The following is a 359,011-nucleotide window of genomic DNA, read 5'->3' as shown; positions in this document are numbered from 1 at the left end:
TAAGGAACTCAAGCTTCCAGTGCGCCAAAGATATAACGCGGGGTGGAGCAGCCCGGTAGCTCGTCAGGCTCATAACCTGAAGGTCGCAGGTTCAAATCCTGCCCCCGCAACCAAATATAAAACCCGCTAACTCAATGAGTTGGCGGGTATTTTGTTGCAAAAAAGAGGAAGAGTGCAGGGGAAGTATAAAGCTTTAGACCTATGCAAGGCAGTGCTCTTCAAGCTTTTTATCCCTCCTTTGTAGGTACAACGCCAGTGGATCTAATTTTATCAGTCTGAGCTCAAGGCGTTTTAGATAATCACAAAGCTTGAGAAAACGGCGGGTCTCCCGCTCGTATTCCATCGCTTAAAATTCCAGATGTATGGATGGCGTGGTTCAAGTCATAGCGTTGCCGATTGGTTGAAACACAACGTTCAATTTCTTTGTTTTTCTACGTGAAAAATCGAAAAAGGAAGCGTAGGCTCAAAACCTGACTTGCCGATTTCAGTAGGTCCGGTGCGATCCATTAATTGTCATGCGCAGGCCTAGCCCGCCTTGGACGTTTTCTTATCGCCCGATCACCTTTCTTAAACACACCTGCCCTTGAGGTCCAACCATGAACCAGCTGCCGAACTCCATTGAAGCGCGTGATATTGCTTTTCAGCTTCATTCTTATACCGATGCCCGCAAACATGAAGACAATGGGCCTTTGGTGATAGAAAAGGGGGACGGCATCTACGTCGAGGACAACAACGGCAAACGATATATTGAGGGCATGGCTGGTCTTTGGAGCGTCGCCGTTGGCTTTGGGGAGAAACGCCTTGTTGAAGCTGCGACCCGCCAGATGGAGAAGCTTCCCTACTATCACACGTTCTCGCACAGGACCCATGGCCCGTCTGTTGAGCTGGCTGAAAAACTCATCTCCATGGCGCCTGTGCCGATGTCAAAAGCTTATTTTACCAATTCCGGGTCTGAAGCAAATGACACGGCAATCAAGCTGATCTGGTATCGGTCCAACGCATTGGGGCAGCCTGAGCGTAAAAAGATTATTTCGCGGGTGCGCGGATATCACGGTGTGACGATTGCGTCTGCCAGCCTCACGGGCCTGCCGAACAATCACAGATCGTTTGATCTGCCCATCGCCAATATTCTGCACACATCCAGTCCGCATTATCATTCAATGAAAAAAGATGGCGAGATCGAAACAGATTTCGCCAAGCGCTGTGCTCAGGATCTTGAAGATATGATCCGTGCGGAAGGCCCAGAAACGATTGCCGCCTTCTTCGCTGAGCCAGTGATGGGCGCCGGCGGCGTTGTCATCCCGCCACAAGGGTATTGGGAAGCGGTCCAGCCGATCCTGAAGAAATACGACATCTTGTTTGTGGCGGATGAGGTCATCTGTGGCTTTGGTCGCACCGGTAATATGTTTGGCACCCAGACTTACAATCTGGAGCCGGACATGATGACCCTTTCCAAGGGCATATCATCATCTTACCTGCCGATGTCAGCGCTTCTGGTCAATGAAAAGGTCTACGGCCCAATGGCCGATGAAAGCCACAAGATTGGTGTCTGGGGCCATGGCTATACGGCCAGTGGCCATCCTGTCGCCGCCGCCGTCGCGTTGGAGAACCTCAAGATCATAGAAGAGCGCGATCTGGTTGGTCACGTCAGGGACATTAGCCCGGCCTTCCTGAGGCGTCTGCATAGCTTGGGTGGCCATCCACTCGCACGCGAAAGCCGCGGCGTTGGCTTGATCGGGGCTGTCGAATTTGCTCATGAAGCGCTGTCTGCAACACCGGGCGCTCTTGGTGGGAAAATCAACATGGCATTTCAGGAGCAGGGCTTGATATCCCGCAACATGGGGGATGCCATGGCTTTCTGTCCTCCCTTGATCATCACGGAAAAGCAGGTCAACGAGATGTTCGACATTGCGGAATCCGGCATTGAAACCATCGCGAAGGCACTCTGAACATGACATCCATTGTCGGCACCATGAGCGGAACATCTGCAGATGGCATCGACATGGCCGAACTTGAAACGGACGGCATTCATGTCGCCCGTTTCGGTGCTGCTGATACGACACCCTATAGCGCCAAGACACGCAGATCTGTGCTGGATGCGATTGCTGCAGGGGCATTGGACAGATTTGCCTGGCCCGAAATCGCAAAGGCTGTCACCCAGGACCACGCCACTGCACTTGAAGGCTTTATTGTGAAACATGGCCTTGCACCTGACTTGGTGGTTTTTCACGGCCAGACTGTCTGGCATGACCCGGACAAAGGTGAGACCGTTCAGTTGGGCAATCCGCAAGTCTTGGCCAATCGGCTCAAACTGCCGGTTGTAGGGGATGTTCGTCTGGCCGATATGAAGGCTGGCGGTCAGGGGGCGCCACTGGTCCCCGTGTTTCACAGAGCCTTGGCAAATGATCTTCCGCAGCCGGTATGTTTTCTCAACATTGGCGGTGTATCCAATCTCACCTATCTGAATGGAGAGGGCATTCTTGCGTTCGATATCGGCCCCGGAAATGCTCTTCTGGATGACTGGATCAGGCTCAATGGGGCAGGCGACATTGATCTGGATGGAGCTATCTCTTCAAAAGGAATGCCAAACGCAGATCGGGTTTCGGCGGCTTTGAACCATCCGTTCTTTGCTTTGCCTGGACCAAAGTCGCTCGACAGAAATGCCTTTTCGATGTCTGTTGCGCAGGGTCTTTCGCTCGAGGATGGAGCCGCGACCCTTGTTGCCTTCACTGCTGAAGCGATTGCCCGCGCTGCGCGTCTTTGCCCTCAGGAGCCAAAGCTCTGGATCATCTGTGGCGGCGGGCGGCTGAACCCAACGCTGATGAAGGCCCTGTCTGTCAGGCTTGCTGGCGACGTGAAGGCCAGCGAGGCGTTTGACATTGACGGCAGTGCGCTGGAGGCTCAGGCGATGGCTTTTCTGGGTGCGAGACTGCAGGCCGGTTTGCCGACGAGTTATCCGCAAACAACCGGGGCTAAAACGCCTGTTGTCGGGGGGCAGTTGTACCTGCCGGTTTCAGGGTGAAGGAACAAGCTGTTTCAAAATCGAAAATGGGCTATGACGTTTTCTTATGAATGGTTCAGAAATCTATCAACGGCTTATTAGCCTTATTGAAGAGCGTGTCCTCACGCCAGGGGATCGCTTGCGTGAGGCGGAGCTCGCTGAGGAATTCGGCGTGTCCCGTACGCCCATTCGTGAAGGCTTGAAACGCCTTGAAGCGCAGGGTCTTGCTGTCCACGAACCCAATCGGGGCATGGTTATCCCGACCCTGGATCATGGTCAGATCAATGAAGTTTACTTCATGCGGGAAGTGCTGGAAGGCACGGCGGCCGGGCTGGCGGCCAAACATGCATCTGGGCCAGAAGTTGAAATCCTGCAGGATCTGGTTATTGCAGATCGCAAACGTGTTGCAGATGAGGACAGCCTGGTTCGATCGAACCGTGAATTTCACCGCCGTTTGTGTCTGGCCTCGCATAATCGTTATCTGGTCGATCAGATTGAGCACTTGCGCCTGTCGTTGATCCTGATGGCTGGTACGACACTTGATACGCCGGAGCGGCGTGAGACTGCAGTGGAAGAACATTCTGAGATTGTCGATGCAATTTCGGCAGGTGACAGCAAGGCCGCTGATGAGGCTGCACGGCGACATATTTCCCATGCGCACAAAACCCGGCTGCAGCAAATCTGATCCGTGGGCTTCCACCTGACTGCATTCACTTGAACAATTGTGTTCTAGGGAAGCTCACCTTTCATTATCCGATCTTCGAACTGCTTCCGGTCGCCTCGGACCTTGTCGACGGCGTCCGACATCGCGTGCTTGGATGTATTGTATTTCCCGCTCCATAGCACCATCTCGGCGATCAGCGGTGCCAGATCCCTGCCTTTCGGGGTCAGCTCATAAACAAAGCTGCGCCAGTTGTCCGGGTCACGTTCCTTGGTGAGCAGCCCGCATTCTTCAAGGTGCTTGAGGCGCTGCGCCAAAATGTTCGTTGAGATACCCTCCCAGCCAGTCAGCAAGTCGCTGTATGTCCGAACACCCTTGATCGCCATGTCGCGGATGATCAGGAGTGACCATTGATCGCCGAAGATCGATAGTCCGTATGCGATCGGGCAGCCCGAGTCGTAGCTCTGTTTTTTTCTAGTCATATCGCAGCATACCATTTTCAACTTGCAAAAAGCAATTTGATGGCGCACAAAGTATGAACTTGCAAAAAGCAAGTTGATTAGGCGGGCACAATGACAGACCAGAACATTCCCAAAATCATGACCACAGTAGCAGCGCTCGTTGCACCGTCTTCCCCCAAAGCCCAGGAGAATTCCAGCATGACCCCGAAAGCATTTGTCTACACTGAAGTTGCCATCTCGGTTCCGTTTGATCAGGCGCCTTGGTTGAAAATAAATGAAGTGATCAAAACACAGCCCGGGTTTTTGAATAAGACTTGGTTACAGGGGCATTCAACTCAGACCATCGGAGGATTCTACGCCTTTGATAGCCTTGAGAATGCGAGAAGATTTGTCACCGAGTATTTCCCGTCCGAGCCAAGGGCTTTTGGTGTGGCACACAACACGCGTGTTTTTGATGCACAGGCGGTGAAAGAGGCCAGCGATGACATGGGGTCGGTTCACTTTGGCGGATCAAGGGCGCAAAAGCCCGGTGCATTCGTTTACACCGAATTGCAGTTCTCTATGCCTTTTGATGAATTCTCTTGGCAGCCGAGGAACCAGGCGTTGAAGCAGCAAACGGGATTGCAGAACAAAGTCTGGCTGAGCGGGGTTTCCACCAATACGATAGGCGGCTTCGATGCTTTTGATACGCTGGATCATGCGCTCGACTTTGCAATAAATGCTTTTCCGGAAACCGCAGCGAAACTGGGAAGCGCGTTTTACACGCGGGTGTTTGACGCGACCATAACCGAAGAGGCGAGTCGGCAGATGTTCTCTCCCTACTATGGCTAGCTGATTTGCGCAGGGGAGGCGTTTTCCTTTGGGAATAGGCCTCCCCAGTCAGGGGGAGTGTGAAATTCAGCCGGCAAAATCCCACATATGCATGGACCAGAAAATGTTCAGCAGGCCACCAGCAATCAACGTTGCGAAGGTGAGAAGCATGCCGATTGTGCGTAAGGTCAGGGACTCTGGTTCCTGGCCGACCCCATAGGCGTGACAGCAGCGGCCAAAAATCAACATCAGGCCAAGGCCGTGGATCGTCCAGTTTGGCGCCAGTATCAATTCGGCGCAAATCATCAGAACGAGGCAGAGCGGCACATATTCTGCAAAGTTGCCATGCACCCGTTGACGCCTCAGCAGGTGCTCACTGCCCTTGTCACCAATGCTGATCCAGAGCTTACGGCGCAGCGCAATCACCCAGATCGAAAGGCCGACATAAATCAGGGCGAGCAATCCGGCATAGATTGGAGTGATGATGATCGGCATGCGCCAGGTGGTTCCTTATGAGGTTCCCAAGTTAGCACGCCACAATATTGACGGCGAGACCTCCGGTGGAGGTCTCTTTATATCGATCGCTCATGTCGAGACCGGTTTGGCGCATGGTTTCAATACAGCCATCCAAAGGCACAAAGTGGCTGCCGTCACCGCGCAGCGCCAGTGACGCCGCCGTCACAGCCTTGACCGCTCCAACCGCATTTCGCTCAATGCAGGGAACCTGAACAAGGCCGGCAATCGGATCACAGGTCATGCCAAGGTGATGCTCCAGCGCGATCTCTGCGGCATTTTCAGCTTGTTCATTTGTGCCGCCAAGCGCCGCGCATAGACCCGCCGCCGCCATAGCAGCAGCCGAGCCCACTTCGCCCTGACAGCCAACTTCTGCGCCAGAGATTGACGCGTTTGCCTTTATGATCCCGCCGACGGCAGCCGCGGTCAAAAGGAAGGTCCGAATGCCTTCTGCGTTCGCGCTCGGGCAGTGGTCCAGATAATAGCGGGTCACGGCGGGAATGACCCCGGCAGCGCCATTGGTGGGAGCGGTCACAACCCGGCCACCGCCAGCATTTTCCTCATTGACGGCCATCGCGTAGACACCGAGCCAGTCCATGACGGTATGTTCAAAGGGTGGATTGCTGCGCCCCTCGTGAATGAGTTTCTGGTAGATATCGCTGGCACGCCGTTTGACTTTCAGCCCGCCGGGCAGAATGCCATCGACACTGATGCCGCGATTGATGCAGGCATCCATGGCCGACCAGATCTGGTCAATCCTGCCCTCCACTTCGGTGAGGGGAGCTTCACAGCACTCATTTTCCAGTTTCATTTCCGCAATGCTGCGGCCTGACGCCTTGCCCATTTCCAGCATCTGAGTGGCAGATGCAAAAGGGTAGGGGACGTTTTGTTCCTTGAGCTCCTCGCGGGCGTTGCGGGTGTTGCTAAGCTCATCTTCGGTCACAACGAAGCCGCCGCCGACAGAATAATAGATGAAGTTATCAATTGGCCTGCCATGCCCATCCAGCAGTTTGAATGTCATGGCGTTGGTATGCAGGGGCAGGGGAGGACCGTAGTCAAAGATAACGCCAGTTGCGGGATCAAAAGCCATTTCTGGCAGGCCGTCAGGTTTGATTGTCTTGCTGTCGGTCAGCCCGTCAATCATCGATGCAACATCATCAGGGTCAAGGGCGTCAGGCTTGGCTCCCAGAAGGCCGAGGCAGACCGCTTGGTCCGTCGCATGGCCCTTGCCTGTGAAGGCCAATGAGCCATGAAGCGTTACGGAGACACTCAGATCATCCCGGTCAGACAGTCCGGGTAGTCCGCGCAAGCGGTCGAGATATCGGCCGACGGCCACCATGGGGCCAACTGTGTGCGAGCTGGAGGGGCCGATGCCAATCTTGAATATGTCGAAAACACTGATGAACATGTGAACCGTCTGATCGATTGAAACTCAAGGGAGCGCGCGATGCGCTTCGCCTGCCATGATCATGACGCGGAAATGCGGCGGCGTCATCTGTTCTGCACGTGCAATTTGGAAAATGTCGCTTTTGCGGTCTAAATAGCCGGAAAGACACATGGCAGCCGCAGGCGATTTTTCCGGCGATGGGTCATCTCGGCCCCAGTCCTTCGTAGACAGCCATCGAAAACCCGATGTGGTCTTGAAGAAGGTCTCGGGCCAGGGGCAGGTCGCGGTCAATCGTTGCTTCCATCAAAGCGGTATGATGGGACAATCCGAGGGACCGGTCGAACGTTGCCCGAAGGGCTTTTCCGGACGGGCCATTCAATTTTTCTTCCACATCAGGTCCATACAGCATGAAGCGGTGATGGCGATGCAACTGATCTGCGGTTTGCAAGGACAGATGCTCCAGCCATGGAGCGTCGGCTGCAGACAGCAGTGCTGTGTGGAATGCGCGGTGGCGTCCTTCCCAGATGAGGCTTTCGGGAACAATCAGCCCCGCTGGCGGCGCAGGAGATTGCGCAAGCAGGTGGTGCGCCGCAACGATGCCGGCCTCCCAATCGTCCGCCCCTCGCTCAATGGACCGCTCCAGCAATGTTGTCTCAAGAGCTGCGCGTGCAGTCTGCAAATCTTTGAGGCCTGCGAGTGAGACCGGTGCCACACGGTAGCCTTTGTTCGCTTCAAACCGGACCAGTTGCTCTGTCTCAAGGCGCGGCAAAGCCTCGCGCAAAGGGGTCCAGCCAAAGCCAAAGCGTGCCTTCAAGCTGGAGACCACAAGGGGGCTTCCTGGCTCAAACTCACAGTCGAGAATGGCACGGCGCAGAAGGGTATAGACAGTGCTGGCTTGGGACATGTTGCGACCAATAAAATCAAATCAACTGTATTATATATAATCACTTGAGATTCGTCATTTGCTTTGTTAGCGTTTCCCCGAATTCGTGCCAGATCCGGAGAGCTTCCGGATGTCTCACTGCCAAGAAAGTAAATGCCGATGCATACGACCCATCCGCTAGACGCAAACGATCCGCTTGCTGCGAAGCGAGCCGCCTTTTCCTTGCCGGATGATGTCATCTATCTGGATGGCAATTCTCTTGGCGTGCTTCCGGCTCATGTGCCAGCGCGGATGCAGGAAGTTGTTGCAAACGAATGGGGCCAGAGCCTTATCCGGGGCTGGAATGAACACAACTGGATCGATCTGCCTCAGCGGGTGGGCAACCGTATAGCGCGTCTGGTTGGGGCCGCGCCCGGAACTGTCGTTGCTTGTGACAGCACCACGATCAATGTGTTCAAGGTTGTGTCTGCAGCCTTGAATCTGCGCCCGGATCGTAAGGTTATCCTGTCCGACAGCGGCAATTTCCCGACAGATCTGTATGTGGCAGGCGGCTTGGCCGAGCTTTTGGATCAGGGCCACGAGCTTCGGGTGGTTGCTCCCGAAGACGTAGAGGCCGCTGTCACCGATGAACTGGCGGTCCTGATGCTGACCCAGGTCGATTATAAGACCGGACGTCGCCATGACATGAAAGCGCTGACTGAAAAAGCCCATGCAGCTGGCGCGCTCGTCATGTGGGATCTCGCCCATTCTGCCGGTGCGTTCCCGGTCGACCTTGCCGGTGCGAACGCTGATTTTGCAGTTGGCTGCGGCTATAAATATCTCAACGGTGGCCCGGGTGCCCCGGCATTCCTTTATGTTGCTCCCGAGCATAAGAACCATGTGCGACCTCCCATGACCGGATGGATGGGACATGAAGCGCCCTTCGCTTTTGATCTGGACTACAAGCCAGCCTCAGGCGTTGACAGAATGCGGGTCGGAACGCCGCCGGTTCTGTCGTTGTCTGCGCTCGATGCGGCGCTTGATGTCTTCGATGACGTTGATATGGGAGACATTCGAAAGAAATCTGTGTCCCTGTGCGAGTTGTTCATCAAGGAAGTTGAAGCGCGATGCCCGGATCTGAAACTGGTGAGCCCGCGTAATGAAGCTGTGCGCGGCAGTCAGGTTTCCTTCCGTTTCAAGGAAGGCTATGCGCTGATGCAGGCGCTGATTGCCAATGGTGTGATTGGTGACTTCCGGGCTCCTGACACGGTCCGCTTCGGCTTCACTCCGCTGTATATTTCTCACGCGGATGTCATGGGGGCTGTTGAAAAGCTGGAGACTATTCTGGCGGATCGTTTGTGGGATCGTGATGAGTTCAAAAAACGCCAGAAGGTGACCTGAGATGGCCGATCCACAATGCCCCTTTAATCCGGAGCAAGACGGCGCGCAGATGTCGTTCGATGGTCGAATGTCCTATGGCGATTATCTGGGGCTGAACAAGGTACTTGATGCGCAGGCACCGCTGTCCACGGCTCATGACGAGCTGTTGTTTATCATTCAGCACCAAACGTCCGAGCTCTGGATGAAGCTTGCGCTGCATGAGATGGCAGCCGCCAAAATGGCAATCACCACGGGTGATTTGCCACAGGCGTTCAAGATGCTGGCGCGCACATCGCGTATCTTTGAACAGCTCAATTCCGCATGGGATGTGCTGCGGACCATGACCCCAAGCGATTATACGACGTTCCGAGAGGCGCTGGGCCAGTCGTCTGGGTTCCAGTCCTATCAGTACCGGGCTATCGAGTTTTTGGCGGGTAATAAAAATGCCGCGATGCTGCGCCCTCACGCTCATGTGCCCAAGGTCCATGACTGGCTGGTCAAATTGCAAATAGAAACGAGCCTTTATGATGAGGCTATTTTGCTGCTGTCGCGATCAGGATTTGAGCTGGATGAGACCGCTTTGAACCGCGATTTTGCAGAGCCTTATCAAGCCAATGACAGCGTTCGTTCAGCCTGGATCAAGGTCTACAAGGACCCTTCACAACATTGGCCGCTTTATGAGCTGGCGGAAAAGCTGGTCGATTTTGAGGATTATTTCCGCCGCTGGCGCTTCAATCACGTTACCACGGTGGAACGGGTGATTGGTTTCAGGCGCGGCACCGGCGGCACAAGCGGCGTGACCTACTTGCGCCGGATGCTGGATGTGGTGCTGTTTCCGGAGCTTTGGGATTTGAGGGCTGACCTTTGACCAAACTGATCGACATCACGCCGCCTGTCCGGGCGGGCATGGCCGTCTTTCCGGGGGATGTGCCCTGCAAGGTTTCACAAACATTTGCCATAGGGCCAGAGTGCCCGGTCAATGTGACCGAGGTGTCCTTCTCCACCCATTGCGGGGCTCATGCAGACGCGCCGCTGCATTATGACGCTGCTGGCAAGTCTATCGACGAATTGGATCTTGAAGATTTCATCGGGCCAGCCAGAGTGATCGACGCACGCGGCGAGGGGCCTTTGTGCCAGCCGGAAGAGATCGAGGCTCAGTTGAAGGATGCCCCGCCGCGTGTGCTTTTGCGCCTGGTCGAGCAACTTGATCCGATGGTGTGGCCTGATGGTTTTAGAACTCTGGCGCCAGAGACTATGCTTCTTTTGGCTAAGTCCGGCGTTAAGTTGGTGGGTGTCGATGTGCCTTCTGTCGATCCTGAAACCTCAAAAGACTTGCAATCTCATATGGTTGCGCGCCAGTATGACTTGCGAATTCTTGAGAATCTCGTTCTTTGTAATGTTGTTGCTGGTGATTATGAGTTGATTGCGCTGCCAATGAAGCTAGAACGGCTCGATGCAGCGCCAGTTCGCGCGGTGCTGCGGTCGCTTTAGAAATTCGGTGGGAGCCGAAAAACAAAAATCAAAATAATTCAGCAACAGCTGAACTTGGGGCAAAACAAAAGATCGTCGGTCCGAAGCCGGACACAAATGACGACGGGGGGCCTATATGCTGGAATTGGACCAGCTCGTGATGGACTTCAGCGGCTTCAAGGCCGTGAATGGATGTTCTTTCAAGGTTGAGGCAGGCAGTATCACTGCTCTGATCGGACCTAATGGCGCGGGCAAGACAACGCTTTTCAATTTGATCGCAGGGGCTTTGGCGCCGACCAGCGGCACGATCCAGTTCCTGGGTGAGGACGTGACTGGCCTGTCGAGCGACGCCCTGTTCCACAAAGGCCTGGTGCGCACCTTCCAGATCCCGCATGAGTTTGATCGTCTGACCGCGCTGGAAAACCTGATGATGGTGCCGCCCGGTCAGGCCGGTGAGAGATTGTTTGCCAATTGGCTGTCGTGGGGAAAGGTCAAGCTCAATGAGGCAGAGGTCGAGAAAAAGGCCTACGACACTTTGGAATTCCTGGAATTGAGCCATGTGGCGCATCAGCGCGCAGGCAATCTGTCTGGTGGCCAGAAGAAACTCCTGGAACTTGGCCGTACAATGATGACGGACGCAAAGCTCGTGCTGCTTGATGAGCCGGCAGCTGGCGTCAACCGAACGCTTCTCAGAAAGCTTGAGGAAAAGATCCTGATCCTCAACAAGGAGCGCGGCTACACATTCATTTTGATCGAACACGACATGGAAATGATCGAGAAGCTGTGTGATCCCGTGATCTGCATGGCCGAAGGCGCGGTGTTGATTCAGGGTGAATTCCAGACCGTGCGCTCTGATGCGCGTGTACTGGAAGCCTATCTTGGTGAAACCACGGGAGATGCTGCATGACTGCGCTTTTGTCCATGAGTGCTGTGACCGGTGGATACGGTGATACGGACATTCTGGAAAATGTCTCCATGCACGTGGATCATAACGAGATCGTTGTGATCGTCGGCCCGAATGGGGCTGGAAAATCCACCGCGATGAAAGCCGTCTTCGGCCTGCTGAATGTCCGCGGAGGCTCCATTGTCTTTGATGGCGACGACATAACCAAATGGGTACCGAACCGTATTGTTCAACGCGGCATTTGTTATGTGCCTCAGGTCGATAATATCTTTCGGGAAATGTCGATCCACGAGAACCTCGAAATGGGGGCTTTCCTGAAGACTGGAGATCTCTCGGCTTCATATGACCGGGTTTATGAGCTGTTCCCGGATCTGAAAGAACGGCGCAAGACGCTGGCGGGCAGTCTGTCCGGCGGTCAGCGCCAGATGGTCGCCATGGGCCGTGCCCTGATGCTGGACCCCAAGCTTTTGCTTTTGGATGAGCCGACCGCTGGTCTGTCTCCAAGGTATATGGAGCAGATCTTTCAGATTTGCCGTGACGTTCGCGATACGGGTGTTGCAATCCTGTTGGTAGAACAACACGCCAAACAGGCGTTGGCCTTTGCGGATCGTGGTTATGTCCTGGCATCCGGCCAGAACCGCCACGAGGGCTCGGGCGCAGATCTCCTTGCCGACCGTGAGGTCGCCGAAATGTTCCTTGGCGGATAAGGTCTGGGTGAAGGTTGGACATGGGTACTCTTGAACTTCTGAATTATTATGTGATCCCGGGCATAGTTCTTGGGTCCATTTATGCGCTGGGCGCAGTCGGCATTACGCTGGTCTTCGCCATCTTGCGCTATGCGCATCTGGCGCATGGGGATCTGGCAACCCTCGGAGCGTTTCTGGGGTTGGCTGTCGTGACGGCGTTTGGCCTGCCGCCTCTGGTCGCACTGCCCGTTGCCATGATTGGAACCGCAGCGGTTGCCGTTGGCATCGACAAGGTGTTTTACGAACATCTGAGGGAGAGGCCGAAGATCGTCACGGTGATGGCATCTCTGGGCATCGCGCTGATGGTGCGCTCGGTGGTTCAGGTCATCTGGGGCGTGGACAGTGAAAGTTATGTTCGCGGTATCGTGCGGCCTGAGGATTATTTCGGTCTGCGGATCAAGGACCGTGAGATTTACACGGTCCTCTTCATGATCGTTCTTGTCGGGGTCCTTCAGCTATTCCTGAGCAAATCCAAATGGGGCAAGGCGATGCGGGCCATGTCCGACAATCCGAACCTTGCCCTGTTGTCCGGCATCGATAACAGGAAAGTGGTCATGCTCACCTGGATTATTGCAGGAGCGCTCTGTGCGGCAGCCGGTGTGTTCCTTGGCATCAATACAGAACTGAAATCGATGATGGGCTGGCACATGCTGTTGCCGATGTTCGCTGCGGCCATTCTCGGCGGGGTTGGGCGTGTTGAAGGGGCTGTGCTGGGCGGTCTGATCGTCGGCATTGCAGAGGAGATGTCGGTGCTGGTGCTGCCCAGCGAGTACAAGGCTGGAATGGCCTTCGCCATTTTGCTGATCATGCTGCTGGTGCGCCCGACGGGCCTGCTGCGCGGCAAAGTGCTTTAGGGAGAGGACAGAGACATGGAACTCATCGGTCTGGTCAATTACGCCCTCTTCATGTGCATCTTTATCGGCATCTATGCACTGCTGGCGCTGGGGCTCAACATCCAATGGGGTTTTGCGGGCCTGTTCAATGCAGGCATTGCGGGCTTTTTCGCTGTGGGCGCTTATGCATCCGCGATCCTGACAACCCCTGCGGTAGAGGGCCGGCTTGGCGGGTTTGATCAGCCGTTCTTTGTTGGCTGGTTCGGCGCGATGGTGGCTGCAGCCCTGATCGCCTGGCCGATCGGGAAAATCTGCCTGCGCTTCCGGTCCGACTATCTTGCGATTGCGACCATCGGGGTCGCTGAGATCATTCGCCTGGTGATCAAGTCTGAACCGGCTCTGACCAACGGCGCACGCGGCATAACGAACATTCCGCGTCCGTTTGGTGATCTGCCTTACGTTCAATCCCAGTTGGCTTATTTGGTAATTGTGCTGGTCGTTCTGGCCGTTGCGTATCTCTTGGTTCAACGTCAGTTCAATGCGCCTTGGGGGCGTATGATGCGGGCGATTCGGGACAATGAACTGGCTGCCCGGGCCATGGGCAAGAACATCGAATATCGCCGTTTGGAAGCGTTTATTTTCGGTGCGGCCTTGATGGGCTTGGGCGGCGCTTTGTTCGCGCATTTCAACCGGTCGATCACGCCTGAAGCGATTGATCCGATGGTCGCGACGTTTCTGGTCTGGATCATGTTGATCCTGGGAGGCTCGGGAAACAGCAAGGGCGCGATTTTAGGTGCTGCGGTCGTGTGGATCATTTGGTCTGTATCAGAGATTGCAACTGATCAGCTTCCGCATGAATATGCAATCAAGGCGAAATACATCCGTCTGTTCCTGATTGGTTTAATGCTGCAGATTGTTCTGAGGTTTCGGCCAGAGGGGATCTTGCCTGAACCACTGCGCGGTGACACGCGCACGGATGACAGTGCTCTGAAATAAAAGAGAATCTGCCGGGCAAAAAGAGCCGGCAAAAACTGGAGGTAAATACCGATGAAATCCAAGTTCTTTGCAATCGCAGGTGGCCTGCTGGCCGCAACCGCTCTCGCGGGTGCTCCAGCGCACGCTGATGTCAAGATTGGCCTTTTGGGCGGTGTGTCTGGCCCAATTGCTGCTATGGCTCCGGCGATGATTGACGGCGCACAATTGGCCTTTCAGCAGGTCAACGAACAGGGCGGTATTCTGGACGGCGAAAAGCTGATCGGCGTCGTCGGCGACAGTGCCTGTAATCCACAGGGCGGTACCGATGCTGCTACCAAAGCTGTGAACATAGACGGCGTTTCCGCAATTGTTGGACCGCATTGTTCCGGTGCTGTGCTGGCAGCTGCTGGCACGGTGACAATCCCGGCTGGCATCACAGTTGTAACGCCATCTGGAACATCTCCTGAAATCACAGGCCTTGATGACAATGACACTGTGTTCCGGACTGTGCCATCAGATGATTTTCAGGGTCGGGCATTAGCACGTACCTTGAAAGAAAAGGGCTATGACAAGGTCGCTGTTGCCTACATCAACAACGACTATGGGACCGGTCTTGCGAATGCCTTCAAGGCGGAGTTTGAAGCTCAGAACGGTGAAATCGCAGGCTTTGCAGCCCATGAAGACGGCAAGGCATCTTACCGTTCGAACCTTGCTGAGCTGGCATCCGGTGGCGCTGACACTCTGGTCATCTTTGACTATGGCGATGGCACTGGCCTGACGATTCTGCGTCAGGCGCTGGAAAACGGCTTCTTTGAAAAATTCGTTGGGGGCGATGGCATGAAGTCGGATGCGCCTATCAACGAATTGGGTGCTGAAAATCTGGCAAACTTTGTTGCCTCTTCGCCCGTCGGTGAAAAATCCAACGCTCTGGATCTCTTCAACGAAGCTTTCAAGGCGATTGGCGGCGACCCTGATGCGATTTTCGCAAACACATCCTATGACGCTGCGTTTTTGCTGGCACTGGCTGTGGAAAAAGCTGGTGGTGACAAGGCCACTGTGAACAAGGCTTTGCGCGAAGTCTCAAACGGTGAAGGTGAAGTCATTCTGCCGGGTGAATGGGCCAAGGCCAAGAAGCTCATCGCAGAAGGCACAGCCATTGATTACAAGGGCGCGTCTGGCGATCAGGATTTCGATGCAGCTGGCGACGTTCCAGGTACTTACGCCTTGTTTGAAGTGGGCACTGACGGCTTCGAGGTCGTGACTGAAATGAAATAAGACATTCCACCCAGAATGACTTTTAGACGGCGATCCAGAAATGGGTCGCCGTTTTCATTGGCGGCAGGCGGTTCTAATCAGGCACAGGCAATTCTGTGCTCAAAAATTTGCGGCCGCTATTGCGAAGCCGCTGGCCAGGGTCCGGGCAATGGCCGTCAGAGAGCCTCGGATGCGGTTCCTGGTGTGAGTAAGGCGGGTCGGCAGATTTGGGTGAGGTAACGGCATCGGACAGCCTCCTGGTATGGTTTATTTCGTTAAAATCAGTTTGCCCAGTTTGGTGATCGTCAGCCGGTAAGTCTCCGAGTTGTGCTGAATTTTCAATTCCCGGGTGCCTTTGAAGAGATTCTTTGTGTCGAGGGTTTGGTCCCGGACGGTGTCTCTGGGAGCAAAGGGCTTGCGAGAAGTTGCGATTGTGAGCTTGTCGCGGCGGATCTTTGAAGTGTGCATGGATTGGGTCCGTGGCTTCGACAGTTTCGAGGTTTTGAAACATGAGCATCATACTCAAGAAAATTACTTGACACAAATACTCAAGTTTTAGTACCAAGGCAATGCCTGATCTGCAGCGGTTCGGAAATCGCGTCCTTCGGATCTCTGCCCAGGCTAGCTGAAGAGCTAGAACGTCCGGCCAGCCAACTGCGCTCTCCTCTCCCTCAGCGGTGAGCCAGCCAGACTTTCCAGTTCTTTAGGGGTCGGTGAAGATCGATCCCGCACTGAGGCCCTAGGGAAGATGGGGACTCTAGAACATTTCCCGTTTAGTTTGGGCCACCTTGTGGTCGAAACTAAACGGGTAAAATGCCTTATCTCGATGAAATCATGGAAAAATATATGGTGTGTTGACGTTGATGGTTCAACGCTGTCAACAGTGCTGTAGACACAAAAAAACCGCCTGAGAGGGCGGTTTTTTGTTTGGGTTTTCTGTGGACTTGTGTCCAGCGCAATGAGGCCGACCCGCCTGACTGGGCCTGCCTTAGATTTGAACTACAAGGACAGGAGACAGCCTCAGCTGGCCGCCGCAGCCTTTACCTTTGGCACATCCATCTTCAGGAGATGACGCAGATTCGGACGATCTTCGGACAGATCCGCGATTGTCTTTGTGTCCAGCACATCCATGAAGGCTTCCAGTGCTTCATGCAAAATGCCATTGAAGCCACAGCTGGTGATCAGCGGGCAATCCTTACGACCGGAGTCGAAGCATTCTGCCAGCAGGAAACTTTCCTCGGCTGCGCGAACAACTTCGCCAACCGTCATGGTTTCCGGAGCACGTGCCAGCATGACGCCGCCATTTCGTCCGCGGATCGTGCGGATCAAATTGGCATCCACGAGGACCTTCATGATCTTGAACAGATGAGTTTCGGACATGTCAAAGCTGGATGCGATATCAGCAACCTTGCTTGGACGCTCTGGGTTCGCAGCGCAGTACATCAGCGCGCGAACCGCGTAATTTGTTTGTTGTGTCAGGCGCATGTTATTAGATATGAGGTCTGACGCGCCCATCGTCAACGATAATAATTGAGTTTTTGCGTCGAGATTTCTCGAAGAAACTTATGTTTAGAGTATGTTGCGCTGCAACCTCGGCCTCAAGGCGTTTGAGAATAAGAGAAAAAATCGAAGTCCGCCGGATGCCCATTGCCTGAAATATCCATGGCATGAATACCAATGAATGCTCCGGTAAAGTTTCCGTGTTCTCCCCTGCCGGCCTCATCAGACAGGATACTGGCGTCAAAGACAGGGCCGATTCGGCACCATTCCTGTTCTTGTTGTGCATAGAAGAACCGCAGCGAGAGGCCGTTCACTTCGATTTTCATGCGTACCGGGGCATCGTCATCAAGCCCATGCAAGGCTCCGAGCGGAAGCTGAAGAGTACCGGACGGATAATCGCCCGGACATGTCAGCAGTGTCAGGCATCGTCCGAGTACCTCATCTTGTGTGATCGCCAAAAGAAAGAACTGGTAACGGCCATAATAGGCAATCAGTCCTGCGGTTTGCTGCGCGGTGTCCGGGTTAAAGTCGACAGAAGTCTCGGCCACGAAATTATTCGATGTCTGTCGCCGGGCAATTAGGGCCTGCTCAAAATAGCTGCCAATGGATTCCCGCCCGAAAAGACGCAAATGTCCGGGCCTGTCAGTGAGCGAAAACAAGCGCTCCGGATGTGGTGTGCGAAGCCACTGAAAAGCCGATGGCAGGACCGGTTCGTCAAAATCATGCCGGGTGGGCTCTTCCGGGAATGGATGCGGAGGCAGGGCTGGGGCTGGAACCTCTGACTGCGGACACAGAGGTTCGCCTTCCAGCCTGAGCCAGCCATCGTCTCCCCAGACGCACTTTTGTATAGAAGTCTCACGGCCCATCTGGCAGCGGTTAAGGCCCGCAACGGGTCGGCCCATCAGGTGCACCAGATAGGTTTCCCCGGTCTGGTTCTCGACAATATCTCCGTGACCTGCGCGCTGGATCGGATTGTCCGGAAAGGTCAGCGACGAGACAACATGTTTGTCCGGGTGGAGTTCATAAGGCCCGGTGATGCGTTTTGATCGGGCAAGCGTCACTGCATGGCGATACCCAGTCCCGCCTTCTGCTGTGAGGAGATAATAATAGTCATTGCGCTTGTAGAGGTGAGGCCCCTCCACAAGGCCGCGCTCTGTGCCTTTGAAAATGTTCTTGACCGGCCCGACGAGTTTGCTTGATTTTGGGTCGAATTCCTGCAGTACGATACCGGCAAAGGCGGTTGGATTCCTGCGGTGATCCCAAAACATGTTGGAGAACCATTTGCGGCCGTCACTGTCATGGAAAAGGGACGGATCGAAGCCTGATGAATTGACGTAGATCGGGTCTGACCACGGACCTTCGATGTTTTCCGCAGTGACGATGTAATTATGCGCATCCTTGAAGTTGCCCTCATTGCGTTTGACGTCCGTATAGACGAGCCAGAACCGGCCGTCCGCATGGGTCAGGCACGGGGCCCAAATGCCGCCGCTGTCCGGATTGCCGCGCATGTCGAGTTGGCTTTTGCGGTTCAGGGGGCGTGTGATCAACCTCCAGTGAACCAGATCTTTGGAATGGTGGATCTGCACGCCTGGGAACCATTCGAAGGTCGAGGTGGCGATATAGTAATCGTCGCCGACCCTGCAGATCGATGGGTCCGGGTTGAAGCCGGGAAGAATCGGGTTTTGAATTACCTGAGGCGCGTCACTCATTGATCTTTTCTCCTCCCGGCGCGGGCAGCCCTCCCAGACTGTATTGCCTCGCCTCAATGTTTATCATGTTTGAAATGTCAGCCGGATGTATCCGAGGATCAATCCGGTAGATTGTCCTTCAAGAAAATATCTATGCCGATGCGTTCCTGGCCTTCCACGATCGGCCCCCCGTCGCACAGGGCTTTGAGGACCCGTATCGCGCTCCGGACTTCATGGCCTGGGTCTTGCGCAATCAGGGCATCCATGGTGCCCGAAATCAGCGCCTCGCGTGTGTAGGGTGTCAGTTCGTGGCCGATGAACGTAATGTCGCTGCCGCCCTTCAGATCGTCCAAGGCAGCTATGACGCCACGGTTGCCAGCGCCAATGTTGTAGAGCCCTGCCAAGTCTGGATGTTCGGCCAGGAGTTTCAAGATAATGTTTCTGTTCTTGGCGTTGTCGTCCCGGCCCTCGTGCACTTTCAGGAGCTGTAGATGGGGATACTCCGCCTCAAGAACTTCAATGCAGCCTGCATAACGATCTGCATGGTCCCGTAACCCGAGTGAGCCAACTATGAACGCGATCTTGGCGGGGGCTGTCGGCAGAAAACGGCCGAGCAAACGACCGGCAACCCGGCCAGCTGCCACATTGTCGATCCCGATGAAATGCTGCCGATTGGAAACCGGATGGTCTGACACCAGGGTCACCACGTGAACGCCACGGTCTTGCAAACGGTCAATCGCAGCACGGACTTCGGGAAAGGCGGGCGCAACGACGGCAACACCATCGCAGACGGATTTGTCTAGTATTGCAAGTGTTCCGGTGACCCGGTGCCCGTCGAAGGCATCTATGGGCTCGATATGGATATTGACCCGTTCTCGCTGGAGCGCTTCAGCGTGGCCAATAGCCTCGCGAGTCAAGTCTTCCATGAAGGCATTGGGCCCGTTCGGTATCAGGAATTGCAAGCGATAACTGCGTTTTTTTGCAAGATTTGCCGCAAATACATCTGGCGTATAGTTCAACGCGCTGACGGCTTCATGGACTTTTTCGATGGTCGATTTGCGAACGCCGGGCCTTTTGTTCAAAACCCTGTCGACGGTGGCCAGGCTGACACCGGCCTTCTCCGCCACATCGTGAATTGTTACCCGGCCCATGCAAACTCCCTTGATCAGGCCGATTATAACAGGAAATGAGGAGCGTACATCAAGTTATACTTGTGTCCGTAACCTAAACAGCTTGCCCGGCGGCGTGACCAGAGGCCCATGCCCACTGGAAATTGAAGCCTCCCAGATGACCCGTGACATCAACAACTTCACCAATGAAATAGAGTCCGGGAACTTTGTTGGCTTCCAGAGTTTTGGAAGACAGCTCTTTCGTGTCGATGCCTCCGATTGTCACTTCTGCGGTTCGGTTGCCTTCAGTCCCGACCGGGGTCAGTTGCCAACTGTTGATGGCATCACCGGCTTTTTTAAGTATCTTATCTGACAAATCTGCAAGTCGTCCGACCAATTTATATTCTTTTGACAATTCATCTGCCAGACGATTTGGAAGCAATTGTCCGAGGGCGGTCTTGAGGTCCTGTTTTGGTGTGGCAATCCGTGCTGCCTTGAAGGCTTGAAACGCGTCCTGAGAGGGGGACAGGTTGACCGTAATCGGTTTGCCTTCTTGCCAGTAAGACGAAATTTGCAAGATCGAAGGGCCGGATAAACCTCGGTGGGTGAACAGCAAACCTTCCTGAAAAGACGTCTTGCCGAAACTCACAATGGCATCAACGGAAACGCCAGCCAGACGTTTGCACAGATCCTTGTTGGCATCGGAAAAGGTCAGAGGCACCAAGGCCGCACGTGTTGGAATGACCCCAATGCCGAAGCGGTTGGCGATTTCATATCCAAACCCTGTCGCACCCATCTTTGGAATGGACGGGCCGCCGGTCGCAATCACAAGAGAGTGCGTCTGAATGTCTTCGTGGTTTGTCACGACCTTGAACTGATCATCCGGCTTATCAATTGAAATTACTGAGGTTTCAAGCTGAATTTTGCCGCCAGCATCTGACAATTCGGTCAGCAGCATGTCGATGATGTTCTGGGCGCTGTCGTTGCAAAACAGCTGTCCGAGTGTTTTTTCGTGCCACGGAATCCGGTGTTTTTCCACCAGGGTCAGAAAGTCCTGCTGCGTGTAGCGTTTCAATGCAGAAATGTGGAACCGGGGATTTTGAGACAGAAAATTGGCCGGCGAGCAATGCAGGTTTGTAAAGTTACATCTGCCTCCTCCGGATATCCTGATTTTCTCGGCGGGTTTTCGCGCATGGTCGATGACCAGAACGCGTCGCCCGCGCTTTGCAGCTTCAATCGCACACATCAGTCCGGCGGCCCCGGCACCTATAATCAGAACATCGAGTTTTCTCATAGGATCCTTATAGGCGGGAATGCACCATTCTGCGAGGCTGCACATATTGCTTAGGTTATCTTAGCTCAACTACTTGACATTCGAGGTCTGAAAATTGACAATTTAGACCCGGCCGATCGCCTCCTCGCATGCCTTATGGCCCATCATGTCAGACAACACTTATAAGATTATTGGTGCTGCCTATAGTGCAGCTCGACAACATATGACTGAAAGCGGTTTCGATTGGAATGAAATCGCAGATCACATTGGCTTTGATCCTGATATAACCAATGATCAGGAGAAACTGCAGCCGTTCGACAAGGTCTTGGAACTCTATGAGTATTTCGCCGAATTAACTGGATCGGATTCAATTGGGTTGTGCACTGGCGTCAATCCAGTGATTGGTTCGGGTTTCGTAGCAGATTATCTCGGGCTAATCGCTCCCTCTGTTGGAGAGGCGATGGAAAATTGGCAACGCTATCAGAACCTTATCAGCAATTCATTTTCTTGCACTTTGGAGTATGAGGGAAGCTGCAGGTACATTTGCTGGGAGTTCCCGAAACATCTGGGTAGCCAAGTTCAGTATGCCGGGCGTCTCATGGGGTTCGTTGTCGCTCGGCTGCGGTACATGCTAGACAACACAAAAGTGGTGTTGAGTGTTGAGCTTGCGCACGAGGAGCCCAAGGATATTGATACATATCAAGCTGTTCTGGGGCCGAACCTCAAGTTTAATGCCGCTCGGCATCGGGTCGGCGTGCCGGTCTGTTATCTTAATACGGTGCCGCCGAAAAGTGATGGCAACCTCTATAAATTGATGAAGGCCATCGCGGAAGCTCGCATTGAACAACAGAAAGCCGATCTTGGTCCAATGGCCCGGATTTACGATACCGTTTCTGCATCGTTAAAGGATGGTCGGCCCGATCTGCAATCGATTTCTGACACACTTGGGATGTCCACTCGAAGCCTGCAGCGCACCCTTGAAGCGGAGGGACTAACCTTTCGTGAGCTTCTGGATCAGGTGCGCAAAGCCCTGGCCGTCCGGTATCTGGCGGATAAAAGCAAGAAGATAAATGAAGTGGCTTACTTGCTGGGCTACTCTGACTTGAGTGCCTTCTCGCGCGCTGCCAAAGGTTGGTTCGGAGTCTCTCCCAGGGAATATCGGCGTCAGAAATAGCCCGGCTCCAATCGGTTTCTGATTGAAGCCGGGGTTGAGACGTGGCTTAAAATGCGCTTTCGACGCCGTCCATTTCGACGTAAATGCTCTTGACTTGACTGTAATATTCGATGCCTGCATGGCCATTCTCGCGGCCAATACCTGATTTCTTATAGCCACCAAATGGCATTTCGACGGGCGTCAGATTGTAGGTGTTAATCCAGCAGGTACCAGCTTGCAGTTGATCTGTGACCCGGTAAGCGCGCTGGATATCCTTGGTGAAGACACCAGCGGCAAGGCCAAAGCTGGTCGCGTTTGCCCGTGAAACCACGTCGGCTTCATCGTCAAAATCAAGAACACACATGACCGGGCCGAAGATCTCTTCGCATGCAATGCGCATGGTGTCTTCCACATCAGCAAAGACCGTTGGCTGGACGAAAAGCCCATCCGGGAAATTCGGAACACTTGCCGCGCCGCCGCCGCATACAAGCCTTGCGCCTTCTTCCTGCCCGAGGCTCATGTAGCTGAGGACCTTGTCCAATTGCGGTTTTGAGACAAGAGGGCCGACACTGGTGGTCTCGTTCATTGGATCGCCGAGGACGGCATTGCCGGTACGCTCGGACAACCTTGCAAGAAACGCATCCTTGATGGCTGTGTGAACGAAAACCCGCGTTCCGTTTGAGCAAATCTGGCCGGTCGAATAGAAGTTGGCATTGATGGCAGCCGAAACGGCGTTCTCAATGTCGGCATCTTCGAAGATGATCAACGGAGATTTGCCGCCCAACTCCAGCGTTGTCTTTTTGAGGTGCTCGCCGGCAAGGGCTGCTACCTTGGCGCCGGTCGGCACAGAGCCAGTCAGCGAGACTTTGGCCACATCAGGGTGCGAGACAAGCTGCGCGCCGACATCGCCAAAGCCCTGAACCACATTGAAGACGCCAGCTGGCAGGCCAGCCTCAATCAGGACCTCAGCCAGCTTCAGCGCGTTGAGCGGAGTGACTTCCGACGGCTTGAAGACCATGGCATTGCCGCAAACGAGGGCTGGTGCTGCTTTCCAGCAAGCAATCTGGATTGGGTAATTCCATGCGCCGATGCCGACACAAACACCAAGTGGCTCGCGTTTGGTCAAGGCAAATGAGCCGCCCAGATCGATATGCTCGCCCGTTAGGGTCGCCGCCAGGCCGCCGTAATATTCAAGGCACTCAGCGCCAGAGGCCGCATCTGCAACAAGGGTTTCCTGCAAGGGTTTGCCTGTGTCGAGTGTTTCGATTTCGGAGAGTTCGCGGTTGCGTTCCCGCAAGAGGTCCGCTGCCTTGCGCAACACACGGCCGCGCTCAACGGGCGATGTCGCTGCCCAGATTTTCTGGCCTGCAACAGCGCTCTCAACAGCAGCGTTGATGGTTTCCTCGTCAGCGCTGTTCAGGGTTGCGATTGTCTCGCCTGTTGCTGGATAGATGGACTTAAAACTCTGACCAGCTTTGCTCTCGACATAGCGGCCGTCGATAAAATGGGAGGCTTTGGGTTGCGCGCGCATGTCTGTCTCTCGTTCTATGATCATCTTTGAATTCGGGCTTAGCTTAACGCTGGCTGGTTTGCCAGTCAGGATGGATCCATGGCTCTTGATTGGACGAGGGCAGGGGCTCCTTGCCCAGAATATGATCTGCTGCTTTTTCGCCGACCATGATGGATGGCCCGTTCAGATTGCCATTGGTGATTTGAGGGAAAATGGAACTGTCCGCCACCCGCAGGCCATCAATGCCGATGACGCGGCACTTGGGGTCAACCACGGCCATGGGATCATCTTCCGCGCCCATACGGCATGTGCCGCAAGGATGGTATGCGCTTTCCGCGTGCTCGCGAATAAAACCATCAAGCTCATCATCGCTTTGAACGTCACTGCCAGGCTGGATTTCCTTGCCCCGGTAAGGCGCAAAGGCTTCCTGGCCGAAGATCTCGCGAGTGAGCCTGACAGCCTTGCGGAACTCGCTCCAGTCGTCTTCGTGGGACATGTAATTGAATAGGATCGATGGTTTTGCCTTCGGGTCGACGGAAGTCAGTGACACGCGGCCACGGGATTTGGACCGCATGGGGCCGACGTGCGCCTGAAAGCCATGCCCCTCGGCAGCGGCTGTGCCGTCATAGCGCACAGCGAACGGCAGGAAATGATACTGAATGTCAGGGTATTTGATTCCGGCCCTGGACCGGATAAAGGCGCTGGCTTCAAAATGGTTCGATGCGCCCAGCCCCTTGCCCTGCAGCAGCCACTGCAAGCCGATCAGGCCTTTGGAGACAAGGTTCCAATGTTTGTAAAGCGTGATCGGCTGCGTGCAGGCCTGCTGGATGTAGAGTTCCAGATGGTCCTGCAGATTTGCGCCAACACCGGGACGGTCGGCAATGACATCAATGCCGTGTTCGGTCAGATGACCGGCTGGTCCGATGCCTGATTGCATCAGGATTTTCGGAGAGTTGATCGAAGACGCGGCCAGAACCACTTCCCTGCGGGCTTTGGTGATCATGAGTTCACCGCCGATTTCATACTCGACACTAACAGCGCGGTTGTTCTCAACGATGATCCTGCGAACCAATGCGCCCTTGATCAAATCGACATTGCTGCGTTTCATGGCTGGTTTCAGATAAGCATTTGCAGCAGACCAGCGACGGCCTTTGTGGACGGTCATTTCCATATCGGAAAAGCCTTCCTGCCGCTCGCCATTGTAGTCTGCGGTGACGCCATAACCAGCCTCTTCTCCTGCAGCCTTGAAGACATCGAACAGCGGGTTCCATTTGGTGCCACGGGTGACATGCAAAGGCCCTGACGTGCCGCGCCAGCCGGTCTGGCCACCGTGGCTGTGCTCCATCCGTTGGTAGTATGGCAGCACGTCGCGGTATCCCCAGCCGCTCGCGCCCATGTCTTCCCAGGTGTCAAAGTCACACGCATGACCGCGCACATAAACCATGCCATTGATTGAGGAAGATCCGCCGACCACTTTGCCGCGCGGGGTTGCCAGTCGGCGTCCCCCAAGATGCGGTTCCGGGTCGCTTTCATAGCCCCAGTCGTAGCGGGACATGCTCATGGGGTAGGACAGGGCCGCAGGCATCTGGATGAAGGGCCCTGCATCTGTGCCGCCGAATTCCAGAACAAGAACCTTGTTTGCCGGGTCTTCCGACAATCGGCTTGCCAGAGCACAACCTGCCGAACCTGCTCCGATGATGATGAAGTCGAATGCTGGGGTCATTGCAATATGATCTTGTTCTTGGCGCCTCTGCGCGTGGTATTTTCCGTGTGGTACCTGATTTGGATTTCAACGTAGGTTTCGACCATCTCGATGGCGCGGGACGGCGCGCTTGGGCCGTCTTTGAGGGCTTGCCTCAACCACACGCCGTCAATCATCGCAGCTGTGCCTTCCGCAACCAGCCGCGCATCATCACGGGGCATGAACCGGCGCAGATTGTACGTCAGGTTGGAGGCCAGCCGGGCAGAGTAGATCTGCAGCAGGCGGCGGTTGGTCTGGGTGGTGCGGGACTGCACGTAGAAGGCCAGCCATGCAGCGATGACTGCATCGCGAAACTGATCTGGCGCGAAATTCCCTTCGATGATGGCGGAAATTCGTTGGCGCGGGCCATGGGCTTTCGACAGCCGCTCCCGGATGCGATCACCAAGATCCTTCAGCAGGTGTCGCATGGTTGCAGCCAGAAGCTGATCCTTGGAGCCGAAGTAATGCAGGGCAAGCCCGCTTGATACACCGGCGCGCTTGGCGATTTGCGCAACGGTCACGTCTGAGTATCCACGCTCGTGGATGGCATCCACAGTTGCAGCTATCAGGCTCCGGCGTCTTTCGGCTTCCATTCCAATCTTGGGCATTCGGATCTCCAGTTGATCGATCTTGTATTTTTAATTGAACGTTCAATCAATGAAAACTTGCAAAATGGATCCTCAGGTGTTTCCTTTAGCAGCATAGGGATTTTTTCGGAGGCGCTTTGGGTGGCATTTGGCTCAACGGCTGTTGTGTCACGCGGAACGCCTGCTAAGCATGTGTGAACCTGTAAATCGGAGGACGTTTTTATGAACCTTGTTGCCAAGCTTGCCGGTGGTGTTGCTTTGACTGTCGTGTTGACCGGAACTGCTTTTGCTGCTGACTCTGAAAGCTGCAAGACCGTGCGCTTCTCGGATGTTGGCTGGACCGACATCACAGCAACCACAGCCGCCACATCAACTGTCCTGCAGGCGCTGGGCTACGACACTGATACCAAGATCCTGTCCGTTCCAGTGACCTATGCGTCGTTGAAGAACAAGGACATTGACGTGTTTCTCGGCAATTGGATGCCGACCATGGAAGGCGACATCAAGGCCTACCGTGAAGACGGATCGGTCGAGACTGTTCGGGCCAATCTGGAAGGCGCGAAATACACGCTTGCCGTGACGAAAGCGACTTACGACAAGGGCCTGAAGAGCTTTGCTGACATTGCCAAGTTCAAGGACGATCTTGATGGCAAGATCTACGGCATTGAAGCGGGCAACGATGGCAACCGTCTGATCATCGACATGATTGATTCAGATGCTTTCGGTCTTAAGGGCTTTGAAGTTGTTGAATCCTCCGAGCAGGGCATGCTGGCCCAGGTCGCCCGTTCTGAAAAGCGCGACCAGGATATTGTGTTCCTCGGCTGGGAACCGCATCCGATGAACGCCAATTTCGATATGGCGTATCTTGAAGGTGGCGATGATTTCTTTGGCCCGAACTACGGTGGGGCGACAGTCTACACCAACGTCCGCGCTGGCTATGTTGCCGAGTGTCCCAATGTTGGCAAGCTGCTTGAGAATCTGGAATTCTCGCTGGCCATGGAAAACGAGATCATGGGCGCTATCCTGAACGATGGCACCGAGCCTATGGATGCTGCCAAGGCCTGGCTGAAAACCCACCCGGCAACCTTCGAGGGTTGGCTTGCAGGTGTGACCACCTTTGATGGTGGCGAGGCCTTCCCGGCGGTCAAGGGCGCTCTTGGCCTTTAAAGAATGAACCTTTTGCGCCGGGGCTCGTCTCCGGCGCAATTGTATTTGATTGCATGAAAAATGGGAGCGGCACTTGGATTGGCTGACTGAGTACAAGATTCCGATTGGGCATTGGGCAAAACTTTTCGTCGATTGGCTGACAGACAATGCCTATTGGTTTTTTGATGCCATATCTTTGGGCCTCGAAACGATGATCGACGGAATTCTCTGGCTCCTGCAGGCTCCCCATCCACTTGCGATCGTTGCCATCGCAGGTGGCCTTGCCTACCTCGTCCGGCGCAATGTTTCCTTTCCGATCTTTGTCATCGCCAGCCTGCTGCTGATCATCAATCAGGGTTACTGGGAAGAAACCACCGAGACACTGGCGCTGGTCGTGGCCGCCTCCGTCGTCTGTATGGTGATTGGCGTTCCGATCGGCGTGGCTGCCGCACATAGACCGAAGTTGTTCGCGGTTCTGCGCCCGATCCTCGATCTGATGCAAACGATCCCGACCTTCGTCTATCTGATCCCTGCGCTGATCCTGTTCGGTCTTGGCATGGTGCCCGGGTTGATCGCGACCGTTATTTTCGCGATTCCCTCTCCGATCCGTTTGACCCAGCTCGGCGTGTCGTCAACGCCCACCCATCTGCTTGAGGCGGGACAGGCCTTTGGCGCCACCAAGTCTCAGCTGCTGTGGAAGATCGAACTTCCCTACGCTCTGCCGCAGATCATGGCGGGCCTGACCCAGACCATCATGCTGTCGCTCTCCATGGTCGTGATTGCAGCCCTGGTCGGAGCCGACGGTCTCGGCGTTCCAACCCTGCGCGCGCTGAACACCGTGAACATCGCCAAGGGCTTTGAAGTCGGTGTGGCAATCGTTCTGATCGCCATCGTGCTCGACCGGTTTTTCCGCACTGAAAAGTCAGGAGGAGCCAAGTGATGGCAAAGCCGATTGTAACGTTTAAAGACGTCGATATCGTCTTCGGCAACAAGCCGACAAGCGCTCTGCCGCTGATCGATCAAGGCAAGACCCGCGAAGAAATTCAAAGTGAAACCGGACAGATACTCGGTGTCGCCGGGGCCCGCTTTGACATCATCGAGGGCGAGGTGATCGTTCTCATGGGCCTCTCGGGCTCGGGGAAATCAACCCTGCTCAGAGCGGTGAATGGACTGAACCCGGTGATCCGGGGAACCGTCGAAGTGCGTGATGGCGACAGTCTGGTCAATCCGGCCACCTGCTCGCCACAGGAACTGAGACATTTGCGCCGCAAGCGCATCGCCATGGTGTTCCAGCAATTCGCCTTGCTGCCGTGGCGCACGGTTGCCCATAACGTTGGCTTCGGCCTTGAGCTGGCCGGAGTGTCCGGCAAGGAGCTGAAAGACCGGGTCAATGATCAGCTGAAGCTGGTCGGTCTGGATGGCTGGGGCGGCAAGTATGTCCATGAGCTTTCCGGCGGCATGCAGCAGCGTGTCGGCCTGGCCCGTGCCTTCGCAACAGATGCGCCGATCCTGTTGATGGATGAACCCTTTTCCGCGCTTGATCCGCTCATTCGGGATCGCCTGCAGGATGAACTCCTGGATCTTCAGAAGACCCTCAACCGCACCATCATTTTTGTCAGTCATGATCTGGATGAAGCCGCCAAGATCGGCTCGCGCATTGCGATCATGGAAGGGGGGCGGGTGATCCAGCTCGGCACGCCGCAGGAAATCGTAAGCAAGCCGGCGACGCCCTATGTCGCTGATTTCGTCGGCCACATGAACCCGCTGAACGTTCTGCGCGCTCGGGACATCATGGTTGAGGTCAATGGCGCGGATCTGTCCGACGCGGCCACATGCAGCCCCGGAACCCCGCTGCGTGAGGTCATCCGCATGAAACAGGGCGTTTCGGGCAGCATTCTGGTCGCTGACGGCGGCACACCGCTAGGCCTGATCACGGAAGCAGAATTGCTGGGCTGTCTGGTTTAGGGCGCATGTCCCACCCCCGGCGGTCATCCCCGACTAGATCGGGGGGCCAATCCACTGTGCGGCATAGGCCAGAAGGGTGGATGTGACCGAAAGCAGATCCACACCAGTGAAATCCGCTCTCCATTCTGCCTGGAGGGGTATTGGACCCCGGATCAAGTCCGGGGTGACCGCCCGTGAGAACCGCTCCCGGGTCATTTTGAACCAGTGAAGCAGAGCCGAGTGCCGATCTGAAAGTGGCGTGGAGCTTCAGGCTCCAGATGCGCTCCCTGAACTCAGCTCCCTGTCCCTTGCCCCACCCCCGGCGGTCATCCCCGACTTGATCGGAGATCCAATCCATGTGTGGTTGCGGCCAGAGGGTTGGAAATGGTCGCCTCCCGTTCGTTGCGGTTTGAAAGAATGGCCGCAATATGCAACTCTAAATTACAGTTGTGCTGCATGATCGGTTGAGGAATTCTCGAATTCCAAGCTTTGGTATCTGATCGGGACGTATAGGAACCCAGGCAATGAAAATAGAACGCTTTGGCTGTGCTTGCTGTGACGGAACGTTTGGGCGTCTCTTTTATCGCAGCAAACCAATACAGGACATCAAGGCTGAAGCGGCCAATGAAAAAGGCTGGTCGTGCAATTGGGGCATAGATTGGGCGGGTGTCGGCAGGCGTGATTTCCTCAAAGGAGGTTTGGCAACAGCAGGGTTTGTCGCAACCATGCCAAACGCAGCTTTGGCTCAAGCCGGGGCAACAATTGTGTTCAAAGGCGGAACGATCCTGACGGTGGACGCCGATTTTAGTGTAGCGCAAGCCCTTGCCATTCGGGGCAATAAAATATTGGCAGTTGGTTCCGAAGACACCGTACTGGAAACTGCCGGTGCCGGTGCGAAGGTAATTGATCTGGAAGGCAGGACGATTTTACCTGGCTTCATTGATGCGCATACTCATGTCGTTTCCGGCTCCGTGGTCGATGCAATCATGGATTATGTCGGGATGGCCCGCTTTTCGACCGCGGCACAGGTCCTTGAGTATATTGCGTCTCGTGTTGCTGAAACGCCGTCTGGTGAGTGGCTTGTCTTCCGCAACTTCGATCCGGCCGTGCAGGACGGCCCCGATGCCTTAACATTCAAGGAGCTGGATGCAGCGTCCACAGAACACCCGATTTTTGTCCTGAATGCGTCCGGACATCTTGCCTACGCCAACTCAAAAGCGTTCGAAGTGGCAGGGATCGACGCGGAAATTGAAAATCCGGAGGGCGGGGAATTCGTCCGGGATGAAAACGGTAACCTGACCGGAACGATGAAAAACAATGTCGCGTTCCTCCAGGTGGTGAGCAGTTACCCGGCCATGACGTCAGTCGATCCGTTAGAAGACTTGATCCGCTTGCTGGACAATTGGAGTGCGAAAGGACTAACGACAGTCTCGGAACTCAGTCTGGGGGCTTTGGCTCAGTCCCCGGCGGATGCGCAAGTGATGGCGGCCGCAGCGCAATCGGGACGGATGTCTGCACGTATACGGGCCTATCCGTTTTATACACTTGGCGCGGACGTATGGGACGCGGCGGGGATCGCGCAAAATGATGGGACCGCCCTAGCGCGCATAGCCGGATACAAACTGGTAGCTGATGGATCCAACCAAGGCTTCACGGGCCTGCAAAGAGAACCGTATCTCAACAGCGATGATCGCGGTCTTGCCTACATGCAGCCTGATGAGTTGACGGCGGTTGCACTGGAGCGCGCGGCAAAGGGCTGGCATCTCGCCATTCACGGCAATGGAGATGCTGCGATCGACACTATACTCGACACCTGTGAGGCTCTGCGCGATGCCGGGATTGATTTGTCGAAAGTGCGCCCCCGGATCGAGCACTGCTCCATCCTGCATGACGATCAGATTACGCGGATGAAAGACCTCGGCGTATCCGCCAGCTTCCTTATCGGTCACGTCCATTTCTGGGGTGTCACCATGCGCGACAACGTGTTCGGCGAGGAAAAGGCACAGTTGCTGGACCGCTGTCATGCGGTCCAGCAAGCCGGTGTGGGCTTCACGCTTCACTCCGACTTCATGGTCACCGATCCGGACCCGCTCCACATGATTGAAATGGCGGTCACACGCAAGACTTGGAAGGAACCGGATTACGTGCTCGCTCCTCAAGAAAGGATCTCGGTAGAATCTGCGATCCGTGCCGTTACGTCCGAAGCGGCTTGGCAGCTCTTTTCAGACCATGAAGTCGGCAGCCTCGAAGTTGGGAAATTTGCTGATCTGGTGATCCTGGCCAAAGACCCACGTGCTGTTGATCCGGATCAGATCAAAGACATCCAGATCCTTGAAACTTGGATGGATGGAATGCAAACCTATAAAGCCTGACTTTTAATAAGGACGATGGGTATGTTCGCTTTGGGGCTGAAGTGCCAACGTTCCGAAACCAACCGGATTTCAGTTCCGGAAATTCGATGCTCGAAACTTGCCTGTCCGCTATAGGCCTCCACACATTGTCATTCGCAATTGGCGCTGCGAACAACCCGTCCCACCGCTTCCCCACAATCCCCCTAATCAAAACCCTAGCCTTTTCAGTCCCCTACCCATTTCCAAAAAAACCTTATCCTCCTCCTTATAACCTGCCCTACTCTAGGTCTGTTCCCATCACGCGGGGCCGTTGTCGGCCAATCCATGGAAAAGGGCCGGACGCGGTGGCGGGGACCGGATTTTGAGGATTGGGCCTGGTGTAACGGACCGGGTTCATATCCGGTGACAGGCACCTTGAGGCTTGCAGCGGGGATTGACGCTGCAGGCTTTGGGGACGGGTCTCGTATCTGGCAAACCGGCGGACGATCTACTTCCGGGGCGCAGAAAAGAGAAAGGCGCAAGCCTGTCATTTGGGACACAAAATCCGGGCAGGCGCAAAACGCCTTGTCACTTCCTACCTCCCACACTCCCAGCGCGCGCGGCAAGGCCGCAGAGCGCCTGCCACCCCGTTCTTTCAGGAGCGGCCGAAGGACAGATGGAGTTGTAATGCAGCGCAACGCCGAAGGGAAACCTTACGGCGGGTTTTGTCCTGGCGGGATCTTGCAGGCAGGCTTACGCGGTGCCGGACCCCTCCACCCCATAGACCTCAATCGCTGCCGCCTTACCCTTGACCCGGATCGGCTCCAGTGGGGCAAAGGTGAAGCCGTCGAGCGTTTTCGTCTCCGCATAGACTGCATCGGAAATCATGGTTTCCTGTGGAGCTGCAGCGGAGCACAGCCGAGCGGCAAGATTTACATGATCACCAAGCACCGTGTAATCCATCCGCTCCGGGCTGCCCATGGCTCCGACCACCACATCTCCCACATCGACGCCAATGCCGATATCCAATTGCCAGTCCGGGTGTTCTTTGGCCGAGCGTTCCATGATGTCCTGGATTTCAGCGGCGCACCGCAAGGCATCGGACGACATGTCCGGTCCCTGGAAAATCGCCATCAACTGATCGCCGACGAACTTGTCGATGTCGCCGTTGTTGCGGGAGACCGCCTCGCCTTGATTGGCGAAGTAATAGTTCAAAACCTCGACAACGACTTCCGGTTCGCGGGTTTCGGAGAACGCTGTATAGCCGCGAATATCCGCAAAAAGGATGGCAACTCTCTTGCGCGATCCGCCAAGTTTGACATCGCCGGAGTCCGATTTCTGAATTGCGTCAATAGTGCCGTGAGAAACAAATTTGGCCAGCTGGAAGCGCTCATTGACCTGGCCGATCATCTCGTTGATGCGGCCTGCCAGTTCGCCGATTTCATCCTGGCTCTTGACCCCGACGACCCTCGCCTGAAAGTTGCCCTTGCCGACTTCAATGGCGGCCTGACCAATTTTCAGGATCGGCCGGGAAATGCCGAGGGAAAACAGGACAGCCCCGATCCCGGCCACGACAAGCCCGGCACCAACCCAGATCAAGAGGTTGCGCACCATCACATCGATGGTGAAATAGGCTGCTGCCTCGCTTTTTTCCACGATCACGGCCCAATCGAACGGGTGCGGAAAGGAGAAAGCACCCAGCATGACTTCCCCGTCCGGGCGGGCATAAGGCTTCACGGATATCAAGCCGGTCTGCAGGGAAATCAGGCTGCTGGCTTCCTCGACAATTGCATGATCGGCAATGTTGATATCGTTGCGGCTGAGCATCTGCTGACCATTGGCATCAACAATTGTGATGGAGCCGGTTCGGGTAAAAGAGTGCGTGCGCACGTATTCGCTCAGCCGTGTTAGATCGATGCGGGCGGACAAGGTCGCAGGGAGGCCATTCAAGGGCTTCTTGAGTGGTAATGCGAGTGTAGCAAGCCATATATCAGAGTCCACCGGATGGGCGGTGCTTCGGCCAAGTGTGTGGTCGCCCTCAAGAAATTCAGCAATCATCTCAGGCGGAACGCGCAGGATCTCAAGTGGATCCAGACCTGCCTTTTCAAGAGATTGGCTGTAGCCCTCCCGTGTCACAAGAAGCGGCTTCTGGCTGCCTTCAACTGTGATTTGCAGCGCAACGATATCCGGCAGATCTGCGATCCCGAGGGTCAGAAGTGCAATTTTGGCATCAATATTGAGGGTGTCGTCGTCGATCGCATTGGCGATCAGGGACAAAGGGGCCAGCCAGGCATCCCGATAGGAGCTGTCAATCATGTCGCTGATTTGGCGGGCGGTGGCCGTCAGCTGATCGTTGGCGGAGCTCTTCAGCTCATCCCGCGCAATGCGGATCAAGGTTTCCCCGGCGATCAGCAGCGGTAAAACTGCAATCACAACGGAGAACAGCAGCAGCTTTTTGCGCAGTGTAAGTCTCATGGAGTGCCCCCGCCTGAAGGGGAGCTACATTCTAGGTGATGCCCTAATAGGCTTCCCGCTCCCGAACCTTCACTGTCACATTATCAGATGCTGTGCCACATGAAAGACCACTGCCGTCTGACACGGTGAGCTTGACCTCATAGTCTCCAGGGGCGCTGAAGCTTTGGGACACCCGTTCGCCGCGCTGCTTCCCATCGGGGCCAAAGTCCCACACGTGATCCAGATCCGTACCGTCCGGATCATAAGATCGCCAGGCGCTGAACTGCTCCGCATCATTTGCACCGCCAACGAAAATCTCCCGGTCTGGACCGGCGTCGGCCGCAGGCGGCGCATTGACGGTGACAGTGAGAGTGTCCTCCTGAACGCTGCAGGATGCGCCGGATGTGTCTGTGACTTTGAGTGTGATGTTGTAGGTGCCAGGTCGGTCGAAGCTGTGCTCCGGTGTGACTCCGGCCCCAATCATTCCGTCGCCGAAGTCCCATTCATAGCGGCCAATTGCTCCGTCAGCATCGCTGGAAGCAGATGCATCGAACCGCACGGGCGCGCCTGGGCAAGCCAGTCTGTTTGGTCCAGCGACCGCGATGGGGGGCTGATTGACCAGAATGATTTTTGACGCTTCCCGCTGGCTTGAGGTCCGGCCCATTCCGTCATCGACAAGAACGGAGACATTATAGCGACCCGGGGAAACGAACCGCTTGGTCACCGTCTCCGCATTGGCTTTGGTGCCATCACCAAAGGACCAGTCGAAGCCAATGATTGGTGCTTCCTGGCTCGTGGAGCGGGCTGCGGACAATGTCACCTCTTCGCCCACACACACGGCATCCGGAGCTTCCAGAACGGCAGCAACGCCATCATGAACAACCACTGTGAGCGTGTCAGTTGCAGAAGAATTGGCGAGGCCAGCCGTATCGGTCACTGTGAGGCTGATTTCATAGCGGCCTGGGGCGGCAAAGCGATGACGCACGGCGACGCCTTCGAATGTGCTTCCATCACCGAGAACCCAGGTATGGCTTGCCAGGGCTCCGTCGGGATCGCTGGAAGCCGAGCCGTCCAGCACAAACTCTTCGTTGACACCAACAACGATGTCTTCGCCAGCGTCTGCAATTGGCGCTGCATTGACAGTGACCTCGTGATATCCGGTGATGGCAGCGCAGTCGCTTGAGGCCGCATCGCTATCGACTTTCAATGCAATACGATAGACGCCAGGTTCCTTGAAGACGTGGGTTTGCAAAGCGCCTTCTGCGCTTGTTCCATCGCCAAAGTCCCAGCTCCAGCCTGTGATCAGTCCGCCATCAAGATAAGAGGTTGAGCCATCAAGTGTCATCGGTGCGCCGACAGGAACTGACGTGACAGCTTCAATCCTTGGCACCGGAGCGGCAATGACCTCAACCTTGATTTCATCGGTCGCTCTTGTGTCGCACTGTCCTACCTGATCACCTTCGATGGTGAGGCGAACACGGTATGTGCCAGGCTTTCTGAAAGAATGTCCGGGCTTGTCGCCGCCGGAAGATCTGCCGTCACCAAAGTCCCAGAGATACCTGTTCACGACGCCGTCCGCATCCCAGGACTTCGACCCGTCAAAGAAGACTTCCGTATTGGCGCAGATCTTCATGTCTGCCCCGGCATCGGCTACGGGGGCCTGATTGACAGTCACCGCAATCCGGTCTTTGGCTTGGTTGTTGCTGAGGCCAGAGTTGTCCGTCACGGTCAGGGTGACAGGATAGGAGCCGCCACGTCGATACTTCTTGGTCGGGTTGACGATATCCGAGCTGTCACCGTCGCCGAAGTCCCAAGCGTATTTCAGGACGCCGCCATCGGGATCGCGCGACTTGCTGCCATCCAGCACAAGAATGTCGCCTGTGCAGATTTCAGCATTCTCGCCTGCTTCAGCCACAGGCGCATGATTGATGGTGACCGTCATCGCATCCCGGTCCGTGCCATTCGACAAGCCCGTGCCATCGCTTACTGTCAGAACAACCGGATAGGTTCCACCAGCGGCAAAGGTGTGGGCGACTTGCGCGCCCTCGGCTGTTTGACCGTCTGCAAAATCCCAAGTGTAGGTTAGGCCATCGCCATCTGCATCGAGGGACTTGCCAGCGTCAAACAGAACCAGACTGTCGCCGGTAAAGACGTCGTCGCCTGCATCTGCAAATGGCGCGTGGTTCACCCGGATGGTGACTTTATCTTCGGAAAGGCTGTTCTCCACACCGCTGTCGTCTGAGACGGTCAGCAAGGCTGTATAGCTTCCCGGCTCGGTCAGCGAGAGGTCCACCGTCTCGGTATAAAATGGCTCATCGATTCCCGTGATATCCCAGCGGAAGTCGGTGACTGAGCCGTCACTGTCAGAAGACCGTCCGGCATCCAGCGTGAATATCTGACCGGGTGCCACGCGGATGTCATCGCCTGCATTGGCAACAGGTGGGGCGTTGATGAACACTTCGGTTTCATCGTAGTCGATGGCTTTGGCGTGGCCTGTGTTATCCGTCACCTTCAGTTGGACGAAATAGCGGCCAGGTTTCGCAAAGCTATGTGCCGTAATTTCACCGGTCGCTTGAGTGCCGTCCTTGAAGTCCCATTCATAGGCGGCGATGTCTCCGTCCGGATCAATTGAGCGTGAGGCCTGGAAGATAAGCTCTTCACCAGGTGCCCCGATCAGATTAGGCCCAGCGTCAGCGATAGGCGGGCTGTTGATTGTGATGAGGACAAGGTCGCTGTCACTGTTGCGCACAGTCCCTGAAGCATCAGTGACTGTGAGCCTGACAGGATAGGTTCCGGGCCGTGCGTAGACGTGGTTCGGCGCTGCACCTCTCCCGGTGCTGCCGTCGCCGAAATCCCACTCGAAACGCTCGATCTGATCATCTGTATCTGAGGATGCACTGCCATCAAACTGGACGGCGCTGGCTGTGACGACTTGATCGGGGCCAGCATTTGCGACTGGCGGGGCATTGACCCGAATGCTTGCCATATCGAAAGCCGTCTGACTTCTTGTGCCTGAATCATCTGTGATCGTCAGACGCACCTCAAAGGTGCCGGGGGCAGCATAAGCATAAGTGGTTGTTTCACCGGTGGCTGTTGTCCCGTCTCCGAAATCCCACAGATAGGAAATGATCTTGCCATCAGGGTCATTGGACGCTGATCCGTCGAACTCTACTACTTCGGCAAGAGCAACGGCTTGGTCTGGTCCGGCGTCTGCGACTGGGGGGGCGTTGACAAACACCTGAACCGTATCGACAGAAGAATTATTGGATACGCTCGTATCGTCAGTGACCTTGAGCGACACAGCATAGTTTCCGGGCTCGGAAAACGCATGTTGGACGATCTCTCCGTCGATCGCGGTCCCATCTCCCATGTCCCAAAGATGAGACGTGAGTTGGCCATCGGTATCGTAGCTGTCTGACCCGTCGAATATCAGCTCTGTGCCTATTTCGGTACGCTGGTTGGTTCCGGCGACGGCCACTGGTGCTGCATTGGCGAGAATAGAGGTGGTGAGTTCCGCCGTATCACAAGGATGGCCAGAGTTGTCCTGGATGCTCAGCGTTGTTTGATACACGCCGGGAGCGGAAAAACTTCGCGTGATCCGTGGGCCGATTGCTTCAGTGCCATCGTTGAAAGTCCAGTCGTAGTGCTGGATTTTGACACCATCTGAAGTCGAACCGGATCCGTCCAGCGTTATAGTTTCGCCGGTCGCCACAATTCCGGGAACTGAAATGCGTGGCACCGGTGCACGGCGAATGAGGACGTCCAGCTCTTGAGCGCTGCCATGGGCGATTTGCCCGGACGAATCCGTGACTTCCAGTCGTTCGGAGAAATGTCCAGTCGCTTCATAGGGTTTGACAACTGAAGGGCCGGTCATAGTGGTGCCGTCGGAAAAACGCCAAAGGTAGGACAGGCGGTCACCATCGGCATCGCGTGTTCCGCTGGCGTCAAAGGCGACGGATGTGCAACCGCCGAGCATGGTGGCCGTTGCCTGGATGTCTGGACGGTTGTTCGGAACCCAGTTGAAAGGCGGCAGGTCCAGCGGCAGCAATTTGTCTGTCCGCACCGTAATGAAGAACGTGGCATCATTCGGGATTTCATGCCCGCCGGACAGGGTTATTGCCGCAGGCTTGCCGAGTTCGTCGATGGCCAGTTCTATCTGATCCGAGCGCCATTCATCCTGCCCTGAAGGCGTCAGGGGGACGGACCGGAAAGCTGTGGTCAGGGCAACTTTACCGTGGGCTGCATCGAAATTGTCGATGGCCAGACGGGTGGCTGTTTCTGGTGCGGTAAAACGGAGTTCAGTCAAGGTGTCTGTATCGGGCACCCGTATGGTTGGCGCATAGGAAAACAGCTTGGCGTCTTTGACGTCGACCTGACGCTTGTCTTTCAGGCTGACCGCAACGCCATAGAGATTGCCGTCATTTCCTTCAGCGCCGTCAACAACCAGCCGGAAAATACGCTTGGCTCCAAGTTCTTCGCCCTGATCAGGCGATACGAATGCAAAATTGGTCCACTGATTGTCGAAACGGGTGCTGTCGCCGTAGGTCTTTTCGGTCAGCAGTGAGCCACTGGTCAGTTCGGCGTCAGACACGTCCCGTCCCGATGAAGGGTTCTCTGGAAAGGCACCTTCTCCGCCGAACAGGATAAAGCGTGTCTGCGTGTTTGCCGGACCATAGAGCAGGTCATGATCGCCGCCCGTGTCGGGATCGAAAAGGCGAATATAGATACGCTGTTTGAGGGTCTTTGGAACTTCGATATAGATGATCTGCCGGTGGGTCGGGTCGCCCTCACGTGTCGGGGCTTCTGCGCCATAGGTCACCAGCAGCGGCACATCAATCGGTTTTGAGCTTTGAGCGTAGGCCGGTGAATTGGCAAGAAGAGTGGCACAGGCAATGCCAACAGCAATCACGCGAACATGATTGAATGCCCGCTTCATTTTCTCAAGATGCGCTTTGATCAAATACATTCCAGCGACCATCTTCCTCATCTCAGCCGGATCCTTGCCTGGTTACCTGCATCATCCTGAAGTTCGATATTTTCCAGACGTATGTCTGTCTCCAGTGCCGATGCCACGTTCACCACACCCTTGTAGGTTCTGCTGAGTTTGTTGTAGCGTAAGAAACCGTTAACTTCTTCGCCGTTTGTGAACAGGGTAAACGGCGCTGTCTTGGCCAAACCGTTGTCGTCGGCAGCTTGGACCTCGATATTGATGCGCCCACCCGACGCTGGTTTCACCGTATGACTGACATAGGCCGGTGGAGTCTGATCCAGTGTAACTTTCCAGCTTTTGACCATCAGATTGCCGGCGAGGTCGCTGGCAGACATTTCCAGCGTATTGGGTCCATCTGTCAGGGTGATGACTTCATCGAAGGCGTCCCCGGCTAGCGGAATCCGGCGTCCGTTGAAGGTCACACTGTCGGCACCGGTAATCGTTCCGCGGATTGCGAGCCACTCTACTGAAGTCATGCGAGGCAGAGGGGCTTCCAGCTTGATCTCGGGCGGCACAAGGTCTTGGGTAACCTCAAAGGTGTCCAGACTTTCAAAGCCGGATGCACTGGTGATGCTGAGCGTGAACATTTCGGTCGGCTGGGACAGCGGAAACGTCACTGCAAATTGGCCGGAAGCGCTGCTGGTGGTTTCTGCAAGGACGCTTTGATCAGCACTCAGAATTCTTAGCCGGGCGTCAGCTTCCGTTTTGCCGTGGAGGGAAATGTCGTCGCTGGCGCTCAGAAAATGACGAGCCGATATACGGGGAATATCTTCGCTGTAGGACACTTTGGCATTTGTGTCTGGTGTGTAGACGATCTCTCGGGACAGTGTCGTCTCATTGTCGGCACTGTCCAGTGCGGTCACGGTCAGCAAGTTGGGGCCAGGCTGTAAAGACAAGGGCAAACGAAAGTGTCCGTCCTTGAGAACCAAGGCAGACTCTCCGTTGATGGTCACGCGAGCTCCGGGTTCGGTTTCCCCGGCAACTTCAGCTTGAGAGGTCCGGTAAACTTTGTCAGACAGCGGCGCTTCCAACCTGAGAAATGGAGGTGCGGTATCTATGCGCATGTGGAACCGACGTGATCGGCTCCGGCTCCCTGGCAAACCGAACTGGTCGAGAGCAGCAATGCGCCAGTAGTAAGTGCCAATGTCGAGGCCTTTAAGCGTAAAACTTGTGTCGGTGAGCCCGGAAGCAGAATCGACCATCTGATTGAAATTCGGGTCATGGGCAACTTCCAGCCAGTAACCGGCAGCATTGTCGACAGCCTGCCAGGAAACGTCTGTGACCGAGTTAAACACAAGCCCGTCGTCGGCTGGATCCAGCAGAGCTGGTTCCGTAAGTAATTTGGTCTTGGATCGAGGCTTTCCACCTGCACGGATCACGACACCTTCGTTGCGACCGAGGGAAACGCGTTCACCACGCGCGACAATTTCGACGCGTTCATCGTCGTAATTGGTGAACTTTGCCCCGCTTACATCTTGGCGGACCCAGAAGTCCCCGGAATCGATCTGGGCATTTACATCCGGAACGTCGACTTCGAGGCTCTTGCGATCAGAGCTGCCACCCAAGAGGGCATAGAAGTCGCCTTCGACGAGACTGACTTTGGCATCTTCTCGTTTTTTCAACGGATCAACCCGTATCCGCTGAATAACAGCGTGGGAGTTTGCGTTCAGGCGCAAGCGGCCGGAGTCACGGAATGTAATCTGCGCGGTGGAGCGGGACAGGGTTCTGAGTTTCTCCTCCTCCACCAGGATTGCATTCAGCTCTCGTCCATCCCAGCCAAGGTCTTCAGGTCTTTGCCCTTCCACCCAGCCCTGGCGGTCGCTGAGTCTGGCTTCTGCTGCCTTGTTTCTTGTGACCTCTGACAGGTCGTAGGCTTGACCTGCTGTTGTGTCTGCATCTACCGCCAGGGCTATTGTTTTAAGCCACAGGCGGGCTTTCTCTGCGTCCAGCGCAGCGTCATGCAAAGAGATGGCCTTGCTGATTTGCTCATAGGCAAACACCTGTGCACCGATGGCATTGGCTTGTTGAATACGTGCGAGAGAATTTGCCAGCGCAGAGTGAGCCGCCGAGACTTCGTCCGTGGGAACGGTGAGAACTTGTCCCTCGCCGAGCTCGGCCAAATCGTCTAACCCACTTGCCTTCAGGATTGCGGGCCATAGATCAGCATCACCAAGGTATAGTTTTGCAACGCGGCGCAGGTCTGTGCCACCATCAAACGGAACGATGACATCTGAATAGGCTGCATTCGGGATTTGTGACAGGAGCAGCAGAGTGGCAGCACACCACCGCCTTGCGACTTGAGCTAAGCAGCGCAGGTGGCTTGTATGTCCTTTTCCACGATCAGTTGCCATGAAGTCCAGATTGTTAAGGATTTTTACCAGTGAATGATAGCAGATTGATTGCCGAGGCGGCACTGCTTGTGTCAATAAATTAAGGTTAGGTTAATCGCGATTGCATTGAAATTTGGGTGCAGGTGATGAGCGTTAGCTGATCAAATTTGGGAATTGAAGTAATATGCCGGATCACTCGGACCCATTCAGGCACCATCCAAGGCTTCGGGACAAGATCATCAAGCCGGAACTCTCTCGTTTCAGAACATTGGACTTCTCTGTAATAGATGCCGAGATGAAGGCCAGAGGATTGCCGGACACTTGGCGTCGGAGTGACGAGGAGCGTGAAACCTCACGACTGGACACACTCAAGGACCGATGGGGATCAGACATTTGGGTCTTTGCCTATGGCTCTTTGATGTGGGACCCGGCGTTTCACTTCTCCGAAGTTCGTCGGGCAAGTCTGACTGGCTATCACAGACGCTTCTGCCTTCAATCGGAAGTGGGCCGTGGAACAGCCGAGCGACCAGGTCTGATGGCCGGGCTTGATACCGGCGGTCAGTGCAATGGGCTCGTGTTCCGTATCGAGGCGGAGCGTTTGGAAGAAGAAAGCCATTTTGTCTGGCGGCGAGAAATGCTGATGCATTCCTACACACCAGAATTCCTGGAGATGGAAACTGAATTAGGCTCTGTTGAGGCCATGGCTTTCGTCGTCAATCGTGACAATCCACTGCTTCTACCGCCTATGAGCCTTGAAGAAACTGCTCGGCGTATTGCTGGGGCTGAGGGCTTCCTTGGGCCGAACATCGACTATGTCGAGAACCTGGCAGCATCGTTCGAATTGATGAACCTTGAAGATGACGAATTGTTCCAGCTCAGGGATCTGGCTAGGGTCTACCGAGCTGGCGGCGAGTCGGTTTAGGAGAACATCAGCTGGGCGAGAGGTTCTTCTGCGACAGGCCAGAGAGAAAGTTGATCATGTCACGACTGTTCTTCCCGCTGGCTTTCGCGATATCGGCGAGTGTTTGTTCAGGGGAGGTGACCGTATAGCCAGCGGTCACAAGTTCCCCCGCGAGCACATCAGGTGCCAGGCCGTAGAGATCTGCCACAGTCGGAACAGAACCGTTCTGAACGCTCATGGCCACGGCAACCAGCGGGTTTCCACCGCTATTGCTCTTGGACGGGAACATGAAAGGGAGGGATGCGACGATGGAAATGATCAGGGCCAGAGCCATGGGAAGACGCTTGAAATAGGCGACGAATGGCCGCCAGTTCTTCCAGATGTGCAAAATAAATGGAAGGATGAGGACCATGCTGAGCCATTCATGCACGCCGTGGAACATGCCTGTGCCCCAATGGAAAAACAGGGCAATTCCCGATACAAGTGAGACAAGGAAAAGGCCGGTTATAAAGGGCGTGGAATATCGGGATAAGGTGGATGGCATTTGGCTCTCCATGTTTGAAATTTATTGAACACCTAAGATCATCTAGTTGGCTGCTGTCTAGGAATTATGCCGGAATAGGGATCTGATACAGATCGATACAATTTCATTTCAAGATGCAAATGTTGTTGCATACTTAAAACAGAAACAGCCGCCTCTCGATTGGAAAGGCGGCTGGTAATTTTTTTGTATATGAGATGTCAGGCTTCGCCAGAAAGAGCCTTGTCGAAGATCTCCAGCGCACCCTCCTTGGTCAATTTGACCGGGTTTCCGCCAGCTGTCGGATCAACCACAGCCATCTCGGCAATCAGCTCACGTTTTTTGCCGTCAACGTTAAGCCCAGCCAATGTGTGAGGAACGCCGAGGTCTTCGCGCAGTTTCAGGACCAGATCGAGAATGCCCTGATACCCGCCTTCGATGCCGAGGAAGCCAGCCAAACGGGTGAATTTCTCTTCGATGGCTGCTTTGTTGAACTGCAGCACATAGGGCATGAAGACGGCGTTGGTCATGCCGTGGTGGGTGTCATACAGCGCCCCCACGGGATGTGACAGGGAGTGGATGGCACCAAGGCCTTTCTGGAAGGCGACCGCGCCCATGGCCGCAGCACTCATGAGGTGACCGCGTGCTTCAAGGTCTGAACCGTCCGCTGCAACCTTGGGAAGGTTTTCCAGAACCAGTCGAATGCCTTCAATCGCGATGCCCTCGGACATTGGATGATAGAACGGCGAGGAATACGCCTCCAGGCAATGGGCAAGAGCGTCCATTCCTGTGCCGATGGTGATCATCCGCGGCATGCCAGCCGTTAGCTCGGGATCACAAATGACGGTCTCAGGCAGCATCTTCGGGTGGAAGATGACCTTCTTGGTGTGTGTTTCCGAGTTGGTGACAACACCAGCACGCCCGACTTCGGAGCCTGTACCAGCGGTGGTCGGGACCGCGATGATTGGCGCGATGCCTGAGGCATCAGCGCGTGTCCACCAGTCGCCAATATCTTCAAAGTCCCAGATCGGCCGGGTCTGACCGGACATAAAGGCGATCAGCTTGCCTGCATCCAGGCCGGAGCCACCACCGAAGGCAATGACGCCGTCGTGGTTGCCGGCCTTATAGGCTTGGACGCCTGCGGTGATGTTGCCATCGACGGGGTTTGGCTTGACCTCGGAGAAAACCGCAGCATTCAAGCCAGCGGCTTTCAGGCTGGCGATGGCGTCAGAAACCATAGGCAGACCAGCAAGGCCGGGGTCGGTGACCAGCAGCGGGTTGGACATCCCGGCGGCCTTGACCGCTTCGGGAAGTTCCTTGATCCGGCCAACGCCGAAACGTATCGCGGTTGGATAGGACCAGTTGACGGAAGGAAGAGTGCTCATGAGCGTCATCAGTCTATGAGAGGTTGCACATAAAGGTTTCGAGCTAGTGCTCGAGCTTGAAATGATAGGCTTTGGGCCGTGTCAGATTATGGAAGCCGATCTCGGACATGGCTGCGCCCTTGCCTGTGTCTTTGACACCTGTCCAGACGAGACCCGGATCGACGTAATCGCAGCGGTTCATGAAGACCATGCCAGTCTCGATCTGATCTGCAATTTCCTCGGCAGTTTTCACATCTTCTGTCCAAAGTGATGCGGTCAGACCATAGGGACTGTCGTTCATCAACTGCAGCGCTTCTGCATCGTCCTTGACCTTCATGATGCCGACGACCGGGCCGAAGCTTTCCTCGCGCATCACGGACATCTGGTGATCCACATTGGTCAGAACCTGGGGTGCGAGATAAGGCGTGCCGTCTTTGTCAGCATCAAATTTGGAGGTGTCGATGTTAGCTTTTGCACCCTTGCGGATGGCCTCCTGGGTCTGTTCGCGCACCCAGCTGGCAAATCGTGTCTGCGCCATGGGGCCAAGCGTGGTGGCCTCATCCAGCGGGTTGCCGAGTTTGTACTGGTTGGTGATGTCAACGAAGCCATCGACGAACCGGTCATACTGGCTTTCGTGAACATAAATACGTTCGATGCCGCAGCAGCACTGGCCTGAGTTGAAGAAGGCGCCGTCAACCAGATTGCCGATTGTGTAGTCGAGGTCTGCGTCGGCCCGCACATAAGCAGGGTCTTTACCGCCAAGTTCCAGCCCGAGCGTCGCGAATGTGCCAGCCAGTGCCTTTTCGATGGCTTTGCCGCCGTTGACCGAACCAGTGAAATTCACATGGTCGATCAGGCCGGAGCCGAGCAGTTTTTCCGTTCCTGAATGGGTCAGGACAATGTTCTGGAAGACATCCTTGGGCAATCCGGCCATCTCGAAGGCCTTGGCGAGGCGTTCGCCGACCAAGAGCGTCTGCGCTGCGTGCTTGAGGATCACCATGTTGCCAGCCATCAAGGCAGGCATGATTGTGTTGATGGCCGTCATGAACGGATAGTTCCAAGGGGCAATCACCATCACGATGCCAAGCGGCACGTGTTTCAGATAACGTTTGAAGCCGGGCTTGTCAGTCCGCTCGATGGTGGCGAGTGCATCCGCTGCAATGCCAGTCATATGCCGGGTGCGTTCATCCACGCCGCCGTATTCGCCGCCAAACCGGATCGGGCGACCCATCTGCCAGGCAATCTCCGGAACAATTTCATCGTTCATGGATTTCAGAGCGTCGAGCGCCTTCATGCAATAGGCGACACGTTCGTCGAGCGGGACATTTGCCCAGCTAGCCTGAGCCGTGCGCGCAGCCGAGACGGCCTTGTCCACCGCGGCTTCATTCAACGCCGGGCGTTCCATATAGATCGAACCGTCGACAGGAGAGACGAGCTTGATCGTATCAGACATTATGCACCTCTAAGGGCCGCGTGGTTATATGTGCGGCATTGGTCAGTTCGTTGATGTTTGGCCGTCAATCAGGCCGGTCTTTTCGCCGCAAGGCAGAGCTGTTGATCAAGCGCGCTCAAACCCTCGGGCAATTTCGTAGTCGGTCACGACCTTGTCGAATTCCTCGATTTCCCAGTCCGCAGCATGAACATAGTGATCGACGACAGCATCCGAGAAAGCATCGCGCAGGAAGGTTGAGCCGTTCAGGGTGTGTCGTGCTTCGCGCAGGCTGTACGGAATTTCACCGGCGTCTTTGTCTTCATACACATCGCCGGTCGAGGCAGGGGCAAGCTCAAGCTTTTCGTCCATGCCCTTGATCCCGGCAGCGATTTGAACAGCCAGCGCCAGATATGGGTTCAGGTCCGATCCGCCGATGCGGCATTCGACCCTGAGCGCTTTGCTACCCTCACCACAAAGACGGAACCCGGCTGTGCGGTTGTCGACTGACCAGACGGTCTTGGTCGGCGCAAATGTGCCCTTCTGGAAGCGCTTGTAGCTGTTGATGTAGGGGGCCAGAAAATAGGTGTATTCCGGCGCATACTTGATCAGGCCAGCCATGTAATGCCGCATGGTGTCCGACATGCCGTGTTCGCCGTTGTCGTCGCAGAAGATGTTCTGGCCATCTTCGTTCCAGAGCGACTGGTGAACATGAGACGAGCTGCCGACCCGATCCTTGTGCCACTTGGCCAGGAAGCTTACGGAACGGCCTTTCGACCAGGCGATTTCCTTCACCGCGTGCTTTGAGATCGTATGGTAGTCGGCGCAATCCAGAGCGGTAGCGTATTTGATGTTCAGCTCTTCCTGGCCCGCTTCCGCTTCACCCTTGGTGTTCTCGACAGGAATACCAGCATTGAAGAGATGGTTGCGCACCGGGCGCATCACGTCCTCTTCCTTGGTGGTCTGCAGGATATGGTAATCTTCGTTGTAGCCGGAGATTGGCTCCAGATCCCGGTAACCCGATTTGCGCATCTCGTCGAAGCTCTTCTCGAACAGGAAGAACTCAAGCTCTGTTGCCATCATCGGCGTCAGGCCCATTTCCGCCAGTCGGGCAATCTGTTTTTTCAGCATGGCGCGGGGGGAATGCGGCACATCTTCATGCGTATTGTGGTCAAGCACATCGCATAAAACCATGGCGGTCCCTTCCAGCCACGGCACATAGCGCAGTGTCGAGAGGTCCGGTTTCATGACGTAATCGCCATAGCCGCTTTGCCAGCTTGTCGAGGCATATCCCTCGACGGTGTACATTTCCAGGTCCGTCGCAAGCAGATAGTTACAGCAATGGGTCTCTTCCCAGGCGCTGTTGAGGAAATGCTGAGCGTGAAACCGTTTTCCCATCAGGCGGCCCTGCATGTCGACAAGACAGGTCAGGACGGTGTCGATTTCTCCGCCGGAGACTGCTGCTTTCAAAGCGTCGATAGTCAAGTTGCCAGCCATGGGGTCAGGTCCGTTCAAGTGTGTTTCGTGTCTGGAAAGACCAGTCCGGAGCCGAGGCCCCGGACTGGAAATTATGAGAAAGGCTTAGCCGTAGCGATACGGGCGGCCAGCTTTCTGCATGTTTGCATTGTACTTCTTGAAGATCTCGATGACCTTTGCCTTGGTCTCGGACTCTGCAGCAATTTCGTCCCAGAACGTCAGAGCAGCAGCTTCAACAGTGGCCCATTCTTCATCCGGAATGGTGGTCAGTTCCATCTTTGTGCCTTCAACGCGAAGGGAGGCTTCACCGCCCCAGTACCACCACTGACGATGGTAATGCGAAGAATCCATGGCCAGCTGGACAAGGGTCTTCAGGTGATCGGGAAGTTCGTTCCAGCGCTCCATGTTGGCGAAGAACGACCCAGCCCAAGCACCTGAGATATTGTTGGTCAGGAAGTAGTTGGTCACGTCTGCCCAACCAACGGTGTAATCCTCGGTGATGCCCGACCATGCGATGCCGTCGAGTTCGCCGGTCTGAACGGCAACTTCGATGTCTTCCCAAGGCAGGGTGACAGGAACAACGCCAAACTGGGACATGAAGCGACCAGCTGTCGGGAAGGTAAAGACGCGCTTGCCTTTCAGATCAGCCAGGGACCGGATTGGGTCCTTGGTTGCAAAGTGGCATGGATCCCATGAACCAGCGGAGATGTGCTTGACACCAACCTTGGAGTATTCGGCGTCCCAGATTTCGTTCAGGCCGTACTGGTTGAACAGCACTGGCACGTCGAGCGAATAGCGCGAGGCGAATGGGAAGTAGCCGCCGAAAACGGTGACTTCAGTCGGGGAGGCCATGGAGTCATCATCGGACTGCACTGCGTCGATTGTACCGTTCTGCATGGCGCGGAACAGTTCCCCGGTCGGAACCAGCTGATCGGCTGTGTACAGCTCGATCACCATTTCGCCGTTGGCTGCCTTGTTGAAGGCGTCAATGGCTGGCTTGACAACATGTTCGGCAAGAGCCGGACCTGCATAGGTCTGCATGCGCCATTTGATTGGAGCCTGAGCATGAACTGCAGGAGCGGCGAGAGTCGCAGCCCCAGCAGCGGCAACACTGCCAACACCGGCCTTCTTGAGAAAATCACGTCTATTGGTCATATGGTAGTACTCCCCTTCTGAAGGTATGGACATTGTGGTTCCCCGGCCTTTTGGCGTTTGTTTTGAGGGAACCGAATTACAACACGTCTGTCTCCCAGATTGTTGTCTTTGTGTTATCTAAATCGGCTTGGCTACCGGCCGTAAACATAGTTTGGCAGCCACAGGGCGATGTCCGGAAACGCCATGACGATGATCAAAGACAGGATCATGACCAGCACAAAAGGCGTTATGGAGGCGTAGATATCGCGCATGGAGATTTCCGGAGGTGCCATAGCGCGCATCAAGAACAGATTGTAGCCAAACGGCGGCGTCATATATGCGATCTGGGTCGTGATCGTATAAAGCACGCCGTACCAGATCAGGTCGAATCCAAGAGCCTGAACCAGCGGAACATAAAGCGGTGCCACAATCACCAGCATGGCCGTGTCATCCAGGAATGTTCCCATCAACAAGAATGACAGCTGCATGAGGATCAGGATCATCCATGGATCCAGACCCAACTGATTGGTGAAGACGTCTTCAATCGCCTTGACCGCACCAATCCCGTCGAACACAGCCCCGAATCCGAGTGCTGCCAGGATGATCCACATGAACATGCAGGAAATCCCGAGGGTTTTCTTCAGGCAGGCGATCAGAATTGGCAGGGTCAAACGGCGCTTGACGATGGACGCGACCAGGGCCGTCAGAGCGCCAATTGCAGAGCTTTCAACAAGGCTGGTCTTGCCCATCAGGAACGGGACCATCATCGCGGCGAAAATCACGACAGGCAGAATACCGGAGAGCAACAGGCGATATTTCTCGGCCTTGCTGACATTGCGTTCTTCCGCAGGCAAAGGCGGCCCAAGGTGGGGCTGAAACTTGCAGCGGATCGCTATGTAGAGGATGAAAAGGCCTGCCATCATCAGGCCAGGAAACACACCAGCGAGCCAGAGTTGTCCGACCGGGGCACGCGCGATCATGGCGTAGAGCACAAGAACGACAGACGGAGGAACCAGGATCCCAAGCGATGAGCCGGCCTGGATCACCCCTGTCACCATACGTTTGTCATAGCCCCGCTTGAGGAGTTCGGGCAGGGCAATCGTCGCGCCAATGGCCATTCCGGCAACGGATAAGCCATTCATGGCTGAGACGAGCACCATCAGGAAGATTGTTCCGATGGCCAGGCCTCCGCTGATTGGACCCATCCAGACGTGGAACATCTTGTAGAGGTCGTCGGCAATCTTAGTTTCCGACAGGATGTAGCCCATGAAAATGAACATGGGCAGCGTGAGCAGTGGATACCATTTCATCAGCTTCATCGAGGCTGAGAAAGGTATGTCGCCGCCGCCTGTACCCCAAAGGGTGATGGCCGCGATGGCGGCAATTCCGCCAATTGCGCCAAATACCCTCTGCCCGGTCAAAAGCATCAGCATCATCGACGAGAACATCAGGATGGCGATCATCTCATAGGACATTAGACATCCTCCCCCTGTATGCGGGCAATATCCTTGAGCAGCTCAGAGACAGACTGCAGGAGCATGAGGAAGAATCCGGTCAGCATGACGAGTTTGACCGGCCACAGGTATGGCCGCCAGGCGGTCGGACTGCGTTCGATATAGCCCGTGACTTCGGAGGCCGCATCGGGACCACCGGTCACGAAGGCAAAGATCAGATCAACAAAGAACATCAACGGCTGTTTGCCGAAGTAGCCCAGCGAATAGGCCAGGGAGCCGAGCGCGCCGTGTATCAGGACACCAAGATAAAACAGCAGCAAGAACACTGTGAAAGCGTCGAACCATGCTTTCTTCTTGAGCGACCATTCCGCATAAAAAAGATCCATTCGGACGTTCGAACCCATTTGGATCGAGTAAGGCCCACCCAGAACATAGTAGCCGACCATGGCGAACTGGGCGACTTCCAACGTCCAAAGTGACGGGTTGAAAAAGGTCTTGGAGATGGAGGACCACAGCAGGATTCCTGCCATGACAAAGACGCCCCACATGATGACTTTGCCGAGACCACGGTTGAAGCTGTCAACGGTTTTCACATAGAGGCAAGCTGCCTTACGCATTGTCACCTCCGGACAGTTCAAGCGCTTCTGTCAGGATCGGGGCAAGCCGTTTTGCCCAGGCTGACTCAGAGGCTGTATCGGCGATCTCGTCATTGCGGATTTCGATCATCAGTGATTTCAGCCCTCGCGCTTCGCCATGTCTGTGCAAAGTGTAGTAGACGCCATCTGACGGCGAATAGGGCTCATTGTCACCAACGTTGTAAGGCGTGGCGTTCAACGCCTTGAGTGCAGGCTTTGCCAGCGAGGCGTCCTGGCCATAAATCAGACCTATTTCCCAAGGGCGCGAAAAGCCTTTGTAGATAGGTGTGTAACTGTGGAGTGAAACGATGGCTGTCTCCTTGCCCATGGCAAGGCGGTCCTCAATGATCGCCTCGACAGCGGCATGGAACGGCGCATGAGACAGCGCAATCCGGCGGGAGCGTTCTTCTGAATCAATGCCCATGTTCTTTGGAATGTTGGTCAATTCGCTGCATGATGGCACAAGGTCATGTGCATCCTCTGCGCGATTGCAGTCAATGATCAACCGGGAGACATTGGAGTGTACCAGGGGGGCATCAAGAAGCTTCGACAATTCGGTTGAGACACCCAAAGCACCTGGGTCCCAGGCAATGTGAGCTTCGAGATCTGAAGCCTTGAGGCCCAGGTCGCCGTAAGCAGCAGGCCGGAAATTGCTTGCATGTTCGCAGACCAACACGAAGGGGCTGGTTCCGTCCTTGTTCAAGATCGTAACCGGATCAAACGGATCGTTCCCCGGTATTCCGATTGTCATCAGCTGGCCCCTAACCAGTTTGCGCATTGTTTTTTGATCTGCATTAACGATTGTACTTTTTATTACAGAATTGCATCGGCGATCAAATTTTGTATGATTTGATACATTCTTGACCGTCAAGTCAAACATAAATCGTGATGCCCGATGACGAAAATCTGAGCTGATACTGCAAAAGGGAAGGGCAGATGATGGAACGGCCGCTGCTTGAGGAAATCCACGACCGGTTGGAAGAGTTTACGGCGACCGAGCGTAAAGCTGCACATGCTTTTCTGGCTAATTACCCTATGCAGGGTCTTGGAACCGTCGCTCAATTTGCGGCTGCTGCAGGCGTCAGCTCACCGACGATTTTAAGGTTCGTTGCAAGGCTTGGCCTTCCAGGGTTTGCCGAGTTTCAGAACCAACTGCGCCGCGAGTTGGAAAATCAGCTCAACACGCCTTTGGCGCGAAGCTCTGCCATGGATTCAGGGGCTGTCGCCAGCGCAGATCCGATGGTTGAAAAGCTTGTCGAGAATGTCCGCGAGACGCTCGCACATCTGCCAAAGAGTGAACTCGCGGGAATGATCCGGTTGCTTGCCGACGAAAAGAAGACGCTTCATTTGATCGGTGGTCGTTTTACAGATGCGCTGGCGCGATATATGGCGGCTCATCTCAGGATCGTGCGTTCCAATGTGCTGCATGTTGCTGGTCAGCAGGGGAATTGGCTCGATCAGTTGATCGGGATCGGTCCCAAAGACGTTATCGTGGTGTTTGATATACGCCGGTATCAGACCGAGATCATTCAGTTTGCCGAAGCTGCTGCCAAGCAGGGAGCGACGGTGACCCTCATTACGGACAGCTGGATGTCGCCGATTGGACGGATCGCCAGTTATGTTTTACCTGCTCGCGTGGCCGTTCCCTCACCATGGGATTCCAGTGCGGCGCTGATGGCCATCGCGGAAGTGCTGATTGCTGGTGTGACCCGGGAGAATGCCGAATACAGCCAGAGGCGCATGCAGGCGCTGGAAGACCTGCGCAATGCTTATGACCTTGAGAGTGATGACTGACGCTGGTTGGTTTCGTGACAGTATGAGTACAAAAAACGCCGACGAAATCGTCGGCGTTTCTATTCGTTTTGCAATTGGCCTCAGCGAATAGCCTGTTAGGCCATTTCGAGCTGTGCAGCCTGCTTGCCGCGACCGCGACGGTCATCTTCAGCAACGAACGTTACCTTTGCGCCTTCTTCAGGAGCGGGAATGCCAGCCTGTTCAAAAGCGGTCACATGAACAAATACGTCCTTGCCACCATCTTCCGGGGTGATAAAGCCAAAGCCACGGTCGTAGTTGAAAAATTTGATTGTGCCGTTCTCACGCATCTGAGAAACCTTTCCGTTAGTTGTGCGCATCCTTGGGACGTTGCTCAAAGGCTGCGCGGAAACGAGCAGTCAGTTAGAAACGGAAAAGCTTCGAAAATCAGAGCACATGGCTCGCACCATGTACCGAAACCAAATTCTTCACCAAGTCTATTTCGTGTCCCGTTCGGTAAAACGCTTACCGAATTTAGAAATTTAGGGTCTCATTCTATGGAATACAAGGGATAGTTTTACCGATAATTTGATCGAAACGTGCTCTGCAAAAGGGCGAATATTTCAGATTTTTTTTAAATTATTAAAATATAACAATAAGCTAGTTACTGTGCTCGATCAGAGGCTAGAAAAGCTATGGTTTGCTCAAGAGCAACGTTGCTTAACAAATTCCTAGCAGGAAGGGAGTGCGTCTCTAGGTTGTTGTGGTGTTTTTGATCGCCTTGCCTGCTGCTAAAAAACTGATCAGCTTCCTGACTGGAGTTTTGCCGTTCTCATCAAGTTTTCCAGCTGATTGAGAAAGCGTGACCTGTCCGCCTTTGTAAAGCCCGGACTAGACTCCTTGATTGCGCCCGCTTCGCGCAGGTGAGTGTTGAGATTACGCATGGCTAGGCGCATTCCCATGGCATCTTCGCGAAACGGCTTGCCATTGGGTGCGATCACAAGAGCGCCGGTGTTGACGCAGCGCGCCGCCAGAGGAACATCGGTTGTCACAACGATGTCACCGGCGACCGCGCGTTCGGCGATCCAGTCGTCAGCTTCGTCCGGACCATCCGGTACAATCACACGTTCGACCAAGTCGCTTTCAGGCAGGCGCATCCAGCTGTTGGAGACGATCTTGATGACAACGCCGTGGCGTTCCCCAACGCGAACAGCCTCTTCCTTGACCGGGCATGCATCGGCATCAACATAAAGGATGGTCACTTGGTTGATCCTTGTGTGTCCTGTGTTGGCTGCAAATAAGCTTCGATGCCTTTTGCTGCAGCAATTCCGGTAGCGAAACAAGCGTGGAGCAAATAGCCGCCGGTTGGAGCTTCCCAATCCAGCATTTCACCTGCAACAAAGACGCCCGATAACTTCTTCAGCATCATGTCTTCGCTCACCTCATCCAAGGTAATTCCACCTGCAGATGAAATGGCGCGATCGATATCATATGGTGACCTGGTGCTGATCTTCAGTGACTTGATACGGGCTGTCAGCTCATCTGCAGCCAATGGCAGCGGACCCGCTTCCCTCAGCAGCGCAATCTGAGCCGGGGTAAGTCCGACAGCTTTGCGCAGAAAGGTCGATGTTGACTGTTTGCGGCGCGGCTCCGCCAAACGCTCAGTCAGCTTTTCTGCGGGGATATCAGGCTTCAAATCAAGGGTGAGTTCAGCTTGCCCCGCTGCATCCAGTTGGTCCCGGATATCTGCGGAAAGGGCATAGACTGCGCCGCCCTCTATGCCTTTTTCTGACAAAATGGCTTCTCCCACCGCTGTGTGGTCGCCAAGGGAAAGACTGAGCCTCTTCAGTGGCGCGCCAGCATGCTTGTCCGTCAGATGCTGGCTCCAGTTTACAAGAAAGCCGCAGTTGGAGGGGCGAAGCGGAGACACCTGGATGTCATGCGCGGAGAGGAAATCAGTCCAATGACCGTCTGAGCCAAGTCGAGGCCAACTGGCGCCACCGAGCGCGAGCATCACTGTCTTGGCCGTAAGCTCTTGAACGTCGCCGTCAGCGTTCTCGAACATCATATGCCGGTTTTCGTCGATACCGCGCAGGGTAAGTCCGGAGTGCAAGACAACACCCCGTTCAGCCAGTCGTGCCAGTAGGGCACGTAGCATTGGGGAGGATTTCATGGCCTTTGGGAACACGCGCCCACTGGTGCCGATAAAGGTCTCTTGCCCGAGATCATCGCACCAGGCACGCAAGTCCTGTGGGCTGAACATTTTGACATGGGGTGTGAGAAACTCTTCTGCTTCGCGGTATCGGCTTACAAAGCGCTCGGTGTCCTCACTGTGTGTCAGGTTCAAGCCGCCGCGCCCTGCCAAAAGGAATTTGCGTGCGGGGGATCGCATGCGATCAACTATCGTTACGGAAAGGCCGCGCGAAGAAAGGTGGTCGGCAGCCATCAAACCTGTCGGGCCGCCTCCAACAATAAGAACATCTATCATGAGGGTCTTATAATCCAATTTATTGGAATGGAAAGAAGCGCATCTGAATGCCGCGTCTAATGTCAATATTACCGATATCCAGTAAAGTGCGTATTTTATCGTGATGATTTATTAGGAGTTTTCTGATTATTTTAGAATAATAAGGTTGTTCCATGGGTTCGATAAGCATTCGGCCTTAGAGGTAGTTCGTCTGAACGATGATCGATTGACAAACTTGGAGGTGAGATATGGCGACGACTATGAGCCAAATTCTTGTGGTTGATGGCGATGCTAAGGTGTTGTCTGCCTTCGAACGCCTTTTTGTTGGGAAATACAACGTTGTTACCTTCCCGGAATCGGAGGAGGCGCTCAAGTGGCTGAAAGAAAACCAAGGCGTTGCAGTGATCGTTTCATGTGCAAATTTGCCTGGGCGGGGTGGTGCTCAGTTTTTGAAGGCATCTGAAGCGATCGTTCCGCTTGCCACACGCATCATGTTGACGGCCCAAAGTTCAGTTGATGTATTCAAGAAAGCCGTTAATGAGGCCGGCGTGTTCATGTTCTTGACCAAGCCTTGCACACCGCAGGAGCTGACATCTGCGGTTGAAGCTGCCTTGGCCAATAATGCGCGCATTGCAGCTGAGCGAGTCTTACTGGAGAAAACCCTGACAGGGTCGGTCAAGCTGATGATTGACATGCTGTCTCTTTTTCATCCCGAAGCGTTTAGCCGAACAGCCGTTATGAGACGCCAAGCCTTGTTGATCGCCAAAAGACTTGGCATGAAAAAGACTTGGGAACTGGAAATGTCGGTCATGTTCTCACCTCTCGGTGAGGCGTTGCTGCCTAAGGAAATCTTGACCCGTTACCGGGCTGCCCGGGCCTTGTCTGAGCCGCAACGAGAGGTCTTGGCAAGAGCGCCAGTCCAGACACGGGATCTGTTGAAAAACATTCCGCAATTGGAGAAAGTTGCACAAGCCCTGTATCTCTCCGGGCGTGGATATGATGGCTCCGGTTTTCCGGAAGATGGTCCAATCGGTAAGGATATTCCGCTTCATTCACGTGTACTGAAGCTGCTGACTGACTTGTGGTATGCCAGTCCGGAAGACGGTCTGGATGCAGCCTCATTTGAGGCTTTGAACATTAACCGCAAACAATATGACCCTGATCTCCTCGAAGTGGCCAGAGCATGTCTTCTTGGTGAGGCCGGGCCTGATCAGGATCATGTCTTGGTGCTGTGTCACATTAGAGAGCTGAAGCCTGGCGATGTTTTGGTCGATGATGTTCTCACCGAAGGCAATCATGAGCTTGTGTTGTCGAGAGGACACCAGCTTTCGGTAACGACAATTCGGCGTCTGGACCAATACAACCATGTGTCGGGAGTGCGACAGCCCCTTAGAATATTCAGGAGCGCTCCGGTTGCCGAGAAAAAACTGGAACCGGCCTCAGCGTGAATACTTAAAGCCTTGTTGAAGCCATATGTTTCAACAAGGCTGGATCTTAGGAATTGCCACTTTGGTCCATGAGTTCGGCTTCTATGGCCTTTGCGACACGCAGGAACCGGGCGTGTGCGTAGTTTACTGACAGGATCAAGCCCCACCATCCATATCGGCAGTAGCGCCGCAAGAAGTAGGCCTTCAAAAAAGCGGCCGGAAATTCTGTCAGCAGTCGCCGTTTTGGCAGTCGCCTGCCCCGTTCACGCAAGTCCGCAACCTGCATGTTGGAATACCGATTGTACTTGCCGACCTGGAAATCGAGCGAGCGGATTGATCTATGGGCGATGATTTGTTGCACAGACTTGATGCTTGCGCCGGGCTCAGGCCGCACAGTGTCATGGACGGTTGACCTGGAAAAACGGCCCTTGCGTCGATCATAGAGGCGGATCTGGTGATAGCCGTACGCCCAGCTTGCCGGAGCCGCTTCATGGGCGAACATGTCCCTTATCATGATCCGCCAGCAATCGGCTTGTTTGTATTGCTCATCCTTGAACATGCCCTGAAGCTCCTCACGTAGAGCTGGGGTCACCTCTTCGTCGGCATCCAGGTTGAGCAGCCAGGTGTTGCGGCACAGGTCTTCGGCAAACCGTTTCTGGGGGCCGTAGCCCTGCCAGTCGTTGTGCATGACCTTTGCGCCGTGCTTTTCAGCCACGGCGACAGTGCCATCTGTTGATCCGCTGTCGACAACGATCACCTCGTCAACCCAATCCGAAACGCTCAGAATTGTTTGGCCAATGCGGTCAGCTTCATCCTTGGCGATGATGAAAACGGACACGGGGAGAGGTGATGTCATGAAGTTCTTTCCGCAGAAATTCCAAGTCTTTGATGAGACCTTTTAGCAGGTTTGGATTTCAATTTTTAGAGGTGACTGAATGCAGGGGCTGGCGCAATTGTTTTTTGCATTTCACGCTGTTGATCGTGCATAGGCACTTATCTGATTTGAGGATCTGAAGTCCGTTTGGCAGATGAGTGCTTATTTCTATAAAGCTCCAATTGTGCAGTGCCAAAACCGATTTTGTTGACTTCCGAAACCGATTTTGTAAACTAATGCCTTCGAACTACAAAATAGTCACGTGGGCGAACGTGCTGCAGGAAGGCTTGAAAAAAGGCTTTGCGCAGCTTCCAGAAATCAGGTTTGGGCTAATTGTCCGGATCTCATTGATCGGGTTTGCAAACATGTGAATACTTGGGAGGAAATATGGCTGGTTCACGCGGTTCCGTGACCATTGAAGACGTTGCGCGTCATGTCGGTGTCGCCAAGGGCACGGTTTCGCGCGTCTTGAACAATTACACGGATATCTCTGCTGGGACCCGCGAACGTATTTTGGCCGCAGTGAAAGAGCTCGGCTATTATCCTTCTTCTACAGCGCGGAGCCTCAAACGCGGACGGCAGGACACTTTGGGTATCGTTGTGCCTGTTGGTGGCGGTCGTGGCGCGGATCCTTTTCTGTCCGAGTTTATCGACGGAATTGCGCGCGCGCTGGACGAGCTGGACCGTGATCTTCTGGTGACCACGGCGAATTCGGCTCAGCATGTGCTTGAAACCCATGAAAGACTGATCGCCCGGCGCAAGGTCGATGGCTTCATTTTAACGCGAACGGAAGTCAATGATCCCAGGATCGATTTCCTCCAGCTGCGTCGGTTCCCATTTGTTGCGCACGGCAGAACCTCGGACCCTCGCAGCTTTGCCTGGCTCGATGTCGATAACGAAGCGACCTTCATCAATGGCGTTGAGCATCTGGTTGGTCTTGGGCATCAACGGATCGGCTTCATTGGTGGCCCAGGCGACCTGAATTTTGCCTGCCAGCGCCGTGATGGTTACCGCAATGGTCTGCAAAACGCTGGCATCATTCTTGAACCTTCGTTGGAGGTTGAACAAGCGCTGACTGAGGAAGGGGGCGTCGAGGGCGCCAGGCAGCTGCTCGCACTGGAAACTCCGCCAACTGCGCTGCTGTGCGTCACAGATGCATTGGCCATCGGAGCGATGCGCCTTTGCCGGGATCGCGGGCTTCGTGTTGGTGAGGATGTGACGATCATCGGATACGACGGGCTGCCTGTCGGCGCCTATGTCGAGCCACCTCTCACGACTTTTTCCCAGTCAGCGCAATCGGCAGGCGGCAAGATTGCCCGCATGCTGATTGACGTGATCGAGGGAACGGACCCTGCCACACGGCAGGAACTGGCACAGGCAGACTTGGTCCGGCGTTCGTCGGATGGTCCGCCTGCGAAAACGCCGCAAGAGCTTGCAAAAGCCCTGCGGAAAACTGTGTGACTTGGACAACAATCAGTACTGAGGAGAGTGTGATGTTTGGGAGGAAAATCCTGTTAGCCACAACCCTGGCCGGCGTGTTCGCGGCTGGGTTGGCGAGTGCCAACGCCGAAGGCCTGCGCTTCTGGACTATTGAAGAGCAGCCTGAGCGTCTGGCAAAACAGGAAGAAATGGCTGCAGCCTTCAAAGAGAAGACAGGCATCGAAGTCGATGTGATTCCAGTGACCGAAAAAGATCTCGGCACGCGCACAACTGCAGCTTTCGCGGCAGGCGATTTGCCGGACGTTATCTATCATCCGTTGCAATATGCGTTGCCATGGGCCGAGGCTGGTATCCTGGATACCGAAACGGCAACGGAAGTGATCGAAGCGCTGGATGCAGAAACCTTTGCGCCGGGTGCTTTGGGAATGGCGGCTTTTGAAGGTGGCTACGCTTCTGTTCCTGTTGATGGCTGGACGCAGATGGTTGTCTATCGGAAGGATCTGTTCGAGGCGAATGGCCTTGAAGCGCCTAATTCCTATGAAGCGATCCTGAAGGCGGTTGAAAAGCTGCACAATCCGCCTGAAATGTTCGGCTTTGTGGCAGCGACAAAGATCGACGAGAATTTCATGAGCCAGGTTCTGGAACATGTTCTGCTCGCCAATGGCGTTTCGCCGGTCGACTCCAACGGCTTCAAGCCTTTGGACGAGAAGAAGGCCATCGAAGCTCTCGAGTTCTACAAGGCCATCGCAAAGGCATCTCCTCCAGGAGACCTGTTCTGGAAGCAGTCCCGCGAACTTTATTTCGCAGGCAAGGCAGCCATGATCATCTGGTCACCGTTTATTCTTGATGAACTGGCCGGTTTGCGCGACAGCGCTCCACCCACAATCAATGATGATCCGACGTCCAAGGCTTTGGCTTCCATGACGGGTGTTGTTACGACCCTTTCCGGTCCATCCAATCCTGAGGGTGCTGCCTGGGGTGATGTGCGTTACTTCGGCATCACCAATGATGCGGATACGGATGCGGCAATGGAGTTCGTCAAATTCTCAATGGACGAAGGCTACCTGTCGACCCTGTCGATTGCGCCTGAAGGCAAGTTTCCGATCCGTCGCGGGGATGCAACGGACCCTGAAAAGTTCACCAAGGGTTGGGCAGAGCTTCCAGTCGGTGTTGATCGCAAGGCTCCGCTTTCCGAACTCTACGATGCAGCCACCATTGAACGCATCGTTGGCGGGCTGGATACCGCAAGTCGCTGGGGCGTCAAGGAAGGACAGCAGTCGCTGGCTTCCAAGATGATCAACAGTCAGATTATCAACCGTTATGTCCGCGAGTATATCGACGGTGAGCGTGACGCTGCAGCATCTGTGGCCAAGATCAACGAAGAACTGTCCAAGGTTCAGTAACTTCGAAGCACAAAGAGGCCTCGTGGCCTGAAATAACCGAAAGGCGGCAGTGCTGCCTTTCGGTTCCTTGAAGACTTAACATCCTGGTGCCGGAAATGTCTGTCGTACAAAGTGAGGCCATAGGCCGTACTGCTGTCCCGCCCAAAGGCGTGGGGCCGATGCAGCGGCGCGAGGTGAGGCTTGCCTTCTTGATGCTTGCCCCGACCTTTCTCATCATCCTCGTGATTGTCCTGGGGCCGCTACTGGCCAACTTCTGGATCAGTGTGAAGCCGGTTGGTCTTGCCGATCTGCGTCCACCAGCCGTGCTTGTCAATGAACGGGTTCGCGGCAAGCCTAAAGTTGCCGGTGACGTCGTGACGCTGGAATATCGCCTGCGAAATTCGTCGCAGGATAAGGAAATTCGGCATGTCGTTCTCAACGATACGCTGCCGATTGGGTTCGTTCCGGGAAAACTGCCGGATGCCTGCAGATTGAACGACAGAGCGCTGATCTGCGACATCGGCACTGTTCCTGGAAAGTGGCGCGACAGGCTTCAACTTGAAGGCACAGCCGAGCAGGCATTCCTGGAACTGAAACGGCCAGGCCGCGAAAGTGAACCAGTCATTTCGGGTGACGCTGACAACATCCTGACCAGCTTTGAGTTTACCCTCGACAACTTCCGGAAGGTGTTCGACAGCGACGAATTCTGGAGTGTTCTGCGGGTCACTCTATATTACACGATTTTCGGCACCGGCGGTGCTGTGGTGCTGGGACTGTTTGCAGCTCAGCTGTTGAACACACCCTTCAAGGGGCGCGGGATCATGCGGGGCTTGTTCCTGTTCCCCTATGTCTCTCCTGTGATTGCGGTGGCCTTCACCTGGGTGGTGCTGTTCGATCCATTCTCTGGAACCTTGAATGCATTGCTGACCAAAATGGGGGTGGTTGACGGGCCTATCAATTTCTTTGGCCAAAGGGCGATTGAGTACCAGATCTTTGGATTGCAGCTCGAGTTTCCCCTAGCGCTGACCACCGTGATTGTTTTTGAGGCCTGGCGCTATTTCCCCTTGTCGTTCCTGTTCATTCTGGCGCGGATGCAATCGGTCAACACTGACATGTATGAGGCGGCTGAAATGGACGGCGCGACGCCGATGCAGCAGTTCTGGTACATTTCTCTGCCGCAGCTTATGGGCATTCTTTCTGTTCTCTTCTTGCTGCGCTTTATCTGGACCTTCAACAAGTTCGACGACATCTTCCTGCTAACGGGAGGCAATGCCGGCACGCGGACCCTGACCGTCGATGTCTATGAGCAAGGCTTCGCACTGTCGAACCTTGGGGCGGGGGCTGCCGTCGCCGTCGTTGTCTTTGTTGTCCTCGTCGCGTTTGCGACACTGTTTCTCCACTTCTCACCGAAAGAGGAGGGGATCTGATGGCTTACTCCGGAACCCTGATTTCACTTATTTGTGGTGCCATCTGGGGCGCAATCTCAATGCTGGTCACCGGCGTGACCCTGACGCTGGTGACCGGTGAAGTTGCCGTGCCACAGGTTGGCGCCGCGGCTCTAGCCGGTGCGCTTCATGCCCTCGTCATGGTCTGGCGGGGGAGTTCGCGCGGCAGTCTTTCAGATCACCCTGTGCCTCTCTTGGTCGCTTTTGTTGTGCTGCTCGCAGCTACTTTTGCCGCGCCGTTCACACTGTCTTTTGAGGTCGTTCCGGTCTTTCAAGCCGCGGCGCTGCTTGTGTTCCTGTTGGCGCTGGGCTTTGCAAATGCTCTTTGCCTGAAAGGTGTGCCGCTGACCTCCATGTCGAGGTATGACCGTGAGATTGTCTACATTCGCGTGCTCAAGGGGCTTGGGTTTGTGATGTTCACGATCCTTGTGGCGTTGCCGTTCTATGTGATGGTCATGACATCGCTGAAAAGCCAGCAGCAGTTGCTGGCCAACCCGCTCGATCTGTCTATTGATGTCTCTCAAGGCTTGGTCTCGCTGTTCCGCTCCTATGTTGAGCTCTTCACCAAATACAATTTCGGGACCTATCTGTTGGTCTCCGGGTTTGTGTCGGTGGCGACTGTGTTGCTGACCCTGATTTTCTCGGTGCCGGGTGCCTATGCCGTGTCGCGTCTTCGGTTTCCGGGCAGGGCGTTTCTGTCCAGATCGGTTCTGTTGATCTACATGGTGCCTGCCATTGTGCTGGTGATCCCGCTCTATGCGGTCTTCTCGCAACTTGGCTTGCGCAACAGCCTGACTGGCTTGCTGATTGTCTATCCGGCGACCACGATCCCTGTCGCGCTCTATATGCTGCAGGGGTATTTTCGGGGGCTGCCGGCTGAACTGGAAGAAGCCGGTTTGATGGACGGTTTGAGCCGTATCGGTGTGATCATGAAGATCACATTGCCGCTGTCCTTGCCCGCGCTTGCTTCGGTTTCGCTATACGTCTTCATGATCGCCTGGAATGAATTCCTCTTTGCCTTCATGTTCCTCGACAATCCTGACATTTTCACCCTGTCGCGTGGCGTCGTTGCGCTGAATTCTTCTGAAGTTCCCCGCCAACATCTGATGGCCGGGGCCGTGATCGCAACAGTGCCTGTGCTTTTCATCTTCCTCTGGTTCGAGCGTTTTCTCGTTCAGGGGCTGACGGCTGGCAGCGTCAAGGGCTGACAAAAACAACAAAATCCGGGAGTAAACCTCATGGGCGCAGATCTTGACGCGCTGGCACATTCTATCCTGAGGGACAACGATCAGGGCGGATACACCATTCCGACCAAAGGGCTCTATCCCTATCAGTGGAACTGGGATTCCGTTTTCGTTGCCATGGGCTTTGCCACTTTCGATCTCGATCGGGCATGGCAGGAGATCGAAAACCTGTTCCAGGGCCAGTGGGATGACGGCATGGTGCCGCACATCCTGTTCCGAAAAAATGACCCGAGTTACTTCCCGGGGCCTGATATCTGGGGCACCAAATCAGAGCCGTTTCCAACGTCTGGCCATTCACAGCCGCCAGTCGCGGCAACGGCTATGCGGGATCTGTTTGAACAGTCACGAGCACCGGAAAATGCCGAGCGGGCAAAGGCCTTGTTTCCGAAGGTCATGGCCTGGCATCGTTGGTGGGCAACATACCGCGACCCGAAGGGGCATGGCAGCGTTGCCATCGTCCATCCTTGGGAATCCGGTCGGGACAATTTGCCGGACTGGGATGAGCCTCTGTCCAATGTCGATACAACCAATGTGCCTGATTACGTGCGCAAGGATACATCTCATGTCGCTCCGGAAATGCGCCCGCTGAAGCAGGATTATGATCGTTACATGGCGATCCTGACAGTCGGCAAGGCCTGTGGCTGGGACCCGAAGGAGACGGTAGAAAAGACGCCGTTCCTGGTGGCAGATCCGGCTATCACGATGATCCTTCTCCGGGCGAACCGGGATCTGCTGGTTCTCGCGGAGAAACTTGGATACTTGGACGCAATGCCCGAAATCCAGGGATGGATTGAAAGACTTGAAAAAGGTCTTGAGAGCCTCTGGAATCCCAAGATTCAGGCCTATGTGACCCGAAACTTGAGAACGGATGTTCTGGGAACCGGCGTCTCTTCCGCATCATTTTTGGCGTCATATGCCGGGATCACGGACCCGAAGGTGATTGAGCCGTTGAAGGCCCACTTTGACCGGATCGCTGGCAAGGTCAATTATATGCTGCCTTCCTATGACCCGGACCATCCTGGTTTTGAGCACATGCGGTACTGGCGTGGACCCGTCTGGGCCGTTGTCAATTATATGGCATCGCGCGGCATGCGCGAAGCGGGGGATCACCTGCGTTCTGAAAAGATCCGCAAGGATACAGTTCGGCTGATCCAGCAAAGCGGCTTTGCGGAATACTTCAGCCCGGTTGATGGGGCGGGCGCGGGCGGAAATTCCTTTTCTTGGACAGCAGCGGTCTGGCTTGCCTGGGCAACGCCCAGCTTGGCTGCAAAAGCTGCTTGAGCGAGCGGCAAAGAATGATCAGGGGACAGTAAAATGGGTGCAATACGGCTCGCCAACGTTGAAAAATGGTTTGGAGATCTGCAGGTCATCAAGGGCATAGACCTAGAGGTTGAAGACGGTGAATTTGTCATCTTCGTCGGGCCCTCTGGCTGCGGAAAATCAACTTTGCTTCGTTTGATTGCCGGGCTTGAGGAAATCAGTCGCGGTGGCATCGAAATTGACGGCAAGGACGTGACCGCCGAGCCACCGTCTGGTCGTGGCTTGTCGATGGTGTTCCAGTCCTATGCGCTCTATCCGCATATGACCGTTCGGGAAAATGTAGGTTTCGGTCTCAAAACGGCTGGCATGCCAAAGGCTGAAATTGATCAGAAGGTCAATGCAGCTGCCGACGTTCTGAAACTTGATGACTATATGGAACGCCGCCCGAAAGCCTTGTCCGGCGGACAGCGCCAGCGCGTCGCCATTGGCCGTGCGATTGTGCGTGAACCTTCTGCATTTCTGTTCGATGAGCCCTTGTCCAATCTGGATGCGGCGCTTCGGGTTGAAATGCGCTTTGAGATCGCGCGCCTGCACAAGGTGCTCGGCACGACGATGATCTATGTGACCCATGATCAGGTTGAAGCGATGACGCTGGCCGATAAGATCGTGGTGTTGCAGGGCGGAGTGATCGAGCAAGTCGGCTCGCCACGTGACCTCTATGAGCGGCCGGACAACTTGTTCGTTGCCCAGTTCATCGGCTCGCCGAAGATGAATATTCTGCCCTGTGCCGTCACTGCGGATCGGTTCGAGCTTGAGGGCAATGGCAGCGGGCTTTACCCCTATGCAGGGGCTGCCGCATTACCAGTTAAACTGGGAATTCGTCCGGAACACATCCAGGTTGTTGAGTCTGGCGAAGGCCACGCTCAAGGTACGGTTGTCGTTGCCGAGTATCTGGGCGCTGACACATATCTTTACGTTGCGATCGACGGACTTGAGACAATTCTCGTGCGTACGGATGGGGCCGAGGAGATTGCCGAAGGCAGGCGCATCGGGCTTGTATTCGATGAAACGCGCCTGCATTTCTTTGATGCAGATGGCAACAGCATCCGGAGCTGATCATATCTTAGATAAGCCGTGCAAATAATGCGTTGAGGCCGGGGAGGGAGATCTTCCCGGCTTCTTCTGTGCCAACAAAACCTGAGCCAGATAGAACCTCAAGCGGGCTGTTATTCCAAACGATGTCAGCTTGTTCGCTCGACAGGTTGAAGGCACACAGGATGGTCTCGTTCTCATGTGCCCGCGTGAACAGCAGCGTTTCACCGTCACTGTCTTGAAACCGAATGGTGCCTTTTTGAAGGGCCGATTGGGTTTTCCGCCAATTTAAGAATGTGCTGACCAGTGAAAGGACGGAATGTCTGTTTCCCTGCTGAACGGCAACCGCCCTTTCCTGATGGTCTCTCGGCACAGGCAGCCAGGGTTCTGCGTTTGAAAATCCTCCATGCGGCTTGGTGTTCGACCAAGGCATCGGCGTCCGGCAGCCGTCCCGGCCCTTGAATTGAGGCCAGAACCGAATGCCATAGGGGTCCTGCAATTTCTCAAAGGGAACATCGGCCTCAGTCAGGCCAAGTTCTTCCCCTTGGTAAATGCAAGGGGTTCCACGCAGCGATGTCACCAGAGCAACTGCCAAGGGCGAAAACCGATCAAGTTCAGAGCCTTCGCCCCACCGTGTCGCAACCCGGATCACGTCATGGTTGGAGAGGGCCCAACTTGGCCAACCCGACCCGATCCCGCTGTCCATATTCTCAACTGTTTCGCGAATGTAGGCGGCTGAGCGCTTCGCGGTCAGAAGGTCGAAGCTGTAGGCCATGTGAATACGTTTGTCAGCTTCGGTGTAGGCCGCTGTTGTGCCGATCACATCTCTGTCGGCCCCGATCTCGCCAACGGAGGTGGAGCCAGGAAACGCATTCAAGAGGTCTCGCAACCGCTCCAGAAATGCGAGGTTTTCCGGTTGGGTTTTATCGTGAATATGATGCTGGAAGGCATAAGGGTTGGACGGTTCGACACCGGTTAGCAGAGCACCTGCAGGCAAAGGCGGATTGTCTCGTAATTCCTTGTCGTGGAAATAGAAATTCACCGTATCGAGACGGAAACCATCAACACCGCGTGTCAGCCAGAACTTTGCCGCAGACAAAACAGCGTCTTGTACTTCTCTGTTGTGAAAGTTCAAATCCGGTTGGCTGGCAAGGAAGTTATGCAGATAATACTGGCAACGACCGCTGTCCCATTGCCAGGCGGAGCCTCCGAAAATCGACAGCCAGTTGTTGGGCGGGGAGCCCTCAGGTTTCGCTTCTGCCCAGACGTACCAGTCTGCCCGTTTGTTCTCGCGGGAGACACGGCTTTCCTTGAACCACGCGTGCTGGTCGGAGGTGTGTGAGATCACCATATCGATCATGACTTTCAGCCCGAGGGCATGGGCCTTTGCCGTCATCTCGTCGAAGTCTGCAAGGGTGCCGAACATAGGATCGACATCCTCGTAGTTTGACACGTCATAGCCGAAATCAGCCATGGGAGAGGTGAAGAAAGGCGATAGCCAGATCGCATCCACGCCGAGTGAAGCAATGTAGTCCAGCCGCTGGGTAATTCCGGCAAGATCGCCAATGCCGTCGCCGTTGCTGTCCTGGAATGAGCGAGGATAGATTTGATAGATAACGGCCCCGCGCCACCAGTCTTGTGATGTCGCGTGATCTGCTGGCGATGACTTCGAATTGTTCGCGGTCATGATTTTTATCCTAACGTCACCTATCAGGCTTTATGAGTTCGGACCTTAGCCAAGCCCTGTGCCAAAATGTACTGAGCCAAAAAGATAGAGTTTTCTCTTATGAAACAACATCTCAAAGCGCTTTGAAGAATTAGCGGTTTCGGGTTCTTCGGTCAAACGCTTTCGGTCGTCGGCCTGTGGAATGAAAAAGGCCAGCTTCCCGAAGAAAGCTGGCCTGAAATCTGAAATAGATCGAAGTAAAGTCTTCTTCGCAACAATGGCTTTATGGAGGTATTGGGTGACAGTTATGTGAAGCTTCTGTGTAGATCTCTATTTTGACGCTAGTGCATCTGAGATATCGGTTGTGTATTTCGTTATTTGGTGATGTTGAAAAAAATTGTTATTATTAAAATATTGAATAATATAGTTAAAATTAATCTGAGTGACGTATCCGTCAATTAAAGCTTGTTTTTGATCCGACAAGCTGAAAATCTCTGGCCAGATTTGGTGCGCAGCACCGCGGACGCCCTGTGCCTATCTCGGTTCGAGAACGGCTGAATGATTGAATTAAGGGAGGTTGTTAAAATGACTGCAGCAATGGTTGGATGGGCGCATTTGCCGTTCGGAAAGCATGCGGACGAAACCGTTGAAAGCCTGATCGTCAAGGCGGCAACTCAAGCTATTCATGACGCAGGCATTGGGCCTGAAGACGTTGATGAAATCCTGCTGGGGCATTTCAATGCAGGTTTCTCCGCTCAGGATTTTACCGCGTCGCTTGTGCTTCAGGCAGATCCTGCTCTCCGCTTTACACCTGCCACACGAGTTGAAAATGCTTGTGCGACGGGCTCGGCTGCGGTTCAGCAAGGTGTTCGGGCGGTTGCCTCGGGATCAGCGCGTTTCGTGTTGGTTGTCGGCGTTGAACAAATGACAACAACACCGGGACGTGAAATCGGGCAGAACCTCCTGCGTGCTTCCTATCTGAAAGAAGAAGGTGACATTCCGGGTGGGTTCGCTGGCGTTTTCGGCAAGATCGCAGAGGAATATTTCCAAAAATACGGCGATCAATCTGACGCATTGGCCCGGATCGCAGCAAAGGGTCACAAGAACGGTGTGAACAACCCTTATGCACAGATGCGTAAGGATCTGGGTTATGAGTTTTGTCGGACCGAAGGAGAAAAGAACCCCTTCGTGGCAGGGCCTTTGAAGCGGACGGATTGCTCGCTGGTGTCTGATGGTGCCGCTGCCCTGGTTCTGACGGATCCTGCTACGGCGCTTGGAATGAAGAAGGCTGTGGCTTTCCGCTCAATGGCTCATGTGCAGGATTTCCTGCCGATGTCACGCCGCGACATCCTGAAGTTTGATGGCTGTTCACGCGCCTGGGGCCAAGCGCTCGGAGACGCCGGAATGGCTCTGGACGATCTGTCGTTCGTCGAAACCCACGATTGCTTCACCATCGCCGAACTCATCGAATATGAAGCGATGGGCCTGACCAAAGAAGGCGAAGGCGCAAAGGCGATCCTGGAAGGTTGGACCGAAATGGACGGCAAACTGCCGATCAATCCGTCTGGCGGGCTGAAAGCAAAAGGCCACCCTATCGGTGCGACGGGTGTATCCATGCATGTTCTGACGGCCATGCAGCTCACCGGAACTGCGGGGGGCATTCAAGTCAAGGACGCAGAGATTGGCGGCATCTTCAATATGGGCGGCGCAGCTGTCGCCAACTACGTGTCGATCTTGCAAGCCATGAAATAAAACGGGTTGCCCCTCCTCAAAGAACTGAGGAGGGGCAACGCTTCATCGGGAATTACTGCAGCAGACCACTGCTGTTTGCAGCTGCTTTCGGCACAGCGCTTGAGCCGGAACGGTTCAGCGGCAAAAATCTGAGATTGCGGCCGCGATTGGGAACTTCATAGAACAGAAAAGGAGACCGCTTTTCGGCATCGACGGGCCGCAGGATCGAGACTTCAGTGCTGAAGGCGACTTCGCCATTTTCGTTCTGAGGGGCCTTTCCGATGTCTACGATGGCATCACTTTGCGGCGCTGATGGGTTCACCGCGAAAGTCGCGATTGCGTTTATCCTTTCATAGGCGCCTGTGGTTCCGAATGTCTCATTATCGAAGATTGGTTCGGATGATTGAACCTTAAATTCGATTACCCGAGCGGCGGCTGTTTGGGATAGCAGCCCGATTGCCAGAAAACTTGCAAAAACGGTTTTACCTCTAATCATTTTATTTCCTCCTTGCGCTCACCTCCCGTGAGCACGGAGCACCTTATACTAAAGTCGCACTCATGATAATTTTTTTGTATACAAGTTTATTATTTCTGCATGCGTATTGTATTATTATGCATTCAAATGCCAATTTATTGGCTGCGGTTTCTTGTGCATTTGACGAAGGCGTGTGAGCTGAACGGACACAGAAATGCTCTGGCTCCCCCGGATTCTCGGGCTTTCGAGAGATTTTGCGCCCACCAACGACTGTACTCTTGAGGCTCTATTCTGTTTTCGGTGTCGATGGCGCTAAATGAATCTAGCTGATCTCGATTCCAGCGAAGCCGGTGCCCGATTTGCGTGCGGGCGCGAAAGCGAAATTCTTTTCTCTCTTTTCCGGTCTCTTTGAAACGTGGTGCCCGTAGTTCTCGGCGCTGAGTGACTAGATTTGTGGTCATGGATGCGATGATCCGGGAGAACTGCCCATGCGAGGGCCCGCAAAAGAGAAGTCCAAACGACGCCTTGATGTGTTCCCGACCTTTTTCAAGGTTGCGGGCAAGCGCGTCTGCGTCGTGGGACATGGTGATGAGGCGGCGGCAAAGGTTCGGCTATTGGGTGAAACCAATGCTGTGATCGAAGTCATCTCTGCTGAAATCGAGCCGGGTCTTGCCGAGGTCATTCGTGAAGTCGGCGCTCGACATGTGGCTGAAGCCTTTCGTCCAGCGTTACTGACAAATGCCGCACTTGTCTTCAGTGCAAGAGAAGATGAGGCTCTGGATCGGGCTGTGGTTCAGGCCGCCGGCATTATGGGCGTTCCAGCCAATGCCGTTGATCGGCCTGCCCTCTGCGATTTTTATACAGGGGCCTTGGTCAACCGGGCGCCGATTGCGGTTGCGATCACATCGACAGGCGTTGGCCCTGTGCTTGCCCGTCACATTCGGGCGCGCATCGAGACCATGTTGCCTCGTTCGACGGGCGACCTGGCGCGCCTTGCCGAGAGCTTCCGCGACGCTGCGGTGAAAATGATCCCCGATGGCGCAGCACGGCGCAGGTTCTGGGCACGGTTCTTCTCTGGCAGCGTGGCGACCAGCATGAATTCCGGCAGAGCTGATCTGGCGCGTTCCGAAGCGCAACGCTTGCTCAATGGGACCGACGACGATGCTGGCCATGTGTGGCTGGTTGGCGCCGGGCCGGGTGCAGAAGATCTACTGACGCTTCGGGCACAGCGTCTTCTGCAAGAGGCTGATGTGATTGTTCATGACGCTTTGGTGCCTGCCGGGGTGGTGTCCATGGGACGGCGCGATGCGCAGCGAATTTCTGTCGGCAAACGTAAGGGTGCGCACTCTGTGCCGCAAAACGAAATCAACAAGCTGCTGGTCGAGCTTGGTCTGCAGGGTCTGAAAGTCGTTCGCTTGAAAGCAGGCGATCCGATGATCTTTGGCCGGGCTGCTGAGGAAATGCACACCCTGCGCAAAGCAGGCATTGCGTTTGATGTGGTTCCCGGCGTGACAGCTGCTTTTGCAGCGGCAGCGTCCATGCAATTGCCGCTGACGTTGCGCGGCGTTGCATCGACACTGGTGTTCGCCACCGGGCACAACGCCAAATCTGAAACACTGCCGGACTGGGCGGATCTGGCCCTCAGCGGGGCGACAGTCGCTGTGTATATGGGGCGCACTGTTGCCGCCGCTGTGGCCGATAAACTTATTGCAGCTGGTATGTCGTCTACGACGCCTGTTGCCATCATCGAAAACGCGGCTCATCCGGATGAGCGTCAGTTTTCGGGCACGCTGAATGACCTTTGTGTCTTGAGTGATCGCCCTGACATCGCCGGTCCCGTGCTCATTGTCATCGGCGATGCCGTTGGTCATGCGGCGTTGGAAAAAGCCGATCCAATTGCGGCGCTGCCGCTTCAACAAGAATGTGCTGCCTGAGGAGAGAAGCGATGAAAGTCGTAACCGCAAATCGTTTGCTCGACGGAGAAGTTGTTTGGCAAGGCCCTAATGGCTCCTGGGTGGAGCTTTTGTCTTTGGCCAATGTACTGGAAGATAAGGAAGACGTCGCTGGTGCGCTTGAGCTGGCGGCAAAATCCATTGCTGATCGCGAGGTCGTTGAGGCCTACGCCATGGACGTGACACAGGACGAAGGCCGGATTGTTCCCGTGCGCTTGCGGGAGATCATCCGTGCCGCAGGACCCACCACCCATCCGCAATTTGGCAAGCAGGCGCGGGCTGTCGCCGTCTGACCACTTGAAAGAATGAGGGGGCAGCGCCTGCAACATTGGCAGCGCCCTGATGGAGAGAGACATGTATCGCTACGATGAATTTGATCAGGGCTTTGTGACCCAGCGCACGGAGCAATTCAAGGATCAGGTCCGCCGCCGCCTTTTGGGCGAGCTGACCGAAGAAGAGTTCAAGCCGCTGCGTCTGATGAATGGTCTGTATCTGCAGCTGCACGCCTATATGCTGCGGGTCGCCATTCCCTATGGCACGTTGAATGGTCGGCAGATGCGCAAGCTTGCGCATATCGCCCGGACCTATGATCACGGCTATGCTCATTTCACCACACGACAGAACATTCAGTACAACTGGCCGAAACTGGAAGACACGCCTGCCATTCTGGAAGAGCTGGCCGAAGTTGAAATGCATGCCATCCAAACGTCTGGCAACTGCATTCGCAATGTTACCGCCGATCATTTCGCCGGGGCTGCGGCTGATGAGATTGCAGATCCGCGCCCTTATGCGGAGATCCTGCGCCAATGGTCGTCGCTGCACCCTGAGTTTTCGTTTTTGCCGCGCAAGTTCAAGATCGCGATCACCGGCGCTCCCCATGACCGCGCGGCCGTTCAGGTGCATGACATCGGCTTGCAGCTGACCCGTAATGAGGCCGGAGACATCGGCTTTGTGGTGTTCGTGGGCGGCGGTCTGGGCCGGACGCCGATGATCGGCCGCAAGGTGCGCGACTATCTGCCGGAGGAAGATCTGCTGGCTTATTCGGAAGCCATCCTGCGGGTTTACAACCGCTTTGGCCGCCGGGATAACAAGTACAAGGCCCGGATCAAGATCCTGGTGCATGAGACCGGTTTGGAAGAGCTGAAGGCTGATATCGAGGCGGAATTCGAGAAGATCCGCTATGGCGTGTTGCGTCTTCCCGATGAAGAGGTGCGTCGCATCGAGGCCTATTTCGCACCGCCTCCGCTTGAGGTTCTAACGGCTTTGGATACTTCCGTTGAAGCTCGCAAGGCATCAGACCCTGCGTTTGCGCAATTCATAGCGCACAATCTGAATGAACATCGTGTTCCAGGTCACACCAGCGTGACGATTTCCATGAAGCCCATTGGCGGCATTCCGGGCGATGCCTCGGATGCACAGATGGATGTGATTGCAGATCTGGCAGAGCGCTTCGGTCATGATGAAATTCGCATCAGCCACGAACAGAATGTCATTCTGCCGCACGTGAAGATCGCCGACCTTCCAGCTCTGTTCGATGCCTTGGTCGCAAGCGAGATGGCAGAAGGCAATGCCGGTCTGATCACCGATATTATTGCTTGCCCGGGCATGGACTATTGCGCCTTGGCGACAGCGCGCTCAATTCCAGTCGCTCAGCGTATTTCCGAGCGGTTTGGTGGGGCGGAACGTCAGGCTGAAATTGGCGAGCTGAAGATCAAGATTTCCGGCTGTATCAATGCCTGTGGTCATCATCATGTCGGCCATATCGGCATCCTCGGCCTGGAGAAAAAGGGCGAGGAATTCTATCAGATCACGCTCGGTGGATCGGCCAACGAAAATTCTTCAATCGGCAAGATCGCCGGTCGTGGTTTCTCATCCGAAACAGTCGTTGATGCCATCGAAACCCTTGTTGATACCTATCTCGGCCTGCGGACCAGTAAGGAAGAAACCTTCCTTGATGCCTACCGCCGGATCGGGGAGGAGCCTTTCAAGGAAGCCCTTTATGGCGTTGCATGAGACATTCAGCCTTGGCGTTGATCCGGAGTTGGGACTTCAGGCGGAAGTGGCTGCCCTGAACGAGCAGTTTGAAGGGGCTACTGCGCAGGAAATCCTGCAGGAATCCATCCGGCATCAATTTTCTGGAGACATCGCAATGGTCTCCAGCTTTGGTGCTGATTCGGCGGTTCTTTTGCATATGGTTTCTGAGATTGATCCATCGATACCGGTTGTCATGGTCGATACGGGCAAGTTGTTCCCGGACACGCTGCGTTATCGGGATCAACTGACGGAGCGTTTGGGATTGACAAATGTCCTGTCCAGGAAGCCTGAGAAAGCGGACCTTGGTGCCGATGATCCAGCTGGAATGCTCTGGATGAGCGACACCAACGCCTGCTGCAATATACGCAAGGTCTTGCCGCTGGAACTGGCGTTGAAGGATTTCGGGGCGTGGATTTCCGGCCGCAAGCGGTTTCAGAGTTCCACACGTGCTCGGCTTCCGGCGTTCGAGGTGGAAGCAGGACGGGTTAAGGTCAATCCACTGGCTGATTGGGGTCCGGCTGACATCCTTGGATATGCAAAGGCCCAAGAACTCCCTCCGCATCCGTTGGTTGCCAAGGGCTATCCGTCGATTGGCTGTATGCCGTGTACGGATAAGGTCAAACCTGGAGAAGATCCACGGGCTGGCCGTTGGCGTGGGCAGGCCAAGACTGAATGCGGTATTCATTTGCCAACCCATGGCAAGGAACTGGATGGCAGTGGCATCTAGATGTTTGCCTGATGAGGCAAGTTTGATGCCGTGAGACTTGACGCGAACGTCTGAGCAGATGTGCTCCGGCATTGAAGGACGCGAAACGAAAATGACGAAGATCTTTTCAAATGGAACCATGTCTGATGAGAACTGGGTTCTTATCGAGGCTGATGCCGAAGTGCCGATAGAAGGTGATCTTCTGGTGGATCTAAGCCAGTATAGCGCTTCACCAGAGTCTTACATTGCTGAAGGGCGAAAGATAGCCGTTCTGGTGGCAGCTGGCGATGATGTGGAAAAGCTGCAAGGGCATTTGGATCATTTGGCACATGTTGCCGTAGAGTTCCCGAAATTCACCGATGGTCGCGGGTTTTCTGCGGCCCGGGTCCTGCGCGAGCAGATGGAATACAAAGGCGATATTCGCGCTGTTGGTGACTACATCCTCGATCAGGTGCCTTTGATGCGGCGCTGTGGTGTCTCAAGTTTCGCTCTGACCAAGCCAGAAGTTCTGAAGGCACTGGCAGATGGCGAGTGGCCGGAGGTCACCAAATATCTTCAGCCGGTTGGAACGGTTGAGGAAATGCCGGCCGGTACACGGCCGTGGGCACGCCAATCCGTGCGTGAAGTTGCTCAAGCAGCTGAATAAGCTCAACTTTCAAGAGCTTCATCTGGAACGAAAAACGGGACCCAATGGCCCCGCTTGATTGTTCGAATGAAGTGTTTGAGCAGCGCTTAGAGCTTACCATCTTTTTTCAGCTCGGCGTAGGTGTCATCCAGGGTCTTGCTGGCAATGGCGATCAACTGATCGGCTTCGTCATGTGACAAGACCAGGGGCGGCGAGATTATCATGCTGTCGCCAACGGCGCGCATGACCATGCCGTTTTGGAAGGAAAGGTCGCGGCACAGCGTTCCTGCCGATCCTCCATCAGCGAATTTTGTTTTCCGCTCGCCTTTCTTTGGCACCAGTTCCAGCGCACCCATCAGGCCTTCCATGCGGGCTTCCCCGACAAGCGGATGATCGCCAAGCGCACGCCAGCGGTTCTGTAAATAAGGTCCGATATCATCCGCGACGCGCTCGACGAGCTTTTCACGCTGCATGATTTCCAGGTTGGCAAGCGCTGCCGCCGCGCATACCGGGTGGCCTGAATAGGTGTAACCGTGATTGAAGTCGCCGCCCTTGTCGATCAGGCCTTCACAGACACGATCTGACACGAGGACGCCGCCCATCGGCAGATAGCCCGACGTTAGGCCTTTGGCGATTGGCATCAAGTCGGGCTCAAGGCCGTAAAACTCTGAGCCAAACCATTTTCCAAGGCGTCCAAAGCCGCAGATGACCTCATCCGCTACAAACAGAATGTCGCGCTCATCCAGGATGCGCTTCATTTCTGGCCAGTATGTTTCTGGTGGAATGATCACGCCGCCAGCACCCTGAATTGGTTCGGCGATGAATGCTGCGACCTTGTCCTCGCCGATCTGATCAATCGCTTCTTCGAGTTTGCGTGCGACATGAACGCCGAATTCCTCCGGGCTCATGTCTTCGCCTTCGCCGTACCAGTAAGGCTGGTCGATGTGGCGAACACCAGGCACCGGCAAATCACCTTGTTCGTGCATGCCTTTCATGCCGCCGAGGCTGGTCCCGGCAACAGTTGAGCCATGGTAGCCGTTCCAGCGGCCAATTATGACCTTCTTGTCCGGCTTGCCCATTTGGTCCCAATAATGGCGGACCATGCGAAATACGGTGTCGTTGGCTTCCGAGCCAGAGGAGCAATAAAACACCCGGTTCATGTGAGAGGGAGCGAGCTCTGCCAGCTTTTCTGAAAGAGCGATTGCGGGCGGATGCGAGGTCTTGAAGAATGTGTTGTAGTAGCTGAGTTCGCTCATCTGCTTGTTCACAGCCTCAGCGATTTCCTCACGGCCATGGCCAACCTGGACGCACCACAAACCAGCCATTCCATCGAGAATACGGTTGCCGTTTGAATCTGTCAGCCAGATGCCATCCGCATGGGTGATGATCCGTGAGCCTTCTTCATTCAGAGCTTTCGTATCCGAGAAGGGGTGAATGTGATGGGCAGCATCTAGTGCTTGAAGGGCGGCGGTTGGATATATGTTCGATACGGCCGACATATGGGCTTACTCCGGGTAGCGACAGACAGAGGGGCAGCTGAAGCTGTCCTCAAACGTTGAGCAGCAGGTATTCCCGTTCCCACGGGCTGATCACGGACATGAATGTCTCGAATTCTTCCTGCTTGATGGCACGATAGGTCGCGACGAATGTCTCCCCGAATATTTCGAGGATCTCGTCGCTCTTTTCAAAAAGGGAAACAGCTTCCGTCAGGCCGCGCGGAAGCGACTTGAGATGGTCGCTGCAGTCAATCGTCTGCGGGGCATCTGGCGTCAACCCCTTGATCATGCCGAGATAGCCGCAAGCAAGTGAGGCCGCGATGGCAAGATAAGGGTTGGCATCAGAACCCGGAACGCGGTTCTCCAGACGTCGCGCTTGCGGGGCTGAATAAGGCACGCGCAGACCGACTGTGCGGTTGTCATAACCCCAGTAAACATTGACTGGAGAGGTCGAGTTGCGGGCAAAACGCCGGTACGAATTGACAAAGGGTGCCATGATGCAGGTGACGTAGGGCAGATAGGCCTGATGACCGGCAATAAACGACAGGAATTCTGGTGTTTCCTCGTCGTTGTCTCCGGAAAATATGTTCTTGCCTGTTTCGATGTCCACCACGGACTGGTGGATGTGCATGGCCGAACCAGGCTGGTTCGACATGGGCTTGGACATGAAGGTTGCATACATGTCGTGGCGCAAGGCGGCTTCGCGAATTGTTCTTTTGAACAGGAAGACCTGGTCCGCCAATTCGAGGGGACGGCCATGGCGCAGGTTGATTTCCATCTGCGCTGCGCCCTCCTCGTGAATGAGGGTGTCGATTTCCAGACCCTGCTTCTCTGACAGATCGTAGATGTCATCGATCAGGTCATCGAATTCGTTCAGCGCTGTTATGGAATACGACTGGCGTCCGACTTCCGGGCGTCCGGACCGGCCGGTCGGTGGCTCTAGCGGATAATCCGGATCAGTGTTGGGCTTCACGAGATAGAACTCGATTTCCGGGGCAACAATCGGTTCCCAGCCTTTGTTTTCATAAAGCTTGAGAATGCGCTTCAGTACATTGCGCGGCGCGGTTTCCACCGGCGCTCCATCACGTGTTTGAGCATCATGAATCAGCTGCGCTGTCGGGTCAGTTTCCCATGGAACGGAGGTCAGAGTGCTATAGTCAGCCTTGAAGTAGAGGTCACCGTCCGTCGGGTTGTGCTGAAACCGTTCATCGTCTTCCGGATAGCTTCCTGAAATTGTCTGGGCGAAAATTGACGCCGGCATGGTCATCACGGGGCCAGAGAAGAATTTTTCCGTTGGCATCATCTTGCCGCGGGCAACCCCGGCCAAATCCGGCACAATGCATTCGATGTCTTGAATGTTGCGTTTGCTTAGCCAGTCGCGTGCCGCTTCCATGTCACAGACGCCGCGAAGGCTGTCAGTGTCGTCAGTCTCAGCATTGGATGGATCTTTGCTCACGTTCTGCTCCAGTTTCTGTACGTCTGATCAGGACCAATCTGTTGAAGTCAAAGACTACACGAGGGAGCCCGACATCGTTTCGCCAAGTAGACCAGAATTGCGGTGATCATGACCGAAAACGAGGTTCTCTGTTTTTTATTTTGTGATCACAAAATTTGCAAGTCAATCTGATCGTGACCCAGCAAATCAAACTTTCTCTACGACTTGCAGTTTTGAGGGGTGTTCTCAGGTGGTTGGAAGGCTTTCCTTGCCGAGTATTCCCATGCCGTCGCCGATGTCAGAAGAAATGGCCGTTTTGATCGAAACTGGATCGCTATCCCGAATGGCGCGAATGGCTTCCTTGTGCCAGTCTACCAGATGTGCGGTCCCGACCCGGCCATAAACGGTGCGCATGAACGGGGCAAATTGTAGCCAAAGGCTCTCTACCAAGGGCATCAATATGAGGGAATTGGATGCAGAGTAAATCTTGAAATGGAAGGCGTGATTGAGCTGCATGTATGCCTCTGCGTTACCAGATATCAGGCTCGCATCAATCTCCAAATCGATTTTTTCCAGCACATTTGCATCATTTTTATTGAGGTGTGGCAGCGCCATTTCCGCCAGTTCTGGCTCTAGCAATAGCCGCGCCTTGAGGATTTCATCGAACCGTGAATGCGACATTTCGGGGACTTGAATGCGCCCGTTTGGGCGTATGTCCAGAGCATTTTCTGCCGCCAGCCGCTGGATGACTTCACGTACAGGCATTGGACTGACACCAAGGTCTTGAGCCAGCCCCCGTAAAGTGACCGCCTTGCCTGGAATAAAGCGTCCTGTGAGGAGCGCTGAACGGATGGCTTTGTCGACTTGCTGGCGTGCAAGTCCGCGACCCGTTTTCAGGTTTTTTTGTGCGGCCGTGCCGACAGAATTCTCCAGGTTTGTTTTCAGGTTGTTTGTCACTCCTGAAAATGTCCTTCCGCAAAACGTCCGTTGATGGCCCTATAAGAGAGTTGCCTGTTTCTCAGTCTTGACACCCCTTGCTGAACGTGATCACATTTTGACAGTATGTGCAATGCATCTGGACCATTCATCAAATACAATGTGCATTGGTGAGTGAAGTTCAGGAAAATTCAGAAGGACCAGAGTGCCTATATGGTGGACTTGCCGCATCAGACATTAGAGCATCCGGCTGAGCCCGGTTGGAAGAAGAATGTCGAGGCATTCCTGGCTGAGCATCCTGATTTGGATACTGTTGAAGTCGTGCTTCCGGATACGAATGGTGTGCTTCGAGGCAAGTGGCTTCCGGGCGATGCTGTCGAAAAGGTTTTTGAAGGCGGAGTGGCTTTGCCGTTTTCCTTGTTCGGGCTTGATGTGTGGGGGCGTGAGGTGGAAAGCACCGGCATGCACATCGAGACAGGCGACAAGGACGGTGTCTGTTGGCCGATACCTGAAACGCTCAAGTTGGTGCCCTGGGCCGAAAGAAAGACAGCCCAGGTGCTGTTGTCTATGTATGACCGGGATGGTGTGCCGTTTCTGTCAGACCCACGCCATGTTCTTAAACGGATGGTCGACAAGCTTGCGGAATTCGGTGTGACGGCAAGCTGCGCCTTTGAACTTGAGTTCTATCTGCTCGAAAAAAGCGATGGTGATTGGACGGATCAACCCAAGCCGTTGTTTTCCACGCAGCGCGGCCCTGCGCGCCAGAACATGTACGCCCTTTCCGATCTGGAAGCTCTGCTGCCGCTCGTTGATGATCTTCGCCGTGCGGCAGAGCTGCAGGGCATCCCTGCCGATGCCGCAGTCTCGGAAGCGGCCCCCGGACAGTTCGAGCTTAACTTGCATTACCGTCGCGATCCATTGCTGGCAGCTGATGATGCAGTCTTGTTGCGTCGCCTGGTTCAGGGCGTTGCACGCAAGCACAATCTCAAGGCATCTTTCATGTCCAAGCCATTCGTCGAATGGCCGGGCAATGGCATGCATGTTCATGTGTCGATGGAAGACGAAAACGGCAACCTCTTTGCGTGTCCTGAAAATGGAGCAGAGCGCCTTGGGCATGCGGTCAGTGGCTTGCTTGAAACCATGCCAGAGGCGTTGTTGTTGTTCTCATCGACCTTCAACGGTTTCCGCCGTATGCAGCCAGGGTCCTATGCGCCAACGTCGATTTGCTGGGGCTATGACAATCGATCAGTTGCTTTGAGAATTCCAGCCAGCACACCGGAAGCCGCCCGGATCGAGCATCGCATCGCCGGTGCTGATGCCAATCCGTATTTCGTGCTTGTGGGTGTTTTGGCAGGTATGCTGGAGGGGCTACAGAGCAAAAAGAACCCGCCAGCGCCTGTTGTGGGCAATGCATATGAGAAGAACCACAAACGTCTGACGCCATGGATGGATGAGGCAATTGACGCTTTTGAAGCCTCGGAGCGGATGAAAGAGGCTGTCGGGCCTGAGATGCACAAGGTCCTGACCGAGATTAAAAAAGAAGAGATGAACGAGTTTGGCCGCGAGATCTCGAGTTTGGAACGCCAGACATATTTGTAGGCGTTTGCCTGCAAAGGCTTTAAGGAAAATGGATGTATCTGCGGGTGGGAAAGCGTAGATATATCTGATAGTTGAACTTAAATAGTGGCATTCGTGCTAGTGGATGAACATGATAAAAAGCCCATGGAATGGCTAATCTGTTCGACCTTTCAAAGTGGAGTATGAAATGATGATCAAGGGTATTCTGACTGGGGTAGCAGCTCTCGGCCTGATGGCGGGATCTGCACTTGCCCAAGACCGTGTTGTGAATGTCTACAACTGGTCTGACTATATCGACGAGTCGATCCTGGAAGACTTCACCAAAGAAACCGGCATCAAGATCGTCTACGACGTTTTTGACAGCAACGAGATTCTTGAAACCAAGCTTCTGGCTGGTGGCACGGGCTACGACGTTGTGGTTCCGACCGGCACATTCTTGGGCCGTCAGATTCAGGCTGGCGTTTTCCAGAAACTCGACAAATCAAAGCTGCCGAACCTGAAGCATATGTGGAAGGACATCGAAGATCGCCTTCTGAAATATGACCCGGGCAACGAGCATGCGATCAACTATATGTGGGGCACCACCGGGATCGGGTATTCCGTCGAGAAAATCAAGGAAATCATGCCTGATGCGCCTCTTGGCAGCTGGGACATGATCTTCAAGCAGGACGTTGTGTCAAAGTTCGCAGATTGCGGCATCTTTATGCTGGACACGCCTGAAGAAATGGTTCCTGCAGCGCTGAACTATCTTGGCCTTGATCCGGATTCCAACAGTTCTGATGACATCCAGAAAGCCGGCGACCTGTTGATGTCGATCCGGCCTTATATCCGTAAGTTCCATTCCTCAGAATATATCAATGCCCTCGCAAATGGCGACATCTGTCTCGCAGTTGGATGGTCTGGCGATATTCTTCAGGCGCGTGATCGTGCAGCTGAAGCTGGCAACGGTGTGACTGTAGAATATGTCATTCCTCAAGAGGGGGCTATGATGTGGTTCGACAACATGGCGATCCCAGCTGATGCGCCACATGTTGAAGAAGCTCATGAGTTCCTCAATTACATCATGCGTCCAGAAGTGATTGCCAAGGCTTCAGATTATATCTTCTACGCCAACGGCAACAAGGACAGCCAGGAGCTGATCGACAAGGCCGTGCTTGACGACCCTGCGATTTATCCGGATGAGGCGACGGTCAAGAAGCTCTATACGACCACAACGAAACCGGCCAAGGTTTCTCGTGTTCAGAACCGGGTCTGGACCAAGGTCAAGAGCGGAAGCTGATCTGACAAGGGCAGGCTCCTATTAGAGCCTGCCTTTTTTCTCATGGGGATGTGTTGGGGACAGGATTTTGGCCAAGAAACCAATTGGGCCGGTGCGGCGCGCGTTTGCACCGTGGGATGACCCGGCTGCCAAGCCGTTTATCGAGTTTCAGAATGTCACCAAACGCTTTGGCGACTTTACCGCCGTCGACAACCTGAGCCTCAAGATCTATGAACGTGAGTTTTTTGCGCTTCTGGGCGGGTCAGGCTGTGGCAAGACAACCATGATGCGCATGCTTGCAGGGTTCGAAACGCCGACCGAAGGGCGTATTTTACTCGATGGACAAGATATGGCGGGCGTGCCGCCTTACCGGCGTCCTGCCAACATGATGTTCCAATCCTATGCCTTGTTCCCCCACATGAGCGTTGAGGCGAACATCGCTTTCGGGCTGAAGCAGGACAAGATGTCCAAGTCGGCAATAGCAGAACGCGTTGTCGAGATGCTGCAATTGACCAAGCTTGAGCAATTCGCCAAGCGGAAGCCACATCAGCTGTCGGGTGGCCAACGTCAGCGTGTGGCCCTGGCGCGTGCGCTGGCCAAAAAGCCGAAGGTACTTCTTCTGGACGAGCCTCTGGGCGCCCTGGATCGCAAGCTGCGCGAAGAAACCCAGTTCGAGTTGATGGCTATTCAGGAAGACTTGAAAACGACCTTCCTGATTGTCACCCATGATCAGGAAGAAGCCATGACCGTGGCGGATAGAATTGCCGTCATGGATGTCGGGAAAATCGTTCAGGTGGCATCGCCATCAGAGATTTATGAAACTCCGAGCTCCAAGTTTGTCGCCGATTTCATTGGCGATGTGAATCTGATTGAGGCCAAGGTTCTGGAAACGTCCGAAGGGGGCAGTCTTCTGCAGGCCGTGGGTTATGACTTCAAGATCGACACGGTGGAACAAACGGATGCGGCAAAAGGCGATATCGTCTGGTATGCGATCCGTCCGGAAAAAATCCGTATTGCGCACGGTGAAAGCAGCAAGTCTGAAGCCAGTGAGGGCGGAGCCAGCGCTATCGGTACAAATGGGACCAGCGGAGAGGTCTGGGATATTGCCTATCTGGGTGACGTTTCGATTTTCCATTCCCGAATTGGTGGTGAAACAACACTGAGATCAACGGTCGCGAATGTGACGCGCTTGGTGGAACGTCCGATTACCTGGGAAGATCAGGTCGCCCTGAGTTGGGACCGGGACGCAGGCGTAATCCTGACAGCGTGAGATTGAGAGGGCCGAGCGGATGAAGACCGACACTCAAGATAAGCCGCGCAAGACGCCTGGAGGCTGGCTGCTGATTGCCGTGCCGTATCTCTGGCTTTTGATTTTCTTTTTGGCACCGTTTTTCATCGTCTTTAAGATTTCGCTCTCTGAGATTGCGGTTGCAATCCCACCTTATCTGCCGACATTCGATTTTGCGGATGGCATGGACGGTTTACGTAAGGGGATATCAAGCTTCTCGTTTGATAATTATCTTTGGCTGACCGAGGATGACCTCTACTGGAAATCTTACCTCTCCAGCTTGAAAATTGCGCTGATCTCAACACTGGTGACGCTAATCGTTGGCTATCCACTTGCCTACGGCATGGCGAGGGGCCCAAAGGCATGGCGGCCCACGCTGTTGATGCTTGTTATTCTGCCGTTTTGGACGTCTTTTCTGATCCGTGTGTACGCTTGGATTGGTATTTTGAAGAACGAAGGACTGCTGAACCAGCTGCTGCTGAGCCTCGGGGTGATCAATGAGCCCCTGGTGATCATGAACACAACGACAGCCGTCTATATTGGCATCGTTTATTCGTATCTCCCGTTCTTGGTATTGCCGCTTTATGCCAGCCTGGAAAAACTGGATATCAGCCTTTTGGAAGCCGCTGAAGATCTTGGTTGCCCGCCTTGGAAGGCGTTTTGGAAGATCACCTTGCCCCTCTCGATTCCTGGCGTGATTGCGGGCTGTTTTCTGGTGTTTATTCCAGCAGTCGGCGAGTTTGTGATCCCGGATCTTCTTGGGGGATCTAACACGCTGATGATCGGCAAGACTCTTTGGGTTGAGTTCTTCGCCAACAGGGATTGGCCGGTGTCCTCTGCAGTCGCGGTGCTGTTGCTTCTTCTTTTGGTGGTTCCGATTGTTCTGTTTCAGAACCATCAGCAAAAATTGGCGGAGATGCAAAAATGAGATCCGGCCCGTCCTGGTTCAATGTTACGTCTATTGCGCTCGGCTTTTCGTTTTTGTATTTGCCGATCATTATCTTGGTCGTTTTCTCGTTCAACGAATCCCGTCTCGTCACTGTATGGGGTGGTTTTTCGACCAAGTGGTATGTTGAGCTCTTTAAGAACAAACAGCTTCTCGATGCGGGGCTTGTGACACTCAAGGTCGCCTTCATGTCAGCGTCCATCGCAACTGTTTTCGGCACTATAGCTGCGCTTGTTCTGGTGCGCTCTGGCCGCTTTGTCGGGCGCTCGCTGTTTTCCGGGATGATCTTCGCGCCGTTGGTGATGCCGGAAGTGATCCTCGGCTTGTCCTTGCTTCTGCTTTTTGTTGCCGTTGATCAGTCACGCGGGTTCTGGACAGTGATGGTGGCCCATACGACATTTGCCATGTGTTATGTCGCAGTGGTTGTTCAGTCGCGCCTTGTCGGCTTTGACAAGAGCATTGAAGAGGCTGCAGAGGATCTTGGTTGCCCTCCGTTCAAAACCTTCTTCTTGATTACTTTGCCAATTATTTTGCCCGGTGTCATCGCTGGCTGGATGTTGGCATTCACCCTTTCCCTTGATGACCTGGTTATCGCCAGCTTCACCACAGGACCGGGCGCGACGACCTTGCCGATGAAAATCTATTCTCAGGTTCGCTTGGGTGTGACGCCGGAGATCAATGCGGTCAGTACAATTCTGGTCGTGGTGGTGACATTGGGCGTTATCGGAGCCTCCCTTGTGACCAAACGGCAGGAAACCAGACGCGAGCAAGATGAACGTGCCGCCATAGCCCAGCGGTAAGGAGAAATTCCAAGAGCAGTTGATCCTATATACTGCTACTATTAATCCAATTTTATCTCCCTGAGCCTATTAGGAATTGCCGGGTTGATCCGTAAGAATCCGGTTTGCATTTGATGGGTGCTTACATGGCCAGCGCTCTGCTTGGGGGACGAACTTGTCTGCAAGATTGGAAAATTGGCGAGAGCTCGGTACATCGTCTGATTTCGGATATGTCTGCCTGCGGCACGATGCGCCGGGGGGCGATGAGGTAAGGGAACTTTTCCGCCGGCTACCTGGCGGGGCCGTCTCTACGCCGTTCCAGACGCCTGATTTCTTGCGCGCGTTTCAAGCCAACATGCTTGAAGGAGTTGGTGGAAGTTTCAGCTTATATGAGTTCAGGCGAGCCGGTACGTCGACGCCCTTGATGCTTCTGCCAATTTTGACGCGAAAACGAGGTCCAATTCGCATTGCATCGATGCCGGACCTGACCTTGGCAGATCAAAATGCACCTGTTCTCGCGAAAGCATATGATGTCCCGCCAAGTCATATGCCGACACTTTGGGCTACGTTTCTGCAAAACTTGACGGGTGCGGATGTCCTTGATTTTCACAATATGACGCCGATGGTCGAGCAGCAGATAAATCCGCTTTATGGCCTGGGCGATGCCGCTGCCACTGAGCATTTGCTGATGCTGGATCTGCAAAATGATGCAGCTGTCGCTGAATGGCGCCGCAAGTCTGTTTTCAAGGAGCTGCGCTCCAAGTTTCGTAAACTTGAGGCGGAAGGTGTTCGGTTTTTTATGGCGGAAACACCGGATGAGAGACTGGCTGTTTGCAAAACGATCTTAAGGCAAAAGCAGACACGCTTTGAAACTTTGGGACGTGATAATCTCTTGTCGAGCAAGTCGATTGCCAACCTCTACCTTGATCTTGCCAAGGTGCCGCATGTATATAGCCCTGCTCGGCTGTTTGGCTTGAGAACAGACAATGAAGTTGTCGCGGGGTTAATGTCACTCTCCAGTGAGGATATGATCAACGCTGTTCTTCTTTCTATTGGAGATGAACGCTGGCACCGCATGTCGCCTGGCATTGTACTGATGTCAAAGGTGGTCGACTGGGCTCAATCGGCTGGCGTGAAAAATTTCAGTTTTGGAACGGGTTATCAACGTTACAAACAGCGGTTTGGAGCGGAGCCAAAAGCCTTGAAGAAAATATCAAGGTCGCTGACACGAGCCGGAGAAGCCTACACCATGATGCGTTTCATGAAAGATGCGGCCGAGCAACGATTGAGACGAGCTTAATATTGGAAATATGATAGTATTGAACTATTTAGCCGCTTAATTTTCTAGAGTGCGTGATATAAATTCTTATATTATTTATATTCTATAGTATAAAACGATTTATTATTAATGGTGGCCTCCGATTTTTGGATGCCTTACAGAGTTCATTGAGTTTAATGTTCTGGGTACGTTCATGAAGCAAAAAGCTGAACCAGTAACACCATGCGCTGCAGAATATGAATGCATAGTGCATACATCTCCTTCGTTTCTTCAAATGAAGGCTTTGTGGAGGCGCATGCCGGGCGGTGCTGTTTCTACACCGTTTCAAACGCCAGGGTTTCTATCGGCTTTTCAAACGCATCTTGGTGCGGATGTTGATGGTTATTTTGCTATTTATGAATTCCGATGCCATGCAGAGAGGCTGCCTAAAATACTCTTGCCGGTTTTTGTAAGGCGTCGTGGCCCTGTGCGGATTGCATCAATGCCTGATCTGGGAATGGCTGACATGAGTGGTCCGATACTTGCCCGTTCTGATAAGCTGACACCGGATGCAGTTCAGGGCATCTGGAAGCTATTTCTTGAGACTTTGACCGGGGTTGATGTTCTGGACATTTACAATATTCCAGAAACGATAGCTGGGCTTGAAAACCCATTGGTTTATATATCAAATGCCGAGCCGCTCGAACCTTATTTCGAGCTGGACCTTTTAGATCCGAAACTGGTGACGGTCTGGCGGAAGAAATCGGTTTTCAAGGAAGCAACACGAAAGTTGCGTAAACTGAGAGAGCGAGGTGTGGACTTCTTCGTCGCCGAAACCTTGGAAGATCGGCTGTTGGTCTGCTCCAAGCTGATCTCTCAGAAAAAAGCTCGTTTTGCAGCTTCCGGTCTGGAGAACAATCTATCAAGCCGAGTTGTTGCTGATTTCTATCAAGAGCTCGCTGCAATAAAAGCCCCTGACAGTCCGGCGATTATATTTGGCTTACGGGATGAAAATGAGATTGTTGCATCTGCAATGACACTCTCGGTCGAAGGATGCATGAATGGCGTTTTGCTTTCGATCGCAGGGGAGGAGTGGCATCGTTTGTCTCCTGGAGTTGTTTTGTTAACTGCAATAATCGACTGGGCTCAGCAAAACGATTTCAAGACACTGAATTTTGGTACTGGTTTGCAGTCTTATAAAACACGTTTTGGCGGAGACATGCGACAAACCTATTTAATCTCACAAGGGATCACTCCTGTTGGGCATGCTTACTGCCATGTGAGGCCATTTATACGGACCATTAAGCAGCTACCGAGGCGAAAATAAATTAATTTCTATTAATTAAATATCATGCTGGTTTCGTTTCGAAATGGCGCTTGATCTGTTCTTATCGCGCAAGAAGAAATTCCGAGAATACAGTGAATACGAATGGCTACCTTGTGGCCAGGCTTTGCTCTTGTGCAATGCAATTCGTCCTTGACGAAAACACTGCACTGCGGTCAAGTTGCCACCAACCGGCACTGATGTCTTCTGGGAGAAGAAAATGGACAAGATTTATCCGGACGCGGCCTCAGCGCTCGACGGTCTGGTTTTCGATGGGATGACCATTATGGCTGGTGGTTTTGGCCTGTGTGGGATTCCCGAAAACCTGATTACGGCCTTGCGGGAAACTGGCACGAAAGAGGTGACAGCGATTTCAAACAATGCTGGCATTGATGACTTTGGCTTGGGAGTTTTGTTACAGACCCGTCAGATCAAGAAGATGGTTTCATCCTATGTGGGCGAGAACGCCACGTTCGAGAAACAGTATTTGAACGGCGAGCTGGATCTTGAGTTCAATCCGCAGGGAACGCTGGCGGAGCGTATTCGTGCTGGGGGGGCCGGCATTCCAGGTTTCTACACCAAGACGGGTGTTGGGACGTTGATTGCTGAGGGAAAAGAACACAAGGATTTCAACGGCGAGACTTATATTCTGGAAACGGGTCTTGTTGCAGATGTTGCCCTTGTGAAGGCTTGGAAAGCTGACAGCGAAGGCAATCTGATCTATCGCAAGACCGCGCGCAATTTTAATCCGATGATGGCGACTGCAGGTAAAATGACGGTGGTCGAGGTTGAGGAAATCGTTGAAACCGGCTCGTTTGATCCAGACCACATCCACACACCAGGTATTTTCGTTGACCGGATTGTCACCGGGACGTTCGAAAAACGCATCGAAAAACGCACCACGCGCGACGCTTGAGGCAAGTGAGGAGCTAAGTTATGGCCTGGACACGTGAAGATATGGCCAAGCGGGCGGCGCAAGAGCTGCAGGATGGTTTTTATGTCAACCTCGGGATCGGTATCCCGACGCTTGTATCAAATTACATTCCGGAAGGCGTCAATGTGACGCTTCAGTCGGAAAATGGCATGCTGGGCATGGGCCCGTTTCCAGTGGATGCCGAGGTCGATGCCGACCTTATCAATGCAGGCAAACAAACGATTACCGAATTGCCGCAAACGAGTTTTTTCTCTTCTGCAGACAGTTTTGCCATGGTCCGGGGCGGGCACATTGATCTGTCGATCCTGGGTGCCATGGAAGTGTCTGAGAAAGGCGATCTGGCCAACTGGATGATTCCGGGCAAGATGGTAAAGGGCATGGGGGGGGCAATGGACCTGGTCGCAGGTGTAAAGCGTGTCGTGGTTCTGATGGATCACACGTCCAAGGCCGGTGATCCCAAGCTTCTCAAGGCATGTTCCCTGCCGCTGACAGGTGTTCAGTGCGTCGATCGCATCATCACCAATCTTGGTGTGTTCGATGTGACTGACGATGGACTGTCCGTGGTTGAACTCGCCGATGGTGTGACTATCGACGAAGTTCGAGAAAAGACGCAAGCCAGTATCAGTTAACCGGCAGTATTCTATTGAGTTTTGTGTGGCCTGCCTTTTGTTAAAAGGCAGGCCATTTTTTTGAACAAACTGAATGTCAGTTGATGGAGAAATGTATCAAAATGACACAAATTAATTGGCCTGAGTGCGAAAGGGCCGCAAAAGGTTAATAAAACGAGGACATGCATATCTCAAAAACAGAGAGAAACACTTGAAGACGTTACTGTGGCTGTGCGTGTTAATTAGCCGGATAAGAGCGTGTAATAATTTATTCCCGCCATGAATTCCTGTCTGGTTTGTCAATCAGGGTTCAATACATTATTGGCACATTTACTAATAAATAGCTTTTTATTACGCACTCGTATCGACCGAACGGATGCTCGTTTATGTTCCTGAAGGACAATGATGTGCAGGATTCTTTGCGAATCTGGATAGCTACTTTAGTGCGCGCAGTGAGAGGTTGGGTTCCAGGCCTTCGCTTTCGCTTTGTTCTGCTTGTCAGCGTTTTGTTCCTGACGCTGACCGCCGTGATGATTGTGGTCGCGAGTTATCTGGATCTTCGGGATGAGGAAAACCGAATAATTGAGCACGCGCGATCCGTCGGAGCGACGATGAGCCGCCTGGCAGTGCCTCATTTGAATAACCATCATTATCTCATTCTTGAGCAAGAACTGGAAAGTATCGCGGGAAGTGGAATTGTCGATCTGGCCCAAGTCTACGACCCCAATAGGGATATCATTGTCGATTCCGATCCACTCATCAGTTATTTCGATGATATTCAGCTGGACCCTCTGATCCTGGCTGCTGTGGCAAGCGGTTCTGAGAAAAGCCGGATCACTCAACTCGAAGTGACGATGGCTTTTCCAGTTCGGGCGGGTGATGCAACGGATGTTCTAGGGGCGGCTTTGGTGTCAGTGCCTCGTCCGGCTGCAGTTGGTGTTGTTTGGGCAATATGGCAACGAAATGCGACCATCGCATTGGTTTTGCTTGGGTTCTGCATACCGATTGCCCTCCATGCAGGTAGCAGTTTCCTCCGCCCGATCAAGAGCTTGACCCAGACGGCACATTCCGTGAGCGCAGGAAATTTTGATGCGCCATTCCCCGTTGACCGCAAAGATGAAATCGGAGTCCTGGCGCGTGCTTACCGTGACATGGTTGCGCGGATCAGGGAGAATTTGGAACAAATCCATCGATTGGCTTTTACCGACAGCGTAACGGGACTCCCAAATAGAGAGCACTTTCGCCAGCACTTTTTGAAACAGGCTGACCTTTCAGCTGATAAAGATCGAAAACTGGCCGTTTTGTTCATTGATCTGGACAGGTTCAAAAGGGTGAATGATAGCTATGGCCACGAATATGGTGATACGCTTTTGAAGGAAATTGGTGAGCGGTTTGAAGATGCTGCGGGTGTCTCGCGTCTTGATCAAGCCACCACATATTCTGGATATGGTGGGGTGGAAGATTTTGTCGGCGGCGCCGACATTTCAACTGTCGCGCGTCTGGGAGGTGATGAGTATGCCATTTTGTTCGCCGTTGATGACGTGCGCCGGGATGTTGCTGCAGTCGCTGAAAGACTGGTCAAATCCGTCGAGCGGCCTTGCGAAGTCAATGGGTTGGCTCTGACCGTTGGTGCCAGTATCGGTGTGGCGGTCTTCCCCAGCGATGGGATGGACTATACGGCTATTTTGAAGAATGCCGACATTGCGATGTATGCTGCCAAGAGGGCAGGCGGGAATTCTCTTCGCTTCTATCAAGACGTTGAGAGCAGCATACAGGTTCGAGACAGACTGCTGGTGGAAACGGATTTGCGGCGTGCTTTATTGCAAGATGAAATCACCGTCTATTATCAGCCCAAGATTGATTGCTGTACGACCGGCATCGTTGGCGTTGAGGCCTTGGCGCGCTGGAAACATCCAACCAATGGTCTACTTACCCCTGCGGATTTTATCGATGTGGCCGAGGAAACGGGCCTAATTTTGCCATTGGGCGAGACTGTACTTCGGCTTGCCTGTCAGCAGGGACGCATATGGTTTGATGAAGGGTGCGGCATACCGTTGGCGGTCAATGTTTCTGTTCGCGAATTAGAGCAGCCAAACTTTACAGCACGTGTCCTCAAGGTGATTGAAGAAACGGGTTTCCCCGCTGATCAGCTGGAACTGGAGGTCACGGAAACCGTTGCCATGGCCGATCCGGAAGGCCTACAAAATACGATACATCCTTTACGTGAAGCCGGTGTGCGCTTTGCGATCGACGATTTTGGCACGGGTTATTCGAGCTTGGCTTATCTGCAACGGTTGCCTTTCGATACGTTCAAAATTGACCGCAGCTTTATTTCAGGATTGGGCGTCGAAGACAGTAATCGCCTGATTGTTCAGACAATATTGGCTATGGCGCAGAGCCTGAATTTTGATGTGGTTGCCGAGGGAGTTGAAACTCTTGAGCAGCATTCCATCCTTCGGGAAATCGGCTGTGCCACGGCGCAGGGGTATCTTTTTGGAGCCCCGATGGCCGCGGATATGTTTGCGATCTGGCGGGCCGGGTTTAGCTGCACATTTTGCATGCCCGGTTCCTGCGTTACTGAACCTGTTGAAATTGCAAACCCAATCAGCGCCGCATAGTTGCCCAGGGTAAAACAGTCGTTCAGGGATTGAGCGATGCGTGCCTTATGCCGGAACAGAGCTCTGGCGAGATGAACGCTTGTTCCTGAAGGATGTTGCACTGGTACGTGCCAGGTAAATCACCGGCAACAGGCCAACCAGCACAATGGCAAGAGAAGGCAAGGCAGCTTCCTCGAAAGCCTCGCGAGATGCGGATTCAAACACTGTTGTTGCCAAAGTGTCGAAGTTGAATGGCCGCAGCAGAATTGTCGCTGGCAGCTCTTTCATGCAGTCGACGAAGGTCAGAAGCAGGGCGGACAGCAGCACCGGGCGCAGTAAAGGCAAGTGAATCTGGCCAAGCGTCTGGGTCGTATCTCGTCCAAGGGTCCGGGAAGCCATGTCCAGATGCGGTGAGATTTTGCCGAAACCGCCTTCGATCTGTCCATATGAAACGGCGAGAAATCGTACCATATAGGCGTAGATTAGACCGACGCCGCTGCCCAGTAAGAGCAGACCGGTGCCGAAGTCAAACAGGGCTTTCATTTGGGCATCAATCATATTGTCGAGCGCTGCAAGTGGCACAAGAATGCCGACAGCCAACACCGTGCCTGGAATGGCATAGCCGATAGATGCAAAGCGCACACCGAGTTTGAGCAGTCTGCTGGGCTTCAGGCGCAGGGCATAGGCCAATGCAACACTGATCAGGACTGTCAGGATCGAGGCAACCAAAGACAAGCTGAGGCTGTTGCCGATGGCTGTGAGGAATTTTGTCTCCAGGAGACCGTCAAGCCGCCGGCCTGCGAGTTGCCCCAGGAGAAGTGCGGGCACGATGAAGCCCAGAACAATTGGCACCAGGCAGAAAAATGTTGCTCCCCAGGCTTTCCAGCCCTTCAGGTCAAGGCGGGAAGGCTGCCTTAATTTGCTATGACCGCTGTCGAAGCGTTGTTTGCGCCGACCAAACCGTTCCAGCCAGAGCAATACAAATACCATCAGCAACATCGCCAGGGCCAATTGCGCGGCACCACCAAGGCTGGAGCGGTTCAGCCATGTTTCATAAACTGAGAAAGTCAGCGTTTTGACGCCGAAAAACGTAACTGCGCCGATGTCATTCAGGCATTCCATCAATGCAAGAGAAACGCCGACAGCAGCAGCAGGGCGCGCTAGAGGCAGGGCGATGCTGAAAAACAGGCGACTTGGTGTTGCACCAAGTGTTCGGGACACATCCAGCGTAGAGGCTGACTGGACCAGGAAGCTGGCTCGGGTCGTCAAATAGACATAAGGATAGAGCACCACACTCATGACGAAAATGGCACCGCCTAGAGAGCGGATCTCTGGGAACCAATAGTCTCTGGATGTTTTAAAGCCGAAGAGCGCGCGCAGAGTCGACTGAACCGGACCAGTGTAATCGAGCACCTCAACATATGAGAAAGCAATGATGTAGGTCGGAATAGCCAGGGGCACGAGAAGGGCCCAATCGAACACTTTATGGCCAGGAAACCTGCACATTGTTGTGAGCCAGGCGGTTGCTATGCCAACAACAGTTGTTGCAAGGCCAACACCTGCCATCAAATAGAGTGTCGTGAGCAAGGAGCGCGGTAGAACTGTTCCGAGCAGGTGCTGCCAGACGTCTAGTGTTGGACTGAAGGCAATCCATACAATTGCGCCCAGTGGCAGAAGAACCAGTAGGGCAATCAGGATCGCACCGCTTTGCCAAATGCGTTCAGCTGAAATCATGTGTAATTTGTGCGGCAAACTTCTTGAAACTCCGGGGACGTAAACGCATTGGTAGAGAGTTAGTTAGCCTTAGTGCATTTGAATTGCAAAAAACGACTGGGGGAAACGCAAAAGGCGCCGCATGATTGCGACGCCTTGGGTTAGAGCCTTAAAGGCGTTTATGAGGCCGGGCCGTCATCGAAAGCAACGCGGTCTACCATTTCACTGGCAGCCTTGCGGAATTTTGCAATATCGGAAAGCGGCATGCTGTCTGGTTTCAGAACGCCCCAACTCTTAACGCGCTCGGAAACAGGAACACCGGGTGTAACCGGATATTCAAAGTTACTGTCAGCGTAGATCTCCTGGGCCTTTGGAGACGTCAGGTATTCGATCAAGGCGATCGCATTGTTCCTGTTCGGTGCATTCTTGGACAGGACAACGCCGGAAAGGTTGACGTGGGTGCCGCGGCCTTCAGCATTCGGGAAAATCAAACGCACGGATGCGGCCCATTCTTTCTGCTCAGGCTCTTTGTCGTTGGTTTCCATCTTGCCCATGTAATAGGTGTTGCCGAGTGAAATATCGCACTCACCTGCATAAACGGATTTAACCTGTGCCCGGTCGTTGCCGGCTGGCTTGCGCGCGAGATTATCACGCAGGCCGATCAGCCACTCTTCTGTCTTCTCTTCACCGTGGTGGGCGATCATCGATGCAATCAGACCCAGTGTATAGACGTGCTGACCTGAGCGGGTACAGATGCGGCCGCGCCATTTGGGGTCTGCAAGTTCTTCATAGGTGATCGTGTCTTGATCGACCCGCTCCTTAGAGGCATAGACAACGCGTGCACGACTTGTTAGCCCAATCCAATGGCCTACCGGATCGCGGAACTGTGCTGGTATGTTCTCAGAAATGGTTTCGGAGGCGATTGGGGCTGTGATACCAAGCTGCACTGCAGCATCAAGCCGACCGATATCGACTGTCATCATCACGTCAGCAGGCGAATTGGCCCCTTCTGTCGCAATGCGCTCGGACAAGCCTTTGCTTGCGAATATGACATTCGTCTTGATGCCTGTGTCCGCTGTGAAAGCGTCCAGAAGAGGCTGGATCAGATAAGGCTGACGATAGGAATAAATATTCACTTCGCCATCAGCAAGAGCAGGTGCACTCGCTACAAAGCTTGATGCGAGGAGTGCCAAGCCAGTTACGGCACGTGAACGGTAGCGCATAGAAAGATCTCCTGATGCGGACCTGAGAGCCCGCTTATCGTTACGATAATCTTAGAAATAAAATATGAGTGTAAGATTAAAGTAAGTCAATAAATACAATAAGATCAATAGTTTAGAATTATTATAAACAATGCTTTGATGAACACTCTGGAGTTTCTCAAGTTTCCCCAATGGAAACAATCGCTTTTCCTTTTGAAAGCTGAGCGGAAGTCTGGATGTTGAAGGGCGAAGCAACGTTAGCTCACGGGAATGTTATCTCGTGAAATGACAAGGCCGGGCATGCAGAAAGCCCGGCACCTGCCGGGCCTTGCATATTAAATCACTGAGAAGTTTTACGCTATTCCGCAAGAACCCTTTGGGACGGGAAGCGGATTTCAACCAAAGTACCCTGTTCCGGTGTGGAATCGATCTGGAAGCCGGCACGGTTCGCTTCGACGAGAGCCTTTGTCAAAGGCAAGCCAAGTCCCGTTCCACCGCCATGACGGGCGGTATGGACTTGTCGGAATGGTTCCAATGCAGCCGTCAGGTCTTTTGCGCTCATGCCTGTGCCCGTATCTCGAACGCGCAGTACTACTTCGCCGCTGTCTTCAAGCGATGTTGAAACAATCACCTGGCCGCCGGACTTGTTGAATTTTATAGCGTTCGACAAAAGGTTGAGCACGATCTGGCGCAGGGAGCGCTGGTCGGCAACAACACTTGGGACGGAATCGGGCAGGCTGGCTCGGATAATAACCCGATCCCGGTTGGCCTGAGGCTGCAGGAGAGCAACACATTCGCTGATCACGTCATTTGCTGAAACAGCGGAAAACCGCAATTCCATCTTGCCAGCTTCGATTTTGGACAAGTCGAGAAGGTCGTTGATCAGGCTCATGATATGGGAGCCGGACGTTCTAATGTCCTTCAGGTATTCCTTATAGCGTTCGTTGCCAATCGGGCCGAAACGCTCTTCCATCATCACTTCCGAGAAGCCGATGATCGCATTCAACGGTGTGCGGATCTCATGGCTGATTTTCGCCAGAAAGTCTGATTTTTGCGAACTGGCGTTTTCAGCCTGTCGTTTGGCTTGAGTGAGTTCTTCTTCTGCCGTCTTCCATTGTGTGATGTCCCGAAGAACGGCACAGAATTTCTGGTCATCGACAGATGTTGAAACGCGCCCGATGGTCATGAACAGGGGAATGAGACCACCGGCAGAGACACGCCCAAGCACTTCCCTGCCATCGTTCAGGATGCTGGCAACACCATTGCGAGACAGACCGTCGAGATAATCTGCTGCGGACCTGTGGCTCTCCGGCGCCAAGTAATCAGTCAGCGGAGCGCCTTCAATGTCAGAGCGGCTGGCACCGAACAATGCCTCTGCAGACCGGTTGACCTTTAGGATTGTTCCGTGTTGATCGAGGACCAGGACGCCGTCAGTCGCAGTTTCCAGAATCGTATCAAGCTCAGAGATCCGATCTTCTGCTTTTTGCAGAGCGGTCGATTTCTGCTCGCTTGTTCCGATGACTGCTAGCGGGGGCACAACATCCTGTTTGACCGTGTTGCGCTCTGTGATTGAGATCATCAATCCCCGACTGCCATTCCATGGAACGGTATGCATGCGCGCATCGACAGCTCGAACGCCACCACCGGCCAGCCGCACCTTCAATGTGCCATCGACCGTGCCTTCCATGCCATCGGCATCTGGCCAGGCATCGTCGTCATCGTCTTCAACAAAGACGGCTTCCAGTCCGCCAGCTTCGGTCAGGGCTTTGAGGTCTGCATACCCCAGCAGGTCAAACAATGTGTCATTGGCGTAAAGAACATCGCGATCGTGGGCAATCGCGATCCCGATCGGCAGACGATCCAGCAAGCGGGGATCAATGGGCCCAGCTTGCGGGGGCAGGTTGACGCGATCCAGCTCGTTCTGAAGCTCTTCGTCCAACTCATCTTCGCCATCATCAATGTCGCCTTCCAGGCGAGCACCGAGGGCCTCGGCAATCTTTCTGAATGCAGCTTTTTCCGGTCTGGACAAACGGGATGTATCGACGGGCACCAGCTGAGGCTTGCGATTGATGGAAACCACCTTACCGTCATCTGTTGGAACTGGAGTGTCGAATTCGTCCTTGGCGGTCGCCTCGTCTTCCTTCTGGCGCGGGCCATTGTCATTCTCGCCTGCAATCAGGCTAAGATCTGCCGTCCCAGCAATTGTGTGGTCATCAAACGGTTGGCTGCCACTCAACTCGTCTTGCGTGACGGGAACATCTTCTAGTGACTGCGTCTCCTCGACGGACACGGCATCCTTGTCCAAAGGTGCGATTGACGTGTCGTCTTCTGGGTGCGGCAACTCATGAAAGTTGTTGTCCTGAGTGTCGTCCTCTGCGGCTATCAGGTCCTGCGTTTCTGAAGGCTTGAGTGATTCCGTATTCGCTGGCGTCAGCGGCAATTCATTTTGCACTTTACGGCCATAGTCTTTGGCCAGGGTCTTGACCGCTTTTTCGATCTCACGCGGCTTGAGCGGCGCTGTACCGGATATGCCGGTCAGTGTTTCCGGGTTCGCAAGCGTGTCTTGGTCTGTCGCAGGCTCTGAAGCCTCGTCGGTTTGATCAATCTCGCTGTTGATCTCATCAGGTTGAACGGGCCCCTCGTCAACGGTGCCCGCCGAGTTGCTCGTATGATCATCTGCAGGAATATCAGTTCGAGCGTCGTTTGAAACATCGTTCAAGTCATCAGAAAGCACTTCAGCCTCGACTTCAGAGGCCATATCTTCTGCTTGCGAGACTGGCTCTGTTGATGTGCCTGCCTCAGTTGTCTCAGAAAATAAGGGAATTGAGTCTGCCATCGCTTGATGATCCGGCTTCAGGTCCTCTGGCTGCTGTTTCTTAGCCATCTTGAAGTTGAAGGCGCCGAGCAAAGCCTCGGTGCTGGCTCCAAGCAACGTGCGGCCTTCAAGTGGAGCTTTTGGTGCTTCGCGAAGCTCATCCGCCCTGTTTACAGGATCAGAAACGGGTTCCGGCGTATGCGTCAGTTCTTCCTCTGCAGTTGCTCCTACTTCTATCAGCGGACTTTCATCCAGCGTGTGTTCTGTCGTGCTATCTTCAATCAGATCAGTTTGTTCGACTGTTTCCAGGTGATCTTCAGGTTCCGGATTCGATAGGTCGGTGGCATCCGTTTCATCGGTCAATGCGATCACGTCTGGCACCGGGTCGATATATGCTTCTGAAGCCTGCTCTGGTTCCGTAAGGTCGGGCAAGAGCACAGCCTCGCCAGATATTGCGTCAGTTCCAACGTCGCCCATGGCTTCAATCACTGGGTCAGAGGTCTGCTCGCCCGCTGACGAATCCTCAGACAACGACACAACAAGTGCTTCGCTTGTGTCTTCGGCTGCATCCACTGTTGCCAAACCGACAGGCGCCCTTGTCAGAGAGGAAGTCGGGTCATCAAGTGCATCGGCTGTCCGGCAAACGCCGAACCCCCTATAGCCTTCAAACTCCCGGTCTCGGTCAAAGGCGGGTAAGGCTGCCATATCAACGGGCACGCGAACAGGAGTTCCTGTGACGGGCCAATCGACGGTTTTCCCGCTCCAGGTATCTCGCCTGTCAAGAGCGCGGGAGATGCTGCCAGTGACATCAAGGTCAAACTGTTTGGCGACCTCCGTCCAAGTCAGTCCGACCACATCTGCAGATATTGGTCCGAGGGTTTCGCCAAATTCTTCTGAGATAAATGTGAAACGCTGGTCGATATCCATTTTCCAAGCAAAACGGATCGGCCGACGGCGCTGCGTGAAATGGAAGGTTGGAGCGTCCAGGGAAGAATCCTCGCTCTCGCGTGCCAGCGGTGGCACGTCCAGATCGTTGTCTTCTTCCAGCGGCATCTCGCCAGCGTTACCGTCATCGGTCAATGCAGTTTCATCAGACTGGCTGTCGCTCTCGTTGAGAGTGTCGTCGTCCTGAGCCTCTGCCAGATCCTGGGCGCGGGCCCAGCCTGATGCGGGCATTTGCAAGGGGGGCAAAGACGCTGCTGCTTGCGATGAGAATGGCTCGGACGTTGGCTCTTCCTCCGCCACAAGCGGGTCTGTTTCTATTGGAGTGGGTGTCAGAATCTCTTGATCCATGTCGTCATCGGGCTGGACTGCGACATTTGAAATTGAAGGTGTCACCGTAAGATCTGGAAGGTCAGGTTCGTCAACGGTTTCGGCGTCTTCTAAAGCAACAGGCGCTGGATCATTTGCGGCGTCGCCATAAACATCAGGTAGGTCTGATGCATCTGGCACGACGCTGTTTTCCAAGACGATGAGCTGCTGGTTTTCGCCAATAAGGGAGATGCCCCCGTCATGCAGATCGTCTGCCAGAGCCAGCGGCCCGAACAGGCAAGGCTGGTCTTCAGGCAAGGAGAGGGTCTCGGGCGTTCCCTGAAGAGTACCGGATTGCAGCTTCAACTCACCTTCATCCATAACAAAGGCACTGTGGTTTTCATTGCTCAGCAAATCAAGGAAAGCAGGCAGTGGGGCGTCGCTAAGGCAATGGCCCTGGTCGCCGCATAGGATCAAGGCGGCATCTGAGCCATCACTCAGGGACAGTCGGCGGCATTGGCAGGTGAGCAGCATGACGCGAAGCCCGCGGTAGAACCGTAGTCTGTCTATTGTCATCCGGTCGGTTGGGCCCGATGCGGCAATCCGTGTGATGTGCGTGCGTGCCGGCGACCGGTTTAATCCAGCAAGCTGAGCAAGGCCGGAGAGCTTGCTGACGGAGAAAAAGGCTGCGCCTGCGGCATTGGCCCAGAGAATTTTCGAACCATCTGCAGACCAGACCCAGGCGGCGCGCTTGTCATCGCAAAGTCCGGCGAGTTCCGGCGCGGCACAGATTTCCATGAATTGCTGCAGTTGGTTATTCATGGTTCAACTCCGAATGGGCTGCGGCTCAAATGCGTGGTCTTTGCCGCCATCAACTTGAACTGGTAAACATGATGTTAATACCGCGTCCATTGCTTAGCGTCCACGTAAAGGCGGCGTCGTAAAGGCCTTGCATGAAGGCGTGGTTAATTGTGCCAGTCAGATTTGCTGTAATTCTGCGCGCGTGGTAGGAAATTTTCTCGAACCTTGGGCTGGCAGCTCACGGGATCAAGATTTGGTAAGATTATTGAGGAACTGAATCCATGACCACAGATAAAAATGGTTTCGAAATTCCCGATCAGATGCGCGATTTCGCTGATAAAAGTGTAGATCAGGCACGCAAAGCCTTTGATGACTTCATGAGTGTGACACAGAAGGCAGCCGGAAACGTCGAGGACTCTGCTTCTGCCGCCCAAAACGGGGCGACCGACGTGAGTAAGAAATCTCTTTCATTTGCAGAAGAGCACATGGATGCAGCCTTTAAGTTCGCGCAGAATTTGGTGCGTGCAAAGGATGTGGAAGAAATGATGGGCCTTCAGCAGACTTATCTGCGTAGCCAGATGGAGGCGCTGGGCGAGCAGGCTCGTGAGATCTCCAATACGGCTACCAAGGCTGCTCAGGACGTTGCGAAAGCAGCACAGAAAGACTGATTTTTATTTTTTTCTTGTTTGATCATGTCCGGTGTCGGTTTCCAGCTGACGCCGGATTTTTTTGTTTTTAAAGTGAAATTTGCTTCGCCGTGCAAAGTGAACGTAGCGTTCGCCTCAAGAAAATTATGTTGCAGTGCAAAATTATGTTGCAATGCGGCGGAGGGTGTCCTATTTAAAGTATGCGGATGACGACACCGCCTGATCGTAAATCTGGTCAGGCCTATGGTTCATATGATGATCGCATCCGAAAACAGGAGATGACATCATGACTACTGCAGAAACAACTTCCAAGACCACTTCAAAAGCCCGCGCGTCCAAGACTGCTTCTGCGGCCCCATTTGCTGACTTTGAAGCGTTTTCCATGCCTAAGATGGAAGTTCCAGCCGCATTCCGCGAAGCTTCTGAAAAAGGTTTGGATCAGGCACGTGAAGCCTATTCCAAAGTGAAGACTGCTGCTGAAGACGCGACCGACCTGATCGAAGACACATTCGAAACATCACGTCAGGGCGCTGTGGAGCTTAACTCTAAGGCCGTTGATGCCGCTAAGGTGAACACAGACGCGACTTTCTCCTTCATGAAAGACATGATGGCTGTAAAGACACTTGCAGAAGCAATCGAACTTCAGTCCGGTTTTGCGCGCAAGCAGTTCGACGTTCTATCGACACAGGCGAAGGACATGCAGGAATTCGCAACCAAGCTGAGCACAGAAGTAACTGCGCCAGTTAAGGATGCTCTTGAAAAGTCCTTTAAGCAAGTGAAAGCCGCCTAAGGCTTTTAAAAACAATCGGGATTATGTCCCGAAGTGAAAGAAACGCCCCGTTGTCAAACCGGCATTGGGGCGTTTCCTGTTTGAATTACAGAGCTTTACTAAAATTTTGCCTAGCCCTTTGATATTCTTGGGAGCTGTTCCATAAAGCGTGTGTCTTGTCCAAATTCACGCTTGTGGACAGCACAAAAGAGAGTTACAAGCCCCCTTGCAAACTGCGGCCATCACTCATATGGTCCGCGCCAATTCGATACAAATGTATCACGGTAGGCAGACGTAGCTCAGTTGGTTAGAGCGTCGGATTGTGGCTCCGAAGGTCGGTGGTTCAAATCCACTCGTCTGTACCATTGCTTCCCGGATGAATTGTGACGAGATTTAAACAATTGGCCTCTTGGGCCAATCGTTTAACGGCCGTGTTGTCGAGTTTGGTTGGTTTGCCATTTGGATCGAACGGGCGTTTGAATGTGAATACACGCGCTGTGGCACCGTGATCCGCCAAATATTGATGACGCTCCACAGCCTCGTGCCAGTCTGGTCGATGCCCGGCCTTGACCCACCAAAGCGCATATCCTGTCCAGCCGTTCGCCTTGACGTTCCACTCCGGTCCTCGCCGAAATGCTTTGCCATGAGATCCATGGTAGCAAGCAGCCGCTATTGCCTCGATGCTGGTCCAAAGCGATAGGCTGGAGGGGGCAAATCCATCGCCATTGTCCACCCAGAACTTCGGAAAGACTTGCGGCCCCCAACTCTTGGGGCCTTCGTCGCTATCGTAACCGGAGCGGGCAATGAAGCCAGGGGCGGCTTCAAGTGCAACAAGCACGCTGGGCTCTATGTCGAAAAAGCTTTTGATCGCGGGTGAATCCGCCCGGTCAATAAACTGTCCGAACGTATAGACAGCAAGATGAAAGCCGGTCATGGAACGAAAATGGTCGATGCAGGCATTTTATACCCTTGTCTCAAAAAATTTATCCAATTAAGGACGACCTAATAGCCTTATGAACTTGCAGAAAATACCGACATCGGGTCGTCGCCGCTAGGGCGCTCTACCTTGGATTACGATTTTACTGCGTGTGTTGCCGAACGGCATCGAAAAACCGGCCTGGAGAAACATCCTCATGGAAGACATCAGTGTACTCTCAATGGTGCTATTGGCCGGGGCTTTGCTGGCCACGGGTGTGGTCGCCGGCATTGTTGCTGGTCTTCTTGGGGTCGGCGGCGGCATCGTGATCGTGCCGGTTCTCTACTATATGTTCTCCGGGCTCGGCCTTGATGAGAATGTCCTGATGCATGTTGCGGTGGGAACGTCTTTGGCCACGATCCTTGCGACGGGCACATCCTCGGCACGCGCCCATTGGAAGCGTGGCAGCGTTGACATGGACTTGCTGAAGACCTGGTGGTGGGCAATTGCATTAGGCGTTCTTGGTGGCGCAACGCTTGCCGGTAATCTCTCAGGCGGTGCACTGACATTGATTTTCGGTGTGGTCGCCTTGGCGGTCTCGGCCAATATGCTGCTGCGAAAAGATGGGGCCGCGCTGGCCGAAAAGCTGCCAGGGTCACCGTTTAAAGAGCTCATGGGTTTTGTGATTGGCGGCATTTCCGTCATGATGGGCATCGGTGGCGGCACCCTGGGTGTTCCGACATTGACGTTGTTTTCTTATCCGATCCGCAAGGCCGTTGGCACAGCGGCGGCCATTGGCCTGATCATTGCCATTCCGGGAACGTTGTCATCGATCTATTTTGGAATGGGGGCAGAGGGGCGTCCACCTTTCTCACTTGGTTATGTCAATCTGATCGGGTTTTTGCTGATCATTCCGGCCTCGACCTATTCTGCGCCCTTGGGGGCCAAGATCGCGCATACAATTGATCCGTCAAAATTGAAGCTGGTCTTTGCGTTATTCTTGGGCTTCACCGGCTTGCGCATGATTTACGGCGCGATCATGTGAGTTGGGCTGCGTGCTCACTCAAGCCGTTGTTTGCCAGTCAAGCGGCCCGTTGGACCGTTCTCTGCCAGCACACAAGATTTGAATGAATAGATCACGGATTTTGATTGGTGCGCGCCCGTATTATGGACCATTGTTGCGTCCCAATTGTCAGACTTTTCTGTCTGGGTGTTTCATTCTTGTTTGTTGATCAACTGTCACAATCTGTGCAGCAGAAAGAGCCGCACTGGAAGAGGTCTTATGATCGCGTCTCGGCCCGTTACTCTCTCATACGAAGGGTGTGTGCGTGGAGCTCAATACTGCCTTCCCGTTTTGCCCGGAACCATTGCCTTTGGCGCTGTGTTTGGGACGGTGGCCGCGCAGAAGGGGCTTACGCTGCTTGAAACGATTTTGATGAATTCATTCGTTTTTGCAGGTGCGTCCCAATTCGTTGCGATGGAGGTCTATACCGCGCCAATGACATGGGCCGTGGTTTTGGCCATGACAGGTGTTGTCGCTGCAGTGAACATGCGCATGCTTTTGATTGGGGCAAGCCTGCGTCCATGGCTTGGGCAGGTGCCGTCACTGCAAACCTACCCGGCTTTGTTTTTCCTGACGGATATCAATTGGTTGATTGCTCTTCGTGAATATGACCGAGGTGAGCGAGATTGGGGGGTCTATCTTGGGAGCGGCTTGTTCTTGTGGTGCATTTGGTCTCTCGCTGTACTCCCGGGATTTTTCTTTGGCAGTTTGGTCAGTGATCCCAAGGCTTGGGGCCTGGATGTTGTGATGCCCGCCTTCTTCATTGCTCTGCTTGTGCCTCTTTGGAAAGGCAAACGGCAGACCGTGAGCTGGTTTGTGGCTGGCGGAATTGCCGTTCTGACCTGGTATGAGTTCGGTGGCTATTGGGGCATTCTGACCGGTGCTGTGTCTGGCGCCCTTGCTGGGGCGTATCTGGATGATTGAAAATAGCTTTTCAGCCGATGGTCTGTTCGTCGTTGCGGTTCTGGCGATGACCGCAGTGACCTATTTCATGAGAGCAGGTGGATACTGGGTCATGGGTCGTGTGCCCCTGACACCACGGGTTCGCAGAGCTCTTGAGGCTTTGCCCGGTGCTATTATCGTCTCCACCATATTGCCAATTGCGCTGAAGGGCGGCGTTGCCGTTGTGGCTTGTCTGGTGGTGTCCGGAACAGTCATGGCGTGGGTGCGCAAGGATTTCATCGCGGTGGTGTGTGCAGTTGCAGCAGCTGCAGCGATACGCGCCTTCGGATATTGAGGTTCAAGGTTCTGAAGTGAGGCTTTCCTTTAAGGCAAGCCGTGCCGTTGAAGCCGTATCCTCAGGCGCTTGTCCGGCGTCAATGACGGCCCAGTTCATGTGTCCAATGTCATAGCCTTGCTGACGGTCAACAATGTTGGGCGTCGCATCTGAGGCGTCTTCTGTCCGGGCCGCAACGCGTGCCTTTGAAACGTCAGCCGGTGCCTCAAGCCAGAGACCACAAAAGTCCGCCTCTGAGTTGGATGCGATGGTCTCTAAATGTTGGCGTTCTGCTTCCTTGGAAAAGACAGCATCGAAAATAGCTGAATGACCGGACGCAAGCGTTGTCTGTATGCATTGGTCTAGTGCTGCATAGACGGCGGTTGACGCGGTATTCGAATAAGCTTCTTCTGGGGCCTTGTCGGTCTCGGCAAGGCCCAGGCGTTTTTTTCGTTCGACATCTGAGCGGAGAACCCTTGCTCCGGGGGGACGCCCTAAGTGGGGCGCAAGACCATAGGCAAGAGTGGTTTTGCCTGTGCCGGATAGTCCGCCAATTGCAATGAGAATGGGTGCCTTTACGTCTAGAAATGCAATTGCCTGATTGAAGTAGGTGGCGGCCTGTTTACGCAGCAGTGATTTTGCTGCCTCATCTTGCTGAGTCTGGGCAGCACTGGCCGCGATTTTGGCGCGTATAGCTGCGCGCATCATCAGATAGAAGGGCAGGGCAGCAAGACCTTCGGGATCTGCGGCTTCTGTCTCAGTACTTTTCGCAGCTGCTATTGGAGTTGGGGCTTTATCAAAATATCGGTTGAACACCAGATTGGCTGCCGGGTGTTGATCTTGTTCCCAAAGGTCCATCAGCAAGAACGCCAGGTCATAGAGCGTGTCAGTCGTTGCCATGGCATCGGAGAATTCTATCGCATCGAACAAGACGGGCTTGTTGTTCAGCAGCACGATGTTTCCAAGGTGTGCATCTCCATGGCAATTGCGGATATGCCCGAGGGCGCCGCGCTCGAAAATGAGCGGCTTGATCCTGTCGAGCCAACGCCGGGACTGTTGTGTCAGGTGCTTGGCAGCTGTTGGTGGAAACAGCGCAGGATACTCTGAAAATGCTTGATCATTCTGATCTACATAGCTGCAAAGCTCAGCGTAGAATTGCGCAGTCGCATCAGGTTTTACCGGGGCCGCTTCATGAGCGGAGACAAGCATTGCAGCCAGATCGTCACAGAGGGCGCGCGTTAATGGAGCTGTCCTGGCAATCCTGTCCAGTTGGAAGGCCTGGTTGAACCGGTTCATTTCAACGGCCCATTCAACAATATCTCCATCACCATTGAATGCGAGAACGCCATTTGCATTGCGCGTGATTGGGACTGCAGCCAAATAGAGCTGCGGTGCATTTTGAATATTATGCGTGATTTCTCGATGGCAAGCTTCGGCGCGTTTTTCCAGGGTAGAATAGTCGAGGAATGGGAATTTAACCGCGCGCTTGACCTTGTAGGCTTTCTCGCCAACCAGAAAAACGACATTGGCATGTGTATCGATCCGTTTGACTTGCGCGCCATGACTTAAACCTGAAGACAGGTCTGTCAGGAATGCGAAGATAGCGTCTTGCGTTTTGGTCTCCGACATACGAATTCCTTCCGTACTCTGCTGATCAAATTCATTGGTATTCTGCCCGTTCAGTTACGCGCATCCTTTGACCTTCCTCAATGATCGAATTGGCTGATGTGTCAATGTTGGGGTCCGAATGACACCAAATGAGGTAAGTGAGATGAGCGGCGATCCCACCTTGAAAAAGATTAGGCTGAACCTGGCGCGGTCGAAAGACTATCCTCAGGGGTCTGCTCTGCATGGATATGAGTTTGCAGCCCCTCTGGATGAGGCTGGTCACATAGATGCAGGTCTTTGGAAAGTTGAACGAGAACATTGCCGCGTGCGCAGGTTCTGGAGCGGAGAGGACGAAGAAATCGGCCATCTTGTCCATCGACCAGGTGGTTCATGGGCATTTCATTACGATATCGAGGGCGAAGACGACGACGAGGCTGGCTATCGCTTTGGATCTCATGCCTTTAAGCCGGGAGAATATGTTTCGATCAAGGATGAGGACGGAGACCTTCATACGTTTCAGGTCGTGACAGTTCAGCCTGTTTAGGTTTCTGACCCCTGTTGTTTCATGAAAATGAAATTCGGAAGCACTCCAGTTGTATTTTCAAAAATACTTGGGCTTGACTTGCATTCCCTAACGGCTGTCCGCTACTTATTTGTCTGTAGGCTGTCTGAGGACCCAATCGGGTATCGCTCCGACAACAAAGGGAAGAGTAATATGGGTTTTTTTGATTTTGTAGCGGATGCAGGAAAGAAGTTGTTCGGCGATGACGAAGCTGAAACAGCAGGGCCTGACGCAATTGCTGCCGAAGTTGCCGAGCTTGGTCTTGATGGTGACGTGAAGGTTGAAGTTGACGGCGACACGGTGAAGATTGCCGGCGCTGCGCCGACACAGGAAGCACGCGAAAAGCTGATCCTGGCAGTTGGAAATGTCCTTGGAATTTCCAAGGTCGAGGAAGAAATCACTGTTGCAGAAGCACAGCCTGAGGCGAAGTTCCATACAGTTCAAAAAGGCGACACGCTGTGGAAGGTCTCCGCAGATGCCTATGGCGATGGTTCCAAGTACCAGTCGATCTTTGAAGCCAACAAGCCGATGCTGTCTCACCCAGACAAGATTTATCCGGGCCAGGTTCTTCGTATCCCTGCATTGGGATAATTCCGAACCTTCAGGTTTTCCGGAATAAAGATAACGACGGCCGCATATGTTGCGGCCGTTTGTCGTTCGTCTGAATTTCTGCCGAATTGGAATGATGTCATTGCCAAATAACGTGGCAAGGCCACCTGCCGGGGTTTGGCCGGTTGGAGTATACCAAAGTCAGAATATGTCGCAGACACAAGACATCATGAAAGCAGGGAATGGACATGGGCCAGAAATCCGGAGGACAGCTTCTTGTTGAAGCGTTGGAACAGCATGGTGCAGAGCGCGTCTTTTGCGTTCCAGGCGAAAGCTATCTGGCCGTTCTAGATGCCCTTCATGACGCGTCGATCCCAATAACCGTTTGCCGTCAGGAAGGCGGCGCGGCGATGATGGCCGATACTTATGGCAGGCTGACCGGAAAACCGGGCATCTGCATGGTAACCCGCGGACCCGGCGCGACCAATGCCGCTGCTGGCGTTCATGTTGCCATGCAGGATTCAACGCCGATGATCTTGTTCATCGGTCAGATTGAGCGGGGCATGCGTGAGCGAGAGGCGTTTCAGGAAGTCGATTATCGTCAGATGTTTGGCGGCATGGCCAAATGGGTCGCCGAGATTGACCATGCAGATCGTATGCCCGAATTCATTTCGCGCGCTTATCACGTAGCAACGTCCGGTCGCCCAGGGCCTGTGGTTCTGGCTTTGCCTGAGGACATGCTGGTTGAGATGGCTGATGTCAGCCAGCCTGATCCTTGGCGGCAAGTTGAGACGCACCCCGGTCTGACGGTTATGGCGGATTTGCAGAAGCGGCTCTGGGCAGCTGAGCGCCCGATGGCTATCCTGGGTGGAAGTCGTTGGAGCGCAGAGGCTGTGGCCGGGTTCGCGCGTTTTGCCGAGCGTTTCAGCCTGCCTGTCGCATGTTCTTTCCGTCGTCAGTCGCTGTTCGACAATCTACACCCTAATTATGCTGGCGATGTCGGCATCGGGATCAATCCGAAGCTTCTGGCACGGGTCAAGTCCTCTGATCTGGTTCTGTTGGTCGGTGGTCGCCTGTCCGAAATGCCGAGCCAGTCCTATACGTTGCTGGACATTCCACAGCCGTCTCAGCAATTGGTGCATGTCCATCCAGATGCCGAGGAACTTGGCCGAGTTTACCGGCCATCGCTCGCGATCCACGCCAGCCCGACCGCGTTCTGCAAGGCAGCAGAAGGTCTCCAGCCGCCAAACGTGCTGACGAACACAGGCCAGTCAGATGAAGCGCATGCAGAGTATCGTGATTGGTCAGAAGCGCGTCCGCAGGTTCCTGGTACGCTACAAATGTCCGGCGTGATGGACTGGATCGAAGGCAACGTTCCAGATGACACCATCTTCACCAATGGAGCTGGCAACTTTGCGACTTGGGTGCATCGGTTTCACAGGTTCCGCAAATATGGAACTCAGTCTGCTCCCACCTCAGGTTCCATGGGCTATGGCCTGCCTGCAGCCGTTGCCGCAAAACTGACGTTTCCGGAACGGGAGGTCATTTGTTTTGCCGGTGATGGATGTATTCAGATGAGCATTCAGGAGTTTGGAACTGCCTGCCAGGAAAATGCCGCGATCATCGTGGTGGTGGTCGACAACGGCATGTACGGTACAATCCGGATGCATCAGGAGCGTGAGTACCCGGGGCGGCCTTCGGCCACCAAACTGGTGAATCCTGATTTTGCTGCTCTTGCCAGATCTTATGGTGCCCATGCAGAAACAGTGATCGAAACGGCGGAATTCGGTCCGGCCTTTGAGCGAGCACGGGCGAGCGGAAAACCCGCTCTTCTGCATTTGAAACTTGATCCGGAAGCCATCACGCCAGCAGCAACGCTGAGCCAAATTCGGGCTGCTGCCGAGGAAAAGTTCAAGTCTTGAGCAATATCATTCGGTAAAGTTGACCTCGCTGCGCTGCTCGAAAGGATGGCTTGGCCGAAAAATTAAGAGCGTCAGGCATATGGCCTGACGCTCTATTTCTTAAAAATGCGATCGCCTGAAAGGCTCGGGCAACATTCCTGCTAATTAATGAGCCATCAGAACCGGCACGGTCATTGCCGCAAGTATCTCGCGTGTTGCCCCGCCAAACAGGAACTCGCGCATACGACTGTGTCCATAGCCGCCCATGACGATCAGGTCGTTGCCGTGATCGGATACATAGTTCAGCAAAGTGTCGGCTATGCCGGTTTGCGGGTTTGTGATGACGTCGATGGTGACATCCAGATTGTGCCGGGCGAGGTAGGTCGCGATTTCTGCACCGGGCTGGCCATCATTGGAAACATTCTTTTCCACGATAAGAATCGTGATTTTGTCTGCTGTCTCAAGCATGGGCAGAGCCGCATGGACCGCGCGGGTGGCGGTTGAGCTGCCATCCCAGGCGATGACGACGTTTTTGGCCGTTGGTTGAGCAACTCCGATGTAAGGCACCAGCAGCACAGGGACGCCGCTTTCGAACAGGATCGTTTCGATCAACAGTTCGCGCATGGGCTCGGGAGTGTCTGGGTTAACTTGCCCTATGACGACAAGATCCGTGGTTCTGCAGTTTTGCAGAAGGCCCTCGAGCGGCCCACCGGTTAGCACATCTGTGATGCGGCTCCCGGATTTGACGCCTGCAAGCCGGGCAAGTTCGTCAAATACCTTTTTTGACTCTTTTGCTGCGTTGACGGCCTGATCATGAGCGGCTTGCATGTAGTCAACGGGCATGGGTGCACCCGCAAAAGCCGGCATGACAGGTTCAAATGCTATGGAAAGCCCGGTGGCATGGGCGTCATTTTTGGCGGCCAGATCCAATGCATGCTTGGCCGCCGGCTGGGCGCCAGACAAGTCGACAATCGTGAGTATGTCTTTCAAGGCCATGATATTCACTCCCTTTGAGGAACCGGGCAGCTGCCCTCGTATATCGGCATTTTAGGCAGTTATCTTGATCCTTACTTTGAGGGGGATCAATTGGGCATTCATCTTCTGGCCAGATTTATCGTATCGACTGAAGAACCTGATCATCGGAGCGAGCATGACTGAGCGAAAATCTATAAACGATGCCGTCTTCCATCCTGCGCTTTGGACCATCTTTCCAAACCTGCCCCCCCAGGCGAAGTGCCAGTGATTGAGATGCGTGATTGTCCCGGTGTACCTCTGCAGCCGCCTCTTGCCATTCTAGTGTTTCGAACAGCCAGGCTTTGACGGCGCAGGAGGCTTCGAATGCTACCCCTTTGCCTTCGGCTTCTTTGGACCAAAGTGTCCATGTGAGTTCGGGGATGGCCGCCGCATCCAGTTGCATTGGCCCAACGTGTCCGAGAGCCTGGCCACTTGTTCTGTCGGTGATGATAAACCGTCCGAAGCCTCGCAAGGCCCAGTGCCCAATCATGCTGGCAAATTTTTCAAACGCAGTATGATGCGGTTTGGGGCCGCCGGTGAACCGGGTACGGTCAGAAGTTGCATAGTCACGATACGCCGGGAAATCCGACAGCTCCGGCATTCGCAGAACAAGTCTGGGAGTCTCGAGTGTTGGTGTGCCGGCGAGGGTTGGCAGTGGCGGCTTCATGACGGTGGTCCTCCAGCGGATGATGTGCCCTGACCCTAAATGGCTTTCATGACATCCCGTGCAATGATTAGCCTTTGAACCTCTGAAGTGCCTTCATAGATGGTTGTGATCCTGGCATCCCGCGCATAGCGCTCTAGTGGAAAATCTTTGATGTAGCCAGCGCCGCCATGTAACTGAAGGGCTGTGTAGGTTGCTTTTTGGGCGGCTTCCGACGCGAACAGTTTTGCCATGGAAGCTGCTTTGGAAAATGGCTTGCCGCTGTCCTTGAGGGTTGCGGCCTGCAGGATCAGGAGACGTGCTGCTTCCAGTTCCGTTTCCCGGTCAGCGATCATCCACTGAAGGCCTTGCATGTCGGCAAGTGGTCTGCCGAATTGTTCGCGTTCCTTGATATAAGCTTTTCCTGCTTCCATCGCCTTGCCTGCGATGCCAAGCGCGAGGGATGCAATGCCGATGCGCCCACCAGCCAGCTCGCTGACGGCGATCTTGAAACCATCATTTTCAGCACCCATCATTGCGGTCGCCGGAATGCGGCAGTCCTGGAACAGGACTTCGTTGGTGGCCGAACCGGTTTGGCCCATTTTCTTTTCTGCCTTGCCGATCACGAGGCCGGGCGTGTCCGCTTCAACCAGGAAACAGGAGATGCCTTTCCCCTTGGGAGCGTCCGGATCGGTTACGGCCCAGACAACGAAAAGCCCGGCGTATTCTGCTGAGGTGATGTATAGCTTGGCACCATTCAGGATATAATGGTTGCCGTCTTTCAAAGCGCGGGTTTTCATCGCGGACGGGTCGGACCCGGCGCTGGCCTCCGTCAGGCAGAAACCACCAGCCGGATATGTGCCATCTGTCAGACGCGGCAGATAGAGCTCTTTTTGTTCATCAGAGCCAACGGCCTGAATGACTTCGCCGACCATGTTGCTCACCGAGACAGTTACAGCTGTTGACGCGCAACTTCCCGCGAGGGCTTCGACAGCAAGGGCAAACCCGACTGTGCCAGCTTCCGTTCCGCCATAGTCGGCAGAGACATTCAGCCCCATGAAGCCGTTTTCTGCCAAGAGGCGCAGATTGGCAAGCAACTCGTCGCGCCCATCGCCTTGATCGAGTTTCTCGGCCACTGGCTCCAGTCGGTCGCTAGCAAGCTTGCGCGCAGTATCGGCGATCATTTGCTGTTCTTCGGTGAAACTGAAGTCCATTGACACTTTCCATCCCATTGTTGTCCTGGCGGCAAACTAGCCGCAGTGCAGCATGATTGTCCATCTTCCTCAGAACGGTTTGCGGCGGGGCTCCAAACAGGAGATAAGGGAGTATGTCGACCCGATTGATCCTCCTGGCGCTTCCGCCTCTTGTTGTTATGCTGATTGCCGCTCTGCTGGTGCAATATATGGTGCAGCGGGAGCAGGCATTTGTTGATCGCAAGGCTGCCGAACGGCTCACGCTGTATCGTCAGACAATTCTGGGCGAATACGAGAAATACCGCTATTTGCCTTACATGCTGGCGCGAGATCCACGGGCAACCGTGGTCTTGAAAATAGGCGAACCGGCTGAGGCCGCCAATCGTTTCCTTGAGGAAATGGCAGAGAAGTCAGGTGCTGACTTGCTCTATGTGATGGACCGATCTGGCAATACGCTAGCCACAAGTAACTGGCGAGACCAGCTTTCACTGATCGGCCGAAATTATTCGTTTCGACCCTATTTCCAAACCGCAATAGACGGTGGGGAGGGGCAGTTTTTTGCTATCGGCGCAACCATTGGCGAGCCAGGACTTTTTCTGTCACTGCCGACGCCTGTCGAAGGCGTTCCAGATGGGGTTGCGGTCGTAAAAGTTGACATGGAACCGCTGGAGAAAGCTTGGGCTGAAGGCGGTGAGACGGTGTTTGCAACCGATGCCAACGGCGTAATTTTCCTGGCTTCAGTGGCGGATTGGCGGTATCGCACGCTCGACACATTGCCCTCGGTTGTCCGAAGCAAGATCGAAATGACTCGTCAGTACGCGGATGAGGCCTTGGTCAAGCTATCTGATCAGCCCATTGATGCCGAACGGACTGTTGCAATCGGCGGAGAGGTCTTCCGACACAACGAAGCCGACGTCGGGCTTCTTGGCTGGACGTTGCATTTCCTTGTGCCGATGAAGGAGACCCGCAAGAACAGTTTGCCGATATGGGTCTCTGGAATTGGCTTGAGCTTGTTGTATCTGGTCGGAGTGCTCGTCTATCGTGGCCGAGCATTGCGGCGTGCTTCGGTGCTTCTGCGTAAGGAAAGTGACAGTTTGCGCGAACTCAATCAGCTCCTGGTGCAAGAAGTTGATGAGCGACGGCGTGTTGAGTCTGAGCTTCGCACAGCCCAGCGACGACTTGCTCGGTCCAGTCGTTTGGCCGCGGTTGGGCAGATGTCTGCAGCCGTTGCCCATGAGTTGAACCAGCCCTTGGCGGCTATGCGAATGTTCGTTGCTGGCGCGCGTAAGTACCTCGAAGGCGGGCATGTGACATCCGTTGAGGACAATCTGCAGGAAATAGACGCCTTGCAGCACCGTATGGCCGCGCTCACTCAGGAGCTTAAGCGGTTTGCCCGTCCGGCGGAAAGCCGGATCGAGATTGTCGACATGCGGGCTTGCATCAAAGTGGCTGAGAAGATTGTCCGTCCGCGTCTGGAAGAAGTCGATGTGCAGTTGATCCTGCACTTGTCAGAACAGCCGCTCAATCTTGAAACTGCGCCTTTGAAAGTGGAACAGGTTCTGGTGAACCTGCTGCGCAATGCAGCAGATTCTGTCGCAGATGCGGAAAATCGCGAAATTGTGCTTGATGCAGAGAGATTGGGCTCTGAAATTCTGGTCAAAGTGTCTGACAGTGGCGAGGGTGTGCCTGAAGATCTGCGTGAGAAGATTTTTGATCCCTTCTTCACGACCAAGTTGAGCAGTGGTGGGCTTGGCCTTGGACTGTCGATCTCAGACCGGATAGCGGAAGATCTCGGCGGCACTCTCAAGGTTCAGTCAGGGGAGAACGGCGGCGCAACCTTTGTCTTGCGCCTGCCTGCACCTGAGAGTTCCGAAAATATGACAGATGTGACTGAACAGGCGAAACGGCTGGAGTTGACGACGCTATGATGACCGTGAGCGATAAAACGCCAGTCCTTATTGTCGATGACGATCCGTCCATGCGAGCAGCACTGCACCAATGGCTGGGACTTGCAGGCTTCGAGACGATTGAAGTGCCTGATGGCGATACCGCGATGCGCTATGTCAGATCGGACTTCCCCGGCTGCGTGGTCTCTGATGTCATGCTGAAAGGAGAAGACGGCGTCAGTTTGATGGCGCGGATCGCAGCTGTTGATGCAGATATCCCGGTGATCCTGATTACTGGGCATGGTGATGTGCCGATGGCTGTCGATGCCATGCGGTGCGGGGCTTATGATTTTGTCGAGAAACCGTTTGATCCTGACAAGATCGAGGATCTGGTGCGCAAGGCCTGCGAAAAGCGCATGCTTGTCATGGAAAACCGGTTCTTGTCGCGGCGTCTTGAAGAAGAAGGCAGCCTTGAGAAAAGGTTGATCGGCAACAGCCCGGTCATGCGGGCGCTTCGTGAGCGTGTGATGCATTTCGCAGGAACGGACGCTTCCGTTCTGATCACCGGTGAGACGGGCACGGGAAAAGAAGTCGTTGCTCAGGCGCTCCATGAATTTGGCAATCGGAAAAACGCTCCCTTCGTTGCGATCAATGCGGCAGCTCTTCCTGAAGCGATGGTTGAAGCGGAGTTGTTTGGCCATGAAGCCGGAGCTTTTACGGGTGCTGACAAGACGCGCATAGGGCGGATTGAGGCTGCCAACGGCGGTGTTTTGTTTCTTGATGAGATTGTGTCCATGCCGATCCCGCTTCAACCTAAGCTCTTGCGGGTCTTGCAGGAGAAGAAGGTCGATCGGCTAGGCGGTCGCAAACCAATTCCCGTGGACTTCCGCGTTATCAGTGCTGCAAACATTGAGCCTCGGGAAGCTGTGGCGTCAAAGGCCCTGCGTGAGGATCTACTCTTCCGCCTCAACACGATTGAGATTGCCATTCCGCCGCTCCGGGAACGGGGCAGCGACAGCCTGCTCTTGTTTGACACGTTTGTGAATCGCTTTGCAGTTCAATATGGCGTGGCTGCATCTGATGTGAGCGCGCGTGATGAGGTCTTTTTGCAGAGTTATGACTGGCCGGGAAACATACGTGAGCTGCGAAACGCTGCAGAGCGTTTTGTGTTGAACGCCGGTGTTGTGCGGCAACCCCTTGAGGTGCTTGTCATTGGCGGAAAATCTGGTGCCTCACAAAGTACTACGGGCAGCTTGAAAGATCTGATGGACAGTTATGAGCGCAGTGTGATTGCGAATGCTTTGCGCCGTCATGAGGGCAGCATTGCCAAGGTCATGCAAGAATTGGGAGTTCCTCGTCGTACCTTGAATGAAAAAATGGTTCGGCTGAAATTGAGTCGACCACAAGTAAAGATAGAATAGCCGCCTGCTGATAAATCACGGGCGATTCGGCCACCTTTCGATGGGTCGGCGAATAGTCGCTTATGGGGATTTCTTGTAGGCAATATATTGCTTATTATTGGGTGCTTACAAGCGAAGAACTTCTCTCAACGTCGATATTTTTAGTAGATTCCAAGGTTTGGGATACATTTGGCACGCTACATGCTAACTGTTTGTCAGCTTGGTGGACGTCTGCACATGATGCAGTCGAATTTTCTGCCAAGGTCCATGAGCCAATCTATCTGGGAGGATCAGTATGCTCACTGCCCGCAAATTTGCGACGGCTGCATCCGCAACCGTTCTGGGACTTTTCTTTGCCACCGAAACCTTCGCTGCAGACGTCACATGGAATGTGTCGGTATGGGGTAAACGCCGTGCATTTACCGAGCACATCGAGTACCTGGCTGAAAAGGTTGCCGAAAAAACCGATGGCAAGTTCGAAATCAAGCTGCATTACGGTGGGGCGTTGTCCAAGCCACGTGAAAACCTTGATGGGATTTCCTTTGGTGCATTTGAAATGGCGCAAATGTGTGCGTCTTATCATGCAGACAAGAACCCGACACTGACAGTTCTTGAGCTGCCATTCCTCGGCGTCAACGATTTGGAAACAGAAACGAAGGTCAGCTGGGCGGTTTATGATCACCCTGCGGTCAAAAAGGATCTGGCCCGCTGGAACGCTGAAGTTCTGATGCCATCCCCAATGCCACAGTACAACATCATCGGTGTCGGCGATGCGCCATTGAAAGTTGAAAATTTCGATGGCATGCGCGTCCGTGCACTTGGTGGCATCGGCAAGGCCATGGAAACCGTTGGTGCGGTTCCAACCTCTGTCACAGCATCTGAAGCTTACCAGGCGCTTGATTCCGGTACAGTGCAGGGCGTTGCCTTTGCCCCTCATGCGCACCTGTCGTTCAAGACAGTTGAAGCTGGTAAATGGTGGACAGCCAACCTGAATCCGGGCACCGTCCAGTGTCCAGTTATCGTCAACACAGACGCTCTTGCTGCGCTTCCAGCGGATATGCGCAAGGTTCTGGATGAGACGGTTCCAGAAGCTGTTGATCACTATCTCGAAACCTACGCCAAGGTTTACGACAAGTGGTGGCCTGAGTTGAAAGAGCGCAACATTATTCAGATCGAATATACCGATGAAGACCTGGCTGCTTTTAAAGCCAAAGCCGGTAAGCCGATCTGGGACCAGTGGGTTGCTGAGCAGTCTGCTAAGGGCATCCCTGCCCAGGAACTTCTGGACCTCGTTCAGTCGAACGTTCAGTAAAATCCCGACTTCATTTCTATAAGTTGATCAATAGACTCCGGCGCATTTTGCGCCGGAGTTAACTTGCAGGAACATATCATGGCCGGTACGCTATCAAGCCCGGATCAACCCGAGACTTTCATCAAATTTGACGGGGTTCTCGGGCGCATCGAAAATATATTCAACCTGATTGCTGCCTCCAGTATTCTCATTCTGATGTTTCTCGCTGTCGCGCAGGTGCTGGGGCGATTTTTCCTCAATATGCCGGTGCCGGGTTTCATCGACATTACCGAGCAGGCCATGGCCGTCTTCGCCTTCTGCGGTGTCGCCTATTGCCAGCGTGTCGGTGGCCACATCCGCATGGAAATGGTGCTTGGGAAACTGAAAGGCCGCGCGATGTGGGTGGCCGAGATGGTCGGCGTCATCCTGATCGCCATTGCCGTTTTCCTGCTGATCTGGGGCTCTTGGTTCCATTTCTACCGGTCCTGGTCGTTGGGTGACAGCACCATGGACATTGGGTTCGTAACCTGGCCCTCGAAGCTTGTCATTCCAGTCGCTCTCAGCCTTTTGTTCCTGCGCTTGATGATGCAGATCTACGGCTATTTGCGCCTCGTGATCAATCCGGATGCCACACCCTATGGAGTGCCTGTCATTCAAGATGTCACGGAAGCGGCACAGCATGAGATTGAAGAAGCTTTCGGCGATGACATCACTGCAGGAGACGCGAAATGACCCCGTTTGAGGTTGGTCTCTTGATGACGGGCATGTTGCTCGTCATGGTCGTTATTGGAATGCGTGTTGCATTCGCGGCGGCTTTCACTGGTCTGGTCGGTTTGATCGTTCTATTCTCCATGAAGATGGGCTTTGAAAGAGGGTTCTTTGTCGCGCTGAAGATGGCGGGAACGATCCCGCACTCCAAATCCGTGACCTACACCCTGTCCGTCTTGCCGACGTTCATTCTGATCGGTTTTCTGGCCTTCTATGCAGGCTTCACAAAGCAGTTGTTCGAGGCGTCCAAGCGCTGGTTGGGCTGGATGCCGGGCGGCATGGCGGTTGGAACAGTCTTCGCTACCGCTGGCTTTGCGGCCGTTTCCGGTGCATCTGTCGCGACAGCTGCCGTCTTTGCCCGCGTTGCCATTCCTGAAATGTTGGCGGCAGGTTATTCCAAACGTCTGTCGTCTGCCGTGGTGGCAGCAGGTGGAACCCTGGCCTCGCTCATCCCGCCATCTGCGATCCTGGTGATCTACGCTATCCTGGTTGAACAATCGGTCGGCAAACTGCTGATCGCAGGTTTCTTGCCGGGCGTCTTTTCGGCGTTTATCTATGTTGCAATCATTGTCGGGATTTCTGCTTGGCGCGGCGATGCTCCGCCAGTGCGTGGTTTCACTTGGGGGCAGCGTTTTTCCTCGCTTCCCGGCACATTCCCGATCATCGCAGTTATCGGTATTATCTTCTCGTCGTTCTTCTTTGGTCTGGCAACGCCAACGGAAGCTGGATCCCTCGGGGCATTCGTTGTTCTGGTGGTGGCATTCGTAAAAGGCATGAGGTTCCGCCAGCTCGGTCAGGCGCTTCATGAGACGGCCAAGCTCACGGTGATGATCTTCACGTTGATCTGGGGCGTACTGGTCTACGTTCGGTTCCTCGGCTTTGCCGGTCTTCCGGATGCCTTCAGGGACTTCATTGTCGCGCTGGAGTTCTCGCCCTGGATTGTGATGATCCTGATTCTTTGCGCTTATGCGGTGCTGGGCATGTTCATGGATGCCATCGGCATGCTGATCCTGACCCTGCCTGTGGTCTATCCGGCTGTTATCGCCCTCAATGGCGGTGAAGCGGTGACTGCAGCGGACAGTGCCTTCGGCATGTCAGGAGAAGCCTGTGCAATCTGGTTCGGAATTTTGGTGGTTAAGATGGCAGAGCTTTGTCTGATTACGCCGCCAATTGGGCTCAACTGCTTCGTGGTGGCGGGTGTACGCCCGGACATTCCGGTACAGGAAGTCTTCCGCGGCTGTGTGCCGTTCTTCATCGCGGACATTCTGACCATCGGTGGTCTTCTGGCCTTCCCGTCGATCATTACGCTTCTGCCTTCGTTAATGTAGGTACTGAGCGATTTGCTTGAAATCAAAAGGCCGCTGCGCATAACCGCAGCGGCCTTTTTCTTGAATGTCTCGGTGACGAAAAGCGGGTCTAGAACAAATTGCCCTGATTTGCGGATGTCTTTTCCGCACCGGGTTTCTTCGTCTTTGGCTTTGTAGCTTTCGGGGCTGCCTTTGGAGCCGGTGGCTGAGCAATGCCGTCTCCAGTTGCGAGCGCATCGACGATCCCATCCGCCAGCTCAATGGAAAGCGTTGCGCCGGGTGCGACGCTTGCTGCTGAGCGAACGGGTTGGCCGGTGTCATCGCGCAGCAGTGCATAGCCACGTGACAGCACATCTTTGTAAGATAGTGACTTGAGCAGCTTTTCCTGACCGTCCAGCCGATCACGGGATTTGGCCAGCCGAAGCTTGAAGGAAAGGTCCAACCGTTCATTCAGCCCATTCAACCGTTCTGTGCCCAAGGACAGTTTCTGCCTGAGCGGAGCTGCGGACAGTCGAGACGCCGTTGCTGAAAAGCCCTGACGTTTTTGGGTGATGGCAACACTGAGCGCTCTTTGCTGGCGATCAAACAGGCCTGCGAGCGTTGTGCGGGCGCTGTCTGTTGTCCGTTGTAGCACCAAAGGCGACAGACGAATTGCTGCGTTTTGATAGGCGCTGCGATGACTGCGAGTGTTTACGGTCAGCGCGTGTTCTAGGCGGCTGGCGCAGGTATCAAACTGCTGACGCGGCAATGCGAGAAGATCGCGCGGAGCAGGCAGGGCAGCCCCGGCAGCTCTCAGCTCTGTGCGCCGGTTGGCAACCAGCCGGTTGAGACCGGATGACAAACGCCGGGACAGATCATCAATCAGGCTCATCAGATCGGCTTTGACCGGCACGGCAATCTCTGCAGCGCCTGTGGGCGTTGGTGCGCGCACATCGGCAGCCAAATCGATTAGCGTCCAGTCGGTCTCGTGGCCGACGGCGGAAATCAGGGGGATGTCGCTGTCAGAGGCTGCTCGAACGACGCTCTCTTCGTTGAAGCCCCAAAGGTCTTCAATGCTTCCTCCGCCACGCGCAACGATGATCAGGTCGGGCCTTGGTATCGCGCCGCCCGTTGGCAATGCGTTGAACCCCCGAATGCCGTTGGCAACTTCTGCGCCGGATGTTTCGCCTTGAACACGGACCGGCCAGACAATCACATGCAGCGGAAACCGATCAGATATGCGGTGCAAGATATCGCGAATGACAGCACCTGTCGGCGAGGTGACAACACCGATGACGCGAGGCAGGCTTGGCAGAAGCTGTTTGCGTTCTTCAGCAAAGAGGCCTTCTTCGCCCAGCTTGCGCTTACGTTCTTCCAACAAGGCCATCAGGGCGCCAGCGCCGGCTGGCTCCAGCGCGTCGATCACCATCTGATATTTCGACTGTCCGGGAAATGTCGTGATCTTGCCGGTGGCGATCACTTCCAGCCCTTGCTCGGGCTTGATCTTCAGTTTGGAGGCATTGCCTTTCCAGATGACGCCGGACAGAACCGCTCGGTCATCCTTCAAATCCAGATAGATGTGCCCGGAGCCGGGGCGTGAAATCCGGCCAAGCTCACCGCGCACTCGAACGTATCCGAATGAATCCTCCATCGTTTTCTTGATGGAGAAAGAGATGTCCGCGACCGAATATTCAGTCGCGTTCGATGAGTTGTCAGCCAAGGTCTGGTTCCTTAAATTTCCCTCCGAAGGTGGCCGGTTCGGCGGCACCGGTCAAGCGTGAACGGGATCTCAAAGGCAGCGAATGCAAAGCTATCCAGAGGCTCTTTGCTCTCTGCCATTGAAAAGCCCGACCCAGAGGTCTTAACTAGAAGGTATGACCCGATACGATTACCGCATGCAGCGCCTTTTTCTGCGCCATATCCTCGCCGAGGGAGCTTCGATAGAAGCTGATCGCGGTCAGGCGAACTATTTGCTGAATGTTCTGCGCCTTAAAAACGGCAGCGAGCTGCTTGTTTTCAACGGAACGGATGGTGAATGGCTCGCCTCAATCCGGGCGACCGGTCGCAAGGCCTGCCATCTTGATCTGGTAAAGCAGGTGCGGGAGCAGAGCAAAGCCATTGATCTGCAGTATCTGTTTGCGCCTCTGAAACATGCACGTCTGGACTACATGGTGCAGAAGGCGGTCGAGATGGGGGCGGGAGCTCTGCGCCCGGTTATGACCCAGCATACGCAAGTCAGTCGTGTTAATCTGGAGCGCATGGAAGCAAATGTGATCGAGGCTGCAGAGCAATGCGGCGTGATTGCGGTTCCTGAGGTTTTGGAGACGCTCTCGTTGACGGAGCTTCTGTCAAATTGGGCAGTAGATCAGCCAGGCAGACGTTTGCTGTTCTGCGATGAGGGGGAGGAGAGCCAGAACCCGATTGCAGAGCTGGTGCGTATCGCAGATGCCGGGCCGCAGCCCTTGGCCATTCTGGTCGGCCCGGAGGGCGGTTTTTCCGAAGACGAACGCGTTTTGCTCCGAGCTCGGTCCTTTGTCAGTGCCATCCCCTTGGGACCTCGAATTCTACGGGCTGACACAGCTGCCGTAGCGGCTCTTGCCGTTGTTCAGGCCACACTTGGGGACTGGGCCTGAGCAAGAAGATGCTACTCAAGTTTGTGTGACATTGAAATTACGCCAAAACGGTGTCTTGCTTTCATCCTTCCAGCATCTTAAATGCGTCGAGGCCTTTGGGTTTTTCTGAAGGTGTTAGGTGTTTATTGCGTTTGTGCGCGGCCAGTGGGCTGAGTATCGTGCGAGCCGTTTGAGAATTGGAAAGTCCTGTATGGCCCGCGATACCGTTGATTCCACGCCGATTGAAAATATTGCCGATCTCTCTGCGACCCTTGAAGAGGGGAACAAGCCTGCTGAAAAGTTTCTGATTGGCACCGAACATGAGAAGTTCGGCTTTCATTTGTCTGACTTGTCTCCCATTCCCTATGAAGGGTCCAATGGTGTTGAGGCTGTTCTGACTGGAATGGAAAACCTGCTTGGTTGGGACAGGATTGAGGATAACGGCAATATAATCGGACTTGCCGACTCAGTCGGTGGCGGTGCTATTTCTATTGAGCCAGGCGGACAGTTCGAACTGTCAGGTGCGCCGCTGCAAACGCTCCATGAGACCTGCCGTGAAACCAACGCTCACCTGGCCCAGGTTCGCAAGGTTGCAGACCCGCTAGGCATCGGTTTTCTTGGTTCTGGCATGACCCCGACCTGGCGGCGCGAAGATGTGCCGCAAATGCCCAAGTCCCGTTATGACATCATGCGCAGATACATGCCGAAGGTCGGGTCATACGGGCTCGACATGATGCATCGTACATCTACCATTCAGGTGAACCTGGATTTCTCCAGCGAAGCCGATATGGTCAAGAAGATGCGTGTCGGGCTGGCGCTTCAGCCTATTGCGACAGCGATCTTCGCCAATTCGCCATTCTCTGACGGCAAAGTGAATGGGTTCAAATCCTTTCGAGCTCACATCTGGAATGATTTGGATGCTGATCGGACCGGGAACCTGCCATTTGCTTTCGAGGATGGCTTTGGGTTCGAGTCTTATGTGGAATGGGCACTTGATGTGCCAATGTATTTCGTCAAGCGTGGCGACACCTATTTTGATGTGACCGGGACAACGTTCAGACAATTCATGAATGGCGCTCTCCAGGGCACTGTGCCTGATGCCTTGCCGACGATCGGCGACTGGAACAATCATCTGTCTACGCTCTTCCCGGATGTGCGTTTGAAGACATTTATCGAGATGCGCGGTGCTGACGGGGGACCATGGCGTAGAATTTGTGCCTTGCCAGCCTTCTGGGTTGGCCTGCTGTACGACGATGGCATTCTGGATCAGGCATGGCAGCTTGTGCGTGACTGGACCACTGAAGAGCGCATGGCTCTGCGGAATGAAGTGCCAATGTCCGCACTGCAGACATCTTTCCGGCAGGGTACTGTTCTTGATATTGCCAAGGAAGCTCTGGCCCTTTCGAAAGAGGGTCTGCGCAGGCGCAATCGTTTGAGCGATGGCGACCTTGATGAGCAGGTGCATTTGGCGCCAATCGAGGAAGGATTGGCTGCGGGCATGTGTCCTGCAGATGTTCTGTTGCAGCGCTACAATGGCAATTGGAATGGTGACATAGCCCAGATTTTTAAGGACTACGCCTACTAGGGCTCGGCTTTTCATTCGCGACATACGATCGCTGCAGAGCGGAATTTGACGTTGCTGATCAGAAAGTTGATCATGCAAGTCAATTCACTCGCAGCAAGGTAGCCCTCATGGCGGATATCCCTGATTCTCCTCTACCCTTTGACTTCGCAGCCGTTGCGAAGGAAATGCAGCAGAGGTTTGGCTGGAGTGAAGGAGACTTGGGCGCTGCCATGTCACAGCTGTTGCCTGCCGCAATGAGCGGTGCGCGGCACTTTGGTGGCATGGGCCCTGACTTTCAGGCAAATACGCCAGGTGCCGATGTGCCCTTTCCGTTTTTGTCTTCCTTTCGCTCGCAAACGACTCCGATACAAGAAGATCCCATGAAGGGGTTCTTCGGGACGGATGCTATCCGCAAGGCGGTTGCAGAGCAGGTGGCCTCCGCAACCGGCTTGCAGCAGGATGCAGTCGCAGAAATGATGCCAGTGGCTGCAACCCTGGCGATGGGGGAGATTGCGCGTCCTTATCTGAAGGGCGAATCGCTTGAGCTCATGGAACTGTTCATGCGCGGCTTTGCAAGGGGAAGGCCGAAACCAGCGCCGAGCGCCGTTGACTATATTGAGAGCTATACAAATGCCATGCAGTCGTTCTGGTCGGGGTTTTCAAAGTCATCAGCGGCGATGACCTCTGAACCGGCTGATGAACAAGCTCCAAGTGAAGTGCAGTCAGAAGAGCTAGAAAAGCCCAATGCGGCTTCAAACTCTAATGAAGCGCAAAACGGTGTATCGGATCTTGAGAATACAGTGGCAAGCTGGATGGCCGCCGGACGGGATTTTCAGTCAAGTCAGGCCAAGGCATTCGACAGCTTTTTTGAAAAGGCTGTTCTTGATCTTAATGAGCCATCATCGAAATAAAAAAATGGCCCGCTGGGGGCAGCGAGCCAGTTGGGTGTCAGCAAAATATGCCGACGGGGCTGCAGTCAGATAAGGCTCAAGCAGCGAGCCTATGGTCTGGACATGACATAGGTCCAGATTTATGTGCCTCCGTCTTAGCGGAAGCTTTAGGGAGTTGAGCTGAGGCCAAGGCGCGTTTTTCAAGAGAGCGCTCGCGGGCCCATTCGCTCAAAACATGAGATGGGTCGGTAAACAGGGATACCTGTTTCGCACATCGAAGATCGCTCCGCGTCAGGCCGATGTCCTCAAGTTGTGCGTCTGTCAGGTGATGCAGGCGATTGACCTGGCGACGGTTAACCAGAAGACGCCATGCGCGAGTGACCATTGACCCAAAGGTTGTGATCAGGGTGTGTGTGGTTGAAGTCGACATGGCATAATTCTCCTGTTAGCTGACGAAACAATTTTCGCCTGCTCGTTCCGCGCCGCGTTGCGACGATCCGTCTGCTGGGAACAATTGGAAGATGCAGAATACGATCACATAAATCCAACGAATGTTTCTTATGCGATCTATCGTTTTTTGTTATGTGACACTTGTTTTGATGGTTCATGGAAATAATTAGTTTTTAATATCAGTTATTTAGGCTTTTTTATTTCCGGGTCGGACTTGTGGAAGGCAAGTGAAACATCATCGTATAAATTTTGACGCAGCCGTTTTCCCACCGGATTTCCCTCGGTTTGCAACTGTGAAACACTGACTTTTCATGGAAGAGGATTTCGAGAATTTTATTAATAATATAATCAATTCATAGGGTTGGAGGTTGTGATCAAGCGGTGGCATTTTGAACGTGGGCTTTGATAAGGCAAAAATAGTTTTAAAGGTTTGATGATTGTCAGAGTCCAGCAACTCCGATATGTCAGATGAATGACTTTGATAGTATTCATCTGAAAACGTGATGTATGGTTCGGCGATGTTAGATCTTGATCAACTGCGAACATTTGTTGCTATCGCTGAATGCGGCAGCTTCACGCGCGCGGCGGAAACCGTCCATAAGACTCAGTCTGCTGTTTCCATGCAGATGCGCCGACTGGAGGAAAAGGTTGGCCGCCCGATCTTTGTTCGCGATGGGCGCATGTCCCGGTTGACGGAAAATGGCGAACGTCTGCTCCATTATGCGCGTCGCCTTGTTCAGTTGAATGATGAGACCTTGGCAGCTTTTGATGAGACGGAAGTGTCCGGGTTTGTCCGTCTGGGCACTCCAGATGATTATGCTGACCGGTTCTTGCCAGAAATTCTGGCGCGGTTCTCCAGGTCCAATCCAAAGGCGGAGGTCAGCGTTGTCTGCGCACCAACGCCGAACCTCTTTGAGCTGGTGGCAGAAGACGAATTGGACGTCGCGATTGTCACCCATGTCTGGAAGAAAGGTCGCAAAGAAGCGCAAGTGGTTCGGCGAGAACCGCTTTTGTGGGTGACCTCTGCCCGTCATGCTGCAGAAAACGAAACTGTACTGCCGTTGGCTCTTGGCCGGGCAACTTGCGATTGGCGCAAAGCAGCCTTATCGGCGCTTGATAATGTTGGCCGCGAAAGCAGGCTTCTTTATTCAAGCTGGAACTCGACCGCTGTCGGGGCTGCAGTTCTCGCGGGGCTCGCAGTTTCCGTCTTGCCTGAGTCAGCGCTGCGTCCGGGGATGCGCGTTTTGTGTGAAGCAGATGGTTTTCCGAAGCTTCCAGACTGCGACATCGGAATCATGAGGTCCTGGCGGCAGAACACCCGTGTCACGGAAGCTTTGGTCGAGCACATTCTTTCGTCCCTCGATAATCTGTCTGTGCCTCAGGCCGAAGTCTAGGTCTTTGATTGATTGATCACTAATTCGGATGTATCTTGGTTAAAGGTATTCGAATGTGTTGTGATTTCCATCCGAGCTTTTGAGGCAGACTTCGACCTATGCATCATGTTTTGGACATTGATCAGCTTCGCACGTTCCTGGCCATCGCAGAGCTGGGCAGCTTCACCAAGGCTGGAGAGGCCGTTCATAAAACGCAGTCGGCCGTTTCCATGCAGATGCGCCGACTGGAAGAGCGCGTCGGTCTGGCCATCTTCGTCAAGGATGGGCGGCAATCCCGATTGACCGAGGATGGTGAGCGGCTGATTGAATATGCGCGCCGTATTATTTTGCTGAATGATCAGACACTGTCAGCCTTTGGCGGTCGAACGGAGGTCGGCAGGGTCAAACTGGGCATTCCAGATGACTACGCGGATCGTTTATTGCCAAGGGTTCTGGCAGCCTTCGCACGGCTCAATCCGGCAATTGAAGTTCAGGTCGAGTGTGCCAGCAGTTCAAAAACCTACGCTGCGGTTCGCAATGGCGAACTTGATGTCGCGATCATCACATCCGCCGAGAGTCAGGATATGTCGGGAGAAGTGATACGACGCGAGCCGTTGCATTGGGTGACGTCATCAAGTCACTTTGCTCATACCAGTGAGACTGTGCGTCTTGCGATAGGTGCGCCCAGTTGTTGTTGGCGCAGGCTTGCCATGGAGGCTCTAGACCGTGTGTCACGCGCCTATTCGATCTCATATGTCAGCTCAAGCGCTGCTGCTCTGGTGGGGGCGGTTCAGGCTGGCTTGGCCGTGACAGTGTTCCCGGAAAGCGCTGTGCGGGAAGGGATGCGAATTCTGGACGAAAAGGACGGCTTTCCAGGCTTGCCACATTGCGATATTTCCCTGCTGCGATCTGATAGCGCCCGTGCACCGATGCATGACACGCTTTGCAATCATATTGTTGCTGCGATTGGGAACGTGTCCATCGGCATGGCTGCCGAATAGGGTCATGCCGTTGCCGTGGGATGCCAGGTCGGCGCGTAGCCATTGGAGAGGGCATGGACAATGCATGCAGGCGTCAATACGGTCACCGAAGAAGCTTTCGAAATGGCTATACGAGGTATTTCATAACCACGCGGTGTCCACATGAGAGCCTTGCTGTTGCGTGCCGCATGAGGCTGACCTTGCCATATAAACATGGCGGCGTCGGGCAGGCTCTCAAAGGCTGCTGAATACCGCTTTGGCTTACCATTTTCCAAACGATCCTCATGCAGGACAAGATCCATGTCGTCCGCTTTCATCGGTTCATCTGCAGATACTCCTTCAGAAAAGGCTGCGGCAAATTCTTTGGCCTCTGCCCGGCGACATTCGAAGCAGGGTCGGTGGCCTGAGGCCAATGCAGTTACCTCATCCATAAAGAAAAGCTCGGTGTAGCTCGTGCCCATCAGCTCTCGTTGGCGGTTTTTGAACGAGGTGACACAGCAGATCCAGCGCCGGGAGCTCCACCGGCGTTTTGTGAGTGTTTTTGTTTGCAAATCGTGTATTCGTCCGCCGCGATTGCCTAAAAACAATCCTCGATCCGGGATGGCAACAATTTCTCCGGTCGGCAGGACGCGGTTTTGCAAAGGATGAGGTCGAGCCATATGGGGGAATAACCTCTGTTGCGATGTTAGTCCGGATTAACGAACGGCCCGGCGCACTTCATGAAACACGCCGGGCGCTAAATTATAGCACCATATTGTGGCGGCCAACCTTGTGAATATCCGTCTCTCCGCACAGACCCATGGTCACATCCAGCTCCTTGTGAATGATTTCCAAAGCCTTGGTGACGCCAGGCCTGCCCATGGCGCCAAGGCCATAGATGTAGGATCTTCCTATAAATGTGCCCTTTGCGCCCATGGCCATGGCCTTGAACACGTCCTGACCCGACCGGATGCCGCCGTCCATATGGACTTCGATCTTGTCACCGACTGCATCGACGATGTCGCGTAGAACGTCGTAGGAAGCCAAAGCTCCATCGAGCTGACGACCGCCATGGTTGGAGACGACAATCGCATCTGCTCCGATGTCTGCAGCGATCTTGGCATCTTCAACGTCATTGATGCCTTTCAGGATCAGCTTGCGGTCCCAATGCTTTTTGACCCATTCAATGGAGGACCAATCGAGTGTTGGGTCGAACTGGCTGTTGGTCCATTCGGCAAGCGAACTCATGTCGCCGACACCGTCTACATGCCCGACGATGTTGCCAAATTGACGGCGCTTGGTCTGCGCCATGTTCCAGCACCAGCGTGGCTTGAGCGCCAGATCAGCGAGCACGCGTAGGGAAGGGTTTGGCGGCGTGGACAGACCGTTCTTGATGTCCTTATGGCGTTGACCGAGGACCTGAAGATCCAGGGTTAGGCATAGTGCCGAACAATGCGCCGCATGGGCTCGTTGCATGAGGTTCTCGGAGAAACCGCGATCACGCATGACATAAAGCTGGAACCAGAACGGCTTGCTCGTGTGTTCTGCAACGTCCTCAATCGAACAGACAGACATGGTGGTCAGTGTGAAAGGCACGCCGAACTTCTCGGCGGCTTGTGCTGCGAGGATCTCACCGTCGGCATGTTGCATGCCGGTCAAGCCAACGGGAGCCAGGGCCACAGGCATGGAGACGTCTTCGCCGATCATCTTTGTCTTCAGGCTGCGATTATCGATGTTGACGGCGACCCGCTGCCTTAACTTCTGGCGTTGGAACGCGGCTTCGTTGTCATGATAGGTTTCTTGGGTCCAGGAGCCGGTGTCCGCATAGTCGTAGAACATTTTGGGGACGCGGCGCTTTGCGAGGGCCTGAAGGTCCGCGATGCAGGTAATAGGGGCCATGGGTCTGTTCCGTCTAGATTGAAAAGTCAGGATGAAGAAGCTTTGACGCTTCGTGGTTTCGTAGGTGCTGGTACCGAATTCTGTCGTTGCTGATGTCGCTGGTCCGCAACTAATTTACGGGCCTGAGCTTCCTCGGCTTCGATGAGTGCTTGTGAGACAAACGCAATATGTTGTCTGGATGCCTCGCTGGCGGCTTGAGCGTCGCCGGCTATGATGTGCGCAACGATTTCCTTGTGCTGTGCCAGAACGACAGTGTGAGCTGTTGGGTGATGGTCCAGGCGTTGGCGATTGAAAAACACACCGTTGGTCAGCAGTCTGTAGCAGGAGCGCAGGCTGTGCAGGAGGATTACATTGTGGGCAGCTTCTCCAATTGCTTGATGGAGGCCTACGTCAAGTTCTGCCTCGCGTTGATGGTCACCCGCTGCATGTGCGCTATCCATTTGCCCGATGATTTCGGTGAGGATCTTGTGGTCTGTTTGGCTGGCTCGTTCCGCTGCGTGACCCGCAGCAACGGCTTCTATGTCTTTGCGAAATTCCAGATAGTCAGAAGTGGCGGAGGGATGACGCCCGATCAGTGCAACAACAGCCTCAGAGAAAATTGGCCCGATCACATCGGCGACGAAGGTACCGCCGCCTTGACGGCTTGATAGAAGGCCGCGTTGCTCAAGTGTTTTGAGGGCTTCTCTTAGCACCGGGCGAGAGACATCCAACTCACCGGAAAGGTCTCGTTCCGCTGGCAACCTGTCGCCAGGGCGCAAGACTCCACTGAGGATCAATTCCTCGATTTGCTGTATGGCCGCATCGGCCGTCCGGGTTTGGTCTATCTTTCGAAACATAAATCAAACTGCATTCTAGCGAAGTGACCAGCCTATCCAGTCTTGCTTTTTAAAACGCAGATTTTAAAATTGGTCAATTAAATTATCCAATTTATGTCAAAGCAGATCTTTTGGTGTTCTCCCGGCAAAAAATGCATCGAGATTGTCGAGGGCGCGAAAGCCCATGGCATCGCGGGTGCGGGTCGTCGCGCTGCCAATGTGCGGCAGCATGAAGATGTTGTCATGGCCGGAGAACGCCGGATTTCCTCCTGGCTCCACCTGGAAACAATCAAGTCCTGCGGCCATCACCTGACCGCTGTTCAATGCCTTCATCAGGGAAGCTTCATTGATGAGAGCGCCGCGTGCCGTGTTCACGACGACGGTTCCCTTTGGCAGAAGAGCCAAGGTGTCATCGTTGAGAAGGTTGCGGGTCTCAGGCGTTGCCGGACAATGCAGGGATAGAAAATCAGCCTGAGGCAGCAGGCTTTCTAGAGTGTTGTGATAAATCGCCTCATGTTCCTCGGCTTCTGGCAGCCGGGAGCGGTTGTAATAATGGATTTCCATGTCGAATCCGCGTGCCTTTTTGGCAAATGCCTGTCCGACACGCCCCATCCCGACAATGCCGACCCTTGCACCGCTGACCTGCTTGCCGACCATGAAAGACGGGCTCCAGACAGTCCAGCCACCGCTGCGAACAATCCTGTCGCCTTCCACCGCACGCCGGGCCGCCCCTAACATCAGCAGCATTGCGATCTCGGCTGTGGCATCCGACAGAACATCCGGCGTGTTGGTGACTGTGATGCCTTTTGCCTTGATGGCCGCTAGGTCACAGTGATCCACGCCAACGGAATGATTTGCGAGAATTTTCAGGCGTGGGTCCAGCTGTGCCGCAACATCGGCTGAAAATATTTCGGAATGGCAGGGCATCATGGCATCCGCCTGCCGGCTCATTTCGATGATTTTTTCAGCTGAACTCACGTCGTCAGCTTCATTCAGGATCACATCATAGCTTTGCCGGGCTCTCGCAACCGTTGCTGCCGAAACCTTGCGAGGAAGCCAGAGAACAGGTTGATCAGCCATTGTCGCTGTTCTGCGCCTTGTTACTCAGGCATTCCTCGTAAAAATCGTAGAGGGCCAGGGACAGGACGAATATCGCGATACACCAGAATGGCAGGCCGCCCCAGAAACCAGCAAATCCGGTTGAAATGCTGTGGGCGAGGCCGATCACGAAAGTAAACACCATAGCGGTCCCAATCAGGCCAGCGAGTATTTTGGTATTGCGTCCGAGCATGGAACCTCCTGTCAGGCCGCTTGGGCCGAAAGTATATTGATGAGCCAGCGGGCGGTGCGCAGAAGACGGTCATCTTCCTCTATGCCGCCGACAAGTTGAACGCCTATAGGAAGACCTGTGCTGCCAACCATCACTGGCAGAGAGAGGCAAGGCAGTCCGGCAAGCGTCCAAAGAGTGCTGAAAATAGGATCGCCTGTTGTTGGACCAAGCTTCGGTGCTTCACCCGGAGCGCTGGGCGTCAGGATGGCGTCGAAGTCCTTGAAGAAGGCGGTAAAGAAGACGTCACTTTCCTGCATGGTGCCCAGGGCTTCGTCATAAGCAGTCTTTGTTATTGTGCGCCCACGTTCGATCACCGGCTTCAGCGTGTCGCTGATCTGGTCCCAGTGACCGTCGAAGATCTCCTGCAGGTGTTGGCAGATTTCATATTCGTGGATGATCCTTTGGGTCTCAACCAATCCTGCAAAAGCTGGTGGGGATTTGACCCGTTCCACACGAGCTCCCATGGCACCGATCAGCTCTTCAAATCCTGCCGTTGTGTCGGCGGTCATCCGATCTGCGAATGGCAGATCGAACCACGCCAGCAATGGCTGCACGGGAGGTTCTGCCTGAAAGCCTTCCAGCACAGCGGGGCGAGGACGCGCGTAGCTTTTTGCATCTCGCTGATCATGGCCCTTGAGCGCATCAACAAGCCGTGCCGTGTCCTCAGCTGTCCTTGCGAAAACGCCAATCTGGTCCAGCGAGACAGACGTCTGCAGAACGCCTTCGCGGGAAATCATTCCGCGTGTCGGCTTGAAACCATAGACGCCGCAAAAAGACGCTGGACGGATGACGGACCCGTTGGTCTGGGTTCCGAGCGCCAGCGGCACTTGAAAGGCTGCCACCGCTGCAGCAGATCCACTGGATGAACCGCCGGGCGTACAGTCCGGATTATGGGGATTGGTCGTGTCAGCTGGATGGACGAAGGCAAACTCAGTCGTCTTTGTCTTGCCGAGAATGATCGCGCCTGCCTCCTGCAAACGCTCGACCACGACGGCATCTGCGGTGGGGTGTCTTCCCTGAAGGACAGGCGACCCACGCTCTGTTGGAAGGCCTGCGGTGTCGATGATGTCCTTCAATCCGATGGGCAAACCATGAAGGCTTCCCATGGGGCGCCCGGACTGGCGGATTGCATCCATCTGGCTCGCTTGGGCGAGAGCGTGCTCTGGATCGATAAGCGCCCAAGCCTTCAGTTGGCCGTCTGTTTCCTCAATGCGCGTGAGACATGCCTTGACCAGATCGGTCGAGGTGAGCAAGCCAGCCCGAATTTTCCGGGCCGCCTCACTGGCCGTCAGCTCATTGGGCGCTTGCTGGGCAATCATGTGGTTCATGGGATATAGGGTCCAAACAGATAGTCAGGCAGCCAAAGAGCAATGCCGGGGAACTGATACATCAGCACCATCGAGAAGATGACGATCCCAAGATACGGCAGGATGCCCTTGAAGATGTCAATGAGCTCGATTTCGTTCTTCAGCACCCCTTTGAGATAATAGGCCGACATGGCCATGGGCGGTGTCAGGAACGAGGTTTGCAGATTGAGAGCCACCAGCATGGCGAAGAAGTAAGGGTTGACGCCGAATGTCTCCAGCATGGGCAGGAAGATCGGGACGAAAATGATCAGGATTTCGGACCATTCCAGCGGCCAGCCGAGGATGAAAATAATCAGCTGAACCATGACCAGGAACTGCCAGGGCTCCAGGTTCATGCCGAGGAACCAGTGCTCAATGACGTCGTGGCCGCCAAGGTATGAAAAGACCGAGGCGAAGGTCCAGGATCCGACGAACAGCCAGCACACCATGGCAGTTGCCTTGGCCGTCAGGAAGACGCTTTCCTTGACCTTTCGCCATGTGAGCGAGCGATAGATTACCGCAAGCACCAATCCGCCAAGAGCACCCATGGCAGCCGCTTCGGCAGGCGTGGCCAAGCCGCCCAAAATGGACCCAAGCACCAGCATGATCAGTACGGTCAGCGGGACGAAGGAGAAGATCAAATCCAAATAGATCTTGGATGCAGGCGGAACGTCTTCCTGGTTGGGTTTGGGAGCGATGGCAGGATTGATCCAGACCCGCACGATCACATAGACAATATAAAGGCCCGCCAATATGAGGCCCGGAAACACAGCTGCCGCATAAAGGCGCAGCGGCGACAGCTCGGCAATCGCTGCATAGACAATCAACATGATGGAGGGCGGAATGAGAATACCAAGCGTTCCGCCGGCGCAGATCACACCGGATGCGAATTTCTTGTCGTAATTCGCATTGGCCATCGCCGGAAAGGCCAGCAGTCCCATCAATGTCACCACCGCGCCGACGATGCCGGAGGCTGTCGAGAAAACGGCGCATGTGATCAAAGCGGCAATCGCCATGGATCCGGGTAAGTTCCGCGCGGCCATTTGCAGCGAAAAGAACAGCCGGTTGACGATGTTGGCACGTTCCACCACATAGCCCATGAACAGGAACAGCGGGATGGCGACAAGCGTGTCATTCTCCATCACCGAATAGGTGTTCTGGTTCAACAGGTAAAAGATGTTGTTTGTGAAGACGTCGGACAGCGTTTCAATGCCGCCTTGGTAATAGGCGTAATAGCCGAAACCGACGCCCATTGCGAGCAGGGTAAACGCGATTGGAAAGCCGAGCAGCACCAGCACGATAAACAGGCACAGCATCATGATTGCGACTTCGGGATTCGTCATCTGTCTGGAACTTTCGTCAAAGGAAGTGCTGAGCGATTAGGTGTTGGCATGAGGCTGGGCTGCGGCAGGATCCCCAGCAAGGATGTCCTCCGTCTCTCTCACATCATCCAGGCGTGGCATCCAGACGCCGGTTTTCATAGCGCGCCAGCATCGCATCATTTCCGAAAATCCCTGCAACATCAGCAGGAAACCGGCGATCGGGATCAGCGTCTTGAAGAAATAGATCTGAATGCGGGCCGGGCTGTTCCAGCTCACTTCCTTGTAACGCCAGCTGTCAGAGGCGATCTCTGCACCGTACCAGAACAGGGCAAGCATGCCCGGGAAGAAGAACAGGATGTAAAGCACGAAGTCGATGCGTGCTTGCCACCTGACTGGAAACAGCCTGTAGACGACATCGCCGCGCACATGGGCATCCTGAGCCAGTGCATAGGGTCCTGCCATCAGCAGGAGTGCACCATACATCTGGACCATCATGTCGAATGCCCAGACGGTTGGAGAATTCAGCGCGTATCGCACGAACACTTCATAGGATACGGACAGGGTGAGGATGAGTATGCACCAGCCGAAAGCCCGGCCCACCCAAACGCTCAAACCCTCGATAGCATAAATTAATTTGGTCACGTGAGCCTCTGACGACGACAGAAGAGAAAGCGCGGGGGCCTTGGAAAGGTCCCCGCAGCAAGACGCTAAAAGCCATCTGCTCAGCCGAAGTAGTGAGCATATGCCAGTTTGTAATCGGGCTGGTTGAGGTTCAGATAGTTCATCACGCTCTTGGCGTATGTTTTCTGAGACTCCACCACTTTGGCAAAGAAGGGCTCTTCGCCAGAGATACGGTCGATCACAATGTCCCAGGCCGCCAACTGTCCAGCCATCACCGAATCCGGAGTGCGATAGACATTGACGCCCTGTTCTTCCTGCAGCTTGATCAGGTCATCTGCATATCGTTTGGTGTTATGCCAGTAGAAGTTCGAGTTCTCGGCTTCAGAAGCATACTTCAGGATCGCTTGTTGCTCTGCCGGAAGACTCTCGTAACGCTTCTTGTTGAATGTGATTTCGAAACATTCCTGGCTCTGATGGAACGATGCGAGATGGTAGTGCTTTGAGACATCCTGCATGCCGAAGTCGCGATCCGACGTTGGATTGTTGAATTCAGCAGCATCAATCAGGCCGGACTTCATGGCTGGCTGAATTTCGCCGCCAGGCAGCTGCACAACAGACATGCCCATTTCCAAAAGAACATCAGCGGCCAGACCAACGGTGCGGTACTTCAAACCGCTCAACTGGGCGGCGTCCTTGATTTCCTCATTGAACCAGCCGAGCGGTTGAGCCGGCATCGGGCTGTTGAAGAACGAGACGACGTTCAGGCCAAGCGAGCTCATGAGTTCGTCGAATAGTTCTTGACCGCCACCATAGTGGATCCAGCCTAGCATCTCTTGCGAAGACCAGCCAAAACACGGCCCTGTCCCGAACAGCGATGCAGCCTTAGATTTGGAATACCAATAGGCCGAAACGTAATGTGCACCATCGAGAACACCGCGGTGGACGGCATCCTGCATCTGGCTGGTTTTTACCACTGAGTTCACAGCCAGTAGGTCAATCTTCAGGTCTTTTCCGGCCATTGCGTGGACACGGTCCACGTAGGACTGGGCATTTTCAAGAAAAATTCCGCCGCCCCAAGCAGCCTGTAATTTCAGAACGGTTGGCTCAGCCCGTGCGATGGCAGGCGCTGCCAGCGTGCCGGCTGTGGCCGTTGCCGCCAGCGCGCTGCCTTTGAGAAACCGTCTACGGTTCAAGGTATCAGTCATGGTTTTCCTCCCGTTTATGCCGATTATTTTGGAAGCTATCGGTCCTAAACAGGAAAAGGTAACCATCAACGACTTGGAAGAACAAGCTAGTCTAATTAATTAATTTGTTACAATAAATCGAAGATGCTATTTGTGGGTGATAAATTATTTGGTCTTTCTAGAGACTTTTGTATTGGTTTTACATTGTGAAGTTTACTTTAAATTTTGCGATGCGTCATGTTGTTGCGTTTTTTAATATTCTTTAGTTCCAAGGTGCATTCAAGGGTTGTGATTTTTATATGGAGGATGAGAAGATATCGATAATAGGTAAATGCAGATAGTAAAAAATGCTTATGGCGAAACGCCTTATGATATTCATCCGCCACCACTTTATGAAACAGATCCCGTATGTTCAGGTGCTGGATGACCTCTGTCAGATTTCCAGATTTAAAACCGGGCGATGTCCGACAATTCTGTATTTGGCTTTTGTATTGCGTCGCCGCATTATTTGGTTTTGGGCAGCTTTGCCCATTGGGAATTTGTGCAAATTTTGTATTATTTCGCCATTGATCTATCAGTTTCAACGTGACGACAATAATTCACATTCTTTTTGTTTTCTTTCCTATTTTATCAATTGGAAGCGAGCGTGTGACAATCGTCTCAAATATCGCCCAGGGATTGCCCGGTCGAATGAAGCGGATTTGGAGTGGCTGAATGACGAAAGACATTATCGCGGACGGCGGCGCTTCTGAGGCCGATTCAGACCCCTCCCTAGCGGGCAGGCCACCAAAGTTTGAAACTCATCCGCTTCGCGAGGTCGTGCTTGGCGAAGTTCATGCGCGGCCATTCAGGCCTTTTACTGCGCCGCGCGTTGTTCTGCATTATGCGTTTACAACGAATTCTGAAGAGCTTCAGCGCGACAGGGCATGGTTTGCTGAGTTCTGCGTCAGTCATGGCGCCCCTGGCCCGGCTCCAAATGCGCGCTTTCACGCACTTGGCTTTGGCGGTGGCACTCTGAGTTGGGAGGGGCATACCGAGTTCACCACCTACACTTGGGACGGTCCTGCTGGAGGCGAGAATCCTTTTGCCCCTTTGCCGACGAACCATCCGTTTGGAACGGCATTTCGTGCGCCGGGGCAAATGCTTGTGGCAATGCGGCTTGATCTTGTAAATGCGGATGCAGGCATAGAGTGGCGGCATCACTATGATTCAACCAGCCTCACTGCGTTCAATATTGAAAACAAAACGGCCCTGGCTGCGACCGACTTTCGGCCAGATGGAGATGGCTTTACGCGGTTCCTTGTTTTGAACGAGAGTATGAATGCGGTCCAATGCGGGGCCGTGGTGCAGCGGCTTCTGGAAATCGAGACCTACCGGACATTTGCGCTTCTGGGACTGTTCGAGGCCAATAAATTGCTACCCGAAATCAGCGCAATAGAAGCTGAATTGGTTGACCTGACAAACCGGATGCAGGGTAGCAGTGGCCTTGAAGCCAACAAAACCCTGCTTGACCAATTGTCACGGTTAGCCGCGTCCCTTGAAGCAGGGGCTGCCGCCAGCAGCTATCGTTTTGGCGCGAGTCGGGCTTATTATGAGATTGTGGTTGCACGTCTCAAGGCATTGGCTGAAGAGCCGATTGCTGGCGATCTCAGCATGTCGGCATTCTTGAGCCGCCGTTTGGGTCCGGCCATGCGAACCTGTCAGGCTGTCGAAGACCGGCAGGCTATGCTGTCCAGAAAACTTGCCCGTGCGTCTACGCTCTTGAGAACCCGTGTGGATGTTGATTTGGAACAGCAAAATCGATCTTTGCTGGAGTCCATGAACCGCCGCGCACGCTTGCAGTTAAGGCTGCAGCAAACGGTTGAGGGGCTGTCAGTCGCAGCCGTGAGTTATTACGTTGTTGGGCTTTTTTCGTATCTGGCCAAAGGGGCAAAGGGTTTGGGGGTGCACGCTGTCTCTCCCGGTGTGATGACCGGAGTTGCTGTGCCTGTCGTTGTCTTGGTTATCTGGTGGGTTGTGCGGCGCATCCGGGCCCATCATGAGGAAAAAGGCGACGGTGCTGCAGATTGATTGGCACTGAGCATCAAGCTGCACGTGACATTGGTGTACCAATAGAAAAGGCCGGAGAATGTTCCGGCCTTTTGTTGTTTCAACGTTCCGAATGAACGTGGCTTACGGATTCTGCTTGAGGTAAGCGACGATGTTTTCACGGTCGGCTTCCTTGCGCAGCCCTGCAAACGCCATCTTTGTTTTTGGCAGGTATTTTTTCGGCTTGGTCAGGAATGCCATCAGTTCAGCCTCGTCCCAGACGAAACCTTCAGCAGCTTTTTCCATCAAGGCTTTTGAATACTTGAAACCTTCAACGCTGCCTGCTGGGCGGCCGATGATGCCGTTTAGTTCGGGGCCAACCTTGTTTTTCGCATCTGCTCCCACAGCGTGGCAAGCTTTGCATTTTTTGAAGACTTTTTCGCCTTTCGCCGCATCACCTTCTGCATTTGCCTGAACGGAAAATGCCAAAAGGGTAGCGCCTGCGATCATTAGAAATCGCTTCATATGTAACTCCCTCAGTCGTATTGCGCGTCTGCGCTCCTATAAAAGATAGAAGGCGCAGTCCAAGAACAACCCGCACAAGGCGGGAAACATGGAAAACAAGATAACCTGAGCGCCTTTGTCGCAGGCATAGATTTTAGTCTTAAAAACGGATTTATCGATATTAAGGCCTGACGTTCGACTGCGTCAGGGGCCGGTCCAGCTTTTCGCTTGGCGTCTGATCGGGCAATGTCAGCCAGTCATCAAGTCCAGCGTCCCAATACGGATGTGGTCCGTATAATTGCGCCAGAAAGTCGATGAAAACGCGGACTTTGGCAGGTAAAAAACGCCGACTTGGATAAACTGCATGCAGGCCGACATCCTTGGATGCTCGGTATTGCGGTAGAAGGATTTTCAGTTTGCCATCGCGAAGCTCTGGCCCGACATCCCATGTCGAGCGGAGGGCAACGCCGACCCCGGCAAGCAAGCATTCGCGCACGACTTCTGAGGAATTTGTCCGAACTGGTGCCAAGGTCCGAACGTTTTCCAGCCCATTGGGGCCAACGAGACGCCAAGGGTCTTGGTTGGCCGCAGCCAGGCAAACATGGTTATCCGCAAGATCTGTGATCGAAGTCGGTTCACCATGTCGGGCCAAGTAGTCAGGCGAGGCGCATAAGATGCGATGGACTGGGGCAAGGCGGCGGGCAACCAGACTGGAGTCCGAGAGCTCGGCAATCCGGATGGCCATATCGTAGCCGTCCCCAACAATGTCGACGAAGCTGTCTTCCAGGTCCAGATTGACGGACAGATCCGGATTGTCTGCCAGAAATTTTCCGAGATACGGCGCAATATGAAGTCGTCCAAAAGAAGTCGGAGCCGCGACCTTCAAAACTCCGCGCGCTTGTGCCGAGCCACGAGCAACGAAGGCCTCCGCCTCTTCTACAGAGGCGATGATCGCTATAACCCGTTCGTAAAAGCCTTGTCCGGATTCCGTCAGGGCGATCTGGCGTGTGGTTCGTTGAAGCAGCCGGGTGCCGAGTTTGTCTTCGAGCCTACGGATCCGTTTCGATACGACGGCTGGAGACAAGTTCATTTCTCGCCCCGCAGCCGACATACTGCCTGCGCTGACCACTCGGGCGAAGATCTCCATGTCTGTGAGATTACTCATTTTCAACCGTCCGGAATACGTTCTTGTGCTGTTTTGGCGTATCGCGGTGTTTGCCTATTTGGCAAGATGTCATCCAATAAACTGGACAAACACAACGATGATGATTTATTCCCTATTGGAAACAATGAATCATATTTGTTCGGAAATGGAAAGGGAGAGTCCGTGACCGCGATATCGATGCCTGCGCCAGATGGCGCTGTAATCGCCAGAAGAGCCGAGATTGTAACCGCTCTACAGGCGATCGTTCCCGGTGAGGGTGTGATCCATGATGACACGGAAATGCGCCCCTATGAGACTGATGGGCTGACGGCTTATCGGCAGATGCCTCTCATCGTGGTTCTGCCAGAAACCGTCGAGCAAGTTTCCCGAATCTTGCGCTATTGCTATGAAAATAACGTCAAAGTGGTGCCACGCGGGGCCGGAACATCCTTGTCTGGTGGGGCTCTGCCATTGGCCGATGGCGTGTTGATGTCCATGATGAAATTCAATCAGGTGCTTGATATCGATTTTACCAATCGGGCCGTGGTTGTTCAGCCCGGAGTGACCAATCTGGGCATCACGCGCGCGGTTGAGCACGAAGGTTTTTATTACGCACCGGACCCTTCCTCCCAGATTGCCTGTTCCATTGGCGGCAACATCGCGGAAAACTCCGGCGGTGTGCACTGCCTGAAATACGGCCTGACCACCAACAACGTCCTCGGCATTCAAATGGTGCTGATCACCGGTGAGGTGATCCGGCTGGGTGGCAAGCATCTGGACAGCGAAGGTTATGACCTGCTGGGGCTGATGACCGGCTCTGAAGGACTGCTCGGCGTCGTGACTGAGGTCACCGTACGCATTTTACAGAAGCCGGAAACGGCACGGGCTTTGCTGATTGGCTTCCCATCCAGCGAAGATGGCGGGCGCTGTGTTGCGGACATCATTGCTGCCGGAATTATACCAGGCGGCATGGAAATGATGGATAAGCCTGCCATTCACGCGGCAGAGGCATTTGTGAATGCAGGCTATCCTCTTGATGTCGAAGCGCTGCTGATTGTCGAACTCGATGGCCCCGAGGCCGAGGTCGATTACTTGCTGGACCGTGTTGAGAAGATCGCACAGTCCAACAAGGCAAGCCATCTGCGTATTTCGACCAGCGAAGAAGAGCGCATGACGTTCTGGGCCGGGCGCAAAGCCGCTTTCCCGGCCGTTGGACGTATCTCTCCTGATTATCTTTGTATGGATGGCACCATCCCGCGCAAAGAACTGCCGAAGGTGCTGGCAAGAATGCGCGAGCTGTCCGAAAACCATGGCCTGGGCGTCGCCAACGTCTTTCACGCAGGCGATGGCAATCTGCATCCGCTCATTCTCTACGACGCGAATAAGCCAGGTGAGCTTGATGCTGCAGAGGCCTTTGGAGCTGATATCCTTCGGCTGTGTGTGGAAGTTGGAGGTGTTCTGACCGGCGAGCATGGTGTGGGCATCGAAAAACGCGACCTGATGCCTGACATGTTCTCTGAGGAGGATTTGAAACAGCAGCAGCGGGTCAAATGTGCTTTTGACGACAAGCATTTGCTCAACCCAGGCAAGGTTTTCCCTGTGCTGCATCGGTGTGCCGAGCTCGGCAAGATGCATGTGCACAAGGGTAAATTGCCCTTCCCGGACATTCCGCGCTTTTAGGACCTCTCATGGACGCGACATTCAAACCGCGCGACACGCGTGAAACCTGCGAGGCCGTAAAGTGGGCAGTCGCAGAAGAACAGCCTCTGGAAATTGTTGGCACCAGGTCGAAGCAGGCTCTGGGCCGTCCGGTGCAGGCAGCGCAGGTGCTCGACCTGTCAGGCCTGTCGGGCATCGTTGCCTATGAGCCTGATGAACTGGTTTTGACACTGAAGGCGGGCACGCCAATTGCCGAGGTGGAAGCACTTGTGGCCAGCAGCGGCCAAGAGCTCTCCTTTGAGCCAATGGACTATGGCCCGCTGTTGGGACAAGAATCTGGCAAGGGTACGATTGGCGGTGTTCTTGCGGCGAACCTGGCAGGCCCTCGCCGGATCAAATATGGCGCGGCCCGTGATCATATTCTGGGCATGGAGGCTGTCTCCGGACGCGGCGAAGTGTTCAACTCTGGCGGCAAGGTCGTGAAAAACGTCACGGGCTATGATCTGCCCCGTGCGCTTTGTGGCTCCTGGGGCACCTTGGCCGTTGCGACAACGGTCACAGTCAAGGTCAATCCACGACCTGAAACCAGCGCAACCTTAGCCCTTGCCGGGTTAACCGACACGCAGGCCATTGAGGCGATGTGCATGGCCATGGGGTCTTCTGCTGAAGTCTCTGGCGCAGCTCACCTGCCAAGTGGCAGACAAGGCGAGGGGGCTCTGACGGTGTTGAGACTGGAAGGTTTTGCGACCTCCGTTGAGTACCGCTTTGATAGCCTTGGCAAGGTTCTGGCCGGACTGGGCTCAGCTGAAAGAATTGAGGAAGCGGCATCGCAAAAGCTCTGGGGGGACATTCGCGATTGCGCGCCGATTGCGAGCGGCCAAGACCCTGTTTGGCGAATTTCAGTTGCGCCAACGGTCGGGGCAAAGCTGGTTGAGGCGCTTCAGGCTCTGTTCGCGGTTGAAGCCTATTACGATTGGAGTGGTGGGCTCGTCTGGTTGAAATGCCTTGATGGTGTGCTTCATGACACGGAGGTTCGCTCTGTGATTGCACAGTGCGGTGGCGGTCATGCAACGCTGGTGCGCGCCGATGCTTCCAAACGAAGTTCTGTGCCGGTGTTTCAGCCCCAGCCCGCGCCGTTGGCTGCGTTGGCAAAGCGCTTGAAACATCAGTTCGACCCGATAGGGATCCTGAACCCTGGCCGTATGACTGCGGGCGTATAAGCCCGGCGACATGGATGTAACCAATCATGCAGACGAATTTCACATTGGATCAACTCGCCGATCCCGCAGTCGCTAAATCTGAGAAGATCCTGCGCAAATGCGTTCACTGCGGGTTTTGCACAGCGACTTGCCCGACGTTCACATTGCTCGGCGATGAGCTCGACAGTCCGCGCGGGCGTATCTATCTGATCAAGGATATGCTTGAGAACGACAGGCCGGCTGACGAAAAGGTCGTCAAGCATGTCGACAGATGTCTTTCCTGTCTGTCGTGCATGACGACCTGTCCATCAGGCGTGAATTACATGCATCTGGTTGATCATGCACGAGCGCACATTGAAAAGACCTACAAGCGGCCGTTGACCGACCGCATGCTACGCGAGCTACTGGCGTTTGTACTGCCCTATCCGGGTCGTTTCCGGCTTGCTTTGGTCGGCGCGTTTTTCGGACGACCCTTTGCCGGGCTGTTGAAAATGGCAGGCGGACCACTGGCCAAAATGGGTGCCATGCTTGATCTTGCTCCGGCACGGGCTCCTGTGCGTTCGACGATGGAAGGTCCTGCGACTTTCAAGCCGGACACTGAGTTCCACAAAGGTCGCGTTGCTCTCTTGAGTGGTTGCGCGCAACCGGTTCTCAAGCCGTCGATCAATGATGCCACTATCCGTCTGCTCAAGCGATCTGGATATGAGATTGTGCTGCCGGAGGGAGAAGGATGCTGCGGTGCATTGGTCCACCACATGGGCAAGGAAGAAGCTGCGCTTGAAAATGCCCGTCGGAATGTTGACGTTTGGACCCGTGAGATTGACCGCGGCGGCTTGGACGCCATTTTGATCACTGCGTCTGGATGTGGCACGACCATCAAGGATTATGGCTTCATGCTGCGCGAAGATCCTGCCTACGCGGAAAAGGCTGCGCGTGTTTCTGAGCTGGCAAAAGACATCACCGAGTTCCTGACCGGCATTGAACTTGGAACGCCAGTGATTGAGCCTGACCTCCGGGTTGCCTATCATTCCGCCTGTTCCATGCAGCATGGCCAAAAGATCACACGCCAACCCAAGGACTTGTTGAAGGCTGCAGGTTTTGAGGTCAAGGATGTGCCAGAGGGGCATCTGTGTTGCGGGTCGGCTGGAACTTATAATATTCTCCAACCGGAAATCGCGACACAGTTGCGAGATCGGAAGGTTGCGAATATCGAGAAGACTAGGCCGGATCTTGTCGCTACGGGAAATATTGGCTGTATGACCCAAATCGGCAATGGTACTGGCCTACCGATTGTTCATACAGCTGAGCTTCTGGATTGGGTCTATGGCGGGCCGGTTCCTGAAGGGCTGGAAGAACATGTTGCCACTTAGGGTATAATAAAGGGCGGGTTGGTCGTAACAGATCATGTCAGCAGGAAGTAAAACCACCGCAATTGTGAGCCTTGGCATGTCCTGTCAAAGCGCCCGGCAGATCCGCAGCAGTGTTGATGTTCTGGGCGCTGCTCTGGGTGAAGACATTGCGCCTGAGCGCCATTTCTTCGATGGGCTGATTGCCCCAATCTCGGGGCTGGCCCAGTTGTTTGAAGATGGGTTCCCGATGTTTTCGCGTGAAGACATTGTGGAGGGGCCAGGGCACCCGACCTGGCAGCCTTATGGTATCCGGTTTCTGCATCACTTTCGCGAGGAAGGGTCAGAGGCGGATATAGACACGCATTTCGCGGAAGATTTTTCGAGGTTTTCCCATATGAGAGAGAAGTTTGACAAACTTAGTCAGCGCTCTCGTGTCGTCTTCGTGATCTCAAACAGCCAGAACAATCTGGATGAAGTCGCCGCTGATACAGGCATCGACACCCTCAATTTCGAAAAAGACGAGCTGGTTCGGCTACAGCGTGCAGTGGATCTGTGGCTGGGGCGTGGGTGTGAGTATCTAATTGTCAGTCACCCGGAACGTCATGGCGATACGAGGCTGCCTGAGCTGGTGATACTGGAAGCTGACGACAGCGAATGGACCGGTGACAAGGCCCAGTGGCGAACTCTTTTTGACGCTTACCTTGCTCAAAAAGGCCCTATGCCGTTTTCAATATGAAAAAGGCGCTTGTCTTGCAACAAAGCGCCTCAGCCAGTCTTCTTGATTATGAGCCCGTGAGCTAGATGACGTGAACCGTCGTCCCAACGCCGACGCGTTGGTAAAGATCAGTCACATCTTCATTGCGCATGCGAATGCAGCCGGAGGACACCGCATGTCCGATCGTCCAGGGCTGATTGGAGCCATGGATCCGGTACAGCGTTGAGCCGAGATAGAGGGCTCTTGCACCCAATGGGTTCTTGGGACCACCCTCCATGTATTTTGGCAGGTCGGGTCTGCGCTTGCGCATTTCTGCTGGTGGGCGCCAATCCGGCCACTCAGCTTTTCGCGTAACCTTATGGGTTCCAGCCCATTCAAAACCTGGCTTGCCGACGCCCACACCATAACGGCGCGCAGTGCCGTCGCGCTGCACTAGAAACAGATAGCGTTGATTGGTGTCGATGACGATCGTTCCAGCTTTTTCAGGGCCGTTATAGTCTACAATCGTTGGCAGAAATTGCGGAGCAACTTGTCTTTTCGGGGCACGTGCGCGCTGTTGAGGCTGGGGGGCAGCTTGCCGTCTTGAGATGGTTTGCGGCCGTAGCCAGCCATTCGCTGTGGCTCTTGGCTGGGCAGCCACCGGTGGTCGCCTTGTTCCTTGCCGCAACTGCAGAATCCATGGCTCCGCCAAATTCGGGCTGAGAACCAAAGGTGGCGGAGCTGCGCGTCTGGCGGTTCCGGCAAGGGATTCATCAGGTGCCAGGGTAAATGTGAGGCTTAGAGCAACCCCTAATACGGCTCCTACCACTGCAGACGAATGGGCAAAACGAACAAATTGTTTCATCGGTGTACTCGCAACATTTCTTCACCATGACCTGCGTGAAAAAGACACGAGGTCAGAAAAACTGAGGGTATACTAATGAACCAGAAGAGAGTTTTTGGTGAATCCAATCGTAACCATATTGCCAAATTGTAGATATGGTTAGCGAGGCCTTGTTAAAGATGGTTTGCAAATTCTTACCGCACTGCGGGGTTGCTTGCATGAGAAGCTCGGTGGCCTGATTTAAAATGCAATTTCGCTGGGAATTGGTTAATTGACCGCATGGCGGGCATCTCTCGCTACGATAGGCAGGACCTTCTGAATCTGCTTCGCGGACATTCCGGGTTTGATCCGGGGGTCATAGAGCATATTCAAAATGATGCGGTCGAAGGTCGTAAAGCGGCTGTGGCGAGAGCTATCGTTAAACACGGAATGGACAAGGGACTGGTCATCATTCATTGGTCCGAGGCCTTGCAGGGTCTCCTCAACGAGGCAGCGCTGAAACAAAAATTCTCCTTCGTCCGAGACGATCACCGCAGCAGATCGCTTTATACCATTGCGGCCAGAAACAACTCGAACTAGGCAACGGCCAGGTACATTAGCCTTTTTGCTTTTATAGATTTTTGCGCGCACCACCTCAGTATACTGATTGCGGTCGACGACATAGATCTCAAAATTAGCTGCGTCAGTGCTGGATGCTACCGTACTCTCTAGGCCACGGATTTTCTTTCCAAGGCTCTTCACGAAGCGATGAACGACGGGAAGGCGATTCTTTTTTGCAAGGTTATGGATGTAGAACCGGACAGGCACCGTAAACTTTTTCACCAGATAGGGACGCCAGCTCCAGGATCGGTACTCTAATCCAAAAACGGTCTTTTCAAAGCCGGAGAGCAACTCGTCAGTCGAGAAAGGCTGTGCATATGGTCCGCTGGAAGCTCCCATCCAAATCAAACTGGCAATAATGAGGACCGGAATGCGGTGCATGGAGGCGTCTGAGCTTTTCAGTTCGAGGGTGCCATCGAAAACTGCTCCCGGTGACCTGTAAGTATAGACAATGGTAAGCTGTTTAGGAATAGAAAATTGCGTTGGGGCACGAGTTACTTAGATGTCGGAAAATAAATGTAGACAGTAAAACAATTCTTTAAACTTCGCTGGTTATATCTTCGGGACAGAAAAGACATTTGAGCTGAGTTCACGGGAAGAGGGCGAAAACGTATGGCCGCAGTGAAAAGATCCTTTCGCGCCGAAAGTTTGATGCGTGTGCACGCTGTGGACGATGCAGATCCAGCAATCGCGGGTGAACGCCGACATCAGGAAGTGATGGGTGAAATCAATGCGCTGAAGGCTATATTGGCCAAAGGTGTATCGGCTCAGTCTGCGGAACCGGCACTTGATGCTGAAGAGATGAGCCAGAAGTTTATGAGCGAGTTCCGGAAGGAACTTTCCGAAGCCGCGAAATTGAAGACCGAACTTGATGCAATTTACGTAGCTATTGCTGAAACCAAAAAAGAAATCGCCACGCTCCATCAGACCACAGGGTCTGAAGGCGAGGACATGACACGTGTGACGAACGAACTGGATGCGGTAATCGATGGAACAGAAGGTGCAACGGAAAGTATTCTGTCTGCAGCCGAGTTTATTGACGAGACCGCCAACAATTTGTCAGCGCATCTGAAAGGTGCAGATGCTGATCTTGCCAATGATATTCAGGAACGTGTTGTCCAGATCTTTGAAGCCTGTAACTTCCAGGATTTGACGGGCCAGCGGATCACAAAAGTTGTTAGTACTATGCGGTTCATCGAAGACCGTATTGTTCAGATGATGGACATCTGGGGCGGTATTGAGAGCTTTCAGGCAATTGAGGCCGAACAGCGCAAAGTCGCTGAGGGAGACGACGCATTGCTCAACGGTCCATCTCTCGATACCGATACGGATGTCGCAAGCCAGGACGACATCGACGCCCTGTTTGCTTGATCCTAGATACGTTTCATTCTTTGAAAGCCCGGCTGAGAAGCCGGGCTTTTTTGTGCTGTCTTGCCAGTTAATGGGTAAACTGCAATAAGAACAAAGAGTGAATATTATGTGGGTGACATGATGACAGACGAAAACCTGGGATTGCTGGAAGGCCCGGACGGAAAGTTCAGATGCGGGTGGCATGGCGGTTTGGATGATTACCGCCAGTATCACGATGACGAATGGGGTTGGCCAGTAGCAGGTGATATTCGTCTGTTTGAAAAGATTTGCCTGGAAGGTTTTCAGGCCGGCCTGTCCTGGTTGACGATCTTGAGAAAACGGGATGCCTTTCGAGAGGCATTTGCACAGTTCAACTTCGATGTTGTAGCTGATTTCAACGAGGCTGACGTTGAAAGATGTCTTTTGGATAAAGGGATTGTCAGGCACCGAAAGAAAATTGAATCAGTGATCAACAATGCGGCAAGGGCAATCGAGCTGAGGTCAGAGTTTGGCAGCCTGGCAGCTTATATCTGGCGCTATGAACCCAAGCCAGAGACACGGCCGGCGCTTCTGGATAATGCGACCGTTAGAACTCTGGTGACGTCTCCGGAAAGCATTGCAATGTCCAAAGATCTCAAGAAACGTGGTTGGAGTTTTGTTGGGCCAACGACGCTCTACGCCTTCATGCAATCCATGGGCATGGTCAATGATCACCTGGAAGGATGCTGTTGCCGGGCAGCTATCGAAAAGGCGCGAAATGAATTCTCTCGGCCAAAGTGATCTGAAGTCGCCACTCGGTCGTAAAGGTCCAAAAGGAATTAAGTCCGATTAATTTCGTATTCAAATGATCCGGCCCCACCGCCGGATCGTTGAGACTGGGGCCGCGTTTCGCGGCCCCTATTTTTTTGTGGCTATGAATTGAGGTCATGAGAAAGTCTCAGGAAAGCTTGTCTACCAGAGGAGCAAACAAGGCATTCTCTGTCGTAAACACATACTCAAGTTTCTCGACCGTAACAGTCCCGGCTCCAAGGCTCACCAGTCGCCGCGCGCAGTCTGCTACGCTGTCTTTCGGGCACAGCACCGACAGGGTTTTGCCCTCATCTGAACCATAAGGCTGCACACAGCCAAATTCCTTAAGTGTAGCCATCGCAGCCGATCTGTCGTCCACATGCGCCTTGATCAGACGATTGTTACGCGCCTCTTCCTCGGCAGCGACCTGGTCGAGAATGGACCGCGCACCAGCCATGGCCGTGTCGCTCCAATCTGCATTGAGTGAGGCCACGAGATGCGCCTGGCTCTTCAGGATGACGCCGTCTGCCAGTATTTTCAGATTGTTGGCATATAGGGTGCTGCCGGTTGTTGTGATGTCGACAATCAGTTCTGCGGCATCAGCTGCGGGTGCACCTTCGGTTGCTCCTGCGCTTTCAACGATCCGGTAGTCGGCAATGCCGTGACTGGCGAAGAACGAGCGTGTCAGATTGACATACTTAGTGGCCACCCGCAGGCGACGTCCGTGCCTGTTGCGAAAATCAGAGGCGACATCGCCAAGATCCGCCATGGTTTCAACGTCGATCCAGGCTTTTGGTACGGCAACCACCACGTCGGCAGAACCAAACCCGAGCGGCGTGATGATGTGAACCGATTTTTCCGGCGCAGCGATATTCTCATGGACCAGATCAAGTCCGGTAATGCCGAAATGGACGGAACCATCAGTCAGTTCGCGGGCGATTTCCGAGGCCGAGAGGAAGGCGATTTCAACATCGTTCAGGTCTTTGATGGCACCACGATAGTTACGCGCACCACCTGGTTGAAGAACTTTGAGCCCTGCGCGTCCGAAGAACGAATGCGTGTTTTCCTGAAGGCGGCCTTTAGAGGGGATCGCAATGGTCAGCTTCGTCATGCGCTGGCTCCGGATGTTTTGGCAATGCGGTCTAGCCAGAGAGAAAAGCCAATAGCTGGAACTTCAGATTTTGCGCCCAGCAGGCGGACAAGCTTGTCATAGCGCCCACCGCCAACCAGTTGCTCGCCGGACGTGCTGCCAACCTCATGCACTTCGAACACAAAGCCTGAGTAATAGTCCAGACGCCGTCCGAAATCTGCAGAAAACGTCAGTCGAGAGGCGTCTATGCCCTTAGCTGACAAAGCCCGGAGGCGCGCTTCGAAACTAGCAATCGGCTCAGTCAAGTCGATGCCGGTGTCAGCGGCAAAGCGCTTCAACTCTTCAACAACCTGATCTGCGGAACCTTCGATGGCGAGATACTGTTTCAGGATCCCGGCTGCTTTTGGATCAGCACCAGAGCCGCTGGCAAGCGCTGCCTGTTCGAGAAAGCGATCCGCAATCTCGCTTGGTGTCCGTCCGCCCACAGCTGAGATGCCGGCGATGGACAGTAAATCTTCAACCACGGCATGGGCAGCTTTGGGATCCGCGCCTTCCAGCGCTGACAGAAAGCCAAGGCGCACATCGCGGCTGTCGTCGTTTGCGGTGTCGCTTCCTGCCATTCGGTTGATAGCGGAAGACAGTTTGTCAGTTTCACCAAACAGACCACGCAGGCGGCGTTGCCAGACGACCGGTAGATCAAGACCGCCGAGCACGGCAACGAACAGAGTTTCATCACCAATCCGGATGTCCAGATCTTTAACACCAAAGGTGGTCAAAGCCTGAACGGAAAGGGCAAGCATATCGGCATCAGCTGAGGCAATGTCAGAGCGGCCAATGCTTTCAGCTCCGATCTGCGGGATCTCGCCGATCCCTTCCGAGCGCTGGCGGAACACAGGGCCATGATAACAATAGGCAGCTTGGCGGTTGGCATCGCCGTGTTCAAGATGCAAACGGCAAACCGGGATCGTGAAATCCGGGCGCAGGCACAAGTCTGTTCCGTCTGCGCCGCTGGTCAGAAACAGGCGGCGGCGAATGTCTTCGCCCACAAGGTCCAAAAAGACGTTGGCAGGTTGCAACATCGGCGGCACTGCCGCTTCATGGCCAGCCTGCTGGAACAGCTGCAATACGCTCTCGATGTCCGCAGTGAACAGACGTGTGCCAGTCATGATCAGGCCCCTTCGGCTTCGCGTCTGCGATCTTCTGCGTGTTGCGCCAGCAGCGTACGCACGCTGTCCAGCAGGTCCGCTTCCTGGATGGTGATCTGTGCCGGGCGGCTCTCGCGCCAGGTGATGTTGTCAACGTCGGTTGATTCAGAGGCCAGTCTGGCGCCTTCGATCAGATCCTTGATCTGGATCTCGCCAGCTTCGCGCTCGTCTGAGCCTTGAATGATCGCAATCGGGCAATTGCGCCGGTCAGCATATTTCAGCTGGTTACCGAATTTCTTCCAGTTGCCCTGGTACATCTCGGCGCGAATGCCAGCGTTACGAAGGTCCTGTACCATCTTCTGATAGCGGCCAAGGGATTCCGTATCGCCGTCCATGACTGTGACCAGAACCGGCGAGACCACATCATCGGTTCCAAGCTTGTCGAGGTTCTTCAGCGCCGTCATCAGGCGAGACACGCCGATGGAAAATCCGGTTGCTGGAACATCGCGGCCAGTAAAGCGTTTGATCAGGCCATCATATCGCCCGCCGCCACCGACAGAACCGAACTGGACCTTCTCGCCCTTCTCGTTGGTCACGTCGAACAGCAGCTCGGCTTCATAGACAGCGCCGGTGTAGTATTCGAGGCCGCGGACAACGGAGGGATCAATTTTGATCCGGTCTTCCGTGTAGCCTGCGCTGGCTACGAGTGAGCCAATTGTATTGAGCTCTGTGATACCCGCTTGTCCGTTTTCAGAGCTTGCAATCAAGTCGCCCAGTGCTTCGGCGCTTTCTGAGTAGTTGGTGATCCCGACAAAAAACAGGACCTTGTCAATCTGCTCTTCATTCAGACCAGCACCGTTGGTGAAGTCACCCTTTTCTGGCGCTCCACCTTCCCAGCGGCCCTCGCCGAGCAGCAATTTCACGCCGTCGACGCCGAACTTGTCCAGCTTGTCGATTGCGCGCAAAACGGTCAGACGACGATCTGCGTTTTCATCGCCGCCCAATCCCACGGCTTCCATTACGCCGTCCAGGACCTTGCGGTTGTTGACGCGGATGACATATTGGCCGCGCGGGATGCCGAGGGCTTCTATGGCATCGGCCATCATCATGCACATTTCAGCATCGGCCTGTGGGCCGGGGGCTCCGATGCTGTCGGCATCGAATTGCATGAACTGGCGGAACCGTCCGGGGCCAGGCTTTTCATTGCGGAACACATAGCCAGCCCGATATGTCCGGTAGGGCATCTGAATTTCGTTGATGTTCTCAGATACATGACGCGCGAGTGGCGCAGTCAGGTCGTAGCGCAGGCTCATCCATTGTTCGTCGTCATCCTGTACGGAGAAGACGCCCGCATTCGGACGGTCCGTGTCCGGCAGGAACTTGCCCAGACAATCGGTGTATTCGAACATCGGCATTTCGACCGGATCGAAGCCATAGCGCTCATAGACGTCGCGGATCTTCGTCATCATCTCGTCCGTTGCCCGGATATCGGAAGCGGATCGGTCGACAAAACCACGCGGAAGGCGTGCTTTCAGCTTATTAGGTTTTTTAGCCATAGATGCGTCAGTCCCGGCGAGATCTTGTGCCCGGTGGGTCTGGTCCGTGATTGGACCATAATCCGAGCTTTGAATTCCCGGCTGTCCTAGACGAAACCGCGGATCAGGGCAAGGTGTTAGGCTGTTTGCCCCCTCTGGGCGCCATACGGAAAAGTAATCAGTTTGTGTCATCAGGGCGCTTGATATTGCGCCGGATTTGTCTTGCTTGCATTCCAGATCGGCATCGGTATGGTCCGCGCAACTGGCAAGAGTAACCGACTGCGGAGATGTAGTTGGGCGGATAGAAAGCGAAGCGTCGCGTGACTATTGATAATGCAGTGGAAATGGGAACATCGGACGTGCTTGATAACAGAGTTTCGGATGCAGGTACTCCAGCGCCATCAACAATGCGCGCGGCTGAGCTCAGCATTGTATTGCCGACATTCAACGAAGCACAGAACATACCGATCTTGATAGAACTGCTGAATAAGACGCTGCACGGAATCGATTGGGAAGTCATTGTCGTCGATGACAATTCACCTGATGGTACGACTGAAACGGCCCGCCAGATTGCGCGCCAGGACCCCAAGGTCCGAGTGATCCGACGCATTGGTCGCCGTGGGTTGTCCGGCGCGTGTATCGAAGGCATGCTGGCCAGCTCTGCAACTTTTGTCGCCGTGATGGATGCAGATTTGCAGCATGATGAGGCGCTTCTACCCCAGATGATCGCAGAGCTGAGAATTGGCGAAGCGGATCTGGTTGTCGCCAGTCGGAAAGTAGACGGGGGCACTGTAGGAGAAGGCCTTTCCAAAATGCGGGCCTGGGGATCGAACATTGCCAATTCCCTGGCTCAGAAACTCCTGAACGTAACACTGAGTGATCCAATGAGCGGGTTCTTCATGATCCGCCGTGAAAAAGCAGAAGAAATTGCGCCCAAGCTTTCTGCCCAGGGCTTCAAGATCCTTCTGGATATCGTGTCGAGTTTTGGCGGTAGTCTTCGCATCAAGGAATTGCCTTTCACGTTCCGGGAACGCCAACACGGCGAGAGCAAACTGGATACGCTGGTTACGCTCGATTACTTTGGCCTGCTGCTGGCCAAATATTTTGGCAATGCAGTTTCAGTCCGGTTCCTGATGTTCGGCATGGTTGGTGCAAGCGGCCTTGTCATTCATCTGGCGGCTCTGCGGATGTTTATGGTGATGGGGGCATTTGAATTCAACGTAGCCCAGACTGCTGCCTCATTTGTTGCGATGACGTCGAATTTCTTTTTGAATAATCAGCTGACATACCGGGACCGGCGTCTGCATGGATGGAAAGCCGTCCAAGGTCTTTTGACTTTCTATGCTGTGTGCAGCGTGGGTGTGCTGGCCAATGTTGGCGTCGCCAATCTGGTCTATCTGGATCCGGCATATTGGTGGTTTGCGGGCACTGCCGGGGCGGTCATGGGGGCCGTCTGGAATTACGCCGCCAGCTCCGCCTTGACCTGGCGCAAGAACTGAGCTGATGCAAAAGCATACTGAGCCACGAGCATTGCCGGTCTATTTGAGGCCGTCATTTCTCTGTCTTTTTGTTGTAGCCTTGACGTTGCTGAAGCTGTGGTCTGCGGCCAACGCGCATTTTGTCGAGGACGAGGCCTATTACCGGCTTTGGGGTCTGTCGCCAGCAATTGGATATTTTGACCACCCGCCGATGATCGGGTGGTGGATATGGGCCGGGCAGGCTTTGTTTGGCGATACCATCCTGGGCGTTCGTCTTATTGTTGTGCTATCAGGCGCATTCGGGTCGTTTTTTCTCTGGCGTACGGCTGATATCCTCTTCGATCGGATCGTTGCGGGCTGGTCGGTTCTGTTTCTGAATGCCAGCATTCTGGTCGGCGTCGGCGGCATTCTCGCCACGCCCGATGCGCCTTCTGTGTTTTTCTGGGGCCTTGCGCTCTGGGCGCTCGCAGAACTTCACACCTCGCAAAAGCCAAATTGGTGGCTGGCTGTGGGCCTGTTCGCCGGGCTGGGGCTGGCATCGAAATATTCAGTTCTGTTCCTGGGAGCCGGGATCGCGCTCTGGCTGATCCTGGTGCCGACAGCGCGCCGCTGGTTTGGCAGTTGGCAGCTCTGGGTGGGCGGTGCCATCGCGCTGCTGTGCTTCGCGCCAGTGCTTTATTGGAATCATCTTCATGACTGGGTGAGCTTTTACAAGCAGTTCGGTCGGGCAGGTCGAGGCGAACTTACAGCCAAATATGTTTTCGAATTCATTGGCGCCGTGCTCGGCCTTGCCAATCCACTGATCGCCATTCCGGCTGTTCTGGGGGCTGGATATCTCGGCCGAAAAGCCTGGCGAGGGGATGTCGCGTCAGCTCTGTTGATCCTCACGGTGCTGCCGTTTCTTGCCTATCTGCTGGTTCACTCCCTTCATGCGCGTGTTCAGGCCAACTGGCCAGCTCCCCTGTTTCCCACGTTCGCCCTCATGGCTGCTGTCTTCGTTGCCGGGGCTGTAAAGCCATCATGGCGATATCTTGCATTCGCCGGTGTTGGGCTGGGCGTTGCATTGGCTGTTGTGGTTCAGATCCATGCTGTGTCACCGATCAGCGGCGCATTGGCGCGAAAGGATCCAACATTTCAGCTGCGCGGTTGGCCAGAGATCGGTGAGAGCGTATCGAAGATCGCTTCGGCTGAAGGTGCTGGCTATGTCGCCACGACCGGCTATGGCCTGAATGGCCAGCTTGCGTTTCTCTTGAAAGATGAACTGCCGGTTCTGCAGCTGAATGAGCGCATTCGATATGCGATGCAGGCAGACGTAGATGAGGCGCTGTTCAGAACCCGAGGCCTTTACGTGACCACCGAGCGACGCGACCGCAGTGCGTTGTTAGCTGAGACCTTTCGTACCGTTCGCCGTGTTGCTGTTCTGCCAAGAATGGCCAAGGGGGTCTTTCTGGAAAACCTTGTTGTCTATCTTCTTGATCAACCAATACCCCAGCCTCTGGAACACATAGCGGCAGGTGAAAAGCAATAACGCCATATATCAATTTGGCTTGAGAGCTTGAAATATTCTGCCCGATGCAGCAGGGATAGAAGTGGTTATTCGCAGGTTTCACCGGGCATTGCTTTCATGAAAAGAATTACTTTGGGCGCATTGGACTATGGGCTCGCCTTTGGTGTTGATCGAACTCTGCGTAATCTTCTTCTTGATGGCAGACTGAGCGCGGTTGGTTGCATGGTGGCGACGGATTTGTGGTCACGTGAGTTCAAACCGATCCAGGAAGTTGCCTCCACCTTGGGAGACAAGGCCATGGTTGGACTGACAATTGCCCTGTCAGGTGACAGGGTTCGTCCTTTGAGTCATCGCATGGCAGCCCTCTTTGGAGCCGATATGCCGTCTAGATCATCCCTTGAACGCAGGGCGATGTTGCGATTGTTACCGGATGAAATTATCAAGGGCGAGATACAGGCCCAGATTGATGCCTATCGGTCTCGAATGAATTGCGATCCTGATTTCATTGCTGTGCGTGAAGGGCTGTTGGACCGGACAGCAATCGTGAAGCTGGTCGTTTCGACGCTGAGCGAGGCGGAGTTTTCAAAACAACCGGTTCTGGTGAATTCTGTCCCAAGGGGATTGCAAGCCGCGCGGGTCAAAAGGATCGCGTCCAAAGCAGGCTTCAGCGTGCTGCCATGGGGCCCTCCTTTACCGGAAACCGATGATGTTGAACAACTGCACGACTTTCTGCGCCATCATTTCGATGGCCTTGCAGATATGACGTTCATTGCCTGTCTGCCGGGTATCGCTGATGATCGCTTGAGGCGAGACGAAACGCTAAAGAAAATCGCAATCCGTGAATGCCAACAAGAAGTTCTATCCAGCCTTCGCTTTTTCAGGACACTTGATGAGACAAATGTCTTTCTCAATTAGAGTGCTGGCTTGGGTGTGGATTGCTTGCTTTGTTTTTGCAATGGGGCTTTAAACGAAAAAACGGTTCCTGCGGGGAGCGGAACCGTTTTTCGGGAGGTCTGAGAGCGGTTTGGGTTCCGCTCCCATCTGTATATATATAGGTCTGCTTTTTTAAAATGCATGTGATTTGGGTCACAAATGAGATGATGGTGGCCAGTTCCCAATTGGGAAACGGTTACTAGAGCAAATTCATCTGCTTAAACTGGAAATGCTCGCGGAAGGGCAAGTCGTTGGCCGTAGTTCATGAATTTCTTCAAAACAGCTTTTCTCTAGAGGGGCTGTCGAGTGATTTGGCGGATAAGCTTGCCGCCCTTGCACGTCCGATGAAAATTTCTGCTGGGACGATCCTGTTTGAAAGTGGCGACCCGGGGAATGGATGTTACGGGGTTCTTGAAGGATCGCTTAAGGTTTCGATCATGTCAGTCGATGGGGATGAACAGCTGCTTGCTGTTCTGGGGCCAGGCGATTTGGTCGGTGAATTGGCTCTTCTGGATGGACGGCCCAGATCTGCGACTGTGAGTGTCTTGAAAGCCGCTCATCTGGCCTTTATCGAGAAAGCTGCCTTTGAGCGGTTTGCAGATGAAAACCCGGCAGTCTATCGGCACATGCTGTTCATTGTTGGAAAGCGGTTGCGCCAGGCGAATGACGTGTTGGCAGCCCGATCCTTTTTGCCCCTTCCAGGACGTGTTGCTCAAACCTTGCTCCAGCTGTCTGAGACATTCGGCAAGCCGCTGGAAGATGGCCGTGTGCTTATCCATTATAAGCTAAGTCAGGCTGATATCGCTAATATGGCAGGCGCTGCGCGTGAGAATGTCAGCCGGGTTCTCAATGACTGGAAGCGCGCCGGGACGATCAGTCGTATCTCTGGTTACTACTGCCTGGAGCAGCCAGACCTGCTTAAACAGGCAGCCACCCTTTGAGGGTAATCTGATGATCTTGCGCGAATTCCCGCTCTTCTGTTTCTGCTGATAACGATGCGATGAAAGAATACTTTCAGGAAATTCGTCTATTATCTAATTAGATAGACAGGTAGGGAGATTCGATCTTGGCGGAACAAGAAACAACAACGAGTGAAGAAAAACCATTGGGTAATTTGACCCTGCGCACAATGGCAATGCCGGCCGACACCAATGCGTCTGGTGATATCTTCGGTGGTTGGGTGTTGTCACAGATGGATCTTGCCGGTGGCATCGCTGCTGGACAAAGGGCAGGTGGCCGTGTCGTGACCATTGCCGTTGACAAGATGAAGTTCATCCGTCCGGTTCATGTCGGTGATGTGCTGTGTATTTATAGCCATGTTGGCCGCGTGGGCAGATCCTCCATGGAAATTACACTGGAGGCATGGGTTCTCAGACATCGCTATGGCCATCGGGAAAAGGTCACCCAAGCCATGTTTACGATGGTCTGCGTCGACGAGAATGGCAAGCCGTGTCCGGTGCCTAAGGATGCTCCCGCCTTTGAATGATTGGCGAAATGTGGCGGCTGGCTCTTGTGGCTGTATCGGTGAGACCGAAGGTCAGCGCAGCAGCCTGCGCCGTTTAAGGATATCTGCGAAGAGGCGCTCATCCACGACGAATGGGCAGCCATTCGCCCAGTAGGCCAGAAGCGCCTCCAGCCTGGACAGCCTGTCAGGCCTCTCCAGCGCTGGTTGATGAGTTGGCAGGCCACCCAAAATCCGGATGCTGTCGATCCGCGTCAAAACGCAATCTTCAGCAGCATCTTCCCAAGCGCTTTTATCTTCTCGTACGGGTGAGGCATTGGCGAGTACCGCGTTGGACAGCTGCACGAGTTTGGCAGTTTGGCTTGAAAACAGGTCCTTAGACATAAATCCTCCATCGGTTTCCCGAGGAGAACTGGCGCGAAAGGTAATTGAAACCGCTTGGTTGCCGATTTTATCAAGAAGGTTGTCCTTCTCGATGTCAGTCGACCGCATCCCTGGCGGGGACCACCTTGCCCGGTAAGGCAGGTTGGCGAGGGCGCCAGCCCTTCTCTTGATGATGGCGGGCTTATGACATGTCTTAATAGTCAAGGCAAGTGTTTGCCGCATGCGCCGAGTAAGCGGAAAACTGACTTTCTAGAAGCAGATTAGGGGCCGAACCCTAATCGCTCTTGCAGATCATAATGGGCCTTGCCACACTTGGGTGCCTTAAGGGTTCGAGACCTTGACCACCAGCTTACCCTTGTTGCTGCCATCAAAGAGCTTATTCAGGGCAGCTGGGGCATTTTCCAAACCATCGACGATATCAAGCCGATACTTGATCTGCCCTTTTGCGAACATGGCTCCTAAAGCGGAGAAAATTTCGGGGAAGGTGTCGAAATGATCCGGCATGACGAAGCCCTTTAGCGTAAGGCGTCGGCGTACAACGGCAGTCATGTCAGGCATTTCTTCAGGAGTATCGCCATTGTAGACCGAGATGAACCCACACATAACGATTCGACCGAAAGCCTTCATGTTGTCCAGGCCCGCGATGAAGGGCTTGCCGCCGACATTCTCAAAGTGGACGTCGATGCCATCGGGGGCAAAGGATTTGAGGCCTGCGTCAAGGTCATCTGTCTTGTAGTTCAGGGCAGCGTCGAACCCCAGCTCATTGACAAGCCAGTCGCATTTTTCTTGAGTGCCAGCAATCCCGACAACGCGCATTCCAAGGGCCTTGCCAATCTGACCGACAATCGATCCGACAGAACCCGCAGCGCCTGTCACGCAGAGAGTTTCGCCAGCTTTGGGTTCGCCAACCTTGACGAGGCCATGATAGGCGGTTGCACCAGCAAGGCCAAACAAGCCCATGTAGTCTTCCATGGATGCTGTTTGTGGCACGATGCTTAATTTGCCAGGCTCAATGTCGAGATAGTCAGTCCATCCGGTGAAGCCGGAGACCCAATCGCCAACTGTGTAGTGCGCGCAGCGGCTTTCACAGATGACGCCGACACCCAATGACCGCATGGTCTCGTTGAGTGGAGCAGGCGGCAAATAGCTGTTTGTCGCAGGCGATACCCAGCCTCGCATTGCCGGATCCAGGGAGACATAGACAACCCGAACCCGTGCCATCCCGTCGCTAAGCGGGGGTAGGTCATCTGTCTGGGTCGCAAAATTATTGGCGCCAAGGAAACCAGTTGGACGTGATGTCAGAAGGATGTTGGTATTCTTCATGATGGTATCCGGGAGAAATGTGTGAAGTTAAACCAAAGTGAAAGGGAGCAGCTCTTGCGGATCAATAATGCGGCGGCTTTTCGCTTGGGTTGCCAGGTTGGGCATTTTCAATCAGGTCTTCCACCTGATCCGTCATTTCAGCCATCTTGCGGGTCAGCCTGTAGAGCTGTTTGCCCTGATCTATGACCACCTGGTTCAACTCATCAATCGTGTGGTTGGCGTAGGCGAGATCTGTTTCCAGTTTCTCGATGCGGGCTTCGTGATCGGTAACAAGCGTCATTCGGCTTCCTGTCGCTGTCAGGCGGCTCGTCATTGAGCGTCATGCCGGGAGCGTAGTTTGTATATCTCCGGCAGAGCCGGTTTGAGTGAAAATATTGTCTTTACCACGCATCGTCTGGTTACGATGGGCTGGAACCTGCAAGCTGGATCTTACATACTCAGTTGTAAGTTCCTCAATCCTATTTATGAAGTGTTGCTGAGAGCGCTATCATCTCTAATCTGATCCATTCAGCGAATTCAATACCTTGTCCATTTGCTGACCGATTTCCTTTCCACCAGGCGGAGAAAGATTCCATATGTCTGACATAAGTGCATTCGACATTACCAAAAAATGGCCTGCGAGCGACCCGACCAAGCTTCAGCTTTATTCGTTGCCAACGCCCAATGGCGTCAAGGTATCTGCAATGCTTGAAGAGACTGGCCTTGCTTATGAGCCACATCTCGTCAATTTCGGAACGAATGACCAGATGACGCCTGAGTTTCTGTCTCTGAATCCCAACAACAAGATCCCTGCAATTCTGGATCCTAATGGGCCTGGCGGAAAACCTTTGGCACTTTGGGAATCCGGCTCTATCCTTTTGTATCTGGCCGAAAAAACCGGAAAATTCATATCGTCTGATGCAGCCGAACGCCATGAGACAGTTCAGTGGCTGATGTGGCAAATGGGCGGCTTTGGGCCAATCCCGGGACAGCTTGGTTTCTTTCACAAGTTCGCCGGCAAGGACTATGAGGATCGTCGGCCGTTTGAGCGCTACCGTGATGAGACAAAGCGTCTGCTCGGGGTGTTGGACAAGCGCCTTGAGGGACGCGATTTCATCATGGGCTCAGATTACAGCATTGCTGATATTGCGTGTTGGCCTTGGGCGCGCACGATCACCGGATTTTATGAAGCAGGTGAGCATGTCGGCATGGAGAACTTTGCCAATGTCATCCGCTGGCAGGAAGTCTGTGAAGCCCGCCCGGCAAGCGTTGCAGCGGTGAATATCCCTGCACGGGATTAAGCGGCCCTTCGAAAGCTGATTTGCAGCTTTGATTGTTTGTTGATCAAATAAAAAGGGCGGTCTTAAGACCGCCCTTTTCAATAGTCCGGATAGGATCCGGGCAGCTTACATCATGCCGCCCATGCCGCCCATGCCGCCCATGTCAGGCATTGCAGGCGCAGCACTGTCCTTAGGCAGTTCAGCAACCATGGCTTCGGTGGTGATCAGAAGACCAGCAACCGATGCAGCGTCCTGAAGGGCTGTACGAACGACCTTGGTCGGGTCGATGATGCCAGCTTCAATCATGTTGACGAACTCTTCGGTCTGCGCATTGAAGCCGAATGTTGCGTCGTCGTTTTCCTGGATCTTGCCAACAACGATCGAGCCTTCAACACCGGAGTTTTCGGCGATCTGACGGATCGGAGCTTCAAGAGCACGTAGAACGATCTTGATGCCAGCCATGATGTCCGGGTTGTCGGACGTAAGCTTGGCAACTGCGAGCTTGGAACGAAGCAGAGCAGTACCACCGCCAGGGACGATGCCTTCTTCAACGGCCGCACGGGTCGCGTTCAGGGCGTCGTCGACGCGGTCTTTCTTTTCCTTAACTTCGATTTCCGTAGCACCGCCAACGCGGATCACGGCAACACCGCCAGCAAGCTTGGCAAGACGTTCCTGCAGCTTTTCACGGTCGTAATCGGAAGTTGTTTCTTCGATCTGCGCCTTGATCTGGCCAACGCGACCCTGGATGTCATCCTTGGAACCAGCGCCATCAACGATGGTTGTTGTTTCCTTGGTGATCGCGACCTTTTCAGCAGTGCCGAGCATGTCGAGAGTGACAGTCTCCAGCTTGATGCCGAGATCGTCGGAAATCACTGTACCACCGGTCAGGATTGCAAGATCTTCGAGCATTGCTTTACGACGGTCGCCGAAGCCAGGAGCCTTGACAGCAGCAATCTTAAGGCCGCCGCGCAGCTTGTTGACAACGAGTGTGGCAAGAGCTTCGCCTTCAACGTCTTCTGCAATGATCAGCAGTGGACGGGAAGACTGAACAACAGCTTCCAGGATTGGCAGCATTGCCTGCAGGTTGGAAAGCTTCTTCTCGTGAAGGAGAATGTAAGGCTTTTCCAGGTCAGCAAGCATCTTTTCAGGGTTGGTGACGAAGTAAGGAGACAGGTAGCCGCGGTCGAACTGCATGCCTTCAACGACTTCGAGTTCGGTTTCGAGCGACTTGGCTTCTTCAACAGTGATGACGCCTTCGTTGCCGACTTTCTGCATTGCTTCAGCAATGTCGTTTCCGACCTGCGCGTCGCCGTTTGCGGAGATCGTGCCGACCTGTGCAACTTCAGCAGATGTGGTGATTGGCTTGGAAGAAGCTTCCATGGCCTTAACAGCTTCAGCAGCAGCCATATCAACGCCGCGCTTCAGGTCCATCGGGTTCATGCCAGCAGCAACAGCCTTGGCACCTTCCTTAACGATGGACTGCGCAAGAACGGTCGCAGTCGTGGTGCCGTCACCAGCAATGTCGTTGGTCTTGGAAGCAACTTCCCGAACCATCTGCGCGCCCATGTTTTCGAACTTGTCTTCAAGTTCGATTTCCTTGGCAACGGAAACACCATCCTTGGTGATGCGTGGAGCGCCGAAGGACTTGTCCAGAACAACATTACGACCTTTAGGGCCGAGTGTTACCTTGACGGCGTTTGCAAGTGTATCGACGCCCTTGAGCATCTTGTTGCGGGCTTCAACCCCGAACTTTACTTCTTTAGCAGACATAAAACGTCTCACTTCTACATAGAACTTGAAAGGATATCAGGAGGGTTCGCTTTGTTAAGCGATCACGCCCATGATGTCGGATTCTTTCATGATCAGCAGGTCTTCACCGTCGATCTTGACCTCGGTACCGGACCACTTACCGAACAGGACGCGGTCACCAGCTTTGACGTCGAGGGCAACTACTTTGCCAGCGTCGTCACGAGCGCCGTTACCAACAGCGATGATCTCGCCTTCCTGCGGCTTTTCCTTGGCAGTATCCGGAATGATGATGCCACCGGCGGTCTTTTCTTCAGACTCAACACGGCGAACAACGACACGGTCGTGCAGCGGACGAAATGTCATTTTGCTCTTTCCTCTCATGTGGCACGCCCCCAACCTTTTAGGCAGCGTGCGGGCATGATAATTTGTCTACAAATGATCGTGCGGGCTTATCCCGCTAGGCCTGTTAGCACTCCCTTAGGGCGAGTGCTAACGACGAGTTGGATGTAGGATTGAGCCTCTAATTTGTCAATGCCAAACCCGCAAAAATTGACTCAACGCCTTGGTGGGGTGGTAAACAATTGCTGTGTTCTCACGCCCAACGCGACCGTTGGCTTGCAGGTAGATCGGTTAGGCGCTGAACCGTATTAGGCCGTCAGGTTGTTTCTGTCATTCGGCAGCTTCGATTGCAAATGGTAATGACAAAGTGGCTGTTTTTGCGCTGAGCTTGTCAGCATATGCAGCTTCGATCACGTAATGTCCAGTTGGCAGGCCCTGAAACTGAAAGCTGAGGTTCGTCGGAAGTTCCCGTTTGCGATCTTGAGCTTCACCCGAAAATCGTGTGAAGGAGGACTGCGTCGCCAGAACCTGGCCTGTCATGTTCAGAAGGCTATAGCTGACTTCAAGGTCGTGCCGATAGCCGTTTTCTGTCTTCTCAAAACCATAACCAACAGGCTCTGCATATATGGTGAGCGTGTCGTCTGCAGTGAAGACATTGGATGGACGTTTTTGATATTGTCCATAGCCAGTGGCAGGGGATACGGCAAATGTTGCATTTGTGAAGCCCAAGTCAGATGCATCCCAAGCGCGGTCCAATGTTTGGATGCTTTGAAGAAGTTCTGAGGATGGAGCAGGGATAGAAGCAGAAGTAGTCTCTGCCAATGATGCCGTCGTTATGATCGCTGAAAATGAAAATACAGCTGCACGAAAAGCTGATCTTGCGATATTACCTGCCATCATAGTGCGAACCCCTACGCATGCCCAACCGTCATGTTTTTCAACTTGTTGCAAGCCGATATAGACCTAGTTGAGTTTAGACACAAGGAAATGACTTCAGTGAAGTAAACGCGAAGCCAGTTAACAGCTTCGCTCCAGCCATGACTGGCGTTTTCTATAGATCGTGGAGGGGCTGATCTCGAGTGCGGCGGCAGCCATGGCAATATTACCGTCGAAGGCATCGAGAGCGTCTTCGATGATCCTGCGCTCCTGAGCCCAAAGTGGCTCGATTGCTCCAAACGGGCGTGCGATCGGTTGTGCTCTGGCCCGTTCACGGGACAGGTCAATAATCGTGGCACCGCGACCGGATGGGTCTCGTATCAGCATCGGCAGCATATTCAGAGTGACGGATTGGCCTTCGTTCATCACAACCATTTGCCGAACGGTGTTTTCAAGCTGCCGGACGTTGCCAGGCCAGTTGTAGGCGAGAAGACGCGCCTCAGCATCCGCATCAAAGCCTTTGAAACTGCGTCCTTCCTCTCCAGCAAAGCGCTGCAGGAACACATTAGCCAAGTCCATGATGTCATCCCGGCGGTCCCGCAAAGGCGGTAGCTGAACGGGCAAGACATGAAGTCGGTAATAAAGGTCTTCGCGGAAACGGCCTGCTGCGATTTCGGCCAATGGATTGCGATTGGTAGCGCAGATGATCCGGGCGTCTACTTGGCGGCTATTTGTGTCACCAAGCCTCTGAAACGTACCTGTCTGCAGAAAGCGCAGAAGCTTGCTTTGTAGCGAAATATCCATTTCGCCAATCTCATCAAGGAACAGCGTTCCTCCGTCAGCTTGTTCGGCAGCGCCAGCGCGATTGTCCGTTGCCCCGGTGAATGCTCCCCGAACATAGCCAAAAATTTCGCTCTCGATCAGGTCTTTTGGGATTGCGGCGCAGTTGATCGTGACAATACGTTCGTCGCGGCGGTCGGAGAGGTTGTGTATGGCGTTGGCGCAGAGTTCTTTACCAGTGCCGGATTCCCCGGTGATAAACACGGGAGCTTGCGAGGGCGCCATGCGGGAAATCTGTTCGTACACGGTCTGCATTGGCAAGGATTTGCCAATCAGTTGATCCAATGCAGCGTTTGTTATTCTAGATGTTGGTGTCACATCTGGTTTGGATGCTTGCTCAATCGTAAGCTTGGACTTCTGGGCGGATAGATATGGTTTGCGCTGGTCCAACTGAAAGGTAATCTTGGATGCCAATGCATCCAGAGAAAATGGCTTGGTCAGGAAGTCATGCGCCCCTGAGCGCATTGCGTTGACAGCTCGAGATACTGAACCTTGCGCAGAAATGGCTATGATCACAGTGGAGGGGCAGCGAACCGCGAAGGGTTCAAGAGCTGTTTCTCCGCCAATGGCTTCAAGATCGAGAATGAGAACATCGGTGTTGTCCCTGGAAAGATCCTCCAGGCATCGCTCGGACAGGCTGTAGAGAGTTGGGTCCAGGCACTCGACTGAGAGTTTTCCACTCACAGCTGCGGTTCGCACTGCTTCTGCGGGCGAACTATCCAGAACGCGTAACATCATAGGTCTGATTTGACCCTCTATACTCCCCATTGCTGGGCGTCCCCCGTCTCTCTGAGCTGAGTTGATTCGGACCGGTCAGAGTTTCATCCGGCAAACCAATCATTCTATGAACAGGGTAAACAAAGCGTTGTCATATCTCTTAAAATAGGAATGAGGTGGGTACTGCAAGCTAGTCAACTCTTAGATAACGCCGGGGACAGGGCTCTTTTGAAGAAGCTAAAAAACTGTTTTTAGCCGTTAGCCGATGCTTAAGGGATGGTAAACGAGTGTATAAAGTTGGACTTCGGCTTGTAGGGCAAAAGCGACTGCTTTCGGAAGGGGTGAGGGGCAAAGAGGCATTTGAGGACGCTACGTCAGGTATTCAGTGTCTCTGAGTTTGCTGCCCATGAGTAATTAACACGCCGATATTGCTTCAGCCTTTTGAAAACTACCTTGTTCAGGGGCCATTTCTCGCCATATCGGGGGACAACCCATCTAAATCACGAAGGGATTGGGATAGGATTCGAAGACAATCAGTTCTTAAGGCATGATTAACCTCAAATTTGTGATTCGAGTTGAGAGCCATCGGCAGCCATGGGGCGCACAGCAAGCATTTTTATAGCTATTTGCATGGGCATTATTGCAATGTCGGTTTCCGCTGTGCTGATTTTCCAGTTCGAGAGGCCGTTTGGAGAAGCAGTGTCTCTTGCTATGGCGCTAATGTGCACAATGATACTGCTACACCTTCTGGTTAGCCGGGGGAGGGATCGCACTGCTGTGAGCGATGCCGTTGATCGGCTTGAAGACCGGATGGCCGAGCTCGACGATGATGTTGGCAATCTGGAAGGCCGGTTGACTGGTGTTGAATATGCGGTCCCGCGGCGAACACGGGAAGAACTTGATCCCTTGTTTGCCGAAGTCGAGGTTTTGGGCACGCTGGTGAAACAGATGGCGGAAGCCATGTCTGATTTGGAGAACCGGGTCGACGATCAGCAAGCACTAGCTTCGCCGGCTGCACACCCTGAGCTGCCTCACTATAGAACTCCACAGGCCAGTGAGCCTTATGCTGGCAACTACGCTCAACAACCTTCTTATCAGACAGCTCCACCGCCTGCACAACAAGGCTATCAACAAGATCCAGGTTACGGTTCTGCCAATCATCCTGCTTCTAGCCACGAGGCACCAAGAGTGCCTCCGCAGGTGCGGGAGCCGGAACAGCTTTCCCGACAGGCGTCTCATCAGGTCATGCCCGACAGAGAAGCTGGCGGTATGTTTGAGCAAGCCGAGGCGTCGTTAGCAGATGCACCTGAGGTTGCTCCCGTATCAGATCCGCTTATGCGAGAGCTGATAACCTCTGCGCTGAATGCCAATCGGGTGGAACTGCACTTACAGCCTATCGTTACGTTGCCACAACGCCAGGTCAAGTACTATGAGGCCTATACTCGGCTTCGCGATTCCCGAGGAGAGCTTGTCGAGGCCGCAGCATTTCTTCCCGAAGCGGTGCTTTCGGGGCAGATCGCACGGATTGACAATCTGCTGTTGTTCCGATCGGTTCAAGTTGTTCGCCGGTTGACTTCCCGAAATCGAAATGCAGCGCTTTTCTGCAATATTTCATCCTTGTCACTTGTCGATGAAACGTTCTTTCCAGGCTTTCTTGAATTTGTGACGGCCAATCGGAATTTGGCTGACGTGTTGATTTTTGAATTCAGTCAGCAAGACATTTCTGAAATGGGTGCGATGGAGATGGAAAGCCTTAGCGCGCTGTCCGAGATCGGTTTCAGTTTTTCGGTTGATCGCATCACCGATATGAAAATGGATTTTAAGTCTCTGGCACAAAAGGGCTTTAAATTCGCCAAGCTGAATGCTGACTATTTGATTGGGCGCCGGGTAACCGATCACGGCCATATCCATCCGTCGGATTTCGGTGACTTGCTTCACCGTTATGGCATTGAGCTGATAACAGACCACGTGGAGACTGAGTCCCAGGTTCTGGAGCTGCTGGATTACGAAGTCCGGATGGCGCAGGGCAATCTGTTCTCACCGCCGCGTCCTGTGCGTGCAGAGGTCCTTCAAGGCACACCGGCACCAGCAGCACGCAAACGCGCGGCTGGCTGAGTTTCAATTTAAAGCTGTTGCAGTTGGGAAAGTGCACTGAATTTACCGGGCGTGCATAATAAAATTGCGCTCGCTCTGACAGTGCTGCCCCCCTGATCGAATGATTGAACCCGACCAGGGGTGGCGCTTCTGCGACGTTTCTAATGTTCAGCCTTCAGAAGGCCCTACAATTGAAACACTTGGTACTTTTCCAGCGATCAGGCGCTTTGCGACCCTTTTAACGTCCTCAAGAGTGACAGCTTCGATCTCGGCATTGCGCCGATCAAAATAGTCGATCCCCAACTCTGCGTTTTGAAGGGCGATAAGCTGACGGGCAATTTTGCCCGAAGCATCGAAGCGAAGAGGGTAAGACCCGATCAGGAAGCGTTTGGCACTGTCCAGTTCACTTTGGCTGGGACCATCAGTCGCCATCCGTTCGAACTGTTCCAAGATTACGGCCAACGTTTCATCAGCACGATCTGCACGTGTTGCAGCTGAGCCAAGCATCAATCCGCCTGCATCGTAAGGCGAGAGCGATGTGCCGGTGCTGTAAGTCAGTCCGCGTTTTTCACGAACTTCCTCATAAAGCCAGGAGGTGAAGCTACCTCCGCCAAGGATGTGGTTCATCACAAAGGCTGCTTGATAGTCTGGGTCGTCGCGGGTGAGGCCTGGCAAGCCAAACAGCAGGTTGGCCTGTGGCACATCCAAACTCGCAGTTACCTTTTGTCCCGCAAGTGGTTTGATGTCGGCAATCGGTTTGAGGTCGCCTGTCTCAGGCAAGTTTGCAAACGCCTTGTCCAAGAGAGGTCCAAGCGTTTCGGCATCAATCGCGCCCACAACACTGATCTTCAGAGTGTCACGGCTCATAATACGATCTTTTTGGTCCGCGAGATCCTTTGATGTAAGCGCGCCAAGGCTTTCTTCAGTGCCATTTGTTGGGTGGGTATAAGGATGATCACCCAACATGGCTTTGAGAAGGTTGCGAGATGCGATGCTGCTTGGGTCGCGGTCTTGACGGCGAATACCGACTGCGAGTTGGGTTTTCATGCGGTCCACTGCGACGGTATCAAAGCGTGGTTCATTAATGGCGAGCTTGAGCAGGTCGAATGCTTCGTCGCGTGTGGGAGCCAAGGTGCGCATCGTTCCGTAGAAATAGTCCTTGCCGGTGTCGAAGCTCACGCTCACCGCCAGATCTTCCAGGCGGGCCTGGTAGTCTTCTGAGGAGAGGTCTCCGGCGCCTTCATCGAGAGTGGAGGCAAGAAGTCTCGTCACGCCTTCTTTGCCATCTGGATCCTGAGCTGCTCCACCCTTGAAGGAGAAGTTGACGGCGATGATCGGAACCGTGTGATCCTCGACCAACCAGGCCTCAATCCCCTGGGGGCTGACGACGCGTTGGATTTCAACGGCATGTGCTGCAAGCGGTGTAAATCCAAGGGCCCCAAGGCCGCTCAGTCCAATGGTTGCCGCGCGCAACAGGTGTTTCTGGGCAATATGCAGCATGGATCAGGACTTTTCTTTTTTATCGGTGGGGGAAGGAATGGTCGCTTCGGCCTCGGATTTCAACTGCCCGACCACTGGGATTCCGGAAAGGTAATTTCGCGCAGCGTTTTGGACGTCCTCCAGGGTGACTGCCTCAATTTGGCTCGGCCATGTTTGCACATCTTCCACGGTTCTCCCGGTGGCCAACGCGCTGCCGAAAATTCGCGCCAGACTTTGTTGGCTATCCTGCGCGTAGATGGCATCGGCGATCATACTCCGCTTGGCTCGGGCAAGTTCTTCCTTGGTAATGCCGGTTTCAATCACCTTGTCGAGCTCCTGGTGGATCACTGCTTCAATCTCGTCGAGAGTGTGGCTAGGGCTCGGTGCGCCATAAAAGCCGAAACGGCCATCATCAAGCGCGCTACCTTGATAATAACTACCAGCGCTGATCGCCATCTTCTGGTTCAGAACGGCTTCCTTGTGCAGGCGGCTTGTAGCACCGCCACCCAGGACATAGGCAAGCACGTCGAGCGCTTCAGAAGAGCGGCCTTCGGCGGTGTTCTGGCTTGGTACGATCCAGGTCAAGGAAACAGTTTCTTGCCGTACGCGTGGATCCGAAACCGCAATGCGCCTTTCTCCAGACAGTGGAGGTTCGGTCGGGCGAACGCGCTCGCCAGGTTCTGCCCGCCTTGCAACTTTGCCATAGGTTTGCTCGGCAAGGGCTTTGACGTTTTCAACGTCCACGTCTCCGGCAATCACCAGAACGGCATTGTTGGGTGTGTAAAACCGATCATAGAAGGAAATCACCGCATCGCGATTGAGAGCTTCGATTTCGCTTTCCCAGCCAATGACGGGAGATCCGTAAGGGTGATTGACAAAGGTAATCGCTGTCAGTGCCTCTCGAAGGCGGGACCCTGGTTCACTGTCCACTCGGCTCCGACGCTCTTCCAGGACCACATTGCGTTCGGGCGCGATGATTTCGTCGGTGAGAACCAGGTTCTCCATCCGGTCAGCCTCCATCTTCATCATCAACGGCAAGTGCTGCTTCGCAACGCGCTGAAAATAGGCTGTGTAATCTGTGCTTGTGAAGGCGTTTTCCTGGCCACCATTTTCGGCAACCAGTGTTGAGAACTCAGCATTTGGATGGTCTTTGGTTCCCTTGAACATCAGATGTTCAAGGAAATGCGCTACACCGGATTGGCCTTCCGGCTCATCTGCTGATCCAACTTTGTACCAGATCATGTGCGTGACGACTGGAGCCCGGTGATCGGGAATGACAACCACTTCCAGACCGTTCTCAAGCGTAAAATGGCTCAAGTTGGGGGCGATCTGGATTTTCTCATTCTGGGCAATAGGGGTTTTGCTCGCCGGTTCTGTTGCGAATGCTGGCGCAGTAGAACTCAGAAAAGCAAAACTAAGAGCAAGCAGGATTGGCTTGTTTCTGCGGGATGGACTGACGTCTGTGCGCACGTAGATCTCCGGAAAATGAACGGTTTCCCTATGCTTACATCGGTTCACAGGATGCCGAGCTAGGTTTGAACATTCAATATAGTGCGCAAGCACGCCAACATCCCGTTAAAGATCCGTCATCTTCATACAGACAATAATGAGGCGCTTAGTTGATTACAAAAAAACCGCCCTACGTTTCCGTAAGGCGGTTTGATAATCTTCTATTGAAGAGTGGGAATTAATTCCCGCGGCGACATTCTCCGCCACTTTCTTCCAGGCAGCGCATGTCCAGTGGAGCGCTGTCAAACTCGTCCTTGAATGCGTCCGTTTTGGTTTTAACAATCTCGGGCATTGGGGCATCGGCAGACGGCACTGAATAGGCATTTGGCGGGTCGGTGAGATACCTGCGTGTAGGCACACCTGCATTGGTGATCGCATTGGCCTGTTTGGTCATATCTGCGGCTGAATTATTTTGAGCGCGCATTTCTGCGTCGGTCATGCGTTCGCCTGTCATGATGTCTTCATCACGGGTCTCAGCGGCAAGGTTACGGGATGTGCTCGCGCCCGCAATATTGATGCCCCTCATTTGCTCAGGGCTGAGAACGCCAGGGTGTCTGCCCTTGGCGTCTGCATAAACCGCTTTGATTTCGGCAAGGTCTTTGTTGCCTGTTTTCGTTGGCCATGCTGCAGACTTGCTTCCGGCCACTTGTGTTTCCGGCGCAGGCAGGGCCGTTGCGTTCGCAGGCATCGCAAGTGGCGCGCGGGGCTTATACTCAATTTGCTTTTCGTTTGGATCAACAGCACCCAGCCCAGACATCAAGCTATTAACAAGCGCAGTGTCTGGTGCCTGTGACGTCCCGTCCGCAGCCTGACAAGCTGCCAAAGCAGCGCTTGCAGTGAGCAAAAGCGCAATTTGACGTATGTTCTTTAAAATCGTCCGCAGCACCCCGGACTCCTTGTTCCTGCCATGTTGCACTTGAAAGGTCTTGCGACTTTCAAACATTCCGAATGGCATTTTACTTTTATTTTGCGGCTGAATTTGGACCGCCTTTGATACCGTCATACAGCAGACCAACGACACCGGCAACGATCCATACATCTGCCAAGTTGAAGACGTACCATGAAAAGCTGCCAACATGGAAATGGACAAAGTCGACGACTGCTCCATAAACCAGCCGGTCAATGCCGTTTCCGATAGCTCCGCCAATCACGATTGCAAGAGATAGGGCCAGAAACCTGTTTTCAGCCCGGACGGACCAGACCCACAGAGCTGCGGTTGCAACAATGGTGGCAATAGCAAGAATCCAACGTCCTAAGTCACCATCTTGCTGAAGCAGACCGTAGGATATACCACGGTTCCAAACCAGAACGATATCAAGGAATGGAGCCAAACGCACAGGCCCGTTTGCAGCTAAATCGAAGCTGAAAAGGAGCCAGAGCTTGGATGTCTGATCCAGAACAAGACCTGCCAGAGCGATCCAGGCGACAAATCCACTGAAACGCCCCCAGAGCCATCGGCTCCGGAGGTTTGTAACGATGTCTGTTTCAGCATCTCTCATAGGCAACAACACGGCAGCCGGTCAGGCCGCTGTGTTCTCCTTGTCCCACTCACGCAAGGCGTCGGCATCGCGTGGTGTGACATCCGGATAGTCTGCATCCTTCCCGACTTCTGGAAGGATCTTCCATGAACGGGCGCATTTTTTGCCGCTGGCAAGACCCGGCACGACGGCGACACCAGGCGTGTCGTCGAGCGTGAAAGCACTTTCGGGGGCTTCATCCGTGCTCAAAGTTAGCTGGCTGGTGATTGCAATGTCGGCCATGTCCCGGCCTTCAAGCGCAGCCATCAGGTCCGCATCCGTCACATGCACCACCGGGTGAGCTTCCAAAGAAGACCCGATCCGCTTTTCGCGCCGTTCGATTTCAAGAGCGCCTGTGATCACTCGGCGAACTGTGCGGATCTTTGTCCATTTAGCGGCGAGCGCATCGTCTTTCCAGGAGGCCGGAACCTCAGGGAACTGTTCCAGATGTACCGATGAGGCAGCTCCGTGGTGCGATGTCCAGGTCTCTTCCATGGTAAAGGGAAGCAGCGGAGCCATCCATGTCACGAGACAATTGAACAGCTTTTCAATGACCTGAAGCGAAGCCTTACGCCGAACAGACGAGCCTGCATCGCAGTAAAGTGCGTCTTTGCGGACGTCGAAGTAGAAGGCCGATAGCTCCAGTGTCATGAACGAGAAGAGATGATGGAACACGCGCTTGTAGTCGAAGTCCCAATAGGCTTTACGAACCAGCTCATCTAGTTCTGCCAATCGGTGCAGCATCAAGCGTTCAAGTTCAGGCATGTCTTCAAATGCAACTTCTTCGCCAGTTGCATGACCAAGGGAGCCGAGCATCCAACGCAGTGTGTTGCGCAGCTTGCGATAGCTGTCGACGCTGGTCTTGATGATTTCCGGTCCGATGCGCTGATCTTCTGCGTAATCGGCGGAAGCTGCCCATAGGCGCAGGATATCGGCGCCATATTGCTTGATGATGTCCTGCGGGAAAGTCTGATTGCCGAGGGACTTGGACATCTTGCGGCCGTCTTCGGCCATCGTGAATCCATGGGTCAGGACCGCATCATAAGGTGCATGTCCGCGCGTGCCACAGCTTTCCAGCAGGGAGGAGTGGAACCAGCCGCGATGCTGATCCGAGCCTTCCAGATATAGGACATAGTCATCGCCGCCGAGGCCCTTGCGGGTAGGGTTCAAATCCTCGCGCTTTTCCATGCAGAAAGCATGTGTCGAGCCGGAGTCAAACCAGACGTCCAGGATATCAAAGACCATATCCCAGTCTTCAGGCTTGTAATCGCTGCCAAGAAAACGCTCCTTGGCTCCGTCTGCGTACCAAGCGTCTGCGCCTTCAGTGGCGAAGGCGTCAAAAATCCGGGCGTTGACTGTTTCGTTTTTCAGGACTTCTGCTGTGTCCTTGTGGATGAAGACGGTGATCGGAACGCCCCAGGCGCGCTGACGCGACAGAACCCAGTCCGGACGGGACTCGATCATGGATCTCAGGCGCTTTTGGCCAGATGCCGGGGCGAACCGAGTGTTGTCGATCGCATTCAGGGCGCGGCTGCGCAGGGTGTCGTCTTTGCCATCGATATCCCGGTCCATGTAAACGAACCACTGTGGCGTGTTGCGGAAGATGATCGGCTTCTTCGAGCGCCAGGAATGAGGATATTGGTGCTTCAACCGGCCAAGACCGATCAGGTTTCCAGCTTGCTTCAGCGCTTCGATGTTTGCCTTGTTCGCCTTGCCCTTTTCACCCTTGTGGGTGATCACCTGATGACCTTCAAAGCCTGGGGCATCCTTGGTGTAAAAACCATCATCTGCCACTGTGAACGGGATCGTCGTGTCGATGCCACGCTCTTCAAGGTCTTTTGCATTGGCCATCCAGATTTCAAAGTCATCTGCGCCATGGCCAGGTGCTGTATGGACAAAGCCTGTACCGGCATCGTCGGTGACATGGTCGCCGTTCAGAAGCGGCACGTCGAATTGATAGCCCCCCAGATCCAGGTCGCGATAAGGATGAGCCACAGTGACTGTCGCCAACTCATCGGCAGACACATGGCGGACCTGCTTGAAGTCTTCGATCCTAGCGTTCTTGAACACTTCGCCTGCAAGTGCATCGGCCAGGATCAGAAGATCGCCGGTCTGAACCCAATTGTCATCCGGCAAGCCTTCTTGCGTAACTTCGTAGAGGCTGTAGTCAATCCGTGAAGAGTAGGATACGGCACGGTTGCCGGGCATGGTCCAGGGTGTCGTTGTCCAGATCACCACGGAAGCATCAAGCAGTTGGTCGACAGCCTCAGCGTCATTGCCGCCTGCCGTTACAACAGGGAACTTCACCCAGATCATGTCTGACTGGTAGTCATGATATTCGATTTCCGCTTCAGCGAGCGCAGTCTTTTCCACGACTGACCACATGATTGGCTTGGACCCCCGATAAAGCTGGCCGGACATGGCAAACTTCATCAGTTCCTTGGCGATCACCGCTTCGCTTTCAAAGCGCATGGTCAAATAGGGAGCGTCCCAGTCGCCTTCGATGCCGAGACGTTGAAATTCCTTTTTCTGAACTTCAACCCAGTGACTGGCGAAATCACGACATTCCTGCCGAAACTCGTTGATAGGTACTTCGTCTTTGTTCTTGCCTTTGGAGCGATATTGCTCCTCGATTTTCCACTCGATTGGAAGACCATGACAATCCCAGCCCGGAACGTAATTGCTGTCCCATCCGGTCATCTGCATAGACCGTGTGACGATGTCCTTCAGTGTCTTGTTCAGCGCATGTCCGATGTGGATGTTGCCGTTGGCATAGGGAGGGCCATCATGAAGGATGAACTTGCTACGTCCACTGCCAGCTTCACGCAGCTTGCCGTAGAGGTTCATCTCTTTCCAGCGCGCGATTATTTCTGGCTCTTTCTTTGGTAGGCCCGCGCGCATCGGGTAGTCTGTTTTCGGCAAGTTTAGAGTTTCGGAATAGTCGCGTGTTTTTGTCTCGGTCATCACTCAAAGGATCCGGTCGGATGGGCGCCGGTGCGGCGCGCGGCATCTATAAAAATTTGAAAAACGGCTTGAATGGCCGCAAGCGCGTGGGGAACTCCCGGTCCTTTGGCGCCGCATTTCGCGTTAGCCGAAGGCCGGGCCGGTAATTCGAAGAGACCGGCGGCCCGACGGATCTCTCAATATTGCGAAGCAAATGTTCATGGCGCAGGACATAGCAGTACTTGCTGCCCGAATAAAGTCATTCCCTGCAATCAACGCTCGTCTTTTCGGAAGTATGCCCGGTGCGAGGTGCATGAGCTCGTAAAGACATCTGCAAGAACTCAGCTCTTATGGTGGCCGTGATGGGGATCAATAAAATTCTGGGGTGAGTTTATGTTGCAGCACTGGGGGCGGTCATTACAACCTGGCGATCAGAGGCGTGTTTCGAGGTAAAGGCAATCGTTCTGATTGGGGCAAGCTTGTTGGCCAAGCCTTTCGTTCTGTCAAACAATCTTGCTGCAATCGCAGTCCCTCTGGCTTATTTTCTTAATCTGCATAGCCTTGGAAAGCGATGCCTTTTAGGTAATCTGACTTCGAATTTTGGTCGGATAGCAGTTTTAAGCATCTTTTGAGGAAGTAGATCATTTTATGATCAGCGACGGAAAAAGCAGGATCGGGAAAGAGCCCGTGTCGGGCGGTTACACCGGTTTTTGGCATCGCTGGGTACGTGATGGGAATTGGTTCACTTGGGATAGGATAGGTTTCGCCTGTCTTTGCCTCACAGTGGGCTATCTGCTCGCATTTGTTTTGTTTCTATTCATACCGAACGACCAGACGTCGGCGAATAGGACACTGATGGTCGACTACGTTAGTTTTTGGCTGGCTGGCAAACAAGTTCTGCTTGGCACGCCTGAGCTGCCTTATATTCCGATAGAGTTTGTCGCTATCCAGAAGCAGTTTTCGGGTTCCGATGTCATTTTTGGTTTTTTCTATCCGCCGACGTTTCAAATGCTACAGGTCGCTTTTGCACTATTGCCGTACAAGGCTGCTTTGGTGGCATTCGCTGGTTCGACTACATTTTTGCTGTTTTTTTGCTGCCGTTTGATAACCGGGAACTGGCTTCTTGCCGCCTGCCTTATTCTCATTCCGGCTTGCGGCAACAACCTTTTTCATGGCCAAAACGCTGCGCTCACAGCCTCGCTGTATGCGTTGTTTCTTATAGGGATGGAGCGTAACCGGATTATATTGGCTGGGATCGCTCTGGGCATTCTGACGATCAAGCCACAACTTGGGATACTCGTGCCGATAGCGCTGATTGCTGCACGCGATTGGCGCATATTTCTGACTGCCTCTGTCGCGACATTGGCGCTTGTAGGTTTAAGTTTTGCTGCGCTCGGGTTAGGGACATGGCAGGCATTTTGGCAACAGGTTCCGGTCGCATCTGCTATGATGGAATTGGGCGGCGTCGAATGGGGAAAAATGATCTCTGTCTATGGTGCCGTCCGTTTGTTCGACTTCGGTCATGCTTCCGCGATACTCGCTCAGATCGCCGTTGGCATAGGCGGGCTTGGATGTGTTTGGGTTGCATGGAGCAGATCAAAGCAAATGGTAGTTCGAGCACCGGTTCTGATCGCCGGAACTCTGCTGGCGACGCCCTTCGGGCTGTCCTACGATCTCACATTGCTTGTTGTACCGTGCGCTTTTTTGATCCGCGAGGGTTTGAAATATGGGTTTTTGCCATATGAAAAAATGATCCTGGCGATTGTGATCTGCCTGTCAGCTTCAACAAGCCCCATCGCAATCTGGTTAGGAATTCCGGTTGCGCCGCTTTTGCCAGCTTTGATCCTTAGCCTTGGCATGCGGCGTCTGAAAGGACCCTCAGAGGAAGCTTTGTTGGAAGACAGGACAGTTCAAAAACAGCGAAGCGTTCTGTAGCCTAAATTAGCCTATTTGCTCCGTGTCTTTTGCTCACGGTGGGCGATGTAGAGGCCGCTGCTGACGATCAGTGAAATGCCGACCCATGTCATGGTGTCTGGGAAATCTCCGAACACCAAATACCCGAACAGGGTCGCGCTGACGATCTCGATATAGTTCAGCGGAGCAAGCAAGGAGGCTTCGCCGCGTTGGAAAGCCATCACCACCAGACCGTGACAGGCAAATGAGATCGCGCCAATGCTGATCAAGAGCAGAATGTTCGGACCGCTGGGCATGATGAAAGTATAGTCTGAAAGCCCAAGAAATGAACCTATGAGCAGAGCGACGCCCAAGATCACACTGCCAGCAAGGCCTGCACTGAATTGAATGGCAAGCAAACTGTCAGCACCTGCATAGCGACGGTTGATGATCAGATAGAATGCGAAAAGCAGGGCGGTGCACAAGGGTAGGAGCGCGGCAGGCCCCACATCAGCAAAACTTGGTCTCAGGATCAAAAGCGCGCCGACAAGACCGATTACAATAGCCACGACCCGTCGTGGGCCAAATTTTTCCTTGAGAATGAGAGCTGCAAGAATTGTCAGAATCATGGGTTCGACGAAGAAGATTGAAATCGCAGTTGCCACTGGCATGAATTTTACAGCTGTAAAAAAGAAAAGCGAGGCAAGGGCCAGCAAAGTTCCGCGCAATAAATTGATGCCAAGGTGTTTGCTCCTGAGCTGTTGCCACCTGCCAGCGACAAGGGCGATTAAAATGCAGATCAGAAACTGGAAAAAGAACCGGCCGAAAGTAATTTCTAAGGGCGGTAGGCTCGTGGACAGATACTTCGCGATAATATCCATGATTGGAATGATCAGCATTGCGCTTGACATCAAACCGAGAGCTACAAGGCTTTCGCGTGTTTTGGCAATCTGGTCGACCGGCTGGGTCATCAAGTGTCCTGCATAAGCATGAGATCAAGTGCAGAAAGAGGCTGGAGCGAGGCCAGTGCTGTGCGGGATTCGGCGCTGTCCTGGTTCATTTGGGCGATCAAGGGTTCGATGCCGTCGAATTTCTCTTCGCCGCGTAAGTAAGAAACCAGATGGACACGCAGGGTTTTATTATAGAGGTCTTCTTGAAAGTCGAACAGGTGAACCTCAAGCAATGGCGCGCCATTGTCGAATGTTGGCCTGCGGCCAAAGCTGGCGACGCCATCTATCAGGCGATCTCCCAGTCGAACCTTGACAGCATAGATGCCGTGTTTCAACGGGCACTCATCCGCAAGTCGAAGATTGGCCGTCGGGTATCCGAGGTCCCGCCCACGTTTTTCACCATGTTGAACTGTGGCCTCGACAAACCAGCGGTAGCCCAGCAGCCCATTCGCCAAAGCTATGTCACCGTCTGTTAGGGCCTGGCGAATGCGGGAGGACGAAATGACCTCAGCGCCTTCATCATTTTCCGGTGTGACAATGGTCACGCCAAAGCCGTTGTCAGTGCCTGCCTGACGCAGGAAGTCTGGGGTGCCTTTGCGGGCTTTGCCGAAATGGAAGTCGTAACCGGTGACTGCGTGGGAGATGCCAAGTCGAGAGACAAGGATGTCACGCACAAATTCATCGGCTTCGATGCCGGCAAATTCACGGGTGAAGGGCAGGACGAGGACACCATTCAGTCCGCAATCATTCAGTACGGCACATTTTTGCTCGAAGGGCGTCAGCCTGAAGACCGGGTGATCAGGGGCGAAGACAGTTCTTGGGTGAGGTTCAAAAGTCATCGCATAGACCGGTGCGTTTAGTGCGGCACCTTTTTCAAAGGCAGCATCCAGCACAGCGCGATGACCGCGATGAACGCCATCAAAGTTACCGATAGCAACCACACCACCGAGCAATTGAGCCGGGAACGCATCGAGTTCTGTTATGATGGCAAAGTTGGGGAGTTTTGAAGCAGGCATGCAGATAACCTTCAGGCGTCTAGCTGCAACGCCAGAAGCAGAGACATATTAAGTAGCAGATTGCCGGTGCAGGTTTGCGAGACAGGCACATCGCTCGCGCCAGAACGTGCCGTTTCTACCTTGAAAGGTCAAGAAGTTGTATAAACGCCTTGAATTGGTTGCCCTTGTTTTCGGCTCTTGGCTTGGATCTCTCCCGAATTCACAGGCGCATTTTTACAACTGGCTGCGATCTTCCTCACGCGTTGGAACCTTTACAAGCGCCTCGCCTTCGAGAACAGTGGTGTCATCAACACTGCAGACACAAGACAGTCTGGCCCGGTTGCCGCGGGTCATAACTTCCTCGACTTTCACCACCACGAGTACATCGTCGCCGATTCTGACAGGAGCTTTAAAGTTCAAGGTCTGCGAAAGGTAAATAGCGCCCGGACCGGGCAGGCGGGTCCCCAAAACGGCCGAAATCAGACTCGCAGTATACAGGCCATGCGCGATTCGGGTCTTGAAAGGGGTCTTTGCGGCGAAGTGCTCTGAGAGGTGTATTGGGTTGCGATCCCCGGAAACCTCGGCAAAACCGACAACGTCTGACGAGCTGACGTGTTTAATCAGTGTTTCAGCCATCCCGATTTCGAGGTCTTCAAAACATAATCTTTGCAACTCTAACATGACTGTCCGTTCCTGTTTTTCGTCGATATTTCATGTAATTGGCAGCGTATGAAAGCCATGCGAAACGGGCAATTAGGCTTTGGGTGCATAAAATTAGATGCATTAACGGTCTTTTCAGGGGCTTGCCGTAATGTCTATCGAGTGTGGGGAGGCGAGGACACAATGTGTGTCTCTCTCCTTTTAAGTCATATCGCGTTTCCAGGGCCCAAGGCCAAGGGCCGCGCAGCTTGACAGTATGGAGTAGACGATGGCCCTTGATCTTCAGATGCCGGTCCTCGTGGTCGATGACTACAAGACGATGATTCGTATTATTCGGAACCTGCTTAAACAGCTTGGCTTCGAAGACATTGACGACGCAGCAGATGGCACCGAAGCTTTTGAAAAGATGAAACAGCGCAAATATGGGCTGGTCATCTCGGATTGGAATATGGAACCGATGACGGGGTATGAGCTGCTTAAGCAGGTCCGCGCCGACGGGAGCCTCAGCAAGACACCATTCATTATGGTAACCGCTGAGTCCAAGACAGAAAACGTAATCGCGGCTAAAAAGGCCGGGGTGAACAACTACATCGTGAAACCGTTCAATGCACAGACATTGAAGGGAAAAATCGAAGCTGTCTTCTCCGAATAAGAAGACCGAGCGACTGGCGGGATCCGGCTAGACCGGGACCGCCTGCGCTTGGAGCTTTCAATGCTGGTGCACTGTGCCGGGGGGCATGGCACTGACAGCAGTATATTCCTTGTTTTCGGACATGTTGATGACGTGTGAGCAAACAAGGAAGGCTACATCTTAAAGAAAGGCTGAAAATGGCCGAGATGACCCAAGAGAACGTGGCGCGAGTCATTGACTTCCTTGAAGAAAACAAGAGTCGCGACGGTGAAGTATCGTTAAGTGATGTTATGCAGTTGGCAGAGGTTATGTCTGGCTCGATGCATGACTTTCTGACGACAGTGCAGCCCGCTGTGACCGAAGAACTAACGGCAATTGCTCAACATATATCTTCGATGAAGACCGAGATATCGGCCCTTCGCGCCAATGATATGACAACCAGCAAGATCCCGAATGCGGGTCTTGAGTTGGATGCGATTGTCGAGGCGACTGAGACCGCAACCAATTCCATCATGGAAGCGGCTGAAGAAATCATGGGAGCTGACGCCAGTGACCATGAAGCGTATCAGCAGTTGGTCAGCAACAAGATGATTGAGATTTTTGAAGCCTGTACTTTTCAGGACATCACGGGTCAGCGCATTTCCAAAGTCGTTTCGACGCTCAACTACATTGATGAGCGTGTCTCTGCCTTTGTTGAGAAGCTTCGGATACCTGAAGCTATGGACGCTGATGCTGAGGAAACCGATCAGGAACGCCGTCAGCGTGAACAGATCTTGCACGGCCCTCAACATACTGGAGAAGGCGTGTCTCAGAACGACATCGATGCGATGCTGGGCGATAGCCAAGGCGACATCGACAAGCTGTTCGATTGACATTCAATCTTGAGAACCTGAATTTACGAAAGGCCACCCGTCCATCAGACGGGTGGCCTTTTTTGTAAGATCTGGACTACCAGACAAGCCGGGGAACGGCAGCTCTGGCATGAAGGCCCTCTTCGGCTAGCCGCTGCTGGATTAGCGTTTCATCAGGACTGTCCACAGCACCAAAATCTGCTGCATGGATGCCACCTGTGATGAAGAGCACGTCGAGGTCTTGAGCAACGCCGCCGCGGATGTCCGTTGGCAGTCCATCTCCGACGGCCAGGATTTTTTTCGGATCAACTGGCCCACCGCGAACCGCAGCAAGGCGATCAGTCGCGGCTTTGTAAATGGGGGTATGAGGCTTGCCAAGGATCGAGACAGTACCTCCGAGTTCCTCATAAAGGCGTGCCAGCGCGCCAGCGCACCAGATCAAACGGTCGCCGCGTTCAACAACAATATCCGGATTGGCACAAATCATGGTCAGTCCGCGTTTCGCCAGCGCTTCAAGCTGGTCTCTGTAATCATCTGGCGTTTCTGTTTCATCATTGAACATGCCGGTGCAGCTGATTAGAGTAGCGTCGTCTTCCGAACCCAGAATAACGCCGGTGTCATCGTAAAGCGGCAGATCGCGTTCGGGCCCGATGTGCAGCAGCGTGGCACCCGCGTTGGCGCTGAGGAGGTCACGGGTCACATCTCCGGATGTAACGATGTCATCATAGGCATCAAGCGGTACACCCAGATTGGCCAGTTGGTCGCGTATCGGAGCATTCGGGCGAGGCGCATTGGTAATTAAAACCACGGCCCCCCCGGCCTCTTTTCGAAACGTCGACAGCGCCTGATGAGCCGGTTCGAATGCGGAGACACCATTATGCAGCACCCCCCATACATCGCATAGGATCCCTTCATAAGAGGGAGCAATAGCACTGAGGCCAGAGACAAGAAGTGGTGCAGAAGCTGTCATGGTGAGTCACTCGAAAGCTGTGGGATCTGATAGAGTGTTGCGGAATCGATGCTCCGTCGTGGCGGAACATATAGGAAGCATACCTGCGGCGAAACCGCAGAAAGGACTTTGCATGCACGTGAGGCAATTGGGCGAGGATGTCATAAACCGGATTGCCGCCGGTGAAGTCGTCGAGCGACCCGCCAGCGTCATCAAGGAACTTGTCGAAAACGCTGTTGATGCAGGTGCATCCATGGTCGAGATCGTGACAGCTGCGGGAGGGAAGACCCTCATGCGGGTGTCTGACGATGGCCATGGCATGACGCGCGAGGATCTTCAGCTTGCTATCCGTCGCCATTGCACGTCGAAGATCACCAAGGACGATTTGTTCGATATCAGAACGCTTGGTTTTCGAGGCGAAGCACTTCCCTCAATCGGGTCTGTGGCGCGATTGTCTATTCAAACGCGCCATATTGATGAAGATCATGCTTGGAAAATTGTGGTTGAGGGTGGTGCAGAAACACCTGTCATGCCTGCTGCCCGACACAAGGGAACACAGGTCGAAGTCTGCGATCTCTTTTTCTCAACGCCGGCACGTTTGAAGTTTCTGAAATCCGACAGAGCAGAAACGGCTGCCGTTACAGAGATCGTCAAACGCATTGCCTTGGCATATCCTCGCGTCGGCTTTGCCTTGTCTGGAGCAGATCGCCAGCCGATGTCGTGGCCTGCCGCCCGTGGGGAAGATGCGAGGATCGCCAGAATTGCGCAGATCCTGGGTCAGGATTTCGTTGACAATGCCATGGAGATTGAAGCTGAGCGGGAAGGCGTGCGGTTGACTGGTTTTGCTGGTTTGCCAACACACCATCGAGGCAACGCTCAACATCAGTTTTTCTTTGTTAACGGACGCCCGGTGAAAGACAAGCTTCTACTGTCTGGCCTGAGGGGAGCCTACGCGGATGTGCTCGCGCGCGATCGGCATCCGGTCGTGGTGTTGTTCGTCGATCTGGAACCAGAATTGGTGGATGTGAACGTGCACCCAGCCAAAGCTGATGTTCGGTTTCGTGATGGCCAACTGGTGAGAGGACTCTTAGTTGGGGCGATCAAGCAGGCTCTGATCAAGGCTGGACATCGATCTTCAACGTCGAATGCGGCAGTTGCCATGGAGGCGATAAGGGCAACGGGCTTCGCGCCACGCACTGGGGCAGATCCTAATGCTGCAACCTATCGAACATCAGCCTGGTCTCCGCAGACAACACCTCGATGGGGCGACGCTGCTTTTGCTCCAAATGATATGCCTGAAAACGTCCCGACCGGTTTTTCGGATAGGGGGCAGGAGGGTGTTGATGGCCTCGGAAATTCATCCAGTTCTGCTCAGCAGGGTGGTTTTGCCGGGCTGGTCAGCCCGTCTGCCGATGCAAGGGCCAATGATGTTCCGCTTGATGAGCAACGCATGGCGTTGCCTCTCGGCGCTGCGAGGGCACAAGTGCACGAGACCTATATTATCGCCCAGACTGAAGATGGTGTGGTGATTGTGGATCAGCATGCAGCCCATGAACGACTGGTCTACGAACGGCTTAAAGAGGCGCTGGCTCAAAAGCAGATTGCGCGACAAATCCTGTTGATCCCGGAAATCATTGAGCTTCCAGAGGAAGACGTTGGGCGCCTGGCTGAACGGGCCGAGGACCTGGAACAAGTTGGTCTGAGCCTGGAGGCCTTCGGACCGGGGGCGATTGCTGTTCGTGAAACACCGGCCATGCTTGGCGACATGGATATTAGAGGCTTGGTCAGGGATCTGGCGGATGAGCTCGCCGAATGGGACACTGCAACTGGATTGCGGGAAAAAATGGACCATGTGGCTGCTACCATGGCGTGCCATGGCTCTATACGCGCAGGGCGCCGCATGCGTTCACAGGAGATGGATAGCCTGCTGCGCGATATGGAAGCCACACCTCTCTCAGGCCAGTGCAATCATGGTCGTCCAACCTGGGTTGAACTCAAGCTGTCGGATATCGAGAAACTGTTCGGGCGGAAGTAACATTCGCTTCGGCTATATCAAGAGTTGCAGTCAAGTGAGTAACCCGGCCGTTGAACCCATGCGAATGTTATACAGCGTGGGCCTGACGCGTATGAGTTTCCAGTGCGTCCTTAACAATGGCAGGTACTAACCGGCAAAGAGAACCGATGGGGGTAGGCTCACCGACAAGATAGCCCTGGATTTCATCGCATCCGGTTTGAGCAAGGAATTGAAGCCTTTCCAGATCCTCGACACCTTCTGCAACAACCGCCATGTTTAATGCTTTACCTAAACCAACAACAGTTTGGATGATCGCGGAAGAGCTGGGGTTTCTGTCGGCGTCGCTGATAAATGATTTGTCGATCTTGATTGTGTCGAATGGAAAACGGCTGAGATAGCCGAGCGAAGAGTATCCGACCCCAAAATCATCAAGGGCAATTCTCACTCCGATGCTTTTCAAGTTTGTCAGGATCGTATGGGCTCTGGCGTCATCTTCTATGAGGAAATTCTCAGTTATCTCCAGTTCGAGTCTATGCGGCGAAATCGCTGCGTCTTTGATAGCTGAACGCACGTCTTCCACAAACGCATTATCCCTGAATTGAACAGGGCTGACGTTGACGCTGATGCGGGCATCCAGAATATCCTTTGATGCAGCCTCCAGAGCCGAATGCAGAACCCATTTTCCGATCGGTATGATTTGGCCTGAGTTTTCCGCAACTGAAATGAAGTCCAACGGGTTGATGAGGCCTTTGTTCGGATGGTTCCATCTAATGAGAGCCTCATAGGAGGCAATTAGGCCATTGTGCAGGTCCAGACGGGGTTGGTAATAGAGTTCGAACTGGCCGTCTTGAATAGCTGTTTCGAGATCTTCTTCCATTTCCCTGCGCAATCGGACCTTATCTCCCATGCCTTCCTGGAAAAGGCAGTAAGTCTGCCGCCCCATGTTCTTGGCATTATAGAGTGCTATGTCCGCGTTCGAGACGATGTGATCTGCGGTTTCGTCCTTGTCGCCAATAATTGCAATGCCGACGCTTGCGCTCGGTTTCAAGACTAGACCGCTGCCGCAATCTATGGGAGCGGACAGTTTTTTCACCAGCCGATGAGCCATATCTGACGCCTGATTGGTGAATTGAATTCCGTTTTGGATAACCGCAAATTCGTCGCCGCCAAGGCGGGCAATTGTATCCTGAGAACCGCTGTGTTCCCTCAGGCGTTCTGCCGCGACCCGGATGACCTTGTCGCCAATTGGATGGCCGTGGAGGTCATTGATGTCTTTGAAACGGTCAAGATCGACCAGAAGAAGGGCAGCCGTCTGACGGCCAGATGAGCATCTATCGATGACCCGTTCGAGTTCCGCAGTGAAAACAGCCCTGTTTGGCAAGTCGGTCAGCGGATCGTGTTGCGCCAGGTGCAGGATTTGGGCTTCCGCTTTCTTTCTCTCTCGCAGATCGACAAGGGCGGATACGCGTGTGGGTGTGCCACGATAGGAAATAACGCGCGTTCGGATTTCAATTGGGATGTTTTCGCCGCTGCGGTTGACCATCTCCAGCTCTCGTGGCTGAAGTTCTGCCTTGATCAAATGGCTTTCAAGCGTGCCTGCTAGCTCTGATTGAACGAACTCATAAAGGCCCCGCATCTTCAGTTCTTCGATACTGTAGCCAAGCAGGTCCTCAAGAGCGGCATTGCCATCAAGTACATAGCCGTCAACGGAAATGACGATTGCATCAAAAGTCGCATTGGCCAGTGCAGACAGTCTTTCAGCCTCCTCTTTTGTCCTTTTTGCATCCGCTGCTTTGACCTGAGCTTGTTCTTCGTTCTGGATGGTGTTCATCAAGGCATTGAACATACGGGTCAGACGCTCTGAATCGTCACCCGGAGAGACATTCAGTCTCATGTTAAGGTCTGCCTTGCCGGCGATCACTTTCTCCAGGGCATCTTCAACGTGACCGATCCCCAGCCGTGTACCATGTTCCGTCTCGTTCATGCCCATTTCTTCATCGGCTGCGCTTACGCGAAGAGGCATAAAGAGGGAAAGTCCCTTCAAAAAAGCAAAGCCCAGCCCGAAGCACCAGACGAAATTAAGCACCACACCTTCCAGTTGGACGAAGAACTGCGCGCTGCGCTCACCAAGAGGCAGGTTTGCTTCCGGCGCGAGAAAAGCCAGGCCAAGAGTGCCGCATATGCCTGCAAAACCATGCACGCCAACAGCGCCTACCGGATCATCAATCTTGAAATGGCGTTCGAGAACCACGTTTGCATATACTGCAATGACACCGCCGAAAAATCCGATAATGGCGGCACCTGATGGCAGCAAGATGTTGCAACCTGCGGTAACCGCAACCAGCCCTCCCAGCAGGCCTGACAAGGATTTTTCAGGCAGGATAATACGGTCTTGCAGCCAGCCGAGGTAGTATCCGCCTGCTGCACCTGCTGCGGCAGCCATTACGGTGTTGACGATGATCTTGGCGGTGTCGCTGGTCATAGCCAGTGTGGATCCGCCGTTAAAGCCGATCCAGCCGAAAAAAAGCAGGAAGACACCCGTTGTTGAGAGCACGGAGCTGTGGCCCTGAATTCTGAGGGCACGCCCTTCATGATCAAAGCGTCCGAGCCGTGGTCCAAGGATGATGCAGGCTGCAAGTGCAATCCAGCCACCTGTGCCGTGGACAACCGTAGAACCTGCAAAATCCACGAACCCTCGTTCCGAAAGGAAAGCAGTTGTGTTTTCAACAAGAGCGCTGCCCCAGGCCCAGTGAGCGAAAACCGGATAGATGAGCCCGGCGGTAAAGATCGTGCAAATGATGTAGGCCGTCAGGCGCATGCGTTCCGCTACTGCACCTGAAATGATGGTGGCAGCGGTGCCACAAAACATCACTTGAAAGGCGAAAAATGCATAGGACCAGGGTGTTAAATTCTGCAGCATGAAGAGATCGCTATCGAGACCAACGAAGAACCCGTTGGAATTTGCGAAAGCGAACATGAAGCCGACCGCTGCGAACGTGAGGACCGAGAATGTGAAATCAAGTAGATTTTTTTGAGCGACATTGATTGAGTTTTTAGAACGGACAGTGCCAGCTTCGAGCAACATGAATCCGACTTGCATCATGAGCACCAATGTGGCGGCTACCATGACCCAAAGGACATCTATACTGTGTTGGATGTTGGAATGTACCGTTACGGAAGACTGTGAAGTGTGCTGCGCGTGGGCGAATTTCGATCCGAGCAGAGCGACTAAGAGCGTGAGCCCCCCGGTCGCATGCCGAAGTACCGACACTTTGTTCATTTGGCAGTCCGAACCCTAAATCTTAACCAGATTGTTAGGATCTTACCGAAACTGTTAAGTATTGGTATTCAAAAAGGCCCCATGTGCAATTAAATATCGATAATGTTTGAGGTCGGTCTATCGTCTTGTATTTTAAGTCTTCTTATTGTGCATTTGACTAATGGATGAGCATTTTTTGGGGTTGTAGAAATATTTAATATTCGTGTCATTTTAGCTCACCCTTGGTCAGTTTGCGTTCCCTGATATTTGGTTGGTGACCCTCATTGTCTTTAATGTGGGTGCCGTAGCGCCTTATCTTGATGGAGACGTTCGGAACATCACCAAGAAGGGTGATGTTGAAGTCTTGAACCGGCATCCCAATCAGACATCTTTTTTGAAATCGCGCTTGGAGCGGAAGAAATCTTTCAGGAGGGCTGCGGCATCGCGCTCAGAAATACCGGAATAGACTTCTGGTGCGTGGTGGCATGTGGGCTGGGAGAAATAATGTGTACCGTTCTCGACAGCGCCGCCTTTTTCATCCGCCGCGCCAAAGTACAAACGTCTGATCCGTGCGAAGGAGATTGCGGCTGCGCACATTGGGCAAGGTTCCAAGGTTACATAGAGGTCGTATGCTGGAAGTCGCTGGCTTGCGGACAATTGACAGGCGGCCCGAATGACTAGGATTTCAGCATGAGCGGTCGGATCGTTTAGTTCCAGTGTTCGATTGCCGTCTCGCGCAATGATCTTGCCATTTTCTACGAGCACGGCGCCAACAGGAACTTCTCCCCGGAGAGCCGCTTTTTCGGCTTCTTCAAGTGCCGCGACCATGAAGCCGTTCGTTGGGGAGGTGGAAATTTCGGTGGTCATGGGCGATCCATTGGGCAGCCTAATATCTGATAATGAGGTCTTAACGCCTTTAGAAGCGCTTTGACATGCAGTCTTTGCATAGCTTATTTGTAAAAATCGTTGCACTTGCTGATTTCCGAAAGCCGCGCTCTCTGCTATGACGCGCATATGACGACAGAACAGCCCCCCAAGAAACGCCGCGGTCCAGGTTCGACCGACGGCCCCAAAAAGCGTTTTTCCGGCAGTAAGCCGGGCGGGCGCCCAGATCGCGATTCCGCGGACAAGCCGCGCAAGGACCGCCGTGAAGCAAGTTCCGGCAGGCCTCCACGCAAGTCTGATGGCAGCGCACCTCCTAGAAGTGCCGGTGCACGGCGTGATCGGAGCGATGATAAGCGCCCTAAGGACAAGGTAGCACCTGCTGAGGCAGCTTCTCTTAACTTGGACAAGGGAGAGCGTATTGCCAAGGTTATGGCACGTGCCGGGCTTTGTTCTCGCCGGGATGCCGAAGCCTGGATCGCCGCTGGACGCGTTGAGTTGAACGGAACGTTGCTAGAGACACCAGCCGTTACCGTGACCTCTGCCGACAAAGTGATTGTAGATGGCAAGCCATTGCCCATGCGCGAGCGCACACGGCTTTGGTTGTACCACAAGCCTCGTGGCTTGGTGACGACCAACAAGGATCCTGAAGGGCGTCCGACTGTCTTTGAGCGTTTGCCAAAGGAACTGCCACGCGTTCTGGCCGTTGGCCGCTTGGATATCAACACAGAAGGCTTGCTTCTGCTGACCAATGATGGTGGCCTTGCCCGTGTGCTTGAATTACCAGCGACAGGTTGGTTGCGGCGTTACCGCGTTCGCGCATTCGGTAAAGTGACGCAAGCGCAGCTGGACGGGCTCGCAGAAGGTGTCGCGATTGAAGGCGTTCTGTACGGTGCAATTGAAGCGACCCTGGACAAGGAGCAAGGCGATAACGTCTGGCTGACTGTCGGATTGCGCGAAGGTAAAAACCGTGAAGTCAAACGTGTTCTCGAACACATAGGTCTTGCGGTCAACCGTTTGATTCGCTTGTCCTTCGGTCCATTCCAGTTGATCGATCTGGATGATGGCGAAGTTCGGGAAATCCGAGGTCGCGTTCTTCGGGACCAGCTTGGCGACAAATTGGCAGAAGAAGCTGGTGCCGATTTCGACGCTCCTATCTTCAATGAAGCCCCGTCTCCAATGGACAAGGCGCGCGGCGAAGGAGATCGCAAAGGCGTTGCGCAGCGCGGTGGGCAAAAAACTTCTGCTGGCGGGTGGATGACAGAACGCGATGGCAAGGCCAAAACAGCTCGATCCGGCAAGAAGCCACAGGCTGACAGTTCGAGCCGGGGCGACAAACCAGCTCGCGGCGAACGTCCTGCGCGCGGGGAACGGCCAGATCGTGATGGCGACGGTGGCAACCAGAACCGCCGTAAGAATGCTGGTGAGCGTAAGGTCAAAGTTTCTCCGCGCAGCCGCTTTCGGTTGACCAGCGAGCCGAAGCCTCGCGCCGAACACCGTTCAGATGAGCGTCCAACTGGTCCTAAACGACGGATTTGGAGTCCGGATGGTCAGGTGGAAGACAAGCAGCAGGAAAGCCGCATGACGCGAGACGTTAAACCTGGCAATCGCCGTGGTGGCGATGATCGGCCAAGTGGCGGCCGCGGTGGCCGTCCTCCGCGTAGTGGTGGGCGATCTTGAGGATCGTTGCTGGACGTTTTAAAGGGGCGGCCTTGGCTGCCCCAAAAACGCAAGCGACCCGTCCTACGAGCGATCGTCTGCGAGAAACGATTTTCAATATACTAACCCACAGTTTAGACTTGGAACTGGATGGTGCACGCGTTCTGGACCTGTTTGCAGGCACCGGTGCATTGGGCTTCGAAGCGGTCAGCCGTGGCGCCCGCCATTGCACTTTCGTTGAGGAAGGTGCGGAAGCTCGAGGCGTCATCCGTCAAAACATGGAAAACCTAGGCCTTAACGGCGCCGCGAAGATTTTCCGCCGGGATGCAACGCGCCTTGGGGCTGCTGGAACTGTTGAGCCGTTCGATCTTTTGTTTGCGGATCCGCCTTATGACAAAGGTCTGGGTGAAAAGGCGCTTGCTTCCTCTCTGGCCGGAGGATGGCTGAAACCCAATTCCATTTGCGTTCTGGAAGAACGCGCAAATGCAAACATTGATATACCTGATGGCTTAGAGGAAATAGATCGCCGGACCATCGGTGACAGTCAGATTGCCTTCTTTGCGATGGCGTCCTCAGTGGCCGAGTGACGCACAAGAGCAAACTCAAAACATTTCTGTCGTGAAAATAGTTCTGGGCGACAAGTTTTCTAACTGCCGCTCGGCATCATCACATAAACAGTCTTTTCACGCGGCAGCTGGGCTCGGCTAACGATCAAGTTTGGGTCGCCCGCCGTTTCGATGTTAAAGCCGCTTGCAGTTGCTCTTCCAATGAAGGCTTCCAGTGCGCCGTGAAAATGGAAATGCATCGGGATCACCATCGAGGGCGAGATGGCGGTCAACACGTCCATGAGGCTTTCCAGCCGAAGGGTTGATGAATTGTCAATCGCAGCCAGCACAATATCAATTTGGCCGAGGCGGGTCAGGTCCACTTGGGTTAGTCGATGATGCAGATGGCCAAGATGGGCGATACAAAGATCAGCGACTTCAAAAATGAAAATCGAATTCCCCAAACGCTGTGTTTCGCCGCTCCAGCTTCGCGTGTTCGTCTGGATGTTTCGGATCCTGACATCTTGCAAGATCAGATCGTGGTCAATTGGGCCGCCCTCTGGATTCCAGCCCCGCAAGATGTGTTCGATACCAGGGTCAGGCCTTACACTGAAATGAGTGCCATGTGCTCCGTTCATTGTCGCCACGGTTGGGACCAGCAAAGGGCGAACACTGTCGTTGTAGTCAGTTGCAATTCGCACGCCCTGCGGCGTTTCAATCTCAAAGGTTGAGTGTCCGATATAACGGATTTGGACTTCTGAGAGTGCAAGGGCAGCTTGAATGCGAAGCGGTTGGTAAGCCGGCCGTTCTGCGACCAGTTGGCACACAGCCAATGCTGGTTGAAGGCTGAGCAGTAGAATGAAAGACGTCAAAGACGCTAGAAACCTGCAGCGGATTAGTCTGCATCGGTTTGAAGATGTTACAGCACTCATGTCTGATCCCTTCAGCCAGTCCTGACCCAGCCTAAAGGTTAAGGCGCTGTCTGAAGTTTGCAAGCTGAAATTGTAAATTTTGCTGAGACGGTAATGAAAAGGAAATTGGCAACCGTTCCGGGAGGGTGACTAATTATTCGGAACGGCTGCCAGTTGGGGTCTGGTGGGAGGAGATACCTGACCCTGTTGGAGTGCTAGCAATTATGCAAGCTGACTGGTCTTTTGACGTGCCTGGGAGCCATATAGCGATCACCGGCAAGTGTCTCTTCCATGTTCTGCGCCTGGAAATGAATAAGTTCGCCAGCATGCCCGCTTTCTTCCACGAGTGAATGCTTGGAACATGTTTTGGCTATGGAGAGGCCAAGTCGCCGAAGATGAGCTCGTCGATAGCAGTAAACTGCAAGCCGACTACGCTGGTCTTCCGGAAGTGCTTTTGCGAGCTCTCGGGCTGCACTTAGCGAGGTTCCCAGAAGTCTTGCAAACGTAAACTCGGAAACAGGGCAATCATCCAAATCCTGTGGAGTCATTTGATCTGTCATGGGGCGTACTCTTTTTTATTTGAATACAACAATTGAATATAATTATTAACTAAAAGTTAATTTAAAGAATTCGCAGTTAAACAACTAGGGAAACTGTCAAAAGTGATTATGGTTTGGATAGTTTATTTCTCGTTCTGTTCTTTGTTTTGAATAGCACTGGCAAGCTCGCGCTTGACAGTTTCACGGAGGGGATCTGCGCGATCGAGAATCTGTTTTGTCTTCAGAAAGTCGAGCACGCGGACATTGTCATGAGGCGGTCGCACCAGCAGGTTGGGTGCACGGCTTTTCAGTTTCTCGGTGGTTATGGTTTGCATGAGCAGTTGAGAAGTGCCGAAAATTGCATCCATTGAAGTTGGAAGTTGTCGACCGGATCTTGGAACCGGTGACCCGACAACATCGACAGCAAGAATGAAGTCACAATCCTCCGGCAATCGATCAAATGGCAGCGGATTGACCACGCCACCATCGACAAGGACCCGGTCGTCCATCCTAACGGGCTTGAACACTGCCGGAATGGCAATGGATGCAGCTATCGCAGGCAATAAGGGCCCGCTTTGAATGTCCACCTCCTTGCCGCCGTAAAAGTCAGTTGCAAGCACTGTCAGAGGAGTTTTCAGGTCTTCAAAAGTCTCTGGCAGGCTGTCGGAGACAAAGGCATTGAGAACCTTGAGTGGATCAAATTGCACCATGTTGCCGTCGAAGAGATCAGTCAGCTTTCGAGGGCGAAGCTTCCAAAGGGACGCAAGGACGCTGTTCCTGTCACCAAAGGTCTCCATTGCGATCTGTCGAATGCCGCTTCCGCTCAGGCCACCTGCATAAACAGCGCCGAAAATTGCGCCAATTGATGTGCCTGCGATTGCATGGGGTTTGATGCCAAGGTCATCCAGGGCTTCCAACACCGGTATATGGGACATCCCCCTCGCACCGCCGCCACCGAGTGCGAGACCTATCCGAAAATCATTCATGACCTGTAATCCTTTAATTCCACCTGATAATGGTGGGGCTGTTAGGACATTCCAAGACAAGTCGCGATGAAAACAGGTCTTTCGGCAGCGTAAGACGCTTTACGTCAGATTGAAGGCAAGATCACTTTGCGTCGATGTAAGCCAATCTGACATGGCTTCGAACGGCATTGGCCTAGCGATAAGGTAACCTTGAACGGCAAAGTTCCCCATCATCTGAAGGCGGTCTAATTGCTGTTCTGTTTCGACACCTTCACAGACGATGTTGATATTGAGGGATCTGGCCAAGTTGATCAGATGGCTCACCACGATTTCTTTTTTCCTGTCGCTCAGAATCTGTTCGGTGAACGACTTGTCTATCTTCAGGCCATTAATTGGCAGGTCAGCGACATGAGAGAGAGAAGCATATCCAGTGCCGAAGTCGTCCAGTTCGATATGGACGCCCAGATTATGAAGCTCTTCCAGTACCTCTGAGTTGTTGCTTCGCTCATTGTCCAGGAAGACAGATTCGAGAACTTCAGCGGTGATGTATTCTGGCGCGACTTTGTGTTTCGCCATCAAGGAATTGAAGTCGTCCAGCAGCGTGCCTGACGTGAGATGGGACGATGAAAGGTTCACAGCGATCCGGCCAAAATCGAGCTGGAGATCGTGCCATTTTCGTGCCGCTGCCAGTGCCTTGTCGAGAACCACCTGGCCAAGAGGCGTTGCCAGGTTGGTTTTATCGACGACGGGGAGGAACGCACCGGGTGCAAGGACACCTCGCGTCGGGTGCTGCCAGCGCACGAGCGCTTCTATGCCCGTGATCTGTTGAGTCTGGATATTGACCTGCGGTTGGAAGACAAGAAAGAACTCATCACGTCTGAGGGCCAGTCGAAGTTCTTGTTCCGTGCGGGCTTCCTCGTCACTGGCGGTTTTCATGTCTTTGGTGAAGTAACTCCAACGGTCTTTGCCATCTTCTTTTGATCGGTATAGTGCCAGATCGGCATTCACTAGCAGGGTGTTGAAATCTTCGCCGTCGGTTGGGCATTGTGCAATCCCCATGCTGACCGAAGGCCAGATTGGATTGTTTTGGTAATCCATGGGGGCGCGCATTACGATGTAGACGCGCTGGCACAATTCTTCAGGGTCGATCTCTGAATTGTTGGCAATGATCACAAATTCATCGCCGCCCCAGCGGTATGCGGTCCCCATTCCGAAACAACATAACTTCAGACGCTCACCGAATTCTTGAAGGGCGGAGTCGCCTGCAGCATGCCCCAACGTATCATTGATGCGTTTGAAGTTGTCGATATCAAGATGGATGATGAAAGCTGGTTTCTTATTTTGGTTCGCATTGAAATAATCTGTTGCATCCCGCTGGCAGGCAGCCCTGTTCGGCAATTCGGTGAGAGTATCGAAATAAGCCATATGTTCAGCGGCTAGTCTTGCTGCCTGGCTTTCCTTCTCGCGGGCGGTCCTTTCGGACAGGTCATTGCAGATCGCTACAAACAGAGAGCTGCTCTGGGTCTTATGCAACTCTACTCGGATCTCGGCAGGGTACTCACTTCCATCTTTTCTGCGATGAATATCCTCAAAGCTTAGGACTGATAGAGAACCGTTCAGAAGTGGTCGCAACTTGTCTTTGAATTGCTGTGCTGTGTTATTTCCAATGACTTGCCATGCCTGCATTCCTGACATCTGTTCTGCCGAATAGCCGAGATTTTCTCGGGCGCACCGGTTCGCATGCTCATAGTTTAAAGTTTCCGTGTCGAAAGCATGTATCTCATTAAGCGAAGCCTCGAGTATGTCCGCAAGCCGTTGGCTGCGCTCCTGCGCATTATGATAGTCTGTTATGTCATGGACGGTTCCCAGCGTTCTGATGGCTTTGCCGTCTTCGCCAGCAATGACGTAGCCGCGTATGTGCAATAGCCGGGTCTGCCCGTCCTTACGAACCAGATGGTGTTCATAATTGAAAGCACTGCACTGACTGATCGCTTGTTCCATCTGTAGCCGAACAGTGTTCAGATCAGAAGGAGGTATGAGTTTGAAGTACTCGTCACGAGCAGTCTGAATAGGCGTTGTTTGTGGCAGGCCTGTTATGCCGTACATGCCTGAAGACCAGGACAGCTCGTTCGTCAGTAAGTCTCGCTCCCAACTTCCCAGGAACGCAATTTCTTGGGCTTCGACCCAAAGCTCTTGCATATTCCGAAGGGCCTTCGTGTTCGCTGCGACTTCTTCTTCCAGAGATTGTCTTGTCTCGATGACTGAGAATTGCAGGCTACGAACGATGCGATTTAGAACGAGGCCAATGATCAATGTGACCAGGCATGCGAGCAAAAGGGTTACCGCCGTGCGGCTGGCAAAAGCTCGGATCTCGGGCGTGATATCTTGAATAAGCACGAGTGAAGCGGCTTGTGTGCCGTCTGCCATCGGAAGCGGTAAGCTGGAAGCTATCGATACCGAATCACGGTTGAAAACAATTCGGTCAAATTGAGAACTGGGCGTTATGTGTTTTTGAAACAGGGCAGTGACATTTGTGGGCAAGGGAAAATTGCCGACTTTCTTGTAAGCCGCGGTCGGTGTCAGGTTCCAACCATGTTTTGCCTCAGCAGTGGCTGTGTCAGAAAAAAGTGCGTCTCTGCTGCGGACTTCAACAACATCAGCTTTGAGCATTGTGCCAATAAATTGGAGCGGCTCTTCGAAGTTCATAGTCAGTTTCAGGAAGCCCAAAGGTTTGCCCTCTAGGATCCATGGCTTGATCACGGACATGACGAGTGTGCCATTATCTTCGAGCTCGAATCCTTTGAGAGTTGTGCTGTTCGTTTCGGCAGATTTCAGGGGAAGAGAATTGTATCGCCTGTCTGCGCTTGAACTTGCCTTGCCTGAACGGATGATCAAGTTACGTGTTGTGTCGTAGATCGCGAGTTCGGAGATGTTGTGAAGATTTTCCAACTCAGGGAAGAGGCGTGATATTATTTGCTCAACAGAGTAACGATCATTTGCCTTTAAAGCGCTGCTTAGCTCTTGATTGACCGCTAGGCTGAGAAGAGTTTTGTCCAGTTCCGTAGAGCTGATTTCCTGCTCATGGAGCAAAAATGACTTTGCTGTCTTAGTCGTAGTATCGACGTGTTTCGTGAGAATTCCGAACTCACCGATTAAGTTTCCGCCGGTGAGGGTAATCAGCGTAAAGGCTAAGAAAAATATGAATGTTATCTTCAGATATGTAAATGGTTTGCTGCCATTCGGAGCCAAATCATGGATAATATCATTTAGTCGGGTGGTAAAAGCACGCCCGGCATCGTTCTGATTTTTATCAGCCACTGTATGGGGAGGCTTTCCGATCAATGCAAATTCCTCGATCCAGTCTTGAGGCTTTATTTATTAAGATTAGGTTCCTGGTTGGTTTGTTTAGTCTTGTTTAAATCAACCAAAAGTTGCGATTTGGAAGTCGTTGTTACATATTCGATTTGAGCTGATTTTATCCGAAACAGGTTAAATTCCCTTGAATAATAATGTTATTATGGAAATATTATAATTGATGATTTGGTTACTTGGCGTGGGTTTGGGTAGCTATGTATGCTTTAAGGGGAGGCTCGCGCTGTGCAGGCTTTCTCATATTCACTAAGTCGCCCTGCTTGAGGCTTGGCGTCGCCTCAAATGGGCTCCTCCGAAGTCATGGGCCCTTTGGATTGTGGTCATGCTGGTTCTGTGTTGTGGTGATGTTTGAGAAAAGGCAGAAGCACCTTTAGAACGCCTTCCGGATTTTCCTCGGGCAGGAAGTGCCCGCCGTCGACGGGACCACCTGAAACATCGTCAGCCCAGCGAGACCAGACGTCGATGGGAGTTTCGCTGGCCTGTGCTATGCCTGTCGCTCCCCATATGGCGAGGAGAGGAGCTAGAATGCGGTTGTTTGCGGTCGCATCGGCGGTATCAATATCGACATCAACGTAGGCGCCGGCCCTATAATCCTCGCAAGTGGCAGCAATTCGCTCAGCTTGCTGGAAAGCCGCATGATAATGGGCCAAGGCTCCAGGGTCGAAGCATTCAAGGGACTGATGCGCAGTCCAGCTTTGCAGCGTGTGATCTAGAAATTTGGCAGGTGATGCAGAGATCATTGTTTCGGGGAACGGGGCAGCTTGTGCAAGAAAAGCCCAATGATAGATCTTCAAGGCGAAGGTTCGATCCATGCGATGCCAGTAATCGTAGGTCGGAAGAATGTCGATTACCGAGATCCGTTCGATGCGATCGGGATGGTCCAGCGCCATGCGGTAGGACACACGCCCCCCGCGATCATGCCCGACCAATTGAAAACTCTCGTGGCCTAGGTTAGCCATCAAAGTCACAAAGATCTCTGCCATTCTGCGCTTGGAGTATGCGGCATGATCTTCGCTCAACGGCGGGATGGAGCTTTGGCCATAACCAGGCAGGTCGGGAATAACGAGGGTAAAGTGTTTTGCGAGCTCAGGCGCAAGCTTATGCCACATCACATGACTTTGCGGATAGCCATGGAGCAGCAGCAGTGGTGGACCTTCACCTCCAGTCCGACAATGAATCCCGCAGTCATCGCAATCAATGAGGTGTGTTTGAAACCCCGGGAAGAGGTCTGGAAGTGCTGTTAAGTGGCCCAAGGTTTTCCTCCCGCGAAGTGGTCTCCGCAGGAAGGGTGCACACATACATAATCCTGTGCAAGGTCAGGTGGGTTCTTCTGAGGCTAGTTTTGTTTTACTCGTTGCGAGCGATTGCCCGCCAGCCAATGTCAGAGCGGCAAAAACCTTCCGGCCAGTCGACCTTTTTGATGACAGCATAGGCCTTATCGCGCGCTTCACTTACACTTGCGCCGCGAGCGGTTACATTGAGTACCCGCCCACCATTGGCCAGAATGCGGCCATCTTCCAGTTTGGTTCCTGCATGAAAGATTTCGACGTCGTCAGCGGATGCTGCTTCTTTCAGGTTTCGGATTTCTGTACCCTTGTCGTAAGAGCCCGGATAGCCATTGGCCGCCATGACCACTGTCAAGGCGACATCATCGCGCCATCTTGCGCTGACCTTGTCCAGTGTCCCGTCGGCTGCAGCCAGCATCAAGGTTAGGATGTCGTCCTTCAGGCGAAGCATCAGAACCTGACATTCAGGGTCGCCGAAACGGGTGTTGTATTCAATCAGTTTCGGACCGGCTTCAGTAATCATCAGGCCAGCATAAAGAACGCCTTTAAAAGGCGTTCCGCGCTTGGCCATTGTGGTCACTGTGGGTTCGATGATCTCCCGCATTGTGCGCTCGATAAGAAGTTCGCTCATGACTGGTGCGGGAGAGTATGCGCCCATGCCGCCGGTGTTGGGGCCTTCATCGCCATCAAACGCACGTTTGTGGTCTTGTGCGGTTGCAAGGGGGAGTGCTGTCTTGCCATCAACAAAGACGAAGAAGCTGGCCTCTTCGCCCTCCAAAAACTCCTCGATCACCACTTCTGCGCCTGCATCACCAAAGCTGCCGTCGAAACATGCTTCGACAGCCTCTAGCGCTTCGGCCTCAGTCAATGCAACGACAACGCCTTTGCCCGCAGCCAGCCCGTCAGCCTTGACCACTATCGGCGCACCTTCTGCTCGAATATAGTCTAGGGCCTTATTCTTCTTGTCAAAACGGGCATATCCAGCGGTTGGGATATTGGCCTCATCGCAAACGCCCTTGGTGAAGGCTTTGGAACCCTCCAGCTGGGCTGCTGCCTTACTTGGACCGAATGCCTTGATGTTGTTGTCCTCAAGATCGTCAACCAAACCGGCGACCAAAGGTGCTTCCGGGCCCACAATGACCAGATCAATCTGATTTTTTTTGCAAAAATCGATCACGGCGGGGTGGTTGCTTGCGTCTAGGACTACAAGGGTTGCGATTTCGCCGATGCCTGCGTTGCCGGGAGCGACATAGAGTTTGGTCAATAGGGGCGAGTTGGCAAGTGCCCAGGCCAGAGCGTGTTCGCGGCCACCGGAGCCGATCAGGAGAATGTTCATTGGGCGCAGTCTCTCAAAAGTATGGCCGTGCAAAACGCGAGTGTCGCCTTCGCTCGGCAAGGATGCGAATTTGCGGCGGTTTAGCACGGCTACACGGGGCAGGACAATGGAGCCTCGCCGCAGGATTGACGACGCGCGCGCAAAGTTCTGTGGAGCTTAGGGTTTGGACTCATCAAATTGGATCCACTCGCGTTGAACCTGCAAAGGAGGGTTAGGAAAAGCTTGAATAGCTATGCCTTGCATAGGTCAAGAGCTTTGAAGTTGGCATTCGCAGCAGGTTCCATCCTTTGTGCGCCTCGCATCCGACCTGTTCCAGATCGATCAGTGCATGCAATTTTATGGGGCCGAACCCTAGACCCCTGACAGATGAAGTTAAGGTTGGAAGGCTGAGTTGAATGGTGCGCTCTGTTGAACTTCTGTTGGGTGGCCCGGCAACTGGGCGGCAGCTTTTTGATCTTGCAGAAGCGGCTTATGAAGAAAGATGTTTGTCTTTCAACGAAGAGCAAAGGGACACTTTTCGGACGCTTCTGATCGATGCCGCAATGGGGCGCGCCTATCTGGTGCGTTATCGTGGTGAGTCAGCTGGTTTCGTCACAGTCTTTTATCGTTATTCGGTGTATGAGGGAGGCCGGACTGCCCAGCTTGAAGACATGTTCCTTCACCCAAAGTTTCGCGGGCTAGGGCTTGGGCAACGCATCATCCGCTCTGTTCTTCATGATCTTGAAGCCTTTGGCCTTTTTTCGGTGCAGGCTGTTCTTCATGACCGGAGCGATTTGACGAGGCTTCTGGAGCAGGAACATTTTTATTTACTTAAAGTTACCTGTTGCCGAAAAGCTTTGCGATATCAAGATGACGAGAATTAATGAGATATCGAGGCGAATGGCTATTTAGCAGGCTTGTCAAATCCGACAGGGTTGCTAAAGAGGCGCATGATTGCTTCAAATGTACTTCTGCTGATTGTTCAAGCTGCGGTTTATTTCACCGTGATGATGGCGCTGTTGAGATCTCGTCGGTCTATCGGCATCGGCGTGTTTATGTGCGCGCTGGGCGTGATGCATTTTCTCGAGACATATCTGTCGAGTGTATTCTACATCCAATTGCCATTCGGTATTGTTTCACCAGGCTCGACAGTTTTGTTCACCGGTAAATTGCTGATGATCCTGCTGTTGTACATAAGGGAAGATGCGCTGGTTGCGCGCCAGCCAATTTATGGGCTGCTGATCGGAAATTTACTGCTCGTCTGCTTGGTCATGATCTTGCGGAACCATGATACGGTCTCTGTCGTTGAAGGACGCTTGCCGGATATCGCGTTTATCGATGACCTGGGTTGGTTGATGGTTTGGGGCACATTGCTTCTGTTCATCGATGCCATTGCGATTATCGTGCTTTATGAACGTTTCGGTGATGCTTTCGGTCGTCATCTTGGGTGGCGCTTCTTGGTCTGCGGTGCAATTGTTCTGACGCTTGATCAAGTTGGGTTCTATATTGCTTTGCATGCGGTGTACGGCACTCCATTCAGCGTTTTCTTAGGCGGATGGGCGGCGAAAATGGCAGCAACATTGGTCTTTACTGGTTTTTTCGTGACTTATTTGAAATTCTTTGATGATGAAAAGAAGTGGTTCACAGCGCGGCCCTTTAAGGATGTTTTTAATGTTTTGACGTTCCGTGAGCGGTATTTTGATCTTCTGGATGAAACCAGCCGGGATCATCTGACCGGCGTGGAACATCGCCGCAGTTATGATCTGAATGCGCCAAAAATTCTTCAGGATTGTCTAGATCAAAGTCGACCCCTGACCATGTTGGTGATCGATATCGATCATTTCAAGTCCGTGAATGACCGACATGGACATCAGGTTGGCGATGAAGTTCTAAAGGCAATCGCAGGGCTTTTGCGGGATAATTTGAGGTCCGGCGACTACCTCTATCGTTTCGGCGGTGAAGAGTTCGTTCTTCTGTGCGACCGTTTGCCAGCAGAGGGTGCTGTTTCGATGGCCGAGCGGCTTTGTAAACTTATCAAGCGATATTCCTTGATGTATCTGCCGGAAAAAGTGACCGTCAGCATCGGTGTGGCAGGCGCGCCGGAAGATGGATCATCGCTTGCAGAGATTTTTCAAAAGGCTGACTTGCGTTTATATGAAGCAAAAAACACTGGTCGGGACCGTGTTTGCGGTCCGGTGATCGCCGATTAATGGGTGATTGAACTCAAAGTTGCTTGTGCGTCAAATGATGCTTTTGATCAGAAATTACTCGCGCCTTTAATCAGCCCACGTTAAACGAAGACCATGTTTTTCAGAACCAAAGATACCGGACCAGTGTCTGACGCTGTAAAGCGCCACTGGGTTGATACGCATATGCCGCCTTGGGCGCGGCCCTATGCGCGCCTTGCACGATGGGAACGCCCGATTGGCTGGTGGTTGTTACTCTTGCCCTGCTGGTGGTCGGTAGCGCTTGCTGCGATTGCCATGGAAGCCCCCGGTCCCAACCTTTGGCATCTGGCCCTCTTCATGATCGGGGCCATCGTGATGCGGGGGGCTGGCTGTACATATAACGATCTGGTGGATGCGGATATTGACGCTCAGGTCGAAAGGACTCGCTCGCGCCCGATTCCATCGGGCCAGGTTACTCGTGCGCAGGTCAAGATATTCCTGGTGGTGCAGGCCTTGGTTGGTCTTCTGGTGCTCGTTCAGTTCAATGTTTTCTCGATCATTCTCGGCGTTGCGTCTCTTGTTCCGGTTGCAGTTTACCCATTCATGAAGCGCATCACGAATTGGCCCCAGTTGTTTCTGGGGTTTGCGTTTTCTTGGGGGGCTTTGATGGGCTGGTCGGCGGCGTTTGGCTCGCTTTCCTGGGCTCCTGTCGTCTTGTATGCAGGCGGCATAGCCTGGACAGTTGGCTATGACACGATTTATGCCCATCAGGATAAAGAGGACGATGCCCTCGTTGGTGTGAAGTCAACTGCGCGACTGTTTGGATCTTGGTCCAAGCCTGCGATATTGTTGCTCTATGCTGTGGCAACGGCTTTAATTTCCCTGGCTGCAGTCCTGGCGGATGCAGGGCCGGCCGCATTCGCTGGAATCGCTGTTGGAGCCGCTCATCTGCTGTGGCAATCCATCGTGCTTGATATCGACGATCCAGATCAGTGCCTGAAACTGTTTCGCTCCAACAAGGTCTACGGTTTAGCGGTGTTTTCGGGTTTCGTAGCAGATGCCTTGATACACTGGCTTTAAGGCTAGAATTTTAGGAGTAACTGCCGGGTAAGGAGGGTAAAAAGCATCGTCGTTGGTGGTGTTTGGACGACGCCTGAATCCCTTCAGTTTCTAGCTATGATTTCGCGTTCACCGCTGTAAACGGTCTCCTGCCGGTTCGGATGGCCAGAGTGACGAAGTACAAGAAAGCGCGGGCGCCGACCAGTGAGCAGGGCGAGCTTGCGGCGTGGATTAGGTTTTCCTGTCGGTGAGGCCCTAAAAGCCTCAATCGGTTTGACTTCACCACCTGTGTCGCAGACCAGCATTGGCAAGGACAGAGCCGTTGCCCAGGCTGGCCAGGACGTTGCCAGTTGCTCAGGTCGATCTGTTTCTATCAGAACCACGCAGAACTGCGGGTCCGAGTGCTTCAGGATAATCCGGGCTGCAACTGCGCCTGGTTCTTCAGATGCTTCGATTTGAACCATCACGCCTGAATAGGCATGGATAGGTGCAATCAAGGTTGTTGGCGTGCCGTTCTCTAGGCGGCTGATACAGACATTCTGGCTGTCCAGCTTCACGTGCACCGGCAGTGGACCGATATCGGACCCTGCGGTGCCGTGAAGACGACTTTGGAATGCTGTTGGCAAATGACCTGGTTCTGGCGCAAAGATTTGCCCAGCCCCATTGTCTTCTACTATATCGAATGCTGTTTGACGTCCCATGTGCCTCTCCGTCGGACCTTGTTTGTTTTTGTGGTCTCGCGAATAGAGAGAGAATAGCCCGGAGGGATGCTATTCCACTTAACAAGCATAGTTAAAAAACTCTGATTTTCGATAGGGTTACTTAACTCTCAATTTTTAATTTATGAAATATGAATCTTTGAATCGTTGACGATAAGTAAATTTATGTATTCGTTTATGGGTATTCAAAATTACTTAATATGCTTGGCGCAGCCGATTTTGCATCTATATGAGTGGGGCGACATACGTTGCGTGTAACCCGGAACTTGGTTGGTAGAGCGCTTGCCTAGATAAGGGCAGCATCCTATGAAAGCCCTTCATCAGGAGATTTGAAGACGGATGTCAGAAACAATCAATCAGAGTGAACTCGAAGCGCGGGCAGCTCGCCTTGTTGACGAAGCAAGGAAAGCAGGAGCAGACGCATGCGATGCCGTGGCTGTCACGGGTGTGTCCCTTTCTGTTGATGTGCGTGATGGTAAGGTCGAGGAGACTGATAGAGCCGAGGGGGATGATGTCACGCTGCGCGTATTCGTGGGCAAGCGGACAGCGTCGGTCTCTGCAAACGTACTGGATGATCCAAAGGCCCTTGCTGAGCGCGCCGTTGCCATGGCCAAGGTTACCCCTGAAGATCCATTTTCTAGCCTTGCGGATCCAGCGCTGCTTCTGAAGAAATTCCCTGAACTTGAAATGCTGGACCCCACGGTAATGGAGCCTGGAGCGCTTGCCGAACTCGCAATGGAGGCTGAGGAGGCAGGATTGTCTGTTTCCGGTGTCAGCAAATCAGGTGGAGCCGGGGCGTCCTGGCGTCGGTCTGGCGTTGTTTTGGTGACCAGTCATGGTTTTTCTGGTGCCTACATGAGTTCTCGCCATGGGCTTTCCATGACAGCCGTTGCCGGTGAAGGCACCGGCATGGAGCGGGATTATGACTATGACTATCGTATGTTCCAGGAAGACATGGAAGATCCTGCGGATATCGGCCGCAGGGCTGGCGAACGGGCAGTGCGCCGCCTGAATCCGCAAAAGATCTCCACGCGCACAGCAAATGTCCTTTATGAATCACGCGCAGCGCGGAGCCTGTTGGGGCATTTTGCTGGTGCGGTAAATGGCTCTTCGATTGCTCGTAAGACAAGCTTTCTGCGGGAAAAAATGGGCCAGAGGATCTTTGCCCCTAGCATCCAGATTGTTGATGATCCGTTCAAGCCGCGCGGGGCTGCAACGCGGCCATTTGATGGCGAAGGCACAGGTGGCCCGGTTCTGAACATGATCGAAAATGGTATGCTGCAACATTGGTTCCTGGATGGTGCGACGGGCCGTGAGTTGGGTCTTGAGCCGAACGGGCGCGCTAATCGGGGCAGTTCCGGGACATCTCCTGGCTCGACGAACCTAACTATGCAGCCTGGCGAGAAGTCTCCTGAAGAGATGATGAAAGAGCTTGGCGAAGGATTGTTTGTCACGGACCTGATTGGCCATGGTGTAAATGGTGTTACCGGAGATTACTCACGCGGTGCTGCCGGGTTCTGGTTTGAGAATGGTGAACCGGTGCAGGCCGTCAGTGAAATCACTATTGCCGGCAATTTGACTGACATGTTTGCACGTTTGGTGCCAGCCAGTGATCTTGATGCCCGTTACTCCGTTGCCGTTCCATCCATGCTGATCGAGGGCCTTGCCATTGCCGGGGAATGACGCACAAGCCTCAAGGCTTGAGAATGTTGAAGATCTGGCACTTCTGGAAGACACTGCCCGAGAGGCTGGAAAGCTTGCTCTAACATTCTTTGGCAGCGAACCGAAAACCTGGTTTAAAGACAATAAGTCGCCGGTATCCGAAGCAGACATGGCGGTTGATGCCTATTTGGCTGAGGTCTTTCAAAAAGCGCGTCCCGATTATGGCTGGCTGTCCGAAGAAACAACTGACAATCCGGGTCGATTGGCTTGCCGCCGGACTTTTATTGTTGACCCGATTGATGGAACAAGGGCTTTCCTTGCCGGGGGCACCGAATGGACGGTTTCCGTGGCTGTGGTCGAAAACGGCAGACCAGTCGCGGCTGCCCTGTTTTGTCCGGTTCGCGAGGAAATGTTCTCTGCATTGGAATATGGTGGATGCCTCTTGAATGGAGGCACCTTGAGCACTTCCAATCAAACCAGATTGTCAGGTGCTAGTTTGACTGGTCCACATTCAATTGCAGCGAACACGGATGTTCTGGATGCTGGGTTCGAACGCTCGGAAAACATCAGGTCGCTGGCTTACAGAATTGCTGTGGTGGCTGCTGGACGCGTCGATGTTGCGGCCGCACGGGCTGGTGCAAGCGATTGGGATCTTGCAGCGGCGGATCTTTTGGTGCAGGAAGCGGGCGGTAGACTGACCGATCTGTCCGAACAAGGTGTTTTCTATAACAGGCCCGTTACGCGCCATCCGGCGCTGATCGCCGCTCCGAACCCACTGGTCTCGCCTGTGTGTGAGATTCTTTCCAGACTGGTCGGCTGACTGACCATTATAATGCGAACCAGCGAGAATTGAGCCATGAGTGAAGCAAAAGAGCCTAAACAGCTTCTCCACCTCGTGTTTGGTGGCGAACTTGAAAGCCCGGATGGGTTGACGTTTCGGGACCTAGATGATCTTGACATCGTAGGCATCTATCCAAATTATGCCGAAGCGAGCGTAGCTTGGAAAAGCAAGGCTCAGGCAACCGTAGACAATGCGCATATGCGCTATTTCATTGTGCATATGCATCGCCTGCTTGACCCTGAAGCCACTGGCTGAGAACTGGGCAAAAGGCCCACTGGACACCTCTGATGCTAAAACGTTTCGGTCGACATCCTGCCGTTCTAAAGACCGTTGGCAGTTTTTTGGCTGCTTATCTCAAGTTCATTCACAAATCGAACCGCTTTGTCATAGACCCTCCAGGTATTTATGACGAGCTTTCCGAGGATGTACCGGTGATCGTTGCCATGTGGCATGGTCAGCATTTCATGGCGCCTTTTATACGCCCTGAGGGCTACTCTGTGAGTGTCATGATTTCCCGCTCGGCAGATGGTGAGATCAATGCAATCGCGGCCGAAAAACTAGGCTTAGGCCTTATTCGTGCGTCAGGCAGTCAGAAGGCTCATCAGATCGCTAAGCGTGGCGGGATGCGCGGTTTCATTGAAGCCCTGCGGACACTTCGTAAAGGCGAAAACGTTGCATTGACAGCGGATGTGCCCAAGGGACCAGCTCGAGTGGCGGGTGCAGGCATCGTGCAACTCGCAAAGCATTCCGGCAGACCAATTTTGCCAGTCGCTGTAGCCACGAGCCGCAGCATTGAGTTGAATTCCTGGGACAAGGCGAGCATTAATTTGCCGTTTGGCTGCGGAGCAATCGCGATTGGCGACCTGATCCATGTGGACCCCGAGGCAGATGATGATGCGGTTGAGGCGTCTCGCCTGGCGGTGGAAGCCGGTTTGAACGCAACGACCCGGCGGGCCTATGAGCTTGTCGGTCGCAGCGATGGCTGAACGGCGGCCCTTTTCGGTGACGCTGTATCTGGCGCTGTCGCGGCTGGCAGCACCTCTATATCGCTTGATGCATTTTATCCGGTGTCGTTCCGGAAAGGATGACCCGTCACGTTCTGGCGAGAAATTTAGCGTTACAGAACATAACCGGCCTGACAGGCCGTTGGTCTGGATACACGCGGCAAGCGTCGGGGAAACAAGTTCTGTCCTGCCGTTGATTGAGGTTTTGACGCGCGCGGGGATGACTGTTCTGCTGACGACTGTGACCCGAACGTCTGGGGAGCTGGCTGGCAAAAGACTGCCAAAGGGCGCGATTCATCAATATGCACCTTTTGACCGGCTTCCGCACTGGGAGCGTTTTCTGAAATTTTGGCAGCCAGATCTTGCTATCCTCGTGGAGTCTGAAGTTTGGCCTGCCTGTCTCGAGAGCCTTGCAAGTAAGGCTTGCCCGATTTGCATCGTCAACGGGCGGATGTCTGAGAAATCGTTCAAAGGTTGGTCGCGCTTCTCCGGGGCGGCTGGGTATCTATTTGGCAAGATGGACCTGGCTCTGGCGCAAAGCAGTGCTGATGCCGAGCGTCTTGCAGAACTTGGATGTCGCAAGGTTGAGCATCCTGGTAATTTGAAATTTGATGCTGTGCCGGAAACTGCAGATCAGGACTCGCTTCGTGAGCTGACAAGTTCATTGGCTGAACGGCCCGTCTGGTTGGCAGCGCTGACCCATCCCGGGGAGGATGAGATTGTTCTCCAAGCGCACCGGGCACTGTTGAGGGAAAGGCCTGATCTCCTCCTGATGCTCGTGCCGCGGCACCCGGCAAGAACTCATGAGATTTGCGACCTGATCGCGAGACAAGGATTAAAGGTTGCGCGTCGGAGTGCGAAGGAAGTCATCAACAGTGAGACTCGTGTCTACCTCGGTGATACCCTTGGTGAAATGAACCTTTTTTATTCAGCTGCAAATGTCGCTTTTCTGGGCGGGTCCTTCGTCGATGTTGGCGGACATAACCCTGTGGAAGCGGCGAGCTTTGGCTCTGCTATCTTGAGCGGGCCAAAGGTGGCCAATGCGCGGCCCGTTTATAAATCTCTGTGGCTGGATGGTGGCGCGATACGGGTTGAACAGCCAGGACAACTTGCTGATCATGTCTTGCGACTGTTGGACGATCCTGTTGCCCGGGATCTGCAAGCGGAAAAGGCTCGTACAGTGATCGACAGCGGGCGGGGAGCTCTACAGAGAACACTTGATCTCCTTGAGCCGCTTCTTCCAATCTCGTTGAGCAAAGGCGAAGAGGTCGAACGCTGATGAATAAAGCGCCCGATTTCTGGTGGCGACAGGGATGGAGCTGGCAATCGGCGCTCCTTGCCTTGCCTGGTCTGTTATATGGCCGAACCTCTGGCCGTAGAATGCTGCAAAAGCCGCTCGGCAAATCGTCTCTTCCAGTTATTTGTATTGGCAACTTTGTGCTCGGTGGCGTTGGAAAGACACCTTTTGCCCTGGCGTTGGCGGATCGCCTAAAAGACGAGGGCTTTTCTCCAGGGTTTATCTTGCGTGGTTATGGTGGCAGCGCAACTGGTCCACTTCTGGTGGACTTGGATCAACATGATGCCTCTGTCGTGGGAGATGAGGCCTTGCTTCTGGCGCAAGAGGCTCCGACCGTGGTCTCGGCAGACAGGGTGCAGGGGGCCAAACATGCTGAGCAATCGGAAATTGACATCCTCATCATGGATGATGGCTTTCAAAACCCTGCCTTGGCGAAAGACCTGTCCATTGCCCTGGTCGATGCGGTAACGGGGCTTGGTAATGGCAAATGCCTGCCTGCTGGTCCACTGCGCGCGCCCATGGCGGCGCAGATTGTTATGACGGATGTTCTCATATTGGTTGGCGAAGGGGATGCGGCCGATGAAACCGTTCATCTGGCAGCGCGCAAGGGGTTGCCAATTTTACACGCCCACTTGAAGCCGGAAATCCAGCCTGAGCTAAGAGACAAGCCTCTCTTGGCTTTCGCGGGTATCGGGCGGCCTGGAAAATTCTTTCAAACTCTCGAAAAAGAAGGCCTTGAGATCGCCCAGACGCGGGCTTTTCCAGACCATCACAGTTTCCAGGTGAGTGAGGTCGAAGAGCTTTTGAAAGTTGCTGAAGCAGAGGGCTTGCAGCTTGTCACGACATCAAAAGACATGGCGCGACTTAAAACTGCTGGGCCTGAAATATTCCGTTGGCTTGCGGCTCGCTCTGAGGTTCTGGCCGTCAGTATGGAGATTGAGGGCGAGGAACAACTCTTCAGCATCATTCGGGACAAGCTCCGCTCTAGAGCGTTTGATGCACAGGGCTGATGTTAAACTCAGCGAAGCCGGGTTTAACATCAGCTTGGCCGTGTGTCCTTGTAGCGCTTCAAAGAAGTTTCCGCATCCAAATAGGCTTCTTGCAGTTCGACAGACCAGTATTTCAACTCATCGAGAGGAATAGCAGAGCTGGTGACTGCGCAGCGGACAAATGTTCCGGGTGCTTCGACTTGAAAGTCGCCATCAAGGTAGCGGACACGAGCCTCGCTTGGAATGCGCGGGTTTTCTAAACGGTTCATCATTTTCTTATCGCCGGATATGCAGTTAAGGCAGAGCTCAGCCGTCATGGAAAGGAGCTTGCGTTTGTTCTGCGATCCTATGCATTCGTTCATTCAAGGGCAAGTATCAAAGACATATGTTGAGCTTTTGGCGTTCAAAGGTCAAAAGATGGCAAGGCTTCTGCCATCCCGGTTCATGAGATAACGGCAACGGGCCATGACAACGGACCAATCGGGCAATTGGCTTTTGGCTGCCTCGATCATTTTGGCGCGCTGACTGGTGCAATGAGACATATCACTCCAGCGTTGGCCATCGTCAGCCAGATCCTTGCAGATAAGCAGGTCCGGCTGGCATGCTACGATGTGGAGAGCCACAAGGATGGATTTCACGTCACCTTATCCGCCGAGGCGGCGGCATCCCTCCTGGCTCTGGATCGGTCCTTCGTGCTGGCAAAGTCTACTGTGATAACGTTGCCTGCCCCTTGCGTCGTGCTCACAGGCTCACCGGAAACGGAGCCTGTCTGGGCTAAGGCTTTTGCAAGTCTTGGGTCAGGGCCGTCTCCGCAGGCGGCCATATAGGCGTTCAGAGGATTAAGTGAGCGCAAGCGGTCAGCCAGGGGCTCATCACTGGTGTCTTTAGTGTTTGTCATTATAGTCCATCGCAAGGTGGCGGCAGGGATCATTCTGTGCCCATCAATTGGGTGCAGGTCTGTAGTTCAGGGAATGCCTATGGCTGCTGGGCGTGTTCAGCGCTTCTGTGAAGGCCGACGCTGTCGTGGCAAGACGGATGATCTGTCGGTTTGGCGATCATTTATAATATGAATATTATATTCAAGTTTAGTGCGGCGCAAGTGGAGAACACTGATTTTCGCGTGAAATTTCTGCCCAATGACCTATGTTAAGAGCAACAGAATGAAAACCGTCCTTTGCCGTAACAGTGCGGGGATGCGATGTATGTGGAACAGGGCTTACCATGAGCGATATCAGCACCGATCTCATTGAATCCTCCGGTCTTGGCCTGGAAACGGCAAAGCGAATTACATCTGAGGCCCTTGATGGCGCTGATGATGGTGAGCTGTTTGTTGAATACCGTCAGTCGGAAGGTCTGGTCTTTGACAATGGTCGCCTAAAGGGCGCCAACTACGACACGGCGCAGGGATTTGGCCTGCGCGCGGTTGTTGGCGAGGCCGCGGGCTATGCCCACGCAGGTGAAATTTCGGAAGGCGCGCTTAAACGCGCCGCTGATGCGGTGAGTGCTGTCAAGTCTGGGCATACTGGTACCTATGCCGCAGCTCCATCCCGCACAAACAACACACTCTACAGCGATGTGAACCCGCTGGGAGGTCCGTCATTCGAAGACAAGGTCAAACTGCTTCAGGAAATTGATGCCTACGCACGCGACCTGGATCCAAGGGTCCGTCAGGTGACTGCTTCACTGGCCGGCTCCTGGCAAGTGGTTGACATCTTGCGCGCCGACGGTCACCGGGTCCGTGATGTACGCCCCATGGTTAGAATGAGCATCAACGTGATTGCCGGATCAGAAGAGCGCCAGGAATCTGGATCTTTCGGCTGTGGTGGCCGTGAGGGGTTTACCCGGTTCATCACTCCTGAGAACTGGCAGGCCGGGGTTGATGAAGCTTTGCGTCAGGCGCTGGTCAATCTTGACGCCGTTCCAGCCCCTGCAGGGACCTTTGATGTGGTACTTGGCCCTGGCTGGCCGGGTATTTTGCTGCATGAGGCTGTCGGGCATGGCCTTGAGGGAGATTTCAACCGCAAGAAGACATCTGCCTTTGCGGGTCTGATGGGCAAGCGGGTCGCATCTCCAGGGGTGACGATCATTGATGATGGAACAATCCCCGACCGGCGTGGCAGTCTCACGGTTGATGATGAGGGAACACCGGCAGCCCGTACGCCTCTGATTGAGGATGGTATCTTGACCGGCTATATGCAGGATCGACAGAACGCGCGACTGATGGGCATGAAGCCAACCGGAAACGGTCGGCGTCAGTCCTATGCCCATATCCCGATGCCCCGGATGACTAACACAGTCATGCTGTCGGGCGACAAAGAACCGGATGAAATTCTCAGCTCCGTGAAAGATGGCATTTATGCCGTGTCCTTCGGTGGCGGCCAGGTCGATATTACCAGCGGAAAGTTCGTGTTCTCCTGCACGGAAGCCTACAGGGTGCGCAACGGCAAGGTTATCGAACCAGTTAAGGGAGCCATGCTGATCGGCAATGGCCCGGATGCGTTGACGCGCATTTCCATGATTGGCAATGACATGGAGCTTGATCCAGGCATGGGCACATGCGGCAAGCAAGGGCAGGGGGTTCCTGTCGGTGTTGGTCAGCCCTCAATGCGGATCAATGCCCTGACCATCGGCGGGACAGCGGTCTAGTCTGGGTTATCTGCGGATCAATTTCTTTAGTTTTTGTACTCAAAGGCAATTCGGAAAAATTATGACTAGCAACATCACCGTTTGGGGACGCATCAATTCCTCTAACGTTCGAAAAGTCCTGTGGTGTCTTGAAGAGCTGGGGCTGGATTACCAACAGGTTGATGCCGGTGGAGCATTCGGTCTGGTCGATAGCCCAGAGTATCTTGCGCTCAATCCAAACGGAATGATCCCATGCTTGCGTGATGGCAGTTTCGTCATTTGGGAATCCAACGCAATCGTTCGATATCTTGCTCGGAAATACGGCAAGGCCCCCTTCATGGTCGAAGATCCGGAAAGTTGGGCGTTAGCTGATCAGTGGATGGACTGGACCACGTTTTCATTCGGATTGCCGTTTCGCAATCTGTTCTGGAACATCTTGCGGACTGCTCCGGCAGACCGCGATCAGGACGCAATTAAACTCGGAATTGATCATTGTTCGACCCAATTTGCGATCGCTGATGCCGCTCTGTCGAAAAAGCCTTATATGTCTGGAGACAATATCGGTGTGGGCGATATTCCTTTGGGGTGCCTTGCCTATGCTTGGTTCAGCATGGAGATCCAGCGTCCGGACTTGCCGCATCTGGAAGCCTGGTATGAACGTCTGACAAATCGTGCTGCCTATCAAAAGGCTGTCATGAGCGCGCTGACATAAACTTCTTCGAAGACGATTTCTCGATCACGCTTGAGGTCTTCGTTCCGGAGTTGCTGACTTGACTGAGATTAAATTCATCATTTTCGATATGGATAAAGTGCTCTACGACTATGAGCACAATGTCCGCCTGCAATTGCTGGAACAGCTTACAGGCCGTTCGGCCGCTGATATTGATGGTGCGGTTTGGGGTGGTCCCCATGAAAATCTTGCAGAGGCAGGAGAGCCGGACACGGCGGAGGGGTATCTGGCACAATTCGCCAAGCTGCTGGGTTATCCAATCGATTTTCAGACCTGGGCTGACATACGTCGTCAAATGATGACCCCTCGGTTGAATGTCCTGCAGATCGCTCGCGAATTGAAGCTAAGTACCGAAGTTGCGCTGTTGACCAATAACGGCATGCTACTGAAAAAAGCACTGCCAATATGTGCGCCGGAGACGATTGAGATCTTTGGTCAGCGAGCCCATGTTTCTGCAGAGTTCAAAGCTCGCAAGCCAGAGCCCTCAGTTTACCTTAGAGTTTGTGAGCGCTACGGCCATAAACCTGAGTGCACACTCTTTATAGATGATAGAATTGACAATGTTAATGGTGCTAGAGAAGCAGGACTGAATGCACATCTCTACACGACCCCAGAGGAGCTTTTGACATTTTTGGCTGAAGCAGGTTTTTCGATCTCACGATAAGTTTCTTCTTTGCTTTGAGTTTATTTAGAAATGACTGTTAGTCTTTCTTTTGATCAAGCATTGAAGAGAGCCAATCGGGAGAGAAGATGGCAGTCGAGGGTGTGCCTCCGTTTTTTACCGAAACGATTATTTTCCTCTCGGCAACCGTGATCGCGGTGCCTGTTGCCAAACGTCTTGGGTTGGGATCTGTGGTCGGCTATCTGGCCGCCGGAGCAGTTATCGGACCATTCGGTCTGGGATATCTTGGCTCCGGAGAAGATGTCTTGCATGTCGCCGAGTTGGGCGTTGTTCTGCTTTTGTTTGTGATCGGGCTCGAACTTGATCCGCAAAAATTGTGGCGGATGAAGCGGGATATTTTCGGTCTAGGAGCGGCTCAGGTCGTGCTGACAGGCTTGTCGCTTTATGCACTTGGTTACTATCTCGGATTTTCTCGTGAAGTCTCATTGGTAGCAGGCTTTGGTCTGGCGCTTTCTTCGACCGCATTCGCACTTCAGATCCTTCAGGAGCGTGGGCAATTGTCCTCTCCATATGGCCAACGGGCTTTCGGGATATTGCTGTTTCAGGACATGTCGATTGTGCCGCTCTTGGCCATGATCGCTATCCTGGCTCCACAGGAGGGACCCTCCACGGCGATTGAGATCGCAGGTGAAGTCGCCGTTATCCTGGGTGCTATTGCAGGTGTCATTCTGGCGGGCCGTTATCTGGCATCGCCGTTGTTCTCGCTTCTGGCATCCAGTCGTGCGCGGGAAATCATGCTTACAGCAGCGTTGCTGGTGGCCTTTGGCAGCGCTTGGATCATGCATGCAGTTGGTCTGTCCATGGCACTCGGGGCTTTCCTGGCAGGTGTGCTTTTGGCGGAATCCAGCTTCAGGCATACTTTGGAAGCTGACATTGAGCCGTTCCGTTCTCTTTTGATGGGATTGTTCTTCGTTGCAGTCGGTATGTCGTTGGATTTTTCCATCTTGATGGACAATCTCTGGCTGATCGTATGCGGTGTTTTGGCTGTCATGCTCATAAAGGGGGTGTTTCTATGGGGTTTGACCCGGGGAAGCGGTTCCTCCAATTCGGATGCTTTCCGCGTTGCTGTTACCCTGCCTCAGGGCGGTGAATTTGCTTTTGTTCTCTTCACGGCTGCCATTGGTGCTGGGATTCTGCCGTTTGAAACCGCCAATCTATTGAACTCAATAGTGATCCTGACCATGCTGATGACACCGCTTGCATGTCTTGGTCTGGATTGGGTGGCAGAGCGCTTGAAACAAAGTGGGGTCGAAAATCCAGTCATTGAAACTTTCGAGGACGCGGCACCGACTGTCGTCGTTGTCGGCTTTGGGCGTTTCGGCATGACTGTCGCACAAATCCTGACGTCTGAAGGGCTCGAAGTCCGGGCAATTGACAACAGGCCGGACCGCATCGCTTACGCCCGTAAGCTTGGATACAAAATCTATTACGGCGACGCCACAAGGGCCGATGTGCTGGCTGCTGCCGGTGCAAACAAAGCCGCTCTAATCGCAATGTGTATTGAAAATGATCGCGTCATGGGGCGGTCGATTGATCTTATTCGCGATGGTTTCCCGGGTGCTCTGGTCTTTTGCCGGGCGACGGACCGGGCTCATGCACTGGAGTTGACGCGAAAGGGCGTAGATTATCAGATCCGCGAGACTTTTGAATCAAGCCTGGCCTTTGGTAAGGCGGCTCTTGAATCTCTGGGAACACCGCTGGACCGTATCGCGCAGATCGAAGAAGACGTTCGGCGACGGGATGAGGAGAGATTGCAGATGCAGCTGACTGAAGGTCTTTTTGCCGGCGCGGACCGCCTTCATGGAGTAACGCCACGGCGGCGAGCGACTGATGAAACAGTCATCGAATCAAAGAATCGTGGCGAGTGACTGGCCTTTGGGCCAATCACTTTAACTCTGGGCAATCTGAAAATTGGCTAAAAAGCACCTTATTCAGGGAAGGGCTGCGAAGCCTGCGGAGAACCCGTTCAAGGAAATCGGAATGCCGATTCCTTCTTCAGGCGTCTGGAATATAATAAAGGTGGCCTGAGATCCGCCTTTAAGTTTTTCAATAAGCTCATCGTCCAGAATAACCTCTGCAATACAGCCATTTGGCAGGCAGCGGACGAAACCGGCACGCCCGATGTCTGCATTGTCGACCCGAAGGCCGAGGCCGGATGGTAAAAGCACGCCCAGCGGAGCCAAAACGCGCAAAATACGCGCTTGTTTATCTGCTGTTCTCAGGATGATCACCGAAAGCCCAACGTTTTCACGATCTTCAGCGGTCACATTCTGGATGAGCGCACATTGTTCACTCGCAGCACCTGGTGGTGTGTCGCAGCGCATTTGCCAGTCACCGTGGGTGGACTTTACTTCACCCTGGGCCATGGCTGGTGCTGGCAAGAGGCTTGTAATGCCTAGAGTGACGGCGATGGCCGCGCAGGCTCCTATGGATGACAAACGGCTTAGCAAGGGTATTCCTCCAATCACGTCTGCGATAAAGGCTCAGCGGCGCATGAAGCGCAAAAGCAATCGCAAAGGCGAATCGACCAAAAAAATCTGGGTGCAAGATAGCCGCATTGTTGCAGCTGTTACCAGCCCCGATGAATTGACAGGGCAGCAGACTCCGGATTTTTACCATAAATCCACTGTCCTTGATGTTAATCAACTGTTTGAGGTGCCAAGAGGTACCCGAAAACACGTTAAGGCCATTGCAGCTTTGCGTTTCTTGTGGTTTTTGTGCGGCATAAGGGAGTTTTTGCCTAAACTGCGTCACATCGCCGCTTTGGCATAAGGTCCAATCGCACATAGTGCGTGTTTGTGAGTATTATATGGCAAAACCGGTTTATTCTTACGGGCTTGCCACATAAACTTGCTGCTCGCATGAACCAAGCATTGGCCGGAGCCGTAACAGGTTCGGTAATTTGCATGAGTTTCCCGCCAGAATATGGCGGTTGAGGGAAGGGAGCGCGGACGTGAAGGCCATCTTCAAGCGTCTCATCAACATGGTCGCTTTTGCGATCGCAACTGCTGGCGGGTCGGCCGCTGCTTTTGCAGAAGAGCCTGGCTTTGTGCCGTGGCAGCTGGGCTTTCAAGCTGCGGCAACCGAAGTGATGGATGACATCACTTGGTTTAATAACATGACCCTTTGGATCATCACGATTACAACGTTGTTTGTGTTGGCTCTATTGCTGGTTGTTATATTCAAGTTCAACTCCAAAGCCAATCCGGTGCCGTCTCGTACGTCGCACAACACGATGATTGAGATCGTTTGGACGATTGCACCAATTTTGATTCTGGTTGTGATCGCGATTCCTTCTTTCCGTCTGCTCTATAAGCAGTTGGAAATTCCTGAATACGACATGACCGTCAAGGCGACTGGGTTTCAGTGGTACTGGGGCTACGAGTACACGGATGAAGGCATGGATGGCCTTTATTTTGAATCGTATATGCTAGCAGACGAAGATCGCGCCGAAGCAGCCGAAGAGCGAGGTGTTCCCCTTGCAGAAGTGCCACGCCTACTCGCAACCGATTATGATCTGATCATACCTGTCGACAAGACCGTTCGGGTGCAAGTGACAGCCGAAGATGTGCTGCACGCTTTCGCGATGCCAGCCTTCGGTGTCAAAATCGATGCAGTCCCTGGTCGTTTGAATGAGACCTGGTTCCGGGCGCGTGAAACGGGTGTTTATTACGGTCAGTGCTCTGAGCTCTGCGGCATCAATCATGCGTTTATGCCAATTGCCCTGCGCGTTGTGACGCAAGAACAGTTTGATGCCTGGGCTGCAGCCGCCAACGACGACATCGACGAAGCGAACAAGCAGCTGCAGGCTTCAATCGCCGCCGATAAGAAGCTGGCTGCGACGCGTTCACTAGACGAAATCGCTGTCGCCTCTAAATAGACCGACAGATCATCAATTGCAGGCGCGCACTTCTATTCTGCTGGATGAAGTGCGCAGCCGGTAAGTCCAACGAGGGAGCACACAATGGCTGCGACCGATGCGCATGCGGCACATGACCATCCGACAGGGTGGCGCAGGTACGTCTATTCGACGAACCACAAAGATATCGGAATTATGTATCTGTTCTTTGCGATCTTTGCCGGGATCGTTGGGGGCGCACTAAGTGTTGGAATTCGTCTGGAACTTCAAGAACCAGGCATGCAGATTTTCTCCAACGCCCATACGTTTAACGTTTTCACTACGTCGCATGGATTGATCATGATCTTCTTCATGGTCATGCCCGCGATGATCGGTGGATATGCCAACTACTTCGTGCCGATCATGATCGGCGCGCCGGATATGGCGTTTCCGCGGATGAACAACATTTCGTTTTGGCTGCTTCCACCCGCTTTTATCCTGCTTCTGCTGTCGCTCTTCGTTGAGGGACCTCCAGGAAACCTCGGGACCGGTGGGGGCTGGACTATCTATCCTCCTCTTTCGACCTCAGGTCAGCCGGGCCCGGCGATGGATCTCGCAATTCTGTCACTTCATGTGGCTGGTGCGTCATCGATCTTGGGTGCGATCAACTTCATCACTACCATCTTCAACATGCGTGCGCCGGGTATGACCCTGCACAAGATGCCTCTGTTTGCCTGGTCTGTTTTGATCACGGCTTTCCTGTTGTTGCTATCCCTGCCTGTCTTGGCTGGTGCGATCACCATGCTTCTGACAGATCGTAACTTCGGAACGACATTCTTCGATCCTGCCGGTGGCGGTGATCCGATCTTGTTCCAGCATTTGTTCTGGTTCTTCGGTCACCCAGAAGTGTATATTCTAATCCTCCCAGGCTTCGGTATCATCAGCCACATCATCTCGACCTTCTCTCGCAAGCCGATTTTCGGTTACCTTGGAATGGCATATGCGATGGTTGCAATTGGTGTTGTCGGGTTCATTGTGTGGGCTCACCACATGTATACCGTTGGGATGTCGGTTGAGACGCAAGCCTACTTCGTGGCAGCCACTATGGTGATCGCGGTTCCAACTGGCGTGAAGATCTTTTCCTGGATTGCGACCATGTGGGGCGGTTCCATTGAGTTCAAAACGCCTATGGTCTGGGCTGTTGGCTTCATCTTCCTGTTCACCGTTGGTGGTGTGACCGGGGTGCAGTTGGCAAATGCCGGTCTCGACCGTGCTTTCCATGATACATATTATGTTGTGGCTCACTTCCACTACGTTCTGTCTCTTGGAGCGGTGTTTGCGATCTTCGCAGCTTGGTACTACTGGTTCCCGAAAATGTTCGGTTACATGTACAATGAGACGATCGGTAAATTGCACTTCTGGATCACATTCGTTGGTGTGAACCTGGTGTTCTTCCCACAGCACTTCCTGGGAATGAACGGTATGCCACGTCGGTATGCAGATTATCCGGATGCTCTGCATGGCTGGAACATGGTGTCGTCTATCGGTTCGTACATCTCGGCCTTTGCTGTGCTGGTCTTCATCTTCGGAATTGTCGAAGCCTTCGCCAAGAAGCGCGTGGCTGGAAATAATCCTTGGGGACCAGGTGCAACCACTTTGGAATGGACGCTGACATCACCGCCGCCGTTCCACCAGTTCGAAACTCTGCCACGGATCAAGTAAGCCCGTCAGGTTTCCCCGTCAGATCATGTCTGATGGCTTGAGAACACACCGCGCCGATATTCGGCGCGGTGCTCCTTTAAGAAGCAATAGGCCAGTTCAGTTTGAGCCATGGTCTGAGGCCAAGAAACAAAAGAACAAGGGACGCGCCCATGTCGCTCGTCGAGCGCCAGGATACGATCAATACGGATAGCCTCGTCTGGGATGGCGGGCAGGGATCTGTTGGTGACTACATCGCGCTGTTGAAGCCGCGTGTCATGTCCCTGGTGATCTTTACCGCGTTTGTCGGCATGATGCTCGCGCCTGGGCAGCTGCATCCTGTGATCGGTGGCGTCGCGCTGCTATGCATTGCAATCGGCGCAGGTGCATCAGGCGCTCTGAACATGTGGTACGACGCTGACATTGACCAGATCATGTCGCGCACCGCAAAACGACCAATTCCGGCAGGAAAAGTTAGCCGCGACGAAGCATTTGCCTTTGGCATAACCTTGTCCATCGGTTCGGTTGCGACCCTCGGTCTTTTGGTGAACTGGTTTGCTGGCGCTTTTCTGGCTTTTACAATTTTCTTCTATGTGATCGTCTACACCATGTGGCTTAAGCGTTCGACGCCGCAGAACATTGTGATCGGCGGTGCTGCTGGTGCCTTCCCGCCAATGATCGGTTGGGCGTCCGTCACAGGTGGCGTAAGCTTGGAGAGCTTTGTGCTCTTCCTGATTATCTTTATTTGGACACCGCCGCATTTTTGGGCTTTAGCTCTGTTTAAAAACGCCGACTATAAGGCTGCCGGTGTTCCGATGATGCCTGTCGTGGCCGGAGAGAATTCTACCCGTAATCAGATCCTCGGCTACTCCCTCGTCCTCGTGCCGCTGGCAGTCTCACCATACTTTATTGGGTTTGCCGGGATTGTTTATGGTGTCGCATCAGCTGGACTTGGTGCTGCGTTTCTCGGCCTGGCAGTGAACGTCTGGCGTCTTCGTGAAGGTGAGCCGGCCCGCAAGGCAACAACGCGTCTCTTTGCCTATTCCATCTTCTATCTCTTTATGCTCTTCGCCATTTTGTTGGCGGAAAGCCTTGTGGCAGGTCTGTGAAACAAATGACGAGCGAAGAAAAAGGCATAAGGCTAACAGAGGGGCAGGTGAAGCGTCGGCGCTCCCGTTCGCTCGCCATTGCGCTTACTTTGGGTGCATTGGTTATTCTGTTCTACGTTGTGACTATTGTGAAAATGGGACCCGAAATTTTGAACAGAGCTCTTTGAGGATCAGTATGAGTGAAATGAAACGGCCAGATGAGAAAACGGCTCAGCGCCGCAACACCACTGTTGGTCTTGCATGCGCAGGACTTTTCTTTTGTATGGTCGGTGCCGCTTATGCAGCCGTTCCACTTTATAATCTGTTCTGCAAAGTCACAGGATTCGGCGGAACGACCCAGGTCGCTGAAAACGAGAGCGAACGGGTAATTGATCGCAAGATCACCATTCGCTTCGATGGCAACGTCAATCACGAGTTGGGTTGGGATTTTAAACCAGCCCAAAGAAATCTTACGATGGACATGGGCGAGACGGCCAGGTTGTCGTATGTTGCAACCAACATAGGTTCTGCCCGCACTGTTGGAACGTCTGTTTTCAACGTCACTCCGAATGTCGCGGGTGCCTATTTCAATAAGCTAGAGTGCTTCTGCTTTACGGAGCAAGCACTGGAAGCTGGAGAAACGGTAGATATGCCGGTCGTCTTCTTCGTCGATCCGGATATGGACAACGATCCCGAACTGGATCACGTAAAGGAAATTACGCTGTCCTATACTTTCTTCCCGGTGGAAACATCGGAACAACCTGTTACGGCTCGGGCAGATCAACCCGCCGCTGAAACGAAGCTTTAAGCCCGACGCTATGATAGTGTCGGACAAATTTGTGTTTGGGGAGCATGCCGATGGCTGAGGCACATACCAATAATCACGATTACCACCTGGTTGAACCCAGCCCGTGGCCTTTCCTGGCATCTGTCGGCGCGTTCATCATGGCGCTTGGTGCGATCGGATTTATGAAGTTGGGTCAGGGAGAGGAATTCGTTCTCTTTGGTCTTGATCTGACCGGCTGGGGGCTGTTCGCAGTTGGCCTGCTAATCGTACTATATGTGATGTACGCTTGGTGGCGCGACACTATTCGTGAAGCTCATGAAGGTCATCACACACGGGTTGTGTCTCTGCACCTGCGTTATGGAATGTTGCTGTTTATCGCGTCCGAAGTGATGTTCTTCGTAGCATGGTTCTGGGCCTATTTTGATGCGTCTCTGTTCTCTCATGAGGTCATCAATTATGCACGCTTTGAAGCCACTGGCGGTGTCTGGCCTCCTGAGGGCATTGCAACGTTTGACCCTTGGCATCTGCCACTGCTGAACACGCTCATTCTTTTGACATCCGGTACAACCGTGACCTGGGCACACCATGCTCTTTTGCACGATGACCGCGAAGGTTTGAAGTGGGGCCTGGTGCTTACCGTTATCCTGGGTGTCATTTTCAGTATCTGTCAGGCCTATGAATATAGCCACGCAGCTTTTGACTTTGGTGGCAACATCTACGGTGCGACGTTCTACATGGCGACCGGCTTCCATGGCTTCCATGTGATTGTTGGAACAATCTTCCTGGCCGTGTGTCTGTTCCGCGCTCTTGCCGGTCACTTCACCAAAGAGCAGCATTTCGGTTTCGAGGCTGCAGCTTGGTATTGGCACTTTGTTGATGTGGTATGGCTCTTCCTCTTCGTTGCGATCTACGTTTGGGGCGCCGGCACTCCAGCTCACTAAGACGACGCTGGATTGAAAATTTGACGCCCGATCCGCATCGCGGGTCGGGCGTTTTCATTTTTTGAGACTGCACGCCCGTCAGGGCCCTTCCCGGGAATGAATTCTATGTCTGACAAGGCTCATTATCCGCCGATTAATCCAGTAACAGCGGGCCTGTCCGGCCACTGCCCTCGCTGCGGACAGGGGAAGTTGTTCAAGGGATTTATTGGACTAAGGGATAGGTGCTCCACGTGTAATCTCGATTTTGATTTTGCCGATAGCGGCGACGGGCCTGCAGTCTTCGTAATCATGCTGGTCGGCTTCATAATCGTGGGCTTGGTTCTGGCCGTGGAACTGGCCTACCAGCCACCGATATGGCTGCACATGGTTATTTGGTTGCCTCTGACGATCATTCTGGCAGGAGCGATCTTGCGCCCATTGAAGGGCCTCATGATCGCGATGCAGCATCGGCACAATGCACAAGAAGGTGCACTGGATAATGATGATGGCGATCGCAGTTGAACAGGGAAAATAACTGATGTCTTCACCAGCCAAGCCAGTTCCATCGCCGTTCCGCAGCCTGTTGATCCCAACGATCGCAGCGGTAATTGGCCTTGCTATTCTGCTTAACCTTGGGTTCTGGCAGGTGCGGAGAATGGCAGAAAAAGAAGCGCTTATTGCTAAGGTGGATGAGGGTGTAAAAACACCGGCCGTGCCTGCTCCCGAACCCGGGGAGTGGGGCGATACGTCCGCTCTTAAAGCCGCAGACTACCGCCATGTCTCGGTGAAGGGTCACTATCTTCCAGGAGCGGCTTATTACTATACAGCTCTGGGGCACTCGAAAGGGGCTTATGATGGTCCCGGATTTCTGGTTTATAGCCCATTTACAACAGATGCAGGCTGGCGTGTGATGATCAATCGCGGGTTTGTGCCTCAAGGGCTGGTGTCTTCCGATTTTGAACGCTTGGAAGAGGCACCTGAAGGAGAGTTTGAACTGCGCGGTCTGTTACGCAAATCGGAAAAGCCGAATTGGACAACCCCGGAAGCTGATCGTGAAAAGCGCATTTGGTTTGCAAGGGACACAGACCACATGGCGGATGTGATCGGTCTTGGCACAGGCGATTTGGCGCCGTTCAGCATCGATGTCGATCATGAGTTTACCGGGCCAGGAGGATTGCCTCAGGCTGGAGAAACAGTCGTTCGTTTTAAGAATGACCACCTGGGCTACGCTTTGACCTGGTTCGGTTTGGCAGCAACATTGCTGGGCGTATATCTCACTTATGCGACAACGCTGTTTCGCAAACAGGACAAATAAATAGGGGAGCAATTTGGGCTCCCCTATTCTTGTTTCTTTTTAGCCTCAGTCGACCTTAAAGCGCAGCAATGATGGCAGCTGCGCCAGTGGCTGTTGCGTCGCTAGGTGTTTCCTCGACGCTGACAAATGTCACTTCACCATCTTTGGCAATCAATGCAAAGCGTTGGGACCGTGTATGGCCGAAGATTGGAGCATCAAGCCCAAGGCCCAGGTCTTTGACGAAAGCTGCGTCTGTATCGGAGAGGAATTCGATACCAGAAGAATTGGATGCTTTTGACCAAGCGTCCATGACAAAGATGTCGTTAACGGAAACAACGGCTATGGTGTCAACGCCCTTTGCCTTGATGGTGTCGCCGTGTTCAATGAAACCTGGCAGGTGGTTCATATGGCAGGTGGGAGTGAAAGCTCCTGGAACGCCGAAAAGGACAACAGTCTTTCCGCCGAACAGATCTTTGGTGCTCATTTCAGCAGGACCATCTGCAGTCATGGTCTTGAAAGTTGCTTCTGCAAGCTTGTCGCCTACCTTGATGCTCATTCACCTGTCTCCTTGTACGGCCCTCAGCCTTGTGTGAGAGCTTTCACCTATCAAATAGGTTCTTGTCGCAAGAAGGTCGAGGGCACAATCAATACAAGCCTGCCAATTATTGAATTATTTTTCAGGTGATAGCATTTCGGCTGGGACTTCAAAGCGGCTTTCGATGGATCTAGTCCCATCGATGAGAACAAAGGTCAGGCTTGAGCCCGTATCTGTGCGGGCAAGGCCGCGTGTAGACAAAGACCAGACGGCATGCGTACCGGCACGCTCTTCAAGCTTTGGCAAAGCGATATAAGATCCGTCTGGCCCCTCTGCGAAAAGGTCGACTTGATCAGTCGGCGACACAAGAGCGCTGATGACGAGATGATGGCCTTTTGCAGTGGTTTCTGCCTCAACGCGCTCAATGCTTGGTGCTTCGTCGTTTTCGGAGCCAGGGACCAGGGCGCGGTCCCGTTCAATCAGCATGGTCGCCAATTTGTCAGGTTTTGCCTCAGGGCTAAGTTGCAGGGTGAGGGCCGCGTCTGCTGGGACACATATGTCTTTGCAGATACCGAAGAAAACGGTCACTGAAAGCTCGATCGGCTTGCGAATGCTGTCGGGAGTGATCTCTAGAGGAAGCACAACTGCATCTTCATAAACTATGGAGCTTGAAAAGCCGTCATCATAGCGCTTCGGTGCAGGGAACAGCACGGCGCTGCTGGCCAAATTTGCCGGGGCAGAGATTTGAATTGATGGTGGTATGCCAGACTCACCAGGGGACCTCCAATAGGTGTGCCATCCCGGCTCCAATGAAAACTCAAGACCTGCTCTATACATGCCGTTTTCGGGCGGGCCTGATGCGATCAGTCGCACAGCACCGCCATGAACCGAAACCCATTCAGAAACAGCAGCCTTGACTGGTATAAGGCCAGCCAGAAGAAAGCCAGAAATTGCGAGTATGGAGAGGAAATATCTTTGCATGTCCTTTGCTAACGTATCGGCCGCCGCGCGTCATCATTCCCGTTGAATTCCCGCTTCATATCTGCGTGAAAGAATGGTGATTGACGCTTGAAATTCGGATGAGGTTTGGCTCCACTTCATTCCCGGCGTTAACAAATTGGCAAAGTCAGGCTATCCTGTCTGTCTTGCGGTGTGCAAATCGCACTTAAGCTTTGAAATTCTGTATGTGGAGCGCTACGGGTGTTTCCTTGGCGGGATTTCACGAAGGAGCCGAAATGACGCAAACGCTCGAAGGTCAGTTTCTGATCGCGATGCCGAATATGGACGACGGACGCTTCGACCACTCTGTCATTTACATGTGTTCCCACACCGAGCAGGGGGCAATGGGGCTGGTTCTAAATCAGGTGGCCCGTCATTTGAATCTCGAGGATTTGTTGTTTCAACTTAGCATCCTCGACAATGACAGCGCTGTTCGCTTGCCACCGAAAGTCCGTGAAATGAACGTTCACAAGGGGGGGCCTGTCGAGGTGGAAAGGGGCTTTGTCTTACATACAGATGACTATGTTCTGGACAAATCCACGCTTGAGATCAACGACGGCATCTGCTTGACCGCAACGCTTGAAATCCTGAAAGCCATGGCTGACGGCCGTGGACCAGAATCTGCCTTGCTGGCGCTTGGGTATTCCGGATGGGCGCCCGGCCAGCTGGAAAGTGAAATTCAGGCAAATGGCTGGCTGACAAGCCCTGCGAGCAAGGAATTGGTGTTCGATCCTGTCTCTGAGAACAAGTGGCAAAAGGCATTGCAGTCAATTGGCATTGATCCAGCTATGCTGTTTGGCGAGGCTGGGCACGCCTAACTTTTGTTTCGATAGATTAAATCCTCAAGAAAGGGATCTTTTTGGAGAGGGTTTTGTTTTAATTCCGGCTAAGTTTGCTCTAGGGTGCGCCGGGAACCGAATGGTTCAAAGAGTTAAGAAAGTTTGGAGGCAATCGGTCGGTGAAATACTTCAGTACGCGCGGTGAAGCACCTGTTCTCGGATTTTCTGAGGTTCTATTGCAGGGATTGGCGCGCGATGGCGGCCTTTATCTCCCCGAGACATGGCCGGTCTTCGACGCCGATAAAATCGCATCCTTCGCCGGTATGGCTTATGCGGATGTAGCCTTCGAGGTCATTCAGCCGTTTGTCGTTGGCGAGATCGAGGATGATGAACTCCGGGCGATGATCCAGGAATCCTATGATGGCTTTCGTCATAATACGGTGACCCCGTTGGTTCAGATCACACCGAACCGCTTTATTCTTGAGCTTTTTCATGGCCCGACGCTGGCGTTCAAGGATGTTGCCATGCAACTCCTCGGCCGCATGATGGATCATGTGCTTACCAAGCGCGGGTTGCGCGCGACCATCGTGGGCGCGACGTCTGGCGATACAGGCGGCGCTGCGATTGAAGCCTTCCGTGGCCGCGAGCGGACCGATATTTTCATTCTATTCCCGGATGGACGTGTGTCACCGGTGCAGCGCCGTCAGATGACCACGGCCTCAGAAGATAATGTACATGCGCTGGCCTTGACCGGAAATTTCGATGATTGCCAATCCATCGTGAAGGGAATGTTCAACAACTTCGGCTTCCGCGACCGGGTTGCCTTGTCGGGCGTGAATTCGATCAACTGGGCGCGCATTCTGACTCAGATCGTCTATTATTTTGTCTCAGGCGTTGCGGTCGGTGCGCCACATCGCAAAGTGTCGTTTACGGTTCCGACAGGCAATTTTGGCGATATTTTTGCAGGCTATGCCGCCATGCAGATGGGCCTGCCGATTGAGAAGCTGGTTGTCGCGACCAACGTCAATGACATCTTGGCAAGGACACTTGAAACCGGTCGATATGAAATGCGCGGTGTCACCGCAACATCTGCACCATCGATGGATATTCAGATCTCGTCCAATTTCGAGCGGTTGCTGAGCGAAGTCTGCGGCCGGGATGGTGAAGCTGTTCGTCGTATGATGAACCAATTGAGCCAATCGGGCAGTTTCACCATTGAGTCCGGTCCAATGGAGGCCATGCGCACAAGTTTTGCTGCGGGGCGTTGCGACGAGGCCGAAACCGCAGATACCATTGCGTCTACATTGAATGAAAACGGCTATCTGCTGGATCCGCATACGGCGATTGGCGTTCATGTGGCAAAGTCACATGACGATGGGAAAACGCCGATGATCATTCTTGGGACAGCCCATCCGGCAAAATTCCCGGACGCGGTGGAAGCAGCCTGCGGTGTTCGTCCGGAATTGCCGCTGGAGCTTCAGCCTATGATGACAGCAGAAGAACGTCAGGAAGTCTTGCCCGCGGAGCAGGATGCTATCGAACGTCACATCGAACAGCATGCCCGCGCCGTGCATAGCGGAGTTTAAGGATGCAGGTTCGCACGACGACGTTGGCAAATGGTATGACGGTCGTGACTGACCAGATGCCGCATCTCAAGACAGTGGCCTTGGGGGTCTGGATTCGCACCGGATCGCGCGCCGAAAACCCGGACCAGAACGGCATTACACATTTGCTTGAGCATATGGCGTTCAAGGGCACCTTGTCTCGGAGCGCTCGCGAGATTGCAGAACAGATCGAAGCGGTCGGCGGCGAGCTGAATGCCTCCACAAGCATCGAACACACGAATTATTATGCCCGAATTCTTGCCGAGGATTTGCCGCTCGCTGTTGATCTGCTTGCTGATATTTTACAGAACTCAGCCTTTGACAAGGATGAACTTGTTCGAGAAAAGCATGTGATCCTTCAGGAAATAGGCGCAGCCTATGACAGTCCGGATGATCGCGCATTTGATCTGTTTCAAGAAGCTGCCTGGCCGGAACAGGCGCTTGGAAGGCCCATTTTGGGAACCCCAGAGACGGTCAAGAGCTTCTCCCGGGATGCGCTGAACAGTTATCTTCAGGATAGGTATCGCGGGCCCGACATGGTCTTGTCGGCGGCTGGGGCTGTAGATCATGATGAGCTGGTAGAGTTGGCCAAAGAGAAGTTCAAGTCCGTGTCTGCCTTGCCAGCGGAAAAGGAAACGCCGGCCATCTATAGGGGCGGTGAGCAAAAACTCACCAAAGACCTTATGGAAGCTCAGATCCTGATCGGTTTTGAAGGGCGGCCGTATAAGTCCAAGGATTATTACGCGATCCAGATCCTGGCATCGGTCCTTGGCGGAGGGATGTCCTCGCGTCTGTTCCAGGAAATCCGAGAAAAACGCGGCCTTTGCTACGCTATCTATTCCTTTCACTGGGCTTTCTCTGACACAGGCATGTTTGGTGTCCACGCGGCAACCAGCCAGGAAGACATTGCAGCATTAATGCCTGTGATCGTCGAAGAGCTTCGCGCAGCTGGGGATACGATCAGCTTAGAGGAAGTGGCTCGTTCCCGTGCGCAGATCCGCGCTGGCTTGATGATGGCCCTGGAAAGCCCGACTGCCCGTGCAGGTCAGATTGCTCGGCAGGTTCTTGTTCACGGTCGTATCCTCAGCATAGAAGAGATTTCCGAGAAGATTGAAGCTGTGACTGTCGATGACATTCGCCGTGTTGCCCATGAGACCTTCATCGATTCAACGCCGACGCTGACAGCCGTTGGTCCAGTTGATAGCGTTATGAGCGTCGATGAACTCGCACGGAGCCTTTCCGGTCCCGTCCTTCAGGCTGTGAGCATGTAAATAAGAAGGGGAAGGCAGCCATGTCCTTGTTGCGACCAACCCTTTCCTTCGACGCTGATCCAAGGATCGAAACCGGCTCTCATTACCTGCGGCCACCTACAATGGGTGATTTTGGCCCGTGGGCTGGGCTGAGGGCTCAGAGCCGGGAATTCCTTCGCCCATGGGAACCAATTTGGCCGGCAGATGATTTGACCAAGGCGGGTTTTCGTCGTCGCCTCCGCCGCTATGCGCGGGACAGGCGCAGTGGGAGAAGTCAGCCGTTCTTTCTGTTCTGCGCCGAGACAGATGAAATCCTAGGTGGTTTGACGTTGTCGAACATTCGCAAGGGCGTAAGCCAAAGCGTAACCCTTGGCTACTGGATGGGGGTATGTCATGCAGGAAAAGGCCATATGTCTTCTGCCGTCTCAGCCGTCTTGCCCTATTGTTTTGATGTGCTCGGATTGCATCGTGTCGAGGCGGCCTGCCTGCCTTCCAACGCACCATCGATCAAGCTTCTTCAAAAAGCCGGATTTGAGCGCGAAGGGTATGCGAGAAAATATTTACTGATCAATGGAACTTGGCAGGACCACATACTGTTCGGCTGCCTCTCTTCAGATCTGACCTCAACGTATTCTGACCTCCCGCTTTCTTACGGGGGCAAGCTGAAAGATTTCTTGTGACATGCAACGCAACCCGGTATTTCTTCGCACCATGTCGAAAGTAATTCCGGAACAGCTCGGAGGCACTGTCAAAAGCCTCGTTATTTTGTTGATTGCGCTGCTGAGTTTTTTCGCAGTCGATCAGGCGCGCGCTGTTGAACCGATCCAGGTTCCGCTGGACGTTGATGCTCTGGATCTAACCAATGCCATAGAGATCCATGACGGGACTGGCGCACGTATTCAGGTGTCTACGGCACCGGGCGCAGATGGGATCGTTCGCCGGATTGAGGTGGCCTCACGTACGGGGGAGAACACCGACTGGGCCGTCTTCGCTCTCGCCAACACAAGTGATGAGCAGATTGACCGGTTGCTGGTTGCTCCCTACTTCCGCCTCGTCGGTTCCAGAATGTTCTGGCCGGATCTCGGCTCATCAAGAATAGCGTCAATCACGCCCAGTCAGGGTATCGCCCCAGAGCGGCAAAAAAGCCTGGAAGCTGATGTTTTCCTGATCACCCTGGATCCTGGCGCAATCGTGACTTTTGTCGCTGAATTGACAACACCGGAATTGCCGCAGTTCCGCCTCTGGGAGCCTGATACCTACAAGGAAACAGTCAACGCCTACACGCTCTATCGCGGCATTATTCTTGGTATTTCAGGTCTTCTTGCGCTGTTTTTGACCATTTTGTTCGTGGTCAAGGGAACCGTGATGTTCCCGGCAACGGCATCACTGGCCTGGGCCGTTCTTGCGTATTTGTGTATAGATTTTGGCTTCTTTAGCCGGGTGTTCAATCTGACCCAAGGAGATGATCAGCTTTATCGCGCTTGCGCCGAGGTCATGCTGGCGGCGAGTTTGATCATCTTCCTCTATGCCTATTTGAATCTGAATCGCTGGAATGTTCATTACAGCCATCTTGCACTGACGACACTCGTTCTGCTTCTGGGTTTGCTTGGTGTAGCTGTATGGGACCCTTCCATCGCAGCTGGCATTGCACGTCTGTCTTTGGGCATCATAGGTGTGCTTGGCTTTGCAACGATCATGGTGTTGGCCTTCCAGGGCTATGACCGGGCGATCATGCTGATACCCACCTGGTTCCTTTTGATTGCCTGGCTGACTGGCTCGGCGTTGACGGTGACCGGTGCAATTGCCAATGACATTGTCCAGCCAGCTCTCGGTGGAGGTCTGGTACTGATCGTCTTGTTGATTGGCTTCACGGTCATGCAACATGCGTTCGCTGGCGGTGCAATTGCCCAAGGTTTGATTTCCGACGTGGAACGACGGGCGCTGGCCTTGACCGGTTCTGGAGACATCATCTGGGACTGGGACGTCGACCGGGATCGCATCTACACAGGCAATGAAGTCGAGGATCTTTTAGGCCTCCGTCATGGAACTCTTGATGGCGCAGCCCGTGACTGGCTTGAGGTCCTGCATCCTCAGGACCGCGATCGCTTTCGCGCAACTCTGGACGCCGTGATTGATCAGCGCCGGGGCCGCATTCAGCAGAATTTCCGCTTGAGGTCAGAAGATGGTCATTTTCGTTGGTTTCGGCTGCGTGCACGTCCAATCGTTGGTTCGGATGGCGAAGTCATTCGCTGTGTCGGGACTTTGCTGGACATTACAGAAGAGCGCACGGCAGAAGAGCGTCTGCTACATGATGCCGTTCATGACAATCTGACCGGGTTGCCGAACCGCGAACTCTTTATGGACCGTCTGGGAACTGCACTTGCACGTTCGCGCGCTGAGGGAAACACCAAGCCGGCGGTTCTGGTGATCAATCTTGACCGTTTCAAGCAGGTGAATGACAGCATTGGCCTGTCTGCTGGTGATAGCATTCTCTTGACTGTGGCCCGCCGTTTGGGGCGGTTGATTGGTCAGCAGGACGCCTTGTCCAGGGTCAATGGCGATCAATACGGCCTGGTGTTATTGTCTGAGCAGGAGCCGGATCGTGTTGTGACGCTGGCAGATTCCCTGCGCAAGGCCGTGCGTGCTCCCATCACCTTTGGTGACCGCGAGATTTTCCTGACCTGTTCGGTCGGCATAGCACTCTACGAAGGCGAAAAGCAGAGCGTCGAAGATCTTGTCACCAATGCTGAAATTGCCTTGAACCATGCAAAGCGCCTCGGCGGCGATAGGCAGGAAGTTTACCGTCCAATCCTGCGCCCGCTGGGTAAAAATGTTGTCGATATAGAAAGTGATCTGCGCGAGGCGATCAAGAAGGAGACGCTAGGCGTCTTCTTCCAACCGATTATTCGTCTTGAAGACCAATCGATTGCCGGGTTCGAGGTTCTGGCCCGTTGGACACATCCCAAGCGCGGCAAGATTGCTCCGTCTGACTTTATTCCGGTTGCTGAGCAATCCAGCCTGATAAATGAACTCGGGACCTATATGCTGGACAAGGGCGCACAGCAGCTTTCTGCCTGGCAGCGAGAATTCCCGATGACAAAGCCGTTGTTCGTCAGCATAAACATGTCATCGCGACAACTCTTGAAGCATGACCTGATCAATGAAGTGAAAGCGGTCCTGTCACGGTCTTCTCTTGCGACAGGCACCTTGAAGCTGGAGCTGACAGAGTCTCTTGTGATGTCCAACCCGGAGTATTCGGCCAAGGTTCTGGAGCGACTGCGGGCATTGGGGGCTGGTCTCTCCCTTGATGACTTTGGTACGGGGCATTCTTCGCTGTCCTATTTGCAGCGCTTTCCTTTTGATACGATCAAGATAGACCAGTCATTCGTTAAGGCGGATGGCAAGGCCACACGCCCGGTTCTGCTTCGTTCTATTGTGGCGATGGGCCATGATCTGGGAATGTCCGTTGTGGCAGAAGGGGCCGAGAACGAGGCGGACGCGCTGGAGCTTTATCAGCTCGGCTGCCAATACGCCCAAGGCTTTTTCTTCGGTCTGCCTATGCCTGGAGCCGAGGCGACAAAATTGCTGCGTAGCATTCCAGCAGAAACGGAAACGGAAGCCGAGCCTTCTTAAACACCGCGCGGTTAACTGCTGGTTTGAAAATCCGGAAACGCCGCCCTTGCTCTCGTTTCAATCGTCATTGCATGGTCTTGAATGAGTCCTCAACCTAAGGCACAACGATTGTTAGGTTGTCTTGAGCTGCCTCCAGTATGACTGGAGTTGCGCCGAATGGATCGCCGTCGATTTGTGCTGCAACGGGGTTCGCAGCCAGAAAGCGGGCCTTTTTGAAGGCAGTCACAGTCACGCCCTTGGCCTTGTGCACCCGCCCAACCATAAGAGCGATGCCGAACCTCAATGCGGAGACCGGGTCGTCCTTTTTCAGCACGAGCACATGCAGACCCTGCGTGGTGACGGATGCATTAGGGCAAACAACAAAAGGGCCGCCGTAAAATCGTCCGTTGGTGGCAACTGCGAGCTTGCCTGTAAGGTGCTCTCCATCCACGTCGATGGTCAAATCTGAGCTCCGCCGTGTCATGCCGATCTTGAGCGCGGTATAGACATAGGCAAGTTTGCCAAACTTACGTTTCAGAGCCAGCGGTATGCCATGAACCACTTCCGCATCAAAGCCTGCTGAGGCCATCAGCACGAATGGACGCCCATTCGCCAGTCCAAAGTGCAGAGGTTGGGTCCGGTGGTTCAAGATTGCGCGGGCAATTGCGGCAGGGCGTTTTGGCAGCCCCAACTCGTGCGCCAGTACGTTGGCGGTGCCACTTGGAATGACAGCAAGGTCGGGCGCAGCTGCGTTGTTCTGAAAACCGGTGAGCGCTTCATTTACGGAGCCATCGCCGCCTGCAATTACAAGAAGATTGACGGCAAGGTTGGTGTCTGACGCGATGTCGCCAATTTCACCAGCACGTGTCGTAAGTCTGATGGAGACCTGGCATCCGGCCTCTTTCAGGTAACCTAATATTTTCTCAAGGTTCTTGGGTCTATAGCCGCCACTGGTCGGATTGGCGACAATGAGAATTCTCTTGTCTTTGGCCTCCGGCGCCAGATCAGCAAAGGAGGGGGGGAGCGACCAGAAAGGTCTCACGCGTCATCCCCTTGATCGCCGGGGACATAACCAGGCTTAAAAGGTGCCATGCCTTTGCGGGCCAATTCATCAGCCCGTTCATTGTCAGGATGACCCGCATGGCCTTTGACCCAATGCCAAGTCACATCGTGGCGTTGGCGGGCCTCGTCCAGTGCTTTCCATAGCTCAACGTTTTTGACAGGCTTGTTAGCGGCAGTGCGCCAGTTCTTGCGCTTCCATCCAGCCATCCATTCCTTGATGCCGCTGCGCACGTAAGTGCTGTCTGTATAAAGATCGACTTCGCAAGCGCGTTTGAGGGAGCTCAGCGATTCAATCGCTGCTGTCAGCTCCATACGGTTGTTGGTTGTCTCAGCCTCTCCGCCACACAGTTCGCGCTCATGCTCACCAAAGCGCAAGATTGCACCCCAGCCACCCGGACCCGGGTTTCCGGAGCATGCGCCGTCGGTATATATTGTAACGCGGTTGGTGTCGGTCATGGTTCCAGCCCATAGGATTCAATGCTGTCAACATCTTGATGAAAGCGCAGTTTCTTAAGGTATTCCAACGGATCCTTGGGCGTGACAAGTGCACCCTCAGGAACGCTCAGCCAGTCATAGAGACGCGTCAGCAAGAACCGTAATGCAGATCCGCGCGCCAGAATCGGCAGAGCTTCATACTCCGCGCCACTGAGGGGGCGAACCTTGGTGTATCCATTCAACATGGCGCGGGCCTTGGTCACATTGAATGCGCCATCGTGTTCAAAGCACCAGGCATTGAGACAGATCGCAACGTCATAGGCCAAGGCGTCTGTGCAGGCGAAATAGAAGTCTATCAGCCCGGAGAGTTTGTCGGACAAGAAGAAGACATTGTCCGGAAAAAGGTCGGCATGAATGACGCCGCTTGGAAGGCCTTTTGGCCAGACCCTTTCCAGATGTGTCAGTTCTTTGTCAATTTCCGCTGCAAGACCGGGGAAAACGGTATCAGCACGCGCGCTGCACTGATCGAAAAGGGGGCGCCAGTCGGCGACCGCCAGAGAGTTCGGGCGCTGCATGTCGAAGTCTGCGCCAGCCACATGCAAGTTGGCCATGCCGCGGCCAAGTTCGCTGCAATGCTCAGGTTTAGGGCGCTTGACCCACATTCCATCCAAAAAGGTGACGAGTGCAGCTGGTCTGCCAGCAAGTGCGCTCAGCAACTTACCATCTTGCGCGGCGACAGGGATCGGGCAGGAAAGGTCTTTAGACGACAGGTGCTGCATCAAGTTCAGGAAAAATGGCAGATCATTGGGGTTCACACGCTTCTCATAGAGCGTGAGGATGAAATAACCACCTTCGGTGTGCAGCAGGTAATTGCTGTTCTCGACCCCTTCTGCAATGCCCTTGCAGGATAACAGCTGGCCGATGTCATATGTGGCGATGAAGGCGGATAGCTCTTCGTCGGCAACGTCCGTGTATACAGCCATATGAAGTTACTCTGCAGCCGTTGGGGTCGGGCTTGGGTATTCTCGCAATTCGCGGGGAAGATTGAACGAGATGGTTTCGTTTGCGGTGCGTACCAATTCGACGGTGACGTCAAATCGTTGGCGGAACGCTTCGATGATTTCCTCGACCAGGGTTTCTGGAGCCGATGCTCCAGCGGTCAGCCCGAGGGTTGTGATCTTATCAAAGTCAGACCAATTGATTTCGCTCGCTCGTTGGATCAGAGAGGACACGCGGCAGCCAGAGCGCTCGGCGACTTCCCGCAAGCGCTGTGAATTTGATGAGTTGGGCGCACCCACCACAATCATGGCTTCAACAAGAGGAGCAACAGCTTTTACCGCTTCCTGCCGATTTGTCGTAGCGTAGCAGATGTCTTCCTTGTGCGGGGCGACAATGTCGGGGAACCGCTGGCGCAAGACTTCAACGATCCCGGCAGTGTCGTCGACGGACAGAGTTGTTTGGGTAATGAAGGCAAGTTGGCGATCCGTCTTCGGAATGAAATTGCGGGCATCATCCTCGGTCTCGATCAGGGTTACTGTACCTTCGGCGAGCTGACCCATCGTGCCGATGACTTCCGGATGGCCAGTGTGTCCAATCAGCAGGATTTCACGGTCGCGGCGCTCGTGGATTTGAGCTTCCTTGTGAACCTTGGACACAAGTGGACAGGTTGCATCCAGGAAGAACATGTTTCGCGCGCGAGCATCTTCAGGCACGGATTTTGGAACACCATGCGCGGAGAAAATCACCGGACGATCCTGGTCATCGCTTGGAATTTCTTCCAGCTCCTCGACAAAGATGGCACCTTTGTCTTTTAGGCTATCGACAACAAATTTATTATGGACGATCTCGTGGCGCACATAAACAGGGCTACCGTATTTCTCCAGCGCAAGCTCCACGATTTGAATTGCGCGGTCAACGCCTGCGCAAAACCCGCGTGGGGCGCACAAATGAACGGTAAGGGCTGGTTTGTCAGAAACTGTGGCGATCATGTTGGAGCCTTGAACTGTCATTCGTCTGCTATAAGGGGGGCTAGCGGGGAGCTGTCAAGGTGGAACTTAAAGCGTGAAAGCCTCAGTCTCGCCAAGGTTTGTCTGACCTGCTATGTAGCTCAGCAAAAGCGCATTTGGAATCATACGGGTGTATTATGAGTAAGGTTGTTGAAACTGTGGTTAAGCGCGGCTCTAGACCGGCTGTTGCCGGAGCCCTATGCATTGGCCTTCTTGCAGGCTGCATGAGCAGTTCCAATGAGCTCTCATCCAGCGGAGGATCTACCTCCAAAAGTTGGATCAACCAGATTACGACCAGCGGCAAGGGGCCGATTCAAGTCAATCCGGATGCCTTTGCAGCGGATGTTTATTGCCCTCCGATTCGGATGCAAACCGACACTTATCTGATTATGAAATTCGCCAATCGGAAAGAAGAAACGCCCGAAAATCTACTCTATCAAGCGACTGTGGATGAATGGGCACGTGATTGCACACGTGAAGGTTCCGACCAGACCCGAATCAAAATTGGCTTGTCCGGTGATGTGACACCTGGTCCTGCGTGGCGTGGCGGCGAGGTGACTCTGCCATTGCGTGTTGCAATCGTGCCAAGTGGTGAAAACGCAAAGCCGCTCTATTCCGAGGTTCTTTCCGTTCCGGTGACGATCGGAGAAAATTCTCCAAGCGAAGCTTGGACTTTGATTGAAGACAAGTTCGTTGTGCCACGTAATCAGGAAATGAAGATTATCTTTGGGTTCGACGAGGGCAAGCGTCGCTGATAACCAATGCTGATCTAATGAGCAGCGTCGCTTATTGACAAGCGTGCTGCTGCGATGGATGATGCCGAATGTTGGCTCGGGTCGTTGTCGGGTCAATTGGAAGGATACACCTTCCGTTTTCCCTAGCGGGAGAGGCCGGGCGAGATAGACCGGCGCCGAAGGAGCAACCGCCCCGGAAACTCTCAGGCAAAAGGACCGCTAGGATATCAACGCTCTGGAAAGCAGTTAACCGGTTCGCCTTGGCGAACTGGAGCAGCTCACCGAAGGAGTAACCGGTTTGCGTTAAGGCGTGGGGCGGGAAATCTCTCAGGTACTCGGACAGAGGGGGCACGGACACAACCTTACTGAGGTGTGTTCTCGTGCAACCTTGATTCTGAGGACTTATATGGCTGACCCGGACGCTGCAGGCGACCTTCAAAAGACCCCCCTTCACGATCTTCATTTGGAACTTGGGGCGCGTATGGTGCCATTCGCGGGCTACGACATGCCTGTGCAGTATCCTGCTGGTATTATGAAAGAGCATCTTCAGACGCGCGACAGTGCGGGCCTGTTCGATGTCTCTCATATGGGGCAGGCGGTTCTGATCGGTCCGGATCATGAAACCACAGCCCTGGCTCTTGAGGCGCTGGCCCCGTCAAATTTTGTCGAGCTGGGCCGTGGCAAGCAGCGTTATTCGGTTCTGCTGAATGTTGAGGGCGGCATTGTTGATGATCTGATGGTGAGCCGCCCGTTGGATGAAAGCCAGGATGGCCGCCTCTATCTAGTGGTCAATGCTGCGCGCAAACATGTTGATTACCCGTTGCTGGAAGCTGGTCTTCCCGACAATGTTCGCCTGGAAATTTTCACAGACAAGGCGCTGATTGCCGTTCAGGGTCCTAAAGCTGTTGAAGTTGTTGCAGCTCATGCGCCAGCTGCTGCAGATCTCGGCTTTATGTCTGGCGACTTTATGGAATTTGACGGCATTGCCTGTCATATCGCGCGCGCTGGTTACACCGGCGAAGATGGCGTCGAAATGTCAGTGCCAGCAGGAGCTGCAGAGGCGATTGCCCGCGCATTGCTGGCTGATGACCGTGTCGAACCTATTGGTCTTGGCGCGCGTGACAGTCTGCGCCTGGAAGCCGGGCTTTGCCTCTATGGCCACGACTTGGACGAAACCACATCGCCTGTTGAAGGCGCAATCACCTTTTGCATGCAGAAGCGCCGCCGTGAGAATGGCGGTTTTCCAGGTGCTGCGCGCATTCAGGCTGAACTCAAGGACGGTCCGGGCCGTGTTCGCATCGGCCTGAAGCTGGACGGCAAGGCACCTGCCCGTGAGGGCGCTGAAATTCAACAACTTGATGGCACGCCTGTGGGCACTTTGACATCTGGCGGATTTGCGCCGAGCGTCGGTGCGCCGATTGCCATGGGCTATGTCTCGGCAGGTCACGCAGCCGTTGGCACCAAACTCAGTCTTGTGGTTCGGGGACGGAGCCTGGCAGCGGAAGTTGTCGAGATGCCGATCGTGCCAAACCGCTATTATCGCAAACCAAAATCCTGATCCTTAATCCAGACTACCGGGACGCAAACATGACCACCTATTTCTCCAAAGACCACGAGTGGATTGCCGTTGAAGGCGACATCGCCACTGTTGGCATCACCGCATATGCTCAGGAACAACTCGGCGATGTTGTTTATGTAGAACTTCCGGATGTTGGCAAGACGCTCGCACAGGGCGATGAAGCCGCTGTTGTGGAATCAGTCAAGGCCGCATCGGAAGTCTACGCGCCCCTCGATGGAGAGGTTGTTGAAGCCAACGTAGTCCTTGCTGACGAACCTGCCAAGGTCAACGAAGACCCTGAAGGCGCAGCCTGGTTCGTCAAGATCAAGCTTTCCAATGCGGATCAGCTGTCCGAACTGATGGACGAAGCAGCATACAAGACCTTAGTCGCGGGGCTCTGAGATGCCCGGGCACCTCTACACCGCCGAAGTCATATGGCAGCTCGAAGGCGAGGACTTTGCCAAGGGCAAATACTCGCGGGCCCATACTTGGCGTTTTGACGGCGGTGTGGAAGTGCCCGCATCTGCTTCGCCTTCTGTCGTTCCATTGCCATTTTCTGATCAAAATGCCGTGGATCCGGAAGAGGCATTTGTTGCGTCCCTGTCGTCCTGTCACATGCTGACATTTATCGATATGGCACGCCTTTCGAAGTACCGGGTTGAAGGCTACCGCGACAAGGCCGAAGGCATCATGACCCGGATTGGCCGAGGCAAGATGGCGGTGACCAAGGTGATCCTGCGACCGGAAATTATCCTGCGGACTGACGTTGCCCCGGATCCGAGTTTGTTCGCCGACCTGCATGAAAAGGCGCATGAACTGTGTTTCATCGCCAATTCCGTCAAGACCGAGATCGAGATTGCGCCGGAGCCTCTGCGCCTGATCCCGGCATAACATAAAGAGCTGCAAGACATGCGCTATTTGCCCCTCTCCGAAACCGATCGCGCCGATATGTTGGCCCGCGTCGGTGTGGACAGCATTGACGATCTGTTTGCTGATATTCCTGAAAAGGCTCGCCTGAATGAGCTGCTTGATCTGCCGCGCCGCGCTGGTGAATTGCAGGTCGAACGGCAGCTGTCCGCTCTGGCTGCAAAGAATGTTCCGGCTGGATCCGTGCCGTTTTTCGTCGGGGCAGGGGCCTATAAGCACCATGTGCCCGCGACCGTTGATCACCTGATCCAGCGATCCGAGTTCCTGACGTCCTATACGCCGTATCAGCCGGAAATCACCCAAGGCACTCTGCAATATTTGTTTGAGTTTCAGACCCAGGTTGCCCGATTGACTGCTATGGATGTTGCCAATGCATCCATGTACGACGGCTCGACCGGCACCGGCGAAGCCGTGCTGATGTCTCATCGCGTCACGCGACGCCAAAAGGCTGTCTTGTCCGGCGGTCTGCACCCGCAATATCGTGAAGTTGTCGAAGGCCTGTCCAACATGGCCAGCGACGACGTTGTCTCGCTGCCAGCTGACCCGTTTGGCACGGAAGACATTCTGGCGCAGATCGATAAGGATACGTCCTGCGTTGTGGTTCAGTCGCCGTCCTTCTATGGCCAGTTGATCGACCTGAAGCCGATTGCCGAAAAGGCGCATGAATGTGGCGCGCTGCTGATTTCCGTCTTCACAGAAGTTGTCTCTCTCGGATTAATTGAGCCACCTGGAACCCAAGGCGCGGATATCGTCGTTGGTGAAGGCCAATCCATCGGCAACGGCTTGAACTTCGGCGGTCCTTACGTTGGCCTCTTTGCCACACGGCAGAAATACATTCGCCAGATGCCGGGCCGCTTGTGCGGTGAGACCGTTGATTCCGATGGCAAGCGCGGCTTCGTACTCACGCTCTCGACCCGCGAACAGCATATCCGTCGCGACAAGGCGACCTCAAACATCTGTACCAACTCCGGTCTGTGCTGTCTGGCGTTCTCCGTCCATATGTCGCTGCTGGGCAGCAAGGGCCTGACGCAACTGGCAACGATCTGCCATGCCAATGCGGTCCAGTTAAAAAAAGGGTTTGCTGGTGTGCCCGGTGTTGAGGTTCTGAACAGCGCGTTTTTCAACGAATTCACTGTCAAGCTTCCCAAAGCGGCCCATAGTGTTGTCGAAGCGCTTGCCGAAAAGGGCGTCTTGGCCGGTGTGCCGGTTTCGCGCCTGGAGCCAGGCAAGCCCGAACTTGAGAACCTGCTCGTCGTGGCAAACACCGAAGTGAACACAGATGACGACCGCGCCGCATTTGTGGCTGCGTTGAAGGAGGTGTTGGCATGAGCATGAACACACAAGGCCGCCCAAGCGCGCCAACTGAAAACGCGCCGAGCTTCACGCCGAAGACGTTCACTGGCAATCGTGGCCTCGACATGGAAGAGGCGCTGATTTTCGAATTCGGTCGTTATGACGTCACTGGCATTGATCTGGATGTGCCTGATGATTTCGTTTCCGAACTTGGCGGTCATGATCGCAAGGATACGCTGGAGTTGCCGGGCCTCGCTGAGCCGGAAGCCATGCGCCACTACGTGCGCCTGTCGCGTAACAACTACGCCATTGACAGCGGTCTCTATCCGCTTGGCTCCTGCACCATGAAGCACAATCCACGCCTCAACGAGAAGATGGCGCGGCTTCCAGGCTTCGGTGACATTCATCCACTGCAGCCACTGTCTACGGTCCCCGGCGCTGTTGAGTTGATCGACGAGCTGGCTCATTGGCTGATGACCATGACTGGCACATTTGCAGTGGCCATGAGCCCCAAGGCAGGTGCCCATGGTGAGCTGTGCGGCATGATGGCGATCAAGGCAGCGCACACAGCTGCAGGGCGCGATCCAAAGATTGTGCTCGTGCCTGAAAGCGCCCATGGCACCAACCCGGCAACAGCTGCATTGCTCGGCTACAAGGTTGTGTCCATCGGTGCCAAAGACGACGGCACGGTTGATTTCGACGGGCTGAAGGCGACCATTGCCCAGCATGAAGGCAACGTAGCCGGCATCATGCTGACCAACCCGAACACCTGCGGGCTGTTCGAGCGGGATATCATCGAGATCGCCGAGGCGATCCACGCCGCTGATGCCTATTTCTACTGCGATGGGGCAAACTTCAACGCCATCGTCGGCAAGGCCCGCCCGGGTGATCTGGGCGTCGATGCCATGCACATCAACCTGCACAAGACGTTCTCGACGCCTCATGGTGGCGGTGGTCCAGGCTCTGGACCGGTGATCTTGTCAGACCGGTTGGCTCCTTTCGCGCCGTTGCCGTTCATCCGCAAGGGTGAAAACGGACCTGAGCTGATCGAAACCAACGCTGATACTCAGGATGGTGAACAGCCATTTGGTCGTATGACAGCTTTCCACGGCCAGATGGGCATGTATGTCCGCGCGCTCAGCTACATGATGAGCCACGGGTCAGACGGCCTTCGCCAGGCCTCGGAAGATGCAGTGCTGAATGCAAACTACGTCCGCGTTGGTTTGCAGGGCATCATGAGCCTGCCGTTCGGCGTGCGCCCTTGCATGCATGAAGTGTTGTTCGATGACACATTCTTGAAGGACACGGGCGTCACCACCCTCGATTTCGCCAAGGCGATGATCGATGAGGGGTATCACCCGATGACCATGTACTTCCCGTTGGTGGTGCATGGCGCAATGCTGATCGAACCGACAGAAAGCGAAAGCCGGGCCGAACTGGACCTGTTTGTCGCCACCATGCGCGATCTGGTCATGAGTGCAAGCAAAGGCGAGACGGATCGCTTCTCTGCTGCGCCTTACCTCTCGCCTCGTCGCCGCCTGGATGAAACCAGCGCTGCCCGCAAGCCTATCCTGAAGTGGACAGCTCCGGAACCTGCGGACGTGACACCGGTCGCGGCGGAGTAGAGTAAACAATGCCCGCTCAACTTAGGACAATAAAGTCCTTGCTGAGCGGGCAATCATTCTATTTTTATAGGTTCCGTCGCCATGACCATAGCTTTATTGGGAGGGGCAGTTAGGCGTTGCAACCATCCAAGATTGATGTGCTCCTCTAAATTCGCACAACAATAGAAATTTTTCAGAACTATCAAACTCGGAAAGTTCATCGTGTTTGAACGGATTTCGACCAAACTGCTCAAGGACTTCGATCGTATGAGTGTTGGCAAAATGTTCTGCTAATTGACCTGTGATACCTGGAGCAAGAGGCTCATGCAGTTCGATTATGAGTGTTGCTTTCGAAAAAATATTGGGGTCAACCTCCTTGAGGATGGTCTCGTGTCCTTCGATATCCATGATGACAAGAGAAGTTGGGTAAGCAGTAAGGTCCTCCACAAGACCGCTGCGATCGACCGCGTCTTTTAGTGTTATATTTGAAGCGGTTCCAAGGAGACGCCTGCAGGCTGCTTTTGCGTCCTGATTGATCTCATAACCAATCAGGGGTAATTTCGAATTAAGATGCCGAACGCACGAAAGGTAGTAACCGTCTGACGTTCCGATATTTATCACGGCATCCGGATTGCCATTGAGGCCTTTGATTATTGCAGGTTGGATCTCTAACTCATACTCACCCAAGACTCGGGATACATAATCTGCACTGACTGGACTGGTTTCTGGATCAATGATCCTTGCGCCTTTGAAGGGGCCCTTCCGAGCATTATGTCCTAGTGTTTTCCTGAGTGCTGTGTTGAGAGCGGAAACATGTTTATAAATTGTGCTTCTGCTGGTTTTTGTACTGTTGGCCGCCTTTATCACGGTGTAGCCGAGTGGCTTGACTAGAGCGTTGGCTATGCTTCGAAAGAGGCCCATGTTCTATCCGTTTTTGATGCTGTGTATTTGTAATTTATGCAGCTTAAAATGCTTTTAAAATGTAGAATAAAGATCAAGTGCAGAGGCTGATAGGTTCCAGCGTGCGAATTGGTCTTTATCATTGAGTTCTCAACAGAATGTGAGAAAAATGGAGCCCCTCTAATTATCTGGTTTAAAAGGTTGCGATATCCAATGAGTGCAAGCAAAGGCGAGACGGATCGCTTCTCTGGTGCTCCATATCTCTCGCCCCGTCGCCGCCTGGATGAAACCAGCGCTGCCCGTAAGCCAATTCTGAAATGGACAGCTCCGGAACCTGCGGATGTGACACCGGTCGCGGCGGAGTAGGTCGGAACGTCTATGAAGATCAAAGAAGCCCCGGCCCAATCGTCGGGGCTTTTTCGTTCAGGCGGTCAGAAATGACAGACGCTCATCGACGCGGGATGGTTGGATTTCGTGGATTTCCGCCGTGACCACCTGTTCCTGAACAAATGGGTCGAGCGCAACGCGCGCTTCCAGATCGTCTCGGCTCGCATTATGCGCCAAAACCATTCCGCCTTTACCAGGCACTAAGCTGCCAGCCATCAGGAAAACCCCATCTTCAAATCCTTGTCGGATCCACCCATTGTGGCCATCCATGTGATCTGGGGCTTTGGAACGATTGGGGCCAAAGGTAAGAAAGACTGCAAACATGTTCAGGTCCTTTTGCTTGAAAGAGGCTGCTGGGGGTGAGGGAAGATTGTTGGTTTTATTCTGATGCGAGCTGTTGAATTTGATGCTCAAGCCATTTGGACATATCCGTGACTTCACGGCGCACGAAGTCTGCGTCCTTGTAGGCTGTAGCGAGTGTGGCGACGCCCTGGCTCCGCATAAGAAGGTGCATAGCCAGGTCATCGGAGCGTTCAGCGAATCCAAGGGCTTCGAACTGCTGTCGAAGCCAGACCCGAAAGACGGTGAAAAGCTGATTTGCGTCAACTTGAGCTGAATGGTTGAGCTTCGCAAGCTCGGTTGTAAGCGTTCCGACAGGGCAGCCGAAGGCCATGATCTTGCTCTGGTTGGTGATCAGAATTTCAATGAAACGCAAAATGGCGTCTGGTGGGGCAAATGCCGCCTCCCAATGAGCGAGTAGGGCTTCTCGGTCAGCAATGCGCTTTGCAATCACCGCGCTCAGGATCTCGTCCTTGGTCTTGAAATGGTAGTAGAAATTGCCGCGGGAAATACTCAGTTCTGCCGCAATGTCGGCAAAGGACGTTGCCTCGAAGCCACGCTCATAGAAAAGGGCGTTTGCCGCCGCAACAATATCTTCATGGGTTTTTCGGGGCACCATGGGCATGAAATCCTCAATAGGACATTTGACCTAAATATTTTTAGGTCAAATGTCCTATTGAGTCAATCATGGACTCTGGGTCCGCGACCTTGCAACGGGGGCATGGTGTCAGCCTACAATCAATATTGACAATTCACCTGTCGGTATGTCAATTGAATTGTCAATTTGAGTGCGATCATGAACAAGTCAGAAGATCTTTATGAAATTATTCGGCTCATTCGCCCGGCGCATCGTCGTCTGGCACGGGCTGTCGCGGCGAAGCTGGAGGGAACCGGGCTGACGGTTGGAATGAGGGCGGTCATGGAAGTGCTTGCAGAAGCCGCACCCATGACCGTGCCCGATATCGCCCGCAGCCTGTTTCTGACCCGGCAGCAGATCCAGATGATCGTGAACGAGTTGGAAGCCAAGGGGCAAATTGAGCGACGACTTAATCCGGCTCACAAACGCTCGCCCTTGTTCAAGCTGACCAAGCAGGGGCTTCATGAATTGGGCGGTGTTCGCGCGCGCGAAATGGAGGAAACCGAACATATAGCGGATCAATTTTCCAGCGAAGAGCTGAGCGCGGCACAACGGGTCCTCTGCGCCATGTTGGATCATTTCTCAGCCTTTGAGGACGATCCCGACCACCCGGCGCCACTTGAGTAGATATTAGATTGGAGATTGGAATGCCGATACTGACAAGCTTTTTGATCGTCTGCGCTGCCAGCTTGTTCGCGGTGCTGGTTTATATGATGATGAAGTTAAAAGCAGTGGGGACTCCAACCTGCGGGCATCAGATCAACCTAGAGGCCCGGCCAGAAAAGTGCCTTGTCGTCATTGACGTTCAGGAGGACTTTACCCGCAACACAGGCAAGAACGCATTTGACCCGGTGGCCCGGGACGGGGCCCTTGAGCGGATCGCTGACGAAATCAGAACGGCCCGAAGCCGCGATGAACATGTCGTCTTTATCACGAACGTGTTCCGGGATTGGCCTGTGGTTCTGGCCATGAAACTTGTGACGGGCGGCATCGGGACACCGGGCAGGCAAGGCCTTCGGTTGGATCGGATGCTGGATGTGGCAGAAGGCCCGGTATTTGAAAAATCCATCGGTGACAGTTTCTCAAATTCGAAATTCGAGGATTGGTTGGAGCAGCAGAACATCGGTCATCTCACTCTGGTTGGTCTCGATGCTTGCCACTGTGTCCAGCTGACAGCCAAGGGCGGACGATCACGTGGGTTCAGGGTCGAGATCCTTGAAGCCGCCACGCTGACCACCCGCCCCGACAAGTGGGCAGCCTTGAAGGGGCCGTTGAGAGCTGCTGGCGTGGTGGTTTGACAGCTCAGCTAGAGATGTACAAAAAGCATTTGATGCACTTCACAAGGTTGGTTTTCGCACGTCTTTGGGTCTGTTAGCGGTGCCGGTTAATCACGATCGTGGCACTGCCGTTGGATGTGACCTGAAAAGGAAAACGGATGCCAGACATGACACCCCGCAACATTATTTATTCATTACGCCAAAACGTTAATCAGGTGGGTCTGAAGGACAGTCCCTTCAATACAGTGATCGTTTGTTTTCTGCTTCCCCAAGATGACGGAACCGTCACGCCGAGTTATGAACTGCAACAGTTTCTCTCACATCCGGGCCTTGTCGAGATGATCAAGGACAGCGGTAAGCGGCAGATGCTTGTTTCGCTTGGTGGCGCTAATGTGCCAGCTGGTGGTTGGAAGGCCCTCGCGGCTAATGTTCAGGACGCTGCCAAGACTATATGGGCGTTTGTCCAGCAGAATGGGTTTGACGGGGTCGATTTTGACTACGAGGACACTGCGGCGTTTGAAAGCCCTTCAACTGCGGGCTACGACCCTGTTGAGTTTCTGGCATCTATCTCCACAGCACTGAAACAGGCTGCTGGTGCCGCTGGTTGTCTCATTTCTCACGCCCCACAGCCTCCCTATCTTTACCCGGATTGGTACGGTGCGCCTTATGTTTCCATTGCCAACAAAGCGGGGGACGCCATCGATTGGCTGAACATCCAGTATTATAATAATGATTGGTATGTTGGTGATACGGTTGCTGAGCAGACTGATAAAGTCGCAGGTTTATCTTCAGGAACAGTGTTCCCATCCAGCATTGTTGGCCTTTCATCACAGATTGATATGAGCAAGTTGGTGCTCGGGCGCCTTACGTCTCAGACAAATGGCGGGTCGGGCTTTTTGGATGCACAAGATACGGCCAATGACTTGTTGAAGCCCCTGGTGGATAAATTCGGCGACAAGTTCGGTGGTGTCATGGGGTGGGAATTTTCTATCTCCACCAGCGGCTCTGAAAATGCAGATATTTGGGGGCGAGCGATAAATGCAGCATTGAAGATTTAAAGCCCAACCCGGGTTATCAAGCAGCCGAGTTCTTTGGCTGCTTGACATCTCGTGAAAGGTCACGCACAAATAGAACATGATCAACAGGACCTTCTACATCGCAGGAGTTTATTTTACGCCCCTTACATAGGCGGCGATTGATCATGCATACCCAAAGCAAAGATTGAAAAAAGCCGCCGCGTCAGGCGGCTTTTTCAGTTTCTAGTCCCCGGCGCAGCGGAAGCCGGAGACGAAAAAATGACACAGCATATTCCGCCTTCACATCTCGAAGTCGAACCGAGATCTGAAGCCCTGCAGATTCTCGTCGAACGAGGCTTTGTGCATCAGTGCACTGACATGGCCGGGTTGGATCGCCGACTTGGTCAAGGACCGGTCACCCTTTACGCTGGCTTTGATGCGACTGCAGCCAGCTTGCATGTCGGCCATCTTGTGCCGCTGATGGCTATGCGCTGGCTGCAAAAACTGGGGCATTGGCCGATAATTGTTCTGGGAGGTGGTACAAGCCTGATTGGCGATCCGAGCTTCAAGAGTGAAGGCCGCCCACTGCTTGATCAGATGCAGGTGGACCGCAATGTGGCGGGTATTTTCCGCACTGTATCCCGATTGTTTGACCTGTCGCCGGAAGCGGGCGGTCGCATCATCAACAACGCGGAATGGCTGACGGAATTCCGGTTCCTTGAATTCTTGCGTCAATATGGCCAACATTTCACGGTCAATCGGATGATTTCCTTCGATGCGGTGAAAAGTCGGCTTGATGCCAATGCGCCGATGACCGTTCTCGAGTTCTGCTACATGATGCTGCAAGCGGTTGATTTTCTGGAACTTTCAAAACGCTCCGACTGTGAACTTCAGATCGGCGGGTCTGATCAATGGGGCAATATTGTCAATGGCGTTGAGCTGGGCCGGAAGGTCGATGGCCGCAGCCTGATGGGCCTGACTGTCCCACTGTTGACCACCGCATCTGGCCAGAAGATGGGCAAGACGGCTGCTGGTGCGGTATGGCTGGATCCTGATCGCGTGTCACCTTTCGCCTTTTGGCAGTTCTGGCGCAACACAGCTGATGTCGATGTGGCGAGATTCCTCAAGCTCTTTACTGAGCTGCCCATGGGCGAGATCGCGCGCCTGACGGAACTGGAAGGGGCGGAGCTGAATGAAGCCAAGAAAATTCTGGCAACACACGTCACCGCCATTGTTCATGGTCCTGAAGAAGCGCGCCATGCGCTGGAGCAGGGCGATGCGCTGTTTTCAGGTCAGGCTGAGACTGCCGAGCCGACCTATATCATGCCGCTCGACATGCTTGCCGAGGATCTTGGTTTGCTGGAGCTATTGGTCGCGGTTGATTTCGCAATGTCCAATGGCGATGCACGCCGTCTTGTCGAGGCAGGCGGTGTCCGTCTGAACGCCCGTGTCGTCGATGATCCACGCCGCCGGATTTCAAGCGGAGATCTGGGGGCAAAAGACCGTCTGACACTCGCGGCCGGTAAACGGCGCAAAGCGCTGGTGGCGTTTGGCTGATATTGTTTAAAGTCTGCTTTGCCGACGGGGAGGTAAAGTCTATCCGTCGGCGGGCGATTAAAGCCCAAAAGCTGAAGGGATCAGCCCTTTGTCTTTCCGGGAGCAGCATCGCGCTTGTTGATCGCTTCGATCTGAGAGCTGAATGGCGCAGCGGTTGTTACCTTTACAGCCGCTTTGTCTTTCTTCGGTTTTCTCTTCTCGCGATTGCTGCGTACCTGGCCTTTAGCCATGGGAGTATCCTTTCAAGGCGTTATGTGCCGGACTGAAGCTTTGCCGACTCTAGGGTTTCCAGACTGTCTTCTACAGCGACCCGCTCATAGCGCTCGTTTTCGCTGCGAATTCGGTACTGAAGCAGGTCGTTGGTTTCCGGCATGGTGGCTACGATCTGGTAGGTCTCTGGAGGTGTCGAGGAGGCTCCTGTCCGACCAGTCATGATGACTGTTTGGCCGACCTCAAAAAGATGCGCGGGCATTTGATTTTCCTATTATCTGCGTTTGTCGTCACTGCGGATCTATCTTGCCGCTGCGACTGGCAAATTATGTAGGGGCATTCACGTTCATGTCAGTCGTCAGTGGGCTGCCAACTTATCAATTGCCGCTCAGTTGGCTGAGCTGCCTAAGAGGCTCAGCCTAGGTGCGACTTCAGCAACTCAATTCCAATCGTGATGTTTTTGTTTAGAAAACGATCGCGAACCTGGAATATTTCTTCAGCTAATTGAACGTAATGAGCGAATAAAAAATACGAAAGCCGTATTTTTAGAGGGGTAATATTTTATTAAAGTGATGTGTTGGTGATGATTTTAGGAGAATTTAGCAATAAAAGCGAGATTTATTTTAGCTGAGGCTTTTTCGAAGCTGAGAAATTCTTAAGATTAACGGGTCTGGGTAAAAAGAAAGCCCCTGTCTCATTTCTGAGGCAGGAGCTTTCAGGTTTCGCGGGGAACGCGAAGTCAGCGTATTTTTATCTGGTCCATTTATGAACGCAGGCGTGTTCGTATTTCTTCGCGCAGGTCGTCGATAGGAGATCGCGAGCGACCTTTGCTGGTATGCCAGAACGTCCAGCCATTACACGAGGACGCTCCCTGAACCATGGCACCGACTTTGTGGATCGATCCTGTGAAATCGCCACATTTCAACGACCCGTCAGCTCGTACCACGGCCAGGTGATGACCTTTGGAGCAAGATAGTTCTGCCCCAGGTTCCAACAAGCCGGATTCCAGCAGGTTGCCGAAAGGAATTCGCTTTTCAGCCCGTTTGCCCTTTTGCATGTCGAGCGATGCACCTGAGCCGGTCTCAATGGCTTCAATGCGCGACGTAGCGGCATCGATATAGTCTTGCTCACGCTCGACGCCGACAAAGTTGCGGCCGAGTTTCTTGGCCACAGCTCCGGTGGTGCCGGTGCCAAAGAAGGGGTCAAGCACCACATCGCCCGGCTGGGACGAGGCGGTTAGAACCCTATAGAGCAGGGCTTCCGGCTTTTGTGTCGGATGCACCTTCTGGCCATCGTCATCCTTCAAACGTTCGCCGCCGGTGCACAAAGGCAAGTGCCAGTCGGACCGCATCTGAAGGTCGTCGTTAAACGTCTTCAGCGCATCATAATTGAAGGTTGGCTTTGCCGTCTTAGACTTGGTCGCCCAAATGATGGTCTCATGCGCATTGGTGAAGCGTTTGCCCCGAAAGTTCGGCATCGGGTTGGACTTGAGCCAAACAATGTCGTTCATGATCCAGAAGCCGAGATCCTGTAGGATCGCACCAACTCGAAAAATGTTGTGATAAGAGCCGATGACATAGATTGACCCATCGTCCTTCATGACCCGTCGTGTGGCCATAAGCCAAGCGCGGGTGAAGGCATCATAGGCCTCGAAGCTCTCGAATTGATCCCAGTGATCATCACAGGCATCAACCTTCGAGTGATCAGGCCTGTGCAGATCGCCACCCAACTGAAGATTGTAGGGCGGATCAGCAAACACCAGGTCGACCGATTTCGACGGCAATTTGTTCAGGGCGGCTACACAGTCGCCCTTCATGATCGTGTTGAGCCACTCAGGGTTCCCTGCTGGCTCTGGAGTTGGGTGGGGTGCCACTGCGGACACCCCCTTACGCATTACACTCATTGCGACGCAATACCTCACGCAATTTAGAGCCTTATGGTTACCGGTTTTGGTAAATCAGGTGTTAATTTTCAAATGTAAAAATTCTTTATGAATCAATAGTTTGTTTACATTAGTAAATGCTTTACGAGAAGTTAACCGAGTGTCCCGCACCAAAAGACCTGATTCCTGCAGGTTTCTTTTGCCAGAGTACGGATCCGGCGTTTCCAATGGTTAAAGATCGACTGAATTGTAGTTGGATGTTTTTTTCGGAAAGGTCTCTACAAGGATTAAACTCTCCATGCGGAAGGTCTTAACCAGGGCTTTTGACAGTGTGAATGTGCCAGCTGGTAAGTGGAAAAGTGATTTGCCTGGAGAGGGGGGATTGGGTTGTACGATCTCATATTCGTTTTTTAAAGAGCGGCGGGCGTCTTGTCATTTGGTCTGATGATCAATGACTGCGTGCGATATGGCGCTTCATAGAATGAATGGAGAAAGACTGTCACTGGACTGTAATGCAGGCGAGAAAAGACTGTGACTGGCAAAAAAAGTTTCCCAAGGGTGCCGCAATCGATTGACGGGCTTGAAAGAAACGCTGATCTTTATCGGTTAAGAACAACAATAAGGAGATACCATTGTCACAGTTTCATTTTCCGACGGGTACAGCCTCTCGTCCGATTGAGTATTCGCCAGAGTGGCCTTTTGAAGCTTTTACAGATGCAACTGCAGCAGTTGAGCGGTTGGTGGAAATTTTTGAGAAAAATACAGCTTTCTTGCGGGATGTTTTCAATGATCTGATTGCGGGACAGCCACCCGAAGGTCGTGTCAGGGCTTTCTATCCTGAAGTTCGCCTGTTTACCGAAAGCCATGTGCGTCTTGATAGTCGTCTTGCCTATGGCTTCGTCTCTGGGCCTGGCCTTCATACGACTACAGTGACCCGGCCTGATCTCTTCCGCCATTATCTCAAAACCCAGATTTCTCTGTTGATGGCCAATCACGAAGTGCCAGTCATGATCGGCTCATCTGAGATGCCGATACCGCTGCATTTTGCTTTTTATGATGGAACACACGTCGAGGGTGGCGCTGCCGCCGTTCATATGGACCGACCGCTGGCTGATGTCTTTGACCTGCCCGATCTATCGGTGATGGATGATTCTGTTGCCAATGGCACATATGAGCCAATTGACGGCGTGATGCCGCTGGCCTCCTTCACAGCACCAAGGGTGGATTACTCGCTTCATAGGCTGCAGCATTACACCTCTACGAGTGCGGAACATTTTCAGAATTTCGTTCTTTTCACGAACTACCAGTTTTACGTAGATGAGTTCTGCCGCATGGCGCATGACATGCTGGCTGATCCGGAAAGCGGCTATGAAGCTTTTGTCCAGCCAGGCAATCTTGTGACACGCGCTGGAGAGCTGGAGCCAAGCAGCGGCGCAGCACCAGATAAACTGCCTCAAATGCCAGCCTATCATCTGAAACGTGAAGGTCAGGGGGGCATTACGATGGTCAACATCGGCGTGGGTCCATCCAATGCAAAGACAATTACAGATCATGTTGCCGTTTTGAGGCCCCATGCCTGGTTGATGCTGGGGCACTGTGCTGGGCTGCGTAACAGCCAGACGCTCGGAGACTACGTTTTGGCGCATGGCTATGTGCGTGAGGACAATGTGCTGAATCAGGATCTGCCGACATGGGTTCCGATACCGCCACTTGCCGAAGTACAGGTCGCCCTTGAAGATGCTGTAGCGGAGATCACCGGCTATGATGGATATGAGCTGAAACGGGTGATGCGGACCGGAACGGTCGCGTCCATCGACAACAGAAATTGGGAGCTGTGGGACCAGAGTGGTCTGGTTCAGCGGTTCTCACAATCGCGTGCAATTGCTTTGGATATGGAATCGGCCACGATTGCCGCGAATGGATTCCGATTCCGGGTGCCTTATGGAACCTTGCTCTGCGTCTCCGACAAGCCCTTGCATGGCGAACTCAAGCTACCCGGCATGGCGACGGACTTTTACAAGAAGCAAGTCGCTCAGCATCTGGAGATCGGCATTCGGGCGCTGGAGAAGCTTCGGGACATGTCCAGTGACCGGCTGCACTCGCGCAAACTTCGCAGTTTTGCAGAAACTGCTTTTCAATAAGATCAATAAAAAACGCGGCCTTGTGGGCCGCGTTTTTCGCCGATGGGGTTTTGTGCGTTGTTTTTATTCGGCTTCGTCGGCCGGCGCTGAATTCAGCTGGCCATAGCGTTCAACACCGATGTTTTCCAGAAGCTCAAGCTGAGTTTCCAAGAAGTCGATGTGACCTTCTTCATCTGCAAGAAGCTCTTCAAACAGCTTCATTGAGACATAGTCACCTTCTGCGTGGCAGATTTCGCGAGATTTTGTGTAGGATGTGCGCGCATCGTATTCGCCTGCCAGATCGCATTCCAGGACTTCTTTGATGTCCTGGCCAATTCGCAGACCAGCAAGCTTCTGCATGTTCGGATGACCCTGAAGGAAAATGATCCGGTCAGTGATCTTGTCCGCGTGCTGCATTTCCTCGATGGATTCTTCACGCTCTTTTTTCGCAAGGCGTGCGAAACCCCAATCGGCCAGAAGGCGGTAATGCAGCCAATATTGGTTGATTGCGCCAAGCTCGAGGAACAGCGCTTCATTCAGTCGTTCGATTACTTTTGGGTTACCCTTCATGGCAAACGCCTCCGCTTCAAGATCTCTGATTTTCTCAGTTTAGAACTATTCTACGGTACGCGTCCAGCCCTGGATTTCGTCTGAAGGAAAAATCCTCAATAAATTGCAAATTTTTTGGTTTCGCGCATTTTGACGTATAGTGTTCAATCGAGACCTGCTGTCACGATTTTGCGCATGATCGTAGGTAGTGCCTCTCCTGCCAGATCATCCCCTGAAGACCACCAGCTTTCATCCAAAACCGCTAGACTGTCCGACAGCAGGCCCCGGAACACCGTCACTTCGAGATGAAAATGCGTGAATGTGTGTTTCACGATGCCAGTCCGGCGTTGCCAGTTGGCCGGGAAGGGGGCGTGTTGCAGCGCTGTTGTAAAGTCGAAGTCCTCCGACCAGATACTACCTGGAACTTCGCTCATGCCGCCAAGCAAACCCTTGGGCGGTCTTCGGCGCAGCAAAACGGCATTGTCGCTCTGCCGAATAGCAACAAAGGCAACTCCGTGCCGGGTGGGTTTGGCTTTTTTCGGGGCTTTTCTTGGCAAGCTGTCTGCCAGCCCGGAAGCACGTGCCGTGCATGGGTCTACCCAGGGGCACAGCACGCAGGCAGGGCGTTTGGGCGTGCAAATCGTCGCGCCGAGGTCCATCACAGCCTGCGCAAAATCGCCAGGCCGGTCCTCAGGTGTAAGCTGTTCCATCGCAGTTCGGATATCGGGCTTGGAATCTGGCAGTGGCGTTGTGATTTCATACAGCCGCGACAGTACGCGTTCGACATTCCCGTCAACAACAGCTGCTTTCCTGTTGAAGGCAATCGCTGAAATGGCTGCTGCTGTATAGGGGCCGATGCCGGGGAGCGCTCTGAGCCCATCTTCAGTTTCCGGAAAACGACCGCCCAGTTCTTGCGCAACCATCTCGGCGCATTTCTTGAGATTGCGTGCACGGGAATAATAGCCCAGTCCGGCCCAAGCCTTCATTACGTCTTCATCAGAGGCGCCGGCGAGATCTTCTACTTTTGGCCACAGAGATAAAAACTTGACGTAATAGTCTTTGACTGTAGCAACTGTAGTTTGCTGCAACATCACCTCCGAGAGCCAGACTTGATAGGCGTCAGGAATGACGCCGAGCCTGCGGTCTTCCGGTGACGTGCGCCAGGGGAGCGAGCGTGCGTGTTTATCGTACCAGTCAAGAAGTGGAGATGATGTCGGAATAGAATTCATGACCTGAATCTGTTGTGAACGCGTTCTGTTACAAGTCGTAACTTTGTAAAACTAGTGAAATCTGGGGAAAACAGAGGGAAAAGCCTGTGGGTGTAATGTGGTCTAGGGCGCTAGTCTTCCCACGGACTCATTTCAGGTGTTTCGTGCTGCCTATCGAACTCATGTATCGGCAATCTACGCCTAAGGAGTAGCGTCATTTCCTCCATGCGAGCAAGACAGGGGGCCAAATCATTGGCTGATCTTGTCGGCAAGGCCATGACGCCTGCCTGCCGAAAGAGAGGATTTGCGTCCGTTGATATTCTGGCAGCTTGGCCGGATATTGTTGGTGAGCGATATGGGGAGCGTGTTCAGCCGGACCGCATCATCTGGCCTCGTAGACAAAATGAAGACGGTGACATGACCGCTGACCCGGCTACGTTGGTGGTTCACACCGACGGTCCAACAGCCATGATGCTGTCTCATGAGCTTCCTCAGCTGATCGAGCGGATCAACATGTTCTATGGCTGGGCAGCCGTCGGGCGCATTAAAATCCTGCAAAAACCGGTGCAGATTAAAACCAAATCACGCCCTGTACCTCCGCGTGATTTGACCGATGATGAAGAACAACGCTTAAGCCAGCAGGTCGAAAGCGTATCGAATGATCGCCTGCGGGAAGCGTTGAAAAAACTTGGTGCCCAGGTCATCGCGCGAGGCTCTCAATAGAGCAAATGAGGCTGAGGTCGCTTATGAGCATGCCCCTTGGATAACCTCATTGTGACCTGACAGCGCAATTCCTTCCAATATTTGCCTTATTTGTTTTGTTGAGTTGACGAAACAGACGCTAGTATGCACTTCACTGGTTTAACGCAGGTACAGTTCAACTTGCGCTCAAGAGAAGAAATGTAGGACAGGATACCGCTCGTGACGTTTTCCCGCAGAAACCTCCTTCAGGCCGCATCCGGCTTTGCGCTTGCCGCAGGCCTTGCTTCGGTGCCTGGTATTGCTTTGGCTCAAAACGTTGATCTGGATGACCTGCTCATCCCTGGTCCGCTCGGCGACAAGATCCTTGGGTCTGAAGATGCGCCCGTCACGATCGTTGAATATGCGTCCATGACTTGTGGCCACTGTGCCAATTTTCACAAGACAACCTACCCGGCCTTGAAAAAGGACTACGTGGAGACTGGCAAGGTTCGTTTTATTTTCCGCGAATTTCCGTTGGATGCCGTCGCTTCCGCTGCTTTCATGTTGGCACGTAGCGCGCCTGAGGATAAATATTTTGAAATCATCGACATCATGTTCGAACAGCAGCGCAGCTGGGCCTTCACAGACAATCCTTATAATTCCCTGTTGAATTTCTCAAAGCAAATTGGATTTACACAGGAGACCTTCGAGGAAGCCTTGACAAACCAGGGCTTGCTTGACGCAGTGAACGCTGTGCGGGAACGTGGTGCAAATGAGTTTGGCGTCAATTCTACGCCTACATTCTTTATCAACGGCGAAAAGCACTCTGGGGCGCTGTCGATTGAGCAGATGGGTGAGATCATCGAAGAACAGCTTTGATTTTCCGGTTGAGACCGGGAGACGGCTTTTTGACGAGTATTTGATACTCGGCTTTCTCCAATTAACGTCATCGGCGCTGGCTACTGCCTGGCAGGTGCGCCGATGAAGTTCTCCAAACTCCGTGTTGTCGGTTTCAAGTCTTTTGTTGAACCGATGGAATTTGTCATCGGCAAAGGCCTGACCGGTGTGGTCGGGCCAAATGGCTGTGGTAAATCCAATCTCGTCGAGGCTCTGCGTTGGGTCATGGGCGAGAATTCCTATAAGAACATGCGTGCGTCCGGCATGGATGACGTCATATTTTCCGGGTCCCTGAATCGGCCCGCGCGCAACACTGCCGAAGTCACACTGTTTCTCGACAACCAGGATCGCACCGCGCCGACAGCGTTCAATGCTGCCGATACGCTCGAAGTTAGCCGCAGGATCGAGCGCGAGTCTGGCTCCAATTACAAGATCAATGCGCGTGATGTACGGGCACGGGATGTCCAACTCCTGTTTGCCGATGCATCAACCGGTGCGCGTTCGCCTGCCATGGTTCGGCAAGGACAGATTGGCGAGTTGATTTCGGCAAAGCCTACATCGCGGCGAAAAATCCTTGAAGAGGCAGCAGGTATTTCCGGTCTTCATAGCCGCCGCAAGGAAGCTGAAATTCGGCTCCGTGCGGCTGAACAGAACCTTGAGCGGCTCGAAGATGTTCTGGTCCAGATTGATGGACAACTGGACAGTTTGCGGCGTCAATCTCGTCAAGCGTCCCGATACCGCAATTTGTCTTCCGAAATCCGTGCCGCTGAAGCCTCTATTCTCTATCTGCGCTGGAATGAAGCCGTCGCTGTCCTCGCGGAAGCGGAAGGTCACTATAATACCGCACAGAAGCAGGTGGCTGATGCGACCGGCCTGCAGGCGGAAAGCGCACGTGTGCAGGCCATTGCTGCGCATAAGCTTCCCGAAATGCGTGATGGAGCGGTTGCTTCAGGTGTTGTTTTGCAGCGCCTTGTGATTGCCCGTAACGAGCTGGATTCTGAAGAGCGGAGAGTTAAGGAAAAGCTACAGGATCTGGAACGGCGACTGGTGCAGCTCGGCGAGGATGCGCGCCGTGAGCAGCAGATGGTCTCTGAAAATGACGAGGTCCTGGAGCGTCTTGCTGAAGAGCGCACGGAACTTGCTGAAGAGAATGAAACGGTTGTTGAGCGCGCTGAACTGGCGCGTGAACAAGTTCTAGTGCTTGGAGAAAGCCTAGCGGCGCATGAGACGGAGCTGACGGAGACGACGGCTGCCCAAGCGCGGGCCACAGCGGAACGTCAGCAACTTGAACGACAGGTATCTGATGCCCGTCAACGAGCAGAGCGACTTTCCGCTCAGGCAGCCGAAGCACGAACAAACCTGGACATGCTGAACGCTGAAATGGCCAGGCAAGACGGCATGATTGAGCGCCAAGAAGCCGTTGAGCTGGCAGAAGAAATGCTATTGGAAGCAGAAACAGCCGTCGAGCTTGCTGAGCAGCGGACCAGAGAGGCTCGGGAGGTCGAGCAACTGGCGCGCGGTCCTGTTGCTGAGGCTGAGAAGGCATTGTCAGCCTATGAAACAGAAGCACGAACCCTCGAAAAAGTCCTGAGCGTTTCCCTTGGCGGTGAATGGCGGCCAGTTGTCGATCAGCTGAAGGTTGCCCCAGGGTTTGAAACGGCTCTGGGTGCGGCGTTGGGTGAAGATCTTGACGCCCCTACAGACGAGCGATCTCCGGTGCGCTGGGGTCATGTGACTACGGATGCTGGTGATCCGGATTTGCCGGATGGAGCGCAGTCTCTGGCGGAGCAAGTCGACGCACCAGCGCAATTGTCACGTAGGCTTGGTCAAATCGGCCTTGTCGATGCAGAAGATGGTCTGCGCTTGCAACAGGAATTGAAGCCGGGGCAGCGGCTGGTCTCACGTCAAGGCGATCTTTGGCGGTGGGATGGCTTTGTCATTGGTGCTGAGGCTCCAACACCCGCAGCGCAGCGCCTTGCTCAGAAAAACCGTCTTGCTGAATTGTCGGACACAATCGAGACAGCACGGATCGTTGCCGATGATACCCGCGCGAGGCTGGAACAAGCCGCGCAAGCAGTTCGTGGTGCTGTTGATGCAGAGCAAGGCACCAAGGGGCAGATTCGTGATGTCCAGAAGTCTCTTGTAGCTGCGCGTGAAGCACTCGTTGCCGCAGAAAGGGCTTTGTCACAATTGGCGGCGAGGAAAACCGCGGCTGAAGAGAAATTTGAACGTCTTGGCGAGGAGGCTTCTGAGGCTCTTGAAGTCAAGGTGGAGGCGGAAGAGGCGCTTGAATGTGCTCCCGCAGTGATAGGCTTTGAGACTGAAATCATGCGGTTACAGAGTGAGGTGGCCCAAGCGCGGGCTGCTCTTGCGGAGGCTCGTGCCGTTTCGGAAGGCATCTCGCGCGAGCAGCAGATGCGCGACCGTCGAATGGAGGCCATCGCCCGTGAGTATGACAGCTGGAAAACCCGCGCAGCCAATGCTGCTCAGCAAATCTCCGTCTTGCAGGAACGCCAGCAGGAAGCGGCCGAAGAACGGGAGGTGCTGATTGAGGCACCAGAGGAAATTGAACTGAAGCGGCGCGAGCTGTTTAGCCAGATTGCAAATGCCGAGGAAGCCAAAAAGCAGAAAGATGATGAGCTGCTGCAGGCTGAAACCGATCTGGCCGAAATCGATCGTGTGTCAAGGGCGGCCCTTGAGGGGCTTGCGGGTGCGCGTGAGGAGAAAATTCGAGCTGAGGAACGGCTGGAAGCGGCCCGCCAGAGAAAATTGGCTATCGAGACTCGGATTGATGATGATTTGGAAGTATCAGTGTCGCAGTTGCCCGAGATTGCGGGTTTGAAGGACGGTGCGCCTCTGCCGAACCCTGATGCCACAGAACGCAAGCTGGACCGTCTCAAGTCAGAGCGTGAGCGCCTCGGCGGGGTGAATCTCAGGGCAGAAGAAGAGCTGCGCGAGATAGATGATCAAAAAACCAAACTGACCAGTGAGCGGGATGATCTGATTGAAGCGATTCGCCGTTTGCGGACGGGCATATCAAATTTGAACAAGGAAGCTCGCGAGCGGCTTTTGGCGTCTTTCGAAGTGGTGAATGATCACTTTCAAAGGTTGTTCACGCATTTGTTTGGCGGCGGAACAGCGGAGCTAAAGCTGGTTGATTCTGATGATCCGCTGGACGCGGGACTGGAAATTATAGCTCGTCCGCCTGGTAAAAAGCCCCAAACCATGACGCTTCTGTCTGGTGGGGAGCAGGCCTTGACCGCTATGGCTCTCATCTTTGCCGTGTTCCTGACAAATCCGGCGCCGATCTGCGTGCTTGATGAGGTCGACGCACCGTTAGATGACGCCAATGTTGAGCGGTATTGCGACTTGCTAGAGGAGATGTCCCGGCGCACGGATACTCGCTTTGTGGTGATCACCCACAACCCGATTACCATGTCCAGAATGAGCCGTTTGTTCGGGGTCACCATGGCCGAACGCGGTGTCTCTCAGCTTGTTTCTGTCGATCTGGAAACGGCAGAACGATTTCTGGAAGTGGTTTAGCCGAACGAATTCGGCGGTGCATTGCATCAAAGGCCATTCGACTTAGGTCTGTCAAAACCGGATGAGCTATAAAAATTATAATCAAATCAAATATTTAACGGCTCTGTGGCTGTTCTTGACAGGGGGAGGGGTGCCGACTATGGTGCGCGCGGCTTACGGGGGTAGACCGATGGCCGGATCTGAACGCTATATAGGTGCTGGGGACTGATGAACGACTCTGCACAAAATGGCGAAAATTCAGACCGGAAGAAGGAACAACCGGAAGCTGGACTGTCTGATAGGCGGGACCAGCTAAATCGGATGCTGGATGACCGGCGCAAGGCTGAACAAGTCGCTGCGACCAAGTCAAACAGCAGCACATCCGGCTACGGTCAGGCGATGAAACTCTCATCTGAGTTTATTGCCGGGATTGTTGTCGGATGCGGGATTGGCTGGCTTCTTGATCAGTGGCTTGGGACGACTCCATTCGGGTTAATCGTCTTTTTGTTGCTGGGCTTTGTCGCTGGGGTCTTGAATGTTCTAAGGTCGGCGGGTTATGTCGCAGAACCGGAAAACAAGATTCGTTCCGACAAACCGAATGAAGACGGTTCCGAATAGAATTTGCGTCTGCGCATTTTGCGCACCCTTGAAATGAACGAGCGAAGAAGGTTGACCGGTGGCGAACGATCCGATCCATCAGTTCCAAATCCAGAAACTTTTCCCGATTGAAGTCGGGGGAATGGATTTATCTTTCACCAACTCTTCCCTGTTCATGGTTCTCACCGTGGCAGCGGCGTCTGCATTCCTGATCTTCACGACCAGTGGTCGTGGCTTGGTTCCAGGTCGTATGCAGTCGGTTTCGGAGATGGCATACGAATTCGTTGCAAATATGCTCCGAAGTTCTGCCGGAACCGAGGGGATGCGTTTTTTCCCTATGGTGTTTTCCCTGTTCATGTTCATCCTTGTGGCGAACCTGTTTGGGATGTTCCCTTACTTCTTCACGATCACAAGCCACATCATTGTAACGTTTGCATTGTCGATGGTCGTGATCCTGACTGTAACAATCTACGGCTTTATGCGTCATGGATTGAAGTTCTTCGGTCTCTTCGTGCCTTCGGGCGTTCCGGCTGCCTTGATCCCTATCGTGGCGCCGATTGAAGTGATTTCCTTTCTCTCTCGTCCGGTTAGCCTGTCTGTTCGTCTCTTTGCGAACATGCTGGCCGGCCACATCACCTTGAAAGTGTTCGCAGGCTTTATCGTAAGTCTGAGTGCCATGGGCGCGGTCGGCATTTTCGGTGCAATTCTTCCACTTGGTATGACGGTGGCGCTGACAGCGCTGGAATTCCTCGTTGCCTTCCTGCAGGCCTATGTCTTTACAGTCTTGACCTGCATGTACCTGAACGACGCTATTCATCCGTCACACTAAGTGAAACAAGCTCATGCGGTGGCCACGTGGACATCGCCTGGTGAGATAATCTGCAAAAACACAAATCTAGGAGCACGTGTCATGGAAGCAGAAGCAGCAAAGTACATCGGCGCCGGTATCGCATGCCTCGGCATGGGCGGTGCGGCAATTGCACTCGGCAACATCTTCGGCAGCTATCTGTCTGGCGCATTGCGCAACCCAACAGCAGCTGATGGTCAGTTCGGGCGTCTGGTTTTCGGCTTCGCCGTTACAGAAGCTCTGGGCATCTTCTCCCTGCTGATCGCCCTTCTTCTCCTTTTCGCTTAATCAATCGCTAGTTAATAGCGAACTTGATGCGACGACTCCGGTGGCGGCGCTTGTATGCGCCGCCTTACCGGGATTTGGAGACAGGAAATGGCAAGCCCAACACATTCGCCTACAGCAGGCACACACGAACTGATTGATGTGCCTGCTGCTGAGCATGGCGCAGGCTTTCCGCCGTTCGACAGTTCGACGTTCGCTTCACAGATTCTGTGGCTGGCCATCACCTTCGGCCTGTTCTACTGGATCATCAAGAACGTTGCGCTTCCTCGGATTGCGGGCATTCTTGAAGATCGTAAAGATCGTATCGCTGGTGATCTTGCCGAGGCAAATCGCCTGAAGCAGGAAACAGACGCAGCCATTGCTGCTTACGAACAAGCTCTGACTGAAGCACGCAACAAGGCTCATGGCATAGCCCATGACACGCGGACCAAGCTCAAGGCTGACCAGGAAGCACGTCGGGAAAAAGCGGAAGCCGAATTGGTGAAAAAGCTGACGGCTGCTGAAACGCATATCGCGGACATCAAGACCGAAGCCCTGTCACAGATTGGTGAAATCGCAGGAGAAACAACCACGGCCCTCGTTGAGGCGTTGATGGGAAAAGCTCCGACGAAAGCTGATCTGAATAAGGCGCTTAAGTCGGCGATGAACTGAGGAGACGACGATGGATGCTACTTTTTGGGCCTTCGTTGGTCTCGTTCTGTTTCTTGCAGCTATGGCTTGGATCAAAATTCCAGCCAAGATTGGCAAGTCTCTTGATGATCGCGCTGACGCCATTCGCAAAGAACTCGACGAAGCTCGTAAGCTTCGTGAAGAAGCTCAGTCGCTTCTGTCTGAGTATCAACGCAAGCGTCATGAAGCTGAAGGTGAAGCTGAGGCGATTATCGCTGAAGCCACGCATGAAGCTGAGCGTCTGACGGTTGAAACCAATCAGGCTCTTGAAGATATGATTGCTCGTCGCTCAAAGGCGGCAGAAGACAAGATTGCTCAGGCTGAAACACAGGCTATTGCCGAAGTTCGCGCAAGCGCCGCTGACATCGCAACCGCTGCTGCCGAGCAGATCCTGACCGCAAAGGTTAAGGATAAGGTTGCTGATGACATCCTGTCCAAGAGCATTGCTCAGGTAAAAGAAAAGCTGAACTGATCCTTTCAAGGATTGGGTTCGAGAAAAGCGGCCTCTGGGCCGCTTTTTTTATGTCTGCGGTAACGCCATTTATTATGAAGGCTGGTTCAAGTTGTCTGGCGACCCGCCCGATCAGGTCATTGCATCGCGGATAGGGCGGAAGGACATACGGTGGTGGGGACAAGGACCAAGTTTTTTGAGGGCGGCCTGATGAACCGGCACTCCATAGCCCTTATGCTGTGCAAAGCCGTATCCCGGCGCTAGCCCATCCAGCCGAACCATCATCCTGTCCCGGAGCACCTTTGCGATGATAGAGGCTGCAGCGATACACAGGCACCGGCCGTCGCCCTTGATCAGGCTCTGTCCAGCTTGCTCCAGGCCGGGCGGAATGTCGCGCCCATCAATTAGCACTATTCGTGGTTTGACCGCCAGTGCGTTCACAGCGCGAACCATTGCCTGCAAGGTTGCTGCGCGGATGTTTTGATCATCAATAGTTTGCGCAGAGGCGCTGGCAATCCCGACTTGAGAGCTAGCCATAATTTGATCGAACAGTATCTCCCGGCGGGCCTCGGTAAGCTTTTTGGAGTCATTCAGGCCTTTGGGAATATTTTTGTAGTCAAGGATAACAGCTGCCGTGACCACTGGCCCGGCCCACGGGCCCCGCCCGGCTTCGTCAACACCGGCAATCAGTCCGTCAAACTGCTTGGCACGTTTGCGTTCGAGCCTTAGGTCCGGAGCATCTCCGAACCGAAGGTCGAGAAGAGAAGGTGAGATATCTTTGCTCATTATTAGATTCTGTCCCTGCACGACCTTTCACGCAAGAGCTGACCTAGAACAGATCGAGTTGCACCCCGCCTTTTTGTGGCGCGACGAACAGATCTGAATTCAGTTTTCGTCTGCGGGTGTTCAGCCCAACTCTCTTGGCACAAAGCTGAAAGCGTCTGGCGATCTGCTCTGCATAAGGGCCAGTGCCACGCATCCGTTCGCCCCACTTGGCGTCATAATCCTTACCGTCTCTCATGGACCGTATCAGGCTCATCACATGCCGATAGCGACCAGGCTGTTCCCGCACCAGCCAGTCACGAAACAGCTGGGAGACTTCGAGTGGCAGTCGAAGCAATATGAAACCGGCTTCATCTGCACCATGTTCGGCTGCCGCCTCAAGGATTGCCTCCAATTCACTATCAGTCAGCGCGGGTATAACCGGTGCGATCATGACGGATGTTGGAATGCCCGCATCGCTCAAGGCTTTGACCGCTGACAGCCGTTTGTGTGGGGCTGAGGCGCGCGGCTCCATGGTCCGGCACAATTTCCGGTCAAGGGTGGTGATGGACAGGGCAACCTTGGCCAGGTTCCGCTCTGCCATTCGCGCCAGGATGTCAAGATCGCGTTGGACAAGAGAAGACTTTGTCACGATTGCGACAGGATGGTGATAACGGTCCAGAACCTCAAGGATTTCGGGCATCAATTTATAGCCGCGCTCAATGGGCTGATAGGGATCCGTGTTGGTACCAATTGCGATAGGCTTGGGAATGTAACCAGGCCGTGACAATTCGCGTTCCAAAAGTTCAGCGGCATTGGGTTTGGCAAAAAGCCGGGTTTCAAAGTCCAGACCTGGAGACAGGCCCATGAAGGCGTGGCTCGGGCGCGCGAAACAATAGATACAGCCGTGCTCACAACCGCGATAAGGGTTGATGGAGCGGTCGAAAGAGATGTCCGGTGAAGAATTTCGTGTGATGACAGTCCGCGCCCGTTCTTCCTGCACGATGGTCTGGAACGGCGGCAAATCTTCATGAATGTTCCATCCGTCGTCAACGCTCTCTGTGGTTAGAGATTCGAACCTCCCACTCATGTTCAATCCTGCTGCGCGGCCACGCCTGCGGCCTTCCGGAATAGTGTTTCCCGAGTGTTTTGCGCTCTCAGGTTGTGTATTTGAATCGGATGCCATATCGACATTCAGTACCATCTGGCTAATCCATGCATTGCATAAAGAACATAATAGGAACATTAGCCCAAATTATCGATAAAACAAGCTGGTTGTCTCGCCATTCGGGATAAAACTCGTTAGAAATAACACTATGATTAGCGTCATCGTTCCGACATTGAACTCTGAAGCCGACTTGGCTCATACACTTGCTGCTCTGGTTTCAGCCGCGGCTGAAGGTGTTGTGCGTGAAGTGGTGGTCATCGATGGTGGGTCCAGTGACAATACCGAACGCGTCGCAGATGCTGCAGGTTGTGATTGGCATGAGGTCGTGGGCCCCAAAAGCGCGCGCCTTGCAGCCGGTGCCGGACTTTCTCGGCGCGGAGATTGGCTTCTGTTCCTCTCAGCTGACACTGTGCTGGACACGGGTTGGCACCATGAAGTTCAAACCTTCATCGAGAGGGCTGAACGTGCAGGCAGTGCTGATCGTACAGCGGCAGCATTCAAACTTCGGTTTGAAAGTTTCGGAATAGGTGCGCGGATTTCGGAATATCTGGCGACACTACGTTGCCAGATGCTTGGAATGCCTCACGGCAATCAGGGCTTGCTGATTTCGCGCCGGTTTTACAAAGCCCTTGGTGGATATCGGCCTTTGCCAGAAATGGAAGACCTTGATTTGGTTAAGCGTATCGGTCGCACGCGTCTGGTTTTCCTGCGCTCTGCGGCTGTGTGCTCTGGCCGTCCCGAAGAGGCGAGTAACGGCTCGACACTGCGGAAATCTATTGCTCGGTTCTGTGTCAGTATATTGAGACTTCCTCCAAGCCTGCTGCTACGCCTGCACGGTTGACGACGTTCGCCTCGACAAGTCCAAACATCATTCAGGCGATTTGATTTTTGTGCCGGAAACGTTCTACCCAAACAGCGCTTGTTTCATCTGCTAGTTTTGCGACGGGCGGCTTAATGCCGTTGGCGGCCTCACCACTTAATCCAAGTCGGACAAGTACATCCCGTAAGGTCCCGGAAGGGGCCGCGGATAGGGTGTTATAAGCGATACGATGTGGTTCGATGCCTTGCCTGCCGAACCAAGTGGTCCAGTCCCTTTCGTATGACGAAAATTGGTCGTAGCAGGCTTTGATCTTTGAACCGTCATAAAAGGGTTCGCGAGGCGGCGAGAGGCGTTCCAGCTCTGTGCCGTCTGATGACTTGTGCCAGAGCCCGCTCTGCTCTGTTTTAACATAGGACACGGCTTGCTGAACTTTGTCGGGGCGGGTGAGATAGATGAAGAGCGTGCGTCCAAACGTTTCCTGAATGCGGTCCAGATCGCTGTTCTTACCAGGGTGCAGAGCTTTAAGTTTCTGAAGGAAAAAATCGACGCTATGTCTTTGCAGCCTCAGCCCGAAGACACCGGTGCCGTTGGTGCCCCTTTCGTGAGCTGCGCGCAAAACCCGTGCCAGGCTCTCGGCTTCTGTCTCCATAGAACCGGCTTCGAGCCCGAAATACTTGAGCCAACTGGATAAAGATGGCTCGTGAAAATAGGATCGCGGAGCGCCGGAAACGCCGGTTGCTGCGAGCAGCTTGCAAAGCAGTGTGCTGCCGCTGCGCGGAGAGGTGCAGATCACATAGGACTCAAATTCAGCTATAGGTCTTTCAGAAATCATAGGAATTCAAAACGAACCGCCATTTATACTGCGCCATTGCAGCAAGGATGTGACGGCCAAAGTCCTCATCTAGACATTAATCTTCTGCAATTTCCCTCGCTTCAGATGCTCATCAAGCCGTGGCATGATTTCCACGAAGTTGCAGGGCATGTGGCGATAGTCGAGCTGGAATTTGAGGATGCAATCCCAAGCGTCTTTGCAGGCTCCAGGCGATCCCGGCAGAGCAAAGATGTAGGTCGCACCGGCGACGCCTCCTGTGGCTCGTGACTGGATCGTTGAGGTGCCGATTTTATCATAGGAAATCCGGTGAAAGACTTCTGAAAAGCCATCCATACGCTTTTCAAATAGCGGCTCAATGGCCTCCGGAGTGACGTCGCGTCCTGTGAAGCCGGTGCCGCCTGTTGAGATGATCACATCCACGCCCTTATCCTCAATCCATGCGCGTACGATCGCCTGAATGGCTGGAACGTCATCTGTCACGATCTTTCTGTCTGCGAGCGTGTGACCGGCCTTCTCAAGACGATCTGTCAGCGTTGAACCGGACCTGTCTTCTTCCAGGCTGCGAGTGTCCGAAACAGTCAGAACAGCAATGTTGAGCGGAATGAACGGACGGCTGTCGTCGATGCGGGTCATGGGTGATCTCCTTGGCTTCGACATATAGTGGATGGCCAGGACAGTGTCGATGAATGTGACAAATGCCGGTTAGTAGCGTCACATTCATGAAGTCTGAGATCGGATCTAAAGTTACAAAAAATCGGAATTTGGAGAAATAAGTGAAAATAATAGGTCAGTATTATTGACCTTTAATTTCGTTTGTGATTTATCCGGTTCAACAAATGTCGATGGGAAAATCCAGGCGGCCAAAATCGGAAGGAAACGTCATGCAGAACTGGAGCCAATTGTTTGCAACCCGGGCTGACCGGATGGTGGCCTCCGAGATCCGCGAACTTTTGAAGGTGCTGGATCAGCCGGAGATGATTTCCTTTGCTGGCGGCATTCCCGATCCGGCGCTCTTTCCTGCTGAAGAGTTCAAGGCGGCATATCAGGAACTGTTCGAGCAGGATGACCATCAAGCTGCACTGCAATACTCAGTTAGTGAAGGCTATAAGCCGTTGCGGAAGTGGATCTCCGGGCGGATGGCGCTGCAGGGGATCGCTTGCTCTGAAGATAATATTCTGATCACATCAGGTGCTCAGCAGGCACTGGATTATCTTGGCAAGTTGTTTTTATCGGCGGGCGATACAGCCCTTGTTGGTTGGCCGACCTATCTTGGTGCACTGCAGGCGTTCAATGCTTATGAGCCTGCCTATCAGCGCCTTGATGCGCATGGCAATCGCTCTGTGAAGGACTATCAGGCAAAGGCTAAATCTTCAGGCGGTACTGTCAAATTCGCATATGCATCGACCGATTTCGCCAATCCGACAGGCCAAACGCTGACTTTGCACGAGCGCAAGGGGATTCTTGATCTTGCGGAGCAGCTGGACATTGCAGTCATTGAAGACGCGCCCTATCAGTGCCTGCGTTTTGAAGGTAAGGCTCTGCCATCTCTGCTTGAACTTGATATTGCCAGATCCGGCGATATCGAGGCAACGCGGACGATTTATTGCGGCAGCTTTTCCAAGACGCTGTCTCCGGGCCTGCGTCTTGGCTGGGTCTGTGCAGCCACACCTGTCATTCATCAGATGGTTCTCATCAAACAGGCTGCGGATCTGAACTCATCGACGATCAATCAGATGGTCATGACAAAGGTTGCTGAAAGCTGCTTCGACGAACATGTTGAAAAGATATGCGTCGTTTATAAGGAGCGCCGTGATCATATGATCGCTGCTCTTGCTAGCCATATGCCGGAAGGTGTTACGTGGAGCAGGCCGGAAGGTGGCATGTTCATCTGGGTCGAATTGCCCGAAAATATGGATGCTGCAGCGATTTTGAAGACGTCTTTGGAGGTCGCGAACGTCGCATTTGTTCCAGGCCATGCCTTTTTCGCTGACAGGTCCGGTCGAAATTGCATGCGGCTCAACTTCACATCGTGCGGGCCTGATAAGATTGAGACCGGTATCTCTCGCTTGGGGCGGTTGTTGGCTGATTTGATCAGCAGTGGGTCCGTGACCTAGGAGCTGAATGCCTGATCTGGACACATGCTGCGCATTTTCTGTGGCATAATCTCACTGGCATGGTGCTGTTTTTACTTCTTCGGGTTCTCATTTCGAGGCGTGCCGGGTACACCAATGAGACATTTGTCTCGTCCTTACCTCAAGTCTGCTGAAACAGTGCTTTTGTCAGCATACTTTTGGATTAATTCGGACCAGAGGCTGAACCGCTATCGGAAAGGCTGCAGATACCCATGAGCGACAATAAGACCGCCGACAGCGATCTCACTGAGGCAGCACTCTATTTTCATAAGCACCCAAGGCCGGGAAAGCTTGAAATTCAGGCGACCAAACCGCTGGGAAACCAGCGGGATTTGGCGCTAGCCTATTCTCCCGGTGTTGCGGCACCTTGTCTGGAAATTGCCAAGGACCCGGCGACTGCCGCGGATTATACCGCTCGGGCCAATCTGGTTGGCGTGATCTCCAACGGCACGGCTGTTTTAGGGCTGGGTGCCATTGGTCCTTTGGCCTCCAAGCCTGTGATGGAGGGCAAGGCGGTCCTCTTCAAGAAATTTGCTGGCATTGATGTCTTTGACATTGAAGTCGACGAGCTGGATGTCGACCGGTTCGTGGATGCGGTCGCAGTACTTGAGCCGACTTTTGGCGGCATCAACCTTGAAGACATCAAGGCGCCTGAGTGTTTTCAGATTGAAGCCAAGCTTCGCGAACGGATGAACATTCCGGTCTTTCATGATGATCAACACGGCACGGCGATTATTGTAGGCGCGGCCATTCGCAACGGCTTGGAGTTGGCTGGCAAGAAGTTGTCGGAAGCCAAGGTCGTTGCCTCAGGGGCTGGGGCTGCAGCGCTTGCTTGCCTGAACATGCTCGTCTCGCTTGGCGTTAAACGCGAAAATATATGGATCTCCGACATTGAAGGTGTCGTCTATGAGGGCCGTGAAGCCTTGATGGATGAGTGGAAGTCTAAATTTGCCCAGAAGACCGACAAGCGAACCCTGAATGAAATTATTGAGGGAGCTGACGTGTTCCTCGGCCTGTCTGCCGCTGGCGTGCTGAAGCCTGAGATGGTGGCTCGGATGGGCTCTGGTCCGTTGATCCTGGCGCTTGCCAATCCGAACCCGGAAATCATGCCCGAAGATGCAGAGGCTGTGCGCTCTGATGTTGTCATGTGCACCGGCCGTTCCGATTATCCGAACCAGGTCAACAACGTCCTCTGTTTCCCTTATATTTTCCGTGGTGCACTGGATGTTGGTGCGACGTCGATCAATGAAGAGATGAAGCATGCGGCTGTTGAGGCTATTGCTGAGCTGGCTAAAGAAGAGCCATCTGACATTGCAGCGCGTGCCTATGGTGGTGCAACTGAAACGTTTGGCCCCAAATATCTGATTCCGTCGCCATTCGATCCGCGTCTGATTTTGCGCATAGCGCCAGCTGTAGCAAAGGCTGCAATGGCGACCGGGGTTGCCACGCGCCCTATCGAGGATTTTGATGCCTATCTGGATCGTTTGAACCGGTTTGTGTTCCGCTCCGGGTTGATCATGAAGCCGATTATCCAGGCTGCCAGTCAGGATCCACAGCGGATTATTTATGCAGAAGGCGAAGATGAACGCGTTCTGCGTGCAGCTCAGGTTCTGCTGGAAGACAAGGTCGCCATTCCTGTCCTTGTCGGTCGTCCTGATGTTCTCAAAAGCCGTTGCGAGCGCTTCGGCCTCAAGATCCGGCCCGGCGATGACTTTGAGTTCATCAACCCTCAGGACGATCCCCGGTATCGGGATTACGTCGACGAGTATTTTGCCTGTGTCGGCCGTCAAGGCTTGCCGCCGGATGCAGCCCGAACGATTGTCCGTACGAACTCAACTGTTATCGCGGCCCTAGCCGTGCGGCGCGGCGATGCGGATGCTGTGATTTGCGGGCTTGAAGGCCGGTTCATTCGCCACTTGCGCGATATTCGCCAGATCATCGGTATGCGGGAAGGCGTCAAGGATCTCTCCGCACTGTCTTTGCTGATCAACAGCCGAGGGGCGATGTTCCTGTCGGATACATTCGTCAGTGAAGATCCAACCTCGGAAGAACTGGCCGAAATGGCAATGCTGGCCGCTGAAGAGATCCATCGGTTTGGCATTGAGCCTCGGGTCGCTCTCCTGTCTTTGTCCAACTTCGGATCGCGGGTCACTGCGTCATCACGCAAGATGCGCGATGCGCTCCACATTCTGTGGGATCGTTGCCCTGAACTGGAAGTTGATGGCGAGATGCATGGCGATTCCGCATTGAATGTCGCATTGCGGCAGCGGGTCATGCCAGACAGCAAGCTGAAAGGTGAAGCGAACCTCTTGCTGTTCCCGAACCTGGATGCAGCCAACATCGCTTTGAATCTCTTGAAGGTGGCGACCTCTGCCTTGCATGTTGGGCCGATCCTTCTAGGAACTGCCAAGCCTGCACATGTTCTGACGCCATCGGTCACTTCCAGAGGTGTTGTGAACATGTCGGCTCTTGCGAGTGTTGAAGCACAGAAAAAAGCTGAAGGCTGACTTGCCTGAAATGGATGTCTGGCGCGGCCTTCAGGTAATGACTTGAAGGCCGCGTATTATTGTACTCTGCTCCATCCAGTCTGGTGCGATTGGCGTTAGGTCTTGACATTTTACAGTTCAGGGCAGATACGGAGGCAGACTTTATCCGGCTGCCGCGTGAGCAGTCCGCCCTCGATGAACTCCTGACCAGCCAAAGGTTGGTTCGGAGACGAAGCGCAAGATAAGGTAAAGCCGGCTCCTCCCGAGAAGGTGATGTTTTTCCAAGTTCCCATTTCACGCGGGGTTCTGACGGCAATTGCCGCCTTTTGAAGGACAGTTCGGTCCAGGGCGCAGCGTTGTCGCAACCGCTATACGGCTCACGTGGTCCCAAGGGGCCATGAGGGGTCTGGCATGCCATTGCGTCAAATGCGCGTGGTGCCACTACAAAGGTAGAAACTTGACAGATTTCAAATCGCTTGGCCTTTCCGAGCAACTTCTAAAGGCCATCGAGGCTAACGGCTATGAAACGCCTACGCCAATTCAGCGTGACGCCATTCCCTACATTCTTAAGGGTGAAGACCTGATGGGTCTTGCCCAGACAGGCACCGGAAAGACTGCTGCATTCGGTCTACCGTTGATCGAACAGCTTTTGTCCAATCCAAAGGCGCCAGCTCTGAAGGGCACGCGCGCATTGATCCTTGCGCCAACCCGTGAGCTGGTCAACCAGATTGCTCAAAATCTAATCTCATTCGTTCGTGGAACACCTATTCGCGTTGCTTCTGTCGTTGGTGGTGTGTCCATCAATGGTCAGATCAAGCGCCTTGCCCGTGGCACTGATATCCTTGTTGCAACGCCTGGCCGTTTGCTTGACCTGGTTGACCGCGAAGCCGTTCGTTTGAACTCTGCGTCTTTCCTGGTTCTGGACGAAGCCGATCAAATGCTTGATCTGGGCTTTATCCATGCGCTTCGCAAGATTTCAGGCCTTGTTGCCAAGGAGCGCCAGACGCTCTTGTTCTCGGCGACCATGCCGAAGCAGATTGCCGATCTGGCCAAGTCTTACTTGAAAGACCCTGTCCGCGTTGAAGTTGCCAATGCTGGTAAAACAGCTGACAAGATCACCCAGTCTGTGCACTTCATGGATCAGAAAGCCAAAACAGACTTTCTGATTAATCTGATGAGCACGCGTCCGGACGATCTTTCGCTTGTTTTCTGTCGTACCAAGCATGGTGCCGAGCGATTGATGAAGCGTTTGGTCAGCAGTGGTATTTCCGCAGGCTCGATCCATGGCAACAAGAGCCAGAACCAGCGTGACCGTGCGATCAAGGGTTTGAAAGACGGAAGTCTGAAGGTTCTTGTCGCAACAGATGTTGCAGCCCGTGGGATTGATATTCCAGGCGTGAGCCATGTTTACAATTTCGAATTGCCTGAAGTTGCTGAAGCCTATGTTCACCGTATCGGTCGTACGGCGCGTGCCGGTGCTGATGGTGATGCGATTGCTCTTTGTGCTCCAGAGGAAATCGGCCTGTTTCGTCAGATCGAAAAGCTCATCAATATTACGATTGATGTTGCAAGCGGTGATGTTCCTGCTGAAAGTCGGGCGGTTTCGCCTCGCAGTGGTCGCGGTGGCGGCGGCAACCGAGATCGTCGCAATGGCGGTGGCGGCAACGGCAAATCTTCGAAGAAGGGATTCGGCGGGCCTGGTGGCAATGACAATGCCAATCGGGGACGTCGCCCACAGCGTGGTCGTCGCTCTGCTGCCTAGTTGATTGCAGCAAGTTTACAATTCTGAGAAATACAAAAAGGCGCGTTTGCAAGGCAATCGCGCCTTTACTTTTACGTAAGGTGAACTGGCGTTGTGCGCTGGTATGCGATTTACATGGTGCACCTATGCTTTTTGATCTTATTTGCTTTGAATGGTTGTATCTTGTTGTATTATAAGGGGTATTATTGCTTTGAATATTTTTCCATTAGGTGAAGTAATATGTTGACCTTTCCGTAAACGTAATCTATAAACACCCTCATCGGCGACCCGGTGCAAGTCTTAAGCAGAACAATCTGCTTGCGGTTCTTCCCAATACGGAAGGTATCGATAAGAGGCTGCTGAATTCCGAGGTCGTTTGCGTTCGTGAAAAACAGGTAACGATCCATGGCTCCCATCGGGCCAAGGGGTGAATTTGGCCAAATTCACCATTTCGGATCATTGGGCGTGAAATCAGGGGTTCAGAGGTTTTCAAATTTAGGAAACCCGAACAGTGCGGGCCTGCTAAGCGTTTCAAATGGACGAGAAGTCCTGTTTGGTTCGACGCGAAAAACCTTGTGGTAGCGGATGATGCATCTGTCTTTGCGAATAGAAGGGCCTTGAGTCCACGGCGTATCGACAGCTGCAATTGACCGCAACTGGCGTTCAGTTCCCCATAGGATTGAGGGCCGGATGAATCCCATCGTCCGCAAGTTGACGGCGTCGGACCTCATAGTCCGGCGCCGTTGGGCGTTTAATCACAAAATAAACAAATCGATCTTGGCGATTTCATGGGGCGCTTGCTTTGTCATAGACGCTAGGCCTCAGTATGAGAGCACAACAGGTCCCCTCTTTACATGTTTGGATAGTTAGGACCGCCAGCTCCCTCGGGAACAGTCCAGGTGATGTTGCCATTCGGGTCTTTGATGTCACAGGTTTTGCAGTGAACGCAGTTTTGCGAATTGATCTGGAACCGAGGAGCAGACTCGGCTTCTTCGACCCACTCATAAACACCTGCCGGGCAGTATCGGTTCGAGGGCCCCGCAAAAACGTCAAGCTCTGACAGCTTCTGTAGAGTTTCGTCTTTTACTTTCAGATGTATTGGCTGGTCTTCTTCGTGATTTGTGTTGGACAGGAACACGGAAGAAAGCTTGTCAAAGGACACAACGCCATCAGGCTTGGGGTAGTCGATCCGCTTGCAGTCCTTGGCAGGTTTCAGAGTGTTTGCATCGCTCTTGCCGTGCTTCATGGTGCCGAAGAAGGAAAAGCCAAACAGTTCGTTCGTCCACATATCGAGGCCACCAAGAGCGACGCCGACAATCGTGCCAAATTTTGACCAAAGCGGCTTCACGTTCCGCACATTTTTCAAGTCTCTGCCGATTGGACTTGATTTCCAAGCTGCATCATATCCTGTCAATTCGGCATTTTCCTCGCCCCTGGCCAAGGCTGACATGACCTCTTCTGCTGCCAGCATGCCAGACAGCATGGCGTTATGAGATCCCTTGATACGCGGCACATTCACTAAGCCTGCCGAGCAGCCCATGATCAGGCCGCCTGGGAAAGAAAGCTTTGGAACGGACTGATAGCCGCCCTCTGTGATTGCTCGTGCGCCGTAGGAAATACGCTTGCCGCCTTCGAATGTCTCGCAAATGGCCGGGTGGGTCTTGAAGCGTTGGAATTCGTCAAATGGCGAAAGCCACGGGTTATCATAATTGAGGTGTACAACGAAGCCGACGACGACCTGATTGTCTTCCAGGTGATACAGGAAAGAGCCGCCGCCGGTCTTGCCGCCCAGTGGCCAGCCGAAGGAATGCTGAACCAGGCCTTCATTGTGTTTGGAAGGATCAACCTGCCAGAGTTCCTTGATGCCGATCCCGAATTTGGCGAAGTCACTGTCCTGGTCGAGATCGAATTTCTCGATCAGTTCCTTGGCAAGTGATCCGCGGGCACCTTCGCCGATCAGGACGTATTTTCCGCGAAGTTCCATGCCGCGGGTGAATTGCGCATTTGGCTTGCCGTCGCGGCCGATCCCCATGTCACCTGTTGCGACGCCCACAACGCGCCCTGCGTCGTCATAGAGGACTTCAGCGGCGGCAAACCCCGGATAGATTTCAACGCCAAGTGCTTCCGCTTTTTCTGCTAGCCAACGGCAGACGTTGCCCAGCGAAACAATGTAATTGCCGTGATTGTTCATCAGTTTCGGCATGAACAGGTTTGGTAGACGAATAGAGCCCGCCGGGCCAAGGACCAGGAAATGGTCGGCTTTCACGGGCGTTTTGATCGGAGTGTCTTCTGTCCGCCACTCAGGCAACAATTGATCAATTGCTATCGGGTCGATTACAGCGCCTGAAAGAATATGCGCACCGACTTCGGAACCTTTTTCCAGAACAACAACGCTGATTTCCTCGCCCTTGTCAGCAGCGATTTGCTTCAGGCGTATGGCGGCTGCGAGGCCCGCTGGCCCTGCTCCGACGATGACAACGTCAACGTCCATGCTTTCGCGCTCGCCAAGTGCGTCCTGTTCCGACATCTGGTTCTCCCTCATGCGCACCGGATTGCCCGGAGCGTATCCTCAATGCATCTCTTCCTGATCCGAAATACGACATATATCATCGGATTTTCTAGATCCTGGCAAAAATTCTGGTTGCCCATCCACTCTTTGGGGGACATAGCCCCAACTCTCTATGTTTAGTCAAGATGCGGCCTTCCGTTTACGTAACGTGTATGCACGCGTAGTGTTGTTACTGGGTGCTTCATTTCCGCGCGGTGTAATCCTTAGAAAACCTTGGGAAAGGCTGTTGGGGAGAATCGTTGGACAAGTTGGGCTGCTGCAGTGTGCAACGCATGCAGAGCCTTTGTTTTTCCCGTGCCAGTCGCTAAGTTGCCGTTTGGAGGATAGCCCTTGCAAACACATGATGCAGCGCAGCGCCAACTTGAATCTCTGCTTGAGTTTTATCAGGCATCCGGTTTCGACTGTTTCCTTGAAGAGGAAGCGATTGACCGGTTTGCGTTGTCGGCTGAGCTGCTGGCTGCACAAGTTGCTGCTCGTCAGGCTGGTGCACATTCCCCGGGCATCGCAGGCTCTGGACCAACTTCTAAGCCAACTCAATCTGGGCGCTCAGCCATACCCGGTGCGGGGCAGGGGACTATGCAGACGCAGGGGGTTGATACCACTGCGGCCAAGTCTTCTGCGCCCAATGCTCCGGTTGCTGGTGGTGCCTTTGCCGATGCTGTCATACCTGATCGGGATGCGATCAATTCGGCACATGAAGTGGCGCGCAGCGCAAAGACACTTGATGAGCTTCAAGCAAGTCTGGCTGCTTTTACGGGATGCAATCTACGCTTGACTGCCAAAAATCTTGTCTTTTCAGATGGCAACCCGAAAGCACGTGTCATGTTGATTGGCGAGGCTCCGGGGCGTGATGACGACATTAAGGGACTTCCATTCGTTGGGCCTTCTGGTCCGGTGCTGGATAAAATGCTGGAGGCAATTGGGCTGGACAGGTCGTCAGTCTACATTGCGAATGTCGTGCCATGGCGACCGCCAGGCAATAGGACGCCAACTCCCCAGGAAGCAGAAATCTGCAAGCCATTCATTGTCCGGCAGATCGAGTTGGTTGCTCCAGAATATCTGGTTTTTCTTGGAGCGGCATCTACGAAGAGCTTGCTGGGCGTACAGGATGGCATTCGCCGCATGCGTGGACGTTGGATGACTTACAGCAGTGGGCAGCGTCAAGTGCCTTGTTTGGCAACATACCATCCTGATTATCTGCTAAATACACCAATTGAAAAGAGATTGTCTTGGAGGGATTTCCTCGTTCTGAGAGATAAGCTTAAAAGTGTCGTTGATTTATGATTTTACTCTATGAGTATTTGTATTTATATTTAAACTAAACTGTATAGTTTATATTGAATATGTGCTTTTAACAGTGTTGTTAACCCTTATTTTTTGTGGGGTGTGATAATAGGGTGCATTCAAAGGAGATGCATCTTAAGGGTGTTGGCTGATAATCTTGCTGTGGAGGCTGTCGTTTCTGTCTTGGTCATCGACCTCGAAGGTTTGACGTGTATTGACGCCACTGCATCCAGTTTCACTAAGGCGGGGTGTTCGATATCCTCCAAAAGAGTCCGAGAACTGAGTGAAACAATTGGTCTTCGTGTTGGCGGGCTCGACAAAATGATCCGCGGCCGAATAACCAAGGTAATGGATCACCATGCTCATGTTTCCTTTATATTCGAAGACAAGGCCTCCCAGGAAAAGCGCAAGGAACCTCGGCGCGAGGTGAGAATTCGTGCGCGGGTTTCGGACCTGAGTGGCAGTCAGATGATCCCATGCGATATTGTGGATGCAAGCAAGTCCGGATGCCGTCTGGACGCGCGAGATCTTGATTCATTGCCCGACGAAATCCTTTTGCACATTAAAAAGCTTGGTCTGCCTGCTAACGGACGTATTGTTTGGCGAGCCCCTGGCTGTGCGGGCGTCAAGCTGGACTGGCAGTTCTCCAATCGCTCTGATATTAAAAATGCTGATCTTACCAAAAAGACGTCCGCTGCAGGTAAAAACAAGATCAAAACGTCTGCAAGATTGGCCGAAGCAGCAAAGGCGGGGAAAGCACGCGATGGGGCATTTGGCTTGAGAAGATAAGGTCCTTGTTGAGTTTAGCGAGGCAGCGCTGTCGCGCTAAGGTACCCAAGTCTGGCGGGACTATGTGACGAAGGCCTTTCATAGCGTTCTATCAAGCACTATATCGGATATCATGTTCCAACCGGGGGCCGCCTTCGTGCTCGATAAATTTCGTAAGTTTCTGCCAAAAAAATTCCGCAACGATGGACCGGTGATACCGGTGGTGCGTTTGCAAGGTCCGATTGGCATGGCAACGCCATTGCGTCCTGGCCTGTCATTGGCAACCGTTGCAACGCCGTTGGAGCGCGCATTTTCGGTCAAGTCCGCGCCAGCGGTTGCGCTGATCGTCAATTCTCCCGGCGGTTCTCCGGTGCAATCTCGGTTGATCTTCCAGCGTATCCGAGATTTGGCCAAGGAGAATGAAAAAGAAGTTCTTGTTTTTGTTGAGGATGTGGCGGCAAGCGGCGGCTATATGATCGCTGTTGCAGGAGATGAGATCTTTGTCGACCCATCCTCGATTGTCGGCTCAATTGGTGTTGTTGCTGCCGGGTTTGGCTTTACCGAGTTGCTTGCAAAGGTCGGCGTTCAGCGCAGGGTTTATACGGCCGGTAAAAACAAGGCGATGTTGGACCCGTTTCAACCGGAAAATGACAAGGACGTCGAGTATCTGAAATCGTTGCAGCTTGAGATTCATGAGATCTTTATTGAACTTGTGAAACAGCGGCGCGGTGACGTGCTGTCCGATGACCCGGATATCTTCACCGGTCAGTTCTGGACTGGCCGGACAGGGCGTGACCTGGGGCTTGTAGATGCGATTGGTGATCTGCGCGGCACCTTGAAGGCCAAATACGGCAAGGATGCTCAGCCCAAGCTATTTTCAGCACCGCGTGGACTGTTCGGTCGGCGTTCGGGAGCCGGTGGCCTGTCTGTCCTTGGTGGGGCATCCGGTGAGGGGCTTGGCAAGGACCTTATTTCAGCTGCGGAAGAGCGCAATCTGTGGTCGCGGTTTGGCCTGTAGATTTGAGACTTGAAAACGGAAAAGGCTAGCAGATGACGGAGCTATTAGGGCTGGCGGCTTTGGCTGTTGGTGGCTATTGGATCGCCAAGCGCGTAAAAAAGCAAATGGCGAATGTCGAAAGTCAGATATTTGAGAGAGCTGCGGGGGCAGAAAAGCAACGTCCGACGGCCAAACTGGTCCAAGATCCAGTAACGGGCAAATATCGTCCAGAGTGAAAGCTGGAAAAGATATGGTCGTGACGGATACAGGAAGAAGCTCTGCCAACAGATTATCAATTGGGTCTGTTGGCAGTATGGTTTCTTGAGCCTACTGCAAGCCTTCAGGAAGCCACTCATACCAATTGTCGAGGTCATCGGAGGAGGTTATTCGAAAGCCTTGGCTTTGGTAGAAACCATTCGACGGGCCGATCTTGAGTGATCTGAGACGGATTGGTTGGCACTTTAGCGTAGCTTTGGCTTTGACAACCTTCATTACAACGTTGCCTATGCCGCGTCCCTGACAGTCTGGCGCAATATACAAATGATCCAGATAGAGGTGGTCTTCCTTTGAGCGAAGCACAAAGAAGCCAGCCAACTGGTTGTCATCGCGTATCTGCCAAGTGTCTTCAGATATGAACCCTTCCAGAAAACGGGTCCGAACACGTGTGCTGTCAAAGCGCCCGATTGCTTCCAGACTAGGACGCATGGCGTCCCTGCGCAGGTCTGCCAATTGGTCGCCATCGCCCGTTGTGCAGGGCAGAAATTGAATGTTGGAAGGCAAGCTCATTCTTTCAATTATTACAGCGCAGCCATATAGGTCGGCAGCTCTTCAATCTGGGGCACTACGATCATTTTGCGCACCTTGCCTGCCTTGAAGGCTTTCAGGAATTTTGCATAGTCCTTGAAGGCGACACAGCCGTGTGATCCGATCTGCCCACGCAGCAGGTTTGTGTGCGTCAGCATACCGTCTCGACCGTGCATGGCCGCGCGGTCCAGCGGTGTCATGCGGATCGCTTCAACACCATAAAACAGACTTTCGCGCATGCGCAACGTGTAGATATTGGGAGGTGTCGGACCATTGTTGCGAACTTTGGTATAGCGCGGGTTGTCTCTCATTTTACCGATGCCCGAGTGTGCCCTCAGCTTGGTGCCATCGGGCATGTGGACGGTCGCTGCGCTAATGTCATAAACTGCGATACCGCTTCCGCGTCCGGGCATGCGAACCTTGCCGGAGGTGCTGAATACCTTTGACAGGCCGCTGAACACGCCGCCTTTTTCGTTTGTCGGGTCTTCGGCTGATGCATAGGCAAGAGTGGCCGCTTTGGCTTTTACAGGTTTACTTGCGACCTGAGTGCGCGGAACGGCAGGACGTTTGGACGGGAGAGGCACGGCCTCGGGCAGTGTTTCAAGCACTGCAACGGCGACTTCCTGCGTCTCGGCAATCTCATCTCCGTCAGCCTGTAATTGGATGTCCTCTTCCACAATAGCTACAGCCACTTCAGGCTGCCCGGGCTCTGCGCTTTGCAATCTGCCTGTCAGCAGTCCGGCGTTCATCCGGCGACGCAATTCGTCCTTCGCCAGATTTGAAGCAGCTCCGGTGGCTAAGGCCGCCACCAGAGCAGAGCGTGCCAACGCCTGTTGCTCTTGAGCTTGCACAAGCATTTCTTCAGCCCGTTGCTGCTTTGCCAATGTGTCATTTAGCTGAGGATTGTCGGCTTTGAACTGCCGCATTTTCTCGGCAACAATCAGTGCAATTTCAGCCGGGGTGGGCGGTTTGTTTGCGGCTGATGCACGAGCTTTGACCTGAGTCCGGTTTCGCGCCGGAGCGGCAACTTCAGTTCTTGCATGGTCCTGCGACCAAATTGGCGGTGCGCTTGGCAGGCCATGGATTAGACCATAGGCTCCGCCGCCACCGGCAAGCAGACAGACGGTGCCAAACACGGCAAGACGATTGGATAGTTTTTTACTCAAAAACATATGGGCCCAGACTACGCGTCCCAGCAGGCCAAACACGGCCGTGCTTTACAAAACTCAACACGCATGAGGCAAACGTTTGAACTGACTCTAACCTCATGCAGCCTCCGACTATGGACAAACTTGGTAAGCAAGAGGTTTACGCCCTTGCATAAAGATGACGTGACTCTCCAAAAACGGCTATTTTCGGGCGTTCTGGTCAAGGTGAATCAATTCAAAGAAAGATGCTTAACGAAATATGTTGGGTCTTTATCCCCTTATGGCACTATCCAAACAGATGCTGAGGGGGACAGGCATAGCGATTGCTGCGCCAAAGAGTGCCGTCTTCTTGGCAGTGATGCAGCTTGTTGGAAGAAGGCTTCGTTCTATACGGTGCCTCTGCATTGGATGCCGACTTTGTCATAACTGCCATTGCTCGGCTTATGTCTTATTCTCAGGTCTGGGCCGGATCACTGGATCAATCCCCAACCCTTGACCTTGCCGCCTCTCCATGGCACCTGTCGCCACCAAAGGTGGGGCTTGGTCTCCACCATGTAAATTCAACCGATTCGGACGGAAAAACTCATCATGTCGAGCGATGTCCCTTCGCATATGCGCCCTGAAAACTCCTTTCAGGGGCTGATCTTGACCTTGCAGCGTTATTGGGCTGATCAGGGGTGTGTCGTGCTTCAGCCTTATGACATGGAAGTCGGAGCCGGGACGTTTCATCCGGCGACCACATTGCGCTCGCTCGGGCCGCGTCCGTGGAAAGCTGCCTACGTACAGCCTTCACGCCGCCCGACCGATGGTCGCTATGGCGAAAATCCGAACCGGCTGCAGCATTACTATCAGTTTCAGGTGATCCTGAAGCCATCACCATCCAATCTGCAGCAGTTGTACCTCAACTCGCTTTATGCCATCGGGCTCGATCCGAAACTGCATGATATTCGCTTTGTTGAGGATGACTGGGAAAGCCCGACGCTGGGGGCCTGGGGCCTTGGCTGGGAATGCTGGTGTGACGGCATGGAAGTCTCGCAGTTCACCTACTTCCAGCAAGTCGCAGGGTTTGAGTGCGCGCCTGTCTCCGGCGAGCTGACCTACGGTCTTGAACGCATCGCCATGTATGTTCAAGGCGTCGATAACGTCTACGACCTGAACTACAACGGTATGGAAGGTGATGACAAAGTCACCTATGGGGATGTGTTCCTACAGGCCGAACAGGAATATTCTAGGCACAATTTTGAACATGCAGACACAGACATGTTGTTCCGCCACTTCAAGGATGCCGAAGGCGAATGCAAGGCGCTTCTGGAAGCAGGAGCCAATGCACGCGATGAAGCCGGAGCTATGGTTCATCAAGTCGTACTGCCCGCTTATGATCAGTGCATCAAGGCATCCCATGCGTTTAATCTGCTGGATGCCCGTGGCGTGATTTCGGTCACCGAGCGTCAAAGCTACATCCTGCGTGTTCGTGAATTGGCGAAGGCTTGCGGTGCAGCATTTCTGGAAACGGAAGCTGGCGGTGTCGGGTATAATAAAGAGGCTACAGAATAACTGAGTAAATTTTTATCTGAAAGCCATAGTGTGTTCTGGATTACAGATTGTCATTTTTAGCGGTGCTGTTCAGGTGCTTTAGATGACAAGCAGAAAGAGTCCGGATAGCCTCCGCATCATCTTTAGTGGAGTTCTTAAATGCTTACGTGGTTTGGTCTGGGCTTTCTGTTTGTACTCTTGGTCTTTGCGATCATCCTCTACAATAATCTGGTGACAAAACGCCAAATGGTCGAAGAGGGGTGGAGCGGAATTGATGTCCAGCTGAAGCGCCGATCAAATCTCATTCCCAACTTGGTTGAAACCGTCAAGGGCTATGCATCCCACGAGCAAGAGACCTTGGATGAGGTGACACGGCTACGTGCTGAAATAAATGCTTTGCCTTGGGGTGACGTGGGCGGGCGCGGGAAAGCCGAAGTTTTGTTGTCCCAGGCGCTCGGGAGGGTATTTGCAGTCGCAGAGGCCTATCCGGATTTGAAAGCCAGCCAGAATTTCTCTGATCTGCATCAGTCCATTGAAACCAGTGAAAACAGTATTCAGATGGCCCGTCGTTATTACAATGGCGCGGTTCGTGGATTGAATGTGTCGGTGGAGAGCTTCCCCTCAAACCTGATCGCCAATCAGTTCAGATTCGAGAAGGCGGATTATTTCGAAATTACGGACGAAGACGAAAGAGCTGTGCCGGACGTTCAGTTCTGAGCGGGGAGATCGCCGTGACATTCCGACAATTTTGGGTGCCGCGGCTGACCGCGATTTTTTTCGCCGTATGTGTCGGCCAGGCTCATGCGGGCGAAAGAATTCACCGCTTTGTTTCCAACGTGGAAGTGGCGAAGAGTGGAACTTTAACCGTGACGGAAACGATCACTGTCCGGGCTGAAGGCGATCAGATTGAACACGGTATTTTCCGAGATATTCCCCTGACCGCCAAGGATGCCGGAGGCTGGTCCTATCAGGTCGGGTTCAAACTTCTGTCTGTGCTTCAGGACGGCGCAACGGCTCCCTATGTTGAAAAGTTGAATGGTCAAGGCGTCCGTATATTTATAGGTGATGCCGACGTATTTCTGAACCCGGGTGACTACACCTATACGATCCAATATGAAATCGGCCGGCAGATCCGCTTTTTTGATGCTTATGACGAAGTCTACTGGAACGTGACGGGTAATGAATGGGCCTTTCCGATTGATGAGGCTATCGCGCGCGTGGTGATGCCCGATGGCGCAGGGGCTGAAAAATGGGTTGCGTACACCGGGGTGTTTGGCAGTTATGGGGATGCTTATTCCGCAACTGTTGAAGGCGATGGTAGGGAAGTTGTTTTTGTAACGTCCAAGCCGCTTGATCATCATGAAGGGCTCACTGTCGTAGTCGCATTTCCAAAAGGATTTGCCGTTGAAACGAGCGAGAACGAAAAGCTTCTGGCCTGGTTTCAGGGACAGCGCGTGCTGGTGATCGGAAGCCTGGGGCTTGCAGTGCTGTTTGTCTATTATCTAGCCACGTGGTGGATGGTTGGTCGCGACCCGCAAAAGGGCGTCATTTTCCCACGGTTCAAGGCGCCTGAAAGCGTGTCTCCAGCGCTCGCCATATATCGTGGATCGTGGGTTTGCCGGCTCTGTGTGGACTTCTCTGTCCGCTGCCTGTTTGAGCCTTGCGGCGAAGGGGTATCTGATCCTTGCAAAGGAAGAGGATGTCATGGTGCTGCGTCTGGCCGATGGAACTCAGCCCAATTTAGCTCAACACACAACTGCTGGACCCTTACCAAAGGGAGAGGCCGCCATTGAGGCATTCTTGACCGGTCGGGGCAGCCCGTTGGCGCTGGACAAAGACAATGGAGAGGCGATCAAGAAGCTCGGCGAGAAGTTCCGATCGGCTATTGCAGACGAATATCGCGGTGTCTATTTCGTTGCCAACGGATGGTATCTTTTTACCGGGTTTGTGTTGAGCGTGATTGCCGTCGCATCCTTGTTCCTTTTCGGTAATTTAAGCGATGACGAGTTTGAGCGGTCAATTCTTTTCTGTTTCCTGTCCATTTTCTCAACCGGCATTTCCTTCGGATTGGCACATTTGGTTGCAAAGCCGTTCAAGTCTGTCGTTGGTGAGGCCTTCGAGGATTTCGTGACTTTGATGTCATTTTCTGCCCTCACCGTTGGTGGCTTGTATCTTGTCAATCTTCTGACAGCGCTAATCACTGACGCCGGTTCTCAAATTCCGTTGCTGCCGCTGTTTGTCCTGGTGATGGTCATCCTGCTTATCGTTTATACAATTTACATCGACGTTCCGACAACGGAGGGACGTTCCAAAATGGACGAGATTGAGGGATTGAAACTCTACCTGTCAGTTGCCGAGAAAGAGCGTTTGAACATGTCCGGAGTGCCGGAGATGACGACTGGCATTTTGAAAAATTGCTTCCCTATGCCGTCTCCCTTGGCGTTGAACAGCCATGGGCCGAGAGTTTTCAGACGTGGCTATCCGGCGCTACCCGGTCGGAAAATGACAGTAATTATCGTCCGACCTGGTACAGCGGCCGCGACTTCGATTCCAGTGATATCAGCTCCAGTATCGGGGCAACGGCAACATCGATGGCCGGATCGTTTCAATCTTCACTACCCGCTCCGAAGTCTTCGAGTTCGGGATCTTCGGGCGGTGGATCATCCGGTGGCGGCGGTGGCGGCGGTGGCGGCGGGGGCTGGTAACCGATGCCTTTTGGAAGCCACAGCCAATTTAAACAGGTAAAATGCTCTATAAGGGATGCCATCAGCGCATGGGGAGGCGCAGAGGCAAATGAATGTAGGATTGGTCACTATCGGCGAATTTGCGAGTTTCAACATCGCGATCATCGTCTATTTTCTTGGAGTACGTCTGAACAAGGCGGTTCCAGTTCTCAATCGCTATAATATCCCCGAGCCGGTCTCAGGAGGATTATTGGTCGCAACTCTGGCGCTGATTTATTATCTGGTTACAGGTTCTGAAATTGGTTTTTCGCTGCAGGCCAGAGACTTTTTGCTGCTCTATTTCTTTACAGCCATAGGCCTCAATGCTCGGTTCTCCGATTTGGCAAAGGGCGGCAAGCCGCTGCTGATCCTGCTTGTCTTGACCGTGGGTTATATGTTCGTGCAGAACGGAATTGGCACTGGCATTGCGCTTGCCATGGGTTTGCCTGTCGGTTTCGGTCTATTGGGGGGCACTATCTCTCTGGTTGGCGGCCATGGAACGGCCATCGCATGGGGCCCAACTCTTGCTGGTGAATATGGTGTCTCTGGAGCCGTGGAAATTGGTGCTGCGACGGCTACACTCGGTCTTATTGCCGCCTCGCTGCTTGGTGGTCCTGTTGCGGATGTGTTGATTAATCGCCGTGGTGGCAAGCCTTCCAAGTTTGCACAGGATGAAACGCCCGTCATTGGCCTTGAACACGAAGATCAGTCTACAGCCGTCGTTACGCATACCGAGCTGATGCGCAGTCTGCTCTGGTTGAACATCGCCATTGGCATGGGCGCAGGCCTTAAGGAAAGTCTGAGCGTCGGCGTTGGTCTCGATCTACCATTGTTCGTCGTCTGCCTGTTCTGCGGTATCTTGCTATCAAACAGCCTGCCGCTGGTGTTTACGAAGATGACTTGGCCAGCCCGGTCACGGTCTCTCGCTGTGATTTCAGAATTGGCCCTGGGCATCTTCTTGACCATGTCGTTGATGAGCTTGCAGTTGTGGACCATCGCGGGTCTTGCCGGGCCAATGCTGATCATTCTGGTGGCGCAGGTTGTTGGCGCCGGTCTGTTCATCATCTATGTACTCTTCCCGGTCATGGGGCGTGATTATGAGGCGGCAGTGCTTGGGGCAGGCTTTGCGGGGTTTGCACTGGGGGCAACGCCAACAGCCATCGCGAATATGACGGCTGTGACCAAGCAGTATGGTGCAGCTGCGCGTGCCTTCCTGATTTTGCCGTTGGTCTCGGCCTTCTTCGTCGATCTTACGAACGCAGCAATCATCTGGCTTTTCCTGGGTGGTTAGGACTCGAAGTCATCCAGGTGAGGGACAGCTACACGACGACAGGGGGTGACAAATCCGGCGTGAGTTGCTAACCGACGAGCAATTGAATTCGCCGGGCTCGTTGCCCGTTGCCAACCTTGGGCGCCTTGCCCGCTGTACCAGAGGCTTTTGATCCCGATGCCTGATCTCCTGCTTGAGCTTTTCAGCGAGGAAATCCCCGCGCGCATGCAGCGCCGCGCCGCTGAAGACCTGAAAACCCTGGTGACCAATGCCTTGGTTGATGCGGGTCTGCCCTATGATGGCGCAAAGGCCTTCGCGACGCCGCGCCGGCTTGCCTTGCATGTGGCTGGTGTTCCAGCAGCATCAGCAGCAACGCGCGAAGAACGCAAGGGTCCGCGGGTCGGGTCTCCTGAAAAAGCCGTTGAAGGCTTCTTGCGCGGAGCAGGGCTTGCCTCCATCGACGATGCGACTATTCAGAGCGATCCCAAGAAGGGTGAGTTCTATGTGGCTGTGATCGAAAAGCCGGGCCGTCAGGCCATCGACATCATCGCGGACTTCATGCCGGGTCTGATCAAGGGGTTTCCTTGGCCGAAATCCATGCGTTGGGGCACTGGTTCCATGCGCTGGGTCCGCCCGCTGCAATCCATCGTCGCCACCTTTGGTCCTGAAACCGAAGAGCCTGACGTCGTATCGTTCGAAGTTGCCGGATTGAAGGCTGACCAGACGACCCGCGGTCACCGGTTTTTGGCGGATGAAGCGTTTGAAGTCCGCCGGTTCGACGACTATGCGACCAAGCTGGAAAAGCACAAGGTCGTGCTGGACGCTGACCGCCGCAAGGACATGATCCTGCATGATGCCAAGGATCGTGCGCTCGCGCTTGGGCTTGAGCTGGTTGAAGATCCGGGCCTTTTGGAAGAAGTCGCTGGCCTTGTGGAATGGCCGGTGGTTCTGACTGGATCCTTTGATGAAGCCTTCCTGGAAATTCCGGATGAGTGCATTCAGCTGACCATTCGTGTGAACCAGAAATGTTTCGTGCTGCGCAATCCGCAGACCGGGCGGCTAGCCAACCGGTTCGTGCTGACCTCGAATATTGAAGCTACAGACGGTGGCAAAATCATCGTTGCGGGCAACGAGAAGGTTATCCGCGCGCGGTTATCCGACGCGAAGTTCTTCTGGGACACAGATCTCAAGACCAAACTTGCCGACAATCTGCCCAAGCTCGACAGCATTGTGTTCCACGAAAAGCTCGGAACCCAAGGTGAACGCGTTAAGCGTCTTGAAGTGCTGTCAGCCGAAATTGCGCCACTGGTTGGAGCTGATGTCGAAAAGGCAAAACGGGCCGCGACGCTCGCCAAGGCAGATCTGGTGTCCGCCATGGTCTATGAGTTCCCTGAACTTCAGGGCCTGATGGGCAAGACCTATGCTGAAAAGCAAGGCGAGGATGCCTCTGTCGCTATCGCCATTGAGGATCACTACCGCCCGCAGGGACCAAGCGACACCGTGCCAAGTGATCCGGTCGCCATCGCCGTGGCGCTTGCTGACAAACTGGACATGCTGGCAGGCTTCTGGGCCATCGATGAAAAGCCGACCGGCTCCAAAGATCCGTTCGCCCTGCGTCGTTCCGCGCTTGGTGTCATTCGGATTGTTCTGGACAATGGGTTACGTGTTCAATTGGGGGAAGCATTCTTGTCTGCCTTGAAGCTTAACGGCTTAAAGGTCGCGAATCCGTCTGCTTTGGTTGGGGATCTCCTGTCCTTCTTCGCCGACCGCCTGAAGGTCCACTTGAAGGGCGAGGGCGCGCGCCACGATTTGATCGATGCCGTTTTTGCGCTGGGTGGTCAAGATGACCTGCTGATGGTGGTGCGCCGGGTCGAAGCTCTGGGCAAGTTCGTTGCCTCTGACGATGGTGCGAACCTGGCCGCTGGCTACAAGCGTGCGGTCAACATCCTGAAGGCGGAAGAGAAGAAGGACAAGACTGCTGTGACGGGCCGTCCGCAGTCTGAGCACTTCAAGGAACAGGCTGAGATCGATTTGGCATCCGCCATCGACACTGCCCGCGCTGAGGCGGAAACGGCTGTGAAGGCAGAAGACTTTGCAGGGGCCATGGAAGCCTTGTCGAAGCTGCGCGCTCCCGTCGACAGGTTCTTCGATGACATTCTGGTGAATGACGCTGATGCGGACATTCGCATGAACCGCCTGCGTCTTCTGTCGGAAATTCGCAACGCCACTCATGTGGTTGCGGATTTCTCCAAGATTGCGGGTTGACCAAATTTTCCAGATTTAGCTCTTCAGCCACCAAGCGTGCATTTCCTTGAACATGGGTTCAAGCTGCCTTGCGCGCTGGGTGGCTGAGTATTCCACCTTAGGCGGAACTTCCGGGTAGACTTTCCTGGCGACCAGTCCGTCCCGCTCCAGTGCCCGCAGCTGACTGGTCAGCATTGTCTGGGTGATACCTTCGATCTGCCGACGCAATTCGCTGAAGCGCTTTGTGCCCTGGAAGATCAGGACCTGCAGCAGGATAAGCTTCCACTTGCCGCCGATCAGCTTCGCAATGTCGGGCATGGGGCAAGGCAGTTCATGCTGAGCCGATGGGTCTTTCTGGTCTGCAAGGCCGGCCGGATGCTTGTTCATAAATAAATCCAGGTTAAAAACTGGCAGAAGTCCGGCAATAGTATCGTCGACGATACTTAGTCAGAAATTTCTGCCTTCTTTCATAATCAGGCTGTCGCCGCTTTATTTGTTCCATCAATCTGATGAAGGAGTAAAGCCGTGAGCACAGATTATTGCCAGACCATCGATGTGCCCGTTTCAGCAGAAACAGCTTTTCATGCAGTGACCCTGTCCATGTCCGAGTGGTGGACAACGATGAGTGGCCCCTTTGCTATGGATGGCGACAAGGCGACAGCAAGCTGGCCGGATGGGACCACATGGTCATTCGAAGTGAAGTCTCATCGCCCCGCAGAGCATCTGGAGCTTTACTGCTACCAGGCCGATCACATCCATCCTTCGGTAACACCGGAGATGCGCGTCGAATGGGAAGGTACGTGCCTTGTCTTTGATTTCGAAACGATGGGTAAGAGACAGTCAAGGGTGACTATGGCCCATCGCGGACTGACGCCGCAACTCAACTGCTTCGACATCTGCGTGAAGGGTTGGGATCTCTATTTTGGCGGAAGCCTGAAGTCTTATTTGGACGGGAAGAGCACAGCCGCCTGAATTGGAGAAGCGAATGGCTCCCTGAAAGGTGTCACGACCTTTCAGGGTGGTAATGTCTGTCAAAGCTGACTGATTACCCAGCCGCTGGCTGCCATGATGACAAGCGCCTTGCCCAGCCCCAGATGAAACCTTAGCAAAAGAAGTCCGGCAAACAGGGTCAGTACGGCGGCACGCCAGTCGAAGGTTCCAAGGTCAGGTGTCCACAGGGACAGCGGTCCCATGGTCTGAAGACTGACGGATCCGAACAACGTGTGGAGCGCAAACCAGACCCCGAGATTGAGAATGACGCCAACAACGGCAGCTGTGATCGCTGCCAGCGCACCTCGTAGTTTGGGGGCTGAATCCAGTCTATCGATAAATGGCGCTCCGGCAAAAACCCACAAGAAGCAGGGTGCGAAGGTGGTCCAGAGGCCAACCCCGACGGCCGCAATGCCTAGCCATATGCCGCCTGCCTTGTTGCCCGCCAGATAGGCGACAAATTCGGTTACAAGGATCAGCGGGCCCGGCGTTGTTTCGGCAAGCCCCAATGCGTCGATCATTTCATTTGCCGAGAGCCAGGATCGGCTGACCGCAACTTCCTGGCCAAGATAAGCAAGCACGGCATAAGCGCCGCCGAACGTGACAACGGCGAGCTTGGAAAAAAGAACACCGACTTCCACCAGCAGGGAGTCTCGTCCAAGCGCGAGCCACAAGAGGGCCAGCGGCAACAGCCAGATGGCAAGCCAGACCGCGACGGTGATTGCCGTTCGCCGCAAGATCGCGGGCGGCGGAGCACTTACCGCGGCTGGCTCCCTTTGGCTGATAAAATAGCCGTAGAGGGCTGCCACAGCTATGATCGCCGGGAAGGGGACATCAAAGAAGAAGATCGCAGCAAAAGCCAGTCCGGCCAGCGCCCAATAGGCTTTTCGTTTCAAGGCCCGCTTTGAAATCCGCAGCAGGGCCTCGATGACGATGATGACAACGGCTGCCTTGATGCCCAGGAACAGCGCCTGAACCAGCTCAGTCGCTCCAAATTCGGCATAGATTCCGGCCAGCAGCAGCACGACAATTGCACCCGGCAGGATGAAACTGAAGCCTGCCATCAACCCGCCGAGCACCCCATGCAGGCGCCAGCCAGACCATGTGGCCAGCTGCATTGCCTCCGGTCCAGGCAACAGCATGCAGAAACTCAGGGCATTGAGATAGGTTTTTTCGGACAGCCATTTGCGCTCATCGACCAGGATTTTGTGCATCAAAGCGATTTGCGCTGCGGGACCGCCAAATGACATGAGCCCAATCTGGAGCCAGGCTTTGGAGGCGTCTTTCAACGTTGGGCTCGTTATTGGTTCTTGTGATGTCATTTTGCGCTTCGCGATCCCGGCCAGTCGTGCGTTTCGTCACTTGCATCCCGGCACCAGCGGTAAAACGCGTCGTACAGAAGCAGCCCAGCTTCAAGCTGGGCAAGGTCATCCCGGTACATGCGAGATAATCCGAGAGATGCAGCCATAAGGCCTGCACATTGCGGGGAGATGTCATGCCGGTCGGTATCTGCACCGCGGACGATCGCTGCAAAGCGGTTAAGCGCTTCGGTTTCGAGTTTAAATTCCTCGATCATCGTGTCGAATGTGCAGCGGTCGCCGCGATGGCTCCAGAACACGCCGTCAATGTCGAAAGGCGTCGCGTTGAAGCGCTCGGCAACGCCGTCCACCTCTTGCGCCGTGACATACAGAAACACTGCGGACGGATCGACAAAACGGCGGATCAGCCAGGGGCAAGCGATCCGGTCGATCTTTGGCCGCAGCCGTGTGACCCATATAGTCCTGCCTTTTGCATCGCGAGGCGGCAAAGCGCCATGTGGAATGCGCGGCAGACCTGCATCGCGCCAGGCAAACATTCCGCCCTCGAGGGCTTCGGCTGAAATGCCTTCATGCTGCAGGTAGGCGACAACACCTTGGCTGAGCTTTTTGCCTTTTTGGCAGATGATGACGGCGCGCTTGTCACGCAGTCTGTCTGCGAGCCCTTCAATGTCGTTGAAAGGGTGCCGAAAGGATCCGGGGATCAGAAAAGCGTCGCCTTCAAAATCTTCATCAATGCAGACATCGACCAGGATCGGGCAATCTGGTGTGCCGATCAGGCGATTGAGTTGGGAGACCGTGATTTGATTCGGCGCAGGCATAGCGTCCTCCATTGTGTATGGATCTCAGGACGCGATCTTTCAGCTTGCGCTTCACGGGGACATCGCGGGAACCCCTTGCCCAGAATATGTTTTCTAGGCAGATGGAAGTCAAGAAGCTTTCTGGGCAAGGGGCCTTGGTCAGGTTACTGAGTGGCGGTGGCTACCAGTCTTGGTACTGGCTTTTCTTCAATCGGCCAGTGAATGACAGCGGCAAAGAGGCCGAGCGCTATCGCGACCCACCAGATGGCGTCATAGGAGCCCGTTTCATCGTAGAGCTTGCCGCCGAGCCAAATGCCAAGGAACGATCCGATCTGGTGTGACAGGAATACAAAGCCGAACAGGGTTGCCATATAGCGCGGTCCGAACATGACGGCGATGAGGCCTGATGTCGGTGGTACGGTGGAGAGCCACAATAGGCCCATAGCGCCGGAAAACAGCAATACGGTGAGCGGTGATATGGGCAGCATCAAAAACAGGAAAATGACGGCAGCCCGAGCGAGATAGATCATCGACAGAAAAATCGGCTTTGAATAACGCCCGCCGATATAACCAGATGCCAGCGATCCGATGATGTTGCAAAGCCCAATCAAGGCAATTGCAGTCGCGCCCCAGGCAGGGTCCAGCCCAAGATCTGCGATATAGGGCGGCAGGTGGACCGTGATGAATGCGACGTGGAAGCCGCAGACAAAAAATCCTATCGTGAGAAGAATAAACCCACGTGTTTGAAAAGCTTCAGCCATTGCTTGTCGAAGAGTTTGGTTGGCGACTGCCTGGCTGGAGCCTTCAAGTGAGGCCTTGCCTTTGAGAGCAATGGCCATCATTGGAATGATCATGACAATGCCGGAGAAAACGATCAGCGTTTGTTGCCAGCCAATGCCTTCAATCAACTCGCTCCCGAGCGGAGCAAATAGAAACTGACCAAGCGAGCCTGAGGCTGTGCCGATGCCAAACGCCAGCGAGCGCTGCTCGGTCGTCACGATGCGGCCGAAAGAAGCCAGTACCATGGAGAACGATGAAAAAGCGATGCCCAGGCCGATCAGAACACCGGCAGACAGATAGAGCGCAACTGCGGTTTCTGCCTGCGCCATTAGCACGAGACCAATGCAATAGAGCACTGCGCCAAGGGTAAAGGTTTTCCAAGTTCCAAAGCGATCTGCAGACATGCCTGCGATCGGTTGTCCTATGCCCCACAGAAGGTTCTGGATGGCGATGGCTAGGGCGAAAATTTCCCGGCTCCAGTCCCGTGCTTCTGTCATCGGTTGAAAAAACAGGCCCATGGCAGAGCGCGGCCCGAAAGACACCAGGGCCACGATGCAGCCGCAGACAATCGCAAGCGGGATGTTGGGTCCGGTTTTCCCAGTGGTTGTCTGTATGCTTGGCACTGAAGGCCCTCTATGTAGCAAGAGTTGATTTTTGTGAGAACTTACACCGGGTTCTTAATCGCAGAAAATGATTTATTTTGAACGATTAATCAGTGTTGTGAATGGGATGGCGCCTTGGTGAGGAAGCGCTGTCAAATTCTTGATAAGCGGGATTGAAAATTAGCCGTCTTGCTTTCAGGTTTATTGAAAGTCCGTAAGGCGTTGAATTAATATGGTAAAATCATCAGATGTGCCGTGAGGCAATAAAATTGATAGATTTCCTCGTGAAAATCCCCTATATAAACTCGTAACGAGCAAAAGAAGTTATGCAGGGCTTATAGTCCGTTTTCTTTTGCGATAGATATGCTCATTCTGAGTATAATGTCCTGAGGGAGGTCTCCATGACCATCGCCAGTTCTTCTGTTGCCTTTGAAGGTGCAATGCCAATGGCCCCGACTGCGCTAGAGCGCTTCGGCAAAGTTGAGCGCCCGGACCTTGCCTATACACGGGAAGTCGCCGAGGCGACTGCGCCGATTTTTGAGAAGGTCAAGCACATCATCCCTGCGATCGAGTGGCCGGCGCTTGCGCCAACGATCCATGCGATCAACATTCTCAAAAGGCAGCGGAATGCGGTGATCCTTGCCCACAATTACATGACGCCGGATATTTTCCATGGCGTTGCTGATATTGTGGGTGACAGCTTGCAGCTGGCCATTGAAGCGACGCGCACGGATGCTGAGGTGATCGTACAGTGTGGGGTTCACTTCATGGCTGAAACCTCGAAGATCCTGAGCCCGGACAAGACTGTCCTGATCCCGGATATGAAGGCTGGCTGTTCGTTGGCTGAATCCATTACTGGAGCCGATGTGCGTGCCCTGCGCGAGCGTAATCCGGGCGTGCCGATCATCACTTATGTGAATACGTCTGCTGATGTGAAAGCCGAGTGCGATATCTGTTGCACCTCGTCCAATGCCTTGCAGGTGGTCGAGAGCTTTGGTGTGAATCGGGTATTCCTGATCCCGGACAAATATCTTGCCGCCAACGTTGGCAACAAGACGGACGTTGAAGTGCTGATCTGGGACGGGGCTTGTGAAGTGCACGAGCGCTTCACTGCGAAAGAGTTACAGGACTATCGCAAGATTGATCCGGGCATCAAGATCATTGCGCATCCGGAGTGTCCACCTGAAGTAGTTGCAGAGGCTGACTTCGCCGGATCCACAGCGCATATGATTGACTGGGTGAAGACCAAAAGGCCGGAAAAGGTGATGATGATCACCGAATGTTCGATGGCCGATAATGTTGCCAGCGAAACCCCTGGCGTTGACTTCATTCGTCCGTGTAATCTGTGTCCGCACATGAAGCGGATCACGCTAGGCAAAATCCTCGACAGTCTTGTCGATATGACCGACGAAGTTGTTGTTGACCCGATTATCGCTGAAAAGGCCAAGGTCGCGGTCGAGCGGATGATTAACTTAAAGAGCTGATCCGCTCTCTTCATTACTTCAGCACCCGTCGATTTGGACGGGGTGCCTGTCTCGGTCGCTTTCTGTGGCCGATCATCTTGGGAAATTTCCGATGGGCGTCTCTTTTGAGGACTTCGCCCCCGCACTTGCGGGCAAAGACGTTGATGACGTCGTCATTCTGGGTGGCGGCCTGGCTGGTCTGTTCTGTGCGCTGAAACTCAGCCCACGGCCGGTTACCGTAATTTCCAATGCCCCGATTGGTGAGGGAGCTTCGTCTGCCTGGGCTCAGGGCGGTATAGCTGCTGCGGTCTCCGAGCAGGACACCTTCGAAAAGCATCGCGATGATACACTCGTCGCCGGGGTCGGCCTTTGTGAAGAGAAGATCGTCGAGCAGATGACACGTGAGGCGGGGGACCGCGTCCGTGACCTTCTGTCGTTTGGTGTTCCCTTCGATCAAGACCTTGAAGGCAAGTTGCAGCTGTCTCGTGAGGCGGCTCATTCTGAGAACCGGGTCGTGCGTGTGCGCGGTGATATGGCTGGCCGTGCCATTATGGACTCGCTGATCGCAGCCGTTCGTAAAACACCTTCGATTCGAATTCTGGAAGGTTTCATGGGCGAAAGCCTGATGGGTGAGGGACGCTATGTGACGGGCGTTCTTGCTCGTAAACGTGGCGGACTTGAGCGTCTGGCCTTTCCAGCCCATGCAGTCGTGCTTGCCTCTGGCGGCATTGGCCATCTGTATGGGGTGACGACCAACCCAGGTGAGGCGAACGGTCATGGTGTGGCGATGGCCGCGCGGGCCGGGGCCGTGATTGCTGATGCTGAATTTGTTCAGTTCCATCCAACTGCCCTGAACGTTGGCAAAGACCCGGCACCGCTGGCAACCGAAGCCTTGCGCGGTGAAGGCGCACTTCTGATCAACTCTGCTGGCGAGCGCTTCATGGAGCCGATCCATGAGCTGCTAGAGTTGGCTCCACGGGACATTGTTGCCAGAGCAATCCATCGCGAGGTGACAGCTGGTCGTGGCGCTTTCCTCGATTGCCGTGAAGCGATAGGGAGTTCTTTCGAAGACCGCTATCCGACTGTATTTGCCGCTTGCAAAGATGCTGGCATTGATCCTGCCACACAGCCAATACCCATTGCGCCTGCCGAGCATTATCACATGGGCGGTGTATTGACGGATGCCAACGGACGTACATCGCTGGATGGTCTGTGGGCAGCGGGTGAAGTGGCGTCAACAGGTGCGCATGGCGCAAACCGACTGGCATCAAACTCTCTGCTGGAAGCTGTGGTTTTCGCAGCGCGCATTGCCGAAGACATTCAAGGTCTAATGCCGACACCGCGCAGCGCTTATTGGAATGAAATGGACAGCGAACCGGGCCTTCCAAGCCAGCGTAACAGTGAAGAACGCGATGCAATCACAGTGCTGCGAGAAACGATGAGACGAAATGTTGGGGTTGAACGGGATGCTGAGGGTTTGCGGCGCGCGCTTGTGGACATTGGCAAAGCGGAGGCTTCCTGTCACAGGGTGTCGATCCGCAACATGATGATAACAAGCCGGATTATTGCAGCTGCAGCTTTGAAACGTACCGAGAGCCGTGGTGGTCATGCCCGCTCAGACTATCCTGACACCGATCCAAAGCAGGCGCAGCGGTCCTACGTCAAGTTGAACGAAGTCAATACAATTGCAAATGCTGCCGTTGAGGCTGCCCAAGAAAACATATCCGGGAGTTGATCCATGAGTGCTTATCTTCCGGTTCTGCCGAAACTGATGGTCGATGAAGCTGTAAAAGCAGCCTTGCTTGAAGATTGGGGCAGAGCTGGTGATATCACAAGCCAGGCGACCATTCCGGCGGATAAGGGTGCAACGGCGATTATCGCTTCTCGCAAGCCCGGTGTTCTGGCCGGGTTGGAGCTCGCGGAAAGTGCGTTTCGTCAGACCGACAGCGATGTGCAGTTTGAAAGCCTGTCCGCAGATGGTGACCGGCTGGAACAAGGCACGATCGTTGCTCGTATGTCAGGGCCTGCCCGCGCTATTTTGTCAGCTGAAAGGGTCGCTCTAAACTATCTGAGTCATCTCTCTGGTATCGCCTCGGCAACAGCACAATTTGCCGATCTGATTGCCCACACCAAGGCAGACATCGTCTGTACCCGCAAGACAACGCCAGGCCTGCGCGCCTTTGAGAAATATGCAGTGCGCTGCGGTGGTGGTTCCAACCACCGCTTCGGTCTGGACGATGCTATTCTGATCAAGGACAACCACATCGCCGTTGCTGGCGGCGTCAGGCAAGCTATCGAAGCGGCCAAGGCCTTCGCTGGTCATTTGGTCAAGATCGAGGTGGAAGTTGATACGCTGGATCAGTTGCGTGAGGCTTTGCCGCTAACACCCGATGTTGTCATGTTGGACAATATGGGCCCGGATCTTTTGCGTGAAGCTGTTAGGATCGCAGGCGGTCAAGTTCTGTTGGAAGCATCTGGCGGGATTGAAGCTGATACCGTCAAAAACATCGCAGAAGCAGGCGTTGATCTGATTTCTTCCGGCTGGATCACCCACTCCGCGCCGATACTGGATCTGGGTCTCGATATAGAGATTGGTTAGATGAAGATCTAGTGTATTTGCGGGCGCTATCCTCGGCGGTGTGCCGAGGATGCAACTTGTTTGCAGTGTTTTACACTCGGGACAAAGCCCGAGAAAGGCGATAGCTGGTTTTGATTACCCAGCCATCAGGGCCAATCCGCATAGAGCCGTGACGCCGCCGAGGAATCGCGTAGCGATCTCGCCGCGTCGTGTTTCAGGGCCAAGGCCAACTTTGGCTCCGTAGCCGATCAGTACACCGGCTGCGTGCAGCAAGGCGGTCGCTGAAATGAAGCCAGCCGCATAGCCGAATTCTCCCGCTCCGCCGATTTCGCCGCCGTGGGCGTGGCCGTGAAAAAAGCCGAAAATGCCGACGAGAGCCATGCTCAGGGGCAAGGAAAACCTTGCAGCAATCGCCACAAGAGCGCCAAGGGCGACGACGGACGCCAGTATGACCGGCTCCACGAACGGTATATGCAGACCCGTTAGAGATAAAACAAAGCCTATGACCATTGAGCCGACAAAGGCAGTGGGAAGCCCCCAAATAGCTCTGCCGCCTAGTAAGGCCGCCCAAAGGCCAACGGCAATCATCGCGAGCACATGGTCAAGACCAAAGACGGGATGGGTGAAACCGGCAGCGAACGATCCGTGCGCTTCAGGGTCCACGTGGGCAAAGGCAGGGGACGTGGCCAGCATGAGAGCCGGGACGGCAAGGAGCCGAGGGTAATTCATGATGTGATCCTTCGAGATAAGTCGATCCGGCACCCCGGTATGGGTCATGCCTGAGGCAAGGAATAATCCTCAAGTCTGTCTTGTCAAACCTTGCGGGACCCTAGCCTGTTAACAGTTTGAAGTATCGTCTATCAAATAGACACGGGAGGCGTCTGAAAATGTGTCGCATTTTGCGTTGTTCTATTGATCATATCTCGTGCGCCAGGGCACGCTAATCTGGAAGGGATTGATAGGCGCTATGATGGTAAAATCATTATTAGCCCTAAATTTGCCGCGGGTGACAGTTTAGAAGACTATGGATCATAGTTCATCAATAGGAGCGACCTGACGTGCATCATGGTTTTTGAAGCAGGGTCAGGTGGCTTTCTGCGGTTCTAGGAGCGGAATAGGAAAAAATGGAATGATGGCCCATCAGCAGTTGGTTGGAGTATAATAATGGCACAACGCTTTTATTGTGCAGCGAGTGTAAGTGTTTTACTTGCCATGACAGCAACAGCAAATTCAACAATCGCCTGTTCGATAATATCGAATGTGCAGGGAGCCGAAAGTATTGGCCTTTACCGCCTTGCCGATGAGACTTCGGGAATTATACGGAAAATCCCACTCGGCGATTTGGTGGAATATCCGGCAGAAGATCTTGCGCCCACTCAAGCCGAAGGTTGGGCTTGGGTGAGGCATGATATCAATCAGGATGTTATTTGGCAGACTGGTGTTTACGGATGGATGAAGATCGAGAGTATTTCGGACTGTGGGTAATACCAGCCAAAGGAGATCGAATTAAAATAGCTCTGGACTTTAGGTTTAAGGCGGATTTTGACGCCCACTTCCAATTAGCAGCTCTATGCGCGTGCATCGCGGCAGATTACTAAGGTTGATGTCGATTGATGGGTTCCACCATTGTGGGCAGAGTTTGGTTAAACGAGGAAGGTTTTTGCGTCAATTCCAGCCACCGGCATAGGTCTTGTAGAAAATGTGCTCGCCAACCTGGCCGCGTTTGGCCATGGACTTCGCCCAACGGGGGGCGACGTAGGTGGCATGGTAGTGGGTCGATGCATCGACCATTTTCAGATATTGCTTGCCGCCAGTGACCTCTTTGGCGAGGCGTCGCGCGGTTTTCCAGCTGGCAGGCTGGGTAATGCGGTCCTTGATGCCGTCACAGGCAAAGGAGAACTGGCATCGATTCCGCTTGTGCTTGTTCTGATAGACAACACCGCAAATGGAATTTGGATAGGATGGATTCTTCACCCGGTTCAGCACGACCTGGGCAACAGCCACCTGGCCTTCTTCAACCTCGCCGCGCGCTTCAAAATAAATAGCTTCAGCCAGACAGCGTTGTTCTTTCGCCGAACCGACGGATAGTGGCAAGGGCTTTTGCGCCCACCAATGCGGGTTTTCAGGATCTTCTGGAGGCGGAGCATCCTGCTCGTATTTGGCTGCGCCAAAGAGCGCGTTGAATGGTTCCTTGGTGTCCTGAACCGAGTCCGGTGCATAGGCCGAGACAAGCGAGAAGCTGGCCGCAGCTGCATTGCGTGCTGACATCACCTGTTGCAGGTCCATCGGACCGTTCGAGCCGGGTGTTCGCGTTGGTATGCTTGCCAGCATAGTGGACTGTTGTTTGGTCAAAGGCTGTGGCTTGACGAACGAGACGCGTGGCAAATCGGCCCGTTCTGCATCGCCGCCGATCATGCTGGGTATTGAATAAATGGCACCCGCTGCCATATCGACCATCTGGCGGTCAGGCGCTAGTGTTATGTGCCTGTTCCCTTTTGAAGAGCGGTTGACTGCAATTTCGTCAGGGATTTCAGTTGGGGCGATTTCGGCAGCAAGTTTGGCAAGGCCGGACACATAGGTGTCGCGGACGCCATCGGCCGCAGACGTCAATGTCAGTTGTCGCGACCTCATTGGGTCAACCGCTGCTGAGGGATGTCTTGCAAGGGAAAGCCGTGGCGTGATTTCGGTCGCAAACTGGGCGGGTTCCAGCGCCATCATCCAGCGTGGGGCATCTGTCTGCTTTTGCGTCAAAAGAGACAGAATGTCCTGTTGTCCGATAGAACTGGTCAGGAACATGAAAGCAAGTGGGGAAGCGAAGACAAGGCGCTTCAGCTTTGTCCGTGCAACAGGCGGTTTTACCTGCGTTGCAGATACTCGTGATGTTGCCCTTTGCGAGGGCAAACGGTTACGCGGGCCAGACATACGCAGCCAACTCCAACTCGATACGCGTGTCCGGAAAACGCCCGGACGATACTGGTCATTTGAATCTTTCCAAATGCAATCAAATTGAGGGTGACGCTTTAACCTTGAAAGAGAGTTAATGGCCTGAAATTCTATTTTTCCCCTGCGTCACTTGATGCGAAATGCAAGCGTTATGGTTAAGCGCGGTTCGGCGAGGGAGAATAATAAGCGTTGTTCAGCGGCCGCCGAGACGAAGCCCTGGGGCGGGGCGTTCCTTCAAAAGTCCATGCCGGAAGCGAAACAGGGCCGCTGGTCGCCCACCCGTGGTGGTCGAGGTCGCACCGGTTGGCTCGACCAAATCAGCGTTCTCAACCAGCCTGCGGAAGTTTTGCTTGTGCAGGTGGCGGCCTGAAATAGCCTCGACCGAAGCCTGCAGCTCGGTCAGTGTGAAGGTGTCCTGCATCAACTCGAACACGACAGGTCGGTATTTCAGCTTGGCACGCAATCTGGAAATAGCGGTTGCCAACACGCGGCGGTGGTCGAAGCGCATCGGGCGACCAAACTTTGGTAAATGAGGGCGTTTCAGTGCGGCGGGTCGACCATCCGTCAGGGCCTCTTCCACCAAGCTGGCCTCATACAGCAGCTCATAGCGTTCCAGAGCTCGTTCTTCGTCCCATTCAGTGTCAACGGTGCCGAAGGCAAGCTTGAGGCGTTCCATGCGATTGAGCGCTCGGTGCGGTGTACCGGGCGGTGGCGGGATCTCTGCCCATGAGTTGAGCGCGGGCAGGATTTCCAGATCCAGCATGTTCGGACGGCCATTGCGCCAGTCTTCCCAAGGGAAATAATCGTACCAGCTTCTCCAGGCCGAGTGGTGTTTGGCCAGCACCTGTTCAGAGTCCGGAGTCTGTCGCGTCAGGGCCAGATAGCCAACTGAGACGACGTGCGGATCAGCGTCGTCCCGTGTCCGGTGTCTGCCTCTATCGCCAAAGGTGTAAAGCTGCTCGACATATCCAAGGCTGAGCGCCGTCTGGTCTTCGACCCAGGCCCTCAGGCCAATTTCAAATGTTCGATGATGTAGAGGATCAAATCGCCCGAATGGCAAGCTGTCCGGGTTTCGGCCCGCTCCGTTTCCGACCTGAACGATCTGAGGCATGTCATCCGAAACCGCAACAATGACGGCGTTGAGGCCGATTTCGATTGGGGCATTCGGCAGGGGCATGGCTGGTCCTGTTTGTTGACGGAGCTAGCTAATTGGCATTTCGAATGGAGTGCCTTCGAAGGCTGTGGCACCGCGACCGATCTCTCGAATGGCTTCGATCATTCGCCCTTGACGAGCAAGGATCTTGTCTGCCATGGCAACAAGCCTGCCGTTTGGTGTGGCAGATGGTGCACGGCGGCGTAGTTCCTGAGCCAGTTCCCGCTCGTTCCAGTCTGGGTTTAGCGCGCAAGCCGTGATGTAGGCCCCCGCAGTGGATCGGCTGATCCCGGCCCAGCAATGCACAACCATCGGGGATTTCCGGTTCCAGGTGCCTGCAAAGTCGAGCAGCTGATGAACATGGGCTTCTGCAGGCGGCACCAGGCCGTCGATCGGAATTGCGATGTCATTGAGGCCGAGGAAGAGATGCCGTTCAGGTAAAATGCAGTCAGGAGTGGGCACGTCCGCGTCTGCATTGATCAGCGTGACAAGGTGGCCTGCACCAACCTTGGTGACGGTTTCGTTCAGGCGAGACAGGGAGCAGACGTGAAGCATGGTGATCCGTTGATTTGTTTTCTGAGCGAATCGTACCTGCCCAAAGGCCTCAGGTCACCCGTTAACGCGACGACTTTTGATTGTTTTTCCCAGCTTCAATGAGAGCTTCTATCTCTGCAAAGCGATTAAGGAATAATTCTTGCGCTTCTGAGGCCGGAAGGGGAGTTAGCCCAAGCCGTCCTGGGATATCTCCCGTCGGCGTAAAACCGCGCACTTTGCCGAAAATCTTCGCCGCCTCGCTCTCATCGAAGCCTGCCAGCTCAATGGCTTCATAATAGGCGCAAATGATGTCTGCGCGTTTGGCCAGCTTCTTGAACGTTTGAGGGATCTCGGCAGGCAGGCCGAACCGAAGATGAATGGCTGCTTGCAACCGGCTTTCCACTGCCTTGTAGGAGCCGCCCATGACCGCCTTGAACGGCGAAATCATGTCGCCAATGACATATTCCGGAGCATCATGCAGCAAAATTGCAAGACGCCAATGTGGAGGCAGGTCCGGCTTGAGCTGAAGTGCGATGTCTTCAACAACGAGACTGTGTTCGGCGACCGAGAAGGCGTGATCGCCGTGGGTCTGGCCATTCCAGCGCGCTACCCGGGCGAGCCCGTGGGCAATGTCTGATATCTCGACATCAAGCGGCGAGGGATCCAGGAGGTCCAGACGGCGACCTGAAAGCATGCGTTGCCAAGCTCTTGGGGCGGAAGCGGACGTATCTGCAGGCATGATGTCTCGAAATTTGAGTGAGGACCGGAGATGTGGAACAGAGACTGTCAGACGTCTGCGGGGTCAGAAGGCCACGTAAACTTGGCCCACTCGGGAAGGTCCAATTTTACGTCGATGTTATCGCATATAAATGACACGCCTTTGTCATGAGCTGCCTTTGCCTTGTCAAGACGGACGAGCGCAATCCCCAGATGACGATCACCATTTTGAGTGCTGGATCCTAAAGTGCCAACGGGCTTGCCATCCGCTGTGATTGTGGCTCCTGCTTCTGGCAATAGGGCATCACTTGAGATCAGGATCATCCGTTTGCGTGCTGTTGCCCGGTGCTGCATGCGCGATACGACTTCCTGTCCGACATAGCAGCCTTTGGAAAATGAAACGCCGTTGAGTTGATCCATGTCTGCGTCATGGGGAAAGATGTCTGAATAAGCGTAGTCGGAAAGGCTTTCCGGGACTGCAAGCGAAATCCGGTGCCGTGCATAGACATCCGGTGTTTCTTCACTCGCTCCTGCCAGGACCATCGCTTTGCTCATATCGGCGATGACGCCCAAGTGCCTGTTGCCAAGGTCAGCCAGTCGCGGATCGGAAATCGTAACACCTAGAGAGGAAAAGGCGGGGCTGATGGTGGTATCAGTTGAGTGCCATGATGCGATAACCCCCATGGTGTCATCCAGAGCCTCGATCACCACCTTGGCGCGCAGCCGGTAGAATGTCAGCCGCTTGCTGAACTCTGCCAGCGTCTCACGTGGCGTATCAAGCAGATAGCCGTCTTCGGTCTTTGCTATGAGAAAATCGAACAGGATTTTTCCCTGTGGTGTCAGGAGCGCGCCGAACCCGGCTCCGGTTTCCTGAACCTGGTCCAGGTCGCAAGTGACGAGATTTTGCAGAAAATGCGTCGCTTCCTCGCCGCCGATTGCAATCAAACTGCGGTTTTTCAGGATTGCGTAATGCAGGTGGCTCATCGATAGGTCCCCAGCGTCCGGTGCGTATCATCTATGTGTGCGACATAGGTGGCTTTGGTCGCACGGGCAAGGTCAGAATTGGAACCGGCCATTCTGCCTGGAGACTGGTTCTTGGCCTGTCTACGGCGTATAAGGCGATCATCTTTTTGAAATATATACGGGAGTTATGACCTTGCCTCAAACCTATGACCTGATTCTTAAAGGTGGAACGGTGGTCAATCAGGATGGCGAGGCAGTTCGCGATGTCGCGGTGGGTGGTGGCCGGATTGTCGAGTTGGGGGCCTTTGATGCCGCCCAGGCTGGCGAAACAGTGGATTGCACCGGCCTCCATGTTTTGCCAGGCGTGATTGACAGTCAGGTACACTTTCGTGAGCCGGGGTTGGATCATAAAGAAGACTTGGAATCCGGGTCGCGTGCCGCCGTGATGGGGGGTGTTACAACAGTGTTTGAGATGCCGAATACCAACCCACTGACAACGTCCTCAGAAGCGCTGGCTGACAAAGTCAGTCGAGGTCATCACCGAATGCATTGCGATTTTGCCTTCTGGGTTGGTGGCACGCGGGAGAACGTCAAGGACATTCCTGAGCTGGAAAGGTTGCCAGGTGCAGCCGGTATCAAGGTCTTCATGGGGTCGTCGACGGGTGACCTTCTGGTTGAAGACGATGCGGGTGTTCGCGATATTCTCGGCACAACGCGTCGTCGGGTGGCTTTTCATTCAGAAGATGAGTTCCGCTTGCGCGAGAGACAGGGCAAGCAGATTGAGAATGATCCACGATCTCATCCGGTTTGGCGCGACGAAATTGCGGCGCTTCAATGCACGCAGCGCCTTGTTGGTAATGCGCGTGAAGTTGGGGCAAAGATTCATATTCTGCATCTGTCGACAGCCAAAGAAGTGGATTTTTTGATGGATTACAAGGATGTGGCCTCGATCGAGGTTACGCCACATCACCTGACACTGACCGATGAAGCCTATGAACGTTTGGGAACCTTGGTTCAGATGAATCCACCCGTCAGGGCAGCCCATCATGGAGAACGACTTTGGTGGGGTCTATCGCAAGGGATTTTGGATATTTTCGGCTCAGACCATGCGCCGCACTTATTGGAAGAAAAACAAAAGCCCTATCCGACGTCGCCTTCCGGCATGCCTGGTGTACAGACGCTGGTGCCAATTATGCTTGATCATGTGAATGCTGGCCGACTGTCGCTCGCGCGCTTTGTAGATATGACGAGCGCGGGGCCGGCACGTTTGTTCCAGACCGCACGCAAGGGCCGGATTGCTGCCGGATATGATGCGGACTTCACCATAGTTGATATGAAAAAACGCGAGACCATCAAGAATAATTGGATCGCCTCCAAGTGTGGCTGGACGCCTTACGACGGTAAAGAAGTTACCGGTTGGCCCATGGGGACATTTGTCCGTGGCCAGAAAATTATGTGGGATGGTGAACTGACAACACCTTCACAAGGTGAAGCAGTGCTGTTTCAAGATGGCTTGCCACGCAGCTGAGATAGCTCATTCTCAATGATGTAATTCAAACGGCCTGCCAACCTCGGCGGGCCGTTTATTTATGTGCGGTGACTGCCCCCAGGACACTCTGTTCCAGATTTTCTCATGAATGAAAAAGGCTACAAATCCGGTAACTGACGCGCTCAAGGCGAGTGCCATGGCAGCCCAGAGGGAGCCTGTTGCTGGATAGCTTAGCGCAGTGACTGTGATCAGGCCGAGCAATTGCCAGGTTACCGCCTTCAAGAGCGTGCGCTTCGTCGTATCCATGAAGTCGATGATCCAATAATGCGTGCCGGGTGGAGATGTCGGAATTATCTAATTGATATAAAAATGAAAAACAGGCTGGTGGAAGTCTGTATCTTCTCTGCATAAAGTCTACTTTGTTGATTTTAATCTCTGATGGTGATTATATTATTCTATGGATAAACGAGAACGATCAACTCTTTTTCGCCATCGCTTAGCAGAAGCCATGTCCCATGGGGACATGAGCCGGGCGAAGTTGGCCCGGATCTGCGGTGCGGACCGGTCAACAATTGCGCAGCTTCTGGGGGAAGGAGACGCCCGGTTGCCCAATGCGCATCTGGCAGCTGAATGCGCTTCAGCCCTGTCAGTCAGCGTCGATTGGTTATTGGGCCTGTCAGAACGCAGTGAGACGGCGGCAGATCTGCTGGATTCCTCTTTTCGTGTGACCGAGGCGGAGAGGTCCTTCGCCGATGTTCGGATCGATGAATGGCACCTGGAAGCGGCGGGCTACAAGATCCGCCATGTTCCAGCAACACTGCCGGACATTCTCAAAACGGATGCGGTCTTTGAGTTTGAATATGCCGCCTTCCGGGAGCGCACGCCTGATCAGGCAATTTCGGCCATGCGCAGCAGAGCAGATTGGCTTCGTCGTCCGGGCTCTGATTATGAGATCTGCTGTTCCCGGGAGCTCGTAGAATCTCTGGCGCGTGGCGAAGGATACTGGCGCGGATTGCCAAAGGCCGCCCGCGAAGAGCAGATCATACATATGGCGAGGTGTTGTCGGGACCTCTATCCCTCACTGAGGCTTTATTTATACGACACCAAGGTGGTGTTTTCCGCACCGGTGACTATCTTTGGCCCCCTGCTGGCAGTGGTCTATATCGGGGCGCATTATATGGTGTTTCGCGAAAGCCGTCAGATCCGGGCGTTGACAGACCATTTTGATCAACTGGTTCGGGACTCGGATACTGATGCGCGCTCTGTCGCGTCTGTTATGGAAGCGATGTTGGCATTTTCCTGAGAGATGAGCCGGTATCAGAACCCCTGCTCATCAAAGTGTGATCCCAGACACACGGCAAATACCCTAATGATGGTAATCTCTAAGAACCAGCAGGCATACCTTTCGGTAACCTTGTTCAATAACGTAAAATACATAGATTGATTTTAAGGTCCTGTTTGAACTTGAAGAGAACTTACGTAGGGGCTCTTGGGGAAATGGTTGGTGTAATGCGTATCAAAAAACCGGTTTTCAAATTGGATCTTTTGCGAGTCACAAAGTTGTCTGCAGCGTCTCTTGCCGTTTTGGCAGGGTTGGCCACAACTGGTCATGCCCGAGACAATCAGGCAGAGACTGATCGCACTATCCCGATGCAGATGCTGATCTCCCTTGAAGATCAAAAGATCGACGTTTATCGGGGAACCGAGCTTTTGAGTTCGTCGCCGATCTCATCCGGTCGCCCGGGCAACAGCACGCCAACCGGAGTGTTCTCCATTCTGGAAAAGCGCCGTAAGCATTTTTCCAATATCTATAACAATGCGCCGATGCCTTTCATGCAGCGGCTGACATGGTCTGGTATTGCCCTGCATCAGGGCAAGCTGCCAGGATATCCAGCCTCCCACGGCTGTATTCGCATGCCGCACACTTTCGCCAAGGATCTGTTTGGCATGACCGACAGAGGCATGCATGTGGTCGTGACCAACGCGAAAGCTGTTCCGGAGTTGATCCGCCACGAAATTCTGCCGCAGCCCCTGTCATTCGGTACCGAAGTTGCCAGCCTGTCCAAGAAAATGATTGAAGCAGACCCGGCCCTTCGCGGTTCCTTGGTAACGGCTTCCATTCAGCCTGATGCTATTGCGCCGGCGCCAGTGAACAAGAATTTCGACAAGCCGCTGCGGATGATCGTGACGCTGAAAAAGCCTGAAAGCGAGACGCATACGCTGCAGCGGTTGCTCAATCAAATGGGCTTCAAGGCAGGCTATGCTGACGGTGTTGCTGGGCGTAAAACGCGCGCTGCAATTAGCCTGTTCCAAGAAGGTGCAGATCTGCCGGTAACTGGCAAGATCACTGATGGTTTGATGCGGGAAGTTTATGCTGCTGCAGGCTATGAAAAGCCGCAGAATGCGACCCTCCGCATTCGCCGCAAGTTCAAGGATATCTACGAGGCTCCTGTGACGTTGATCGATGCTGACAATCCTCTGGGAACTCAAGTTTTCACCGCACTCGACTTTAAACCTGGCTCGACCTCCGTCGAGTGGATGGCTGTCTCCGCTGAGGGCGAAGCACATGGCACGCCGCGTAATGCACTTGATCGTTTGCAGATGCCGCCCAAGGTTCGTCGAGACCTTTCAGAGATGTTGACGCCTGGTTCCTCCCTGATCATCACGGATCGAAGTTTTGCCCGCAACACCGGCCTTGGCACGGACTTTGTAGTCATTACCCGTTAATTTCAGAGATCAGAGCTAAAAGCTTTTTCGCACGATTTTTCAATCAGGCCTTCGCATCGCGAGGGCCTTTTGTTTTTTGAAGATTGTTGCCAACCTCATGGGCGTCACCAAACTGTCGTCAGTTTCCCGTATCGGACTTGCACTTTAAGAAAAGGCGACAATCGGGAGAAGGCTATGTCCTCCAGCACGCTCAATGCGTCCAAGGCACGTTTGAAGAACGCTGTCCATCGTTCCAACGCGGCCTCGCGCGAAGGCATTCTTGAGCGGCTTTTCACTTTCGCATTCAAAGGTCTTGTCTATCCGCAGATTTGGGAAGATCCGGATGTCGATATGCAGGCCTTACAACTGAATTCCAGCTCCCGGATGGTTGCAATTGCCTCTGGTGGTTGCAATGTGATGTCTTATCTCACGGCCAATCCTGAGCATATCACAGCGGTTGATTTGAACCGGGCACATGTCGCTCTTGGCCGATTGAAGTTGTTAGCTGCCAAGCGTCTGCCAAATTATGATGCGTTTTACCGTTTCTTTGGGGAAGCTGATGAAAAGGCAAATATCACCGCCTATGATCGTTTTCTCCGCGACGAGCTGGACACCGAGGCTCGCGCCTATTGGGAAGGCCGGGACATCGCAGGCTGGGGCCGAAAGCGGATTACGCTTTTCTCCCGCGATCTCTATCATCATGGGCTATTGGGCTATTGCATCGGTGCAGGCCATCTGATCGCCAAGCTTTATGGCATTGATCCCAAGCATATGGTCCGCGCCAAGACGATGGATGAGCAGCGCAATTTCTTTGACACGGCATTGGCACCGCTTTTTGACAAGCGCCTGGTGCGCTGGGCAACTTCCAAGAAGATGTCGCTCTATGGCCTGGGCATCCCACCTGCGCAATATGAGGCTCTTGTGTCTGCGAGTGCAGAAGGTGACATGTCGTCGGTTCTGCGACAGCGTTTGGAAAAACTTGCTTGCGATTTCTCGATGCAGGACAACTATTTTGCCTGGCAGGCATTTAGCCGTGGCTATGCTCCACAGGCTGGGGAACCGACCGGAGAAGCCGGTCCTCTGCCACCCTATCTGAAGCGGGAGCATTTCGAGGACATCAGAAGCCGTGCTGGCCGCGTGCGAGTTCTCAACCGCAATTTCACAGAGCATCTTCAAGGCGAAGAAGGCGATAGTCTGGATGCCTATGTCCTTCTGGATGCACAGGACTGGATGACGGACGCACAACTCAATGCCTTGTGGTCAGAGATCACCAGAACGGCCCGTTCAGGGGCTCGGGTGATTTTCCGCACAGCAGCAGAGCCGACACTGCTTCCTGGTCGGGTTTCAGAAGCCATTCTTGATCGCTGGACCTATGAGGAAGACGAAAGCCTGCGTTTTGGGAAACAAGACCGCTCGTCGATCTATGGCGGATTTCACCTCTACGTTTACAAGGGGTAAGGCCAATGGCCGCAACAGCTGAAACGGCGCAGTTGATGGACGCGGTCTATCGCAATCAGCGTCACATCTATGATCTGACGCGGAAATACTATCTACTTGGCCGGGATCTTCTGATCGAACGTTTGGCGCCACCGTCTGGTGCACATGTGCTTGAACTTGGCTGTGGCACCGGGAGAAATCTGATCTCTGCAGCACAGCGCCATCCGGATGCCAGATATTATGGTATTGATATCTCAGACCATATGCTAGAGACGGCCAGACGTAATATCGAAAAAGCTGGGCTGGCCGATCGGATATTGGTCAGTCAGGGGGATGCATCTGACCCCGCTGCCGCAGATGTCTTCGGAGCGTTGTCTTTTGACAGGATCATTTACTCCTACACGCTGTCGATGATCCCGGTATGGCGTGAGGCATTGAATGCTGGCGTGTCCCGGCTTGCATCTGGTGGCCGTATTTCAGTAGTGGATTTTGGACAACAAGATGCACTGCCTAGGATCTTTCGGACTTTACTCTTCGCTTGGCTGAGGAGTTTCCATGTTTCTCCAAGGGCGGAGATGGAAACTGTTTTAAGGTCTCTTGCCGAGCAGACCGGCTATAGCCTGTCGTTCACATCGCTCTACCGCGGCTATGCACTCTATGCGGAAATCGGGTCGGATCCAGCGGAGCTTTATTCGCCCGCTACAAAGTAGTGCAGAGTGCCGTCTTTACCGATGCCAACCCGGTAGAACAACCAAACACCAAAGGTTTCCATTTCGGCAAAGTCTGCGGCTGTGACGATGCGATACATTTCAACTTTTTGCTCCGGCGTTAGCGCGCTGAAGGGATAGCGTGCGAAATAGGGCCAGACGTACATTTCCTGCGCGGTGCCGACATCGGTATGAACAAATCCAGCATCCAGAGTATCCGCAAGGATAGCGAGAATTTCAACGCCTTCTGGATCCCCAGAGCTTTCCTTGAGAAATTCGATCGGGTCTACAATTTCAGTCAGGGAAAGGGTTGGCGGCATTTCGTTGCTTTCAAGCACCATGCGCAACCGCTCTATATTTCCCGAAGTGGCCGCTTCCAAAAGCTGGTCATGCATGCGGGCGACAGGAGTGGGCAGGGCCGTGACATCATAGAGCACTTGCGGAGCAGGAACATCTTCCGCCTTAACGACGCTGTCGTCTGCCGCATCTTCTTGATCTGCTGCGCTCTCAAGGGAAATATCGTTTTCAGCAGCTTTTGGGATCTCGCCGCTCGCGGGCGGTTCCAGCGGTGTGATCCGGATTGTATCCGTCCGAACCGTCTTGGCGAGCGCAGGCATGCCAACAAGGCTTGTTGCAATTGCAAGCAGAATCAATCGTCTGAGCATAAGCCTCACCGTGTGCTGCGGAAAATCACACGATTTGCATACACGCAAACGGGTGCAATTGACCATAGCCAAGGCAAATACAATGCTGTCTTGCGCCTGTTGGCAGGCACCTGTATCGCATGTGCGAGTTTAACACTTTCCGGGAAATTAGCTGCGTGAGCGTTTTGGGTTTCATAGCCGTGGGTATTGCAATCGGGCTGATCACGAGTGCGCCCGTTGGACCGGTCAACATCATGATGATTCGCCATGCCATTCAACGTGGTATGCGGGAAGGCATCATTGTCGGCTTGGGAGCTGTATGCGCGGATACGATTTTTGCTGCTGTTGCCGTCTTTGGCGTTTCAGCAGTTACACAATTCATCGAAGGCCAGGTTGATATGATCAAGCTGGTGGGCGGAGGGTTGCTGATAGTTTTTGGCTTGAAGGTGATGACAAGTCATCCGCATCTGGAAAAAGACGGGGCAGACGGGGCGGCTAGTGTCTGGGCAGATGCAACAGCAGCATTCTTCCTGACTTTGACGAATCCAGGAGCGGTTTTAGGTTTTATCGCCATCATTGGCGGCTTGGGAGGTTGGCGTCCAACTCCAGAAGATCACATTGGTGCCCTCGCATTGGTGGCTGGGGTTGCACTTGGGGCAGCAAGCTGGTGGACGTTCATCTCGGGTCTGGTCAATCGATACAGTGGTCACATAGATGACCATTGGCTCGGAAGAGCCAATCGAATTGCCGGAACCATTCTGGTTCTCTTTGGCATCTGCGTGTTCGCAGATCTCGCCTTGACTGTCTTATGATAAAATGTCGTTTGCAGAAGGACGGCAGAACAGCCGTCCCGCAATTATTGCAGGATACGGTTGACTGTATAGTCACCCCGTTGAATGCGCTCGGGCAATCCTTCCGCAAGTTTTGCAACTGCATCTTCCCCATAGGTTGAAACCAGGTCTGCCAAGGCGGTGAACATGGCGGCATGCGCCACTGCATCCGCATCTACTCCGCATGCAATTGCTTCAGCCCAAGCGTCGGAAATAAATCCCAATGCTGCCCTTCGGATATCTTCATCCTCGGCAAATTCGGCTTCCATAGCGGCATCTGTATATTCGTCGTTAGTCATTCTGTCCCTACTGGTTCTGAACAGCCGCGGATCTTGATTGTCCGCCGGGTGTGGCTTCCGAATCTTCTGTTAAAAATCCTAACACGGCGAAGAGAGCGGATAACCAACTGTGAACACAAACTTAATGGCCACCCACAATATTAATGAAGAAGGTTAACCAATCGGTAAGAGGTGACGCCGCGGAGATCTGGATTATCGGCCGTAACGGCCTGTGACGTCGCTGATCAGGGTCCGACCTTCGACAATATACTGTTCCATTGCGAGACGGGCAGAGGCTGTGCAACTGAGATAAACGGACGAAAATCCGCGGTTTCCCTGGTTGAAACGTTCGATGAAACGGCGTCGGCGATTCTCATCTAAGGTTTCTGATTCGAGAAAAGTTTCCATTTGATTGCGCCAGCTTGGTTCATCGTCATGGCCGCAGAGCGGTCGCAGAAAATGAAGCGCACCGAGAATTTCCGACAAGCGCATCAGTTCGCCCTCATAAGGCGGGGCATTATTGGGAGACTGGGCAGAGGCAGTGGTCTGGCCTAGAAAAGCGCTCAGCAGCGCTACTAAGGCAAATCGTCTGAATGACTGTTTGAAAACCGTGCTCATGGGGGGATCATGCGCAGCAGTCGTTGCCTTCGCAAGGCCGCCAGTCGCAGAAAGCGAGGATATCCCAGACAGTTGTTAAGCTTCAGCGCCCAGCCAGTAGCCTGACAATGCGATCCGGGGTTCCGGGCGTTGTGACAATATCCGCCAGATCTTGCGGCAAAAACCATCGGGCCTCGGCGGCATCATCTCCAGCTCTAGCCTCTCCGGACATGTACCTGGCGCAAAATACTGTGAGAACGAAATGATTTCTCACGCGCCCATCGTCGTCTCGCTGAATGCTGTCGAAGGTCTCTACCGGTCTCGTGATTTCAGCAGAGACGCCGGTTTCCTCAAGAAGTTCGCGCGTGGCGGCATCTGCAAGTGGTTCCCCGACCTCAACCATTCCGCCGGGCAGGCTCCAGTGTCCTGCAAAGGGTGGTTTTCCACGCTTGATCAGCAGAACTTCATTCTTCTGGTGGCAGAGCACACTGACACCTAGGAGCGGAACGGGGGGATATTGGCGTGGAATGATCATGGTCATCTTTGTGCCACAGCATATTGATGCCGCCAAGGATGCAGTTTCAAGCACGTCAGTGCTTAGCGGGATCGGGATCTGGGGCTGTTCAGATGTCACAACATCGCGTTACGCGAACATTGCATCAATCTCTGCTTGCGCCTCATCACCTTCGAGCTGAGTTGTGTCGCCTTCAACACGGCCGTGGATCACTCCACTGGCCAATGAAATCAGCGGTTTGATTTCATTGGTTGCAAGTGAGGCAATCAGCTGGGCAATAGCGGCTGGATCAGGGGTAACGCGCAATTGCTCTTGTGCGTCAAGGACAGCTTTGTCGATCTGCGCCACCCTGGCCTCAAGATGCGTACGCAGTTTTGGAGGCGCGGCTTGGAAAGCCAGAATAGCCAGCTGTTTCTCCGTAAAGGTCGATTTTTCGAAATGCGACTGATAGTCCAGCGGCTTCCATTGTAAGACATCCTGGGCGCAATCCGGCATTGCCGGCAGCATTTCGAGCAACATTACAACCTCGTTGAAGTGGTTGAGGTAGTCCGTTGCCAGTCCGGTTTTCGGATTAATATTCGCTTGTTCCAGCTTGTCAGCGGCGAGCGGACCGACGCCTAGAACTGGATCATTGCATTCCATACTATTCCCCTGAGACCTTGAATTATTTGGTAAGTTACCCGGTCTTCGTTGCTAATTACCTAACTTCATGGCAATGACAATTTATGTGTGGCCGTTTCACTTTGTCAGCGACTCCTGAAGACGTTCGAGCCTTGCTCGAATATATAGAGCAGCCCAATTTCCCTTCACGTTACAACATTGCTCCAACTCAGCCTGTTGCAACTGTGCGGCAGGAGCATGGAGGCCGCCATTTTGCCTTGGTGCGATGGGGGTTGGTTCCCCCGTGGGTGAAAGACCCCGCCAGCTTCAGTTTGCTGATCAATGCACGTTCCGAGACCGCAGTTGAAAAGCCTTCGTTTCGCGGTGCCATGCGGCATCACAGATGTCTTGTTCCAGCTAGCGGTTTTTATGAGTGGCGTCAGACGCCTGATGGGAAGCAGCCCTATTTTATTAGTCCTGCCGATGGTGGCGTGATGGTAATGGCAGGTATCTGGGATACGTGGTCTGATCCCTCTGGCGGAGACATTGATACTGGGGCGGTTTTGACGACAGAGGCCAATCAGATGGTTGGCCGTATCCATCACCGGATGCCTGTAATCCTGATGCAGGAAGATTTTGATGCCTGGCTGGACACGGGCAATGTCATGGCCCGCCATGCCCGGGCACTGTTGAGACCGGCACCTGAAGGTTACTTGAAGTCCGTGCCTGTTTCCAGGCGCGTGAATTCAGTTGCCAATGACGAAGCATCTCTATTGGAACAGGCAGATACAGACCAGGAACTTGAGCCGGCTCAAAAAACAGGGCGTGCCAAGAGAACCAAATCGTCGGGCAAGAAGGCATCTGATGATCAAATGGATCTTTTTTGATGTCACTCAATGGTTGAGAAATGCCTGGTGTGCCAGTCGGTGGCCCGCTATGAGTTCTGCCCCTGAAGAAATGCGAGCAAGTCATGAGTGATGTGGACGATGATGCCCTGGCCGATGCCTATAACAAAGGGCTTGAGCTTGAAAAGTCCGGAGACCAGGACGGCGCAGAATTGTATTATCGTCAGGCCTTGATCCTTGATCCGTCAGACCCCGGTGGGGTGTCCATTCGTCTTGCTGCTATGGGGCGAGAGCCATCTCCTCAGACAATGCCTGAGGCTTATGTCTCAACGTTGTTTGATCAGCATGCTGATGTGTTCGACGATATCCTCGTCAATGATTTGGGCTACTGCGTTCCGCTGCTGCTGCGCGAGTTGGTCCGCAAGCTTGACTTAGGACCGTTTGAGAGACTTCTGGATCTCGGCTGCGGTACGGGTTTGACCGGCGTGGCCTTTGCCGATTGCGCATCACATTTGACCGGTGTCGATCTGTCGGAACGGATCATCGAGCTGGCCTATGATCACGAGGTCTATGATGACCTTTATGTTGGTGAGGCTGTGTCGTTCCTGAAGGATTTCGAGGGTGATGATGGCACTCAATCGGTCTGGAACCTGGTCGCTGCAACCGATGTCTTCCCCTATCTTGGTGCGATTGAGCCGATTGTGTCCGGCGCAGCAAGACGTCTTGCTCCAAATGGTTATTTTGCCTTCTCAACCGAAACACTGCCTGAAAGCAAACTGGCGGGGCGCGATTATATGGTTGGTGTCAAACAGCGCTTTGCTCAGGGAGAACAATATCTCCGCAAGGTTCTATTGGCTGAAGGCTTCGTGATCCTGGCGATGGACCCTATTACCGTTCGTCTGGAGGATGGTGAGCCAGTGCCCGGACACCTTGTGGTGGCGCAGCTGGCTGCCGGATAATTTGTTGCTAACCCGACGGCTGAATGACAGCCGTCGGATTTTGATTGTTAACTGTGAGCAAGCCGTCTCAAGAGGGCCAGTTCCTGCCCAAGCCCGTTGTCCGTCTTGGACAGGGCTTCGATCTTGCGCACTGCATGCAGGACTGTTGTGTGGTCTCGACCGCCGAACCGTTTTCCGATCTCCGGAAGGGAGCGTGGTGTCAGGACTTTCGACAAGAACATGGCAATCTGCCGTGGTCTCACCAGATTACGGGATCTGCATGGGGACAAAAGATCAGCTTTGCTCACGCCATAGTGTTTGCAAACCACCTGCTGGATATCTTCGATCTTGATGTTACGCTTTTCACCAGATCGAACGAGATCATTCAGGATCTTGTCTGCCAGATAGGGCGTGATGGCTTGGCTGGTCAGCTGATGGTGGGCGAACAATCGATTGATTGCGCCTTCCAGATCCCGGCCGCAGGCCGTGACGTGGCAAGCGATGTAGTCCAGAACCTCATTGGGAATGTCAAAGGTCGGCAGTAGTCGCTTGGCTGCGGCAAGGCGCGTTGTCAAAATGCCCCGGCGAAGGGCGAAGTCGGGTGCTTGAACGGCAACCACAAGTCCGTCATTCAGGCGATTGCGCAACTTTGTCTCAATCGTCTCTAGTTGCTCAGGTGCGCGGTCAGCTGCGACAATAATATGCTGAACAGGTTCCATCAGCATATGCAGTGTGTCGCAGAAGTCCGCCTGGGCCTGCTTGCCATGAAGAAACTGAATATCATCAATCAGCATGAGGTCGATGGACGCCAGCATTTTCTTCAGCGCCGGGAACGAGCGTGATTTTAATGCCGGAACCAGTTGATACATGAAGTATTCAGCGGTCAGGTAGCAGACTTTCATCCCGTTTGAACGCGCAGCTTGGGCCACAGCATGAAGCAGATGGGTTTTGCCGAAACCGACAGAGGCATGGAGATAAAGGAGATCCAGATTGTCTGCCAGGCCTGCGGAGATCTTGCGTGCAGCTTCGAAAGCCAGTCCATTGGAACTGCCCTCTACGAAACTGTCGAAAGTGTGTTTGGGATTGATTGGCGCCCCTTGAAGAAACTCCATGATTGTTTCTTCATCAGCATCACCAAGCGCGATTGGCACCTGCGGATACCGCAGTGCATTAGGTAACCCGGGATTGGCATAGGAGGCACGCAGAGCTGGCGGCAGTGCGCCGGATGAGCGGCGATATGGAAGACCGATGGTTTGTTTCGGCGAAATTGAACGCGGACGCAAGGCCCCCCTTACGGTCAGCTCAATCTCGTTCACGTCCTGGCATTCATGCTGCCAGAGATCGACCAGTTGCTCTTCGTAATGGGACTTGATCCAGTTTTTCAAAAACCGTGTTGGTACCGAGAGGCGTATGATATCGCCCTTGGTTTCCTCGTGCATGACACGGCCGAACCAATTGAAATAGGCATCGTCTCCGAGTTCTGCCCGAAGTTTGATTTTTACGCGATCCCAGCGTTCCGATCCACTTATGCTTTGAACTTGCATTTTCGCCTCCTGTTAAGGAATGCGGTTCATTCACCCGCCTGTTGTTCTTAAAAAGCGTGCTGGCCTCTACGTGCCATTTGCACTCTTTCGGTTTATGCGGCTGGTATTCCGCAGTCTGAGTTACCAAGTTCACCCTGAAATCTTTTGATCAGGTGAGAACTGTATTCCACGTGCACATTTGTCTCTGGAGTCCCAAGTTATTTAATCTTTTGACCTTGTTTCTTCATTCGAGAGTATTTTTCCCAAGTGTTGAAACTCAGAGGGACTATTTTTTATTTGTCTTTGAAGTTCAAATTAACCCTGTAATATTTACGGCTAGCCTCTTTTTATACTCCTTGTTTTTGTGTCAATCATTGTTGTTTGGTTAATCAAAGTAGTGAACAGGTTTTTTGAAGAAATCAAAATAAAATTAACTTCTTAGGATTTTTACAGGTCTCTGAAACCGGTATTGCTGCGTTAAGTCATGACAAATTTGCGAGGTCACCCTACGTCATGCATTTTGTTGGATTTCCACTGAATTGAATTGAAGGCGCATTAGAGAAGTGAAGTCGCAGGAAATTTGCGTAGCTTATTGAGGTTATTAGGGAATCGGAACTCTCAAAAAATGCCTGTTATATTTCAGGAGCGTGATCAGTCTTTTTAACAACCTGAAGGTGTGCTCAAAGTCTCGACCTAAATGACGCCATTAAACTGGTACTCAGCAGACTTGCCAGTGATGCAGATGCATTGGAGGTTCAGATCTTTTGTATGGGAAGAGCGAGCGACGGGTGCAGGTTGTCATTGGCCTCGTCAATTGAAGCCATATTGTTGACGTAACCCGGGAGCGACTTGAGTAAGAGGCTCCCCGGGTCTTGGTTGTGTGATTAAGTCTGCAAGCGAAGCTGCATATGTGGGACACCGTCAGACGTTTTCTCGAAAGTACGGCCGTCTTGTCCGAGTGTAACGGTGACCCGTTTTCGGAATGCGGAAAAACTATCGAAACTGACCACATCGACTGCGTCGTCAAAGATAATGGTCACACGGGTGTTGTTCGAAGGCCCGATGCGTGTGGCTGAAATGATCTCGCCAGCAAAAGGTTGATGCAGATAGGTTCCGGACACCCTTTGTCCAAGAGACAACACCAGTTCAGGTGCATTGCCTTTCGCTGCATGCAAGGTGTTCCAGTCTCGAAAACCATACTGTCGTGCAATGAGGTCCAGAGACTGCCCGTGGCTGACCAGTTTGGTGTTACCAGTTGGAAGGGCGGATCGAAGTCTTTTCGCCTGGGCCTTCAGTTCCTGAAGCGGGGGTAGATGGGGCCGAGTGCTCTGGGCGTTGGATATGCGGGTATGGGGCATGGAACGTGCCTTTCTGTTTTGCGCAGGCGTTCCAGGATGGGGCTCGCATTACCATCGGCCTGCGTTAAAACACAAGGCAGATTGTTCTGATCGGGACGGATACGTCCGATACTGAAAGGTTTCACCAGAGGCTTAATGCCCGCGAGCGGCAGGGACCTTCGACCCAAATAGAAAATGGGTGTCCATGCTGGCTCTGTCAAGTCGGTTGTAAATCGGGTGAAATGGTTGGAAGAAGGGGATGTTTTTAAGGGAACCCTTTGGCCGGGCACTGTGCATGGCCAAAGGGCGCTGTCATCGTCGTTTATCTGAAGGTATTAATGTCTCCAGACTTTGCCACTCGTTTCAAAGTACGCGGCCCGGATTGAGTAGTCCTTTGGGGTCAAAAGCATTCTTGACCCTCTGCATCAGATCGAGCTCCAACTCGCTTTTTACGCCCTTCAGTAGATCTCGTTTGAGACGACCGATGCCATGCTCGGCTGAAATAGAACCGTTGAAATCATGCACGATGCCGTGGACGATCTCGTTCATGGCATCCCAATTGGCCAGATAAGCTTCCTTATCTGCTCCGATTGGCTGGCTGACATTGAAGTGAATGTTGCCATCTCCCAGGTGGCCGAAGGGAACCGGGCGACAATTCGGAACAAATTCAGTCACTGCAGCAATCGCCTTGGCGAGGAAGTCCGGGATTGAGGCCACGGGAACAGACACATCGTGCTTGATCGAACCGCCTTCTTCCTTCTGTACTTCTGACATGCCATGGCGAATGTGCCAGAAATCCTGAACCTGCTGCATGGATTGCGCGAAGGCTGCATCTTCCACAAGCTCTGCTTCAAAGGCCTCTCCCAAGATGGACTCAAGCAGATCACGAACCGGGAAAGCTTCGGACCCGCTGGACAGTTCCATCAGAACGTACCAGTCATGTGTTCCTTCCAGAGGGTCACGTGCTCCCTGCAGGTGAGATACGCAAAACTCAAGGCCGACACGGGGCATGATTTCGAAGCCGGTCAGCACGGGGCCTGCCTGGGCCTTTGCTTTTGAAAACAGCTTCAAGGCCGCCAGCGGATTCGCAAGTCCGACGAAGGCTGCTTCAAGCTTTTTCGGCTTGGGGAAAAGTTTCAAAGAAGCGGCTGTAATAATCCCCAAGGTGCCTTCTCCGCCGATAAACAATTGTTTCAAATCATAACCGGTATTGTCTTTGCGAAGGGTGCGAAGGCCGTTCCAGATGTCACCGTTTGCAAGCACAACCTCCAGCCCCAGAACGAGGTCTCGGGTGTTGCCATACGCCAGGACTGCGGTGCCACCAGCGTTGGTCGAGATGTTGCCGCCGATCTGGCAAGAGCCCTGTGCACCAAGTGACAGCGGGAACAAACGATCGACCTTTTCGGCCTCGTGTTGCAGCGTTTCGAGGATGGCACCGCTTTCCACCGTGATGGTGAAGCCGTCAGGATCAACTGCGCGAACTTTATTCATACGACCGAGGGAAAGAACGATTTCCTCCCCGTTTTCCAAGGGAATTTGCCCTCCGACGAGACCTGTGTTGCCGCCTTGCGGTACGATCTTCAGGCCATTTTCGCTGGCGTATTTCATGACAGCGCTGACATCTTGTGTCGTGCCCGGGCGTAGAACCATCGGCGTGACGCCTTGATAAAGATCTCGCCACTCGATCAGGTAAGGAGCCTTGTCTTCCGGGCTTGTCAGAACATTGGCAGCGCCGATGAGTTCAGCGAACTGTGCAGCATGACGATTGGGCTCCATGGGGGCATTACCTCGTGTCTTAAAGGGGAATTTCGATCGGTAACATAATGGCAAGATGCATGCTCGTCGACGCCTCATTCACGAGTTCAGCGTCTTGAAGCCGAATGGGTGCTGTGCGATAGGAGGCAACCCGGTGCAGGGTGGTTACTGAATTCCTTTTGGAGAGAATGATGGCGGAAACGCGCGGACTGATGAACGGCAAACGCGGACTGATCATGGGTGTTGCGAACAACAGGTCGATTGCCTGGGGTATCGCAAAGGCCTTGGGCGATGCCGGCGCGGAACTGGCTCTGACTTATCAGGGCGATGCCCTCAAAAAACGCGTTGAACCTTTGGCCGAACAGCTTGGCGCCTTTGTGGCTGGCCACTGTGATGTGACAGATGGTGACAGCATTGATGCCGTGTTTAAGGCATTGGAAGAAAAATGGGGCAAGATCGATTTCATCGTTCACGCAGTTGCCTTTTCCGACAAGGATGAGCTGACCGGTCGCTATGTTGATACGACGCCGGAAAACTTTGCCCGCACCATGGATATCTCCTGCTACTCGCTGACATCAGTAACTCAGCGTGCTGAAAAACTCATGACTGATGGCGGCTCCATTCTGACGCTGACCTATTATGGTGCGGAAAAAGTCATGCCACATTACAACGTCATGGGCGTTGCAAAGGCCGCGTTGGAAGCCAGCGTCAAGTATCTGGCCATGGACCTTGGTCCGAAGAACATCCGCGTCAATGCGATTTCTGCTGGCCCGATCAAGACACTGGCTGCATCCGGTATCGGCGACTTCCGCTATATCTTGAAGTGGAACGAGTATAATGCTCCGCTGCGTCGCTCCGTAACGATTGAAGAGGTTGGCGACAGCGCACTTTATCTTCTATCGGATATGGGACGAGGTGTGACCGGCGAAATCCAGCACGTTGATTGCGGTTACAACATTGTCGGCATGAAGGCGGTGGATGCGCCCGATATCTCGGTTGTGAAAGACTGACCCCCATTTTAAGCGGCCAGCAATTGCTGGCCGTTTTTCTTTTGGTGTTTTTTTGCTATTGAACAGGCCTGATCAGTCAGGCCGTCGCACTTCAGCGACGGCTGTTTCTATGAACTTTCCCTTTAAATGAAAAATGGACCTTCCCATGAGCTCAGTGCTGCCAAAGCTCCACGATCCTGAGTTTCTTGTGTTTATTCGCCATGGGCAGACCGACTGGAATGCGGAAGGGCGGATGCAGGGGCAAAGGGATATTCCCTTGAACCGTTTGGGCGAAGAACAAGCCACTGGAAACGGTACGCGTTTGAAGCTGTTTCTGGAAGCTGAAGGTGTTGATCCGGCGACGCTTGATTTTGTCGCATCTCCACTGGGGCGCACCAGAACGACCATGGAGCGGGTCCGGCGCGCCATGGATTTGGATGTCTCCTCCTATCGGTGTGAGGATCAGCTTAAAGAAATAACATTTGGCGCCTGGGAAGGCAGTACACTTGAAGAACTGGCTGAACATTCGCCGGATCTTGTCGCTGCACGCCGAGCAGACAAATGGGGCTTTGCTCCGCCAAAGGGCGGGGAGAGCTACAAGATGCTGGCGGCCCGGATCGGTGGTTGGTTGAAGACAGTCAACCAGCCGAGTGTCGTTGTGGCCCATGGCGGGGTCTTCCGGGTTCTGCGCGGATTGCTGGAAGGGCTGGACACTGTCACCGTGCCCAAGCTGGATGTGCCTCAGGATCAAGTCTTCGTTTGGCGTAACAGCGGGTTTTCTTGGGTCTGAACCCAAGTCAGTCTGAGTGCTATTGGACAGCAGGTTCTGGGTTCACTTGCCCAGGAAGGGCTTGAGAAGCTTCGCATCATGCCGTATCGCTTGCCGTCAAAGGTTCATTGCGTTTGCTGGCGGTCCGGCGCGCGTCCATTGGAAGGCACATCATGTCGCACAACACTTTCGGCCATCTGTTTCGCGTGACCACCTGGGGCGAGAGCCACGGACCTGCGATTGGCTGTGTTGTTGATGGATGTCCGTCTCTCATTCCCTTGAGCGAAGCTGATATTCAGGGCTTCATGGACAAGCGCAAGCCGGGTCAGTCCAAGTACACCACCCAGCGCCGTGAACCCGATCAGGTCAAGATCCTGTCTGGCGTGATGGTTGATGACGACGGCGTTCAAAAAACCACCGGCACACCCATTTCGTTGATGGTGGAAAACACGGACCAGCGCTCCAAGGATTATTCAGAGATCAAGGATCGCTTCCGCCCGGGCCACGCGGATTTCACATATGACGCCAAATACGGTATCCGCGATTATCGCGGCGGCGGGCGATCTTCTGCCCGCGAGACAGCCATGCGCGTGGCTGCTGGTGCCGTTGCGCGCAAGGTTTTACCTGGTGTGACGATACGAGCTGCTCTTGTTCAGGTTGGCCCTCACAAGATCAACCGGGCAAACTGGGACTGGGCGGAGGTGGAAAATAACCCATTTTTCTGCCCTGACAAGGAAGCCGCCGCTTTTTGGGCGGAATACCTGGATGGAATCCGCAAATCCGGCTCCTCCATCGGGGCTGTGATCGAGGTTGTTGCCGAAGGTGTACCTGTTGGCCTGGGCGCGCCGATCTATGGCAAGATGGATACTGAAATCGCTGCAGCGCTGATGTCGATCAATGCAGTTAAAGGTGTTGAGGTCGGCAATGGCTTCGAGGCTGCGACGCTGACCGGCGAAGAAAACGCCGATGAGATGCGTATGGGCGAAGACGGACGACCTGAGTTTCTCTCCAACAACTCAGGCGGTGTTTTGGGTGGGATTTCCAGTGGAGATCCGATTGTTGCGCGTTTTGCGGTCAAACCAACATCCTCCATCCTGACAGAGCGCAAGACGGTGACCCGTCAGGGTGAGGATGTGGATGTCATGACCAAGGGACGTCACGATCCTTGTGTTGGCATTCGGGCGGTGCCCGTTGGTGAGGCTATGGTGGCTTGCGTTCTGGCAGATCATTTCCTGCGCAACCGCGGGCAGGTGGGCTAAAAACCGCCTGATTTTTTTGGGTGGCTTGGCTTACAGCAGTCTGATCAGCCCGACTGTCGACAGGGTCATTAGCAGCACCAGGCACACCTTCTTGTAGTGCGGCGCAAGGGCAGGTGAAAACAGCTTGGCCCCCAGAAAGACGCCGGCCAGAACAGTGGGCGCAAAGATAGCGCCGCGCCTGAGCGTCATCTCGGTAATCAGGCCATAGTAAAGTAGAGATGCGAAGGTTGTGATCATGGAGATGAACAAAAACATGATCAGCGACCCGCGCATCACATGGGCTTCTGACTTGCGAGACAGCACATAAAGCGCGACCACCAAGCCGCCGACTGATGCCAATCCGGTGGCCAACCCGGCCAGAAAACCCGCGATGGGAAGGCCGATGCGGCCGCCTGCTCCAGGCGGGATCAGCTTGAACAACTGCGCCATCGTCAGGCCAAGGACGAGTGTGAGGGCGATTATCTTTGAATACGCGCTGGCAAGGTTGGTCGTGATCGCAAGCCCGATCGGCACGCCGATCGCCGATGCTATCACCAGCGTCCAGATCAGCTTCCAGTCTGCGGAGCGAGAGCCGCCGCGAAACAGGGCGAGGCTGGCTGCTGCTTCCAGGAGGAAGCAAAGCGGGATCAGCTCCACTGGTGGCACCACCACGACGATGCTTGCCATCAGGATGGCAGACAGGCCGAAGCCCGAAAACCCGCGAACGAGCCCTGCACAGAAGACCGCTGCTGCGCAAAGCAGAAACTGTGACATTGGCATACCGGTGAAGGTTGCGATTTCAGTCAACATGTTAAAAAGCCCTGTTGTTGAGGCGGCTGGTCTACGTGATGCATCTTTGCAGATAAAGAGGTGCAATTGCAGAAGAGAACTGCAAAAATACAGCTATGAATTGGAGTGACCTGAAATATCTGATTGAGTTCAAGCGGACAGGCAGCCTTGCAGCGGTGGCTCGCCGATTGGATGTCGATGCCACAACCGTCTCGCGCCGTGTCCGGTTACTGGACGCGGCGCTGGGCCTTGAGATGCTGGAGCGCGGCGCTGACGGAAATCTTGTTTTGACCGCAGCGGGCATCAAGGCGGCTGCAAAGGCAGAGCAGATCGAGCAGTTGGTGAGGGAGCTGCAAAGTGATTTGGCCGAAACGACGCACAGGGTGGATGGGACCGTGCGCGTGTCCGCAGTGCCCATGTTGGTGAACCGGCTTTTGGTTCGGAAGGTCAATGTGTTCTCAGCCTGCTATCCGGATTTAAACCTCCATTTGAATTCAGAAAACAGGAACATCAGTCTGTCCAATCGGGAGACAGATATCGCCCTGCGACTGGGACGGCCCGTTGACGGCGGACATCATCTGAAGGCGCGCCGAATTGGCCGGATGGATCACGCTGTTTTTGCGCCCAAGGACATGACACAGGCTGCCGCAGATCTGCTGCCATGGCTCGGCTATCAGGACATGATGCAGCACCTGCCTCAGGCAAAATGGATGGAAGACAATGTTGCAGGGTTGGGCGGCCATTTTGCACCCGCGCGGGTTTCCGATGCGGATGGCGCGCTTGAAAGCGTAGCAGCCGGACTTGGGAAAACCGTGCTGCCCTGTTTGATCGCGCAGGGTGATCCTCGTTTGCAAGCCATCACAAAGCCGCTGCCGGATCTCTATAGAGAAGTCTGGCTCATCCATAGAGCTGAGGATGCCAAGCTTGCTCGTATCCAGGCCGTCTGTGATTGGTTGGTTGATCTCTTTCAGGATAGCCGTGCTGTCTAGGAGAATTGTGCATAGCAGACTCGAAAATCTCTGTTACATCTCGTTACAGTTTACCTTGGTAAATCTCTGGATTTTTGTGGGCAGTGCCCTAGATTTACAACCATTAGGACTGGGAGAAGCAGTCTGCGTGGTCTAGGGAGCGATGCAATGAATGAGATGACACCGGTACGCCGGAAGACAGCCAAGGATTTTCCGCAAGAACTGCTCGATCTTTATGATTTTTATGCGCATGGCAAGATCACCAAGCGCGAGTTTTTGAACCGCGCCGGAAAGTTCGCCGTTGGCGGGATAACGGCGGCGATGCTGCTCAATCAGTTGGCGCCAAATTACGCGCTGGCGCAGCAAGTCGCTCCCGATGATCCCGACATTGAGACCGCTCGCATCACCTACCCCTCGCCAAATGGTCATGGTGAGGTCAATGGCTATCTGGTGAAACCAGCTGGCGTGACCGTAAAACTGCCGGCCATTTTGGTGATCCATGAAAACCGGGGTTTAAACCCTTACATTGAAGATGTCGCAAGGCGCATGGCCAAAGCAGGCTTCATCGCTTTGGCTCCGGACGGCCTGACCTCCGTTGGGGGATACCCTGGAACAGACGATGAGGGCCGGACCCTGCAGCGCACTGTCGACAGCACAAAGCTGATGAACGACTTTTTCGCCGGGTTTGAATTCCTGCTCAAGCATGAGGACACCACTGGCAAGGTTGGTGCGGTAGGCTTTTGTTATGGCGGCGGCGTGGTCAACGCCTTGGCGGTTGCATATCCGGAGCTTGGGGCAGGGGTGCCATTCTACGGACGACAGCCTGCAGCCGAAGATGTGCCAGCAATCAAGGCACCACTTCTGGTTCAGCTCGGCGAACTGGATGAGCGTATTAATGCGGGCTGGCCGGCCTATGAAGCAGCGCTCAAGGCCAACGGCAAGACCTATGAGGCCTTCATCTATGAGGGTGCCAATCATGGCTTTCACAATGACACGACCCCGCGATATGACGAGGCACAGGCCAAGCTCGCAGAAGAACGCACCATTGCCTTCTTCAAGAAGTATCTGAGTTCGTGACTGCCTCTTAAATAAGGTAAAAATGATAGGGTAGATTTGGTCAGACAAGAGGTGCAGGTTCGTTGAAACCGCTCAATTTTACAGAGCATGCAATGCTGTTGCTGGCAAAAATCTGCCCTATCTTTAAGAGTAGAATTTAAAATAGTTTTTTTATAACAAAGGATTGCGTTTCTGCCGTCTTTGTCGAGAAGATGGAGGAGCTAATGCTTGCGGATGATGACGCTCGCATAATTCATAACCGCAGCCAGCATCGTTCTCCAACTGATTTGATGGACCTTCCGATGTTCTGAAATCCAAACGGTATCGTTTCCCCTGGCTTCATCATGCTTTCGCCATGGGCGGTTGCGCAGTGGACAAGCTCCGTGCTGCTTTGGTCGCTTGTGGCGAGTAGTCCGTCGAGGTCATTCGGCGCTGAGATGCAGCCGAAGAAGTTCGCTTAGAGCCGACGGCAATGACATGATTATCTATCTTTCGGATCTTTTGAAATTTGATATTGATTGTTGATTATCAAAGACTGACCAGAAACAGCGGTGTCCTTGGTGACTACGCCGTCGACAAGAAAATCTGAATGCACGCTAAGGCCGACAAAGGCGCATTTCGCACCGAAAAAGCGTTCCCAAAAAGAGATCTGTATCGGGTGGAGCGTATAGTCGGTTGGTCTTCCATCAGGATAATACCGGCAGCAGTCCGGGTATTGTTTCAGGTAATCCTGCGCGCTATCGAATTCAAACTGCGGGTAAGATACGTATTCTCCATCCTCCCCGATTATGGAAACACTCCCCTTGTTTTTGTGCTTAATAAAGTATTCGGCAATTGCGAATTTAACTTTATCCGGATCAAGAGCTGAGCACTTATCCTTCAGGTAATTGTTATAAGCCATAAGGCTGTAAATAACTGCGACACCGAGAACGCAGGTGGCCAATACCTTTGGAGTGGGTAACATTTTGGAGGTCATTGAGCGTTTCTCTTTTCCGATCTTGATATGCTGCGTCCAAGCTTTCAACCGGGCAGAGGGGCGCTTTTCGAGATTTTTCGAACAGCTTTTCGCCGTTGCTATCACCCTTTTGACCGCATTCAGGAATCAGTGAGTAAGAGCAAGACGAATGAAGATGATGCCGAGGCCGCCCACAACAAGGGCGGCCTTTCGCGTCCAGGAGCCTGCTGCAATCAATCCGTATGAGATGCAGCCAAGACCCAGGCCAACCTGAACAAATGCGATCAGAGCCGCAATGGGTCTCTCTGACAGGCCAATCAGATCCGGGTTTGCGATCATGCCGAGCGGGATGATGTAAAGGCCGATCCCCAGTGCCATGGCCGTGAGCGCCACTTTCAGCCAATTCTCATTGATCATGCCTGCGGCAATGAAGACCGCACCACACACCGGCGGTGTGATGGTCGATAACAAGGCAAACCAGAATACGAACAGATGCGCCTGAAGCGGCTCAAGACCGAGCTGTGTCAGGGCTGGGCCTGCAACGGAAATACAGATCACATAAGCAGCTGTCGTCGGCACTTCCATGCCCAAAATCAGACAGGCCAAAGCCGTCAGGAACAGAGATGGCCACAACAGGCCACCAGACGCGGACAGGATGAGGGACGTGATCTTCACACCCAGTCCGGTGATCGACAGCACGCCGATGATGATTGAAGCACAGAGAATGATGGCAGCAATCATCGAGACCTGCCGGGCAGCATTTATGAGTGCCGCCTCGATCCGCACGAAGCTGTCTTTCAACGAAAACGAGAGACTGGCATTGGTAAACAGCAGCAGGAACCCGGCGAGAATGGCAAGGCAGGCGGCATATTGCGGGGTGTAGCCTGCACCGAACATTCCCCAGAGAAGCACCGAGAATGGCACCAGAAAAAAAGCTGTCGTGATCAACGTTGCCTTTGGGCTTGGCCGGTCAGCCGGATCGATGCCCTTCAACTCCAGCTTGCTGGCGTAGGCGTTGATTCCGATCCAGACGGCAACGAAGTAAAGCAGCGCGGGAAGGATCGCAGCTGCCATGATCGCGGTGTAGGGAACGCCGGTCAGCTCCACCATGACGAAAGCGCCAGCCCCCATCAGCGGCGGCATGATTTGACCGCCGGAAGATGCAACCGCTTCCACAGCGGCGGCCAGGCGCTTCGGGTAGCCGAGGCGGGTCATTGCGGGCAGGGTGATGGCGCCGGTGGAGGCAACATTGGCAGATGCCGAGCCTGAGATTGAGCCGAACAAGGCTGAGGACAGGACGGACACTTTGGCAGCGCCGCCGTTCAGCTTTCCAGCCGCTGTCGCTGCCACATTCATGAAACCTTGCCCTGCCTCACCGGCGTTGAGGACGGCGCCGAAGATGACAAAGATCGCGACGACTGAGACGGAAACCCCGGTCAGGCTGCCCCAGATGCCGCCTTCAGCAATTGTGAGCGTGCCGAGGAAACTGGCGATGGGTGTTCCGGAGTGACCAAACTCGCCGGGAATATACTGTCCATAAAGACCATAGGCGAGAGCGAGAAGGGCAACCAGTGGAAGCGGCCAGTTGATGGCCCGGCGCGCAGCTTCCAAGACGCTAAGCAGAAGAACAACAGCGATGCCGATCTGGAAATCGTTTTCCAGGAACCCGTATTGATCGACCAGACTTGAATGGTTGAGCGCGACCCAGAGGCTGGCGGCAATGCCCAAGGCCGCGATGACATAGCCTGAACATCGGGAAATCAGGCCTGTCGAGGCTCCGAAGACGAAAATCCATGGCAAAGCCAGCGCCAGATGCAACGGACGACTGACCAGGTTCGGCACCAGTCCAGAAAAAATCAGGCCGAGATGAAAGACGACCAATGTGGCTGCAAATGCGAGCAGAATGAGGCGTCGGGTCATGGCAGCAGGCATCGCAGGGAGCATCTTTGGGGAACTCTGATAAAATAAGGCCCCGGGCACGGGAATGCCCAGGGCGTAAATCTGAAGGTGTAAGCTTACTGCTGAGCGTCTGTCAGCGTAAAGCCAGCTTCTTCGTAATAGCGCACTGCGCCTGGGTGGATCTTGCCGGTGATCGTGCCCATCAGGCCCTGATCAACGCCGTCCCACCAGCGCGCTGTTTCACTCATTTTTGCCTTGGTCTCCCAAAAGGTCTTGGTGAGTTGATAGGCAGTGTCATCGTCCATGGCTGTTGTTGTATAGGCCACAACGGGCAGTGACGTGGTTGTGATAGCTGTTTCCTGGCCAGCATATGTGCCAGCCGGAATGACGATTTTCGCGCGCTTGGTTTTGGCGATTTGTTCGTCAGTCAGGGACAAGACGTTTACATCTGTTGAAGCAGCAGCCTCGATGACGTTTGGAGCAGGCCACGAACCCGCTGTGACAAAACCGTCAATCTGGCCATTTTTCAAAGCGGGAACTGCGTTGGAGAGCTCAACTTCCGCCAATTTTACCTTGCCCTCAAGGCCGAAGAGCTTGAGATATTTTGTGCCTTCGCGCGCGCCAAATGAGCCTTTTCCCAGAAGGAGGGTGGTACCTTCCAGATCTGTAAAGTCGTTGACTTCGCTTTCCTTGGACATCACGAAATGCATGGTGAGGGACGGAATTGGAAAGAGCGCACGAATGTCCGCAAACTTCGGGCTGGTTTTGCCTTCGAACATGGCTTTGCCGGACTGAGCAAGGCCGACCAATGCTGGCGGTGTCGTGAAGACATAGTCTGCGCCGCGTGCACGGGTTTCCATGACGTTCTGTACCGAGCCCTGGCTCTCTTCAACGGTGACGATGATGTCGCCATTTGTGCCAGCTTTCATGGCTTCCGCAATCTGAACGCCCATCTGGTAGTAGGAAGAGCTCGACTTCGCGGACTTATAGGTAATCCGCGTTTCTGCCGAAGCCGGAAGGGTGAGAGCGATGCCGGCGACAGCCAAAAGGCTCAGCCGAAGAGCTGATGTGAACATGAATTCCTCCAGTAATTTTCTTGCACAAGGAAACTCAGACCCAGTAGTCTTGGTTTCCTCCAGGATGATTTTGATGAGAAGATGGCACGGCTTGAACCGGCTATACAACTGTTATTGCAACTGACACAGCACTTGTCACGAAGCTTAAATCATTCAAACAACCTTTAAGTCAGTAGCGTTCGGCTTCACGAACTGTCGCGATCTGTGCGAATTCTGCAAATGTTATTCTACGCAGGCAGGTGACTGTGATCATACCTCTCGGTAGTCCCGCAAACGGTCCAGGATTTCATCAGGCATCCCCTCCAGCGTGTTGAGCTGAATCGCCAAATGGTCTGTTCCATCAGGTTGACTGGATTTGCTCCAGTTACGGGTCATGAAAGATTTCCAGGACGGGAAGACGTGCTTCTTTTTGATAGCCTCTGGCAGAGAGCTGGCCAGGTCGATTTCCAGTGTCACCAGCTCAATGCTGCGAACTGCTGTTTTGGACAAGGCCATGGTCTGGATGTTGTCCCAGTCAATAAAGCCAATGCGCTCTATGAAGAGGCCTTCATCATTGGCGGCAAGTTGTGGGTTACTGCGGTCGATCATTGGAAAATACCAAAACGCAGCCCCAAGCGGGACAATTGCAAGATAGGCCAGCATGTCTACACCGCCGAACAGTCCAAGGACAACAAAACCAAAGGCGAAGAACAGTCCACCGTAAAACAGGCCTTCGCCATTTGATTTGGTGTAGCCAATTGCAAAAGGGCGAGGTCCGGGAGTATCGGGCTTTTCAAACGGGTCTAAGGGTTTATTGGTCATGTATGGTCTGATCGCTTTGGCTTGCTCAATCGGTCTGCCCTGTTGTTTCAACATGCAGACCGATTGTCAAAACCTTGCTGATCGGGGGGGGTACTCAGCCGGTTTGCCTCTGGTTACAAGGCGGATGTGCCCGTGACAGTTTCACGACCAATGCGAAGCACCTTCATCAGAACAAAAGCGGCGACGGAGCAAAAGGCAATGGCTGCGACCAACGGCGTAACTGTGCCGTCGAAGAACTGGCTGGCTGCTGCAATCATCAGCCCACCGGTCACCATTTGGAGGGTGCCGCCAAGGGATGAGGCGAGACCTGCGATGTCGCCATGTTTGTCGAGAGCCATGACCATCGTTGACGGGATAACCAGGCCAAGGCAAGCGTTGCCGCAAAACAGGAAAAACATCACCACAGGCAAGGTGCCAAATCCCAATAGCGTTAAGGACAGCAGTATGAGCTCGAAGAACAGGAAGCCCGTGACCGCATAGACAATCACCTGCGTCATACCGAAGCGTTGGCCAAGTTTTGCAGCGACTTGAGATGAGGCGAAGAAGCCAATGGCATTCACGGCAAAGGCGATGCTGAACTGCACAAGAGAGAGACCGAAGTGCCCCGTATAGACGAAGGATGCACTGGCGATGAATACGAAGAAACTGGCCAAGCCGAAGCCGCCAATCAGGGTCAGTCCCATGAAGGTCGCATCGGACAAAAGTGTTTTCGTACCCTCGAAGAAAGTCTTGGCGTTGACAGGCACCCTATGTGTTGGTTCCAGCGTTTCAGGCAACATGAAAACGGTGAGGAACAAGGTCAGTATCGCAGCGCCCGACAAAAAGAAGAAGATTGTGTGCCAGCTGCCAATCGCGATCAAGCCGGTTCCAGCCAGAGGGGCCAGCATTGGTGAAACGCTGATCACCAGCATTACAAGAGCCATCAGGCGTGTGGCTTCATAGCCGGTGTACATGTCTCGAATGATGGCCCGTGGGATCACCATCACCGCCGCGGCGCCAACGCCTTGAAGCAATCGTGAGGCGATCAACCATTCAATGTTTGTGGATATGCCGCAGCTGATGCTGCCGACGATGAACAGGAAAAGCCCGATATAGATTGGAAGTTTACGCCCGACCTGGTCGGATAGGGGGCCGTAAACCAATTGGGAGAGGCCAAATGTCAGAAAGAACGCTGTCAATGTCATCTGTGTAGAGGCAATGCCAGCATTCAGATCGGCTTCGATTGCGGGCAGGGCTGGCAGGTATATATCGATGGCGAGTGGCCCAACAGCGGCCAAAGGCCCAAGCACCAGCGAAGATCTTAAAAGTCCGGGCTTCATTTTGGGATCCTGAAAATATGCGAGGAGAGCTCGGGAGGGAGCTTGGAGAAGTGTGGAATTGCGATCATGAGTGATTGTCGTGTCGCAGCGATAGCGTGCTGAGGAGGCAACAGATCTATCTTTAAGGCTGGAGAAACAGGCCAATCACAATGATATCTATACTGGAACGTACAGTACATAATAGATTTAGACGCCAAGGCATGCAAGGCCGTAAATGCAGGAGAGTTTAGGCTTGGGCCAAATTGAGTGTGTTAAATTATGTTGGCTGGGCACTTGCTTCACGGGTCTGGATCGCAATGAGACCCAGACCCGTGAATTTTAAACGTCAGTGATTTCTGTTGCTTCGATTTCTATGTCAAAGCCTTCCAGCCCAACATAATGCCGTTCGCGTGAGGACAAAAGCCGAATGGACGTCACCCCAAGGTCTTTCAGGATCTGGGCACCCAATCCAATCTCGCGCCATTCTTCCTGGCGACTCTGGGCAGAAACATGCTCTTCGTTGCCGGCAGCCTCAAGGTCGTTGCGGGCCCGGCTTGATTGAAGGGCAACGCCTACAGATCCTTCGCGCAGATACACTACGATGCCACGTCCACGCTCGGCGAACTGCTGCATGGTCGTGTCCATTGGTTGGCTTTTTCCAAAGACATCATCCAGAACCGATTCCAGCTGCAGGCGCACTGGCACACTTCGTCCATCCAGAATATCGCCGTAGACGACGGCCACATGATGCATCTGATCATATGGGGTGGAATAGGTCATGGCGTAGGCCGGACCGGCAATGGTCTCGATAGGCTGCTCGTTGATCCGCTCGACCAGGCGCTCTGTGCGTTGACGCCAGGCAATCAGGTCAGAGACGGAGACCGTCTTCAGGTTATGCTCAGCAGCAAAGCTGGTGACCTGTTCGCCTTGCTTGACCGTGCCGTCGTCGTTGACCAGCTCACTGATCACGCCAACTTCTTCCAGTCCGGCAAGTCTGCAAAGGTCAACAGCTGCTTCCGTGTGTCCGGACCGCATCAACACGCCGCCTTCCTTGGCGATCAACGGGAAGATGTGACCGGGCCGTACCAGATCAGCTGCACCGACATTCGGGTTGGCGAGCGCCCGAACCGTGGAACAACGCTCATCTGCTGAAATGCCGGTTGTCAGGCCATGGCGATAATCGACGGAAATGGTAAAGGCTGTTGCCAGTGGCGCATCATTTTGCGCAACCATTGGATCCAGCCGAAGGCGACGGGCGATTTCCACGGTCATCGGGGCACACACAATACCGGAAGTGTGCCTGACGAAGAAGGCCATCTGTTCCGGGGTCATTTTGGATGCGGCGACAATCAGGTCGCCTTCGTTCTCACGGTCATCGTCATCGGTCACGACCACGACTTCGCCGCGTTCAAATGCGCGGATGGCTTCAGCTACACGGGCCTGGGACACGGGATGCTCCTTGGTGATGGAAAGGCCGAGAAAATCATTGGGAGTAACCGCACCCTTGGTGGCTTCGGCAATCTTCCTCGCCATGTCGCGTGATACCCAGACGTCGGGGTCGTTGCACAGGGCGGTGACAGATGCGGCAGACAGGTCGGCCCGTCGCGCAAACGCGCTCCGGCTTTCCTTATTCTCCAAGAGCCAATGATCAAGTCTCATGAGCTTGATTTAGTTATGCTGAAGTTGTGTGGCAAGAGGTGATTTGGAGAAAATTCAGTATTACTGAAAGGCGTCAGCCTTTGGTGAACTCCATAACCGTGGAAACAAAGGCGGAGGTGTGGAGCGTTTTTTCCATTCCGACGTCAGAAAACACCTGCGTCAGGTCTTCTGTTAGATAGGTTGAAAAATATGGTTCATGAAACAACTGGGGGAACAGGGAGAGCAAGCCGTCGTAGTCCGGAATGTCTCCGGTCTGAAGGCTGTCGACAAACAGGAAGCGCCCGCCCGGCTTGAGCACACGGGCGATTTCAGCTGCGACTTGTCGGCGGATTTTGGGTGGCAGTTCATGGAACAGGAACACGCAGGACAGCACATCCATGCTGTTGTCGAAAAATGGCAGTTGTTCTGCCATTCCGTTGACGAAAGTGGCGCGGCGAGACGGTAAACGTTCACGCGCAACACTCAGGTAAGGTTCTGACAGATCGACGCCAATGCCGCGCAGACGCGGAAAGGCGGTCAGTGCAGGGCCAAGAAGTCCGCTGGTGCCGCAGGCAATATCGGCATAGGCGAGCTTGCGTTGATCCTGGCGTTTGACGATTTCGGCAAAGGGCACAAGTGCCCGTCGGCGCATGGCTGCAGTTGCGCCGGAAAACAGCACATCAACCTGAAAATCATAAAGCCTGGCACTTTCTTCGGACAACCAGCCATCGCTTTGGAAATGGAAATTCTGACGATAGTAACGCGGCAGCGCCTCTCCGCCAAAGCGCTCTGGATCGTCGTTGACTTCCTGATGTGCACCTTCCGCGCGGCGTCTGGCGACTTCTGGTACATCCCTAAAGAAGGCCCGGCTGGTGTCTAACAGCTCTCGCAAGCTCATCGATCCATCGCGTGGAGCTGGATAGAGACCATCTTCCACAGCCTTTAGATCAGCTGCAAAGAGCGCGGCGATATCCGCAAGCATACGTCGCTGTCCGGGAACCGGGCCATCTGGCATTGGCTTGGGTTTTTCTGGCAGGTCCTGCTGAAGTCGCTTGTTCATACGACGCATGGCTTCGGCGTGCAGCGTATAGAGCGCAAGCCGGTTGCCTTGACGCCAGGCATAGTCTGCGCGAGACGCCAGCCGCCGCAACGACACTCCCTTTCGCTTCAAGAAACGAGGCGTCCCTGTTGCATGGTCAGGAGGCGAGAGAGGTGTCAGTGCATCGTCGGCCGCAGCCATGTTTCACTCCCGTTTTAAGGTCGCTACACACTCAATATGGGGCGAGAACAGGAATTGGTCCACCGGTGTGACGGTTTGTAGCGTGTAACCACCGTCGATCAGTATGCGCAGGTCCCGGGCAAGCGTTGCCGGATTGCAGGAAACGGCCACCACATAGGGCACCTTGGACAAGGCAATCTGTTCGACTTGTGCTTGCGCACCAGCGCGCGGAGGATCGAAGACCACTGCATCGAATTTTTCAAGATCCGCTGCCATGATCGGGCGGCGGAACAAGTCGCGGCGCTCTATGGTCACCTGCTTCAATCCGCGTGGTACACGCAGAGCCTTGTCGAGAGATTTCAAGGCTGGTGCGTTGCTTTCTACCGCATGGACAGATGCACCACGGGCAATTCGAAGGGCGAATGTTCCTGAGCCTGCAAAAAGGTCAGCTACTTTTTTCGGCTTGCCGAGGCCACGTAGGACCAGATTGCAAAGGGCTTCTTCTGCCTGCAGAGTGGCCTGTGTAAATCCGGCTGGTGGCGGGGAGACGAGCAGGCCTCCCATATCCAGAGAAGGGGCACGGGCTTCCAGAAGTGTTTCGCCGTTGATGGTCAGACGCGCCAGGTTCAGTTCAACAGCAAGCTGGGACAGCCGGGCAAACCGGGCTTCATACTTCCGGTCGGCCTGTTCGAAAGCCACGTCGAGACCGTTTGTTGTCGACAGAACATTAATCCGCAATTCGCCCTTCTTGGGCATAAGCTCAAAAGCAAGCCTTCGAAGGCCGGTAAGTCCAGCGATGATTTCCGGTACCAGCACAGGGCACTCGGAAATGTTGACCATCCGATGGCTGGCTTTCTCGTGATAGCCTAGCAAAATGGTGCTGCCAGCGCGGGCCGCGGTAAAAACGGCTCTCCGGCGGCTTTGTGCTTCGCAGGGAACCACGGGGGCGACCTTGGTCTCGATGCCTCGGTCGGCGAACGCCCGGATTACAAGCTCGCGTTTCCACTCCAGATAAGGTGCCTCGGCAAGATGCTGGGTGGAGCACCCGCCGCAATTATCATAGTGCTGGCAGATTGGAGCAATGCGGTCCGGGCTGGGTTTGACGATGGTAATTTCGGTGGCGCGGCCGTTGGAAATGTGGGCGTTGACGTCTTCGCCGGGCAGGGCTCCTGCCACGAAAACGGGTCCGTCGGGCGTCGTCGCAATGCCATCGCCCCTATGGCCGAGGCTCGTAACGGAAAGAAGGGTCTGTGTCTGTGTCTGTGTCTGTGTCATTGCGGAGGGATAGCGCCAAGCTGTCCGTCAGGCAAGCGTTTGCCTGCGACAATGCTAATGATGGGCTGTTCCGGCCTGCCTTGACGGTCTGTCAGCCGTCTTTTTGGCCGCAGAGCAGCCATTCGGAATTGCCGTCGCCGCCTTTGACTGGCGAGGGTATCAGGCCAACGCTTTGCCAGCCTGGAACCGAGTTGAACCAGTCTTTCAATGATTTTGCGGTCATTTCAGCGACCTCAAGATCGACCAGCCCGCTTTTGCCGATGTTCTCACGCCCCGCTTCGAACTGAGGTTTTACAAGGCAGACGCACTTCGCGCCGGCAAGCGCGAATTCCAGTGCCGGGGGCAGGGCAAGCTTGAGGGAAATGAAGCTGACGTCGGAGACAATAAGTTCAGGGTGCTCGCCGTCCAGATCGGACAGAGACAGTTCACGAGCATTTAGACCATCGCGGCTTGATACGCGCGGATGGGTTGTGAACCTCTTATGGAGCTGGTCGTGGCCAACATCGATCGCGTGAACCTTTGCTGCACCCCGTTCCAGAAGCACCTGGGTGAAGCCACCGGTGGACGCGCCAATGTCCAGACAAATGCGCTCTGAGGCATCGATACCAAATTCATCAAGCCCGGCGATCAACTTGAGCGCTGCCCGCGAAACATAGGTGGAGCCGGGATCGTCAACGGAAATTTGGTTGGCCCTGGATACTTTTTGCGCCGGTTTGATGCTTGTTGCTCCATCGACGCGAACAGTGCCGCGCAAAATGGCATCGCGAGCACGAGCCCGGCTCGGGAAATGCTTGAGGTCAACGAGATGCTGGTCGAGGCGTTGCTTCTGGGTCATCCCGGCCTCTTAGCTGACCTTGTGAGATCAGGAAAGTACTACGGTTAAAAACAACCGGCTATTCCTGCAATCAACCTGTCGAAATAGATCCGTTCCCCCATGCGCAGCCATAGCAAGCCTGAAGCAGCGATGAGAAGACCACCACCAAAAGCCAAACCCGCATACAGGGACATGCGCATGGTTTTCAGGACCCGTTCGTTTTGTGGACCTCAAGCTGAGGGCCATTGTGTTGGTAGAGCCAACCTCAAGTGGAAAGGCCATTCTTGCATTAAACCGACCTCAAGAGGAGGTCGGAGTATTTTCAATCAGCCTATTTAGCTTCTTCAAGGCGCTTTCTTCAGCTTCGCCATAGGCAATGGTACCAACAAACCGGTTGTTTGTATCCATAAGGAAGGCGGATGCTGAATGATCCATGGTGTAGTCGCCATCGTCCAGCGGCACCTTTTTGGCGTAGACACGATAGGCCTTGGTCATGGCATCTATTTGTTCACGAGAGCCGGTCAGTGGCTGAATGCTGTCATCAAAAGCGGCCACATAATCGGAAAGAACCTCAGGGGTATCGCGTTCTGGGTCAATGGACACAAAAGCAAAGTTCAGTTTTTGGGCATCATCTCCGAGAGTCGATATCCAGCCCTGCATGTCAGACAAAGTCGTCGGGCATACATCAGGGCAGAAGGTGAAGCCGAAGAAATAGACTGTTGGTTTGCCAGCCATATCCTTGTCTGTGACGGTTTCTCCTGCCCCATTGACCAACTCAAATGGACCGCCAATCGCAGCCAGAGGTTCGATCAATGCGCCTGTGCCTTTGGAATTCGTCCACTGCAGTGTGAAGAGAACGCCAGCGCCAATGGCCAGGGCGGCAACTGCCGCCCAAGCTACATAGCGAATTATTTTTAAGCTCGTCATGAGGACCTCAATTCTTGTCTTTGGCCATATCACCGTGATCCATCTTGCTATGGTCCATGGCTCCGTGATCCATGCCCTTGGCGCCAAGCTTCTCAATGGCTAGATTAATGCTGACATCGCCTGCTTTTTCGAAAGTAAGCGTCACGGGAACAGTTTCGCCTTCTTTGAAGGGGCCTGCCAGTTTCATAAACATGATGTGCAGGCCGCCGGGCTGCAGGGAGACAGTTTCGCCGGCTGGAACTTCAATGCCGTTTTCCATCTGGCGCATCTTCATCACGCCGTCTGAGACAACCATCTCATGCAGTTCAACACGGCTCGCTGCTGGGGAACTGACTGCGATGAGACGATCGTCTTCGGAGCCGCCATTGCTGATTTTTGCAAATCCCCCGCCGGACATAGCTTTGGGAGGTGTTGCCCGTGTCCAGGTGTCTGTGACGCTGATGTGGCCATGTGAAGCGTGGTCAGCGTAGGACGCAGTGGCTACAAGGCTCATCATGGCCGCAGCGGCCAGGGTTTTGAAGAAAGTCATAGGTCTATTGATCCTGAATAAAGTTTTTGAAGTAGCTGTTTGCGCAGCCGGATGCATGTCAGGTCAATTGGATCGGAGGTGCTCGAATAGGACCGCTTGGTTTCCGTGATGAAACATGGATTGATGCAGCGCCTTTGAGGGACAGATCAATGCCAGCAGGGAGGGGAGGGGTGAGGGAAAGCGCTGCGTCGGCAACAAGCCCGGAAGTTTGACCGATATGACTGCAGGATGTGCCGCAGATGCAATGGGCAGGATTGTGCTGGCCACCGCTAGGCAGGCCCGTTCCGCCTGTTTGGGAGGACTGGCACAAAACGGCCAATCCGCCAGATCCAATACTCGGCGATACCGAAAGGCCGATCATGAAGATCGTCACCCTCAGGCCGAGCGCAAGCATGGCCAGGATCGCCAAGGGATGGCGTTCTTGCCGCAGTATTTGGAAAAGGCTCGGGCTCGAATTCATGGGCGGAATATGATGCGGTTTTGGATCGACGTCGAGAGGTGAATTGCCACAGGTAACAGATCAGCCTTCCTTCGGCGTGTCGTTACCGGGAGTAGGCTCTTCATCTTCGGAGCCGCTGGTCTGTTCTTCTGAGGAGATGATTTCTTCTGTGACGATGTCCGTCTCTGAGCTATATGCGTCATCTTCATAAGCTGGAAATTCTTCAGGAGCGATCACGTTTGACGCGTCAATATCCAGCGGCTCTGGTGACAAGACTGTACCGACCTGTGCTGTTGCTGCGTATTCGAAGTCGAGTTTTTCTTCCTGATCGATAGCGCCACGGGCAAACAGCCGTGTCAAAATGAATGCAGCCATGATGAGGTTCACAATCGCAACGAGGAGGTAGAGTCCGGATGGTCCAGTTTGTCCCATTAAAAGCGAAGCCCCAATCGGCCCGGCAACTGATCCCAGTCCAAAGGCAAGCAAGAGCCCGGATGATGTTTCAACGAAATCTTCTGTCGCTGCGTAATCGAAGGCATGGGAGACCGCGATGGCATAGGCAGGTTGCGAGCAGATGCCGATCAAGACCGCAAGCGCAGTGGCTGAGGCAAAATCCTGCGGAGCTAACCAGGCAATCGCAAGCGCGACTGCGGCGGTGGTCGCGCCCAATATCATGAGAACTACGCGTCGATCTATTTTGTCAGACAGCCGCCCGATTGGCCATTGCGATAGCACACCGCCGGCAATGATCGCTGCCGCATAGAAAGCAGATTGATTTGTAGTCAAGCCAATCTGCGAGCCGTACAGAGGCGTCAGAGACCAGAGTGCACCATTTCCGATCCCTATGAGCATTGCCCCCACAAGAGCGGCTGGTGAATTGCGATAGAGCTTGATTGGGCGAAAGCGAACAAGTGTGATTGGGGCAGGTTGATTGGCTGTGGTTAGCGCCACCGGAATGACGGCGAGGCTGACGGACACCGAGGCGATGGCGAATGGCATAAATGATGTGATGTCCATTGCGGCGATTGAGATTTGCCCCAACATCATCGAGGCGAAAAGTATCACAATGTAAGTGGACATGACCGCGCCGCGGTTTTCGTTTGTGGCGCTTTCGTTCAGCCAGCTTTCGACAATCATATAGAAGCCGGCCAGACAGAAACCGGAAATGATCCGGATCAGGAACCAAGCCACGGGATCTACGGCAATCGGATGGAGGATGGCAGCCGCGGACATGAGAGAGACCACAGCTGCATAAGCGCGAATATGTCCAGCTCTCATAATGACATGAGGCGCGCCGAGACAGCCAAGAACCAGGCCAATGAAATAGGCTGATGAGACGGCGCCGATCTGGAGGTCGCTGAAATCGGCGCTGCTGGCGGCAAGAGGTAAAAGAGTGGATTGAATACCGTGCCCAAGAATGAGCATCGATACCGATATTAGGAGCGCGGAAACGGAGGCCAACATCTGCGCCATCAAGCACCTTGGTCAAACTTGAATATGGAATGAAGCCCTGTTTTTAGATCGATGGGCGAAATCTATTCATAGAGAAGCTTTTTCAGTCTGCTGAGGTTCTGTCAATCGAATAAGCTCACGGCAGGTTGGCGGGCTGCCGTGAGCACAGGAAAAAGGGAAGAAGTGTCAGATCAGGCGCTTTGGAAAGAGCCTAGATAGTCGGTGCCCAAGGCCTGGAATACCTTTTTCATGATCGCGTCGCAGGTGAGGTTAGCATCCCGGTACAACACATCCGGCTTATCCTGATCCTGAAACACGTCAGGCAGCATCATCGTGCGAACCTTGAGTCCCTTATCCAGCAGACCGAGGCCCGCCAGTGTGGTCAATACGTGGCTGCCAAAGCCGCCAATTGAACCTTCCTCAATGGTGATCAGAACTTCATGTTCGCGCGCAAGCCGGTTCAATAGCTCGATGTCCAATGGTTTCGCGAAGCGAGCATCAGCAACGGTTGTTGACAGGCCTGCAGCATCCAGTTCATCAGCAGCAGCAAGGCATTCGCCTAATCGGCTTCCGAAGGACAGAAGGGCCACTTTCGTGCCTTCGCGGCGGATGAGGCCCTTGCCGATTTCCAGTACGCTGCCACGCTCGGGAAGATCGAGACCTACCCCTTCGCCGCGTGGGTAGCGGAATGAAATCGGCCCCTCATCATAGGCAACGGCGGTCGCCACCATATGTCGCAATTCAACTTCGTCAGCTGCGCCCATCACAACAAAACCTGGAAGACAAGAGAGGTAGGTTGTGTCAAAGGCTCCGGCATGGGTCGCGCCGTCCGCTCCAACCAGACCGGCGCGGTCGATCGGGAACCGAACGGGAAGGCCCTGAATGGCGACATCATGCACGACCTGATCATAGGCCCGTTGCAAAAAGGTTGAGTAGATCGCGGTGAAGGGCTTGAAGCCCTCTGTCGCAAGGCCAGCTGCAAATGTTACAGCGTGCTGTTCAGCAATGCCGACATCAAATGTTCGGGTCGGAAAGGCTTCCTGAAAAAGGTCTACGCCTGTTCCGTCTGGCATGGCCGCGGTTATGGCAACGACCTTTTCGTCCTCTTGCGCTTCGCGAATCAGTGAAGTGGCAAAGACATTGGTGTAGCTCGGCGCATTGGCTTTCGGCTTGGACTGCTTGCCTGTGACAACATCGAATTTCGACACGCCATGGTATTTGTCCTTTGCGCCCTCGGCAGGGCCGTAGCCTTTACCCTTTTGGGTCACCGCATGGATTAGAACCGGACCATTGTGCGTGTCGCGCACGTTCTTCAAGATCGGCAGCAGGTGGTCCATATTGTGACCGTCGACAGGGCCGACATAGTAGAAGCCCAGTTCTTCGAACAGTGTGCCGCCAGTCCAGAAACCGCGCGCATATTCCTCAGCGCGCGCAGCTTTCTCCTGCAGTGGCTTGGGCAGGTTTTTGGCAATGGTTTTTGCAGCCCCGCGCAGCGACTGATATGTCGGTCCGGATACAAGTTTGGCCAGGTAGGCAGACATGGCTCCAACTGGCGGTGCAATTGACATGTCATTGTCATTGAGGATCACGATCAGGCGAGAACCGAGGTGCCCGGCATTGTTCATAGCCTCATAGGCCATTCCAGCCGACATCGCGCCATCTCCGATGACGGCAATCACATTATTGTCGCCCCCGGCAAGGTCACGTGCCGCAGACATCCCCAACCCGGCGGAGATCGAAGTTGAGGAATGTGCAGCACCGAAGGGATCGTATTCGCTTTCAGCGCGTTTCGTGAAACCGGAAAGGCCGTTGCCTTGCCGGAGTGTTCGGATCCTGTCGCGGCGCTCTGTCAGGATTTTGTGCGGATAGCACTGGTGTCCGACATCCCAGATCAGGCGGTCGTCTGGCGTATTGAAAACGTAATGCAGCGCGACGGTAATTTCTACCACGCCCAGGCCAGCACCCAGATGCCCTCCTGTCACGGAAACGGCATCGATCATTTCTTCACGAAGCTCGTCAGCTATCTGTCGGAGATCTGTTTCTTCGAAGTTGCGAAGATCCGCAGGGCGCATGATCTGGTCAAGCATCGGTGTAGACGGTTGGGAAGTCACGCGGGCTACGGCTCCAATATGGAATGGATTTACTGGCAAGCTACATCAAGGCAATGTAGGGCGCAAATATGGCTTTGGAAGCATGTAATTCAAGGCATGTTCTTATTGCAATAGGCTAAACTTGTATCGCAAGTATTGTAAAAACTACGGTGATTTTGATGAAATGGTATATCAGTCACCCATTTGGGTGATGCATTTAAACTTCAGGTGGAATAAAAACTCTATGTGGTCGATGGGGCCACGTGCACAATGAATAACTAGGGCCGTGGTTTCACGGCCCTTTTTTTTGTCCTGCCATGAGTTGCGCCAGTTCGGAAAATGCATCTTAAGCCGGCTTTTTATTTCGCCGAGGACCTCGGGGCTGCCCATTTTAGCCGATTAGAGTGTGTGTCGCTTTGTGGGGGGAATTCTATTGGCAGGCTAAAAAAGGCTGCTCAGACTGTGAATCACATGGGTCAATTCCAGCTGTGATTGTGTGGCAGTCTTTTCGTAGATCCGGCGCAAATGGGTTTTGGCCGTGTTGCGCGTGATGCCCAAGTTCGCCAAGGTATCCGGAAGAGAACCACTAGAGGCGAGGTCATAGGCCAGTCGTGCTTCGCCATTTGACAGTCCATAGTGAGATTGAAGAATATCTTTGAGTTCTTCAAGGAGAGGTGTGGGCTTTTTAATTTCAACAAGGATGTGTGATTTGTTTGACGGGGTATCTTCCCCTTCACCGACGCCCAGGTTTCGAAACGACACATTCCGAAGAGAATTGTCGCCTTCCGGAACAAATACGTAGCGCTCCGAGCGAGGGCCTGAACTGAGGCGAAGATTGCTGGCTGATAGATGTTCAGGTGATGCATCAATGTTTTCGGATGTGTATTTCAGCGCTATTTCAATGTCATTGCGAGATGGCACAAGCCTACCGCCATGTACTGTGAAAATGTCTCCGCCGCGAAGAGCGTCCTGCCAAGCTGGAGTGCTGAACAAAATCGTGCGATTTTCATCAAGCAGGCAATACGCGTTCTCCTTCGAGGAAAACAACAATCTCAATGATTCCAGGTTTGCTCTGGTTTCTGAAACGTTGCTCTGGACGGCCAGGGCGGATGAGACTGCTTTTGCGAAGCGCCGAAATGGTGGCATCACGTGTTCAGGGTCGATTTCGTCACTGGGTACTGTTGTCCAAAGGCATGCCAGTAGGACGGTGACCTCCTTCGTACGGAACACAGGTGTGATGAGCCCTGGCCAATTAGCAAATTCCAGATTTGCGTTTGTAACTGCTTTCGCTGACACGGGCGAATTGATCGTAAGTTGTATTTTGCAATATGGATAATTTAAAGCTGCCTCATTGAGCAAAAACGAGAGGGCAGTTTTGTTCGCCTCGGTCTGAATGTTGTCCAGGAAATGAATCAGTTCGGACGCGTGTTCGCTCGGGCAATAGCGCCCAGTGTGTTGTTGCCCTGATCTGAACTCAAGTAGGAAAGAGCGGCATGTTAAAGACCTGTCTGCACACTCCAATGTTTTCGGCCACAATGACAGATCGGTCGCGCACTCCTGAATGCGTTCCAGTATCCTGAACTCATCATGTTCTGTTATAGTAATCATGCCTCTTATATTTTCTTATTTTCCTGCATTTGCAAGAGAAATAAGAAAATATGATGTTAATGCGGAGGGGGGTGTAATATTACGCTACGTTAAATATATAAAAGTGAACTATGTAGTGTTTTTTTGGTTGTTAAGCCTCTTGATCAAGGTCCGTTGCACCCGCAGGTTTACCATCTTGTCCTAGTTGGATTTTCTCAACCTTTGCTTCAGCTGCTTTAAGTAAGCTATCGCAATGGCTTCGCAGTACGGCACCGCGCTCATACATTTCAATACTGCGTTCAAGAGGGACATTGCCCTGCTCGAGTTCCCGCACGATTGTTTCCAGTTGTTTGAGAGCCTCTTCGAAGGAAAGGGCTGAAACATCTGGCTGAGTGGGGGCGCTTGTCATGAGGTTCATCCGCAAGGTTACTGATCAGAGTTTTTAAGACACTTACGATCTTGTTGTGTGGGGTCAAGGCGTTTGGGCGCATTGCCGCCGTCTATCCTCAAGTCATCCGGTCATGAGCGTCATGACATGGGCTGCTGTAGAGCGGGCAAGGCCTTCAAGGTCGTATCCGCCTTCCAAAACAGATACCACACGATTCTCGCAATGTTTGTCGGCAAGGTCCATGATTGAGCGAGTCGCCCAGGCAAAATCGCTTTCGACAAAATTAAGACTGCCCAAAGGGTCCCGCGCATGAGCGTCAAACCCTGCTGAAATGATCACCAGGTCCGGCGCGAATTGGTCCAGCCTGGGCAGGATCACCGTTTGCATTGCGTCCTGGAAAACCTCGCCGCCATCGCCTGAAGCCAGCGGTGCATTGACGATTGTATTGGCGTCGCCGGTTTCATTTGCAGCGCCTGAACCTGGGTATAGTGGCATTTGATGTGTCGAGCAGTACATGACAGTCGGGTCAGACCAGAATATATCCTGGGTGCCATTGCCATGATGTACGTCAAAATCAACGATGGCAATACGCTCGGCATTGTAATTGGCTTGGGCATATCTTGCCGCAACTGCGACGTTGTTGAAAAAGCAAAAGCCCATGGCTCTTTCCTTTTCAACATGGTGACCCGGTGGCCGAGAAGCGGAAAACGCGTTGTTGACCTTCTTCTGCATGACCTCGTCCACAGCCTGACACGCGCCGCCGACACCGCGTAAAATGGCTTCCCAAGTGCCTGGTGACATTGTCGTGTCGGCATCTATCGCGGCCAAGCCCTCTTCGGGTGAGGTCTTTTCCAACATGTCGACGTAAGCTTGAGGGTGGGTTCTGATGATGTCTTCGATACGGCCCAGAGGAGCTGCGTCGCGCTCAAGCGGTTGAAAACTCTCATGCTCCAAAATGCGATCGATTGCGCGTAGTCTGTCAGGGCGCTCCGGGTGACCAACAGGTGTTAGATGATCAAGGTAGGCCGCATGGTGGAGAAGAAGCGTAGACACAAGAGACATCCATGTTGGGACGCACAATGCGCCCGGAGATTTGACCTCATCAAAGCGGCCGAGCTTGAGGGAGTCAATGCAGGATGGGGTAAATGTCCTTTAAGTTATTGAGGGCGTGGTAGATTTCTATGCTTTGGACAAAGAAACGGGGCCGATCTGGTTGAAGATCTGGCCCCGAAAGGTGCGAGCATTAAAATGCTCGAGGGGAGGTCCGCTGCATCTCTATTTGTCATTTCAAGGTAAGTGATTTGAAGTCGGCTTTGCCAGCGAAATGACTTGGGTGTGTGTTTTTATTGTGCACAACTACGAAGGTGATTAGGTGATTGGGCGAGTGGCCTAGTTAATACTAAGTATGTGCTCAGATCTGTCGTTTTGAAATAAACGTTATACTAATAATAAATCGCGATGGCGTTCAGTCGCGTGGGGCGGCCGCACGCCGCAATCGGTCATTAATCGCCTCGCCAAGGCCGTTTTCTGGGATATTCTGTACATTGATCGTTGCTGCGCCGGAAGCATCCAGTTTCCTAAGTGCCGTAAAGAGAGACGCTGCTGCTTCCGTGAGATTCCCAGTCGAGCTCAAGTTAAATTCAGCACAGGCATTTCCGGCTCCGGGCAGAGGGTGAGGTCCAAAAGACAATAGGGCATCCCCTGGGGCGACCTTGGTTGCGTCCAGGCGCACCGCTGCGCTTGGAGCATAATGGGAAGAGAGCATACCGGGAGCTTGCGGAGCGTCTTGGGAGGCTGAGGCGGAAACGCCGACAAGTGGTTTGCCAAGCACGGCTTCCAGGCTGTCACGGGTGACACCGCCCGGTCTTAACAAGCGTGCACAGCCATCCACCAGAGCAACAATCGTTGACTCGACCCCAACTGAACACGCCCCGGCATCAATAATGTAGCTGAGCGATGGCCCAAGGTCTGCAGCCACAGCATCTGCCGTCGTTGTGCTGACTTTGCCGGAGAGATTTGCGCTGGGTGCTGCAAGGGGAGCGTCTGTTTTGCTGGAGAGAAAGCGCATCACAGGTCCAGCAGGCACGCGAAGGGCAACTGTATTGAGGCCTGCTGTTGCAAGATCACATATTGATGACGAGGCCTTTTTGGGCACTACAAGTGTTAGCGGCCCGGGCCAGAAGGCATTTGCCAGTTTGAGTGCGTCATCATTGAAATCGCCGTGTTCCAGGGCAGCTTCCAGCGTAGGCAGGTGGGAGATCAATGGATTGAATTGTGGGCGCCCTTTGGCTGCAAATATTTTCGCACAGGCAATGCTGCTGGTGGCGTCGGCGGCAAGGCCATAAACGGTCTCGGTTGGGATTGCCACAAGGTTCCCTTCAGCCAGTGCCCGGCAAACTGCCGGCACTTCCGGAGCAGACTTCCAACCTGTCTGTGTCAGGTCTACCGTCCACCTCTGCATGGAAGTCTCCAATCCGGCCTTTTTCATGTTTTCTCCAAACGCAGCTTTAGTTTCGAGCTTCCGTTGCGACATGTATTGACGTTTAGGTCAACACGTCTAGTGTCCTTCACGAGGAAAATGGTCATGGCCTTTTGCGGCTCTGGCGCGGCCCCGTCAAGGCGGCTGAGAAAAACTAGGGAGCTCCTTCATGTATCGTGCGCCAATCGAAGAGATTGCTTTTACTCTCATGTCTGTCTGCGGACTTGATGATCTGCAAAAGACGGTTGTTCACAGCGAGCTGGGGGACGATCTTGTTTCAGCGATCTTGACTGAGGCGGGGCGCTTCACGGCTGAAGAGATTGCGCCACTGAATTCGATCGGAGATAAGCACGGTGCGTCCTTCTCAGATGGTGTTGTCACCACAGCGCCAGGGTGGAAAGAACTCTATCAAAATTGGATCCAGGGTGGCTGGAACGGGTTGAGCGCGCGTGCGGAAACCGGAGGTCAGGGGTTGCCTCTCATGCTCAACACGGCAGCATTGGAAATGTGGAACTCAGGGTCGATGGCTTTTGCTATTGGACCGACCTTGACCATGGGGGCCATCGAAGCACTGGAAAAACACGCCTCTGAAGAACTCAAGGGGACTTATCTGGAAAAACTGGTGTCCGGAGAATGGATGGGCACCATGAATCTGACCGAGCCACAAGCCGGGTCTGATCTGAACGCTTTGACAGCCAAGGCCGTGCCTGCGGGCGATGGCACTTACAAGATCAGCGGTCAGAAGATTTTTATTACATATGGCGAGCACGACATGACGGACAATATCGTCCATCTCGTGCTTGCACGTTTGCCTGATGCCCCCGCTGGAACAAAGGGAATTTCTCTCTTTTTGGTTCCAAAGTGTTTTGTTCTTGAAGATGGATCTTTGGGTGAGAAAAACGATGTGCGTTGTGCTGGCGTTGAGCACAAGCTGGGCATTCACGGGTCGCCAACCTGCACAATGGTCTATGGGGATGAAGGCGGGGCGACTGGCTGGCTGATTGGCGAAGAAAACCGCGGGCTGGCCTGCATGTTCACGATGATGAACAATGCACGGTTGGCAGTTGGAGTTCAGGGGTTGGGGGTCGCCGAACGGGCCTATCAGCAGGCTCTGTCCTATGCGCTTGATCGAAAGCAGGGCCGGGCGCCTGGCGATCAAGGCGAGGGCATGAGCCCGATAGCACGTCATCCTGATATCAAGCGAACGCTTCTTGCCATGCGCACTCGCACTCAGGTCGCGCGTGCGATTTGTTATGCCTGTGCCCATGCCATCGACATGTCAAATGTCGCTGAAACGCCAGAGGACAGTGCTTTCTGGACAGATCGTGCCGGCCTTTTGACGCCGCTTGCCAAGGCAATCCCAACCGACTTCGGTGTTGAAGTCGCATCCATGGGCGTTCAGATCCATGGCGGCATGGGCTATATTGAGGAAACAGGGGCTGCGCAGCATCTTCGCGATAGCCGTATCGCACCGATTTATGAGGGCACCAACAGTATCCAGGCAATGGATCTGGTTATGCGCAAGCTACCAATGTCTGATGGGCAGCATGTGAAGGGCTTCATTGCCGAGTTGCGCGGGATTGCTGACCAAGTCGCTCTTTCCAATCGTCCTGAGTTTGGCCCAACCGGGCAGCGCCTCAAGGCTGCTATTGACGCTCTCGATGAGGCGACGGAGTGGATGTTGTCTGCGCGGGCTGACAACAGGAAGGCTGAGGCTTTGGCCGGGGCAACTCCCTATCTGCGTCTGGCTGGCCTGACGTTTGGTGGTGTGTTGTTGGCAAAAGGAGCATTAAAAACGGGGGCAGAAAACTCCAACGCTTTGAAGGACCGCACTTTGCTGGCGCGCAGCTTTGCCGAGACATGCCTGTGCGAGGTCCATGCTTTGAACAGCGATGTTACGTCATCAGCCGAAGTGATCCTATCCTTTGACCCGGAAGCCTTGGCATCCTGACCGTCACGATCAGGGAGGAACAGCTTATGATACAACTATCTTTGGAGGAGGGCGTCAGTACCCTCCGATTAGATCGCGCTGACAAGAAAAACGCACTGACAGGTGCTATGTATACAGTCCTTGCCGAGGCGCTGGAGAGTGGCAACAGCAACGATGATGTGCGTTGCCACCTTGTTTGCGGCCAGCCTGGTGTCTTTACCGCTGGCAATGATATCGCAGATTTCTTGCAGTTTGCTGGCGACGGCGATCTGTCAGGAACGCCCGTGCTCCGTTTCCTGAAAGCCTTGGCGCTAAATGAGAAGCCTCTCGTTGCCGCAGTCGATGGTTTGGCAATCGGGATTGGCACAACGCTGCTGATGCATTGTGACATGGTTTTCGCAAGCCCAGGCGCGACCTTCAAAACGCCGTTTGTTGATCTTGGTCTTGTGCCGGAGGCTGGATCTTCTTTGCTGGCACCGCAGATTATGGGCCCTACCCTGGCCTTTGAACTTCTTTGCCTTGGTGAAACTTTCGATGCGAAACGGGCGCAAAAAGCTGGTCTTGTCAATCACATCGAGGATGATGTGGAGACCACAGCCATGGCGTGTGTACGTACAATTGCCGCCAAACCGGCGCAAGCAATGCAGGCCTCGCGAAATCTCCTGAAGGGGGACCGTTCGCAATTGCTTCAAAGAGTTGAGGAAGAGGCCCGGATCTTCGGCGAACGTTTGTTAGACCCTGAGACCATTGCAGTCTTTCAGGCCTTTATGACGAAAAACACCAAATGTTGATGAATGAAGAGGCGGACTTATTTAAAAAGTTCGCCTCATCATCTTGTCCAAAGGCATGAAAGCTCTTCAGGGCTTGGCTTTTAGTCGAATTCAGGCCCACGTGCCCTGTAGGGCGTAACACTCTGCCAGGCTTTCATCAGGGTATCGAGCTCTTCATCAGCGTTCGGTGGCAGCGCGATCTGCAGCTTGACCAAAAGGTCACCGTGACCACCGGTCTTTGTCGGCAGTCCCTTGCCCTTCAAACGCATGGTCGTGTCGCCGGATGAATTGGCTGGAATGCTGAGATTGACGGCGCCTGTAAGCGTCGGAGTGCGGACCTTCGCGCCCAGAACGGCTTCATAGAGTGTCAACGGCATTTCAAGGATGAGGTCATCCCCGCGCACATCGAAAAGAGTATGTGGTTTGAATCGGATTTCGACCATGGCATCACCGGGTGTTCCGCCATACTCTCCGGGATAGCCTTGGCCGCGCAGACGTATCTTTTCACCTTCGCGTGTTCCAGCCGGAATGGTGACATTGACGGTTTTACCACTTGGCAGAGTGACCTGCGCCTTTCCGACATTGACAATGTCTTCAAGCGATGCTGCGGCTAGCAAATCTGCGTTCTTGCCCTTCTGAGCTGAGGGGCCTCGTGCACCACCTGGACGAGGTCCTGTGCCGGGGCCTGAACGTGCGCCGGTCGGACCTGCGCCAGGTCCCCGTGCGCGTCCTCTACCGCCAAATCCGCCCAGAATGTCACTCAAAATGTCGTCGAAGCCGCCACTGCCGCCGCCTGTCGATTGACTGCGGAAGCCACCAGTGTTGGCGTTTTGAAAGTCGGAAAACCCATCGAAGCCGTGTGGCTGGGACTTCTGCTTGCCCTTTGCATCAATCTGGCCCCGGTCGAATTTGGCGCGCTGAGCTTTGTCACCAATGACTTCATAAGCCTGATTGACTTCAGAAAAACGTTCCTGAGCACTCGGGTCATCCTGATTTTGATCAGGGTGGTGCTTCTTGGCCAGATTGCGAAAGGCTTTTTTGATGTCAGCATCACTTGCGGTTTTCGAGACGCCGAGGACGCTATATGGGTCACGCATTTAATGTCACCAAATTGAGGTTGCGGCCGACAGCCGTCTGCCTCCGTGTTTTTAGCTCTGAACTATATATTGTGGGTGCGCAGGCGAAATACCAGCCCTTACACCAACAGTCTATGTTGATCGTTGTACCCGGAATTTCTTGGGATTCAAGCGTTGCCCTCGACGAGACTGGTAATCATCAGGCGCTTGCTGATGTCCCGGCAGGCGGTCCCTGAATATATCCGGACCCCTGCGATTGTATTCGCTGTGGTCTTGAAAGCCATACATCCGGTTTCAGCTTCAACTGTCAGATCAATGTCGCTGACTTTACCGGAATTCCCGCTTTCCGGATTTGACCATCTCAGTCGCTCTTGATCGCCATTTGTATAGCTGAGCTGTTGGGCATCGGTGGTCGTCAACTGGTCAAGCGTATAAGCAATGATTTGACGATCCACAGGATCAACATCTGTAAAGGCAACATCAACTGCGGAGGAGATGGAGCCGGTCAGAACAAGAGGAGTTTCAACATCAGCACTGCCGAGCGGCATGGAGACCTGTCCACAGCCTGTTGCGAAAAGGCAAAGTGCTGCTGCGACGCCAAGGCTCTGGATCTTTGCCTTATGGGCAGTATATGACTTGAGTTGAGACAGTTTGATCGATCCCGATTGGTGCTGACAGATGTTCCAGTCAGCCTGCCAATTCTAACCTTTTACAGGTAACAGATGACCGAGTTCAATCCTTCGTCAAAAGAGTTAACAAATAGTGACTTTACGCAGGCGTCGAAACCATTTGAGCTGTTTGATGAATGGCTTGAGGACGCCAAGCAGAGTGAGGTCAATGATCCGAACGCTCTATCGCTTGCATCAGTCGATCCTTCAGGACTTCCAAATGTACGTATGGTGTTACTGAAGGGCTTTGATGACCGCGGCTTCGTATTTTACACAAACTTGGAAAGTGCGAAGGGGCAGGAGCTGTTGAGCGCTGGCAAGGCCGCTATGTGCTTTCACTGGAAATCGCTGCGTCGTCAGGTTCGCATTCGTGGTGCCATTGTCCAGGTCGAGGACAGTGAGGCGAACGAGTATTATCAGTCTCGCGCCAGGGGCAGCCGGATTGGTGCATGGGCGTCAAAGCAGTCCCGTCCACTGGAAAGTCGCTTTGCGCTGGAAAAGGAGGTCGCTCGCTATACGGCCAAATTTGCCATTGGAGATATTCCCCGACCCGATCACTGGTCAGGCGTTCGGCTGGTGCCAACGTCGATAGAGTTTTGGCATGACCGCCCATTTCGACTGCACGACCGCGTTTTATTCACGCGAAATTCGGATGGGGACGATTGGTCAAAAGACCGGCTCTATCCCTGATCGCTCTTGCTGTGTTTCGTTTTCGGCCTTTGGCTGGGGCTGCTTTGTATCCAGCATAGGTTCGCTATGGGGCATACCTTATAGCAGCCTCCTCCAGCGCAAGAAGAGATAGGTGAAGCCGACGGAAGCAAGCATGATACAGACCGAAAACACAAACCCGAGATGCCATTTCAGCTCCGGCATGTTGATGAAATTCATGCCGTAAATGGATGCAATCAGGGTCGGGGGCAGGAAGATAACGCTCAGTACCGAAAACACCTTGATGATCTGGTTTTGTTCAAGATTTACAAGACCGATCGTTGCATCGAGCAGGAAAGACAACTTGTTATCCAATCCGTCTCCATGTTCCTTGATGGAGTGGATGTCTCGCCCATAGCTTTTGCATGCGAGTACATCCTCTTCGGTGAGTGATACCTGTTTCTTGTGGTTTTCCAAAAACAACAGGAGTCGCGAAAGGCTTGTGCAGACATCATGCATTCTTGCGACCTGCAGCCCAATCCGTCCTTGTGTCTTGATTGCGCCTTGATAGAGGTTGCCGGAGCGGGCTGATATACCATCTTCGAACACATGCATTGAGAGTGTATCGTAATGAAAAGAGGCTTCTTCCATTACATCGGCAGCACGGTCGATAATGATTTCCATCAAAGTTAAGAAAACAGCCGGTCCGGTGTGGGCAATGGACGTGTCCGTTTGGACCTTTCGTCCACATAGGATGATTGACTGAGGGTCGCCATAGCGCACGGTGACGAGGCATTTGGACGACAGGATAAAGGTAACGGAGGACAATTGAGGGTCGGGCGTGCGGGCGGCCATGGGGAGCAGGGCAGTCATCACAACTGCGCCTGGCTCGCTATAAAGGCGAGCGGACGTCTCAATTGAGGAGACTTCCTCGCGGGTCGGAATTTCCGCGCTCATAAAGCTTTCTGCTGCGAGCCTTTCCTCATGAGTCGGACTGATCATGTCAATCCAGACCGAAGTCGCGGGAAGGTGGCCGCCCACTGAAATTTCTAAGCGTTCGAGGCCATGGGCTGTCGGGCAATAGGCAACAATCATTCAACAGGCTCCGTTAAAGTCCGAAGATTCGAACAGAACATGCCATGTTGAGGTCTGATGTCCAGTGAGAAGTGAGGCTCAGTGCTGGTTGTCGCCGTTGCCCATCCTTGAATGAACCTCTGAAATCAGATCAACCAGTTTCGAAGTATTGAGCCAACCCAGTAAGAGTATTATTTTGAGCCAGATTTAGCGCCTTTGCAGAGGGTCGCTGCAGCGAGTGCTGCGATGCCGACAGGCTTGTATAGATTTTCCAAGGCACCGGAAGACTTCACTTCAGAGGCGCTTCGAGGTGTTTTTTCAGACATTTCTCTCGTCCCAAGTCAAAAGAGATTTTAAAGGTCCTTGTGGCCTTGAAGCCAGTTGTCTATCTGGCGAAACTCAGGCGGTTCAAAAACCATGGTTAAGCAAAATTCATGATGCGCCGCAAAGTGCTTTTGAACCAGTCACAATCAATAACTGAATGTAACCAACTACCTTGTTTTAACGTTGTTATTTGGGCAGCTGTCTAACATGTACAAGAAACCTGCCGTTTTAGGTTCCGCCCATATCCATCTTGGTGTTATGAATTCTCATTGATCCACTGGGAGCTTACGAGGACATGAAGCGCTATCCGGTATTCTCGTCGAGCAGCGCCAGGGCAAGTCGGTGGTTTGGTGCTGTGGCTTTGCCTGTCGCTGTGATCGGCGTTCTGGCCCATCGGCTAGGGTATCTCGATACGCTGCAGATGTTCTTGTCCATCCTTGCCTCTACCTTGATCGGACTTGTTGCTCTCTTACTGGCTATTCTGGGCGTCATTCAGCTGTGGCACCGGGGTGGTCATGGAACCTCCAGCGCTGTGATCGGAGCGTTCTACGGCATTCTGGCCTTGATGCCTGCAGCCGTGCTTGTTGCTGGGCCATTTCTTCAAGGTGATGTGCTTGATATCGCTACGGACCGAAAAGACCCTCCGAAACTGGAACGTAATGGCGTCCCGGCAAATCTCAGTCTGCCTTTTTTCATGGCTTTAAGAAGTGAGCCAAGCGACGGTCAATATGCCGATATTGTATCGCGTCGGTACCGAATTCAGCCTGCAGAGCTGCATCTTGCTGCGATGAAGGCAGCTGAGGGAAATGGTTGGAATATCGTCTCGGAAACACAAGCAGATCTTCTTGATGCGCCGACACGCTTTCAGGCGGAAGTCACAACACCCGTCCTGGGACTGGTCGATGATGTCGTTGTCCGTATTCGCCCGGATAGCATCGGGTCATTGTTTGATATGCGTTCGGCTTCTCGTTCGACTTTGCAGGATTTTGGCGGCAATGTTGCGAGGGTAAAAGCATTTTACCGAGATTTGGATGAGGCTCTGCTGGAGACCTACGGTGAGATAGATAGCCTTGCCGTTTTGGAGGCCGATGCGGAACTGAAGGTGCCTTCGTCGGTAGATGCGGTTCTGGACGATCCTGTCGATCAGTTGAATGCTGACACCCAAGTGGTTCCGAGTCCGGCGTTCAAACCCTATTTCAAAAACACCGAGGTTCCCGCTCCTGATGACTTGGCATCTGAGCCGGATCTGGAAGGCTGAACTCAGCCTTCGCAGAAGTCTCTTCAAAAGATCTGGTTCAATATACTCAAATCACGCAATATAGCGCGTCCAGCCTGACGTCTGGGGCTGCATGAACTCGACCTCGCGCGACAAGGTCCTCCAGATGAGCAAAGACGGATAGGGCCGCTGCGGGGCGCAGCACTGGATCCAGCCCTGTGTAGATTTGCAAGACGAGTTCTGGGATTGAGCTTGGTATCGGTCCTAGCTGTGCCAGGATTGATGCCTCGCGCTGAAGGCGATGCTTTTTCAGCTCGCTCATATAAGTATGGGCGTCGCGCACCAAACCTCCATGACCGGGCAGATAAATTGTCTCCTGTCGGACCATCAAGGCTTCCAGAGAAGCCATATAAGCCTGCATGCTGCCGTCTGGCGGAGCGACAATGGAGGTTGACCACGCCATTACATGATCAGCGGAAAAGAGTAGCGGCGTGTCTTTGATGGCAAAACACAGATGATTGTCCGTATGACCCGGGGTCTCGATGGTCTCAAAAGTGACGCTGGACGATTTGTAAGTGTCAGAGTCGGCAAGCTCAATGTCTGGTTTGTACTCCCGGTCCGAACTCGCATCCATCGGATTATGCTCACCTTGCCCAAGGTCACGCGCCGGGCGATAGGCTGCGCACCCGATGATAGGTGCACCTGTTTTTTCCTTCAGAAGCTTTGCCCCCGGCGAGTGGTCCATGTGGGTGTGGGTGACCAGGATGGCCTCAATCTTAGCGCCTGCCGTTTCGGACAGTAGGGTTTCAATATGCGCAGGATCACTTGGTCCTGGGTCTATGACCGTGACCGAGCTCTCACCTACAAGATAGCTGTTGGTGCCGTGAAATGTGAAAGGTCCCGAGTTTGGTGCTGTTACTCGGCGCACTCCGTCTGCAATCTCAACGGCCCGGCCATGTTGGGGATCGAACTGACGATCATGTTCCATAGCTTTCTCCATAAAGCCGTTTGAGATATCGTGCTGAGGGCGCTCACGCCCTTAATTGAAGCAGTGTTCTTGAGATGGCATAGCATAACGCCAAGGCATGACGTCAACGGCTTCTTTGTGTGCAGGATGAACTTACTCGGTTGCATAAGTTGGACCTGAAAGCGCACTGATAGTGGGGGTGTCGTCTATTTGACATGCAATCCATGCTATCAAATCTGCCCACTGACGTTTGATCTTTACCAATGAGCACTCTATCAAATTGCTGAGACGTCAAACTAATTATAACAATCCAGATGTTTGAAAACGTGCACGAATATGACCGAACTTCCATCGCAACCATCACATACGTCCTTAGACTATGTATCCGCGTCGCCTCTCCTCCGTATGTGGGCTGCGCGTTGGCAGCTTGCGGTGAATGCTGTCTTGGTCATTGGGGCATATTTGGGCTACGGCATTCCCTGGGGCGTTTGCGCAGCCGGGTTCTTATTGGTGCTGGCAGCGACTGCCTTTCTGCCTCGTCGGGCCCGCTCGCGGCGACTTGAAGTTGTGAAGCAACGTGGGCTCCGGCGGATGTGGCCGGGCACGGGAATGAAAGTCACCGTTGATGCGCTACCGACGCCATGTTTTGTCGCAGATCGCCGAGGTATTACGCGTTATATCAACAAGGCTGCACTCAAGCATTATGGTGAGATGAAGCCCGGCGATCCGCTGTCGTTTTCACTTCGTGCGCCGTCGCTGCTTGAGGCTTTTGACCGCGTTTGCAGTTCGGGTGCTCCCGAACGGATAAGCTGGAATGAGAAGGTCCCGACAGAGGCCTGGTTCGAGGCACGTGTCTCTCCCGTTTATATGCCGGGCGCTGCAGGCAGTGACAAGACCGGATTATTGCCAGATTTTGTCCTAGTCGTGATTTATGACCTTACCGAGCAACGACGGCTCGAACGGATGAGAACAGATTTTGTGGCCAATGCCAGCCATGAACTCAGAACGCCTCTTGCCTCTTTGTCCGGGTTCATCGAGACTCTGCAAGGACCCGCCAAAAACGACCCCGTAGCCCGGGATCGGTTTCTACAGATTATGCAGGAACAGGCCGGGCGTATGCGTCGGTTGATCGACGATATTCTGTCTCTGTCCCGGATAGAGCTAAAGGCCCATGTGAAGCCCGATTCCATGGTGGATCTGGTCGAGGTCGTGCACCATGTGGCAGACGCTCTGGGGCCGGTTGCGAAGGAGCTGAACGTTGAGATCGAAACGGATATGGATGCTAGCGAAGCCTTGGTGCGCGGGGATCGAGATGAGTTGATCCAGGTGATTGAAAACCTGGTTGAAAACGCGATTAAATATGGCAACGCAGGCAGCAAGGTTGACGTGGCTGTTAAACAGGGAGTGGCGACCTCTGACCCGGCTGCCTGGTCACTTACGGTCCGTGATTATGGTCAAGGCATTCCCGCTGAGCACCTCCCACGCCTCACTGAGCGGTTTTATCGTGCAGACATGGAAACCAGCAGTGCAATGAAGGGCACTGGTCTTGGACTTGCCATCGTCAAACACATCGTAAACCGCCATCGGGCACGGCTGGAAATACAAAGCAAGACGGGTGAGGGGGCAGCTTTCAGCGTTCTGTTTCCATCCCTCAGTCAGCCTTGAAAACGATTGCCAGTGCTACAGGTTCACAAAACTGCAGCGATCATCCGTTACGTGTAGAACGTATTTATTAGACGGGTTTTGAATTTAGGTCGTTGTTTCTATGTGACTGGAGTGGCTAAATGTTGATGAAAATCAGGGCATGCCTGACGGTGCTGTTGTTGGTCAATATGCTTTTGATCGCCAGCGATGCCCAGGCGCGCGACCGGGTTCTGATCGTCGGCTCTTCTACTGTTTTTCCATTCTCGATGGCAGTTGCCGAGGCCTTTGGTCAAAAGAATGGCACCAAGACGCCTGTTGTTGAATCGACTGGTTCTGGTGGAGGCATCAAGCTCTTTTGCGGTGGGGCGGATGTCGGAACGCCTGATATCACCAACGCATCTCGCCGTATGAAGAAAAGCGAATTGGAACGATGCCGCAAAAATGGCGTTACCCCTGTCGAGGTCGTTGTTGGTTACGACGGTATTGTGTTGGCGAACTCCAAGGCGGGGCCACAATTTAAGCTGACGCGCGAACAAATTTTTCTGGCGCTTGCAAAGAACGTGGTTATTGACGGGAAGGTGGTTCCTAATCCATTCAAGCACTGGTCGGACATTGACGCTGACCTGCCAAAGGAAAACATCGAGGTGTTTGGCCCACCTCCGACATCCGGCACTCGAGATGCGTTTGAAGAGCTGGTTATGGATGTGGGGTGTGAGGCCGTTGGCGGCATCGAGGCATCTGCGTGTTCGGCGATCCGCGAAGATGGTGCCTACTTAGAGTCTGGTGAGAATGATGATTTGATTGTTCAGAAACTGGAAGCGAATCCAATGACTGTTGGAATCTTCGGTTTTTCATTTCTGGACCAGAACAAGGGTCAAATTCAGGGAGCAGAAATCGGGTCCGTCAAACCGACGTTCGATAACATTGCTTCTGGAGCTTATCCTGTTTGCCGCCCCCTTTATTTTTATGTCAAGAAAGAGCACATCGGCCTAGTCCCTGGGATCAAAGGTTACCTCAATGAATTCACCAACGAGGCTGCCTGGGGAGACAATGGCTACCTCGTAGAAAAGGGGTTGATTCCGTTGGCACCGGATCAGCGCCGCGAAGGCGTTGCCCTGATCAAGGACATGACACCGCTGGATTTCTGAGGCAGAGCTGTATGAGCTTTAAGCGGGACTTAATGTTCTGCCGACCGAATGTCTGCGAGTGAACCATCGCTGACAAGGGCTGATTTCCCAAAAGACAGATTTTGCGCAGGGCTTCTCTCACTCGCCAAAGCGGTTGGTGGTCGTGTCCATGAGCCTTTGCCCATGGTGCTTAATCTAGTGTCAAAAATCTCATGTTCAGCTGTGCTGTTTGTCATATTTTCTGTCATGATAAATGGCATGATTATTATTTATCTTTAATTTTCAGTCACTTAAACATTCATAAAACTGATAAGAAAGAGTCATAGAAGTCACATGCACGGCCACTAGGGTCGCGACCGTCGCTCAGGCTTCATTCAGTCCGGCGGCATTCCAAGAAACCTTGACATTCAAAAGGATTGGTCAAGTGAATTTTAAGACCCTCGTAAGCATGACCGCTCTTGCGGTTGCCGGTTCGTCCTTCGCTGGTGCCGCAATGGCACGCGATCAGATCCAGGTTGCAGGTTCATCGACGGTTCTTCCGTACGCGTCGATCGTCGCTGAGGCTTTCGGTGAAAACACCGACTTCCCGACACCTGTCGTTGAATCCGGCGGCTCTTCCGCTGGACTGAAAAAGTTCTGTACTGGTGTTGGTGAAAACACGATCGACGTTGCGAACGCTTCGCGCAAGATCAAGGACAAAGAAATCAAAGCCTGTGCTGAAGCTGGTGTCAAAGACATCATGGAAGTTCGCATCGGTTATGACGGAATCGTTTTTGCTTCCGACATCAAGGGTAACTCTTTCGAGTTCACCCCGGTTGATTGGTACAAAGCTTTGTCCAACAACATCGTTGTAGACGGTAAGATCGTTGAAAACCCGAATAAGACTTGGGCTGATGTAAACGCATCTTTCCCAGCTCAGCCTATCATGGCTTTTGTTCCGGGCACCAAACACGGCACACGTGAAGTTTTCGAAGATAAGGTTATCCTTGCTGGTTGTGAAGAAACTGGCGACTTCGATGTTTTCCTCGCTGCTGCTTCCGGTGATAGCGACAAAGCCAAGAAGAAAGCCGCTGAGAAGGCTTGTATCGGACTGCGTACCGATGGCCTGGCAGTTGACATCGACGGCGATTACACTGAAACACTGGCTCGCATCGACTCCAACAAGGACGGCATTGGCGTCTTCGGTCTGGCGTTCTACGAGAACAACACTGACAAGCTTCAGGTTGCTACGATGTCGGGTATTGTTCCGTCCACCGAGTCAATCGCCAATGGTGAGTACCCTGTTTCCCGTCCGCTGTTCTTCTACGTCAAGAAGGCACACATCGGCGTGATCCCTGGTCTTAAGGAATATGCACAGTTCTTCGTTTCCGACGAACTTGCGGGTCCTGATGGTCCTTTGGCACAGTACGGACTTGTGTCCGATCCTGAGTTGGCTGCAACTCAGGCAGCTGTTGCTAATGAAGTGACAATGGGCAACTAAGCCTTGATGTCTTGAGGGGGCGACTTTCATCGCCCCCTCACCCTTGCCCAGCTTGCCGGATATTGTCGAATGTCGCTTCCGCTGCTTTTTCTTTTTGTTCTTGCCATCGCTGCGTTAGGTTTTTTTGTCGGCCGTAGCCGGGCTTTCAAATCTGCCGATGGTGACATCAAAGTCTTGCATTCCCTGCCAGGGTATTATGGTTGGAATGCTGCTCTGATGGTTCTCCTCCCAGCCATAGCTGTTCTTATGCTTTGGCTGTCCATTCAGCCCGTTATCATCAACAACAACGTCTCTGCCATGATCTCCGAGCATGCGATTGCGGAAAGCTCCCTTGATCTGGTGATGAGTGACGTCATTCGCGTCGCCGAAGGTCTCGATATAGCGGTCGAGAAAGGGGCGATGACCGCAGGTCAGGCGTCTTCGATCAGAACCGAGCTAACAGATGTTCGGACCCGTCTCGGATCAGTTGGCGTTGCGCTTGGATCGGAAGTTTCTTCGGAGACACTTAAGGCCGCTCAGCGTTACCGTGAAATGTCTTCATTTGGCCATCTTGGCCGAACCGTGCTTGTGCTTGCTGTTGCCTTTGCTGGATTGGCGTTTGGCTATAGTCGCTCACATAAGGATTTCAGAGCACGTAATGTGGTTGAACAGGTGGTTCTCTGGATCCTGATTCTGGCAGCCTCAATCGCGGTCCTGACGACAGTGGGAATTGTGTTCTCACTCATCTTCAATACGATTGAGTTCTTCAAGCTTTATCCAGCTGCGGATTTCTTCTTCGGTCTGACCTGGAGCCCCAGCTTTGGTGGTGGGTCTGAGCTTGGCATTCTTCCACTGATGTGGGCGACGTTCTACATTTCCTTGATTGCCTTGGCGGTTGCCGTGCCAATCGGGCTGTTTGCCGCGATTTACCTGTCAGAATATGCCGGGTCCACGGTGCGCGCTTTTGCCAAGCCAATGCTGGAAGTCCTCGCCGGGATCCCGACGATTGTTTATGGTCTCTTTGCATTGATGACGGTTGGCCCGCTCCTGGTGGATGCTTTCGGTCAGGATGGCGCCTTTGGTGTTAATTGGATGCAAGGTGGAACGGCGGTCATGACTGCTGGCCTTGTGATGGGCATCATGTTGATCCCATTTGTCAGCTCCCTGTCAGACGACATCATCAACGCAGTGCCTCAGGCCATGCGCGACGGGTCTCTCGGTCTTGGGGCGACCCATTCCGAAACCATCAAGCAGGTGATCTTGCCGGCGGCGTTACCGGGGGTGGTTGGTGCGGTTCTCCTGGCAGCTTCACGAGCCATTGGCGAGACCATGATTGTTGTCTTGGGGGCAGGTGCAGCTGCACGGCTCAGCGGAAATCCATTCGAGGCGATGACAACAGTTACCGCAAAGATCGTCAGTCAGCTGACAGGTGATCAGGACTTCGCGTCTCCTGAGGCTCTTGTCGCTTTTGCGCTTGGCATGACGCTCTTTGTCATAACCTTGTGCCTTAACATTTTCGCCCTCTACATCGTGCGCAAGTACCGGGAACAGTACGAATGACCGATACCACCGTAAACTCGAAGGCTGCGGCCCGGGTGAACAAGAAGTCGCTCCTGGAAGTCGATACACTGACGCGACGGCGTAACTCATCCGAAACACGTTTTAAATGCTATGGCATTGTTGCCATCTTGATCGGTCTCTTTTTCTTGGCTGCATTGCTTTTCGCAATCTTCTCGAACGGGACCAGTGCCTTTACCCAGACTTTCATCTCGTTGGATGTGACTTTGGACAAGGCAAAGATCGAAAAGGCTGAAGCATCAATTGTGAAGACGTCCAAATATCGGGCCATGATCGCAGGTTCCCTGCGAGAAAAACTGGAAGAAAAGGGCGTTAAAACAGATATGAAGGACAAGGATCTCTTGAAGATCATGTCCTCAGGTGCCCCAGCTACAGTTCGTGAATTTGTCTTGGCAAATCCGGACAAGATCGGCTCGACAGCTCAATTCAATCTAGTGGCGTCTTCTCGTGTCGATGGCTATATGAAAGGCCGGGTAACGCGCGAAGATCTGGTCAACGACAAGAACCTGAATGCCGTGCATCTCGACATTGTCGACAAGTTGCGGGAAACGGCAACTGTGGTGAAGCGCTTCAATTGGCAATTCATCTTGGGTGCAGATGCATCGGACTCACGTCCTGAACAGGCTGGTATCGGGGTCGCAATGATCGGCTCCTTCTACATGATGCTGGTAGTCTTGCTCTTGGCTCTACCGATTGGCGTCGCAGCCTCCATCTACCTGGAAGAATTTGCTCCCAAAAACCGGATCACTGATCTGATTGAGGTGAACATCTCGAACTTGGCTGCTGTTCCATCCATCGTATTTGGTATTCTGGGTCTTGCGGCGTTCATTCAGTTCGCTCACTTGCCTCAGTCGGCGCCTCTCGTCGGTGGACTGGTCCTCACCTTGATGACACTTCCGACCATCATCATTTCGACGCGTGCATCTCTGAAATCAGTGCCGCCGAGTATTCGAAGTGCGGCGCTTGGAATTGGGGCATCCAAGATGCAGTCGGTCTTCCACCATGTTCTGCCACTTGCAATGCCAGGTATCCTCACAGGGACGATCATTGGACTTGCACAGGCCCTGGGTGAAACAGCTCCACTTCTTCTCATCGGGATGGTTGGCTTTATTGCCTCCGAATTCCCTGATGGGGTTGTGTCTGGATTTTTGTCGCCGAACTCTGCAATGCCTGCCCAGATTTACGAGTGGGCAAAGCGTGCGGATCCGGCTTTCTATGAACGGGCCTGGGGTGGGATCATCATCCTGCTTCTGTTCCTCATGACAATGAATGTTGTCGCGATCATCCTGCGTCGCAGGTTTGAGCGCCGCTGGTAAGGAATGAGCGTCACCATGAGTGAGATGCCTAGAGATATAGAGACCGCCGAGATGACTGAAACGAAAATTTCTGCCAGTAAAGTGCAGGTTTATTACGGTGATACCCACGCAATCAAGGATGTCAGCGTTGACATCGAGGCACGTGCAGTTACGGCGTTTATCGGTCCGTCCGGTTGCGGTAAATCCACGTTCCTGCGTTGCCTGAACCGGATGAACGATACAATTGATATTTGCCGCGTTGAAGGCGACATCAAGATTGATGATGAGGATATTTATGATCCGAAAGTCGATCCGGTGCAGTTGCGCGCCAAGGTTGGAATGGTGTTTCAGAAGCCGAACCCTTTCCCAAAATCAATTTATGACAATGTTGCTTATGGGCCGCGGATCCATGGTCTGACACGCAAAAAGTCTGAGCTCGACGAAGTCGTTGCATCCAGCTTGCAGAAAGCTGGTCTTTGGAACGAAGTGAAAGATCGTCTGGATGGACCGGGAACGGGGCTGTCAGGTGGCCAGCAGCAACGCCTGTGCATTGCGCGTGCCATTGCGGTAAGCCCGGAAGTCATTCTGATGGATGAACCGTGCTCGGCACTTGATCCGATTGCCACTGCAAAGGTGGAAGAGCTGATCGATGAACTGCGGGCGAATTTTACGATTGTTATCGTGACCCATTCGATGCAGCAGGCGGCTCGTGTGTCTCAACAGACAGCTTTCTTCCATATGGGAAATCTGGTTGAAGTGGGCGCGACGCAGGATATTTTCACCAACCCGCAAGACAAGCGCACCCAGGATTACATCACGGGCCGCTTCGGCTGATTTTGTTGACACGGGTATGGAAAGGGAACTGAGATGACCGAACATACGGTATCTGCATATGGCGAAGAACTTACCACTATTGCTGGTCTGATCGCCGAAATGGGTGGCCTGGCCGAGGATATTGTCAGCAACGCGGTTTCTGCTTTGATGAGGCAGGATCTGGAGCTTGCCCAGGAAACCATCTTGAAGGATGCCAGGCTGGATGAGCTTCTGCTTGATATCGAAATGCGCAATGTTCAGGTGATCGCACGACGTCAGCCGATGGGCCAGGACCTTCGTGAGATCATGGCTGCTGGCCGTATTGCAAACGATCTGGAACGGGTCGGCGACATGGCGAAAAATGTTGCCAAGCGTGTGATTGCGATGGATGCAGGTCTTAAGTCCAAAACACTGTCAATCGGTGTTGAGCACATGACAGAGCTGGCTTTGTCTCAGCTCAAAAACGTGCTGGATGCCTATACCCGCCGGAATGCTGAAGAAGCTCGTCTTGTACGGGACCGGGATAGCGAAGTTGATGCGATCTACACCTCGTTGTTCAGGGAGTTGCTGACCTACATGATGGAAGATCCGCGCAATATCACTCAGTGCGCTCATCTTCTGTTTTGCGCGAAGAACATCGAGCGCATCGGCGATCATGCCACCAACATCGCAGAGAATGTTTTCTACATGGTCACAGGTGACCGCCTGACCGAAGATCGTCCACGCATGGACGAAACGGGTGTCATGGACAAAGAAGACGCCTGATATCAGTACGTCAGGCGGGAATGGTTCGGAGTAAACTGGAATGCCTAAGGTACTCATCGTTGAAGACGAGGAGCCGCTCAGCCTGTTGCTGAGATACAATTTGGAAGCAGAAGGCTACACAGTCGATTCCTGCATGCGCGGAGACGACGCTGAAGTTCGTCTCCGTGAAAGTGTACCTGACTTGTTGCTACTTGATTGGATGCTGCCGGGCATTTCCGGCATTGAGCTATGTCGGCGCCTGAGAATGCGCGAAGAGACTGAACGCTTGCCGGTGATCATGCTGACTGCTCGCGGCGAGGAAGCCGAGCGTATTCGTGGCTTGTCTACGGGGGCAGATGACTATGTGGTCAAGCCATTCTCCGTGCCGGAACTGATGGCGCGGGTCCGGGCCATCTTGCGCCGGGCAAATCCTGAAGTTGTATCTTCGATGCTGCGTTCTGGTGATATTGAGCTGGATCGGGAAACTCACCGTGTGCGGCGCAGCACCAAGGAAATCCATCTGGGGCCAACGGAGTTTCGGCTTCTGGAATTCCTAATGACGTCGCCTGGGCGCGTGTTCTCTCGTGAACAGCTTCTTGATGGGGTCTGGGGCCACGATGTCTATGTGGATGAACGGACCGTTGATGTTCATGTCGGGCGTTTGCGCAAGGCGTTGAACCGTGGCAAGGCGAAAGACCCAATCCGCACTGTGCGCGGTGCTGGTTATGCCTTCAACGATCAGTTCGCCCTTGCCTGAGGCCTGAACCTCAGTATCTTGCTATTGCCAAATAAAAAGCCCGCCGAATTCGGCGGGCTTTTTTAATCTCTGATCGCCTTAAAACTGCAAAGCTCTAGGAAGCGCGTGCAGCAGCAATTGGGGCGGAAACAGCCAACGGCTTATTGTTATTATTGCGTCGCCGATCACTCACAGGTTGATAAGCAATTTTGCAATGATGGGCGCAATAAGGAACGTTTGCATCTGAAACCCGACCGCAGAAATAGAAATCGTCGGTGCTCGGATCTCCGATTGGCCATTTGCAAGTCCGTTCTGTCAACGACAGTATCGTTGCACGTTCTGACATCGGTACCAGCTCAGCAATAAGCTCGATTTCCGGCTCTGGCTTTGCAACAGGAGCAGGTGCACTTTCCATCTTCAAGGCAGTTGCACCCTGAGACTGTGGTTGCGGTGTACCTGTTCTTCCTGGTGATGCAGGTGCAGCCGAGCCCGCGCGTGGCCGACGCGGCTTGGATGCAGGCGATGGTGCCTTTGCACGGCCCGAAAGCCCAAGGCGATGAACTTTTCCGATAACTGCATTGCGTGTCACGCCGCCGAGTTCGCCCGCAATCTGACTTGCGCTATGGCCTTCGGCCCAGAGCTTTGACAAAAGCTCCACGCGTTCATTCGTCCAACTCATTTTGCCGCACCCCGTATGTTCAGTGGCGAAAAACCACGAAGCATTAACCAAGTGTTAAGGCACACTCATGCGTGCCAGTAGTGGCATATTTAGTGCCATAAAGTGATTTGCTACACGACATGTCGTGCTTTACTCATCGGACATTACAATATCGGTGAAAGTTGAGGCAAGGTTTCGGGGGGATTCAGATGGGGATGAACCAGCTTTTCCCCAGAATAGCCAATTTGCCTATGTGCGAATGCAATTGGCTGAAACCTGCCAATTGCATTGACAGCGAGCCGGGGAACAGGTGTATAAGCTTTTATGACATGCGCGTGCCGCCTTTTCCGGGCGGCATGTTTCGTTTTAGGGCCTTTATTGGTCAGGTTCCGGAATAAACAGCGCATGGCATAAAGGTTTTTCTCTCCACGGGAGTTTAAGGAAATGTCGGCGTCTGCGCTGTTTGGAACTTACGCAAGATCGGGCCTGGAATTCGATCATGGTGAAGGTGTCTGGCTGGTAGCGAGTGATGGCCGACGATTTCTGGACTGCGGATCCGGGATTGCCGTCAACGCGCTTGGGCATAGTCATCCGCATCTGGTCGAGGCGCTGAAGGCTCAGGCTGAAAAGCTTTGGCACACGTCCAATCTG

At 53.7% G+C, this 359,011-nt stretch carries 326 protein-coding genes, 2 tRNA genes and 2 riboswitches (1 of these 330 only partly in view); of the genes, 174 read left to right on the top strand and 154 right to left on the bottom strand.

Annotation, left to right across the window (positions count from 1 at the left end):
• The first annotated feature begins 36 nt into the window (after nt 1-36).
• From V6575_RS06360 to V6575_RS06345, 4 genes are all read left to right on the top strand, one after another.
• Nucleotides 37-113 (top strand) — tRNA-Met (locus V6575_RS06360).
• Between the two features lie 483 nt (nt 114-596).
• A complete protein-coding gene (locus V6575_RS06355; protein WP_340273334.1) occupies nt 597-1,949 on the top strand; it encodes an aspartate aminotransferase family protein in 1,353 nt (450 codons plus the stop codon).
• 2 nt (nt 1,950-1,951) lie between these two features.
• On the top strand, nt 1,952-3,022 hold the full coding sequence (locus V6575_RS06350; RefSeq protein ID WP_340273333.1) for an anhydro-N-acetylmuramic acid kinase: 1,071 nt from the start codon (nt 1,952-1,954) through the stop codon (nt 3,020-3,022).
• 46 nt (nt 3,023-3,068) lie between these two features.
• Nucleotides 3,069-3,686 (top strand): GntR family transcriptional regulator, encoded by a 618-nt coding sequence (locus tag V6575_RS06345; protein WP_340273331.1) that lies wholly within the window; start codon nt 3,069-3,071, stop codon nt 3,684-3,686.
• A gap of 44 nt (nt 3,687-3,730) precedes the next feature.
• Here V6575_RS06345 and V6575_RS06340 read toward each other — a convergent pair whose 3' ends face one another.
• The gene (locus V6575_RS06340; protein ID WP_340273330.1) at nt 3,731-4,144 is read right to left on the bottom strand and encodes a winged helix-turn-helix transcriptional regulator; all 414 of its coding nucleotides are present in this window, start codon (nt 4,142-4,144) and stop codon (nt 3,731-3,733) included.
• Nucleotides 4,145-4,234: 90 nt separating this feature from the next.
• Here V6575_RS06340 and V6575_RS06335 point away from each other — a divergent pair, with 90 nt between their 5' ends.
• Nucleotides 4,235-4,954, top strand: a complete 720-nt coding sequence (locus tag V6575_RS06335; RefSeq protein ID WP_340273329.1) for a YdhR family protein — start codon at nt 4,235-4,237, stop codon at nt 4,952-4,954.
• Between the two features lie 66 nt (nt 4,955-5,020).
• On the opposite strand, the gene V6575_RS06330 is transcribed toward V6575_RS06335, so the two are convergent.
• From V6575_RS06330 to V6575_RS06320, 3 genes are all read right to left on the bottom strand, one after another.
• Nucleotides 5,021-5,428, bottom strand: coding sequence for an MAPEG family protein (locus V6575_RS06330; RefSeq protein ID WP_340273328.1), 408 nt, complete (start codon nt 5,426-5,428; stop codon nt 5,021-5,023).
• A 31-nt stretch (nt 5,429-5,459) separates the two neighbouring features.
• Nucleotides 5,460-6,854: an L-serine ammonia-lyase gene (locus V6575_RS06325; RefSeq protein ID WP_340273327.1), complete on the bottom strand. Its 1,395-nt coding sequence runs from the start codon at nt 6,852-6,854 to the stop codon at nt 5,460-5,462.
• 181 nt (nt 6,855-7,035) lie between these two features.
• Nucleotides 7,036-7,737 carry a GntR family transcriptional regulator gene (locus V6575_RS06320; RefSeq protein ID WP_340273326.1) on the bottom strand — a complete coding sequence of 234 codons (702 nt, stop codon included), beginning with the start codon at nt 7,735-7,737 and terminating at the stop codon, nt 7,036-7,038.
• Nucleotides 7,738-7,875: 138 nt separating this feature from the next.
• On the opposite strand from V6575_RS06320, the gene kynU reads away from it, so the two are divergent.
• The 8 genes from kynU to V6575_RS06280 all read left to right on the top strand — a co-directional run bounded on the left by kynU (nt 7,876) and on the right by V6575_RS06280 (nt 15,278).
• On the top strand, nt 7,876-9,096 hold the full coding sequence (gene kynU / locus V6575_RS06315; protein ID WP_340273362.1) for a kynureninase: 1,221 nt from the start codon (nt 7,876-7,878) through the stop codon (nt 9,094-9,096).
• 1 nt (nt 9,097) lies between these two features.
• The gene (gene kynA, locus V6575_RS06310; protein WP_340273325.1) at nt 9,098-9,943 is read left to right on the top strand and encodes a tryptophan 2,3-dioxygenase; all 846 of its coding nucleotides are present in this window, start codon (nt 9,098-9,100) and stop codon (nt 9,941-9,943) included.
• On the top strand, nt 9,940-10,566 hold the full coding sequence (gene kynB, locus V6575_RS06305; protein ID WP_340273324.1) for an arylformamidase: 627 nt from the start codon (nt 9,940-9,942) through the stop codon (nt 10,564-10,566). Before kynA ends, kynB begins: the two co-directional genes overlap by 4 nt.
• A gap of 115 nt (nt 10,567-10,681) precedes the next feature.
• Nucleotides 10,682-11,452, top strand: a complete 771-nt coding sequence (locus V6575_RS06300; protein WP_340273323.1) for an ABC transporter ATP-binding protein — start codon at nt 10,682-10,684, stop codon at nt 11,450-11,452.
• Entirely contained in the window at nt 11,449-12,156 is a 708-nt protein-coding gene (locus V6575_RS06295) for an ABC transporter ATP-binding protein (RefSeq protein ID WP_340273322.1), read from the top strand. Before V6575_RS06300 ends, V6575_RS06295 begins: the two co-directional genes overlap by 4 nt.
• A 20-nt stretch (nt 12,157-12,176) precedes the next feature.
• The gene (locus tag V6575_RS06290) at nt 12,177-13,049 is read left to right on the top strand and encodes a branched-chain amino acid ABC transporter permease (protein ID WP_340273321.1); all 873 of its coding nucleotides are present in this window, start codon (nt 12,177-12,179) and stop codon (nt 13,047-13,049) included.
• Nucleotides 13,050-13,064: 15 nt separating this feature from the next.
• The gene (locus tag V6575_RS06285; RefSeq protein ID WP_340273320.1) at nt 13,065-14,024 is read left to right on the top strand and encodes a branched-chain amino acid ABC transporter permease; all 960 of its coding nucleotides are present in this window, start codon (nt 13,065-13,067) and stop codon (nt 14,022-14,024) included.
• A 51-nt stretch (nt 14,025-14,075) separates the two neighbouring features.
• Entirely contained in the window at nt 14,076-15,278 is a 1,203-nt protein-coding gene (locus V6575_RS06280) for an ABC transporter substrate-binding protein (RefSeq protein ID WP_340273318.1), read from the top strand.
• Nucleotides 15,279-15,524: 246 nt separating this feature from the next.
• Here V6575_RS06280 and hemP read toward each other — a convergent pair whose 3' ends face one another.
• The 5 genes from hemP to V6575_RS06255 form a co-directional block, all read right to left on the bottom strand.
• Nucleotides 15,525-15,725 carry a hemin uptake protein HemP gene (gene hemP / locus V6575_RS06275; protein ID WP_340273317.1) on the bottom strand — a complete coding sequence of 67 codons (201 nt, stop codon included), beginning with the start codon at nt 15,723-15,725 and terminating at the stop codon, nt 15,525-15,527.
• Nucleotides 15,726-16,277: 552 nt separating this feature from the next.
• Nucleotides 16,278-16,742, bottom strand: coding sequence for an Rrf2 family transcriptional regulator (locus tag V6575_RS06270; protein WP_340273315.1), 465 nt, complete (start codon nt 16,740-16,742; stop codon nt 16,278-16,280).
• A 113-nt stretch (nt 16,743-16,855) separates the two neighbouring features.
• Nucleotides 16,856-18,466 carry a glycoside hydrolase family 43 protein gene (locus tag V6575_RS06265; RefSeq protein ID WP_340273314.1) on the bottom strand — a complete coding sequence of 537 codons (1,611 nt, stop codon included), beginning with the start codon at nt 18,464-18,466 and terminating at the stop codon, nt 16,856-16,858.
• 98 nt (nt 18,467-18,564) lie between these two features.
• Nucleotides 18,565-19,596, bottom strand: coding sequence for a LacI family DNA-binding transcriptional regulator (locus V6575_RS06260; protein ID WP_340273313.1), 1,032 nt, complete (start codon nt 19,594-19,596; stop codon nt 18,565-18,567).
• Nucleotides 19,597-19,669: 73 nt separating this feature from the next.
• Nucleotides 19,670-20,848: a BaiN/RdsA family NAD(P)/FAD-dependent oxidoreductase gene (locus V6575_RS06255; RefSeq protein ID WP_340273312.1), complete on the bottom strand. Its 1,179-nt coding sequence runs from the start codon at nt 20,846-20,848 to the stop codon at nt 19,670-19,672.
• 145 nt (nt 20,849-20,993) lie between these two features.
• Between V6575_RS06255 and V6575_RS06250 the strand changes: the two genes are divergently transcribed.
• Nucleotides 20,994-22,001 carry an AraC family transcriptional regulator gene (locus V6575_RS06250; protein WP_340273310.1) on the top strand — a complete coding sequence of 336 codons (1,008 nt, stop codon included), beginning with the start codon at nt 20,994-20,996 and terminating at the stop codon, nt 21,999-22,001.
• Between the two features lie 46 nt (nt 22,002-22,047).
• On the opposite strand, the gene betB is transcribed toward V6575_RS06250, so the two are convergent.
• The 3 genes from betB to betI are packed head-to-tail and all read right to left on the bottom strand — an operon-like array spanning nt 22,048 to nt 25,839.
• Nucleotides 22,048-23,511, bottom strand: coding sequence for a betaine-aldehyde dehydrogenase (gene betB / locus V6575_RS06245; protein ID WP_340273309.1), 1,464 nt, complete (start codon nt 23,509-23,511; stop codon nt 22,048-22,050).
• A 43-nt stretch (nt 23,512-23,554) separates the two neighbouring features.
• The gene (betA, locus tag V6575_RS06240) at nt 23,555-25,213 is read right to left on the bottom strand and encodes a choline dehydrogenase (protein WP_340273306.1); all 1,659 of its coding nucleotides are present in this window, start codon (nt 25,211-25,213) and stop codon (nt 23,555-23,557) included.
• Nucleotides 25,210-25,839: a transcriptional regulator BetI gene (gene betI, locus V6575_RS06235; RefSeq protein WP_340273305.1), complete on the bottom strand. Its 630-nt coding sequence runs from the start codon at nt 25,837-25,839 to the stop codon at nt 25,210-25,212. Before betI ends, betA begins: the two co-directional genes overlap by 4 nt.
• Nucleotides 25,840-25,851: 12 nt before the next feature.
• Between betI and V6575_RS06230 the strand changes: the two genes are divergently transcribed.
• The 4 genes from V6575_RS06230 (at nt 25,852) to choV (ending at nt 28,929) form a co-directional block, all read left to right on the top strand.
• The gene (locus V6575_RS06230) at nt 25,852-26,016 is read left to right on the top strand and encodes a hypothetical protein (RefSeq protein WP_340273304.1); all 165 of its coding nucleotides are present in this window, start codon (nt 25,852-25,854) and stop codon (nt 26,014-26,016) included.
• A 24-nt stretch (nt 26,017-26,040) separates the two neighbouring features.
• Nucleotides 26,041-26,985 (top strand): choline ABC transporter substrate-binding protein, encoded by a 945-nt coding sequence (locus tag V6575_RS06225; RefSeq protein WP_340273303.1) that lies wholly within the window; start codon nt 26,041-26,043, stop codon nt 26,983-26,985.
• Nucleotides 26,986-27,058: 73 nt separating this feature from the next.
• Entirely contained in the window at nt 27,059-27,904 is an 846-nt protein-coding gene (gene choW, locus V6575_RS06220; protein WP_340273302.1) for a choline ABC transporter permease subunit, read from the top strand.
• Nucleotides 27,904-28,929, top strand: a complete 1,026-nt coding sequence (gene choV, locus V6575_RS06215) for a choline ABC transporter ATP-binding protein (RefSeq protein WP_340273300.1) — start codon at nt 27,904-27,906, stop codon at nt 28,927-28,929. Before choW ends, choV begins: the two co-directional genes overlap by 1 nt.
• Here choV and V6575_RS06210 read toward each other — a convergent pair.
• Nucleotides 28,895-29,266, bottom strand: coding sequence for a hypothetical protein (locus V6575_RS06210; protein ID WP_340273299.1), 372 nt, complete (start codon nt 29,264-29,266; stop codon nt 28,895-28,897). The genes choV and V6575_RS06210 overlap by 35 nt on opposite strands.
• Nucleotides 29,267-29,432: 166 nt before the next feature.
• Between V6575_RS06210 and V6575_RS06205 the strand changes: the two genes are divergently transcribed.
• Complete coding sequence (locus V6575_RS06205) at nt 29,433-31,280, top strand: amidohydrolase (RefSeq protein ID WP_340273297.1); 1,848 nt, start codon at nt 29,433-29,435, stop codon at nt 31,278-31,280.
• Nucleotides 31,281-31,991: 711 nt separating this feature from the next.
• Here V6575_RS06205 and V6575_RS06200 read toward each other — a convergent pair.
• The 3 genes from V6575_RS06200 to V6575_RS06190 are packed head-to-tail and all read right to left on the bottom strand — an operon-like array spanning nt 31,992 to nt 41,033.
• On the bottom strand, nt 31,992-33,713 hold the full coding sequence (locus V6575_RS06200) for an adenylate/guanylate cyclase domain-containing protein (RefSeq protein WP_340273296.1): 1,722 nt from the start codon (nt 33,711-33,713) through the stop codon (nt 31,992-31,994).
• Nucleotides 33,714-33,756: 43 nt separating this feature from the next.
• Nucleotides 33,757-38,679 (bottom strand): PKD domain-containing protein, encoded by a 4,923-nt coding sequence (locus V6575_RS06195; RefSeq protein ID WP_340273295.1) that lies wholly within the window; start codon nt 38,677-38,679, stop codon nt 33,757-33,759.
• Nucleotides 38,676-41,033, bottom strand: a complete 2,358-nt coding sequence (locus V6575_RS06190; RefSeq protein ID WP_340273294.1) for a FecR domain-containing protein — start codon at nt 41,031-41,033, stop codon at nt 38,676-38,678. Before V6575_RS06190 ends, V6575_RS06195 begins: the two co-directional genes overlap by 4 nt.
• A 163-nt stretch (nt 41,034-41,196) precedes the next feature.
• On the opposite strand from V6575_RS06190, the gene V6575_RS06185 reads away from it, so the two are divergent.
• Nucleotides 41,197-41,934 carry a gamma-glutamylcyclotransferase gene (locus V6575_RS06185; RefSeq protein WP_340273293.1) on the top strand — a complete coding sequence of 246 codons (738 nt, stop codon included), beginning with the start codon at nt 41,197-41,199 and terminating at the stop codon, nt 41,932-41,934.
• 7 nt (nt 41,935-41,941) lie between these two features.
• Here the strand turns inward: V6575_RS06185 and V6575_RS06180 are convergent, their stop codons facing one another.
• From V6575_RS06180 to V6575_RS06145, 8 genes are all read right to left on the bottom strand, one after another.
• Nucleotides 41,942-42,457: a DUF4405 domain-containing protein gene (locus V6575_RS06180; RefSeq protein ID WP_340273292.1), complete on the bottom strand. Its 516-nt coding sequence runs from the start codon at nt 42,455-42,457 to the stop codon at nt 41,942-41,944.
• A gap of 197 nt (nt 42,458-42,654) precedes the next feature.
• Entirely contained in the window at nt 42,655-43,818 is a 1,164-nt protein-coding gene (locus V6575_RS06175) for an iron-containing alcohol dehydrogenase (RefSeq protein WP_340273291.1), read from the bottom strand.
• Between the two features lie 43 nt (nt 43,819-43,861).
• Complete coding sequence (locus V6575_RS06170; protein ID WP_340273289.1) at nt 43,862-45,250, bottom strand: aldehyde dehydrogenase family protein; 1,389 nt, start codon at nt 45,248-45,250, stop codon at nt 43,862-43,864.
• A gap of 105 nt (nt 45,251-45,355) precedes the next feature.
• Entirely contained in the window at nt 45,356-46,723 is a 1,368-nt protein-coding gene (locus V6575_RS06165; RefSeq protein WP_340273288.1) for a glutamine synthetase family protein, read from the bottom strand.
• Nucleotides 46,724-46,807: 84 nt separating this feature from the next.
• A complete protein-coding gene (locus tag V6575_RS06160; RefSeq protein WP_340273287.1) occupies nt 46,808-47,857 on the bottom strand; it encodes a TRAP transporter substrate-binding protein in 1,050 nt (349 codons plus the stop codon).
• A 131-nt stretch (nt 47,858-47,988) separates the two neighbouring features.
• Nucleotides 47,989-49,311 carry a TRAP transporter large permease gene (locus V6575_RS06155; protein WP_340273286.1) on the bottom strand — a complete coding sequence of 441 codons (1,323 nt, stop codon included), beginning with the start codon at nt 49,309-49,311 and terminating at the stop codon, nt 47,989-47,991.
• Nucleotides 49,311-49,907, bottom strand: coding sequence for a TRAP transporter small permease subunit (locus V6575_RS06150; protein WP_340273282.1), 597 nt, complete (start codon nt 49,905-49,907; stop codon nt 49,311-49,313). The genes V6575_RS06155 and V6575_RS06150 overlap by 1 nt, the downstream gene beginning before the upstream one ends.
• Complete coding sequence (locus tag V6575_RS06145; RefSeq protein WP_340273279.1) at nt 49,900-50,676, bottom strand: N-formylglutamate amidohydrolase; 777 nt, start codon at nt 50,674-50,676, stop codon at nt 49,900-49,902. Before V6575_RS06145 ends, V6575_RS06150 begins: the two co-directional genes overlap by 8 nt.
• Before the next feature lie 185 nt (nt 50,677-50,861).
• On the opposite strand from V6575_RS06145, the gene V6575_RS06140 reads away from it, so the two are divergent.
• Nucleotides 50,862-51,719, top strand: a complete 858-nt coding sequence (locus V6575_RS06140) for a MurR/RpiR family transcriptional regulator (protein WP_340273278.1) — start codon at nt 50,862-50,864, stop codon at nt 51,717-51,719.
• A gap of 95 nt (nt 51,720-51,814) precedes the next feature.
• Here the strand turns inward: V6575_RS06140 and V6575_RS06135 are convergent, their stop codons facing one another.
• The 3 genes from V6575_RS06135 to V6575_RS06125 all read right to left on the bottom strand — a co-directional run bounded on the left by V6575_RS06135 (nt 51,815) and on the right by V6575_RS06125 (nt 54,165).
• On the bottom strand, nt 51,815-52,027 hold the full coding sequence (locus V6575_RS06135; protein ID WP_340273277.1) for a cold-shock protein: 213 nt from the start codon (nt 52,025-52,027) through the stop codon (nt 51,815-51,817).
• A 453-nt stretch (nt 52,028-52,480) separates the two neighbouring features.
• Entirely contained in the window at nt 52,481-52,939 is a 459-nt protein-coding gene (locus V6575_RS06130; protein ID WP_340273276.1) for a YaiI/YqxD family protein, read from the bottom strand.
• The gene (locus tag V6575_RS06125; protein WP_340273275.1) at nt 52,936-54,165 is read right to left on the bottom strand and encodes a BaiN/RdsA family NAD(P)/FAD-dependent oxidoreductase; all 1,230 of its coding nucleotides are present in this window, start codon (nt 54,163-54,165) and stop codon (nt 52,936-52,938) included. The genes V6575_RS06130 and V6575_RS06125 overlap by 4 nt, the downstream gene beginning before the upstream one ends.
• Nucleotides 54,166-54,392: 227 nt before the next feature.
• On the opposite strand from V6575_RS06125, the gene V6575_RS06120 reads away from it, so the two are divergent.
• Complete coding sequence (locus tag V6575_RS06120; protein ID WP_340273274.1) at nt 54,393-55,592, top strand: HD domain-containing phosphohydrolase; 1,200 nt, start codon at nt 54,393-54,395, stop codon at nt 55,590-55,592.
• A gap of 46 nt (nt 55,593-55,638) precedes the next feature.
• Here V6575_RS06120 and V6575_RS06115 read toward each other — a convergent pair whose 3' ends face one another.
• Nucleotides 55,639-56,427 (bottom strand): glycosyltransferase family 2 protein, encoded by a 789-nt coding sequence (locus V6575_RS06115; RefSeq protein WP_340273273.1) that lies wholly within the window; start codon nt 56,425-56,427, stop codon nt 55,639-55,641.
• Between the two features lie 405 nt (nt 56,428-56,832).
• On the opposite strand from V6575_RS06115, the gene V6575_RS06110 reads away from it, so the two are divergent.
• From V6575_RS06110 to V6575_RS06085, 6 genes are all read left to right on the top strand, one after another.
• On the top strand, nt 56,833-57,906 hold the full coding sequence (locus V6575_RS06110; RefSeq protein WP_340273272.1) for a LacI family DNA-binding transcriptional regulator: 1,074 nt from the start codon (nt 56,833-56,835) through the stop codon (nt 57,904-57,906).
• Nucleotides 57,907-57,938: 32 nt separating this feature from the next.
• Nucleotides 57,939-59,288 carry an ABC transporter substrate-binding protein gene (locus V6575_RS06105; protein ID WP_340273271.1) on the top strand — a complete coding sequence of 450 codons (1,350 nt, stop codon included), beginning with the start codon at nt 57,939-57,941 and terminating at the stop codon, nt 59,286-59,288.
• 95 nt (nt 59,289-59,383) lie between these two features.
• A complete protein-coding gene (locus tag V6575_RS06100; protein ID WP_340273270.1) occupies nt 59,384-60,694 on the top strand; it encodes a carbohydrate ABC transporter permease in 1,311 nt (436 codons plus the stop codon).
• On the top strand, nt 60,694-61,920 hold the full coding sequence (locus tag V6575_RS06095) for a carbohydrate ABC transporter permease (RefSeq protein ID WP_340273269.1): 1,227 nt from the start codon (nt 60,694-60,696) through the stop codon (nt 61,918-61,920). The genes V6575_RS06100 and V6575_RS06095 overlap by 1 nt, the downstream gene beginning before the upstream one ends.
• A gap of 30 nt (nt 61,921-61,950) precedes the next feature.
• On the top strand, nt 61,951-63,237 hold the full coding sequence (locus tag V6575_RS06090; RefSeq protein WP_340273268.1) for an MGH1-like glycoside hydrolase domain-containing protein: 1,287 nt from the start codon (nt 61,951-61,953) through the stop codon (nt 63,235-63,237).
• A 33-nt stretch (nt 63,238-63,270) separates the two neighbouring features.
• Nucleotides 63,271-64,332, top strand: coding sequence for an ABC transporter ATP-binding protein (locus tag V6575_RS06085; RefSeq protein ID WP_340273267.1), 1,062 nt, complete (start codon nt 63,271-63,273; stop codon nt 64,330-64,332).
• Between the two features lie 7 nt (nt 64,333-64,339).
• Here the strand turns inward: V6575_RS06085 and V6575_RS06080 are convergent, their stop codons facing one another.
• Complete coding sequence (locus V6575_RS06080) at nt 64,340-65,995, bottom strand: alpha-glucosidase family protein (RefSeq protein WP_340273266.1); 1,656 nt, start codon at nt 65,993-65,995, stop codon at nt 64,340-64,342.
• A 564-nt stretch (nt 65,996-66,559) separates the two neighbouring features.
• Here V6575_RS06080 and V6575_RS06075 point away from each other — a divergent pair.
• A complete protein-coding gene (locus V6575_RS06075; RefSeq protein ID WP_340273265.1) occupies nt 66,560-67,726 on the top strand; it encodes an acetyl-CoA acetyltransferase in 1,167 nt (388 codons plus the stop codon).
• A 52-nt stretch (nt 67,727-67,778) separates the two neighbouring features.
• Here the strand turns inward: V6575_RS06075 and V6575_RS06070 are convergent, their stop codons facing one another.
• Nucleotides 67,779-68,201 (bottom strand): hypothetical protein, encoded by a 423-nt coding sequence (locus V6575_RS06070; RefSeq protein WP_340273264.1) that lies wholly within the window; start codon nt 68,199-68,201, stop codon nt 67,779-67,781.
• Nucleotides 68,202-68,668: 467 nt separating this feature from the next.
• On the opposite strand from V6575_RS06070, the gene cysG reads away from it, so the two are divergent.
• From cysG to V6575_RS06045, 5 genes are all read left to right on the top strand, one after another.
• Nucleotides 68,669-70,114 (top strand): siroheme synthase CysG, encoded by a 1,446-nt coding sequence (gene cysG, locus V6575_RS06065; protein WP_340273263.1) that lies wholly within the window; start codon nt 68,669-68,671, stop codon nt 70,112-70,114.
• Nucleotides 70,115-70,125: 11 nt separating this feature from the next.
• Nucleotides 70,126-70,425, top strand: a complete 300-nt coding sequence (locus tag V6575_RS06060; protein WP_340273262.1) for a DUF2849 domain-containing protein — start codon at nt 70,126-70,128, stop codon at nt 70,423-70,425.
• A 61-nt stretch (nt 70,426-70,486) separates the two neighbouring features.
• Nucleotides 70,487-72,145 (top strand): nitrite/sulfite reductase, encoded by a 1,659-nt coding sequence (locus V6575_RS06055; protein ID WP_340273261.1) that lies wholly within the window; start codon nt 70,487-70,489, stop codon nt 72,143-72,145.
• A complete protein-coding gene (locus V6575_RS06050) occupies nt 72,132-72,893 on the top strand; it encodes a phosphoadenylyl-sulfate reductase (RefSeq protein ID WP_340273260.1) in 762 nt (253 codons plus the stop codon). The genes V6575_RS06055 and V6575_RS06050 overlap by 14 nt, the downstream gene beginning before the upstream one ends.
• 91 nt (nt 72,894-72,984) lie before the next feature.
• Nucleotides 72,985-73,518 carry a DUF934 domain-containing protein gene (locus V6575_RS06045; RefSeq protein WP_340273259.1) on the top strand — a complete coding sequence of 178 codons (534 nt, stop codon included), beginning with the start codon at nt 72,985-72,987 and terminating at the stop codon, nt 73,516-73,518.
• 86 nt (nt 73,519-73,604) lie between these two features.
• Here the strand turns inward: V6575_RS06045 and V6575_RS06040 are convergent, their stop codons facing one another.
• The 3 genes from V6575_RS06040 to V6575_RS06030 all read right to left on the bottom strand — a co-directional run bounded on the left by V6575_RS06040 (nt 73,605) and on the right by V6575_RS06030 (nt 77,385).
• Complete coding sequence (locus V6575_RS06040; protein WP_340273258.1) at nt 73,605-74,996, bottom strand: aspartate aminotransferase family protein; 1,392 nt, start codon at nt 74,994-74,996, stop codon at nt 73,605-73,607.
• 49 nt (nt 74,997-75,045) lie between these two features.
• On the bottom strand, nt 75,046-76,449 hold the full coding sequence (locus tag V6575_RS06035) for a glutamine synthetase family protein (RefSeq protein WP_422785524.1): 1,404 nt from the start codon (nt 76,447-76,449) through the stop codon (nt 75,046-75,048).
• 225 nt (nt 76,450-76,674) lie between these two features.
• Entirely contained in the window at nt 76,675-77,385 is a 711-nt protein-coding gene (locus V6575_RS06030; protein WP_340273257.1) for a GntR family transcriptional regulator, read from the bottom strand.
• 153 nt (nt 77,386-77,538) lie between these two features.
• Here V6575_RS06030 and V6575_RS06025 point away from each other — a divergent pair, with 153 nt between their 5' ends.
• The 10 genes from V6575_RS06025 to V6575_RS05980 all read left to right on the top strand — a co-directional run bounded on the left by V6575_RS06025 (nt 77,539) and on the right by V6575_RS05980 (nt 89,955).
• Complete coding sequence (locus V6575_RS06025; protein ID WP_340273256.1) at nt 77,539-78,963, top strand: glutamine synthetase family protein; 1,425 nt, start codon at nt 77,539-77,541, stop codon at nt 78,961-78,963.
• Between the two features lie 172 nt (nt 78,964-79,135).
• Entirely contained in the window at nt 79,136-80,221 is a 1,086-nt protein-coding gene (locus V6575_RS06020) for a polyamine ABC transporter substrate-binding protein (protein ID WP_422785532.1), read from the top strand.
• A 67-nt stretch (nt 80,222-80,288) separates the two neighbouring features.
• Nucleotides 80,289-81,470, top strand: coding sequence for an ABC transporter ATP-binding protein (locus V6575_RS06015; RefSeq protein ID WP_340273254.1), 1,182 nt, complete (start codon nt 80,289-80,291; stop codon nt 81,468-81,470).
• A gap of 19 nt (nt 81,471-81,489) precedes the next feature.
• Nucleotides 81,490-82,416 (top strand): ABC transporter permease subunit, encoded by a 927-nt coding sequence (locus tag V6575_RS06010; RefSeq protein ID WP_340273252.1) that lies wholly within the window; start codon nt 81,490-81,492, stop codon nt 82,414-82,416.
• Nucleotides 82,413-83,234, top strand: a complete 822-nt coding sequence (locus V6575_RS06005) for an ABC transporter permease (RefSeq protein WP_340273251.1) — start codon at nt 82,413-82,415, stop codon at nt 83,232-83,234. The genes V6575_RS06010 and V6575_RS06005 overlap by 4 nt, the downstream gene beginning before the upstream one ends.
• A gap of 154 nt (nt 83,235-83,388) precedes the next feature.
• On the top strand, nt 83,389-84,513 hold the full coding sequence (locus tag V6575_RS06000; protein ID WP_340273250.1) for a GNAT family N-acetyltransferase: 1,125 nt from the start codon (nt 83,389-83,391) through the stop codon (nt 84,511-84,513).
• 172 nt (nt 84,514-84,685) lie between these two features.
• Complete coding sequence (locus V6575_RS05995; RefSeq protein ID WP_340273249.1) at nt 84,686-85,798, top strand: GNAT family N-acetyltransferase; 1,113 nt, start codon at nt 84,686-84,688, stop codon at nt 85,796-85,798.
• Nucleotides 85,799-86,015: 217 nt separating this feature from the next.
• The gene (locus V6575_RS05990) at nt 86,016-86,711 is read left to right on the top strand and encodes a CoA transferase subunit A (protein ID WP_340273248.1); all 696 of its coding nucleotides are present in this window, start codon (nt 86,016-86,018) and stop codon (nt 86,709-86,711) included.
• Between the two features lie 20 nt (nt 86,712-86,731).
• Nucleotides 86,732-87,358 carry a CoA transferase subunit B gene (locus V6575_RS05985; protein ID WP_340273247.1) on the top strand — a complete coding sequence of 209 codons (627 nt, stop codon included), beginning with the start codon at nt 86,732-86,734 and terminating at the stop codon, nt 87,356-87,358.
• 422 nt (nt 87,359-87,780) lie between these two features.
• A complete protein-coding gene (locus V6575_RS05980) occupies nt 87,781-89,955 on the top strand; it encodes a putative bifunctional diguanylate cyclase/phosphodiesterase (RefSeq protein ID WP_340273246.1) in 2,175 nt (724 codons plus the stop codon).
• A 45-nt stretch (nt 89,956-90,000) separates the two neighbouring features.
• On the opposite strand, the gene V6575_RS05975 is transcribed toward V6575_RS05980, so the two are convergent.
• From V6575_RS05975 to V6575_RS05965, 3 genes are all read right to left on the bottom strand, one after another.
• Nucleotides 90,001-91,668 (bottom strand): ABC transporter permease, encoded by a 1,668-nt coding sequence (locus tag V6575_RS05975; RefSeq protein ID WP_340273245.1) that lies wholly within the window; start codon nt 91,666-91,668, stop codon nt 90,001-90,003.
• Nucleotides 91,669-91,826: 158 nt separating this feature from the next.
• The gene (locus V6575_RS05970; protein ID WP_340273244.1) at nt 91,827-92,870 is read right to left on the bottom strand and encodes a Fe(3+) ABC transporter substrate-binding protein; all 1,044 of its coding nucleotides are present in this window, start codon (nt 92,868-92,870) and stop codon (nt 91,827-91,829) included.
• A gap of 337 nt (nt 92,871-93,207) precedes the next feature.
• A complete protein-coding gene (locus tag V6575_RS05965) occupies nt 93,208-97,737 on the bottom strand; it encodes a PAS domain-containing sensor histidine kinase (protein WP_340273243.1) in 4,530 nt (1,509 codons plus the stop codon).
• Between the two features lie 260 nt (nt 97,738-97,997).
• On the opposite strand from V6575_RS05965, the gene V6575_RS05960 reads away from it, so the two are divergent.
• From V6575_RS05960 to V6575_RS05950, 3 genes are all read left to right on the top strand, one after another.
• Nucleotides 97,998-98,384, top strand: coding sequence for a phasin (locus V6575_RS05960; protein WP_340273242.1), 387 nt, complete (start codon nt 97,998-98,000; stop codon nt 98,382-98,384).
• Between the two features lie 265 nt (nt 98,385-98,649).
• On the top strand, nt 98,650-99,153 hold the full coding sequence (locus V6575_RS05955) for a phasin (RefSeq protein ID WP_340273241.1): 504 nt from the start codon (nt 98,650-98,652) through the stop codon (nt 99,151-99,153).
• Between the two features lie 267 nt (nt 99,154-99,420).
• Nucleotides 99,421-99,497, top strand: a tRNA-His gene (locus V6575_RS05950).
• On the opposite strand, the gene V6575_RS05945 is transcribed toward V6575_RS05950, so the two are convergent.
• Entirely contained in the window at nt 99,476-100,066 is a 591-nt protein-coding gene (locus V6575_RS05945; protein WP_340273240.1) for a DUF3291 domain-containing protein, read from the bottom strand. The two genes, V6575_RS05950 and V6575_RS05945, sit on opposite strands and share 22 nt — an antisense overlap.
• 199 nt (nt 100,067-100,265) lie before the next feature.
• Between V6575_RS05945 and V6575_RS05940 the strand changes: the two genes are divergently transcribed.
• The 3 genes from V6575_RS05940 (at nt 100,266) to V6575_RS05930 (ending at nt 102,348) form a co-directional block, all read left to right on the top strand.
• Nucleotides 100,266-101,093: a sulfite exporter TauE/SafE family protein gene (locus tag V6575_RS05940; RefSeq protein ID WP_340273239.1), complete on the top strand. Its 828-nt coding sequence runs from the start codon at nt 100,266-100,268 to the stop codon at nt 101,091-101,093.
• 237 nt (nt 101,094-101,330) lie between these two features.
• Nucleotides 101,331-102,035 (top strand): AzlC family ABC transporter permease, encoded by a 705-nt coding sequence (locus V6575_RS05935; protein WP_340273238.1) that lies wholly within the window; start codon nt 101,331-101,333, stop codon nt 102,033-102,035.
• Entirely contained in the window at nt 102,028-102,348 is a 321-nt protein-coding gene (locus V6575_RS05930) for an AzlD family protein (RefSeq protein ID WP_340273237.1), read from the top strand. The genes V6575_RS05935 and V6575_RS05930 overlap by 8 nt, the downstream gene beginning before the upstream one ends.
• Nucleotides 102,349-102,351: 3 nt before the next feature.
• On the opposite strand, the gene V6575_RS05925 is transcribed toward V6575_RS05930, so the two are convergent.
• A complete protein-coding gene (locus V6575_RS05925) occupies nt 102,352-103,956 on the bottom strand; it encodes a bifunctional aminoglycoside phosphotransferase/ATP-binding protein (protein WP_340273236.1) in 1,605 nt (534 codons plus the stop codon).
• 142 nt (nt 103,957-104,098) lie between these two features.
• Between V6575_RS05925 and V6575_RS05920 the strand changes: the two genes are divergently transcribed.
• From V6575_RS05920 to V6575_RS05910, 3 genes are all read left to right on the top strand, one after another.
• A complete protein-coding gene (locus tag V6575_RS05920; protein ID WP_340273235.1) occupies nt 104,099-104,479 on the top strand; it encodes a hypothetical protein in 381 nt (126 codons plus the stop codon).
• A gap of 171 nt (nt 104,480-104,650) precedes the next feature.
• A complete protein-coding gene (gene lysM, locus V6575_RS05915; protein WP_340273234.1) occupies nt 104,651-105,088 on the top strand; it encodes a peptidoglycan-binding protein LysM in 438 nt (145 codons plus the stop codon).
• Between the two features lie 206 nt (nt 105,089-105,294).
• Nucleotides 105,295-106,968, top strand: coding sequence for a thiamine pyrophosphate-binding protein (locus V6575_RS05910; RefSeq protein ID WP_340273233.1), 1,674 nt, complete (start codon nt 105,295-105,297; stop codon nt 106,966-106,968).
• A 144-nt stretch (nt 106,969-107,112) separates the two neighbouring features.
• Here V6575_RS05910 and V6575_RS05905 read toward each other — a convergent pair whose 3' ends face one another.
• The 3 genes from V6575_RS05905 to V6575_RS05895 all read right to left on the bottom strand — a co-directional run bounded on the left by V6575_RS05905 (nt 107,113) and on the right by V6575_RS05895 (nt 109,818).
• Nucleotides 107,113-107,943 (bottom strand): universal stress protein, encoded by an 831-nt coding sequence (locus V6575_RS05905; protein ID WP_340273232.1) that lies wholly within the window; start codon nt 107,941-107,943, stop codon nt 107,113-107,115.
• Between the two features lie 115 nt (nt 107,944-108,058).
• Nucleotides 108,059-108,628 (bottom strand): GNAT family N-acetyltransferase, encoded by a 570-nt coding sequence (locus V6575_RS05900; RefSeq protein WP_340273231.1) that lies wholly within the window; start codon nt 108,626-108,628, stop codon nt 108,059-108,061.
• A gap of 35 nt (nt 108,629-108,663) precedes the next feature.
• Nucleotides 108,664-109,818: an acyl-CoA dehydrogenase family protein gene (locus V6575_RS05895; RefSeq protein WP_340273229.1), complete on the bottom strand. Its 1,155-nt coding sequence runs from the start codon at nt 109,816-109,818 to the stop codon at nt 108,664-108,666.
• Nucleotides 109,819-109,931: 113 nt separating this feature from the next.
• Here V6575_RS05895 and V6575_RS05890 point away from each other — a divergent pair, with 113 nt between their 5' ends.
• From V6575_RS05890 to V6575_RS05870, 5 genes are all read left to right on the top strand, one after another.
• Nucleotides 109,932-111,725 carry a sensor histidine kinase gene (locus tag V6575_RS05890; protein ID WP_340273228.1) on the top strand — a complete coding sequence of 598 codons (1,794 nt, stop codon included), beginning with the start codon at nt 109,932-109,934 and terminating at the stop codon, nt 111,723-111,725.
• A complete protein-coding gene (locus tag V6575_RS05885) occupies nt 111,722-113,104 on the top strand; it encodes a sigma-54-dependent transcriptional regulator (protein WP_340273226.1) in 1,383 nt (460 codons plus the stop codon). Before V6575_RS05890 ends, V6575_RS05885 begins: the two co-directional genes overlap by 4 nt.
• Nucleotides 113,105-113,378: 274 nt before the next feature.
• Nucleotides 113,379-114,395 (top strand): C4-dicarboxylate TRAP transporter substrate-binding protein, encoded by a 1,017-nt coding sequence (locus V6575_RS05880; protein ID WP_340273225.1) that lies wholly within the window; start codon nt 113,379-113,381, stop codon nt 114,393-114,395.
• A 78-nt stretch (nt 114,396-114,473) separates the two neighbouring features.
• Complete coding sequence (locus tag V6575_RS05875; protein ID WP_340273224.1) at nt 114,474-115,106, top strand: TRAP transporter small permease subunit; 633 nt, start codon at nt 114,474-114,476, stop codon at nt 115,104-115,106.
• Nucleotides 115,103-116,470 carry a TRAP transporter large permease gene (locus tag V6575_RS05870; protein ID WP_340273223.1) on the top strand — a complete coding sequence of 456 codons (1,368 nt, stop codon included), beginning with the start codon at nt 115,103-115,105 and terminating at the stop codon, nt 116,468-116,470. Before V6575_RS05875 ends, V6575_RS05870 begins: the two co-directional genes overlap by 4 nt.
• An 88-nt stretch (nt 116,471-116,558) precedes the next feature.
• Here the strand turns inward: V6575_RS05870 and xseA are convergent, their stop codons facing one another.
• Complete coding sequence (xseA, locus tag V6575_RS05865) at nt 116,559-118,148, bottom strand: exodeoxyribonuclease VII large subunit (protein ID WP_340273221.1); 1,590 nt, start codon at nt 118,146-118,148, stop codon at nt 116,559-116,561.
• 154 nt (nt 118,149-118,302) lie between these two features.
• On the opposite strand from xseA, the gene V6575_RS05860 reads away from it, so the two are divergent.
• From V6575_RS05860 to V6575_RS05850, 3 genes are all read left to right on the top strand, one after another.
• Nucleotides 118,303-119,061 carry a 16S rRNA (uracil(1498)-N(3))-methyltransferase gene (locus V6575_RS05860; protein WP_340273220.1) on the top strand — a complete coding sequence of 253 codons (759 nt, stop codon included), beginning with the start codon at nt 118,303-118,305 and terminating at the stop codon, nt 119,059-119,061.
• Between the two features lie 190 nt (nt 119,062-119,251).
• On the top strand, nt 119,252-120,625 hold the full coding sequence (locus V6575_RS05855) for a glutamate--cysteine ligase (RefSeq protein ID WP_340273218.1): 1,374 nt from the start codon (nt 119,252-119,254) through the stop codon (nt 120,623-120,625).
• A 107-nt stretch (nt 120,626-120,732) separates the two neighbouring features.
• Nucleotides 120,733-121,515, top strand: a complete 783-nt coding sequence (locus V6575_RS05850; protein WP_340273216.1) for a hypothetical protein — start codon at nt 120,733-120,735, stop codon at nt 121,513-121,515.
• A gap of 76 nt (nt 121,516-121,591) precedes the next feature.
• Here the strand turns inward: V6575_RS05850 and V6575_RS05845 are convergent, their stop codons facing one another.
• Nucleotides 121,592-121,924: a DUF1127 domain-containing protein gene (locus V6575_RS05845; RefSeq protein WP_340273214.1), complete on the bottom strand. Its 333-nt coding sequence runs from the start codon at nt 121,922-121,924 to the stop codon at nt 121,592-121,594.
• Between the two features lie 538 nt (nt 121,925-122,462).
• On the opposite strand from V6575_RS05845, the gene V6575_RS05840 reads away from it, so the two are divergent.
• Both V6575_RS05840 and V6575_RS05835 read left to right on the top strand, forming a co-directional pair.
• Nucleotides 122,463-123,338 carry a LysR substrate-binding domain-containing protein gene (locus V6575_RS05840; protein ID WP_340273212.1) on the top strand — a complete coding sequence of 292 codons (876 nt, stop codon included), beginning with the start codon at nt 122,463-122,465 and terminating at the stop codon, nt 123,336-123,338.
• A gap of 98 nt (nt 123,339-123,436) precedes the next feature.
• Nucleotides 123,437-124,318 carry a LysR substrate-binding domain-containing protein gene (locus V6575_RS05835; RefSeq protein WP_340273211.1) on the top strand — a complete coding sequence of 294 codons (882 nt, stop codon included), beginning with the start codon at nt 123,437-123,439 and terminating at the stop codon, nt 124,316-124,318.
• Between the two features lie 2 nt (nt 124,319-124,320).
• On the opposite strand, the gene V6575_RS05830 is transcribed toward V6575_RS05835, so the two are convergent.
• The 9 genes from V6575_RS05830 to V6575_RS05790 all read right to left on the bottom strand — a co-directional run bounded on the left by V6575_RS05830 (nt 124,321) and on the right by V6575_RS05790 (nt 132,814).
• On the bottom strand, nt 124,321-124,758 hold the full coding sequence (locus V6575_RS05830) for a hypothetical protein (protein ID WP_340273210.1): 438 nt from the start codon (nt 124,756-124,758) through the stop codon (nt 124,321-124,323).
• Between the two features lie 280 nt (nt 124,759-125,038).
• Nucleotides 125,039-126,175 carry an alpha-hydroxy acid oxidase gene (locus tag V6575_RS05825; RefSeq protein ID WP_340273209.1) on the bottom strand — a complete coding sequence of 379 codons (1,137 nt, stop codon included), beginning with the start codon at nt 126,173-126,175 and terminating at the stop codon, nt 125,039-125,041.
• 26 nt (nt 126,176-126,201) lie between these two features.
• Nucleotides 126,202-127,011, bottom strand: a complete 810-nt coding sequence (locus tag V6575_RS05820; protein ID WP_340273208.1) for a FadR/GntR family transcriptional regulator — start codon at nt 127,009-127,011, stop codon at nt 126,202-126,204.
• Between the two features lie 96 nt (nt 127,012-127,107).
• Nucleotides 127,108-128,070: a 2-hydroxyacid dehydrogenase gene (locus V6575_RS05815; protein WP_340273207.1), complete on the bottom strand. Its 963-nt coding sequence runs from the start codon at nt 128,068-128,070 to the stop codon at nt 127,108-127,110.
• Nucleotides 128,063-128,281 (bottom strand): hypothetical protein, encoded by a 219-nt coding sequence (locus V6575_RS05810; RefSeq protein WP_340273206.1) that lies wholly within the window; start codon nt 128,279-128,281, stop codon nt 128,063-128,065. Before V6575_RS05810 ends, V6575_RS05815 begins: the two co-directional genes overlap by 8 nt.
• A gap of 11 nt (nt 128,282-128,292) precedes the next feature.
• Nucleotides 128,293-129,648, bottom strand: a complete 1,356-nt coding sequence (locus V6575_RS05805; RefSeq protein WP_340273205.1) for an amidase — start codon at nt 129,646-129,648, stop codon at nt 128,293-128,295.
• Nucleotides 129,645-131,009, bottom strand: coding sequence for a TRAP transporter large permease (locus V6575_RS05800; protein WP_340273204.1), 1,365 nt, complete (start codon nt 131,007-131,009; stop codon nt 129,645-129,647). The genes V6575_RS05805 and V6575_RS05800 overlap by 4 nt, the downstream gene beginning before the upstream one ends.
• Before the next feature lie 36 nt (nt 131,010-131,045).
• Nucleotides 131,046-131,630 (bottom strand): TRAP transporter small permease subunit, encoded by a 585-nt coding sequence (locus V6575_RS05795; protein ID WP_340273203.1) that lies wholly within the window; start codon nt 131,628-131,630, stop codon nt 131,046-131,048.
• An 80-nt stretch (nt 131,631-131,710) separates the two neighbouring features.
• Nucleotides 131,711-132,814 carry a TRAP transporter substrate-binding protein gene (locus V6575_RS05790; protein ID WP_340273202.1) on the bottom strand — a complete coding sequence of 368 codons (1,104 nt, stop codon included), beginning with the start codon at nt 132,812-132,814 and terminating at the stop codon, nt 131,711-131,713.
• Between the two features lie 693 nt (nt 132,815-133,507).
• Between V6575_RS05790 and V6575_RS05785 the strand changes: the two genes are divergently transcribed.
• Complete coding sequence (locus tag V6575_RS05785; protein WP_340273201.1) at nt 133,508-134,863, top strand: DUF3422 family protein; 1,356 nt, start codon at nt 133,508-133,510, stop codon at nt 134,861-134,863.
• A 102-nt stretch (nt 134,864-134,965) separates the two neighbouring features.
• On the opposite strand, the gene V6575_RS05780 is transcribed toward V6575_RS05785, so the two are convergent.
• Together V6575_RS05780 and V6575_RS05775 are read right to left on the bottom strand one after the other, a co-directional pair.
• A complete protein-coding gene (locus tag V6575_RS05780) occupies nt 134,966-135,346 on the bottom strand; it encodes a c-type cytochrome (protein ID WP_340273200.1) in 381 nt (126 codons plus the stop codon).
• Between the two features lie 160 nt (nt 135,347-135,506).
• On the bottom strand, nt 135,507-136,490 hold the full coding sequence (locus tag V6575_RS05775; RefSeq protein WP_340273199.1) for a LysR family transcriptional regulator: 984 nt from the start codon (nt 136,488-136,490) through the stop codon (nt 135,507-135,509).
• Nucleotides 136,491-136,667: 177 nt separating this feature from the next.
• Between V6575_RS05775 and V6575_RS05770 the strand changes: the two genes are divergently transcribed.
• From V6575_RS05770 to V6575_RS05755, 4 genes are all read left to right on the top strand, one after another.
• Nucleotides 136,668-138,149, top strand: coding sequence for an FAD-linked oxidase C-terminal domain-containing protein (locus V6575_RS05770; protein WP_422785531.1), 1,482 nt, complete (start codon nt 136,668-136,670; stop codon nt 138,147-138,149).
• An 8-nt stretch (nt 138,150-138,157) separates the two neighbouring features.
• Nucleotides 138,158-139,348 (top strand): glycolate oxidase subunit GlcE, encoded by a 1,191-nt coding sequence (gene glcE / locus V6575_RS05765; RefSeq protein ID WP_340273196.1) that lies wholly within the window; start codon nt 138,158-138,160, stop codon nt 139,346-139,348.
• Nucleotides 139,349-139,374: 26 nt separating this feature from the next.
• A complete protein-coding gene (gene glcF, locus V6575_RS05760; RefSeq protein WP_340273195.1) occupies nt 139,375-140,697 on the top strand; it encodes a glycolate oxidase subunit GlcF in 1,323 nt (440 codons plus the stop codon).
• A 76-nt stretch (nt 140,698-140,773) separates the two neighbouring features.
• Nucleotides 140,774-141,412, top strand: coding sequence for a hypothetical protein (locus V6575_RS05755; protein ID WP_340273193.1), 639 nt, complete (start codon nt 140,774-140,776; stop codon nt 141,410-141,412).
• A gap of 61 nt (nt 141,413-141,473) precedes the next feature.
• Here the strand turns inward: V6575_RS05755 and V6575_RS05750 are convergent, their stop codons facing one another.
• Both V6575_RS05750 and V6575_RS05745 read right to left on the bottom strand, forming a co-directional pair.
• Nucleotides 141,474-142,235 (bottom strand): L,D-transpeptidase, encoded by a 762-nt coding sequence (locus tag V6575_RS05750; protein WP_340273192.1) that lies wholly within the window; start codon nt 142,233-142,235, stop codon nt 141,474-141,476.
• A gap of 246 nt (nt 142,236-142,481) precedes the next feature.
• Nucleotides 142,482-143,195 carry a DUF2927 domain-containing protein gene (locus V6575_RS05745; RefSeq protein ID WP_340273190.1) on the bottom strand — a complete coding sequence of 238 codons (714 nt, stop codon included), beginning with the start codon at nt 143,193-143,195 and terminating at the stop codon, nt 142,482-142,484.
• A gap of 231 nt (nt 143,196-143,426) precedes the next feature.
• On the opposite strand from V6575_RS05745, the gene V6575_RS05740 reads away from it, so the two are divergent.
• Nucleotides 143,427-144,185 carry a protein phosphatase CheZ gene (locus V6575_RS05740; RefSeq protein ID WP_340273187.1) on the top strand — a complete coding sequence of 253 codons (759 nt, stop codon included), beginning with the start codon at nt 143,427-143,429 and terminating at the stop codon, nt 144,183-144,185.
• Nucleotides 144,186-144,305: 120 nt separating this feature from the next.
• On the top strand, nt 144,306-144,944 hold the full coding sequence (locus V6575_RS05735) for a DNA-3-methyladenine glycosylase I (RefSeq protein WP_340273360.1): 639 nt from the start codon (nt 144,306-144,308) through the stop codon (nt 144,942-144,944).
• 157 nt (nt 144,945-145,101) lie between these two features.
• Here the strand turns inward: V6575_RS05735 and hisG are convergent, their stop codons facing one another.
• The 3 genes from hisG to hisS are packed head-to-tail and all read right to left on the bottom strand — an operon-like array spanning nt 145,102 to nt 148,744.
• Nucleotides 145,102-146,064 (bottom strand): ATP phosphoribosyltransferase, encoded by a 963-nt coding sequence (gene hisG / locus V6575_RS05730; RefSeq protein WP_340273186.1) that lies wholly within the window; start codon nt 146,062-146,064, stop codon nt 145,102-145,104.
• Nucleotides 146,061-147,209: an ATP phosphoribosyltransferase regulatory subunit gene (locus V6575_RS05725; protein WP_340273185.1), complete on the bottom strand. Its 1,149-nt coding sequence runs from the start codon at nt 147,207-147,209 to the stop codon at nt 146,061-146,063. The genes hisG and V6575_RS05725 overlap by 4 nt, the downstream gene beginning before the upstream one ends.
• Nucleotides 147,210-147,211: 2 nt before the next feature.
• Nucleotides 147,212-148,744 (bottom strand): histidine--tRNA ligase, encoded by a 1,533-nt coding sequence (hisS, locus tag V6575_RS05720; RefSeq protein ID WP_340273184.1) that lies wholly within the window; start codon nt 148,742-148,744, stop codon nt 147,212-147,214.
• A gap of 386 nt (nt 148,745-149,130) precedes the next feature.
• Between hisS and V6575_RS05715 the strand changes: the two genes are divergently transcribed.
• The 5 genes from V6575_RS05715 to V6575_RS05695 all read left to right on the top strand — a co-directional run bounded on the left by V6575_RS05715 (nt 149,131) and on the right by V6575_RS05695 (nt 154,127).
• On the top strand, nt 149,131-150,222 hold the full coding sequence (locus tag V6575_RS05715) for a glycosyltransferase (RefSeq protein ID WP_340273359.1): 1,092 nt from the start codon (nt 149,131-149,133) through the stop codon (nt 150,220-150,222).
• A 4-nt stretch (nt 150,223-150,226) separates the two neighbouring features.
• Nucleotides 150,227-151,729, top strand: a complete 1,503-nt coding sequence (locus tag V6575_RS05710) for a glycosyltransferase family 39 protein (protein WP_340273183.1) — start codon at nt 150,227-150,229, stop codon at nt 151,727-151,729.
• Nucleotides 151,730-151,825: 96 nt separating this feature from the next.
• On the top strand, nt 151,826-152,623 hold the full coding sequence (locus V6575_RS05705; RefSeq protein ID WP_340273182.1) for a ChbG/HpnK family deacetylase: 798 nt from the start codon (nt 151,826-151,828) through the stop codon (nt 152,621-152,623).
• Between the two features lie 269 nt (nt 152,624-152,892).
• Nucleotides 152,893-153,582, top strand: a complete 690-nt coding sequence (locus V6575_RS05700) for a Crp/Fnr family transcriptional regulator (protein WP_340273181.1) — start codon at nt 152,893-152,895, stop codon at nt 153,580-153,582.
• A 188-nt stretch (nt 153,583-153,770) separates the two neighbouring features.
• Nucleotides 153,771-154,127: an acyl-CoA thioesterase gene (locus tag V6575_RS05695; RefSeq protein WP_340273358.1), complete on the top strand. Its 357-nt coding sequence runs from the start codon at nt 153,771-153,773 to the stop codon at nt 154,125-154,127.
• 51 nt (nt 154,128-154,178) lie between these two features.
• On the opposite strand, the gene V6575_RS05690 is transcribed toward V6575_RS05695, so the two are convergent.
• The 3 genes from V6575_RS05690 to V6575_RS05680 form a co-directional block, all read right to left on the bottom strand.
• Nucleotides 154,179-154,487, bottom strand: a complete 309-nt coding sequence (locus V6575_RS05690; RefSeq protein ID WP_340273180.1) for a hypothetical protein — start codon at nt 154,485-154,487, stop codon at nt 154,179-154,181.
• A 65-nt stretch (nt 154,488-154,552) separates the two neighbouring features.
• A riboswitch (SAM-I-IV-variant riboswitch) is annotated at nt 154,553-154,665 on the bottom strand.
• A 143-nt stretch (nt 154,666-154,808) separates the two neighbouring features.
• The gene (locus V6575_RS05685) at nt 154,809-155,810 is read right to left on the bottom strand and encodes an NADP-dependent oxidoreductase (protein ID WP_340273179.1); all 1,002 of its coding nucleotides are present in this window, start codon (nt 155,808-155,810) and stop codon (nt 154,809-154,811) included.
• Nucleotides 155,811-155,871: 61 nt separating this feature from the next.
• Nucleotides 155,872-156,090 (bottom strand): SlyX family protein, encoded by a 219-nt coding sequence (locus V6575_RS05680; protein WP_340273178.1) that lies wholly within the window; start codon nt 156,088-156,090, stop codon nt 155,872-155,874.
• A 295-nt stretch (nt 156,091-156,385) separates the two neighbouring features.
• Here V6575_RS05680 and V6575_RS05675 point away from each other — a divergent pair, with 295 nt between their 5' ends.
• A complete protein-coding gene (locus V6575_RS05675) occupies nt 156,386-157,090 on the top strand; it encodes a glutathione S-transferase N-terminal domain-containing protein (RefSeq protein ID WP_340273177.1) in 705 nt (234 codons plus the stop codon).
• Nucleotides 157,091-157,195: 105 nt separating this feature from the next.
• Here V6575_RS05675 and groL read toward each other — a convergent pair whose 3' ends face one another.
• The 4 genes from groL to V6575_RS05655 all read right to left on the bottom strand — a co-directional run bounded on the left by groL (nt 157,196) and on the right by V6575_RS05655 (nt 161,641).
• A complete protein-coding gene (groL, locus tag V6575_RS05670; RefSeq protein ID WP_340273175.1) occupies nt 157,196-158,839 on the bottom strand; it encodes a chaperonin GroEL in 1,644 nt (547 codons plus the stop codon).
• Between the two features lie 54 nt (nt 158,840-158,893).
• Nucleotides 158,894-159,181 (bottom strand): co-chaperone GroES, encoded by a 288-nt coding sequence (gene groES, locus V6575_RS05665; protein ID WP_340273174.1) that lies wholly within the window; start codon nt 159,179-159,181, stop codon nt 158,894-158,896.
• A gap of 306 nt (nt 159,182-159,487) precedes the next feature.
• Complete coding sequence (locus tag V6575_RS05660; protein WP_340273173.1) at nt 159,488-160,057, bottom strand: hypothetical protein; 570 nt, start codon at nt 160,055-160,057, stop codon at nt 159,488-159,490.
• A 117-nt stretch (nt 160,058-160,174) separates the two neighbouring features.
• Nucleotides 160,175-161,641 (bottom strand): sigma-54-dependent transcriptional regulator, encoded by a 1,467-nt coding sequence (locus V6575_RS05655; RefSeq protein ID WP_422785523.1) that lies wholly within the window; start codon nt 161,639-161,641, stop codon nt 160,175-160,177.
• A gap of 594 nt (nt 161,642-162,235) precedes the next feature.
• On the opposite strand from V6575_RS05655, the gene V6575_RS05650 reads away from it, so the two are divergent.
• Entirely contained in the window at nt 162,236-163,705 is a 1,470-nt protein-coding gene (locus V6575_RS05650) for an EAL domain-containing protein (RefSeq protein ID WP_340273171.1), read from the top strand.
• 147 nt (nt 163,706-163,852) lie between these two features.
• On the opposite strand, the gene V6575_RS05645 is transcribed toward V6575_RS05650, so the two are convergent.
• The 5 genes from V6575_RS05645 to ileS form a co-directional block, all read right to left on the bottom strand.
• Nucleotides 163,853-165,184, bottom strand: a complete 1,332-nt coding sequence (locus V6575_RS05645; RefSeq protein ID WP_340273170.1) for a M16 family metallopeptidase — start codon at nt 165,182-165,184, stop codon at nt 163,853-163,855.
• A 3-nt stretch (nt 165,185-165,187) separates the two neighbouring features.
• A complete protein-coding gene (locus V6575_RS05640; protein WP_340273169.1) occupies nt 165,188-166,633 on the bottom strand; it encodes a M16 family metallopeptidase in 1,446 nt (481 codons plus the stop codon).
• A gap of 217 nt (nt 166,634-166,850) precedes the next feature.
• Complete coding sequence (locus V6575_RS05635; RefSeq protein WP_340273168.1) at nt 166,851-167,558, bottom strand: hypothetical protein; 708 nt, start codon at nt 167,556-167,558, stop codon at nt 166,851-166,853.
• A 76-nt stretch (nt 167,559-167,634) separates the two neighbouring features.
• On the bottom strand, nt 167,635-168,171 hold the full coding sequence (gene lspA / locus V6575_RS05630; RefSeq protein WP_340273167.1) for a signal peptidase II: 537 nt from the start codon (nt 168,169-168,171) through the stop codon (nt 167,635-167,637).
• Between the two features lie 21 nt (nt 168,172-168,192).
• A complete protein-coding gene (ileS, locus tag V6575_RS05625; RefSeq protein WP_340273166.1) occupies nt 168,193-171,153 on the bottom strand; it encodes an isoleucine--tRNA ligase in 2,961 nt (986 codons plus the stop codon).
• Nucleotides 171,154-171,987: 834 nt separating this feature from the next.
• On the opposite strand from ileS, the gene V6575_RS05620 reads away from it, so the two are divergent.
• Nucleotides 171,988-173,067, top strand: a complete 1,080-nt coding sequence (locus V6575_RS05620) for a glycosyltransferase family 87 protein (RefSeq protein ID WP_340273165.1) — start codon at nt 171,988-171,990, stop codon at nt 173,065-173,067.
• A gap of 11 nt (nt 173,068-173,078) precedes the next feature.
• Here the strand turns inward: V6575_RS05620 and V6575_RS05615 are convergent, their stop codons facing one another.
• The 3 genes from V6575_RS05615 to V6575_RS05605 all read right to left on the bottom strand — a co-directional run bounded on the left by V6575_RS05615 (nt 173,079) and on the right by V6575_RS05605 (nt 175,651).
• Nucleotides 173,079-173,996, bottom strand: coding sequence for a DMT family transporter (locus V6575_RS05615; protein WP_340273164.1), 918 nt, complete (start codon nt 173,994-173,996; stop codon nt 173,079-173,081).
• Nucleotides 173,996-174,991, bottom strand: coding sequence for a bifunctional riboflavin kinase/FAD synthetase (locus V6575_RS05610; protein ID WP_340273163.1), 996 nt, complete (start codon nt 174,989-174,991; stop codon nt 173,996-173,998). The genes V6575_RS05615 and V6575_RS05610 overlap by 1 nt, the downstream gene beginning before the upstream one ends.
• Nucleotides 174,992-175,204: 213 nt before the next feature.
• The gene (locus tag V6575_RS05605; protein ID WP_340273161.1) at nt 175,205-175,651 is read right to left on the bottom strand and encodes a MaoC family dehydratase; all 447 of its coding nucleotides are present in this window, start codon (nt 175,649-175,651) and stop codon (nt 175,205-175,207) included.
• Nucleotides 175,652-175,898: 247 nt separating this feature from the next.
• On the opposite strand from V6575_RS05605, the gene V6575_RS05600 reads away from it, so the two are divergent.
• Nucleotides 175,899-176,282: a response regulator gene (locus V6575_RS05600; protein ID WP_340273159.1), complete on the top strand. Its 384-nt coding sequence runs from the start codon at nt 175,899-175,901 to the stop codon at nt 176,280-176,282.
• A 176-nt stretch (nt 176,283-176,458) separates the two neighbouring features.
• Nucleotides 176,459-177,133 carry a protein phosphatase CheZ gene (locus V6575_RS05595; protein ID WP_340273157.1) on the top strand — a complete coding sequence of 225 codons (675 nt, stop codon included), beginning with the start codon at nt 176,459-176,461 and terminating at the stop codon, nt 177,131-177,133.
• Nucleotides 177,134-177,209: 76 nt separating this feature from the next.
• Here the strand turns inward: V6575_RS05595 and V6575_RS05590 are convergent, their stop codons facing one another.
• Entirely contained in the window at nt 177,210-178,082 is an 873-nt protein-coding gene (locus V6575_RS05590) for a TIGR01459 family HAD-type hydrolase (RefSeq protein ID WP_340273156.1), read from the bottom strand.
• A 112-nt stretch (nt 178,083-178,194) separates the two neighbouring features.
• Between V6575_RS05590 and mutL the strand changes: the two genes are divergently transcribed.
• The gene (gene mutL, locus V6575_RS05585; protein ID WP_340273154.1) at nt 178,195-180,096 is read left to right on the top strand and encodes a DNA mismatch repair endonuclease MutL; all 1,902 of its coding nucleotides are present in this window, start codon (nt 178,195-178,197) and stop codon (nt 180,094-180,096) included.
• 67 nt (nt 180,097-180,163) lie between these two features.
• Here the strand turns inward: mutL and amt are convergent, their stop codons facing one another.
• Together amt and V6575_RS05575 are read right to left on the bottom strand one after the other, a co-directional pair.
• On the bottom strand, nt 180,164-183,355 hold the full coding sequence (gene amt, locus V6575_RS05580) for an ammonium transporter (RefSeq protein ID WP_340273152.1): 3,192 nt from the start codon (nt 183,353-183,355) through the stop codon (nt 180,164-180,166).
• A gap of 360 nt (nt 183,356-183,715) precedes the next feature.
• Nucleotides 183,716-184,201, bottom strand: a complete 486-nt coding sequence (locus V6575_RS05575; RefSeq protein WP_340273151.1) for a nucleoside deaminase — start codon at nt 184,199-184,201, stop codon at nt 183,716-183,718.
• 147 nt (nt 184,202-184,348) lie between these two features.
• On the opposite strand from V6575_RS05575, the gene V6575_RS05570 reads away from it, so the two are divergent.
• Complete coding sequence (locus tag V6575_RS05570) at nt 184,349-185,896, top strand: pseudouridine synthase (protein WP_340273150.1); 1,548 nt, start codon at nt 184,349-184,351, stop codon at nt 185,894-185,896.
• Nucleotides 185,893-186,462 (top strand): 16S rRNA (guanine(966)-N(2))-methyltransferase RsmD, encoded by a 570-nt coding sequence (gene rsmD, locus V6575_RS05565; protein ID WP_340273149.1) that lies wholly within the window; start codon nt 185,893-185,895, stop codon nt 186,460-186,462. Before V6575_RS05570 ends, rsmD begins: the two co-directional genes overlap by 4 nt.
• A gap of 59 nt (nt 186,463-186,521) precedes the next feature.
• Here rsmD and V6575_RS05560 read toward each other — a convergent pair whose 3' ends face one another.
• The 6 genes from V6575_RS05560 to purD form a co-directional block, all read right to left on the bottom strand.
• Nucleotides 186,522-187,352 carry an MBL fold metallo-hydrolase gene (locus V6575_RS05560; RefSeq protein WP_340273148.1) on the bottom strand — a complete coding sequence of 277 codons (831 nt, stop codon included), beginning with the start codon at nt 187,350-187,352 and terminating at the stop codon, nt 186,522-186,524.
• Between the two features lie 194 nt (nt 187,353-187,546).
• Nucleotides 187,547-187,891 carry a hypothetical protein gene (locus V6575_RS05555; RefSeq protein ID WP_340273147.1) on the bottom strand — a complete coding sequence of 115 codons (345 nt, stop codon included), beginning with the start codon at nt 187,889-187,891 and terminating at the stop codon, nt 187,547-187,549.
• A 122-nt stretch (nt 187,892-188,013) separates the two neighbouring features.
• Nucleotides 188,014-188,856, bottom strand: a complete 843-nt coding sequence (locus V6575_RS05550) for a patatin-like phospholipase family protein (protein ID WP_340273146.1) — start codon at nt 188,854-188,856, stop codon at nt 188,014-188,016.
• Nucleotides 188,857-188,955: 99 nt separating this feature from the next.
• Complete coding sequence (locus tag V6575_RS05545) at nt 188,956-192,153, bottom strand: EAL domain-containing protein (RefSeq protein ID WP_340273145.1); 3,198 nt, start codon at nt 192,151-192,153, stop codon at nt 188,956-188,958.
• Nucleotides 192,154-192,527: 374 nt separating this feature from the next.
• Nucleotides 192,528-193,460, bottom strand: a complete 933-nt coding sequence (locus V6575_RS05540) for an alpha/beta fold hydrolase (protein ID WP_340273143.1) — start codon at nt 193,458-193,460, stop codon at nt 192,528-192,530.
• A gap of 94 nt (nt 193,461-193,554) precedes the next feature.
• A complete protein-coding gene (gene purD, locus V6575_RS05535) occupies nt 193,555-194,829 on the bottom strand; it encodes a phosphoribosylamine--glycine ligase (protein ID WP_340273142.1) in 1,275 nt (424 codons plus the stop codon).
• Nucleotides 194,830-195,224: 395 nt separating this feature from the next.
• Between purD and V6575_RS05530 the strand changes: the two genes are divergently transcribed.
• The 3 genes from V6575_RS05530 (at nt 195,225) to ubiA (ending at nt 198,056) form a co-directional block, all read left to right on the top strand.
• Nucleotides 195,225-195,692: a GNAT family N-acetyltransferase gene (locus tag V6575_RS05530; protein WP_340273140.1), complete on the top strand. Its 468-nt coding sequence runs from the start codon at nt 195,225-195,227 to the stop codon at nt 195,690-195,692.
• 66 nt (nt 195,693-195,758) lie between these two features.
• Entirely contained in the window at nt 195,759-197,018 is a 1,260-nt protein-coding gene (locus V6575_RS05525; protein ID WP_340273138.1) for a GGDEF domain-containing protein, read from the top strand.
• Nucleotides 197,019-197,111: 93 nt separating this feature from the next.
• Nucleotides 197,112-198,056 (top strand): 4-hydroxybenzoate octaprenyltransferase, encoded by a 945-nt coding sequence (ubiA, locus tag V6575_RS05520; protein ID WP_340273137.1) that lies wholly within the window; start codon nt 197,112-197,114, stop codon nt 198,054-198,056.
• A gap of 83 nt (nt 198,057-198,139) precedes the next feature.
• Here the strand turns inward: ubiA and V6575_RS05515 are convergent, their stop codons facing one another.
• Nucleotides 198,140-198,736 carry a DUF6101 family protein gene (locus V6575_RS05515; RefSeq protein ID WP_340273136.1) on the bottom strand — a complete coding sequence of 199 codons (597 nt, stop codon included), beginning with the start codon at nt 198,734-198,736 and terminating at the stop codon, nt 198,140-198,142.
• Between the two features lie 357 nt (nt 198,737-199,093).
• Here V6575_RS05515 and V6575_RS05510 point away from each other — a divergent pair, with 357 nt between their 5' ends.
• From V6575_RS05510 to lpxK, 6 genes are read left to right on the top strand one after another with little or no spacing between them, the layout of a single operon-like run.
• On the top strand, nt 199,094-200,437 hold the full coding sequence (locus tag V6575_RS05510; protein WP_340273135.1) for a TldD/PmbA family protein: 1,344 nt from the start codon (nt 199,094-199,096) through the stop codon (nt 200,435-200,437).
• Nucleotides 200,424-201,236 (top strand): 3'(2'),5'-bisphosphate nucleotidase CysQ, encoded by an 813-nt coding sequence (locus tag V6575_RS05505; RefSeq protein WP_340273134.1) that lies wholly within the window; start codon nt 200,424-200,426, stop codon nt 201,234-201,236. Before V6575_RS05510 ends, V6575_RS05505 begins: the two co-directional genes overlap by 14 nt.
• Nucleotides 201,237-201,272: 36 nt before the next feature.
• Complete coding sequence (locus V6575_RS05500; RefSeq protein WP_340273133.1) at nt 201,273-201,512, top strand: DUF4170 domain-containing protein; 240 nt, start codon at nt 201,273-201,275, stop codon at nt 201,510-201,512.
• Nucleotides 201,513-201,544: 32 nt separating this feature from the next.
• Nucleotides 201,545-202,243: a lysophospholipid acyltransferase family protein gene (locus V6575_RS05495; RefSeq protein WP_340273132.1), complete on the top strand. Its 699-nt coding sequence runs from the start codon at nt 201,545-201,547 to the stop codon at nt 202,241-202,243.
• Nucleotides 202,215-203,540 carry a 3-deoxy-D-manno-octulosonic acid transferase gene (locus tag V6575_RS05490; RefSeq protein ID WP_340273131.1) on the top strand — a complete coding sequence of 442 codons (1,326 nt, stop codon included), beginning with the start codon at nt 202,215-202,217 and terminating at the stop codon, nt 203,538-203,540. The genes V6575_RS05495 and V6575_RS05490 overlap by 29 nt, the downstream gene beginning before the upstream one ends.
• Nucleotides 203,540-204,568 (top strand): tetraacyldisaccharide 4'-kinase, encoded by a 1,029-nt coding sequence (gene lpxK, locus V6575_RS05485; protein WP_340273130.1) that lies wholly within the window; start codon nt 203,540-203,542, stop codon nt 204,566-204,568. The genes V6575_RS05490 and lpxK overlap by 1 nt, the downstream gene beginning before the upstream one ends.
• A gap of 29 nt (nt 204,569-204,597) precedes the next feature.
• Here the strand turns inward: lpxK and V6575_RS05480 are convergent, their stop codons facing one another.
• From V6575_RS05480 to V6575_RS05470, 3 genes are all read right to left on the bottom strand, one after another.
• Nucleotides 204,598-204,819: a DUF2093 domain-containing protein gene (locus V6575_RS05480; protein WP_340273129.1), complete on the bottom strand. Its 222-nt coding sequence runs from the start codon at nt 204,817-204,819 to the stop codon at nt 204,598-204,600.
• Nucleotides 204,820-204,957: 138 nt separating this feature from the next.
• Nucleotides 204,958-205,185: a hypothetical protein gene (locus V6575_RS05475; RefSeq protein ID WP_340273127.1), complete on the bottom strand. Its 228-nt coding sequence runs from the start codon at nt 205,183-205,185 to the stop codon at nt 204,958-204,960.
• Complete coding sequence (locus V6575_RS05470; protein WP_340273126.1) at nt 205,182-205,445, bottom strand: hypothetical protein; 264 nt, start codon at nt 205,443-205,445, stop codon at nt 205,182-205,184. The genes V6575_RS05475 and V6575_RS05470 overlap by 4 nt, the downstream gene beginning before the upstream one ends.
• A 323-nt stretch (nt 205,446-205,768) precedes the next feature.
• On the opposite strand from V6575_RS05470, the gene tldD reads away from it, so the two are divergent.
• The 4 genes from tldD (at nt 205,769) to V6575_RS05450 (ending at nt 210,452) form a co-directional block, all read left to right on the top strand.
• Entirely contained in the window at nt 205,769-207,193 is a 1,425-nt protein-coding gene (gene tldD / locus V6575_RS05465; protein WP_340273125.1) for a metalloprotease TldD, read from the top strand.
• Nucleotides 207,194-207,254: 61 nt separating this feature from the next.
• Nucleotides 207,255-207,884: a glutathione S-transferase family protein gene (locus V6575_RS05460; protein WP_340273122.1), complete on the top strand. Its 630-nt coding sequence runs from the start codon at nt 207,255-207,257 to the stop codon at nt 207,882-207,884.
• Between the two features lie 58 nt (nt 207,885-207,942).
• Nucleotides 207,943-208,566, top strand: coding sequence for an HAD family hydrolase (locus V6575_RS05455; RefSeq protein WP_340273121.1), 624 nt, complete (start codon nt 207,943-207,945; stop codon nt 208,564-208,566).
• 86 nt (nt 208,567-208,652) lie between these two features.
• Nucleotides 208,653-210,452 (top strand): monovalent cation:proton antiporter-2 (CPA2) family protein, encoded by a 1,800-nt coding sequence (locus tag V6575_RS05450; protein WP_340273120.1) that lies wholly within the window; start codon nt 208,653-208,655, stop codon nt 210,450-210,452.
• Nucleotides 210,453-210,515: 63 nt separating this feature from the next.
• On the opposite strand, the gene V6575_RS05445 is transcribed toward V6575_RS05450, so the two are convergent.
• Entirely contained in the window at nt 210,516-211,034 is a 519-nt protein-coding gene (locus V6575_RS05445) for an invasion associated locus B family protein (RefSeq protein ID WP_422785522.1), read from the bottom strand.
• A 43-nt stretch (nt 211,035-211,077) separates the two neighbouring features.
• Here V6575_RS05445 and V6575_RS05440 point away from each other — a divergent pair, with 43 nt between their 5' ends.
• The 8 genes from V6575_RS05440 to V6575_RS05405 all read left to right on the top strand — a co-directional run bounded on the left by V6575_RS05440 (nt 211,078) and on the right by V6575_RS05405 (nt 218,230).
• Nucleotides 211,078-211,356, top strand: coding sequence for a hypothetical protein (locus tag V6575_RS05440; RefSeq protein WP_340273119.1), 279 nt, complete (start codon nt 211,078-211,080; stop codon nt 211,354-211,356).
• Nucleotides 211,357-211,567: 211 nt separating this feature from the next.
• Complete coding sequence (coxB, locus tag V6575_RS05435) at nt 211,568-212,464, top strand: cytochrome c oxidase subunit II (protein ID WP_340273356.1); 897 nt, start codon at nt 211,568-211,570, stop codon at nt 212,462-212,464.
• Nucleotides 212,465-212,548: 84 nt separating this feature from the next.
• Nucleotides 212,549-214,144: a cytochrome c oxidase subunit I gene (ctaD, locus tag V6575_RS05430; RefSeq protein ID WP_340273117.1), complete on the top strand. Its 1,596-nt coding sequence runs from the start codon at nt 212,549-212,551 to the stop codon at nt 214,142-214,144.
• A 149-nt stretch (nt 214,145-214,293) separates the two neighbouring features.
• A complete protein-coding gene (locus tag V6575_RS05425) occupies nt 214,294-215,229 on the top strand; it encodes a heme o synthase (RefSeq protein ID WP_340273115.1) in 936 nt (311 codons plus the stop codon).
• 175 nt (nt 215,230-215,404) lie between these two features.
• Nucleotides 215,405-216,016, top strand: coding sequence for a cytochrome c oxidase assembly protein (locus V6575_RS05420; RefSeq protein ID WP_340273113.1), 612 nt, complete (start codon nt 215,405-215,407; stop codon nt 216,014-216,016).
• A gap of 50 nt (nt 216,017-216,066) precedes the next feature.
• A complete protein-coding gene (locus V6575_RS05415) occupies nt 216,067-216,936 on the top strand; it encodes a cytochrome c oxidase subunit 3 (RefSeq protein ID WP_340273112.1) in 870 nt (289 codons plus the stop codon).
• Nucleotides 216,937-217,041: 105 nt separating this feature from the next.
• Nucleotides 217,042-217,437, top strand: coding sequence for a DUF983 domain-containing protein (locus V6575_RS05410; protein ID WP_422785521.1), 396 nt, complete (start codon nt 217,042-217,044; stop codon nt 217,435-217,437).
• Nucleotides 217,438-217,453: 16 nt separating this feature from the next.
• On the top strand, nt 217,454-218,230 hold the full coding sequence (locus V6575_RS05405; protein WP_340273109.1) for an SURF1 family protein: 777 nt from the start codon (nt 217,454-217,456) through the stop codon (nt 218,228-218,230).
• Nucleotides 218,231-218,285: 55 nt separating this feature from the next.
• Here the strand turns inward: V6575_RS05405 and V6575_RS05400 are convergent, their stop codons facing one another.
• Nucleotides 218,286-218,765 carry a peroxiredoxin gene (locus V6575_RS05400; RefSeq protein WP_340273108.1) on the bottom strand — a complete coding sequence of 160 codons (480 nt, stop codon included), beginning with the start codon at nt 218,763-218,765 and terminating at the stop codon, nt 218,286-218,288.
• A 114-nt stretch (nt 218,766-218,879) separates the two neighbouring features.
• Entirely contained in the window at nt 218,880-219,725 is an 846-nt protein-coding gene (locus V6575_RS05395) for a protein-disulfide reductase DsbD domain-containing protein (protein ID WP_340273106.1), read from the bottom strand.
• 254 nt (nt 219,726-219,979) lie between these two features.
• Here V6575_RS05395 and V6575_RS05390 point away from each other — a divergent pair, with 254 nt between their 5' ends.
• From V6575_RS05390 to V6575_RS05370, 5 genes are all read left to right on the top strand, one after another.
• On the top strand, nt 219,980-220,561 hold the full coding sequence (locus V6575_RS05390) for a YqgE/AlgH family protein (RefSeq protein WP_340273105.1): 582 nt from the start codon (nt 219,980-219,982) through the stop codon (nt 220,559-220,561).
• Between the two features lie 140 nt (nt 220,562-220,701).
• Nucleotides 220,702-222,108, top strand: a complete 1,407-nt coding sequence (gene thrC, locus V6575_RS05385) for a threonine synthase (protein WP_340273103.1) — start codon at nt 220,702-220,704, stop codon at nt 222,106-222,108.
• 2 nt (nt 222,109-222,110) lie between these two features.
• The gene (locus V6575_RS05380) at nt 222,111-223,397 is read left to right on the top strand and encodes a M16 family metallopeptidase (RefSeq protein ID WP_340273102.1); all 1,287 of its coding nucleotides are present in this window, start codon (nt 222,111-222,113) and stop codon (nt 223,395-223,397) included.
• A 20-nt stretch (nt 223,398-223,417) separates the two neighbouring features.
• Nucleotides 223,418-224,056: a GNAT family N-acetyltransferase gene (locus V6575_RS05375; protein WP_340273101.1), complete on the top strand. Its 639-nt coding sequence runs from the start codon at nt 223,418-223,420 to the stop codon at nt 224,054-224,056.
• Nucleotides 224,057-224,087: 31 nt separating this feature from the next.
• Nucleotides 224,088-227,009 carry an EAL domain-containing protein gene (locus V6575_RS05370; RefSeq protein WP_340273100.1) on the top strand — a complete coding sequence of 974 codons (2,922 nt, stop codon included), beginning with the start codon at nt 224,088-224,090 and terminating at the stop codon, nt 227,007-227,009.
• 94 nt (nt 227,010-227,103) lie between these two features.
• Here V6575_RS05370 and V6575_RS05365 read toward each other — a convergent pair whose 3' ends face one another.
• Genes V6575_RS05365 through ispH form a run of 4 tightly spaced genes read right to left on the bottom strand, consistent with a single transcriptional unit; the run spans nt 227,104 to nt 230,494 of the window.
• On the bottom strand, nt 227,104-228,030 hold the full coding sequence (locus V6575_RS05365; protein ID WP_340273099.1) for a diacylglycerol/lipid kinase family protein: 927 nt from the start codon (nt 228,028-228,030) through the stop codon (nt 227,104-227,106).
• Entirely contained in the window at nt 228,027-228,506 is a 480-nt protein-coding gene (rnhA, locus tag V6575_RS05360) for a ribonuclease HI (protein ID WP_340273098.1), read from the bottom strand. Before rnhA ends, V6575_RS05365 begins: the two co-directional genes overlap by 4 nt.
• Nucleotides 228,503-229,468 carry a homoserine kinase gene (thrB, locus tag V6575_RS05355; RefSeq protein ID WP_340273097.1) on the bottom strand — a complete coding sequence of 322 codons (966 nt, stop codon included), beginning with the start codon at nt 229,466-229,468 and terminating at the stop codon, nt 228,503-228,505. Before thrB ends, rnhA begins: the two co-directional genes overlap by 4 nt.
• 6 nt (nt 229,469-229,474) lie before the next feature.
• Complete coding sequence (ispH, locus tag V6575_RS05350; RefSeq protein ID WP_422785520.1) at nt 229,475-230,494, bottom strand: 4-hydroxy-3-methylbut-2-enyl diphosphate reductase; 1,020 nt, start codon at nt 230,492-230,494, stop codon at nt 229,475-229,477.
• A 134-nt stretch (nt 230,495-230,628) separates the two neighbouring features.
• Between ispH and V6575_RS05345 the strand changes: the two genes are divergently transcribed.
• The 6 genes from V6575_RS05345 (at nt 230,629) to gcvPB (ending at nt 236,628) form a co-directional block, all read left to right on the top strand.
• Entirely contained in the window at nt 230,629-231,246 is a 618-nt protein-coding gene (locus tag V6575_RS05345) for a hypothetical protein (RefSeq protein ID WP_340273096.1), read from the top strand.
• A gap of 116 nt (nt 231,247-231,362) precedes the next feature.
• A riboswitch (glycine riboswitch) is annotated at nt 231,363-231,454 on the top strand.
• Between the two features lie 177 nt (nt 231,455-231,631).
• Nucleotides 231,632-232,783 carry a glycine cleavage system aminomethyltransferase GcvT gene (gene gcvT, locus V6575_RS05340; protein WP_340273095.1) on the top strand — a complete coding sequence of 384 codons (1,152 nt, stop codon included), beginning with the start codon at nt 231,632-231,634 and terminating at the stop codon, nt 232,781-232,783.
• A 29-nt stretch (nt 232,784-232,812) separates the two neighbouring features.
• A complete protein-coding gene (gene gcvH / locus V6575_RS05335) occupies nt 232,813-233,184 on the top strand; it encodes a glycine cleavage system protein GcvH (RefSeq protein WP_340273094.1) in 372 nt (123 codons plus the stop codon).
• A 1-nt stretch (nt 233,185) separates the two neighbouring features.
• Nucleotides 233,186-233,674, top strand: a complete 489-nt coding sequence (locus V6575_RS05330; RefSeq protein WP_340273093.1) for an OsmC family protein — start codon at nt 233,186-233,188, stop codon at nt 233,672-233,674.
• Nucleotides 233,675-233,692: 18 nt separating this feature from the next.
• A complete protein-coding gene (gene gcvPA, locus V6575_RS05325) occupies nt 233,693-235,039 on the top strand; it encodes an aminomethyl-transferring glycine dehydrogenase subunit GcvPA (RefSeq protein ID WP_340273091.1) in 1,347 nt (448 codons plus the stop codon).
• Complete coding sequence (gene gcvPB / locus V6575_RS05320; RefSeq protein WP_340273090.1) at nt 235,036-236,628, top strand: aminomethyl-transferring glycine dehydrogenase subunit GcvPB; 1,593 nt, start codon at nt 235,036-235,038, stop codon at nt 236,626-236,628. The genes gcvPA and gcvPB overlap by 4 nt, the downstream gene beginning before the upstream one ends.
• A gap of 93 nt (nt 236,629-236,721) precedes the next feature.
• Here the strand turns inward: gcvPB and V6575_RS05315 are convergent, their stop codons facing one another.
• Entirely contained in the window at nt 236,722-237,528 is an 807-nt protein-coding gene (locus tag V6575_RS05315) for a hypothetical protein (RefSeq protein WP_340273088.1), read from the bottom strand.
• A 192-nt stretch (nt 237,529-237,720) separates the two neighbouring features.
• Between V6575_RS05315 and V6575_RS05310 the strand changes: the two genes are divergently transcribed.
• A complete protein-coding gene (locus tag V6575_RS05310; protein ID WP_422785519.1) occupies nt 237,721-237,873 on the top strand; it encodes a hypothetical protein in 153 nt (50 codons plus the stop codon).
• 57 nt (nt 237,874-237,930) lie between these two features.
• Here V6575_RS05310 and V6575_RS05305 read toward each other — a convergent pair whose 3' ends face one another.
• Both V6575_RS05305 and V6575_RS05300 read right to left on the bottom strand, forming a co-directional pair.
• Nucleotides 237,931-238,218 (bottom strand): YciI family protein, encoded by a 288-nt coding sequence (locus tag V6575_RS05305; RefSeq protein WP_340273086.1) that lies wholly within the window; start codon nt 238,216-238,218, stop codon nt 237,931-237,933.
• Nucleotides 238,219-238,273: 55 nt separating this feature from the next.
• Entirely contained in the window at nt 238,274-238,852 is a 579-nt protein-coding gene (locus V6575_RS05300; RefSeq protein WP_340273085.1) for a TetR/AcrR family transcriptional regulator, read from the bottom strand.
• Between the two features lie 177 nt (nt 238,853-239,029).
• Between V6575_RS05300 and V6575_RS05295 the strand changes: the two genes are divergently transcribed.
• The 4 genes from V6575_RS05295 (at nt 239,030) to tyrS (ending at nt 242,720) form a co-directional block, all read left to right on the top strand.
• Nucleotides 239,030-239,497, top strand: a complete 468-nt coding sequence (locus V6575_RS05295; protein ID WP_340273084.1) for a MarR family winged helix-turn-helix transcriptional regulator — start codon at nt 239,030-239,032, stop codon at nt 239,495-239,497.
• A gap of 20 nt (nt 239,498-239,517) precedes the next feature.
• Nucleotides 239,518-240,168 (top strand): cysteine hydrolase family protein, encoded by a 651-nt coding sequence (locus V6575_RS05290; protein WP_340273083.1) that lies wholly within the window; start codon nt 239,518-239,520, stop codon nt 240,166-240,168.
• A gap of 146 nt (nt 240,169-240,314) precedes the next feature.
• Entirely contained in the window at nt 240,315-241,205 is an 891-nt protein-coding gene (locus V6575_RS05285; protein WP_340273082.1) for a glycosyl hydrolase family 18 protein, read from the top strand.
• Nucleotides 241,206-241,442: 237 nt separating this feature from the next.
• The gene (gene tyrS, locus V6575_RS05280) at nt 241,443-242,720 is read left to right on the top strand and encodes a tyrosine--tRNA ligase (protein ID WP_340273081.1); all 1,278 of its coding nucleotides are present in this window, start codon (nt 241,443-241,445) and stop codon (nt 242,718-242,720) included.
• 80 nt (nt 242,721-242,800) lie between these two features.
• On the opposite strand, the gene V6575_RS05275 is transcribed toward tyrS, so the two are convergent.
• The 3 genes from V6575_RS05275 to V6575_RS05265 form a co-directional block, all read right to left on the bottom strand.
• The gene (locus V6575_RS05275) at nt 242,801-242,950 is read right to left on the bottom strand and encodes a hypothetical protein (protein ID WP_340273079.1); all 150 of its coding nucleotides are present in this window, start codon (nt 242,948-242,950) and stop codon (nt 242,801-242,803) included.
• Nucleotides 242,951-242,970: 20 nt separating this feature from the next.
• The gene (locus tag V6575_RS05270) at nt 242,971-243,192 is read right to left on the bottom strand and encodes a hypothetical protein (protein WP_340273077.1); all 222 of its coding nucleotides are present in this window, start codon (nt 243,190-243,192) and stop codon (nt 242,971-242,973) included.
• A gap of 501 nt (nt 243,193-243,693) precedes the next feature.
• Nucleotides 243,694-244,833, bottom strand: coding sequence for a site-specific DNA-methyltransferase (locus V6575_RS05265; RefSeq protein ID WP_340273075.1), 1,140 nt, complete (start codon nt 244,831-244,833; stop codon nt 243,694-243,696).
• A gap of 611 nt (nt 244,834-245,444) precedes the next feature.
• Between V6575_RS05265 and V6575_RS05260 the strand changes: the two genes are divergently transcribed.
• Nucleotides 245,445-246,953, top strand: a complete 1,509-nt coding sequence (locus V6575_RS05260) for an AMP nucleosidase (RefSeq protein WP_479692195.1) — start codon at nt 245,445-245,447, stop codon at nt 246,951-246,953.
• 63 nt (nt 246,954-247,016) lie between these two features.
• Here the strand turns inward: V6575_RS05260 and bfr are convergent, their stop codons facing one another.
• Nucleotides 247,017-247,502, bottom strand: a complete 486-nt coding sequence (gene bfr, locus V6575_RS05255; protein WP_340273073.1) for a bacterioferritin — start codon at nt 247,500-247,502, stop codon at nt 247,017-247,019.
• Nucleotides 247,503-247,645: 143 nt separating this feature from the next.
• Nucleotides 247,646-248,710: an A/G-specific adenine glycosylase gene (gene mutY / locus V6575_RS05250; RefSeq protein ID WP_340273071.1), complete on the bottom strand. Its 1,065-nt coding sequence runs from the start codon at nt 248,708-248,710 to the stop codon at nt 247,646-247,648.
• Between the two features lie 231 nt (nt 248,711-248,941).
• Here mutY and V6575_RS05245 point away from each other — a divergent pair, with 231 nt between their 5' ends.
• From V6575_RS05245 to V6575_RS05210, 8 genes are all read left to right on the top strand, one after another.
• Nucleotides 248,942-249,412 (top strand): DUF721 domain-containing protein, encoded by a 471-nt coding sequence (locus V6575_RS05245; protein WP_340273069.1) that lies wholly within the window; start codon nt 248,942-248,944, stop codon nt 249,410-249,412.
• 198 nt (nt 249,413-249,610) lie between these two features.
• Nucleotides 249,611-250,249: a DsbA family protein gene (locus tag V6575_RS05240; protein WP_340273067.1), complete on the top strand. Its 639-nt coding sequence runs from the start codon at nt 249,611-249,613 to the stop codon at nt 250,247-250,249.
• A 102-nt stretch (nt 250,250-250,351) separates the two neighbouring features.
• Complete coding sequence (smc, locus tag V6575_RS05235) at nt 250,352-253,810, top strand: chromosome segregation protein SMC (RefSeq protein WP_340273065.1); 3,459 nt, start codon at nt 250,352-250,354, stop codon at nt 253,808-253,810.
• A gap of 207 nt (nt 253,811-254,017) precedes the next feature.
• Nucleotides 254,018-254,407: an AtpZ/AtpI family protein gene (locus tag V6575_RS05230; RefSeq protein ID WP_340273064.1), complete on the top strand. Its 390-nt coding sequence runs from the start codon at nt 254,018-254,020 to the stop codon at nt 254,405-254,407.
• A gap of 58 nt (nt 254,408-254,465) precedes the next feature.
• Nucleotides 254,466-255,215 (top strand): F0F1 ATP synthase subunit A, encoded by a 750-nt coding sequence (locus V6575_RS05225; RefSeq protein ID WP_340273061.1) that lies wholly within the window; start codon nt 254,466-254,468, stop codon nt 255,213-255,215.
• A gap of 81 nt (nt 255,216-255,296) precedes the next feature.
• The gene (locus tag V6575_RS05220; protein WP_340273060.1) at nt 255,297-255,521 is read left to right on the top strand and encodes a F0F1 ATP synthase subunit C; all 225 of its coding nucleotides are present in this window, start codon (nt 255,297-255,299) and stop codon (nt 255,519-255,521) included.
• Between the two features lie 87 nt (nt 255,522-255,608).
• Nucleotides 255,609-256,169 (top strand): F0F1 ATP synthase subunit B, encoded by a 561-nt coding sequence (locus V6575_RS05215; RefSeq protein ID WP_340273059.1) that lies wholly within the window; start codon nt 255,609-255,611, stop codon nt 256,167-256,169.
• Nucleotides 256,170-256,179: 10 nt separating this feature from the next.
• On the top strand, nt 256,180-256,659 hold the full coding sequence (locus tag V6575_RS05210; protein ID WP_340273058.1) for a F0F1 ATP synthase subunit B: 480 nt from the start codon (nt 256,180-256,182) through the stop codon (nt 256,657-256,659).
• A 111-nt stretch (nt 256,660-256,770) separates the two neighbouring features.
• Here the strand turns inward: V6575_RS05210 and V6575_RS05205 are convergent, their stop codons facing one another.
• Nucleotides 256,771-257,424, bottom strand: a complete 654-nt coding sequence (locus tag V6575_RS05205) for a ribonuclease HII (protein WP_340273056.1) — start codon at nt 257,422-257,424, stop codon at nt 256,771-256,773.
• Nucleotides 257,425-257,467: 43 nt separating this feature from the next.
• Nucleotides 257,468-258,586, bottom strand: a complete 1,119-nt coding sequence (locus V6575_RS05200; RefSeq protein WP_340273353.1) for a PA0069 family radical SAM protein — start codon at nt 258,584-258,586, stop codon at nt 257,468-257,470.
• A 130-nt stretch (nt 258,587-258,716) separates the two neighbouring features.
• On the opposite strand from V6575_RS05200, the gene V6575_RS05195 reads away from it, so the two are divergent.
• Nucleotides 258,717-259,409: a glycosyltransferase gene (locus V6575_RS05195; protein ID WP_340273055.1), complete on the top strand. Its 693-nt coding sequence runs from the start codon at nt 258,717-258,719 to the stop codon at nt 259,407-259,409.
• Between the two features lie 31 nt (nt 259,410-259,440).
• Here V6575_RS05195 and V6575_RS05190 read toward each other — a convergent pair whose 3' ends face one another.
• Both V6575_RS05190 and moaB read right to left on the bottom strand, forming a co-directional pair.
• Entirely contained in the window at nt 259,441-260,220 is a 780-nt protein-coding gene (locus V6575_RS05190) for a Stf0 family sulfotransferase (protein WP_340273054.1), read from the bottom strand.
• Nucleotides 260,221-260,289: 69 nt separating this feature from the next.
• A complete protein-coding gene (moaB, locus tag V6575_RS05185; protein WP_340273053.1) occupies nt 260,290-260,853 on the bottom strand; it encodes a molybdenum cofactor biosynthesis protein B in 564 nt (187 codons plus the stop codon).
• Between the two features lie 248 nt (nt 260,854-261,101).
• Here moaB and V6575_RS05180 point away from each other — a divergent pair, with 248 nt between their 5' ends.
• From V6575_RS05180 to V6575_RS05170, 3 genes are all read left to right on the top strand, one after another.
• On the top strand, nt 261,102-262,334 hold the full coding sequence (locus V6575_RS05180) for an aminotransferase-like domain-containing protein (RefSeq protein WP_340273051.1): 1,233 nt from the start codon (nt 261,102-261,104) through the stop codon (nt 262,332-262,334).
• Nucleotides 262,335-262,564: 230 nt separating this feature from the next.
• Nucleotides 262,565-264,859, top strand: a complete 2,295-nt coding sequence (locus tag V6575_RS05175) for an NADP-dependent malic enzyme (protein ID WP_340273050.1) — start codon at nt 262,565-262,567, stop codon at nt 264,857-264,859.
• Between the two features lie 436 nt (nt 264,860-265,295).
• Entirely contained in the window at nt 265,296-266,600 is a 1,305-nt protein-coding gene (locus V6575_RS05170) for a DEAD/DEAH box helicase (protein WP_340273049.1), read from the top strand.
• 829 nt (nt 266,601-267,429) lie between these two features.
• On the opposite strand, the gene V6575_RS05165 is transcribed toward V6575_RS05170, so the two are convergent.
• Nucleotides 267,430-269,106: an electron transfer flavoprotein-ubiquinone oxidoreductase gene (locus V6575_RS05165; RefSeq protein WP_340273048.1), complete on the bottom strand. Its 1,677-nt coding sequence runs from the start codon at nt 269,104-269,106 to the stop codon at nt 267,430-267,432.
• Between the two features lie 372 nt (nt 269,107-269,478).
• Here V6575_RS05165 and V6575_RS05160 point away from each other — a divergent pair, with 372 nt between their 5' ends.
• From V6575_RS05160 to V6575_RS05145, 4 genes are all read left to right on the top strand, one after another.
• A complete protein-coding gene (locus V6575_RS05160) occupies nt 269,479-270,432 on the top strand; it encodes a uracil-DNA glycosylase (RefSeq protein WP_340273047.1) in 954 nt (317 codons plus the stop codon).
• A gap of 144 nt (nt 270,433-270,576) precedes the next feature.
• On the top strand, nt 270,577-271,221 hold the full coding sequence (locus V6575_RS05155; RefSeq protein ID WP_340273046.1) for a PilZ domain-containing protein: 645 nt from the start codon (nt 270,577-270,579) through the stop codon (nt 271,219-271,221).
• A 136-nt stretch (nt 271,222-271,357) separates the two neighbouring features.
• Nucleotides 271,358-272,218 (top strand): S49 family peptidase, encoded by an 861-nt coding sequence (locus V6575_RS05150; protein WP_340273045.1) that lies wholly within the window; start codon nt 271,358-271,360, stop codon nt 272,216-272,218.
• 32 nt (nt 272,219-272,250) lie between these two features.
• Nucleotides 272,251-272,433 (top strand): hypothetical protein, encoded by a 183-nt coding sequence (locus tag V6575_RS05145; RefSeq protein ID WP_340273044.1) that lies wholly within the window; start codon nt 272,251-272,253, stop codon nt 272,431-272,433.
• A 91-nt stretch (nt 272,434-272,524) separates the two neighbouring features.
• On the opposite strand, the gene V6575_RS05140 is transcribed toward V6575_RS05145, so the two are convergent.
• Entirely contained in the window at nt 272,525-272,983 is a 459-nt protein-coding gene (locus V6575_RS05140) for a GNAT family N-acetyltransferase (protein WP_340273043.1), read from the bottom strand.
• 11 nt (nt 272,984-272,994) lie between these two features.
• Nucleotides 272,995-274,167 (bottom strand): DUF2778 domain-containing protein, encoded by a 1,173-nt coding sequence (locus tag V6575_RS05135; protein ID WP_340273042.1) that lies wholly within the window; start codon nt 274,165-274,167, stop codon nt 272,995-272,997.
• Nucleotides 274,168-274,737: 570 nt separating this feature from the next.
• Between V6575_RS05135 and V6575_RS05130 the strand changes: the two genes are divergently transcribed.
• From V6575_RS05130 to glyS, 6 genes are all read left to right on the top strand, one after another.
• The gene (locus tag V6575_RS05130; RefSeq protein WP_340273041.1) at nt 274,738-275,703 is read left to right on the top strand and encodes a glycine--tRNA ligase subunit alpha; all 966 of its coding nucleotides are present in this window, start codon (nt 274,738-274,740) and stop codon (nt 275,701-275,703) included.
• A 138-nt stretch (nt 275,704-275,841) separates the two neighbouring features.
• The gene (locus tag V6575_RS05125) at nt 275,842-276,399 is read left to right on the top strand and encodes a LemA family protein (protein ID WP_340273040.1); all 558 of its coding nucleotides are present in this window, start codon (nt 275,842-275,844) and stop codon (nt 276,397-276,399) included.
• 14 nt (nt 276,400-276,413) lie between these two features.
• Nucleotides 276,414-277,475, top strand: a complete 1,062-nt coding sequence (locus V6575_RS05120; protein ID WP_340273039.1) for a DUF2207 domain-containing protein — start codon at nt 276,414-276,416, stop codon at nt 277,473-277,475.
• Nucleotides 277,360-278,427, top strand: a complete 1,068-nt coding sequence (locus tag V6575_RS05115) for a DUF2207 family protein (RefSeq protein WP_340273352.1) — start codon at nt 277,360-277,362, stop codon at nt 278,425-278,427. The genes V6575_RS05120 and V6575_RS05115 overlap by 116 nt, the downstream gene beginning before the upstream one ends.
• A 48-nt stretch (nt 278,428-278,475) precedes the next feature.
• Nucleotides 278,476-279,696 carry a sodium/glutamate symporter gene (gltS, locus tag V6575_RS05110; protein WP_340273037.1) on the top strand — a complete coding sequence of 407 codons (1,221 nt, stop codon included), beginning with the start codon at nt 278,476-278,478 and terminating at the stop codon, nt 279,694-279,696.
• Nucleotides 279,697-279,852: 156 nt separating this feature from the next.
• On the top strand, nt 279,853-281,940 hold the full coding sequence (glyS, locus tag V6575_RS05105) for a glycine--tRNA ligase subunit beta (protein WP_340273036.1): 2,088 nt from the start codon (nt 279,853-279,855) through the stop codon (nt 281,938-281,940).
• 15 nt (nt 281,941-281,955) lie between these two features.
• Here glyS and V6575_RS05100 read toward each other — a convergent pair whose 3' ends face one another.
• Complete coding sequence (locus tag V6575_RS05100) at nt 281,956-282,237, bottom strand: winged helix-turn-helix transcriptional regulator (RefSeq protein WP_479692196.1); 282 nt, start codon at nt 282,235-282,237, stop codon at nt 281,956-281,958.
• 207 nt (nt 282,238-282,444) lie between these two features.
• Between V6575_RS05100 and V6575_RS05095 the strand changes: the two genes are divergently transcribed.
• A complete protein-coding gene (locus tag V6575_RS05095; RefSeq protein WP_340273034.1) occupies nt 282,445-282,891 on the top strand; it encodes a hypothetical protein in 447 nt (148 codons plus the stop codon).
• 59 nt (nt 282,892-282,950) lie between these two features.
• Here the strand turns inward: V6575_RS05095 and chrA are convergent, their stop codons facing one another.
• The 3 genes from chrA to V6575_RS05080 all read right to left on the bottom strand — a co-directional run bounded on the left by chrA (nt 282,951) and on the right by V6575_RS05080 (nt 286,428).
• Complete coding sequence (gene chrA / locus V6575_RS05090) at nt 282,951-284,231, bottom strand: chromate efflux transporter (RefSeq protein WP_340273033.1); 1,281 nt, start codon at nt 284,229-284,231, stop codon at nt 282,951-282,953.
• Nucleotides 284,228-285,046 (bottom strand): chromate resistance protein ChrB domain-containing protein, encoded by an 819-nt coding sequence (locus tag V6575_RS05085; RefSeq protein WP_340273031.1) that lies wholly within the window; start codon nt 285,044-285,046, stop codon nt 284,228-284,230. The genes chrA and V6575_RS05085 overlap by 4 nt, the downstream gene beginning before the upstream one ends.
• Nucleotides 285,047-285,189: 143 nt before the next feature.
• Nucleotides 285,190-286,428, bottom strand: coding sequence for an MFS transporter (locus V6575_RS05080; RefSeq protein ID WP_340273030.1), 1,239 nt, complete (start codon nt 286,426-286,428; stop codon nt 285,190-285,192).
• Nucleotides 286,429-286,847: 419 nt separating this feature from the next.
• On the opposite strand from V6575_RS05080, the gene nadA reads away from it, so the two are divergent.
• The 3 genes from nadA to nadC all read left to right on the top strand — a co-directional run bounded on the left by nadA (nt 286,848) and on the right by nadC (nt 290,469).
• Nucleotides 286,848-287,891 carry a quinolinate synthase NadA gene (gene nadA, locus V6575_RS05075; protein WP_422785530.1) on the top strand — a complete coding sequence of 348 codons (1,044 nt, stop codon included), beginning with the start codon at nt 286,848-286,850 and terminating at the stop codon, nt 287,889-287,891.
• A 91-nt stretch (nt 287,892-287,982) separates the two neighbouring features.
• The gene (locus V6575_RS05070; protein WP_340273028.1) at nt 287,983-289,605 is read left to right on the top strand and encodes an L-aspartate oxidase; all 1,623 of its coding nucleotides are present in this window, start codon (nt 287,983-287,985) and stop codon (nt 289,603-289,605) included.
• A 3-nt stretch (nt 289,606-289,608) separates the two neighbouring features.
• On the top strand, nt 289,609-290,469 hold the full coding sequence (gene nadC, locus V6575_RS05065) for a carboxylating nicotinate-nucleotide diphosphorylase (RefSeq protein ID WP_340273027.1): 861 nt from the start codon (nt 289,609-289,611) through the stop codon (nt 290,467-290,469).
• Nucleotides 290,470-290,583: 114 nt separating this feature from the next.
• Here the strand turns inward: nadC and V6575_RS05060 are convergent, their stop codons facing one another.
• A complete protein-coding gene (locus V6575_RS05060; protein ID WP_340273026.1) occupies nt 290,584-291,177 on the bottom strand; it encodes a HupE/UreJ family protein in 594 nt (197 codons plus the stop codon).
• Nucleotides 291,178-291,612: 435 nt separating this feature from the next.
• Here V6575_RS05060 and V6575_RS05055 point away from each other — a divergent pair, with 435 nt between their 5' ends.
• On the top strand, nt 291,613-291,933 hold the full coding sequence (locus V6575_RS05055) for a hypothetical protein (protein ID WP_340273025.1): 321 nt from the start codon (nt 291,613-291,615) through the stop codon (nt 291,931-291,933).
• Nucleotides 291,934-292,113: 180 nt separating this feature from the next.
• Here the strand turns inward: V6575_RS05055 and V6575_RS05050 are convergent, their stop codons facing one another.
• The 5 genes from V6575_RS05050 to ygfZ all read right to left on the bottom strand — a co-directional run bounded on the left by V6575_RS05050 (nt 292,114) and on the right by ygfZ (nt 296,779).
• The gene (locus tag V6575_RS05050; protein ID WP_340273024.1) at nt 292,114-293,370 is read right to left on the bottom strand and encodes a cell wall hydrolase; all 1,257 of its coding nucleotides are present in this window, start codon (nt 293,368-293,370) and stop codon (nt 292,114-292,116) included.
• 214 nt (nt 293,371-293,584) lie between these two features.
• A complete protein-coding gene (locus V6575_RS05045) occupies nt 293,585-294,568 on the bottom strand; it encodes an NUDIX hydrolase (protein ID WP_340273023.1) in 984 nt (327 codons plus the stop codon).
• A gap of 24 nt (nt 294,569-294,592) precedes the next feature.
• On the bottom strand, nt 294,593-295,099 hold the full coding sequence (locus V6575_RS05040) for a tyrosine phosphatase family protein (RefSeq protein WP_340273022.1): 507 nt from the start codon (nt 295,097-295,099) through the stop codon (nt 294,593-294,595).
• 61 nt (nt 295,100-295,160) lie between these two features.
• Nucleotides 295,161-295,817 (bottom strand): YfbR-like 5'-deoxynucleotidase, encoded by a 657-nt coding sequence (locus V6575_RS05035; RefSeq protein ID WP_340273021.1) that lies wholly within the window; start codon nt 295,815-295,817, stop codon nt 295,161-295,163.
• A 47-nt stretch (nt 295,818-295,864) separates the two neighbouring features.
• Nucleotides 295,865-296,779, bottom strand: a complete 915-nt coding sequence (gene ygfZ, locus V6575_RS05030; protein WP_340273020.1) for a CAF17-like 4Fe-4S cluster assembly/insertion protein YgfZ — start codon at nt 296,777-296,779, stop codon at nt 295,865-295,867.
• Between the two features lie 172 nt (nt 296,780-296,951).
• Between ygfZ and V6575_RS05025 the strand changes: the two genes are divergently transcribed.
• The gene (locus tag V6575_RS05025) at nt 296,952-298,286 is read left to right on the top strand and encodes a dihydroorotase (protein ID WP_340273351.1); all 1,335 of its coding nucleotides are present in this window, start codon (nt 296,952-296,954) and stop codon (nt 298,284-298,286) included.
• Between the two features lie 12 nt (nt 298,287-298,298).
• Here V6575_RS05025 and V6575_RS05020 read toward each other — a convergent pair whose 3' ends face one another.
• On the bottom strand, nt 298,299-298,553 hold the full coding sequence (locus V6575_RS05020) for a DUF2061 domain-containing protein (protein WP_340273019.1): 255 nt from the start codon (nt 298,551-298,553) through the stop codon (nt 298,299-298,301).
• 202 nt (nt 298,554-298,755) lie between these two features.
• Between V6575_RS05020 and V6575_RS05015 the strand changes: the two genes are divergently transcribed.
• The 4 genes from V6575_RS05015 to V6575_RS05000 all read left to right on the top strand — a co-directional run bounded on the left by V6575_RS05015 (nt 298,756) and on the right by V6575_RS05000 (nt 303,100).
• Complete coding sequence (locus V6575_RS05015) at nt 298,756-299,550, top strand: helix-turn-helix domain-containing protein (RefSeq protein WP_340273018.1); 795 nt, start codon at nt 298,756-298,758, stop codon at nt 299,548-299,550.
• 206 nt (nt 299,551-299,756) lie between these two features.
• Entirely contained in the window at nt 299,757-300,974 is a 1,218-nt protein-coding gene (locus V6575_RS05010) for a L,D-transpeptidase (RefSeq protein ID WP_340273017.1), read from the top strand.
• 174 nt (nt 300,975-301,148) lie between these two features.
• On the top strand, nt 301,149-302,411 hold the full coding sequence (locus V6575_RS05005; RefSeq protein WP_340273016.1) for a BtaA family protein: 1,263 nt from the start codon (nt 301,149-301,151) through the stop codon (nt 302,409-302,411).
• A gap of 5 nt (nt 302,412-302,416) precedes the next feature.
• Nucleotides 302,417-303,100 carry a class I SAM-dependent methyltransferase gene (locus V6575_RS05000; RefSeq protein ID WP_340273015.1) on the top strand — a complete coding sequence of 228 codons (684 nt, stop codon included), beginning with the start codon at nt 302,417-302,419 and terminating at the stop codon, nt 303,098-303,100.
• On the opposite strand, the gene V6575_RS04995 is transcribed toward V6575_RS05000, so the two are convergent.
• Nucleotides 303,079-303,762 carry a hypothetical protein gene (locus V6575_RS04995; protein ID WP_340273014.1) on the bottom strand — a complete coding sequence of 228 codons (684 nt, stop codon included), beginning with the start codon at nt 303,760-303,762 and terminating at the stop codon, nt 303,079-303,081. The two genes, V6575_RS05000 and V6575_RS04995, sit on opposite strands and share 22 nt — an antisense overlap.
• Before the next feature lie 155 nt (nt 303,763-303,917).
• On the opposite strand from V6575_RS04995, the gene V6575_RS04990 reads away from it, so the two are divergent.
• The gene (locus V6575_RS04990; protein WP_340273013.1) at nt 303,918-304,553 is read left to right on the top strand and encodes a LysE family translocator; all 636 of its coding nucleotides are present in this window, start codon (nt 303,918-303,920) and stop codon (nt 304,551-304,553) included.
• Nucleotides 304,554-304,597: 44 nt separating this feature from the next.
• Here the strand turns inward: V6575_RS04990 and V6575_RS04985 are convergent, their stop codons facing one another.
• From V6575_RS04985 to V6575_RS04970, 4 genes are all read right to left on the bottom strand, one after another.
• Nucleotides 304,598-304,870, bottom strand: a complete 273-nt coding sequence (locus tag V6575_RS04985; RefSeq protein WP_340273012.1) for a hypothetical protein — start codon at nt 304,868-304,870, stop codon at nt 304,598-304,600.
• Between the two features lie 192 nt (nt 304,871-305,062).
• Entirely contained in the window at nt 305,063-305,467 is a 405-nt protein-coding gene (locus V6575_RS04980) for a TIGR02301 family protein (RefSeq protein WP_340273011.1), read from the bottom strand.
• An 82-nt stretch (nt 305,468-305,549) separates the two neighbouring features.
• Nucleotides 305,550-305,987 (bottom strand): NUDIX hydrolase, encoded by a 438-nt coding sequence (locus V6575_RS04975; RefSeq protein WP_340273010.1) that lies wholly within the window; start codon nt 305,985-305,987, stop codon nt 305,550-305,552.
• A 102-nt stretch (nt 305,988-306,089) separates the two neighbouring features.
• Nucleotides 306,090-306,602 carry a hypothetical protein gene (locus V6575_RS04970; RefSeq protein ID WP_340273009.1) on the bottom strand — a complete coding sequence of 171 codons (513 nt, stop codon included), beginning with the start codon at nt 306,600-306,602 and terminating at the stop codon, nt 306,090-306,092.
• An 83-nt stretch (nt 306,603-306,685) separates the two neighbouring features.
• Between V6575_RS04970 and V6575_RS04965 the strand changes: the two genes are divergently transcribed.
• Complete coding sequence (locus tag V6575_RS04965) at nt 306,686-307,447, top strand: SOS response-associated peptidase (protein ID WP_340273008.1); 762 nt, start codon at nt 306,686-306,688, stop codon at nt 307,445-307,447.
• Between the two features lie 83 nt (nt 307,448-307,530).
• Nucleotides 307,531-308,364 carry a class I SAM-dependent methyltransferase gene (locus V6575_RS04960; RefSeq protein WP_340273007.1) on the top strand — a complete coding sequence of 278 codons (834 nt, stop codon included), beginning with the start codon at nt 307,531-307,533 and terminating at the stop codon, nt 308,362-308,364.
• A 47-nt stretch (nt 308,365-308,411) separates the two neighbouring features.
• On the opposite strand, the gene dnaA is transcribed toward V6575_RS04960, so the two are convergent.
• The 3 genes from dnaA to V6575_RS04945 form a co-directional block, all read right to left on the bottom strand.
• Entirely contained in the window at nt 308,412-309,887 is a 1,476-nt protein-coding gene (dnaA, locus tag V6575_RS04955) for a chromosomal replication initiator protein DnaA (RefSeq protein WP_340273006.1), read from the bottom strand.
• An 863-nt stretch (nt 309,888-310,750) separates the two neighbouring features.
• Nucleotides 310,751-311,224, bottom strand: a complete 474-nt coding sequence (locus tag V6575_RS04950; RefSeq protein WP_340273005.1) for a glyoxalase superfamily protein — start codon at nt 311,222-311,224, stop codon at nt 310,751-310,753.
• A gap of 342 nt (nt 311,225-311,566) precedes the next feature.
• Nucleotides 311,567-312,979: an FAD-binding oxidoreductase gene (locus V6575_RS04945; protein WP_340273004.1), complete on the bottom strand. Its 1,413-nt coding sequence runs from the start codon at nt 312,977-312,979 to the stop codon at nt 311,567-311,569.
• Between the two features lie 170 nt (nt 312,980-313,149).
• Here V6575_RS04945 and fabI point away from each other — a divergent pair, with 170 nt between their 5' ends.
• From fabI to aroC, 3 genes are all read left to right on the top strand, one after another.
• Nucleotides 313,150-313,968: an enoyl-ACP reductase FabI gene (gene fabI, locus V6575_RS04940; protein ID WP_340273003.1), complete on the top strand. Its 819-nt coding sequence runs from the start codon at nt 313,150-313,152 to the stop codon at nt 313,966-313,968.
• Between the two features lie 145 nt (nt 313,969-314,113).
• Entirely contained in the window at nt 314,114-314,737 is a 624-nt protein-coding gene (locus V6575_RS04935) for a histidine phosphatase family protein (RefSeq protein WP_340273002.1), read from the top strand.
• Between the two features lie 152 nt (nt 314,738-314,889).
• Nucleotides 314,890-315,975, top strand: a complete 1,086-nt coding sequence (gene aroC / locus V6575_RS04930; protein ID WP_340273001.1) for a chorismate synthase — start codon at nt 314,890-314,892, stop codon at nt 315,973-315,975.
• 30 nt (nt 315,976-316,005) lie between these two features.
• Here aroC and V6575_RS04925 read toward each other — a convergent pair whose 3' ends face one another.
• Nucleotides 316,006-316,764 (bottom strand): TSUP family transporter, encoded by a 759-nt coding sequence (locus tag V6575_RS04925; RefSeq protein ID WP_340273000.1) that lies wholly within the window; start codon nt 316,762-316,764, stop codon nt 316,006-316,008.
• A gap of 95 nt (nt 316,765-316,859) precedes the next feature.
• On the opposite strand from V6575_RS04925, the gene V6575_RS04920 reads away from it, so the two are divergent.
• Both V6575_RS04920 and yghX read left to right on the top strand, forming a co-directional pair.
• The gene (locus V6575_RS04920; protein WP_340272999.1) at nt 316,860-317,732 is read left to right on the top strand and encodes a LysR family transcriptional regulator; all 873 of its coding nucleotides are present in this window, start codon (nt 316,860-316,862) and stop codon (nt 317,730-317,732) included.
• A gap of 147 nt (nt 317,733-317,879) precedes the next feature.
• Nucleotides 317,880-318,788 (top strand): YghX family hydrolase, encoded by a 909-nt coding sequence (gene yghX, locus V6575_RS04915; RefSeq protein ID WP_340272998.1) that lies wholly within the window; start codon nt 317,880-317,882, stop codon nt 318,786-318,788.
• Nucleotides 318,789-319,248: 460 nt separating this feature from the next.
• On the opposite strand, the gene V6575_RS04910 is transcribed toward yghX, so the two are convergent.
• The 19 genes from V6575_RS04910 to V6575_RS04820 form a co-directional block, all read right to left on the bottom strand.
• Nucleotides 319,249-319,743: a hypothetical protein gene (locus V6575_RS04910; RefSeq protein WP_340272997.1), complete on the bottom strand. Its 495-nt coding sequence runs from the start codon at nt 319,741-319,743 to the stop codon at nt 319,249-319,251.
• 126 nt (nt 319,744-319,869) lie between these two features.
• Nucleotides 319,870-321,642, bottom strand: a complete 1,773-nt coding sequence (locus tag V6575_RS04905; RefSeq protein ID WP_340273349.1) for a TRAP transporter permease — start codon at nt 321,640-321,642, stop codon at nt 319,870-319,872.
• Nucleotides 321,643-321,737: 95 nt separating this feature from the next.
• Nucleotides 321,738-322,697 carry a TAXI family TRAP transporter solute-binding subunit gene (locus tag V6575_RS04900; RefSeq protein ID WP_340272996.1) on the bottom strand — a complete coding sequence of 320 codons (960 nt, stop codon included), beginning with the start codon at nt 322,695-322,697 and terminating at the stop codon, nt 321,738-321,740.
• Nucleotides 322,698-322,946: 249 nt separating this feature from the next.
• The gene (locus V6575_RS04895) at nt 322,947-323,498 is read right to left on the bottom strand and encodes a hypothetical protein (RefSeq protein ID WP_340272995.1); all 552 of its coding nucleotides are present in this window, start codon (nt 323,496-323,498) and stop codon (nt 322,947-322,949) included.
• A gap of 113 nt (nt 323,499-323,611) precedes the next feature.
• On the bottom strand, nt 323,612-324,817 hold the full coding sequence (locus V6575_RS04890) for a multidrug effflux MFS transporter (protein ID WP_340272994.1): 1,206 nt from the start codon (nt 324,815-324,817) through the stop codon (nt 323,612-323,614).
• 318 nt (nt 324,818-325,135) lie between these two features.
• Nucleotides 325,136-326,455 (bottom strand): 3,4-dihydroxy-2-butanone-4-phosphate synthase, encoded by a 1,320-nt coding sequence (gene ribB / locus V6575_RS04885; RefSeq protein ID WP_340272993.1) that lies wholly within the window; start codon nt 326,453-326,455, stop codon nt 325,136-325,138.
• 73 nt (nt 326,456-326,528) lie between these two features.
• Nucleotides 326,529-327,674 (bottom strand): class I SAM-dependent methyltransferase, encoded by a 1,146-nt coding sequence (locus V6575_RS04880; protein ID WP_340272992.1) that lies wholly within the window; start codon nt 327,672-327,674, stop codon nt 326,529-326,531.
• A 3-nt stretch (nt 327,675-327,677) separates the two neighbouring features.
• On the bottom strand, nt 327,678-328,928 hold the full coding sequence (locus tag V6575_RS04875; protein WP_340272990.1) for a class I SAM-dependent RNA methyltransferase: 1,251 nt from the start codon (nt 328,926-328,928) through the stop codon (nt 327,678-327,680).
• A 91-nt stretch (nt 328,929-329,019) separates the two neighbouring features.
• The gene (locus tag V6575_RS04870) at nt 329,020-329,763 is read right to left on the bottom strand and encodes a TlyA family RNA methyltransferase (RefSeq protein WP_340272989.1); all 744 of its coding nucleotides are present in this window, start codon (nt 329,761-329,763) and stop codon (nt 329,020-329,022) included.
• 44 nt (nt 329,764-329,807) lie between these two features.
• Nucleotides 329,808-329,942, bottom strand: a complete 135-nt coding sequence (locus V6575_RS04865) for a hypothetical protein (RefSeq protein WP_340272988.1) — start codon at nt 329,940-329,942, stop codon at nt 329,808-329,810.
• A gap of 100 nt (nt 329,943-330,042) precedes the next feature.
• A complete protein-coding gene (locus V6575_RS04860) occupies nt 330,043-330,669 on the bottom strand; it encodes an SCO family protein (RefSeq protein WP_340272987.1) in 627 nt (208 codons plus the stop codon).
• A gap of 7 nt (nt 330,670-330,676) precedes the next feature.
• Complete coding sequence (locus V6575_RS04855; protein WP_340272986.1) at nt 330,677-331,198, bottom strand: copper chaperone PCu(A)C; 522 nt, start codon at nt 331,196-331,198, stop codon at nt 330,677-330,679.
• 58 nt (nt 331,199-331,256) lie between these two features.
• Nucleotides 331,257-331,607, bottom strand: coding sequence for a DUF2946 family protein (locus V6575_RS04850; RefSeq protein WP_340272985.1), 351 nt, complete (start codon nt 331,605-331,607; stop codon nt 331,257-331,259).
• A gap of 111 nt (nt 331,608-331,718) precedes the next feature.
• Nucleotides 331,719-333,110, bottom strand: coding sequence for an MFS transporter (locus tag V6575_RS04845; RefSeq protein WP_340272984.1), 1,392 nt, complete (start codon nt 333,108-333,110; stop codon nt 331,719-331,721).
• Between the two features lie 170 nt (nt 333,111-333,280).
• Nucleotides 333,281-335,176 carry a 1-deoxy-D-xylulose-5-phosphate synthase gene (dxs, locus tag V6575_RS04840; protein WP_340273348.1) on the bottom strand — a complete coding sequence of 632 codons (1,896 nt, stop codon included), beginning with the start codon at nt 335,174-335,176 and terminating at the stop codon, nt 333,281-333,283.
• Between the two features lie 444 nt (nt 335,177-335,620).
• A complete protein-coding gene (locus tag V6575_RS04835; RefSeq protein WP_340272983.1) occupies nt 335,621-336,229 on the bottom strand; it encodes a helix-turn-helix transcriptional regulator in 609 nt (202 codons plus the stop codon).
• A 688-nt stretch (nt 336,230-336,917) separates the two neighbouring features.
• Nucleotides 336,918-337,175 (bottom strand): exodeoxyribonuclease VII small subunit, encoded by a 258-nt coding sequence (locus V6575_RS04830; RefSeq protein WP_340272982.1) that lies wholly within the window; start codon nt 337,173-337,175, stop codon nt 336,918-336,920.
• Between the two features lie 102 nt (nt 337,176-337,277).
• The gene (locus V6575_RS04825; RefSeq protein ID WP_340272981.1) at nt 337,278-338,207 is read right to left on the bottom strand and encodes a histone deacetylase family protein; all 930 of its coding nucleotides are present in this window, start codon (nt 338,205-338,207) and stop codon (nt 337,278-337,280) included.
• A 412-nt stretch (nt 338,208-338,619) separates the two neighbouring features.
• Entirely contained in the window at nt 338,620-339,615 is a 996-nt protein-coding gene (locus V6575_RS04820; RefSeq protein WP_422785529.1) for an L-threonylcarbamoyladenylate synthase, read from the bottom strand.
• Nucleotides 339,616-339,802: 187 nt separating this feature from the next.
• Between V6575_RS04820 and V6575_RS04815 the strand changes: the two genes are divergently transcribed.
• Together V6575_RS04815 and V6575_RS04810 are read left to right on the top strand one after the other, a co-directional pair.
• The gene (locus tag V6575_RS04815; RefSeq protein ID WP_340272979.1) at nt 339,803-341,584 is read left to right on the top strand and encodes an acyl-CoA dehydrogenase family protein; all 1,782 of its coding nucleotides are present in this window, start codon (nt 339,803-339,805) and stop codon (nt 341,582-341,584) included.
• Between the two features lie 26 nt (nt 341,585-341,610).
• Nucleotides 341,611-342,354 (top strand): crotonase/enoyl-CoA hydratase family protein, encoded by a 744-nt coding sequence (locus tag V6575_RS04810; protein WP_340272978.1) that lies wholly within the window; start codon nt 341,611-341,613, stop codon nt 342,352-342,354.
• 80 nt (nt 342,355-342,434) lie between these two features.
• On the opposite strand, the gene V6575_RS04805 is transcribed toward V6575_RS04810, so the two are convergent.
• Nucleotides 342,435-343,430 (bottom strand): DnaJ C-terminal domain-containing protein, encoded by a 996-nt coding sequence (locus V6575_RS04805; protein ID WP_340272976.1) that lies wholly within the window; start codon nt 343,428-343,430, stop codon nt 342,435-342,437.
• Nucleotides 343,431-343,576: 146 nt separating this feature from the next.
• Complete coding sequence (locus V6575_RS04800) at nt 343,577-343,957, bottom strand: RT0821/Lpp0805 family surface protein (protein ID WP_340272975.1); 381 nt, start codon at nt 343,955-343,957, stop codon at nt 343,577-343,579.
• A gap of 174 nt (nt 343,958-344,131) precedes the next feature.
• On the opposite strand from V6575_RS04800, the gene pdxH reads away from it, so the two are divergent.
• Nucleotides 344,132-344,767 (top strand): pyridoxamine 5'-phosphate oxidase, encoded by a 636-nt coding sequence (gene pdxH / locus V6575_RS04795; protein ID WP_340272974.1) that lies wholly within the window; start codon nt 344,132-344,134, stop codon nt 344,765-344,767.
• A gap of 78 nt (nt 344,768-344,845) precedes the next feature.
• On the opposite strand, the gene V6575_RS04790 is transcribed toward pdxH, so the two are convergent.
• Both V6575_RS04790 and V6575_RS04785 read right to left on the bottom strand, forming a co-directional pair.
• Nucleotides 344,846-345,820, bottom strand: a complete 975-nt coding sequence (locus V6575_RS04790; RefSeq protein WP_340272972.1) for a magnesium transporter CorA family protein — start codon at nt 345,818-345,820, stop codon at nt 344,846-344,848.
• 170 nt (nt 345,821-345,990) lie between these two features.
• A complete protein-coding gene (locus V6575_RS04785) occupies nt 345,991-346,125 on the bottom strand; it encodes a hypothetical protein (protein WP_340272971.1) in 135 nt (44 codons plus the stop codon).
• A gap of 293 nt (nt 346,126-346,418) precedes the next feature.
• On the opposite strand from V6575_RS04785, the gene V6575_RS04780 reads away from it, so the two are divergent.
• Complete coding sequence (locus V6575_RS04780) at nt 346,419-347,381, top strand: DUF1499 domain-containing protein (RefSeq protein ID WP_340272969.1); 963 nt, start codon at nt 346,419-346,421, stop codon at nt 347,379-347,381.
• A gap of 46 nt (nt 347,382-347,427) precedes the next feature.
• Here V6575_RS04780 and V6575_RS04775 read toward each other — a convergent pair whose 3' ends face one another.
• Nucleotides 347,428-348,327: an MBL fold metallo-hydrolase gene (locus V6575_RS04775; RefSeq protein WP_340272968.1), complete on the bottom strand. Its 900-nt coding sequence runs from the start codon at nt 348,325-348,327 to the stop codon at nt 347,428-347,430.
• A gap of 315 nt (nt 348,328-348,642) precedes the next feature.
• On the opposite strand from V6575_RS04775, the gene V6575_RS04770 reads away from it, so the two are divergent.
• The 8 genes from V6575_RS04770 (at nt 348,643) to phoB (ending at nt 357,723) form a co-directional block, all read left to right on the top strand.
• A complete protein-coding gene (locus V6575_RS04770; protein ID WP_340272966.1) occupies nt 348,643-349,971 on the top strand; it encodes an ATP-binding protein in 1,329 nt (442 codons plus the stop codon).
• A gap of 125 nt (nt 349,972-350,096) precedes the next feature.
• Nucleotides 350,097-351,098 carry a substrate-binding domain-containing protein gene (locus V6575_RS04765; RefSeq protein ID WP_340273347.1) on the top strand — a complete coding sequence of 334 codons (1,002 nt, stop codon included), beginning with the start codon at nt 350,097-350,099 and terminating at the stop codon, nt 351,096-351,098.
• A 427-nt stretch (nt 351,099-351,525) separates the two neighbouring features.
• A complete protein-coding gene (locus V6575_RS04760; RefSeq protein WP_340273346.1) occupies nt 351,526-352,557 on the top strand; it encodes a substrate-binding domain-containing protein in 1,032 nt (343 codons plus the stop codon).
• Between the two features lie 69 nt (nt 352,558-352,626).
• Nucleotides 352,627-354,096: a phosphate ABC transporter permease subunit PstC gene (gene pstC / locus V6575_RS04755; RefSeq protein ID WP_340272965.1), complete on the top strand. Its 1,470-nt coding sequence runs from the start codon at nt 352,627-352,629 to the stop codon at nt 354,094-354,096.
• The gene (pstA, locus tag V6575_RS04750) at nt 354,093-355,430 is read left to right on the top strand and encodes a phosphate ABC transporter permease PstA (protein ID WP_340272964.1); all 1,338 of its coding nucleotides are present in this window, start codon (nt 354,093-354,095) and stop codon (nt 355,428-355,430) included. The genes pstC and pstA overlap by 4 nt, the downstream gene beginning before the upstream one ends.
• 24 nt (nt 355,431-355,454) lie before the next feature.
• Nucleotides 355,455-356,243, top strand: coding sequence for a phosphate ABC transporter ATP-binding protein PstB (gene pstB / locus V6575_RS04745; RefSeq protein ID WP_422785528.1), 789 nt, complete (start codon nt 355,455-355,457; stop codon nt 356,241-356,243).
• Between the two features lie 33 nt (nt 356,244-356,276).
• Complete coding sequence (phoU, locus tag V6575_RS04740; protein WP_340272962.1) at nt 356,277-356,987, top strand: phosphate signaling complex protein PhoU; 711 nt, start codon at nt 356,277-356,279, stop codon at nt 356,985-356,987.
• Between the two features lie 40 nt (nt 356,988-357,027).
• The gene (gene phoB / locus V6575_RS04735) at nt 357,028-357,723 is read left to right on the top strand and encodes a phosphate regulon transcriptional regulator PhoB (RefSeq protein WP_340272961.1); all 696 of its coding nucleotides are present in this window, start codon (nt 357,028-357,030) and stop codon (nt 357,721-357,723) included.
• 94 nt (nt 357,724-357,817) lie between these two features.
• On the opposite strand, the gene V6575_RS04730 is transcribed toward phoB, so the two are convergent.
• Nucleotides 357,818-358,381, bottom strand: coding sequence for a GcrA family cell cycle regulator (locus V6575_RS04730; protein ID WP_340272959.1), 564 nt, complete (start codon nt 358,379-358,381; stop codon nt 357,818-357,820).
• Nucleotides 358,382-358,804: 423 nt separating this feature from the next.
• Between V6575_RS04730 and V6575_RS04725 the strand changes: the two genes are divergently transcribed.
• Nucleotides 358,805-359,011 carry the 5' end (the start) of an aspartate aminotransferase family protein gene (locus tag V6575_RS04725; protein ID WP_340272958.1) on the top strand. The gene runs 996 nt beyond the window's last position, so the window shows 207 of its 1,203 coding nt (coding positions 1-207); its start codon is at nt 358,805-358,807; the stop codon falls past the right edge of the window.

The organism is Roseibium algae, assembly GCF_037783265.1.
GTDB lineage: Bacteria > Pseudomonadota > Alphaproteobacteria > Rhizobiales > Stappiaceae > Roseibium > Roseibium algae.
The sequence above is the reverse complement of the archived record's forward strand: the minus strand, read 5'-3'. Positions and strand labels throughout refer to the sequence as shown.

What these genes read in the sequence shown, in the direction of transcription:
- V6575_RS06095 (WP_340273269.1), top strand. Translation starts at nt 60,694, where the DNA reads ATGGCTTACTCCGGAACCCTGATTTCACTTATTTGTGGTGCCATCTGG.
- V6575_RS06345 (WP_340273331.1), top strand. Translation starts at nt 3,069, where the DNA reads ATGAATGGTTCAGAAATCTATCAACGGCTTATTAGCCTTATTGAAGAG.
- V6575_RS04985 (WP_340273012.1), bottom strand. Translation starts at nt 304,870, where the DNA reads ATGACTAACGACGAATATACAGATGCCGCTATGGAAGCCGAATTTGCC.
- V6575_RS05990 (WP_340273248.1), top strand. Translation starts at nt 86,016, where the DNA reads ATGGACAAGATTTATCCGGACGCGGCCTCAGCGCTCGACGGTCTGGTT.
- V6575_RS04870 (WP_340272989.1), bottom strand. Translation starts at nt 329,763, where the DNA reads ATGACCCAGAAGCAACGCCTCGACCAGCATCTCGTTGACCTCAAGCAT.
- V6575_RS05940 (WP_340273239.1), top strand. Translation starts at nt 100,266, where the DNA reads ATGGAAGACATCAGTGTACTCTCAATGGTGCTATTGGCCGGGGCTTTG.
- V6575_RS06135 (WP_340273277.1), bottom strand. Translation starts at nt 52,027, where the DNA reads ATGCGTGAGAACGGCACAATCAAATTTTTCAACTACGACCGTGGCTTT.
- V6575_RS05200 (WP_340273353.1), bottom strand. Translation starts at nt 258,586, where the DNA reads ATGGCATCCGATTCAAATACACAACCTGAGAGCGCAAAACACTCGGGA.
- V6575_RS05055 (WP_340273025.1), top strand. Translation starts at nt 291,613, where the DNA reads ATGGCACAACGCTTTTATTGTGCAGCGAGTGTAAGTGTTTTACTTGCC.
- V6575_RS06195 (WP_340273295.1), bottom strand. Translation starts at nt 38,679, where the DNA reads ATGAGGAAGATGGTCGCTGGAATGTATTTGATCAAAGCGCATCTTGAG.
- V6575_RS04790 (WP_340272972.1), bottom strand. Translation starts at nt 345,820, where the DNA reads ATGATTGTTGCCTATTGCCCGACAGCCCATGGCCTCGAACGCTTAGAA.
- lspA (WP_340273167.1), bottom strand. Translation starts at nt 168,171, where the DNA reads ATGAGAGATGCTGAAACAGACATCGTTACAAACCTCCGGAGCCGATGG.
- V6575_RS06295 (WP_340273322.1), top strand. Translation starts at nt 11,449, where the DNA reads ATGACTGCGCTTTTGTCCATGAGTGCTGTGACCGGTGGATACGGTGAT.
- V6575_RS05140 (WP_340273043.1), bottom strand. Translation starts at nt 272,983, where the DNA reads ATGAGCTTGCCTTCCAACATTCAATTTCTGCCCTGCACAACGGGCGAT.
- V6575_RS06265 (WP_340273314.1), bottom strand. Translation starts at nt 18,466, where the DNA reads ATGAGTGACGCGCCTCAGGTAATTCAAAACCCGATTCTTCCCGGCTTC.
- V6575_RS05085 (WP_340273031.1), bottom strand. Translation starts at nt 285,046, where the DNA reads ATGCCTGCGCCGAATCAAATCACGGTCTCCCAACTCAATCGCCTGATC.
- thrB (WP_340273097.1), bottom strand. Translation starts at nt 229,468, where the DNA reads ATGGCTGTATACACGGACGTTGCCGACGAAGAGCTATCCGCCTTCATC.
- V6575_RS05615 (WP_340273164.1), bottom strand. Translation starts at nt 173,996, where the DNA reads ATGACCCAGCCGGTCGACCAGATTGCCAAAACACGCGAAAGCCTTGTA.
- V6575_RS05020 (WP_340273019.1), bottom strand. Translation starts at nt 298,553, where the DNA reads ATGGATACGACGAAGCGCACGCTCTTGAAGGCGGTAACCTGGCAATTG.
- V6575_RS04760 (WP_340273346.1), top strand. Translation starts at nt 351,526, where the DNA reads ATGACCGCTCTTGCGGTTGCCGGTTCGTCCTTCGCTGGTGCCGCAATG.
- V6575_RS05785 (WP_340273201.1), top strand. Translation starts at nt 133,508, where the DNA reads ATGACGAAAGACATTATCGCGGACGGCGGCGCTTCTGAGGCCGATTCA.
- V6575_RS05175 (WP_340273050.1), top strand. Translation starts at nt 262,565, where the DNA reads ATGAGCGACAATAAGACCGCCGACAGCGATCTCACTGAGGCAGCACTC.
- V6575_RS06335 (WP_340273329.1), top strand. Translation starts at nt 4,235, where the DNA reads ATGACAGACCAGAACATTCCCAAAATCATGACCACAGTAGCAGCGCTC.
- V6575_RS05690 (WP_340273180.1), bottom strand. Translation starts at nt 154,487, where the DNA reads ATGTCTAAGGACCTGTTTTCAAGCCAAACTGCCAAACTCGTGCAGCTG.
- V6575_RS05900 (WP_340273231.1), bottom strand. Translation starts at nt 108,628, where the DNA reads ATGAAGCCGCCACTGCCAACCCTCGCCGGCACACCAACACTCGAGACT.
- ygfZ (WP_340273020.1), bottom strand. Translation starts at nt 296,779, where the DNA reads ATGAGCCACCTGCATTACGCAATCCTGAAAAACCGCAGTTTGATTGCA.
- V6575_RS04880 (WP_340272992.1), bottom strand. Translation starts at nt 327,674, where the DNA reads ATGGCTGCGGCCGACGATGCACTGACACCTCTCTCGCCTCCTGACCAT.
- V6575_RS06120 (WP_340273274.1), top strand. Translation starts at nt 54,393, where the DNA reads ATGGCGACGACTATGAGCCAAATTCTTGTGGTTGATGGCGATGCTAAG.
- gcvT (WP_340273095.1), top strand. Translation starts at nt 231,632, where the DNA reads ATGGCTGACCCGGACGCTGCAGGCGACCTTCAAAAGACCCCCCTTCAC.
- V6575_RS06260 (WP_340273313.1), bottom strand. Translation starts at nt 19,596, where the DNA reads ATGGGCCGGGTAACAATTCACGATGTGGCGGAGAAGGCCGGTGTCAGC.
- V6575_RS06110 (WP_340273272.1), top strand. Translation starts at nt 56,833, where the DNA reads ATGGCTGGTTCACGCGGTTCCGTGACCATTGAAGACGTTGCGCGTCAT.
- V6575_RS05705 (WP_340273182.1), top strand. Translation starts at nt 151,826, where the DNA reads ATGAAAAGAATTACTTTGGGCGCATTGGACTATGGGCTCGCCTTTGGT.
- V6575_RS04925 (WP_340273000.1), bottom strand. Translation starts at nt 316,764, where the DNA reads ATGTTGACTGAAATCGCAACCTTCACCGGTATGCCAATGTCACAGTTT.
- V6575_RS04950 (WP_340273005.1), bottom strand. Translation starts at nt 311,224, where the DNA reads ATGCCCCATACCCGCATATCCAACGCCCAGAGCACTCGGCCCCATCTA.
- V6575_RS05840 (WP_340273212.1), top strand. Translation starts at nt 122,463, where the DNA reads ATGTTAGATCTTGATCAACTGCGAACATTTGTTGCTATCGCTGAATGC.
- V6575_RS06175 (WP_340273291.1), bottom strand. Translation starts at nt 43,818, where the DNA reads ATGAGCACTCTTCCTTCCGTCAACTGGTCCTATCCAACCGCGATACGT.
- V6575_RS06125 (WP_340273275.1), bottom strand. Translation starts at nt 54,165, where the DNA reads ATGATAGATGTTCTTATTGTTGGAGGCGGCCCGACAGGTTTGATGGCT.
- V6575_RS04960 (WP_340273007.1), top strand. Translation starts at nt 307,531, where the DNA reads ATGAGTGATGTGGACGATGATGCCCTGGCCGATGCCTATAACAAAGGG.
- glcF (WP_340273195.1), top strand. Translation starts at nt 139,375, where the DNA reads ATGCAGACGAATTTCACATTGGATCAACTCGCCGATCCCGCAGTCGCT.
- V6575_RS05790 (WP_340273202.1), bottom strand. Translation starts at nt 132,814, where the DNA reads ATGACTGATACCTTGAACCGTAGACGGTTTCTCAAAGGCAGCGCGCTG.
- hisG (WP_340273186.1), bottom strand. Translation starts at nt 146,064, where the DNA reads ATGACGAAGCTGACCATTGCGATCCCCTCTAAAGGCCGCCTTCAGGAA.
- kynU (WP_340273362.1), top strand. Translation starts at nt 7,876, where the DNA reads ATGCATACGACCCATCCGCTAGACGCAAACGATCCGCTTGCTGCGAAG.
- betI (WP_340273305.1), bottom strand. Translation starts at nt 25,839, where the DNA reads ATGCCCAAGATTGGAATGGAAGCCGAAAGACGCCGGAGCCTGATAGCT.
- V6575_RS05390 (WP_340273105.1), top strand. Translation starts at nt 219,980, where the DNA reads ATGACGCAAACGCTCGAAGGTCAGTTTCTGATCGCGATGCCGAATATG.
- V6575_RS05415 (WP_340273112.1), top strand. Translation starts at nt 216,067, where the DNA reads ATGGCTGAGGCACATACCAATAATCACGATTACCACCTGGTTGAACCC.
- V6575_RS05230 (WP_340273064.1), top strand. Translation starts at nt 254,018, where the DNA reads ATGAACGACTCTGCACAAAATGGCGAAAATTCAGACCGGAAGAAGGAA.
- V6575_RS05710 (WP_340273183.1), top strand. Translation starts at nt 150,227, where the DNA reads ATGCAAAAGCATACTGAGCCACGAGCATTGCCGGTCTATTTGAGGCCG.
- amt (WP_340273152.1), bottom strand. Translation starts at nt 183,355, where the DNA reads ATGAACAAAGTGTCGGTACTTCGGCATGCGACCGGGGGGCTCACGCTC.
- V6575_RS05290 (WP_340273083.1), top strand. Translation starts at nt 239,518, where the DNA reads ATGCCGATACTGACAAGCTTTTTGATCGTCTGCGCTGCCAGCTTGTTC.
- phoB (WP_340272961.1), top strand. Translation starts at nt 357,028, where the DNA reads ATGCCTAAGGTACTCATCGTTGAAGACGAGGAGCCGCTCAGCCTGTTG.
- V6575_RS05740 (WP_340273187.1), top strand. Translation starts at nt 143,427, where the DNA reads ATGGCCGCAGTGAAAAGATCCTTTCGCGCCGAAAGTTTGATGCGTGTG.
- V6575_RS04975 (WP_340273010.1), bottom strand. Translation starts at nt 305,987, where the DNA reads ATGACCATGATCATTCCACGCCAATATCCCCCCGTTCCGCTCCTAGGT.
- V6575_RS05935 (WP_340273238.1), top strand. Translation starts at nt 101,331, where the DNA reads ATGATCGCGTCTCGGCCCGTTACTCTCTCATACGAAGGGTGTGTGCGT.
- V6575_RS05525 (WP_340273138.1), top strand. Translation starts at nt 195,759, where the DNA reads ATGATTGCTTCAAATGTACTTCTGCTGATTGTTCAAGCTGCGGTTTAT.
- ileS (WP_340273166.1), bottom strand. Translation starts at nt 171,153, where the DNA reads ATGACCGAGACAAAAACACGCGACTATTCCGAAACTCTAAACTTGCCG.
- V6575_RS05610 (WP_340273163.1), bottom strand. Translation starts at nt 174,991, where the DNA reads ATGCCTGCTTCAAAACTCCCCAACTTTGCCATCATAACAGAACTCGAT.
- V6575_RS05190 (WP_340273054.1), bottom strand. Translation starts at nt 260,220, where the DNA reads ATGATTTCTGAAAGACCTATAGCTGAATTTGAGTCCTATGTGATCTGC.
- V6575_RS06185 (WP_340273293.1), top strand. Translation starts at nt 41,197, where the DNA reads ATGCCGGATCACTCGGACCCATTCAGGCACCATCCAAGGCTTCGGGAC.
- V6575_RS06045 (WP_340273259.1), top strand. Translation starts at nt 72,985, where the DNA reads ATGACGAAGATCTTTTCAAATGGAACCATGTCTGATGAGAACTGGGTT.
- V6575_RS05270 (WP_340273077.1), bottom strand. Translation starts at nt 243,192, where the DNA reads ATGCCCGCGCATCTTTTTGAGGTCGGCCAAACAGTCATCATGACTGGT.
- V6575_RS05305 (WP_340273086.1), bottom strand. Translation starts at nt 238,218, where the DNA reads ATGTTTGCAGTCTTTCTTACCTTTGGCCCCAATCGTTCCAAAGCCCCA.
- V6575_RS06010 (WP_340273252.1), top strand. Translation starts at nt 81,490, where the DNA reads ATGAAGACCGACACTCAAGATAAGCCGCGCAAGACGCCTGGAGGCTGG.
- V6575_RS05570 (WP_340273150.1), top strand. Translation starts at nt 184,349, where the DNA reads ATGACGACAGAACAGCCCCCCAAGAAACGCCGCGGTCCAGGTTCGACC.
- V6575_RS04905 (WP_340273349.1), bottom strand. Translation starts at nt 321,642, where the DNA reads ATGACCCGACGCCTCATTCTGCTCGCATTTGCAGCCACATTGGTCGTC.
- V6575_RS05675 (WP_340273177.1), top strand. Translation starts at nt 156,386, where the DNA reads ATGTCTGACATAAGTGCATTCGACATTACCAAAAAATGGCCTGCGAGC.
- ctaD (WP_340273117.1), top strand. Translation starts at nt 212,549, where the DNA reads ATGGCTGCGACCGATGCGCATGCGGCACATGACCATCCGACAGGGTGG.
- V6575_RS05960 (WP_340273242.1), top strand. Translation starts at nt 97,998, where the DNA reads ATGACCACAGATAAAAATGGTTTCGAAATTCCCGATCAGATGCGCGAT.
- V6575_RS04995 (WP_340273014.1), bottom strand. Translation starts at nt 303,762, where the DNA reads ATGCTCAGACGATTGATTCTGCTTGCAATTGCAACAAGCCTTGTTGGC.
- pstB (WP_422785528.1), top strand. Translation starts at nt 355,455, where the DNA reads ATGCCTAGAGATATAGAGACCGCCGAGATGACTGAAACGAAAATTTCT.
- chrA (WP_340273033.1), bottom strand. Translation starts at nt 284,231, where the DNA reads ATGACATCACAAGAACCAATAACGAGCCCAACGTTGAAAGACGCCTCC.
- V6575_RS06270 (WP_340273315.1), bottom strand. Translation starts at nt 16,742, where the DNA reads ATGCGCCTGACACAACAAACAAATTACGCGGTTCGCGCGCTGATGTAC.
- V6575_RS05575 (WP_340273151.1), bottom strand. Translation starts at nt 184,201, where the DNA reads ATGACCACCGAAATTTCCACCTCCCCAACGAACGGCTTCATGGTCGCG.
- V6575_RS05595 (WP_340273157.1), top strand. Translation starts at nt 176,459, where the DNA reads ATGGCCGAGATGACCCAAGAGAACGTGGCGCGAGTCATTGACTTCCTT.
- tyrS (WP_340273081.1), top strand. Translation starts at nt 241,443, where the DNA reads ATGACACAGCATATTCCGCCTTCACATCTCGAAGTCGAACCGAGATCT.
- V6575_RS05440 (WP_340273119.1), top strand. Translation starts at nt 211,078, where the DNA reads ATGAAGCGCAAAAGCAATCGCAAAGGCGAATCGACCAAAAAAATCTGG.
- V6575_RS06050 (WP_340273260.1), top strand. Translation starts at nt 72,132, where the DNA reads ATGGCGTTGCATGAGACATTCAGCCTTGGCGTTGATCCGGAGTTGGGA.
- V6575_RS05060 (WP_340273026.1), bottom strand. Translation starts at nt 291,177, where the DNA reads ATGAATTACCCTCGGCTCCTTGCCGTCCCGGCTCTCATGCTGGCCACG.
- fabI (WP_340273003.1), top strand. Translation starts at nt 313,150, where the DNA reads ATGGCGGAAACGCGCGGACTGATGAACGGCAAACGCGGACTGATCATG.
- V6575_RS05450 (WP_340273120.1), top strand. Translation starts at nt 208,653, where the DNA reads ATGGCAGTCGAGGGTGTGCCTCCGTTTTTTACCGAAACGATTATTTTC.
- V6575_RS05300 (WP_340273085.1), bottom strand. Translation starts at nt 238,852, where the DNA reads ATGGTGCCCCGAAAAACCCATGAAGATATTGTTGCGGCGGCAAACGCC.
- V6575_RS05370 (WP_340273100.1), top strand. Translation starts at nt 224,088, where the DNA reads ATGTCGAAAGTAATTCCGGAACAGCTCGGAGGCACTGTCAAAAGCCTC.
- V6575_RS05215 (WP_340273059.1), top strand. Translation starts at nt 255,609, where the DNA reads ATGGCAAGCCCAACACATTCGCCTACAGCAGGCACACACGAACTGATT.
- betB (WP_340273309.1), bottom strand. Translation starts at nt 23,511, where the DNA reads ATGCGCGCGCAACCCAAAGCCTCCCATTTTATCGACGGCCGCTATGTC.
- V6575_RS05780 (WP_340273200.1), bottom strand. Translation starts at nt 135,346, where the DNA reads ATGAAGCGATTTCTAATGATCGCAGGCGCTACCCTTTTGGCATTTTCC.
- V6575_RS05000 (WP_340273015.1), top strand. Translation starts at nt 302,417, where the DNA reads ATGGCCGCAACAGCTGAAACGGCGCAGTTGATGGACGCGGTCTATCGC.
- V6575_RS05920 (WP_340273235.1), top strand. Translation starts at nt 104,099, where the DNA reads ATGAGCGGCGATCCCACCTTGAAAAAGATTAGGCTGAACCTGGCGCGG.
- V6575_RS05975 (WP_340273245.1), bottom strand. Translation starts at nt 91,668, where the DNA reads ATGATTTCAGCTGAACGCATTTGGCAAAGCGGTGCGATCCTGATTGCC.
- V6575_RS05750 (WP_340273192.1), bottom strand. Translation starts at nt 142,235, where the DNA reads ATGAAACAATTTGTTCGTTTTGCCCATTCGTCTGCAGTGGTAGGAGCC.
- V6575_RS05480 (WP_340273129.1), bottom strand. Translation starts at nt 204,819, where the DNA reads ATGATGAACCGTTTAGAAAACCCGCGCATTCCAAGCGAGGCTCGTGTC.
- V6575_RS05820 (WP_340273208.1), bottom strand. Translation starts at nt 127,011, where the DNA reads ATGTTTCGAAAGATAGACCAAACCCGGACGGCCGATGCGGCCATACAG.
- V6575_RS05660 (WP_340273173.1), bottom strand. Translation starts at nt 160,057, where the DNA reads ATGATGGCAGGTAATATCGCAAGATCAGCTTTTCGTGCAGCTGTATTT.
- V6575_RS05655 (WP_422785523.1), bottom strand. Translation starts at nt 161,641, where the DNA reads ATGGGGAGTATAGAGGGTCAAATCAGACCTATGATGTTACGCGTTCTG.
- V6575_RS04805 (WP_340272976.1), bottom strand. Translation starts at nt 343,430, where the DNA reads ATGCGTGACCCATATAGCGTCCTCGGCGTCTCGAAAACCGCAAGTGAT.
- V6575_RS04820 (WP_422785529.1), bottom strand. Translation starts at nt 339,615, where the DNA reads ATGCAGAGGTGGACGGTAGACCTGACACAGACAGGTTGGAAGTCTGCT.
- V6575_RS05195 (WP_340273055.1), top strand. Translation starts at nt 258,717, where the DNA reads ATGATTAGCGTCATCGTTCCGACATTGAACTCTGAAGCCGACTTGGCT.
- V6575_RS05945 (WP_340273240.1), bottom strand. Translation starts at nt 100,066, where the DNA reads ATGACCGGCTTTCATCTTGCTGTCTATACGTTCGGACAGTTTATTGAC.
- V6575_RS06105 (WP_340273271.1), top strand. Translation starts at nt 57,939, where the DNA reads ATGTTTGGGAGGAAAATCCTGTTAGCCACAACCCTGGCCGGCGTGTTC.
- V6575_RS06150 (WP_340273282.1), bottom strand. Translation starts at nt 49,907, where the DNA reads ATGCGTAAGGCAGCTTGCCTCTATGTGAAAACCGTTGACAGCTTCAAC.
- V6575_RS06115 (WP_340273273.1), bottom strand. Translation starts at nt 56,427, where the DNA reads ATGACATCACCTCTCCCCGTGTCCGTTTTCATCATCGCCAAGGATGAA.
- V6575_RS06300 (WP_340273323.1), top strand. Translation starts at nt 10,682, where the DNA reads ATGCTGGAATTGGACCAGCTCGTGATGGACTTCAGCGGCTTCAAGGCC.
- coxB (WP_340273356.1), top strand. Translation starts at nt 211,568, where the DNA reads ATGGTCGCTTTTGCGATCGCAACTGCTGGCGGGTCGGCCGCTGCTTTT.
- V6575_RS05070 (WP_340273028.1), top strand. Translation starts at nt 287,983, where the DNA reads ATGGGCGTCTCTTTTGAGGACTTCGCCCCCGCACTTGCGGGCAAAGAC.
- V6575_RS05345 (WP_340273096.1), top strand. Translation starts at nt 230,629, where the DNA reads ATGAGTAAGGTTGTTGAAACTGTGGTTAAGCGCGGCTCTAGACCGGCT.
- V6575_RS05800 (WP_340273204.1), bottom strand. Translation starts at nt 131,009, where the DNA reads ATGACGAATCCCGAAGTCGCAATCATGATGCTGTGCCTGTTTATCGTG.
- V6575_RS05210 (WP_340273058.1), top strand. Translation starts at nt 256,180, where the DNA reads ATGGATGCTACTTTTTGGGCCTTCGTTGGTCTCGTTCTGTTTCTTGCA.
- V6575_RS06145 (WP_340273279.1), bottom strand. Translation starts at nt 50,676, where the DNA reads ATGACAATCGGAATACCGGGGAACGATCCGTTTGATCCGGTTACGATC.
- V6575_RS05530 (WP_340273140.1), top strand. Translation starts at nt 195,225, where the DNA reads ATGGTGCGCTCTGTTGAACTTCTGTTGGGTGGCCCGGCAACTGGGCGG.
- V6575_RS05965 (WP_340273243.1), bottom strand. Translation starts at nt 97,737, where the DNA reads ATGAATAACCAACTGCAGCAATTCATGGAAATCTGTGCCGCGCCGGAA.
- V6575_RS05515 (WP_340273136.1), bottom strand. Translation starts at nt 198,736, where the DNA reads ATGGGACGTCAAACAGCATTCGATATAGTAGAAGACAATGGGGCTGGG.
- gcvH (WP_340273094.1), top strand. Translation starts at nt 232,813, where the DNA reads ATGACCACCTATTTCTCCAAAGACCACGAGTGGATTGCCGTTGAAGGC.
- V6575_RS04860 (WP_340272987.1), bottom strand. Translation starts at nt 330,669, where the DNA reads ATGACGAGCTTAAAAATAATTCGCTATGTAGCTTGGGCGGCAGTTGCC.
- V6575_RS06280 (WP_340273318.1), top strand. Translation starts at nt 14,076, where the DNA reads ATGAAATCCAAGTTCTTTGCAATCGCAGGTGGCCTGCTGGCCGCAACC.
- V6575_RS06100 (WP_340273270.1), top strand. Translation starts at nt 59,384, where the DNA reads ATGTCTGTCGTACAAAGTGAGGCCATAGGCCGTACTGCTGTCCCGCCC.
- lysM (WP_340273234.1), top strand. Translation starts at nt 104,651, where the DNA reads ATGGGTTTTTTTGATTTTGTAGCGGATGCAGGAAAGAAGTTGTTCGGC.
- V6575_RS05010 (WP_340273017.1), top strand. Translation starts at nt 299,757, where the DNA reads ATGCGTATCAAAAAACCGGTTTTCAAATTGGATCTTTTGCGAGTCACA.
- V6575_RS06340 (WP_340273330.1), bottom strand. Translation starts at nt 4,144, where the DNA reads ATGACTAGAAAAAAACAGAGCTACGACTCGGGCTGCCCGATCGCATAC.
- V6575_RS05050 (WP_340273024.1), bottom strand. Translation starts at nt 293,370, where the DNA reads ATGTCTGGCCCGCGTAACCGTTTGCCCTCGCAAAGGGCAACATCACGA.
- V6575_RS06170 (WP_340273289.1), bottom strand. Translation starts at nt 45,250, where the DNA reads ATGTCTGATACGATCAAGCTCGTCTCTCCTGTCGACGGTTCGATCTAT.
- cysG (WP_340273263.1), top strand. Translation starts at nt 68,669, where the DNA reads ATGCGAGGGCCCGCAAAAGAGAAGTCCAAACGACGCCTTGATGTGTTC.
- V6575_RS05490 (WP_340273131.1), top strand. Translation starts at nt 202,215, where the DNA reads ATGAGCTTGTCGGTCGCAGCGATGGCTGAACGGCGGCCCTTTTCGGTG.
- V6575_RS05855 (WP_340273218.1), top strand. Translation starts at nt 119,252, where the DNA reads ATGGCCCGCGATACCGTTGATTCCACGCCGATTGAAAATATTGCCGAT.
- V6575_RS05845 (WP_340273214.1), bottom strand. Translation starts at nt 121,924, where the DNA reads ATGTCGACTTCAACCACACACACCCTGATCACAACCTTTGGGTCAATG.
- V6575_RS05890 (WP_340273228.1), top strand. Translation starts at nt 109,932, where the DNA reads ATGTCGACCCGATTGATCCTCCTGGCGCTTCCGCCTCTTGTTGTTATG.
- V6575_RS05905 (WP_340273232.1), bottom strand. Translation starts at nt 107,943, where the DNA reads ATGGCCTTGAAAGACATACTCACGATTGTCGACTTGTCTGGCGCCCAG.
- V6575_RS05825 (WP_340273209.1), bottom strand. Translation starts at nt 126,175, where the DNA reads ATGGCCCCTATTACCTGCATCGCGGACCTTCAGGCCCTCGCAAAGCGC.
- V6575_RS06355 (WP_340273334.1), top strand. Translation starts at nt 597, where the DNA reads ATGAACCAGCTGCCGAACTCCATTGAAGCGCGTGATATTGCTTTTCAG.
- ribB (WP_340272993.1), bottom strand. Translation starts at nt 326,455, where the DNA reads ATGAGACTTGATCATTGGCTCTTGGAGAATAAGGAAAGCCGGAGCGCG.
- V6575_RS06285 (WP_340273320.1), top strand. Translation starts at nt 13,065, where the DNA reads ATGGAACTCATCGGTCTGGTCAATTACGCCCTCTTCATGTGCATCTTT.
- V6575_RS05870 (WP_340273223.1), top strand. Translation starts at nt 115,103, where the DNA reads ATGACCCCGTTTGAGGTTGGTCTCTTGATGACGGGCATGTTGCTCGTC.
- pstA (WP_340272964.1), top strand. Translation starts at nt 354,093, where the DNA reads ATGACCGATACCACCGTAAACTCGAAGGCTGCGGCCCGGGTGAACAAG.
- V6575_RS05600 (WP_340273159.1), top strand. Translation starts at nt 175,899, where the DNA reads ATGGCCCTTGATCTTCAGATGCCGGTCCTCGTGGTCGATGACTACAAG.
- V6575_RS05880 (WP_340273225.1), top strand. Translation starts at nt 113,379, where the DNA reads ATGCTCACTGCCCGCAAATTTGCGACGGCTGCATCCGCAACCGTTCTG.
- V6575_RS06005 (WP_340273251.1), top strand. Translation starts at nt 82,413, where the DNA reads ATGAGATCCGGCCCGTCCTGGTTCAATGTTACGTCTATTGCGCTCGGC.
- V6575_RS05330 (WP_340273093.1), top strand. Translation starts at nt 233,186, where the DNA reads ATGCCCGGGCACCTCTACACCGCCGAAGTCATATGGCAGCTCGAAGGC.
- V6575_RS05005 (WP_340273016.1), top strand. Translation starts at nt 301,149, where the DNA reads ATGTCCTCCAGCACGCTCAATGCGTCCAAGGCACGTTTGAAGAACGCT.
- V6575_RS05040 (WP_340273022.1), bottom strand. Translation starts at nt 295,099, where the DNA reads ATGCTTCACGTCTGCTCCCTGTCTCGCCTGAACGAAACCGTCACCAAG.
- V6575_RS05410 (WP_422785521.1), top strand. Translation starts at nt 217,042, where the DNA reads ATGTCTGACAAGGCTCATTATCCGCCGATTAATCCAGTAACAGCGGGC.
- V6575_RS05715 (WP_340273359.1), top strand. Translation starts at nt 149,131, where the DNA reads ATGCGCGCGGCTGAGCTCAGCATTGTATTGCCGACATTCAACGAAGCA.
- V6575_RS05205 (WP_340273056.1), bottom strand. Translation starts at nt 257,424, where the DNA reads ATGAGCAAAGATATCTCACCTTCTCTTCTCGACCTTCGGTTCGGAGAT.
- V6575_RS05375 (WP_340273101.1), top strand. Translation starts at nt 223,418, where the DNA reads ATGTCCTTGTTGCGACCAACCCTTTCCTTCGACGCTGATCCAAGGATC.
- tldD (WP_340273125.1), top strand. Translation starts at nt 205,769, where the DNA reads ATGAGCGATATCAGCACCGATCTCATTGAATCCTCCGGTCTTGGCCTG.
- V6575_RS06325 (WP_340273327.1), bottom strand. Translation starts at nt 6,854, where the DNA reads ATGTTCATCAGTGTTTTCGACATATTCAAGATTGGCATCGGCCCCTCC.
- V6575_RS05685 (WP_340273179.1), bottom strand. Translation starts at nt 155,810, where the DNA reads ATGAAGAATACCAACATCCTTCTGACATCACGTCCAACTGGTTTCCTT.
- V6575_RS06070 (WP_340273264.1), bottom strand. Translation starts at nt 68,201, where the DNA reads ATGATTAGAGGTAAAACCGTTTTTGCAAGTTTTCTGGCAATCGGGCTG.
- V6575_RS05275 (WP_340273079.1), bottom strand. Translation starts at nt 242,950, where the DNA reads ATGGCTAAAGGCCAGGTACGCAGCAATCGCGAGAAGAGAAAACCGAAG.
- nadA (WP_422785530.1), top strand. Translation starts at nt 286,848, where the DNA reads ATGCCAATGGCCCCGACTGCGCTAGAGCGCTTCGGCAAAGTTGAGCGC.
- V6575_RS05425 (WP_340273115.1), top strand. Translation starts at nt 214,294, where the DNA reads ATGTCGCTCGTCGAGCGCCAGGATACGATCAATACGGATAGCCTCGTC.
- kynA (WP_340273325.1), top strand. Translation starts at nt 9,098, where the DNA reads ATGGCCGATCCACAATGCCCCTTTAATCCGGAGCAAGACGGCGCGCAG.
- V6575_RS05830 (WP_340273210.1), bottom strand. Translation starts at nt 124,758, where the DNA reads ATGGGCACGAGCTACACCGAGCTTTTCTTTATGGATGAGGTAACTGCA.
- V6575_RS05970 (WP_340273244.1), bottom strand. Translation starts at nt 92,870, where the DNA reads ATGCGCTACCGTTCACGTGCCGTAACTGGCTTGGCACTCCTCGCATCA.
- V6575_RS05875 (WP_340273224.1), top strand. Translation starts at nt 114,474, where the DNA reads ATGGCCGGTACGCTATCAAGCCCGGATCAACCCGAGACTTTCATCAAA.
- V6575_RS04780 (WP_340272969.1), top strand. Translation starts at nt 346,419, where the DNA reads ATGAAGCGCTATCCGGTATTCTCGTCGAGCAGCGCCAGGGCAAGTCGG.
- V6575_RS05165 (WP_340273048.1), bottom strand. Translation starts at nt 269,106, where the DNA reads ATGTCGGAACAGGACGCACTTGGCGAGCGCGAAAGCATGGACGTTGAC.
- yghX (WP_340272998.1), top strand. Translation starts at nt 317,880, where the DNA reads ATGAATGAGATGACACCGGTACGCCGGAAGACAGCCAAGGATTTTCCG.
- V6575_RS06055 (WP_340273261.1), top strand. Translation starts at nt 70,487, where the DNA reads ATGTATCGCTACGATGAATTTGATCAGGGCTTTGTGACCCAGCGCACG.
- V6575_RS06085 (WP_340273267.1), top strand. Translation starts at nt 63,271, where the DNA reads ATGGGTGCAATACGGCTCGCCAACGTTGAAAAATGGTTTGGAGATCTG.
- V6575_RS05925 (WP_340273236.1), bottom strand. Translation starts at nt 103,956, where the DNA reads ATGTCGGAGACCAAAACGCAAGACGCTATCTTCGCATTCCTGACAGAC.
- V6575_RS04775 (WP_340272968.1), bottom strand. Translation starts at nt 348,327, where the DNA reads ATGGAACATGATCGTCAGTTCGATCCCCAACATGGCCGGGCCGTTGAG.
- V6575_RS05755 (WP_340273193.1), top strand. Translation starts at nt 140,774, where the DNA reads ATGTCCTGTCAAAGCGCCCGGCAGATCCGCAGCAGTGTTGATGTTCTG.
- V6575_RS05500 (WP_340273133.1), top strand. Translation starts at nt 201,273, where the DNA reads ATGAGTGAAGCAAAAGAGCCTAAACAGCTTCTCCACCTCGTGTTTGGT.
- V6575_RS05130 (WP_340273041.1), top strand. Translation starts at nt 274,738, where the DNA reads ATGTCGAGCGATGTCCCTTCGCATATGCGCCCTGAAAACTCCTTTCAG.
- V6575_RS05015 (WP_340273018.1), top strand. Translation starts at nt 298,756, where the DNA reads ATGTCCCATGGGGACATGAGCCGGGCGAAGTTGGCCCGGATCTGCGGT.
- V6575_RS04810 (WP_340272978.1), top strand. Translation starts at nt 341,611, where the DNA reads ATGATACAACTATCTTTGGAGGAGGGCGTCAGTACCCTCCGATTAGAT.
- V6575_RS06140 (WP_340273278.1), top strand. Translation starts at nt 50,862, where the DNA reads ATGATGGAACGGCCGCTGCTTGAGGAAATCCACGACCGGTTGGAAGAG.
- groES (WP_340273174.1), bottom strand. Translation starts at nt 159,181, where the DNA reads ATGACATTTCGTCCGCTGCACGACCGTGTCGTTGTTCGCCGTGTTGAG.
- V6575_RS04800 (WP_340272975.1), bottom strand. Translation starts at nt 343,957, where the DNA reads ATGCCGCTCGGCAGTGCTGATGTTGAAACTCCTCTTGTTCTGACCGGC.
- pdxH (WP_340272974.1), top strand. Translation starts at nt 344,132, where the DNA reads ATGACCGAGTTCAATCCTTCGTCAAAAGAGTTAACAAATAGTGACTTT.
- V6575_RS06040 (WP_340273258.1), bottom strand. Translation starts at nt 74,996, where the DNA reads ATGTCGGCCGTATCGAACATATATCCAACCGCCGCCCTTCAAGCACTA.
- V6575_RS05470 (WP_340273126.1), bottom strand. Translation starts at nt 205,445, where the DNA reads ATGACAAACACTAAAGACACCAGTGATGAGCCCCTGGCTGACCGCTTG.
- V6575_RS06180 (WP_340273292.1), bottom strand. Translation starts at nt 42,457, where the DNA reads ATGCCATCCACCTTATCCCGATATTCCACGCCCTTTATAACCGGCCTT.
- V6575_RS05180 (WP_340273051.1), top strand. Translation starts at nt 261,102, where the DNA reads ATGCAGAACTGGAGCCAATTGTTTGCAACCCGGGCTGACCGGATGGTG.
- V6575_RS04845 (WP_340272984.1), bottom strand. Translation starts at nt 333,110, where the DNA reads ATGGCGCAGATGTTGGCCTCCGTTTCCGCGCTCCTAATATCGGTATCG.
- V6575_RS04785 (WP_340272971.1), bottom strand. Translation starts at nt 346,125, where the DNA reads ATGTCTGAAAAAACACCTCGAAGCGCCTCTGAAGTGAAGTCTTCCGGT.
- mutL (WP_340273154.1), top strand. Translation starts at nt 178,195, where the DNA reads ATGCACGTGAGGCAATTGGGCGAGGATGTCATAAACCGGATTGCCGCC.
- V6575_RS05735 (WP_340273360.1), top strand. Translation starts at nt 144,306, where the DNA reads ATGACAGACGAAAACCTGGGATTGCTGGAAGGCCCGGACGGAAAGTTC.
- ubiA (WP_340273137.1), top strand. Translation starts at nt 197,112, where the DNA reads ATGTTTTTCAGAACCAAAGATACCGGACCAGTGTCTGACGCTGTAAAG.
- V6575_RS05510 (WP_340273135.1), top strand. Translation starts at nt 199,094, where the DNA reads ATGTCAGAAACAATCAATCAGAGTGAACTCGAAGCGCGGGCAGCTCGC.
- V6575_RS04970 (WP_340273009.1), bottom strand. Translation starts at nt 306,602, where the DNA reads ATGGAATGCAATGATCCAGTTCTAGGCGTCGGTCCGCTCGCCGCTGAC.
- V6575_RS04910 (WP_340272997.1), bottom strand. Translation starts at nt 319,743, where the DNA reads ATGACCTCCAAAATGTTACCCACTCCAAAGGTATTGGCCACCTGCGTT.
- V6575_RS05145 (WP_340273044.1), top strand. Translation starts at nt 272,251, where the DNA reads ATGACGGAGCTATTAGGGCTGGCGGCTTTGGCTGTTGGTGGCTATTGG.
- V6575_RS05650 (WP_340273171.1), top strand. Translation starts at nt 162,236, where the DNA reads ATGTCGGTTTCCGCTGTGCTGATTTTCCAGTTCGAGAGGCCGTTTGGA.
- dxs (WP_340273348.1), bottom strand. Translation starts at nt 335,176, where the DNA reads ATGCTTGACCAGATCATGCGCCCTGCGGATCTTCGCAACTTCGAAGAA.
- V6575_RS05810 (WP_340273206.1), bottom strand. Translation starts at nt 128,281, where the DNA reads ATGCTCGGACGCAATACCAAAATACTCGCTGGCCTGATTGGGACCGCT.
- V6575_RS05420 (WP_340273113.1), top strand. Translation starts at nt 215,405, where the DNA reads ATGAGTGAAATGAAACGGCCAGATGAGAAAACGGCTCAGCGCCGCAAC.
- V6575_RS05220 (WP_340273060.1), top strand. Translation starts at nt 255,297, where the DNA reads ATGGAAGCAGAAGCAGCAAAGTACATCGGCGCCGGTATCGCATGCCTC.
- V6575_RS05805 (WP_340273205.1), bottom strand. Translation starts at nt 129,648, where the DNA reads ATGAACCACATGATTGCCCAGCAAGCGCCCAATGAGCTGACGGCCAGT.
- V6575_RS05495 (WP_340273132.1), top strand. Translation starts at nt 201,545, where the DNA reads ATGCTAAAACGTTTCGGTCGACATCCTGCCGTTCTAAAGACCGTTGGC.
- V6575_RS05400 (WP_340273108.1), bottom strand. Translation starts at nt 218,765, where the DNA reads ATGAGCATCAAGGTAGGCGACAAGCTTGCAGAAGCAACTTTCAAGACC.
- V6575_RS06060 (WP_340273262.1), top strand. Translation starts at nt 70,126, where the DNA reads ATGAAAGTCGTAACCGCAAATCGTTTGCTCGACGGAGAAGTTGTTTGG.
- V6575_RS04895 (WP_340272995.1), bottom strand. Translation starts at nt 323,498, where the DNA reads ATGACCAATAAACCCTTAGACCCGTTTGAAAAGCCCGATACTCCCGGA.
- V6575_RS05555 (WP_340273147.1), bottom strand. Translation starts at nt 187,891, where the DNA reads ATGACAGATCAAATGACTCCACAGGATTTGGATGATTGCCCTGTTTCC.
- V6575_RS05605 (WP_340273161.1), bottom strand. Translation starts at nt 175,651, where the DNA reads ATGTTAGAGTTGCAAAGATTATGTTTTGAAGACCTCGAAATCGGGATG.
- V6575_RS06160 (WP_340273287.1), bottom strand. Translation starts at nt 47,857, where the DNA reads ATGACCAATAGACGTGATTTTCTCAAGAAGGCCGGTGTTGGCAGTGTT.
- V6575_RS05100 (WP_479692196.1), bottom strand. Translation starts at nt 282,237, where the DNA reads ATGCCCGACATTGCGAAGCTGATCGGCGGCAAGTGGAAGCTTATCCTG.
- V6575_RS05835 (WP_340273211.1), top strand. Translation starts at nt 123,437, where the DNA reads ATGCATCATGTTTTGGACATTGATCAGCTTCGCACGTTCCTGGCCATC.
- moaB (WP_340273053.1), bottom strand. Translation starts at nt 260,853, where the DNA reads ATGACCCGCATCGACGACAGCCGTCCGTTCATTCCGCTCAACATTGCT.
- V6575_RS04920 (WP_340272999.1), top strand. Translation starts at nt 316,860, where the DNA reads ATGAATTGGAGTGACCTGAAATATCTGATTGAGTTCAAGCGGACAGGC.
- V6575_RS06225 (WP_340273303.1), top strand. Translation starts at nt 26,041, where the DNA reads ATGAACCTTGTTGCCAAGCTTGCCGGTGGTGTTGCTTTGACTGTCGTG.
- gcvPB (WP_340273090.1), top strand. Translation starts at nt 235,036, where the DNA reads ATGAGCATGAACACACAAGGCCGCCCAAGCGCGCCAACTGAAAACGCG.
- V6575_RS06290 (WP_340273321.1), top strand. Translation starts at nt 12,177, where the DNA reads ATGGGTACTCTTGAACTTCTGAATTATTATGTGATCCCGGGCATAGTT.
- V6575_RS04965 (WP_340273008.1), top strand. Translation starts at nt 306,686, where the DNA reads ATGTGTGGCCGTTTCACTTTGTCAGCGACTCCTGAAGACGTTCGAGCC.
- V6575_RS05930 (WP_340273237.1), top strand. Translation starts at nt 102,028, where the DNA reads ATGATTGAAAATAGCTTTTCAGCCGATGGTCTGTTCGTCGTTGCGGTT.
- V6575_RS04765 (WP_340273347.1), top strand. Translation starts at nt 350,097, where the DNA reads ATGAAAATCAGGGCATGCCTGACGGTGCTGTTGTTGGTCAATATGCTT.
- V6575_RS05695 (WP_340273358.1), top strand. Translation starts at nt 153,771, where the DNA reads ATGGCAATGCCGGCCGACACCAATGCGTCTGGTGATATCTTCGGTGGT.
- V6575_RS05395 (WP_340273106.1), bottom strand. Translation starts at nt 219,725, where the DNA reads ATGCAAAGATATTTCCTCTCCATACTCGCAATTTCTGGCTTTCTTCTG.
- hemP (WP_340273317.1), bottom strand. Translation starts at nt 15,725, where the DNA reads ATGCACACTTCAAAGATCCGCCGCGACAAGCTCACAATCGCAACTTCT.
- V6575_RS06250 (WP_340273310.1), top strand. Translation starts at nt 20,994, where the DNA reads ATGTCAGACAACACTTATAAGATTATTGGTGCTGCCTATAGTGCAGCT.
- glcE (WP_340273196.1), top strand. Translation starts at nt 138,158, where the DNA reads ATGGACGCGACATTCAAACCGCGCGACACGCGTGAAACCTGCGAGGCC.
- V6575_RS05460 (WP_340273122.1), top strand. Translation starts at nt 207,255, where the DNA reads ATGACTAGCAACATCACCGTTTGGGGACGCATCAATTCCTCTAACGTT.
- V6575_RS05895 (WP_340273229.1), bottom strand. Translation starts at nt 109,818, where the DNA reads ATGGACTTCAGTTTCACCGAAGAACAGCAAATGATCGCCGATACTGCG.
- V6575_RS05955 (WP_340273241.1), top strand. Translation starts at nt 98,650, where the DNA reads ATGACTACTGCAGAAACAACTTCCAAGACCACTTCAAAAGCCCGCGCG.
- dnaA (WP_340273006.1), bottom strand. Translation starts at nt 309,887, where the DNA reads ATGCAAGTTCAAAGCATAAGTGGATCGGAACGCTGGGATCGCGTAAAA.
- V6575_RS05620 (WP_340273165.1), top strand. Translation starts at nt 171,988, where the DNA reads ATGGTCGACTACGTTAGTTTTTGGCTGGCTGGCAAACAAGTTCTGCTT.
- V6575_RS05775 (WP_340273199.1), bottom strand. Translation starts at nt 136,490, where the DNA reads ATGAGTAATCTCACAGACATGGAGATCTTCGCCCGAGTGGTCAGCGCA.
- V6575_RS05680 (WP_340273178.1), bottom strand. Translation starts at nt 156,090, where the DNA reads ATGACGCTTGTTACCGATCACGAAGCCCGCATCGAGAAACTGGAAACA.
- V6575_RS06075 (WP_340273265.1), top strand. Translation starts at nt 66,560, where the DNA reads ATGACTGCAGCAATGGTTGGATGGGCGCATTTGCCGTTCGGAAAGCAT.
- V6575_RS05745 (WP_340273190.1), bottom strand. Translation starts at nt 143,195, where the DNA reads ATGCACCGCATTCCGGTCCTCATTATTGCCAGTTTGATTTGGATGGGA.
- V6575_RS05985 (WP_340273247.1), top strand. Translation starts at nt 86,732, where the DNA reads ATGGCCTGGACACGTGAAGATATGGCCAAGCGGGCGGCGCAAGAGCTG.
- V6575_RS04875 (WP_340272990.1), bottom strand. Translation starts at nt 328,928, where the DNA reads ATGACACAGACACAGACACAGACACAGACCCTTCTTTCCGTTACGAGC.
- choV (WP_340273300.1), top strand. Translation starts at nt 27,904, where the DNA reads ATGGCAAAGCCGATTGTAACGTTTAAAGACGTCGATATCGTCTTCGGC.
- bfr (WP_340273073.1), bottom strand. Translation starts at nt 247,502, where the DNA reads ATGAAGGGTAACCCAAAAGTAATCGAACGACTGAATGAAGCGCTGTTC.
- gcvPA (WP_340273091.1), top strand. Translation starts at nt 233,693, where the DNA reads ATGCGCTATTTGCCCCTCTCCGAAACCGATCGCGCCGATATGTTGGCC.
- V6575_RS06165 (WP_340273288.1), bottom strand. Translation starts at nt 46,723, where the DNA reads ATGGCTGGCAACTTGACTATCGACGCTTTGAAAGCAGCAGTCTCCGGC.
- V6575_RS06155 (WP_340273286.1), bottom strand. Translation starts at nt 49,311, where the DNA reads ATGTCCTATGAGATGATCGCCATCCTGATGTTCTCGTCGATGATGCTG.
- V6575_RS06080 (WP_340273266.1), bottom strand. Translation starts at nt 65,995, where the DNA reads ATGACCGCGAACAATTCGAAGTCATCGCCAGCAGATCACGCGACATCA.
- smc (WP_340273065.1), top strand. Translation starts at nt 250,352, where the DNA reads ATGAAGTTCTCCAAACTCCGTGTTGTCGGTTTCAAGTCTTTTGTTGAA.
- groL (WP_340273175.1), bottom strand. Translation starts at nt 158,839, where the DNA reads ATGTCTGCTAAAGAAGTAAAGTTCGGGGTTGAAGCCCGCAACAAGATG.
- V6575_RS06200 (WP_340273296.1), bottom strand. Translation starts at nt 33,713, where the DNA reads ATGAGACTTACACTGCGCAAAAAGCTGCTGCTGTTCTCCGTTGTGATT.
- V6575_RS05850 (WP_340273216.1), top strand. Translation starts at nt 120,733, where the DNA reads ATGGCGGATATCCCTGATTCTCCTCTACCCTTTGACTTCGCAGCCGTT.
- purD (WP_340273142.1), bottom strand. Translation starts at nt 194,829, where the DNA reads ATGAACATTCTCCTGATCGGCTCCGGTGGCCGCGAACACGCTCTGGCC.
- V6575_RS04980 (WP_340273011.1), bottom strand. Translation starts at nt 305,467, where the DNA reads ATGAGCACGGTTTTCAAACAGTCATTCAGACGATTTGCCTTAGTAGCG.
- ispH (WP_422785520.1), bottom strand. Translation starts at nt 230,494, where the DNA reads ATGACAGTTCAAGGCTCCAACATGATCGCCACAGTTTCTGACAAACCA.
- V6575_RS04830 (WP_340272982.1), bottom strand. Translation starts at nt 337,175, where the DNA reads ATGACAAGCGCCCCCACTCAGCCAGATGTTTCAGCCCTTTCCTTCGAA.
- V6575_RS06090 (WP_340273268.1), top strand. Translation starts at nt 61,951, where the DNA reads ATGGGCGCAGATCTTGACGCGCTGGCACATTCTATCCTGAGGGACAAC.
- V6575_RS05550 (WP_340273146.1), bottom strand. Translation starts at nt 188,856, where the DNA reads ATGAATGATTTTCGGATAGGTCTCGCACTCGGTGGCGGCGGTGCGAGG.
- phoU (WP_340272962.1), top strand. Translation starts at nt 356,277, where the DNA reads ATGACCGAACATACGGTATCTGCATATGGCGAAGAACTTACCACTATT.
- V6575_RS05035 (WP_340273021.1), bottom strand. Translation starts at nt 295,817, where the DNA reads ATGCCTGCAGATACGTCCGCTTCCGCCCCAAGAGCTTGGCAACGCATG.
- V6575_RS05885 (WP_340273226.1), top strand. Translation starts at nt 111,722, where the DNA reads ATGATGACCGTGAGCGATAAAACGCCAGTCCTTATTGTCGATGACGAT.
- V6575_RS04900 (WP_340272996.1), bottom strand. Translation starts at nt 322,697, where the DNA reads ATGTTCACATCAGCTCTTCGGCTGAGCCTTTTGGCTGTCGCCGGCATC.
- V6575_RS05045 (WP_340273023.1), bottom strand. Translation starts at nt 294,568, where the DNA reads ATGCCCCTGCCGAATGCCCCAATCGAAATCGGCCTCAACGCCGTCATT.
- V6575_RS04865 (WP_340272988.1), bottom strand. Translation starts at nt 329,942, where the DNA reads ATGCGCATGTCCCTGTATGCGGGTTTGGCTTTTGGTGGTGGTCTTCTC.
- V6575_RS06330 (WP_340273328.1), bottom strand. Translation starts at nt 5,428, where the DNA reads ATGCCGATCATCATCACTCCAATCTATGCCGGATTGCTCGCCCTGATT.
- V6575_RS05590 (WP_340273156.1), bottom strand. Translation starts at nt 178,082, where the DNA reads ATGACAGCTTCTGCACCACTTCTTGTCTCTGGCCTCAGTGCTATTGCT.
- hisS (WP_340273184.1), bottom strand. Translation starts at nt 148,744, where the DNA reads ATGGCTAAAAAACCTAATAAGCTGAAAGCACGCCTTCCGCGTGGTTTT.
- V6575_RS05310 (WP_422785519.1), top strand. Translation starts at nt 237,721, where the DNA reads ATGAGTGCAAGCAAAGGCGAGACGGATCGCTTCTCTGGTGCTCCATAT.
- V6575_RS04945 (WP_340273004.1), bottom strand. Translation starts at nt 312,979, where the DNA reads ATGGAGCCCAATCGTCATGCTGCACAGTTCGCTGAACTCATCGGCGCT.
- V6575_RS05560 (WP_340273148.1), bottom strand. Translation starts at nt 187,352, where the DNA reads ATGAGTGCTGTAACATCTTCAAACCGATGCAGACTAATCCGCTGCAGG.
- pstC (WP_340272965.1), top strand. Translation starts at nt 352,627, where the DNA reads ATGTCGCTTCCGCTGCTTTTTCTTTTTGTTCTTGCCATCGCTGCGTTA.
- rnhA (WP_340273098.1), bottom strand. Translation starts at nt 228,506, where the DNA reads ATGACCGACACCAACCGCGTTACAATATATACCGACGGCGCATGCTCC.
- V6575_RS06350 (WP_340273333.1), top strand. Translation starts at nt 1,952, where the DNA reads ATGACATCCATTGTCGGCACCATGAGCGGAACATCTGCAGATGGCATC.
- V6575_RS06205 (WP_340273297.1), top strand. Translation starts at nt 29,433, where the DNA reads ATGAAAATAGAACGCTTTGGCTGTGCTTGCTGTGACGGAACGTTTGGG.
- V6575_RS05815 (WP_340273207.1), bottom strand. Translation starts at nt 128,070, where the DNA reads ATGGCTGATCAACCTGTTCTCTGGCTTCCTCGCAAGGTTTCGGCAGCA.
- V6575_RS05125 (WP_340273040.1), top strand. Translation starts at nt 275,842, where the DNA reads ATGCTTACGTGGTTTGGTCTGGGCTTTCTGTTTGTACTCTTGGTCTTT.
- mutY (WP_340273071.1), bottom strand. Translation starts at nt 248,710, where the DNA reads ATGAATTCTATTCCGACATCATCTCCACTTCTTGACTGGTACGATAAA.
- V6575_RS05405 (WP_340273109.1), top strand. Translation starts at nt 217,454, where the DNA reads ATGTCTTCACCAGCCAAGCCAGTTCCATCGCCGTTCCGCAGCCTGTTG.
- nadC (WP_340273027.1), top strand. Translation starts at nt 289,609, where the DNA reads ATGAGTGCTTATCTTCCGGTTCTGCCGAAACTGATGGTCGATGAAGCT.
- lpxK (WP_340273130.1), top strand. Translation starts at nt 203,540, where the DNA reads ATGAATAAAGCGCCCGATTTCTGGTGGCGACAGGGATGGAGCTGGCAA.
- aroC (WP_340273001.1), top strand. Translation starts at nt 314,890, where the DNA reads ATGTCGCACAACACTTTCGGCCATCTGTTTCGCGTGACCACCTGGGGC.
- V6575_RS05860 (WP_340273220.1), top strand. Translation starts at nt 118,303, where the DNA reads ATGACCCGATACGATTACCGCATGCAGCGCCTTTTTCTGCGCCATATC.
- V6575_RS04935 (WP_340273002.1), top strand. Translation starts at nt 314,114, where the DNA reads ATGAGCTCAGTGCTGCCAAAGCTCCACGATCCTGAGTTTCTTGTGTTT.
- V6575_RS06320 (WP_340273326.1), bottom strand. Translation starts at nt 7,737, where the DNA reads ATGTCCCAAGCCAGCACTGTCTATACCCTTCTGCGCCGTGCCATTCTC.
- V6575_RS05645 (WP_340273170.1), bottom strand. Translation starts at nt 165,184, where the DNA reads ATGCTGCATATTGCCCAGAAACACCTGTTGCGCGCGGCAACCATTGGA.
- V6575_RS06210 (WP_340273299.1), bottom strand. Translation starts at nt 29,266, where the DNA reads ATGGATTGGATCTCCGATCAAGTCGGGGATGACCGCCGGGGGTGGGGC.
- V6575_RS05315 (WP_340273088.1), bottom strand. Translation starts at nt 237,528, where the DNA reads ATGGGCCTCTTTCGAAGCATAGCCAACGCTCTAGTCAAGCCACTCGGC.
- gltS (WP_340273037.1), top strand. Translation starts at nt 278,476, where the DNA reads ATGAATGTAGGATTGGTCACTATCGGCGAATTTGCGAGTTTCAACATC.
- V6575_RS04815 (WP_340272979.1), top strand. Translation starts at nt 339,803, where the DNA reads ATGTATCGTGCGCCAATCGAAGAGATTGCTTTTACTCTCATGTCTGTC.
- V6575_RS05285 (WP_340273082.1), top strand. Translation starts at nt 240,315, where the DNA reads ATGACACCCCGCAACATTATTTATTCATTACGCCAAAACGTTAATCAG.
- V6575_RS05995 (WP_340273249.1), top strand. Translation starts at nt 84,686, where the DNA reads ATGAAGCAAAAAGCTGAACCAGTAACACCATGCGCTGCAGAATATGAA.
- V6575_RS04730 (WP_340272959.1), bottom strand. Translation starts at nt 358,381, where the DNA reads ATGAGTTGGACGAATGAACGCGTGGAGCTTTTGTCAAAGCTCTGGGCC.
- betA (WP_340273306.1), bottom strand. Translation starts at nt 25,213, where the DNA reads ATGACCCCAGCATTCGACTTCATCATCATCGGAGCAGGTTCGGCAGGT.
- V6575_RS06190 (WP_340273294.1), bottom strand. Translation starts at nt 41,033, where the DNA reads ATGGCAACTGATCGTGGAAAAGGACATACAAGCCACCTGCGCTGCTTA.
- V6575_RS06255 (WP_340273312.1), bottom strand. Translation starts at nt 20,848, where the DNA reads ATGAGAAAACTCGATGTTCTGATTATAGGTGCCGGGGCCGCCGGACTG.
- V6575_RS04770 (WP_340272966.1), top strand. Translation starts at nt 348,643, where the DNA reads ATGACCGAACTTCCATCGCAACCATCACATACGTCCTTAGACTATGTA.
- V6575_RS04855 (WP_340272986.1), bottom strand. Translation starts at nt 331,198, where the DNA reads ATGACTTTCTTCAAAACCCTGGCCGCTGCGGCCATGATGAGCCTTGTA.
- V6575_RS05725 (WP_340273185.1), bottom strand. Translation starts at nt 147,209, where the DNA reads ATGACTGGCACACGTCTGTTCACTGCGGACATCGAGAGCGTATTGCAG.
- glyS (WP_340273036.1), top strand. Translation starts at nt 279,853, where the DNA reads ATGCCTGATCTCCTGCTTGAGCTTTTCAGCGAGGAAATCCCCGCGCGC.
- V6575_RS05295 (WP_340273084.1), top strand. Translation starts at nt 239,030, where the DNA reads ATGAACAAGTCAGAAGATCTTTATGAAATTATTCGGCTCATTCGCCCG.
- V6575_RS04890 (WP_340272994.1), bottom strand. Translation starts at nt 324,817, where the DNA reads ATGAAGCCCGGACTTTTAAGATCTTCGCTGGTGCTTGGGCCTTTGGCC.
- V6575_RS05265 (WP_340273075.1), bottom strand. Translation starts at nt 244,833, where the DNA reads ATGAGTGTAATGCGTAAGGGGGTGTCCGCAGTGGCACCCCACCCAACT.
- V6575_RS05910 (WP_340273233.1), top strand. Translation starts at nt 105,295, where the DNA reads ATGGGCCAGAAATCCGGAGGACAGCTTCTTGTTGAAGCGTTGGAACAG.
- V6575_RS05770 (WP_422785531.1), top strand. Translation starts at nt 136,668, where the DNA reads ATGCCTGCGCCAGATGGCGCTGTAATCGCCAGAAGAGCCGAGATTGTA.
- V6575_RS05380 (WP_340273102.1), top strand. Translation starts at nt 222,111, where the DNA reads ATGCAGGTTCGCACGACGACGTTGGCAAATGGTATGACGGTCGTGACT.